Source organism: Salinimonas sediminis, from assembly GCF_003429285.1.
Taxonomy (GTDB): Bacteria; Pseudomonadota; Gammaproteobacteria; order Enterobacterales; family Alteromonadaceae; genus Alteromonas; species Alteromonas indica.
The window spans coordinates 115,343-576,715 of record NZ_CP031769.1; the positions used below are offsets into that span (position 1 = coordinate 115,343).

410 protein-coding genes, 6 tRNA genes and 1 pseudogene (2 of these 417 only partly in view) are annotated in these 461,373 nt (G+C 49.3%); 201 read left to right on the top strand and 216 right to left on the bottom strand.

All coding sequences use genetic code 11. The features are described from left to right. Positions 1 to 653, top strand: partial view of a transposase gene (locus tag D0Y50_RS00560; RefSeq protein WP_117314976.1) — the 3' portion only. It extends 160 nt beyond the left edge of the window; 653 of the gene's 813 nt are visible here — the last part of the coding sequence; its start codon lies off the left edge, out of view; it ends in the stop codon at positions 651 to 653. Here D0Y50_RS00560 and D0Y50_RS00565 read toward each other — a convergent pair. The 3 genes from D0Y50_RS00565 to D0Y50_RS00575 form a co-directional block, all read right to left on the bottom strand. Continuing rightward, complete coding sequence (locus D0Y50_RS00565) at positions 616 to 1,296, bottom strand: hypothetical protein (RefSeq protein ID WP_108567720.1); 681 nt, start codon at positions 1,294 to 1,296, stop codon at positions 616 to 618. The genes D0Y50_RS00560 and D0Y50_RS00565 overlap by 38 nt on opposite strands. A gap of 140 nt (positions 1,297 to 1,436) precedes the next feature. Further along, positions 1,437 to 2,549, bottom strand: coding sequence for an AsmA family protein (locus D0Y50_RS00570; protein WP_117314979.1), 1,113 nt, complete (start codon positions 2,547 to 2,549; stop codon positions 1,437 to 1,439). A 177-nt stretch (positions 2,550 to 2,726) separates the two neighbouring features. Then, the gene (locus D0Y50_RS00575; protein ID WP_108567809.1) at positions 2,727 to 2,933 is read right to left on the bottom strand and encodes a YheV family putative zinc ribbon protein; all 207 of its coding nucleotides are present in this window, start codon (positions 2,931 to 2,933) and stop codon (positions 2,727 to 2,729) included. Positions 2,934 to 3,142: 209 nt separating this feature from the next. On the opposite strand from D0Y50_RS00575, the gene D0Y50_RS00580 reads away from it, so the two are divergent. The 4 genes from D0Y50_RS00580 to D0Y50_RS00595 are packed head-to-tail and all read left to right on the top strand — an operon-like array spanning position 3,143 to position 6,799. After that, positions 3,143 to 5,044, top strand: a complete 1,902-nt coding sequence (locus D0Y50_RS00580) for an ATP-binding cassette domain-containing protein (RefSeq protein ID WP_117314981.1) — start codon at positions 3,143 to 3,145, stop codon at positions 5,042 to 5,044. Then, a complete protein-coding gene (locus D0Y50_RS00585; RefSeq protein ID WP_170145427.1) occupies positions 5,028 to 5,522 on the top strand; it encodes a TIGR02444 family protein in 495 nt (164 codons plus the stop codon). The genes D0Y50_RS00580 and D0Y50_RS00585 overlap by 17 nt, the downstream gene beginning before the upstream one ends. 4 nt (positions 5,523 to 5,526) lie before the next feature. Continuing rightward, a complete protein-coding gene (locus D0Y50_RS00590; RefSeq protein ID WP_117314985.1) occupies positions 5,527 to 6,540 on the top strand; it encodes a hydrolase in 1,014 nt (337 codons plus the stop codon). A 16-nt stretch (positions 6,541 to 6,556) separates the two neighbouring features. Next, entirely contained in the window at positions 6,557 to 6,799 is a 243-nt protein-coding gene (locus D0Y50_RS00595; RefSeq protein WP_108567725.1) for a YheU family protein, read from the top strand. On the opposite strand, the gene D0Y50_RS00600 is transcribed toward D0Y50_RS00595, so the two are convergent. Next, on the bottom strand, positions 6,796 to 7,203 hold the full coding sequence (locus tag D0Y50_RS00600) for a septal ring lytic transglycosylase RlpA family protein (RefSeq protein ID WP_117314987.1): 408 nt from the start codon (positions 7,201 to 7,203) through the stop codon (positions 6,796 to 6,798). The genes D0Y50_RS00595 and D0Y50_RS00600 overlap by 4 nt on opposite strands. A 41-nt stretch (positions 7,204 to 7,244) precedes the next feature. Then, positions 7,245 to 7,787: an outer membrane beta-barrel protein gene (locus D0Y50_RS00605; RefSeq protein ID WP_117314989.1), complete on the bottom strand. Its 543-nt coding sequence runs from the start codon at positions 7,785 to 7,787 to the stop codon at positions 7,245 to 7,247. A 440-nt stretch (positions 7,788 to 8,227) separates the two neighbouring features. On the opposite strand from D0Y50_RS00605, the gene D0Y50_RS00615 reads away from it, so the two are divergent. The 3 genes from D0Y50_RS00615 (at position 8,228) to D0Y50_RS00625 (ending at position 13,241) form a co-directional block, all read left to right on the top strand. Then, positions 8,228 to 9,862 (top strand): glucan biosynthesis protein, encoded by a 1,635-nt coding sequence (locus tag D0Y50_RS00615; protein ID WP_117318585.1) that lies wholly within the window; start codon positions 8,228 to 8,230, stop codon positions 9,860 to 9,862. Further along, positions 9,840 to 11,780: a glucans biosynthesis glucosyltransferase MdoH gene (mdoH, locus tag D0Y50_RS00620; RefSeq protein WP_117314993.1), complete on the top strand. Its 1,941-nt coding sequence runs from the start codon at positions 9,840 to 9,842 to the stop codon at positions 11,778 to 11,780. The genes D0Y50_RS00615 and mdoH overlap by 23 nt, the downstream gene beginning before the upstream one ends. Before the next feature lie 273 nt (positions 11,781 to 12,053). Next, entirely contained in the window at positions 12,054 to 13,241 is a 1,188-nt protein-coding gene (locus tag D0Y50_RS00625) for a putative manganese transporter (protein WP_117314995.1), read from the top strand. A 38-nt stretch (positions 13,242 to 13,279) separates the two neighbouring features. On the opposite strand, the gene D0Y50_RS00630 is transcribed toward D0Y50_RS00625, so the two are convergent. Then, entirely contained in the window at positions 13,280 to 13,675 is a 396-nt protein-coding gene (locus D0Y50_RS00630) for a MerR family transcriptional regulator (protein ID WP_108567731.1), read from the bottom strand. A gap of 77 nt (positions 13,676 to 13,752) precedes the next feature. Between D0Y50_RS00630 and D0Y50_RS00635 the strand changes: the two genes are divergently transcribed. Next, complete coding sequence (locus D0Y50_RS00635; protein WP_117314997.1) at positions 13,753 to 15,774, top strand: TonB-dependent receptor plug domain-containing protein; 2,022 nt, start codon at positions 13,753 to 13,755, stop codon at positions 15,772 to 15,774. 126 nt (positions 15,775 to 15,900) lie between these two features. Here the strand turns inward: D0Y50_RS00635 and D0Y50_RS00640 are convergent, their stop codons facing one another. Genes D0Y50_RS00640 through nudE form a run of 3 tightly spaced genes read right to left on the bottom strand, consistent with a single transcriptional unit; the run spans position 15,901 to position 17,873 of the window. Then, the gene (locus tag D0Y50_RS00640; protein WP_108567733.1) at positions 15,901 to 16,473 is read right to left on the bottom strand and encodes a YceI family protein; all 573 of its coding nucleotides are present in this window, start codon (positions 16,471 to 16,473) and stop codon (positions 15,901 to 15,903) included. A 5-nt stretch (positions 16,474 to 16,478) separates the two neighbouring features. Further along, the gene (gene cysQ / locus D0Y50_RS00645; RefSeq protein ID WP_108567734.1) at positions 16,479 to 17,306 is read right to left on the bottom strand and encodes a 3'(2'),5'-bisphosphate nucleotidase CysQ; all 828 of its coding nucleotides are present in this window, start codon (positions 17,304 to 17,306) and stop codon (positions 16,479 to 16,481) included. 3 nt (positions 17,307 to 17,309) lie between these two features. Beyond that, positions 17,310 to 17,873: an ADP compounds hydrolase NudE gene (nudE, locus tag D0Y50_RS00650; protein WP_108567735.1), complete on the bottom strand. Its 564-nt coding sequence runs from the start codon at positions 17,871 to 17,873 to the stop codon at positions 17,310 to 17,312. 70 nt (positions 17,874 to 17,943) lie between these two features. Here nudE and yrfG point away from each other — a divergent pair, with 70 nt between their 5' ends. From yrfG to D0Y50_RS00665, 3 genes are all read left to right on the top strand, one after another. After that, the gene (yrfG, locus tag D0Y50_RS00655; protein WP_108567736.1) at positions 17,944 to 18,624 is read left to right on the top strand and encodes a GMP/IMP nucleotidase; all 681 of its coding nucleotides are present in this window, start codon (positions 17,944 to 17,946) and stop codon (positions 18,622 to 18,624) included. Next, the gene (yjjX, locus tag D0Y50_RS00660) at positions 18,621 to 19,181 is read left to right on the top strand and encodes an inosine/xanthosine triphosphatase (protein ID WP_117314999.1); all 561 of its coding nucleotides are present in this window, start codon (positions 18,621 to 18,623) and stop codon (positions 19,179 to 19,181) included. Before yrfG ends, yjjX begins: the two co-directional genes overlap by 4 nt. A gap of 282 nt (positions 19,182 to 19,463) precedes the next feature. Next, positions 19,464 to 20,843: an NAD-dependent succinate-semialdehyde dehydrogenase gene (locus tag D0Y50_RS00665; protein WP_117315001.1), complete on the top strand. Its 1,380-nt coding sequence runs from the start codon at positions 19,464 to 19,466 to the stop codon at positions 20,841 to 20,843. A gap of 135 nt (positions 20,844 to 20,978) precedes the next feature. Here the strand turns inward: D0Y50_RS00665 and D0Y50_RS00670 are convergent, their stop codons facing one another. The 12 genes from D0Y50_RS00670 to gspC are packed head-to-tail and all read right to left on the bottom strand — an operon-like array spanning position 20,979 to position 32,328. Further along, a complete protein-coding gene (locus D0Y50_RS00670; protein ID WP_108567739.1) occupies positions 20,979 to 21,734 on the bottom strand; it encodes a type II secretion system protein N in 756 nt (251 codons plus the stop codon). Further along, the gene (gene gspM / locus D0Y50_RS00675; RefSeq protein ID WP_117315003.1) at positions 21,731 to 22,210 is read right to left on the bottom strand and encodes a type II secretion system protein GspM; all 480 of its coding nucleotides are present in this window, start codon (positions 22,208 to 22,210) and stop codon (positions 21,731 to 21,733) included. The genes D0Y50_RS00670 and gspM overlap by 4 nt, the downstream gene beginning before the upstream one ends. Beyond that, positions 22,207 to 23,406 (bottom strand): type II secretion system protein GspL, encoded by a 1,200-nt coding sequence (gene gspL, locus D0Y50_RS00680; protein ID WP_108567741.1) that lies wholly within the window; start codon positions 23,404 to 23,406, stop codon positions 22,207 to 22,209. Before gspL ends, gspM begins: the two co-directional genes overlap by 4 nt. Continuing rightward, positions 23,406 to 24,419 carry a type II secretion system minor pseudopilin GspK gene (gspK, locus tag D0Y50_RS00685; protein WP_108567742.1) on the bottom strand — a complete coding sequence of 338 codons (1,014 nt, stop codon included), beginning with the start codon at positions 24,417 to 24,419 and terminating at the stop codon, positions 23,406 to 23,408. Before gspK ends, gspL begins: the two co-directional genes overlap by 1 nt. After that, the gene (gene gspJ, locus D0Y50_RS00690) at positions 24,401 to 25,036 is read right to left on the bottom strand and encodes a type II secretion system minor pseudopilin GspJ (RefSeq protein WP_108567743.1); all 636 of its coding nucleotides are present in this window, start codon (positions 25,034 to 25,036) and stop codon (positions 24,401 to 24,403) included. Before gspJ ends, gspK begins: the two co-directional genes overlap by 19 nt. Then, entirely contained in the window at positions 25,033 to 25,404 is a 372-nt protein-coding gene (gene gspI / locus D0Y50_RS00695) for a type II secretion system minor pseudopilin GspI (RefSeq protein WP_108567811.1), read from the bottom strand. Before gspI ends, gspJ begins: the two co-directional genes overlap by 4 nt. A gap of 23 nt (positions 25,405 to 25,427) precedes the next feature. Next, positions 25,428 to 26,054 carry a type II secretion system minor pseudopilin GspH gene (gene gspH, locus D0Y50_RS00700; protein ID WP_117315006.1) on the bottom strand — a complete coding sequence of 209 codons (627 nt, stop codon included), beginning with the start codon at positions 26,052 to 26,054 and terminating at the stop codon, positions 25,428 to 25,430. Between the two features lie 30 nt (positions 26,055 to 26,084). After that, positions 26,085 to 26,519: a type II secretion system major pseudopilin GspG gene (gene gspG / locus D0Y50_RS00705; protein WP_108567745.1), complete on the bottom strand. Its 435-nt coding sequence runs from the start codon at positions 26,517 to 26,519 to the stop codon at positions 26,085 to 26,087. Then, positions 26,519 to 27,739 (bottom strand): type II secretion system inner membrane protein GspF, encoded by a 1,221-nt coding sequence (gspF, locus tag D0Y50_RS00710; RefSeq protein ID WP_108567746.1) that lies wholly within the window; start codon positions 27,737 to 27,739, stop codon positions 26,519 to 26,521. The genes gspG and gspF overlap by 1 nt, the downstream gene beginning before the upstream one ends. Positions 27,740 to 27,741: 2 nt before the next feature. Then, positions 27,742 to 29,307 carry a type II secretion system ATPase GspE gene (gene gspE, locus D0Y50_RS00715; protein ID WP_117315008.1) on the bottom strand — a complete coding sequence of 522 codons (1,566 nt, stop codon included), beginning with the start codon at positions 29,305 to 29,307 and terminating at the stop codon, positions 27,742 to 27,744. Positions 29,308 to 29,309: 2 nt separating this feature from the next. Next, positions 29,310 to 31,358, bottom strand: coding sequence for a type II secretion system secretin GspD (gene gspD / locus D0Y50_RS00720; RefSeq protein ID WP_108567748.1), 2,049 nt, complete (start codon positions 31,356 to 31,358; stop codon positions 29,310 to 29,312). 13 nt (positions 31,359 to 31,371) lie between these two features. Continuing rightward, positions 31,372 to 32,328: a type II secretion system protein GspC gene (gene gspC, locus D0Y50_RS00725; protein WP_117315010.1), complete on the bottom strand. Its 957-nt coding sequence runs from the start codon at positions 32,326 to 32,328 to the stop codon at positions 31,372 to 31,374. A 122-nt stretch (positions 32,329 to 32,450) separates the two neighbouring features. Here gspC and hslR point away from each other — a divergent pair, with 122 nt between their 5' ends. After that, entirely contained in the window at positions 32,451 to 32,855 is a 405-nt protein-coding gene (gene hslR / locus D0Y50_RS00730) for a ribosome-associated heat shock protein Hsp15 (RefSeq protein ID WP_108567749.1), read from the top strand. Between the two features lie 26 nt (positions 32,856 to 32,881). Beyond that, positions 32,882 to 33,784 carry an Hsp33 family molecular chaperone HslO gene (gene hslO / locus D0Y50_RS00735; RefSeq protein ID WP_117315012.1) on the top strand — a complete coding sequence of 301 codons (903 nt, stop codon included), beginning with the start codon at positions 32,882 to 32,884 and terminating at the stop codon, positions 33,782 to 33,784. Between the two features lie 240 nt (positions 33,785 to 34,024). On the opposite strand, the gene D0Y50_RS00740 is transcribed toward hslO, so the two are convergent. Next, the gene (locus D0Y50_RS00740) at positions 34,025 to 34,528 is read right to left on the bottom strand and encodes a lactoylglutathione lyase family protein (RefSeq protein WP_108567751.1); all 504 of its coding nucleotides are present in this window, start codon (positions 34,526 to 34,528) and stop codon (positions 34,025 to 34,027) included. A gap of 97 nt (positions 34,529 to 34,625) precedes the next feature. On the opposite strand from D0Y50_RS00740, the gene D0Y50_RS00745 reads away from it, so the two are divergent. Beyond that, a complete protein-coding gene (locus tag D0Y50_RS00745; RefSeq protein ID WP_108567752.1) occupies positions 34,626 to 35,519 on the top strand; it encodes a LysR family transcriptional regulator in 894 nt (297 codons plus the stop codon). Between the two features lie 47 nt (positions 35,520 to 35,566). Here D0Y50_RS00745 and D0Y50_RS00750 read toward each other — a convergent pair whose 3' ends face one another. Further along, positions 35,567 to 36,673, bottom strand: a complete 1,107-nt coding sequence (locus D0Y50_RS00750) for an NADH:flavin oxidoreductase/NADH oxidase (protein WP_117315014.1) — start codon at positions 36,671 to 36,673, stop codon at positions 35,567 to 35,569. A 148-nt stretch (positions 36,674 to 36,821) separates the two neighbouring features. Further along, on the bottom strand, positions 36,822 to 37,976 hold the full coding sequence (locus tag D0Y50_RS00755; RefSeq protein WP_117315016.1) for an iron-containing alcohol dehydrogenase: 1,155 nt from the start codon (positions 37,974 to 37,976) through the stop codon (positions 36,822 to 36,824). A 217-nt stretch (positions 37,977 to 38,193) separates the two neighbouring features. Between D0Y50_RS00755 and D0Y50_RS00760 the strand changes: the two genes are divergently transcribed. Continuing rightward, positions 38,194 to 39,099 (top strand): LysR family transcriptional regulator, encoded by a 906-nt coding sequence (locus D0Y50_RS00760; protein WP_108567813.1) that lies wholly within the window; start codon positions 38,194 to 38,196, stop codon positions 39,097 to 39,099. Here the strand turns inward: D0Y50_RS00760 and D0Y50_RS00765 are convergent. Further along, complete coding sequence (locus tag D0Y50_RS00765) at positions 39,082 to 40,596, bottom strand: serine hydrolase domain-containing protein (RefSeq protein ID WP_108567755.1); 1,515 nt, start codon at positions 40,594 to 40,596, stop codon at positions 39,082 to 39,084. The two genes, D0Y50_RS00760 and D0Y50_RS00765, sit on opposite strands and share 18 nt — an antisense overlap. Before the next feature lie 301 nt (positions 40,597 to 40,897). Between D0Y50_RS00765 and D0Y50_RS00770 the strand changes: the two genes are divergently transcribed. Continuing rightward, complete coding sequence (locus tag D0Y50_RS00770) at positions 40,898 to 42,091, top strand: MFS transporter (RefSeq protein WP_117315018.1); 1,194 nt, start codon at positions 40,898 to 40,900, stop codon at positions 42,089 to 42,091. Here the strand turns inward: D0Y50_RS00770 and envZ are convergent. The 10 genes and pseudogenes from envZ to prmA form a co-directional block, all read right to left on the bottom strand. Further along, positions 42,088 to 43,397, bottom strand: a pseudogene (envZ, locus tag D0Y50_RS00775) (two-component system sensor histidine kinase EnvZ). The gene D0Y50_RS00770 and the pseudogene envZ overlap by 4 nt on opposite strands. Positions 43,398 to 43,415: 18 nt before the next feature. Continuing rightward, positions 43,416 to 44,141 carry an osmolarity response regulator transcription factor OmpR gene (gene ompR, locus D0Y50_RS00780; protein WP_108567758.1) on the bottom strand — a complete coding sequence of 242 codons (726 nt, stop codon included), beginning with the start codon at positions 44,139 to 44,141 and terminating at the stop codon, positions 43,416 to 43,418. A gap of 106 nt (positions 44,142 to 44,247) precedes the next feature. Beyond that, complete coding sequence (gene nhaD / locus D0Y50_RS00785; RefSeq protein WP_117315021.1) at positions 44,248 to 45,489, bottom strand: sodium:proton antiporter NhaD; 1,242 nt, start codon at positions 45,487 to 45,489, stop codon at positions 44,248 to 44,250. A 198-nt stretch (positions 45,490 to 45,687) separates the two neighbouring features. Next, entirely contained in the window at positions 45,688 to 46,590 is a 903-nt protein-coding gene (locus tag D0Y50_RS00790) for a phosphoribulokinase (RefSeq protein WP_108567760.1), read from the bottom strand. Between the two features lie 232 nt (positions 46,591 to 46,822). Further along, complete coding sequence (gene purD / locus D0Y50_RS00795) at positions 46,823 to 48,112, bottom strand: phosphoribosylamine--glycine ligase (protein WP_117315023.1); 1,290 nt, start codon at positions 48,110 to 48,112, stop codon at positions 46,823 to 46,825. A 13-nt stretch (positions 48,113 to 48,125) separates the two neighbouring features. Beyond that, on the bottom strand, positions 48,126 to 48,941 hold the full coding sequence (locus tag D0Y50_RS00800; RefSeq protein ID WP_117315025.1) for a class I SAM-dependent methyltransferase: 816 nt from the start codon (positions 48,939 to 48,941) through the stop codon (positions 48,126 to 48,128). Positions 48,942 to 49,104: 163 nt separating this feature from the next. After that, the gene (gene purH, locus D0Y50_RS00805) at positions 49,105 to 50,703 is read right to left on the bottom strand and encodes a bifunctional phosphoribosylaminoimidazolecarboxamide formyltransferase/IMP cyclohydrolase (RefSeq protein WP_117315027.1); all 1,599 of its coding nucleotides are present in this window, start codon (positions 50,701 to 50,703) and stop codon (positions 49,105 to 49,107) included. Positions 50,704 to 50,789: 86 nt separating this feature from the next. Then, positions 50,790 to 51,083: a DNA-binding transcriptional regulator Fis gene (gene fis / locus D0Y50_RS00810; RefSeq protein ID WP_018982332.1), complete on the bottom strand. Its 294-nt coding sequence runs from the start codon at positions 51,081 to 51,083 to the stop codon at positions 50,790 to 50,792. Between the two features lie 31 nt (positions 51,084 to 51,114). Further along, positions 51,115 to 52,113, bottom strand: a complete 999-nt coding sequence (gene dusB / locus D0Y50_RS00815; RefSeq protein ID WP_108567764.1) for a tRNA dihydrouridine synthase DusB — start codon at positions 52,111 to 52,113, stop codon at positions 51,115 to 51,117. Positions 52,114 to 52,334: 221 nt separating this feature from the next. Continuing rightward, entirely contained in the window at positions 52,335 to 53,216 is an 882-nt protein-coding gene (gene prmA / locus D0Y50_RS00820) for a 50S ribosomal protein L11 methyltransferase (protein ID WP_108567765.1), read from the bottom strand. 154 nt (positions 53,217 to 53,370) lie between these two features. Here prmA and D0Y50_RS00825 point away from each other — a divergent pair, with 154 nt between their 5' ends. Both D0Y50_RS00825 and D0Y50_RS00830 read left to right on the top strand, forming a co-directional pair. Next, positions 53,371 to 54,141, top strand: coding sequence for a substrate-binding periplasmic protein (locus D0Y50_RS00825; protein WP_108567766.1), 771 nt, complete (start codon positions 53,371 to 53,373; stop codon positions 54,139 to 54,141). A gap of 83 nt (positions 54,142 to 54,224) precedes the next feature. Then, on the top strand, positions 54,225 to 55,895 hold the full coding sequence (locus D0Y50_RS00830; protein WP_117315029.1) for an amidase: 1,671 nt from the start codon (positions 54,225 to 54,227) through the stop codon (positions 55,893 to 55,895). A gap of 253 nt (positions 55,896 to 56,148) precedes the next feature. Here D0Y50_RS00830 and D0Y50_RS00835 read toward each other — a convergent pair whose 3' ends face one another. The 3 genes from D0Y50_RS00835 to D0Y50_RS00845 all read right to left on the bottom strand — a co-directional run bounded on the left by D0Y50_RS00835 (position 56,149) and on the right by D0Y50_RS00845 (position 57,440). Continuing rightward, the gene (locus D0Y50_RS00835) at positions 56,149 to 56,442 is read right to left on the bottom strand and encodes a high-potential iron-sulfur protein (protein WP_108567768.1); all 294 of its coding nucleotides are present in this window, start codon (positions 56,440 to 56,442) and stop codon (positions 56,149 to 56,151) included. Between the two features lie 190 nt (positions 56,443 to 56,632). Next, positions 56,633 to 57,256, bottom strand: coding sequence for a flavin reductase family protein (locus D0Y50_RS00840; protein WP_108567769.1), 624 nt, complete (start codon positions 57,254 to 57,256; stop codon positions 56,633 to 56,635). Next, entirely contained in the window at positions 57,249 to 57,440 is a 192-nt protein-coding gene (locus tag D0Y50_RS00845) for a CPXCG motif-containing cysteine-rich protein (RefSeq protein ID WP_108567770.1), read from the bottom strand. The genes D0Y50_RS00840 and D0Y50_RS00845 overlap by 8 nt, the downstream gene beginning before the upstream one ends. Positions 57,441 to 57,548: 108 nt before the next feature. Here D0Y50_RS00845 and D0Y50_RS00850 point away from each other — a divergent pair, with 108 nt between their 5' ends. The 3 genes from D0Y50_RS00850 to D0Y50_RS00860 all read left to right on the top strand — a co-directional run bounded on the left by D0Y50_RS00850 (position 57,549) and on the right by D0Y50_RS00860 (position 60,583). Further along, positions 57,549 to 57,842, top strand: coding sequence for a hypothetical protein (locus D0Y50_RS00850; RefSeq protein WP_117315031.1), 294 nt, complete (start codon positions 57,549 to 57,551; stop codon positions 57,840 to 57,842). A gap of 301 nt (positions 57,843 to 58,143) precedes the next feature. After that, on the top strand, positions 58,144 to 60,282 hold the full coding sequence (locus D0Y50_RS00855) for an exonuclease domain-containing protein (RefSeq protein ID WP_108567772.1): 2,139 nt from the start codon (positions 58,144 to 58,146) through the stop codon (positions 60,280 to 60,282). 22 nt (positions 60,283 to 60,304) lie between these two features. After that, a complete protein-coding gene (locus tag D0Y50_RS00860; protein WP_232366370.1) occupies positions 60,305 to 60,583 on the top strand; it encodes a TIGR03643 family protein in 279 nt (92 codons plus the stop codon). A 291-nt stretch (positions 60,584 to 60,874) separates the two neighbouring features. On the opposite strand, the gene D0Y50_RS00865 is transcribed toward D0Y50_RS00860, so the two are convergent. The 7 genes from D0Y50_RS00865 to cutA form a co-directional block, all read right to left on the bottom strand. Next, positions 60,875 to 61,807, bottom strand: a complete 933-nt coding sequence (locus tag D0Y50_RS00865; protein WP_117315034.1) for a hypothetical protein — start codon at positions 61,805 to 61,807, stop codon at positions 60,875 to 60,877. Positions 61,808 to 62,130: 323 nt separating this feature from the next. Next, the gene (gene accC / locus D0Y50_RS00870; protein WP_108567774.1) at positions 62,131 to 63,483 is read right to left on the bottom strand and encodes an acetyl-CoA carboxylase biotin carboxylase subunit; all 1,353 of its coding nucleotides are present in this window, start codon (positions 63,481 to 63,483) and stop codon (positions 62,131 to 62,133) included. Between the two features lie 14 nt (positions 63,484 to 63,497). After that, positions 63,498 to 63,941, bottom strand: coding sequence for an acetyl-CoA carboxylase biotin carboxyl carrier protein (gene accB / locus D0Y50_RS00875; RefSeq protein ID WP_108567775.1), 444 nt, complete (start codon positions 63,939 to 63,941; stop codon positions 63,498 to 63,500). A gap of 14 nt (positions 63,942 to 63,955) precedes the next feature. Continuing rightward, positions 63,956 to 64,405 carry a type II 3-dehydroquinate dehydratase gene (aroQ, locus tag D0Y50_RS00880; RefSeq protein WP_117315036.1) on the bottom strand — a complete coding sequence of 150 codons (450 nt, stop codon included), beginning with the start codon at positions 64,403 to 64,405 and terminating at the stop codon, positions 63,956 to 63,958. A 211-nt stretch (positions 64,406 to 64,616) separates the two neighbouring features. Continuing rightward, positions 64,617 to 65,366: a M23 family metallopeptidase gene (locus D0Y50_RS00885; protein ID WP_232366379.1), complete on the bottom strand. Its 750-nt coding sequence runs from the start codon at positions 65,364 to 65,366 to the stop codon at positions 64,617 to 64,619. 10 nt (positions 65,367 to 65,376) lie between these two features. Further along, the gene (locus D0Y50_RS00890) at positions 65,377 to 67,149 is read right to left on the bottom strand and encodes a protein-disulfide reductase DsbD (RefSeq protein ID WP_117318586.1); all 1,773 of its coding nucleotides are present in this window, start codon (positions 67,147 to 67,149) and stop codon (positions 65,377 to 65,379) included. Positions 67,150 to 67,234: 85 nt separating this feature from the next. Beyond that, positions 67,235 to 67,567 (bottom strand): divalent-cation tolerance protein CutA, encoded by a 333-nt coding sequence (gene cutA / locus D0Y50_RS00895; RefSeq protein WP_108567778.1) that lies wholly within the window; start codon positions 67,565 to 67,567, stop codon positions 67,235 to 67,237. 174 nt (positions 67,568 to 67,741) lie between these two features. On the opposite strand from cutA, the gene D0Y50_RS00900 reads away from it, so the two are divergent. The 8 genes from D0Y50_RS00900 to ppiC all read left to right on the top strand — a co-directional run bounded on the left by D0Y50_RS00900 (position 67,742) and on the right by ppiC (position 77,131). Then, the gene (locus tag D0Y50_RS00900; protein WP_117315040.1) at positions 67,742 to 68,245 is read left to right on the top strand and encodes an FxsA family protein; all 504 of its coding nucleotides are present in this window, start codon (positions 67,742 to 67,744) and stop codon (positions 68,243 to 68,245) included. Between the two features lie 240 nt (positions 68,246 to 68,485). Beyond that, positions 68,486 to 68,776, top strand: a complete 291-nt coding sequence (locus D0Y50_RS00905) for a co-chaperone GroES (protein ID WP_108567780.1) — start codon at positions 68,486 to 68,488, stop codon at positions 68,774 to 68,776. A 33-nt stretch (positions 68,777 to 68,809) separates the two neighbouring features. Further along, positions 68,810 to 70,453: a chaperonin GroEL gene (gene groL / locus D0Y50_RS00910; RefSeq protein ID WP_108567781.1), complete on the top strand. Its 1,644-nt coding sequence runs from the start codon at positions 68,810 to 68,812 to the stop codon at positions 70,451 to 70,453. 885 nt (positions 70,454 to 71,338) lie between these two features. Next, entirely contained in the window at positions 71,339 to 72,016 is a 678-nt protein-coding gene (locus D0Y50_RS00915) for a CsgG/HfaB family protein (protein ID WP_108567782.1), read from the top strand. A gap of 15 nt (positions 72,017 to 72,031) precedes the next feature. Beyond that, positions 72,032 to 72,382 (top strand): DUF4810 domain-containing protein, encoded by a 351-nt coding sequence (locus tag D0Y50_RS00920; RefSeq protein ID WP_117315042.1) that lies wholly within the window; start codon positions 72,032 to 72,034, stop codon positions 72,380 to 72,382. Further along, positions 72,379 to 73,053: a DUF799 domain-containing protein gene (locus D0Y50_RS00925; RefSeq protein WP_117315044.1), complete on the top strand. Its 675-nt coding sequence runs from the start codon at positions 72,379 to 72,381 to the stop codon at positions 73,051 to 73,053. Before D0Y50_RS00920 ends, D0Y50_RS00925 begins: the two co-directional genes overlap by 4 nt. Positions 73,054 to 73,174: 121 nt before the next feature. Further along, positions 73,175 to 76,744 carry a hypothetical protein gene (locus D0Y50_RS00930; protein ID WP_117315047.1) on the top strand — a complete coding sequence of 1,190 codons (3,570 nt, stop codon included), beginning with the start codon at positions 73,175 to 73,177 and terminating at the stop codon, positions 76,742 to 76,744. Between the two features lie 102 nt (positions 76,745 to 76,846). Then, the gene (gene ppiC, locus D0Y50_RS00935) at positions 76,847 to 77,131 is read left to right on the top strand and encodes a peptidylprolyl isomerase PpiC (RefSeq protein ID WP_108567816.1); all 285 of its coding nucleotides are present in this window, start codon (positions 76,847 to 76,849) and stop codon (positions 77,129 to 77,131) included. Between the two features lie 8 nt (positions 77,132 to 77,139). Here ppiC and D0Y50_RS00940 read toward each other — a convergent pair whose 3' ends face one another. Beyond that, the gene (locus D0Y50_RS00940) at positions 77,140 to 78,045 is read right to left on the bottom strand and encodes a LysR family transcriptional regulator (RefSeq protein ID WP_117315049.1); all 906 of its coding nucleotides are present in this window, start codon (positions 78,043 to 78,045) and stop codon (positions 77,140 to 77,142) included. Positions 78,046 to 78,164: 119 nt separating this feature from the next. On the opposite strand from D0Y50_RS00940, the gene D0Y50_RS00945 reads away from it, so the two are divergent. After that, complete coding sequence (locus tag D0Y50_RS00945) at positions 78,165 to 78,635, top strand: DoxX family protein (RefSeq protein WP_108567786.1); 471 nt, start codon at positions 78,165 to 78,167, stop codon at positions 78,633 to 78,635. 57 nt (positions 78,636 to 78,692) lie between these two features. Here D0Y50_RS00945 and D0Y50_RS00950 read toward each other — a convergent pair whose 3' ends face one another. The 4 genes from D0Y50_RS00950 to D0Y50_RS00965 all read right to left on the bottom strand — a co-directional run bounded on the left by D0Y50_RS00950 (position 78,693) and on the right by D0Y50_RS00965 (position 84,316). Beyond that, positions 78,693 to 80,912: a xanthine dehydrogenase family protein molybdopterin-binding subunit gene (locus tag D0Y50_RS00950; protein WP_108567787.1), complete on the bottom strand. Its 2,220-nt coding sequence runs from the start codon at positions 80,910 to 80,912 to the stop codon at positions 78,693 to 78,695. Next, positions 80,902 to 81,924 (bottom strand): FAD binding domain-containing protein, encoded by a 1,023-nt coding sequence (locus D0Y50_RS00955; protein ID WP_117315051.1) that lies wholly within the window; start codon positions 81,922 to 81,924, stop codon positions 80,902 to 80,904. The genes D0Y50_RS00950 and D0Y50_RS00955 overlap by 11 nt, the downstream gene beginning before the upstream one ends. Then, positions 81,924 to 82,421 carry a (2Fe-2S)-binding protein gene (locus tag D0Y50_RS00960; protein ID WP_108567789.1) on the bottom strand — a complete coding sequence of 166 codons (498 nt, stop codon included), beginning with the start codon at positions 82,419 to 82,421 and terminating at the stop codon, positions 81,924 to 81,926. The genes D0Y50_RS00955 and D0Y50_RS00960 overlap by 1 nt, the downstream gene beginning before the upstream one ends. 290 nt (positions 82,422 to 82,711) lie before the next feature. Beyond that, positions 82,712 to 84,316, bottom strand: coding sequence for a M28 family metallopeptidase (locus tag D0Y50_RS00965; protein WP_117315053.1), 1,605 nt, complete (start codon positions 84,314 to 84,316; stop codon positions 82,712 to 82,714). A gap of 309 nt (positions 84,317 to 84,625) precedes the next feature. On the opposite strand from D0Y50_RS00965, the gene speA reads away from it, so the two are divergent. Continuing rightward, positions 84,626 to 86,542, top strand: coding sequence for a biosynthetic arginine decarboxylase (gene speA / locus D0Y50_RS00970; protein WP_176582440.1), 1,917 nt, complete (start codon positions 84,626 to 84,628; stop codon positions 86,540 to 86,542). Between the two features lie 17 nt (positions 86,543 to 86,559). Here speA and D0Y50_RS00975 read toward each other — a convergent pair whose 3' ends face one another. Further along, positions 86,560 to 87,663: a serine hydrolase domain-containing protein gene (locus tag D0Y50_RS00975; protein ID WP_108567792.1), complete on the bottom strand. Its 1,104-nt coding sequence runs from the start codon at positions 87,661 to 87,663 to the stop codon at positions 86,560 to 86,562. Positions 87,664 to 87,890: 227 nt separating this feature from the next. Here D0Y50_RS00975 and D0Y50_RS00980 point away from each other — a divergent pair, with 227 nt between their 5' ends. The 3 genes from D0Y50_RS00980 to D0Y50_RS00990 are packed head-to-tail and all read left to right on the top strand — an operon-like array spanning position 87,891 to position 90,638. Next, complete coding sequence (locus D0Y50_RS00980) at positions 87,891 to 89,297, top strand: DNA-3-methyladenine glycosylase 2 family protein (RefSeq protein ID WP_117315057.1); 1,407 nt, start codon at positions 87,891 to 87,893, stop codon at positions 89,295 to 89,297. After that, a complete protein-coding gene (locus D0Y50_RS00985; protein WP_117315059.1) occupies positions 89,297 to 89,761 on the top strand; it encodes a methylated-DNA--[protein]-cysteine S-methyltransferase in 465 nt (154 codons plus the stop codon). Before D0Y50_RS00980 ends, D0Y50_RS00985 begins: the two co-directional genes overlap by 1 nt. Then, positions 89,748 to 90,638: a DMT family transporter gene (locus D0Y50_RS00990; RefSeq protein ID WP_117315061.1), complete on the top strand. Its 891-nt coding sequence runs from the start codon at positions 89,748 to 89,750 to the stop codon at positions 90,636 to 90,638. The genes D0Y50_RS00985 and D0Y50_RS00990 overlap by 14 nt, the downstream gene beginning before the upstream one ends. Positions 90,639 to 90,640: 2 nt before the next feature. On the opposite strand, the gene D0Y50_RS00995 is transcribed toward D0Y50_RS00990, so the two are convergent. Beyond that, positions 90,641 to 92,062, bottom strand: a complete 1,422-nt coding sequence (locus tag D0Y50_RS00995) for a diguanylate cyclase domain-containing protein (RefSeq protein ID WP_108567796.1) — start codon at positions 92,060 to 92,062, stop codon at positions 90,641 to 90,643. A 204-nt stretch (positions 92,063 to 92,266) separates the two neighbouring features. On the opposite strand from D0Y50_RS00995, the gene glmU reads away from it, so the two are divergent. The 4 genes from glmU to glmS all read left to right on the top strand — a co-directional run bounded on the left by glmU (position 92,267) and on the right by glmS (position 97,620). Further along, positions 92,267 to 93,631: a bifunctional UDP-N-acetylglucosamine diphosphorylase/glucosamine-1-phosphate N-acetyltransferase GlmU gene (glmU, locus tag D0Y50_RS01000; RefSeq protein WP_117315063.1), complete on the top strand. Its 1,365-nt coding sequence runs from the start codon at positions 92,267 to 92,269 to the stop codon at positions 93,629 to 93,631. Positions 93,632 to 93,896: 265 nt separating this feature from the next. Beyond that, positions 93,897 to 94,925, top strand: coding sequence for a Gfo/Idh/MocA family oxidoreductase (locus tag D0Y50_RS01005; RefSeq protein ID WP_117315065.1), 1,029 nt, complete (start codon positions 93,897 to 93,899; stop codon positions 94,923 to 94,925). A 79-nt stretch (positions 94,926 to 95,004) separates the two neighbouring features. Then, positions 95,005 to 95,784, top strand: a complete 780-nt coding sequence (locus tag D0Y50_RS01010; RefSeq protein ID WP_108567817.1) for a DeoR/GlpR family DNA-binding transcription regulator — start codon at positions 95,005 to 95,007, stop codon at positions 95,782 to 95,784. A 3-nt stretch (positions 95,785 to 95,787) separates the two neighbouring features. Continuing rightward, positions 95,788 to 97,620, top strand: a complete 1,833-nt coding sequence (gene glmS / locus D0Y50_RS01015) for a glutamine--fructose-6-phosphate transaminase (isomerizing) (RefSeq protein ID WP_117315067.1) — start codon at positions 95,788 to 95,790, stop codon at positions 97,618 to 97,620. 147 nt (positions 97,621 to 97,767) lie between these two features. Here the strand turns inward: glmS and D0Y50_RS01020 are convergent, their stop codons facing one another. Further along, a complete protein-coding gene (locus tag D0Y50_RS01020) occupies positions 97,768 to 98,121 on the bottom strand; it encodes a Fis family transcriptional regulator (protein WP_108565810.1) in 354 nt (117 codons plus the stop codon). 248 nt (positions 98,122 to 98,369) lie between these two features. Then, positions 98,370 to 99,437 carry an endo-1,4-beta-xylanase gene (locus D0Y50_RS01025; RefSeq protein ID WP_117318588.1) on the bottom strand — a complete coding sequence of 356 codons (1,068 nt, stop codon included), beginning with the start codon at positions 99,435 to 99,437 and terminating at the stop codon, positions 98,370 to 98,372. A gap of 286 nt (positions 99,438 to 99,723) precedes the next feature. Between D0Y50_RS01025 and D0Y50_RS01030 the strand changes: the two genes are divergently transcribed. After that, positions 99,724 to 100,305 carry an outer membrane beta-barrel protein gene (locus D0Y50_RS01030; RefSeq protein WP_108565809.1) on the top strand — a complete coding sequence of 194 codons (582 nt, stop codon included), beginning with the start codon at positions 99,724 to 99,726 and terminating at the stop codon, positions 100,303 to 100,305. A gap of 88 nt (positions 100,306 to 100,393) precedes the next feature. On the opposite strand, the gene D0Y50_RS01035 is transcribed toward D0Y50_RS01030, so the two are convergent. Continuing rightward, positions 100,394 to 101,302, bottom strand: a complete 909-nt coding sequence (locus tag D0Y50_RS01035; protein WP_117315069.1) for an LLM class flavin-dependent oxidoreductase — start codon at positions 101,300 to 101,302, stop codon at positions 100,394 to 100,396. A 271-nt stretch (positions 101,303 to 101,573) separates the two neighbouring features. On the opposite strand from D0Y50_RS01035, the gene D0Y50_RS01040 reads away from it, so the two are divergent. After that, positions 101,574 to 102,494 (top strand): LysR family transcriptional regulator, encoded by a 921-nt coding sequence (locus D0Y50_RS01040; RefSeq protein ID WP_108565851.1) that lies wholly within the window; start codon positions 101,574 to 101,576, stop codon positions 102,492 to 102,494. A gap of 4 nt (positions 102,495 to 102,498) precedes the next feature. On the opposite strand, the gene nagA is transcribed toward D0Y50_RS01040, so the two are convergent. The 12 genes from nagA to D0Y50_RS01100 all read right to left on the bottom strand — a co-directional run bounded on the left by nagA (position 102,499) and on the right by D0Y50_RS01100 (position 116,381). Then, a complete protein-coding gene (nagA, locus tag D0Y50_RS01045; RefSeq protein ID WP_117315071.1) occupies positions 102,499 to 103,617 on the bottom strand; it encodes an N-acetylglucosamine-6-phosphate deacetylase in 1,119 nt (372 codons plus the stop codon). Then, complete coding sequence (locus D0Y50_RS01050) at positions 103,610 to 104,518, bottom strand: BadF/BadG/BcrA/BcrD ATPase family protein (RefSeq protein ID WP_170145428.1); 909 nt, start codon at positions 104,516 to 104,518, stop codon at positions 103,610 to 103,612. The genes nagA and D0Y50_RS01050 overlap by 8 nt, the downstream gene beginning before the upstream one ends. 79 nt (positions 104,519 to 104,597) lie before the next feature. Beyond that, positions 104,598 to 105,488, bottom strand: a complete 891-nt coding sequence (locus tag D0Y50_RS01055; protein ID WP_108565805.1) for a hypothetical protein — start codon at positions 105,486 to 105,488, stop codon at positions 104,598 to 104,600. A 211-nt stretch (positions 105,489 to 105,699) separates the two neighbouring features. Further along, a complete protein-coding gene (locus tag D0Y50_RS01060) occupies positions 105,700 to 106,227 on the bottom strand; it encodes a response regulator transcription factor (RefSeq protein ID WP_108565804.1) in 528 nt (175 codons plus the stop codon). Then, positions 106,224 to 107,288 (bottom strand): ATP-binding protein, encoded by a 1,065-nt coding sequence (locus D0Y50_RS01065; protein ID WP_108565803.1) that lies wholly within the window; start codon positions 107,286 to 107,288, stop codon positions 106,224 to 106,226. The genes D0Y50_RS01060 and D0Y50_RS01065 overlap by 4 nt, the downstream gene beginning before the upstream one ends. Positions 107,289 to 107,335: 47 nt before the next feature. Next, entirely contained in the window at positions 107,336 to 109,426 is a 2,091-nt protein-coding gene (locus tag D0Y50_RS01070) for a TonB-dependent receptor plug domain-containing protein (RefSeq protein ID WP_133175096.1), read from the bottom strand. Between the two features lie 94 nt (positions 109,427 to 109,520). Further along, positions 109,521 to 110,771 carry an SO_0444 family Cu/Zn efflux transporter gene (locus tag D0Y50_RS01075; protein ID WP_117315075.1) on the bottom strand — a complete coding sequence of 417 codons (1,251 nt, stop codon included), beginning with the start codon at positions 110,769 to 110,771 and terminating at the stop codon, positions 109,521 to 109,523. Then, on the bottom strand, positions 110,768 to 111,193 hold the full coding sequence (zntR, locus tag D0Y50_RS01080) for a Zn(2+)-responsive transcriptional regulator (protein WP_117315077.1): 426 nt from the start codon (positions 111,191 to 111,193) through the stop codon (positions 110,768 to 110,770). The genes D0Y50_RS01075 and zntR overlap by 4 nt, the downstream gene beginning before the upstream one ends. A 174-nt stretch (positions 111,194 to 111,367) precedes the next feature. Next, a complete protein-coding gene (locus tag D0Y50_RS01085; RefSeq protein WP_117315079.1) occupies positions 111,368 to 113,101 on the bottom strand; it encodes an alpha-amylase family glycosyl hydrolase in 1,734 nt (577 codons plus the stop codon). Positions 113,102 to 113,305: 204 nt separating this feature from the next. Continuing rightward, the gene (locus D0Y50_RS19435) at positions 113,306 to 114,259 is read right to left on the bottom strand and encodes an alcohol dehydrogenase catalytic domain-containing protein (protein WP_170145429.1); all 954 of its coding nucleotides are present in this window, start codon (positions 114,257 to 114,259) and stop codon (positions 113,306 to 113,308) included. A gap of 1 nt (position 114,260) precedes the next feature. Beyond that, a complete protein-coding gene (gene dkgB, locus D0Y50_RS01095) occupies positions 114,261 to 115,076 on the bottom strand; it encodes a 2,5-didehydrogluconate reductase DkgB (RefSeq protein WP_108565797.1) in 816 nt (271 codons plus the stop codon). A 129-nt stretch (positions 115,077 to 115,205) separates the two neighbouring features. Further along, positions 115,206 to 116,381, bottom strand: coding sequence for an MFS transporter (locus D0Y50_RS01100; protein ID WP_117315081.1), 1,176 nt, complete (start codon positions 116,379 to 116,381; stop codon positions 115,206 to 115,208). 107 nt (positions 116,382 to 116,488) lie between these two features. Here D0Y50_RS01100 and D0Y50_RS01105 point away from each other — a divergent pair, with 107 nt between their 5' ends. From D0Y50_RS01105 to arsB, 4 genes are all read left to right on the top strand, one after another. Continuing rightward, positions 116,489 to 117,376, top strand: coding sequence for a LysR family transcriptional regulator (locus D0Y50_RS01105; RefSeq protein WP_117315083.1), 888 nt, complete (start codon positions 116,489 to 116,491; stop codon positions 117,374 to 117,376). A 72-nt stretch (positions 117,377 to 117,448) separates the two neighbouring features. Beyond that, positions 117,449 to 117,793 (top strand): metalloregulator ArsR/SmtB family transcription factor, encoded by a 345-nt coding sequence (locus tag D0Y50_RS01110; protein WP_108565794.1) that lies wholly within the window; start codon positions 117,449 to 117,451, stop codon positions 117,791 to 117,793. After that, complete coding sequence (locus D0Y50_RS01115; protein ID WP_117315085.1) at positions 117,790 to 118,257, top strand: arsenate reductase ArsC; 468 nt, start codon at positions 117,790 to 117,792, stop codon at positions 118,255 to 118,257. The genes D0Y50_RS01110 and D0Y50_RS01115 overlap by 4 nt, the downstream gene beginning before the upstream one ends. 15 nt (positions 118,258 to 118,272) lie before the next feature. After that, complete coding sequence (gene arsB / locus D0Y50_RS01120) at positions 118,273 to 119,286, top strand: ACR3 family arsenite efflux transporter (protein WP_108565792.1); 1,014 nt, start codon at positions 118,273 to 118,275, stop codon at positions 119,284 to 119,286. Between the two features lie 12 nt (positions 119,287 to 119,298). Here the strand turns inward: arsB and D0Y50_RS01125 are convergent, their stop codons facing one another. The 3 genes from D0Y50_RS01125 to gpmA all read right to left on the bottom strand — a co-directional run bounded on the left by D0Y50_RS01125 (position 119,299) and on the right by gpmA (position 121,320). Beyond that, complete coding sequence (locus D0Y50_RS01125; protein WP_117315087.1) at positions 119,299 to 119,739, bottom strand: DUF3859 domain-containing protein; 441 nt, start codon at positions 119,737 to 119,739, stop codon at positions 119,299 to 119,301. A gap of 100 nt (positions 119,740 to 119,839) precedes the next feature. Beyond that, on the bottom strand, positions 119,840 to 120,412 hold the full coding sequence (locus D0Y50_RS01130; RefSeq protein WP_108565790.1) for a flavodoxin family protein: 573 nt from the start codon (positions 120,410 to 120,412) through the stop codon (positions 119,840 to 119,842). Between the two features lie 161 nt (positions 120,413 to 120,573). Then, on the bottom strand, positions 120,574 to 121,320 hold the full coding sequence (gene gpmA, locus D0Y50_RS01135; RefSeq protein ID WP_117315089.1) for a 2,3-diphosphoglycerate-dependent phosphoglycerate mutase: 747 nt from the start codon (positions 121,318 to 121,320) through the stop codon (positions 120,574 to 120,576). A 354-nt stretch (positions 121,321 to 121,674) separates the two neighbouring features. Here gpmA and D0Y50_RS19440 point away from each other — a divergent pair, with 354 nt between their 5' ends. Next, positions 121,675 to 121,839, top strand: a complete 165-nt coding sequence (locus D0Y50_RS19440) for a hypothetical protein (RefSeq protein ID WP_170145430.1) — start codon at positions 121,675 to 121,677, stop codon at positions 121,837 to 121,839. Positions 121,840 to 121,869: 30 nt separating this feature from the next. On the opposite strand, the gene D0Y50_RS01140 is transcribed toward D0Y50_RS19440, so the two are convergent. Further along, entirely contained in the window at positions 121,870 to 122,748 is an 879-nt protein-coding gene (locus D0Y50_RS01140) for a LysR family transcriptional regulator (RefSeq protein ID WP_117315092.1), read from the bottom strand. 350 nt (positions 122,749 to 123,098) lie between these two features. Here D0Y50_RS01140 and D0Y50_RS01145 point away from each other — a divergent pair, with 350 nt between their 5' ends. Next, on the top strand, positions 123,099 to 124,151 hold the full coding sequence (locus D0Y50_RS01145) for a PepSY-associated TM helix domain-containing protein (RefSeq protein ID WP_117315094.1): 1,053 nt from the start codon (positions 123,099 to 123,101) through the stop codon (positions 124,149 to 124,151). Next, a complete protein-coding gene (locus D0Y50_RS01150; RefSeq protein ID WP_117315096.1) occupies positions 124,148 to 124,975 on the top strand; it encodes a DUF4198 domain-containing protein in 828 nt (275 codons plus the stop codon). The genes D0Y50_RS01145 and D0Y50_RS01150 overlap by 4 nt, the downstream gene beginning before the upstream one ends. 78 nt (positions 124,976 to 125,053) lie before the next feature. Here the strand turns inward: D0Y50_RS01150 and D0Y50_RS01155 are convergent, their stop codons facing one another. Then, entirely contained in the window at positions 125,054 to 126,139 is a 1,086-nt protein-coding gene (locus tag D0Y50_RS01155; protein WP_117315098.1) for an alpha/beta fold hydrolase, read from the bottom strand. Between the two features lie 187 nt (positions 126,140 to 126,326). Between D0Y50_RS01155 and D0Y50_RS01160 the strand changes: the two genes are divergently transcribed. Together D0Y50_RS01160 and D0Y50_RS01165 are read left to right on the top strand one after the other, a co-directional pair. Continuing rightward, positions 126,327 to 127,379 carry a 5'-methylthioadenosine/S-adenosylhomocysteine nucleosidase family protein gene (locus D0Y50_RS01160; RefSeq protein WP_117315100.1) on the top strand — a complete coding sequence of 351 codons (1,053 nt, stop codon included), beginning with the start codon at positions 126,327 to 126,329 and terminating at the stop codon, positions 127,377 to 127,379. A gap of 71 nt (positions 127,380 to 127,450) precedes the next feature. After that, entirely contained in the window at positions 127,451 to 128,071 is a 621-nt protein-coding gene (locus D0Y50_RS01165; RefSeq protein ID WP_108565783.1) for a flavin reductase family protein, read from the top strand. A gap of 62 nt (positions 128,072 to 128,133) precedes the next feature. Here D0Y50_RS01165 and D0Y50_RS01170 read toward each other — a convergent pair whose 3' ends face one another. Then, complete coding sequence (locus D0Y50_RS01170) at positions 128,134 to 128,616, bottom strand: DUF2721 domain-containing protein (protein ID WP_108565782.1); 483 nt, start codon at positions 128,614 to 128,616, stop codon at positions 128,134 to 128,136. A 480-nt stretch (positions 128,617 to 129,096) separates the two neighbouring features. On the opposite strand from D0Y50_RS01170, the gene D0Y50_RS01180 reads away from it, so the two are divergent. After that, the gene (locus tag D0Y50_RS01180; RefSeq protein ID WP_108565850.1) at positions 129,097 to 130,389 is read left to right on the top strand and encodes an NAD(P)/FAD-dependent oxidoreductase; all 1,293 of its coding nucleotides are present in this window, start codon (positions 129,097 to 129,099) and stop codon (positions 130,387 to 130,389) included. 136 nt (positions 130,390 to 130,525) lie between these two features. Here D0Y50_RS01180 and D0Y50_RS01185 read toward each other — a convergent pair whose 3' ends face one another. After that, entirely contained in the window at positions 130,526 to 131,416 is an 891-nt protein-coding gene (locus tag D0Y50_RS01185; protein ID WP_170145431.1) for a DUF2608 domain-containing protein, read from the bottom strand. Positions 131,417 to 131,664: 248 nt separating this feature from the next. Between D0Y50_RS01185 and D0Y50_RS01190 the strand changes: the two genes are divergently transcribed. The 3 genes from D0Y50_RS01190 to D0Y50_RS01200 all read left to right on the top strand — a co-directional run bounded on the left by D0Y50_RS01190 (position 131,665) and on the right by D0Y50_RS01200 (position 133,196). Continuing rightward, positions 131,665 to 131,958 carry a hypothetical protein gene (locus D0Y50_RS01190; RefSeq protein ID WP_133175094.1) on the top strand — a complete coding sequence of 98 codons (294 nt, stop codon included), beginning with the start codon at positions 131,665 to 131,667 and terminating at the stop codon, positions 131,956 to 131,958. Positions 131,959 to 132,026: 68 nt separating this feature from the next. Next, entirely contained in the window at positions 132,027 to 132,587 is a 561-nt protein-coding gene (locus D0Y50_RS01195) for a CBS domain-containing protein (RefSeq protein WP_108565779.1), read from the top strand. A gap of 183 nt (positions 132,588 to 132,770) precedes the next feature. After that, positions 132,771 to 133,196: a helix-turn-helix domain-containing protein gene (locus tag D0Y50_RS01200; RefSeq protein WP_108565778.1), complete on the top strand. Its 426-nt coding sequence runs from the start codon at positions 132,771 to 132,773 to the stop codon at positions 133,194 to 133,196. A 161-nt stretch (positions 133,197 to 133,357) separates the two neighbouring features. On the opposite strand, the gene D0Y50_RS01205 is transcribed toward D0Y50_RS01200, so the two are convergent. From D0Y50_RS01205 to D0Y50_RS01215, 3 genes are all read right to left on the bottom strand, one after another. Further along, a complete protein-coding gene (locus D0Y50_RS01205) occupies positions 133,358 to 133,855 on the bottom strand; it encodes a GNAT family N-acetyltransferase (RefSeq protein WP_108565777.1) in 498 nt (165 codons plus the stop codon). 37 nt (positions 133,856 to 133,892) lie between these two features. Further along, positions 133,893 to 134,678, bottom strand: coding sequence for a siderophore-interacting protein (locus D0Y50_RS01210; protein ID WP_117315107.1), 786 nt, complete (start codon positions 134,676 to 134,678; stop codon positions 133,893 to 133,895). 77 nt (positions 134,679 to 134,755) lie between these two features. Then, entirely contained in the window at positions 134,756 to 135,553 is a 798-nt protein-coding gene (locus tag D0Y50_RS01215; RefSeq protein ID WP_170145432.1) for a siderophore-interacting protein, read from the bottom strand. Positions 135,554 to 136,041: 488 nt separating this feature from the next. On the opposite strand from D0Y50_RS01215, the gene D0Y50_RS01220 reads away from it, so the two are divergent. Further along, positions 136,042 to 137,286, top strand: a complete 1,245-nt coding sequence (locus D0Y50_RS01220) for a sensor domain-containing phosphodiesterase (protein WP_117315111.1) — start codon at positions 136,042 to 136,044, stop codon at positions 137,284 to 137,286. 169 nt (positions 137,287 to 137,455) lie between these two features. Continuing rightward, a complete protein-coding gene (locus D0Y50_RS01225) occupies positions 137,456 to 137,938 on the top strand; it encodes a hypothetical protein (protein ID WP_108565773.1) in 483 nt (160 codons plus the stop codon). 76 nt (positions 137,939 to 138,014) lie between these two features. Here the strand turns inward: D0Y50_RS01225 and D0Y50_RS01230 are convergent, their stop codons facing one another. Further along, positions 138,015 to 139,259: an MFS transporter gene (locus D0Y50_RS01230; protein ID WP_232366381.1), complete on the bottom strand. Its 1,245-nt coding sequence runs from the start codon at positions 139,257 to 139,259 to the stop codon at positions 138,015 to 138,017. 580 nt (positions 139,260 to 139,839) lie between these two features. Here D0Y50_RS01230 and D0Y50_RS01235 point away from each other — a divergent pair. From D0Y50_RS01235 to D0Y50_RS01250, 4 genes are all read left to right on the top strand, one after another. Further along, complete coding sequence (locus tag D0Y50_RS01235) at positions 139,840 to 141,156, top strand: methyl-accepting chemotaxis protein (RefSeq protein WP_108565771.1); 1,317 nt, start codon at positions 139,840 to 139,842, stop codon at positions 141,154 to 141,156. Between the two features lie 194 nt (positions 141,157 to 141,350). Beyond that, the gene (locus D0Y50_RS01240) at positions 141,351 to 141,788 is read left to right on the top strand and encodes a MarR family winged helix-turn-helix transcriptional regulator (RefSeq protein WP_117315116.1); all 438 of its coding nucleotides are present in this window, start codon (positions 141,351 to 141,353) and stop codon (positions 141,786 to 141,788) included. Continuing rightward, the gene (locus tag D0Y50_RS01245) at positions 141,785 to 142,852 is read left to right on the top strand and encodes an HlyD family secretion protein (RefSeq protein WP_117315118.1); all 1,068 of its coding nucleotides are present in this window, start codon (positions 141,785 to 141,787) and stop codon (positions 142,850 to 142,852) included. The genes D0Y50_RS01240 and D0Y50_RS01245 overlap by 4 nt, the downstream gene beginning before the upstream one ends. Positions 142,853 to 142,938: 86 nt before the next feature. Further along, a complete protein-coding gene (locus tag D0Y50_RS01250; protein WP_170145433.1) occupies positions 142,939 to 143,943 on the top strand; it encodes a DUF2955 domain-containing protein in 1,005 nt (334 codons plus the stop codon). On the opposite strand, the gene D0Y50_RS01255 is transcribed toward D0Y50_RS01250, so the two are convergent. Beyond that, entirely contained in the window at positions 143,940 to 144,341 is a 402-nt protein-coding gene (locus D0Y50_RS01255; RefSeq protein ID WP_117315120.1) for a VOC family protein, read from the bottom strand. The two genes, D0Y50_RS01250 and D0Y50_RS01255, sit on opposite strands and share 4 nt — an antisense overlap. A gap of 512 nt (positions 144,342 to 144,853) precedes the next feature. Here D0Y50_RS01255 and D0Y50_RS19405 point away from each other — a divergent pair. From D0Y50_RS19405 to D0Y50_RS01280, 5 genes are all read left to right on the top strand, one after another. Beyond that, positions 144,854 to 145,393: a hypothetical protein gene (locus tag D0Y50_RS19405; protein ID WP_133175093.1), complete on the top strand. Its 540-nt coding sequence runs from the start codon at positions 144,854 to 144,856 to the stop codon at positions 145,391 to 145,393. Beyond that, positions 145,380 to 146,150, top strand: a complete 771-nt coding sequence (locus tag D0Y50_RS01265; protein ID WP_117315123.1) for a sulfite exporter TauE/SafE family protein — start codon at positions 145,380 to 145,382, stop codon at positions 146,148 to 146,150. The genes D0Y50_RS19405 and D0Y50_RS01265 overlap by 14 nt, the downstream gene beginning before the upstream one ends. A 319-nt stretch (positions 146,151 to 146,469) precedes the next feature. After that, on the top strand, positions 146,470 to 147,549 hold the full coding sequence (locus D0Y50_RS01270; RefSeq protein ID WP_117315125.1) for a methyl-accepting chemotaxis protein: 1,080 nt from the start codon (positions 146,470 to 146,472) through the stop codon (positions 147,547 to 147,549). Positions 147,550 to 147,567: 18 nt separating this feature from the next. Continuing rightward, positions 147,568 to 148,665 (top strand): sensor histidine kinase, encoded by a 1,098-nt coding sequence (locus tag D0Y50_RS01275; RefSeq protein WP_117315127.1) that lies wholly within the window; start codon positions 147,568 to 147,570, stop codon positions 148,663 to 148,665. Between the two features lie 170 nt (positions 148,666 to 148,835). Next, positions 148,836 to 150,407 (top strand): methyl-accepting chemotaxis protein, encoded by a 1,572-nt coding sequence (locus D0Y50_RS01280; RefSeq protein ID WP_117315129.1) that lies wholly within the window; start codon positions 148,836 to 148,838, stop codon positions 150,405 to 150,407. 728 nt (positions 150,408 to 151,135) lie between these two features. Here D0Y50_RS01280 and D0Y50_RS01285 read toward each other — a convergent pair. From D0Y50_RS01285 to D0Y50_RS01295, 3 genes are all read right to left on the bottom strand, one after another. Beyond that, entirely contained in the window at positions 151,136 to 152,539 is a 1,404-nt protein-coding gene (locus D0Y50_RS01285; RefSeq protein WP_117315132.1) for an ABC transporter permease, read from the bottom strand. Further along, positions 152,533 to 153,129 (bottom strand): ATP-binding cassette domain-containing protein, encoded by a 597-nt coding sequence (locus D0Y50_RS01290; RefSeq protein ID WP_332308370.1) that lies wholly within the window; start codon positions 153,127 to 153,129, stop codon positions 152,533 to 152,535. The genes D0Y50_RS01285 and D0Y50_RS01290 overlap by 7 nt, the downstream gene beginning before the upstream one ends. Before the next feature lie 219 nt (positions 153,130 to 153,348). After that, on the bottom strand, positions 153,349 to 153,636 hold the full coding sequence (locus tag D0Y50_RS01295) for a YebG family protein (RefSeq protein WP_108565759.1): 288 nt from the start codon (positions 153,634 to 153,636) through the stop codon (positions 153,349 to 153,351). A gap of 92 nt (positions 153,637 to 153,728) precedes the next feature. On the opposite strand from D0Y50_RS01295, the gene D0Y50_RS01300 reads away from it, so the two are divergent. The 4 genes from D0Y50_RS01300 (at position 153,729) to D0Y50_RS01315 (ending at position 160,145) form a co-directional block, all read left to right on the top strand. Then, entirely contained in the window at positions 153,729 to 154,145 is a 417-nt protein-coding gene (locus tag D0Y50_RS01300) for a S24 family peptidase (RefSeq protein ID WP_108565758.1), read from the top strand. Continuing rightward, on the top strand, positions 154,133 to 155,392 hold the full coding sequence (locus tag D0Y50_RS01305) for a Y-family DNA polymerase (protein WP_117315134.1): 1,260 nt from the start codon (positions 154,133 to 154,135) through the stop codon (positions 155,390 to 155,392). Before D0Y50_RS01300 ends, D0Y50_RS01305 begins: the two co-directional genes overlap by 13 nt. A gap of 6 nt (positions 155,393 to 155,398) precedes the next feature. Beyond that, on the top strand, positions 155,399 to 155,911 hold the full coding sequence (locus tag D0Y50_RS01310; RefSeq protein WP_332308371.1) for an HAD family hydrolase: 513 nt from the start codon (positions 155,399 to 155,401) through the stop codon (positions 155,909 to 155,911). A 328-nt stretch (positions 155,912 to 156,239) separates the two neighbouring features. Further along, complete coding sequence (locus tag D0Y50_RS01315; RefSeq protein ID WP_147318218.1) at positions 156,240 to 160,145, top strand: ATP-binding protein; 3,906 nt, start codon at positions 156,240 to 156,242, stop codon at positions 160,143 to 160,145. Positions 160,146 to 160,219: 74 nt separating this feature from the next. Here D0Y50_RS01315 and D0Y50_RS01320 read toward each other — a convergent pair whose 3' ends face one another. Next, on the bottom strand, positions 160,220 to 160,780 hold the full coding sequence (locus D0Y50_RS01320; protein WP_147318219.1) for a hypothetical protein: 561 nt from the start codon (positions 160,778 to 160,780) through the stop codon (positions 160,220 to 160,222). Between the two features lie 390 nt (positions 160,781 to 161,170). On the opposite strand from D0Y50_RS01320, the gene D0Y50_RS01325 reads away from it, so the two are divergent. Then, complete coding sequence (locus tag D0Y50_RS01325; protein ID WP_117315140.1) at positions 161,171 to 161,917, top strand: sugar-binding protein; 747 nt, start codon at positions 161,171 to 161,173, stop codon at positions 161,915 to 161,917. Positions 161,918 to 161,965: 48 nt separating this feature from the next. Here the strand turns inward: D0Y50_RS01325 and D0Y50_RS01330 are convergent, their stop codons facing one another. Continuing rightward, positions 161,966 to 163,669 (bottom strand): potassium/proton antiporter, encoded by a 1,704-nt coding sequence (locus D0Y50_RS01330; RefSeq protein WP_117315142.1) that lies wholly within the window; start codon positions 163,667 to 163,669, stop codon positions 161,966 to 161,968. A gap of 75 nt (positions 163,670 to 163,744) precedes the next feature. After that, the gene (gene secF / locus D0Y50_RS01335) at positions 163,745 to 165,334 is read right to left on the bottom strand and encodes a protein translocase subunit SecF (protein ID WP_232366383.1); all 1,590 of its coding nucleotides are present in this window, start codon (positions 165,332 to 165,334) and stop codon (positions 163,745 to 163,747) included. 43 nt (positions 165,335 to 165,377) lie between these two features. Between secF and D0Y50_RS01340 the strand changes: the two genes are divergently transcribed. Further along, on the top strand, positions 165,378 to 166,538 hold the full coding sequence (locus D0Y50_RS01340; RefSeq protein WP_117315147.1) for an IS30 family transposase: 1,161 nt from the start codon (positions 165,378 to 165,380) through the stop codon (positions 166,536 to 166,538). 2 nt (positions 166,539 to 166,540) lie between these two features. Here the strand turns inward: D0Y50_RS01340 and D0Y50_RS01345 are convergent, their stop codons facing one another. The 3 genes from D0Y50_RS01345 to D0Y50_RS01355 all read right to left on the bottom strand — a co-directional run bounded on the left by D0Y50_RS01345 (position 166,541) and on the right by D0Y50_RS01355 (position 170,247). Next, positions 166,541 to 167,482 carry a SecDF P1 head subdomain-containing protein gene (locus D0Y50_RS01345; protein WP_117315149.1) on the bottom strand — a complete coding sequence of 314 codons (942 nt, stop codon included), beginning with the start codon at positions 167,480 to 167,482 and terminating at the stop codon, positions 166,541 to 166,543. Positions 167,483 to 167,537: 55 nt separating this feature from the next. Further along, a complete protein-coding gene (locus D0Y50_RS01350) occupies positions 167,538 to 167,903 on the bottom strand; it encodes a hypothetical protein (protein ID WP_117315151.1) in 366 nt (121 codons plus the stop codon). A gap of 121 nt (positions 167,904 to 168,024) precedes the next feature. Then, complete coding sequence (locus D0Y50_RS01355; RefSeq protein ID WP_108565749.1) at positions 168,025 to 170,247, bottom strand: ATPase, T2SS/T4P/T4SS family; 2,223 nt, start codon at positions 170,245 to 170,247, stop codon at positions 168,025 to 168,027. 592 nt (positions 170,248 to 170,839) lie between these two features. On the opposite strand from D0Y50_RS01355, the gene rpsJ reads away from it, so the two are divergent. The 12 genes from rpsJ (at position 170,840) to D0Y50_RS01415 (ending at position 178,432) form a co-directional block, all read left to right on the top strand. Beyond that, positions 170,840 to 171,151, top strand: a complete 312-nt coding sequence (gene rpsJ / locus D0Y50_RS01360; RefSeq protein ID WP_006012796.1) for a 30S ribosomal protein S10 — start codon at positions 170,840 to 170,842, stop codon at positions 171,149 to 171,151. An 18-nt stretch (positions 171,152 to 171,169) separates the two neighbouring features. Next, the gene (gene rplC / locus D0Y50_RS01365) at positions 171,170 to 171,808 is read left to right on the top strand and encodes a 50S ribosomal protein L3 (protein ID WP_108565747.1); all 639 of its coding nucleotides are present in this window, start codon (positions 171,170 to 171,172) and stop codon (positions 171,806 to 171,808) included. 18 nt (positions 171,809 to 171,826) lie between these two features. Next, positions 171,827 to 172,432: a 50S ribosomal protein L4 gene (gene rplD, locus D0Y50_RS01370; protein ID WP_108565746.1), complete on the top strand. Its 606-nt coding sequence runs from the start codon at positions 171,827 to 171,829 to the stop codon at positions 172,430 to 172,432. Further along, the gene (rplW, locus tag D0Y50_RS01375; protein WP_108565745.1) at positions 172,429 to 172,728 is read left to right on the top strand and encodes a 50S ribosomal protein L23; all 300 of its coding nucleotides are present in this window, start codon (positions 172,429 to 172,431) and stop codon (positions 172,726 to 172,728) included. Before rplD ends, rplW begins: the two co-directional genes overlap by 4 nt. 14 nt (positions 172,729 to 172,742) lie before the next feature. After that, complete coding sequence (rplB, locus tag D0Y50_RS01380) at positions 172,743 to 173,567, top strand: 50S ribosomal protein L2 (RefSeq protein ID WP_108565744.1); 825 nt, start codon at positions 172,743 to 172,745, stop codon at positions 173,565 to 173,567. 14 nt (positions 173,568 to 173,581) lie between these two features. Further along, positions 173,582 to 173,857 carry a 30S ribosomal protein S19 gene (rpsS, locus tag D0Y50_RS01385; RefSeq protein ID WP_013785731.1) on the top strand — a complete coding sequence of 92 codons (276 nt, stop codon included), beginning with the start codon at positions 173,582 to 173,584 and terminating at the stop codon, positions 173,855 to 173,857. 11 nt (positions 173,858 to 173,868) lie between these two features. Next, a complete protein-coding gene (gene rplV / locus D0Y50_RS01390; protein WP_108565743.1) occupies positions 173,869 to 174,201 on the top strand; it encodes a 50S ribosomal protein L22 in 333 nt (110 codons plus the stop codon). A gap of 9 nt (positions 174,202 to 174,210) precedes the next feature. Continuing rightward, on the top strand, positions 174,211 to 174,912 hold the full coding sequence (rpsC, locus tag D0Y50_RS01395) for a 30S ribosomal protein S3 (RefSeq protein ID WP_108565742.1): 702 nt from the start codon (positions 174,211 to 174,213) through the stop codon (positions 174,910 to 174,912). Positions 174,913 to 174,914: 2 nt separating this feature from the next. After that, on the top strand, positions 174,915 to 175,328 hold the full coding sequence (gene rplP, locus D0Y50_RS01400; protein ID WP_108565741.1) for a 50S ribosomal protein L16: 414 nt from the start codon (positions 174,915 to 174,917) through the stop codon (positions 175,326 to 175,328). Next, positions 175,328 to 175,519: a 50S ribosomal protein L29 gene (gene rpmC / locus D0Y50_RS01405; RefSeq protein ID WP_108565740.1), complete on the top strand. Its 192-nt coding sequence runs from the start codon at positions 175,328 to 175,330 to the stop codon at positions 175,517 to 175,519. The genes rplP and rpmC overlap by 1 nt, the downstream gene beginning before the upstream one ends. Beyond that, a complete protein-coding gene (rpsQ, locus tag D0Y50_RS01410; RefSeq protein ID WP_108565739.1) occupies positions 175,519 to 175,776 on the top strand; it encodes a 30S ribosomal protein S17 in 258 nt (85 codons plus the stop codon). Before rpmC ends, rpsQ begins: the two co-directional genes overlap by 1 nt. Before the next feature lie 169 nt (positions 175,777 to 175,945). Then, positions 175,946 to 178,432: a glycoside hydrolase family 9 protein gene (locus D0Y50_RS01415; RefSeq protein ID WP_176582441.1), complete on the top strand. Its 2,487-nt coding sequence runs from the start codon at positions 175,946 to 175,948 to the stop codon at positions 178,430 to 178,432. A gap of 25 nt (positions 178,433 to 178,457) precedes the next feature. On the opposite strand, the gene D0Y50_RS01420 is transcribed toward D0Y50_RS01415, so the two are convergent. Beyond that, on the bottom strand, positions 178,458 to 179,549 hold the full coding sequence (locus D0Y50_RS01420) for a glycosyltransferase family 4 protein (RefSeq protein WP_117315153.1): 1,092 nt from the start codon (positions 179,547 to 179,549) through the stop codon (positions 178,458 to 178,460). Further along, entirely contained in the window at positions 179,549 to 180,571 is a 1,023-nt protein-coding gene (locus D0Y50_RS01425; RefSeq protein ID WP_232366385.1) for a glycosyltransferase family 9 protein, read from the bottom strand. The genes D0Y50_RS01420 and D0Y50_RS01425 overlap by 1 nt, the downstream gene beginning before the upstream one ends. A 168-nt stretch (positions 180,572 to 180,739) precedes the next feature. Between D0Y50_RS01425 and waaA the strand changes: the two genes are divergently transcribed. Next, entirely contained in the window at positions 180,740 to 182,011 is a 1,272-nt protein-coding gene (gene waaA, locus D0Y50_RS01430; RefSeq protein ID WP_232366539.1) for a lipid IV(A) 3-deoxy-D-manno-octulosonic acid transferase, read from the top strand. 329 nt (positions 182,012 to 182,340) lie between these two features. Here waaA and D0Y50_RS01435 read toward each other — a convergent pair whose 3' ends face one another. Beyond that, on the bottom strand, positions 182,341 to 184,140 hold the full coding sequence (locus D0Y50_RS01435) for a cation:proton antiporter (RefSeq protein WP_108565736.1): 1,800 nt from the start codon (positions 184,138 to 184,140) through the stop codon (positions 182,341 to 182,343). Positions 184,141 to 184,391: 251 nt separating this feature from the next. Between D0Y50_RS01435 and D0Y50_RS01440 the strand changes: the two genes are divergently transcribed. After that, positions 184,392 to 185,261: a hypothetical protein gene (locus D0Y50_RS01440; RefSeq protein WP_117315157.1), complete on the top strand. Its 870-nt coding sequence runs from the start codon at positions 184,392 to 184,394 to the stop codon at positions 185,259 to 185,261. A gap of 614 nt (positions 185,262 to 185,875) precedes the next feature. Next, complete coding sequence (locus D0Y50_RS01445; protein WP_117315159.1) at positions 185,876 to 186,691, top strand: VWA domain-containing protein; 816 nt, start codon at positions 185,876 to 185,878, stop codon at positions 186,689 to 186,691. 44 nt (positions 186,692 to 186,735) lie between these two features. Here the strand turns inward: D0Y50_RS01445 and D0Y50_RS01450 are convergent, their stop codons facing one another. After that, complete coding sequence (locus tag D0Y50_RS01450; RefSeq protein WP_108565734.1) at positions 186,736 to 188,919, bottom strand: M3 family metallopeptidase; 2,184 nt, start codon at positions 188,917 to 188,919, stop codon at positions 186,736 to 186,738. Between the two features lie 250 nt (positions 188,920 to 189,169). Between D0Y50_RS01450 and D0Y50_RS01455 the strand changes: the two genes are divergently transcribed. Beyond that, complete coding sequence (locus tag D0Y50_RS01455) at positions 189,170 to 189,691, top strand: YgjV family protein (RefSeq protein ID WP_232366388.1); 522 nt, start codon at positions 189,170 to 189,172, stop codon at positions 189,689 to 189,691. A 23-nt stretch (positions 189,692 to 189,714) separates the two neighbouring features. Here D0Y50_RS01455 and purU read toward each other — a convergent pair whose 3' ends face one another. Continuing rightward, positions 189,715 to 190,569 (bottom strand): formyltetrahydrofolate deformylase, encoded by an 855-nt coding sequence (gene purU, locus D0Y50_RS01460; RefSeq protein WP_108565733.1) that lies wholly within the window; start codon positions 190,567 to 190,569, stop codon positions 189,715 to 189,717. Positions 190,570 to 190,645: 76 nt separating this feature from the next. After that, entirely contained in the window at positions 190,646 to 191,266 is a 621-nt protein-coding gene (gene thpR / locus D0Y50_RS01465; protein ID WP_232366391.1) for an RNA 2',3'-cyclic phosphodiesterase, read from the bottom strand. 108 nt (positions 191,267 to 191,374) lie between these two features. Here thpR and hrpB point away from each other — a divergent pair, with 108 nt between their 5' ends. Both hrpB and phbB read left to right on the top strand, forming a co-directional pair. Further along, the gene (gene hrpB / locus D0Y50_RS01470; protein WP_117315161.1) at positions 191,375 to 193,867 is read left to right on the top strand and encodes an ATP-dependent helicase HrpB; all 2,493 of its coding nucleotides are present in this window, start codon (positions 191,375 to 191,377) and stop codon (positions 193,865 to 193,867) included. A gap of 153 nt (positions 193,868 to 194,020) precedes the next feature. After that, entirely contained in the window at positions 194,021 to 194,743 is a 723-nt protein-coding gene (gene phbB, locus D0Y50_RS01475; RefSeq protein ID WP_108565731.1) for an acetoacetyl-CoA reductase, read from the top strand. Positions 194,744 to 194,778: 35 nt separating this feature from the next. On the opposite strand, the gene D0Y50_RS01480 is transcribed toward phbB, so the two are convergent. The 5 genes from D0Y50_RS01480 to phaR all read right to left on the bottom strand — a co-directional run bounded on the left by D0Y50_RS01480 (position 194,779) and on the right by phaR (position 199,130). Continuing rightward, the gene (locus D0Y50_RS01480) at positions 194,779 to 195,993 is read right to left on the bottom strand and encodes a lytic murein transglycosylase (protein WP_108565730.1); all 1,215 of its coding nucleotides are present in this window, start codon (positions 195,991 to 195,993) and stop codon (positions 194,779 to 194,781) included. Positions 195,994 to 196,066: 73 nt separating this feature from the next. After that, complete coding sequence (locus D0Y50_RS01485; RefSeq protein ID WP_108565729.1) at positions 196,067 to 197,284, bottom strand: polyhydroxyalkanoate depolymerase; 1,218 nt, start codon at positions 197,282 to 197,284, stop codon at positions 196,067 to 196,069. A gap of 94 nt (positions 197,285 to 197,378) precedes the next feature. Beyond that, the gene (locus D0Y50_RS01490) at positions 197,379 to 197,726 is read right to left on the bottom strand and encodes a phasin family protein (RefSeq protein WP_108565728.1); all 348 of its coding nucleotides are present in this window, start codon (positions 197,724 to 197,726) and stop codon (positions 197,379 to 197,381) included. Positions 197,727 to 197,749: 23 nt separating this feature from the next. Then, positions 197,750 to 198,415 (bottom strand): TIGR01841 family phasin, encoded by a 666-nt coding sequence (gene phaP / locus D0Y50_RS01495; protein ID WP_117315163.1) that lies wholly within the window; start codon positions 198,413 to 198,415, stop codon positions 197,750 to 197,752. Positions 198,416 to 198,704: 289 nt separating this feature from the next. Beyond that, positions 198,705 to 199,130: a polyhydroxyalkanoate synthesis repressor PhaR gene (gene phaR / locus D0Y50_RS01500; protein WP_108565726.1), complete on the bottom strand. Its 426-nt coding sequence runs from the start codon at positions 199,128 to 199,130 to the stop codon at positions 198,705 to 198,707. A 290-nt stretch (positions 199,131 to 199,420) separates the two neighbouring features. Between phaR and D0Y50_RS01505 the strand changes: the two genes are divergently transcribed. Then, a complete protein-coding gene (locus tag D0Y50_RS01505; protein ID WP_170145434.1) occupies positions 199,421 to 199,819 on the top strand; it encodes a DUF4168 domain-containing protein in 399 nt (132 codons plus the stop codon). Between the two features lie 322 nt (positions 199,820 to 200,141). Here the strand turns inward: D0Y50_RS01505 and D0Y50_RS01510 are convergent, their stop codons facing one another. Then, positions 200,142 to 201,911, bottom strand: a complete 1,770-nt coding sequence (locus tag D0Y50_RS01510; RefSeq protein WP_117315165.1) for a PHA/PHB synthase family protein — start codon at positions 201,909 to 201,911, stop codon at positions 200,142 to 200,144. A 9-nt stretch (positions 201,912 to 201,920) separates the two neighbouring features. Further along, complete coding sequence (locus D0Y50_RS01515) at positions 201,921 to 202,163, bottom strand: hypothetical protein (RefSeq protein WP_108565723.1); 243 nt, start codon at positions 202,161 to 202,163, stop codon at positions 201,921 to 201,923. Between the two features lie 159 nt (positions 202,164 to 202,322). Here D0Y50_RS01515 and mrcB point away from each other — a divergent pair, with 159 nt between their 5' ends. After that, the gene (gene mrcB, locus D0Y50_RS01520; protein WP_117315167.1) at positions 202,323 to 204,638 is read left to right on the top strand and encodes a penicillin-binding protein 1B; all 2,316 of its coding nucleotides are present in this window, start codon (positions 202,323 to 202,325) and stop codon (positions 204,636 to 204,638) included. A gap of 606 nt (positions 204,639 to 205,244) precedes the next feature. On the opposite strand, the gene D0Y50_RS01530 is transcribed toward mrcB, so the two are convergent. Together D0Y50_RS01530 and D0Y50_RS01535 are read right to left on the bottom strand one after the other, a co-directional pair. Continuing rightward, positions 205,245 to 206,162: a DUF808 domain-containing protein gene (locus D0Y50_RS01530; RefSeq protein WP_117315169.1), complete on the bottom strand. Its 918-nt coding sequence runs from the start codon at positions 206,160 to 206,162 to the stop codon at positions 205,245 to 205,247. Between the two features lie 98 nt (positions 206,163 to 206,260). Continuing rightward, positions 206,261 to 207,052: a hypothetical protein gene (locus D0Y50_RS01535; protein ID WP_108565719.1), complete on the bottom strand. Its 792-nt coding sequence runs from the start codon at positions 207,050 to 207,052 to the stop codon at positions 206,261 to 206,263. 252 nt (positions 207,053 to 207,304) lie between these two features. Here D0Y50_RS01535 and glnK point away from each other — a divergent pair, with 252 nt between their 5' ends. The 3 genes from glnK to D0Y50_RS01550 all read left to right on the top strand — a co-directional run bounded on the left by glnK (position 207,305) and on the right by D0Y50_RS01550 (position 210,595). Continuing rightward, the gene (glnK, locus tag D0Y50_RS01540; RefSeq protein WP_108565718.1) at positions 207,305 to 207,643 is read left to right on the top strand and encodes a P-II family nitrogen regulator; all 339 of its coding nucleotides are present in this window, start codon (positions 207,305 to 207,307) and stop codon (positions 207,641 to 207,643) included. Between the two features lie 30 nt (positions 207,644 to 207,673). Then, entirely contained in the window at positions 207,674 to 208,921 is a 1,248-nt protein-coding gene (locus D0Y50_RS01545) for an ammonium transporter (RefSeq protein WP_108565717.1), read from the top strand. A 228-nt stretch (positions 208,922 to 209,149) separates the two neighbouring features. Then, positions 209,150 to 210,595, top strand: coding sequence for a catalase (locus D0Y50_RS01550; RefSeq protein ID WP_117315171.1), 1,446 nt, complete (start codon positions 209,150 to 209,152; stop codon positions 210,593 to 210,595). A gap of 185 nt (positions 210,596 to 210,780) precedes the next feature. On the opposite strand, the gene D0Y50_RS01555 is transcribed toward D0Y50_RS01550, so the two are convergent. After that, positions 210,781 to 211,623 carry a glycosyltransferase family 2 protein gene (locus D0Y50_RS01555; protein ID WP_108565715.1) on the bottom strand — a complete coding sequence of 281 codons (843 nt, stop codon included), beginning with the start codon at positions 211,621 to 211,623 and terminating at the stop codon, positions 210,781 to 210,783. A gap of 491 nt (positions 211,624 to 212,114) precedes the next feature. On the opposite strand from D0Y50_RS01555, the gene ggt (D0Y50_RS01560) reads away from it, so the two are divergent. Together ggt (D0Y50_RS01560) and D0Y50_RS01565 are read left to right on the top strand one after the other, a co-directional pair. Further along, a complete protein-coding gene (gene ggt / locus D0Y50_RS01560; RefSeq protein ID WP_108565714.1) occupies positions 212,115 to 213,794 on the top strand; it encodes a gamma-glutamyltransferase in 1,680 nt (559 codons plus the stop codon). A gap of 64 nt (positions 213,795 to 213,858) precedes the next feature. Next, positions 213,859 to 214,779 carry a Dyp-type peroxidase gene (locus D0Y50_RS01565; RefSeq protein ID WP_108565713.1) on the top strand — a complete coding sequence of 307 codons (921 nt, stop codon included), beginning with the start codon at positions 213,859 to 213,861 and terminating at the stop codon, positions 214,777 to 214,779. 2 nt (positions 214,780 to 214,781) lie between these two features. Here D0Y50_RS01565 and D0Y50_RS01570 read toward each other — a convergent pair whose 3' ends face one another. The 3 genes from D0Y50_RS01570 to D0Y50_RS01580 are packed head-to-tail and all read right to left on the bottom strand — an operon-like array spanning position 214,782 to position 218,203. Continuing rightward, complete coding sequence (locus D0Y50_RS01570; protein ID WP_232366392.1) at positions 214,782 to 215,879, bottom strand: adenylate/guanylate cyclase domain-containing protein; 1,098 nt, start codon at positions 215,877 to 215,879, stop codon at positions 214,782 to 214,784. 24 nt (positions 215,880 to 215,903) lie between these two features. Next, on the bottom strand, positions 215,904 to 217,184 hold the full coding sequence (gene hemL / locus D0Y50_RS01575) for a glutamate-1-semialdehyde 2,1-aminomutase (RefSeq protein ID WP_117315174.1): 1,281 nt from the start codon (positions 217,182 to 217,184) through the stop codon (positions 215,904 to 215,906). A 2-nt stretch (positions 217,185 to 217,186) separates the two neighbouring features. Continuing rightward, a complete protein-coding gene (locus tag D0Y50_RS01580; RefSeq protein ID WP_108565711.1) occupies positions 217,187 to 218,203 on the bottom strand; it encodes an aspartate carbamoyltransferase in 1,017 nt (338 codons plus the stop codon). 316 nt (positions 218,204 to 218,519) lie between these two features. Between D0Y50_RS01580 and D0Y50_RS01585 the strand changes: the two genes are divergently transcribed. Continuing rightward, complete coding sequence (locus D0Y50_RS01585; protein WP_117315176.1) at positions 218,520 to 219,224, top strand: DUF2982 domain-containing protein; 705 nt, start codon at positions 218,520 to 218,522, stop codon at positions 219,222 to 219,224. On the opposite strand, the gene D0Y50_RS01590 is transcribed toward D0Y50_RS01585, so the two are convergent. Further along, positions 219,225 to 222,371, bottom strand: a complete 3,147-nt coding sequence (locus D0Y50_RS01590) for a hybrid sensor histidine kinase/response regulator (RefSeq protein WP_117315178.1) — start codon at positions 222,369 to 222,371, stop codon at positions 219,225 to 219,227. Between the two features lie 200 nt (positions 222,372 to 222,571). Between D0Y50_RS01590 and parC the strand changes: the two genes are divergently transcribed. The 8 genes from parC to D0Y50_RS01625 all read left to right on the top strand — a co-directional run bounded on the left by parC (position 222,572) and on the right by D0Y50_RS01625 (position 233,856). Further along, entirely contained in the window at positions 222,572 to 224,848 is a 2,277-nt protein-coding gene (gene parC, locus D0Y50_RS01595; protein ID WP_108565708.1) for a DNA topoisomerase IV subunit A, read from the top strand. A gap of 112 nt (positions 224,849 to 224,960) precedes the next feature. Next, a complete protein-coding gene (locus D0Y50_RS01600) occupies positions 224,961 to 225,497 on the top strand; it encodes a heme NO-binding domain-containing protein (protein WP_108565843.1) in 537 nt (178 codons plus the stop codon). Positions 225,498 to 225,720: 223 nt separating this feature from the next. After that, positions 225,721 to 226,371 (top strand): PAS domain-containing protein, encoded by a 651-nt coding sequence (locus D0Y50_RS19655; RefSeq protein WP_232366401.1) that lies wholly within the window; start codon positions 225,721 to 225,723, stop codon positions 226,369 to 226,371. Next, positions 226,372 to 227,046: a GGDEF domain-containing protein gene (locus tag D0Y50_RS19660; protein ID WP_232366409.1), complete on the top strand. Its 675-nt coding sequence runs from the start codon at positions 226,372 to 226,374 to the stop codon at positions 227,044 to 227,046. Then, entirely contained in the window at positions 227,031 to 227,648 is a 618-nt protein-coding gene (locus tag D0Y50_RS19665; RefSeq protein ID WP_232366410.1) for an EAL domain-containing protein, read from the top strand. The genes D0Y50_RS19660 and D0Y50_RS19665 overlap by 16 nt, the downstream gene beginning before the upstream one ends. A gap of 1,297 nt (positions 227,649 to 228,945) precedes the next feature. Continuing rightward, positions 228,946 to 230,490 (top strand): purine-cytosine permease family protein, encoded by a 1,545-nt coding sequence (locus D0Y50_RS01615; protein ID WP_232366413.1) that lies wholly within the window; start codon positions 228,946 to 228,948, stop codon positions 230,488 to 230,490. 9 nt (positions 230,491 to 230,499) lie between these two features. Continuing rightward, the gene (locus tag D0Y50_RS01620) at positions 230,500 to 231,984 is read left to right on the top strand and encodes a mannitol dehydrogenase family protein (RefSeq protein WP_117315185.1); all 1,485 of its coding nucleotides are present in this window, start codon (positions 230,500 to 230,502) and stop codon (positions 231,982 to 231,984) included. A 252-nt stretch (positions 231,985 to 232,236) separates the two neighbouring features. Further along, positions 232,237 to 233,856 carry a methyl-accepting chemotaxis protein gene (locus tag D0Y50_RS01625; RefSeq protein ID WP_117315187.1) on the top strand — a complete coding sequence of 540 codons (1,620 nt, stop codon included), beginning with the start codon at positions 232,237 to 232,239 and terminating at the stop codon, positions 233,854 to 233,856. Positions 233,857 to 234,124: 268 nt separating this feature from the next. Here the strand turns inward: D0Y50_RS01625 and D0Y50_RS01630 are convergent, their stop codons facing one another. The 8 genes from D0Y50_RS01630 to rpe form a co-directional block, all read right to left on the bottom strand. After that, positions 234,125 to 234,931, bottom strand: coding sequence for a DUF1338 domain-containing protein (locus D0Y50_RS01630; protein ID WP_108565702.1), 807 nt, complete (start codon positions 234,929 to 234,931; stop codon positions 234,125 to 234,127). An 11-nt stretch (positions 234,932 to 234,942) separates the two neighbouring features. Continuing rightward, positions 234,943 to 236,418, bottom strand: coding sequence for a succinylglutamate-semialdehyde dehydrogenase (gene astD / locus D0Y50_RS01635; protein WP_108565701.1), 1,476 nt, complete (start codon positions 236,416 to 236,418; stop codon positions 234,943 to 234,945). 11 nt (positions 236,419 to 236,429) lie between these two features. After that, positions 236,430 to 237,464, bottom strand: a complete 1,035-nt coding sequence (gene astA, locus D0Y50_RS01640) for an arginine N-succinyltransferase (RefSeq protein ID WP_108565700.1) — start codon at positions 237,462 to 237,464, stop codon at positions 236,430 to 236,432. Between the two features lie 24 nt (positions 237,465 to 237,488). Beyond that, on the bottom strand, positions 237,489 to 238,697 hold the full coding sequence (locus tag D0Y50_RS01645) for an aspartate aminotransferase family protein (protein ID WP_117315190.1): 1,209 nt from the start codon (positions 238,695 to 238,697) through the stop codon (positions 237,489 to 237,491). Positions 238,698 to 238,993: 296 nt separating this feature from the next. Next, positions 238,994 to 240,166 carry an HDOD domain-containing protein gene (locus D0Y50_RS01650; RefSeq protein WP_108565842.1) on the bottom strand — a complete coding sequence of 391 codons (1,173 nt, stop codon included), beginning with the start codon at positions 240,164 to 240,166 and terminating at the stop codon, positions 238,994 to 238,996. A gap of 146 nt (positions 240,167 to 240,312) precedes the next feature. Beyond that, a complete protein-coding gene (locus D0Y50_RS01655; protein ID WP_117315192.1) occupies positions 240,313 to 240,918 on the bottom strand; it encodes an anthranilate synthase component II in 606 nt (201 codons plus the stop codon). Positions 240,919 to 240,923: 5 nt separating this feature from the next. Beyond that, positions 240,924 to 241,931 carry a tryptophan--tRNA ligase gene (gene trpS / locus D0Y50_RS01660; RefSeq protein ID WP_108565697.1) on the bottom strand — a complete coding sequence of 336 codons (1,008 nt, stop codon included), beginning with the start codon at positions 241,929 to 241,931 and terminating at the stop codon, positions 240,924 to 240,926. 36 nt (positions 241,932 to 241,967) lie between these two features. Next, on the bottom strand, positions 241,968 to 242,642 hold the full coding sequence (gene rpe / locus D0Y50_RS01665) for a ribulose-phosphate 3-epimerase (RefSeq protein WP_108565696.1): 675 nt from the start codon (positions 242,640 to 242,642) through the stop codon (positions 241,968 to 241,970). A 447-nt stretch (positions 242,643 to 243,089) separates the two neighbouring features. Between rpe and D0Y50_RS01670 the strand changes: the two genes are divergently transcribed. The 3 genes from D0Y50_RS01670 (at position 243,090) to D0Y50_RS01680 (ending at position 244,768) form a co-directional block, all read left to right on the top strand. Next, positions 243,090 to 243,818, top strand: coding sequence for a TorF family putative porin (locus D0Y50_RS01670; RefSeq protein ID WP_108565695.1), 729 nt, complete (start codon positions 243,090 to 243,092; stop codon positions 243,816 to 243,818). Positions 243,819 to 244,247: 429 nt separating this feature from the next. Then, positions 244,248 to 244,571 (top strand): hypothetical protein, encoded by a 324-nt coding sequence (locus D0Y50_RS01675; protein WP_108565694.1) that lies wholly within the window; start codon positions 244,248 to 244,250, stop codon positions 244,569 to 244,571. A 2-nt stretch (positions 244,572 to 244,573) separates the two neighbouring features. Continuing rightward, entirely contained in the window at positions 244,574 to 244,768 is a 195-nt protein-coding gene (locus tag D0Y50_RS01680) for a DUF2970 domain-containing protein (RefSeq protein WP_108565693.1), read from the top strand. Here the strand turns inward: D0Y50_RS01680 and D0Y50_RS01685 are convergent. The 10 genes from D0Y50_RS01685 to pilM all read right to left on the bottom strand — a co-directional run bounded on the left by D0Y50_RS01685 (position 244,765) and on the right by pilM (position 255,656). Beyond that, positions 244,765 to 245,610 carry a Dam family site-specific DNA-(adenine-N6)-methyltransferase gene (locus tag D0Y50_RS01685; RefSeq protein WP_108565692.1) on the bottom strand — a complete coding sequence of 282 codons (846 nt, stop codon included), beginning with the start codon at positions 245,608 to 245,610 and terminating at the stop codon, positions 244,765 to 244,767. The two genes, D0Y50_RS01680 and D0Y50_RS01685, sit on opposite strands and share 4 nt — an antisense overlap. 276 nt (positions 245,611 to 245,886) lie before the next feature. Continuing rightward, the gene (locus D0Y50_RS01690) at positions 245,887 to 247,350 is read right to left on the bottom strand and encodes a sensor domain-containing diguanylate cyclase (protein WP_108565691.1); all 1,464 of its coding nucleotides are present in this window, start codon (positions 247,348 to 247,350) and stop codon (positions 245,887 to 245,889) included. Between the two features lie 271 nt (positions 247,351 to 247,621). Beyond that, on the bottom strand, positions 247,622 to 249,169 hold the full coding sequence (locus D0Y50_RS01695) for an SPOR domain-containing protein (RefSeq protein WP_117315194.1): 1,548 nt from the start codon (positions 249,167 to 249,169) through the stop codon (positions 247,622 to 247,624). A 62-nt stretch (positions 249,170 to 249,231) separates the two neighbouring features. After that, positions 249,232 to 250,299, bottom strand: coding sequence for a 3-dehydroquinate synthase (gene aroB, locus D0Y50_RS01700; protein WP_117315197.1), 1,068 nt, complete (start codon positions 250,297 to 250,299; stop codon positions 249,232 to 249,234). A 19-nt stretch (positions 250,300 to 250,318) separates the two neighbouring features. Beyond that, positions 250,319 to 250,837 (bottom strand): shikimate kinase AroK, encoded by a 519-nt coding sequence (aroK, locus tag D0Y50_RS01705; protein ID WP_108565688.1) that lies wholly within the window; start codon positions 250,835 to 250,837, stop codon positions 250,319 to 250,321. A gap of 271 nt (positions 250,838 to 251,108) precedes the next feature. Continuing rightward, positions 251,109 to 252,878, bottom strand: a complete 1,770-nt coding sequence (locus tag D0Y50_RS01710) for a type IV pilus secretin PilQ (protein WP_408640672.1) — start codon at positions 252,876 to 252,878, stop codon at positions 251,109 to 251,111. Further along, entirely contained in the window at positions 252,871 to 253,413 is a 543-nt protein-coding gene (locus D0Y50_RS01715; protein WP_108565687.1) for a pilus assembly protein PilP, read from the bottom strand. Before D0Y50_RS01715 ends, D0Y50_RS01710 begins: the two co-directional genes overlap by 8 nt. Then, the gene (locus tag D0Y50_RS01720) at positions 253,403 to 254,020 is read right to left on the bottom strand and encodes a type IV pilus inner membrane component PilO (RefSeq protein WP_117315199.1); all 618 of its coding nucleotides are present in this window, start codon (positions 254,018 to 254,020) and stop codon (positions 253,403 to 253,405) included. Before D0Y50_RS01720 ends, D0Y50_RS01715 begins: the two co-directional genes overlap by 11 nt. After that, the gene (locus tag D0Y50_RS01725; protein WP_108565685.1) at positions 254,017 to 254,604 is read right to left on the bottom strand and encodes a PilN domain-containing protein; all 588 of its coding nucleotides are present in this window, start codon (positions 254,602 to 254,604) and stop codon (positions 254,017 to 254,019) included. Before D0Y50_RS01725 ends, D0Y50_RS01720 begins: the two co-directional genes overlap by 4 nt. Further along, positions 254,592 to 255,656 carry a type IV pilus assembly protein PilM gene (gene pilM, locus D0Y50_RS01730; RefSeq protein WP_108565684.1) on the bottom strand — a complete coding sequence of 355 codons (1,065 nt, stop codon included), beginning with the start codon at positions 255,654 to 255,656 and terminating at the stop codon, positions 254,592 to 254,594. Before pilM ends, D0Y50_RS01725 begins: the two co-directional genes overlap by 13 nt. 142 nt (positions 255,657 to 255,798) lie before the next feature. On the opposite strand from pilM, the gene D0Y50_RS01735 reads away from it, so the two are divergent. The 4 genes from D0Y50_RS01735 (at position 255,799) to D0Y50_RS01750 (ending at position 263,506) form a co-directional block, all read left to right on the top strand. Next, complete coding sequence (locus tag D0Y50_RS01735; RefSeq protein ID WP_117315201.1) at positions 255,799 to 258,441, top strand: penicillin-binding protein 1A; 2,643 nt, start codon at positions 255,799 to 255,801, stop codon at positions 258,439 to 258,441. A gap of 71 nt (positions 258,442 to 258,512) precedes the next feature. Continuing rightward, complete coding sequence (locus D0Y50_RS01740; protein ID WP_108565682.1) at positions 258,513 to 260,204, top strand: NAD-dependent malic enzyme; 1,692 nt, start codon at positions 258,513 to 258,515, stop codon at positions 260,202 to 260,204. 887 nt (positions 260,205 to 261,091) lie between these two features. Further along, entirely contained in the window at positions 261,092 to 261,943 is an 852-nt protein-coding gene (yghU, locus tag D0Y50_RS01745; RefSeq protein WP_108565681.1) for a glutathione-dependent disulfide-bond oxidoreductase, read from the top strand. 249 nt (positions 261,944 to 262,192) lie between these two features. Beyond that, complete coding sequence (locus tag D0Y50_RS01750; RefSeq protein WP_117315203.1) at positions 262,193 to 263,506, top strand: Na+/H+ antiporter NhaC family protein; 1,314 nt, start codon at positions 262,193 to 262,195, stop codon at positions 263,504 to 263,506. A gap of 55 nt (positions 263,507 to 263,561) precedes the next feature. Here D0Y50_RS01750 and D0Y50_RS01755 read toward each other — a convergent pair whose 3' ends face one another. From D0Y50_RS01755 to argC, 9 genes are all read right to left on the bottom strand, one after another. Then, positions 263,562 to 264,119 carry a TMEM165/GDT1 family protein gene (locus tag D0Y50_RS01755; RefSeq protein WP_108565679.1) on the bottom strand — a complete coding sequence of 186 codons (558 nt, stop codon included), beginning with the start codon at positions 264,117 to 264,119 and terminating at the stop codon, positions 263,562 to 263,564. Between the two features lie 282 nt (positions 264,120 to 264,401). Continuing rightward, positions 264,402 to 265,277, bottom strand: a complete 876-nt coding sequence (locus tag D0Y50_RS01760; protein WP_117315205.1) for an alpha/beta hydrolase family protein — start codon at positions 265,275 to 265,277, stop codon at positions 264,402 to 264,404. Between the two features lie 766 nt (positions 265,278 to 266,043). Further along, positions 266,044 to 266,439, bottom strand: a complete 396-nt coding sequence (locus D0Y50_RS01765) for a hypothetical protein (protein ID WP_133175090.1) — start codon at positions 266,437 to 266,439, stop codon at positions 266,044 to 266,046. 72 nt (positions 266,440 to 266,511) lie between these two features. Further along, complete coding sequence (argA, locus tag D0Y50_RS01770) at positions 266,512 to 267,825, bottom strand: amino-acid N-acetyltransferase (RefSeq protein WP_108565676.1); 1,314 nt, start codon at positions 267,823 to 267,825, stop codon at positions 266,512 to 266,514. A gap of 5 nt (positions 267,826 to 267,830) precedes the next feature. After that, positions 267,831 to 269,216 carry an argininosuccinate lyase gene (argH, locus tag D0Y50_RS01775; protein WP_117315207.1) on the bottom strand — a complete coding sequence of 462 codons (1,386 nt, stop codon included), beginning with the start codon at positions 269,214 to 269,216 and terminating at the stop codon, positions 267,831 to 267,833. A gap of 11 nt (positions 269,217 to 269,227) precedes the next feature. Then, entirely contained in the window at positions 269,228 to 270,436 is a 1,209-nt protein-coding gene (locus D0Y50_RS01780) for an argininosuccinate synthase (protein ID WP_408640673.1), read from the bottom strand. A gap of 14 nt (positions 270,437 to 270,450) precedes the next feature. Then, positions 270,451 to 271,362 carry an ornithine carbamoyltransferase gene (locus tag D0Y50_RS01785; RefSeq protein WP_108565673.1) on the bottom strand — a complete coding sequence of 304 codons (912 nt, stop codon included), beginning with the start codon at positions 271,360 to 271,362 and terminating at the stop codon, positions 270,451 to 270,453. 3 nt (positions 271,363 to 271,365) lie between these two features. After that, positions 271,366 to 272,151, bottom strand: a complete 786-nt coding sequence (gene argB / locus D0Y50_RS01790) for an acetylglutamate kinase (protein ID WP_108565672.1) — start codon at positions 272,149 to 272,151, stop codon at positions 271,366 to 271,368. Then, positions 272,148 to 273,167 carry an N-acetyl-gamma-glutamyl-phosphate reductase gene (gene argC, locus D0Y50_RS01795; RefSeq protein ID WP_117315212.1) on the bottom strand — a complete coding sequence of 340 codons (1,020 nt, stop codon included), beginning with the start codon at positions 273,165 to 273,167 and terminating at the stop codon, positions 272,148 to 272,150. The genes argB and argC overlap by 4 nt, the downstream gene beginning before the upstream one ends. Positions 273,168 to 273,748: 581 nt before the next feature. Here argC and D0Y50_RS01800 point away from each other — a divergent pair. Next, positions 273,749 to 274,159, top strand: a complete 411-nt coding sequence (locus tag D0Y50_RS01800; protein ID WP_108565670.1) for a methylglyoxal synthase — start codon at positions 273,749 to 273,751, stop codon at positions 274,157 to 274,159. Between the two features lie 69 nt (positions 274,160 to 274,228). On the opposite strand, the gene D0Y50_RS01805 is transcribed toward D0Y50_RS01800, so the two are convergent. Continuing rightward, positions 274,229 to 275,014, bottom strand: a complete 786-nt coding sequence (locus D0Y50_RS01805) for a Spy/CpxP family protein refolding chaperone (RefSeq protein WP_170145435.1) — start codon at positions 275,012 to 275,014, stop codon at positions 274,229 to 274,231. 243 nt (positions 275,015 to 275,257) lie between these two features. Between D0Y50_RS01805 and D0Y50_RS01810 the strand changes: the two genes are divergently transcribed. The 8 genes from D0Y50_RS01810 to D0Y50_RS01840 all read left to right on the top strand — a co-directional run bounded on the left by D0Y50_RS01810 (position 275,258) and on the right by D0Y50_RS01840 (position 283,074). After that, positions 275,258 to 275,899 (top strand): response regulator transcription factor, encoded by a 642-nt coding sequence (locus tag D0Y50_RS01810; RefSeq protein ID WP_108565840.1) that lies wholly within the window; start codon positions 275,258 to 275,260, stop codon positions 275,897 to 275,899. A 3-nt stretch (positions 275,900 to 275,902) separates the two neighbouring features. Further along, positions 275,903 to 277,255, top strand: a complete 1,353-nt coding sequence (locus D0Y50_RS01815) for an ATP-binding protein (protein ID WP_108565668.1) — start codon at positions 275,903 to 275,905, stop codon at positions 277,253 to 277,255. A 12-nt stretch (positions 277,256 to 277,267) separates the two neighbouring features. Continuing rightward, entirely contained in the window at positions 277,268 to 278,236 is a 969-nt protein-coding gene (locus D0Y50_RS01820; RefSeq protein ID WP_117315214.1) for an alpha/beta fold hydrolase, read from the top strand. Between the two features lie 70 nt (positions 278,237 to 278,306). Further along, positions 278,307 to 278,771 carry a tRNA (uridine(34)/cytosine(34)/5-carboxymethylaminomethyluridine(34)-2'-O)-methyltransferase TrmL gene (gene trmL, locus D0Y50_RS01825; RefSeq protein ID WP_108565666.1) on the top strand — a complete coding sequence of 155 codons (465 nt, stop codon included), beginning with the start codon at positions 278,307 to 278,309 and terminating at the stop codon, positions 278,769 to 278,771. A gap of 127 nt (positions 278,772 to 278,898) precedes the next feature. Beyond that, positions 278,899 to 279,366 carry a TonB-dependent receptor plug domain-containing protein gene (locus D0Y50_RS19670; RefSeq protein WP_232366415.1) on the top strand — a complete coding sequence of 156 codons (468 nt, stop codon included), beginning with the start codon at positions 278,899 to 278,901 and terminating at the stop codon, positions 279,364 to 279,366. A gap of 41 nt (positions 279,367 to 279,407) precedes the next feature. Beyond that, positions 279,408 to 281,024: a TonB-dependent siderophore receptor gene (locus D0Y50_RS01830; RefSeq protein ID WP_232366540.1), complete on the top strand. Its 1,617-nt coding sequence runs from the start codon at positions 279,408 to 279,410 to the stop codon at positions 281,022 to 281,024. A gap of 15 nt (positions 281,025 to 281,039) precedes the next feature. Further along, positions 281,040 to 281,567: a hypothetical protein gene (locus D0Y50_RS01835; RefSeq protein ID WP_108565664.1), complete on the top strand. Its 528-nt coding sequence runs from the start codon at positions 281,040 to 281,042 to the stop codon at positions 281,565 to 281,567. Positions 281,568 to 281,571: 4 nt separating this feature from the next. Then, positions 281,572 to 283,074 carry a PepSY-associated TM helix domain-containing protein gene (locus tag D0Y50_RS01840; protein WP_117315216.1) on the top strand — a complete coding sequence of 501 codons (1,503 nt, stop codon included), beginning with the start codon at positions 281,572 to 281,574 and terminating at the stop codon, positions 283,072 to 283,074. 787 nt (positions 283,075 to 283,861) lie between these two features. Here D0Y50_RS01840 and pepA read toward each other — a convergent pair. The 5 genes from pepA to D0Y50_RS01865 form a co-directional block, all read right to left on the bottom strand. Beyond that, positions 283,862 to 284,617: a flocculation-associated PEP-CTERM protein PepA gene (gene pepA, locus D0Y50_RS01845; protein WP_108565662.1), complete on the bottom strand. Its 756-nt coding sequence runs from the start codon at positions 284,615 to 284,617 to the stop codon at positions 283,862 to 283,864. A 742-nt stretch (positions 284,618 to 285,359) separates the two neighbouring features. After that, entirely contained in the window at positions 285,360 to 286,367 is a 1,008-nt protein-coding gene (gene gpsA, locus D0Y50_RS01850; RefSeq protein ID WP_108565661.1) for an NAD(P)H-dependent glycerol-3-phosphate dehydrogenase, read from the bottom strand. Positions 286,368 to 286,376: 9 nt separating this feature from the next. Further along, complete coding sequence (secB, locus tag D0Y50_RS01855) at positions 286,377 to 286,877, bottom strand: protein-export chaperone SecB (RefSeq protein WP_108565660.1); 501 nt, start codon at positions 286,875 to 286,877, stop codon at positions 286,377 to 286,379. Positions 286,878 to 286,914: 37 nt separating this feature from the next. After that, positions 286,915 to 287,172: a glutaredoxin 3 gene (grxC, locus tag D0Y50_RS01860; protein ID WP_108565659.1), complete on the bottom strand. Its 258-nt coding sequence runs from the start codon at positions 287,170 to 287,172 to the stop codon at positions 286,915 to 286,917. 8 nt (positions 287,173 to 287,180) lie between these two features. Continuing rightward, positions 287,181 to 287,606, bottom strand: a complete 426-nt coding sequence (locus tag D0Y50_RS01865; RefSeq protein WP_108565658.1) for a rhodanese-like domain-containing protein — start codon at positions 287,604 to 287,606, stop codon at positions 287,181 to 287,183. Positions 287,607 to 287,900: 294 nt separating this feature from the next. On the opposite strand from D0Y50_RS01865, the gene D0Y50_RS01870 reads away from it, so the two are divergent. The 3 genes from D0Y50_RS01870 (at position 287,901) to D0Y50_RS01880 (ending at position 290,546) form a co-directional block, all read left to right on the top strand. Next, entirely contained in the window at positions 287,901 to 289,043 is a 1,143-nt protein-coding gene (locus tag D0Y50_RS01870; RefSeq protein ID WP_117315218.1) for a murein hydrolase activator EnvC family protein, read from the top strand. Between the two features lie 208 nt (positions 289,044 to 289,251). Beyond that, on the top strand, positions 289,252 to 290,025 hold the full coding sequence (locus tag D0Y50_RS01875; RefSeq protein ID WP_170145436.1) for a divergent polysaccharide deacetylase family protein: 774 nt from the start codon (positions 289,252 to 289,254) through the stop codon (positions 290,023 to 290,025). An 89-nt stretch (positions 290,026 to 290,114) separates the two neighbouring features. Continuing rightward, the gene (locus D0Y50_RS01880) at positions 290,115 to 290,546 is read left to right on the top strand and encodes a MerC domain-containing protein (protein ID WP_108565655.1); all 432 of its coding nucleotides are present in this window, start codon (positions 290,115 to 290,117) and stop codon (positions 290,544 to 290,546) included. A gap of 895 nt (positions 290,547 to 291,441) precedes the next feature. Here D0Y50_RS01880 and D0Y50_RS01885 read toward each other — a convergent pair. From D0Y50_RS01885 to rsgA, 4 genes are all read right to left on the bottom strand, one after another. Beyond that, a complete protein-coding gene (locus D0Y50_RS01885; protein ID WP_117315224.1) occupies positions 291,442 to 292,149 on the bottom strand; it encodes a glycerophosphodiester phosphodiesterase in 708 nt (235 codons plus the stop codon). Continuing rightward, complete coding sequence (locus D0Y50_RS01890; RefSeq protein ID WP_117315226.1) at positions 292,149 to 293,021, bottom strand: DMT family transporter; 873 nt, start codon at positions 293,019 to 293,021, stop codon at positions 292,149 to 292,151. The genes D0Y50_RS01885 and D0Y50_RS01890 overlap by 1 nt, the downstream gene beginning before the upstream one ends. Then, positions 293,021 to 293,896 carry an archaetidylserine decarboxylase gene (gene asd / locus D0Y50_RS01895; RefSeq protein ID WP_108565652.1) on the bottom strand — a complete coding sequence of 292 codons (876 nt, stop codon included), beginning with the start codon at positions 293,894 to 293,896 and terminating at the stop codon, positions 293,021 to 293,023. Before asd ends, D0Y50_RS01890 begins: the two co-directional genes overlap by 1 nt. Positions 293,897 to 294,017: 121 nt before the next feature. Then, positions 294,018 to 295,049 (bottom strand): small ribosomal subunit biogenesis GTPase RsgA, encoded by a 1,032-nt coding sequence (rsgA, locus tag D0Y50_RS01900; protein WP_108565651.1) that lies wholly within the window; start codon positions 295,047 to 295,049, stop codon positions 294,018 to 294,020. An 86-nt stretch (positions 295,050 to 295,135) separates the two neighbouring features. Between rsgA and orn the strand changes: the two genes are divergently transcribed. The 12 genes from orn (at position 295,136) to ilvN (ending at position 306,000) form a co-directional block, all read left to right on the top strand. Further along, positions 295,136 to 295,681, top strand: coding sequence for an oligoribonuclease (gene orn / locus D0Y50_RS01905; RefSeq protein WP_117315228.1), 546 nt, complete (start codon positions 295,136 to 295,138; stop codon positions 295,679 to 295,681). Between the two features lie 235 nt (positions 295,682 to 295,916). Next, positions 295,917 to 295,992: transfer RNA gene (locus D0Y50_RS01910), tRNA-Gly, on the top strand. Between the two features lie 25 nt (positions 295,993 to 296,017). Then, positions 296,018 to 296,093 (top strand) — tRNA-Gly (locus tag D0Y50_RS01915). A 250-nt stretch (positions 296,094 to 296,343) separates the two neighbouring features. Beyond that, positions 296,344 to 296,450 (top strand) — tRNA-OTHER (locus tag D0Y50_RS19445). 149 nt (positions 296,451 to 296,599) lie between these two features. Further along, a tRNA-OTHER gene (locus tag D0Y50_RS19450) sits at positions 296,600 to 296,706 on the top strand. 186 nt (positions 296,707 to 296,892) lie between these two features. Next, positions 296,893 to 296,999: transfer RNA gene (locus D0Y50_RS19455), tRNA-OTHER, on the top strand. 1,144 nt (positions 297,000 to 298,143) lie between these two features. Continuing rightward, a complete protein-coding gene (locus D0Y50_RS01925) occupies positions 298,144 to 300,615 on the top strand; it encodes a TonB-dependent receptor (RefSeq protein ID WP_117315234.1) in 2,472 nt (823 codons plus the stop codon). A gap of 76 nt (positions 300,616 to 300,691) precedes the next feature. Beyond that, positions 300,692 to 302,266 (top strand): tetratricopeptide repeat-containing sulfotransferase family protein, encoded by a 1,575-nt coding sequence (locus tag D0Y50_RS01930; RefSeq protein ID WP_117315236.1) that lies wholly within the window; start codon positions 300,692 to 300,694, stop codon positions 302,264 to 302,266. A gap of 173 nt (positions 302,267 to 302,439) precedes the next feature. Further along, positions 302,440 to 302,934, top strand: a complete 495-nt coding sequence (locus D0Y50_RS01935; RefSeq protein ID WP_108565647.1) for a DUF4442 domain-containing protein — start codon at positions 302,440 to 302,442, stop codon at positions 302,932 to 302,934. A 270-nt stretch (positions 302,935 to 303,204) separates the two neighbouring features. Next, complete coding sequence (maoP, locus tag D0Y50_RS01940; RefSeq protein ID WP_108565839.1) at positions 303,205 to 303,585, top strand: DUF413 domain-containing protein; 381 nt, start codon at positions 303,205 to 303,207, stop codon at positions 303,583 to 303,585. Positions 303,586 to 303,784: 199 nt separating this feature from the next. Continuing rightward, the gene (locus D0Y50_RS01945) at positions 303,785 to 305,503 is read left to right on the top strand and encodes an acetolactate synthase 3 large subunit (RefSeq protein WP_108565646.1); all 1,719 of its coding nucleotides are present in this window, start codon (positions 303,785 to 303,787) and stop codon (positions 305,501 to 305,503) included. Then, complete coding sequence (gene ilvN, locus D0Y50_RS01950) at positions 305,503 to 306,000, top strand: acetolactate synthase small subunit (RefSeq protein WP_108565645.1); 498 nt, start codon at positions 305,503 to 305,505, stop codon at positions 305,998 to 306,000. Before D0Y50_RS01945 ends, ilvN begins: the two co-directional genes overlap by 1 nt. 103 nt (positions 306,001 to 306,103) lie before the next feature. Here ilvN and D0Y50_RS01955 read toward each other — a convergent pair whose 3' ends face one another. After that, a complete protein-coding gene (locus D0Y50_RS01955; RefSeq protein WP_232366424.1) occupies positions 306,104 to 307,042 on the bottom strand; it encodes a hypothetical protein in 939 nt (312 codons plus the stop codon). 253 nt (positions 307,043 to 307,295) lie between these two features. Here D0Y50_RS01955 and tatA point away from each other — a divergent pair, with 253 nt between their 5' ends. Genes tatA through hemB form a run of 7 tightly spaced genes read left to right on the top strand, consistent with a single transcriptional unit; the run spans position 307,296 to position 312,849 of the window. Further along, positions 307,296 to 307,538 carry a Sec-independent protein translocase subunit TatA gene (tatA, locus tag D0Y50_RS01960; protein ID WP_108565643.1) on the top strand — a complete coding sequence of 81 codons (243 nt, stop codon included), beginning with the start codon at positions 307,296 to 307,298 and terminating at the stop codon, positions 307,536 to 307,538. After that, the gene (tatB, locus tag D0Y50_RS01965; RefSeq protein ID WP_108565642.1) at positions 307,538 to 307,840 is read left to right on the top strand and encodes a Sec-independent protein translocase protein TatB; all 303 of its coding nucleotides are present in this window, start codon (positions 307,538 to 307,540) and stop codon (positions 307,838 to 307,840) included. Before tatA ends, tatB begins: the two co-directional genes overlap by 1 nt. Further along, complete coding sequence (gene tatC / locus D0Y50_RS01970; RefSeq protein ID WP_108565641.1) at positions 307,837 to 308,598, top strand: twin-arginine translocase subunit TatC; 762 nt, start codon at positions 307,837 to 307,839, stop codon at positions 308,596 to 308,598. The genes tatB and tatC overlap by 4 nt, the downstream gene beginning before the upstream one ends. Positions 308,599 to 308,615: 17 nt before the next feature. Beyond that, positions 308,616 to 309,170, top strand: a complete 555-nt coding sequence (locus D0Y50_RS01975) for a hypothetical protein (protein ID WP_117315241.1) — start codon at positions 308,616 to 308,618, stop codon at positions 309,168 to 309,170. Beyond that, complete coding sequence (locus D0Y50_RS01980; protein ID WP_117315243.1) at positions 309,171 to 309,941, top strand: TatD family hydrolase; 771 nt, start codon at positions 309,171 to 309,173, stop codon at positions 309,939 to 309,941. Positions 309,942 to 309,952: 11 nt separating this feature from the next. After that, positions 309,953 to 311,848, top strand: a complete 1,896-nt coding sequence (locus D0Y50_RS01985; RefSeq protein ID WP_117315245.1) for a sensor domain-containing diguanylate cyclase — start codon at positions 309,953 to 309,955, stop codon at positions 311,846 to 311,848. Continuing rightward, positions 311,845 to 312,849 (top strand): porphobilinogen synthase, encoded by a 1,005-nt coding sequence (hemB, locus tag D0Y50_RS01990; RefSeq protein ID WP_176582442.1) that lies wholly within the window; start codon positions 311,845 to 311,847, stop codon positions 312,847 to 312,849. Before D0Y50_RS01985 ends, hemB begins: the two co-directional genes overlap by 4 nt. A 61-nt stretch (positions 312,850 to 312,910) precedes the next feature. On the opposite strand, the gene D0Y50_RS01995 is transcribed toward hemB, so the two are convergent. Together D0Y50_RS01995 and rhlB are read right to left on the bottom strand one after the other, a co-directional pair. Beyond that, positions 312,911 to 314,422, bottom strand: a complete 1,512-nt coding sequence (locus D0Y50_RS01995; protein WP_108565637.1) for a Ppx/GppA phosphatase family protein — start codon at positions 314,420 to 314,422, stop codon at positions 312,911 to 312,913. A 3-nt stretch (positions 314,423 to 314,425) separates the two neighbouring features. Next, complete coding sequence (gene rhlB / locus D0Y50_RS02000) at positions 314,426 to 315,706, bottom strand: ATP-dependent RNA helicase RhlB (protein WP_108565636.1); 1,281 nt, start codon at positions 315,704 to 315,706, stop codon at positions 314,426 to 314,428. Positions 315,707 to 315,807: 101 nt separating this feature from the next. Between rhlB and trxA (D0Y50_RS02005) the strand changes: the two genes are divergently transcribed. The 3 genes from trxA (D0Y50_RS02005) (at position 315,808) to D0Y50_RS02015 (ending at position 319,218) form a co-directional block, all read left to right on the top strand. Continuing rightward, positions 315,808 to 316,134: a thioredoxin TrxA gene (gene trxA, locus D0Y50_RS02005; protein WP_108565635.1), complete on the top strand. Its 327-nt coding sequence runs from the start codon at positions 315,808 to 315,810 to the stop codon at positions 316,132 to 316,134. A 348-nt stretch (positions 316,135 to 316,482) separates the two neighbouring features. Beyond that, positions 316,483 to 317,748 carry a transcription termination factor Rho gene (gene rho / locus D0Y50_RS02010; RefSeq protein ID WP_108565634.1) on the top strand — a complete coding sequence of 422 codons (1,266 nt, stop codon included), beginning with the start codon at positions 316,483 to 316,485 and terminating at the stop codon, positions 317,746 to 317,748. Between the two features lie 174 nt (positions 317,749 to 317,922). Next, positions 317,923 to 319,218: an amidohydrolase gene (locus D0Y50_RS02015; RefSeq protein ID WP_108565633.1), complete on the top strand. Its 1,296-nt coding sequence runs from the start codon at positions 317,923 to 317,925 to the stop codon at positions 319,216 to 319,218. Between the two features lie 139 nt (positions 319,219 to 319,357). Here the strand turns inward: D0Y50_RS02015 and D0Y50_RS02020 are convergent, their stop codons facing one another. After that, positions 319,358 to 320,242 carry a LysR family transcriptional regulator gene (locus D0Y50_RS02020; protein WP_108565632.1) on the bottom strand — a complete coding sequence of 295 codons (885 nt, stop codon included), beginning with the start codon at positions 320,240 to 320,242 and terminating at the stop codon, positions 319,358 to 319,360. Positions 320,243 to 320,448: 206 nt separating this feature from the next. Here D0Y50_RS02020 and purE point away from each other — a divergent pair, with 206 nt between their 5' ends. The 7 genes from purE (at position 320,449) to sodC (ending at position 325,302) form a co-directional block, all read left to right on the top strand. Next, positions 320,449 to 320,937: a 5-(carboxyamino)imidazole ribonucleotide mutase gene (purE, locus tag D0Y50_RS02025; RefSeq protein ID WP_108565631.1), complete on the top strand. Its 489-nt coding sequence runs from the start codon at positions 320,449 to 320,451 to the stop codon at positions 320,935 to 320,937. Beyond that, complete coding sequence (locus D0Y50_RS02030) at positions 320,937 to 322,088, top strand: 5-(carboxyamino)imidazole ribonucleotide synthase (RefSeq protein ID WP_108565630.1); 1,152 nt, start codon at positions 320,937 to 320,939, stop codon at positions 322,086 to 322,088. Before purE ends, D0Y50_RS02030 begins: the two co-directional genes overlap by 1 nt. An 83-nt stretch (positions 322,089 to 322,171) precedes the next feature. Further along, positions 322,172 to 322,247: transfer RNA gene (locus D0Y50_RS02035), tRNA-Thr, on the top strand. 102 nt (positions 322,248 to 322,349) lie between these two features. Next, positions 322,350 to 322,817, top strand: a complete 468-nt coding sequence (locus D0Y50_RS02040; protein WP_108565629.1) for a copper chaperone PCu(A)C — start codon at positions 322,350 to 322,352, stop codon at positions 322,815 to 322,817. Between the two features lie 116 nt (positions 322,818 to 322,933). Further along, positions 322,934 to 323,407, top strand: coding sequence for a Dps family protein (locus tag D0Y50_RS02045; protein WP_108565628.1), 474 nt, complete (start codon positions 322,934 to 322,936; stop codon positions 323,405 to 323,407). Between the two features lie 17 nt (positions 323,408 to 323,424). After that, positions 323,425 to 324,543, top strand: coding sequence for a PQQ-dependent sugar dehydrogenase (locus tag D0Y50_RS02050; protein WP_117315248.1), 1,119 nt, complete (start codon positions 323,425 to 323,427; stop codon positions 324,541 to 324,543). Between the two features lie 231 nt (positions 324,544 to 324,774). Then, positions 324,775 to 325,302 (top strand): superoxide dismutase family protein, encoded by a 528-nt coding sequence (gene sodC, locus D0Y50_RS02055; protein WP_108565626.1) that lies wholly within the window; start codon positions 324,775 to 324,777, stop codon positions 325,300 to 325,302. Between the two features lie 90 nt (positions 325,303 to 325,392). Here sodC and D0Y50_RS02060 read toward each other — a convergent pair whose 3' ends face one another. Continuing rightward, entirely contained in the window at positions 325,393 to 327,483 is a 2,091-nt protein-coding gene (locus D0Y50_RS02060; protein WP_117315250.1) for a S9 family peptidase, read from the bottom strand. Between the two features lie 3 nt (positions 327,484 to 327,486). Next, positions 327,487 to 327,837 (bottom strand): DUF962 domain-containing protein, encoded by a 351-nt coding sequence (locus D0Y50_RS02065; protein ID WP_117315252.1) that lies wholly within the window; start codon positions 327,835 to 327,837, stop codon positions 327,487 to 327,489. 134 nt (positions 327,838 to 327,971) lie between these two features. On the opposite strand from D0Y50_RS02065, the gene trxA (D0Y50_RS02070) reads away from it, so the two are divergent. Then, the gene (gene trxA / locus D0Y50_RS02070) at positions 327,972 to 328,832 is read left to right on the top strand and encodes a thioredoxin (protein ID WP_117318597.1); all 861 of its coding nucleotides are present in this window, start codon (positions 327,972 to 327,974) and stop codon (positions 328,830 to 328,832) included. Positions 328,833 to 328,932: 100 nt separating this feature from the next. Here the strand turns inward: trxA (D0Y50_RS02070) and D0Y50_RS02075 are convergent, their stop codons facing one another. Continuing rightward, complete coding sequence (locus tag D0Y50_RS02075; RefSeq protein WP_108565623.1) at positions 328,933 to 329,352, bottom strand: hypothetical protein; 420 nt, start codon at positions 329,350 to 329,352, stop codon at positions 328,933 to 328,935. 183 nt (positions 329,353 to 329,535) lie between these two features. Here D0Y50_RS02075 and D0Y50_RS02080 point away from each other — a divergent pair, with 183 nt between their 5' ends. The 5 genes from D0Y50_RS02080 to D0Y50_RS02100 all read left to right on the top strand — a co-directional run bounded on the left by D0Y50_RS02080 (position 329,536) and on the right by D0Y50_RS02100 (position 334,360). Beyond that, on the top strand, positions 329,536 to 330,708 hold the full coding sequence (locus tag D0Y50_RS02080) for an aminotransferase class V-fold PLP-dependent enzyme (RefSeq protein WP_108565622.1): 1,173 nt from the start codon (positions 329,536 to 329,538) through the stop codon (positions 330,706 to 330,708). A 14-nt stretch (positions 330,709 to 330,722) separates the two neighbouring features. Further along, positions 330,723 to 330,908: a DUF2065 domain-containing protein gene (locus D0Y50_RS02085; RefSeq protein ID WP_108565621.1), complete on the top strand. Its 186-nt coding sequence runs from the start codon at positions 330,723 to 330,725 to the stop codon at positions 330,906 to 330,908. A 163-nt stretch (positions 330,909 to 331,071) separates the two neighbouring features. Continuing rightward, a complete protein-coding gene (locus D0Y50_RS02090; RefSeq protein WP_108565620.1) occupies positions 331,072 to 332,370 on the top strand; it encodes an adenylosuccinate synthase in 1,299 nt (432 codons plus the stop codon). Between the two features lie 147 nt (positions 332,371 to 332,517). After that, the gene (locus D0Y50_RS02095; protein WP_117315254.1) at positions 332,518 to 333,933 is read left to right on the top strand and encodes an aldehyde dehydrogenase family protein; all 1,416 of its coding nucleotides are present in this window, start codon (positions 332,518 to 332,520) and stop codon (positions 333,931 to 333,933) included. 10 nt (positions 333,934 to 333,943) lie between these two features. Next, positions 333,944 to 334,360, top strand: coding sequence for a VOC family protein (locus tag D0Y50_RS02100; protein ID WP_108565618.1), 417 nt, complete (start codon positions 333,944 to 333,946; stop codon positions 334,358 to 334,360). 17 nt (positions 334,361 to 334,377) lie between these two features. Here D0Y50_RS02100 and ggt (D0Y50_RS02105) read toward each other — a convergent pair whose 3' ends face one another. The 3 genes from ggt (D0Y50_RS02105) to D0Y50_RS02115 form a co-directional block, all read right to left on the bottom strand. Then, positions 334,378 to 336,069, bottom strand: coding sequence for a gamma-glutamyltransferase (ggt, locus tag D0Y50_RS02105; protein ID WP_117315256.1), 1,692 nt, complete (start codon positions 336,067 to 336,069; stop codon positions 334,378 to 334,380). Positions 336,070 to 336,073: 4 nt separating this feature from the next. Beyond that, positions 336,074 to 337,450 carry a Na+/H+ antiporter NhaC family protein gene (locus D0Y50_RS02110; protein WP_117315257.1) on the bottom strand — a complete coding sequence of 459 codons (1,377 nt, stop codon included), beginning with the start codon at positions 337,448 to 337,450 and terminating at the stop codon, positions 336,074 to 336,076. Positions 337,451 to 337,673: 223 nt separating this feature from the next. Next, positions 337,674 to 339,806, bottom strand: a complete 2,133-nt coding sequence (locus D0Y50_RS02115; protein WP_117315259.1) for an N-acetylmuramoyl-L-alanine amidase — start codon at positions 339,804 to 339,806, stop codon at positions 337,674 to 337,676. A gap of 131 nt (positions 339,807 to 339,937) precedes the next feature. Here D0Y50_RS02115 and D0Y50_RS02120 point away from each other — a divergent pair, with 131 nt between their 5' ends. After that, positions 339,938 to 341,788 carry a glycoside hydrolase family 3 protein gene (locus D0Y50_RS02120; protein WP_117315261.1) on the top strand — a complete coding sequence of 617 codons (1,851 nt, stop codon included), beginning with the start codon at positions 339,938 to 339,940 and terminating at the stop codon, positions 341,786 to 341,788. An 11-nt stretch (positions 341,789 to 341,799) separates the two neighbouring features. On the opposite strand, the gene D0Y50_RS02125 is transcribed toward D0Y50_RS02120, so the two are convergent. From D0Y50_RS02125 to D0Y50_RS02145, 5 genes are all read right to left on the bottom strand, one after another. Beyond that, entirely contained in the window at positions 341,800 to 343,119 is a 1,320-nt protein-coding gene (locus D0Y50_RS02125) for a M14 family zinc carboxypeptidase (protein ID WP_117315263.1), read from the bottom strand. Continuing rightward, positions 343,109 to 345,934 (bottom strand): FAD-binding and (Fe-S)-binding domain-containing protein, encoded by a 2,826-nt coding sequence (locus D0Y50_RS02130; RefSeq protein ID WP_218023550.1) that lies wholly within the window; start codon positions 345,932 to 345,934, stop codon positions 343,109 to 343,111. Before D0Y50_RS02130 ends, D0Y50_RS02125 begins: the two co-directional genes overlap by 11 nt. A gap of 94 nt (positions 345,935 to 346,028) precedes the next feature. After that, on the bottom strand, positions 346,029 to 347,174 hold the full coding sequence (locus D0Y50_RS02135) for an exo-beta-N-acetylmuramidase NamZ family protein (protein ID WP_117315265.1): 1,146 nt from the start codon (positions 347,172 to 347,174) through the stop codon (positions 346,029 to 346,031). Continuing rightward, positions 347,174 to 348,100 carry an N-acetylmuramic acid 6-phosphate etherase gene (murQ, locus tag D0Y50_RS02140; RefSeq protein ID WP_117315267.1) on the bottom strand — a complete coding sequence of 309 codons (927 nt, stop codon included), beginning with the start codon at positions 348,098 to 348,100 and terminating at the stop codon, positions 347,174 to 347,176. Before murQ ends, D0Y50_RS02135 begins: the two co-directional genes overlap by 1 nt. Then, positions 348,084 to 349,655 (bottom strand): sodium:solute symporter, encoded by a 1,572-nt coding sequence (locus D0Y50_RS02145; protein ID WP_117315269.1) that lies wholly within the window; start codon positions 349,653 to 349,655, stop codon positions 348,084 to 348,086. Before D0Y50_RS02145 ends, murQ begins: the two co-directional genes overlap by 17 nt. Positions 349,656 to 349,787: 132 nt before the next feature. Between D0Y50_RS02145 and alr the strand changes: the two genes are divergently transcribed. Then, positions 349,788 to 350,858 (top strand): alanine racemase, encoded by a 1,071-nt coding sequence (gene alr, locus D0Y50_RS02150; protein ID WP_117318601.1) that lies wholly within the window; start codon positions 349,788 to 349,790, stop codon positions 350,856 to 350,858. Positions 350,859 to 350,923: 65 nt separating this feature from the next. Then, positions 350,924 to 351,703 carry a ZIP family metal transporter gene (locus D0Y50_RS02155; protein ID WP_108565609.1) on the top strand — a complete coding sequence of 260 codons (780 nt, stop codon included), beginning with the start codon at positions 350,924 to 350,926 and terminating at the stop codon, positions 351,701 to 351,703. Positions 351,704 to 352,184: 481 nt separating this feature from the next. On the opposite strand, the gene D0Y50_RS02160 is transcribed toward D0Y50_RS02155, so the two are convergent. The 10 genes from D0Y50_RS02160 to D0Y50_RS19615 form a co-directional block, all read right to left on the bottom strand. Continuing rightward, entirely contained in the window at positions 352,185 to 352,850 is a 666-nt protein-coding gene (locus tag D0Y50_RS02160; RefSeq protein ID WP_108565608.1) for a YitT family protein, read from the bottom strand. 229 nt (positions 352,851 to 353,079) lie between these two features. Further along, a complete protein-coding gene (locus tag D0Y50_RS02165; RefSeq protein ID WP_108565607.1) occupies positions 353,080 to 353,427 on the bottom strand; it encodes a hypothetical protein in 348 nt (115 codons plus the stop codon). A gap of 289 nt (positions 353,428 to 353,716) precedes the next feature. Further along, the gene (locus D0Y50_RS02170) at positions 353,717 to 354,166 is read right to left on the bottom strand and encodes a hypothetical protein (protein WP_117315271.1); all 450 of its coding nucleotides are present in this window, start codon (positions 354,164 to 354,166) and stop codon (positions 353,717 to 353,719) included. A gap of 163 nt (positions 354,167 to 354,329) precedes the next feature. Then, positions 354,330 to 355,088 (bottom strand): glycosyltransferase family 2 protein, encoded by a 759-nt coding sequence (locus tag D0Y50_RS02175; protein WP_232366427.1) that lies wholly within the window; start codon positions 355,086 to 355,088, stop codon positions 354,330 to 354,332. Next, positions 355,085 to 355,885 carry a glycosyltransferase family 2 protein gene (locus D0Y50_RS02180; RefSeq protein ID WP_117318603.1) on the bottom strand — a complete coding sequence of 267 codons (801 nt, stop codon included), beginning with the start codon at positions 355,883 to 355,885 and terminating at the stop codon, positions 355,085 to 355,087. The genes D0Y50_RS02175 and D0Y50_RS02180 overlap by 4 nt, the downstream gene beginning before the upstream one ends. Before the next feature lie 186 nt (positions 355,886 to 356,071). Beyond that, the gene (locus tag D0Y50_RS02185) at positions 356,072 to 356,662 is read right to left on the bottom strand and encodes a DUF6151 family protein (protein ID WP_108565604.1); all 591 of its coding nucleotides are present in this window, start codon (positions 356,660 to 356,662) and stop codon (positions 356,072 to 356,074) included. 54 nt (positions 356,663 to 356,716) lie between these two features. Further along, positions 356,717 to 357,091, bottom strand: a complete 375-nt coding sequence (locus tag D0Y50_RS02190) for a VOC family protein (protein WP_117315273.1) — start codon at positions 357,089 to 357,091, stop codon at positions 356,717 to 356,719. A 14-nt stretch (positions 357,092 to 357,105) separates the two neighbouring features. Then, positions 357,106 to 357,732 carry a glutathione S-transferase family protein gene (locus tag D0Y50_RS02195; RefSeq protein WP_117318605.1) on the bottom strand — a complete coding sequence of 209 codons (627 nt, stop codon included), beginning with the start codon at positions 357,730 to 357,732 and terminating at the stop codon, positions 357,106 to 357,108. Positions 357,733 to 357,811: 79 nt separating this feature from the next. Next, complete coding sequence (locus D0Y50_RS02200; RefSeq protein ID WP_108565602.1) at positions 357,812 to 358,312, bottom strand: GNAT family N-acetyltransferase; 501 nt, start codon at positions 358,310 to 358,312, stop codon at positions 357,812 to 357,814. A gap of 476 nt (positions 358,313 to 358,788) precedes the next feature. Beyond that, positions 358,789 to 358,932 carry a hypothetical protein gene (locus D0Y50_RS19615; RefSeq protein ID WP_218023551.1) on the bottom strand — a complete coding sequence of 48 codons (144 nt, stop codon included), beginning with the start codon at positions 358,930 to 358,932 and terminating at the stop codon, positions 358,789 to 358,791. Between the two features lie 638 nt (positions 358,933 to 359,570). On the opposite strand from D0Y50_RS19615, the gene D0Y50_RS02210 reads away from it, so the two are divergent. Beyond that, positions 359,571 to 360,761: an NRAMP family divalent metal transporter gene (locus D0Y50_RS02210; RefSeq protein ID WP_232366497.1), complete on the top strand. Its 1,191-nt coding sequence runs from the start codon at positions 359,571 to 359,573 to the stop codon at positions 360,759 to 360,761. Between the two features lie 55 nt (positions 360,762 to 360,816). Here D0Y50_RS02210 and D0Y50_RS02215 read toward each other — a convergent pair whose 3' ends face one another. The 7 genes from D0Y50_RS02215 to D0Y50_RS02245 all read right to left on the bottom strand — a co-directional run bounded on the left by D0Y50_RS02215 (position 360,817) and on the right by D0Y50_RS02245 (position 368,183). Continuing rightward, a complete protein-coding gene (locus D0Y50_RS02215) occupies positions 360,817 to 361,170 on the bottom strand; it encodes a DUF805 domain-containing protein (protein WP_108565600.1) in 354 nt (117 codons plus the stop codon). A 116-nt stretch (positions 361,171 to 361,286) separates the two neighbouring features. Next, positions 361,287 to 361,760, bottom strand: a complete 474-nt coding sequence (locus tag D0Y50_RS02220) for an NYN domain-containing protein (RefSeq protein WP_117315275.1) — start codon at positions 361,758 to 361,760, stop codon at positions 361,287 to 361,289. Positions 361,761 to 361,849: 89 nt separating this feature from the next. Next, complete coding sequence (locus D0Y50_RS02225) at positions 361,850 to 362,698, bottom strand: PhzF family phenazine biosynthesis protein (protein WP_108565598.1); 849 nt, start codon at positions 362,696 to 362,698, stop codon at positions 361,850 to 361,852. A 346-nt stretch (positions 362,699 to 363,044) separates the two neighbouring features. Then, positions 363,045 to 364,139 carry an alkaline phosphatase D family protein gene (locus D0Y50_RS02230; RefSeq protein WP_108565597.1) on the bottom strand — a complete coding sequence of 365 codons (1,095 nt, stop codon included), beginning with the start codon at positions 364,137 to 364,139 and terminating at the stop codon, positions 363,045 to 363,047. Then, entirely contained in the window at positions 364,136 to 365,275 is a 1,140-nt protein-coding gene (locus D0Y50_RS02235) for an alkaline phosphatase family protein (protein ID WP_108565596.1), read from the bottom strand. Before D0Y50_RS02235 ends, D0Y50_RS02230 begins: the two co-directional genes overlap by 4 nt. A gap of 79 nt (positions 365,276 to 365,354) precedes the next feature. Beyond that, entirely contained in the window at positions 365,355 to 367,688 is a 2,334-nt protein-coding gene (locus tag D0Y50_RS02240) for a TonB-dependent receptor domain-containing protein (RefSeq protein ID WP_108565595.1), read from the bottom strand. A 261-nt stretch (positions 367,689 to 367,949) separates the two neighbouring features. After that, positions 367,950 to 368,183: a hypothetical protein gene (locus tag D0Y50_RS02245; protein WP_108565594.1), complete on the bottom strand. Its 234-nt coding sequence runs from the start codon at positions 368,181 to 368,183 to the stop codon at positions 367,950 to 367,952. Between the two features lie 375 nt (positions 368,184 to 368,558). Here D0Y50_RS02245 and D0Y50_RS19675 point away from each other — a divergent pair, with 375 nt between their 5' ends. Further along, complete coding sequence (locus tag D0Y50_RS19675; RefSeq protein ID WP_232366429.1) at positions 368,559 to 368,729, top strand: hypothetical protein; 171 nt, start codon at positions 368,559 to 368,561, stop codon at positions 368,727 to 368,729. Between the two features lie 1,059 nt (positions 368,730 to 369,788). On the opposite strand, the gene D0Y50_RS02255 is transcribed toward D0Y50_RS19675, so the two are convergent. The 7 genes from D0Y50_RS02255 to fadB form a co-directional block, all read right to left on the bottom strand. Next, positions 369,789 to 370,349 (bottom strand): hypothetical protein, encoded by a 561-nt coding sequence (locus D0Y50_RS02255; RefSeq protein WP_108565593.1) that lies wholly within the window; start codon positions 370,347 to 370,349, stop codon positions 369,789 to 369,791. A gap of 264 nt (positions 370,350 to 370,613) precedes the next feature. Then, positions 370,614 to 372,749: a methyl-accepting chemotaxis protein gene (locus tag D0Y50_RS02260; protein WP_108565592.1), complete on the bottom strand. Its 2,136-nt coding sequence runs from the start codon at positions 372,747 to 372,749 to the stop codon at positions 370,614 to 370,616. Positions 372,750 to 373,036: 287 nt separating this feature from the next. Beyond that, positions 373,037 to 373,768, bottom strand: a complete 732-nt coding sequence (locus D0Y50_RS02265) for an SDR family oxidoreductase (RefSeq protein ID WP_108565831.1) — start codon at positions 373,766 to 373,768, stop codon at positions 373,037 to 373,039. Positions 373,769 to 373,847: 79 nt separating this feature from the next. Then, entirely contained in the window at positions 373,848 to 374,507 is a 660-nt protein-coding gene (locus D0Y50_RS02270; protein ID WP_108565591.1) for an NADPH-dependent FMN reductase, read from the bottom strand. 221 nt (positions 374,508 to 374,728) lie between these two features. After that, a complete protein-coding gene (locus D0Y50_RS02275) occupies positions 374,729 to 375,622 on the bottom strand; it encodes a hypothetical protein (RefSeq protein WP_117315277.1) in 894 nt (297 codons plus the stop codon). 116 nt (positions 375,623 to 375,738) lie between these two features. Beyond that, positions 375,739 to 376,902 (bottom strand): acetyl-CoA C-acyltransferase FadA, encoded by a 1,164-nt coding sequence (gene fadA / locus D0Y50_RS02280; RefSeq protein ID WP_108565589.1) that lies wholly within the window; start codon positions 376,900 to 376,902, stop codon positions 375,739 to 375,741. A gap of 16 nt (positions 376,903 to 376,918) precedes the next feature. Further along, positions 376,919 to 379,069 (bottom strand): fatty acid oxidation complex subunit alpha FadB, encoded by a 2,151-nt coding sequence (gene fadB / locus D0Y50_RS02285; RefSeq protein ID WP_117315279.1) that lies wholly within the window; start codon positions 379,067 to 379,069, stop codon positions 376,919 to 376,921. 423 nt (positions 379,070 to 379,492) lie between these two features. On the opposite strand from fadB, the gene D0Y50_RS02290 reads away from it, so the two are divergent. Next, complete coding sequence (locus D0Y50_RS02290) at positions 379,493 to 381,502, top strand: transglycosylase SLT domain-containing protein (RefSeq protein ID WP_232366437.1); 2,010 nt, start codon at positions 379,493 to 379,495, stop codon at positions 381,500 to 381,502. Here the strand turns inward: D0Y50_RS02290 and D0Y50_RS02295 are convergent. Both D0Y50_RS02295 and D0Y50_RS02300 read right to left on the bottom strand, forming a co-directional pair. Continuing rightward, a complete protein-coding gene (locus D0Y50_RS02295) occupies positions 381,484 to 382,911 on the bottom strand; it encodes a sensor histidine kinase (protein WP_108565586.1) in 1,428 nt (475 codons plus the stop codon). The two genes, D0Y50_RS02290 and D0Y50_RS02295, sit on opposite strands and share 19 nt — an antisense overlap. Continuing rightward, on the bottom strand, positions 382,908 to 384,089 hold the full coding sequence (locus D0Y50_RS02300; RefSeq protein ID WP_117315283.1) for an FIST signal transduction protein: 1,182 nt from the start codon (positions 384,087 to 384,089) through the stop codon (positions 382,908 to 382,910). The genes D0Y50_RS02295 and D0Y50_RS02300 overlap by 4 nt, the downstream gene beginning before the upstream one ends. A 376-nt stretch (positions 384,090 to 384,465) precedes the next feature. Between D0Y50_RS02300 and pepQ the strand changes: the two genes are divergently transcribed. Continuing rightward, positions 384,466 to 385,785, top strand: coding sequence for a Xaa-Pro dipeptidase (gene pepQ, locus D0Y50_RS02310; RefSeq protein ID WP_108565583.1), 1,320 nt, complete (start codon positions 384,466 to 384,468; stop codon positions 385,783 to 385,785). Between the two features lie 19 nt (positions 385,786 to 385,804). Next, entirely contained in the window at positions 385,805 to 386,530 is a 726-nt protein-coding gene (locus D0Y50_RS02315) for a ZIP family metal transporter (RefSeq protein WP_108565582.1), read from the top strand. A 92-nt stretch (positions 386,531 to 386,622) separates the two neighbouring features. Here D0Y50_RS02315 and ispB read toward each other — a convergent pair whose 3' ends face one another. After that, positions 386,623 to 387,597, bottom strand: a complete 975-nt coding sequence (gene ispB / locus D0Y50_RS02320; protein WP_117318609.1) for an octaprenyl diphosphate synthase — start codon at positions 387,595 to 387,597, stop codon at positions 386,623 to 386,625. Between the two features lie 477 nt (positions 387,598 to 388,074). Between ispB and rplU the strand changes: the two genes are divergently transcribed. The 4 genes from rplU to folA all read left to right on the top strand — a co-directional run bounded on the left by rplU (position 388,075) and on the right by folA (position 390,615). Continuing rightward, positions 388,075 to 388,386, top strand: coding sequence for a 50S ribosomal protein L21 (rplU, locus tag D0Y50_RS02325; RefSeq protein ID WP_108565581.1), 312 nt, complete (start codon positions 388,075 to 388,077; stop codon positions 388,384 to 388,386). Positions 388,387 to 388,401: 15 nt separating this feature from the next. Further along, positions 388,402 to 388,659, top strand: a complete 258-nt coding sequence (gene rpmA, locus D0Y50_RS02330; protein WP_108565580.1) for a 50S ribosomal protein L27 — start codon at positions 388,402 to 388,404, stop codon at positions 388,657 to 388,659. A gap of 267 nt (positions 388,660 to 388,926) precedes the next feature. Next, a complete protein-coding gene (gene cgtA, locus D0Y50_RS02335; RefSeq protein WP_117315285.1) occupies positions 388,927 to 390,093 on the top strand; it encodes an Obg family GTPase CgtA in 1,167 nt (388 codons plus the stop codon). A gap of 15 nt (positions 390,094 to 390,108) precedes the next feature. After that, positions 390,109 to 390,615 carry a type 3 dihydrofolate reductase gene (gene folA / locus D0Y50_RS02340; RefSeq protein WP_232366438.1) on the top strand — a complete coding sequence of 169 codons (507 nt, stop codon included), beginning with the start codon at positions 390,109 to 390,111 and terminating at the stop codon, positions 390,613 to 390,615. Between the two features lie 102 nt (positions 390,616 to 390,717). Here the strand turns inward: folA and rpoS are convergent, their stop codons facing one another. From rpoS to D0Y50_RS02395, 10 genes are all read right to left on the bottom strand, one after another. Further along, on the bottom strand, positions 390,718 to 391,710 hold the full coding sequence (gene rpoS / locus D0Y50_RS02345) for an RNA polymerase sigma factor RpoS (protein ID WP_108565578.1): 993 nt from the start codon (positions 391,708 to 391,710) through the stop codon (positions 390,718 to 390,720). Between the two features lie 70 nt (positions 391,711 to 391,780). Further along, positions 391,781 to 392,647 carry a peptidoglycan DD-metalloendopeptidase family protein gene (locus tag D0Y50_RS02350; protein WP_232366439.1) on the bottom strand — a complete coding sequence of 289 codons (867 nt, stop codon included), beginning with the start codon at positions 392,645 to 392,647 and terminating at the stop codon, positions 391,781 to 391,783. Between the two features lie 5 nt (positions 392,648 to 392,652). Next, positions 392,653 to 393,234: a YqaA family protein gene (locus tag D0Y50_RS02355; protein WP_108565577.1), complete on the bottom strand. Its 582-nt coding sequence runs from the start codon at positions 393,232 to 393,234 to the stop codon at positions 392,653 to 392,655. Continuing rightward, positions 393,231 to 393,866, bottom strand: a complete 636-nt coding sequence (locus tag D0Y50_RS02360) for a protein-L-isoaspartate(D-aspartate) O-methyltransferase (RefSeq protein WP_108565576.1) — start codon at positions 393,864 to 393,866, stop codon at positions 393,231 to 393,233. Before D0Y50_RS02360 ends, D0Y50_RS02355 begins: the two co-directional genes overlap by 4 nt. A gap of 38 nt (positions 393,867 to 393,904) precedes the next feature. After that, a complete protein-coding gene (surE, locus tag D0Y50_RS02365) occupies positions 393,905 to 394,648 on the bottom strand; it encodes a 5'/3'-nucleotidase SurE (RefSeq protein ID WP_108565575.1) in 744 nt (247 codons plus the stop codon). 41 nt (positions 394,649 to 394,689) lie between these two features. After that, entirely contained in the window at positions 394,690 to 395,751 is a 1,062-nt protein-coding gene (gene truD / locus D0Y50_RS02370) for a tRNA pseudouridine(13) synthase TruD (RefSeq protein WP_170145558.1), read from the bottom strand. A gap of 2 nt (positions 395,752 to 395,753) precedes the next feature. Next, positions 395,754 to 396,233, bottom strand: coding sequence for a 2-C-methyl-D-erythritol 2,4-cyclodiphosphate synthase (gene ispF, locus D0Y50_RS02375; protein WP_108565573.1), 480 nt, complete (start codon positions 396,231 to 396,233; stop codon positions 395,754 to 395,756). Positions 396,234 to 396,243: 10 nt separating this feature from the next. Then, positions 396,244 to 396,957, bottom strand: a complete 714-nt coding sequence (gene ispD / locus D0Y50_RS02380) for a 2-C-methyl-D-erythritol 4-phosphate cytidylyltransferase (protein WP_117315287.1) — start codon at positions 396,955 to 396,957, stop codon at positions 396,244 to 396,246. A 1-nt stretch (position 396,958) separates the two neighbouring features. Further along, the gene (ftsB, locus tag D0Y50_RS02385) at positions 396,959 to 397,249 is read right to left on the bottom strand and encodes a cell division protein FtsB (RefSeq protein WP_108565571.1); all 291 of its coding nucleotides are present in this window, start codon (positions 397,247 to 397,249) and stop codon (positions 396,959 to 396,961) included. A gap of 445 nt (positions 397,250 to 397,694) precedes the next feature. After that, entirely contained in the window at positions 397,695 to 399,332 is a 1,638-nt protein-coding gene (locus tag D0Y50_RS02395) for a methyl-accepting chemotaxis protein (RefSeq protein WP_108565569.1), read from the bottom strand. Positions 399,333 to 399,674: 342 nt separating this feature from the next. Between D0Y50_RS02395 and putA the strand changes: the two genes are divergently transcribed. Then, positions 399,675 to 403,478 (top strand): bifunctional proline dehydrogenase/L-glutamate gamma-semialdehyde dehydrogenase PutA, encoded by a 3,804-nt coding sequence (gene putA / locus D0Y50_RS02400; RefSeq protein WP_117315291.1) that lies wholly within the window; start codon positions 399,675 to 399,677, stop codon positions 403,476 to 403,478. A 142-nt stretch (positions 403,479 to 403,620) separates the two neighbouring features. Here the strand turns inward: putA and D0Y50_RS02405 are convergent, their stop codons facing one another. Beyond that, on the bottom strand, positions 403,621 to 404,226 hold the full coding sequence (locus tag D0Y50_RS02405) for a TIGR04211 family SH3 domain-containing protein (protein WP_108565567.1): 606 nt from the start codon (positions 404,224 to 404,226) through the stop codon (positions 403,621 to 403,623). A 223-nt stretch (positions 404,227 to 404,449) separates the two neighbouring features. On the opposite strand from D0Y50_RS02405, the gene D0Y50_RS02410 reads away from it, so the two are divergent. Both D0Y50_RS02410 and D0Y50_RS02415 read left to right on the top strand, forming a co-directional pair. Next, positions 404,450 to 405,955 (top strand): CYTH domain-containing protein, encoded by a 1,506-nt coding sequence (locus tag D0Y50_RS02410; protein WP_117315293.1) that lies wholly within the window; start codon positions 404,450 to 404,452, stop codon positions 405,953 to 405,955. Between the two features lie 36 nt (positions 405,956 to 405,991). Continuing rightward, positions 405,992 to 406,855 carry a hypothetical protein gene (locus D0Y50_RS02415; protein ID WP_108565565.1) on the top strand — a complete coding sequence of 288 codons (864 nt, stop codon included), beginning with the start codon at positions 405,992 to 405,994 and terminating at the stop codon, positions 406,853 to 406,855. A 44-nt stretch (positions 406,856 to 406,899) separates the two neighbouring features. On the opposite strand, the gene mutH is transcribed toward D0Y50_RS02415, so the two are convergent. Then, positions 406,900 to 407,577: a DNA mismatch repair endonuclease MutH gene (gene mutH, locus D0Y50_RS02420; RefSeq protein ID WP_108565564.1), complete on the bottom strand. Its 678-nt coding sequence runs from the start codon at positions 407,575 to 407,577 to the stop codon at positions 406,900 to 406,902. A gap of 230 nt (positions 407,578 to 407,807) precedes the next feature. Here mutH and rppH point away from each other — a divergent pair, with 230 nt between their 5' ends. From rppH to D0Y50_RS02455, 7 genes are all read left to right on the top strand, one after another. Beyond that, entirely contained in the window at positions 407,808 to 408,341 is a 534-nt protein-coding gene (gene rppH, locus D0Y50_RS02425; RefSeq protein WP_108565563.1) for an RNA pyrophosphohydrolase, read from the top strand. Positions 408,342 to 408,377: 36 nt separating this feature from the next. Further along, positions 408,378 to 410,669: a phosphoenolpyruvate--protein phosphotransferase gene (gene ptsP, locus D0Y50_RS02430; protein WP_108565827.1), complete on the top strand. Its 2,292-nt coding sequence runs from the start codon at positions 408,378 to 408,380 to the stop codon at positions 410,667 to 410,669. Between the two features lie 148 nt (positions 410,670 to 410,817). Then, positions 410,818 to 411,624, top strand: a complete 807-nt coding sequence (locus tag D0Y50_RS02435) for a sulfite exporter TauE/SafE family protein (RefSeq protein WP_117315295.1) — start codon at positions 410,818 to 410,820, stop codon at positions 411,622 to 411,624. Positions 411,625 to 411,627: 3 nt separating this feature from the next. Next, on the top strand, positions 411,628 to 412,461 hold the full coding sequence (gene lgt / locus D0Y50_RS02440) for a prolipoprotein diacylglyceryl transferase (protein WP_108565561.1): 834 nt from the start codon (positions 411,628 to 411,630) through the stop codon (positions 412,459 to 412,461). After that, on the top strand, positions 412,458 to 413,291 hold the full coding sequence (locus tag D0Y50_RS02445; RefSeq protein ID WP_108565560.1) for a thymidylate synthase: 834 nt from the start codon (positions 412,458 to 412,460) through the stop codon (positions 413,289 to 413,291). The genes lgt and D0Y50_RS02445 overlap by 4 nt, the downstream gene beginning before the upstream one ends. 12 nt (positions 413,292 to 413,303) lie before the next feature. Beyond that, positions 413,304 to 414,326 (top strand): response regulator, encoded by a 1,023-nt coding sequence (locus D0Y50_RS02450; protein ID WP_108565559.1) that lies wholly within the window; start codon positions 413,304 to 413,306, stop codon positions 414,324 to 414,326. Further along, complete coding sequence (locus tag D0Y50_RS02455; protein ID WP_108565558.1) at positions 414,323 to 415,282, top strand: sensor domain-containing diguanylate cyclase; 960 nt, start codon at positions 414,323 to 414,325, stop codon at positions 415,280 to 415,282. Before D0Y50_RS02450 ends, D0Y50_RS02455 begins: the two co-directional genes overlap by 4 nt. Positions 415,283 to 415,337: 55 nt before the next feature. Here the strand turns inward: D0Y50_RS02455 and D0Y50_RS02460 are convergent, their stop codons facing one another. The 6 genes from D0Y50_RS02460 to rapA form a co-directional block, all read right to left on the bottom strand. Continuing rightward, a complete protein-coding gene (locus D0Y50_RS02460; protein ID WP_117315297.1) occupies positions 415,338 to 417,518 on the bottom strand; it encodes a response regulator in 2,181 nt (726 codons plus the stop codon). Positions 417,519 to 417,581: 63 nt separating this feature from the next. Further along, complete coding sequence (locus D0Y50_RS02465; RefSeq protein ID WP_117315300.1) at positions 417,582 to 418,928, bottom strand: AmpG family muropeptide MFS transporter; 1,347 nt, start codon at positions 418,926 to 418,928, stop codon at positions 417,582 to 417,584. A gap of 53 nt (positions 418,929 to 418,981) precedes the next feature. Next, entirely contained in the window at positions 418,982 to 419,341 is a 360-nt protein-coding gene (locus D0Y50_RS02470) for a hypothetical protein (protein WP_408640674.1), read from the bottom strand. Between the two features lie 130 nt (positions 419,342 to 419,471). Then, a complete protein-coding gene (locus D0Y50_RS02475; RefSeq protein WP_117315302.1) occupies positions 419,472 to 420,305 on the bottom strand; it encodes a DUF3530 family protein in 834 nt (277 codons plus the stop codon). Positions 420,306 to 420,369: 64 nt separating this feature from the next. Then, positions 420,370 to 421,080: a bifunctional tRNA pseudouridine(32) synthase/23S rRNA pseudouridine(746) synthase RluA gene (gene rluA / locus D0Y50_RS02480; protein WP_108565554.1), complete on the bottom strand. Its 711-nt coding sequence runs from the start codon at positions 421,078 to 421,080 to the stop codon at positions 420,370 to 420,372. Continuing rightward, positions 421,080 to 423,908, bottom strand: coding sequence for an RNA polymerase-associated protein RapA (rapA, locus tag D0Y50_RS02485; RefSeq protein ID WP_117315304.1), 2,829 nt, complete (start codon positions 423,906 to 423,908; stop codon positions 421,080 to 421,082). Before rapA ends, rluA begins: the two co-directional genes overlap by 1 nt. Positions 423,909 to 424,240: 332 nt before the next feature. Between rapA and D0Y50_RS02490 the strand changes: the two genes are divergently transcribed. Further along, on the top strand, positions 424,241 to 425,638 hold the full coding sequence (locus D0Y50_RS02490) for a PhoH family protein (RefSeq protein ID WP_117315306.1): 1,398 nt from the start codon (positions 424,241 to 424,243) through the stop codon (positions 425,636 to 425,638). Positions 425,639 to 426,174: 536 nt separating this feature from the next. Here D0Y50_RS02490 and D0Y50_RS02495 read toward each other — a convergent pair. From D0Y50_RS02495 to D0Y50_RS02505, 3 genes are all read right to left on the bottom strand, one after another. Further along, entirely contained in the window at positions 426,175 to 427,122 is a 948-nt protein-coding gene (locus tag D0Y50_RS02495) for a hypothetical protein (RefSeq protein WP_117315308.1), read from the bottom strand. Between the two features lie 65 nt (positions 427,123 to 427,187). Then, positions 427,188 to 428,582: a siroheme synthase CysG gene (cysG, locus tag D0Y50_RS02500; RefSeq protein ID WP_117318610.1), complete on the bottom strand. Its 1,395-nt coding sequence runs from the start codon at positions 428,580 to 428,582 to the stop codon at positions 427,188 to 427,190. Between the two features lie 110 nt (positions 428,583 to 428,692). After that, positions 428,693 to 430,408: a DEAD/DEAH box helicase gene (locus D0Y50_RS02505; RefSeq protein WP_108565550.1), complete on the bottom strand. Its 1,716-nt coding sequence runs from the start codon at positions 430,406 to 430,408 to the stop codon at positions 428,693 to 428,695. 218 nt (positions 430,409 to 430,626) lie between these two features. Here D0Y50_RS02505 and prsT point away from each other — a divergent pair, with 218 nt between their 5' ends. Continuing rightward, positions 430,627 to 433,401 carry an XrtA/PEP-CTERM system TPR-repeat protein PrsT gene (gene prsT / locus D0Y50_RS02510; protein WP_232366440.1) on the top strand — a complete coding sequence of 925 codons (2,775 nt, stop codon included), beginning with the start codon at positions 430,627 to 430,629 and terminating at the stop codon, positions 433,399 to 433,401. A gap of 72 nt (positions 433,402 to 433,473) precedes the next feature. Here prsT and D0Y50_RS02515 read toward each other — a convergent pair whose 3' ends face one another. Continuing rightward, positions 433,474 to 434,280 (bottom strand): ion transporter, encoded by an 807-nt coding sequence (locus tag D0Y50_RS02515; protein WP_108565549.1) that lies wholly within the window; start codon positions 434,278 to 434,280, stop codon positions 433,474 to 433,476. A gap of 138 nt (positions 434,281 to 434,418) precedes the next feature. Between D0Y50_RS02515 and D0Y50_RS19620 the strand changes: the two genes are divergently transcribed. Continuing rightward, positions 434,419 to 434,577 carry a hypothetical protein gene (locus tag D0Y50_RS19620; protein ID WP_218023552.1) on the top strand — a complete coding sequence of 53 codons (159 nt, stop codon included), beginning with the start codon at positions 434,419 to 434,421 and terminating at the stop codon, positions 434,575 to 434,577. Between the two features lie 79 nt (positions 434,578 to 434,656). Here D0Y50_RS19620 and tolC read toward each other — a convergent pair whose 3' ends face one another. After that, entirely contained in the window at positions 434,657 to 436,036 is a 1,380-nt protein-coding gene (gene tolC / locus D0Y50_RS02520) for an outer membrane channel protein TolC (protein WP_117315310.1), read from the bottom strand. 262 nt (positions 436,037 to 436,298) lie between these two features. Between tolC and nudF the strand changes: the two genes are divergently transcribed. The 7 genes from nudF (at position 436,299) to D0Y50_RS02555 (ending at position 446,894) form a co-directional block, all read left to right on the top strand. Then, on the top strand, positions 436,299 to 436,928 hold the full coding sequence (gene nudF / locus D0Y50_RS02525; protein WP_108565547.1) for an ADP-ribose diphosphatase: 630 nt from the start codon (positions 436,299 to 436,301) through the stop codon (positions 436,926 to 436,928). Between the two features lie 34 nt (positions 436,929 to 436,962). Then, positions 436,963 to 437,358, top strand: coding sequence for a DUF1249 domain-containing protein (locus D0Y50_RS02530; RefSeq protein ID WP_108565546.1), 396 nt, complete (start codon positions 436,963 to 436,965; stop codon positions 437,356 to 437,358). Then, on the top strand, positions 437,358 to 438,092 hold the full coding sequence (locus D0Y50_RS02535) for a metallophosphoesterase family protein (RefSeq protein ID WP_117315312.1): 735 nt from the start codon (positions 437,358 to 437,360) through the stop codon (positions 438,090 to 438,092). Before D0Y50_RS02530 ends, D0Y50_RS02535 begins: the two co-directional genes overlap by 1 nt. After that, positions 438,089 to 438,670 carry a YqiA/YcfP family alpha/beta fold hydrolase gene (locus tag D0Y50_RS02540; RefSeq protein WP_117315315.1) on the top strand — a complete coding sequence of 194 codons (582 nt, stop codon included), beginning with the start codon at positions 438,089 to 438,091 and terminating at the stop codon, positions 438,668 to 438,670. The genes D0Y50_RS02535 and D0Y50_RS02540 overlap by 4 nt, the downstream gene beginning before the upstream one ends. 168 nt (positions 438,671 to 438,838) lie before the next feature. After that, a complete protein-coding gene (parE, locus tag D0Y50_RS02545) occupies positions 438,839 to 440,731 on the top strand; it encodes a DNA topoisomerase IV subunit B (protein ID WP_117318614.1) in 1,893 nt (630 codons plus the stop codon). A 68-nt stretch (positions 440,732 to 440,799) separates the two neighbouring features. Then, on the top strand, positions 440,800 to 445,389 hold the full coding sequence (locus D0Y50_RS02550; protein WP_117315317.1) for an EAL domain-containing protein: 4,590 nt from the start codon (positions 440,800 to 440,802) through the stop codon (positions 445,387 to 445,389). Positions 445,390 to 445,406: 17 nt separating this feature from the next. Continuing rightward, positions 445,407 to 446,894, top strand: coding sequence for a GAF domain-containing protein (locus tag D0Y50_RS02555; protein ID WP_117315319.1), 1,488 nt, complete (start codon positions 445,407 to 445,409; stop codon positions 446,892 to 446,894). A gap of 153 nt (positions 446,895 to 447,047) precedes the next feature. On the opposite strand, the gene D0Y50_RS02560 is transcribed toward D0Y50_RS02555, so the two are convergent. Then, entirely contained in the window at positions 447,048 to 448,217 is a 1,170-nt protein-coding gene (locus tag D0Y50_RS02560; protein WP_117315321.1) for a GGDEF domain-containing protein, read from the bottom strand. A gap of 343 nt (positions 448,218 to 448,560) precedes the next feature. On the opposite strand from D0Y50_RS02560, the gene D0Y50_RS02565 reads away from it, so the two are divergent. Both D0Y50_RS02565 and D0Y50_RS02570 read left to right on the top strand, forming a co-directional pair. Next, entirely contained in the window at positions 448,561 to 449,241 is a 681-nt protein-coding gene (locus D0Y50_RS02565; protein WP_108565539.1) for an HAD family hydrolase, read from the top strand. A gap of 225 nt (positions 449,242 to 449,466) precedes the next feature. Continuing rightward, complete coding sequence (locus D0Y50_RS02570; protein WP_117315324.1) at positions 449,467 to 450,756, top strand: hypothetical protein; 1,290 nt, start codon at positions 449,467 to 449,469, stop codon at positions 450,754 to 450,756. Between the two features lie 6 nt (positions 450,757 to 450,762). Here the strand turns inward: D0Y50_RS02570 and priC are convergent, their stop codons facing one another. Next, a complete protein-coding gene (gene priC / locus D0Y50_RS02575) occupies positions 450,763 to 451,068 on the bottom strand; it encodes a primosomal replication protein PriC (protein WP_108565537.1) in 306 nt (101 codons plus the stop codon). A gap of 112 nt (positions 451,069 to 451,180) precedes the next feature. Here priC and D0Y50_RS19460 point away from each other — a divergent pair, with 112 nt between their 5' ends. Further along, positions 451,181 to 451,357, top strand: a complete 177-nt coding sequence (locus D0Y50_RS19460; protein ID WP_170145438.1) for a hypothetical protein — start codon at positions 451,181 to 451,183, stop codon at positions 451,355 to 451,357. 1 nt (position 451,358) lies between these two features. Here D0Y50_RS19460 and epmB read toward each other — a convergent pair whose 3' ends face one another. After that, complete coding sequence (epmB, locus tag D0Y50_RS02580) at positions 451,359 to 452,384, bottom strand: EF-P beta-lysylation protein EpmB (protein ID WP_117315326.1); 1,026 nt, start codon at positions 452,382 to 452,384, stop codon at positions 451,359 to 451,361. Positions 452,385 to 452,420: 36 nt separating this feature from the next. Here epmB and efp point away from each other — a divergent pair, with 36 nt between their 5' ends. The 5 genes from efp (at position 452,421) to D0Y50_RS02605 (ending at position 458,388) form a co-directional block, all read left to right on the top strand. Next, entirely contained in the window at positions 452,421 to 452,990 is a 570-nt protein-coding gene (gene efp, locus D0Y50_RS02585; RefSeq protein ID WP_108565534.1) for an elongation factor P, read from the top strand. Positions 452,991 to 453,145: 155 nt separating this feature from the next. Further along, positions 453,146 to 454,114: an elongation factor P--(R)-beta-lysine ligase gene (gene epmA, locus D0Y50_RS02590; RefSeq protein ID WP_218023572.1), complete on the top strand. Its 969-nt coding sequence runs from the start codon at positions 453,146 to 453,148 to the stop codon at positions 454,112 to 454,114. Between the two features lie 609 nt (positions 454,115 to 454,723). Continuing rightward, a complete protein-coding gene (locus D0Y50_RS02595; protein WP_117315331.1) occupies positions 454,724 to 457,141 on the top strand; it encodes a TonB-dependent receptor in 2,418 nt (805 codons plus the stop codon). A gap of 108 nt (positions 457,142 to 457,249) precedes the next feature. Further along, positions 457,250 to 457,882, top strand: coding sequence for a gamma-glutamylcyclotransferase (locus D0Y50_RS02600; protein WP_117315333.1), 633 nt, complete (start codon positions 457,250 to 457,252; stop codon positions 457,880 to 457,882). Next, complete coding sequence (locus tag D0Y50_RS02605; protein WP_117315335.1) at positions 457,879 to 458,388, top strand: GNAT family N-acetyltransferase; 510 nt, start codon at positions 457,879 to 457,881, stop codon at positions 458,386 to 458,388. The genes D0Y50_RS02600 and D0Y50_RS02605 overlap by 4 nt, the downstream gene beginning before the upstream one ends. A 60-nt stretch (positions 458,389 to 458,448) precedes the next feature. On the opposite strand, the gene D0Y50_RS02610 is transcribed toward D0Y50_RS02605, so the two are convergent. Further along, entirely contained in the window at positions 458,449 to 459,045 is a 597-nt protein-coding gene (locus tag D0Y50_RS02610) for a peptidylprolyl isomerase (protein WP_117315338.1), read from the bottom strand. Positions 459,046 to 459,059: 14 nt separating this feature from the next. Beyond that, positions 459,060 to 460,253 (bottom strand): methyltransferase, encoded by a 1,194-nt coding sequence (locus tag D0Y50_RS02615; protein ID WP_117315341.1) that lies wholly within the window; start codon positions 460,251 to 460,253, stop codon positions 459,060 to 459,062. Positions 460,254 to 460,297: 44 nt separating this feature from the next. Here D0Y50_RS02615 and D0Y50_RS02620 point away from each other — a divergent pair, with 44 nt between their 5' ends. Both D0Y50_RS02620 and D0Y50_RS02625 read left to right on the top strand, forming a co-directional pair. After that, positions 460,298 to 460,927 (top strand): alpha-ketoglutarate-dependent dioxygenase AlkB family protein, encoded by a 630-nt coding sequence (locus D0Y50_RS02620; protein ID WP_117315343.1) that lies wholly within the window; start codon positions 460,298 to 460,300, stop codon positions 460,925 to 460,927. A gap of 22 nt (positions 460,928 to 460,949) precedes the next feature. Further along, the gene (locus D0Y50_RS02625; protein ID WP_108565526.1) at positions 460,950 to 461,267 is read left to right on the top strand and encodes a BolA family protein; all 318 of its coding nucleotides are present in this window, start codon (positions 460,950 to 460,952) and stop codon (positions 461,265 to 461,267) included. A gap of 20 nt (positions 461,268 to 461,287) precedes the next feature. Here D0Y50_RS02625 and D0Y50_RS02630 read toward each other — a convergent pair whose 3' ends face one another. Then, positions 461,288 to 461,373 carry the 3' end of an AEC family transporter gene (locus D0Y50_RS02630; RefSeq protein WP_108565525.1) on the bottom strand. It continues 847 nt past the right edge of the window, so 86 of the gene's 933 nt are visible here — the last part of the coding sequence; its start codon lies beyond the right edge, outside the window; the stop codon is at positions 461,288 to 461,290.

The following is a 461,373-nucleotide window of genomic DNA, read 5'->3' on the forward strand; positions in this document are numbered from 1 at the left end:
GGGGTATGAGTGATAGCCAGTTGCAGTTGCTGGTAACGCCGAAAACTGATGGCGGAATATCAAGTATGCTTCAGGCCACCGGGCGCATTTATGCCCAGCATTACAATCAGAAATACGCCCACAGAGGGGGGATCTGGCAAGACCGCTATAAAGCGTCATTAATTTTGGCAGATGACTACCTGATAGCGGTATACCGTTATATCGACCGTTTGCTGTTTGTTGAAGGTAGCACTATCCCACATGTCGCCGCTAACGCGGCTAATGAACCCATCACCGCAGATACAAAAAAAGCCATAGGCTCCCATTCTTTGCATGCCCAGCCACGAGGCTGGAGTAGCGCTTATGAGAATCAGCATGGTGCATCAACGGCGCTGTTGACCCCACACAGCCGATACATTGCGCTGGGCGATACCCCGCAGGACAGACAGCAAGCCTATCAACAATTGTTTAGCAACGTGCTGCCTGAGGCACAACTTGCTGATATTCGCAAAGCGCTGAAAATGAGCCTGGCATTAGGAGATGAGCATTTTATTAAGCGTTTAGAACAGGTTATAGGCCGGCGGTTATTAGCGGGCAAGCCGGGCCGGCCAAAAAAAGCGCCTCTGCAAAAAAACGCTATCGGACCTGCGGTGTCTCAGGCCGCGAGTGCTTAAGGCCGCTATTGCGGGTAAGGGCTACGCTTAATTCATTGATCAGACCGGCGTGGCGCCGGTGTACATAGTGAAACATGTCGTGTTCCCCGATGACGTAGGTCTGGTGGGGGCGGGTTAGTGCAAACTGATGATTATCAGCAAAAACCAGATGTACAAAATAGGTAATGCGGTGACGGTTAAACAAGGCATTTAAAATACGCGGCGATTCTATGAAACTGTGCTTGTAGGGAAGATTAACGTCTATTAAAAGCTTCATTATTGAAGCGGTCCCCCGATCGAAAAAAACTTTCTTTTCCCGACTTTCTAACACGCTCTGGTCACATGGCAAATGCAAAGGGCAAACCAGTTCTAAACGCAGCGCGCCTAACGATGGGCCAACCCGTAAAATATTCTTATAAGCCTGCGCGGCATTGCTGCGCGCGATTAAATCTGCATCAATAGTGCCCCTTTCCAAGGCGAGCAGGCGGCGGGTCAATGGCATGCTCACATAGCGTACTTCATAACCAATATCTGCGTAGCTTTGCACAATAAGCGGTTGTAAACTTACAGAGCCAGGATGCTCTACATAGCTTATTACCAGTTGCCTGGCATTTAACGGAAGGACCATCAGCCCAAACAGCATTATGATGAATACAATGCGCATGGTGGAACAATACCAAATTGGTAAGCACGTAGCGTAAAGTATGGTCAAGACTTCTACTTTTGGCTAGTAAGACCAGCCAACTTGCAGTGATAAGATAGCCTCTGTTAAAGGCTACCGTCATCAGTTTCTGGTAGACGCTGTTATTGCTTTTCTACCTCATCATTTGCCGCTTCACGGGACTTAGTGGCATCATTCAAATCCACCGACTCTTCTACCGAGCCTTGTAACGCTTCAATAAAGGCATTTTTAATAATAGCGCCTAATGCTGGTAACACCGGCGTTTGCGGATTATCCAGCTGACCCTCGATGGGAATTCGGGTGGCGATTTGATCTTGTGACTGATTTTCAAATAACTCAGCGATGAAGGCGGACGTCGCCTCTACTACGCCTTTAAAAAATCCGTCATTGTCCCGTTTTATATCCCCTTTCCATGAAAATACTTCAACATTATGTAATATAGGTTTTACGTAGCCTTGGACGTAGCCATCATCGCTGGCAATTTCGGCAGCCAGCTCCAGCGTACCGGCTTCAAGATCAAACGGAGCATAAGTATCCAGCAGGTTCTTAAAGTTAACCAAGGCTACATCGTTTGCCTGCACATCAATGTCAAAGGTCGGATTCTTGGTGCTGGGATTTAGTTGAGATTGTACCGACAGGGTGCCTTGTTCCGCGGTTTGGGCAACAAACTTTGCGCGCGCTACCAGGTCCTTGGATAGGTCGCGACTGTTTACCAGGTTATAGGCTTCACCATTTATAGCATGTAAGGCTACATCGATGGGCGGGGCTGCATCGGGATTATAAAAGGCAATTTGACCTTCGATAATAGCGAGCTTATCAATTCGCAAAGGGAACAGCTGATTGGCCAGATTTAGCCAGTTTTCTGATTCACCGGTCTGATCCTGCTGATCATTAGCAGCATCAATAAAATTAATTTCTGGACGCGTTAACGTAACATCTCCTACGCCTCGCCCACGAATCAGGGCGGACCATAGCAAACTGAACTCAACTTTATCGGCTTTAAACAGAGGGCGTTCTACTGAGCCCCCATCCTGCACCAGAATAATTTGTTCCAGACTGTAAGCGCCGCGCCAGAGCATAAGATCCACATCGCCTACCTTGCCATGATAATCACCCGGCTGGCTAAGCGTACGGTTGATATACCACTGCGCTGCATAAGGTAACGCCAGTCGAATCGCTATCACTACCAGTAACAGTACAATAAACCCTTTAATCAGGCGGGACGACCGGGCCATAAATTTACCTCAATTTCATCAGCGTAAGCATGATTTGTTGAAAATTTCATGCCACATAGCCCAGCCTTGCTAGTTAAGATAAAGTACTGTTTTTGATGGGCTATAATTCGCTATTGTAAGCTCTCATGCAGAGCTGCACGGTATGGGCAACGCAGAGTTGCCCATCTCAGGTAAAAATTACTCGGGCTTAAACAAGCCGATGACATCTTCCTGTTCGCGGGTGGTGGCTTTTACCTTGTCATCTGTCTGGGTTTCCTGGTAATCACATTCTACGCATTTCAGTTTTTCCAGATTGTTTTCGAAGTACAGCATAATGGTATCTGTTGCCTTACAGCTGGGGCAGGTAGCACCGGCAATAAAGCGACGACGGTTTTTATTGGTCATAAGGCCTCGTCTGGTAGCAAACATTTCTCGTTTAATTATACCGTACTGCGCCCGCGTTTGCTCAATTGGGTCAGTTAAACCTGCGTTATATTGAAAAATATTAACGGGTATATATTGTGCTAAAACACCTGACCCAATGTATAAAACAAGCGTTAATGGTGTATTTTTGCTACGCTGTTGCGCCGAAATTCCAGCAATGCAAATGGTCCATGATTAAGCTTTCAGATATAACATTGATGCGAGGCAGCAAGGTATTGCTGGCCCAAGCCAACGCCCAGATATTTCCCGGCCATAAAGCGGCCCTGATAGGTAGCAACGGCTGCGGTAAATCCAGCCTGTTCGGGCTACTGCGCAATGAATTGTCACTGGATACCGGCGACTGCCATATGCCAGCTAACTGGCGCGTAGTGAGTGTGGCTCAGGAAACCCCGGCAGTTGATCGCGCCGCAATTGATTATGTTATTGATGGTGACCGTCATCTGCGTGACTTACAGGCCCGCTTAGCGAGCGCTGAAGCGCAGCACGACGGGGTGGCGATAGCGGCTTTACATGGGCAACTTGAGCAAGCCGGGGCGTACGATGTGCAAGCGCGCGCAGCAACTATACTCGCCGGGTTGGGCTTTTCCCACGGCCAGCTTGACGCGCCGGTAACAGATTTTTCGGGTGGCTGGCGAATGCGTTTAAACCTCGCCCAGGCTTTATTATGCCCGTCTGACCTGTTGTTACTTGATGAACCAACTAACCATCTGGACTTAGATGCGGTAATTTGGTTAGAAAAGTGGTTACAGCGCTATAGCGGAACTTTGCTGTTGATATCCCATGACAAAACCTTTATTGATACTACGGTAAGCCAGATAATCAGCGTTGAGAATCAACAGTTGGTCACCTATACCGGTAACTATTCCTCATATGAAGTTCAACGTGCCGAGCGAGCCCGCTTGCAGAACATTGAGTATGGTAAACAACAAGATAAAATCGCCCATCTTGAGTCGTTTATTACGCGCTTTAAAGCAAAAGCGAGTAAAGCAAAACAGGCCCAAAGCCGAATTAAGCAACTGGAAAAAATGGAAACCCTGTTGCCCGCGCATGCGGCCAGCCAGTTTAGCTTCTCCTTTGCGCCGCCTAAAGATTTACCTAACCCTCTGATTGCCATGGAAAAGGTGAAGCTGGGTTACGACAGTACCGTTATTGTTGAACAGGTTAAACTGAACCTGGTGCCCGGTAGCCGAATTGGTTTACTGGGCCGTAATGGGCAGGGTAAATCGACACTTATTAAGCTGCTGGCTGGTGTGCTGTCCCCTATGCAAGGCGATTTCGCTACTGCGCAGGGCCTGAATGTGGGTTACTTTGCCCAGCATCAGCTTGAATATCTGGATCCTCAGGCCTCGGCGCTACTGCATTTGCAGCGTCTGGATAAGCACGCCACCGAGCAACAACTACGTAATTTCTTAGGAGGTTTTGGTTTCAATGGTGACCAGGCATTAGATCCTGTTGCACCGATGTCTGGTGGTGAGAAAGCCCGGCTGGTGCTGGCGCTAATTGTCTATCAAAAGCCTAACTTATTGCTGTTGGATGAACCTACTAACCACCTCGACTTAGAAATGCGCCACGCGTTGAATGTGGCGTTACAAGGGTTCGAGGGAGCCATGGTACTGGTATCGCATGACCGCTTTTTATTATCATCCGTATGTGAAGATTTTTATCTGGTGGATAGTGGCAGGGTGGCCCCGTTCGACGGTGATTTAGATGACTATCGTGATTGGATTTTAGCGCAGCAGAGCCAGCAAAAAGCCCCTGCCCAGGAAAAACCGAAAGAAGACCGTAAGGCCCAAAAGCGTAAAGATGCTGAATTTCGTCAACAGGTTGCTCCACTTAAAAAAGCCTTGGATAAACATGAAAAGACCATGGAACGCGTATCAGAGCAACTGCAAGAAGTTGAACAGGCATTAGCTGACCCTACGGTTTACGAGGACGATAATAAAAAACAGTTGATGACACTACTTGACCAGCAAACCAAGCTAAAACAGCAACTTGAAGAAACCGAGATGGCCTGGCTGGATGCCCAGCAGGCGATTGAAAATGCAAGGCAGGACGATGACTCAGCACAATAATCTTAGCACCGATGCTTTTTGGCACTATTCTACCAGCCTGTACCAACAACCACAGGCGGCCAGCCTGTGCTTAAGGTTGCAAGATACCGCAGGCGTTAATGTGAATATGTTACTTATGCTGTGCTGGTGCCTGCAAGAACAGCAGATAGTCGTGTTAAAACAGTGGCAAACGCTTAAAGCGGCCATTGGTCATAGTGAGCAGCTATTGGTTAAGCACCGGTTACACCGCAAAGCCGCCAAAGCGCCGTCGCATCCGGAACATCATCGCTATGCAGAGCTGAAGCAGCAGGAGCTGGTGCTAGAAGCCCAACAACAGGAAGAACTGGTCACAGTACTCAATAATCTGCTAGTCGAAACCTCGGATATCCGGGGGATTAACGCCAGTGTGGTGGCGTTTATCCATGCTTATCAGTTACGCGACAACGAACAGGCTATTGCCGATATTCGTAGCCTGATTAAACTTGCTTTAGCCGACTAACCCTATGCAGCGAACCAGCGTATCCCACGGGACCATTCAGCAAAGTGAATTTCGCGCACCCTGGTGGGCCAAAAACCGTCATTTACAAACTATCTGGCCGCGGTTTATCCAAAAGCAATTGCCGCTTAACTACCAAATGGAACGAGTCACGTTGCCAGATAGTGATTTTATTGATCTAGCATGGGGGCCGAAGCCAACTAAAACCACCGGCATAGTGGCGATGTTCCATGGTCTTGAGGGCAGTATTCGTTCGCATTATGCCAATGACATGATGGCCGCATTAAGCGGACATGGCTGGCAAGTGGTTATGATGCACTTTCGCTCATGCAGTGGCGAACCCAATCGTTTACCGCGAGCGTACCATTCCGGTGAAACCGAAGACCCCCGATTTTTTCTGGAGCTACTTAGTCAGCGCTTTCCTGGTTTGCCTAAAGTTGCAGTTGGCTTTTCCCTGGGCGCTAATATGCTGTTAAAGCTGCTGGGGGAACATCCCGCACAAAAGTGGTTAGATGGGGCGGTGGCAATTTCTGCACCGTTAAAACTCGGTGAGTGCGCTCGCAGTATCAATCAGGGTTTTTCGCGAGTTTACCAAAAATATCTATTAAACAGCATGAAGCAGACATTAAAACAAAAAATGTCTTACATCGATTATCGTAGCTTGCTGCAGTTGACGCCCCGTGATGTTGATAATATTACTACCTTTCGCCAGTTTGACGATGTGGTAACAGCGCCGTTGCATAACTTTTGTGATGCACAGGATTATTACGAAAAATGTAGCTCGTTTCATTATCTTAGCGCAATTCATTGCCCGACGTTGGTATTACACAGTATTGATGATCCTTTCATGAATCATCTGATTATTCCTCAGGAACACGAACTTGCTAACGCAGTTACCCTTGAATTAAGCGATAAAGGAGGGCACGTAGGCTTTATGCAGGGCAGTTTATTACGGCCCCAGGTTTGGCTTCAAAATAGGGTCAAAGTATTCTTTGAACAATTTTTGCCCTTCGGGCAGTGACTATCGGAATGTGCAAATGATTATACCTATAGCTTCTTTAGAGGCTGACACGCTTCACAGTATTGCCGAGTCTTTTGTGCTACGTGAAGGCACAGATTACGGAGAAATCGAAGCCAGTTTTGAGGAAAAGGTGGCGCAGGTGGTAGCCCAGTTGCATAGCGGGGAAGTCGTACTGGTATTTTCTGAGCTGCATGAAACGGTAGACATACGTCACCGCGATGCGGTAACCAGTGGTGATGAAAGCGGCGAGATAGATTAGGGCTTGGGTAATGGTCGTACTAACACGGTAACCACCCCTTGATCTAATGGGGCAATACGTTTGAAGGCGGCCTGCGATAAATCAATAATTCGCCCGGCGATATAAGGCCCGCGGTCATTTATTCTTACTGTTACACTTTTACCGTTTTGGATGTTGGTGACTTTTACCAGTGTACCAAAGGGTAATTGCGGATGAGCCGCCGTCAATGCTTGTTGCTTAAAGGTTTCGCCGTTAGCCGTCATTTTCTGATCGAAGTGGTCAGCATAAAAGCTGGCTATACCTTGTCCGGTAGGCTGGGAGCTCGGTAACGTCACAGTGGCCCCGGTAGTGGGCGCAGTGGTGCAGCCGCTTAACCACAACGTTATGCCGCCACACAGAGCTAAAAAACGCGTGGCATGCTTCATCGAAGTAAGGCCGACTAACGCCGGCCTCGCTCATGGTTCAATTAAAAGGTGTAGCGCGCAGTGACTTGCGTCAGGTCAGCATCGTCCATTTTTTTGAAGCTAACGCCAGCTGCCCAGCGCGGCGCAAAGTAATAATTAGCGCCTACCTTCATTGTTACATCGCCATCGTATACATCGTAATAGCCAACTTCAGCCATCACTTCTACCTCTTGTAGCACCATAGAACGTACACCGGCATTAACGCTATAGCCGTTCTCATCGCCGCCATCAGTGTCGATACGTTCAAAGTTGGCGCCCACGTAGGCGTCGGTCATTCCATTAAGTACGAACCGGTAACCACCACCTAATGTAGTAGTATTGATATCAAAATCGTCTTCACTCACATTGGTGTATTCTGCATTAAGGAAGATATTGTTTTCTAACAGGTATTTACTGCTGATAGTTAAACCATCGAAATCCTCATAATCGGTGTCATAGTTAGCATAGCCACCTTCAACGTAGCGCCAGTTTGGTGAGTCAGCAAGGGCCTGAAAAGATAACGACCCTACGGCCAAAGCGGAAAGAATAGTAAAAGATTTACGCATAACTGCTCCTTAAACGGTATCGGCAGGATGCCCGATACACTATTGCGTGAAAAAACCTGTTTTATAGTACTACTGAGGATAGAGCAAGGGGCTTGCCAAACTGGCCCCGTATGCCTCAAAAAGCTCGTCATTAAAGTATTTAAGTTTTTGTATTTTAATATGAAAAATAAATATCATCTGCTTGCTTTCTACGCTTACAGCATCGCTTTTCTGGCGAAAAAGTAATCTGCATGATTGTGTAAAACTGTCGCCTTCTGCCAACGTATTTTCACACTTTTACATTAGTCTTCAATTATATAGGCGTTTTAAATCTATTTATTTGACCACAAATTAGCCACAAGCAAATGATTTATATAGCATTTTTATACGCCGGTAAGATTTATCCAGCCTGGTTCAGCTCTTGCAACAATAGCGGGGCCCCTTATTATTGGAGAATTCATATGCAGCGAAGCACTAAATGTATCGGTACCTTACCGCTACCCCCCTTAGCACGGTTTTTTTTATTGTTGAAAAAGCAGCGCGGGGTGTTGAGCTTGGTTGCACTTGGCGCTATGTTCGCGGCGGGAAGCACTGGCGTTCATGCGGAGTCGGTAAACGACGCTAATTTCCCGTCTGCCAAACCTATCTTACAATCAGTGATTGAAGAGGCCAGGGCCTCAGCTGAAGGCGAGTATACGGTGGACGACCACGGGCTTGATGAAAAGCTGAAGAATATGGACTATCAGCCATATCGTTCAATTCGCTTTAAACCAGAGCAAGCCTTATGGCACGGCAAAAACGACTACGAAGTCCAGTTTTTTCACCCAGGTTTTTTATATGATGAGCCGGTTACGGTTACTGTAGTAGAGCGCGATAACAGCCAGCAAAAATTGGCATTTGACCCTGCGATGTTCAGCTATGATCAGCAAGCCGAAAAGTTTGCCGGCTTAACCGATGAAAATAGTGGTTTTGCCGGGTTTCGTATTCATTACCCTATCAAAAACGACCAGTATAAAGATGAATTTGCCGTCTTTCAGGGCGCATCGTATTTTCGCCTGGTAGGGAAAAACCAGGTGTATGGTATCTCAGCGCGTGGTTTAGCTATTGATACCGGGCTCCCGAAAGGAGAAGAATTTCCTAGCTTCACTAAATTCTGGTTAATTAAACCCCAACCGGGTAAGCCGATTACTGTATACGCGAGGCTTGAAAGCCCCTCAGTAGCTGGGGCTTATGCCTTTACTATTCGTCCTGGCAAAGATACCAAAGTGGATGTCAAAGCCTGGTTATTTGCCCGTACCGATGTCACTAAACTGGGTATCGCACCTTTCACCAGTATGTTTCTGTATGGCGAAAATACTGAACAACGTCACGATGACTACCGTCCGGAAGTACACGACAGCGATGGCGTGCTGATGATCAATCAAAATGGCGAACAAATTTGGCGACCGCTGACCAATCCTACCCGTTTGCAAATTACCTCACTAAGCGATCCTGCACCCCAAGGCTTTGGGATGCTGCAGCGCGATGGTAATTTTGAAAATTATCTGGATGCCGAGGCGAATTACCATCAGCGTCCAGGATTATGGGTAACGCCAAAAGCCGGCTTTGAAAAAGGCCGCCTGGAAGTTGTAGAAATTCCAACTGATGCTGAAATCCATGACAACATCGTGGCTTACTGGGTACCGGAAGCACCGCTTAAAGAAGGCCAGAGCCGGTATTTTGCTTATCACATGCGTACGGTAGAACAAGAACCGATGCATTATGATACCGCAGTGGTAAAACGAACTCGCCAGGGGGTTAGCCATCTGCCTGGGTTTGAATCATCTGAAGAACAAATGGTGCGCCGTTTTGTGGTGGATTTCACGTTACCTAGAGGGTTTAATCTGGAAGTTGAGGACATCAATTTAATTCTGGATGTAAACCGCGGGGCGGTAAAGCAAGCCAGAATATTCAAAGTAAACGGTGGCCGGGAGATGCGTGCCACCTTCCTGCTATTGCCCGAAGGTCAGAAGCCGGTGGATATGCGTTTATTCCTGAACCATAACAAGGAAAAAGTTAGCGAGGTGTGGAATTATGTCTATCAGCCACAAACCTAGTACGTCAAAGCACCAGCCGGGGCGGTTATGGGTTCGGGGGCGCGCCTGGCGGGTCGCTTTTATATTGTTATTAACGCTACCTACCGCGGCATTGGCAATATGGGCGTTGTACGAAATATTTCGGCCGAATGCATTAACCTGGCTGGAGATAGGCCAGCTAGCATTAGCCTTACCTCTATTTGTATGGCTATCGATGTCTTTCTGGACAGCCATCATCGGATTTGTGCTGAAACTTGTCCATATCGACCCACTGACGTTGAAAAAGCAACAGGCATCGCCCGCTCAAGATAAGCCCATAAAACACCGTCACGCGATTATAATGCCGGTATATAATGAAGATACCCGGCGTATTATGGTGGGTTTTGAAGCGTGCGTACGTGAAGTGCTGGACACGCCGTTTCATTCGCACTTCGACTTTTACATGCTGTCAGATACCCGTGATGCCGATAAGGCTACCGCTGAGCTTCAGGCCTGGCAGCAGTTAACCCAACGCTTAAGCCGTGCAGCAGGCCAGTTGTTTTACCGTAGACGTGAAAAAAATGTGGGACGCAAAGTTGGCAATATTACGGAGTTTTGTCAGCGCTGGGGTAGTCAGTATGAGTCAATGATTGTGCTGGATGCTGACAGTGTTATGTCAGCGACCCGCATGCTAGATTTGGTGCGCCGTATCGAAATGAACCCTGATGCAGCACTTATTCAAACCATTCCGATGCCCGTGCGCCAGCATTCCTTTTTCGGCCGCTTTGTGCAGTTTGCTGCCCACTTATATAGTCCTATGTTAGCTACCGGTCTGGCCTTTTGGCAAACTGACAGTGCCAATTACTGGGGGCACAATGCGGTTATTCGGGTTGCGCCATTTATGCAGCATTGTGGGTTACCTAAAGTACCTGGCCGGGCCCCGTTTGGAGGCGAGATACTTAGTCACGACTTCGTTGAAGCTGCGCTATTACGCCGAGCCGGATGGCAGTGCTTTCTATTAACGGACACCCATGGCAGCTATGAAGAAGTTCCGGCCAATATGATTGACTACGCGATACGCGACAGACGGTGGGTGCAGGGTAATATTCAACACCTTGGTTTGTTAAGTGTAAAAGGACTTAAAACCACCAACCGTTTACATTTTTTGTTCGGTGCTTTTGCGTATATTTCTTCTATTGTGTTGTTTGCCATGCTGGGGCTGGGAACCGCTGACGCGATTGTCCGAGCCACCACTCAGCCTGATTTTTTCACTTCTCGCTACCAACTTTTCCCGAGCTGGCAAATTGCCAAAGAAAGCATGATGGTGGCCACCTTGTGGGGAACCGTAGCGTTACTGTTCATGCCCAAGCTGCTTGGCCTGGTATTGGCAATGATTCAGCGCCGGCAAGAGTTTGGCGGGGTGGGGCGGTTGTTTATTGGTGGCGTCACCGAGCTTTTCATGGCTGTGCTCATAGCCCCTATGATGATGTTTTATCATAGCTACTTTGTGCTTAGTGTACTGATAGGGCATAAGGTGCGGTGGGAAGCTCAGGAACGTGAAGGCCGGATGGTACCCTGGCGTGATGCGCTGGTGTATACCCGCTGGATGACGCTGCTTGCGTTGGTTTGGGGCGGGGTAACCGCCTGGCTGACACCTACCTTGTTCCTATGGTTGTTACCCGTACTCACTGGCATGCTGATTGGCGCGGCGGTTATTCGGTATAGCAGTAGCGACAAGCTAGGTATGGGGTGTGCAAAAGTCGGTATTTTCGTAATAAATGAAGAGCGCAATGAAGATCCGAGCCTGCAAAAGGTAAGACAGGAAATGGCCGTTTTTAAAATAGATGACGCTCCTGTCAGTGCACCAGCATTGCCAGCTGACAGGTTCCAGGCAATGCCCCTACAAGACTTAAATGCGCCACCTAAACCTATGCGCAACCCGCTACCGTCTGTACGCTGAGGGCGGTTACTTCGCCAAGGGCTCTCACTTGACGCCAAGGGCTCGTGCAGGATATGCATAAAGCTGAGGCTCTTCTAACACGCTATCGCCGGGGTTCCTATCCCCCGGCAGAGGAAGGCACAAATACGCCCGGCGTGGCACCGCCAATAGCATTTTGTATTAGTTTAAGGGAGCTTTAATCAGATTTAGCTATCGTCGCAATTTGCTAAAAAGACTACCTATAAGTGATAATGAGAACTATTCTTGTTTTGTAGACACAGACAGGATTCTTTTATGAGCTTTATTGTAGCCACAGCCCCAGGGCCGTCAAATGCCCTTCGCCGTATGACGCCTAATAAGCGGATGCTGTTACCTGTGGTACTCATGGCATTGTTAATGGTGCCAGGGAGCCGACAGGTGACCTTGCAGGTTTTAAGCGATGCATTCTTCCAGGTAGGTATATTTGTTTACCTTTCTTTAGTCGCCTTCCACGCCGTAGCCAGCCGGGTTAGCGGTGGCCGTATGGCTGAACTTATCGCGCGTTATCCGGCGGTGGAGCTATCGGGCGCCGCTTTATTGGGTGCTTTACCTGGCTGCGGTGGAGCCATCGTTGTGGTCACCCAGTTCGTGCGTGGTAATGCCAGCTTTGGTGCGGTAGTGACAGTATTAACCAGTACCATGGGCGACGCCGCATTTTTGCTACTGGCCAGCGAACCTGTGACGGGCCTGTCCGTTATGGCCATTAGCAGTGTGGTCGGGGTGATCACCGGAGCAGTGGTAAACTATATTCACCAGGACGACAGTGTTATGCGCCAGCCTGCGAAGGCGAGTAATGATAATGTGGCGTGTCAGTGTGAAGGTACGCTTGCATCGCCCTTTGCCAGCCGGTTCGCAAGCTATTTCTTTCTGGTATTGGCCATACCCGCTTTGATCATTGCCTTATTTATGGCGTTTAATGTAGATATTCAAGCGTATTCAGCCGTGCTTAATACCAGTATTGTGTATGGCGGCGCCAGTGCTGCGTTTATTACCATCGTACTGTGGGCCATCAACGGTCAGGCCACAGCGCCATCACAGCCCAATGCGCCAGCAGGGAAACTACAGGTATTATCCGCTAATGCTGCTGCTGATACGCAGTTTGTATTGAGCTGGGTGGTGGTAGCGTTTTTATTATTTGAACTTCCTATGTTCTGGTTTAATGTGGATATGGCCGCAGCGTTTGATGGTATGGGCGTGGTTGCAGTGTTAGGCGCCATTGCCGTAGGTATGCTGCCTGGCTGTGGGCCACAGATTATGGTCACCGGACTGTATTTACAGGGTGCCCTGCCGTTTGCTGCGCTATTAGGTAACGGCTTGGCGAACGATGGCGATGCGTTGTTTCCGGCCATGGCGCTGGCGCCCAAAGCGGCTGCGTACGCCACCCTGTATTCAGCGGTGCCAGCCCTGGTAGTGGGTTTAGGCTGGTTTTATCTGGTGGGGTAGTTCATCGGCCAATCCCCCGGCGTAAGCTGAAAATCTGATTAGCGCGGTGTGTGGCGTAGCTGTTGTAAAATAGTGCAATCTTCAATTTGCTGGTGTGTACAGGATGTTGCGAGCTGGTGGAGGCTGTTCTCCAACAAGGCCAATTCGCGCTGAGTCTGCTGAACCCGGGCCAGCTGTTTAGCAATGATATTATCCACGGCTGCACAAGAGGCTTTGGGATGTTGCTGAACATCAAGTAGCTGTTTAATATCGTCAATACTGATATTTAGCTCTCGACATCGCCGGATAAAAACCAGCCTATCGATATCCTTTGCCTGATAATGCCGGTAGCCGTTGGCGGTTCTAAGCGAGGGTGCAAGCAAGCCTATCTCTTCATAGTAGCGTATGGTTTTTGCCGGTACCTGGGCGGCATCCGCTAACGTGCTTATTCTCATCTTGACCTTCCAGTAACTGTAATCTTTACACTTTAGCTTATCATTGATTGTGGTTACCACGTATTACTAAGCTTACTATGACCCCTTGTGTTCGTTTGACCCTGCTATTCCTATATTCGGTAGCCATATTTTCCGGCTCTGCCACTGCTGTGGCGGCCTCACAGCCCTTCTCTGCGGTCCTTCCCTCCACCCAGCAAGATGAACCTGCGCATGGGGATAATGAAGAGGTTGAGCGGGTACTTGTTCAGGCTACCCGTTCAGGTCGCATTGCCGATGATCAACCTATTCGTGTAGAGGTTGTTAACCGAGAAGAAATCCAGGAAAAGGCCGCTATGCGGCCGGGTAATATCTCTATGCTGGTAGCCGAGACAGGCGGAGTCAGAGTACAAACCACGTCGCCGGCCCTTGGGAGTGCCAATATCCGGTTGCAAGGCATGGATGGTCGGTACACTCAGTTATTGGCGGATGGTTTACCGCTTTACGGTAATCAGGCTGCATCGATTGGTCTATTGCAAATTCCGCCCACGGACTTGGGACAGGTTGAAATTATCAAAGGATCAGCGTCATCACTTTATGGCGGCTCTGCGCTGGGTGGGGTGATTAATTTGGTCTCGCGGCGGCCCGGTGATGAACTAACAGGCGAAGCCCTGTTAAACCTTACCAGCCGGGATGGCCAGGACCTTACCACGTATACCGAAGCGCCCTTAAGCAAAACGGTGAATGGCTCTGTTACGGCGGGGGCGCATTATCAACATGCAACTGATATTGATAATGACGGCTGGATTGATTTGCCCGGTTACGAGCGCTATACCGTACGGCCCCGGCTATTCTGGGAAGGAGAACAAGGCCAGAATCTTTATGCTACGGCGGGCTTTATGACCGAAAACCGGACAGGCGGAACGCTGGCAGCCAATACTGTAGACAATAGCCGGCCCTTTACCCAGAATCAGGATTCTGAGCGTTTAGACGCCGGGCTGGTGTTCGATGCCCCTGCCACTGACACGATCACCTTCCACTCCAGGGCCTCAGCCATGGCGCAGCAACATGATCATCTGTATGGCGCAGATGAAGACCGCGACCAGCACGAAAGTTACCTGATTGAAAGCAGCCTGGCGGGCTATGATAATAAAAGCGACTGGGTGGTGGGTGTCGCTTATCAAGCGGACATTTACCAGTCTGACCGGTATGCCCAGTTTGACTACACTTATGACGTGCCCGGGTTATTTGGCCAGTTGAATTATGCAGTAAATAGTAAACTATCGGCTTCTTACAGCGCCCGCCTGGATAAGCATAGTGAGTATGGAACCCAGTTCAGCCCCCGTATATCTTTACTGTACCGCCCCGGCCAATTCACCGTGCGTGGCTCTTATGGGAAGGGCTATTATGCACCTACGCCATTTGTGGAAGAGATTGAAGCAGCCGGTTTAGCCAGACTGGCAGATATCGGTGAGTTACAGGCAGAACAGGCCGATACTGCCTCCATTGATATCACCTACGCGGTGGGTAATATTGAAACCAGTGTCACTTTATTTGGGTCCAATGTAGAGAACAAGACTCAGCTTGAGGCATTTTCCTCGGCCGGCAGTGATGCGCCCGACCGGGTGAGGTTGGTGAATGCGCCGGGAGAAAGCCAAATCCGCGGGTCTGAGCTCCTGTTCCGCTATTATTGGTACGATGTAAAGCTAACGGCGAGTTATCTTTATCTGGATGCTACCGAGGCGCGTCGCGCGGCTGCTGGCCGTCAAGAGATTGCCTTAACCCCAACGCACTCTGCCGGACTGGTGGCAATGTGGGAACAACACGGTCGTTTCACAGCTGGGTTTGAAGCGTATTACACCGGCTCGCAGCGAGTAAACGATAACCCCTATATTACGCAGACCAATCCTTACTGGCATCTTGGCTTAATGGGCGAGATAACCGCTGGAAATACCAGCTGGTTTATTAACCTGGAAAATTTGCTGGATGTAAAACAAAGCGATGAACATCCGTTACTGTTACCCACTCAAGCGGCAAGCGGACAGTGGACAACCGATATCTGGTCCAGAAACGATGGGTTTATTGTTAACGCCGGAGTACGGGTGACCTTCGCTGGTGGCTGACCGGGTACCCGGCGCGTTTGTAGACGCCGGGTTACAGGGTGGTAGCCTTGCTAGCCTGCTACCAGCAAAACGTACCAGTTGCCCATAAATATAGGTTGGTGCTAGCGCTCCCCAATGGCGGACTCGCTACTGTTGGGTAAAGGTGACACTAAAGGACACAGGTACTGTCATAGTGATGCTGTCTAATCCAGCAATCTTCTGTAATGTATTAAGCCCTTGAGTTAGGCCGAAATCACCTGCTTTTAGCAGGGTAGGCGCTACCGTGGTCACCGTATACTGGCTATCGTTTACACGCGTAGCCTGCACCATAAAGCTGGTAGCCACATTTTCATCATGTAAATCAATGCTGCCTTCGATAGTATAAATTCCGGTATCGCCCGCTTTCATCGCCAGCACATCGGCCGGTAGAGAAGCGGTAAATTTGGCTTCGCCATAAGTGCCGGTCTCAAATAACTTTTCCTGCATACGGGTATCGCGTATTTCGATACCCGTATCCACGGAGGCCAGGGCTACAGTCACCGTTAGCTCACCGCTATCGGTAATGGCGCCGGATAACGAGTCGAACCTATGCACTTCAGTAATCTGTGCATTTTTGGTTGATAGAAAATGCAGTCTGGAGTCATTTTCGTCCAGTTGCCAGGCGGCCAGCGTAGGTAAGCTGGTAAGGGCACTCAGGGCGACAATCGCTGGTTTTAGCATGGGCGTTATTCCTTATGGTATTGGACAATATCCTGCCAGGGTACCCGCTGGTCCCCCATCACAACAAAGTCAGGATTTTCCAACGTTTTGCGCTGGTTATATGTCAATGGTTCAAAATTAGCTGCCAGAATACGGCCACCTGCTTCTTCCACTATGCATTGGGATGCGCCGGTATCCCATTCGCCGGTAATACCGATACGCATAAACACATCGGCTTTGCCCTCAGCGATAAAACAGGATTTCAACGAACAGCTACCCAATGGCAGCGTCTGATAAATTCGTTTGGCATTCATTCGCGAAAGGATTTTGTCGCGCGACTGACGGCGGCTGACAGCAATCATTACCACACTGCGTTTGGGATCTTCCAGCTTACGCACATGAATTTGGCGGGTTTCGTCAGGGCATTCTTTAAAAGCGCCATGATCTTTACTGGCATAATATAAGGTTTGTCCTGGGGGCCAGAAGATTACGCCAATAGTGGGCTCGTTGTTTTCAATGAGCGCAATATTAATAGCAAAGTCGCCGCTGCGAGCGATAAATTCCTGCGTTCCATCAATAGGGTCGATAAGCCAGTAGCGTGGCCACTTCTTACGCTCCGCCAAGCTGGCATGTTTATTCTCTTCCGACAATATTGGAATATTCGGTGTGGCTTCTTCTAACCGCCGGGTAATAATATCGTTCGCTTTATAATCCGCGCTGGTAACCGGCGAGTCATCATCTTTTTGATAGGCACTGAAGTCTCCTGAGTCGTATATTCTTAGAACTTCCCGGCCTGCTTCTACAGCCACCTCTTTCGCTAGTGCTAACAAAGAGGGGAGGGTGTCATCGGGCATGCTTTATTGCTCCTTCAACCATTTCTTTGCCAGAAACAAGGCTGCAATGCAGCGAGCTTCAATAAAGTCATCGCGTTCCAGCAAAGCATCTAGCTCACTTAATTTCCAGGTCACGACCTCAAGTGGTTCGGGTTCATCACCTTCCAAAGATTGTTCATACAAATCCCGCGCCACTACAATACGCATTTCTGAATTAAAAAAGTTCGGTGCCATATTCACTGTGTGAATTTCGCTAAGCTGGCGCGCCCCATAACCGGCTTCTTCTTTTAATTCGCGGTCGGCGGCTTCTACCGGGTTTTCACCAGGATCAATCAAACCCTTAGGAAAGCCCAACTGATAAGTGTGGTTACCAGCAGCATATTCGCGTACCAGAATGATAGTGTCGGCATCCAACAACGGAACGATCATAACCGCGCCACGATTGGTGCCCGCCATTCGCTCGAATTGCCGGGTTGCACCATTAGAAAATTCAAGATCAATTCGTTCTACTTTGAACAGGCGGCTCTGCGCGACAATCTCGCGATGATGGATGCGGGGCAATACTTTAGCAGGGTTTATTTTACTCATGTTTATCGTGGCTATCTTTCGCTATTATATCTATCAAGTCTAAAGCTTAATGTATCATAAGGAAAACCGCTTGCCATTTCTGCCCTGGAACGAAATAGACACAGTCCTGCTAGACATGGACGGCACGCTGCTGGATCTTCACTTTGATACCCATTTTTGGATGGAACATCTGCCACAAAAAGTGGCGCTGCAAAACAAGCAGTCAGTAGAACAGTGTAAAGCCACTATGCGAAAGCATTATGACCAGGTAAGTGGGCAAATTCAGTGGTATTGCCTGGACTATTGGGCCGAACAGCTGCAACTCGATATTATGGCGGCTAAACGAGAAATCGCCCATTTAGTCAGTATGCGCGAGGATACCCTGCCTCTGCTGGATGCTTTAAAACAAAGCGGTCGGCAGGTGGCGCTGGTAACGAATGCACATCCCGATAATCTGGCCTTAAAACTTGAACTAACGCAACTTGATGCGCACATAGATACGTTGATTTCGACCCATGAGTTCGGTGTTACTAAAGAATCTCAGCTACTGTGGCAGCGTTTACAACACAGACTGGGCTTTGATCCTTCGCGTACGCTATTTGTAGACGATAGCCAGGTTATTTTGAAAGCCGCTCAGGATTTTGGCATCAAGCATTTATTGGCAGTGGAAAACCCTGATAGTCAACTGCCTGCTCAGCGCATTGATGCATTTGCAGCTACTTCCGATTACCGTTTACTCTTAGAAGATATTTTACGCGAGCGTAGGGTATGACTCCGCCGCTTATTTGTGTCGTGGGTTCAACGAACCCGGTTAAAGTGAATGCCGCCTCCGCCGCGCTGGAAAAAGTGCTGGGCGCGCCGGTAACCGTCCAGGCGCTGAAGGTGCCCAGCGGTGTACCTGATCAGCCTTTGACCGGCGAACAGACCCGATTAGGTGCGATAAACCGGGTGCAAGCGTGCCTTACAGCAGCCGAAGCAGTAGCGCGGGATAGGAATTGGTTTATAGCCATTGAAGGTGGGGTCGATAATTTCCCTGATGGGCCTGCCACATTTGCCTATACGGCGATTTACCATCAGCAGGTATGGTCGGTATCGCGCAGCGCCAGTATGCCCATTCCCCCTGCGGTCTATCAGGCCCTGCTGAACGGCGAAGAATTGGGCGACGTTATGGATCGTTTGTTTAACACTACGAATGTTAAGCAACAAGGCGGGGCAATTGGCTTGCTTACCCGCCATCAGGCAACCCGCCAAAGTGTTTATGAAACCGCGCTGATATTGGCCCTGGCCCGTTTTACCCATCCCCAGTTGTATACCCAACCCGTGCAATAGTGCTCAGGGGCAATCGTAAGCCGCGAATAATTTCACTAAGTTAGCAAAGGCTAACCCACCGACTTACAGTACAAATAGTATTCAGTTATACGCTCTGGCTATGAAATTCTGCCTGACAGTGTGAAAAATATGGCTGCTCCAAGGCGGCCCATAAAAGCGGCTGTACAGGTAAAATAAGCCTCTTATTCATCTTATGATCAGGGACTTATAAAATACTTGGAGGGACTGGACCTTTAGTTGCAGCAGTCTTGGGTACTTATGTTCCTAACAGGAGGCAACACGATGTCAAATACAGTCGACACGATTAATCCCGCTACTGAAGAGAAACTGCAGTCTTATACATTGCTTAATACCGAAGAAGCAAACCAGGCAGTAGATAATGCGCATGAAGCATTTACTCAGTGGCGAAAAACATCGTTAGCGGAGCGCAGTAAACTACTTAATGCGCTGGCCGACAAAATTGACGAACGCGCCGACGACATTGTAGAACTGATGATAGATGAGATGGGCAAAGTCAAAGCCCAGGGTTATCAGGAAGTTGAACTTTGCGCCAATATCTGTCGTTACAGTGCCGAACAAGGCCCTGAACAGTTAAAAGATGAAGAGCGCGCCTACGAAGGTGGTACGGGTCTCATCTCATATCAGCCTACCGGTGTAATTCTGGGTATTCAACCCTGGAACTTCCCGTTGTATCAGGTTATCCGCTACAGCGTACCGAATATCATGGCCGGCAATACCACGGTATTGAAACATGCTGATAACGTCTTTGGTATGGCCAAACTGATTCAGACCCTATACGAAGAAGCGGGCTTCCCTAAAAATGTCTATCAATCGCTATTAATCAGCGGTGAAACGGCAAGTGAACTGATTCAGCACGATAAAGTGCGTGGTGTCACCTTCACCGGTTCTGACAAAGTAGGCAAAATGGTTGCTGAAAACGCCGGTAGCCAGTCCAAGAAGACAGTACTAGAGCTAGGCAGCAACGATGCCTTTGTGGTACTCGAAGATGCCGATATTGAAGTAGCGGTTAAAGCCTGTGTACAGGGCCGTGTTATTAACAATGGCGAGACCTGTGTATCAGCCAAACGCTTTATTGTGGCAGATAAAGTCTACGATGCGTTTAAAGATGCGTATGTTGCTGAGTTCGAGAAACTCAAAGTAGGCGATCCTCGCGATGAAGACACCGATGTCGGCCCCATTGCACGTAAAGACTTAATTGAGAAACTGCATGACCAGGTGCAAGAGTCGATTAAAAACGGCGCAACATGCATTATGGGCGGTGACATGAGTAGTGACAAAGGGTACTTCTACCCACTTACTATTCTGGAAGATGTAAAGCCAGGTATGCCAGCTTATGATGATGAGCTATTTGGCCCGGTCGCATCGTTGATTCGAGCAAAAGATGATGAAGATGCCATGCGCATTGCTAATGATTCACGTTATGGCCTTGGCGGGGGTATCTTTTCCAAAAATACCCAGCGGGCTATCGAACTGGCACGTGATGAGTTTGATACCGGCATGGTGAATATCAATGGTTATTCGCTAGCGCAGCCCAATTTACCGTTTGGTGGCGTTAAAGAAAGTGGCTATGGCCGTGAACACGGTGGCTTCGGGATTAAAGAGTTTGTAAATATTAAAACTATCTTTATTGCTGACCAGTAGAGCCCGCGGTCATGACTATCTGCAATAATTGTAGTCAGCCGGTTTACATATAGCAGTATAACGAAGTTAAAAAGGCACCATGTGGTGCCTTTTTTTGTGCCTGCATAGGCGTAAATGAGCGAGCTTGGGGCGGTGCTACAGACTAAAGTGGGTATAGCCGTCGGCTTGCGGTTGGCCGAACAGGCGTGCGGCCTGATGAACTTCTTCCGGTAAGGTTTCGGCCGGTTTGAACTGGCCATCAACCGCAAAGCGGTTAAACTCATTACCTACCGTGGCCTGCATGGACAAACCAAGCATATTGGGCTCCTTAACCTGAATAACAAAATCGCCTTGTGCGCAGGATAAGGCCGCCGTGTAGGTGCCGAAGTCTATAGGCCCCTGGGTGCCGGCGACCGCCGCATTTAACCAGCTTCCAGTACCTTTTAACGTTTTACATTGGCCGTCATAATCCAGCGAGTCGATAATTGAACGAAAACGCCCTGAGGCATTAACCGGGAGGGGCAAAGATACCTGAGCCAGCACGCTATCTACCGGTAAGTACAAGGTAAAATCGCTCGCCTGAATACGCTGATAAGAAAACAGCCCGGTGCTTACGGGCCCGGCAAACGAGATAGCCTGTGGGTCGCGGCTATTACCGCCCTTAACAACAAGGCTAAGCCGTCCCATCAGCAGCGCCAGCGGTTTTACCTGCCATTGCAAATTCGCTACCGGCAAACCATTGATATCCACCTGCTGAGCCTTTCCTTGCCACAGAGTACCGGAGATGCCGTATATCGTAATATTGGAGGGAAGCTGCAAACGCCCGATAACCTGATTAGCCGGCAAGTAAATAACCAATAACACAAAAAAAGCCAGAATAGCGCCGACTACCCATGCAACAGTTGATTTCATAATTTCCCTAGTTGTAAGCGACGAATATTGATGGTGCCAGGCGCGTTAGCCTCGGCAATATCGACCTGTAAAATAACTACCCCCATACCTTCCAGCGTGTTTAACCAGGCCAGTACATTGTTGAATGACGCTTGATCTACCCAGACCTGTAGCTCTTCATCTTGTGGCTGCATGCGTGAGACCAAAATACCATACTCACTGGTGGAACGGTTTACCGCCTGTGCCAGGGTGCCTGAGAAACTGTTAGCATTGCTATTCGTACGGCGAAGCTGCTGTGCTTTCAAGGCGTTTTCCTGTACCCAACTCAACAACTTTTGCTGGCTATCCTGACGCGCCTTAGCCGCGTCAATACTATGGTTCAAGGGCGCCCAGATTCCAAAATAAAACACCCCGATAATGATGGCGATGCCCGCCAGCAACACCAGCTTTTGCTCACGTTCGGTCAATGCCTTGTATTTGTCTTTTAACGCTTTCATGACTGACTCCGGATAGTGACATTACCTATTACCATATCGTCACGGTTGTTAATGGCGCCTTGCTCTACGGTAAACCCAGCACTTTGTGCTTCACGGCGAAACTGTTCCAGCGCTTCAAAATTTTTGCCCATGGCCTGAATGCGTAATTCTACCCGGTTCGCGTCAAACCTTAGCGTTTGCGGGCGCACCTGGGTGGCAGCGAACGCAGGGCTTAGCTGGCTTAACATAACCAGCATCGACGCATCGCCACCAGATTGTTTAAGCAGGGCCATTTGTGAGGTGATTTTGCGTCTGACATCGCGATACACCCCTAAATCAGGGAAGCCATTTTTCACCGCAGTATCAATTTGACTGGCAAGGGCACGGTTTTGTTGTTCAACCTGCGACAGCGTCATACCTCGCTCCACCAGCGTCACTGATAACGCCAATGCCGCCAGGCCGGCTACCCACTTCCATTGCTGCCATTGGCCGGTACGCTGGCGTTTAACCTTATACTCACCTTGCAATAAATTCACTTTGCTATGTGCTACATGGGAGGCTAATACTTGCATGGGCAGTTCAAGGGGAGCTTGCTCTACTTGCACATTGACCATGTCAGTGAGGGCGATGTCACTGTAGCTAACCAGCCGCACAGGACTACTTTGCTGGCGCGCCAAGTGAGCGAACGCAGGTAAAATCCAGCTTTGTTCGCCTTGTAAACCTTTCCATTGCTCTTCACGCAGCAGAAGGTCACCGCCGATGGATAGCACCGACCAGCCATCTGCACAGGGCGGAACCGCTAATACATCAGGAATCAGGGTGTCGCAGTACAGGCCTGCCTGCTGCATCCACTGCTGCCAACTATCAAGCTGAGCGCGGCTCACGACTGCCACGGCCTGGCGTTCGCCCAACCGGGGGCCCAGGGCAAAAAATTGCTGGTGGATATCCGAGGCCAGCTCGTCTTCCAGCATATAGGGTATAGCACTCAGCACTTTACGGTTAGCCCGCGCGGGCAAAGTTACCCAGGTAAGCAATATTTCACTGGCCGGGGCCAGCGCAATCACCGGCCGGTCTCCGGCGCGTTCAGTCAGCGTGTCCAGCGCCCCGGCCTCAGGTAATTCACCCGACGCGATAACCTCTTGGCCGCCATCGGTGTATACCAGCCATTGCACGGGATCTTCAAACCGGGCTCCTAAACGTACCAGTAACTGTTCCATTAATTTACTCCTGAGAACTCGCGCCGGATGACGGTTGCCGGACTGTTGGATGACGCTTGCAGTACCGAAGTCATAGTAAAAGTAGCGTTATTGTAGCGAGTCTTGCTATGTAATATAAAATATTCTGTGGTCACACTAAACCATGCTTTTTGCGCGTCCGACAGACCAAGCGCTGCAATAACCGGTTCGTTAATAAAATCATCTACGGCGTCCCAACCATCTTGCGGGCGTGCGCTAATCACGTCTTGCGCCTGGTTTACCGACAGGCCCGTTACCCCAGCCAATACTGCCGCGCGTTCCACCGGCAATGTATTCACATTGATGGTAAGTGAGGCTACCTCAGGGACCACGCATACCAGCGGCAATAAGGCGTTGATCCATTGCGGGCTGACCCCATTTAGCAAGCGTAATTCAGACTGGGAACTCATCAATGTATTGGCGGCCAAATAGGGCGGGTTTTTTGCTTCGTAGGTGCTGTCTTCGGCCCCGTAGGAGCGCATCTGGCTGTCCTCATCTAACCAGTCGGCCAGGCTATCGCGCAGCGTATCGGCATCGTAGCTGGTCAGGCCTATATCGGCTGCCAGCAGCATTTGATGGAAAGCTGTCATGGTCTCAGTGACCTGGCTGGTGCGACTGGCACTGGCGGTTTCCTGCAACGCGTTTAAATTAAAACAACTTTGCATATCTTCCAGCCGGGCCTGAATCACGCCGTTTTCCACCGGGTAGGTGAAGGCTTGCGACCACGGCTGATCCAGCACTATCTTATCACCTGTTTGTTCCATCAAGGTTTGTATGGAGCGCCGCGCCAGTGATTCCGCGCTCATCGCATACCAGTAAGCTTGGTTATTATCTTTTAAATTTACCGTCCGCTGAATTTGTAACTGTAGGCGGGTCCCCATTTCCGTGGCCAGCACGGTTACCAGCGCCACAATCATTAGCACTATTAACAGTGCCACCCCACGCTGGTTAGTGTTGCAGGAGACGCGCCGCAGGGTCACAAGCCATCGCTCCATAAGGTAAATTCACGACGTAACGTACCAAAGTTTTCCGTGTCGATAATAAACGCCACAGCCTTAGGGAGAGCGGCGCCGGTATAGCTTTTGTTCCAGGTCAGCGCGTCGGCCTGGCTGACATCATTGTTGTCGGTCTGGGCGACAAACTCTACCTTGAAGTCATTAACGCCAGTTAATAAAGGACGTACTTTAGGTTCATAGCCGACTATATTGTCGACGTAATTTGAATACACCCGCTCCAGTACATGGTCTTTAAGCCGGTAGGCAACATATTGTTGGGTACTGCGTGCTAACATCATTTGCGGGTTCTGCCAGCCCCCTCTTACAAACGCGATGGCATCAGCATCACTTCCATCCAGCTCGCCGCCGCGCATGACAATGTCGGTTTGATCGCCATTAACGCGTACCGGCCGGGGTATTGCCTGCAAAATATCGCGTTCAATACTTAACATAGTACGCTGTAATTCCTGTAGCCGGGTGAAGCGCTGCTCCGACACTTCGTTGCTGTCAATTACAGCAGTTAACACGCCTGTAGAAGCCAGCCCAATCATGGCAAATATAGCCATCGCAATCAGTATTTCCAGCAGTGTGAAACCCTGGGCTTTAGAGTACTTCATCCACCACCTCCGCTGACTTGGGCAGGCCGGGTAACGTAGTTGATGACCGAGGTGATGCTGTTTTGGTAAGTCTCGTCCAGGCCAACTACCATCTCTACCTGTCGCAGGTTGTCATCGTTGGTTTTGGCTATACGTTGCTGCCAGTACCAGGTACGGTCGGCCATCTCAACGCTGCCTTTTTGGTTGTTTTTCGGCGGCCACTGGCTTGAGAGCTTCAGACGGTTTAACTGATTAGACGCTACCCAGGTAGCAAAGGTGACCTCTTCTATGTCGCCCACCCCCGCCAAATGTTCGGTGGCGGCTTTCATAACGGCAGTGCCTGCCAGGGCGAAAATAAATAACGCCACCATCACCTCTAACAGGGTCATCCCTTGCGTTTTTACCAGGTTGGTCACTGGGGTAACTGCCTTAGGGGACCATCCAGCAGCAATGGCGGCAGGTCTTCATTTTTTAACTGAAAATACACCGGATCATCACCTGCATAGGCGGGTTCAAAATGGAAAGTCAGAACAAATGGCGTAATTTCACCGCTGGACATAATCAGAATTTGCGGCGGCGGTAGCCGTTTGGCTGCGTCTTCACCGATTTCGATATCGCTGTCGTCCAAGGAAAACTGCTCATTAAATACGTCGGGGTCAAACAGCTGTTGATCTTGCTCCCAGGGTAAATCATCCAGGTTCAAGGTCAGAAAAAACGGTTCGGGAAGGGTACGCGGTTGATAGGTTTTTTCGCCTTCAAGCCGCTGCCAGCGGTCCTTATCATCCAGCACCATAAAAAAGTACGTGTTGCTGTCCTGATCTATGCGAATGCCCAGCTGCTGCTGATTCATTACCGCATAGTCAGCCGCCATATCCGTCAATACCTGTAATCTTTTGGCTTCCTGCTCCAGCGTTTCGCCGTAATTAAAACCAAAGCCATTAAACACCACAAAACTGGTTGCCAGGCCCATCATCAATAGTACCAGCATGACCTCCAGTAAGGTAAAACCCTGATTGTTAAACGGCCGACGGACAGACATATAAAACAGCGCACCTAAGCTTGAGTAAGGTTACAGGTACTCATCCAGATTCCAGTTACCGATATCATCATCGGTGCCGGGCTGCTGGTCAGGACCATTAGAAAAAATATCCACCCGACCCATTTCTCCGGGGCTGATCAAGGTATACGGATTGTTCCAGGGATCTTCGGGCAAACGGCGGATAAACCCACCATCGGGATAGTTACGGGGGAGTGGCTCAATGGTAGGTTCGTTCACCAAGGCATCTAAGCCTTGCTCAGTAGTAGGAAACTGGCTGTTTTTCAGTTTGTACATCTCCAGCGCACTTTCCAGCTGCTGGATATCCACCGCGGCTTTTTTAAGCTGTGCATCTTCCTGATTACCCAAAATATTAGGCGCCACAATGGAAGCCATAATACCGATGATAAGTAATACCACCATCACTTCGACCAGGGTAAAACCAGACTGTCTGACAGAAGTCTTCATTATAAATTCACCATTTTGTTAAGTTCTAAGATAGGTTGCAGAATAGCCATTACGATAAATAGCACCACTGCCGCCATAGACACGATAAGTACCGGTTCAAATATTTTAAGCGAGATACTGACCAGTGATTCAAACTCACGGTCCTGATTATCAGCCGCGCGCGCCAACATATTTTGCAGTTCACCAGATTTCTCGCCTGAGGCAATCATGTGCATCATCATGGGGGGAAACATACCGGTATTATCCAGGGCCGCGCGCAAGCTGCTACCTTCTTTAACTTTAATCGCAGCGGCGGTTATCTGAGCTTTCATATAGCGATTTTCCAGCACGTCGGCAGAAATACGCATGGCCTCTAGCAGCGGTACCGCACTGGAAGAAAGAATACTCAACGTACGCGCAAAGCGAGAGGTATTCAAACCTTTAGCGACCTTTCCTACCAGTGGAACATGCAGAAGCCATTGATGGTATTTAAGCCGAAAGGCAGGACGTTGGAGCAAACGTTGCAGCGCTATCACCGCTATCACCAGCACGCCTAACAGATACAGGCCATAGTGTTGCAGCCACTCACTGATACTGATTAACAATTGAGTGATAAACGGCAAATCCTGGCCCATATGGTCGAACTGGCCGACAATCTTGGGCACCACCACCGTTAGCAACAACAACACAATACCGATAGCAAAGAACATCATTATGGAAGGATAAATCAGTGCCTGGGTAATCTGGCTGCGGGTTTGCTGACGGCGCTCGGTGTAATCGGCCAGCCGATTCAACACCGTATCCAAGTGACCCGATTTTTCACCAGCGGCCACCATGGCCCGGTAGAGCTCATCAAAAATACTGGGAAACTCACCCATTGAATCTGCCAGTCCATGGCCCTCGACCACCTTACTGCGTACTGCCATCATCATATTGCGCTGACTGGGCTTGCTGCTTTGCTCGGCAACGGCCAATAAGGCTTCTTCGATGGGCAATGCAGACTCCACCAGGGTGGCCAGTTGGCGGGTAAGCAAAGCCAGTTCCGACGCTGAGATGCGCGGTTTAAATAAAGTAAAACCACTGCGCTGTTGACGGCTTTTTTCCGCTACCTGGTCAACTTCTATCGGTATCAGGCCTTTTTCACGTAGTTGCTGGCGTACCTGCCGGGCGTTATCGCCTTCCAGTACGCCGCTAGTATTACGGCCCCGGGCGTTTACCGCCTTATAAGAAAACGCTGCCATAGTTAATCTTCCCGCGTAACGCGCAGCACTTCTTCTAATGAAGTCATGCCGGCCAGAACCTTACGGCACCCGTCTTCCCGAATACTGGGCGTAGAGGCTCGAATGTAGCGCTCGATAGCCTGCTCCCCTTTGCCTTCATGCATCATATCGCGAATGGTTTCGTTAATGATCAGCAGCTCATGTATACCGGTCCGGCCACGGTAGCCGGTTTGGTTACACGCGGCACACCCGCGCGGGGCATAAATGGCCGGGCGGGATGACATATCAGCCACCCCCAGTACGGTTGCTTCCTGCTCGCTGGTGTGATGGGGCGTTTTGCAGTCGGCACATAATGTACGCACCAGTCGCTGGGATAGCACCGCGAGCAAACTGGAAGACAGCAAAAATGGTTCAATACCCATATCTTCCAGCCGGGTAATAGCCCCGGCAGCGGTATTGGTATGTAAGGTAGACAGCACCAGGTGGCCGGTTAAACTGGCCTGCACGGCTATCTGGGCGGTTTCAATGTCGCGTATTTCGCCTACCATGACCACATCTGGATCCTGCCGTAAAATGGCGCGCAGACCGCGGGCAAAGGTCATATCTACCCGGGGGTTAACCTGGGTCTGGCCAATCCCCTGTAAATCAAATTCAATGGGGTCTTCTACGGTCAGAATATTACGATCTTTACTGTTTATCTCACTTAAACCGGCATACAAAGTGGTACTTTTGCCTGACCCCGTGGGGCCGGTAACCAGAATAATGCCATGGGGTTTGCGAATTAGCGTAGAGAAATGATCGCGATTAGCCTTGGTCATGCCCAAATCTTCCAGGTTCAACCGGGCATTATTTTTATCCAGTAAACGCAGTACCACACGTTCACCGTGGCTAGACGGCATGGTCGACACCCGCACGTCTACCGCGCGGCCAGCAATACGCAGTGTAATACGGCCATCTTGCGGTACCCGCTTCTCGGCGATGTCGAGTTTCGCCATAACTTTGATACGGGAGACCAGCATGGACGACAGTTTGCGGTTGGGACGTAAAATCTCCCGCAATACCCCGTCCACCCGAAAGCGCACTACCAATTGATTTTCAAACGTTTCAATATGGATATCTGAAGCGCCTTCTTTGATGGCTTCACCTAACATAGCATTGATGAGCTTGATAATAGGGGCGTCATCTTCGCTGTCGAGCAAGTCTTCGGTATCGGGTAATTCTTCGGCCAGGGCAAATAAGTCGCTCTCGTTACCCAAATCTTCCATTAGCTGCTTAGCTGCCGAAGAGTCCCGCTGAAAGGCTTTAGTCAGCAACCCCTCAAACTCGTCGTCAGGAATTTCTGTTAACGTAAAAGGTTCGCCAAAAAAGCGTCTGACTTCTGCAAACACACTAAAAGGGGTGCTCGCCGTAAAGTACAGCACGGCAGGTTCACAGTTGGTTTCCAGCAAAACATGGTTCCGTTTGGCAAACCCAAAGCCGAGCTGACGTGGCCCACCATCCAATGTTTCGGAAGTGAGAGCTTCAGCATCGAGGGCTTCTTCCTGAGCCTGTAGAGCGGCATGTTTGAGCTGCTCATCATTACCTGCCATGGTTAGTTATCTTCCTTTTTCTGCTGTTCCAGAATGTAGTCTTCAAACGACGGCGGTAATGCCAGGGAGTCGTCCCACTCTGGCATAGTAGGTTGATCGTCTTCGGTTAAGAACGATGCCCCTTCCTGCTGATGACGAATTTGCTGGGCACGAATATAGTTGTATTTACGATGGCTGATTTCATTCATGGTTACCCCATCGCGAACAATTTTAGGCCGTAAAAAGACCATCAGATTACGTTTGCGTTTGCTGGTGGTAGTGGACTTAAACAAATGTCCCAAAATTGGAATGTCGCCTAGAATCGGCACCTTGGAGATACTTTCCTGCACATCTTCGTCAATCAGGCCGCCCAGTACTATCGTGCCGCCATCATCCACAATAACAGTGGTTTTTATCTGCCGTTTATTAATTGATATATCTACCGAGGTTGCGCCACTTACGCTAGACACTTCCTGCTCAATCGTCAGCTGTACCGCGTCACCCTCATTAATTTGTGGGGTAACTTTAAGTTTTATACCTACTTCCTGCCGATCAACGGTTTGAAACGGATTTGAGTTGTTATCGCCGGTGGTGGTGCCGGTGATAATAGGCACTTCCTGGCCCACAATAAAGAATGCTTCTTCGTTATCCATAGTGGTTAAATGTGGGGTAGCCAATACGTTTGAGTTCGTATCACTACTGACTGCCTGCACCACGGCGCCCCAGCCGTTGTCGATCACCCCGGCTATCAGACCATTGGCGTTGGCCAGCAAACTGGCCAGTGAGGTCAGGTCGCCTTCATCTGTGGTTTCTACCGTCACCACATTGCCATCATCGGTAACATAGGCTTCTGTGTCTGTATCATCTTCCGCCTGTTTTAGCGCAACTCCCAGTGATCCCACCGGAATAACACCATTGTTAAACTGGGTGCCACCACCGCTTTCCGAGATCCACTGCACACCCAGGCTGGTGCCATCGCCTTCAAATACTTCTACGATAATGGCCTCAACCTGTACCTGCGCACGGCGCACATCCAATTGCCGTATAACCTCTTCCAGCGACTGTAACATATCCGGTTCTGCGGTAATGACTACGGCATTAGAGGCTTCGTGAGAATCTATTGACACATCCCGGTTTGACGAAGAACCGGTACGCCGGGCAGAGGTGCCGCCGCTGGTTTCTTCTGCTTTGATGCTGGCAGAAACACCTTGCAGCACTTTCACCAGGTCTTCTGCTTTGGCGTAATTTAAAAAGACTACCCGCGTATTGCCATTGGTTTCGAGTTCCTGGTCCATGCGTTTAATCAGGTTAACAATACGTTTGCGCGCCTTTTCATCGCCGCTGACAATGACTGAATTGGTACGATCGTCTGCTACTGCGCGCGGATCGGATTTCGCGCCGGCGGTGGCTTTGCCTTGTGACTTATTGATGCTATCCACAATGCGCACCATTTCAGAGGCTGATGCGTAACGCAATTTCACAATTTCTACTTCTTCATCGCCCGCCCGGTCTACCCGTTCAATAATTTCAACCAAACGATTAACGACCGCAGCGCGGCCGGTTATCATCATCACGTTGGAAGGGTCGTGACTCACTACGTTGCCGCCGCCAGCCTGGTCATTTAGCTGACGTAAAATGGGCGCCAGTTCACGTACCGGTACGTTATACACAGGGACCACCCGGGTAATCATTTCATCACCATCGCGCAGGGAACCTTCTACCACCGGAATATTGGACGTTTTCGCATCTTTTGAACGCACCACCTTCAATACCCCATTGGGCATTTCGACCACCGCAAAGTCGTATACCTGCAATACATTCAAAAAGAACTGGTAATACTGTTCTTCATCCAGCATATCGTAACTTCGAACACTGATTTTTCCACGCACGTTGGGGTCAACAATAATGGTGCGTTTAAGATTCTTACCAACAACATTGATAAACTCATTAATATCAGTGTCTTTGAAGTTAGGCATGTAGTCTGCAGCAGAGGCTGACAGGCTGATGGCTAACAAAGCTGCGCAGATGGCGGCGGTAAATTTTGACAGCAATGTACGGCTAGCTTGCCTCATAATATTCGTCTTCCTATTCATTTTCTGCGCCAGATTCCGGCATATCGAGATATACCGTCTGATAATCCCCATCCCGGGTCAGTGTCAGTTCTATAGTTTGTGCCGAGCGCAATGCATTCATTGCTTCCATCGACTGTTGGGTGTCGGTTAAGTCCAACCCGTTAATCTGTATAATAACGTCACCTGCCTGAAGCCCCGCTGACTGAAACAGGGCCGGGTTCTTGCCGGGCTTCACCTGATAACCCATCAACTGTCCGTTATCGGTTTTCGGTGTAATGGAAATAAAGTCAGTGAAATCGCCGGGTTGTTCGCGCAGCGCGGACGTGGCTTGCGCTGCTTCGTGGCTCAGTTGCGCTGGCTGACTGGGCCGGGGCGGCGCCGGCCGCCGGTTATTGGTGGTAAGGGTGCGTCCGGCAGCAGGTTGTTCCCGGCGTTGGTTGGCTTCATCATAATCCAGCCCATCCAGCATCAGGGTTTCTTTGCGCACGCCGTTTTTAATAATAACCCGGTCGGCTTGGACCTGATTGAGGGTCGCGTTAGTGCCGTCGATTTTTTCCCCCAGGCCGTACACCAATTGGGTGCCTTTGTGTTCTATAATAGCAGCAGCATCAGCCACAACTGAACTGGCCACCACCCCGGTAAGTATTAAATTAAGCTGGGTTTCGGGCGCATCGGTCACCGTTTCTTCGGGCTGTGCCTCAGGGGCCTGGTTTTCCTGACCAAATAAGTTTAGCTGTTGTATTTTTGCAATATCGACCCCACCTTTGCCAGCTGAACTCAAGGCCTGGGGCGCGGAAGAAGATGGCTGTTCGAGGGTCGCGGCTGGTTCGGGCATAAGCTGCCATACCAACCGTGCCGCAAAAGCCAGCAGATACAGGCTTAATAGCACGACCACTGCTACGCGCAGCGTTTTTTGATGCTGACTCAATGTGGCAGTCAGGGAATGGTAATTGAATTTATCGAATGTCATGCTATCAACGAGGTACTGCTTGTAGTAGTTAAAATAAGGTGAACCGTGCGCTGGCAATTTCATAATAGCCTAGTCAGCAAGGGGGTCACAACACTAAAACGCAAGAGTGACAAAATTATTACATGAGTAATCCAAAGCAACCCCAGGTAAGTGAAAATGTCAGGCTGGACAAGTGGCTATGGGCTGCCCGCTTCTTTAAAACCCGGGCCCTGGCAAGAGACATGGTTCAGTCGGGAAAAGTTCAATATAACGGCCAGCGGGCGAAACCCGGGCGCAGTGTCGAATGTGGCGCCATGCTCAAAATTCCTGCAGGCTACGATACCAGAGAAATTGAAGTGCTGGGGCTTAGCGATAAACGCTTGGGCGCCGCGCTGGCACAGGAACTTTACAAAGAGACCGAGCAAAGCGTGGCTAAACGTGAAGAAAATCAACAAGCCAGGCAACTCAGTTCGTTCTACAGCCCTAAGCCGGATGGCCGTCCGGATAAAAAACAGCGCCGCGAAATTATCAAACTTAAGCATAGCTAAGTGTCACCACAGGATTAATGTAAACCATGACAAATTTTGATCAATTGCACCGTTTTATTTTCAACCAGGCTAATGTACGCGGTGAAATTGCCCGCCTGGATGACAGTCTTCAACATATCGTACATAGCTACGAGTACCCGGTACAGATACAACAACTGCTAAGTGAAATGGCGGCAGCCACATGTTTGCTCGCCGCTATATTAAAGTTCAAAGGCGAAATTGGTTTGCAAATTCAGGGGCAGGGCGCGTTAAAATATGCAGTGGTCAATGCCACTGATGATCATACCTTGCGCGGCGTGGCCCGCTGGGATGAAGATTTACCTAGTTTGCCCGAAAGTTTCGCAGAGTTAATGGAAAAAGGCGTTCTGGTAATTACTATTACGCCGGAAGATGGCGAACGTTACCAAGGGATGGTGGCGCTGGATAAGCCTACCTTAGCAGAATGCATAGAAGGCTATTTTGCGCAGTCAGAGCAGCTGGCGACCAAGGTTATTTTACGCACTGATCTGAGTGAACCAGAACGCGCGAAAGCTGCCGGCGTGTTACTGCAGGTCATGCCAACCAAGGCCAGCAATACTGATGTGGCCCAGGACACCGGGTTTGAGCATTTGTGTAAACTGACGGAAACGCTGTCCAGTGAAGAGCTGTTTAGCCTGCCGGTAGAAGATATTCTATACCGCCTGTATCACCAGGAAGAGGTAGAAATGTTCGAACCGGCAACGATACAGTTTGCCTGCACGTGCTCGCGTACCCGCAGTGCAGAAGCATTACGCAATGTAGATAAAGCAGAGCTATTGCAAATTGTGGAAGAAGAGGGCGCGGTGAAGATGAATTGTCAGTACTGCCATACCGAATATCGCTTTGACAGTATTGATGTGGAAGCTATCCATGCAGGACGCTTTGAAGATACGGCGACCAAAACCCAATAGCCTTTGGGGAAGTCTGATACAAATTTATGAGGATCGGATAAAACCCTCTTTTAGTTGGGCACGTAGTAAACAATGAACAGTGCTGAGTAATTCACTTTACTGATTGTTGTTCAATCCTTCGTAAATCACTTTCTCATGGTGATATTTGCCCGCCTTTAATCAGGCGGGCTTTTTATTGGTAAGCTGTCGAAGGCCCTGGGTTACCGAACAGCTCACTGCGGTAACTAGCCCTTGCTATGCCTATTCGTACGCGCCGCTGCCGTACGTCAGCTCGTAACTGTGGCTGTATATTTCCAGAATATTACCAAACGGGTCTTCCATATAAATCATCCGGTAGGGTTTTTCACCCGGAAAATAATAACGGGGTTCAGGCATACGACGCTTGCCCCCGGCCTGCTCAATTTTTTCTGCCAGACCTTCCACATCAGGATCCTGAACACAAAAATGGAAAATGCCGGTTTTCCAGTATTCAAAGTTATTATCCGGGTTTTGCTGGCCTTTGAACTGGAAAATTTCTACGCCAATCCGGTCGCCCGTAGATAAGTGGGCAATATTAAATTCTTCCCAGCCGGCGCCGAACACATCGGTACACATCTGGCCTATAGCACTATCATCTTCCTTAATAGTGGTCGGTTTCATAATTAGATACCAGCCCAGCACATCGGTATAAAATTTAACGGCGGCTTCCAAATCAGGCACTGAAAGACCGATATGGCTAAACGTTCTTGGATAAGGTGTAGTCATGGTTACCTCGGCTAATGGTTTAATTCGCCGATAAGGTTACGCCGTCTCCGATAAAATGATAAATTATGGTTTATTGTCATTTTGATAATATAGAGTTATGAAACTTAACCCCGTGTGGCTGGAAACTTTTCGTGTACTGGTAGATAGCGGACACTTTACCCGCACCGCAGAAAAACTGTTCATGACCCAGCCTGGCGTAAGTCAGCATATTAAAAAGCTTGAGCAGGCTTGTGGTTATCTGCTGCTAAAGCGTGAAGGTAAGCGCTTTTCGATCACCGCGCAGGGCGAGCAATTGTACGCCTATATCCAACAGGTAAATGAAGCAGAACAGCAACTATTAGCCCAGCTGGGGGCCGATGATCCCTTCACGGGGCCGTGCCGGATAGCTTGCTCGGGTTCCACCGCAATCCGGCTGTATAAGCATTTACTAACTTTACAGGATAAATATCCTGGCCTGATCATGCACTTACAGGCAGCGCCATACCGAAGCATTCTAGCGGCTATCGCCAGTGGCGAAATTGACTTGGGTATTGTTAACGAAAAGCCTGATTCGTTGCACTTTACCGCCCAACCTGTTGGCCGTGAAGCTATTGCCCTGATGGTGCCGGTAAATCGTCCGCAAGGAGCGCAATCCCTTACCGGATATCTCAGTTCGCTGGGCATGATTCGCCACCCCGACAGCGATTATTATACGTCCTTGTACTTAAGCCATAGCGAGTCAACTTTGTTACGTGAAGTGCCCTTTTCGCGAATCCCCACCAAAGGGTTTATTAATCAGATTCACGATATATTGTTACCCGTGTCCAGCGGCTTGGGGTTTACCATTTTACCGCGCAGCGTATTGCAGGACAGCCCTTACCATAAGGCAATATCGGTAATGGGGAATGTGCCGCTCATCAACGAGCCGCTGTATCTGGTGCATCGTAAAAACCGTGAGCTGCCAGCCCGGTTTGAAACAATTATGCCGTTGCTGGCAAAGCATTTAGCATAAAAAAACGCCGTACAGCGACGGCGTTTTTATGCATATCTCAATGGCAGTTAGCGTTCATCTGAAGGCGCGTAACGTTGCAACCAATGAGCGTAAGGGGCGGGCATTACCCATGACGGGTTGTCTTCAGCCAGTGTTTTTGCGGCAAAATAGGTCCAGTGGGGGTTGGTCAGGTGCATCCGACCTACCATCACAATATCCAACTGGCCTTTCTCGATAGTGTCGTTGGCCAACTCCGGCGTATCGACCCCCCAAGCTGTCGCTACCGGTATATTGGCTTCATTGCGCACCCGTTCAGCCACCGGTGCCAGGAAAGCAGGCCCCCACGGAATAGTGGCATCAGGCGTGTTAAAGCCAATGCTCACACTAACAAAGTCGGCACCTTGTGCTTTAAACTGCTTAATTAGTGCAATCGATTCCGCCTGCGTTTGCTCATCATCGCCATCATATTCGATAACGCCAAAGCGAATGGTCAGGGGTAAATGCTGAGGCCAGACTTCACGCACGGCGTCCAGCGTTTCCAGTAAAAACCGGCCCCGGCCAGCGGCATCGCCACCGTATTCATCGGTACGCTTGTTTGCATGTTTGGAAAAAAAGCTCTGGGCCAGATAACCATGGGCAAAATGCAGTTCAAGCCATTCAAAACCGGCTTCCAGGGCACGCTTAGCACCGTTAACAAAGTCTTGTTTTACTCGCTCAATATCCTGCTTCGACATGGCCTCGGGCGTACGCGACAAATGCGCTCCAAAAGCCTCAGCTGATGGACCGATAGGTTGCCAGGCTTTGGGATCTTCAGCCGGTAGATGATCATCACCTTCCCATGGGCGATTTGCACTGGCTTTGCGCCCTGCATGGGCAATTTGAATACCGGCTACAGCGCCTTGATCCTTAATTCGTTTAGCCAGGTTAGCCAAACCTTCGGTATGTTCTTCTTTCCATATTCCCAGGCAGTTCGGGGTGATACGCCCTTCTGGGGATACCGCCGTGGCCTCAACAATGACCAGCCCGGCGCCACCGCGGGCGAAGGAGGCATAGTTGGCCTCGTGCCACTGGTTGGCGAACCCATCCTCAGAGCTGTACTGGCACATTGGCGGTACGGCTATACGGTTTTTTAATGTAACGTCTTTTAATGAAAAAGAATCAAACAATGCTGACATCTAATACAGTTCCTTAACTAGCTGGTGGGCAACATGGGCCGGTAGTTAAGTACTACCGGCCCCTCTACGGCCATGCTGAAAAGCAGGTTGAGCCTTGCGCCCGTGGCGCGTTAGCAATGGCCGCTATACGTTGCAGTGATGGCCGGAGTTACGCGGCCAGCGTTAATATTTCGCGGGCTTTTGCAAGGTCAATATCGCCATGCTCGCCCAATGAAGTCATGCCATTTTTTTCTAAATTGGCCACAATATCGTTGATGTTGCTTTTGTCTATCTGATAGTCAGACAACCGGGTGTTAACCTGCATGGCTTCAAAAAAGTCCTGTACGGCTTTAATCGTCAAATCAATACGTTTGGCATCCTCTCCTTCGGTAATACCAAAGACGCGTTCGCCAAGTTGTAAAATTTTGGCGCTTTTGTGGTCGCGTTGGACAAACATCAGAGATGGTAAAACAATCGCCAGGGTCTGGGCATGGTCAAGGCTATAAAGCGCTGTAAGTTCATGGCCAATCATATGGGTGGCCCAATCCTGTGGCACACCTTTGCCAATTAAGCCGTTTAGCGCCATCGTGGCAGACCACATAATATTCGCCCGCACGTCATAATCTTGGGGCGTTGCCAATGCTTTAGGGCCTTCACTCACCAGGGTTTGTAAAATACCCTCGGCAAAACGGTCCTGCAGCGGGGCATTGACCGGGTATGTCAGGTATTGCTCAATAACATGGACGAACGCATCGACCACCCCGTTAGATACCTGTCGAGCAGGCAACGAGAAAGTATATTGTGGATCCAATACGGCAAATACCGGCTGCACCTTGTCAGAACCAAACGCCCGCTTTTGCGCAGTTTCCTTACGGTTAACTACAGAGTTGCCATTACTTTCAGAACCGGTCGCAGGCAAGGTTAATACTGCGCCTATGGGCAAAGGCTCACCGAACTCGGCGTCTTTCACTAAAATATCCCATGGGTCGCCAGTAAAATTGACCGCTGCAGCAATAAACTTAGCGCCATCAATAACGCTACCGCCGCCTACTGCCAGGATAAAATTCACCTCATTATCGCGTGCTACCTGCACGGCTTTCATCAGTGTTTCGAATTCTGGGTTGGGCTCAACACCAGCAAACTCTGTTACCACAACGCCGTTTAGCACGCCGGTAACATCAGCGTAAATGCCATTATTTTTGATTGAACCACCGCCATACAAAAACATCACTTTGGCATTTTCAGGCAGACGGGCTGCCACTTCCTGAATCTGATCCTTGCCAAATAAAATTTCGGTACGGTTTTTAAAAGTAAAATTCAACATCGCGCTGCTCCTTAATATACGGTTAACGCAGGTTTGCTCAACCACGGCCAGTGAAGAATACCGTAGACATGCGAGCCCTGTGGCAGGGCAGTCCGGTATCAATAAAACACTATGGTGACCAGTCGTTAATATGATGAGTTGTATCCTAAGCGCATTGCCGGGCAGGCAGAAGTCAGATAAGTTAGGCGCAGGCATAAAAAATCTGATGGCTGCTAATTTGTCCCATTTAACTCAGCTTAAAACCTTCGTTGAAGTGTACCGGTGTGGCAATATCACCCGGGCCGCGGCCAACTTACAAATGTCTCAGCCTGCGGTAACTTCGCATATCCAAACCATGGAAACCGTGATCGGCAAAGAATTGTTCATTCGCCAAGCCCGCGGCGTTGAACCCACTTCGGTAGCGCACGACTTGGCGTTACAGGTCTCCTCACACATTGATATACTGGAACAAAAAGTGGCGTCTATCCGAAGCCGGGCGGCCACGGTTTTTGGCACGCTTAATCTGGCGGGGCCGGCTGAATACCTAAGCTTTGTGGCCGGGCCGCAACTGGCCAACTTACTGCAGGCACAAAAGGTCAATCTGGTTATCCATACCGGCAATAAAAACAATACTTACAGCCTGCTGGAGAATGCCACCGCAGAACTGGCTATCACCGCTTCGGCGCCTGACGCCAGCCGCTACGAATGGCAAATTCTGGACCGCGAAACCCTGCTTTTGGTAATGAACCGGGTCGAGGGCCGGGCGCTGGCTGGCCAACCGCTAAGTGCTGAATTACTTAGCCAGTACAAGGTAGTGGCCTATGATGAGCAGTTGCCGCTGATACGGCATTATTTTCATGCAGTATTCAATGCTACCTGTAATTCTCAGGTTACCGCTGTATGTCCGGATATTCGGGCCCTGGCAAGTATTGTACGCTCGGGGATTGGCTATACTGTATTGCCCGATTATCTTTGCAAAGACGCTATCCGGGCTGGGGAGTTAATCGAACTGGGGGAGCCGGGGCCACAAAATAATGTGTATCTGGTGTGGAAAAAGGGGGCGCTTAAGCACCCCCGGGTAGCTTTTGCCAAAGATGTCATTATGGCTTTTGCTAATATTAACTATTTAACCGGCACCAGCTGAGGTTACCGGAATCGCCGCTTTCTGGCGCATTTTGATATGTTGGAGCTTGTCTTGTGCGTTTGCGCACCAGTAGCATTGTGTTTGGGGCGCTTTGACCAGGGCTTTTACAAAACTTTGTTTCGCAGCTTCAAGGTGGCCGGCGGCCAGTTGCGCTTCGCCCAGACTATCCCATAAGTTACCATCTTCGGCAAAGCGCTCAACATTCAGTTTTAACACGCTTATGGCGCGCTCAGTTTTACCGGCATCAAGTAATGTAAGTCCAGCCCGGTTTAATACGTAGCGTTCACTTATTTGCTGACTGAACTTCTCGGCTATGGTCTTTGCTAACGTCGGGGCAGGCCCTTTATAAGCCATAGCAAACGCCAACACCTGGGTTACCGGGCCTGGGGCAAAGGCGGGCGGGTTGAACACATCATCAAACAGCATCAGTTCAATATTTTCGCTTACTGCGGGTGTATCTTTCATCAGCGCATTGGACGCATATAAAATGGCCAGGTCATCGTCCGGTAACCATCTAAAGTCGAAGTAGTAAACCCCATTTGAGCCATTGTGGCCTATCATTTTATTGCCTCGGGGAGAGGAAAAAATACTCCAGCCGTAGCCATAACTCTGGTTACGTTCGGCGTTTTCTACTACATGCCGGGTAGTCAGTAGTTCTACCTGCGCCTCGCTCAGTACTACATGGTTGCGTAGCGCCAGATACCAATTGTACATATCGTCAATTGACGAGATTATCCCGCCGTTGCCTTTTAATGCCCAACTGACCTGCCCATCCGCCTTGTAACGCGACAGTGTGGTGGGGGTCATGACCACCCCGGATTTATAGCCCGCGGCGGTTACACTGGAGGAAGCATCAAAGGCCAGATACCCGGTGTGCATCATCCCAGCCGGCCGAAACAGCAAGGTTTGTAGGACGCGTTCGTAGTCGTCATCGGCCACCAGCTCAATAATTCTGGCCAGCAAGCTATAGCCAACATTAGAGTAATGAAATTGTTCGCCGGGGGCCGCACGCAATGGCGTCGCCATTAGCCGGTTAAAAAAGGCAGTGGTACCAATATGTTCGAAATCGCCCACGCCAAGTCCTGCAGGCAATCCCGACGTATGGGTAAGCAACTGGTGTACGGTGATGCTTTGTTTATCGTGGGGGACTTTCGGGAAAAAGCGCGCTAAGGTGTCATTGACGCTTAGTTTTTGCTGGTCTTGCAGCATGATAATCGCGGCTGCGGTAAACTGCTTAGTAACCGAGCCAATATCAAACAGGGTGGCGGTCGTAATGGGAATATCCGAATTACGCACGGCATTACCATAGCCTTTTTTAAGCACGATATGATTACCGTTGGCCACCATAACCGCACCGGAAAAACCCTGCGTTATGCTACGCCCCAGGTAATTATCGATACGCTCAATAGCCCAGTTTTCACCCTTACGGGGGGCCTGAGCCGCAGCGCTGGAAAGCGCCAGTACCATTAATACTGCTACCCAACCGACCTTATTCATGCCTACTCCTGTTGAAACACGGGCTAGCAAAACCCGCCATAGACCAGCAACGATATCACAGGTTACTGAGGAAGATGCTTACGGCATCGTATTACGTCTATTTTACACCGGTATGGGGCACTATGGCGACAGTTACGCAGGGTAGATAATGATTGCTGGCAGGTAACAGTTGCCGCAACCGTCAAAACTATGCTTAACTCCCAGCCTGAGAACTCTGCTACTTACTATTCAAACAACAACATACCTACAACGAGTTCCTGCCAATCTGTGCACTATCTTTAGCCAAACCAAGGGAGCATCTATGAGCCGCAGGCCAATGACGATTGTGATTTTCAGCGGTTTTTTTCTGCTGGGTATGTTGTTTATTATGTGGGGCATTTTACTGCCTGACATTGCTGCAGATATGGCGATGTCTGAGCTGGTCAGCGGGGCGTTTTTCCTGCTGTTTTCGCTGGGTATGATGCTGGGCGCTATTATTGGCGGGAAGTATGTTAGCCGGTTCGATTTTCTTACTTTGCTTACCTGGCTATGTATCACTGATGCCGTTTTGCTGTTTATTATGGCGTTACTGCAAGACAAGGTCAGCTTGCTTATCGCGGCGTTCGCAGTAGGTATTGTCAGTTCCAGTATTATTACTATTGGGCATACGCTGATCGCCAGGCTCTACGCACAAAAACGTTTCGCCATGATGGGTATCATGGATTTCATGTTTAGCCTGGGCACCTTCGCGGCATCGTTTTATGTCACCCTTATTTACACCGTGGTACATGACTGGCGTTGGCCCATCCGTATAGTCACGGTGTTGTTACTGGTTCTTGCGCTGTATACGCATTTTGCTGCGCGTTCCCAAAAGAAGTTGCTAAAAGATACGCCCAAAGAACCCGTGGTGACCCTGCGCTATGGCGATATTATCCGCCAGCCGGTATTTTTACTGCTGGCGCTGGTCAGTTTTGGGTATGGCGCGCTGGAGTTTGGTAATGCTAACTGGTTTGTTAGTTATGCTCAGCAGGGCGTGGGCTTTAGTGGTGATGACTCACGGTATTTGCTGGCCTTTTTTACCGCCGGCATGGTGATAAGTCGTCTGATTTTTGCCTATTTTCTTCGTTTCTTCAGTATTCACCGGCTGACTGTGATTATGGCAACGCTAAGCCTGGCCGGGGCGCTGGGCATAAAAGTTGCCGATACCTTTATGCTTATTGGTAGTGCGAATTTGTTACTGGGTTTAGGGCTGGGCGGCCTGTTTCCGCTGGTGCTGTCTTCCGCAATGAATATAGCGCCGGAAAAAGGCCCGGTTTTATCCGGTATCACTATTATCGGAAATTCGTTTGGCGTCCAGGTGTCTTCTTTTGCTACCGGCGTATGGGCTAACTTCGCGCCCCTGACCATCGCGTTTTGGGTGATACCAATGGCTGCAGTGTGGATGTGGGGGGCGGCTTGGTTTTATTCACGTCAGCTCAAAACCATCAACTTATCGGCTAGCCAGGACACGGCTTAAGCAGGCAGCCAAAACTCGGCAATCAGGCCTTGTTGAGGGTGGTTGCGCAGCGTAATGTCACCATTGTGGCTATTAACAATACGTCGTGTGATAGCCAGCCCCAACCCCGAGCCGGTACTGCCACGGGCGCTATCGGCCTGGGTAAACGGTAAAAACATGGCATGCAGGGTGTCTTCCGCTATACCACTGCCGAAGTCACGCACTTTACAATACACCCGCTTTTTATTGGCATCGTAAAAACTGGTAACGGTTATTTTATCGCTGCCATAGCGAAATGCGTTTTCAATCAGGTTATCCAGTACCCGTTTAATGGCGGTTCGGCCCAGCATTATCAGCGGCAAGGGGGTTAGTTTAAGCTCAATATGATGACTTTCTTCTATATGCCGGGCCTGGGTAAGTTCGCGGATTAATGCGTTTAAGTCACTAGGCTCTTGCTGGCCGATCGTATCCATTCGAGCATAGTCAATAAACTGGTCGATAATCGCGTTCATATCTTCAATATCATTGACGATACCTTCGCGTATCCAGTCACTTTCTTCTGGCAACATTTCTGTGGCCAGGCGGATGCGCGTCAGCGGCGTGCGTAAGTCGTGGGAGATGCCTGCCGTCATCACCGTGCGATCCTGCTCCAGTTGCGCAATGCCCTGATTCATTCGGTTAAACGCTCGGGTTACTTCAATAATCTCACTGCTGCCCTGCTCGCTCAGCGGGGGGGAATTTGTCCTTTACCAACCTGTAGTGCGGCGCGCTGCAACGCATGCAAGGGCCGGTTCAGCCGGCGTACGAACAGCCATCCACCTAAAACACTTAAAATACCAATAACCATCAAATAAATTGTCAGCGGGGAAACATTTGCTTCAGCCCAGCCAGTTAAGGGAATACTGAGCCAGATATCCGGATGGGTCGATAGCGAGATCCACACCCGATAAGGGCGATTTACGTTTTCATCAGCAGCCGGGGTACTGATTCTTACATCTGTCTTTTGTTGTAGCTGGGCGGAGACCTGATTAGACATAAACCGGTAACTGGTGGCATCAGCCAGCCCCTGGTTCAACGCCTGTTGCTGGGTGAGTATGCCTATGCCTGTGGCCTCGCTGTAAGCCCGCTTCACGGCTTTTGAACTTTGCAGTACATCTTTGGCCAGCATGCTTTGCACCTGGGTGGCCAGTAAGCTGTTTATCTGGGCAGAGGTAGGGCGTATAAAATAATAGGTAACCGATAGATAGGACACCACCTGGTTTATTAGCAGTAAGAGGCCAATCAGCAATACAGTTTGGCCAAATGCACTTTTAGGAAGTAATCGCATGCTTATAGCCGAGCCCCCTCAGGCCTGGGTTTCGCCGTCAGGTACAAAGACGTAGCCTAAACCCCATACGGTTTGAATATAACGCGGGCTGGTAGGGTCTTTTTCTAACATTCGGCGTAACCGCGACACCTGCACATCAATACTGCGTTCCAGAGCACTGTAGTCGCGTCCCCGGGCCAGGTTCATAAGTTTATCCCGCGATAACGGCTCGCGGGGATGCGTAACCAATGATTTAAGTACGGCAAATTCGCCGCTGGTAAGCGATAACGGTTTACCGGCGTCCGACATCTCACGGGTGGCCAGGTTAAGCCGGTAGCTACCAAATTCAACTATTTGCTCTCCCCGGGCCGGGGCCCCCGGAGCATCATTGATTTTGCGGCGTAAAACAGCCTTGGTGCGGGCCAATAACTCGCGAGGGTTAAATGGCTTGGGAAGGTAGTCGTCGGCGCCCATTTCCAACCCGATGATGCGGTCGACCTCATCGCCTTTCGCGGTCAGCATGATGATAGGAAGCTCGTTTTGCGACTGTCGCAGGCGTCGGCAAATAGAGAGCCCATCTTCGCCGGGTAACATCAAGTCCAGCACCATCAGGTGAAAATTTTCACGTTCCAGCAACCGGTCCATTTGTTCGGCGTTGGCAGCACTGCGTACCTGATACCCTTGTTCAACCAGATAGCGTTCGAGCAAGGCCCGCAGCCGCATGTCATCATCAACAACCAGTATTTTCGAGGTTTCCTGACCCATAGTGTGTTACCCGCTTTTTTCTTTCACTATAACCACAAACCAGCGTTGCTCCAATGTTTTAGCGCAACGCTGGGGGATCGGGAGTGTTACAAATGTTGTCAGTCAGTTATAAAGCTAATGGGGAAACTACCAACACCATGCCATAACCTGCCAGGTAGGCCAGTAACAGTAAGGCACTAAACTTACTGTAAGTGGCAAAGGTTAACCCCTTCACTTTACTCATGGTAACGATGCCTGCGGCAGAGCCGATGACCAACAACGAACCGCCCACGCCGACGGCATAGGTCAGGCCCATCCACTGGGTGGTGGTCATGGTAATGTTTGCTTTCAACAGGGCGGCGGTCAGCGGCACGTTGTCAATCATCGACGATAAAATGCCCATTATCAGGTTGGCATAAATAGGATCAAACAGACTGTATATCTGCAGTAGCGCATCCAGCGCTTCAATATGCTGCAACATGCCCACCAGCAGCAGTACGCCTAAGAAGAACAGCAAGGTATCGAATTCAATCAACCGAATGTAATCCAGAATAGGATCGTCGTCCTTTTCCTCACCCATAAACGTGGCGATTAAAAACATCACTGCCATACCAGCTAAAAACGACAGCATAGGAGGGATAGCGAAAAAGACATTACCTAGCAGGGTACACACTATAGTCAGCAGAAATGCCGCCGCAATAACATAGTCCACCGGGTTGGTCTGGTGATGTACTTTGCGAATTTTAACCACCCCTGACAGGCCAAAGCTCAGGCAGGTAGCCAGCAACATCACGGCGACAAAAGAGGGCAGTATAAGCACCAGGAGTTGGGTAATGGTTACTTTACCCTCTAGAAATATCATTAAGGTGGTAACATCGCCAGTGATCAAGGATACCCCGCCTGAATTCACCGCAAAAACCACCAACACCGCAAACCGTAGTGTTTGATTAAGGGGGAGACCTAACGACAGAACTAATGCTACCGACACCAGTGTGGCGGTTATATTGTCGGCCAGGGAGGAAAAGCAGAAGCTGAACAGGGCTGTGGCAAACAGCAACTTTTTCAGGCTGATTTTGCCAGGCATAATCAGATTGAGCATGTTTTCAATCAGACCTTTGCGATTTAAATAGGCCACAAAGGTCATCGCGGCGACCAGGAATAACCACAACGACGAAATTTCTGTGATGTTGTGCTCCAGGCTCTCCTGCACTAACGGCAACTGCGCTGCCGATGCATCAATAAACAGTAAAATCCACGCCAATGTACCAAAAAACAAGGTGGTTTTAGCCTTATTTACGTGTATTACTTCTTCAAATACAACACCCGCCAATGCCAACACGGCAAGGGCAATAAGAACATAATCTAGCATAGGGGGTAACCCGGAAAAAGGAAGGCGGCAATGGTACGCCGAGCAGCGCACAATAGCAGGTATTGTGCGTTGAAATTACAGGTATTTTCGCCGTATTTCCCGGGCTTAAAAGAGGCCTGTGATAAAGGCTAATAGGGTGTGAAAACGGTGTTGTATACGACGCGCAAAGGTTAACCAAAAGGCAACAAAGGCCGTGACTTAATCGGTGCTTATCCAGTCCATCTGATGGCCCGCCCGACGCTTTTTATCCAATATTTCTTCAATCAATGGAGTGAGGATAAGCTCCATGGCCAGGCCCATTTTGCCACCCGGTACCACCAGGGTATTGATACGCGACATAAAAGAGCCATCAATCATCTGCAACAGATAAGGGAAATTCACATTGCGCATTTCACGACGAAAACGCACCACCACAAAACTTTCGTCCTGCGAGGGAATTTCGCGGGCGCTAAACGGGTTAGATGTATCCACCGTAGGGACACGCTGAAAATTGACATGGGTACGCGAAAACTGTGGCGTAATATAATGAAAATAATCATCCAGCCCACGTACAATGCTACTCATTACCGCTTCGCGGGAATGGCCGCGATCAGTGGTGTCGCGCACTATTTTCTGAATCCATTCCAAATTTACTATCGGCACCATGCCTACCAGCAAGTCAACGCACTGGGCAACATCGTTATCTTCGGTTTTCACGCCGCCATGTAAGCCTTCGTAAAAAAGCAGATCTGTATTTTGCGGTAATTCCTGCCAAGGCGTAAAAGTGCCTGGCATCTGGTTAAACGGCACCGCTTCATCGAAGGTATGCAAATACTGTCGGTACTGGCCCTGACCAGTTTGGGCATACTCGGTGAACAATGACTCGAGTAAATCAAAGTCATTCGCTTTGGGGCCAAAATAACTAATATGACGGCCCTGCTCCTGGGCTTTGCGAATTTCTACTTCCATTTCTGGCCGGGTAAACCGGTGGAAGCTGTCACCGCCAACTACCGCTGCATTGACATTCAGGTTTCTGAAAATGTGTCGTATTGCATTGGTGGTGGTGGTCGTGCCGGCACCGGATGAACCCGTGATGGCAATAATAGGATGTTTTACAGACATACGGTTTGTTGTGCTCGAAGCCGGACCCTAGTTATAAGCTGGCTGAGGCGATTAATCAAGAGCCTGCCTAAATAGGGAGTTGAATAAAATAGCTGCTAAAAGGCATGAAAATGCCAGCAAACTGGCCTGTAGATAGCTTTTTAAAGCGATGGCAGAAATATTACTAATATCATATGTAAGGGATAAACTAGCAGAGGAAAGTTGGTTTTCCTCTGCTTCACCCTGCTGGGCACTATGCCTGACTTTCCCGGGCAATCGCGCGATGTGCAATATCTGTTCTGAAGTAAACGTCTTGCCAGTTGATACAGTTAACCAACGCATAGGCGTGTTGTTGTGCTGCAGTGACATTTGGCCCCAATGCGGTAGCACATAACACCCGGCCACCACTGGTCACAATCGCGTCCTGCTGCAGGCTGGTGCCGGCATGAAAAATTTTGCCATCCAGTTTAGCCGCCGCATCCAACCCGCTGATCACGGCGCCCTTCTCGTAGCTTCCCGGATAACCACCGGCCGCTAATACCACACCGACCGCCGCACGCTCATCAAACTCAATTTGCTGGCCGGCCAACTCGCCTTTGCTGGCCGCCAGGCACAGCGCTACCAGATCGGACTGCAAACGCAGCATAATGGGCTGGGTTTCGGGGTCGCCAAAACGGCAATTATATTCAATTACCTTTGGGGTGCCATCCGCCATTATCATCAGGCCAGCGTACAGAAAGCCTTTGTAGGGATAACCCTCCTCAGCCATACCTTGCACGGTAGGTAAAATAACTTCGTCCATTACCCGCTGGTGAATTTGCGGCGTTACCACGGGAGCGGGAGAGTATGCGCCCATTCCACCGGTGTTAGGGCCACTGTCGCCGTTGGCAGCACGCTTGTGATCCTGACTGGTAGCGAAAGGCAGTACATTTTTACCGTCCACCATCACAATAAAAGAAGCTTCTTCACCATCCAGGTACTCTTCAATCACGACCCGACTACCTGCCTCGCCAAAGGCGTTGCCAGCCAGCATGTCGCGAATAGCAGCTTCTGCTTCTGCCAATGTCATGGCCACAATCACGCCTTTACCTGCGGCTAAGCCATCTGCCTTAACCACAATTGGCGCGCCTTTTTCCTGCACATAGGCCAGGGCGGGCTCAATTTCGGTAAAGTTTTGATAGTCCGCGGTAGGAATAGCCTGACGCGCCAGAAAATCCTTAGTGAATGCTTTCGAACCCTCTAGTTGAGCGGCTGCTTGAGACGGCCCGAAAATGGGCTGACCAGCTGCCTCGAAAGCATCGACTACACCTGCTACCAGCGGCGCTTCAGGGCCAACAATAGTCAGTCCCACCTGGTTTTGTTGAGCAAAGTTAAGCAGCCCATCAATATCAGTGGCTGCAATATCGACATTTTGTAAACCGGTTTCGGTTGCGGTGCCAGCATTCCCCGGCGCCACAAATACGGTCTTGACCAAAGTAGACTGGGCGGCTTTCCAGCTTAGCGCATGTTCGCGGCCACCGCCGCCAATAACAAGTACATTCATTCAACGTGTTCCGTTATTTTGGTTTAACAAATTTAAGGGTCATACGGTTACTCTCACCAATGGCCAGATATTTATCCTGGTCCTGATCGTTAAGCCGAAGCGAGGGGGGTAAAGTCCAGACCCCTTTGGGGTGATCAGAGGTATCCAGCGGGTTGGCGTTAATCGCGCTTTCTGCTTCAAGCTTAAAACCAGCCGCTTCAGCCGCTTTCACAACCACCGATTTTTTCATGTAACCGCTTTTTTCCATTTGGCCATCGGCGTAGGATTCAGGAAGTTGGTGTTCTACCAGTCCCAACACCCCGCCAGGCTTCAAGGCTTTAAAAAACGCGTTAAAAGCGTTACTCATACCGTCTTCGCCAGCGTTAAAATACCAGTTATGCACGTTACGAAAGGTCAAGACGACATCAGCACTACCTGGCTTGGCGATATCCAGGGCATCAGTGGGGTCAAAAGCGGTAATTTGAATACCTTTGTAGGGGGCGTGCTCGGCTACTTTTTGCTTAAACTGGCTAAGGGATTCGCGGTAATAATCGCGGGTGTCACTGTCTACATGAAAATGGGCGGCAATCAACTGGCCATCCTTGCCTACTAGCGGTGCCAGAATATCTGTATACCAACCGCCGCCGGGCCATATTTCGACGACTGTATCCGAGGGCTCAACGCCAAAGAATCGTAAGGTTTGTTGCGGATTACGAAATTCATCCCGTAGTTTTGCGTCGGCAGAGCGGTGCTCGCTTTTTACTGCATCACTAATGGGGTCGGCAACGGCGGCCGAAGCTACTGACATTGCCAGCACAGAAGCGGCAACTAAACGCATGGTGTGTTTCATGGTTATTCCTTATCTTATTGTCATGATAAAAAGTAGCCCCCAGATACTGCCCTTTTCTAAGCGCGTGTCCAAGAGTAACCTACCCAGCGTTTGGGTAAAAGCACGTAGTGGGCTTTACCCCACTACGTGTCATCGCACAATAATGATTTAACCATGCAGCTATTTAATGGCGGAAGTGGCGCATACCGGTAAATACCATGGCAATGCCATGTTCATCGGCTGCATCAATCACTTCCTGATCACGCATTGAACCGCCTGGCTGAATAACCGCTTTAATGCCAGCCGCGGCCGCGGCATCAATACCATCCCGGAACGGGAAGAAGGCATCAGATGCCATCACCGAGCCGGCTACCTGCAGATGCTCATCGCTGGCTTTGATGCCCGCAATTTTCGCCGAATATACCCGGCTCATCTGGCCGGCCCCAACGCCTATTGTCATGCCATCTTTGCAGTAAACGATGGCGTTTGATTTAACATACTTGGCTACTTTCCAGCAAAACATCAGATCGCGTAGTTCGTTTTCATCCGGCTGGCGTTTGGTAACCACCTGAAGATCGTCTGTCTCTACCATACCAAAATCGCGTTCCTGAACTAATAACCCGCCATTAACCCGTTTAAGGTCGTAACCTTCGGTAAGCTGTCCGTGCCAGTCGCCACAAGCTAGTAGGCGAACATTTTTCTTCGCTGCCACGATGCTTAGGGCTTCTTCATCTACTGACGGGGCGATAATCACTTCAACGAACTGCTGCTCTACGATGGCCTGGGCAGTCTGCGCATCCAGCGCACGATTGAACGCGATAATGCCACCAAATGCGGACGTCGGGTCTGTTTTAAAGGCCCGGTCATAGGCACTTAAGATATTCTCACCGATCGCCACGCCGCACGGATTAGCATGTTTGACAATAACACAGGCTGGCTCTTCAAACTCTTTCACACATTCTAAGGCGGCGTCAGTATCGGCGATATTATTAAACGACAGTTCCTTACCCTGCAGCTGGGTAGCCGTTGCTACGGACGCTTCAAGAATGTCATTTTCTACGTAAAACGCGGCAGCCTGGTGGCTGTTTTCGCCGTAGCGTAAGTCCTGTTTTTTCGCCATTTGCAAATTGATGGTACGAGGGAATTCACTGTGGTGATGGGTACAGTCATCAGCACATTCCACTGAATCAATCCGTGCACCAAAGTAATTGGCTATCATGCCGTCATATTGCGCGGTATGCTCAAATGCTTTAATCGCCAGGTCAAAACGGGTTTGATAGGTGAGTGAACCAGTGTGTTCGCTCATTTCTTCCAGCACGCGATGGTAGTCGTCAGCGTTAACTACAATGGTAACATCTTTATGGTTTTTGGCGGCAGCACGCATCATTGTGGGCCCGCCAATATCGATATTTTCGATGGCGTCTTCTAATGTGCATGCTTCGTTGGCTACGGTGGCGGCAAACGGATACAAATTAACTACAACCAAATCAATAGGGGCAATCTCATTTTGCGCCATCACACTTTCGTCCTGCCCGCGGCGGCCCAGAATTCCACCATGAATCTTAGGATGTAGCGTTTTAACTCGACCATCCATAATTTCAGGATGTCCGGTATGGTCAGATACTTCGGTGACAGGTAAACCTGCCTGGCTGAGTAGTTTAGCGGTACCGCCAGTAGATAACAGCTCTACGCCACCCTGATGCAGGGCTTCGGCAAATTCAACAATACCGGTTTTATCAGAAACACTTAATAGTGCGCGTTTAATAGGTTTTGGTGTGTGCATAGTGGTGTCTTGCTAATTTGATAGAGTGTGAAACAAAAAGAGCACCGTTAGAAGGTGCTCTTTGGTTGGGCTAAGCCCGTCGAATTTTAGTTCATGCCGTACTGTTTAAGCTTCTTGCGAAGCGTACCGCGGTTAATGCCCATCATGATAGCCGCGCGGGTTTGGTTGCCGCGGGTGTAAGTCATGACTTCTTCCAGCAGCGGTGCTTCGACCTCGGCCAGCACCAGTTCATATAAGTTATCGATGTTCGCGTTGTCGAGTTGCTTCAGGTATTTGTTTACCGCCTGCTTTACAGAATCACGCAGCGGCTTTTGAGCTTGTGTTTGAGAAGGCGTTGTTACTGTCGTAGTAAAGGGTGAAGTCACATTTTGATCGAACATAATACTTTCTTGCTCTATAAGTTAGTCATCACTATGCTGCAGGAGAAATCTGTCGGGTTTCTCGCTTCTGCAGCGATTGAAAATAATCGTCAAGTGCGTTGAGCTGTACATCAGCATGCTCAATACCGTTGAACGTTTTACGAAACTGACGTTCCTTATCATGCTCCGCGAGATACCAGCCCACGTGCTTTCGGGCAATACGTACGCCCATCACATCCCCGTAAAAGGCATGCACGTTCGCAACGTGTTCGTGTAACACCTGATGCTGTTCAGACAATGGGGGTGCTGCCAGGTTCTCGCCGGTTTCAAGGAAATGCAGGATTTGTTTAAAAATCCAGGGATTCCCCTGCGCCCCACGACCTATCATTATCCCATCTGCACCAGTGTACTGCAGCACTTGTTGGGCCTGCAGCGCGGACGTAATATCACCATTTGCGATAACCGGAATAGATACTGCTTCCTTAATCGATTTTATGGTGTCGTACTCTGCTACCCCTTTGTACATACAGGCTCGGGTTCTACCGTGAACAGCCAAAGACTGTATGCCGTTTTGCTCTGCAATGCGTGCAATATCTACACCATTGCGATTATCCGTGTTCCAGCCTGTTCTTATCTTCAGCGTTACCGGCACATCTACTGCATTAACCACTGCCTGAACAATGGATTCAACCAATGCCGGGTATTGCAATAACGCTGACCCAGCCAGCTTTTTATTAACCTTTTTCGCCGGACAACCCATATTAATATCAATAATCTGCGCACCGTTTGATACATTAAACTGCGCAGCTTGAGCCATTAGCGCTGGGTCGGCCCCGGCAATCTGCACCGAGCGAATACCTTCTTCGCCGGTGTGGTCCATGCGGTGCATAGACTTGGCCGTGTTCCACACTTTTGGATTGCTTGATAGCATCTCTGATACCACAAGCCCCGCGCCCATCCGGCGACACATTTGCCTGAACGGGCGGTCAGTGACGCCTGCCATAGGTGCCAACATCAAATTGTTATCCAATTTATACGGACCGATCTGCATGGTTAACAATCCATTAGTTGCGCGGAATTTGAACACTTGGCTAAAACGGGGCGCTAAGTGTACGCATTTTCACAACCCTTGAAAAGGCTAAAATTCACACAAAATTTATCTTTTTGCTATTGACAGTTTTCGTTGGATTTGCGTCACAGGGCTTATTTAATAAGGGATGAGCCTGACTTGCTCAGACTCTGTACAGAAAAAAATATCGGCACACCAGATAATTATGACCGACGTGTGCCAGAGACCCTGGCCCATTCGCCGTCAATTTGCGTTTTATCTAATATAAAGTCGCGGGCGTAAGCCGTTTCTATATTTTGCGCCAGTTCAGCCAAAATACCGGATAAGACTAACCTGCCACCGGGCTTACAAAAGCCGGTAATGACGTCCTGTAATGCTAATAATGGTCCTGACAGGATGTTCGCCATCACGACATCAACCTGAATGTCGGGCTGATACGCCGGTAAATATACCTCCAGGCGCTCGGCCACCTCGTTACGGCGGGCGTTTTCTTCGCTGGCCAGCAATGCCTGGGGATCGATATCTATACCCACCACCCGGCTGGCGCCTAATTTAAGTGCCGCGAGCGCTAAAATGCCTGAACCACAACCAAAGTCGACCACGCTTTTGTCGGCCACCGGCTCACTATCGAGCCAGCGTAAACACATTGCGGTGGTGGGGTGGGTACCGGTACCAAATGCCAATCCCGGATCAAGCATCACATTCACTGCATTCGCATCGGGCACATCGCGCCATGAAGGGCAAATCCACAGGCGGTCACCAAATTGCATAGGGTGGAAGTTGTCCATCCATTCGCGTTCCCAGTCTTTATCTTCTAACGGGTCAAGTTTGTGAAAGAAGTCAGGCCCCAATATTTTTGATTTACTCAACCGCTGGATGACTCCCGTCATGTCCTGGGTCGCTTCAAACAGTCCTACCACCTGGGTGTCTGGCCATAATATTACCTCGCCCGGTTTGGGCTCATATACCGGCGTGTTTTTAGCGTCTAGGAAGGTCACTGCCTGTGCGCCATTTGCGGTAAGCATGGTGCCTACCTGTTGGGCTTGCTCGGCAGATGTGTTTATTCGAAGTTGTAACCAGGCCATGTCTGTCGTTTGTATTGGTGAGTATGTCCCTATGGTATCAGTTTCTTCGGCTTTGCCACCAACCCTCAGGCGTAAAAAATTGATTGGGGAATAGCGAATAGCCGCGCTTTATATTGGTAAAGGCGGCTAAAAGTGCTAATTTTTAGGTATCTGTATGCTGATTGGTTTGGCTTTGTTGAACGCTCGTTGGTTGTGGTGTCTTGTAGGGTGTTGTCTTTGTACGTTGGTTTCGGCCAGAGATATTACTGTGGTTGCCGGGTGGAACAAGCCGCCTTATATTATTACCGAAGGTGCGCAAGGCTTTGAAATGGAGTTAGCGGCGACTATTTTGACACGTATGGGCCACCACATGAAACCGGTGTTTGTGCCTTTTGGTCGTAGCGCCCGCCAGTTAGAAAATGGGGTGGGGGATATGGTGCTGACGGTAAGCGACCAGCATAACGTGGCCCGGCATCTGCTTTCAGATATCTATGTTGAATACCAAAACGCTGCGGTAACCCTGGCCTCTCGGAATTTGGCCATCACTACGTCCGCCGATTTACGCCAGTATACGGTACTTGCGTTTCAAACCGCCCGCGACGTACTGGGCCCCGAATTCAGTCAGGCCATCACCGGTCATCAGGGGTATGTCGAAATCGCTGCGCAGGACCGCCAGGTGAAAATGTTGTTATTAGGCAGCGTGGATGTCGCGGTGATGGATAAGAACATTTTTAGCTGGCTACGGGGGCAGCTGTCACCGCGGTTTCAAAAAGATGTTACATTTCATCCCCTGTTCGAGAAAAGCTATTACCGGGCAGCGATTGTTGATGATGAGCTAAGGCGCGACTTTAATCTGCAGTTGGCCTTGATTAAGCAAGATGGGACTTACCAGGCTTTGCTGGAAAAGTATCGGTTGGCCTACCCGGGGGTACCGGCTGAACGGTAGGCTTTTTGCGATAGCCTTTTTGCTTTAACGGCAGCTTCATGATGTACTGAATTTATTCTGTATTTATCGTCAAGGACGCGTTGATGCATCTTTATAGCGCCACTGCATTATTATTTTTATCGCTACTTCAAGGCTGTAGCAGTTCGGCCCCGGCCACTGGTGGGCAAACCGCTCCCAATCCCTCGCGCTCGTATGATAAGGCTGCTGCCAACTGGTTAGACAAACCAGCCTACCTACAGCGCCAGGCAATCCTTGATCGTACCTTATCGGTAGAAGCCCTCACCCGTGGCTATCTTGAGCGTATTAGCCAACTTGATAGCAATCTGCATAGCATTATTGCGTTAAACCCTGATGCGCTGGAGCAAGCCAGGGCAATGGATCAGGCACTGGCGACACAACATATTTCGCCCGGCCCACTCTATGGTTTACCGGTACTGTTAAAAGACAATATCGAAACCCTGGCGCTACCCACCACCGCCGGCTCACAAGCACTGCGTACCAACGATACCCGCCGCGATGCGCCGCTGGTGGCAAACCTGCGGGCTGCCGGTGCCATCATTTTGGGTAAAACAAACCTGTCAGAGTGGGCTAACTTTCGATCCGAGTCGTCGGTAAGTGGGTGGAGCGGCGTGGGTGGTCTGACTCGCAACCCGTACAATCTGGCCCGCTCCGCGTGTGGGTCGTCTTCTGGTTCCGGCGCCGCAATATCCGCCGATCTGGCTTCTTTGGCCGTGGGCACCGAAACTAACGGCTCTATTATCTGTCCTTCTGCCTTCAATGGTATCGTGGGGTTTAAACCTACGGTGGGCGCTATCTCAAGACGCCATATTGTGCCTATATCAGCAAGTCAGGACACAGCAGGCCCCATGGTAAAGACTGTGACCGATGCCGCCTTGATGGCCAGTATTATGGCCGCCAGGGATAACCAGGATGAGGCTACCCTGGATCCAGCCTGGACTGCCATTGCGCCGTTACCGCCCCAGCCGGCAGGGCTTAAAGGAAAGCGTGTTGGGGTAGTGCGCTTTGCACAAGGTGACGATAATGCCGTCATTACAGCCTATAATGCGGCCCTTCAAACGTTGGAAGAGCAGGGCGCCGAATTAGTCGAATTGACGGCTTTCAAAACACCAGAGACGTTTTGGGAAGATGCCTACTATGTATTACTGGCCGAATTTAAAACCGGCGTGAACGCGTATTTAGCCGATAGCCCGGCGCCTCTTAAAACAACTACCCTGGCACAGCTAATTGCGTTTAACCAAAGTAGTGAACACGAAATGGTGATATTCAATCAGGATATATTTGAGCAAGCCCAGGCTACGGAAGGGGCTACCGGGGATAAGTATCAGCAAGCGTTGGCGCGCATACAACAGGCCAGTCGCCAGCAAGGAATAGATAAACTTATAAAGGACCACCAACTGGACATTCTGGTAGCGCCCACTAATCAGCCTGCTTTTTTAATTGATCTAGTCTATGGCGATCATGCGCCTAATGGCTTTATTGGGATTGGTTATCTGGCTGCCATCGCAGGATACCCCCATCTAACGGTACCTTCAGCGATGCTAAAAGGGATACCGATAGGCTTGAGCTTTATTGGAGCGAAATGGCAGGATAACGAGGTACTCGCAGCGGGGCAGGCTTTCGAGGCCGCGCATGCGCCTATCCCGGCTCCCACGCTGCCCAGCGATGATAGTGCTATACCTGTGTTTCAGCCGGGGTTGACAAGTGCCCCGCCGGGGCTAAACCAGCCCCGTTAATGCCGATGATACCCTGACCTGCTATGTGCTACAACGCGGTTAGCAATAATGGCGTAGCCATAGTGGGAATTTTTCACGATAGTAAGCGAGGGATCGGGAAAGCATAGGCAAAGTAGCGGGTAGCCCTATAATAACGCCGCCACAACCGAAAGATAGGAGGCTGAGAGAAAGCCGTTGCACAAAGGCGCCACCGGGTTCGCGGCGCTGCTTGGCGTGTCTGACTTACCGGTTCAGCCAATCTGGTAGATCGCATCTAGCCTGGCCGTTTAACCCAGGCGCTACACCAGCCATCCGCATTTACCAGTTTGCCAGGGAAGATAGCACAGGGCCGCTGTTGCTTACCGTCTTCACCCTGAATATACATGCAGTTGCCACACTTGGCGCCATCTACGGTGGATTTTGCCGTATAGTTTAATGCTTTAGCGGTAGGATCTTCTGCGCTTAACACATCCTGAGCGTGTGCCCTTAGCGCGGTTCCACCTAGTGTCATGCCTATAAAGGTAGTCCCTGTCATGCGCAGGAAGTCACGACGATTTACAGATTTCATAACAAGCTCCGGTTATATGTAAACGATAATGATTTTTTTTTATACCTGTCTTAAAACACAAAAACCTGCCTAATCAGGCAGGTTTGGGTGCTAAAGCATAACAATGCTATGACTGTAGTTTACCTCTAAATATCCATTTTTGCAGTGTTTTTAACGTTCGCTCAGGTGGATTACCCGCAGGCCCATGGCCCTATTCCGGTTTCGCGTAGGGGTAGCGTCCTATCCGGGATGCGCGATAGTAAGTATCCAGCCCGGCCACACTTGCCACATTGTGCGTCGCTAAGTCTATACGGCCCGACTCATCAATACCCGTAGCATCCAGCCATACCTCTTCAATACTGCCTATTACAAACTGAGTATTGTTAAGCGCAATGGGGGTAATCGATTGGAGTTGCATCGCCAGCTTAATTGGGCTTTGCTGTACAAATGGGGCGGCAAAGGTATCGCTATACCAGGCCGTAAGGCCAGTGGCGTCAAACTCGCTTACCTCGCTTGGGTAGCGGGCCGAAGTTTGGTGCGCCTGTTGCGTCCAATGGGTACTTACATGATTGATGGTATAAACGCCGGTAGCGTTAATATTATCCAGGGTGTCGCGTACTACGGTATGTGGGCGCATAACCATTCCCAGTAAAGGTGGGTTAGCACCTACATGAACCACCGAGCTAACTATGGCTACGTTTTCTTGCTGGCCCCTTTGCGCACAGGTCCCTATCAAATTCGCGCTTTTAAACCCGGATAAGCAATTAATAAAACTGGCGCGAAACCGGTCCGGCATTTGTTCAATAGCATGGCGGCTTATGCAGGATTCAGTCATTCTCCCTATTCACCTCAACCGACAACTCCTCACCCTGACCATGTACCGTCATTTCAATCGGCTGGCAGCACACCTGGCAATCAAGCACTTGCATATGCCCGATATCATTAATTTCATCTATCTCGACAACATTCGGTTCCATGCAATAAGGGCAGCTAAAAGAAGCGGGGGTGGTTAGGCTCATAAATCACCTTACTAAAATTTTATTAAAACAGTGAATATGCTTACGAACCATTATTGGGGTTGGATTGGTACTTATGGTGTTACCTTGAATAACTACGGAAGAGAGCGCGTGAGTAATTCAAACAAGCTTGGCCACTGTCCATTGTGTCATCGTTATACCCGACTGACCTTTCATCATCTGGTACCCAGAAAACTACATCGACGGCGCCATTTTCGTAAAAATCTGAGTTTTGCTGAGCGCAACCGGGGCGTAGCGGTATGCCGTCAGTGCCATGATGCAATTCACCGGTTTTATACTGAAATGGAACTGGCTAAACACTTTACCTCGTTGGCCCGATTGCAGCAGGACGAAAAGCTGGCCCGTCACTTTGAATGGGTAGCTAAACAAGCGGTGCGGGTGTAGTACCTGCATTGATGCAGGAGGTACTTCCGGCCCAGGGCGTGGATGGCGCTACCCCGCCTAGAATGCTTGCGCTATTACTGCCTATTTATAGCCGGCTGGTCCAGGCAGCAACATGAGGTAGCCAAAAATAACGTAATTTGCGCTTCTTACTTAGCGGGATTAGTTTGCCTCTCCGATACCCTTACTGCAGGTTTTAGCGCGGTCAAACGCCTCATCAATAAGTGCCAATTTATTCACAAAACATTGAGCTTTCCCTGTATATGTATACACTGTTTGGTGTGTTGTTGTACGGTGGGTGTCCATGCGAAAAGAGCTTCCAGAAAGATATTATCTTGATCACTTCTTCGAATTTTTAGGTTTTTTTGAAGCCGACAGCAAAGTATTGCTGGACGCCGAAACTTTAGGCTTTATTGAACGCTTCAACGCGCTAGACGAGCCCGCCCAGTGTATTATTGCGCGCGCGGCTAACCGCAAGTATGCGATTATCAATCGCACCCAGTTTAATTATCCGGAAATACCTGAAGCTCAGGCACATATAGACCGGCTCATTTCACAAGGTTGGTTTGGCCCGCTAACGCAGGTATCGGAGCAGGATTTTGCTGGTGTAGTAACTAAAAACGACTTGCTGACTTACCTGGCTCAATATGCCATCCCGGGAAAGTATGCATCGCTGAAAAAAGCCGAGCTGGTTACCCTGCTATTTACGCAAATAGCGCAGCACGGCTGGCCGCAGAATTTGCCGCAAAATGATTATCTGGTAAAACGCTTTGAACCTGCATTACGTTATTTATTATTCTTGTATTTTGGCAATACCCGGGGGCGGTTAAATCAATTCTCAATGCGCGATCTGGGTATTATGCGAACTCGAGCAGATGCTGCGATTACCCAGGCGCGCTTTGCCGAAGCGAACCAGGCTACCGCTGCTTTTTGGTATGCTAGTGCGCTGGATGCACTACCTTATTGTAGTGAAACCGAACTCCTTGCGTATGCTAAGCGGCCGATAGGCGAGTTGTCTGATCCTGTCACCTTGGATTATGCCGAACGGTTTCTACATAAGCTCGGCATGCGACTGCTGCCTATTGCCCGCGCAACCGGGTTAAGCGTATTGGAAGTGGCGCCGGGCGATGCCTCCAAAGAGAAGTGGTTACGCGAATGCTATAAAGGTGAGCAAAAAGAGCTGGTGAAAGCGCATCTTGAAGCGCTGATAGATAATCCGCCTTCAGACACCTTGCTGGCCTTCGCAGAAGACTTTTACGCCCGTAAATACCATAAAAAACGCACCAGTACGGTTACCGATATGCTGCGCAATGCCAGTACAACCTTGCAACTGGATATTAGCCAGAATCAAAGTGTCGAGCAGGGCGTGATTGCTTGGTATAAGCGCCAGGACATGAGTGCCTGGCGGACTGAGAACCGTTTGTGGCGAACGCTTTTTGGCTTAACATTCTGGTCGATACTTTTTGAAAAAGATCAGCTGGTGACAGAGTTTGACCGCCGTCCGAAAAGCCTCAAATTCAATACATTTTATACCAGCTTTAGCGAAGATATTGACGGCTTGTTGGACAGCCTTGAAAGTACGGCACAATGGTTACTGCATTTGACCAAAATGGCCAGTTGTCACTATGGCAAGGTTAATAGTGTATTTATGTGGCGGCGCAACCAGTTGGATACGGTTAAAGTATTGCTTGAACAGGTTCCCCTAACCCAGATCAAAGCCTTGCTGCTGATGATGTGTAAAGATTATGCCAGCCTGTGCGATGGGTTTCCCGATATTATGGTGCAGGACAGCCAGGGCCTGCGGTTTGAAGAGATTAAAGCCCCAGGCGATGTATTGCGACGTAATCAGTTAGTTACTATCCAACGGTTGCAGCAAGCGGGATTTCGCGTGCAAATTACTCAGGTGCAGTGGTTTCACGACCCGCATCAGCCATATGTTGTGGTAGATATAGAAACCACCGGGGGCAACAATGGTTATCATCGTATTACCGAAATCGGTATGGTCAAAATGATTAATGGCGAAATTGTGGATACCTGGCAATCACTCATCAACCCACAGCGCCATATTCCTTCCTCCATCACCCGGCTTACTGGCATTAGCAACCAAATGGTGGCCGATGCGCCCTTATTCAGTGAACTGGCAGAATCAGTAGCGCGTTTCACCGAAGATTGTGTGTTTGTGGCACACAACGTGAATTTTGATTATGGCTTCATTCGGCAGGAATTTGCCCGCCTGGAGCAACCTTTCAGGCGCCCTAAATTGTGTACGGTGGTGCAAATGCGACGAGCATGTCCTGGGCTGCGTTCTTATTCTCTGGCAGCGCTCACAGAACATTTTGATATCAGTATGACTCGGCATCACCGGGCACTATCTGATGCGCAGGCTGCAGCGGCCTTATTAACTATAATTCACGAAAAAACCGCCTCAGAAACGGTAAATTAGGCGGGACATAAACAGGCTGATAATGAGGTTGAAAATGTTGTCGATGGACGACGCGACCCTGTCGCGAATTATTGAAATGGCCTGGGAGGACCGAACGCCTTTTGAAGCCATTGAACGGCGTTTTGGGTTAGCTGAAAAGCAGGTGGTGAGCCTAATGCGAAGGCAATTAAAACGCAAAACGTTTACTAATTGGCGTGCCCGGGTAAGCGGGCGGCGTACCAAGCACCAGGCGCTTCGTCCAGCGGGTATCAGCCGCGGATACTGCCGTTCCCAATATAAGCCGGCAGGGGCCAATAAGTAAGCCGGGTAAAGTTGGTCCTTGTAACCTCTTTATTGATCCAGACGCGCACCGGCCGGGGTAGGTTGGGGCTACTGCTACCCACTGCTGCCCACAGTTGGAGGCGTCACCAGAGCTTATTGCAGCATACTGGTGGGTTAGCCCGGTAAAGGATTCGCTAAGGCTTACGATTAAATTACAAAATCGTAATCTGAGCCTGCTGAACTCGGCGATAAACATCGGCGTATCTACTAATGCACTGTAATAAGTGTGTACGCGTTCTTGCTATTGGCCCACTTAAACGTGGGCCTTTTTTTAATCTAAAAAGACATTAATGCCAATTTGTACCCGGTGCGTTCCATCGACGGTATCATAGCCCAGAAACCAGCTGGTATTCGGCACGCCGCTAAGGGTTCCGAAAAAATCTAATGAGTAGCCATGGCCGGTATCAATGAATTCTTCGGTAAGCGTGCCTCGAGGGCCAAACCCTTCGCTGGTATAAGAATAATAGGTTGCATAACCTAATAAACCGACGCGGGTATCAAGCTCCCCGGTAAACCCGGCAACCATTTTGGTTTGCGAGTCATCTATGCGCTGTACCCACTCTATGGTGCCCGCGTGCTCCTCGCCCAAATCATACTTATATTCTAGACGAATAAAATTGCCACTGAGCATCCGTTCAATACTGGCTTCCATGCTTTGCCCGTCATCCAGGGCAGTCGAATATTCTAACTCGAAGTAATTGAGTTCATCAGGGAAATCCAGGGCATGCGCAGCGTCAAGATTTTCAAGATTACCTACTACCAATTCAAAGGCGCTGTCTTCGTCCTGTTGCACGACTTGGCGAATCCCTTTTATCCAACCGTCCTTTGATAAGCCGGACAGGGAAATGGAGCCTTTATAGGTGGGGAGTACCCCAATCTCGGTTTTGCCTTTGCCATACGATTTACGCAAAAACAGGCGGCGCAGATAGATGGGTTCTGCCGATCCGTCCAGGCTGTTGTGGGTAGAATTAAACCCGCTCCCGGTAGTGATAAGGCCATTGACACTGAGCGAGTCGTCGTCGGTAAGTGTAATTGTAGGGTAATAGCGCAAACGATATTGCCATTTTTCTTCTTTATCGCTACGTCCTTCCATCCGCACTTCAGCATCAACGGTATGATAATAAGGGGCATCATCGGCGATAGCCGGTAACAGCAAATAAGCGGGCATTAGCAAGACCCAAAAACACCAGATAGGTTTGTTCATGAGAAAAATTTAATGAATGTTTTAGCTTATACATGAACAGGTTGCAGGCAGGTTTATATTATGTAAAAAAACCGGTGGCAAATGCCACCGGCCAATAATGGAGATACACTCCACAAGGACTACCTTCAAAAGGGAACACATGTTAAATCCAGGGAGACTCGATTCAACAGGCGTAAGAGTACACCGGTTGCTGATTCAGGGAAATTTATAAAAATGGATTAGTTTAATCGCTTTTTTGAAAAGTAGGGTGGGGCTATCTGACGCTGTACCAGACATAAAAAACGCCTCGTAAAGAGGCGTTATTAAGCAGACTATTTGACCACTTACTCGGGTTTCGCTAAGCCCAGTTTTTTCTCTAGGTAGTGAATATTTGTACCACCTGCAGAGAAGTTTTCGTCGGCCATAATTCTACGCTGTAATGGAATATTGGTTTTGATTCCCTCAACCACCAACTCATCCAATGCATGACGCATTCTGGCAATGGCTTCATCACGGCTTTCGCCATAGGTAATAAGCTTGCCAATCATTGAATCGTAATAGGGGGGAACGGTATAACCTGCATAAATATGCGAATCCCAGCGTACCCCTAAGCCACCTGGCGAATGAAACATATTGATGGTACCAGGGCTGGGAATAAACGATTGCGGATCTTCAGCATTAATACGACATTCAATCGCATGGCCACGAATCTGAATTTGCGACTGATCAATGGACAACGGCTGACCGCCGGCTATACGTAGCTGCTCTTTAATCAAATCAACCCCGGTAATCATTTCAGATACAGGATGCTCTACCTGGATCCGGGTATTCATTTCAATAAAGTAAAATTCACCGTTTTCGTATAAAAACTCAAACGTGCCGGCTCCGCGATAGCTTATTTCAACACACGCACGACGGCAACGGTCGCCAATTTTGTTGCGCATTTGCTCTGAAATACCGGGCGCCGGGGCTTCTTCCACTACTTTTTGATGGCGGCGCTGCATAGAACAGTCACGTTCACCCAGATGGATAGCGTTGCCCTGGCCGTCTGCCAAAATCTGAATTTCCACGTGCCGTGGATTTTCCAGAAATTTCTCCATGTAGACGGTAGAGTTACCAAAAGCCGCACCGGCTTCAGCCTGTGTGGTTTCAATAGCAGAGACCAGTTCAGATTCCTTACGAACGACCCGCATACCCCGGCCACCACCGCCGCCGGCGGCTTTTACAATAATCGGGTAGCCGATACGTTTGGCGATACTTTTGTTTTTCTCAGCATCGTCAGTTAACGGTCCGTCTGACCCGGGCACACAGGGTACGCCCGCTTTTTTCATGGCGTTGATGGCCGACACTTTGTCGCCCATTAAATTAATGGTCTCAGCAGTAGGGCCTACAAATATGAAGCCGCTTTTTTCTACTGCTTCTGCAAACTCTGCGTTCTCTGCTAAAAAGCCATAGCCAGGGTGTATAGCGATTGAATTAGTGACTTCCGCTGCCGCAATAATACGGGGGATATTCAAATAGCTTTCGGTGGCCGATGCATTGCCAATACAAATTGACTCGTCAGCCAGCAATACGTGTTTAAGATTACGATCAGCCGTGGAATGCACCGCTACCGTTTTTATACCGAGTTCTTTGCAGGCGCGTAATATACGCAATGCAATCTCTCCCCGGTTTGCGATAAGTACTTTATCTAGCATAAGCCTCAGCCTGATTATTCGATGATGAACAGAGGTTGGTCGAACTCTACCGGATCTTGGTTATCTACCAGAATCGCCTTCACCACACCCGCTTTGTCAGATTCAATCTGGTTCATCATTTTCATCGCTTCAACAATACACAGGGTATCGCCAACGTTGACGGACTGACCTACTTCTACAAATGACTTGGCCGTAGGAGAAGATGCACGATAGAAAGTGCCTACCATAGGCGACTTAACCTGGTGACCTGTTGGGCCAGCAGGCTCTGCTTCGGCTACCGGCGCCGGGGCATGCGCAACAGGAGCTGGTGGCGGCGCCACACTGTAGTTCATTGGCGCCGCACTAGCGCTAGGCCCACGATGTATACGTACAGACTCTTCGCCTTCGGTAATTTCCAGCTCGGCAATGCCAGATTCTTCTACCAGCTCGATGAGTTTCTTAATTTTTCTAATATCCATTATTCAGTCTCTGCTTATTTGGTCGGATGATTGGATTGATATAGGTTCAATGCAGCAGTCAGGGCAAGTTGGTACCCCAGGGCACCAAGGCCTAAAATAACACCGGCTGCAACATCGCTAAGATAAGAGTGATGCCGGAACGGCTCTCGGGCGTGAACATTAGACAAATGCACTTCTATAAAAGGAATGTTCACACTAAGTAAGGCATCTCGCAGGGCAATACTGGTGTGAGTAAACGCACCAGGATTAATAATAATAGCATCGACATTATCGATGGCGGCATGAATCCGGTCGATAAGCGCATGTTCCGCATTGGACTGAAAATGTTGCAGGCGAGCGCCCGCCTCAGTTGCCAACGCAGACAAATTATCAACAATGGCATCTAATGTAAGATGTCCATAAGTTTGCGGTTCACGTTTACCCAACATATTTAGGTTGGGGCCGTTGAGTAATAAAATTTCCATAAAAATGCTGCTATCTTGCGTATAACTGACCGATTAACCCTAATCTAAGCAAATTTTGGCGCGGGTTGCACGAAAAAAAGCCAGTTTTTGCCCGGTTAAATGACTTAACCGGTGATTATAGCCATACAAGTTTATTTAGCAGCAAAATACTGGTCTAATCAGGTAATATCGAAGCAAGTTTAATAGTGCCGCGAACGGTGTCTTTAGCCAGCTAAGGTTGGGCAAATCGAATTGGCACCGATGTATAGCGGCCTTCTGCCTGAGCGGTATATACAGCAAAATGCAAGTGGGGCAGTGACGTAAAGCCCGTATTGCCGGTCGCCCCGATATGCTGGCCTTTGTTTACGGTTTCCCCTATAGCCACTGTGCTACTGTGTGGTTGCAGGTGGTAGTACTCGCCGGTAGTACCATCGTCGTGCAATATACTGATGTAATTAGCATAAGGCGCATAGCGCCGGTGCGGCCCGCCCTGCGAAAAATGTTGTTGTAAGTCAATCACAACCCCGCTGCGGGCGGCGAACACAAAGGTTCCTGGTGGCGCGGCAAAGTCGAACGCATAACGCGAAGCCCCCTGGTGCGAAAAGCGCCCGTTGACCCCTTGTACAATCGGGTATTGCCCGACCGGTTGTAGCGGCCAGCCGTATATGACCGTGTCGTCATGCTGCGCATGCTGTTTGCCGCCGGTCCATTTTTTGCGCATGTCAGACCAAAACGTCTCTGGTTGCGCCAACTTACCGATAATGTGAGGGGTGGTTGAGGTTAATGCTACGGTATAGGGAGAAGGCGTAATAGCGTCGCTATATACACTTACTACTACCGGATGCGGACGGGTTAAATAAACACGCAAAACCCCGGTTTGAGGGGCCGTACTAACGCAGAACCAGTCATCAAAACAGCCCGTACGGGCATTGCCACTCATCGAGACAACCCATATCGCGCTAAGTAACCACCGCCCTACCATTAGCCCACGCCTACTGAGCCGAAGCGGTTGACCTTGCCGCCCCGTTAAAATAACTATCCACGTGCTGGGCAAAGGCTTCAGCCTGCATAAAACCAGTGACCCGGGCGTTATCCAGTTCCTGACCCTTCGTATCGAAAAACAAAATAGTGGGTAGCCCCAATACGGCAAAGTGTTGCTCAAAAGCAATATCGTCGGGGGTTCTATCGGTAAGGTCAATTTGCATCCATACCGCATCAGACAGCGCCGTAATTACCCGTTCATCGCTAAACGTGTATTTTTCAAACTCTTTACAGGCCACACACCAGTCGGCATATAAATCAAGCATGACGGGCCGGCCCTGGGCGCTGGCTTGAGCCAGCTGGGCCTGAAATTGCGACAAGCTGGCTACTTTAATAAAGGGCGGGTGCGCTACTTGCGTTGATGACTGGGTAGGTAGCAAGGTCTGATAGGCGAGCATAGCACTGCTAAACAAGCCTATAAAAATAACCAGTGCGCGGATGCCTTTAGCAAAGGTGAGGCGGGTAGGTTGATTAAGTAGTGCATAATAAGTAAAGGTACTTAACCCCAGGGCGGCCCACAGCAAATCGGATAGCGGGTGAGTCCAAAGCCGCTCAACAAACACAATGGCTACCGCTAACATCATAAAACCGAATGTGACCTTTACCACATTCATCCAGTTACCGGCTTTGGGCAGTAGTTTGCCACCGGTCATCCCAAATAGAATCAGCGGAATTCCCATCCCCAGGCTTAACACATACAAGGAAATAAACCCGGTTAGCTGATCTCCGGACTGGGCAATATACAACAGGATACCGGTTAACGGCGCCGTAGTGCAGGGCGAAGCTATCAGGCCCGACAGTACGCCCATAACAAAGACCCCGGCAATCGACCCCGCGCGCTGGCGGTTACTTAGCGCATTCATCCGGGTTTGCCAGGATGAGGGAAGTTGAAGCTCATACGAACCAAACATGGCCAATGCCAATACAATAAACAGTGCGATAAAGGTAATTAATATAGCCGGATGCTGGAGGGCGGCCTGAAACTGCATACCCGCAGACGCTACGGCTAAGCCCAATAATGAATACGTCAACGCCATGCCCTGCACATATACGAAGCTTAGCCAGGCCGCCCTTGCCATGCTGTTACGCGAGGCTTGGCCGAGCACAATACCGGATAATATAGGGTACATAGGAAACACACAGGGGGTAAAAGCTAACCCAATACCCAGGGCTAAAAACACCAATAGCGTTAGTGCGATATTTTGCTGGGAATGCAATGCCCCGGTAATATCGGTGAAATAGCTAAAGTCTGATACATCGCGCTTCTCGGGTGCGGTTTGGGTAATATCATAAGTAGGCTGAGCGGCGGTTACAGCGTCCAGGTATATCAGTTTGGTGGCGGGCGGGTAACACAATCCGGCATCCGCACAGCCTTGATAACGCAGCTTCACTATGGCGTTATCCGCGGCCTGTTCTACCGGCACCGTAAAGGAAACGCGCTGGTAGTAAACTTCAGTTTTGCCGAATGTTTCATCTTCTTTAGGCTCACCCTCGGGCAGGGTGTAGGCGCCCAGCCGGGCATCTTTTACCGCTGTTTTAAACTGCTTTCGATAAAGGTAGTATCCCGGGGCGATGGTAAAGGTAACCGTAAGCTGCTGGTCCTGCTGTTGGTAATCAAATACGAATGCTTCGTCGACCGGTAAAAATTCAGGCTCTGCGTTAAATGGCGCGCTTTCAAATGCCTGTCCCAGCCCACCGGCGGGCACCTGGGCTAACACCGGCATTACCGCGCTAACATACAACCCCAGCCATACCCACAGCCAACGTGTAACCTGCATACCCACTTTACTCCTGCTTTTTTTTATTTTATTAGCTGCGTGACTCACGCGTCAGCGTTTCATCCAGCACCCACTTTTCATAACTATCGCTGCCTGCTGCCGGCTCAATAACCAACCACTCCGGCACCTCATAGGGATGCAGCGCGCAAACAGTTTTGTAGGCGCGGCTAACATGTTCCTGAGCGGTTTTTATTAGTAGCTGTGACTCAGTGTCGGTTTCCACCGTGTCTTGCCAGCGATACACTGACATGACTTTGGGGATGATCTTTACACATGCTGCCTGGCGCTTATCAATTAACGCGCGGGCTATATCCGCGGCAACCTGCTCATCAGGTGTGGTAGTCAGGATCAGACTGAGTGACATTGGCTATCTCCTTAGACCTTGCAGATGGTCTTATTCTTTCATGAAACGATATAAGCAGGTTAACAAAACATCGGTGGGGACAGGGAGTTAATCATCGTGAGATCGACAAAATATTGAGATAAAGTGGTTTGCCCCAACTTAAACACCCTAAAGATTATTTTGTGAGGACGTGGTTTGCGTATTTTATTTTTGCTTTTTGCCATTCTACCCATTATTGAAATTGCGCTGCTGGTAAAGGTGGGCGGCATTATTGGTGGTTGGAATACTATCGCTATTGTTATTATAACGGCTTTTGTAGGCTCTTACCTGGTGCGTCGTGAAGGTTTGCATACGTTACAGACCGCCCAGGATAAAATGCAGCGTAACGAATTGCCCGGAAATGAAATTGTTCAGGGCCTGATGCTGGTTATTGCCGGTGTGTTATTGGTTACCCCCGGTTTTGTTACCGATATTCTCGGTATGTTGTTTGTACTGCCTGGCACTCGGCAGTACATTGCCAGCCAGGTGAGTAAACACATGAAAACCCGGGTGGTCAGTTCGGCAGGTTTTGCCGGGCAAGGGCCGTTTGATAGCCAGCAGTCGCCATTTACTGAGGCTCCGAAAGATCAAAACGGCGATGTTATTGAAGGCCAGTACACAGATAAAACTGAGCGCGATGAAGACCATCGTTTGCGCTAAAACCGGCCAAAATAGCTGAGATTTCAAATCAATAAGGTCGGTTACGGGGTAAAAGCAAAAAAATTGTGACTTTTTCATCAAAAGCCCCTTGAGTTTGTATGGCGACTCCCCCATTTATCCTCGCAGTATGAAGTTTGAGGCGGACCCAACATTCGCCTCTTTATAGTAAATGGCGTACATATTCGATGTACGCTTGAAATAACTAACAATCAATAGTTGGAATTTTCAGGAGACTTGAAAATGGCAATTCGTCCTTTACACGACCGCGTTATTATTAAACGTGCAGAGCAAGAATCGAAATCAGCAGGCGGCATCGTTCTGACTGGTTCTGCAGCAGAAAAATCTACACGCGGCGAAGTAATCGCAGTGGGTAACGGTCGCATTCTGGAAAACGGAGACGTACAGGCTCTGGACGTAAAAGTTGGCGACACCGTTATTTTCAACGACGGCTATGGCGTTAAAACTGAGAAGCTGGATGATCAGGAAGTATTAATCCTGAGCGAAAGCGACATCCTGGCAATCGTCGAGTAATTAACCGTTAACCGTATTTAGAGGAATTTGAACATGGCAGCTAAAGAAGTACGTTTTGGAGATGACGCTCGCACTAAGATGCTTAAGGGCGTAAATATCCTGGCAAATGCAGTGAAAGTTACCCTGGGACCAAAAGGTCGCAACGTGGTACTGGACAAGTCTTTCGGTGCACCCACTATTACTAAAGATGGCGTATCTGTAGCCAAAGAAATCGAACTGGAAGACAAGTTCGAAAACATGGGCGCGCAGATGGTTAAAGAAGTAGCGTCTAAAGCGAATGATGAAGCGGGTGACGGTACTACTACCGCAACCGTACTGGCACAAGCAATTGTGACTGAAGGCCTGAAAGCGGTAGCTGCAGGCATGAACCCAATGGACGTTAAACGTGGTATCGACAAAGCGGTTATCGCAGCAGTAGAAGAGCTTAAAGCGCTTTCAACTGACTGTGCCGATAGCAAGTCTATCGCCCAGGTGGGTACGATTTCTGCCAACTCTGATGAAGTTGTCGGCCAAATCATTGCTGAAGCAATGGAAAAGGTAGGCAAAGAAGGCGTTATCACCGTTGAAGAAGGTCAGGCGCTGCAAAACGAGCTAGAAGTAGTTGAAGGTATGCAGTTTGACCGTGGTTACCTGTCGCCTTATTTCATCAACAATCAGGAAAACGGTACCATTGAACTGGATAACCCGTTCATCTTGTTAGTTGACAAGAAAATTTCAAATATCCGTGAATTGCTGCCTACGCTTGAAAGCGTCGCAAAAGCAGGCAAGCCACTGTTGATTATTGCTGAAGATGTGGAAGGCGAAGCGCTGGCCACATTGGTGGTAAACAACATGCGCGGTATCGTTAAAGTTGCTGCGGTTAAAGCACCGGGCTTTGGCGATCGTCGTAAAGCCATGCTACAGGATATTGCTATTTTGACTGGCGGTACGGTTATCTCTGAAGAGATTGGCCTGGAGCTTGAAAAAGTTCAGTTAGAAGACCTGGGTACGGCGAAGCGTATCGTTATCAACAAAGATGAAACTACTGTTGTTGATGGCGCGGGCGAAGAGTCTGCTATCGAAGGCCGTTGCACGCAAATTCGTGGTCAGATTGATGAGTCTTCTTCAGACTACGACAAAGAAAAACTTCAGGAGCGTTTGGCTAAACTTTCTGGCGGTGTAGCCGTGATTAAAGTTGGCGCCGCGACTGAAATGGAAATGAAAGAGAAGAAAGACCGCGTTGAAGATGCCCTGCACGCAACCCGTGCTGCGGTAGAAGAAGGTGTAGTCCCTGGTGGTGGTGTTGCGCTGGTACGTGCGGCTGCTAAAGTGGCGTCTATGCAAGGCGACAACGAAGACCAGACCCACGGTATTAACCTTGCACTACGTGCAATGGAAGCGCCACTGCGTCAAATCGCGACTAACGCAGGTGCTGAAGCGTCTGTTGTGGTTAATGCGATTAAAGGCGGTGAAGGCAACTATGGCTACAATGCCGGTAACGATACCTACGGCGATATGCTGGAAATGGGTATTCTTGATCCAACTAAGGTTACGCGTTCAGCGCTGCAATTCGCAGCCTCTATTGCTAGCCTGATGATCACGACCGAAGCAATGGTAGCGGAAGTACCTAAAGAAGAAGCTGCTGCACCAGATATGGGTGGCATGGGCGGAATGGGCGGTATGGGCGGCATGATGTAATCATCCCCTAAGCTCAACGCTTGGAAAAGGCGCTCTTCGGAGCGCCTTTTTTATGTGTCTGCATTTTCTACGATATGGTGTCTGCTTGCTCCATCGCGCTTTGTTATCTATTCCGCTATAAAATAATGTCTGTAGCGCGCCACCTGAAAGGGTATCGTCAACAAGATATCCTGGCCTGTCTCTACCTTTTCCTTTCTTTGCCCTCCTATCTCTTTTTTTCACCGCTGAAGACAATCCGAGCTGACGGTAAACCGGGTTAAAGAAAAACCGGAATATTTGGCGCAGTATAATAGACTGCTGCGCGCCGATATTGGGCCGAACCTCACAAATCGCTTCCGATAAGCTGGTTATATCCGACGGAGTCTTTAACGTTAATGGATGCCAGTTTATTAAGGGCGGGCCGTGATTAGATTGCCGTAGCCATATGCGCTAAAACCATAAGGGTTGAATAGCCGACAGCAATGCCGGCACGCCCCGGATGCCGACTATTTTTCAGGCGAGTCAACTAATATAAGAGCTAAGCGATAAGCGCTAAACGCCAAGAGCTAACGGTATTTATTATGCTCGCGATATTATCCGGCCCGGCTGCTGGTTTGGTTCATTTGGCTTTATGCTGCGTATCGATGAGTTCACTGCTCAACTCTCAATCCAATACTGTGTTTAGGTAGGCACAATCGAGCATAAACACGCCAAACAGACCATAACCCTAAAGGGGGCTGTAAGAGCGTTATAGGTCATTTGCACCTATTATGATCCTCAGCCCTGAAAGAATACAGCTCACAGCCGGGTATTCACGGTGTATTCATATTGACGCTTTTACTGTATACCCACACTATAATTACGTGTGAACTACACCGGATGACATTCATTTATATTAGGACTGCTATGAAAACACATATCGCTAAGCTTTCGCTGCTCGCCTCATCGGCCATTGCCCTGAGCCTTTTTGGCTGCACCGCGACCACGTCTTCAAAGGCTATTGAAACGCCTACGGTGGCAAGTTACAACACCGATTATCAGGGCGAAAAACAAAAGCTGGTGGTGGGTGAGTTTGTTAATCGGTCGGGGTATCAAAATGGGATTTTTTCTTCCGGGCAGGATCGGCTGGGCAATCAGGCTAAAACAACCCTAATGAGCCACCTGCAACAAACCAACCGCTTCCGGGTGTTGGATCGCGACAACATGACATTGCTAAGCGAAGAAGCGGGCCGGTCGAATACCGAACAACAAGTCACTGGCGCACGCTTTGTGGTAACGGGTGATGTGACTGAATTTGGCCGTAAGGATGTGGGCGACCGGCAATTATTTGGCTTGCTGGGCAAAGGGAAGTCGCAAATCGCTTATGCTAAGGTAACGCTTAATGTGGTAGATGTGAGCACCGCAGAAGTGGTGTACTCCATGTCCGGGGCCGGAGAGTATAGCCTGACAGAGCGTGAGATAGTCGGCTTCGGCAGTACCGCCGGTTATGATGCCACCCTAAACGGTAAAGTGTTGGATTTAGCCATTCGTGAAGTAGTTAATAAGCTGGTTAAGGGAATAGAGTCAGGCGCCTGGCCTACCTGATAAAGGGATGTTGTTATGCACAAGGTAATAATAACCATGGCGCTATGCGCCATGGTTGCAGGATGCACCAGTACACCACCGTTGTATTATTACGGCGATTACAATAAGGCGGTATACAGCTATTTCAAAGGCGCAGAGGTGACCCCGCAGGAACAGATTCAGGCGCTGGAAAGCACTATTCAAAAAGCAGCGGCCAGGCAACAGGCTATTGCACCAGGCGTCCATGCCCAACTTGGTATGTTGTATTTTGAAACCGGCAATGCAGATCGCGGTACCGCTGAACTGATTCAGGAAAAATCCCTGTTCCCTGAATCGGCCCACTACATCGACTTTTTACTCGACAACCGTCAGGGAGATGCACCATGAGTTGGCTGAAATCTTTCTTATTAGTGCTAATGGGTAGTGTGCTTGTTGCCTGTGCCAGTCAGCAACCCACGTATGACGACAGCGCGTTTAAACAAGCCGACCCGGGCTCGATTCTGATCCTGCCTCCGGTCAATAATACCCCGGAAGTAATGGCCCCTTATAGTGTTATGGCCCAGGCCGCCACGCCCATCGCTGAAGCCGGCTTTTATGTATTTCCGGTAGCCTTGGTAAACCAGACCTTTAGAAATAACGGCCTGACGGTGGCGCAAGATATTCAGCAGGTGCCGGTGCCCAAACTGCGGGAAATTTTTGGCGCCGATGCGGCGTTGTACATGACAATTGAGCGTTATGGCACCAGCTATGTGGTGGTCTCCAGCGAAACCCGGGTGACCGTTGCTGCTTCACTGATTGATTTGCGCACCGGTCAGCAACTATGGCAAGGCAAGGCCACCGCTTCATCAGCAGAAAACCAGGCGAACGCAAATAACAATTTGCTGGGAATGCTAATTCAGGCTGCAGTTAGTCAGGTGTTTGAAACTGTCACGGACCGCGGTTTTGACATTACTGCATTGGCCACCAGCCGGTTGTTGTCGGCAAAAAACAAACACGGTCTGCGGTTTGGCCCGCGCTCACCCCATTACCAGCAGGAAGCAGCGCAACACGGGCAATAAACCTTAACAGCTTTGTTGTATGCCGGAATACTCATCATCGTTTAAAACTCGACCATTCATTTAAAAGTGTTGTATTCTTCGCCCGTGATAAATATTTAGTAAAAAAGTATCAGGGATGAAAATGAAGTTAACAAGATATGGTGTGTTAGGCGTTATGGCCGGTACGGTATTGGCGGCCTGTGGTGGCGGTTCCGACAATAGTAGTTCATCGACTCAAAATGGTAGCCAGACAGCCGGCAAAGATGCTTCTCAAATTATCGGTAATGCCTCAGCGCATTCGGTTTCTGAGTTAAATAAGGCTGCCCGTTCCCTGGCCAGCGCAAGTTATACCGGCAGCCAAGAAAAAGCCGAACTGGACTTTCTTCTGGCTCAGCAAGTCACCCGAATGTTGTTGGACGATGACGTCCTGAGGGTGCCCGAAATTGTAACCCATGAATTGAGTCCCGATGCGCGACAGGACGAAAATATTAATGCCACGTTTGATTGTGATGAAGGTGGCAGCGCTAGCTATAGCGGACAATTAAATGAGTCGGGAGAGGCCTCGCTATCGCTCAACTTCGATAACTGTAAAAGTTATTACAACGATAGTGCTCTGACAGGTGTTGCGGCGCTGGTTATTAAGTTAGATGTTCAGCAAAATACCAGTGCGTACACCCTGTATTTCGATAATTTGCGATGGCACGACGGACAGGCTGTTTCGCTTAGTGGGTTGATGGCCTTTAATGAGTCCGCCGATTGGGAGATGCCTTATACCACGCTAAGTCAGCAGTATATAGCGTTGAGCGTAGGCAATGAAACGTATCTGCTGGATGCCGAAACCACGGGCGAAGCCGAGTCAGGTAGCTTACTGGAAAGCATGCAAGGCCGGTTAAGCGTTGCGTCACGTGGGTATATCGACTTTTCCTATGAACCGCAAACTTACACCTACGATTTCAATGGGTCCACCCTGTTCTTCAATGGCAATGAAGCATACGTCAATTTTGAGCAGGACACTGCCGCCTTTGTTATTGATACAGACCAAGACGGTACAACGGATGCAGGTAAAATCCTTAGCCTCGCAGACTTTTTTGCCCCACCCCCCGCAGATGCCAGCTTAAATCCGCTTACTGAAATTTCATCGCAGCCTTATGCAGGAGAACCGTATACTAACGAAAGTTACTATACCGTTTCGACTGATATCGACATTTCGCCAGGCTATTTTTTTGATATTGAAACACCACGATCGCAGCTGGAAATCAGCTACAACTGGTATATCAACGGCATTTTACTCGAGGGTGTGCACGGCAGTACATTGCCAGCCTATAGCGCCGGGGTACATGATGAGGTCACTGTTTCTATGGTGGTTTCAGATGCCACACACAGCTATGAATCCTACCAACAATACATCTGGCTGGAAGATATGCCGGCAGAGTTAACGGTAACCGATATGCCGGCATCAATAGCCGCCGGAGAGACGGTGAGCTTTTCTGTAGTATTGACCGATCCTGATATTGAAAGTGCCGATAATCTGGCTCGGCTAACGAACGCACCCCAAGGTGCCAGCATGAGCGAGGATGGTACCGTTACCTGGCAGGTACCGCAGGATTTATTATTTTCTGAGCAAAACTACTACTTCGGGTTTAGTAACCGGCTCAACCCCAATGAAACCATCGAAAAAACAGTTACTGCAACCGTAAATGCCAGCCAGCCATTGCCACTTTTTCGCTCCGGTATTGAGGTTCCTGCAGCCAACCGCTCACAGTGGGTTGTGGATATAGACGGGGACGGACAGAACGAACTGTTAAGTACCGACAACGACCAGCGCGTATTTTTATTATCGCTGGACAATGGTCAGTACCAACAGAAATGGGCCTATCCATATGTATTGAGTCAGCAAGAAACAATTCAACAGGTTTTACCAATAGGCAGAAATCAGGCAGGGTCAAAGCCAATTCTGGTGGTGACCGATCACGCCCTGTGGCGTATTGACGACCTGGCCCAGCCAGCACGTCAGATTTTCAATACGGATAACTTCTTAAGGTCAGCCTTACTGGCTGACATTGATGGGGATGGTACTGAAGAGCTTATTTATCATGCTGCGGCAGATGCATACAGCGCTACGCTCGCAATCGTAAATGTGGTTGCTTTGGATGACCCGTCCACTGAACTTATGAGCTTTACCGTGGATGAATTCAGCACGTTTGATGTGGGTAATGTAGATACCGATGCAAACCTTGAACTGGTGCTCAATACGGGCAGCGTGTTTGACCTTGTGACGGCAGAAAACGAATGGCAGTTAGGCACGGGTTTTAGCACTCAATATGTCACTACTGGCGATCTTAACGGCGATGGCATTGATGAAATAATCAGCGCCGATAGCTGGGGAGCGATGTATGTGTTTTCCGTTACTGAAAAAACCCAGTTGGATTCACGCGATGCAGAAGATATATGCGACCTGCGGGCATTTAATTTGAACCAGGATGATACCGATGAAATTATTATCAGTGACTGCCAGTGGGGCGAGGTACAGGCATTTACCCTTGATGAAAACAGTGCACTCGCGCAGCTTTGGAGCGTAGACTTACAGGAGCACGGTTCAACGTCGCTGAGCGCCGGGGATATCGACAATGACGGCCATATTGAGGTGCTGTGGGGAAGCGGCGTTAGCAGTAGTGGGCGAGATATTCTGGTAACCGCGGATGTGGTTGGTACCACGGCTACTGTTAAGCCAGAAACCAGCCCGGTACAGTTAGACGCTTTTGCGGCCGCAGGATGGGCAACTACAGGCGCTGATGACGAACAGGGGGTATTTATTGTACCCACTACTGACAGTGGTTATAGCGGGCTTTCCATAGCCCGGCTAAATCAAAACGGCACTGTTAATGTAAATGATAAATTCAGCTCTTTTTGGCAAAGCGGTATGTTTAGTGCCATCACTGACACCGACAACGACGGAATTGATGATATTTTGCTACCCACCACCGGCACATATGATTATGGTCTCGGGGCATTTGCGCTTAGTGATTTGTCATCCCTGTGGACAGTGTATGGCGACTACGATACCAATATTAACCAGATAAAACTGCAAGATATCAATAATGACGGCCACACGGACGTGATGTTCGCCGATGGCGATGTATTAACGGTCATTGATACACAAACGCAGGAACAGCTGACAAGTTACCGCTTTTCACAATCTATAGCCGACTTTGATGTTGCTGATATTGATGGGGTTACCACTGTGCTGGTTACTCTGCGCGAACAAGTTCATATACTTACTTTAAAGGAAACACGCTTTACTGTGGTGGATTCTGTCTCCGATATACTGTGTAACAGAATTTTGTTCTATGGTCAGTCGAATCAGCGAAGCGTGGCCTGTCTCTGGACAGATTATGGGGCATCCCTTAGAACAATGAGGATAGTTGATAACCAGGCCACAGAGTTGGAAACATTTGCTCTTGAACATAATGCAGTTGCTATCGCAGTTGACCCTACCGACCCACAGCGGTTCATTATTGCTGCCAATACCGAAGACGGCTGGTACGATGCTCGCTCTCAGCTGCATAGCCTTACTGCTCAGGGAAAACTGGTTTGGTCAGGCCCTGTCCTTATTGGTAGCGCCAATGTGGCATCGCTGCAGCTACGCGAACAAACCTCAGGCAAGCTCGAGATATTGTATGGTACATCTAAGGGTATGTACTGGATTCACTAATCAGTGTTATTGCACAGTGCGCAAGGCATCAGTATATCGCTGATGCCTTTTTTGGTGCTGCTTCGCTATAATCCGCTACATAACCTTTACACTGAGCATATTATGGCCACTGCAACGGCACTACATATTCTGGTTCAAACGGAACAGGAAGCGTTGAAAATTCTGGAACAACTTAAGAAAGGCAAAGACTTTGGGATGCTGGCAAAGCGCCACTCAATGTGTCCGTCTGCCAAACGCGGTGGCGACCTGGGCGAGTTTCGTCGGGGTCAAATGGTAAAAGCGTTCGATGATGTGGTGTTTAAAAAAGAGCTACTTAAGGTACACGGCCCGGTGAAAACCCGCTTTGGCTATCATCTGATAAAAACACTTTACCGAACGGGTCGTTAAGTGACAGTTTACAGGTAAGGCTGCAAGGGCACATCCCAGGGCGGCGGGTCACCGTAAAACACGCTTAGAAAGTCGATAAATGTACGCAATTTGCTGGCCATCAGCGCGCGATGCGCATATACCGCGTAAAGCGCCATGCCCGGAAGAGGGTCATGACACATGACCGGAACCAGCTTGCCGCTGGTAATCGCTTGACCGATAATAAACGTCGGCTGGATAGCAATACCTGCGCCCGCCACAGCGCACTGCACTAATAAATCGCCGTTATTGCTTACCATGGTGCCGCCTGGCAGTGCATGTGGGGGAGCAGGGGCGTAAGGTGTATTGGTAGCATAGCTATAATACATTACTTTATGTTGTTTAACGGCTTCCCAGCTAGTTGGCGTACCATGCCTTTGTAAATACTCGGGGGCAGCGGCTGCCATCATATGAATGGGAGCGATACGCCGCGCCACCAGTGATGAGCTGGTCAGGTTACCAATACGTAAAGCCACATCAAAGCCTTCCTCAATAATATCTACTTTACGATCGTTAAGCTGGACATCCACGCCCACCTTCGGATAAGCGCGTTGAAATTCAGTGAGCAAAGCACCCATGTGAGACACCGCAAAGAATACAGGCGCGCTTATACGCAAAATGCCGCTCGCCTGCTGCTGAAGACCAGCCAAATCATTTTCCAGATTGCTAAGCTCTTGTAATAACTGTTGCGCCCGGGGGTAGTAATTAAGCCCGGCTTCGGTCAGGTGAACCTTGCGGGTGGTACGATTGAGTAAGCGTACGCCAAGGGCGGTTTCAAGCGCAGAAACATATTTACTCACTAACTGGGCTGATAGGTTGAGCTTAGCTGCAGCGCGCACAAAACTGGTTTCGGTCACTACCGCAACAAATGCCTGCATTTGCGCTAATTTATCCATCTATTATCAACATGCTATTGCTAATTAAACAATGATAGCAGGATTTATCCTTACGGTGGGGTTGGTTAAAGTATCGTCATCATTGATTAACGGGCTCAGCCCACAGCAAGGGTAATACTATGAACACCATTAGCAAAGGTCAGGCAATACTGGCTACCACCGGCTCAGGTCAACTTTTACTGCGCATTCCGGTGGGTATAATCTTCGCAGCCCACGGTGCGCAAAAGTTATTTGGCTGGTTTGGCGGATATGGCTTGGAGGGCACCGCGCAGTGGATGGCTAGCATCGGGTTAGCGCCGGGGTTTTTAATGGCTTTGCTGGCCGCAAGCGCAGAATTTGTGGGGGGAATAGCATTAATTCTGGGCCTGGCAACCCGACCGGCAGCACTTATTACCGGGTTCACTATGGTGGTCGCGATAGGGGCGGTACACCTCGAAAATGGCTTGTTCATGAGCAACAACGGTTATGAATTTGCCCTGGCGTTACTGGCCGCTAGCGCCGCCCTGACTGTGCAGGGGGCGGGCAGCTACTCGGTAGACGCCTATCTGGCTAAGCAACTGGCTAGCGCGGCGCAGCGCAAAACAGCATAAAAAAACGGGTAGCGTTTGCTACCCGTGGTCCGGTTTAACCTAGCGCCCTGACATTATTTACAACCCAGCCATGACTTTATCCGGCGTGATAGGAAAATCTCTTACTCTGACGCCGGTAGCATCAAATACCGCATTGGCGATGGCCGCACCAGAGCCGGTGATACCCAGCTCTCCAATGCCTTTACTGCCAAGTTTGCAGGCCTTGTAGTCAGGCTCCTCAATAATGTCTAGCGAGAGTTCGCCGATATCGCGATTAACGGCAAAGTGATACTCGGCAAAATCACAGTTAACAAAGCTGCCATCACGGGGATCCTGCTGTAAATCTTCGAACAGGGCGTAACTGGTTCCCCACACCATGCCCCCTTTAAGCTGCGAACCTGCGGTTTTGTGATTCAATATCCGCCCGGCCGAAAAGGCGCCGTGCTGACGAATGACCCTGACTTCACCGGTAACGGTGTCAACGCTGACTTCAGCAAAGTGTGCTGCGCAGCTATATTGGGCATACTTGTCATGATCCTCATCGGGTTTCACTTCTCCCTGTGCACTTAAGCTATCCTGCGCCGGTTCGCCGGCGTTGCGCAATAGCTCAGACAGGTTATGGGTTTGCTGGGTATCGCCTTCGCCAAAGCGTACCTGCTCGCCGTCAAACTGCACCAATTCGTTACCTTGAGCCAGACCAGCCAACTCGCTTAACCGGGCAGCCAGAGCTTCACAGGCATTTAATACCGCAGTGCCGGAACTTGACGCCCCGAACGAGCCCCCCGAACCTGATGAGGCGGGAGAATCACTATCGCCAAGATCTATCGTAATACAGTGCGCAGGCACGCCAAAATGCTGCGCCACAATTTGGGTAAGAATAGTATAGGTGCCGGTGCCGATGTCGGTCATATCGGTATGCACCGTGAATTGCCCTTTGGAGTCTACGGTTATCTTGGCCTGGCTGGGTACAATAATATTCATTCGCATCCCCACCGACACACCAAAGCCATTCTTTTTAGTGCCGCTTTGACGATACTGGCGATCTTCCCAGCCAAACGCCTTGGCACCTTCATCTAAACAGCGATCCAGGTTATTAGTGGAAAAGTCAGCGCCAGTCAGAGGATGCACCGGAGCGATGTTATTGCGCCGGAAGGTTACCGGATCCATATTGATAGCCCGACATAGCTCATCCACCGCCGATTCAAAAGCCAATGAGCCAATTGCATCACCCGGCGCCCGCACCGAATCAATCATGGGGGAGTCCACCACCTTAACCCGATGCTGACTGTCGATGGCGTTGGCTTTATAATTAATGCGGGCGGCAACCCCGGTCCCTTCGGCAAAGGCATAATCTTTGGCCATAGGCATGGAGCTATGGTGTTGCACCCCGTGTATGGCGCCGTCATCTGATGCGCTGAGCGCCATCTGTTGATGGCTCATTCCGCGGTGGGGCGCATTGTGAAACACCTGACGACGTGACATCGCTACTTTAACCGGCCGTTGCAACAGTAGACTGCCTATACATGCCAGTATTGCATCATTGTGAAGCCCTAACTTGGAGCCAAACCCGCCACCCACGTAGGGGCTTTTTACGCGAATTTTTTCAGCCGGCAGATTAAACGTAGAAGACAAACAGTCCACCGCGCTGGCCAGCACCTGCACACTGGAGTGAACAGTCAACGTATCGCCATCATAGTAGGCTATGCTGGTATGCGGCTCCATTGCGGCTGATACTTGATTTGGGGTGGTATAGTGTACGTCCAGTCGGGTACCGTTCGCCAATGCGCTATCGATATCGCCGGTTCCGGCATCTGCTTCATAACCGCCATCAATATCTTCGGGCACCACATCGGCTTCTTCCGGGGCCCGCAGTAAGCTGATGGGCCCTGGCTCGATAGTATAGTCAATTAAGCGGGCCGCATAACGGGCTTGCTCTAATGTATCGGCTACCACCAAGGCTATCGGGAACCCGGCATAACGGATGCGTGTATCATTGAGCATGGCTCGGCTTTGACCAAAACGGCCCATATCTTCGGGCTGGCCAAAAGGGGTCTGGTCGGGCGAGTTCTGGTAAGTTATTACCGCTTGCACCCCTTCCTGAGCTTGCGCTTTGCTGGTATCTATTTGGGTTAGGGTACCACTGGCAACTTTTGCCCCTAAAATCCAGCCTACCAACGTGGGGGCATCAAACAGGTTTTCCCCCGCATACCGGGCTTTCCCCTGTACTTTTAAATGGCCGTCTACCCTATTTGCCGGGTCACCAATATTGTAGCTATCAGAATAGGTCTTAGCGGACATGGATAGCTCCTTCATGATCTGGATGTTGTTGTTGATGACTAGCGGCTTGGCCGAGCACATGAACTAAGGTGCGCTTTAACATCGGTATTTTAAAGTCATTCCCGCCAGAGCCTTTCGCTGCGCTTAGCTCTACATCTGCTGCCTGACTAAACAATGCCTCTGTGGCACTTTTACCGCGTAAATAATCTTCGGCAGATTTAGCATGCCAGGGGCGGCTGCCCACTCCGCCAAAAGCCAGATTGATATTTTCGATAATGCCGTCTTTTACGTGCATGGCACACGCTACTGAAACCAGCGCAAAGGCATAAGATGAACGGTCGCGGACTTTCTGGTAAATCTGCGTGCCCCGCGCGGTTTTATTGATACTCACCGCCGTAATCAACTCATCGGCACCCAACTGGGTTTCAATATGTGGCGTATCGCCAGGTAATGTGTATAGCTCCCGCACCGGAATATGGCGCACCTCGCCAGCAGCGTTCATGGTATGCACAGTGGCATCCAGCGCGGTCATAGCGGTGGCCATATCCGAAGGATGTGACGCAATGCAGTGCTCTGAGGTACCCAGCACCGCGTGAATCCGGTTAAAGCCATCCAGTGCGGCACAGCCCGAACCCGGCTCGCGTTTGTTGCAGGCTTTTGTGGTGTCGTAAAAGTAGTAGCACCGGGTTCGCTGCAATAAGTTACCGCCCGTGGTAGCACGATTACGCAGCTGCACGGTAGCGCCCGCCAGCAATGCTTGAGAAAGCAGCGACAACGTGGGCTGCCGGTAGGCAAAGTCGGCTAATTCGGTATTCGTTACCAACGCCCCTATGGTGACTTTGTGGTCCGATTCACTGATTTGATGAGCTTCCTGCCAACTGGATAAGTCCACAATCTGATCAGGCTCTTCTATTTGATGTTTCATCAAGTCCACCAGATTGGTGCCGCCGGCCAAAAACCGTGAATGCTCAAAACTGGCTACTTTGCTGAGGTCTTGTTTATCCTGTAATGAAAATACTGAGAAAGGTTTCATTATGCCTCCTGTTCATCGGTACAGATGCTGACGGCATCGATGATGTGGGGGTATGCACCGCAGCGACACAAATTGCCACTTAAGCGTTCTTTAACGTCTTCTGTTTTTGTGTAATCAGGGTCAAACCACAGAGTACTGGGGCGGTTTTTTTCTAACTCGCTTTTAAGCGCTACCCCAGAACAAATCTGGCCGCTGGTGCAAAAGCCACACTGAAAGGCGTCGTTGTCGATAAAGGCCTGTTGCAGAGGATGTAATTCGTCGTCGCTGGCTAATCCTTCAATGGTCACAATGGATTTTCCCGCCAGTTGGAAGGTCAGCAGCAAGCAGGCATTCATGCGTTCGCCGTCCACCAGTACGGTACATGCGCCGCACTGGCCGTGGTCACAGCCTTTTTTCGCGCCAAACAGCTGTAAGTGCTGGTGCATAAAATCGAGTAAGGTGGTCCGCGGGTCTTGCGGAAGGCCATGAGTCTGGCCATTAATTGTGATACTGGACATGCCTGTTTCCTTTTAGGGGTTGCAGATACTGGCCAGCGTTATGCGAAAAGGCGCGGGCAGTATCAAATACTTAGGTTGCACGGTTTTACACCTAAAGACTGCCCTACGTTTAGGTGTGTCTGTAAAAGCGCAATGTGGTGAGGGGCTTTCACAGGTGGTGTTGTAGCTCATACGCAGGATCGGGCGGTTGGTTTAAAATTGCCTTGGGAAATAAGTAAAAAGCCTGCTGACAGAAATAAAAAAACGCCGGCAGAACGCCGGCGTTTGAGTAGGGTTACCGAGCTAAAAAACTAGTGCCCGGCCGGTGTTTTCTGATTCGCGCGTTTTTGTTTAAACTCGGACTGGCTGGTCCATTGCGGCCATTGCTCTTGCCCCGCCAATGTCTGCATTAGCTCGCCAATCAACGCCAAATCCTGTTTTACGCCGCCCAATGACCAGGACGCAAAATAGTCATCGCCACTTTTATGATAGCGGTTGGCGATAAAATCAGGGTCGGTGTCGCCCAGGCTCATAAACAGATAAGCCGGTACCCCCTCTCTGGCGAGGGCAAAATGGTCAGAGCGGAAAAACAACCCATTCTGCGGACGCGGATCTTGTTTGACTGAACGTCCTTGTGCTTTAGCAATGCTGGCAACGGTGTCTTCAAGTGTGCTCAGCCCCTCGCCGTATTGCAGGGTGTAGTCCACGGCATCGTTGACGTTCATGCCATCAATGTTTAAAAAAGCCACTAGTTGGTCGGCAGGCACTGGCGGGTTTTGGGCAAAATGCTTGGCGCCCAGCAAGCCGGTTTCTTCAGCAGTAAACGCACTGAACACAGTGGTTCGGCGTAACGGTGTTTGTTGCTGTTGGTTAGCAAACTGCTGGGCAAGGGCGAGCACTCCAGCTACCCCCGAAGCATTATCTACGGCCCCGTTTAATACCACTTCTTTACCGTTTTCCAGCGCTTTCCCTAAATGGTCCCAGTGTGCATGCAGTACTACCCATTCGTCGGGTGCTTCACTGCCCGGTAGCAGAGCAGCCACATTGCGCGAGGTTTTCTTCTCAATAGTATTGCGGAGTGTCAGATTGACAGGCTGGTTTAGCGGTATGGCTTTGAAGCCCGGCTTGGCGGCTGCTTTTTTCGCCTTGCGATAATCCATACCGGCGGCAGCGAATATCTGCTCGGCAGCTCGTAAATGAAGCCAACCCATCACCCCTATCTGGTCCTGGTTATTATGTTGGTCAATAAGCGTAAATTTTGTATTTGTGTTGGAGTTTTGAATAACCCCCCAACCATAACCTGCCGGCATGGTTTCATGGACAATAAAAACCGCTTTCGCGCCTTGTCTGGCGGCTTCTTCATACTTATAGGTCCAGCGGCCATAATAGGTCATGGCATTGCCATTAAACAGGGTGTTGTCTTTCGCTGCAAAGCCGGGATCATTTACCAGTACAATAACGGTTTTGCCGGTGACATCGATATTGGCATAATCATTCCAATCGTACTCGGGGGCGTTAATACCGTAGCCGGCAAACACGACCTCATCGTTTTGTAATGCGACGGTTTTAGCTATTTGCTGGGTCCGGGCAGTAAACTCACTGCCGTTGGCAAAAGACAGTTTCCCTATCTGTAGGGTCATCGACTGGTCGGCCGTAATCTGAGCCAGGGGTACAGGCTGTACGTAACTGTCACCGAAAGCAGGCTGCAAACCCATGGATTTAAACCGTTTGGTTAAGTAAGCGATGGTCTTATCTTCGCCAGCCCCTAGCGGAGCCCGGCCTTCAAACGCATCGCTGGCCAGGGTTTTAACATCTTCACGGTATTGGTCAAGGTTGACATCTTGCCCCACCGCAGGGTCGGCCTGCACCTGTGCGCTTAACAAAAGCGCCAAGGTAGTAAAAGTACGTAGTAACATAGTGAAGTCCGTTATTATTGAAATATGCCGCCTAGCCTTGCGCACTTTAGGGGAAGAAATCAACTTTCAATTTTCCCCAAAGCCGCCCAATACTGCTTTTTACAAGATTAATTTTGTGCCATGCGGTTTAAATTAGCCCCCTTGCTAGGTAAGCTGAACACTACTATCTACCACTACCTGTAAAGGAATTGGTCCTGATACAATAAAGTCATAGCGAAGTCATTGTGCATCGCTATAATACGCGCAAATTGTTTATCTATGGCCTGGGCTGTATGCCTGCAGCCGGCCTTAACTACTGGAGTGGCAGCCTTGTCTGAGTGGAGCATCGAAGAAGCTGAAAAGCTATATGGCGTATCGCGTTGGGGAGGAGGGTATTTTGAAATAGGCGAAAATGGCAATGTTCATGTTACGCCCGTGCCTTCCGACAAAAGTATCCGCATTGATTTTCAGGCCCTGATTAATGAAATCCGCGAAGAGGGTGTGCAGTTTCCGGTAGTGGTGCGTTTTCATGATGTGCTGCGTTCGCAAGTTGCCAGCTTAAATACCATTTTCCGTGACACCATTGAAGAAGCTGAATTCAACGGCCAGTATCAGGGGGTTTACCCCATTAAAGTTAACCAGATGCGTGAAGTGGTAGAAGAGATTGTCGATGCAGGCGAACCCTTCAACTATGGTTTGGAAGCTGGCTCGAAGGCGGAGCTCATCACCGCCTTGGCATTAAATACCAATGAAAATTCCCTGACCATTTTAAACGGCTACAAAGACGATGAGTTTATGCGTTTGGCGCTGTTAGGGCGTAAGCTTGGCCGTAAAATGGTAGTGGTGGTGGAAAAATACACCGAACTATTGCTATTGGTGAAGGTAGCGAAAGAACTTAACGTTGACCCGATTATTGGCGTACGCGCTAAAATGACCGTGAAAGGCCGCGGGAAGTGGGAAGGTTCAGGGGGCGAAAGAGCAAAGTTTGGGCTGACTATTGCTGAAATTATCAAAACAGCGCGTTATCTGGAAGAAAACAATATGGGCCACTGCCTGAAGTTGTTGCACTTTCATATTGGCAGCCAGCTTACCGACATTCGGGCGGTGAAAGAGGCGATCAGCGAAGGCGCGCGAATTTACGCTGATCTACATAAAATGGGCTTTGCCCTGGATTATGTTGATGTGGGCGGTGGCTTAGGCATCGATTACGATGGCAGTGCCTCTACCAACGAGTCCTCGCGCAATTACAACATGCAGGAATACGTGGCAGATGTTGTGTATGGCATGAAAGAGGTGTGCGATCTGGAAAAGGTTCCGCACCCTAACCTGGTGAGTGAAAGTGGTCGGGCGATTACCGCTCATCATAGCTGCGTAGTGACAGAAATTGTGGGCGAAATTCGCTCAAATAGTGCAGAAATTGATACCTCCGCTAAAGAAAATGAGCATGTGTTTGTGAAAAACATCCGCGACTTGGAAGACTATTTCGACGAGCAAACCAGCATGCAGGAAGTATACAACGACGCCTCTCAATACAAAGAGCAGGCGTTGGATGCCTTTAAACTTCGGGTACTAAACTTAGAAGAACTGGCCAAAATAGAAACCATTTACTGGCGAATTATGGTCCGCCTGAAACAATGGTGTGACACTCAGGATTATTTTCCCGAGGAGCTACAGGAACTGGACTACAGCTTGTCGTCACAGTATCTGTGTAATTTTTCGGTATTCCAGTCGGCGGCCGATACCTGGGCTATCGATCAGTTGTTACCCGTGGTACCGCTAACCCGGATGAACGAAAAACCCTCGGTGAACTGTACGCTGGTAGATATTACCTGTGATAGTGACGGCAAGATTGATCAGTTTGCAGTGGGCCGGGAAATTACCGATATCCTGCCGATGCATCCATTGAAAAAAGATGAGCACTATCATGTAGGGCTGTTTTTGACCGGAGCGTATCAGGATGTAATGGGCGACATGCACAATCTGTTCGGACGCTTAAACGAGGTACATATTTACAGTCATGACGACGACCCGGAAGACTTCTACATTGAAGAAGTAGTGAAAGGTTCATCGGTACAGGATGTACTGCATATTATGCAATATAATCCCCGGGCTATGGCCTATGATGTGAAAAAGCTGATTGATAAGCAGGTTTCTGCTGGCAACATTATGCCCCGTGAAGGTGTACGCTGGACAGATTTCTATGAAGACTGTTTAAGCGGCTATACCTACCTGAAAACCGGCGGGTAACGACCTCAGGCTGGCGGTTAGTGGCCGTCAGCCTGTTCGTAATAGCGTTTCCAGAACTCTGCAGTAGTCGAATTAATCATATTCGACTCGGCATTCATCAGCATGACATAACCCGCTTTTGTGACCGGATCAAAAGACACATCGGCCCGGTACCCTTTCACCCAACCACCGTGGTAGTTCAAGCGGTGCCCATTAAAATCGTACACCCGCCAGCCTAACCCATAATGGGCATCTTTTAGTAATCCACGCCAGCCACGACGATATACTTCCCGGGTAGTTTTAACCCGTGGTTCGGTTATCTGGCTAACCAGCTCCGGGGGCACTACCGTGGGAAATTCGCCTAATAATGCCTGTAAGTATATGGTCATGTCGGTAATACTGGCGTTCACCCCTGCCGCGGGGGTAAACCGGTAATAATTGCTTTCCACCACACCTTTGCGCCATTTATTCCGGGCGATGGCAATATGCGGCCGGGCCCAGCTGTCAGACGCCATCAAGGCCCCTTTGCCGGCGCTGGCGGTTTTCATGCCCAGTGGGGTAAACAGTTGTTCCTGAATTTGCCGATGATAGGATGTGTTTTGATCTATTAAGTAGTGCTCAATAGCCCCAAACAGTGCGTTTTGATAGGTATAACACTGGCCAGGGGCACAAATAGGCTCCAGCTTCGCCAACTGGGCAAGCACTTTATCTAATGGGTAGTCTGCTTCGATAAGATTATCGTAGGCATTGGGCATAAAACCGCTGGACTGGCCGCTGATATGTTGTAATTCCAACTGATCCATGCCCACCCCTTCAAACGGGATTTGGGGAGCCAGTTCGCTGATGTTCATATCCCAGCGCATAACATCGCTTTGGACCAATTTAGCCAGTAACAAAGCGGTGAAAGACTTAGATACCGAGGCTAATCTGAAAACCGTATCCTGGTTAATCAGATTACCATTGCTGTAGGTGCGGCCATACACATACACCTTTGGCGTTTCGCCTTGCTGATAGTATACAAAGGCATAGCCTGGAATATCATATTTGTACGCCTGACCTTTCACGTAGCGGGCGTAGTCTTCAACCCATTGTTGAGTTTTTGCCTGAGCGGCCCCTCCTATTGTTAGCCAAAGCAATACCATCAGGGTCAACCAGAAACATCGGCAGTGACGCAATTTCAGCAAAAGGGCTCCGAAACAGTTATCGATACGTGGACATATGCCAGCGTAATACTAGTAGTGCGCCGTATTATGCGTATGGGGGGCCATAGAATCAACCAAAGGGTTTTTAAAGGTTACTTCCGATTTCATCGCTTCTAGGTATCCGAAGTGGTTTACACTGTGTAGCAGATGATCCCGAGGTAGTGGTAATGACCAGTAATCACAACCGTTCACATGGCCCCCAAACCCAGGCATTTTACCGCCAGGCCCGGCTGAGCCGCGACCCCAGGTTTGATGGAGTATTTTTTGTGGGGGTCACCAGCACCGGTATTTTTTGTCGGCCAGTATGCCCGGCGCGGTTGCCTGCTGAAAAAAATGTTATTTATTATCAACGTGCCATAGAAGCGCTGGCGGCTGGTTATCGACCCTGTTTACGTTGTAGACCCGATAGCGCGCCGCAGTCTGCCGCCTGGAAAGGCGTAGGTAGCACAGTAGGCAGAGCAGAAAAATTACTGGCTGAGCTACCCGCTATGCCGGTGGCGCACATTGCGCGTCGCTTAGGGGTGTCGCAGCGGTATTTGTGCCAGCTAACTTCCCGCTATCTGGGGTTAGCGCCCAAACAATTACAAATTTTTCATCAGTTACTGTTTGCCAAACGATTGCTTCAGCAGTCAGGGTTGTCTGTGGCTGAGGTCGCGATAGCATGCGGTTTTAACTCATCCCGCCGTTTACAATGTTTAATGCAACAGCACTGGCAACTTACGCCCAGTGCCTTAAGGAGCAACAAAAAAGTGAGCCATGATCCTGCTACCATTCAGCTTTTTCTGGCCTGTCGAGCACCGTACAACTGGCCCCAGGTGCGTGATTTTCTAGCCGGGCACGCGCTGACCTTGGTAGAGCAAGTGAGCGACACCAGTTATGCACTGGCATTTAACTGGGGACAAAGCCCGGGTCATCTCATTGCCACGTTCAATCAAAAGAAGTGTGGTTTTGATGTGGCGTTAAGACTGACCGACCTGACCAGTATTCAGCCAGTCATGGAAAATCTCGCCAGGGTTTTGGATACTCATGCTGATCCATTACTTATTAGTCAGGCCCTGCAAGCTGCGGGTATTGCTCCTCAACAGTTGGTTGAAGGGCTTCGGTTACCAGGCACCTGGTCATATTTTGAAGCCGGATGTCGGGCTGTACTGGGCCAGCAAATTTCAGTCAAAGCAGCCACCAATTATGCCAATCAACTGGTGGCCAAAACCCATACCGAAAATCAATACGGGCCGGTATTCCCCAGCCCCGAAGCGGTTGTGGCCATGCCCCTCGATGCTCTGCGCTTACCTGCTTCGCGCCAACATACTTTACGTGCACTGGCCACGGCGTTTACCGCTAGCGAACCGCCCACTCGTGCGGACTTACTGGCCTTGAAAGGCATTGGGCCCTGGACCTGTGATTACATGGCATTGCGTGGGGCGGGCGACAGTGATATTTATCTGGAGAGCGATTTAATTGTACGTAAAGCGGCTGCGGCGCAACCAATACAAGCCGCCCAGGCTACGCCCTGGCGTACTTATTTAACCCTGCAATTGTGGGATATTGCGGTAAACCAGCAAGCGGAACGCTAATGTATATTCAAACTATGTCTACCCCTTGTGGGCAGTTGGCGGTAACAGCCAATAATACCGGCCTTACTCGGGTGGTATTTGATGACACCGTCAAGCCCACCCAGGCTAATGCGCTAACTCAGCAGGCTATTAGCCAACTGGAGCAATATTTCAGTGGAAGCCGAACCCGCTTCAGCTTGCCTCTGGCCGCAGTGGGGACGGTATTTCAAACACGGGTGTGGCAGGCGCTTAACGACATTGAGTTTGGCCAGACCGCCAGTTACGCTGATATCGCCCGGCGCATCGATAACCCTAAAGCGGTGCGTGCAGTGGGGATGGCCAATGGGCGCAACCCACTTGCTATTGTGGTGCCGTGTCATCGTATTATAGGCAGTAACGGTACGCTTACCGGGTACGCGGGCGGGTTAGCCCGCAAACAGTATTTACTTAATATGGAAGGAGCAGGCAAGCATGCCGCTACGTGAAATTCTGGCGCTACTATTGCTGGCCGCTATCTGGGGCGGGTCGTTTATGTTTATGCGGGTCGCTGCGCCCGAGTTTGGTATTTTTGCGCTGGTGGAAGTTCGCACCGTGCTGGCCACGCTGGTGTTATTACCGGTACTTCTTTTACGCAGGCAACTGGCCGATGTGCGGCGGTTTTTCTGGCCAATTTTTGCTATCGGGGCGATCAACACTGCCATACCTTTTGCGCTATTTAATTTTTCCAGTTTGCATTTAGAGGCGGGCGTCAATGCTATTTTGAATGCTACCGCGCCAATGTTTGGGGCCCTGATTGCGTTTATCTGGTTGCAGGAAAAGCTATCTAAAGTCGCAATTTTGGGGTTACTGCTTGGCTTTGCTGGGGTGGCGGTAATCAGTGAACAGAAGCTGCACGGTGGACAATTAACCCTGGCCCCCATTCTAGCCGCCTGTGGAGCCACGGCCTGTTATGGGTTGGCCGCTTGCATGATGAAGCGTTATTTACAAGGCGTTAAACCGCTGGCGGTGGCGGCGGGCAGCCAGGCTATGGCCTCGGTAATGTTATTACCGCTGGCCCTCGCAACCTGGCCGGCGGTAAACCCATCGACACACGCCTGGCTCAATGCGGTGGCGTTAGCTGTAGCGGGTACTGGTATTGCGTACCTGTTGTATTTTCATCTTATTGCCAGTGTTGGTCCCTCTAAAGCCATCACGGTGGCTTATCTGGTGCCACTATTTGGTATTTTGTGGGGCTTGGTGCTGTTAAATGAAAGCCTGTCAGCACAGGCGCTAGCTGGCGGAGCCTGTATTTTAGTGGGGGTCGCAATGACCACCGGGGTAACCCGCCTGTTTGCCAGGCGGGGCTTTGCTCCGGCCAAGTAGGCTTAGTTGATTAGTTGCATTCTTACCAGGTTGCAGCCGTCGCGGCGGGCCTGGTAAAGCGCATCTTCAGCATAACTGGTTACCTCGTGCATAGGCCGGCTGGTAGCGGTATACGAAAGCCCAAAAGTAGCAGTCAGCTTCAATTGCAGGGCTTTATCAATGGGCGGTAAGTCCTGCATACCTTTTCGCAGTGCTTCAGCAATTTGCTGGGCCTCATGGGGGCCGGTTTCTGGTAGCAATATAATAAATTCTTCGCTACTCCAACGTCCCAACACATCCTTGTTACGTAGCGCCTTTTGTAAATAGGTTACAATATGCTGATGTACTTCATCACCGGTGGCCCGGCCGTAGGTATCATTAATCACCGCAAAGTTGTCAATATCAACCAACACCACGCTCAATGAATGGTAGGCTTTAAGCACGTTATTGTAGTTGTCTTCGACTTGCGCACGGTCAGGTAAGCGTGGGGCGGGTGGTATAACAATATCCCGGTGAATATCCCGTCGAAAATAGGCCAGTAAATGGTTAATCATCATAAACAACGAAAATACCACCACTAACAGGGTTACCACGCTTACAATAAATCCCTGCGAAATATCGGTTTGCCGTTTATCCAGCGGGCTTAGCAAAAATACCGTCCAGTCGAATTGATTCAGGCTAACCTCGGCAATCAGGTATTCCTGTTGATCAATCGTAATCAACCGGTTATTCAGGGCGCGTTCGGCTTTCACATCTTCAGGCAAACTGGCGTACCAGGGCAGCTCGGATAAGTTGGTGAAATCGGAATACTCCGCCATCAAGGTGGCTTCGGACGAGAGCATGATATCGCTTTTATCATCAACAAAAATAAAGTCGTAACCGTATTGCTGCTTGTAGGTATTAAATATTTGCAGGAAACTTTTCAGGCTTTTACCCACGCCAAAAAAACCCAGAAACTCGCCTTCATCGTCAAAAATTTTAATATCGATATAAAAATGCGTATCTTCCCACTTGCCAATGTCGGCCACAGCATTTTCTGGCTGATCGCGGTACTTGAAGTACCAGCTTACTTGCCCTTCAATGAGCGGTATAACGGTGCCATCAGACATGTATTGCATACGATCTTTCTCACTGGCCACAAAAAACACCAGGTTGAATTGCTGCTCCAGACGTTCGAGCATGGCAAAAACATCTTCACTGTCTGGTTTAGGCTGTTCAAGCAAAGTAACCAGTTCCTGCGAACGGCCCAACGCTTCAGAAATATGTAACGGCTTTAATAGCTCCTCTACAATCAACGCGATGGCCGGCGACATAGACTGTTGCTGGGCCCGGCTTTGTTCCGCGACTATCTTCGACACACTAAAGTGCACCAGTGTTACGATGGCGATGACCACCACCAAAAATAATAACAGTATGCTGCGATGTAGTGTTCTGAACGCGGTCACGAAAATGCAAACTCCTTTGCAAGTTATAGATATTTATAAATATTAGAAGTTAAGTATAACTGTTCACACATTGAACGCCTAGAGAGCAAACCGATTAAACAAAATCTGGGTTTTAGCGTATTCAATCGCTGACTATGGCCTACGCCTTGGTTACACTAAGCCTAATATTATTTTTATGCTAATAACAGAATTTAAGGAATTTGCATGGCGTTTTCGGTTGTTGTTCTGGCAGCGGGTAAAGGTACCCGGATGAAATCAGCGTTACCCAAAGTACTGCATAAAGTAGGAGGGGTAGCAATGGTGCAGCGTATCATTAACACCGTAGAGCAAATGCAGGCCAGCGCAGTCCACCTGGTGTACGGCCACGGCGGCGATTTACTCAGGCAGCACGTTTCGGGGAATAACCTGAACTGGTGTTTGCAAGCAGAGCAGCTGGGCACCGGCCACGCTGTGCAACAAGCCGCCGACCATGTAAAAGATGATGAAGATGTACTGATTTTGGTGGGTGACGCGCCGCTTATTCGCCAGCAAACGCTGGAACGATTGGTGAGCGTGAAACAACAGTGCGACCTGGCGTTATTGACTGTTGAATTACCTGACCCCACGGGGATGGGACGTATAGTACGCTCGGCAGACGGCAATATTACCGCTATTGTAGAGCACAAAGATGCGACCGACGAACAGCGGGCTATTAACGAAATTAATACCGGCATGATGATGATGAACGGGGCTGATTTAAAACGGTGGCTTAAAGCCTTGAGTAACGACAACGCGCAAGGCGAATATTATCTGACCGATGTTATCGCAATGGCGGCTGCTCAGGGCAAGGTGATACAGGCTGCACAGCCCGATGAGGTAGTGGAAACCGAAGGTGTGAACAACCGGGTGCATCTGGCCAAGCTGGAACGCGCTTTACAGCGCTGGAATGCTGAAACGCTCATGCATGGTGGTGCCACGCTGGCCGATCCGGCTCGTATTGATGTGCGTGGCAGTGTTACTACCGGCAGTGACGTATTTATTGATGTGAACTGCGTGTTTGAAGGCGAGGTTACGCTAGGTGACAACGTGGTCATTGGGCCTAACTGTGTATTAAAAGACTGTACCGTGGCAGACAACGCAGTGATTGAAGCCAACAGTATGCTTGATCAAGCGCAAGTGGGTGAGGCCTGTACAGTAGGGCCATATGCCCGCTTACGGCCAGGCGCAATCATGCACAAAGCCGCTAAAGTAGGTAATTTTGTTGAAATGAAAAAAGCGGTATTGGGCGAAGGTGCAAAAGCCAACCATCTGACTTATCTGGGCGATGCCGAGGTTGGAGAAGGCGCTAATATTGGGGCCGGTACCATCACTTGTAATTATGACGGCGTGAATAAATCTACCACCCAGATTGGTAAAAATGCGTTTATTGGCAGTAACTCTGCGTTGGTGGCGCCGGTCTCAATTGCTGACAATGCCACGGTGGGTGCCGGGTCAGTTATCACTGCCAATGTGGAAGACGGGGCCTTGGCTATTGCCCGCGGTAAGCAGCGAAATATTGCTAACTGGCCACGCCCTAAAAAGAAAAGCTAGGCGATATTAAGGCCTGGAACGCGCCCGCCGCTATGCGTAGGCGGGCCTATTCTGGCCAGTTTCAGGGTACACGCATCTGCGTTTTTTCCTGCCTTGTAGGGGATAATTCGTCAGCGCAGAACGCCGGATAAAGGGCTACCATATGCCCTTTACTCAGCCCAGCAGCGGTGCACCTAACGGTATTCTTTTATCCACGGGCTCAATAGCCAGGAGGCGTCAAATAAGCCCCCTGACGAACAGCGCCCAAACAGCCACAAGGCCCATTATGATATCTACCCTGCTAGTTGGTTTTGGCTTTTCAGCCCAGACATTTCACCTGCCCTTCATTACTGGTTTAGACGACTACTCCTTGTGTGGTGTGGTGTCGTCTCGGCCAGACGACGTGCATAAGGTACTGCCTGATGTTGCGGTTTATGCCACATTGGAAGAAGCATTAGAACATGCCGCCCCACAGCTGTGTGTTATTACCACCCCTAATCACTTGCACTATGCGCAAGCTGCACAATGTCTTGAATCTGACAGCCATGTCTTGGTGGAAAAGCCTTTCACCCTATCCGCGGCAGATGCCGAAGCGTTATGTGGTTTGGCTACAAGCCGCAATAAAACCTTGCATGTGTACCATAACCGGCGGTACGACGGCGATTTTCTGACATTAAAGGCGCTGGTAGCACAAGACCGGTTTGGCGGTATAAAGCGGATGGTAAGCCGGTTCGACCGGTTTCGCCCGGTGCCGAAAAATCGCTGGCGTGAAAATGCCGGCCCGGGGGCGGGTATATTCTGGGACCTGGGGCCCCATCTGTTAGACCAGTGCGTACAATTGTTTGGTCTACCTGAGGCCGTAAGCGCTACCATCAAAACCTTACGCGACAACGGCCAAAGCGATGACTTTTTTGAAGTGAATTTGCATTACCCGGATACCCTGGTACAGGTAGGAAGCTCGCCCTACCAAGGTGGCGAAACATTGCGTTTTGATGTGCAGGGGCCGGCCGGCAGCTTCCGTAAGTATGGCTTGGATCCGCAGGAGCAACAGCTTAAAAATGGCATGGCAATTACCGATACGCAGTTTGGTATTGAATCAGATGAATCTTTCGGTAAGTTTTGTTTTGAAACTGACGGTGAAGTTATTCCCACCCTCGCCGGTGACTATATTGGGTTTTATCGCCAGTTAGCAGCAAGTATTGGTGAAGGCGCGCCTTCACCCGCTTCAGCTCCCAGTGTTGTCCCCGTTATCCGGCTAATTGAGTGGGCCTTCGAAAGTGCGCTTAACGACGCGCCTGTGCGCATCAAAGACTAGCCAATAGCAGTAAGTTTAATTTGCAAAACGTAACAAATGCATGTTAAATGCGTTTCACGGTGTAATATTAAGTTTCGAAATGCAAAAGCGCAATACGCAGCAGCGTCGCCAGGCCATTGCTGACTGGGTAAATGAACATGGGCATGTACAGGTGGATGACCTGGCGGCCCAATTTTCAACCTCCGAAGTGACGATTCGTAAGGATTTGACCCTTTTAGCCGAGCAGGGTTTGCTGGTTCGTCAATTTGGCGGCGCAGCCCCGTTGCCGGCGGCCGAACCGCCGCCGAAAACGACGCGTACCAGCTTGTCTCGCCAAAAGGCGGCAATAGGCCATTGCGCGGCCAGCCTGTTACATAATAATGCCCGCATCATTATAGACAGTGGCAGTACCACCGCTTCGATTCTACCCCATTTAATCGACTTTTCCCGGCTGGTAGTGATGACCAACTCGCTCAATGTCGCTAATTATCTAACCCAACAGGACAATGAGCCTACGGTATTGATGACGGGCGGTACCTGGGATCCGCAATCGCAGTCATTTCAGGGGCACATGGCAGAAAAAGTCACCCATGCCTACAGTTTTGACTATGCTTTTATAGGCGCGTCGGGCATAGATGTGGCACGGGGAACCACCACCTTTAATGAATTAACCGGACTGACAGAAACAATGGCAAAAGCTGCCCGTGAGGTAGCCGTGGTAGCGGAGTCGAGTAAATTTGACCACCGCATGCCTAACCTGGAATTGCCCTGGCAGTCTATAACTTACCTTATTACCGACAGCGAAATCGCACCGTCGGTAAAACAGGCAATATCAGAACAAGGCGTGAAAGTAATGATAGCCACGCCAAACGGAGAGTGATGTATGTGTGGAATAGTAGGGGCGGTTGCCGAGCGTAACGTAGTCGAAATTTTGCTGGAAGGGTTAAAGCGTCTGGAATACCGGGGCTATGATTCTGCCGGTGTTGCGTTATTGCAAGACGATGGCACGTTAAACCGCATCCGCCGTACCGGTAAGGTACAGGAGTTGGTGGACGCGGTAACCAGTGATAATGCGCTGGGTACCACGGGTATTGCACATACACGCTGGGCCACTCATGGCGGTGTTACCGAGGCTAATGCCCACCCGCATTTTTCAGCTGAACGGGTAGCGGTGGTGCACAACGGTATTATTGAGAACTACCTGGATTTGCGCGACCAGTTGCGGGCTAAAGGCTATACCTTTACCAGTGACACTGATACCGAAACGATTGCCCATACTGTGAATGAAGAGCTTAAAGCGGGTCATCCGCTATTAAAAGCAGTACAAAATTCAGTGAAGCAGTTTCATGGTGCTTACGGTACGGTCATCATGGATAAACAAGATCCAGCCAAAGTAGTGGTGGCCCGTTCAGGCAGCCCGCTGGTTATTGGTCTGGGCTTGGGCGAAAACTTTATTGCTTCTGATCAGATGGCCTTATTACCAGTCACCCGTCGTTTTATCTTTTTAGAAGAAGGTGATGTGGCCGAAATCACGCGTCGCGAAGTCAATATTTTTGATCAAGCAGGACAGCCAGTAGAGCGTGAAATCGTCGAGTCGAATATCGAACACGATGCGGGTGACAAAGCCGGTTACCGCCACTATATGCTCAAAGAAATCCATGAACAGCCTACCGTGGTGCGTAATGCACTAAAAGGACGTTTGGAAGAGCATGGCCTGGCCCCGGATATCTTTGGTGAAGGTGCAGAAAACGTACTGGCAAACGTCAAGCATGTACAGATTATCGCCTGTGGTACCAGCTACCATGCGGGTATGACCGCCCGTTACTGGTTAGAGCAATATGCCAATGTATCGTGTGGTGTGGAAATCGCCTCTGAGTTCCGCTACCGCAAATCAGTGGTGCATGAAAATAGTCTGCTGGTCACTATTTCTCAGTCTGGTGAAACGGCGGATACTTTGGCGGCCCTACGGTTAGCTAAAGAATTAGGTTATATGTCGAGCCTGACTATTTGTAACGTACCTGGCTCGTCGCTGGTGCGCGAGTCGGACCTGGCGTTTATGACCAAAGCTGGCGCGGAAATTGGCGTGGCCTCAACCAAGGCGTTTACCACCCAGCTTACCGCGTTTTTGATGCTGACTCTGGCAATAGGTAAACATAACGGGTTAAGCGAGACCGACAGCAAGCAAATCGTTCAGGCGCTGCATAGCCTACCGGCGAAGCTGGAAGAAACCCTGACCATCAGCGAGGGTATTGAAGATTTAGCTGAAGAATTTGCAGATAAAAACCACAGCCTGTTTTTAGGCCGGGGCGACCAGTACCCTATTGCGATGGAAGGGGCGCTGAAACTGAAAGAAATTTCTTATATTCACGCCGAAGCTTACGCCTCTGGTGAACTAAAGCACGGCCCGCTGGCCTTGATAGACGAAGAGATGCCGGTGATTGTGGTTGCGCCGAATAACGAACTGTTGGAAAAACTGAAGTCCAATGTTGAAGAAGTTCGGGCTCGTGGCGGCATCATGTATGTATTTGCCGATAAAAACGCGCGTTTCTCTAGTGATGAGACGATGCGGGTAATTAATGTGCCGCATTGTGAACCGGCTATTGCCCCAATTATCTATACCTTGCCATTACAGTTGCTGTCCTACTACGTAGCCCTTATCAAGGGTACTGACGTCGACCAGCCGCGTAACCTGGCTAAGTCGGTTACGGTAGAATAACGTTTTATAAGGCATGATAAAAAAGCTGACTTCGGTCAGCTTTTTTTGTACCTGAAACCGGCCCACTAACACCGTTCTTACCGTTATTGCGTATGCGGTATTTTATTTAAAGGGCCTATCGGTATAGGCGATACCACAAGGCCGGGTTTAACCGCTATGTTGGGCCAGCCTTGCTTGCCAGTCGCCCTGATGTTGGCGCTGACAGCTTTCTTCACTATCGAGCCTGACATGGCGGCGAATATCCTTTACCCGAATTCCAGCCTTTAGCAAATGGCCCTGTATCAATTGCCGTAATTTTTTATCAAAGCCGTTTTCTATGGCCTGCTGTACTTCCAGTTCTATATTGAATACGCAGGTTATTACCAGGCTTCCGGGGAAATGATTGTAGCGGACAGTATGCGTGAGCCACTCAAACCCAATATCCCACTGTTTTGCGGTTTCACAGGCGGTGGTAAGAACTTTTACAATATTGTCGTCGCGTTTTTTAATGGTGCTTTTCATTGTTGTTTAACGGTTAGGTTCAAAGCTGCGCGAATAATAACACGATTGACAGCCTGCATTATGCTTGGGTCTTTCCCCCCGTTCTGTTATTGCCGTTTCGCTTACTTACGCTGTTGGGCCAGTACGCTGATTGTGTTTATCCTGGTGTTATACCCTGACTCAGCCTCTGAGTTAGCTTTTGAATTCGCTCCTGAATTAGCTATGCAGAAGAGGCTGGGAAGCCCCCATACTGGCCCGTCACCCCCATCTTATAAGGTAGTGGCGAACGGTTTTAGCTGACGGTTTTTATCGATAAGCAATGGATAGTCAGTACGGCCTTTTACCGGCCAGTTATTGCGCCAGCTCTGAGCATCGTGTACCCCCCAGAAAGTGATTCTGGAAAGGCTGTTCTGGTGACGGCGAAAGACCGCGAACAAATCTTGATAGCGCGCGGCCAGCTGTTGGTTGATAGCCGCAGGTAATGTATCGGGGTAGGGGTTCAGGCTCTCATCCATAGCGACATTCAGGCTCACTTCGGCGCCATCTTCCGGTTCACCGGGGAATGGAATTACCGACACGTCTAGCTCAGTGATCATGACTTTTATACCTAAAGCAGCAAAGGCTTCAATGGAGGCTTCTACCTCTTGCAACGCCGGATGAGTAAGCGAATAGTGGCCTTGCATACCAATGCCATCAATCCGAATGCCCTGGGCTTGGAGTGATTTGATTAGCCTGACAGCGCCGGCCCGTTTGTCGGGTGCAAATAAATTATAATCGTTGTAATAAAGCTCGGCGTCAGGGGCGGCTTGCGCGGCCATTTTAAAGGCTTCAGCAATATAATCGTCGCCCACAATCTGCTGCCATTTGGAAGCGCGTAATGTGCCGTCTTCGTTAAGTGCTTCGTTCACTACGTCCCAGCCTTTAATTGTATTTTTGTAACGCCCGGCAACGGTAGCGATATGGCTCTGCATTCGCTGCAACAAGGTGGTGCGCGATACGGTACTGCCATCGTCATTTTCAAAGATCCAGTCCGGCGCCTGAGAGTGCCAGATCAATGTATGGCCGGTCACTGCCATGCTATGGGTATTAGCAAATTCGATAAGGGCATCGGCAGGTGCGAAATGATAAGTTTCTGGCGCAGGATGAATCGCTTCCCACTTCATCATATTTTCGGGTGTTACTGCATTAAAGTGCTGTTGGAGTAATGCCGCATCCTGCGGCAAGCTGCCGTCTACCTGCTGCTGGTTAACCGCCGCCCCTACCAAAAAGGGGCTTAAGAGTGTTTTTAGCGCAGGCTTGGTCGCAGGTATCTCATTGATAGAATTACAGGCGGTCATTGTTAATAACATAGCGGCGAGAGCAGTCGTAAAGCACATAAAAAAGGGGCGATGCATAAGGCTTTTACAATCCTTTGTCAGTAAGGCAGGGCAACAGCCTACCGCTAAAGCAGCGATGCCCGGATTACGGTTTTTGTAAATCCATATTGCGAAAATTTGTCACCTTTTAGAATGATATTTTGCACTAGCGGGGTAGTTTAAATTTTCATTAAGTTCTCAATAACTTACTATCAGTGTGCCATCAAAAGGTGTGGTGGCTTTTTATAAGTTATGAACAAGGAATGATATGAAAAAGGCAATACTTACTATGTCGCTGGGGCTGTTGTCGTGCAATGTATTGGCAGCAGCGCCCGCGTGGGACTATGCGCAGTTAAGTATCATCAAAGCTGATTATGACAGCGCTGTCGAGCTCAAACCCATCGGCGGTATGGTGTTTGTATCGAATGAGTTAAGCGAACATATGTTTATAGCGGGCTCCTATTCTTATCTGCGCGATGAGGTATACGGCACCGATGTGGAGGTTTCGCAAAGTACGCTTGGTGTGGGTTACAAATACAGTGTGACTGCCAACACCGATGTCTTTTCAGCCATTACGTTTGAATACGGCGACAACACCGTGAAAGCGCCGGGCTACAGCCAGTATGATGATGGCAGTGGCTATGGCGTGATGGCGGGCGTACGTTCTCTTATAACCTCACAGATCGAACTCAAAGCGGCGCTGCGGTTTGTCGATATTGATGGCGAAGACGAAACCAGTCTTGGCCTGGCCGCAGATTATCTGATTACGCCACGGTTTGCGGTAGGCGTTAACTACGATAACGGCAGTGCATTTTCCTTGGTGGGCATAAACCTTCGTTACAACTACTAGTAACCTGCGCCACGCCCAGGCGTGGCAACCCAACCAGCCTCAGCCCTTAGCCCTTAGATAAGTCTGGCCGGGACGCCCGGCCGTATGCTTATACTCGCTGAAACTCAGGCAATACCCAGTTGGCCAGGTCGTCAATTATCACCTCGGTGGGTAATGCGGTATTGACCAGTTGCAACGCTACGTGGTTTACCCCAATACGCCTTAAAGCATCTAACTCCTGAATTAAACCGTTAATGCCGGTCCGTAATACGGGGCCAATACGCTGCGCGGCAGTGTCTTGCTGGTTGCAAAAATCGAGTTGTAAAAAGCATGCATAGGGCTTATTACCAGCCAGACAGCGCCATTTGGCTACCTGTACACTGTGCTGTTCACAACTTGCCGCCGGGGCCAGCCAGCCATCCATATTCGCGCCCTGCCACTCAATATCGTTGCCCTTGATATGCGTACCGTAAACACAGAATGCCTTGGGAGCAGGGATGGCCAGTTTGCCATCCAGCATTCCATCACAATGCTTACGCATTAGCCAATCTACTGCCTGTTGATAAAGCGCCTGCTCGGGGCCTTTAAAAGACGCGCCATAAGGTAGGCTGCCCACCCCCAGTATCAACCTGTGTTGGCTTAGCCGGGCCAGTGTTTGCGCAGATGTTTTCACCAGCATTGGTTGCTTAAGGGGTAACGTTATGCCGCTGGCACCAAGCAGGATGTCGGTGGTAATGCAGGCCAGATAACCCAAATAAGAGAAAGTCTCAAAGATTTGCGCAATGTTCTGGCTGTCCTGGTAGTGAAAGGTGGTATCGGGCATCCATACCGCGCTAAAGCCAAGCCGGTCGGCTTGCTGCACACGTAATTTGTGTTCGTGTATGTTCAACCTGACCTTTTCAGGCGCGCTGGCCTCGCGGTGCTGATCGCCACGCTGGCCTATATTGTCAAACGGTGGATTTAAGGGCAATGCTATGCCGACACTAAATCCCATTTTATATAGCTTTTCAAAAGCCATAGTGTTCCTTCCTTCACGCCAAAGCGTGCGCTGGACCACTTATAATAATTATGTAAGTGAATCAATACGGGGCCAGCTTATGTTGCCGGGTTTGCCCATGAAGTTAATTCACTGTGGTGTACAAAATTGCCGGTTACAAATAGTGTCATAGCCTGCTTCCTGCAAGGTAACCGGTTTATAAGGTAAAGTTTACCCTCGCTAAAGCATATCCATTGCTGGTATGTTTGTTAATACATTTTTTCAAAGTATCTTTGTTAATTTATTATTGATAATGAATATTGATCACTTAAGGTTATTCTTACGTATTGCGGCGCTTCACAATATCAGTCAGGCAGGGGCCGAAATTGGCCTGTCTGCGGCGGTAGCCAGCGCGCATTTAAACAAATTGGAAACCGGTTTGGGTGTTCGGTTATTTCATCGTAGTACCCGAAGTGTCACGCTGAGTGAGGAAGGAGAAGCCTTTTTGCCCCATGCTGAAGAAGTGTTAGCGAGTATTGAAGCCGCGCGGGCTTCGGTAGGATCAGGCAGTATCGAACCGATGGGGACCTTACGCATGACTGCGTCAGCCTCATTTGGGCGACAGCACCTGGTCCCGGCCATTGATGCCTTTATGCAACAATACCCGCAGATAAAAATAGATTTGCGCTTATCCGACACCATTATGGATTTAGTGGAAGGCGGTTTTGATCTGGCTATCCGCAATGCGCCTCTCAAAGACTCCTCATTGGTGGCCCGAAAGTTGGCTCCGGATCTACGTATTGTAACTGCCTCCCCCGGCTATCTTGACCAGCATGGCGAGCCTGCTTGCCCTCAGGATATTGCTCAGCATACATGTATAAGTCTGATGAACATGGATACCTGGACATTCGCCGCCCCCGAAGGTGATTACAGTGTCAAAGTAAATAGCCGCTTTAGTACCGATAATGGGGAAACCATGCGGGATGCCTGCTGTGCGGGGATGGGGCTGGCGATTAACTCTACCTGGAACTGTCACAAACAACTGCAGGATGGCTCCTTGGTACAGGTATTAAAAGATCATCCCCTGCTAATGGATGTGGCCGTATGGGCGGTTTATCCAAGCTCGCGCATGCTGGCCCCGAAAGTTCGGGCGATGATTGACTTTTTACTTAACTGGTTCGGGTCTACCCCTTACTGGGACGCGCCCTTACACAACCCGGAACAGCCCGTTTGAACGGCTAAGCAGCCTGCCCGTTATGCCAGCGTCCGGTTATCTTCAGGGTATCATCCAGGGTTAAAAAATTCCCGATATAGCCCGGCGCCAGCCGGCCGATGTTGGATAAGCCCAAAAACGTGGCCGGCGTGGCTGTAGCCATTTGTAATGCATGCTCGCGGCTTATACCCGCTAACTGATGTGCATTCATCACCGCTTCGTCCATCGTCAGTACCGACCCTGCCAGCGTCCCGTCAGCAAGGTTTAACGTACCGTTTTGCTTAAACACTGTTTCCCCCTGATACATAAAATGATCGGTATCACTGGCCGCCGGGGCCATGGCATCAGTAATGAGCATAATGTGTTGCGGCCCTTTTAAGCGGATAGCCAGGGTGGCGCTGGCAGGGTGCACATGGGCATTGTCGATAATCAGACCACAATAAATATGCTCATTATACAGCGCGCTACCTACCACGCCTGGTTCGCGGCTGGATAACCCAGACATGGCATTGAACAGGTGGGTGGCCCCGGTGGCCCCTGCCGAAAATGCCTCATTGCACTGCTCAAAGCTGGCATTAGTGTGGCCAACACTTACAATAACGTTCTGCCCAACCAGCTCAGCAATCTGGCTTGTAGAAACCTGCTCCGGCGCTACCGTTACCATGACCTGGCCCAGGTCCTTGCGAGTAAACAGAGCCATTTCCGGCGGGCTGATAGCCCGTAAATGCCGAGCGCTGTGCATCCCTTTTTTGGCGCTGCTTAAATGTGGCCCTTCAAAGTGAATACCCACAAAACAGCCTGACTGCTGACGATGGGCCGCCGCTACAGCATCAGCAGCCTGTTGCATTATGGCAATATCGTCGGTGATCACTGTGGGCAGCAAGCTGGTGGTACCATGGGCCAAATGGGCCTTAGCCATTTGGGCCAAACAGGCGGCGGTAGGATTATGGTTAAATTGCTCGCCGCCACCACCGTTTACCTGCACGTCAATGTAGCCGGGGCACACCAGCCCGGTGAGTTGTTCGGCGTTGCCCGCCTGGGCGTTCGCGGTAAGCGTGGAAATATACCCATCATGTACAGTGAAACGTACATCTTGCAAAAGATGTGTGCCGTCAAATAGCGTTGAGCAGAAAAAATCAGACATGCTGTAATTTACCTGGAGTTGGCTCAAAAATATCACCCCGGGCCAGCGCTACCGCGCCTTCTACCGGGGAGCCCAGCGGGGCGGATAATTGGGTGGTCAAGTCGGAAGGCAACCAGGGGAGCCACGGCTTTGCCAGGCCCCCAATTAGACTAAAACGGGCTGGCTTGTGCGTGGCAATCTGCGCTGCCAGTTGACGTAAATAGTCGCCGCCTTCGGCCAGAATATCGCGCGCATTATGATCGCCTAGCTGGGCCTGGGCGAAGACCAGCGGAGCAAATGCGGCGTAGCCTGCTGAGCGTAGGTGTAATGACTGGGCTACCAACTGCGCCGCATCACTGGTGCCGGCTTGTTGGCATATAGCCTGACTTAACCCGCTGGGTGGATGTAGCGCATCTAAAGTTTCAAGCGTGTAACTTAATGCTCGCCAGCCTAGCCAGGCGCCAGATGCTTTGTCGCCCAATGGAAAACCATGGCCGCCGAGTATGCGTGGGCCCTGTGAGGTGGTTACAAACGCTGAACTACCGGTACCAGTAATAATAATGGCTCCCGTGTCGGTACCGTGGGCCCCGGCGCAAGCAATGTGCAAGTCTGTGGTAAAGGTGACATTGCTTACCGGCAAGGTCCATTGGCGGACAATAGCGGCATAAGCCGGCACGCTGATACCCGCTAACCCCAACACCGCTCGGGTTTGCTGTAACATCCGGGGAGGTAAACCGGCTTGTACAGGGAGTGCGTGCATCGCCTGGGTTATCGAGGCTAATGCTTCAGCGGTATCCTGCGCCGGATTGGCCGGGCCGGTAATACACTCGGCCAGCACTTCACCCGCAAGGTTTTCCAACCGGGCATGGCATTTGGTTCCCCCACCATCTATACCCAGTACATATTCGATAGAATTGGCCACAATATCTGCATAATATTAATTAAAATTCGCCGTTAGTGTACCGATAATATGCTCAAAACCCTATAGCAAAAAGGCCGCCTCAGGAGGCGGCACCCGCGTCCGGCATTAATTCGCTGAACAGTTTGTCACGATAGGCAAGATTGTTACGGCTGGCCCGGCCATAACTCAGTAAGTTGCGGTGTGAGGTATAGGTTAAATTCAGCATCACCCTGCGTTCATTACCCCGGGTACGTTTATGAAACACCTCGGTGTTTTCGAAAAAAACGGTCCCCGCCGGGCCGGTGATAGGACAGGCATTATCGGCAAAACGCTGACTGGCTTCCTGATCGCTTATCAGGCCGCGCATAATATCTTTGAAGCCAATGTGCCGATGGCTGCCTTTAATGGCCATATGATGCGACGCTGTAGCGTATACATCGGTCAGATAGACGAAAACATTCATTGATTCCCAACCGGCATAGTCGTAGTGAAAATAGTTTTGGTTGGCAACAGGCAGTGCTTGCTCTGGTTGGGTGACAAATAAAGAGGCTTCCAGCAGGACCGGCTCACACCCCAGATAACGCCGTAACACATTGCAAATAGCGGGATCTTCACTGATGGCCTGAATATGCGGCGAGGCCTGATGTGACTGATGATATTCTTCCGGGGGCAGGGCGTCGGTGAGCTGACGTAATTCTTCAACAAAATTCGCCGGTAGTACACCTGCTGGCGCTACGCCATCTTGTTTCAGCTGCGTGGTAATAGCGCGTTCATCTATTAAAGGAAGAAGACTATTGGCTACGTTTTGCAAAGGCGCAGGGCCCCGCAACCGTTTAATCAGGGCAATAGGGATTACCCGCCAGGGCCCAAAATGAAAAAGCTGGCGCACAATACGCACAGCGTTAGCCAGTTTAGTGCGGTGGGCAAACAGCCGCAGAGTATTTAATAACGGGGAAAGAAGCCGAGCTGGGGATAACGCCGCGTGTGCCATTATCATGTCCTTATGAGTTTAAAAGAACTTCTGAATAAGTTCCGCTTCAGAAGATGTAGACTAAAGTATAATTATTTAGCTAACCTTGCCCATAATTTGTGCGAAAAGCAATTAAAAGACGTGATGTGCTGCAAAATGTAATGATTAAATACGATGCCGTAGTGTCCCCAAGGCCGCTGGCAGTCGTCAATCTGGCAGCAGGCCCACAGGCTTAGTTTTTACTGGGCGAGTACTTTTGTAGCTTACGTTGCAAGGTACGACGGTGCATACCTAACGCTTTGGCGGTGGCCGATACGTTCCCCTGGTGAAGTAACAATACCCGCTGGATATGCTCCCATTGGGCCTGTGCGGGAGTCATGGGGACAGTGGGTAAGGGCACAGAGGGTGCGACATCTTCGGATAACTTACTGTGTAGCTCAGCAAAACCTATGGGTTTGGCAACATAATCTGTGGCGCCTTTTTTTAAAGCGGCCACCGTAGTGGCGATACTGGCGTAGCCTGTCATCATAATCAGCTGGTCAGGGGTAAAATGGGAGTTTAGATCAGCGATATAGTCAATGCCCACTTCCTGGTCAAGCATCATATCGAGCAAGATAGCATTGACCGGCTGAGCAGGCGCTGCCAGGGCAGTACGCGCGCTGGCGAAAGTCCATACCTGCCAGCGTCCGGTAGCAGTGAAGCGGCGCGCCAACACGCAGGCCAAGCGTTCATCATCATCAATAATCAGCAAGGTCTTCATGCCGGTATTTTAGCCGGTAAAGTGATGGTGGTAATGACCGCGCCACTGCGATAATACCAGCGCACTTGTCCGCCGAACTTTTCGATGGTGGCGTTGCTAAGGACGGCGCCAGCGCCACTGCCGGTTTGGCTATTGACCAAACGGTTACCGAGCAGTTGTAACTGACCTTCCGCCACCTGGCTGGATTGATTTTCAATTTCCAGTTGCCAGTAGGCCGGTGTAATCGCCAGGCTTATATTGACAGGATCCGCACACACCTCATCATTGGCTTCGCAGGCATTCAATACAATACTGGTCAGGGCGGGTAACAATGTTCTGTCCGCTATTACTACGCTGGTAGCCGGGGCCTGGGCGGCCGGCCAGTTAATGGCTGATTCGGGCCGTGCCAATGCTAATGTATGGCGCAGCGCTTTGAAGACATCGCTGGCGTAATACTGGTTTAGCCTGGCTTGGCGTACATCGTCGGCGATGGTGCGCCAGTCGTGCAGCATGGTTTCTAAACGCCGAAACTGCTCTTCTATTTCTGTTAAAACAGGATGAGGCGAAGGGTGGTGTATTTCTTCTAACAATAACCTGATAGTTTGGACCGGCGAAGCGGCATCATGGGTGAGCTGCGCCGCAGCGGTACCGATAGCCAATAACTGCTCATCCCTTAATTGCCGTTCGCGTAACGTATGCAAGGCCACCGTCTGACGATTTAGTTGCCACCTGAAGTAGGCCACTACCGCGCTAATCAGGCCACAGGTAAGCACAAAGCCGATGATCATGCTTTGCCCATGCTCGGCCAGGCTGGCATTGTGGGTATGTAACTGTGGCAGGTATAGCTGACTTAGCTGGCCGGCTATACTTCCTGCCAGCACGACTATTGACCAGCCCAACGGCAACCACATCAGCCCCAATACCAAAGGTACCAGCAACACCATACTAAAAGGGTTGCTGGCAGCACCATTTAGCGCAATCACCGCGTTAAGCGTGATGATCTCCAGCAATAATAGCAGGGTGGCCACACTATTGGGCAAACGGCGGGGGCCAAAAATTGCGGTTATTAACAACAATAGCATGGAAAAACGTCACCGTTGGGCATATTGGTCACCATTGTGGCAGTGTACTAGAAGCGGTAAGCCACTCCAATGTTAACTGAGCGTCCGGGGCCCTCAAGCTGTGCATAGCCCTGAGTGGGTTGCTGTAAAAACTCAGCCACGCTTACGCCACCCAGCGGCAAGTCGTAATGCCGGTCAAAAACGTTATCCAGGGCAACTTCTACGGTCCAATCTGCCCACTGTTTGCTGCTGCGCAGATTAAGCAACCAATAGCTGTCGGTGGTATTTTCCAAACGGCGCGGATCGGTGTCGGTTTTGTTGCCCGCCCAGTACCATTCAACAGTAGAGTGCCAGTCGGCATAATGATGCGCCAGTTGCAGCCGGTTTTCTACCGGCAGAATCTGGTACAGACTATCATGAGTGTCATCTCGCTCGCCCTGTTGCCAGTTAAAGGTATGGGATAGCTGCCATTGGCCCCACTGATTGTCTGCTAATAGCCATTGGGTATCGAGGGTAACGCCCATTAACGTGGCATCGATATTGGTAAATTGTAGTTGGTTACGCAGCCCGGAGCGCAACCCACTGCGGTTGAGCTCACCCAATTTAGTGATATCGATATAATCACTAACCTTAGTATACCAGGCAGTGAAGTCTATTTTTTGATGGGTATTTTCGAACTGATAACCGGCAGAGGCGGTATGCGCAGTTTCCGGCGTCAGATCAACATTGCCTACATAACCATTACCATCGCCAAACCAGCCGATCATGGTGCTGGCCATTATTCCGCGGCCCCAGGTGTAGCGTTCGTATAGGCCCGGTGCGCGGTTCTTGCGGGCAAGCCCAAAACTCAGAGTGTGTTGCTTACGTACGGCTCTTTGTGCCAGCAAGGTCACATCCAGCAGGGTATCGTGCTTGTCCCGATCGCTTGCATTAAACTCTGCGGCAGCCTGAGCATCGTTGATGGCCATCTTCATCATGCCACTCATAGTCATTGGCATACTATTATACGGTTGCACTTGGGCTGCCTGGGTTTGCACATACTCTACGCGAGCCCCGACGTTGTACTGCCAACCCGTGGCAGGGCGGTGTTCCCATTGCGCGAATAGCGCGGAGCGGGTGCGCCGACCATCGTTGATATTAATATAATCGTCGGGCCCCATCATCGCGGAACCGGCTACCGCAGGCCAATAATCATTCAGCTTGTTAGCGTAATATTCCTGTCCCAGCACAAGGGTTTGGTCGGGAGTTAACCCAATATCCCAGCCAAGTTTGGCTGTAATATCCTGCGAACGGGTAAGCATGGGCATAGTGCCGGGTTTTTCATCGCTGAAAAATCCCATCTCATGGTCGACATTGCGCACGCTGAGGTGCCCGTTGACCGTGAATGCTTTGAAGCGCTGCTGATATCGGGCCGAAAGGCCGCTGGCGCGGTTATCAACCATGTCCATATACTGCCCGGGAAAACCCTGATAAGGCACCTGCTGATGGGTGAACTTGAGTACCGCCAGGCGCTGTGCATCCTGATAGCCTACGGTAAGATCGTGATTTTCCATTTTGTACAAGGTATCAGGGACTAGCTCATCAGCGCCATTGTCATAGCTGTCTGCGGTAGTAATACTGCCACTATAACCAGTAAACCATTGGTTGTTTGCCAGCCGGGCGTCCAACGCAAAGGTTTGGCTGTTGGGGTTACTGCTATAGTTAAACGCCGCTTTACCTTCACGCCAGCTAAAATCACTTTCTTCTACAAATACCGGCTGCATGGTATCAATGGCGATGACGCCGGCAATATTATCCGCCCCAGCACTGACTGGCGATACTGCCGGGCTGACCACCAACTGGCTCACCGGGGAATTCGCTAAATAAGACAACGGCGGGTTCATTTGGTTACCGCAAGCGGCAGTAATAGGCGCGCCGTCTGCTAAAATCTGAATGCGGTCGCCCATCATGCCATTTAGTACAGGCAGAGCAGATATGCCGCCGCCCGAAGCAAACCGGATTTGTTGTTGCTGTAAGGCAGCGTTTAATTCGCCGGCAGCAGCATTTGAAAACCTGTGACCGGTGATTTCAATGGTTTCCACCGATTCATCTGCGGCCAGGCTGGTAGCAGCATATAGGGTGGTGAAGGCACCGGCGATAAGAGGGAGAGATATTTTCACACGAATTTCCAAGAGATTGATTCGCGTGCATTTTACCTATTGAAATGGCCTGCCAACATGCGACATATTGTCGCAGCGTTGGCAGTATCTGTGGTTAGCTACAGCAGCTGTCCTGCTTCACCTGGCCCTGATGTAACCAGGCCCGGCTTTTTTGCCAGCCGATACGCACCATCAAGGCCCCCAACACTACGGCTGATAAAGCATAAAGCGCTTCAGTAATACCGCCATGACCATGTTCGCCAACGGTGGTCACAATGAATGACTGCCACTGAAAAACGGCCACGGCCCAGTTCAGTAGATAACCTAAACCAATAGCGGCTGAGGTTACACTAAAAACATACAGCATCAGGGAACGCCGGCCGAGCTCTTTTAAAATCATTCCCATAGTGGAGACGTTTGTTGCCGGCCCCGCTAATAAAAATACCAACACCGCGCCAGGCGATAAGCCGGCCGCCAGAAAGCCCACGGCAATCGGCGTGGATGCGGTAGCGCAAATGTACATAGGCACCCCAATAAAAGCCATTACCAGCATCGCCATCAGACCATCACCCCACTGGGTTAAAAAGTCTGTGGGGACCCAGGTTTGGATAGCCGCCGCCAGCGCCAAACCTACCAGCAACCAAACCGCAATATCTTCAAGTAGCTGGCCGGTGGCAAACCGCCACATCGCGGTAATTTTACCTGGTGCACTGGGGGCTGTTGCCGTCGCGCCAGGGTTACTTGCGGCGTTTTTGTCACCACAACAGCTTTGGCTTGGCGCCGGCGTTGGCGCAGCGCTGCTACAGCAGGCCGAAGCTGCGGCTGCAACTGGTTTGCTGCTGGCACAGCAACTGGGTTGCGTTTCCGTTTGCTTAGCCTTAATAGTAGGCGTTGCTGAGCTACCACAAGTATTGGTAGCGCGTGACGCCGCCGCAGCTTTGGACATTCCATCGGGTTCAGCAAACAGTTTCACCATAATCCCGGCATACAGTGCACTAAAGATGGCAGCCACCGGCCGCACAATCGCGTAAAGGGGCCCCAATAACGCATAAGACACCGCTACTGAGTCTACTCCAGTCTCCGGCGTGGAAACTAAGAAAGACACCGTGGCGGGCTTGGATGCGCCACTTCTGCGCAGCCCTACGGCAGCAGGAATAACCCCACAGGAACACAGCGGCAGCGGGGCGCCTATCACGGCCGCTTTCCCGATAGCGGTAATACTGTCGCTACCCATATGGCGCTGCAACATACTTACCGGCACTAACTCGTGCATCACCGCTGCTACCAGTAAGCCCAACAATAACCAGGGCGCTGATTCCATGAACAGGGCAAGAAAATTTTCCAGCAATAGCATAGTCTCATTCATAATAAATCATCCGTCTCCAGCAACTGAAGAATTGAGCATTGGCGCGTACTTTGCGACGTGCCACCGCATGCCTCGTGAAGCCTAACCAGAGAACGCTTAATGCGCTCCAGTTCAGCAATCTTTGCACTTACTGTTTCTATCTTAAATTGGGTGCGTTGTTTCACTTCCTGACACGTATGGTCGTCGGGGTGTAGTTTTAAATCCAGCAATTCACTGATTTCATCCAGGGTAAAGCCCACCTGCTTGGCACGGGAAATAAACAGCAAACGGGTAAGATCATCACTGGAAAACAGCCTGTAGCCAGCTTCAGAACGCATTGATGCACTGACCAAACCTTTACTTTCGTAAAATCGAATTGTATCTACCGACACCCCAGCCTGTTTAGCCAGTTCGCCGATTTTGTGCGTGACTGATGTTTTCATATATCTAGTATAAACCCTGGAGTCTACTCCAGAGTCAAGCATAAACCGACAGCAGTTACAATGAGGCGGGAGCTGATAGGGGCTATAATAGCGCGAGTGGCATTCTGCCCCTATCAGTTTTTATGAATCGTATTTATCTATTTTAATATTTACATGCGATTAAGCAGGCTTAAGCTATTGGTTACCCAAAATAGTAATACTATAAGGTGCCAGTGTGAGCGTACCTTCATCCAACTGTGTTCCTTCCGTAGCTATCCCTTCTTGCCAGGCGAACAGACAGCGCGGATTCTGGGGGAGTCCATGCAGAGCATACTCAGGCAGATGCACGCTGGATAAATTCAGATAAACCCACACTGGTTTATCATTAACCTCATTGGTACGCATGAAGCCGAGTACTTTATTGGCCTGATCTTTATGGACAATCTCAGTAAAGGCTCCGGTAAGGCCAGCGCTTTGATGTTCGGCATTGGTGCGCAATCGAATAAGCTGGTTAAACGCATGCAGGTACTCACCAAATTGTTCGCGGCGGCGCCAGTCGATATCATCGCCATCGGTAAAGTAGCCATGCTGTTTAAATTCCTGCCCCTGGAATAGCATTGGGATGCCGCAACTGGTCAACACAATAGCAGCGCCTAAAATACCTTTGTTCCGGGCAAAATAGTCGGCATCGACGTTGCCCGGGGCTATTTCCTCTACTACCCGGGCCTGGCCGTTGGCCACTTCATCATGGGACTCGGTGTATACCACCCGGGCAAAGGGGCGGCCGCTATAATGATGGTGCAGGGCAGCTTCCAATCCATCTAGATTAATTTCATCATCGTTACTGGTAAGTAACAGCGCCCGTATCGGGTGCACAAAAGCGGCATCCCACTGGGCACTGTAGCCACAGCCCTCGTCTTCCACGTTATTGGTGATAAACTGGTGGCTATGGAGATCTTCGGCGATGGTCAGTTTTTGCGGGTAGCGCGCTTTAATTTCCCCGTTTATCTGTTGAATAAGGCTATACGCCTCCGGTATGTCGTCGCTGCCATCATCGGCGCCCGATACACTGCGCATATAGGGCACCATATCCATTCTCAAACCGTCAGCGCGGTATTCTTCCACCCACATCAATGCGTTATCCAGCAGATACTGGCGAACTTCTTCGCGGCCATAATCGGGACGGGTATCGCCCCATGGCGTGGCGCTGCGATGGTCATTATAAAAATATATGCCGCCTTTATCGTTTTCCTGCCATCCGTCAAATTGCCAAATATCTAAATCGCTTGGCCCAAAATGGTTATAAACAACATCCATAATCACTGACAGGCCGCGCTGGTGCGCTGCATCTATGAAGCGTTTAAGTGCCTGAGGACCACCATAGGCTTGCTCTACGGCAAACGGAAAGGCAGGGTTATAGCCCCAGCTTAAATCACCGGCAAATTCGTTTACCGGCATCAGTTCAATGGTGTTCACGCCCAGCTCGGCTAATTCATCAAGCCGGGTGATAGCATTATCGAAAGTGCCTACTTCCTCATCAACTTTACCAAAGGTACCAATGTGTAATTCATAAATAACCGCCTGATGAATTTCTGTGGGGGTAAAATCATCGCTTTGCCATTGATAATCATCGGCGTAAATAATGCTGTTACCAACGCTATTGGTAAGCTGGCGGGCGCGGGGATCATTTTTTTGCAGTACAGTGCCATCGGCTGTAGTGATAGCAAACTTGTATTCCTGGCCATTTTGCGCCGCCTCGCTGTGGCACCACCATAAGCCGCCCTCGGCACTTTCCATGGGGCAAGCCTGCTCATCCCAGTTGTTAAACTCACCAATCAGGCTGACTGCGCTGGCATTAGGGGCCCAGACGGCAAATTGAAAGCCGCTTTCCATAGGCGTAACGCCCAGCATTCCGTTAAACGATGACATGTTATTACTCTCCACTAAATGCCGACACCCGGCTCAATGGCATGAGCAAGCAGGATGCCATAGTAGTATTGTAAGCAAAATCAATGGTGAGCCAGTAGCGAGGGCGCAAAAAGTGGAAGTAATTACACGCAAGTTACTGTGAGCATGGAGAAATTTACAAAAAGAAAGACAGGCTCGTGAACCTGTCTTTGGCCATCGTTAAGGTTAGCTGAGCGCTTTACCGATTACCGTCTTTTGTTTGTGTTGCTGGCTGTGCGCTAACGCTGTATTTAATTCACTAAAAGGGTACACAGCTGGCATATCAGCGCATAGGCGCTCTTGTACTACTTGGCCTAATAGCGCTTCTCCTTCGCGCATCAACACTTGCCAAGCTGTGGCATCGCCGTATTGATGCAGGGCACCCAGAGCGACTTCGTGATAGGAAATAGTACGCGTAAAAGGCGCATCCACCGGCTGCTCGATACGTCCTAAAATACATACTACATGTCCATTTGCCTGCAGATGTTGCACCAGCTGCGCGGCATTATCCGGGCTCACGGCATCGATAACCGCATGATACGTTTTATCAATATCTTCAGGCTGGCGAAATAATGTGTCTGCGCCCAATTGGGTGGCGCCATCTATAGTCAGACTGGACGATAAAACATCGACACTGAAACCCGCCTGACGCAGCAATTGCACCGTCAGCTTATTCACATAACCCATCCCGGCAACTAATACGCGAGCGTGGGTAGCGTAGGGAATTTTACTGACTGCCTGCCAAGCAGTTAGTAATGGACAAGGCAAGGCTGCCGCCAGATCATAAGGCAGCCCTTGCGGTATACGCATAACCCGATTTTCCTTAACCACTGTATTGGCAGCAAAACTACCCGGGGCGTCCAGTGCGCAGTGATAAGCCACCGGGGTACCCAGCCAGTTATCCGCAACCCCAGCGCCCGTCGCCACTACCACCCCGGCGCCATCTACCCCGGGGGTGTGGCCGTGCGGCCACGCCAGCGGATCACTTTCAATGAATTTCCAGTCTACCGGATTAATACCACTGGTCTGGTTTTCTATCAGCAATTCGTCATCGGCGAGCTCTACAGCACCGCCGCTGCCTAGTACCAGGGGAGTATTAGCGCCCTGAAACTGCCAGGTGGTATAGCGCGTTGGTGTCATATTATTCGTCCCATTGGGGAGCAAAGTCAGGGGTGGCCTGCCGGTCTCCGCAATTTAGTTGGTCAATTGTAGCAATCTCATCTGCTGACAGGGAATGCTGGCAGCCTTTAAGATTATCCTGCAAATTCGTCCGCTTAGTGGAAGACGGGATGGTTGCCATACCATGGGCCAATTGCCATGCGACGACTACCTGCGCCGCACTGGCGCCGGTTTCACTGGCGATATTGCAAATGGTTTTATCTTTTAATACCTTGCCTACTGCAAAAGGCATATACGCGGTAATGTGAATGCCTTCCTGCGCAGCGAACTGGCGGACTTTCTCGTTCGTCAGGTACGGATGAACTTCAATCTGGTTCGTATATATTTCGTCGGCGCCCAAAATCTCGATAGCATCGCGTAAATGAGCAATGGTAAAGTTAGACACCCCAATATTGCGCGTAAGCCCCTGCGCTTTTGCTTTGGCCATTTCGCCCAAATAGGTTTCCATCGGCGTATTGTCAGGCGGCGCCGGCCAATGCACCAGCAACAGGTCAACATACTCCAGCTGAAGCTTTTTCAGGCTTTGTTTTACACTATCCAGCAACGCGCGCTCACTCAGATTGTCGTTCCACACCTTGGTGGTAATGAACAATTCTTCGCGGGCGATACCGCTATCGGCAATAGCCTTGCCCACGGCGTCTTCGTTGTCATAAATTTGTGCGGTATCGATATGCCGATAACCTTCTTCAAGTGCCATTTTTACTGACTCATAAGCCTCATCGCCGGTTAGCCGAAATGTACCCGCGCCAAGTTGCGGCATAGTGCTATGGTTTGTCATAATTCACTCCTGAAGTTAATAGGTACCTGGATAATTCAGGTGGTTATAGTTAGGTGAAAGTACAAGTTCTGTGCGGTGACTGGTCTGTTTTTACCGATCAGCCACCATCCGGCACAGCTCCCAGGTAGTTCAGCCAATTGCCTGAGGACTACGTTGGTCCAGCGCCCCGCAATAGCGCGTCACTGCCAGCGCTAATAGCGCAATGGCTGCGCCAATCCACGCGGTATCCTGAAGTGACATGTGCTCTACAATAAATCCGCCAGTAATGGCCCCAACACTGATGCCAATATTGAAAGCAGCAATATTCAGGCCTGCTGCAACATCCACCGCAGCTGGCGTATATTTGCCTGCCAGCTGTACCACATAGACCTGTAACGCTGGCACATTACCAAACGCAAATGCGCCCCATACCAACACGGTAGCCACGGCGGCTGATTTCATGTTCATCGTAAAGGTAAAAGCCAGCAGCGTAAGCGCCAGCCCGGCGAAAATGAATGTTAATGCTTTAATGGGACCGTACTTATCGGCAAGTTTGCCACCCCCGATATTCCCTATCGCCACCGACACGCCATATACCAGCATAATGAGCGCCGTGGAAGATGAAGCAAAGCCGCTTTGCTGTTCTAAAATAGGCGCCAGGTAGGTGAAGGTAGTGAAGGTACCGCCGTAACCTAATGCCGTCATCAGATAAACCAATAGCAAGCGCGGCTGAACCAACACCTGAAATTGTTCTGCCAAGCCGGCGGGTACGGCTTTTTTGAGGTTGTTAGGAACCAGTAATGCACTGCCAATAAACGCCAGTAACCCAAGGCCGGAAACTACCAGGAAGGTTGCCCGCCAGCCAAAATTTTGTCCAATCCAGGTACCTAAGGGGACCCCGGTAACCAGCGCTACGGTTAGGCCGGTGAACATGATCGCAATAGCACTGGCGGCTTTTTCGCGGGCCACCAGGCCGGTCGCGATGGTTGAACCGATAGAAAAAAACACGCCATGGGCAAGGCCAGTCAGTAACCGGGCTACAATCAGACTGGCATAACCTGGCGCTTGCCAGGCAAGTAGGTTACCTGCCACAAACAGCGCCATCAGCGCTAACAACACATGTTTACGATTCCAGCGTCCAGTCAGCGCAGTTAATACTGGCGCGCCGACGGCCACGCCCACCGCATACAGGCTCACCAGCAGCCCCGCCGAGGGTAAAGACACATTTAAATCGGTAGCAATAGTAGGCACCAGCCCTACAATAACAAACTCGGTGGTACCAATAGCAAAAGCACTTAGCGTAAGCGCGAACAACGCAACAGGCATAACAGATTTCCTCATTAGAATTAATGTGCGCATAATGCCTGCCTGGATAGCGGCTAAAAACAGCAAAGGTGACAAAACACTTTTGTGAAAAATGAAAAGGTGGCGACATGACGGTGTTGGCGAAAACAGAAGATCTGGAAGCCTTTATCATGGTGGTGGACAGTGGCAGCTTTTCTACTGCTGCCACGCTGCTGGACTGGCAAGTGGCCAAAGTATCCAGAGCGGTCAGCCGGTTAGAAAAAAGCCTGAGTTGTAGCTTACTGAACCGGACTACCCGGCGGCTTGAACTGACCGAAGAAGGCTTATTATTTATTACTTACGCCCGGCAGGGGGTAAATATGCTGGCTCAGGGGGAAGAGTCGTTGCGGTTACTCAAGCACCGGCCGGCCGGCCGCCTGCGTATCGACGCCGCCAGCCCGTTTGTTTATCACCAGCTTACCCGCCATATCGGCGACTTTACCCGCGCTTTTCCAGCCATCACTCTTGAGCTGACATCCCATGACAATATTATTGATTTGCTTGAGTTCAAAACGGATATTGCTATTCGAATAGGTGACATGCAGGACTCAAACCTTCACGCCCGGCGGTTAGGTACCAGTTCCTTACATCTGGTCGCGGCACCTGAGTATTTGGCCAGTGCCGGCCCACTCGACACGATCGCTGATCTGGCGGCGCACCGGTTAATTGGTTTTACCGATGCTCCCCGGCTTAATCAGTGGCCATTACAGGAGCCGTTGCCGCTGTCGTTTTCGATTTCCGCCAGCAGCGGTGAAACCGTCCGACAGTTATGTCTTGCCGGGCAAGGGATTGCGCTATTGTCTAATTTTATGTGCCAGGAAGATATTGCTGCTCAACGACTGTGTCGGGTATTGCCCGAAGCGGTCCGCCCGGGCAATCGACGGGAGTCGGTGCACGCGGTGTATTACAAGAATAGCGCAGTATCGTCGCGTATTATGGCTTTTCTGGACTTCATTTCCCCCCGCTTATGTTTGTAACGTTACGCTAGACACTGCGCAATAAAAAAGATATGGTATTCCATATATGTGAAATTTCATATTTGAGGGCGTATGTCTCCTTTAGCGTTTTATAAATGTCTGGCTGATGATACCCGGCTAAAAGTGCTGCTGTTACTGGTGGGCAATGAGGAATTGTGTGTGTGCGATTTAATTGATGCCCTGCAACTCAGCCAGCCGAAAATATCCCGTCATCTGGCCGATTTACGCAAGTGCGACCTGGTGGCCGGAGAACGCCGGGGTAAATGGGTATATTACCGCTTACATCCGGCTTTACCCGGCTGGGCAAAGGATGTGCTAACTACCACAGAACACCACCACCAGGCCTATTTAACGACCGCGCAGCGTAATTTGGCGGAGGCGGCCTGTTCTTCCTGCAACGTAAGAGATGAGCAATGAAAATACTATTTATTTGTACCCACAACCGCTGCCGCAGCATTTTAAGCGAGGCTATCGTAAATCAGCTGGCGGGGCAGGAAATTGAAGCACGCAGCGCCGGTAGCCAGCCTGCCGGCGAAGTACATCCACTGACCTTGCAATACCTGAAGGCAGCTGGCTATGCCACCGACGGGTTAAGCAGCCAGTCATGGGATGACTTTGAGCAATTTGGCCCGGATGTAGTGGTAACCGTCTGTGATTCAGCCGCCGGCGAAGCTTGTCCGGTCTACTTTGGGAAAACATTAAAAGTACACTGGGGCCTGAACGATCCTTCAAAAATCACCGATGAGCAGGCTCAGGCCGACGCATTTGGGCAGGTTATCAGTGAAATTGAAAGCCGCGCGCAAGCCCTGAAGCGGATCGCCGCAGCCAAGCTGGATGGTGATGCCTTGCGGGTGGCGCTGAATAAAATTGGTGCAAATTAGAGGGGCATGTATTAAATGGGCTTTTTTGAACGCTATTTATCCTTATGGGTAGCTCTGTGTATTATTGCTGGTGTAACCGCCGGGAGCTTGGCGCCTGAGGTGTTCACCGCCATCGCATCACTGGAAGTGGCGCATGTAAATCTGGTTGTGGCAGTGCTTATCTGGCTGATGATCTACCCGATGATGATTCAGGTCGACTTTGGCGCGATTAAAGATGTTGGTAAAAAACCTAAAGGTCTGGCTTTAACATTGATCATTAACTGGCTTATCAAACCCTTTACTATGGCTTTATTGGGCTGGTTATTTTTTAAAGGATTTTTTGCAGACTGGGTGGACCCCCAGACTGCCAATGAGTATATCGCCGGTATGATTCTATTGGGCGTTGCCCCTTGTACCGCGATGGTATTTGTATGGAGTCATCTGACCAAAGGTGATGCAAATTATACGCTGGTGCAGGTCTCGGTTAATGACCTCATTATGATCTTTGCCTTTGCCCCCCTGGCCGGGTTACTACTTGGGGTGTCTGATATTACCGTACCGTGGGATACGCTGTTGTTGTCAGTGGTGCTGTATGTGGTATTGCCGCTGGTCGCAGGCGTGATTACCCGTAAAGTGGTGAGTCAGCGTGGCGAAAACGCTCTGCCTACCCTTGTCGACAAGCTGAAACCATTGTCGATGATCGGCTTATTGGCAACCCTGGTATTGTTGTTCAGTTTTCAGGCCACCACTATTTTGGAAAAACCGCAAAGCATTGTGCTTATTGCCATCCCTTTGCTGTTGCAGACCTATGGTATTTTTGCCATTGCGTACTTTTTGGCCAAGCGCATGGGCTTGCCACACAACGTAGCGGCGCCCGCCTGTATGATTGGCACCTCTAACTTTTTTGAGCTGGCGGTAGCGGTAGCAATTTCGTTGTTTGGGCTGCACTCAGGCGCGGCGCTAGCCACCGTTGTGGGTGTGTTGGTTGAAGTGCCGGTAATGTTGTCGCTGGTCTGGTTTGCCAACCGAACCCGGCACTGGTTTGCCTGATTTTAAGTCCGCTTAACGGAATTTTAATTTACCCCGTCGCCAGAACGAAGCGCCCTCATAGGGCGCTTCTGCTTCAACCATGAAGGTCTTATCGGCAATCAGGGTTTCATCCAAACTTAGTGTCATTCGCCATGGTCCGGTTTTTGTTTCAACCGGTGCCCATAGTGTGTCTCCTAAATAAAAGTGCCAGTCGTTTGTACGAACATGTTCGCGTCCCTCAAACGGGGCCATTATCTGGCCGCTGTCATCACAGATATCCGGGTGGTAAATACAGTAGGTGAGGCGGGCGTTTTTAGCTTGTTTAATATTCACAATATAGCCAAACTCAATATCCAGCTCGCCGGGTATTGAGGTGGTGATATGGCGTATTTTGGGTAGCTCACGGGAGCCCGCGTCCCACTGATTATAAATACCATAACTGGTCATGTTTACCAGCGGTTTACGTTTGGCCATATTCCACGCTTCCGAAAAATGCGTAATTGTAGCAGAGCGTTATAGCACCGTCGTGTCTCGTAAGACGGTGCTTAGGTATGTTTAGCGGTTTAACTACACCCTAACTACACCATTGAGCGGTGACTTCAATCACCCGTTTAGCATATTCGCCGGCCGTTGCTAAATCGCCTTTGCCCGGCGCCTCACTGGTGTCAGCATCCGCCGGCGACTGCGCCATTAACCCCACAAAAGCTCCGACATAATTAATATCATCGCGCTGGGCATCTTTGCTATTGGCTGTTTTCATTCCCATATTTGCCCACAACATACCATGCTGTGAAGCGAGCGTGAAAAAGTAGTGCAGGGTAGAGTGTTTATCGCCGTTCATGGAGGCTGAGTTTGTAAACCCGCCGGCGACCTTATTACGCCATTTGTCTTCAGACCAGCGTTTGCTTGAAGCATCAGCAAACTTTTTAAACTGCCACGAGGCCATCCCCATATAGGTGGGCGAGCCAAAAATAATGGCGTCAGCCTCATCGAGTAAAGCCCATTGGCCGTCGGTAATATCGCCATTTTCATCGATTTCTACCAACGCCGCAGTGACCCGTTCATCTTGTTTCAGGCCAAGATGAAATGCTTCAGCTAATTTACGCGTATGGCCGTAGCCACTGTGAAATACCGTTACAATATGCATTTTACTTCCAACATTAATAGCGAAAGCTTATATACGAAACAACCGCGCTTTTAGCGCGAAGCAAGGGCCGTTATTGAGACAAAATATCGCTACACCCTGTACCAAGCACAAAAAAAGCCGTGCTTTAAGCACGGCTTTTTGCAGATCAACAGAACAGCGGGTTACTTCGACTTACCCTGTTTAGCCACTGCCTCTTCCATTTTCTTAATTTCGTCTGGATCGCCCAGATAGCTTTTTGAGACCGGCTGTAGGTTTTCATCCAACTCATATACCAAAGGTACACCAGTAGGTATATTCAGCTCGAGTACTTCTTCTTCGCTCATGCCATCCAGATATTTCACAAGAGCACGTAAACTGTTCCCATGGGCAGCAATAATCACCTGTTTACCATCCTGGATACTGGGGCGAATAACATCATGCCAGTAAGGAAGCACCCGCTCGATGGTTAATTTCAGGCTTTCTGCCTTTGGCAAAATAGACGGGTCGATGTTTCTGTAGCGGCGATCGTGACCAGGAAAATGTTCACTGTCGGTATCAACTGACGGTGGGGGAACATCGAAACTACGACGCCAGATTTTAACCTGTTCTTCGCCATGTTTTTCAGCGGTTTCTGCTTTATCCAGGCCTGTTAGCGCCCCGTAATGACGCTCGTTCAAACGCCAGTGGCGCTCTACCGGCAGGTAATGCTGGCCCATTTCTTCCAATGCAATATTCAGTGTTTTAATGGCGCGCAATAAGACTGAAGTGTACGCCAGATCAAACTCGAACCCAGCATCTTTAAGCAATTTACCAGCGTTAGTGGCCTGAACCACCCCAGCTTCAGTCAAGTCGACGTCGTGCCAGCCGGTGAAACGGTTTTCCAGGTTCCATTGGCTTTCGCCATGGCGGATAAGTACCAGTTTATACATATAAAATTACCTTCAATGCTAGTTACCTGAGAGTGTGAATTGGGAGCTGGCCGCGCTGACCAGCGCACTATTCATTATGTGTCGATATCATCCATTATCAGCGTGCAAAGATCCAGCCGTACCCGCGTTTTCCCTTCTGGTACGGCCAGGGTTTTATTCTGGCACACGTTGTGCAACGCCTTTATGCAATACAAGTTATTCAATACAAAGCGCAGTGCAGATATACAGAGTAAACGCCGGGCGGAACCCACCCCACGGCTTTAACCAACGTTCATCGATTGCCTGACAATGACGGTGACAGTATTTCTAGCAGGGCTACCTGGGCCGGCGACAATACAAAACGGAGTAATTCTTATGTGTTTCAGACTGAATCTTAGCAAATCACAGCAACGGCCTGTTCGGCCAAGTCAGGATGTTCATGAGCATATTAAAGATGCCAGCCCTAAACAATACCGCTACAAAGCTCGCGGGACCCGTACCAAAGCACTGGTGGATAAACCCAAACGTCTTACTCACTAAAGCGACCTTCAATAACCCGGGGTGTACTTGCTATAGTTGGGCAAACTCGTGTTGCAGACATTCCACTGCCGCCAGTGTTTTGCTTGGGGTTACGTCTTGTCGGGGGAACACCGCAAACACACTGTATTGGGGCAGCGCCCATTCCGGTAATATTTGAATTAATTTACCCTGCGCAATAAAGTGCCTGACTTCCGGTTCCGGCAATATGCCGTAGCCAAGCCCATCGACCGTCAATTGAATCAGACCTTGCATGGAATTTACTGTCATCCCCGGCGCGGGTACTACAGCATGTTCCTGGTTCTGCGAAACTGCGGTTTTGGTTTGCATTTGCTCGTGGGCAAGATGCACATATTCTCCCAGCTCAGAAAAATGTCTAACCTGCGCAGCCGGATTGTCGGCCGCGGCACACATTACCCAATTCCAGGTAGCCAAATGAATGCACGTCAGGTTAGTATCCTGAGTTTCGTACAGGCTTAGTGTTAAGTCAGCGCCCGAGGAGATAACATCGTCGGGGTAATCGGTTAAATCAAGCGACACCCTGATTCGTGGAAACTGCGCAGTTAACCGCTTTAGCGGGGCGCTTAGCAGCCCGCCCCCGAACCCGATAGGCGCCGTAATTTTGAGCTCGCCGGAAGGGCTCTCCTGCAACTGTTCAATATGACGGTGTGCCCGTTGTGCTTCGTCCAGCATTTTAACACTACTTTGATAGTAAATACGGCCGGCTTCGGTCAGGCTAAGGTGGCGGGTATTGCGATTAAATAAACTCAATCCAATATCCATTTCGAGTTTACGCAACTGCTGGCTGATAGCTGAAACCGTCATGTGTAATGCTTTCGCAGCCGCACTCATATTGCCTGCATCCGCCACTTTTACAAATACATTCAGTGACCTGAGTAGTTTAATATTCATTTAAAAACATGCTTCCTTACAGCCTTCTGAACCACAACAGCACAATTTCATGTGGATTTTTAATCTCAAATGGAAATAATTCTCATTTTGCTTTATTGTGACCAAAGCAAAGGGTTTTACAGTATGGGGAGCCCCCTGAAGATGTCGATTATATCGCGCTAAAACTCGGTAAATGCGGGATGAAAGTGACAACTATCGGTTTATGGCGCGCTTTGGCAATATGAGTGGCCACGGCGCCCGCCTTAGCCATTTAAGCATACCCTGTTATTGCCCGGTTTGTGCTGCACAACCCCTACGCTTCATCAACCCAGCGTTAAAACGACTATGACCAACAAGAGCAATATAGATTCATGAAATCCTGGATGTCCCGCCACTTCTGGAATATTAAAAACTGGCATTGGATTAGTTCAGCAGTGTGCCTGATAGGTATGTTGTTGTTTGCCATTACCGGTATTACGCTAAACCACGCTACCAGTATCGAAAGCGAAGCAAGTACGCGTGAAATTGAAAGCCAGGTGCCCAGCGCCTTGGTTGCGCGCCTATCTCCTAACACTGCATTACCCCAAGCCTTTTTAGACTGGTATGAGGAAACAACCACTATGACACTTAATGCTGATGTACCTGCTCAGTGGAGCGACAGTGAACTATATGTAGCGCAACCCCGCGCGGGCGGCGATCGCTGGTTCTCGGTTGACCTGAATAACGGCGATTTTTATCAACAAACGACCTCGCGCGGCGTGGTGTCGTATTTGAACGATTTACATAAAGGGCGTAATACCGGAGCCATTTGGAAGTTTTTTATTGATGTATTTGCCGTGGCTTGCATGGTGTTTTCGGTAACCGGACTGTTGTTGCTTAAACGTTATGCTAAAGGCCGCAAGTCTACCTGGCCGTTGGTTATGGCAGGGCTGATAATACCGGTCATCCTATTGATGATCCCCGCCCATGTGCAGGCCGACGAACTTAAAGTCACCCTGCCGCGCATTAACGTGGCTGAATATCATGCGCCGTACGTTGCGGTTTGGCTGGCCGATGAAAACGAACAGCGGGTAAAGGATATTGCGGTGTGGTATGACACTGAGATGGACAACCATAAAGGTGAAAAGTGGCTGAAAGATCTGCGTTTGTGGTGGCGCCGCTCAGGGCGGTCTCTGGCCCTGCCGGTGGATGGCGTAAGTGGAGCCACCCGGCGCCCCGGCACAGCCACTATCGCGCTAGCCGATACACTTAAAACAGTAGCAAAAGGACAGTACACCCTGTATGTCGAGGCGGCCCGTGAGCTGGGTGGGCGGGAAGTTCTGAGCATCCCATTAACCCTACCGGCTACCCAGCCCGTTGCACACAAAGCCAGTGGTAATAATGAACTTACATCAATCGAACTTACTTTGGAGGCAGTACAATGAAAAAAAAGCTAATTTTCGGTCTTAGTGCGCTGGCGTTACTGACCATGAGCCCTGTGTCGCAGGCCCATCGCGCCTGGATCAAACCCACCACTACGGTGGTCTCCGGCCAGGACGAATGGGTAAGCTTTGATGCTGCCATCGCCAATGGTATTTTCACCCCGGACCATGTAGCCATGGGTTTGGATAGTCTTGAGGCTACTTCTCCCTCTGGTAAAGCAGTCAACTTACAACACCAGCAAAAACTGAAGTATCGCAGTGTGTTTGACCTGCAACTTGTCGAAGAGGGAACCTACAAAATTGCTTCTGCATCAGGCACCCTGATGGCCCGCTGGGAAGACGCGCAGGGCGAACGGCATTTCTGGCCTGGACGGGGTAAAACCGGCACAGCTGAACAGTTTGAAAAGCAGGTGCCGAAGCAGGCGAAAAATCTGGAAGTCAGCTATAGCACGCGCCGTATCGAAGTATTTGTTACCGCTGGGCAGCCATCTGACAGCGTTCTGAAAACATCCGGCCAAGGCCTGGAGCTGGTAGCTAAAACCCACCCCAATGATTTGTACACTTCCGAACGTATTGAGTTTGCGTTTACCATTGACGGCGAGCCGGCTAAAGGCGCGCAAATTACGGTGGTTAAAGAGGGCGAAAAATATCGCGATAATGCTAGCAACCTCACTCAGAAAACCGACGAGAAGGGCTATATTTCATTTACGTTAGACGAACCTGGAATGTACTGGCTGGAGGCAGAGTACGCTGATGGTAAAGCCCCTGCGCCGGCTAAAAAACGTCAGGGTATGTATGTGACTACCTTGGAAGTACTGCCACTTTAAGGCCGTAACTTAACGATAAGCGGGGCAATAACCCCTTTAACCAGCGCCACCCTCAGCGAGCGGGTGGCGCTTAGGCGTTTATTGCGCCGCTACGTTGGCCGAGGGAACGGTTTTTGCTGGCTCCGCCGATTTCTCTTTATTGGCTGCCTTTCGAGCTATAGCTTCAAGAAAAGGCGCTTTAAAGCGATCAAAATCTTCAATTTGCGGTAAATGCCCCAACCCTTTCAATTCCACCAGCTGAATATTGCTGTTTCTGGCTTTGGTGGTCTCCCCGAGTTTGTCGTAACGCCCAAGGGTTTTATTCACGTTGTCTTTTAATTGGTCGCGGCCTGGCGCGGTGCGATCCCGGGTGCCTAAAATTAATGTAGTGGGCATGCTCAGGTATTGCATATCTTCCACTACTGGCTGAGTAAAGATCATGTCGTAAGTTAACGCGCTTACTTTTGCCAGAATAGGCCAGTCAGCACCTTGCACCCACCCCATCAGAAATTCTGCATGGCTGGCGAATGTCTGGTTCCATTTTCCGTCGTAATAGTTTTGCTTTTGATAATTAATGATATCGTCTGCCGATTTTTTTAGCTCGCCACGATAGTGGCTATCGACATCTTTGTAATTTTCATAAACCAGGTAGTTTTCCAGCCCGATAGGGTTAACTAAAATCAGTCGCTGAGTGGTTTTTTCAAATAGCAGAGCGAAACGGGTAGCCAGCATCCCGCCCATGGAATGTCCTACCACGACAGTGCGTACGATGCTTAATTTGTCGAGCAAGGCTTTGGTATTGTTGGCGAGCGTAGCAAAGCTATATTGATAATCGGTAGGTTTAGACGATTTTCCAAAGCCAATTTGGTCCGGCATGAGAACCCCATAGCCTTGTTCATGCAACCAGCGTGCGGTGGTCTCCCAATAGGCAGCGTTAAAGTTTTTCCCATGCAATAGCGTAATCACCGGAAAATCTTCTTTGGGAGGCAAATACATGTAAGCCATCTCTAACTCGCTACCCTGCGACTCAAAGACAAATGTACTTACCTTAAATGGATAAGGTACGCCGGTTAGTCGGCCATCATATTGCAACGCAGAATAGTCTGCCGCAGCGGCTGGCGTTGTTTGTTTGGCCGCCAGGTTAGCGCTAACTACCAGCGCCAGGGCCAAAAACCATATCTTCATGTGTTACCTCACCGTATTTTTATTGTTTGCAAGTACGCTTGATAACTGCCGACAGCTCATTTGTTAGCGGGTCTATCCTGCGCCAACCTGCTGTAGGATGCAATCATTCACGCGTATCATTACACATTCTCACCATACGTTTTTATTGCTATGGTAAAGCTTAATTCGCATTATTCGGAACTTGTTTATGGCGCTGCACAAACCGCATTCGTCCCTGGCTTTATTGTTGTATGTGCTGTTAATTTGCTTGCTCAATGGGTGCGCGTCGTTGGATGGCGCGCTAACCGGGCCCCCCGAGGCGGCGCCAGTTGGTTACGGGCCTAAATCATTTAACAGCCCGGGTTTCACGGCCATTGTAGTGGCCTATGAGCCTGAAATGAAAGGGATTCTGGCGCGTATTAAAGAAGACGATGCCGCCCACATTAATCAGGTAGTGCAGTATAAAGGAATACATTATCGCATAGGCACCTATCATGACGAACCGGTGATAATTTTTGCCACCGGTATGAGTATTGCCAATGCGGCGCTGTCGATGCAGATGGCCTTTGATTATTTCCCGGTAAAACAAGTGGTGTATATGGGCATTGCGGGTGCGGTGAACCCACAACTTAACCCGGGTGATGTGGTCGTGCCGGAACGTTGGTATTACCATGATGAAAGTGTCTACGCCAACCCAGTAAATGCTGACAGCAAAACCCAGGGCGAATATATTCTACCGGAATATTACGCGGCCTTTATGCAGGAACAGCCGCAGCGGCGGGCCCAGGATCCTCACCAGCCTCACTATAAGCCATTTGGGTTTATTCATCCCGACGAAGTGTTGATTATTAAACAAGGAATGGACCGCCCGCAAGACACGCCTTATTTTACGGCCACGCCCCGTTTACTCGAAGCAGCCCAGCGGGCTATCGACACACTACCGGCGCAGTATATCGCTTCAGAGTCGGTGGCGAAGCTTAAAGTAGGTGGAAATGGCGTAACCGGTTCGGTATTTATGGATAATCGTCAATACCGTCAGTGGACCCGGGAGGTATTTGATGCCCAGGTCACCGAAATGGAGTCTGCCGCGGTAGGGCAGGTATGTACCATCAATGAGGTAGACTGGGTAATCATTCGCGCGGTAAGCGATCTGGCGGGCGGGCAAGAAGGGGTTAACGTAGAGCATCTTTATGATGAAGCGGGAGCCAGGGTAGGGGCCAATATGCTGTTTGCTTTGCTGGACGAACTGGCCCGGCAATAACGGCAACTGAATCTGTTCGGTAGCGCAATGCGTAGCTACACCATTCATCAACACGCTAAGGTAGATCTTTTATGTCGCAAGACTATCATTATTATGAACCTGCGAGTGGCCACGGGCTGGCCCATGATCCTTTCAATGCTATCATCGCGCCGCGGCCCATAGGGTGGATATCCAGCCAAAGTCGTGAGGGTCAGGTTAACCTGGCGCCGTACAGCTTTTTCAATGCGTTTAATTACACTCCACCCATTATTGGCTTTGCCAGTGTGGGCTATAAAGATACGGTAAAAAATATTGAAGAAACCGGCGAGTTTTGCTGGAACCTGGTGAGCAAGCCGCTGTTGGAAAAAATGAACCAGACCAGCGCGATGGTTGATGCCCAGACAGACGAATTTACGCTAAGTGATTTACCAAAAGGCGCTTCCCGTCAGGTAGCCGTGCCTCATGTGGCCGCCAGCCCAGCGATTATGGAATGCCGCAAAACCCAAATCATCCGGTTGCAGGATAGTCAGGGTAAGCCATGCGATACCTGGATGGTATTGGGCGAAGTGGTAGCGGTTCATTTACATCGCGACACCCTGCGTGATGGTAGTTATCAGACTCTGGCTGGCGAGCCGGTATTGCGGGCAGGCGGGCCGGGCGATTACTTCACCTTAAGTGAAGCGAATAAATTCTTTCTGGCCCGGCCGCAATAAGTTAATTGGCAAGGCCGCCGGCTATCGCGAATGCGCCCCGTAATGAGCGCAGCCCTGCCCCCCTAAAGGCCCGGCTGCGGGCCATTACGCAGTTTGACCGGTTTGTGGATGGTACGCACAATATTTACGGCCCGGGTAGCCAGGCGCACTTCCACCAAAAATAATATTAAGGCACAGATAAGCAATAGCATGGCCAGCACAAATAATAGGATGATGGGGAATTTTAAATCAATCACCAAAAGCGCCCCGGCAAACAACAGGCCGATTACTAAACAAATCATTAATCCTGACGCTACACAAAAGCCGATAGCCCAATTGGCCGCGCGGACCCGGCTCCACAGCAGGATAATTTCCTGTTTTGAGCGTTCGACCAACTGCGGATCAGCAAGGGTTTGAATACGCCGTTCGGCAATTCTCACCCGATCAGAAATGCGGCCCAAACGGCCTGACATTACGCTTAGAAAACCGGCTATACCCGTTAGCAAAAATACTGGCGCAACGGCAAATTCAATAAGCTGCGACAAGCTGGGTATTAATGTATTCACCTATATACTCTCTGGTTAAACGCGGATAACAGTTGGATGCTATGCAAATGCTTCGCCTTTCATGCAAAAAAAGTATGAGTGGCGCTAATGAAGTTACCTACAATACCTCTCTACATTCATAAAATGCTTTGTATATCAAAGGATTAATTTTTTGATGCGAGCCTTAAGATCATTTGGGTAGGGGCGGGCGGCCAGGCGTAAAACAGGTTGCCGATTGGCCGTGGGGTATAACCGCCGCCAACCGGTGTGGCTAATAGCCGTCAGTGACAGCATGCTAAGAAGCGTGCCATTCGATAAAAGGGCGGCTGATGCGACCTGCATAATTGAACACTTGAGCGGAATTGCGCATAGTAATAAGCCTGGCGTGTTAAGATGTTATGCCGTGCCGGTGTCCCAGTCTTCCCAGCCATCAGTATTAACAGCAATCAGGGTTGTGTTGTTCGTATTGATGGCTGGAAAGATTACATTAAGGCACTTGTTATGAAGAAAATTGTCGTGGTTGGCGGCGGGGCCGGTGGGTTGGAACTGGTAACCCGGTTAAGTAAATCCCTTGGGAAATCAGGCTCTGCAGACATTATTTTGGTGGATAAAAGCCGCACCCATGTTTGGAAGCCGTTACTTCACGAAGTGGCTGCAGGGGTTATAGATAAAGGCTCTGATGGCGTTGATTATCGTATGCATGCGGTACGGCATCATTATCAGTTTCAGCTGGGTGAACTAACCGGTATCGATCGCGAGCAAAAACTTATTACACTGGATCCCCTGGTGGATGAAAGTGGCCAGCAAATTCTGCCCCAGCGAAACCTGGAGTATGATTATCTGGTACTGGCAATGGGCAGTGTGTGTAATGACTTTGGCACCCCCGGGGTTCAGGACAACTGTTTTACGCTTGATTCACTGGATCAGGCAGAGCGTTTTCATCGGGCTCTGCTAAACCAACTGTTAAAAATTAACCAGGACTGTGTGGATAAAACCGAACTGCAAATTGGTATTGTAGGGGCGGGCGCCACGGGAACGGAGTTGGCGGCCCAGTTACACCACGTGGCTAATTTGGCACGCGCTTACGGTATGCCTGAAATGTCTGCTGACCGGCTAAAAGTCACTATCATTGAAGCGGGCGAACGAATCTTGCCAGCCTTACCAGAGAAAATCGCGTTATCTGCACGTAAGGCATTAACCAAGCTGGGTATTAAAATTCGCGAGTCCACTAAAGTAGCGAAAGCCACTGAACAGGGCTTTATAACCAGTGAAGATGAATTGATAGCTGCCGATCTTATGGTATGGTCGGCTGGCGTCAAAGCGCCTGATTTTCTGGTGGCAATGGACGTGTTTGAAACTAACCGGGCCAATCAGATTCTGGTTACTCCGCAATTACGCAGTACAGTAGATAACGATATTTTTGTTATTGGCGACTGTTGTGGCTTCAAGCAAAAAGATGGCAGTTGGGTGCCCCCGCGTGCGCAATCAGCTCATCAGATGGCGACTGTTGCCGCCGATAATATTATTGCGCTGTTTAAAGATAAGCCATTAAGTGAATATCAATACAAAGATTACGGGTCGCTGGTGCACTTAAGCAAGTACAGCACCGTTGGCAGCCTTATGGGCGCATTATCTAATAGCAGTATGTTTGTGGAAGGACGCCTGGCTAAACTGGTGTATGTGTCTTTGTATAACAATCATCAGTTTACCGTTCATGGTTGGTTTAAAGGCATCCTAACCCTGTTCAGTCGCAAGGTAAGTAATATTGTGGGGCCCAAATTCAAACTGCATTAACGCTTGTATGGGGCTAACGTGCGCTTAGCTACCTGCCATAGTAAAAACCATTAAAAAGGGCCTGAAGGCCCTTTTTTGCTGTTACTTTTACAGTAAGCGTTAGTTGATATCCGCTTCGCGCAGCATGGCGCCGAATTCACTGACCCAGGCACTGTCCGTCGGTAGGCCTCGCCGGATAAATAGATCGAATCACATTGGTAAGTTGCTGATATTGGCGAGTCATGGCAGCGGCCTGCTCTGAAGTTATTATGGCTCCATTTTCCTTCAGGCGCTGATGTTCCACCAGCGTATAGTAATAGGCGTAAACACTCGTATCGCCGGTTTGTTCATAGGCGTTCACCATATTGGCAATGTTTTTAGCCGAGTCATCAATAAACACAATGGCTTTATAGTGCTGGTCAGCCTGTTTGATAAGCCGTTGTAACATCACGCCTTTATTTTGGCCTGAGGTCATCATAATACCCTTCATGTAGCTGTATTCACGTTCCAGTGTATCGCGTAACAGCAGTGGCTCGTGATGCTTACCGCGTATGGGGTTTTGCGCGAAATCCAGTTGGTAGCGGGCGAGTTCGCGTTCAGTCGCGGCTCTGGTGGCAGGGCCCCGTGCAGTTAATGCTATCACCGGATTGCCCTGCTGTTGCCAACTGGCTAATAAGGCCGGTACTGCAGGTTCGGTCAACTGCATCGGGGCCAGGGCGTACAGCAGGCCAATGGCATCTTCATACAAGCAGTCTACTTGCTGCTGCGGCGTAGGCTGCACATCCAGTTTACCCGTTTGCCACTGATACCAGATATCACTGCCCAAATCGGCGGTCGCAGTGAGCACGGTATTATCAATATCGGTCACTACCAACACATTGGTGGCGCCATACTGGCGGTTTAGTGCTGTAATCTGGTTATCCACCTCCTGTAAGGCGGTGATGTCGAGGGTGTCGATAGTTATTTGGGGAGCGGTAGGAGTTTGGGCGCAGCCCACCAAAAGAAGCCATAATACGCCCGTTACCAACGGGCAAAAAACTGATTTCACAGTAAATTCCATATAATAAAGTAATAAAAACCGTCTAAGCACGCCATAGTAGCTTATCAAAGCCTGGGCAAAAACAATGTATTTTCAGCGTTTATTTTTTACCGCGCAACGCACGGTTTTTAAGTTTATCGGCCGTACTGGAACACATTATTCGGTCAATGGTGGCAAAGCCGCGCCCAGCTGCTCTGGAAGCGCAAGCCGGCGCCCCTATACTAATTATTCACCAGCAAAACAGTATCGTGATAGTTATGGGAAAATGGCTACTGCTATTAAGCGTGTTGATCTTATCGCCCTACCAAGGCGGCGGTAGCAATACGTCTGCAGCACTACATCCCACTCAGGATATTGCCCTTTTGGCGGTAGCGGCGATAGCCCACCAGCCTTATGATAAAGACGTCGATAGCGAAGATGGCGATGACATAGTGCATGTTGTCAGCCTTGCTTACTCGATGTTTGAACAAGCCTACGCCGGGTTCCGGCGTATCAGCAATGTGGTCAGTATTGATCACCGCTCTATCCGTGCCCCGCCCCAGGTAGTTTAAGCGTTCAATTTTTCCCACCGGAAACGGTGCATTTTCTGATCTCTTAAATTAATGCTGAGGAGCTTCCTATGCATACTTTACCCCTGTATAAAACCGAACAAATTGACAAACTCGCCTGGCCCACTGTGCAGCGCCAGATCAGCCTGCATTCGCCGGCCTTATCAATAGTGACAGATTTCACTGAACAGACCCCCCAGGTAATTGATTACGATACCGCAGCGGTTGCGTTGGAAAGTCTGATGAAGCACTCCCACGTGAAGATGAAAATTGTGCTCGATAAACATCAACAGTTTGCCGGTATCGTTACATTGGCAGACTTAACCGAGCAGCGTATTTTGCAGAAGGTCGCATCCGGTATTGAGCGACACGAACTTACTGCGCAGGATTTCATGCAACCGAAAACCGCCTTGCAAAGTTTTGATTATGCCCAGCTGGTGAATGCCAGAGTCGGAGATGTGGTGGAAACCTTAAAAGATAATGGCCAGCACCATTGCCTGGTAACGGACCGTGGCGCACACGAAATACGTGGGGTAATAAGTGTCAGCGATATCGCACGCACCTTACGGTTGCCCCTGGATATTTACGCGCAGCCCTCTTTCAGTGCACTGTCGCGTATTTTGGCTGCCTAATGGCTGCCGAAGCCCCACGCGCTTTGACTTAGCACTGCGCGAAGGGGCTTTCATCTACCGCCACTGGTCGGCCCAGTAGGTGTTTTAACGTATTTTTTACATTTAATGAAATTATGGAACGTTTTTCGCAGTGCTATAGCAGTGATTGATATTGTATCGTCACGCCACATAAAGGAGCATCCCATGACACAATCACATAATCCGCCTGCTGTGGTAATGAAAGCGTTCACCTGGGCTTATGAAGAATTGGGGCTAACCCCGCAAGAAGCTGCGCAAATTCTGGGCATTAGTGAACCTGCGCTAAAGGAAACTGCATTAGTCGGGTTTGAAGCCGACTCACCCGAAAGTGAGGTGCAAGTCGCCTTTATAAAAATGTACCATTTACTGTATGCCATGTCAGATGGGGACACCGACCTCATGCTGGACTGGTTTGCCCACCATAATCCGCATTTGGATGTTACTCCCAAAAACGCGTGTAATAATTTGGCGGGGATATCTTATGTTAGCGATTATCTGCAAAGTACCCATGGCGATAAACCGCTGATGGAGTTGTCGTTTGTAATGCCCCGTAGTACCGAACAAGCAGAGGTAGAAATGGTGGCCCGGTAAGTTGTGGTGCATAGACTGATTGTCCCATCACCCACTAACTCTTTATATTGTAAACGTCATTTAAAATACAGTTGGCAACTATGCCTGGCAGCCTGTCACAAATGGAGCAATGGAATTGCCCCAACTCTTTCCTATACCCGCTATGATTTACTCTGACCCGCTTAATTAAAGGCCTCCGAATAGGTTACTGAACCGCGCGGGCACTGATCATTAAACGCAATAGCCATAAAATACCCCTGCGGAATATCCTGACACGTCAGGGTACTGATATGCTTAAATCCGAAGCGCGTATAATAAGAGGGATCGCCGACCAGTACACAACCGTTAGCACCACTGTCTCTAAGTTGATGTAACGTACTTTCGATAAGCCGGGAACCGCCGCCCTTGCTTTGATAGTCTGGTATAATAGAAACCGGCCCAATGCCGTACCAGTGTTTAGCTCCGCTGGAAAGCCGCACCGGGCTTACCGCGATATGTCCCATCATCTGGCCATCAACCTCGGCCACTCTGGATAAATAAAGTTGCCCGTGTTCACGTAGGGCATCCACAATGTGATGCTCCTTATTATTGCTATGAGAGGCGCTTTTGAAGGCGCGCTTGATAACTTCCCGAATCTCTGAGATATCTTCGGGCTGTTCGGGGCGAATGGTTAAAATCATGATGGTGGTATCTGTATCCTTACGGGTTAATGAAGTACTAGCCAGCCACCGCTACCTGTGGCTGACCGGTATTGTCATAGGGCGTTACCACCAAGGCATCTTGGGGCACCCCCAGGGCTTGTTCAAGCCATTGATGAAGCGGCGAAACATCGCGCTGCATAGCGCCAACCCAGGCGGCTGGCGTGCCTTTAAGACGAGGGATGTGCTGGAGGAGCTGAGGTAACGAAGCATATCTGCCGTTACTCCAGATAATATCCATATTTACCGGCTTGCTCAGCAGGATATTTTCCGCCATGCCGGTATTGTGCAGGGCTACCACACCGCGGGTCGCCGGGTGCAGGGCTTCTAAATGATGCGCAATGGCCGGAATAGCGGCCACTTCCCCGGCCAGCAATACCCAGTCTGTACTGTCTTTTAACGGCGCTGACAGCCATGGGCCTTTCACCTGAATAGCTTCTCCCAAGGCCACGGTATTAGCCCAGCGGCGCGCTGGACCATCGGGCAAATGGCCGCCCAGCATCACGTCAATAGTGATCAACAGCATATCGCGGTCGCAAAACCGTACGGTAAAAGGGCGTTCAAGGACAGTTTGGGTTGAGCTGACAGCGCGTTGTAAAGGGGCACCATCTGTTTCAAATAGCAACCGTATACAGCTTCCCGAACGAAGCTGAGGAAGTTTGCGTATTGCGCTGCCACCTAAGGTAATGCGTCGGACGTGGGCGCCAACCTGCGAGACCTTTTGCACAGTAAGACTAAAGCTCTGTGCTTCAGGGTTGGCAAGGGCAGGGCTGAACATATTTTTAAGTTGTTGCCAGGTAGTCACCGGTGAACGCCTATCCAAGAGTATTGATAGCGTTCTATATGCCAGAATCGAACCAACCTGGCCGATAATTCACCACTCTATGCTGTTTGGCGGCTTTCCCACTCTTGCTGATCGCGCTGCTTATCAACTTTGTGCTGGTCTTCACGGCGACCCTTGCGCCAGTAACTACTGATATAAAGGTATTCGTGATTTATATTCCAGCGTTGGCGAAACAAGGTGCGCAGAGCCCGCATATCAGAAAACTCGCACGCTGCCCACGCGGCCACTATACCCGGCGCTGGGGTTAATTCACTCACGGTGTCGCTTAGTGTCGACACGGCTGCCGTTTCAACATGCCATATCACTTGCATAGCGGGTGGCTTCGTCAGCTCAATTTTATCTTGGTCTTCAGGAACTTTGATTACCGCATAGCCCTGGGTCGTCGCAGGGAGTTGCTCAAGGTGACTGGCTATCGCCGGTAAGGCGGTAATATCGCCCACCATGAGTAACCAGTCGTAACCGGTGGGCAACCCTTTTACCGAGCCCGGCCCGCCCACGGTTATCTTGTCGCCAGGTTTCGCCTGGGGGGCCCAATGCGAAGCAGGCCCTGCAGTGGCATCTGCACCATGCAACGCCATATCAATAGTCAAGGTGCGCTGAGCCTGGTCAACGAACCTTACTGTGTAAGTGCGTAACTGAACTTCCTGCAGTGACTCTGGGATCCAGGTGACGGGCTGGTTATCGAAGGTAAACATCAGCTTTACATACGCACCCGGTGCTACTTCTGGAAAGTCGGCCAGCTCTGGGCCAGCGAGGGTTAGCCGTTGCATTGACGGACTTAACGACAATGTTTGCTGTACTTGCAAGACCAGCGGGCGTTTAGGTTGATTCGCCATGTACATTCCTTAACCACAAATAAGAAATGACATTGTAAATAAGAATCATTATCAAATAAATGTGGAAGAATAGAATGAAAAGCGGGGTTTGACTCGGATTGCGCGAATAAAAAAACCGGAGCAAACGCTCCGGTCAAAGAATTGGAATACACATGGTTACTGAAAACAATGAACTGCATCAGTGGCGTAACTATAGCACCGCGGGTTGGCGCATATAGCCTGTAAAACTATAAAATGGTATATAGGTGCATACCAAAAAATATCATTAATAAATGGTCTTCTGGTTTACCGTAGCAATGGGCGTAAATGTTATAGGTATAACGTTGGCGGCTTGCGTTAAAAAATTCTCATTGCAATTTATTACCAATAAACGATGATGAAAATATTCTTTAAATCAGCTGTTTGCCGATTACACGGTGGGCGGCCTTAGTCACGGTAATGCCGTACTTAGATAAACCAACAGGTAACCGGTAGTCAGGGATTACGCCATGTCACAGCAAAATATAATGACTCTGTTAGAACAGGCAGAAGCAGGATCATCCAGTAGTATTGTTGACCTAGCCATGTTACTGGAAGCAGTCCGCTGCTTTTTAAATATGGATGTGGCCTTTACCTCCCGTTTTACCGATAGCCAGCGGCGGGTGGAATTAGTACAGGCCAGTAGCGCCGTGGCCACGCCTATTCCAGCCGGCAGCGCTGAGCAGCTGGATAATTCCTATTGTTTTAAAATTGCCTGCGGACAGCTGGATAATATCGTGCCTGATACAATGGCACACCCTGTAACCCGCGGTATGCGTGTCACCCGGCAACTGTCTATTGGTGCTTATATTGGGGTGCCGATTACTTTACAAAATGGCGATACTTATGGCGCATTATGCTGTTATGACAACAAACCTAACGCCGCGCTGAGTCGACGGGATGTAGACCTGTTACATAGTATCGCGTCCTATGTGGGGCAGGTTATGGGCCGCACACTGGCGCAACAGCAAAAACAGGATCTTACCCGCGAACAAGTCCGTTATGTGATTGACCAGCATAAAATTGAAGTGGTATTTCAGCCAATCTATGGCAAGCACAGTGCCCGGTATGAATATTACGAGGTGCTTGCCCGGTTTAACACCGACCCCTACCGACCGCCGAATGAATGGCTGCATGATGCCGATACAGTCGGACTGGGCCTGGAAGTTGAATCTGCGATTATCCATCGCGTAGTGGCGCGTCTAAACAGCGCAAAGGCACGCGGGCTTGAGGTAAGAACCTCCATAAATGTTAGTCCGCAGATGGTAGAAAGCGGGCTATTGCCTGAGTTACTGAAAGCGGTAGACAGCCGCCAGGTGAAAATTGAACTGACAGAGCATGTGCGGGTGAAAGACTATCAGCGTTTTCGAACCTTTCTGCGGCCACTGAGCGACCGGGGCTTTAAAATATGCATCGATGATGTGGGGGCTGGCTTTGCCAGCTTAAAGCATATTCTTGAAATAGAGCCTGACGTGATAAAGCTGGATCTGAGTTTGGCCAGCAATATTCATCTGGATAAAAAACGCCAGGCTCTGGTCACCGGCCTGCTGGCCTTTGCGCATAGCTTCAACTGCGAAGTTGTGGCAGAAGGCATTGAAACTCAGGAAGAGTATCAGGCGCTGGAGGCGCTGGGCGTGGCTTATTTTCAGGGCTGGTATTTCTCGCGTCCTGTGCCGTTTGAGCAGCTAGCCGAAAGCCTGGAACAAGCATGCTAAGGGGCGTTATTCGAACGAGGTAGCTCCCTTAATATGGCTTTCACCATTGGCATGATGTTGGGGCGAAGCGGCCGGCAACATTATACCTTGGGAAGAGTGGTTGGAAATTTCTTCGCGTCTTTGACACAATGGGCAAATAAACTACAGCCCACTCACACAAGAGCGCAATATGTACAAACTTCTTTTGTGCATTGTAATCTCACTACTGCTCGGCGGATGCAGCCAGCAGCCCAGTTATGAGTTTATGGTGTCAAATTTTAAAGACAACCGCGCGACCTTCTCTATGATTGCCGCGGTAGCATGCGAGATTGGCCACAATGAGGCGGCAGACGAGTATACGATTCAGCCTGATACGCCCACCTCGCAGGCCCTGATAGATCTTGCTGATACCGTCAGTGTCGATGAAATTACCTATTATGAAGAAAAAGGTAAATGCACGTTAGCGATGCCCGTATTTGAGCATGCTGATGATAAGGTGCATGAGCAGTTTGCCTATCGGTATAATGTGGCTGAGCCCGTAGCCTACCAACCCGCCCAACATACTTACGAACATGCCCTGGAAACAGTTAAAAAGGGCAATCAACAACAGGTAAGTTTCGATATGACGCTTACTCCGCGCTGGTTCTTTTCGTTTTTCTACCAGCAGGCTTAAGTCTCTGCTAAAGCGGTCGCCTTCAGTGTTAAGGTAAAGCCTGCTGTAGTGGGTCTGCTTTCTTCGCTGTAGTTTATCAGGTAGAAGATTGTGTATTAGTAGCGGTAGGTAACCGCCACCATATCGCCAGCGTACTGGCCGCCATCAAAAGTGCAGCCAGTAAGAATGGCAGCCGATGCTCTAAATTATATAGCGCGGCGGAAAGCGGCGGGCCGGTTATGTAGCCCATAGCGGGGGCAGCAGTGAGTAATCCGGTTACCGCAGATTGCCTGTCAGGATGACAACGTGTGGTGGCAACGGCTGCCAACGATGGGTAGGCCGCGCCTAACCCCACTCCCAATAGGGCCATCCCCACCATCAATGTTGCAGTAGACTGCTGTAAATAGAGCAGGGTATAGGCCAGTGCCGTGACGGGTAACGCCAGATAAATTAACGTAGTTTGGGCGAGCCAGCGACGCTGAACGAGCGTAAATTGTATCAGTAAAGAAAAAACCGCAGTCATCATCATAGCTAGCCCACTGGCCCGCGCGGCTGCCACCGCAGTTAACTGCTGTGAGTCCATCAGAAAAAACGCCAAACTTTGCTGCATAATTGCCATACACGCAAACAAACAGATACAGCATGTAATAAGAAGCGCAGTAGAGGCTTTAACCGGCTGCATCAGTACGTTTGCCGAAGCACGGGGGCGGGCCCGATCACCGGCCCCAATATCCGGTAATTTGCAATACACTAAGATTATGGCAGCCAACGTAAATAAGATAACAAAGTAATAGGGAGCCAACAGGCCGGCCGACACTAACAAACCTGCCAATACGGGGCCCAGGATCTGGCCCAGATTATTGCCCGAGGTGACTTTGCTGATGGCCGCTGCACGCTCATCACTGGTACTGATCGCCACTACATAGCCTACTGCTGAAGGAGGCGTGGCAGACATGATAGTAGATTGCAAACAGCGGCTAAGCAGCAGCCCGGCGAACAACGCCTCCACGCTTATCCATTGGCGCAGTGCTATCCACCAGATGGTGGCAAAGATTACGGTCCCGACAGTGTAGCCGGTAAGGCCGGTCAACAGCAGCCTTTTATAGCCAAAGCGTTGGGTATAGCGGCTCCAGATATTGGCAGCGATAGCAAACACCCCAGCTGAAGCTGACATCATTACGGCAACCTGCATTTCGGACAGGCCCGCTAACCGTCCTAAAGAAGGCACCGTGGTCAAAAACACGCTTTGGTCGATAGCGGTAGCAAGTAACGCACAAAAAAGAATCGGGTAGGTCATGGCTCGAACATCGCTATCGCAGATAACCTGAATGGAAGTTGGCAATATTAAACATAGGTAGCAAAAGTATTCGCGGTAAAAATAGCCTGGGTGAACGCGCAGCTTATCACTTTTTAACTATCATTTTTATGAGCCGAAAAAAAAGCTCCCGCCATTTGGCGGGAGAATATCAGAGGTATTGATTGGGTCATAGGGGGACCCGAGGGGAGAATGACTGCCATTCGACAGTCCAACATTTGACATCAGGGACGCCAATTGTCTATTAGTTGACAGCACGGTCTGATAACCCAGTGCCACAACCAGCTGTTCGGTAAACGTCACTACGGGAAACACAAAACCTGGTGACTTTAACACTACCCTTAAACAGTTGTTTTAAATAAAGCCAATATTGTGCCAGTTTCGTAATATTGGTTTAACTTGTTGTTTTTAAATTATATTTACGGGTTTGGGGAAGCTGTCTCTAATTAATTAAGAAGTAGCTGCGTAATTTTTACGCACAAATAGTCTTATATTTCATACACAGGAATAGACGATGGTCTATCTTATTATTTTCATGTTTATAGATTATGGTTAACCGCTAACGCATTGGCTTGGGCCAGTGGGAAGTGTCATTACAGGAAGCAGCATGTTTAACAGCCAACTAAAACAGGAAATCAAGGCGCTTAAGGAAGAGCTACACCATATTAAACAAATCAATAGCAGTCTCGATAATGAAATGCTTTATTGCCGGCTGACCCCGAGCGGAAAAATCGATGCAGTTAACGATAATTTTTGCACCGAATTACACTATGCTTCGCAGGATATTGTCGGACGTAACTTTTTCGATTTTATTCCCGGGGTAGCGACCTCCAGCACGCACTATAAGAAGTTGTGCGATGCGCTCAAATTTGGTCAGCATTATACTGGGGTGGTGCAATTTGAAAAAGGCGATGGCGTAGAAGGATGGCTACGTGCCGTAGTGCAGCCTGTGCAAAGCCTGGAAGGTAAACTGTTGTACTTCACTTTTCATTGTGATGACCTAACCCGCACCATTAGCCAATCTCGTGAACACGAAAATTTAGTAGAAGCATTACAGCGCTCGACTGCTGTCATCGAGTTCAATCCCGATGGCACTATCATTACTGCGAATGCGCCGTTTTTGCAGGGTATGGGATATCAGCTGGAGCACATTCAGGGTAAACATCATCGAATGTTTTGCGATAGCGAAGAAGCTAACTCAGCCGAATACGAACAGTTTTGGCAGCAATTGCGCAATGGCAATTTTAAAGCCGGCCGGTTCAAGCGCATTGACGCTGCCGGGCAAGTGGTTTGGTTAGAGGCCTCCTATAATCCGGTGACCGATTCTTACGGCAGACTCTACAAAGTGGTGAAGTTTGCCACGGTGATCACCGAACAGGTTGAGCGCGAAATTGCGATCTCCAATGCCGCTGAGATTGCTTATACTACCTCCGCAGCCACTGATACTGTGGCCATTCAGGGTAGCGAGGTTATTAATAACCTGGTTTCGGTAATGAACGAACTGTCCGCAAATATGATTGAAGCCAATACCGGCATTGGCGAGCTTGACGAACAGTCTCAGCAAATTGCTACTATTATCAGCAGCATAAGCAGTATTGCCGAACAAACAAATCTATTGGCGCTAAATGCTGCTATCGAAGCGGCGCGAGCGGGCGATCAAGGGCGCGGATTTGCGGTGGTAGCAGATGAAGTGCGGCAACTTGCTTCGCGCACTACTGCAGCCACCGAAGAGATTGTCTCAGTCGTTCAAAAAAATCAGGCGCTCACCGCCGACGCAGTCGCGATTGTTAATCAAGGTAAAACGAAAGCCGATCGCGGCCTTGAGCTGGCGGACGAAGCGGGCAGCGTCATTATTGAAATTCAAAAAGGCGCAAAAGAAGTGGTAGGCGCGGTAGGCCAGTTTACCCAACAACTTAACCAGTAATATAATATCCGACTGGGTAAACGGCTTGTACCCGCCCAAGCCGCTGCCCACTATTTTTAGGTCTTCATTCTAAGCGCTAAGCTCCCGATCGCGCTATTTATCGCAATTTCCCCAACACTAATCTAAGGGCTATTTGATTAGCACGCTAATTATATGCTAACTTAATTAGCACGCTAACTACTTTGGTAAAATACATGCAAACATCATTAGGCTGGTTATTAAACCGTACTGCTTATGGCTGGCGTAATGTGGTGGATCAGTACATGAAAACCTTAGGGCTTACGCAGTCGGGTTGGATGGCCATGCTACATTTAAACCGCAGCGGTGAAGGGTGCTCGCAGAAAGAGCTGGCCCACGAGATTGGGATTGAACAACCTACCTTACAACGCACTATGAATGCGTTGGTTGAGGCCGGCTATATAAGGCGTGAAAAGTGCCCCCACGATGCGCGCCGAAAGACCCTTTGGTTTACTGCACCAGGCAGCCAGCTACTGGCGAAAATGGAGACCCAGGCCAGCGCAGCGCGCGAGGCTATGTTAGCAGGATTGAATGAACAGGAACGCGAGCAGCTGCATGCGCTGCTATCCAGGGTGTTAGACAACGCACACTTGAAACAGGCGGGAAAACGATGACAGCAGATGCAAATTTTAATCGATGGATGAAACGGGCCAGTATACTTTTTGGCTTAATTTTTGGCTATATACTGTTTGCTGATGTCAGTATCCCAATGACGCCCCATGCCAGTGTTCAGCGTCCGGTTATCACGGTTGCGCCCCGGGTTGCCGGCGAAGTGACCCACGTAGCGGTTATCAATAACCAGGCAGTTGCTAAAGGTGACTTACTGTTCACTGTGGATGCCAGTGACTATGAACTTGCTGTGGAAAAGGCCCGTTTAGCGGTACAAGAGGCCTCGCGGGCAAATGATACGTTAAGCGCTGAGTTAGCTCAGGCCGAGGCAGCGATTACCGAAGCGCAAATTAATCAACGCGAAATGCAACGCGAACATCAAAGATTAGTGTCGCTGGCAAAGAAAAACCTGGTCAGTGACCAACAAGTCGACCAAATGGCGACCCGGGTCGAGGCTGCGCAGGCACAATTACAGGCGGCCCGCGAAAGTCGGCACACCGTACAGGTTAAATTGGGTAAAGCAGGTGAAGATAATTTACGTTTGCGAGTGGCGCGTAATCAGCTAAAGCAGGCGGCATTAGCTTTATCACGTACCCAGGTAGTGGCACCGGCCGCCGGTATTGTATCGAATTTACAGTTAACCCGTGGTATTCAGGCGCAGGCTAATCAGCCGTTACTGTCTTTAGTTGCCAGAGATAATGAGCGAATCGCTGCTGATTTTCGGGAGAAAAGCCTGGCTCATATCGGCCAGCACGCGCCTGCTTTAGTGGTGTTTGATGCGCTACCTGGCAGCGTGTTTCATGGCCACCTTGACAGTCGCGACTACGGGGTAGCTCAGGGGCAATTACTGGCCGATGGACAATTAGCACAACCTGATGACTCTGATCGGTGGGTTCGTGATGCGCAGCGGGTCAGAGTGTATGTTAGCGTGGATGAATCTGCGTTACCGGATTCTCTGGTTACCGGTGCGCGGGCCACTGTAATGCTGGAGTCTGGGGAGTCAGGTTGGTACAGCGGTTTAGCCTGGTTACAAATGAAAATTGTTAGCTTACTGCATTATGTGTACTAAGGGCTGGCAAGCGAATGATGTTTATTAAACGCTTATTCAGTTCCAGTAGGGCAGCTGGGGCGCCCAGCACCCCCCTGGCGACGCAAATGAGTGAACAAGAAAGCCGTCGACTGCTGCGTATAGCCTTTGGTTGCTGTATTGGCTTTACCATCAGTAAAGTGATGAACTGGCCCTACGGCGTATTTTTTACGGTATATCCTATTTTATTGCTGGGCATGGTGCCGGTGTTTAATGCTTTGATTGCCTGGCAATTTGTTGGCAGCGTATTGATAAATATTGTTGAAATTTTTGTACTACGCAGCCTGTTTGAGCATTCTGCGCTACTGATGACGTTGGGTGTATTTGCGTTATTTGCTGTGCATTTTCGCTTTATGGCGCGTTCATCACATTTTTTGATGTGGACAATGGGAGTAGTGTCGATATCCGTCATGCTACATTTTTCCAGCTATCCGGGGGCCAGTTTAAGCGATATGGCCATGGCAACCGCACTCGCGACGCTGATCGCGATTATCAGCGCCGCTGTGCTCTACTGGCTTATACCAGATAAAGCCCCGGTTAATTTGCCTACGCCGCCTGCACTCAGCAGCGCGCAGATTAACCATCGTATGCTGATGGGGGCAGTGCTGGCGACCTTATCCTTTGTGGTGTTCCAAATACTCGACTTGCAGGATTCACTGTCGGCCCAGGTAGCCACCGTGCTCGTACTGTTTCCAATGACCTTGCAAGGCACCGTTAGCAGTGCGTTAAATCGTGCAAAAGGCGTTGCTTTGGGATGTGCAATAGGTATTAGCGCCCAGTTTTTACTTTATGACTTGATTCAGTTTTTACCGCTGGTAGTACTGACGTTGTTTGCCACCGTATTAATCACGGCGCGGTTGCATCTGGTAGAAAGGGCCGGCTCGGGGATGGGTTTTGGTGCTTTAACGACTATTGGCATATTATTCGGCCAGTACCTGCAACCAAATGCCGACATTCTTTACTCCAGCATGTACCGGTTAAGCTCGGTCGTGGTTGCCCTGGCAATACTACTTATAGCGGCATTCTGGCTAGACAAGCTACTGGATAAATTCGCTCTTACCCGCAACGTTTAAAGATGGCGGGGCGGGCCGATCAAATCCCACTTGTTGCCATATAAATCGCAAAAAATAGCCACGGTGCCGTACGGTTCGTAACGTGCAGGTTCAATAAAATTCACCCCGTTGGCCAGCCATTTTTCATAGGTAGCATGGAATTCTTCTACCGTAATGATGCCCAGCACGCCGTCGCCGGCCTGCTGGCCTACTAAGCTAGCCTGGGCACGACCGGTTGCCTGTTTTAAAACAATAGAGGCTCCTTCGCCATTGCCTGAAGCCACTTTTACCCATCTTGAGCCATCCGCTTTTGCGAGGTTTTCGACTAACTGAAAGCCCAGTTGATCAACAAAAAAACTGATCGCTTCATCGGTATCGTCAACCAGCAAAATCAATGACTGAAATGACACGCTACTCATTGCGGCTTCTCCTGATAGTACACACGAGGTGCAAAAACACCCGGTTAGTTGGCCAAAGAATAGCTGCTATAAAGTGATGGTGTCTAGTCAAATCAGTGGGTGATACAAACCGTGTACTGATTGCCATCAGTAGGGAAAGACGCGTAGGTTGTGGGGGCACTACGTCTTGTCTTATTGAATGAAATAGCCCGAGCAAGGTAAACAGATGGCACCATTTATGTAAAAAGAGGGAAGGTTGCACGCGCATCTTATCAAAGCTAACGCACGTTGCACCCCAGCAGTAATATTTAGCGTTTATCGGCTTAACCAACGAATTAGCTACGGCCTGCCTTTTTAGTTAAAGAGGGCAGACTACCAACGCCTGCTTTCTGGCGCGAAATTAACCATTTATAAAAATATAGTGAAATAGCGAATTGGTTAAAAATGGGTCTTTCTATCTGTCAGGATATTCCGTATGGTTAGGCTCTTCGTCAATTAACATTGTCCGATTCATGTTATCCAGATTTTGTATATTGCTAGTTGCCTTTTGGTTATCTGCAGGGAGCAGTGCGCCAGTCAATGCTGCTCCGTCACAGTGCCAGGGAGCAAGTCGCGTTTATTGCAATAGTGCTACCTCAGCCGATTTTAGTCAGTTAGAGCGTCTGCAAAAGCGTCTAATCAGTCGTGATGTTCCACGCATAGCGCAAAACCATGTTCGCTGGGTCAGGCAACTAGCCGTGTGTAACAATCATGCCGACCGGGACGCTTGCATTGTTGAAAAGGTAAAGCGTCGCTATAGCTTTTTAAAAGTTCAGCATAAGCTGCAAACGGTATCGCATATTCATCAATTTAACTGTGCCGTGTCCAGCATTACAGTTCGCTGGTACGACACACCTGCCCCCATGGTATGGGTGCAAACAGCCACGAGCTCGCAGCTTATGTTTAATGTTGCGCAAGGCAGTGGCCTGACCTATGAAAATAAGCGCAGCCGTTTGTGGGTACATGGACAAAAAGCGATGATTTGGGTGGCGAACCAAATGCCCCATCAGGAATGTGAGCGTGTCACTTCCTGAACTGTTAAGCGCAGATAATGCTATTGCGCTATATCAGGCAGGTATACTTATTTTAGTGGCGGGCGTCACCGCGTTTATTACGGCTGCGTTCGGGATAGGCGGAGGGGTATTGTTACTGGCAGTCATGGCCTCAGTATTGCCTGCGCCTGCCCTTATCCCAGTGCACGGTCTGGTCCAGTTGGGCGCAAATGTTAACCGGGCCTGGCTTACCCGACAGGCCATTGATAAGGCCATGGTGGGCTGGTTTTGTGTTGGAGGCAGTGTTGGAGCCGGGTTGGCTTCGTTTATCGTGGTACAGTTACCGCTGTCACTTATTCAATTCAGTGTGGCCCTATTCATTCTTGTTTTGGTTTGGGGGCCTTCCCCACGGCCCCGCCAGGTTTCTTCCTTTGGCCGGCTTCTCACCGGTTTTGTTACTACCATTATGACAATGTTTGTAGGGGCTACCGGGCCACTGGTGGCGGCATTTATCCATCGTCATCGCTATACAAAAATTCACCTAACTGCCACGTTAGCCAGTTGTATGTCATTTCAACATGCCTTAAAAGCGCTGGTATTCTCATTTGCCGGTTTTGCATTTTTTGATTGGTTGCCCTTGGTGATAGCGATGGCTCTGGCGGGAATGGTGGGTACCTGGTGTGGCTTACAGGTACTTCAGCGGCTTGGCGCACCAGTTTTTACCCGTGTCTTTACCTTGCTGGTTAGCGTGTTGGCAATCAAATTACTGATTGATGCCAGCATCGCGCTCTTCGCCTAGCTCGTGTAAACCAGTCTGTCTGCGGCGTTAATCTTCAGGCCCACAATAGCTGGGGAAAATAGGCAGTAACGCTTTTTTCATGCGTCCGAATGGTCATCAATGGATAAACTAAAACATGTAAAGTGTATTTACGCTAAGGGGCTGCGTGAAGAAGTTATCGTTAAGTTTTAGGGCAATATACCGATAACAAGATAAGCCGGTATTATGCGGCAGGCCCCGTTGTTTTTGAACGCCAGGGAATTTTTGTACTATTGGTGAATAGTATTTTTTACTTCAAGCCAGTATAACGAAGCGTTTTTACGTTAAATAAGAGGCGGTTATGCTCGTCCTAAAATCCAGATTTACCGATACACAACAGGAACTTTCCCGCCTCAAGGCTGAAAAATCAGCTTTGCAGGATAAGATTCATGCATTAGAAACTGCTCTTGATGACGAACGTCGTCGGGGTGACGAGTTAACTAAGAAAAGCAACTCCGCAATGGGGGCAGAAAGCCTGAGCGCGGCGCTTATCGATTCAATGCGCCAAATTGAAGGTATTCGCGAAGGGGTGCTGCACTCTTATCAGCAAATAGATCAGGAAAGCACCGCACTATCGGATATTAATACGCTGTTCTCCACCAGTGCCTCCTCCTTGCAGGGCATCGGACGGGACATGGAAGCATTAAATGACCGTATGGGCCAAATGAGTGAGCGGATTTCCGGTTTATCTGACACCGCCGATAGCATCAATAAATTTGTATCCACCATCACCAGTATTTCCGATCAGACTAACCTGCTGGCGCTTAATGCGGCAATTGAAGCAGCCCGAGCCGGCGATGCTGGCAGAGGGTTTAGTGTCGTCGCCGATGAAGTTCGGGCTTTGGCTAATGAAACCAACAAGTCGGCCAGTGAAGTAGCCGAATTGGTTAAAGGTATTATTCAGTCAACCAAAGCCGCTGTCGGGGCGGTGTCTCAGTTGCAGGATAACAACACGAATCTGGCTGGTGGTGTGGGCGAGCTAAACCAAAGTTATGATAAAATGGTAAGCTACTGTGAAAGCATGCGGCAAACTATTCATAGCGCCTCTCATCAAACATTTATCCAAACAGTTAAGCTTGATCATGTGGTATGGAAAAGTGAAGTGTATGCAGTGCTAGGCGGCAAAAGTACTAAAACCGCTGCTGATTTTGCTGATCATAGAGCATGCCGATTGGGACAGTGGTACAGCGCCCAGCAATCCACCTCGTTAGGTAAAAGCGAGGCGTTTTCACGCCTGGATCGTCCTCACGCTACCGTTCATCGAACGGGTAAAGAAGCAATTGCGGCAGCAAAAGATGGCAACCCCGCGCTGGCCAGTAAAATGATTAAAGAGATGGAGCAGGCCAGTGAAGAGGTTATGTTGCAGCTAGACAGGCTGTAATTACCGCTAACTGGCAGATTGCCTGAAATTTCACTAAGCTTCTGGTATCTGTGGGCAGCAACCGGGCTGCCCGTTGTATTCGGAGAAACTGCATTAGTGGCGGATGAAGCAGCACTCAATAGCAAAATCAGCGCCCTTGAGCGAAAACTGGCCAGAGAACACGCAGCTCGGCTAAGCGCTGAAGCTATGCTTAATGACTACTCTAAAGATGCCTATTTGGCTAACCAGGCACTACGGCGCGAGCTTAGCGAAGTGCGCAGTGACTACATCGCCTTACTGCACCATTTGGACCATCGCGATATTGAGCTGGGTTATACCCCCTCACCCATAAGTCCGGAAATGGGCCAAAGAATGGCGTTGTTGAGCCAGATGGCGGCAGGCATAGCCCACGAAATCAATAACCCCATGGCGTTTGTAAAAAGCAATGCGCAAATTAGTTTTCAGCTACTGACAGATATGGTGCGCGGCTTTAATGAATTAAAGGCGTTGGCACGGCAGAGCGGTGTTACCGACAAAACTCTTAGCAATCTTGAACAAAGCTACATGGTTCAGGAAATGTCAGCGCTGAACGACGAAATATACACCGCTACGCTGGAAGGTATAGATCGGGTGACTAACATTGTGGCGTCGTTGCGAGCGTATGCTTATCCTGCACCAAATGAAAAGGCCATGGTGGCCCTGGGCAGCGCTATTGAGAATTCGGTTGAGGCGGTCATGCATAAAATTCCGGTAGATGTGCAGGTTTGTATTTTACCTATCTGCGCTAAACTGCATGTCATGGGAAGTGCTGAAAAGCTATTAGTGTTATTCAGTAACCTGCTGCACAACGCGCTTGCTGCGGTAGCCAAGAAAGGCCAGATAACGATTTCCGTTGTAGTGGGTAAAGCGAGTATCGCGGTGACCGTGGCTGACAATGGTATCGGTATGAATGAAGCGCAACTAAAGCTGATTTTCACACCGTTTTATTCTACCCAACCCCCGGGCTCGGGGGCTGGCCTGGGGCTTACGGTAGCGATGGCGATAATGGAAGAACACAATGGTCAGATTACGGTAGAAAGCTGCCCGGGCGAAGGCGCTACGTTCACACTGGTCTTTCCTTTGGCAAACGAGGCATAAGGTGGCGCAAGCCAATTATCTGTTTACTCCCCAAAATGTGTTGCAATAATCGCTGCGGCGAGGGGGCAACGTATATTTTCACTCACTTTATCAGGGCGAACCTGATATCGTTGGGTCGCAAAGCACAATTGTATTCGTGCACTAACATGGAATGTCGGAGAGTTTAGGACATGCGAAACAACCAGCCAGTAACACAACAAATATTTTCATTTCCTGCTGACTATCGGCTTATTTCCTCGACAGATGAACGCGGTGTCATTACTCACTGTAACGACCAGTTTGTCGAAGTGAGTGGTTTTGAGCGTGATGAGATTATTAACAAAAATCATAACCTGGTACGTCATCCAGATATGCCTGAGGCGGTGTTCCGCGAAATGTGGCATACGCTGCAAGCAGGCAATATATGGATGGGCCTGGTCAAAAACCGCCGTAAGAATGGTGACCACTATTGGGTTTCCGCGTTTGTTACCCCGGTATTCGAGCGCCACAATATCGTAGGCTATGAATCGGTCCGGATACCTGCCAGTCAGGAAGAAATAAGCCGTGCTGAGATTGTTTACGCCCGTCTGCGTGCCGGTAAACCGGCCTTGTCGTTGGCCCGCAGAGTAGGCGATTATGCCCGCCAGAGTGCACCTTTTTGGGTAACCGGCGCGGCGGGAGCGAGTATTTCGTTGTTGATGGGGGCGCCCTGGACCGCGCTAAGTATAGCCGTGTCAGCAGGGGTAATGGCGGTGTGGTCGCTACGCCAGCAGCAACAAAGTTGGCACCACCTACTTCAGGTTAGTCCCACCAGTTATAGTGACGCCACTGTGGCTCAGACCTATTTTACCGAAGTAGGTGTACAGGCGCGGGCAAAGCTGGCCTTTAGTTGCGAGGTGGCCCGTTCACGTACCGCACTAACCCGTATCAGTGATGCAGCTGGGAAACTGGATAGTATTGCTGACACCACTCATCAGCAAGCTGATATCACCAGTAGTATTGTTACCCAACAGAATATGGCAACTCAGCAAATTGCTTCGGCCGTCACCCAGATGTCCCAAGCCATTCAGGAAGTGGCCCAGCGGGTGGAAATGAATGCCAGCAGTGCGAAATCAGCTTCGGTGAATGTGGCGCAGGGTAACAACCGCGCCGACGAAGCGTTGCAATCGATTCGCGAGCTAAAAGAGGCGGTCGCGTCAATTTCTCAAACGGTTCAGGAGTTGGCTCAGTCGACAGCTGATATTGGGGAAGCCGCAAGTATAATCTCTTCTATCGCCGAGCAAACCAATTTGCTGGCCTTAAACGCCGCGATAGAAGCTGCCCGAGCGGGGGAGCAGGGACGCGGGTTTGCGGTAGTGGCAGATGAAGTACGCTCTCTGGCCTCTAAGACACGAGAATCCACAGATAAAATTCATCATATCATTCAGATTTTGGCAGAGCGGTCAGAACGGGCGGTACGGGTCTCCAGTGAGGGTCTGGACGCTGCCACCCGTGGCACCCAGATTGTAGAAGAAACCCGGCGTACACTCTCCGACATTAACCAGGCGGTAAGTGGCATAGCCGATCAAACCGTGGAAATGTCCTCGTCAGTAGAAGAACAAAGCAGTGTGGCAGAGCATATCAATCAGCAGATTGTTGAGATTGCCGACAGTGCGAAAGAAACCGAACGGGCGTCGAATGCATCGTTAGACGCTGCGCAGCAATTGCGGCGCACCGTAAATGAAGTGAATTCGGTAATTACCCGGTTTACCCACAAAGCCTGACAGGGCCCAAACGGGTGAAAACCTGTGCAACCGCCCCGCCCCCAAAATAGGGCGGGGCTTTTTATTGCGCTGCAGCCTCCCAGCTGTTTTCTTCTCGGCTTAAAGCCGGTTAGCGGAGAAAGTGAGGGGGCCGGGAAGCGCAACTTAGCTGCTGCCCAGTTGCTCATAACAAACCAGGTGAACACAGTGGAAAGCTGTGGATAGCGCCGCAGCCTCCCGACTGTTTTCTTCTCGGCTTAAAGCCGGTTAGCGGAGAAAGGGAGGGGGCCGGGAAGCGCAACTTAGCTGCTGCCCAGTTGCTCATACCAAACCAGGTGAACACAGTGGAAAGCTGTGGATAGCGCCGCAGCCTCCCGACTGTTTTCTTCTCGGCTTAAAGCCGGTTAGCGGGGAAAGTGAGGGGGCCGGGACGCACAACTTAGCTGCTGTCCAGTCGCTCATACCAAACCAGGTGAACACAGTGGATAGCGCCGCAGCCTCCCAGCTGTTTCAGCCTCGGGCTAAAGTAAAGTCGTTTAGCGCCTGGTGTAGGTCGCGTAGAATAAGTGCTTTTATTGCATGGTTTTTCTATTTAGCGACGCAGGGTAATCCGCGCTATATGAGGGACGGCAACATACCTTTTTTCCGTCCCGCCCAGCCCACATTAACGGGGGCTGGTTGGTGCTTATCAATAGCGAGCGAAGACCGTGACATAAGCTACGTAACCCGACACAATGTTACCAATATTGTTAACGATTGCTTAGGCCCGCATGTAAGGCCTGCCGATAGGCAGCCACGGCTGGAATACAGCTGCATAACCAGGTGGCTAGTAGCACCAGAGCCACAATTACTCCGGTATGAAGCGTAAGTACGCTACCACTGAGGAACAGCCCGAAATTTTCGCTTAAGCTGGAGGCAAATACACTAAATAAAACGCCATCCAGGGTGACTGCAATACCGCATGCAAGTGCACTAACTAACAATGCTTCAAATTGGATTAACCATAGCAGGGTTAACGGCCCTGCGCCCATGGCCCGCAATACTGCAATCTCATGACGCCGCTCTCGCATACTAGCGAGCAACATAGTGACTAAACCTATTAGTGAGGCCACTAATATTAATCCGGAAACGCCTAATAATAGCTTCTCAAGATTACCCATCAGGCTCCATAGCTGCGACAGCGCCATACCAGGCAAAATAGCTAACATGGGAACTTCGCTACGCTGGTTTATTTGATACTGAACCTGCAAAGCTGCAGCCCGACTGGTTAATCCTACCAACGCCGCGGTAACGGATTCCGGTCGCGCAGGAGGGGGCGCAGCGTGTGATGTCGAGGCAGAAGTCACACGTTTGGGATGAGGCGCATTGCCAGTCGCTGTAGTCGCCTTATCAAGATGGTCAGCATTCTGTTCATGTTCATGTTCATGCTCATGCTCATGCTTGTGCTCATGCCCATGTTCTGTGTCTTGCGCGGTGGGGGGGCTGTTTACTATTGGCTTTTTAAGCGAGGGCGTTGAGGCCGGTTGATGAACTGCTTCAATACCTTGCAAGGTAACATGTACGGCTTTATCTACCGGCGTACCGGTAGGAGCAAGAATACCGGAAACGGTGAATGGGTGACCATCGTGTTGATGAAAGCTCACATTTCCCAGGCCGTGGGAGATAACAATATTATCGCCAGGCTGATAGCCCAATTCGCGGGCGGCTTCTGCGCCGACTACCGCAGAATAGGCGGTGGTGAACTGTCCACCTTGAGCGAAGCTCAAAGGTTGTTGCGCCGCATATTGATAATGCTCAAAATAGCGATTGTCCGTGCCGACCACCCGAAAGCCTTTGTGGCTATCACCTAACGCTATGGGAATCACCCATTTTACCAAAGGCTGCGCAGCCAGCTTTTCTACTTGTTCCCATTTAATGCTCTGGGTAGCATTGCCAATACGAAACACCGAGTACAGCAGTAAGTTTAGCTGACCTGTTGGCGCGCCAACAATAAGGTCAACTCCGGATACCGTCCGGGTAAAACTCTGTTTAATTTGCCCACGAATAAACTCCACACCTACCAGTAAACTGACACTGATAACGATGGATAACACGGTAAGCATTACAGAAGTACGGCGGTGTTTTAAACTTTCAAGTGCAATGGTATTTAGCATACTGTTTGCACCGACTGCGCGGTTAATTCTGCCATAGATTGCTGGCGCGTAAAGTACGTTGCTAAGCCTGCATCGTGGCTTACAAAAACCACCGCACTGCTATCTGCAACTTCCAGCAAAAGGCGCATAAAGGCATCTCTTGCGTTGGCATCTAAAGCAGAAGTTGGCTCATCTACAATCAGCAGTTCGGGGGCATTAATCAACGCCCGCGCTATAGCTACCCTTTGCTGCTGACCCACGCTTAACGATCCCGCTTGCCGAGACAATACATTGGCGGGTAGCTCGAGCTTATGCAATAACTCAGTAGCCCTGCGTTGAGTTTGTTGGTTAAGCGTACCGGCAAAATACGCCGCGGTAGCAATATTTTGTTTAACTGATAAGTAATCAATCAGATTGAATTGCTGAAATACCACGCCAATATGGCGGGCGCGAAAGCCGTCTTTGTGCCTTGCCGCTAACGCTGAAAACTCCTTACCCAGCAAACGGATACTGCCACTATCTGGTACCAGGGTTCCGGTCAGCAAATTCAGTAATGTACTTTTCCCTGATCCAGAGGCCCCTTGCACAAAGACATGTTCGCCTTTGTTCACGTGCCAATCGGCTATTGTTAGCGCCGGGGTGCTTGCCCCCGGATAACAAAAGGAAATATTTGTTAATTCAATGGCCCGCGAACACGCAAGGTTTTTGCTGCCAGATAAAGAGATAGCCAGAACAACCACCGACTGTTTACCAATATTATGGCTATTTATAACAAGTCTAGGTAAATAATAGCAATGGCGCCGGCCTGTTATACCGGCAAGCCATAGTATTTAATTGCTGGCCTGCAGCTTTACTACTTCCGCAGAGCTATCCTCAAGTACATTTTCCAGCGAGCCGCCTTTAAGTAGTTTGCTCACCGCATCTTTATTTTTAGCTAAAATAATAGACAGCTCTTCTAATTTATCCTCTTCCAGCTTGACCCCCATAGCACTTAAATAGCCTGCCAGATTATCCGCTGCATCGAGCATTTTATCGTACTGATCGGCGGCTTTTTTATCTGTGGTCACTAGTTTCTCCACTTCTTTATGAGTTACTACATACTGAACGGTGATGGCCATGATTTACTCCACATTTGTAAGTTGACATTCATTGCGCTACACAAAATACTGTATATACAAACAGTATAAATTGCAACCGGTGAAGTGGTGTTATGTTAAAAGTTATTCCAGTCTATGCGCAGGCAGGTATTAATGGATTTGAGTCGCCCGCGGCAGAGTACCGGGAGCTCGCCCTGAACCTGGATGAGTTGCTTATTGAGCATCCCACTGCGACTTTTATCGGTCGAGCCAAGGGCGATTCTATGACCGGCGTAGGGATTTTCGATGGGGATTTACTTATTGTCGATCGGGCAGCATTACCAGGCACCCTGGATGTAGTGGTAGCCAACCTTAATGGTAGTTTTGTCTGTAAATTATATAACCGGGAACGGCAGCAATTACTATCCCCGGGCACAGGTCAACGTGCCTATCAGCTGCATCAGGGAGATGTGTTTGAAGTGGAGGGGATTGTGGTAAGGTCAGTCCGTTTACACCGCTTTGCCCGGCAGCTGTCGCAATGTTTGCGCTGATTGATGCAAACAGTTTCTATGCTTCGGCGGAACAGGTCTTCGACCCTGCGGTCCGGCGCCGCCCACTAGTGGTATTAACGAATAACGATGGCTGTATTTGTGCGCTAAGTGACGAAGCAAAGCAACTGGGCATAAAAAAATTTGGACCTTATTACCAGTCTGAACAAATTCTGCGTCGGCATAACGCCACTATCCGTTCGTCCAACTATGCCCTGTATGACGATCTGTCTAACAAAATGATGCGGGTAATTGGTCGGTTTGGCCCCCGTCAGCATGTTTATTCTATCGATGAATGCTTTTTAGATTTACGCCGATGGCAGCCTACGATGAGTTGGGAAAGGTATGCAAATGCGATTCGAGATACCGTGTTTACCGAGCTACGTTTGCCGGTGAGTATCGGTATAGGCGCTACGCCCACGCTCGCGAAAGCCGCAAGCTTTGCGGCCAAACAACTCGGTAGCAAGTGCGGGATATCGGTACTCAGAGATGCGACAGCTACTGAAGCGGTTTTAAAGCAGCTGGAAGTACAGCAGGTGTGGGGTATAGGTAAACGGCTGGCAGCCCGTTTAAACGCTATGCACATACATAGTGCCTGGGCGCTAAGCCAGGCGAGTGCCCGGCAATTACGGCAGTATTTTTCTGTCGAGGTCGAGCGTACGGTAAGAGAACTTAACGGCGTAGTTTGCCTGGACTGGGATACACTGCCGTTAAATAAACAACAACTTTTCTCCACCCGAGCGTTTGGCGCGCCGGTCACCAGCTTATCAGCGCTTCGACAAGCGTTAGCCTGGCACGGCGAACGGATAGCGTTAAAGTTGCGACAACAAAATTGTGGCGTTAAAACATTGACCGCCTTCGCTCATGCTAACCCGTTTGCGAAGCACGACCCTTTTCACCGCTCCACATTACATACATTTGAGGAGCCCACCAGTGACACGCGTGATATTGTAGGCACATTAACCCAGTTGGCGCCAAAATTGTTCGAAAGCGGTGTGTTATTACATAAGTGCGGGGCCGGCGCGATAGATATTATCGACAGTAAAGTATTGCAAAAAGACCTTTTTGCGCACTCAACCCGCACGCCGGCGCTAATGGCTTGCATGGATGCCATTAACCGTAAATTTGGCACAAATACCCTGGGCATGGCAGCCAAGGGTCAGCACGCACCATGGCATATGAAACGGCAGTTTTTGTCACCACAATACACCACCAATTGGCGTCATATACCAATAATTAACTGTGAGTAGCATTTTATGATGGGGATTAACTTTAGCGAAGTCGATGGTGTGATCTTTGATTTGGACGGCACGCTTGTAGCCTCGAGTCTCGATTTTCGGGCAATTAAAACGCATCTGCAGTGTCCACTAGAACAAGATATTCTTATCCATATTGATAGCCTTACCGATCCGCACCAGCAACAATTGGCCCATCAGTATATTCTGGATCAGGAACTGGCCGATGCCCAACAAGCTCGCTGGCTTAGCCGGGGGCAACAGCTGGTAGCAGAGGCCACCCAACATAATCTGCCCATGGCGATTGTTACGCGAAACAGTATCGCTGCAACCCAGCTTAAAATAAGCAATAACCAAATACCTATTTCGTTGGTAATTACACGTGAAGACGCTCCCCCAAAGCCAGATCCTACGGCTTTATTAAGCGTAGCCAACCAATGGCAGATACCCGCTTCACGCTGTCTTTATGTAGGTGATTTTATTTATGACCAACAGGCCGCTCAAAGAGCGGGTATGCAATTTCTGATGGTGTAAGCATATCTGGGGGCCCTTTTGGGGGTCTAAAAGGATCTATTTCTTGTAAGTTTTTACCGTAAGATAACGTTGTCCCTCCACTAATCATTTTAATTTCATCCTCTGTTAACTCTTTTATAGGTTTTATACTAAAGTTCATTGGTTTCTCCTTCATAACTGAAATATTCTTACACTATGGCCGCAAAGAAATCGATAGTTAGCTTGTCGTATAATTTTATAAGTAGCTATCAATTTGGAGACATGGAGCGTCATATTGGGTAAATTTTTTATTTCAGTCCTAATTTTAATATTGTTTAGTATTTCCTTATGTGTTCGGGCAAAAGTTACAATGCCTCTGCAAAGTTCCAAAACTTTCGGGGAATTTAATACAGGCGTTATATCTAGCGTTCATGTTAACGAGCAAGGAGTGTGGTTGGGGAGTGAGAATGGTTTCTTCGGGAAGATTGGACACGAGCTAATAAAGATTGATAAGTCTAATTCAATATTAGAAAGCAGCTATATATCTAATGTTATTCAATACTCTGAAGAACTCGTCGCATTTGTAGCGTATGGGGACGGCGTCTATTTGTATAACCCCTTTTCCAAATTTCTTAAGAAAATGGAGATTGACGATAAAATTGTTGGCAGTGATATTTGGAATCTTTCTGTTTCTGAGAGAATAATTATTATCCAGCTATCCTCATCTGTTTTTGTTTATGATAGAAGTACCCCAGAAAATTCCTATTTTTTGTCCAACTTCACTAATCAAGATAACTCTAATATAGCTAACGTATTGTATACAGAAGAGAAAAATACAATTTGGTGGCTGGATCAGAAGAAGGGCTTGTACTCACTAGACCATAATAGCAAAGATGTCACTTCTTATATGCCAAAGCCACTACTGGATAAGGTCGAAGAATTTACCAGTTTTATTTTAGTTGAGGATATTGCCTACATAGCCTCGGATAAGGGTGTTCACATACTGAACATACATAGTGGTGACTATAAACATATTACAGAACGTGAAAAGGTAAAAAACTCCGCATCTGATATCTATCCTGCTAGAAAAGTTTTTTTAACTCCCGATAATGAAATCTTGGTGGCAGCAGAACGCCTCTATAAAGTTGATACAGAGAAGGGGAAATTGGTGGCGCCCCCTATCTTTAGTCCAGTTTTTTCCTCAGGTATTATAGAAATTGTACTAGACCTTAAATTTGATACCCATGGAAATATGTACGGGAGTGATTCGCAAAGAGGTTTATTTACTCTCGCGAGTAACTCAGACGCCACTAGTTTTATAAATATAAATAGAAGCTTAGATAAATCGGTGGTATTTGATGTTCACTTTCTAAATGAAGATTTCTTCTTATATACATCACCTTCTCAGGTTTCATTTCACTCTATCAGTGAAAATAAAACTATAGACATACAGGTCGATTCTAATGGAACATTATTTTTTTTAGAGAGTACACCAGGCGAAGTTAAGCTAGTTGATGAAAATTCTAAAGTTTTCGTAATTGATACGAATAACAATACCGTTTTGAAATCTTACCCGTTACTCAAGTTTGGATCGGACAATGTGCGTGTTATAGATACCTCTATTAGCACAGAAGGAAGTTATGTAACTCTGGTAACTTCTCAAGGTAGGTACATTTTGTATTTTAACAATAATTATTATGCGAAATTAGCCATATCGTCAAAAGCTGGAGCATTATCCAGATACGCTAAATCAGGCACCTTTTTAGGAGACTACGGGAATGGGGTGTTTTCTATTAGGTATGGTAATTCGCGCTTTAAAGTAACTAAAAAGGCAAATAGTTTTGTTTGGGGTAGTGCGTGTATCTACGAAGATAGTGCGTCACGGCTATGGCTTTGCGAGTCCGGCGAAGGTCTAAAATATGTGGATGCCAAGGGTAAACAAAATGAAGTGAGCTTTTTCAAAAGTGCCTATATTCGAGGTATTAGTGAAATCAGAGAGGGCAAATTTATTGTAGCGACTAACGAGGGGCTATACTTTCTCGATATTAATGCAAAGTATACCGTAGAGTTGGGTAATAATTTTGGTATAAGTGACGTAGATTTCGAATACGATTCTGTTCATAGTTCGAAAGGCCATACCATCGTCATAGGAGATAATTTTAGCTACTTGTTAAATCATGACAAGTTGCTAACCAATGTAAAAAAATGGCAAGCACAGCGGCATATAGTTCATATACTCGGCATCCAAAGTTTCTCATCTGTCTCGGAAAAGTTCGAAAACATCCCGATTAGTAAAAATTCGCCCCGGTTAGCCTCTGTTGAAATTGCGCATGGCCATGTAATGACCGAAGTTAATCTCGCAATTTCGAACCTAATAGACTATCCCTATTTGCGTATAGAATATCGAATGACAGAACTATCTACAACTTGGCGAGTATTAGAATCTTCAAGCTCTAATCTTATTTTCTCATCCTTGGCTCATGGGAATTATCTTTTCGAGACAAGAGTAAAATCCGACGCCAGCTCTCAGCCTGTTACCAGCCTGAAAATAAAGGTGTTGCCCCCTTGGTGGTTAAGCCCGGCAGCTTACGCCTTCTATACTCTGGTGGTCGGTGTCTTGGCGGGTTACCTCATTATATGGGCCTACCGCCAGTACTCTAAACAGGGCCAGGCCTTAAAGGGGCAGGTAAAGGAAAAGCAAACGGCACTAGAGTCTACTAATGTGTATATTCGGGCCATGCTGGAACGCAAGCAACAGCTATTTGTGAACGTCTCCCACGAATTACAAACCCCGCTAACCCTCATCACTGGTCCCATTCAACAGATTATCGCTAACCCTGACGATGCGGATAATTCCCGCCGGCTTCAGACAATTAATACTAATGCGCAACGTTTGCATGCCCTGGTAAACCAGATACTCGAAATAGAGCGGTTAGAAACCCTTAAAGATCGGCCTCGACAAGCGTATCAGCTTGCCTCATTTCTCCCTTCTTTTATAGCCAACCTGGCATCTTTGGCTGAGCTTCACGAGCAGTCATTAGTTAGTCGGATTCGCGCGAAGGGTACAATTAACCTGGTGAGCGATTCACTGGAGAAGATTTTGTTCAACCTGGTATCAAACGCTGTGAAATACTCACCGCCCGGCGCCGCGATTGAAGTGGATATTCGTTGTCGCGACTTACAGTTGGTTATTGTAGTAACCGATAGCGGTCCAGGTATGACCGAACAAGAAGCGGCATTGATATTTGAACGTTTTTCGCGGTTACCAGATGCAGAAACTACGCACGGCTGGGGAATTGGACTGGCGTTAGTTAAAGAGTTAGTCAATGCCAATACTGGGTGGATCGGCATCGATACCGCACCAGGTAAAGGCGCCCGCTTTAGTGTGTATTTACCCTTGTTGGTGCTGGACGAAAAAGCAGGTTTACGCGTAACGCCCCCCGACCCGATAGACACGCCGCCCAGCGTGTTACAACAAGCAAATGATACCCAACAGCCGGTGGTATTAGTTGTGGATGACAATGAACCCTTACGCGACTATCTCACCGATATCCTGACAACGGAGTATTGTTGTCTGGAAGCGGGGGACGCGAAAAGTGCACTGGACCTGATGCATACGATTCAGCCGGCCTTGGTCATTTGTGATTATCGGATGCCTGAAACCAGTGGGGTGGAATTACGTCGACAAATGTTGCAGTCTCCTACGCTGGGTGCCATTCCATTTATATTAATGGCTGCGGTAAATGATGATGTTCCGCCCACACTAAGCCGTGATGCAAATATTGACATGCTAGTCGCCAAACCCCTTAATATTACTCAGTTACAGCATGCGCTAAGCAGCTTGCTCAGCCTGCAACAGCGATATCAATCTCATCCGGCAACGCCCGTGCTGCCCAGCGCACCATTTTCAGTGCCTAATTTTGCCAATGCCCGGGAGCAGGCTTTTTACACACGCTTTTTAACATTACTGGCAGACCATTTTCAAGATGAAGACTTTGGCCGCGCCCTGGCCTCATCAAAGATGGCAATAAGTGAGAGACAACTATCGCGAAAACTCAATACGCTATTCGGTTTGAATTTTACTGATGTACTGCGGACGTATCGCTTGCACCAGGCCAAAACGATGTTGCAACAGGGAAGGCAGGTTACGCAAGTCGCCTATGATGTAGGCTTTGGTACCCCATCTTATTTTAGCAGTTGTTTTAAAGCCGAAATTAACGAAACGCCACGCCAGTATCAAGAACGTCATCAGCAGGTATACGCTGGGTCGGTTTAATCCTGCCTTCTTCAGTGCAATAGCGTTGGCCAGCGAATAGGGCCTGGTTGTATCACACGCTAGGGGCAGCGAAGCTAACCCTGTTCGTCGAGCAAATTACCGCTACGCTCTGTGGCGGTGCGCGTAGCTTTGAGCCGCTGTGCTTTGGCCTCCACCTCACGCTGCAATACCTGTTGTACTTTGTCTAACTGAGAGAACAGGGTAGGGGAAGGCATATGGCCTTTATCCCGACATTCTCGCAAAATCATCAACTGAATAAACAGTGCTTCTTCACGCAGCATACTTATGACTGCTTCAACAGGTTCGGTTTGGTGAATAGCCGATAAGGCTGCGGCATCCTGGCGGTGGCTTTCTTCCAACGCCGGTTGCCATTGGACCGAAGCAGAGTTGCTGCTAGGGTCAGTATGCCTGGTAACGCCTGAAACCGGGGCCACGGTGGCGGAAGAAAGGGCAGAGGAGTGGGCGTCTTCGGTGGTAGGTGCAGTAGCGTTAAACTCAGCATATGGCTTGCCGCGGCGCTGCTGCAATCTCTTTTTCAGGGCGGTAGCGAATGCTGCGGCCGTATAGCTCCCGGTATTCGTTGATTCAGCATCGATAGCGTGCGGCGGTGCTGTCTGATACGGCTGTCTAGTCACAGAACGCGCTGAATATGTAGCCTGCATGAGACGTGTCGCAAGCGTTGGGAGCTGGTTTAAAGTCATCATCAGTTCACAGTGGCCTAAGCGCACTATGCCTCAAGGTTCGTTGGTAAAAGCTATGCTTTTGCGGCATTTCAACTTGCACATAGCGTTATTTAAGCTATTGCATAGTCAGTGCCATACCTGAATAAAACATAAACGGGGTCAAACTATTCAGTAATTGCTTTTAGTGGCGGTGGGTTAGTCAAAAGTGATAGGCTAAATAAAACATCTGCATAACATTCACGCTGGGGACAATTGGCGGGTTTATATGCAAAGTGTGTAATGTTTACCTACCGCTACAGGTATCGGGCAAGCTTACATTTCACGCCCCAAAAGGAACTTCGAATGAAACGAATAGCATTAGCAATGACCCTGTTATCCGGGGTTGCCGCCTCGGTTCAGGCAGCATCCGAACAATCTGTTATCTACACCGATACCGCAGTGGTAGTAGACGGCGTAGCAAATGATGCCATCTGGAAAAAAGCGCAATGGCATGCATTGGATCACGATATGGTTGGCGCTGTCCCTGAAGCAAGTGACTTTACCGGGCGTTATAAGCTGGCGTGGGACGAGGCCCAGTTGTACTTACTGGTAGAGATTACCGATGATGTGCTTATCGATACGCATCCCAACCCCAAGGAAGCGTATTGGGATGATGATTGTCTGGAAATCTTTTTGGATGAAGATGCCTCAGGCGGCGACCATCTGCATAGTTACAACGCCTTTGCCTACCATATTGCGTTAGACGGCAATGTGGCTGATTTCGGTAATGGTAAAGACAATAATAGTGTTGTATTGCTAAACGATCACCTCGACAGTGCTTGGCAGCGCCAACCGCAAAAGCCGCATAATGTAATATGGGAAGTGGCGGTACGTATTTACCCCGACACCTATAATACGGCGAGCCCTGGTGAACCGGTCGCATTAAGCGCAGATAAGATCATGGGCTTTATGCTGGCCTATTGCGATAATGACGGAAGCGAAACCCGCGAACATTTTATGGGCTCCCACGATATAAAACCCGTTAACGGCGACAAGAATCGCGGATACATCGATGCGTCGGTATTTGGCAAATTAAAATTGGTTAAATAAATACCAGCTGCGTCAGCGCACACTGGCGACAGGCCAGTGTGCGCTCAATCATACGGCGGGAGTATAGCGGATCAAGCTCGGCTTACCCTGCTTCAGCGCGATGACTCTAAAATGCCCGGCGGGCAGAGAGATATCACTCCCCCCAGAGTTTACCAACGCCTTCTCAAGCATAGCTGAAAGCGTAGTGTCGTCTAGCGGCTCTACGGCAATATCATAGAATTGCTTGAGCATGCTTAGTGTTACTTCGCCTTCAAAGGTGGCAGATACCTTGTCTGGTTTTTTGCTTCCCGGACCTTTATTGCTAGAAAAAAGCATATCAACATAGCCACGTAAATCGGGTTGTAAGGTTACAAAAACATAATCGCCAGCGGTAAGTACCGGCTTGGTGTGAGGCGACAACACCTTATTGTTTCTTACCAGCATCGCCACGTCTACGCCCCTGGGCAGGGGTAATGTGGATAGCCGCTGGCCCACCACTTTACATGTTTCACCCAGCTTTATCTCTATCAGATCCGCATCAACATCGCCTAACGAAGGGATCTCAAGTTTTTTAGCTGTACTGGGCACAGGGGGCTCTATCAGGCCCAGTTTGCGGGCTACCCAAGGTAACGAAGAGCCTTGTAATGTTGCTGAAATCAGCACCACGAAGAACACTACATTAAATACCAGCCCGGCCTCGTCAATACCGTAGAGCAGCGGGAAAATTGCCAGAATGATTGGCACAGATCCGCGTAAGCCAACCCAGGAAACCATGGCAATTTCGCGCTTTTTAAAGCGGGTCAGCGCTAATACCGGCACCACCGCCAAAGGGCGGGCAACAAAAACCAGGATAATGGCAATCATCAAGCCCTCGCCCCATACGTCTAGTAACGAGGGTGGGTTAACTAATAATCCCAGCATAACAAACATAGCAATTTGACTTAACCAAGCCAGCCCATCTAAAAACAAAAACGTGGCGTGCTGGTACACAAAGCGGCTATTGCCAATAATGACCCCGGCTATAAATGTGGCTAAAAATCCACTTCCTCCGAGGGACGCGGCTACCCCAAATGCCATGGCGCCGCACACTGCCACTAACACCGGATACAAACCAGCAGCGATAAGTTTCAGGCGGTTGATTAACTTAACAGCCAGCCACCCGATAGAAAGTCCCGCCACCGCGCCAATACCCATTTGTTTAATAAACAGTACCAGCATTCCCCAGCCAGGCTCCATTTGTTGGGTAATCAGGCCTAACAACCCGACGGTCAAAAATATTGCCATGGGGTCGTTCGATGCGCTTTCTATTTCCAGGGTCGACTTTAAGCGTGGATTAATATTAATGCCGGCACTTCGCAATATAGAAAATACCGCGGCTGCATCGGTAGAGCCTACGATGGCGCCCAGTAGCAAGCCAACTAAAGGCGGAATACCCAGTATAGTGGCTGCCGCCAACCCGGTAATGCCAGCAGTTATCGCAACCCCCAGGGTGGCTAACAGCGACGCAGGTTTCCATACCAACTTAATCGCACTTAGAGAGGTTTGTAGTCCGCCATCAAATAGGATGACAGCGAGCGCCAGGGTGCCAAGAGCGTGGGCGGCATGGGCGTCGTCAAACGCGATACCGCCGATGCCGGCTTCACCGGCCAGCATCCCCACCAGTAAAAACAGGACCAGCATGGGCAAGCCCAAGCGGGGCGACAGTTTGCTCGACAATATGCCGATAAACAGCAACAAGGCAGCAATTAAAATCTCGTAATCTACAGCAAACATATTCGCTTTCCTGTCTGAACAGCCAGTTCATACCTGAACTACTACTAAAAGATCAGGCCGCCCGTTGGCAGCCCCCTAAGGTATATCCGCCAGCATCTCCTTCATCTGCGCTGCGCTGGGGCGTAATTGTGCTAAACCTTTTTGCTGTCGGCGGTCGGCAAGAAAATAAAACAAAGACACCGCAACAAATAAGGTTGAACTGGTTCCTACCACTATGCCGAAAATCATCGGCCAGGCAAAGCTTGCCACTGTTTGTCCTCCCGCCAGTGCCATGGGTAATAACGCAATTAACGTGGTAACGGAGGTCATGATAGTGCGGCCTAGCGTGGCACTAATGCTGCTATTAATAACCTTGGGTAAAGACCACTGCGGCTGGTGACGTAAGGTCTCGCGGATCCGGTCAAACACCACTACCTTATCATTAATCGAATATCCAATGAGAGCCAGTAGGGCAGCGACAGCCGTTAAGTTAAATTCCAGGCCGGTGAGCGCAAAAAAGCCAATTGTTTTGGTTATATCCAAGGCGATGGTAGCGGTGGCGGCTAGCGCAAAATGGCTTTCAAAACGTAGCCATAAGTAGCCCACAACCCCCATTCCTGCCAACAACACTGCTAAAATAGAGACATCGGTAAAGCCGCTGCTAACCTTGGGCCCAACCATGTCTACGCGGACAATACTGGCATCACTATCAGTCCCCGCCAGACTTTGCCTTAACACACTGAGTGCCTCCGGCTTGTCAACCGAGCTGGTCGCCTGGGGCGCCACAGGCAATTTGACCAGATACTCGCCAGCTTGTTCAAACTCCTGAATGGTTGCCTGGTTTAATCCATGCTCACTTAAAGTATTGCGTAGGGTGTCTACACTTAATGTCGCAGAGTGCACCTCTACCAGGGTTCCGCCGGTAAAATCAACCCCATAATTTAGCCCCGGCGATACAAATAAGGCCACTGAACCCAATGACAGAATCAATGATGCTGTCAGGCCGATTACCCGGCCTTTAATGTAATTGGTAGACGATTGGCCAATACGCTGCATCAGTTGCTGCATCGCCAAATTGAGTTTGGCCCGCGGTGTCCGGCGTATTTGCCACTCCATCAATCCGCGGGTTAGCGTGACAGCGGTAAACATTGAAGTCAGCAGGCCGATGCCAATGGTCACAGCAAAGCCTTTGACCGGGCCGCTGCCAAACATAAACAACAGACTGACTGCTATTAGTGTGGTGAAATTAGCATCCAGTATAGTGGTCCAGGCGCTGGTAAAACCATTTTTAATCGCCACCGCTGCGCCGGCGCCTCGCATTGTTTGCTCGCGGATACGCTCATTAATGAGAATATTGGCATCTACCGCCATCCCCAGCGTTAGAATAATGCCGGCGAAGCCCGGCAGCGTAAGCGTGGCACCAAACAAACTTAACAGCCCGAGTAACAGCAGCATGTTCACTACCAGGCTAATGCCCGCCGTCACCCCCCAGCGCCGATACAGCGCTACCATTGTTATTAAAACCAGCACCGCCCCCGCCAGGCTTGAGGCGATTCCCAGCTTAATGGCGTCACTTCCTACATCGGGGCCCACCGTGCGCTCTTCAATTACCTGTAAAGGCACCGGTAGGGCGCCAGCGCGTAACATCAATGCCAGGTTTGTGGCTTCTTTAACCCTTGAGTTCAATTGGTGAGTGCAACGCTATCCTTATTAAAGGAGGAATGTTGCCATGAAACAAAGAAAACGTATCTATTACTCACCAGAACAGAAAGCACTTATTTGGGACAGGTATAAGCGAGGTGATTCGCTGCATGATATCGCTAGAATGTTTGACCGCTTTCACTCTTCTATTATGCCAACCATTTATCAAACTGGTGGGTATCGGCCACCAGAACGAAAAAGACATCTACAGTCTCTTTCGCTTGATGAAAGAGAAGAAATATCACGATGCTTAGTCGGTAAACAATCCATTCGAGAAATTGCCAGACGTTTGTCTAGAGCGCCATCTACAATTAGCCGTGAAGTAAAAAGAAATGGTGGGCTGAAGCACTACCGTGCCGTAAGAGCTGAACAACGAGCATGGGACGAAGCATTGAGACCTAAGCCATGTAAGTTAATTGACTCTCCAGATTTATGTAAGCTGATAGCCGTTAAGCTTAAAAGGGCATGGTCACCACAACAAATTGCAGGTTGGTTAAAGCGACAATACCCCAATAATCAGGAAATGTACGTGTCTCACGAAACCATCTATAAAACACTCTTCATTCAGACGCGAAGCGCTCTAAAGAAAGAACTGCAAAAGTGTTTGCGGTCAAAAAGAGTGGTTCGCAAGTCGCGTCAATCTTCACTGAAAAGGTTAGGTCTAGGAAAAATTCCTGACGCCGTTTCTATTAGTGAGCGACCTGCATCAGTTGAAGATAGAGCGATACCTGGTCACTGGGAAGGCGACCTTATATGTGGTTCTAACAACAGTTACATAGCGACACTAGTAGAGAGGCACTCTCGATTCGTAATGCTGGCAAAAGTGGATGATAGTAAAACGTCGACCGTGATTGCTGCACTTATTAAGCACGCTCAAAAGCTACCTAAGGAACTATATAAATCTCTAACTTGGGACAGGGGGAGAGAAATTAAAGACCACAAACAGTTCACTCTAGCCACTGATATAAAAGTCTATCTTTGTGATCCTTACTCACCGTGGCAACGTGGTTCCAATGAAAACACCAATCGATTACTACGGCAGTATTTTCCAAAAAGTACCGACTTATCAGTACACAGCCAACAAAAACTTAGCAGCGTAGCGAGACAACTTAACGAAAGACCAAGAAAAACGTTAGACTATGAAACACCAGCACAGAAATTTAACCGATGTGTTGCGCCCATCGATTGAACTCAAGCCGTAAAATTGCCGGTAATCTGGCCGCTTCCTGCAGTGATCGCGCTTTGTATCACCGGGGCGGTGATAATCTGGTTATCCAGCACAATTGCCAGCCTGTCCCCGATATGTTTACTGGTCATCTGCCCGAACTGGCGTGCGCCCGTATTATCGAGTGAGAAACTCACTACGGGCACGGTGGTTTGCGGGTCGAAGGCCAGTCGGGCATCAGTAATATGTTCGCCAGCCAAAGCCGGGTTGGGAGTGAGGGATAACACGCCCTGACCATCACTTTGCGGAAGCTGGATAGAGGTCGTAGTAGCGTTAGACACCCAATAAAAGTCCATCTTAGCGGTGGTGCCCAACAGATTACGAATGTGGGTGGGGTCACTGACCCCTGGCATTTGCACCAGGATACCATCGCCCTGCCGGGTAACTGTAGGCTCAGTTAAACCCGTTTCGTTCAGGCGCCGCCTGACAACTTCAAGGGCTTGCTCAAGCGCATTATCAAGCAATAGCTTTTGGCCTGCAGGCAAGAGCGTAAAGTTGATAGTCAGCTGGTCCTGGGATGATTGGAAAATTGTGTGGTTATCGGGGCCGCTGAGCATCGGATAAGCTAGCTTAATCACTTGTTCTGCATCGGCTTGTGATGTTACGCGTAGACTAAGCTGGGTTTCACTTTGCGTAAGTCCGGTGTAGCGAAGATGGTTGTCCCGCAGCGTGTTTTGCAGGCCCTGACTCAGGTTGGTAACGGCTTTGCGGTAAACGGTAGAAGCATCAGCGTCGAACAGCAAATGCGAGCCGCCCTGTAAATCCAGCCCCAGCGCTAACTGTTGGCCGGTGTACCAGCCGGGAAGGTGGCGCTGTGCACTAAGGGGCAGTAAATTAGGCATAGCCGCAGCCAAACCCAGTAAAATAACCAGCGCATAAATAATGCCCCGGCAAGAAAATCTAACCATGAGAGTGTCCTGTTTGTGTTATAGCAAAAGTGTGCGCATACGCGCGGATAGAGCGCTACAACAAAACAGGCGGGGCCCGGCTGTGATACCAGTGGGAGTAGTGAGAGTGATAAGCCGTAAGCTGATACGGCAGCGCCGGCGTGGCGGCGGGGGGAGACGCCAATAACCAAGTACAGACCGCTACTGCTAGATAGGGCAGGTCATCATCAAGCAAGTCCTGAGGGCTCGCCTTAACCATTGCCACCGCAGGCCCGGCACGGCCCACCGACATAGTGATAGTGTCATTAAATGACTCGTAGGCTGGTACTGCGCTGGTGGCTGCGGCTGGTGCACTGCTAACCATTGCCAGTACGCAAGCGCACAGCAGCCACAGCGTGGCGGCATAGCGAGAGACAAAGGTAGGGTTAGCAGCTAATGACATGAGTAATATGCACAGTACCGAATAGCATCATTATGGTGCTGAACCGTACAATACCAAGGTACGGTATTGCACAAAGCGACAAATAGGCTTATTTGCCGCATGTTTGTCTGCGTACCAGAGCTTATTCTGCGCCACCGATAATTTGCACCTGAGCTAAATCAGTATCTCCTTTGAGCGCTTTGGCAATGGCATCCTGCACCAGGGTCCGCATACCATCCTGCATAGCCTGGGCCTTCATTTGCGCCACGCTGCCTTCTTTATATACCAGTGAACGTAGTTCAGGTGTCATCCCCAATAATTCGTGAACCCCGGTACGGCCGCGATAACCCGTATCGCCACACTCTTCACAGCCTTTGCCACGATACAGCGTCACCGGCGTGGCTAAATTAAGCTCCTGCAGATAAGCCTCGCCGTATTGCCGGCGAATAAAGCCGATATCATCCTCGCTGGCCGGGTAGCTTTCCTTACATTTGGGGCACAATGTGCGAATAAGTCGTTGGGCGAGGATGCCAACACAGGCATCAGAAAAGTTGACCGGGTCGAGGCCTAAATCCAGTAACCGGGTTATCGTTTCCGGCGCGGAGTTAGTGTGCAGCGTAGATAACACCAAATGGCCGGTTAGCGAAGCTTCTATCCCGGCGTGGGCGGTTTCTTTGTCACGCATCTCACCAATCAGGATAATATCCGGGTCAGCGCGCAAGAAGGCGCGAAGTGCATTGGCAAAGGTAAAGCCGATTTTTGGGCTAACCTGCACCTGCTGCAAACCCGCCTGGGTAATTTCCACCGGGTCTTCGGCTGTCCATATTTTCTTTTCCGGGGTATTCAGATAGCCCAGAATCGCATGCAGCGTAGTGGTTTTACCTGAACCGGTGGGGCCTACCACCAATAGGATGCCGTGGGGTTTTTTGATCATGCTTTGCAGCCGCTGCATATTGGCGTCAGCTAAATTCATCTTGCCTATGGGCATCGCACCACCGGCAGCCAGAATCCGCATTACCACGCCTTCACCGGCGACAGTGGGGATACTGGCCACCCGCACTTCTACTAGCTGCCCGCTCATTTTAAACGCCAGCTTGCCGTCCTGTGGCACGCGTTTTTCTGCAATGTTCAGGTTAGCCATGATCTTAATACGGGCGATAACCGCACTATGGTGCGAATTGGGCACCTGGCTCATATCACGACACACCCCGTCAATACGCATACGTACGCGGGTAGGGCCGTTTTTTTCAGGGTCGATATGAATATCCGAGGCATTTAGCCGTTTCGCATCATGCAATATGCGGCTTACTAAACGCACCACCGCCGGCGCATCATCGGACAGCTCGTCGATGTGTTCATCATGGTCTTCTGCCGATGTGCCTATTTCATCCAGAATTTCGCTCATTTCGCCCGGCGTTGACCCGCCACCGCCTTCGCCCAAATATTGCAGAACATGATTGGGCAGGCCTACCGCAATATCATACACATCAATACCCATGGCGCTCTCAATCTCCATGAGCAGTGCAGCATTGTTAGGCTCAGCCATTAAAACGATAGGGTTGTCACGGACATCTGCGATAACCGCAACAAAATTACGCTTTAAGTAGGAAAGGTTAAGCTTACTGTCGGTCTGATATAAATGGTATTTGTCTGGTTGATAGGTAAAAAACGGCACCTGATAGTGGGTGGATAGAGAATTACCGATTTGCGCTTCGGTAAGCCGGTATTCACTCATTAACCGCTGAACCGCCTGCCGGTGGTCCTGTGAGGTTTTTAAGATTTCACTTAAGGCCTTATCATTAATCAGGCCTTGGTGTAACAAGGAATCAAACGGGTTAGCCGTACCACCCAGTTCATAACGAAACTTATTACCGAGAATTTCGGCCACCTGTTGGGCCAGTTTCAGGTCGGCACCATCAAAACTGCCGGTTTTTTTGTTAATAATTTGCATGACACCAAGCAAAACACCGGCGTTAAGAATAGGTATGCACAGAATATTTTCAGTTTTAAAGGCACTGGTTTTGTCGAACTTATCGGCAAATCGCAAGCGTGGGTGAATACTTTGCAACTCGTCGGTATTGTAGGGATCTGCAATAACGGCGGGTAATTGCGCAAGCGCGACGTATCCGGCAATAGAAAGCGGACTGATAGGAACTTTAATTTCAGTGGTCTCTTTACCAGTTTTAAACCGGGCGACCAAGTCCTGATGCTGTCGTCGGCGCTGAAAGATACTCATACGCGAAGCGCTGAATAAGCCTAGCAGGATGGTTTCAAGTTCGGAGTAGGCAGCCAGTAAACTGGAATGACTGCTTAAAATGACGTTTATTTTATCGAGTGTTTGTTGATGAGCGTTGGTGGTAAGCATTCTTCACTTCTTATTCTTGTATTCCCTGAACCGACTTTCTCCCCCGGCCAAAGTAAAACTGTGCATAGTGGGGCCGGGCGCCTACACGCATACCGCGTTGTGCATTTATCCTACAGCCACGGTGCTAAAACAGTCTACCACTTTTATTGCCGCGCGCAGGTCCGTTGGAAGACTTTATCGCGACAGCCGATGTGAACGGCTAATTTAACGTACGCAAAATAGGGGTTCAACATTGCTACGGCAGGACGATAAATTCCCTTCCTTATATAGAGGTTAACGAAGGCGTTTGCGTTATTTGCTGCTCTGTACAAATAAACTGCAAAAGGGCTTGCAATCCCCATCCTCATGCGTATAATTCGCGCCCACTGCCTAGAGATAGGCATAATAAATTTTAGCCGCAACCACACTGCTTTTAGGGTGGATGCCGAAGTGATAGACAAGATCCAGCTGGATTCAAACCTGTTACCGGCGAGCTAGAAAAAAGAACAGGGTTCCGATTTGGAACCACCGGTTTACGCACATCTTTTCTTCCCACAAATAAAAAGGGAGAGAAAAGATGAATTTTTTTGTTCTTTCGATTGGAGCTTAATCGATGCCAAATCAAAGAATTCGTATTCGTTTGAAAGCGTTTGATCACAAGTTGATCGATCAGTCTACGGCTGAAATCGTTGAAACGGCGAAACGTACTGGTGCTCAGGTCAGCGGTCCAATTCCCCTGCCTACTCGCAAAGAACGCTATACGGTATTGACATCTCCTCACGTGAATAAAGACGCACGTGATCAATATGAGATTCGTACTCACAAGCGTTTGGTAGACATCATTGAACCAACTGATAAAACAGTTGACGCTTTGATGCGTTTGGACTTGGCTGCCGGCGTTGATGTTCAAATCAGCCTGGGCTAACAAGAGAGGGTTATAACAATGGCGATTGGTCTAGTCGGTCGTAAAGTGGGTATGACTCGCATCTTCACAGAAGATGGCACATCTATCCCTGTGACTGTTATTGAAGCGACCCCGAACCGTGTTACTCAGTTACGCACTGAAGAAACAGACGGTTATCGCGCTCTTCAGGTTACTGCTGGAACTAAGAAAGCGAACCGCGTCAACAAAGCTGCTGCAGGTCATTTTGCAAAAGCGGGTGTTGAAGCAGGTCGTTCTCTGGTGGAATTCCGCCTGGAAGACAACGAAGGTGGCGAGATTGAAGTAGGCAGTGAAATCACTGTTGAAATCTTTAACGACACCAAAAAGATTGATGTGACTGGCACATCTAAAGGTAAAGGTTTCGCGGGTGCAATTAAGCGTTGGAATTTCACCGCGCAACGTGCAACTCACGGTAACTCTTTGTCTCACCGTGCACCTGGTTCGATTGGTCAAAACCAATCACCTGGTAAAGTTTTCAAAGGTAAGAAAATGGCTGGTCAGCTTGGTAACAAGCAAGTGACTACCCAATCTTTGGAAGTTGTACGTGTAGACGTAGAAAACAACCTTATCCTGGTTAAAGGTGCCGTACCTGGCGCAACGGGCGGCGATGTTATCGTCAAGCCTGCTGTTAAAGCGTAACGTCTGGGGAGTGAACTGATGGAATTAACATTGAAAGACGCGCAAAGCGCTCTTGAAGTATCCGAAGCGACCTTTGGACGTGAATTCAACGAAGCCCTGGTACACCAGGTCGTTGTTGCTTATGGTGCTGGTGCTCGTCAGGGTACAAAAGCGCAAAAGACACGTGCTGAAGTTCGCGGTGGTGGTAAGAAGCCATGGCGTCAAAAAGGCACTGGCCGTGCCCGTGCTGGTACAATCCGCAGCCCAATTTGGGTTGGTGGTGGCCGTGCATTTGCTGCCAAGCCTCGTGATCACGAGCAAAAAGTTAACAAGAAAATGTACCGTGGTGCGATCAAAAGCATCCTATCTGAACTGATTCGTCAGGATCGTCTGATAGTGGTAGAAAAGTTCGGTGTTGATACACCTAAAACTAAAGCCCTTGTTGGCAAGCTAAACGAACTGGAACTGAATGATGTTCTAATTGTAACGTCAGAAGTAGAAGAAAATCTATTTTTGGCAGCACGTAACCTGTACAAGGTTGACGTTCGTGACGTAGCTGGTATCGACCCGGTAAGCCTGATTGCATTTGAAAAAGTGCTCATCACTGCTGATGCAGTGAAACAGCTTGAGGAGGCGTTAGCATGAACGAAGAACGTCTACTGAAGGTGCTGGTAGCACCTCACGTTTCGGAAAAATCGACTCTGGCTGCTGAAACAGGCAACACAGTTGTATTTAAGGTAGCGAAAGACGCGACTAAAGCGGAAGTTAAAGCAGCCGTTGAAAAGCTGTTTGAAGTTGAAGTTGAAGGTGTTCGCACTGTGAACGTTAAGGGTAAATCCAAGCGTCACGGTATGTCTTTCGGTAAACGCAGCGACTGGAAAAAAGCGTACGTATCGCTTAAAGAAGGTCAGGACATCGACTTTGTCGGTGGCGCTGAGTAAGAAGGGGATTAGAAATGCCATTAATGAAAGCTAAGCCAACTTCTGCCGGTCGTCGTCACGTAGTTCAGGTTGTTAACCATGATCTACATAAAGGCGCGCCTTACGCACCTTTGCTGGAAAAGAACAGCAAATCTGGCGGTCGTAACAACAATGGTCGTATTACAGTACGTCACGTTGGTGGTGGTCATAAGCATCACTACCGCCTGATTGACTTTAAACGCAACAAAGACGGTATCGTCGGTAAAGTTGAGCGTTTAGAATATGATCCAAACCGTTCTGCTAACATTGCATTAGTATTGTATGCAGACGGTGAGCGTCGTTACATCCTGGCACCTAAAGGTATTAAATCTGGCGACGAGATTCAGTCTGGTACCCAGTCACCTATTAAAGCTGGTAACACATTGCCAATGCGCAATATTCCAGTAGGTTCGGTTGTACACGCTATCGAAATGAAGCCTGGTAAGGGTGCACAAATTGCACGTTCTGCTGGCGCTTACGCTCAGATCCTGGCGCGTGACGGAAACTACGTTACATTACGTCTGCGTTCTGGCGAAATGCGTAAAGTATTATCTGATTGCCGCGCCACCATTGGTGAAGTGGGCAATGCAGAGCATATGCTACGTTCACTGGGTAAAGCAGGCGCAAGCCGCTGGCGTGGTGTTCGTCCTACCGTTCGTGGTGTTGCCATGAACCCGGTTGATCACCCACACGGTGGTGGTGAAGGACGTACATCGGGTGGCCGTCACCCAGTTTCACCTTGGGGTACTCCTACTAAAGGTAAGAAGACCCGAAGCAACAAGCGTACTGATAAACTTATCGTACGTCGTCGTAACAAATAAAGCGAGGATTCACCATGCCACGTTCTCTCAAGAAAGGTCCATTTATCGACCTTCACTTGCTGAAGAAGGTAGAGGCTGCAGTGGAAAAGAACGAGCGTAAACCAATTAAAACTTGGTCACGCCGTTCTATGATCATCCCAGATATGATTGGGTTGACCATTGCGGTCCATAACGGTCGCCAGCACGTTCCAGTCATCATCAGCGATGAAATGGTCGGCCATAAGTTGGGCGAATTTGCGCCAACGCGTACTTACCGCGGCCATGTCGCGGATAAGAAAAGCAAACGTTAAGGGGTAGGAAGATGGAAGCATTAGCTAAACACCGTTTTGCCCGCACGTCTGCTCAAAAAGCACGCTTGGTTGCGGATCAGGTTCGCGGGATGCACGTCGAAAAAGCACTAGAGCTTTTAGCGTACAGCCCTAAGAAAAGCGCTGCGCTTGTCAAGAAAGTACTGGAGTCTGCTATTGCTAACGCAGAGCACAACGACGGTGCTGACATTGATGAACTGCGCGTTGCAAAGATTTTTGTTGACGAAGGTCCAACAATGAAACGTATCAAGCCACGTGCCAAAGGCCGTGCTGACCGTATCTTTAAACGCAGCAGTCACATCACTGTGGTTGTAGCGGATAACTAGGAGTAGATTATGGGACAGAAGGTACATCCTACAGGTATACGCCTGGGTATCAGCAAACCATGGACTTCTACCTGGTACGCTAATACCGCAGATTATGCAGATAACCTGTACAACGATCATTTGGTACGTCAGTACCTGACTAAGAAACTGAAAAACGCTTCACTGTCAAAAATCGTTATCGAGCGTCCAGCTAAGAGTATCCGTGTGACTATTCATACGGCTCGTCCTGGTGTTGTAATCGGTAAGAAAGGTGAAGACGTAGAAAAGCTGCGTAACCATGTATCTAAGCTAGCCGGCGTGCCTGCTCAGATTAACATTGCAGAAGTACGTAAGCCTGAGCTGGATGGTCAGTTAGTAGCTGATAGCATCTCAAGCCAGCTTGAGCGCCGTGTTATGTTCCGTCGTGCTATGAAGCGTGCGGTTCAAAATGCAATGCGTCTTGGCGCCAAAGGTATCAAAGTAGAAGTAAGTGGTCGTTTGGGCGGAGCAGAAATTGCACGTACCGAATGGTACCGCGAAGGTCGCGTTCCTCTGCACACATTCCGTGCGGATATCGATTACGCGACATCTGAAGCGTCTACTACCTACGGTATCATCGGCGTTAAAGTATGGATCTTCAAAGGTGAGGTTCTGGGCGGTCTGCCTACAAACCAAGAGCAGCCTCCTGCTCAACCTAAGAAGAAAGGCCGCAGCGCTAAGCGAGAGGGCTAATCATGTTACAACCTAAGCGTACGAAATTTCGTAAACAGCATAAAGGTCGTAACCGTGGTCTTGCTGTTGCTGGTAGCAAAGTAAGCTTCGGTACCTATGGCCTGAAAGCAGTTGGTCGTGGTCGTATGACTGCGCGCCAAATCGAAGCAGCGCGTCGTGCTATGACTCGTCACGTTAAGCGTCAAGGTAAAATCTGGATTCGGGTTTTCCCTGACAAGCCAATTACTGAGAAGCCTCTTGAGGTTCGTCAAGGTAAAGGTAAAGGTAACGTTGAGTACTGGGTATGCCAAATTCAACCTGGCCGTGTACTGTATGAGATGGAAGGTGTTCCTGAGTCTCTGGCACGCGAAGCGTTTGAACTGGCAGCGGCTAAACTGCCATTTAAAACAACCTTTGTAACTCGGACGGTGATGTAATGAAAGCGACTGAACTGAAAGACAAAAGCGTAGAAGAGCTGAATGCAGAGTTATTAAACCTGCTACGCGAACAGTTCAATCTGCGCATGCAGCACTCGACCGGTCAGCTTGAAAAATCTGATCAGTTGAAAAAAGTGCGTCGTAACATCGCGCGTGTTAAAACCATTCTGACTCAAAAGGCTGATGCGTAATGACTGAGCAAAATATTCGTACAGTACAAGGTCGTGTGGTCAGCAACAAGATGGATAAAACTATCACTGTTGTGGTTGAGCGTTTTGTTAAACATCCTATTTATGGGAAGTTCATGAAGCGTTCTACTAAGTTGCACGCTCACGACGAAGACAATGTATGTAACCAAGGCGATCTTGTGACTATTCGCGAGTGTCGTCCTCTGTCTAAGAATAAATCTTGGGCACTGGTTAATGTTGTAGAAAAAGCCGGCGTTTAATCGCAGACTTTTTCTTAAAAAGGCCGCTCTTATGAGCGGCTTTTTTGTATCTGCTATGACTCTCCACCCATCCCGCTAAAATTCTGTAAACCCGTAAAAATAAACCATAATGTTAATGAATAGTTAAGTTGATAGGCTGTAATCTGTCTTTTCTACGGTAGATTACATCATGCGTTTTGCCCCTATTGCTGGCTCTATTGCCTGCCTCATTGCCACCGGAGTTATGTCTTCTGCGGCACAATGCGAACCCGCCCCTTTAGTCCTAAACGACGCTGAGTATTTTGAGCAGCCAGGCTTTAACGTGGTGGTTTTCAGTAATTGGTACAATGGCCTGTTTGGTGATTCAAAGATCAGTGGTGTTGAGCTGATACACCATGGCGAGCGTATGGCGACCAATGGAGATATCCGGCTTAACGCGACGCCCGAGCAATGGGACCTGATTCCCGAGTTTGTCAGCCGTCACGTAGATCCCGCTGACAATAGTATTCAAGCTACCCTGCGTTACCCGGACCATGACTTCACTTACACCATTGTAGCCAAACCCCAGGGCGGTAAAATTAAGATCAGTGTGGTACTTCCTGCCCCGCTGCCCCCAGCCCTGGCTGGCAAGGCGGGGTTTAATCTGGAATTTTTACCTGCCACCTATTTTGAGACCAGCTATTTGGCCGATGGCAAACCCGGTACCTTCCCGCTTTATCCCACGGGTATTAAAGAAATCAATGGCCAGAGCGCGCCCCAGCCATTAGCAGAGGCAGCCACACTTACGTTGGCGCCCGAAGATGACAACCGGCGTATTACCGTAACCAGTAACGCTGGCAAACTACGTTTGTACGATGGTCGCAGTAAGGCACAAAACGGCTGGTTTGTGCTCCGCCAAATATTGCCCGAAGATAAATCGGGTACCGTACTGGAATGGAACCTGGAAGCGTCTACCACAGCGAACTGGCAGCGTGCGCCCGTGATCGGACATTCGCAAGTAGGGTATTTACCCTCACAGCTGAAACGGGCGGTCATTGAACTGGATAAGCAAGCCTCGCTAAAACAGCCTGCAACGCTTATAAAGATAGCCCAGGATGGCAGTCGAGATGAAGTCTTAAGCCAAGTGCCCACAGCATGGGGCGACTATACCCGCTATCAATACGCCGTGTTTGATTTTACAAAAATAACAACGCCCGGTTTGTACCAGTTAAGCTATGGAGAGACTGTTACCGCGCCTTTCGTTATTGGTGAAGATGTCTACGCCTCGGCATGGCACGCCACCCTTGACCATTATTTCCCGGTGCAAATGGACCATGTGCTGGTAAACGAGGCTTACCGGGTTTGGCATGGGGCATCACATTTAGACGATGCTTTGCAGGCCCCGGTGAATCATCAGCATTTCGACCTGTATGCCCAGGGGCCGACTACGGACACCGCGTTTGAGCCAGGCGAGCACATACCCGGCTTAAATGTAGGGGGCTGGTATGACGCTGGCGATTACGATATCCGCACGCAAACGCAGTACGCTACAGTACGCGATTTAGTCAATACATGGGAAGAATTCAACATTAAGCGGGATACTACCCTGGTAGACTACGACGCCAAATTCGTAGATTTGCACGTAGCAGACGGTAAGCCAGATGTGCTGCAGCAAATAGAGCATGGGACATTAGCGTTGGTGGCACAGTACGAAGCAGTAGGGCATGCCATTCCCGGTATTATAGTACCTGATATCAGCCAGTATACACACCTGGGTGATGGTATTACGATGACCGATAACCTCATATACGACCCGAGCCTGGATAAGCACGAGGCCAACGGCTTGCGCAGCGGCAAGTTCGATGACCGCTGGGCATTTACCAGTAAGTCTACACCGCTTAATTATGGTGCTATGGCAGCGTTGGCTGCAGCCAGCCGGGCATTAGCTGAGCATGCCCCGGCCCTGGCAGATAATGCATTGACTATCGCCAAAAACGCTTGGCACACTGAAGCCAACCAGCAGCCGGATTTGTTCCACCACGGCAACACGACCGGCGGCGGGCTGGAGGAAGAAAAATTCAAAGCCGCGGTTGAGCTATTGATTACTACCGGCGAAGCCCAGTACGCCGATGCCATCACGGCTCTACTACCGGCGCTTAGGCAGGCGTTTGGCGACTATGCAGTAGATGCCTTACGGGTCGTTGATTATATGGGTAAATCCTACAAACAGACCATCCAACAAGTTGCTGAGCGTTATCAAACCCAGCAACAACAGAAAACCTCAGGGAACCCCTATCAGGTTGAAATCACCGAAGGAGGCTGGGCGGGCAACGGCACTATTTTACAAAGTGCCATCATTGACTATTACCTGCATAAGGTCTTTCCGCAACAATTTGACGGGCAAGGGGTCTATCGCGCCCTGGATTACCTATATGGCACCCATCCGGATTCCGATATTTCGTTTGTTTCCGGCGTAGGCACTCAGTCGAAAAAGGTCGCCTATGGTATGAACCGGGCTGACTATTCATTTATTGCCGGGGCAATTGTACCGGGTGTCCTGATATTAAAACCAGATTTACCTGAAAACAAAGAAAACTGGCCCTTTATGTGGGGGCAGAACGAATATGTTATCAATGTGGGCGCGAGCTATTTGTTCACCGTTAATGCAGCGCGTCATATGGCTGCGCAAAAGCAATAGCCGCGTGAAGGGATAGTTTGGCGCATTACCCTTTGTTGCTGTTAACCAATAAACGTTGGTACAGCTGAACGTATTGGCGGGCCATCGCAGGCACACCAAAGTTGCGTAGAACATGGTTGGCAGCCCCTGTTGCCAACCGTGCAGCCAGGGCCGGAGAGTCGAGTAACCGGATTATTGCCTGGCTTAGCTTGGCGGGATTTTGAGGCGGAACTAACAAGCCGGTTTGGCCGTGTTTAATAATTTCGCTGATGCCCCCCACCCGACAACTGACAATCGGCCTCTCACATACCGCAGCCTGTAATAAAATGACCCCTAAACCTTCAGCGCAAGCGGGGTGGGCGACCATATCCACACATGGCAGAATACGTGCTACCTCCCGCGTGAAACCACACAGCTTCACGTGTTGTGTAAGGCCGCATTGAGTAATCAGTTGCTGATACTCGTGATACATTTTGCCTTTGCCAAATAACAGGCAAACGGCTTGCGGATAGCGCACGATTACCGCACGCATAGCGCGAATTAATGTGGCTTGTCCTTTACGTTCTATAAGTTGGGCAAAACTGGCAATTACCAGAGAACCGGGCGGGATATCATAGGTGCGGCATAGCCAGTCCTGGTCTTTAGTGTAACGAAACTCATCAGGATCGATAGCAGAATGAATGACCGGCGTTAGTTGCCCTACTTGGCAATAAGGTGCAATTACCTGCTGGACTCCCTCAGAGATACTTACCACTGCATCATATAGCGGGTATTTACGCTGCCCCAACCAACTTTCCGGGTTATCTACCCGGCGGGTCACCAGGGCGCTTAACCGCGATAACCGGGCGCTAACCGGCCCCCACCAGTCAGCGCCGCGCCGGCTATGGACATGCACGAGGTCTATATTGTGATAGCGATAAAGTGAGCACAGCCGCCCCACTAAGCGTATATCCGGATCGCCCAGGTAGCCTACCGTGATCACACTGACGCCGGGCAAGGGCAATTTGCTTATTTCGCTACCAGTGGCGCATACCAGCACATTGTGTACGCCCAGTGCAGGTAATTCACGTAGCAGATAAGCGACCTGTCTGGCTCCGCCGTATAACTGCCGGCCCATTTCGATATGCAGTACGCGCACTACTTTAGTACCTGCTGCAATGTATGCCACACCCGGGGGGCGGTAATATTCACCAGACAGTCATACCTGGCCTGGCAAGTGGGTCGGCGTTTACATGGGGCGCAGGGTAAATCAAGATAAACTACCCGAGTAGTGGAAGATGGCGTACGCAAATAAGGGCAGGTTGAACCAAACAGCGCGACCGCCGGCGTGGACAATACGGTAGCTGCATGGGTCATACCGGTGTCCACTCCCACCAACGCCTGAGCCCGGGCTATGCACGCCAGCGACTCGGCCAGGCTTAATGCGCCGGCTAGCTGATAGATACCGGTAGCGACGGCAAGTTGCTCTGCTGTTGCAGCATCACCCGGCCCGCCCAAAATAACCAGCGCACCGCGGTATTGTGCTCGCAAGAGTACGATGAGCTGTTGCCAGCGCTCCAGCGGCCAGTGTTTTTGGGCTCGGGTGGTGAAGGGGCATAGGACGACAAAGTGCTGCGGTATCTGCTTTTGTCGCAACACCTTGTATAGGCGCTGCGAAGTGGCCGCGTCTATCGTAAGATGCGGATGGTAATAGTCACTGCCCATATGCTGGGCTAGCGCCTTGTATTCAGAACCAAAATCATCAGATACCGGCTTGCTGATAGCCTCGGTAAGTAACCGGTGACTATGTTCCTTACTGACAAATCCAATTCGGCAACGGGCGCCTGATAAGCGTGTTATCAGGGCGCTTTTAATCAACCCCTGCGCTTCAATAGCAATATCGAAGTGCTCGTTACGCAGCTGCTTAACAAAGGCCGTTACAGCGCGATACAGCGCAGTATACTGTCGGCTGCGGTGCAATTGTTGCCAGTGGTTTTTAGGCCAGGCAATGACATGATCCACACCAGGGTCATGCTTTACTAACTCAACGTAGGGGGACTCAACCAACCAGCAAACGCGCGCGCCAGGATAGGCTGCTTTTATACTGGACGGCAGCCCCGATGCCATTACAATATCGCCAATAGCACTAAGCCTGATCAATAAAATATGGGGTCTTTGCATGGCCTCGGCTATAGCAAGCAACAATACAATCAGGATGTTAGTAAAACAATCAAACACGACAGTTTAATGACTGCGGCTGACGAATGTGGTAATCGCAGCTGGCACTTAATTCGCTCACATTTATTTGGGAACGCTGTGAAATCACCCATACCTAGTTATCGTTCGACCATGGCGCAAACGCTGTTTCGCTGGTTTTACTCATTCGTATTGGTATTGGTTATCCCCTTTGCCTTTATTAACCTGGTGCGTAGGGGTGTATTGCGTACCCGGGACTATAATCGGCGTCGGTTCGAACGGTTTGGGTTTGTTGCGCCTCCGCCGGCCACCGGGGGGTACTTGTTTCACTGCGTATCGGTAGGGGAAGTGGTGGCGGCATCGTGCCTTATTAAAAAGATAATGCAGCAAGAGCCAAATACGCAGATTACGGTGACCACGACTACACCCACAGGCTCGGCCAGGGTGCGGGCTATCTTTGGTAACCAGGTCCATCACTTCTATCTTCCCTATGATTTGCATATGGCCATGGCCGGTATGCTGCGCCGGGTGAAGCCGAAAGCGGTACTTATTACCGAAGTGGAACTATGGCCAAACCTTATTCATGTTTGCTGGCGCAAATGCATCCCTGTCATGGTTATTAACGCCCGTATGACTGACCGTTCTGCCCGCCGCTATAAAAAAGTGGGAATTTTATTTGAGCCTATGTTGGGCAAGCTTTCGCACGTCTGCGCACAAGGCCAGCGAGACTACGACAATTATCGCTTTTTAGGTATGCCGCCAGACCGGTTGTCTCTTACTAATAACATTAAGTTCGATCAGGCAGCGAATGCTAAGCCAGCCGCTATGCCCTTTATGCATCTGAATAACGCGCGCCCAGTACTGGTAGCTGGAAGTACCCATGATCCCGAAGAGAAGGTCCTGCTCAGCGTATTAAACAGGCTGCTGCCAGAGTTTCCAGATGTATTACTTATTCTTGTGCCGCGACACCCAGAGCGGTTTGCAGCGGTTGAAAAGATGTTGGCTGAAGCAGGCGTACATTATGTATGCAGCGAGGCTGCCGGGCAGGTACCGGCGCACTGCCAAGTGGTGCTGTTAAACGAAATGGGCCGATTGAACGAAGCTTATCAGGTTGCCAATATAGCTTTTGTCGGCGGGTCGCTGGCCGATCGGGGTGGGCATAATGCCCTGGAGCCGGCAGCGGTGGCGGTGCCGGTTATTATGGGGCCACATACTTATAACAATCCGGTAATTTGCGCTTACCTTGAACAATGTGGCGCATTAACGCTGGTAAATTCAGATGAAGATATGGCAACGCTATGCAGAACATGGCTCACTGACCCTGAGGTGGCCAAAAAAGCCGGGCTCGCAGGACGGCAGGTATTGGAAGATAACCGCGGGGCATTACAAAAAACCTGGAATGAAATACAACGAATTTGTCGCTAAGACTTCTACAAATTAGTTAATAATGAAATACTTGTACAAAAAAAGAACCCCGCTTTGGTGCGCACGATGGGATTGTTGCACTATAACAGCGAGGCTAACTCACTGAAGGATAATCAAAAATATCACCCTTTTTTACTAAGATTTTGATTCTAAAGTATAAATTAATTTTGGCCCATCCTTTGCTATTATTAATCCGACGGCGTAACCAGGGTAAAAATACTAACAATTCTGCTGCCACATCACAGCGCCCGGTTGCACGTTTATTCCAGGGAGATGCCCCCTGCCGCTATTGGCAGGGGGCAATCTTTGTTAGCCACTGAAGCGGTTTACTATACCGGTTCATCCTCCGGCCGCACCATACTAACCAATCGCCAGCCCGCTTCAATTTTCAAGTCTTTTCCAAACAATACCACATGGGTTCTGTTCGACTTATCTATAGCAATAAGCGGCGTGACACGTCCTCCATAGGTTTCCAGGTAATCTTCATAACTGAACTCTTCAGTAATTCGCGTGGTTTTTACAGTCGCGCCGTGCGAAACCGATGATGCCAGGTAACCATAGGTAACACCTTCATCAAATAATGCCATACGCTTAGCGTAGTGTTTGCCAACTTGATGGCTGGGGCGTGTAGCTTGTTCATTGTTCGTTAGGCCCCATACCTTGTCTTTACCCATTGTGTATTCAAAATGGTAAGAAATTAATGGGTTCAGTTGCTTATAAGGCGACATAATCAGGACCGTACCGATACGGCTCATTTCCATGTGGCGGGCAGCATGATCCGAAGCAGGATTGCCGAAATACGCGGGCGTTTCCTGCATTCTGGTTTCTTTGATTGCATCCCAGTTGGTATCTGCAATAACCACCGGAATTTTCTGGTTTTGCATTTCTTTAGCCAGCATCCGGTTAAATTTGCTGCCACCAAAAATTAAGAAGCCATTGGGAGGCGGCGCGCGCATTTTAAGTAACTGCGCAACGGGTTTAGCGGTAAGGCTTTGCAATACAACCGTGGTAATAATCACCAAAAAGACGATGGGAACCACTATGCCTGCGCCCTCGTAGCCTATTTCCTCCAGTTTTAATGAAAACAGTGCCGAAACCGCTGCTGCCACAATACCGCGTGGAGCAATCCAGCTGATTAACGCCAGCTCGCGCCAATTGAGGCCGGTTCCGATAGACGATATGGCGACCGACAATGGCCGTGCCACAAACATGATAGCCACCAGTACGATTAAAGCACCTGCGCCCAAATTGGTTACCGCATCAAGCTGTAAACGGGACGCCAGCAAAATAAACAGGCCAGAGATCAGTAATACGCTGAGGGTTTCTTTGAACTCAAGGATATCTTCCACATCTACATTTTTCATGTTGGCCAGCACCATACCTAATATGGTGACCGCTAATAGCCCCGATTCATGCGCCACATAGTTAGACGCTGCAAATACTCCCAGCATCAGCGTAAGTACTGCGGTGTTTTGCAAATAATGAGGGATCCAGCTTTTGCGCAAACATATCCCCAGCAGGTAACCTCCGGCCAGCCCAAGGCAAATACCCATACCGATGGTCTTACCAAAAGTGATCATAGTATGCGTAATAGCTTCCGCCTGAGAGGCAACAATATATTCGTATACCAATACCGCCAATAATGCGCCGATGGGGTCAATGACAATACCCTCCCAGCGCAGAATATTGGCTACATTCGTTTGCGGCCGGACGGTACGAATCATTGGCACAATAACGGTAGGGCCGGTGACTGTGACAATGGCGCCGAACAAAAAGGCTAATTGCCACGGAAAATCCATGGCATAGCGTGCGGCTATAGTGGCCACCGCCCAGGTAACGACCACGCCTATACTACACAGATTACGCACCATATTGCCGTGCCCCCGGATATCGCTAAACTTTAGCGTCAGGGAGCCTTCAAACAGAATAATGGCTACAGACAGCGATACCACTGGAAACAGTAGGTCGCCGAATAGGTCGTCGGCATTCAGTACGCCCAGCACAGGGCCTACGATAATACCGACAATCAGCAGCGGTAAAATAGCCGGTAAGCGAATTTTATACGCCAGATACTGACAAGCAATAGACAACAGGCCTACGCTTACCAGGCTTAATAGGGGATCGGACAAGGCACACATTCCTTCATATAGAAAGCCGTCCGTTAGGTGAAGTGTTACTACGGCTTGTAAATTAAATAAACTGTCTGTTTGTACTGTTTAAACTATCAGACGGATGACATATTGACCTTACGGCGTTAAACCGTGAACATCAATGTTTGTAGTAAGCGGGCTGCTAACGCCTGCTTTTCCTCATACTATGTGGCACTTTCATAAAGACCAACGCAAATAAACACTGTTAATACATAATAGGCGATAGATTCATGTACGAACCACAAAAACAACAAGGTATGCACTTCACTTTAATAATAGCCTTGTTTGCCGTGTCATTGTTGCCTGCATGCAGTGCATCGGATGAGTTACCCAGGCTAAAGACCGAAGTATTGGCCAGCCATAAACTGGATAATATGCTCAACGAAACATCGGGATTGGTTTGCACAGCACAGACAGCTGTAACGACCAACGATTCTGGCAATGATGCGGTATTATTTGAAGTGAATGACAGCGGCGATATTGTCCGGCAGCATGCGCTGGATTTTGCCAACAAAGATTTTGAAGCGGTTACCGCCGATGATGATTATTTTTATATTGGTGATGTGGGCAACAATAAAGGACATCGGCCCTATGTGTCTATCCGTAAAGTCGACCGTAAAACCTTCCAGAAGGTGAAAACCCTGCGTCTGACCTACACCGATAATAGCCCCAAGACGAATATTCCGTATGCTCACGACTATGACGCCGAGTCGTTGGTTAACCGAACCGACCATCTTATTTTGTTCTCCAAAAGCTGGGCTAGTCAACAGGCGCGGGTATACCGCATAGAAAAAGATGCTAAAGACCAAACTCTTACCGCCATAGGCACCGTGAAAGGGCTACCAGGGGTGGTAACCGGCGCGGACTGGGACGCGGCGAACCATCGTTATGTGTTAGTGGGCTACAAGAGTAGCGCCATCGGCCTGTTTAAACCGTTTATTGCCACAGTATCGCCTGACTGGCACGTGCAGGGAATGGCGATGTTAGAGGGCTTTGGGCAGGTGGAAGGTATCTGTGTACGCAATGCCTCTGAGGTGCTGATTACCCAAGAAAGCTCACCGCTCAATACTGCGCGTATAGCGCGGCTAGCGATAGAGTAATTAACGCCCGGCTACGTCTGGCAGCTAGTCTGAGCGGGGGCACTGTCTTTGATTGGGCCCTCGGAATTTTTTACTGGCCAAAATCGGAAAAGGGGGCAAAGAGGGCTAAGATACCATGGAGGTCTTCGTTAATCTGTGTTCCCTCATACCCCTTGCTGTAAAAAAAGCTGACAACAGCATGCTACGCTCAACTAGTTAATAAATAGCATGTTTTTTATTTATACACTAGGCCGCTGGGCATTGCGTATATTACCGCCTCTACTACTTCGCCCTTTAATGCGGGCAATGGTTGAATAAATTGTCCAAAACTGCCCTTAATTAAAACGCTAACGAGTTCTGCCGCGCCGGTTTATCGTAAATAGGGCCTACCTACTTTTGTATATAATGCTATTTATATAAAACCATCTCTCGTCTAATTAGATAGTGTTAAATAAAATTAACATTATATTTATTGCTGTCTTTGTTTTATGACCACCTTTTTTACAATGTATTTATAGGTAACTGTAAATATATGTATTAGAAAAGATTTATATTGGGCATTCTTATTGCAATCTATCTATGTTGCTAGCAGTCGCGCAACCAACACCTTTTTATTTAAATTGGATGGATACTTTATGAAACTGGTTAATATAAAAAAGACTGTAGTAAATATAGGGGGGAGTTTTATTCTACTTCTTTCCCTATTTGGCGTGGTAACCACTGCTCAAGCAGCAGTAATTAAAACTGATATTGTGATGATAGTCGATGAGTCTGGGTCGATGGGAAGCGTGCAGACAAATCTGAGAAATAATATAGGCTTATTTGCCTCCATTCTGACCGCTGGTGGTGTAGATGCCAATTTCGCTTTGGTTGGCTATGGCAATAGCGCTGTTGTGCCCCGGGTGTTAACAGACTTTACCAGCGCTTCAGACTTCGCTGTCGCAGCGGGAAATTTGGTCGCAAGTGGCGGTACAGAACCTGCTTTTGATGCCTCAGGATTTGCGCTAAATCAGCCGTTGGTAAATTACGGCGCTATCGCTGTGGAAGCAAATTTATCGTTTCGAACAGATGCAGTATCAAATCTTATCCTGTTCACTGACGAAGACTCAAACGGCGACCGCGATTTTGATGCCAGCGGGGTCGACTCGCTATTAAAACAGGCGAATGCGTTATTTAATGTAGTATTGGATTTTGCCTATCCAGAACTGGTAGATTTAGCCGTGAATAATGGTGGGCAGATGTTTGATTTGAGTTTAATGAATTCTACCGATCAAACGGTGGTGGAGCAGTTTGTTACCGATTTTGCCAATGAGAAGTTACAGGAAACATTAGATTTCTGTGCGACCAACCCCAATGACCCGGCATGTCAGAATGTATCGGTACCAGAGCCAGCAGTGGTGATTTTATTTGGTGCGGGGATATTGTTATTAATGCGAGTACGTAGACACTAATAAACAAGGGGCGGCACCTTATTATAAAGGTGCCGCTGCTTTTATTACTTGGCGTTATCTGGAAGCGGGAAACCACGGTCACGCATCAGCGCATCAACCTTAGCATCACGTCCTCTAAACTCCCGATAGGCCTGGGCTGGCTCCATGGCATTTCTCACCGAAAATAAGTATTTAACCAACTTGTCGGCCATCGCTTTATCATAAAATCCGCCAGGCGCTTCAGCAAACGCTTCAGCCGCATCAGCGGTAAGCACTTCTGCCCACATGTATCCATAATAAGCGGCCGCATAACCTTCTCCGGAAAATACATGGCCAAACTGGGTGCTACGGTGGCGCATTACCAGCTCTTCGGGCATAGCCAGTTTTTGTAGTTCGTTTTTCTCAAAAGCATCAGGTTCTATATCTGCTGGATCCGTAGTGTGGTATTTAAGATCCATAATGGCTGATGCCATATATTCGGTCGTTTTAAAACCTTCGTTAAACGTAGCGGCACGCTTAATTTTTGCTACCAGTTCAGCCGGTATGGTTTCGCCGGTTTTGTAATGTACCAAATATTTATTTATGACCTCATCAGTCGTTAGCCAACGTTCCAGTAATTGCGACTGAAACTCGGTGTAATCGCGCACGCCCGAATGAGAGGTAGGGTATTCCACATCGGCAGACAAGAAGTGCAAGGCATGGCCAAATTCATGAAAATAGGTTTCGGCGTCGTCCCATGAGATCAAGGTAGGTTCGCCTTCAGCACCTTTTACAAAATTTGAATTATTCGAGGCCAGCACGGTTTGCTTACCATCAAAGGTGGTGGAGCTGCGATAAGTAGTAGCCCAGGCACCAGAGCGTTTGCCCTGACGCGCAAAGGGGTCCAGGTACCACAGTCCAATGTGTTCGCCGCTGGTTTTATCGGTGACTTCCCATACTTTCACATCAGGGTGAAAGACCGGTACTTTACCTTCTTCAAGCGGGGTAAAAGCAAAATTAAACAAGCGCCCCGCTACGTAGAACATAGCCTCGCGCAATTTGCCCAGCTGCAAATACTGTTTAACTTCATTTGAGTCCAGGTCGTACTTAGCCTGACGTACTTTTTCTGCATAGAAACGGTAGTCCCACGGCTTGATAGTAATATTGGCACCTTCTGCATCAGCAATAGCTTGCATGTCGGCTACTTCTTCTTCTACCCGGGCGATAGCCGCGGGCCAGACCTTAAGCATCAGATCCATCGCATTATCCGGCGATTTGGCCATACGGTCTTCTAAACGCCACTGAGCATAGTTGTCGTAGCCCATAAGTGCCACGCGCTCGTCACGCAGCGTAAGAATCTGTTTAATAATGGCGTTGTTGTCTTGCGCATCACCGTTATCGCCCCGGTTGTAATAGGTGCGCCAAACCTGCTCACGTAGCGCCCGATTAGTTGAATAAGTTAAAAAGGGGTCCATGGATGAACGGGTGTTGGTAATGGCATAACGCCCGGCTTTATCGCGCTCTTTGGCGGCAGATGCAGCCGCTCGGATAAATGAGTCGGGCAGGCCGTCTAGCTCATCTTCGCTGATATACGTAACGTAATTTTCTTCATCGGCCAGTACGTTTGTAGAAAACTGGGTGTAAAGCTTCGCCAGTTCATTATTGATTTGCGCATAGCGGGCTTTGGCATCACCGGTCAATGTTGCGCCGTTGTGGGCAAAGTTGTTATAGATTAACCAGGTGATACGCTGCTCTTCGGCCGTACGCTGGTTAAGCTCGTCACTTTCGTAAACCGTTTTTACCCGGTCGAACAGTGCTGAATTCTGGATAATTTTGGTGGAAAATGCTGACAGCTTTGGCGACATCTCCGCTTGAATCTCGCGGAATTCCGGGCTGGATTTGTTTGAACTCCAAATTCCGTAATAGGTGAACACCCTATCCAAGGCTTTGCCAGCACGCTCCATAGCTACAATGGTGTTATCGAAGGTAGGCGGCTCAGGATTGTTAGCTATTGCCTCTATTTCAGCCAGCTGTAGCGCCATACCTTGCTCAAGAGCTGGCTTTAAGTCTTCCAGTTTCATTTGATCGAACACGGGCACGCCATCAAACGGCCCTTGATATGGCATTAACAGTGGATTATCCAGGTGTTGTTGCTGGGCTGATGCGCTTGCGGCTGGCAGCGTTTGGGTTGGCTGAGACGCAGGCTGAGTGGCGCAGGCGCTTAGGCCAAGTACCACTGCTGCGGCCGTTATTGAATGAGTAAATCGCATTAAAATAAGTCCTGTCGTTCGTTATAATTTTGTTAGCGCTAGCCATACTAGTGGATAGTACCAATAAGTAAATCTCACTGGACAATTTCAGGGCCAATTCTGCTGTAAAAAAACGCGAAAAATCGACGCTTTGTCGCACCGCCAATAGCATCACAAAATGATAACAAAAAAGTGCTTGAGCCTATGCCTGACGTGGGTTTACACTCCGCTCGAATTTTAGGCTAATGGTTAATTTGCAGGTGGCGCGACAATGCTGACAGAGGTGTTAATGCATGGTTTGCCGGTGGCGATGGCGGTGCTATCTTTCTGGTCAAACACTGAACGAAAAGTTTTATTCCTGAATCTGGGATTGTGTATCACAATATCCGCCTCACTTGCTTTGCAAGAAGCCTGGGCGGGGGTGCTGGTAATGGTGGTTGCCGGCATGAGCACCAGTTATCGTTTACTCACCAATAAATTGGTGGATCAACGCTTAATCGGGGTGCTTATTGTATTGATGTCCTCGCTGATTGGTTATTTAAATACGGTAACGGGTAAAACCGGCTGGCTGGAAATTATGCCGTTGGTAACATTTATTCTTTACCGCTTTGGAGAACTCCACTGCCGCGAGGCGGGACTGCGTATCTGTATGGTAGTGGGATCACTGATATTTGCTACTTATGCGGTGATCAATCAAAGTTGGGGGGTAGCGGCTACTGAAAGTCTGTTCGCGGTATCCAATAGTCGGTTCCTAATGCAACTACAGCGGCGCAGCAGACGCGCTGCCATTTAAACAGCAGCACGTACTTTAGGGGCTTAGGCAAATACCACGGTTTTGTTACGGTGTATGATTACCCGGTCTTCCAGGTGATACCGCACGCCGTGGGCCAGTGCGGTAACTTCGCAATCTTTGCCCTTACGTACCATATCCAACGCAGTGTCACTGTGACTTATGCGCTTGACAGCCTGTTCAATAATAGGCCCTTCATCGAGGTCGCTGGTAACATAGTGGCAAGTTGCACCAATTAGCTTAACGCCGCGGTCATAGGCCTGCTGGTAGGGACGGGCGCCGGCAAACGACGGCAAAAAGCTATGATGGATATTAATGACCCGGCCGGACAACTTACGGCACAGATTATCCGGCAAAATTTGCATAAACCTGGCTAATACGGTGACGTCTATAGCGTATTGCTCTAACAGCGTTTCAATTTGTGCAAATGCTTGTTCTTTACCCAGTGTTTTAAAATCTATCCAATGAAAAGGGACTTTATACCAGTCTGCAAACTCTTTTAGGTGCGGATGGTTTGATATAATGCATGGGATATCACAATGTAATTCTGCAGTATGCCAACGATGTAATATATCTACCAAGCAATGCGAGTCCAGGCTACCTAATAAGGCGACACGTTGTTTTTTACCTGAATCAGTAAGCTTCCATTGCATTTGATATTCATTTGCTAAGGGCGTAAACGCGGCTATAAAACTGGCATAATCCAGGTTTAATTCATCAGCGCTAATTTCGTGGCGCATAAAAAAGCGCCCGGTTTGTTGATCGGTATGGTGGTTCGCCTCTACGATAGTGGCTTTATGGTCTGCCAAGAACTGGGAGACGCTGGCCACCAGGCCAATTTGGTCGGGGCAGTCAATTACAAGTCTGAATGTCTGTTGCATGTGGTATCTATACTCCTCTACGTGACACCTTTTTACCCACGCTAACCCTTAATGTAAAGCGCCAATAACCGATAACTTATGCCAGTCCGCGACGTAACCTCTCGCGTACTGACAGGTTCGGGATCAGCGGCCAGCTATGACGTATCGGATAACTTACCCCATGGGGGCTGCTAACCGATTCAAACAAATGAAATTTGTCAAAGTTACAGGCTATTTGCGGCGGGTATAAAGGGGGTGGCAAGGCAGCACTGGCTTTACGTAACATGGTGACGTGGGGACGGTATTCGCGTCGCTCTATGGCAATACCGGACTGCCGAGCGGCTTTGGTAACCTGGCGTACTAGTTCGTAGAGCTCATCGGGCACATTATGGGGGGCGCAAAACAAAATTTTTGGCCCTTGCCACACCCCGGTTGTGTCCAACGTTAAGGAGATCGGCGGCTGTCTAACCTCATCCAATCTTGCCATCACTTCTTCGTGCTGGCGCATATCAAGCTGACCTAAAAACGCCAGGGTTAAATGAAAATTTGCCGGGGCCACCGCCGCTGGTGGCGCTGCACTGCTAACTTTATGGCGGCTTCCTTTAGCGGGGGCTGGCGTCCGGCTGGGGAGATCTGGCAAAGCTTTGTTGCGCCATTGCTCAAGCGCAAGTTTGTTGCTTACGGATAGGTCCAATCCTATAAAACAGCGCATTTTCATGGTGTATCTCCCTCTTTTAACCCTAACTTGGCAGATTAATATGCATTTAACTGCTGTCTACGTAAAATAGAGCCACTTTGATTGTCATGTTAGCTGTTAACACGTTTTATGAAAGAGACTTCATTCGATTTTCCCGCGCAGGCTATCGTTGCGCCCTTATGTCAGGCGCTGGCACAAACCGACGCGATTGTAGCGGCGCCCCCGGGCGCTGGGAAGTCTACGGTATTGCCCCTGGCTTTGTTAAGCCACTTTCCCGATAAGCGCATTGTACTGATGCAGCCGCGGCGAGTGGTAGTAAGAAACTTAGCGCTCTTTTTAGCTTCACAACTCGGTGAAGAGGTAGGGCAGAAAGTGGGGTATCGCATTCGAGGGGAGAACCGGGTTAGCGAGCACACCCGATTGGAAATTATCACCGAGGGCATATTGAGCCGGCGGATTGAACATGATCCGGAGCTAAGCGGTGTGGATATTGTTATATTCGACGAATTTCATGAGCGAAGTATTCACAGCGACTATGGCTTGGCGCTAGCTTTAGAGGTGCAACAAGGGCTACGGGACGATTTACGCCTGGTCGTGATGTCGGCCACCCTGGATACACAGGCCGTAGCCAGGCTATTGCCCGCTGCCAGGGTGCTTTCCAGCGAAGGGAAAATGTACCCGGTAGAAGAAGTCTACACAGGGCAGGTAGCCCCCCGCATGCTGCACCAAAAAGTAGCCGACTATACAGCGTTGGCCTGTACTAACCACAGCGGCGATGTCTTAGTTTTTTTGCCCGGCGCCGGGGCAATTAATAAGGTGACCCAGTTACTGACCGCCAAACGCTTGCCCGGGGTAGTGATTCATTCACTGTATGGCGCGCTAGATAAAGCCACTCAGCAACTTGCATTGGACAAAGATCCCCAGGGCAGACAAAAAATCATTCTGGCCACCAATATTGCCGAAACTTCTTTAACCATAGCGAATATTGCAGTGGTGGTAGACAGTGGTCTGGAAAATATCGCCCAATTCCATCCCGCTAGCGGCTTAACCCAGCTGCAAACCCAAATGATTTCCCAGGCCAGCGCGACACAGCGGAAAGGCCGTGCGGGGCGGCTCGGCCCGGGAATCTGTTATCGTCTTTGGGCCAAAGAGCAGCAAGACCGTCTGGCCCGTTACAGTACGCCGCAAATACTGCGAGAAGATAGCAGCATGCTTTACCTCAGCGCTCTGGGCTGGGGCACGACCGTAGGTCAGCTAGCATTGCTGGATAAGCCCGGTAGTGCACAACTTAGTGCGGCACGTTCTTTATTATTGCGAATAGGTGCCATAGATAACCAGCAGCGAATTACCCCTTATGGCCGTAAACTCGTCAATCTGCCGTGCCACCCCCGGTTGGCGCATATGCTGCTACAGGCACAGCAATATCCTGGTGCCGCAGCGGCTTCACTGTTGCATGCCGGAGTATGGATAGCCGCCCTTAGCGAAGACACCACCGGCCAGACCGATGGGCTGACAGCCCATGATGTACTGAGTAATCTGCAGGGCCATTTGCGAAGCCGTTTACAGCAGCAGGCAAAACGCTATTGGGGGGTATTGCGCCAATCTGGTGAGCTGTGCGCTCCGGCCGAACTAGCGCCTGATGATATCGCGGCAGTTATTGCCCTGGCCTATGACGACTTAATTGCCTACCGCACCGGCGAGGGTCAGTGGAAAATGGCTAATGGAAAAGGCGCAGATATGCCGGGGTCGACTTATCTGGGCCCCTGGCTGACGGTATTAAAAGGCCAGCAAATCGACAACCAGGTTTATATAAGATTGGCGCAGCCAGTGAATGTCGAAACGCTAAAACAGCTGTTCCCACACTATTTTAGTACCACTACAGAGGTCAACTATCATACCGGTGAGCAGCGGATGCAGGCGCGCAAGGTGTCACGCTTTCAACAGATAAGCTTATTGAGTGAACCTGTAGGTAGCATGTCAGCGGAACAAATAGGCAAGGCTTGGTATGACTATCTGTTAACGTTGAACCCCACAGACTGGCCGTTAGATGACACCGCTAAGCAATGGCTCCATCGCCTGCAACTGGCTGCTACACTGAACCTGCCGCAACCGCAGGCATTCGACACTCCGCCGCCCTGGCCAGCCCAGGGCAATCCCCTGACTATTATTTCTGCACAACAACTGGTGGCTAAACTGGGCCGCTGTAAGAAACGCAGTGAGTTAGCTAAACTGCCGTGGGTTAATATGCTCCATCAGGCACTGCCCTGGTCTCAGCAGCATGCGCTGGATACCTATTTGCCGACCAGTATCATGGTGCCGTCGGGGTTTGATCGGCCATTAGTATACCAGCCGGACGGCCAGGTCATCCTGGCGGTAAAAATGCAGGAAATGTTTGGTAGCACCGACCCATTGTTCGTGGGTCAGGGGCGTCAGCCGGTTACTCTGTCACTGTTGTCGCCGGCGGGCAGACCATTACAGATGACGGCGGATCTGGGACAGTTCTGGCAAGGTAGTTATCAGCAAATTAAAAAAGAAATGAAAGGCCGTTACCCAAAACATCCATGGCCTGATGATCCGACCAGTGCCCCGGCTACAACCCGCACCAAACGTGCAATGCGTTGATAATTATCGCATTTAACAATTGCTTAATTTTAAAAATACAGCTGATTAATAAATGCACTAATAATGTGTGATTTTTGCGCTGTTCAGCGCTGCCTTTGTGTGCCTATACTGGCGTTGTTGTACAAATCTATAACCACAACAAGGAGGGGCTCAATGAGCAGAGTCGCATTAGTTACAGGCGGAACCCGGGGTATTGGTGAAGCTATTTGTACAGCATTACACGATGCTGGGTATAAAGTGATTGCCAATTACTGTGGTAACGATGAGGCAGCGCAAGCGTTTACTAAAAAGACGTCAATTCCGTCTTTAAAGTTTGATGTATCAGATCATGAAGCGACACAAGAGGCCATCAATCATATTGAAAGTGATTATGGACCTATAGATATACTGGTAAATAATGCCGGTATTACCCGTGATGGAACCATGCACAGAATGGATTTTGAGCAGTGGAATGCCGTTATACAAACCAATCTGGGCTCATGTTTCAATACGTCTCGCTGTGTTATTGAAGGTATGCGTAGCCGTGGTTTTGGGCGGATTGTCAACGTAGGTTCAATTAACGGACAGGCAGGGCAGTATGGTCAGGTAAACTATGCTGCAGCAAAATCTGGTATTCATGGCTTTACTAAAGCATTAGCGCAAGAAGGGGCGGGCAAGGGAATTACCGTTAACGCCATTGCGCCAGGCTATGTAGATACTGAAATGGTCAGAGCGGTACCTGAAGAAGTGCTACAGAAAATCATTGCCCGAATTCCGGTCGGCCGACTGGGCAAGCCCGAAGACATTGCCCGTACGGTTTTGTTTTTAGTCGACGATAACGCCGCCTTTATTACCGGTTCTACTTTATCAGTTAACGGCGGTCAGCATATGTACTGATCCGCCATCAGGTTAACCATTCACCGCAGGCGAAATTAACTCTTTTCCCCTGCGGTAAGCTCGACCCCCAGTTTACGCATTACATCCTCGCCAGGAAATCCATCTGCTATTAACTCATTGGCTAACTGAAATTCACGAATACCAGCCCGGGTTGCAGGCCCTAAAATACCGTCGGGTTTACCTACATCAAAACCTTCTTGGTTGAGGGTCTTTTGTAAGTCGATGATGTTGTCCCGACTATAGGCGGGGAGGTCAGGCAACGAAGCGACCAAACCTTTTGCCCCAGCTAATTGATTCGCCAGCTCACCTACTGCGATGGCGTAAAATTCAGAATTGTTCCAGCGCATAATCACCCGAAAATTGTGATAGGCAAGAAAAGCCGGTCCTTTGTGCCCAGCGGGTACTACCACATACGCTGTCAAATCGCTGTCGGGTAACGGGTTACCATTTGCCTGAGTCAGGCCCAGTTGTTGCCATTGTGTCAGGCTTTGGCGGTTTTGATAGCCGGTTTGGCGGTAGTCAAAACCCTTGGGCAGCTGAATTTCACGGCCCCATCGAAAACCCGGCTCCCAGCCTAAATTATCGAGAAAATTAGCGGCCGACGTTAGTGCGTCAGGTTCGCTTTCCCATAAATTTGCCAAGCCGTCGCCATCACCATCAACGGCATAGCGATAATACGCCGTGGGCATAAATTGGGTGTGGCCCATCGCACCCGCCCAGGATCCCACCATTGCTTCCGGGCTAAGTTGTTCTCGTTGCATAAGTTTCAGAGCGGTCATGAGTTCGCCAGTAAAATAATCGCTACGGCGCTGGTCACAGGCCAGCGTAGCCAACGAACTCAGCACCGGCATGGTGCCTTTATAGGAACCAAAATTGGTTTCAAGGCCCCAAAACGCCACCAAATAATGCGGCGGGATACCATATTTTGCTTCCAGTTCATTCAACAAGGAGGCGTGCTGTTGCAGCATTTCGCGGCCCTTATCAATACGCCATGAGGTGACTCTTTTGCTGTAATAAGAAGGGAAGGTGGTAACAAATTCGGGCTGGCTGCGGTCAAGCTCAATAACCCGGGGAACAAACGACACGCTGGCAAACGCCTTGTTTACGACTGCTTCGTCCACGCCTGCAGCTATCGCCTGAGTGGAAAGCCTGTCTTTACATTGAGCAAAGTCTTCGGCCGCCTGAGCGCTGGCGCCGAGAAAAAAAGTGGCGACGGCCAGGCCAGATATAACATTACAAAAACGCTTCATACAAATACCTCAATATGGCAAGGTCCTCATGCTATCGCAAAGGGCCATATTGAGGCGAATTAATTATCGGTGGTCAGACATATTTATGGATAAAGTCGGTAACCAGTGGGCGGACGAATTTACGAAATTTAGACCCACTGAAAATTCCGTAGTGCCCTGCGCCCTGTTGTATATAATGTTTGCGCTTAGAATGCGGGATACTTTTACAAATGGTCTGGGCGGCTTCGGTCTGACCCAGGCCACATATATCATCGTCGGCTCCCTCTACAGTTAGCAACGGGGTATCGACGATCGCTTCAAAGTTAACAGGTTCACCTTTATAAGTAATTGCGCCGTTGGCCAGTTCGTTGTTTTTAAATACTCTTTCGATAGTTTCTAAATAAAACTCAGCCGGGATATCCAGTACCGCCATATACTCATCGTAAAAGGCGCGAAAGCGGTCGGCGTCTTCTTCTTCGCCATACACCAGGTTTTGAAAAAAGTTGGCGTATTTCTTCATATGCCCCTGATGATTCATACTAATAAAGCCACCGAGCTGCATAAAGCCAGGATAAACTTGTCGGCCTTCGCCAGGATAGCCGTACGGTACGGTCATTATCGCCACATTGCGAAACCAGGCCATCGAGTGCTGACTCGAAAATTCGTTAACCCGGGTAGGATTTTTACTGGTATCTAAAGGGCCCGCCATTAAGGTCAGGGTTTTTGGTACCGCGTCACTTTTGCGTTCCGCCATCACCGCTGTGGCAATAAGGGCTTGTACAGTAGGCTGACAAATAGCGATTAAATGGGTATCGGGGCCTAGATATTCCAAAAACTCTATGAGGTATTCTACGTAGCAGTCAAAGGTAAACGGCCCTTCTTCCAAGGGCACTTCTTTTGCGTCAGCCCAATCGGTAACATACACCTCGTGGTCCGGCAACAAGGCTTCAACCGTGCCTTTCAATAGGGTGGCAAAATGGCCTGACAACGGCGCGACCAAAAGTACCTTATGGGTATCTTTTATCCCCTGACGGTTAAAGTGAATCAGGTCGCAAAATGGTTTGCTTAGGGTTATTTCTTCACACACCCGATGACGCTTACCTTGAATATGAAATTCATCAATATTGAAACCTAACTTTTCGTAACGTTGGGTTAATCGCATAGCGGTTTCAAGGGAGGCTTTGGTTATTCTGCCAGGTAACGTGTGTGAATATAAGTTGGCCGGATGGTTCGCCACAGCATTTAGTAAACTGAAGCCCTCATGCATGACATGAGCGGTGCGGGTAAGATAATCATAAGCCTGGTAGTTCATATCGTCTCTCCACAAACATAGGCAACAGAAATGTCATCTCACAACAAGCGAGTGAGAGCGTATGGAAAGCTGCCGGCGTGCGCCGGCAGGCCCACTATACCTGGGTCGCAGAAGTGAATTTCGTACCCATATCTTCACTCATGCCTTTAACCATTTCACCGGCTTTCTGCTGCGCTTCACTCACAATCGAATAAGATGTTTTCGCCGTCTCTGTCATCTTTTCCTGAACAGATTCCATATAGGCCTTTTGGGTTTCAGCCATTGCCATCATATCTTTTTGCTGGCTCAGCTGTTCCATATAAGACATACCGTCTGTCAGAAGCGATGAATAAAGCTCACTCTGTTTTTCGGCCAGGCTTTGCATGGTATTCATGTTAAGGGCAGCCAGATCGGTCATTGGCTTCATGGCATTTTTCATTTGTTCATTTAATTGTTCAAACATGGCGTTTCTCCGTTGGGGCGATATTAATTAGTCGATTTAGGTGCCGCAGCTTTAGGCGATGTACGGCGGCTGCGGGGCGCTTTCTTTGGCGCAGCCGGGGCGGCGTCAATAGCCTGTTTCACCGCCTCAGCGGTTTTATCCGTAGCTTGTTCTACTGCGCTTGCTGCTTCAGCTGTATTTTGTTCTACCGCAGAAGTAGTTTGTTCAGCGATGTCTTCACTCGCACTGGCCGCGCTTTGCGCCGTGCTATCGGCGTTTTCCTGTACGTCCTTTACGATGTCCTTTTGCACCTGGGCTGCTGCATCTGCGGTCTCGGCAACATTATTTTTAGCCTGCTGGGTAGATTGCTGCATAGTGTCTTCAGTTTGCGCTTGCGCCTGTTGCATCGAGCTGGATACCACGCTGGTCATTTGTTCGCGCATATCGGTCAGCGTGGTGTAGGTATCCTTGGATGCTGCAGTCAAACGTTCACGCAAAGCACTGGCATATTCGGTATTGGCCGATAGAAAGGTTTTCAATTCTGGCTGAACCGAAATGGTTTCCATGTACTTCACACCGTCAGACAACATGCCCGTAAATAACTGCGTTTGTTGCTGAGCCAGACTTTCAAAGGTCTTTGCATTCAGTTCAAGCAAGGTATGCACAGGTTGTGCGCTGGTTTTCAGTTGGTCTGAAAATTTACCGAACATGGTTTTCTCCCTTATGTTTACTTTCGTAAAGCCAGAATGCTGCGCTGCAGCAAAGTTGTCTAAATAGTAGACAGTGAGAAGCGCAAAGTCAACTGCATATGCTGCGCTGCAGCATGGTTTCTTATATCAATATTTTATATCGATAGCGGTTTAAATGCTGCAATGCAGCATAAAGAGGTTATCCAAGTTAGAAAAACGCTAAAAAGTAAGGTAAGGCAAGTGAACAGCGTATATAAGACGGGGTAAAAAGGAGAGTGGGGGCCGGTTTTTTGGCGCAGAGGTTCGCCAGTTATTTACGCGGCTTTTTAGTGGTATTCCACATCTCCATGTTTTGCTCAATGACTTTATTAAATACATTGAAAGGGTTGGCATCAAGCATATTTTTCATTACACCCTGCATTTGATCGTGCTGCTCGATAAAATGCAGCAGACTCTGCTCCAAGTACTGACGGACATAATCTTCCATATCTGTGTCGTAATAACGGATTAACTGTTTAAGCAAAGAGTTGGTTAACAAAGACTGACTGTCGTTGGATTCAGACTCACTAATTATTTGTAGGAGTAATGATTTAGTAATATCGTCTTCTGTTTTGGAGTCGACCACCATAAAATCCTGGTGTTCTGCAATCAAGGTTTTGATGTACTCCAAATTCACGTATTGGCTGCGGGACGTATCGTACAGCCTGCGGTTAGGGTATTTTTTAATAATAATCATAAGGCAGTCTGGTAGCGAAAACGATACTCTCAGAGTAGCGTAATCTCAGTACCTTCAGCAAGCCCTCAACCATGCGAAAGCAAGCAAAGATTGCAGACTGCGCCATTTTTACTTACCTGGGGTGTGAGATAAACAGACACTTTTCATTGTGGCCTGTGCATGTTAGCGTGCTGTTGTGAGCTAACACTATGATTTACATAGTTTATACGAAACTGGTATGGAATTGGCTTCTGTACTGTGGCACGCCCTTTTATACAAGGGCAATTCAAAAACTGACCTGGAGTCAACGTATGAACAAATTTATTAAGACTATTGCCGCTGGTGCGGTTATCGCAAGTGTTTCTTCTTTTGCTGTTAATGCGCAAGAAGAATCCACGCAACCAGCTCAGCAAGAAGCACAGCAGCAGGCTGCCAATTTTGATGACACCACTTTGCTGAAATTCACCATGGCAATGGAAGCGGTCAGTGATGTAGCCAACAAATTTGATTCGCAGTTCAAAAATGTTGAAAGCCCTGAAAAAGCTCAGGAAATCCAAAAGAAAGCACAAACTGAAATGGTTGAGCAGATTGAAAAAACCGGCCTGTCAGTAGAGACATACACAACGATTGCACAACAGGTCCAGACTGACCAGAAATTACGCGAGCGGGTACTAACTATTGCCCGTGAAAACCAGCAGGAAAATAGCTAAACCTGTGAGGTTTACGCAGCCGGTTATTGCCAGCGCGTAATGGGGACTAGTTTTCCTCTTTAAGCTCTTCCTGCGCCCGCCTTATTAAGGTGGGCGCAGTCGTTTTTAATGGTTAATATACTGCGACCGGGAAACAGACAAGCCTCCCCTATATGGCCACCTCAGCTTGCACATCTCACCGAACCATTCGCCGACCCTATGAGCGTGTGTTCGCCTTGGCAATCACCCTGCATAAGTAAACTGAGTCAGGTCAACCACACCGCCATGCCGGCCAGAGCATAAAAACTGTATGCGTCGCCGCGCGCGGGATGGGGAACCTACCTTAGAGAGTTTTTCTCACATAGCTGCCGGGCGCCTCTTCGCGAGCCGGAAATTCCACATGTTCGCCCGGCATAATGGCCTGAACTTTGGTTTTATCCTGCGCGGTAAGCCACTGGCGCCAATCTGGCCACCAGGAGCCTTCATGCTGCTCGGCTTGCTCAAACCATTGGTGTGCATCACCTTCTAGTGATGGGTTGATCCAATGGGGATACTTGCCACTGTTGTCGGGGTTAATTACTCCGGCAAGATGGCCAGAGCCTGCTAAAACAAAGCGGGTCTCGCCGCTTACGAGCCGGGTGCCTGCGTAAGCGCCTTGCCACAACACGATATGGTCGGCCAGGGTAGCCAAAAAGTACACTGGCATATCGATATTAGCTAAATCGATAGCAATGCCATCAATAGTCAGGCCACCCGGTTCTTTCAGTTTGTTTTTCCAATACGTATGGCGCACATACTGTTTAAAACAGGCAGCGGTTATATTGGTCGCGTCACTATTCCAATAAAGAATATCAAAAGGCGCCGGGTCTTTGCCCTTAAGATAATTGTTGATGAAGTAAGACCAGAATAAATTGTTCTCCCGCAGTAATGAAAAGCTCAGGCCTAAAATTCGACCATCATAAATGCCTTTTATATCGGCATTGTTTTCCATTATGGCGATACTGTCATCATTGACGTAATTACCTATCTCTCCTTGTATGGTAAAGTCGAGCAGGGTAGTCAGCAGGGTTAACGAACCGATGCGTTCGTCGTGTTTAGCCCGCAAATAGGCCGCAGTTACGCTCAATAGCGTACCCCCTACGCAGAAGCCGGTCATATTCACTTTGCTCTGCCCGGTAACCCGACACACCACATCCAACGCGGCTATAGGCCCCTGGTGCATATAACTGGCAAAATCGTGCTCGGCTAAACTGGCATCGGGGTTTACCCACGAAATCATAAATACCGCGAACCCCTTATCCAGCAATCCTTTCACCATAGATTTACGTTCGTTTAAATCAAGAATATAAAACTTATTAATGAACGGCGGTACAAATAATATCGGCCGTGCATATTGTTTCGGTGTTGCCGGTGTGTAGTGGATAAGCTGCATTAGCGGGTTTTCGTAAATGATTTTACCCGGCGTGGTTGCCAGGTTGTCACCCACGCTAAACGCATCGGTGGCGGTCTGGGTAATTTTAAATGCTTCAAGCGGACTATGTTCCAGGTCCCGCAAAAAGTTCTTTATACCCTGCACCATGCTTTGCCCTTTGGTTTTGAGCAGCTCTTCGCATACCTCCGGATTACACATTAAATAATTGGTGGGCGCCATGGAGTTCATATACTGTCGTGTATAAAAGCGCACCTGCTCGGCACATTTTGGGTCTTTAAAATGCATGGCTTCTACTACGCCCTGCATCATTTGAGTATTTATCAGGTATGACTGTTTTAAAAAGCTGAAGACCGGGTTATCTTGCCAATCGTTGTGAGCAAAGCGTTTGTCATCCTGACTCTCGCTGATCACCGGCTCGACTTTCTCCCCCATCATCACTTTACCCATTTGCTGCCATAGCTGGCTTTGTTGCTGCATAAAGGTGAGCTGGTGTTGCATCAAACTGGCTGAATCGACTTCGACATCTTCTTTGAGTAAGGAAAATAATTTTTCCTGGTCAAACATGGGCTGCCCATCGTGACTCTGCGTACGCTGGCTAAGTACTTGCTGCACCATGGCATTAAATTGTCCGGCATACTGATTTAACAGCGCCATCACTTCACTGTAATCATGTTGTTGCACACCGCCTCCTTATGATGTCTTGGCAGTACCCTGAGACGCCATCTGCTCAAACATTTTCTGGTAAAAACTAAAGGCTTGCTGACTCCCCTGAAGATAAGGTTTAAGCATAGACATCAGCGCTTCCTGATTGCCACTCTTGAGCTGGTCTACCAACAGGTTAAGGGTGGACTCATGCAGCTTGCTTAAATCAGGCCAGCCGCATAATTCGCGTGCTTCCTGAGGGGATAGTTCCATATCGATGGAAATTTTCATAGTTCGTTCCTTACAAATAAATCCCACTGGATCAGATGGTTAACCAGGCCTTATGAGGTATACTGATTCACCGGCTGTAAACTGAACGCTGTCACACTGGAAATTGCTTAATGAAACCCGCAGAATTCCTCCCAGTGTTCCTCCATCATGGCATGATAAGTGGCTAAAAAACAAACTAAAGCGAAAAAAAATCGCCGTAGCTTTACCGGCTTACTGATTAAACTTTGCATTGTGGCAATGGTTATAGTGGCCGGCTATATGATTTACCTGGACGCGCAGATAAAGCACACTTTCACCGGCAACAAGTGGGAAGTGCCAGCCCAAATCTATGCCCGCCCGTTGGTGCTTAGCAAAACCCTGGAAATAACGCCCACCGAGGTATTGGAAGAATTATCACTACTGGGCTACCGCAAAGTCACCAATCCTGATAGTAGCGGGGAATATGCGTACTGGAACCGTAAGCTCATTATGGTACGGCGTGCCTTTCAGTTTGCCGATGGTTATGAGTCTATGCGTAAACTCACTATTACCTGGCAGGGTAATCGGATTGAATCTATAACCGACCATACTGCAGGGCAAACCGTGGGAACGGTGCGTCTGGAGCCCTGGCTAGTGACCCGGCTGGTAAGCAGCGCGCGCGAAGATCGCATGCTGGTAACCCTTGATACTGTCCCTGATATGCTGCCAAAAACCCTGACGCTGGTAGAGGATCGGGATTTTTACGATCATCACGGCGTAGCACCGTTATCTATTGTACGTGCCCTAATCGCTAATTTACGGGCGGGGAAAACGGTGCAAGGCGGCAGCACACTGACTCAGCAGTTGGTTAAAAACCTCTACCTTAGCCGTGAAAAATCCATTATTCGCAAAGCCAAAGAAGCTCTGATGGCGATTATCATTGATGCCCGCTATAGCAAATCAGAAATTTTACAGGCCTACATGAATGAGGTATTCCTGGCGCAAAATGGCGATATGGCCGTTCATGGCTTCGGGCTGGCCAGTTATTACTTTTTTGACCGCCCGGCCACCGAGCTTAATGTACCGGAAATTGCGACACTGGTAGCGATGATTAAAGGGCCTTCTTTTTATAATCCGCGACGCCATCCAGAGCGGGTATTGGAACGGCGTAATTTAATTTTACGTTTATTGTTTGAGGCGAATGAAATAACCGCCAAGCAATATGAGTCGTATTTGAACGCACCAATGGGCCTTGCCAGTGGTGCAAGCCTGGCAAGCGGTAAGCATCCCGCGTTTATGCAAAAAGTAAGGCAGGAATTAAAGGAAATTCTGGCTGATCCGAGCTTACGCGACTCTGGCGTTAAGGTCTTTACCACGTTAGATATTTATGCTCAGCGCCGGGCTGAGAAGGCTTTGTCGTCAACTTTAGACGGCTTGCAAAAAGATCGTAAAGCGAAGCTGGAAGGTGCGATGGTGGTGACCCATATCGATACCGGCGAAGTACGGGCTATTGTAGGCTCCCGGCAAGCGGACTATAACGGTTTTAATCGCGCGCTGGATGCTAAGCGTCAAGTTGGTTCACTGATTAAGCCAGCGGTGTTTTTAACGGCGTTGGAAGATCCTACCGAATTCAATTTAGCCACCCCCTTGCAGGATAAGCCCATCACTTTGAAAAGCAAAGATGGCAAGCTATGGTCGCCGCGTAACTACGATAAAGCATTTCGCGGAGAAGTACCGCTGGTCACGGCCCTGATAGAATCCCTCAATGTACCTACCGTGAATCTGGGGATGGAAGTGGGCTTGGATAAGGTTATTGAAACCGTGCGTCGCCTGGGTGTAAATAGCTGGATAAGAGAAGTTCCTGCGTTAACATTAGGTTCTATGAGTATGGCACCGATTCAAACCAATCAGATGTACCAGACTATTTCTAATAATGGCCGGTATATTCCGTTGCATACGGTATCGGCGGTGGTTTCGGCTAATGACAAGCTGTTGTGGAAACATGCTGAGTTTTATTCCCAGCGCGCGGATGAAGCCGCTACTTATTTACTGAATTACGGGCTATTTAAAGTAACTCGCGAGGGCACGGCAAAGCGGCTCGGGGGGCAGTTTCCCAATATCAATATGGCGGGTAAAACGGGCACCACGGATGATTACCGGGATAGCTGGTTTACCGGATTTGACCGCAATAATGTGTCTACCATTTGGGTGGGGAATGATGATAACGAGCCGGTAAACTTGACCGGCGCTGGGGGTGCGCTACCGGTGTTTATTAATTATCAAAAATTGCAGTCTCCAAAATCACTATCCCGACGTTTCCCGGACGGGCTGGGCATTGCACATTTTAATAAAAACACCGGTAAAGTTACCGTGGCCGGGTGTCCTGATTCTTTAAGCGTGCCGGCTATCTTAGAGGTGCTGCCGCCGCCGCGTACGGGTTGTCGCGGAGAAACCATTGAGCCACCTAAAAGCGATAAACAGGACGATAAGAGCTGGTGGGACCGCTGGTTCGACTAAAAAAAATCTTACACCTGATAAGCCGCTAAGCCTGACCCCAGCACGTCATCGCCGGGCTAAACCTGCTGCGCTTATCAGGCGTAAGCCTAAGTCCAACGGGAGCGGAACAAACAGTGGGGGGGGGAATTATCGCCGCCCCATAACCCGGTACACACTACTAATAATGATGGCGCTGGCGACAAATGCTGCCAACGGCGCCATAGATGCAATAAAAACAGCAGTATAACTAATCATAATGGCCTCACAAACCCTGTGCTGGCGTAATTGCCAACGTATTCCTTCTCGTGTTTCAACATACTGTTTGAAACACCGCTCAATCATAATCAGGTGAGTGCACTGCCTACTTCCGTACACTCGCGCTGTACAGCACGGCTATTGCCACACAGCATAGGTATTTCATACTAAGTCGCATTATATTTAGCGATAGTTGTGCCACCTCGGCTAATATTTTTAAACCTTTGATATATATGAGGATTATTTTTTTAGGGGAAGGAGTCTGTACCGTTGCTGTTAGTGTTACGCTATATTTTAGTGGTTTAACCAACTAGCCGGTGGTCAAAATGACCACCGGTAAAGTTTATTGATAATTAGCCGATGTTCATGCGTTTATTCGCCACCGCGTAGCTTAGCAATGACGGTCATTACAGCAACGACCAGCGCACCTGCAACAAACCCGGCCACACCGTCTACGGCAATACTAACTAACAAGGGCATCGCCTGAATGCTGTGTATAATTTGTTCCGCGAGATGATGAATAAAGGGCACATTGTGCGTCAGGATACCGCCACCAACCAAAAACATGGCTACCGTGCCGATAAGCGCCAGTGCTTTCATCAAAATAGGAGCCGCAATAAGTAAGCCGCGCCCACTCATGCGCTGCATGCTATTGAAATTGCCCGTTAGTGATTTTTTCAGCAGGTAAAGTCCAAGATCATCCATTTTTACGATAGCGGCCACCAGCCCATAAACGCCCACCGTAATGGCTACACTTAGCGCGCAAAGCACGCCAACCTGGGTCACAAAGTCCGCGCCCTGAATACTGCCTAAGGCAATGACAATGATTTCGGCAGATAAAATAAAATCGGTACGTATCGCTCCTTTTATCTTCTCTTTTTCCATCGCTACCAGGTCTACATTTTTATCACTAAGTTGCTTGATGCGGGCTTCTCGCTCGGCCTCCGTATCTTTGGGAAACAGGCGATGAAAGACCTTTTCGGCACCCTCATAGCACAAATACAGGCCGCCAATTACCAAAAAGACCGTAATAAGCACCGGTAACAAAGCGCTGATCAGTAGCGCTGCTGGTACCAGTATAACCTTATTGAGCAATGACCCTTTGGCCACTGCCCATACCACCGGCAGTTCGCGCTCAGCGCGCACTCCCTGAACCTGATCAGCATTGAGCGCGAGATCATCGCCCAATACGCCTGCCGTTTTTTTTGCGGCGACTTTCGACATCACCGAAATATCATCCAGCAATGTTGCGATGTCATCGATTAAGGCAAGTAAATTGGCTGCGGCCACACACATTCCCCTTGGCTAAGTAGTTGATAGGACGTTTTGATTGTTGTTATACGCAGTTTGCAGTGAACAAGTACGAATTGCGATAAATAAAAATGGAATCAATTCTTTGCTGGGGGCTGCGCTGGCTGAGTCGAGTGGTCAGCAACCCGTTTATTGATATAGTCGTCGGCATATGAAGATGGTTCACTGCAGTCTAGTCGGCCCCCGGTAAATGTACTAAGTACAGTAAGGGTCTTATTAAGTGCAGTTGTACAGTTAACCCGTACTTTAGGAGCACGGGTTAGCGGCGCTTGCGGCCGGCCCTTTCTATTGTCTTTAAGGGGCACGGTATGGTGCGAGCGGGCAAAGTCGCGCGCGGCTGAACGGCCCAGTTCGCGATCTTTAGCCTGGGCTTCTTGTTGTAGGAATTGGTGCATATGGTTTTTATAGCCAGATGGGGCGGGTTCGCCAGAAGATGCTGCAGAGGTATTTATGTTTGACGGTGATGCGGTGGCGGGGGGCTGAACCTTGTCAGGCGATGGTAGTTTTGCCGCACCTGACGCAGGCAGTGGTGACGTATTGGTTGTGATGGCCTGTACACCGGGGCCGGCGGCATCAAGGGTGGGGGCGGGTAAAGGTGTTTGGGTGGGCGCCGGGCGAGGCTCACGGGGCACCCTGGACGAGGGAAACAAACGAGCTTTAAGCACCCCTGGCGACGGCTGCTGCGAAGATGGCAAAGGTAGCGTCGGGGGGACGCCCCGAAAAATCACGACTGCTGCAATAATCCCGTGCACCAATACCGAGCCGCCCCAGCTGGTCCAGCGCCGATAGCGAAGCGCTGGAATAGGGTGGTGGTGCGAGGGCTGTCGATGGCCCAGCTTCGGTGCATAAAAAGACGCTTCCGTAGTCATTTATCTTCCTTTTTCTCCAAAACAACCGATTTTATGATGTGGAACGAGGCTATTGCCGTTTTTTTGCACACTTATAATGCAATCTTACTGGGGCGCACCACATTGGTGCGACTTTGTCATAATTTTGTTGCATTGAAATCCATAGGTTGTTGATATTAAATGGTAAAAATTTATGGCGCATGTTTTGAATTACTGCTCCTAAGACACGCAATGTGCCGCATAAACATAACCAACTACCATTTGGAGCAACACATGAAACTAGTCACAGCGATCATCAAGCCGTTTAAGCTAGATGATGTTCGCGAAGCCATTTCAGAAATCGGTATTGACGGTTTGACCGTGACCGAAGTGAAAGGTTTCGGGCGTCAGAAAGGACATACAGAACTTTACCGCGGAGCCGAGTATCAGGTTGATTTTTTGCCTAAGGTAAAATTGGAAATTGCCGTACTAGATGATCAGGTAGACCGTTTGGTAGAAGCCATAGTGGGCGCGGCTAAAACCGGCAAAATTGGCGATGGTAAAGTGTTTGTCTATAACCTTGAACAGGCTGTCCGGATTCGTACCGGTGAAGCTGATGCAGATGCGTTGTAAGCCAATAAAAAAATTGCGGAGAGAACCACAATGGAAATAACCTTTGAACTAGGGTATGCACTTGATACCTTTTACTTTTTGATTTGCGGCGCGCTGGTAATGTGGATGGCGGCAGGGTTCGCCATGCTGGAAGCCGGCCTGGTCAGAGCCAAAAATACCACCGAAATTTTAACTAAAAATATCTCTTTGTTTGCTATTGCCTGCACCATGTATATGGTGTGCGGGTATAGCATTATGTACGGCGGAGCCGATTTTAGCTGGTTCTTAAGCGGTATTATGGGGGATGGCGCCACCGGCATTACTGACGAACCGGCTACCTATGCTCCATCAGCAGATTTCTTCTTCCAGGTGGTATTTGTTGCTACGGCTATGTCGATTGTATCAGGCGCAGTGGCTGAACGGATGAAGCTATGGGCTTTTTTAGCCTTCGCTGTAGTCATGACAGGTTTTATTTATCCGATGGAAGGCGCCTGGACATGGGGCGGTGAAGCGGTATTTGGAATGTATGTACTGGGTGATAATGGTTTTTCTGATTTTGCGGGTTCAGGTATTGTCCATATGGCAGGGGCCTCTGCCGCATTGGCTGGCGTACTGATACTGGGAGCACGTAAAGGTAAATATACCGCAGATGGCAAAATTAATGCGATTCCGGGTGCCAACCTGCCGATGGCGACACTAGGTACATTTATTCTTTGGATGGGCTGGTTTGGCTTTAACGGTGGTTCCGTATTGGCGACTGCAACAGTGGAAAGTGCCAACTCAGTGGCGGTGGTTTTCATGAATACTAATGCAGCTGCCGCAGGCGGTACTATCGCCGCCCTGTTGCTGGCCCGTCTAATGTTTGGCAAAGCCGATTTAACCATGGCCCTTAATGGCGCGTTAGCCGGCCTGGTAGCCATTACGGCAGAGCCGTCTACACCTACACCTCTACAAGCTACATTATTTGGTGCCGCAGGCGGTTTACTAGTGGTATTTAGTATCGTCGCTTTAGACAAACTAAAAATTGACGATCCGGTAGGGGCTATCTCGGTCCACGGAACAGTAGGTTTGCTGGGTCTGCTATTAGTGCCCCTCACCAATGAAGGCTCTTCGTTTGGCGGTCAATTGTTAGGCGCAGTGACTATCTTTGTCTGGGTCTTCGTTGTTAGCCTGATAGTGTGGCTTATCATCAAAGCGATTATGGGCATCCGGGTTACCGAAGAAGAAGAATTTGATGGCGTGGACGTCAGTGAATGCGGTCTTGAAGCCTATCCTGATTTTACCGGAAGCCGTAAATAGGCGGCAGTTTACCTAAGTCTCGATTGAACACGCGATTACAATAATAATAACGTTCAACTCACCACTGTTAAGCCCTGGTCGATGACCGGGGCTTTTTTATGGATTTATTTTTGGTCGCTTACCTGTACAGGATGGCGTTTTCCTATTACATCTATAGTGAGAACCTATTAGGCGCGGTTCTTATTCATACCGTATTAGTATTACCATAAATAAAAAAGTTGAAGTGAAATGACTAAATCTACATTGACCACCAGTGCTGGCGCACCGGTAGAATCCAACAACACGACCAAAACCGCAGGCCCCCGCGGTCCCGCTTTGCTGGAAGATTATCAACTTATTGAAAAGCTAGCGCACCAAAACCGTGAGCGTATTCCAGAGCGCCCGGTCCACGCAAAAGGGTGGGGTTTACAGGGTAAGTTTACGGTAACGCATGATATCACCCGTTATACTTGTGCTGATGTATTCAGCCAGAATGGTAAGCAAACCGAAGTTTTAAGCCGCTGGTCTACGGTGGCAGGTGAACTGGGAGCAGCTGATGCTGAACGCGATGTGCGAGGCTTCAGCCTGAAGTTTTATACAGAGCAAGGCAATTGGGACATGGTGGGAAACAATACCCCGGTATTCTTTGTGCGCGACCCGTATAAATTCCCTGATTTTATTCGTACACAGAAACGTCACCCGCAATCTAATTTACGTAGCCCCGAAGCCATGTTCGACTTTTGGGCATCGCAGCCTGAATCCGTCCATCAGGTGACTATTTTAATGTCAGACCGAGGCATTCCCACCTCGCCTATGCACATGAATGGTTATGGCAGCCATACATACAGTTTATACAATGCACAAGGCGAGCGTTTTTGGGTGAAGTTTCATTTTAAAACGCAACAGGGTCACCAACATCATACTAATCGCGAAGCTGAAGATGTTATAGGGCGCACCCGCGAGTCCTATCAGGAAGAATTACTAAAAGCGGTAAGCGCCGGTAACTTCCCGAAATGGACCATGTACATTCAGGTGATGCCTGAAGAGGAAGCCGGACAACAGGAATACAACCCGTTTGATTTAACCAAAGTATGGCCTCATGGCGACTATCCTTTGATTGAAGTAGGCGAGCTGGAAATGAACCAAATACCACAAAATTATTTTCAGATGGTAGAAAATGCAGCATTTTCGCCTTCTAACAAGGTGCCAGGTATAGCCTACAGTCCCGATAAAATGCTGCAGGCCAGAGTCTTTGCTTATGCTGATGCTCATCGTTACCGGTTAGGAACGCATTATGAAGCCCTGCCGGCTAATGCCCCCAAAAATACGTCAGTGCGGCATTATCATAAAGACGGCGCCATGCGCTTCTTTACTAACGACTTTGGTAACCCGGATGCCTACTATGAACCAAACCAGTATGAAGGCCCGGCGGCTAAACCTGAGCATCCTGAGCCACCGCTGCGTATAGAGGGCGATGCCGGCCGATATGATGTGGAAGAAGCTGATGTTGATTATAAGCAGCCGCGCGCACTTTACGACAGCTTTGACGCGGGCCAAAAACAGCGTTTACACAGTAATATGGCAGAAGCCGTAGGCGGATGCAGTGAGGGAGTTAAGGCCCGCTGGTACGCGGTACTGGAAAAAGTATCGGCAGAATATGCCGAGGGCGTTAAACAGGCGGTCAATAAACGTTGATTGAATGATCGCCACAAAGCTGGCGAATATAAGCGGCGCACTGGGTTCAGTTGCGCCGTTTTCTTTTCGGTTTGGGGCGGGCCTACCTTCATTAGCTGATAACCAACTGACTGGGCTAGGCTGATGGGCCAGCTCGCCCAGAGCGCCAACCCAGGCCTGCGGCGTAAACTGCTAGCCGTATGCGGTTAATACGGCCGGGTAGTCATGTGCGCCGCTATTTCCTCTTTGGTGGGTAGCCGCCGAACCTTTAGCCCTTCGGTATGAAAGTCCTCGTTTACCAATCCTTCCCGGGCAAATTCTTCCAACCAGTTTTGAATCGGATAAAAACCCCACTTTTGCCGATATAGCGAGGCATTATTAACAATATCAAACAGATGATTAATAGGCGGATCGACCCTGGGGTGAAACTGATGCAATACCTTGTCTGCAATGACATAAAGTGACATTCCGGCCTGTTCGCAGCGGGTAGCAAAATCGACATCGCCTACGCCAAACCCTACATAGTTTTCGTCAAAGCCATCTATGCTATTGTAATCTTGGCGAGTTATGGCAAAAAGCATGGTATGAAACTGCTCAAAACCGGTGTCCTGGCCAATCAAATGACGTCCGCTATTAGGATGTGTAATGGCCTGATTAAGTAATGAGGGGTAATTTATTTTTTCTGGTACATTGAATAAATAACGCATTTGAGCGGTGACAACCCGTTGGCGCTGTAGTTTGTCGCTAATATGGCCAAATAGCCCGGCAGGACAAATACAATCTACGTCCATGTATACGATATTATCGCTGCGGCATGCCTGGAAACCTTTATTGCGAGCTTTGGGGATGGGCAAATTGTCATGTGCCACAAACTTATGCACGATGTCGAATTTGCTGCTGGTAATCAGCGATTCGGAACAGGGTGGGGCCATCCATACCACTACAAGCTCTAAGGGCAGCGGGGCGGCCTGTTCAATACTACGTATCAGGTTGGTTAGCTGGCGTACCCGACTTTTAACTATTGTCACAATGCTTAACGGCGGATTCATTATCACTCCCTCCCTGTTATTTCAGGTCTGCAGCAGTATGCTGTGGTGGCTAAGTGCACAGTGTCGGTGTAATAGGCCACTATCGGCCTGTGGGTAACAAAATAAGACCTGCATACTGTAGAATAAGTTGGTCATCTGCCTGACGCTGTTATGATAAGTCACCTAACAGATCCAGGGTTATCACAATACTATTAGACATAGTCACCCTACAGATAAGCGTAATTCGTGCCATAGTATGAAGCCAGACAGGCAGCCGGGTAGCGCCATAACTGGCTGTTTAAAAATGATAAAATGCACTGCGCTGGTGCGTATTGCGACGAAATCATGCGAAGGTATGAGACATGAACTTTTGTTAATTAACAAAAAAATTACAGTTTCAGGGTAATTATTACAGTGGCATTGCGCGCGCCTTAGACGCGGGTAAATAGCCCACTAATACCCAAAAAAAATGCACCATAAATACCGCCAATACATAGCTCAGGGAGACGACGATGCGATGGTTTTTATTTTTAAGTACCTTGGTGGCTCTTCACGTACAGGCTTACGACCGCGTAACGGGGGAAGCTTTCGCCAGTCGATCTGAAGTCATCGCCCAGCAAGGCATGGCTGCCACCAGTCAACCCCTTGCTACCCAGGTCGCGCTGGATATTCTCAAAGCGGGTGGCAATGCTATTGATGCCGCCATTGCAGCCAATGCTATGCTGGGGTTGGTGGAGCCCACAGGGGCGGGTATCGGCGGGGATTTGTTCGCCATAGTGTGGGATGCCAAGACTCAAAAACTCTACGGGCTCAATGCCTCAGGGCGATCCCCTTTAGCGCTGGAAAAAGCGGAGTTTGCTCGCCAGGGGCTGACCAAAATACCTGCCTTTGGGCCATTACCGGTTTCAGTACCAGGGGCGGTAGATGGTTGGTTTACTTTACATGAAAAGTTCGGCCACCTGCCCATGCAAAATATACTTACACCGGCGATAAACTATGCCCGAAAAGGCTTTCCGGTCACCGAACTTATCGCTTATTACTGGGAAATGAATAACCAGCGAATAGGCCATTACCCTGGCTTTAGTGAAACCTTTTTACTTAACGGCAAAGCGCCGCAAAAAGGCGATATATTTCGTAACCCCCATTTGGCCTCTACCTACGAAAAACTTGCCACTGGCGGCGCGAAGGCGTTCTACCAGGGGGATATCGCACATACAATAGCGGCTTATATGAAGGAGCAGGGAGGCTTTTTAAGTTATGCCGACCTCGCCGCTCATACATCAACCTGGGTAACGCCTGTATCCACCAATTATCGGGGCTATGATGTGTGGGAGCTGCCTCCCAACGGCCAGGGCATCGCGGCGCTGCAAATTCTCAATATGATGGAGCATTTTGATGTTGCGGGGATGGGGTTTGGTTCCGCTCAATATATTCACACCTTTGTTGAGGCGAAAAAACTGGCCTTTGCGGATCGCGCCCGCTTTTATGCTGACCCGGCCTTTAACGATATACCGGTGGCCCAACTAATAGCCAAGCCCTATGCCCAACAACGCGCTGCGCTTATTGACCATAAACAAGCCGCCCAGCGGGTTGACGCAGGACTTAACGAGGGCGATACGGTTTATCTGACGGTGGCAGATAGCCAAGGCAACATGGTGTCTTTGATTCAAAGTAACTATCGCGGCATGGGGTCGGGTATGACGCCACCCGGATTGGGGTTTGTACTGCAAAATCGCGGTGAATTATTCACTCTGCAAGCCGGCCATTTTAATGAATACGCGCCGGGTAAACGGCCTTTCCATACGATTATTCCAGCGTTCATCACGCGCAACGGCCAGCCGTGGGTCAGCTTTGGTGTAATGGGCGGGGCCACCCAGCCGCAAATGCACGCGCAAATTGTAATGAACCTGATTGATTTTGATATGAACCTGCAGGAAGCCGGTGATGCGCCCAGAATGTTGCACAGTGGCTCGTCCAGCCCAATCGGCGAGATGATGACACAGGGCGGCCAGGTGCATCTGGAACAGGGGGTAACCATGCAGGTTCAGCGCGACCTGATGGAACGGGGACATACATTGCAGCCGGCGGTAGGGATTTATGGCGGCTATCAAGCCATTATGTATGATGCCCAACGTAAGGTGTATATTGGCGCTTCAGAAAGCCGAAAAGATGGACAAGCTGCGGGCTATTAGCCACACTTGGATGCAAAATAATAACAACCAACGTAGAACCGTGGGATAAGGAACCTTTTTAGGCATGACGCAACCGCAAAAAGGCATATGCGCAGAACCAAACTTGCACGCTCATTATCTGTTGCTGAATGTCATTGACGACGACGCACAGACTATCCGGGCAACCTTACCTCGGTTACTCGATTTATTCGAGTTTTACGAAAACGAACATTACGAAGCGATGGTCACCGGTGTTGTTGCTATCGGTGCGTCGTTTTGGGACGAACTATATGACCAGGGTAAGCCTGGCGAACTCCACCCGTTTCCAGCTATGCAATGTGAAGATCGCAGTGCGCCGGACACCGGCTGTGATTTGTTTATTCAGGTCCGTGCTGACCGGCTGGATATTTGCCATGCGATGGCTTGCGATATTATGGAATTGTTGCACTTACATGTTGAGCTGGTGGAGCAGGTTCAAGGTTTTCGTTATTTAGACGGTCGTGACCTGAATGGCTTTGTATATGCCTCAGATAACCCCAGAGGCATGACCCGGCGTCAGGTGGCTATTGTAGATGCACAACTAGAGCCGGATTTTGCTGGCGGTAGCTACGTGCATGTGCAGCGGTATCAGCATGATTTGCGTCGCTGGCGGGCACTGTCTGAACGCCAGCAGGAACAGGTTATGGGAAAAACCCGTGAACATGACCGGGTGAGTGTGGAACAATCTGCGTCATCTCATAGCCTTCGGGGTGCTGCGGTATTGCCAGGCGCCTCCACGCCCGGATTACTGAAGCAGGGAATGCCCTATGGCGACCTGCTGGTGCAGGGGCTGTTCTTTATCAGCTGTTCGGCTTCGGCTCAGGCTTTTGAAACTATGCTGCATAGCCAGATTGTGGGGAATAGCGAAGGCGATTATGACCGCTGGCTTGATTTTACCAGCGCGCAATCCGGCGGGGCTTATTTTGCGCCAGCAGTTACCTTTATTCGCCAACAGGCAAGCCGCTAGCGTTAACTAAGAGCACCGGTTTCCATCGCACCATCCCACTTCTCGTCCAGGGTACGCTGACGCAGTTGTTCTATCACTGCAATATGATGCCGGGCCAGCGAATCCTGCGGATATTTACCTACCGCTTTATAAAAATGCAGTAACGCGCCGTCCCAGTCACGTTTAATGCGGCAGGCCAGCCCCGCCGCGATATGAGTTTGTACGGAAAAGCGTCGTTTTTGCTCGTCTTCACTCAGGTGATCAAGGACTTCGTAAATTTCGATGGGGGCTTGGCGACCTTTAACTCTGACCCAGTCCAATAAGCGGGTTTTCACCGCATACCCGCTGCCCAAGGTTTCCAGCATGGTAGCACTGACGATGATATCTGCGTTAAAGCGGGGAGTCAGCGACTCCAGCCGGTAAGCAATGTTTACGCTATCGCCGATAACGGTGGTATCCATACGATCCTCGCAGCCCACCGTACCCAGTATTACCGGTCCATAATGTAAGCCTATACCAACGCCTAAAGGCTCGTACTGCGATTTTTTGCGATCAGCGTTATACATAGACAGCGCAATGCGTAAATCCAGGGCGGCTTGCAAGGCATCAGCCGCTTTTTGCTGCGGTGTCCCACCGGGATGATCGAATAATGCCATAATAGCATCACCAATAAATTTATCTATGAACCCGCGGTTCTGATGAATAGGTTCATTCATACGGCAGAAGTATGAGTTCAGAAATTGCATGAGTTGCTGTGGCCGCATATGTTCAGAAAGGCCGGTGAACCCTCTGATATCACAAAACAAAATAGCCACTTCATCTTCATCAGCGTGGCCCAGTTTTAGCTCCATTCCCCCATGCTTGGACAAATGGTCGACAAACTGCCGGGGGATAAATTTTTGGATCGTGCGGGTAAGCCGAAGCGCTTCATCGGCCCGGTGGCGAAACATCCGTTCTTTATCTTCCTCGGAAGTCGCCAGCGGGGCTTCATGATGACTGAATACCTGGTCAGTGGCGCAGGCCAGTTCGCGCTTTTTACGCTGCAGTAAGACCGTGACAATGACGCCATAGATACTGATAACGGCTGTTAAACACAGTAGCAATAACGTCAATTCAGTCACATTTAATTCTCTACTTCCGACAAATTATAATTCGCCCAGTACATGGTCTGCGGCAGCGAGTGTAGCCTCAATAATCGCCTCATCATGGGCTTTGGAGACAAAGCCAGCTTCGTAGGACGCTGGTGCTAAATAAACACCCTGGTCCAACATACCATGATAGAAGCGCTTGAACTGTTCTGTATTACAGTTGATAGCTTGCTGATAATTCGTCACTTTATCAACATCTGTGAAGAAAAGTCCAAACATACTGCCGGCGACATTCGTCGTCATGGGTACACCGTGTTTGTCCGCAAGCGCCTGCATGCCGTCTACCAGCTTTTGTGTATTAGCAAAAATACTGTCGTAAAGACTGGCATCTTCAAGTTGCTCCAATGCAGCTAAACCAGCCGCCATCGCTACCGGGTTACCCGACAGCGTGCCCGCCTGATATACCGGTCCGGTAGGAGAGACATAACTAATAATCTCTTTTTTGCCGCCAAACGCGCCTACTGGCATGCCGCCGCCAATAACTTTGCCCAGACAGGTCATATCCGGCACGATATTATACCGCGCTTGCGCGCCGCCCCGGGCTACCCGAAAACCGGTCATGACTTCGTCAAAAATAAGCAGGGTGCCATGCTTATCACAAATCTCCCGCAATCCTTCTAAAAAGCCCGGAACGGGCGGAATGCAGTTCATGTTGCCGGCAACCGGTTCAACGATAATACAGGCGATGTCATCACCGTGTTCGGCAAATACCTCGGCCACGCTATCGAGGTTATTGAACTCAACCGTGATAGTGTGTTTCGCCACATCGGCAGGTACGCCAGGCGAGCTCGGCACACCAAAGGTCAGCGCGCCGGACCCCGCTTTTACCAATAGGGCATCAGCATGACCGTGGTAGCAACCTTCGAATTTAACGATTTTATTACGGTTAGTATAGCCGCGGGCAATCCGAATAGCTGACATAGTGGCTTCGGTACCTGAATTTACCATGCGCACCATCTCCATTGACGGCACTAACTGGTTAATTTTTTCGGCCATGAAAATTTCGGCTTCGGTGGGCGCGCCAAAACTAAGTCCGCTGCCCGCCGCTTCGATGACCGCATTGCGAATACGCTCATTATTATGGCCCAGTACCATTGGCCCCCACGACTGTACGTAATCAATATAACGCTTCCCATCGGCATCCCACATATAGGGTCCATCGGCTTTAGTAATAAAGCGTGGTGTACCGCCTACGGCTTTAAACGCACGCACTGGAGAGTTAACGCCGCCCGGAATTGTTTTTTGGGCGCGGGTAAATAAAGCTTCAGATTTTTGCATAGTTAGTCGCTACTCTTGTTGCTGTGCCAAATGACATCTCGTTCGTACTTGGTTACCAGGTTTTCAACGCCCAGCGTTAATGCAAACAGGGCCATTCTCACCAGTACGCCATTGTCGGTCTGTCTGAATATGGCAAGGTTCGGGTTTAAGTTCAAATCGTTATCCAGTTCATTGGCCTCGGCGCGAGAGTCGCGTGGCAGCGGATGCATAATGACCGTTCTTGACTGGAAGTGACGGGTATAAATAGACTGGTTCAGGCGAAATTTACCGCGATATCGATTGGCTTCTTCCTGAGAGGGGAAGCGCTCCTCCTGTATCCGGGTTTGATAGCAAATATCCACATCCAGGTTACCTTCAAGCTGTTCAGTAACGGTGAGCTGATGGCCGGCGTTCTCGATAGCCTCAATAATGGGTTGAGGCATTGCCAGCTCTTTAGGCGAAACCAGGGTAAACCGCACATTTTTATACAGGCATAACAGGCGAGATAGTGAATGTACCGTACGCCCATAGCGCAGGTCGCCTATCATCGCAATGTGCAGGCCATCAATGCCTTTACCCTGATACTCTACTTCGCGTTTAATGGTGAATAAATCCAGCAGCGCCTGAGTAGGGTGTTCATTGGCACCATCGCCCCCGTTAATAACGGGCACGCGACTGCCTTCGGCAAATTCCGCCACCGAGCCGGCCGCCGGATGCCGCATAGCAATAATATCAGAGTAGCCACTGAGCACGCGGGCAGTATCATACAGGGACTCACCTTTGGCCAGGGCTGAACTGGACATGCCGGTGGTTTCCCGGACTTCTCCGCCCAGCAAATTAAACGCGGTGCCAAAACTCACCCGGGTGCGGGTGCTCGGTTCAAAGAACAAATTTCCCAAAATCGCACCATCTAGCACCGTTGTACGCTTCTGGCGCCGGGCATAAGGCTGCATTGTATGGGCAACATCAAAGACTTTTTCAATTGCATCGCGATTGAACTGGTTAACCGTAAGTATATGATTGCCGGTAAACTCTGACATGCTGCTTTCACCTGTGAATATAGACAACCTAGTCTAGCAAAAAGCGATGCCAGTGTAGAGTAGGCTGGACTGAACATTTTGTTGTGTTAACTATCTAGCACTCAATACATAATCCCAAATCCGGAGTATGGTCGTATTAATTCGGGCATGGTGTAAACTACCATTCAAATTAACCAATCCCAATCACTCTTACGGATGCGAAACAAACGCTCGCAACACAATAAAGGACGTGCCTGGTGGCACACCGATTGTGTAAAATGCCGTCGAATTCGCCTGTACATAATATGGGCTGTGCTAATGCTGGTGGTATATTTTTATGTCTTCAAATAATGCTGCGCCAATTTTTATCAAGGCAACATCCAAACGTAATGGTTTTACCACCTTATTGTTGGGCGTGGCCGGCTTGCTGATTTCCACGCTATGGCTGTCTTTCGCCCCTGACTGGTTGTTCCTGGCCGGAATCTTTCTCACCAGCGCTTCACTGGTCACGATGCTGGTAGGCTGGTTTAAGTTACGTGAGCCCGATCATAGTATCGAAATTTCTCCGAGCCGTATTTTGTATCATCACCGACGGGGTAACTGGGAAATTTACTGGGACAATATTCAGCGTATTGATTGCCCCCGGATACAACAAGGTATGGAACAGGTGGAGTTGGAAGCTGTGGGATTTCGATTAAAAAGCTACGCGCCCTTTATGCATCGGGTGTCGCCGCGTTTAGCTACCCATCTATTGATGGAACAGCGTCCTTTGTTAATTCACAGCCACGATAAAAATTGTGCTACTGGCGACTGTTTTAATCAGGAGATGTTCGATGACAAACAGTACGTATTGGAAGATGGCAAAACACTAACCGGCGTAAAAGCCATGTTGGCCAACCGCATGTCGCATTTACGTCAGCGGTTGGGCTACGACATCTATATTTCAGCAGCCGATTTAGACCGTTCGCCGATGGAGTTTGTGCACTTTATGCGCCAGTGCCAGCAAACCCGACCTACAGAAACCCAGGTTGTGGTGGAGTAATTAACTTTTTGCTGGCGCTGGCGTAGCGCTAAGCAGATCTGCCGCTTTGCGCTGAACCTGATTCGCTTCTTCGATAAAGACCGTCATAAGTTCGGCCACCAGCATATATTGTTTGCGTTTAAGGGCGCCTTCCAGCTCATCGGCCAGGCTTTGCAAGCGCGGTACGCCGGTATAGCAGCTCGCCCCGTGTAGCCGATGTACCTGATTGAGGAGTTCACTGTAATGGCGCGCATGCCAGGCCGTTTCTATCTGATGCACTGCCTCCGGCAGCAGACGAATAAAATCAGCCAGCAGTTCTCGGGCAGTCTCATCGTTATGATTGGTGCGCGCGATAGCCAATTCCCAGTCCAGCGTGTCTGCTTGTTGGGGAGCGGGAGTGTGGGTTTCACACCAGCGGCGGATAAGATCCAGTAAGGTACTGACTTCGATAGGTTTGGGCAGGTAGTCATCCATACCCGAGGCCAACAACCGTTCTTGCTCTTCTTTGAAGGCATGCGCGGTAACCGCAATAATCGGGGTACCGAGGTTCAGCGGCGTTTTGCGAATAGCCCGCGAGGCCTGCAATCCATCCATGCCTGGCATTTGCACGTCCATCAAAATTAAATCGTACTCGGTTACCTGGCAACGATTTACCGCGTCCTGCCCACTCATCGACACTGTCAGCTCAATTGAGCTGCCCGCCAGCCAGGTAGATAGTAACTTCAGGTTCATTTCCATATCATCCACCGCCAGAATGCGAATACTTGGCAGGCTGTTTAGCTTATGTTGCATCGGGTTTTTGTGCAGGTTAGTTTTATGATGCTGTAAATCTTCAAGCTTTGATAATGTAATTGGCATGCGCACCTGAGAATGGAAGTGCGGCGTCAGACTGGGATATTGGTTAAATGGCTCTGGCCCTGAATACCATAAAATACGCTTTTTAGCCGCAAATTGAATGACTTCACTGAGCATGGCATCGCGGCTGGCCAACATACTGCCGGGGACGGTGGCAAACAGATAATCAGGGTTATCGGTCAGTGTTTTCAAAAAGGGCAGAGACTCTACACTGGTTACCTTTGCTCCCATACATTTTAGCATGCGGGCACTGGCCTGACGGGTTTGCGGCACCGGGTCAAATATTACTACGCGCTTATCTTGCCAGTCGCCACCCGGCTCCATCGCGTATTTTTGGCTTAGCTGATTAGTGCGCAGGGTAATGGTAAAAGTACTGCCAAGGCCTGGATCGCTGCGCAATTCAATCGTACCGCGCATTAACCGAACCAGTTCGCGGCAGATAACCAGCCCTAAGCCGGTGCCCTGATAGCTGCGATTAAGTGCATCATCCACCTGCGAAAAAGCGCTGAACAATTTTTTCAGGTCGTGCCGGCTTATTCCAATGCCGGTATCTTCAATAGTGAAGACAATTTCATGGATCCCGTGGGCCAGGGCTTTACCTTGCACACCCAGTTTAATGGTGCCGCTGGAGGTAAATTTTAGGGCATTGCTAAGCAGATTATTAAGAATTTGCTTAATGCGGAACAAATCGCCAATCAGCTTTTCGGGTAACGGCGCCAGGTCAAACACAAATTCCAGGCGCTTGGTATGCGCTGACTTGGACATAATAGTGACCATTTCTTCTAGCAGCTGGTTAGGATAGAAAGGCTGATTATTAATTTGCAGTTTGCCGGCTTCAATTTTGGAAAAATCCAATACATCGTTAACAATGCTTAGCAGATTGTCAGCTGCGGTATTGATTATTCTTACCTGTTCTTGCTGGTCTGCCGGCAACGACACATTTCCCAGCTCGCGGCTAAAGCCTAAAATTGCATTTAGCGGGGTGCGGATTTCATGGCTCATGTTGGCCAAAAACTGTGACTTTACGTTACTGGCTTTAATGGCATCTTTACGGGCGATATCCAGCCGCGCATTTTGCTCTTCTATCAACTCCATATTATTGCGTAAATCGTCAGTGGCCTGTTCTACCTCTGCTTCCAGCTGACTACGGCTCTTTTCCATCAGAGCAAGCGAGAATAAGGCGGCTTCCAAAAAGACACCGACCTGAAAACAATAGGTGGTGAACTGATTGGAAGGTAACAGACCCGTCAGGCTTAAAATGCCAATAAGCGCTCCAATCGATAACATTGACCAGGCAAAGATAAAATACCTGGCGGGCTGAAAGCGATTAAAAAAGGCCTCAAAACCTGCATAAATATAGCTACATATAGAGGCTATACCTACACCATAAACTAAATTGTGTTTCCAGATGGTGGGCACCAGATTACCCACACAAACGATAGCCAGCACTGCCTGGACTATCATCAGAGTCACCACTACCGGGTGGGCCGTTTTGGCATGTTCGGCGGTTTCCAGAAAAAACATCGTAAACAGCCCGGAGCTAATGCCAATGATGACAAATATCAGCTCGGTATGCTCCGCCAGCCACGCTGGCAGAGCCCCAGAGGCAAAAACCTGCATATGGCCGCCCCACACGAACTGCCATAAAATCACCGCCATAATATAGCCTACATAGGCAATCAGGCTGGTTTCGCGCACCGACAGAAAAATTACCAGGTTATAAATTGCCAGAATACATAAGCCACCATAAAACAGGCCCCACAGGGTACTGTCTAACTGTGAGCCAAGGCTGTGTACCGGTTCGGGCGATACGCTTAATGGTACAATCAAGCTGGAGGAATGGCTTTGGATGCGAATGTATAGTTCCAGTGGGGTCGCCACCGGCAGATCTGCGCGCAAGGTAGGAATTCGGAATATTTGTTCTGACTGTAGCTTGCCCTGATGACTTTGCAAAATTACCGCGCCATCAGCTACCAGGTAGAAGTCGACCTTATCCAGCTGGCTAAAATCAATGGTGAAAACCCAGCTGTTAAGGTTACTGACATTGCTGATTTTGTTGGTTAACCATAGGCCGTTATCACGAAACCCAAAATTGGGATTATCTTCGGTATACCACTGAAAATCCTGCCGTCGGTTAAGTATATCGCTAATGGTCAGCTGTTCGTCTGCTTCATAAAAAAGCGCAAAGTTAGACGACAAGTCCACTTTTGCATCTTCATCAAATAACTGAATAGTGGATTGTGCATAGCAATCACTGGCCCACAGCATCAGTGCTGAAATGAGTGTTATCCAAAACAAAGGTACTACGCGCATGTTCGCCGATTTAACAAATCTGTAAAGCTGCCTATTAAAACACCACTTTAGGGTACATTACAAAACATCTGCCACAGTATGCGGTTTTTTTTATGTAACGGGTTACGTTACCGCCAAACATGCTGCTTATTGCGTTGTATACCGCTTTGCCCCAAAATGGCCTGCATATGCAGTGATAAGCCAACAAAAACGAAAACTCCATGAGCGATGAAATCACAATTAGTCAGGATGGGGTAGAACAGCTGCCACTAAGCCGTTTTACCGAAGATGCCTATCTCAATTATTCCATGTACGTGATCATGGACCGTGCCTTACCTAATATTGCCGACGGTCTTAAGCCAGTACAGCGGCGAATTATCTATGCAATGTCTGACTTAGGCCTGTCGGCAACCGCGAAATATAAAAAGTCTGCCCGTACGGTGGGCGATGTATTGGGTAAGTTCCACCCACATGGCGATTCGGCCTGCTATGAAGCAATGGTGTTAATGGCCCAGCCATTTTCATACCGCTACCCTTTGGTAGATGGCCAGGGAAATTGGGGCGCACCGGACGATCCTAAGTCGTTCGCGGCTATGCGATATACCGAAGCCAGACTGTCGCGCTTTTCTGAATTACTGCTAAGCGAATTAGGCCAGGGCACCGTAGAGTGGATGCCCAATTTTGATGGCACGTTAAACGAACCCAAAGTACTACCAGCCCGGCTACCCCATATCCTGTTAAATGGGGTCAGCGGCATTGCGGTGGGCATGGCAACCGATATTCCCCCTCACAATTTGCGTGAGGTAGCCAACGCCTGCGCTCATTTATTGGACAACAGTAAAGCGTCACTGGCTGATTTACTTGCTATTGTTCAAGGCCCGGACTATCCCACGGATGCTGAAATTATCACCCCCAGGGCGGATATTACCAAACTCTATGAAACCGGGCGGGGGTCAGTAAAAATGCGCGCGGTGTACCATGAAGATAGCGGGGACGTGATTATCACAGCGCTACCGCATCAAGCGTCAGGGGCCAAAATTTTAGAGCAAATTGCCGGGCAGATGCAGGCTAAAAAGCTTCCCATGGTAAGTGATTTACGCGATGAGTCTGACCACGAAAACCCTACCAGATTGGTGATTACCCCGCGCTCCAACCGGGTTGACACACTTCAGCTTATGCAGCATTTATTTGCTACCACTGATTTGGAAAAAAGCTACCGGGTAAACCTCAATATGATTGGCCTGGATGGCCGCCCGCAAGTTAAAGATTTACAGACTATTTTAACCGAATGGCTGGAGTCGCGTAAAAACACCGTCACCCGGCGTTTGCAGTACCGTTTGGATAAGGTACTGGCGAGGCTGCATATTTTAGAAGGTTTGCTCATTGCGTTTCTGAATATCGATGAAGTCATCGAGATTATTCGAACCTATGATTCTCCGAAGCCCGAATTAATGCAGCGGTTTTCGTTATCAGATAAGCAGGCGGAAGCTATTTTAGAGCTTAAGCTGCGTCACTTAGCCAAGTTGGAAGAAGTAAAAATTCGCGGGGAGCAGGAAGACCTGGCTCAGGAACGCGATAAACTGCAATTGTTACTGGGGTCAGACCGGCGCTTAAAAACGTTGATTAAAAAAGAAATTCTGGCCGATGCTGAAAAATACGGTGACGATCGCCGTTCACCGCTGGTGGAGCGTGTTGAAGCTAAAGCGTTATCGGAAAAAGAGCTGATACCCAGTGAGCCGGTAACGGTAGTGCTGTCTGAAAAAGGCTGGGCGCGTTGTGCTAAAGGCCACGACATTGACGTGGAAGGACTGAGCTATAAGGCCGGAGACGCCTATTTAGCCAGCGCCTCCGGGCGTAGTAACCAGCCCGCGGTCTTTTTAGACTCATCCGGACGAACCTTTGCCTGTGACGCGCATTCGCTGCCTTCGGCACGTAGCCAGGGCGAACCCCTTACCGGCCGTTTCAATCTGGTTGGAGGAGAGCAGTTTATTCAGGTGTTGATGGCGCCAGAAGAACAGAAGTTTTTGATCAGCAGTGACGCCGGTTACGGCTTTGTCGGCACCTTTGCCGATATGATCAGTAAAAATAAAGCAGGCAAGGCCTATTTGAGCTTACCGCAAGCGGCCCGCTTAATTCCCCCGGCGCGGGTGAGTCAGTTGGATTCTGACTTATGTCTGGCGATATCCAATGAAGGCCGAATGCTGATTTTTCCGCTTAAAGACTTACCCAGTCTGGGCAAAGGTAAAGGCAATAAGATTATCAATATTCCCTCAGCCAAAGCGAAAAGTCGGGAAGAATTTGTGAGTGTGGTCGCGGTTGTGCCACGTGAGGCTTCGGTTAAGGTGCATGCGGGCAAGCGGAACATGACATTGTCACCTGCCGATTTAGAACATTACTATGGCGAGCGCGGCCGCCGCGGCAATAAGCTGCCGCGCGGTTTGCAACGGGTTGATGAGATAGAAGTACTTGGCGCGCGTAAACCGGTGGAACCGGAATAATCGTTAGCACAGTATATAAGGGGCCCCTTTTTTAATACATTTTCCCTAATGCACCTTGTGGCTGGGTAACGCTGAACTACACTTTACCTTAAGGTTACTTAAGGATATCAACGTGCTGGGAATTGTTTTTACCTCGTTAGTTGAAATGCTCGAAGAGAATGTCTCACCAGAGTTTGCCGACGAAGTGCTTACCGAAGCCAACCTGGAAAATGATGGTGCGTTTACCGCAGTTGGCTATTATCCATTTTATGAAATGGAAAAGTTACTTGGCGTACTGGTAGCAAAAACGCAGCAACCTGCTGAAGTCTTATTGCACGATTTCGGCTATTTTTTATTTGGTCGGTTGGCGCAAACCCATGGGCAGATGATGGCGGGAAAGCAAGGCTTACTGGATGCCCTGGAAATCCTGGATGATGATATTCATGTGCAGGTGAGGAAACTTTATCCGGATGCGGACCTGCCTATCTTTACCGTGTTATCGCGCACTGATGATGCCATGCTGCTGCGTTATTATTCTACCCGGGAACTATACTCGCTGGCAGAAGGACTGATGGATGGCGCCGCCGCTCATTTTGGCGATCGGCTTACCCGCAAAACCGTCAAAACCCAGGCCCCGCATACCTATGAATTCAGCCTGAAAGTGGGGTAATTGTGACTGCACCTAGCCTGGCTTCTCCCTCATCTGCTATGGACCGACGAATTTCCCGCGAACGGCAAGCCCGGCAAAATGCTGAGCAATTGCTGATTGAAAAAAGCGCTGAACTGTACGACTCCCTACAGCAGGCAAAAAGTGCCGAGAAAAACTGCGGCTGGCCTTGTGGGCGTGCCAGGAATCGTTTTGGGAATGGCATGCGCATAACGATGAATACTATATGCGCGCGTTTAAACTCGATTGGGCCGATGAGCACCAGTGGCGAGGCTCGCCTATTTCGCTGCTTAAATTTATTCACCCAGACGATATAGGTAACCTGGAATTCAACTGGATGCTGGCAGTGCACGGCGGCCAGCAAACCCTGGAGGTTTGCTTTCGGTTCAGGCGCCACGCCCGTTACGTCTGGGTACGGTTACGTGGTCGGGTATTGCATCGCGATGCGCAGCAAAGTGCGCTACACATTGTGGGTACTATTCGGGATATTACCCGCGAACGCCATGCCGAACACTCTTTTCACCTGATGGCTTCAGCCTTTTCAAGCTCTAAAGATCCTATGCTGGTTCTGACCCGGCAACTTAAGATAAGCGAGTGCAATGAAGCGTTTCTGAAAATGGTGGGCGCCCGGCAAAAACAACAATGTCTGGGCCGTTCATTACACGCATACCTGGTCAATAAATCGGCCCTGCCCGATACTCTCGAAGATCAGCAGCAATTTAGTCAGGAAACAGACATTATCGCGGGTAAACACACCTCAATACCGGCGGAGCTGACGCTGGCGGTATTTGAGCATCAGGAACATGGGGGCGCCTATGTTATTGCTACTCTTCGAGATATTAGCGAACGTAAGGCCAATGAAGCCAGACTGCAATAAATGGCGATGCACGATGAGCTTACCGGGCTAACCAACCGGGCAGGGCTACATGATGAAGTCTGCGAGCTGATAGAGGTAAACGGTCAGTTCAGTATTATGTTTATTGATTTAGATGGCTTTAAGCTGATTAACGATACAGCCGGGCACGACTGTGGCGATAATGCATTGAAAAGTGTGGCAGCTAAACTAACGCTGCGGTTTGGTACCCAAGGCATCGTTACCCGCTGGGGCGGGGATGAGTTTGTAGTCATTTTACCCAACGCGTATCACGAGATGCTGCTGGAATGTGGCAATGAGCTTATTAGCGATATCGAAGCTGACAAAATTGTTTGTGGCGATATTGAGCTGACTCTTTCCGCGAGTATTGGCATTGCTGAATATCCCATGCACGGCGACACGGTGGAGTCGTTGTTACAAAATGCTGATGCGGCAATGTATCAGGCTAAATTGTTAGGCAAAGGACGTGTATTTTTATATGAAGCAGGCTTGCTGGAAAGTATGCAGCAGCAGGTTACTATGCTTTCTGAATTACGCCGGGCAGTAAACGACCGTGCGCTGGAATTTTATTTACAAGGGAAATACAACGCACACAGCAACTTGTGTGGTGCTGAACTGCTATGCCGCTGGCGCTCTGCACTGCATGGCAATGACCCCCTGATGTGTTCATCCCGTTAGCCGAAGAACATGGTCTAGACACTGTCATTGGCTGGCTTGCACTGGAAGCTGCGTGCGAGTACCTGGTTATGATGGAAGTAGAAGCAGGGCAAGTGCCGCTATCTATTAACGTATCTGCCAATCAACTGCTGAGTGAGAATTTTGCTGACCAGGCGCTGGCTATTTGTGAGGAACATAAAATTAGCCCGCAGTGGATTGAAATAGAGATTACCGAAAGGATTTTTATTTGCGATGAAGCGGGGGCTATTAACGCCCTCAATCGGTTGCAGCACAATGGGTTTAAAATTGCATTGGATGATTTTGGCGCCGGTTTTTCAGCCCTTAGCTATTTGCGCAGTTTTGCCTTCGAGGTGGTGAAGCTCGATAAAAGCCTTATTATGAATATCCACAAAGATGCCAAAGCCTTATCCCTGGTACAGGGTATTATCGCAATGCTCCAGGGTCTGGGCCTGGAAATTGTTGCCGAAGGTGTTGAGCAGATTGAATATGTGGCCTTATTGCACAGCGCGAAGGTGCAGCAGATGCAAGGCTACTTTTTTGATAAACCGGCGCCGTACGACCAGTTTCTAGCCCGTCACGCCCGGCGCAACGAGCCAACCTAACAGTGCGTTTTTTCGATAAAGCCCGACTAACGCAGGGTTACTTCTGCGTTGCAATAGAGCCTTAGATGGCGAAGCCTGCTAAGAATTGCACGGGCCACTATGCCCATCCCGTGTTGTCGCCCGCTTCATGCTTCTTGTATTTTCATTGCACCGGTGTTTCTGTACAAATCACGCGGCATTGGCTAGCAAGGGATGGCTGGTGACACATTCTGCGTCATCCACAAGGGGCGGCGAGCCTTTTGATAAACTTATTGCAGTACAACACGGGCGGGGTAGCAAATGATCGATAGCCGCAATGCCCGTTCCCGCATCCATAAAACCGCTAACATAGCGACGTCCAGCAGCAGTGCCGCAGGCCAGGCTCTACAGCTGCCTATACCCGGTATTCGCCGAGAGTTCTGCCCCGCGATAACCTAATGGCAGACATTGGGTTATCCCTGGCCGTATTGGAGCTTGGCCCTCTGGTCTGGGCGATTAGCGTAAACCCCCTACTAAATTGGCTTACGTTATCAGCCGCGGCTGAAAAAATTCTAACCGGTATTGATGTGCGCTTGACCAAGGCTGCAGCCCAAAGGCGGGCGCCTATTTTACTCCCTTTATACAGTTACAGAATGCGATCAGGTCTTATCTTTAATAGCAAATAGACTACCGAAGATAATATTGTCACCCAGAGAATATAATGTTCACAAGGTAAACCGCGACCGCAGTTTTAACAATTATTTATTTTTTGGGCAATTGCTCTATTTAAAGGGAAGATGTAAATACACAATATTATCAGGGTCTATATTTTACGTTACATTAACATTAGCATGGTGGTCTTTTCCGGAAATTAGTAACTATTGGTAAACAAATCAACATATAAGCCTTACTGGATAGGGAAGGCATAGAATGGACAATAAATAACCAACAAAAATATTTAACGTAAAAATAACGCAATGTCTGTTAACAGCGTTTACATTACGTTGGCTTTATGCAAGGATCCGGCGTGAGAATAAATTCAATTGTAAGGCAAATGCTCATTTTTAACTGCATCCTGACAATTGACTTACCGCACGATGACCGGGCAACAGCGAAATACGTACCTATCAGTACACCCGAGAGCGTGCGATCAACCTACAAGTGAGAACACCATGAAGTCGACCTCTAGCGATATTTAAACAACATTAGTGAAGAGCAACTGCCTGTTGCTAAGCATCAGCTAAAAAACTGGAAGCATTTTCTGGGCATTTATACCGGTGAACATGTTGCCGCCACCGAATTTGTATTCGGCGCTACTTTCGTTGCACTGGGTGCAACAATGACCGATATTTTGTTAGGTCTGCTGATTGGTAATTTACTTGCGGTGTTAAGCTGGACGTTTATTACGACGCCTATCGCAGTAGATACCCGCATGAGCCTGTACACCTATCTGCAAAAGATCGCAGGCGATTCAATGACCCGGCTGTACAACTGGGCCAACGTCATTATATTCACCGTTATTTCAGCGGCGATGATTACGGTATCAGCCACAGCGGTGCGGTTTGCCTTGGGCATTCCCGCCCAGCTTAATTGGTATCCCACCAATATGGCGTTTGTTTTTGTGGTCATGGCGGTAGGTATCATCGTGGTACTGGTTGCTATGTACGGCTTTAATGCAGTGTCTGACTTTTCCCGAATCTGCGCGCCATGGCTATTTACCATGTTTCTAAGTGGGCCACTGGTGCTGATGCCCGTGTTGGCGGATGCGGTAATTGGCCAAACGACCTTATCGGGCTGGGCTGATTTTATGCAGATTGGTAGTGCCTCAGTATGGACCGGCCTGACCGCTAGCGGGGAACCAGGAATTGGTCTGATTGAAGTTATCGGCTTTTCCTGGGCGGCAAATACCATTACGCACTTTGGTTTGATTGACATGGCTATGCTGCGATATGCCAAACGTAAGGCATACGGTTTAACCACCTCCGCAGGGATGTTATTTGGCCATTATATTGCCTGGATCTCGGCCGGTATTATGGGCGCAGGAACCGCAATTATCGTGCAAAAATCGATTGTTCAGCTTGATCCCGGCGATGTGGCCTACCATGCGTTAGGATTATCAGGCCTGGTGATTGTCATTGTGGCGGGCTGGACCACCGCCAATGCTAACCTCTACCGGGCTGGCCTTGCTGCACAGGCTGTGTTCCCTAAAAGCTCGCGTAACCGTACCACCTTTATCGTGGGTTTAATTACCGTTGCTATCGCGTGTTTCCCGTTCGTATTTACCAAACTGCTACCGCTGTTAACCTATGCCGGCCTGCTGGTTGTGCCGGTTGGCGGAATTGTCTTTGCTGAGCATGTCATCTTTCCCAAAATTGGCTTTAGTCGCTACTGGGCTCACTATCGCCAACTTAGCCACAGTACGCCTGCGGTGGCCAGTTGGGGTCTGGGTTTAGTCTTTGGCTTTGGGCTTAATGCTTTAGATGTGATGTCTTTTTACTATCTGTTTATACCAACCTGGATTTTTACCATAGTGGTATATACGGTGCTTGCGGCACGCTATGGCGCGAACCAGCAGTACCCGGAACAACAAGCGCAGATGGAAACTTTTTATGCGCGCGTTGAAGTACACCAACAAGAACAGGCCGCCCAGGCGCCCGTTTCGGTTGAAGATAAAACCACAGCCTCACGTCTGCTTCACATTATTTCAGTGAGCAGCCTGTTAATTACCCTTGCGCTGGCGCTACAAACCTTCTTGTTTAGCGCTGGCATGCCAGAATATGAAAGTCATCGGGATATGTTCTTCAATATCGCGTTTGCTTGTACGCTGGTGTATTTTTCTACTGCTTACTGGGCGATGCGTCGCCAGAAAGCTTTGACTCAATAAGAGGTTGTTATGCAAACTTCATCGGCTATTACGCTGAATCGTCAAAATTTATCGCAACTGGCTAACCATGTTCAGGTACCCGATTACCGTGTAGAAGATGTTAAAACCGGTATTGTTCATATAGGTGTTGGTGGCTTTCACCGGGCCCATCAGGCTATGTATACAGATGCATTGATGAGCCAGACTGGCGAACTGGACTGGGGAATTTGTGGCATTGGCTTGCGTGAAGGCGACCGTAAAATGCAGCAGATCCTGGCAGCCCAGGATTATCTTTACACGCTGGTAGAAAAGCATGCCGGCGGCGAGCGTAAAGCTCGGGTTATTGGCGCCATTACTGATTTTCTGATTGCCACCGATAGCCCGGCGGCGATCATTGAGAAAATGGCAGAGCCTACGGTAAAGCTGGTTTCCCTGACTATCACCGAAGGCGGCTATAATCTGGATTCAGCCACGGGTGAATTCATGGCGGATAATGCAGATGTACAATACGATCTGCAAAACCCCCAAACACCGAAACTGGTGTTTGGCTATCTGTTAGCCGCGTTGAAACTACGTAAGCAGCGGGGGATCGCCCCTTTCACGCTAATGTCCTGCGATAATATCCAGCATAACGGCGATGTGCTTAAAAAAATGCTGCTGGCATACATTGAACTGGCTGACGGCGAATTTGCCAGCTGGGTGAATGAACATGTCATGTTCCCTAACTCAATGGTAGACAGAATCACCCCTTCTACCACCCAGGAAGATATCGATCAGCTTGCAGAGCAGCACGTTATTGATGGTTGGCCGGTAGTATGTGAACCGTTTACTCAATGGATTATTGAGGACGCATTTTGCAATGAGCGTCCAGCCTGGGAAGCGGTTGGGGCACAATTTGTACCAGCGGTATCACCTTACGAAAAGCTTAAATTACGTATGCTGAATGCCGGACATTCCGTATTAGGGCTATGTGGTTCGCTGGCCGATACCAATACTATTCATGAAAGTATGCAGGTAGATGCGCTTAAAACCCTGCTATCTAACTTTATGAGCCAGGAAGTGATGCCTACGCTAGATCCTGTAGAAGGCATTGACGTAGAGCAATACAAGCAAACCTTATTGGAACGCTTTGCTAACCCTAATATCAAAGATTCACTGGCGCGTATTTGTTTGCAAAGCTCGGCAAAAATTCCGGTGTTTTTATTGCCTACCGTGCAGGATAATCTGCGGCAGCAGGGTCAAGTTAAAATCAGTGCGTTAGTGCTGGCGTGCTGGTGTTATTACAGTGACAAGCAGCAGTCGCAACAAGGTACTGCGCTGGATATTCAGGATGATATGGCCGAACGGCTACATCAGGCAGCGGCGCAAACCAGTGAGAATCCGCTGGCATTTTTACAACTTGAAGCAGTCTTTGGTCAATTGGCCAGCCAACCTGACTTTACCCAATTGTATACTGATTTTGTAAAGCGGCTTTATGCCGGTGAGGATGTGCTTAAGATGGCTACAACCATCTAAGGTCTAGCTAGCATTAACAAACCGCAAAAAGCCGCCTTTTCAAGGCGGCTTTTTATTACCTGATACCCGCTGTACGTAAAATAACCACACCAAGCGATAAAGATTAACCTTTTGATAATACTAAGGTAGATGGTCTTTAGGGTATTGTTTCAACCCCATTTGATTGATTAATCATACGAAACACCCGCTTTGCTCTGCGTACAATATGCGCCCTGGAAATCTACGCGCTGCATAAGGGACACAAGGGTTGTTATGCTTAGAAACTTTTCTATCGGTGGCCGTTCTGCCACCGCTTTTGGCTTAATCGGATTATTCGTTCTACTGGTTGGCGGGGTAGGCATTTATAGTCTGGATGCCCTCGCCTCACGGTTCAATTTAATCGTCGATCATCGTTCGCCGGCACTTGTCACTATCAAACAAATAGAATCGCAGTTTTTTAAATTAAGACTGGAAAACGCCAATATTTTACAGGCCACGCCGATTGAGCGGGGCGACTATGAAAGCAAATATAACGCAGCGAAAAAAATGCTGGATAACGCCTTGCAGGCCATGCATAGCTTGGCTAAGGCAGCGGATGCCCAACAGTTAATAGCGGATATCGATACAGATATAAGGCAGTTTTATATATTGCAGAACAAACAGATGGACTTGCTTAACAGCGGTCAGGTGCAAGCTGCTATGGCGATGCAAAATGCGCAAATGAAAACCATCAGAGAGCGTACGGCTGGCTTTATCGATAAATTGGAAGTGTTTCAGGTACAGCGGATAAAGGACAGTCAAAAAGAAGCCGACCAGATGATTAACCGCACAATGTGGTTTATTTCACTGATTATTGTACTGGCATTTGCTTGTGTGGTGGTGTTTGCCATTGTTCTTACCCGCGCGTTGGTCAAACCTATGAAAGTGGCAGTAGATGTTGCCGAAGGTATCGCCAGAGGCGAGCTTAATCAGGTTATTGTGGATAACGGTAAGGATGAAACAGCGGTTATGCTGAACGCCCTGGCGAGCATGCAAACGATGCTTCACCACACGATTTCGCAAATTCAGTATTCGGCCAGTGAGCTTACCGGCACCGCAGACCAGCTCTCTTCTGTGACCGCCCAATCAAACCACGGGATGGCCCAACAAAATGAGCAGCTGGAACAGTCGTCCTCGGCTGTCACACAGCTTTCGGCCTCGATTGAAGAGGTGGCGCGTAATGCGAATGCCACTTCGTTGGAAGCGCGTGAGGTTAGCCAAATCGCGGCTGACGGTAAACAAAAAGTCGACCTAAACCTGACGATGGTTAAAGGCCTGTTGGGTAATCTAGATAGTTCGGTGAAAGGGCTTAATACATTGACCGGCGATATCAGTAATATCGGGACGGTACTTGATGTAATACGCGCGATTGCCGAGCAAACTAATCTGCTGGCGCTGAATGCTGCCATAGAAGCCGCCCGCGCAGGTGAGTCAGGCCGAGGTTTTGCAGTTGTAGCTGATGAAGTAAGGGCGCTGGCCCATCGCACGCAGGAGTCTACCGAGGAAATTGAGCAAATGATTAAAAGCCTGCAAGCGGGAAGTCATAATACGGTTACGGCTATTAATAGCAGCTACGAAGCTGCGCAAAAAGCGCAAACAGTGGCCCAGGAGTCGGGTGAAGTACTATCTCATATTACGTCCTCTATCGAACGTATGAACGAACAAACCCTGGCAGTGGCCAGCACCACCGAAGAACAGGCCCATGTATCTAAAGAAGTCGACAGTAGCATTTTGCGTATTAAAGACTTATCAAACGAGATGTCGGCAGGGGTTAATCAGACCGAAGCATCCAGTATGCAGTTAGCCAAACTGGCGGATAATCTAAACCGCCTAACCCGCGAATTTAAGGTGTGAAACATACGCTGTGGCCAGGTCTTACAATAACGGTAGCATGGCAAGCCCAGCTCAGCCACACGACTTGTGGGGCATTACGGCATCATGCAGCACGCCCCCTTTGCCTATACAGCTATAGTAGATGGACGTGATGCTATGACAGCAAAGCGTAACCTGGCCGCAACCTAAACATTGACCAGCACATATAAAACAACCCACGGCCTGGGGCAGACCATGGGTTGTTTGTTGGCGCGCTATCGGGGCGCCTAGCAACGGTACTCAGTAAGGGTTACTTACTGTTGGTACTTTCAAATATTTTATCAGCTGAAGCGGCTACAAAACCCTGATAGTACTTGCCGTCAGGCATTTTGTAGCGCTGCGCAAACTCATAAAAACAACTTGGAATAAGCTTCGACTCCGTCTCGAATTTTACATAGGCATGATCGGCCATTGTCGAGGACTGAGCTAAAAACACGTCCGGCGAACCCTTGATTTCGCCACCCGCGGTATTCAACGTAAAGCCAGCATCTTTAAGCATCTGGTTTACATCGGTTAGCTCCTTGGTTTTGTTCAAAAAGTTCACACTTACCGTGAAATGATTCGCGCGAAAACCCCACGCTGCTAGCCAGGCCGCGTACTCAGACTCTTCAAGCAAAGTTTCATAGTCAGCTTTAGTGAGCGACCAGTGTTGACCAGAATACAGAAAGTTGTCATTTTCAACAGCATTGCTATCCATTTGATCAACCAGCTTATGAATAATTTGCTGCACCGGCTGCGACATCTGCTCTACCCGTAGTTCGCTGATAAACACTTTGGGCTTGGTTTCATCAGGGTGCTCGAAGTGTCTGGCGTCCAGTTTTTTCGCTTCAAAATCGTAACTGCCCTGTTCGGTATAGCCCATCGCCACAAAATGCGCGGCCAGTTTATCCAGCGAGGTTTTCGGCAAGTTAAATGTGCGAAAGGCAACGTGATCATTCACGATGTCGCTGCCGTTTTCACTGTCGGCCAGAAGCTCATGAATTTTGTACGCCGAGGGCGTAATATTCACATAATCTTCCCACAGGTTTTCAAAAAAAGTATCTACATTACTGTGCATGTCAGGTTTCCTTATTCCATACTCAGGCCAGGGCTCAATGTACCTGGCAAGGTGACCCGTTCCAGTTCTACCGAGGCCACCGGATAGGCGCAGTAATCAGCTGCATAATAAGCACTGGCGCGGTGGTTACCGCTTTCGCCTATACCACCAAAGGGGGCGGCACTGCTGGCGCCGGTTATCGGCCGGTTCCAGTTAACAATACCGGCGCGGATGCGCGCGAAGAAATAATCCCAGTCTTGCTGGCTGTCGCTCAACAAGCCGGCAGACAAACCAAAGCTGGTATTATTAGCTTGCGCAATCGCTTGGTCAAAGTCGGTATAGCGGATAATTTTAACCAGCGGCCCGAAATGTTCTTCATCGGGCATGGTATCGGCGATCGCGGTAACATCAATGATGCCGGGTGTGGCAAAGCCTTTGTCAGTATCCGGCTGAGTTAGCCGCAAGAGTACCTCGCCCCCTAGCTGCTCCAGTTGCTGCTGAGCATCTACCATTAACTTGGCGGCACGCGCTGAAATCATTGCCCCCATAAAGGGTTGCTCAGCGGCATCATAATTATCAACTTTGATATTCGCTGTGACTTCAAGCAGGCGCTGCACGATAATATCGCCTTGAGCATTGGCGGGGATAAACACTCGGCGGGCGCAAGTACAGCGCTGGCCTGAGGTAATAAAGGCTGATTGCACAATATCATGTACCGCTGCATCGGTATTTTGAACCTCGCGCACGATCAGTGGGTTATTGCCCCCCATCTCCAGCGCCAGAATCTTACCTGGGTTCCCTGCATATTGTTCGTGTAGCAACTTGCCGGTTCGTGAGCTTCCGGTAAAGAACAAACCATCAATATTAGGGTGGGCGGCCAGGGCTTTCCCGGTTTCCACTTCACCTTGTACCAGGTTCAGGACCCCCGCAGGCAACCCGGCTTTTTCCCATAATTTTACGGTTTCTTGCGCCACCATAGGTGTTAAATCGCTCGGCTTAAAGATAACCGTATTCCCGGCAATAAGGGCGGGTACTATGTGACCATTAGGCAAATGGCCGGGAAAGTTGTAAGGACCAAATACCGCCACGACGCCATGAGGTTTATGACGAATAATGGCTTTTCCCACTGGCATTGGGTTTTCTACCGTGCCGGTACGCTCGTGATAAGCACGCTCTGAAATAGCAATTTTGCCAATCATTGCCCCCACTTCAGTGGCGGTTTCCCATTCAGGTTTGCCCGTTTCCCGGGCCATAACGCTGGCTAATGCTGTTTTATTTTCTTCCAGTTGCTGGCCGAATGCCTTAATCAGGGTCAGACGTTCGTCTACGGTTTTTTGAGCCCAGGCTATACTGGCCTGACGGGCGGCCTTCACGGCAGCATCTACTTGCTCGGCAGACGCTGCGTGGGCATCCCATATAACATCATTTTTAGCCGGATCGATAGAACGGATAGCATGGCCCTGGCCGGCGACCCATTCCCCATTGATATAATGTGTTGTTTGCATAATGTGTCCTGTCGTTAGTCTCTGAAATTCACCGGGGCAAAACGGATAGAGTCCCCGGCCGAGATGTTCAGTGCCGCAGCGGCCTGACGCGATATAACAGCGACTTGTTGTTCTTCGCTGACGGTCATCTCAGTGGCCACCGCCCGAAAGTCCTCTACCGAAGTATTGATAATATAGTGACTGCGCCCTTGCGCTGCGCTTTGGTCATCAATAACGATGGGCAGTTTGCAACTGGCTTGGGCGGTGCGGATATGGCTAAGGTTAGCTTCAACCGTAGGGCCGGCATCAAAAATATCCACATAACCACGGCAGCTAAACCCTTCTTCCTGCAATAGTTGCAGGGCAGGGCGGGTCTTGGTATGCACCTGACCTATAACGGCTTGTGCTTCTTTGCTTAGCAGGTTCACATAAATCGGGTACTTTGGCATAAGTTCCGCAATAAAGACTTTATTACCAATGCCCGTCAGATAATCAGCGGTGGGAAAGTCCATTGAGAAAAAATGATCTTCCAACCATTCCCAAAACGGCGAACGGCCATCTTCATCACTTACCCCACGCATTTCAGCGATAATGGTTTCAGAAAACCGCTCGCGGTGTTCCATCATGAACAGGAAGCGCACTTTTGACAAAAACCGGCCATTGATACCGCCACGCGCCTGCTCACGTAAGAACAGCGAGCAGATTTCGGTAACTCCGGTGTAGTCATTACAAAAGGTCAGGATATCTACCGTATTGTGAATTTTGAGCTCGCGGGAAGCATGCACGACCTTACCCATGTGATAGTGGTAAAAAGCATCGTCCACCCCCACTGCGGCTTCAATACCGGTAGTGCCGACTACCTCCCCGGTTTGGGTATTTTCCATTACAAACAGATAAGACTCGTTACCTGGTTTGGTAGCATGGCTGTGAAACCCCTGTTCTGCGCGTTGAATCTTCTTTTTCAACAACCCTTCGTTAACGGGCAGCGAGGTGAAACCAATGCCTGATTCCACCGCAATGTCGTACAAAGAGGCATAGTCACTTTGCCTGATAGGGCGAATAATATTCATACTTGGCTACCTGTTAACCGGCATTTACTGTGCGCTAGCAACAGCGGCCACGGCGCGTTCAAAGCGGGCCAGACCTTCTTTAATGTCGGCGTCCGGAATGATTAACGATGGGGCAAACCGAATAACATTCGTACCGGCAACCAGACACATCAGGTTTTCGTTGGCAGCGGCCACCAGAAAATCGCGGGCGCGCCCTTCGTAATCGCTGTTTAGCGCACAGCCTAACAGCATGCCTTTACCACGAATCTCACTGAACACCTGATACTTTTCATTTATCTGACCCAGTATTTCACGAAACAAAGCTTCTTTGGTTTCGACGCCGTTTAGCACCTCGGGGGTATTCACAATATCCAGCGCACGCTCCGCCACCGCACAGGCCAGCGGGTTGCCCCCGTAGGTGCTACCGTGAGTGCCTGGCTTCAGGTGCTCGGCAATCTCGGTGGTCGTCAGCATGGCGCCAATGGGAAACCCGCCGCCTAATGATTTTGCAGTGGTCAGAATATCTGGTGTGACGCCCAGTCCCATATACGCATACAGGTGGCCGGTACGGCCTACGCCTGACTGAACTTCGTCAAAGATAAGCAGAGCATTATGTTTATCACATAATGCACGGACACCTTTCACAAAGTCCGCTTCGGGTGAAATAATGCCGCCTTCACCCTGTAATGGTTCCATCATGACCGCACAGGTGTTATCGCTGATCAGCTTTTCAAAGGCTGCCAAATCATTATAGTCACAGTGATCTACGGCGCCTGGCTTAGGGCCGAAACCGTCTGAATACGCGGTTTGCCCGCCCACGGTTACCGTGAAAAAGGTACGTCCGTGGAAGCCTTTGTTAAAGGCAATAATCTGGTTTTTATCTTCGTTAAATTTTTCCAGAGCAAAACGCCGCGCCAGTTTTAAAGCCGCTTCATTAGCCTCGGCACCGGAGTTAGCAAAATACGCTTTGTCGGCAAAGGTAGCGTCGGTCAGCTTTTTAGCTAACCGCAAGGCCGGTTCATTGGTGAACACATTGCTCAGGTGCCAAAGCTTGCTACCTTGTTCCTGTAAGGCGCTTACCAGCTCAGGGTGACAATGGCCCAGTACATTCACCGCTATACCGCCGGCAAAGTCGATGTACTCAGCGCCGTCCTGATCCCATACACGCGAACCCTCACCGCGTACCGGCACCATGCCTGCGGGGTTGTAGTTAGGAACCATTACTTCATCAAACGTTGCACGAGTTACATTCATAGGTTGTTACCTCTGTAGCTGGCATCCCGCGGATAAAGATCCGGTGTAGGACGCAAAAAAGAAAAGGAATTATTTGTTTAGTATGCCAGCAATTAGGCGGTTTGTCTTGTGGTAGAAAAGTCTGAACCCCTTGATTTTCAAGGGGTGTGGCTTGTTTTGCAGGAAAAGTGAATAACTATTTAGTGAAGGTTGCTTAACATTGTTGTTACGTTGCAGGCGCTAACTATACGCTGTCATGGCAGCCGGCTGGTAAGCTGCATCAGGCGGGTTTAGCTGCATTTTTATGTACAAAATTATTAACTGATATGCGCCTCTACCGTCAGCGGTAAGGTGAAAATGTCAGCAGATTTAAGCAGTTCCAGTGCGCCGGGCAAAAATCGCTGAGCTCTGAGACGCGGTTTTATTTCAGCTGCCTCGGCTGCCCGCGCCTGATGCAACATTTTGATTTGTGTATAGCAACGCGCGGCCTGGAGCAGCCTGGATAAGGGCTGATAGGGGCCTGCTGGCGATGCTGAGGGAGTATTTAAAGCCTGGAGGGCAGGCGTAACGGGCAACCGCTGAAAATCCATATGGGCAAACAAGTTAGCACTAAGCGCATCACTGAATTCATGCTGCATGGCAATCAGATAATTGGCAGATGGGGTGATTTTTAGCAACGCACTATGTACATCTCGTTGGCCCAAACGTTGGGCTTCTTCCAGTTTATGCCGGTGCATGTAATCAAAGGTCTTAAAATAGGCTTTGGTAACACAGCAGCGGCCCAGGTTAGCCAGCATGCCGGCAATATACGCAGCAAAGGGCTGACACTGGTACTGACTGGCCAATAAGCGGGCGGTTATGCCCGTGCCGGTAGCGTATTGGGTAAGTTTGACTTTGATCGCAGGGAACGGGTCTGTAATTTGCGGCATAGCACGCTTTAACAGCAAAGACGGTAACAATATGCGCAGATTTTCAATGCCTATAAAGCTCAGCGCGGTACGCAGACTTTCCACCACAATAACCCGTCCCCGGGCATCTTTTTTGCGAAAACGCGGGCTATTTACAATGTGCATAAGCTCATCGTATAGCCACGGCATTGAAGCCACACAGGGCTCAAGCCGAGACACCGAGGCGGCCCTTGTCGACAAGATATCCAGCATCACCGGCACCTGGTGGTTAAAGTTTAGCGTGCTACTAAACAAGGCTGCGCAGTCACTAATCTGCTCCTGCATATCTTGTAAAATGAGCTCATGCAATTCGTAGCTTATATAATCAACAAAAGAGGCTTCTGCCTGGGCTGCGAGTCGCTTGTTTTTAATCGCCACTTTTTCAACCTGCAATAAACGGCGGCGGGCGAAGTTTTGCTCTGACTCTTCGTAGCTTACCTCGCCTGGGCTACGGCGCCCCAACATAGTAGCCACCCGGAGTGGGCTGATCAGAAGATTATCAAAACGCTCATCAAGTGTTGGCGGGGTCGTGGTTTGTTCCATAGGCGCGGTAATTCCGACTGTGTTGTGAGTGCTTTGGTCCGTACAGTCGACGGCGTACGCTGCGGGCATAACTGGCTTACCTGAGGATAACTAACAATATAGCCTGTATCGGCCATTTTGCCGATAGATTAAGGGCCTATTGAGGGTTAATTAGCAATCGATTGGTACCAGCGCTCTGACAACGTAATAAAATTATTCAGCATGGCGTGACCATGTTCGGTAAGCAATGACTCGGGGTGAAACTGAATGCCCCAGACCGGTAACGTCCGGTGCGACATAGCCATGATCTCTTGATAACCATCTTGTTCGGCATACCAGGCGTCGACTTGGAGCGTTGCTGGCAGAGTGTCAGGGGCCACTACCAAAGAATGATAGCGGGTAGCATTGAATGGGCTGGGAATATTGTAAAACAAACCCGTAGACCGATGATTTACCACTGATACCTTGCCATGCAGAATGTGTTTGGCGCCCGTAATGCGCCCGCCAAACACCTGGCCAATCGCCTGGTGTCCCAGGCACACTCCTAATAAAGGGATGCGCCCTGCCAAATGACGAATGGCTGCCAGACTGATGCCCGCTTCATCGGGCGTGCACGGGCCAGGCGATATCACCACCTGGCGCGGCGCTATGGCCTCGATATCGGCTAGCGAAAGTTGATTATTCCTCACCACTTCAACATGTTGGCCCAACTCGGTAAAGTAACGGGCCAGGTTGTGGGTGAAAGAATCAAAGTTATCTATGAGTAACAGCACTCGCGTTATGGCCTGGGGATAAAGCCTACGGCGTCATACACTGCTGTTAGGGTTTGCCTGGCGCGCTGCGATGCTTTTTCAGCACCTTGCTGCATTACCTCGTCAAGGTAGGCCCTATCGTTGCGAATAGCGGTAAATTTTTCCTGGATAGGTTCGACTAAAGCGACGACCGCCTCTGCCACATCCCCTTTTAAATGGCCATACATTTTATCTTCGTACTCGGGGACCAAAGCGTCTACCGATTTGCCGGTAGCCAACGACAGTAGCGTCAGCAAGTTTGAAACGCCGGGTTTTTCCTGCGGGTTGAAGTAAATGCGAGCCTGCTCGTCAGAATCGGTCACCGCGCGCTTAATCTTTTTCGTCAGCTTTTTAGGATCTTCCAGCAAGCCAATAAAGTTATTAGGGTTGGTATCCGATTTTGACATTTTACGCTCAGGCTCCTGCAGGCTCATGATACGAGCGCCAAATTCAGGAATATAGGGGTCGGGTAAGCGAAATACATCGTTGTACAAATTGTTAAAGCGAGTGGCAATGTCTCGGGTTAGCTCCAGATGCTGTTTTTGGTCTTCCCCTACCGGGACTTTGTCTGCCTGATAAAGCAAAATATCTGCGGCTTGTAGAACGGGGTAGGCATATAGCCCCACATTGATATTGTTTTCGTTCTTCACCGACTTATCTTTAAACTGGGTCATGCGGTTCAGCTCGCCCATTTGGGCATAACAGTTAAGTACCCATGAAAGCTGAGCATGTTCAGGCACATGAGACTGTACAAACAGCGTACTTTTCTTCGGATCAATACCACAGGCCAAATACAGCGCCAGACCGTCTAAGCACGCATCATACAGTTTTTGCGGTTCCTGGCGTACGGTAATAGCGTGCAGGTCAACCAGCATATACAGACAATCATAATCATCCTGCATAGACACCCACTGCTTTAGTGCGCCCATATAATTACCGATGGTTAATTGCCCCGACGGCTGACAGCCACTTAATACAATAGGTTTGTTACTCATGATGCTTACTTCAATCCTTACACTTCAATAATATGGCTAACAAGCCGCCTGACGGAGCTCTTCACGCATGTCGTTTATTACTTGCTGATAATCCGGTGCATTAAAAATGGCCGATCCTGCCACAAACATATCTGCCCCAGCTTCAGCTACGGCACGAATGTTATCCACTTTTACGCCACCGTCAATTTCAATTCGGATATTTTTACCACTGTCGGTCACCCGTTGTTTAACCTGGCGAAGTTTATCATAGGTCGAGGGCAGAAACTGCTGGCCTCCGAAACCCGGATTAACCGACATAATCAGGATATGATGCAGTTTATCCATAACATGATCTAAATAATGAAGCGGGGTAGCAGGGTTGAACACCAGCCCTGGCTTACAGCCAGCATCAATAATGAGTTGTAACGAGCGGTCTACGTGTTCAGAGGCTTCGGGGTGAAAACTGATATAACTGGCACCGGCCTCGGCAAACTGGGTAATCATTTCATCCACCGGTTTAACCATTAAATGTACGTCGATAGGCGCGGTAACCCCATAGTCGCGCAGGGCTTTACACACCATTGGGCCAATGGTCAGGTTAGGCACATAGTGATTATCCATGACATCAAAATGCACGATATCTGCTCCGGCGCTAAGTACGGCATCAACCTCTTCTCCTAGCCGGGCAAAATTAGCAGATAAAATAGAGGGCGCGATCAAAAACGATGACATAGAGCATTCCTAAGATAAGGGTGAAGAACAAAGCACGATCAGCGCAATTGCGCAAAGCTTGGGCTTTCTATTAGGTATAGCTGCGTTTTAGCATACCTTCATGCATGGATAAATGGCCATTACAAAAAAATCAGCCATAAGCATGTGCCCAGTAGATACCTGACTTGGTGCGGACCGGTTCAAAAACGGGATTTGCCTGCACCCTATTAGTGATATTGCTCAAAAATGGTGCAATTAAATGCACCATTCCTACCTGCCACTTCTTCAAATGCAAAATAATTCAGCATTTTAATTCATTAAAAACAGATGCTTATTCATTTAATTTCGACATTTTTACGCATTGCCGTAAGCGGGCATCAGTTTTGCGTTGTCTTTGGCGGAAAAAATAATAAAGACAGAAAGCCACAAATCACTGAGCGTACTGAGAAAAATTTACGGAGAACACACATGAAAAAATTGAAGCTGTCTGCCCTTGCCTTAGCCATTGCGACCTCAAGCCTGTTGGTAGGCCCAGCCTTTGCCGACGACTTATCTGCCAATGTCAGCGCTACAAGTAACTATATCTGGCGGGGTTTAACGCAAACGACTAACGAAGCAGCTGTGCAAGGTGGCATTGATTATTCGCACGATAGCGGTTTTTATGTGGGCACCTGGGCATCTAATGTTCAGTACGCCGCAGATGATGTGTACTCGTACGAGCATGATTTGTATTTCGGTTTTAGCGGAGAAGCTGAAGGTTTTAGCTACGATGTAGGTTATCTGTATTACAACTATGACGCCGACGCGGAGTTTGATTTTGCTGAAATCTTCGGCAGTATTGGCTACCAGGACTTTAGCGCTACGCTTTATTTACTGGCCCATACTGAAGCAGATGAAGCCGATGGACAGGATTTTGGTTTTGGCAAGGCGTCGTATATTTCGTTGGATTACGCTACTGAAGTATTAAATGGAACGGAGTTGGGTTTGCATATTGGTCACCATCAGGGCGACTTTGCCGAGGCATTTAACGGTTTAACCGAAAGTTACAATGACTGGGCAGTCTCAATTGCCAAAGACGGCTTTACCTTTGCTGTTACCGGCACTGATATGGACTCAGATGAGCCAGCAGCGGGTACGGCGTATACCAATGATGACATCAAATTTTCGGTATCTTACGGTATAGATTTCCAGCTATAACGCGTCGATAAAGAAGAAGGCCAGGGCACCATGCTGCACTGGCCTTTTTTGTGCTTTTCCGGCTACTGTTTTGACGCGTAACGCGTGATTGCAAAACGTTTTGTGGTTTCTTAGATGCAGGCTCAGCTTGTTATAAGAGCAGAACCTGATAATCCATAACTCGCACCATGCTGCGTAGGTTATGGGCCTGCAGTAACCGTTTCATGCGCTAATTACCCTATGGCTTTAGCGCGCAGCCTGGCTAGGGCATTTGGTTCGGGCTATCAGCAGGGACGGGGCGCTGGGTTAGCGCTAACACGGGTAATAAAAACCTGTGTCCATGCACGAGCGTGGGTTCGTGCTTTGCAGTATAAAAGGACATATACTGGCCAAAACAAGCGCAACAAAGCCTTGTGATTAAGCGCCAGGAGATTATAATGAGCTTAAATAATGTACGATAATGTCAGGCTCATGGTGACCAAAGCTCGCACTAAATCAATAATGGCCGTTGCTGCTACCACTGGTGCGGTATGGATGTTTAGCGCATTTATGCTACCCGCCAATAACCACGCCTGTCTTGAAAATATGCACCTCGAACTACCGGCTGCTAAGGTAGCAGAGGCTTCGCCCGATTGTCTTGATACCCCCTCCATCAGCTGGCAGCAATGGGTCCAGGGTCAGTCTCGGTCTTATCAATTTCACTTTCTGGATTTACTTGAGCTGCTTGACGGTGGCCATAGTGATAACCGCTTTTCCTCTGGCCCTTCCCGTTAGTCATGGCTTCCACTAAAGCAGGCTTTTTCACGGTTGTATTAAGTGTATTGGCCAGTGCCTTTGGCGTGCAGAGTCACCATAATTACCAACGAGACTTTTCCAACACGAGTATTGTGCCTTATGTGATTACCGGCATTGTATTTGTTATTTTGCTGATTGTCGGTTTGTTAGCGCTGGTAAGGTATATCACTGCTTAACGGCGCGAGCGCGGCAACTCATGAGGCGCAAAATACGCCAGTATTTCTGCTACCGGTTTACGCATATTTCCCTTTTGACTAATTGAACGCTTTACCGTTAACGGGGTAAATGCCGCGTTACTGTATAGTTGTCGAATTATCGGTAGGTCGTGATTGGAGATAAGCACGGGAATACCACGAGTTTTTGAGGTTTGCGCAGCCAATCGGGCAAGAGTGCTCTGAGCATCCATCCCAAAACTACGGGCCGAATAACTTGTGAATGCAGCGGTTTTGCTAATGGGAGCATAAGGAGGGTCACAGTAAATTACATTACCCTTACGCGCTCGGCTAAACACTTTTTCAAAAGATAAGCAGGTAAATGTTGCGCGTTGGGCTTTTTCGGCAAAATAGTGCATTTCAGCCGCCGGGAAGTATGGCTTTTTATAGCGGCCGAAGGGGACGTTGAACCTGCCCCCCAAACTATAGCGACACAAGCCGTTGTAACCATGGCGGTTAAGGTAAACAAATAAGATAGCCCGGTAATACTCATCGCTGGTGCGGTTAAATTCATCGCGTAAGGCGTAGTAATTCGCCTCCTGATTAAATTCGGGCGTGAAAAAACGACTGGTGTCGTGAATTACGGCCTCAGGTTGCGCTTTGAGCAAATTGTAAAGATTAATTAAATCCGGATTAATATCGTTGAGCAGGTAATGTTTGAAATCGGAGTTCAAAAACACAGAGCCTGCACCGACAAACGGCTCAATAAGCTTGTTGGCCTGTGGTAACTTTGCGTTAATGTGCTCTACCAGACTGTACTTACCCCCGGCCCACTTCAGGAAAGCCCGGTTTTTCTTTTGCATCATGGTGATTGAATAATACCTACACGCAGTCTAAGCCGCTGTTTACGTGCCGCCAGTAGCTAAATGTACTGATGTTATCGGAAAAACTGATGTTATCAGCAAAAAGGTGCAGCGCTTAAAAAGAGTCAGACAAAGCAGACCAACACAATACCTACCCGGTGATTGTATCCGGCATCAACGATCGCGACAACAGCAAAAGCCTTTTGAGAAGGATTACTTATCTCACAAGTAAGGATTTTGGTTATTCCCTCGCAATTTAATCGCTAAAAAGAAAGGTGGCTAGCCGGCTTTAATAGATTTAACCGCAGTGCCGCTGCGCAAATAACGGGCATTAGCACTAATTTTTTGTTCAAGCTCATCACGATGGCTATGCCAACTTTGCGGGGGACGCTGAACGCAGTTTCGGCCGCTCTCTTTGGCGTGATAAAGCGCACTGTCTGCTGTTCTCAATAATTCAGTTGCATCGCTGGCGGCATTGGGGATGAGGGTGGCAACACCGAAGCTGGCGGTAACCGATAATATTTTGCCGTTATCCATCACAATAGGCGAGTAGGCAATTGTTTTACGCACATGCTCGGCAAGGTCTGCGGCATCTTCTTCGTGGGTGTTAGGCAACAAAATAGCAAATTCTTCGCCGCCATATCGCGCGGCCAAGTCAGTATGCCGTAATATATTGCGCTGCAGACAACTTGCTACGTGCTTGAGGCACAAATCACCCACCAGGTGACCATGATTATCATTAAATTTTTTGAACCGGTCGACATCTGCCAATATCAGACTGATAGGTGTACGCTCACGCATTGCCCGCTGAATTTCGGCTTTTAAGCGTTCATCTAATTCCCGCCGGTTGGCCAGGCCGGATAACTCGTCCATTGTGGCCATGCGTTTTAAAGTACTGTTCTGCTCAACGACTTTATATTGCAGCTTAATGTTTTCAATAAGCAGAGACACCACCACGGCAGCCGAGGAAATAATGTTTAACACACGGGCTGCGTACCAGCCATAACTAAACCGTGAACCTGAATAAATGACCACTACGCTTTCGCACAACATTGCCAGCATGGCGACGGCAAGCCAGGAATAAATCACATTTTCAAATTTGCCTTTCACCACCACGATAGTTAACGCCAGTGCACAACTAAACATTACCAGTGGTCCGTAGACTAAGGACAGACTATCGGAAAAGTCGCGGCTTGGAGAGATAAGGGTGGGTAAAGCAAACCAGGACAAGAGTGTGGCCAATAACAGTAAGGTGGCTACCGCTATCTGGGTTCCGAACAAACCTGCTGCCCACAGCCATACTCTGCGCACCTTCAATGAATAATCGCCGTTAACCAGCATCGCGGCAGCAACGAGTACCGGAAAACCGATGTGCCACGCAATCCACAACCAGGCTGCATCTCCGTTTGATGCGGTGACCAACGAAAATTGGCCCAAACTATCGGTAAGTAAAAATATTTGAAACGGCGCTAATAGTGCCACCCACAAATAGGCCATGCTTAGTAGTGCAAAGGTAAGTAGTTTGGTTTGCCGATAATGAGCAAACAGCAGAATGGCGGAGATAAGTTCGAATATGAATACCGAGGTACCATAAACTCCTAAGAACCCATAAGAGGGGATGCTAGGCGTCTGCGCGATCTGCAGCACCCAAATTGAGCCCGCCAGAATGCTCAGCGACAAGACAGCAAGAATGCCGTATTGCAACCTGTGCGGTGCAGAACTTAATAATGAGTACTTTTGCATGGTAATAAATTGGGCGTTCCCTAGCCGACAACTAATGCATTATTTTGGCTATAAGCACCAGGCGGACTATAGAATACTGCTCATCCGTTTTTATTAATATTGGAATGTATACCGAAGACGTTGTGAAATTGATCAGACTAAATGCATTAAATTGCTGCTAAATGCGGGATACTGGCGCACAACGTCGCAGATATGCAGTAGATTCATCTATATAAGAAAATACACATTCTATTTATATAATAAAAAAGCCTTATTTAGCAAGGCATTACTATTATTGGGCGGATATTTCGGCCAATATCTGAGCCCCCGATTTTACAAAGGCTTCGTTTTTGCGCGGAAAGTCAGGTAATAGCGGGATTGCTCTGCGCGCTTCTGCCACCGATGCAAAGGGCTGTTTAAATAACAGTACATACCATGGGCCACCGTATCGTTGGGTACGGTAAATCCATACTTGCTCTCCCAGGCGGTAATCGCTTACAAACTGACGCAGCAGAGTCGCGTCCTTCAGCCCGGCTAGTTGTACTACATAGTCTTCGGCCGTCACCGCCTGTAACAGGCGTGCATTGTCTACCTGTGGTTCTGTCGCCATTGGCTGGACCGGTGCGGTGTTGGGACCGGGCGGGTTCTGCGGTAGGGGGGCAGCTGCTGCAATCTGTGCGCTGAGCTGTTGAGCCTGCTTCACCAACGCAGCCGGCAACACCTGCGCTGAGCGGGTGGCTGGCGTTTGATTCGGGGCGGCGGCCGTGTCCATTTCGTTCCCGGTTTGGTTATGCTGAGCCTCTTTGGGCCGCTTATCCCAGGCATCCATTTGTGCTGCCCAGGATGATACCCGGGCATTGTTGCTTAGCGGCGTATCCTGGCTAACGGAGGCTGGCCGGGTTGGCTGCGTATCACCGGCAATGCTATCCGAGGCATCGCTGTTATCAGCCGTTATCGCCGGTTGGTCGGCTTGCGCCGTTGATGTTGGGAAGCTATCTAGTTGGGCCGCGGCGCTATTCGTTTCAGCCGCGGCGCTATCCGTTCCAGCCGCAGCGCTCTCGGTAAGTTCGCTAAACGCTGAGCCGGGCAGCGCCAAGGGCTCCTCTACCTGAGGTGGTTGACTGTCCAGCGGTTGAAACAGCGCACTGATATCGCTGCCGTATTGCCAAGCCACCAGGGCAGTAAAACTGACCAAAAATACTAACGTAGCGCTAACCCAAAACCATGGAGATGCTAATCGATTAGTCTTTACTGGGTTATCCAGTTGCTGACGCTTTAACAAATGTTCGTGGAAGGCTTCGCGGCGTTTAACGATCATTCTATCCAGATCCGTGCCGCCTTGTTCGGCCATCACCGACTGACTGCTAATAAGCAGAGGTGTATCTGAATTTTTGGCCGGTAACCACTGTTTAGCGTTTTCAGCCCAGGCGCTTTGGCCGAATAGCAACACATTCAAATGTTGCTTATTACTGGCAAAACGGCTTTGCAGCACTAAATCCCACAATTCCTGCAACAGTGCATCGGGAAGGTGTTCAGCTTGGGTAATGGTGATAAGAATAGGACCATTATGGGTATTAAGCTCTGCCAATAGCTCATTTAGCGGCCTGACATAGCTGCCGACAAGCTGCCCTAATAGCTGGCGACAAAGCTGGCGGCGGTAGTCGCTTAATTCCAGCGCAGGTTGCGCGGTAAGATAGGCAATGTCCGTTTCATCGTGCTGGTTGAAAACAAATGCTTCAAGGGTTTTTTGTTGCTGGGCAATAGAATCCCCGCTGACAAAAATCAGCTGTGAGGAAAAATTCACCAGATATTCTAATCGTTCATGCAATTGCGAGTGCATGCGCGTTCCCTTCAATACCCTGCCAGCAACGATAACATTACCAGGCAGGGAAAATACGTCTGTTAGCCCACTATAGCACGCAGAATATCGTCACTGACATCCTTTGTAATTACCGCTTTTCCTATCCCCTGGGGCAATACAAAGCGGATGTTGCCCGCCTCCACTTTTTTGTCTCTGCGCATATGTTGCATATACGCATCAAATGACATAGTAACGGGGCCGTCTACCGGTAGCTCAAACGCTTTGATTAAAGCAGTAACCTGCTCGACTTGTTGCTGGGTCTGCCAGCTAAGCGCAGCGGCAGCCTGACATGCCATTACCATTCCCGCAGCAACTGCTTCACCGTGTAACCAGTTGCCATAACCTTGCTCCGCTTCAATAGCATGGCCAAAAGTATGGCCCAGGTTAAGAATTGCACGTAAGCCACCTTCGCGTTCATCCTGGGCAACGACCTCAGCTTTTATTTCACAGCAGCGTTGAATGGCATAGGCCAGCGTGGCGGTATCAAGTGCGCGTAAGGACGCTGTATTGCGCTCAAGCCAGGCAAAAAAGTCAGCATCGTAAATAATGCCATACTTAATAACCTCAGCCATGCCCGCGGCAAATTCGCGTGCGGGAAGGGTTTGCAGGGTAGTTAAATCGATGGCCACCAGAATTGGCTGGTAAAATGCGCCGATCATGTTTTTACCCAACGGATGATTCACCGCTGTTTTGCCGCCCACAGAAGAGTCAACCTGAGCGAGCAGGGTAGTGGGGACCTGTATAAACGGCACGCCGCGCTGATAAGTGGCTGCCACAAAGCCACATAAGTCGCCTATTACGCCGCCCCCTAGGGCAATTAAGGTGGTGTCGCGGGCTGCGTTCATTTCCAGCAGACGGGTCATCACATGACCAAATTGCTCCAGCGATTTGTATTGTTCGCCATCGGGCAGAATAATCGTTTCTACCTGTTTATCACCACAGGCAGCGATTACCTTATCCAGGTAACGCGGCGCTACGGTTTCATTGGTAACCACCACCGCCAGCGGCCCTTTTATATAGGGCACAAAAAAGCCAGCCTGCGATAGCAGACCGGCTTCTATTTGGATGGGATAGCTACGCTCGTTAAGATCCACTTGCAGCGTCGACATGAGCGTATCTCCTGTTTATCTAGAACTGACCAATTTTGCTGATAATCTGGTTTGCTACTGCACGGGCAGACTGGTCATCGGTATCAATTACATAGTCAGCCACTTCTTCATACAGTGGGTTGCGAGTATCAGCCAGCTCACGCAGTACAGCTTCGGGCTCGCCATTTTGTAGCAATGGACGACGCTTGTCCCGTTGTGTACGAGCCACTTGTTTGTCGATTGTGGTCTGCAGGTAAACAACAATTCCGCGCGCAGATAGGCGGTTACGAACAGCTTTGTTCATAACAGAACCACCGCCGGTGGCCAGCACAATACCTTGCTTATCGGTCAGATCATTAATGACATGCTCTTCGCGCTTACGGAAGCCTTCTTCACCTTCTAAGTCGAAAATCCACGTGATGTCAGCACCGGTGCGGCGCTCGATCTCCTGATCGGAGTCAAAAAAATCCAGGTGAAGTTCGTCTGCCAGGTGTCTGCCAATGGTACTTTTGCCTGCGCCCATCGGGCCAACCAAAAAGATATTACGTTTTTCAGCCATATTTGCTTATATCACAACTTTCATTATGTTGAGGGTAGTGCGTCTGTCTAGCCTTCTTTGCCCACCCATTTACGCGTGCTTATAGACTTGCTTTATAAGCACCACTCCTAAAACCTCGCTAAATTTTCGAGAGCGGGATTATCTCAGTTTCATCCATGACGATGCAAGTTTTGTTGCAGTTTTAATCGCCAGCTTTGTAACTATTTGAATTTAAAGCAAGTTACAAATTAAAAAGGCACCCTCAAGGTGCCTTTTGAGGAAAAAACTGCCGCTAGAGACTTTCTGTCACAATTTTTGGTGTCACAAAGATGAGCAATTCACGCTTCTCATATTCCGTCGAGGTCTTTTTAAATAATCGTCCAATAAAGGGTAAATCCCCGAATAATGGCACTTTTGATGTATCATCAGTGTTCAACTGTTGGAAAATTCCGCCCAACACAACAGTTTCGCCGTTCTCTACCAAAACCTGCGTTTTTATTTCCTGCGTATCTATCGCCACCGCCGGTCCGGTAGATGTATCTACTGTTTCACCGCGGGTATCCTGGGTAACCACTAAATCTAAAATTACCCGGTTATCTGGTGTAATATGGGGCGTTACTTTCAAACTCAGTACGGCTTTTTTAAACTCGACTGAGGTTGCGCCCGATGAGGTCGCCTGAACATAGGGTATTTCTGTACCCTGCTCAATATAAGCTTCCTGCTGGTTAGCCACGGTAATCCGCGGGCTGGCAATAATTTCGCCTTTGTTTTCCGACTCCAGAGCCGACAATTCTAAATCAAGAATAGTCCCATCGAGCAAGCTTGCCACCTGAAACCCTATTCTACCGGCCGGACTGGATACCGGCAACGATACGTTCATGCGGCTATCAACCGAAGGCACAATACCTGAGGCAGCCACATCTGCTGCATCAGATGAACCTGATACGGTCAAATCGCCGTCCCGATCAGTTACGCCCCACCGTACCCCTAGCTCTTCGCCCACACTGTCTCGTACGGTCACCATGCGCGATTCAATTAATACCTGTTTAACCGGAATGTCTAAGACCTGTATTGTACTGCGCGCCTCGTCGATAGAGGCCTGAGTGTCACGTAACAGCAAAGTGTTAGTTCGTTCATCTACACTGACCGAACCGCGATCACTAAGAATACCACCTTCCTGTGATTTCAAAATAAATGCCATGGCTTCGGCTTTGGCATAGTTTACCGTAATATTCGCGGTTCGCAGGGGGGCTAAGTCCTGCACCTGTTTTTGCGACTGTAGCAGCTGAGTTTCCCGGGCGGTAAGCTCTTCGGCAGGGGCAACAAGTAAAATATTACCTTCCAGACGTTTATCAAAACCTTTAATTTTTAAAATCATTTCCAGGGCTTGATCCCACGGTACCCCAGCAAGCTGAATAGTTACGTTGCCCGTTACTGTATCCGTGGTTACCAAATTAAAGTCATTCACCTGAGCGATAATCTGGAGAACCTGGCGCACGGGGACGTCTTGAAAATCCAGCGAGATAGGTTTGCCGGTGTACTTAGTCTGGGTATTAAGCTCTTCTTGTTCTTCACGCGTCATAGGCTCAATTTCTACCCGTAAGCCGCCGTCAGTCATTTGGTGACGGGCAAACACCGGGTCAATATAGTCGATAACCAGCCGCGCAGCGTTATCGTCCTGGAAACTCTCAATCTGCGTGACCGGCGTGCCAAACTGACTGACATCCAGTGCCACAAACTGTTCTTCATCCAGCTTTACCCCGGGTAACGTAATTGTCAGCTGGCCTTGGGCTTCCACCAATTGTGGCTTAACCTGGCTGTTTTCAAAACTGATAAGCGTTACCGCAACATTTTTGTTGTTGCGGGTAAAATCTATGTTGGTCAGAACATTGTTAAAACCCTGACTGGTTTGGGCATACGGGTCCAGCAAAACAGGGTCCTGTTGGGCGTAGACCGCAGAAATACTTTGCGCCAATAAGCCGCAAGCCAGCACGCAGCTTCCTAGCTGCTTAAATAACCTGGCTCCTGCAAAAGAGGTCTTCATAGTGTATCGCTCAGACATTATTATTTTCTCCTGGTGACGACGCCAGGGTCAGCGTGGTTTCTTCACGCTGCCAACATCCTGCGCCGTCGGGAAGCAACTGCTCAATCTTGACCGTTTCGCGGCCAATTGTTGTGATTTTTCCGTAAAACAGGCCAATCCTGCTGCCTTTTCGGGCTTTTAGCAAGCTTCCATCTGTGGCCTTAAATAACACCCAGTGGGTGCCGCGGCTTTTAAAGCTACCGGTGTATGACAGGGCATCTAAACCAAACTGCTCCAGTGCTTCTTTCTTTCGATCATAGTCTGGCTGTAGGCAGTTGCTTTGGGTTTTTGTCATCATAGGTTCAGAACGGTCGGTGGGCCGCACAAACGGGCTGCGACGTTCATCTCCGGTATACTTAAAGGCCGGCTGCGATGAAAACTCCGGATAGGGCTCTACCTGAATTCGGGTATTTTGTTTAACTTCAGCTGTATAGCGGGTTAAGTCATCTAATTGCGGAGCACACGCGCTAAGCAGGCTAACCGATACCAGGCAAGCAAACAGTTTACTGCGCATCTTTGGCCTCCTGTTGGTCAGTCGTCAACGCGGTGCGATAAGTTCTGGCCTGCAATCTTAAATGCAACCTTTTGTCATCCTGCTCTATGGTGAAGTCGTGCAAAGTAACAATGCGCGGCAGGTCCGCCACTTTTGATACAAAGTGACCAAAATTGTGGTATCCGCCACTGACTTCCATTTCAATAGGTAACTCGGTGTAAAATTCTTTGGGTACTTCTTTTTGCCAGTTCAGCAATTTAAAGGTGAGTCCTGAGGAGGTACCAACATAAGTAATATCGTCCAGCAGACCTGGTGTTTCATTGCTGGTAGGCAACGAGCGCAACATAGAAGAGAAGTCTTTTTTAATCTTTTCAAGTTGCTCTTTATAAGCTTCCAGGTTTACCGCAATACGGTACTTAGCTTCAAACTGTAGCTTAAGTTCGGCTTCTTTGCGTTCAGCAGCATCTAATACCGGCAGTTTAGGTTTAACTACAAACCAGTAACTCAGGCCGGCAATTAATATGGCCACAAAGCATGCCACCACAATTTTGACTTCTTTAGGCCATACCGCTACCTGTTCAAAGTCCAGCTCGTTTAATTCTTTGAGTTTAGCTACATCAAACTTCATGCTTTCCCCTTCTGCGCAGTATCCTGTGCGGTCACTGGCGCTACATCCGGGCTGATATGAAAGGTTAGCTTGAAGCCGCTCATGGCGTCAGCTGCGGTGGTATCTGCCACAATTGATGACAGGTCACCGGCAGAAAACACCTCGGAGGTTTCCAGCCGACGCATAAAATCTGACAACCGGTTATTGGAATCGCTAATGCCTTCGATGGTAATCAGGTTGCCGGTACGATTCAGCGTTTTAAATGAGACGCCGGCAGGAACGATACGAGCCAGTTCATCGAACACCTTAGGGGCCACATTCCTGCTGATTTGCAATTGGCCAATTAGCGCCATGCGCTGCTCAATGGCGTTTTTACTTTCTTTAATTTTCTGAATCTGGGCTATCTGCGCATCCAGCAGGCCAATTTCCTGTTGCAGGTAACTGTTGCGCCGGTTCTGGTTTTCGGTTTGCTGGTCGATGGCTTGACCAATCAGCCAAAAAATCAGGCCTACAATTAGCGCAACCAGGCCCAGGGTCCCAATATAATGCTGCTTTTGCTGCTGACGCAGCTGTTCGCGCCAGGGCAGTAAATTTATATGTGCCATGAATCAAAACTCCGGCTGGCAAGCCCGGCAGCAATGGCTAGCTGCGCGGATACCTGGGCCAAACGTTGGGTATCCAGTTTGTCACTGACCACCATCTCGGCAAACGGATTAAATATTTCAATATCAATGCCCAGGTCTAGCTGTAACGCTTCAGTTAGCGGCGGTAATGTGGCGCCCCCGCCGGCCAGTAATAGCTTCGTCGGGCGCTGCGCGTGGGTGGTACTGACATACATTTGCAGGGCGCGGTTAATTTGCTGAACCAGGTTAGCGGTAAATACCGGCAGGGTTTCGTGTTGCCAGCCGGCGGGTAAGGTTCCACTTAATAACTGGCGCTCCGCTTCATCGCGTTCAATCATCTGGATAACCGAGATATCCTGGACCAGCATACCCATGCCGAAGTTATGCTCTTTGGAATAGACAATCTGTTGATTTTCCCACACGCACACTTGCAGTAGAGATGCGCCGATATTGATACAACAAACACGTTCATCGGGCGGGCAAGGATAAAAACACGCTAGGGCATTGCCTAGTGCATTGCCTTCAATATCTACGACCTTTGGTTCCAGCGGCACTTCACGTACCAGCGTAATTCGGCTATCGACCAAATCTTTATGGGCAGCAGAGAGCAGCACATCGACTTTGCCAGAGTGAGTTTTGCTAGCGCCTAATTCTTCAAAGTCCAGATAGACTTCTTCGAGTGGATAGGGGATTAAGCTGTCGGCTTCAATTTCAATCTGGCCTTCCAGTTCAAAATCGGTTTGATCCGGTTCCATATGAACCACTTTGCTAATCACCGACGTACCGGACACCGCAATAGCGGCCAGCTTGGTTTTCGCTTTCAAGGTATTCTGGACTTTCTTCAATGCAAGGCTAACGGCTTCGTAGTCACGAATTTCCCGTTCATTGAAAGCGACCTTGTTAATCGACTCGCATGCAAATCCCTGCAACGTGTAAGTATCGCCTGTTTTTTCTATAAGTACCGCTTTGATTTGACGGGTGCCTATATCAAGGCCCACAATAAGCGGCAGCTTTTTCTTTAACAACGATTTCATTGGATCCAACCAGTGATAAAAAATTTTTTTAGCTCTAAATTAGTATGATACGCACTTTTTTTGAACTCTAGGGTTCTAATAAAAGCACGTATGTATAGAATATAAATCAAATAGGCGAACTTGCCTCGGTATTAAAGTCTTCGTGAAGTTATTAAAAACCTTTTTTATACTTGTCATTATTGGTGCCCTGGTCGGTTCTGCCGCGCTGGTTGGTATTTATTTTTATATCAAACCTGATTTGCCTAGTGTTACTGTCTTGAAGGACGTAAGACTGCAAACGCCTATGCGTATTTATACGCAGGATGGTAGTTTGATCTCCCAGTATGGAGTTAAACGGCGGATTCCGGTAAAACTTGAGGATGTTCCGCAACAAATGATCGATGCGGTGCTCGCCACTGAAGATAGCCGCTTCTATGATCACTATGGTATAGACCCTATCGGCATGACCCGGGCGGTAGTGAATTTGATTCTGACCGGTGAAAAACAGCAAGGTGCCAGCACCTTGACTATGCAGTTAGCCAGGGGCTTCTTTTTAACCCGCGAAAAAACCTACATCCGCAAGGTCAAAGAAATTTTTATCGCCTTTCATATGGAACAGGTGCTCAGCAAGCGTGAAATTCTTGAGCTGTATCTGAATCGTGTGGAATTAGGGCATCGCGCATTTGGCTTCGGCGCCGCCGCACAAGTTTATTACGGTAAAACCTTGGCAGAGCTGAACCTGGCGCAAATGGCCACACTGGCAGGCCTACCCAAGGCGCCGTCGGTACTCAATCCTATTAGCGGGCCCCAGCGTTCCATCGAGCGGCGCCGAGTAGTCTTATTGCGAATGCTCGATGAGCAGTTAATCAGCGAAGCGCAATTTCGCGCGGCAGCGGCCGAACCGGTAACCGCCCGCAAACACGGCGCAGAGATAGAAACGCATGCTCCCTACCTGGCTGACCTTATTTATTCTGAAATGGTCGAGATGTATGGCAAGGAAGAAGCAGAAACTGGCGGTTATCAGGTGTATGCCAGCGCGCCGGCGGATTTGCAGCTAGCGGCGCGGCAGGCGGTGGTAGCGAATTTACACGACTATGATGAACGCCATGGATTCCGTGGCCCGATGGGCTATTTGTGGGCGGCGCCGGAAGACTTTAAAAATACCTCTGGCTTTGTTATTGAACCTCGCCCGGAACGTGCGGACTGGACTAAACCTGAACTACTCGAGGCCCTGGCAAACGTTGCCCGCATAGCACCGTTGGTGCCGGCGGTAGTCACCCAGGTAGGTGAACAACAGGCCAAAGTGATGGATGTAGATGGAAATACCCACACTCTTGATTGGGCCAACCTGGATTGGGCCCGTCCTTACATAACCGACTCCCGGCAAGGCAATGATCCCAAACTGGCAAGTGATATTTTAGCGCCTGGGGCAGTAATTTACATTCGCCAGCAAGACGACCAATGGCGGCTTGCCCAAATGCCCCAGGCCAGTGGCGCGTTGATTGCGATTAACCCTCACAATGGCGCAGTACAGGCAGTGGTAGGAGGCTATAGTTTTTATCAAAGCCAATTTAACCGTGCCACTCAAGCCAAACGCCAGGTGGGCTCGAATATTAAGCCGTTTATTTATTCCGCAGCGTTAGATAGCGGATATACGGTAGCGTCAATTATTAATGACGCGCCAATTAACCAGTGGAATAAAGCCACCGGGGTGGCTTGGCGGCCGAAAAATTCACCGGCTGAATATGATGGCCCTATTCGTATGCGCGTAGCCTTAGGTAAATCGAAAAACGTGGTATCGGTCAGATTGTTGCGTGGCGTGGGATTAAATAAAACGGCCACTTATCTGGAACGTTTCGGCTTCGAACGCGAAGATATACCACGGGATGAAACATTGGCACTGGGCTCTGGCTCGCACACGCCACTTGAAGTAGTACGTGGAATGGCGACTATCGCCAATGGCGGCTTTCTAATTAAACCTTACTTTATAGACCGGGTATTGAACGAACAAGGCGAAACCCTGTGGCAGGCAGAGCCAGTATGGGCCTGCGATCCTTGTGATGATGCCGAAGCACCGGTGCTCGACACGGCTAAGCAGTCCGACAAAGAAGCGCGCTTAGCCAAAGTACTGGGGGTTAATGTTAATACCCGCGCTCAAAGTACTAATAATCCGCCCGCTTTCAAGCGCTCAGCGCCTCAGGTTATCACCCCCCAGAATGCCTTCCTGGTTGCCGATATGATGCATACCGGGGTTCAGGCAAATGGTAACTGGAGTAAAAAGACCTATTGGATGGGCACCGGCTGGCGAGCCAAAAATATACTACAGCGCAATGATTTGGCAGGTAAAACCGGGACGACTAACGACTCAAGGGATGCCTGGTTCTCAGGCTTTCAAAAAGATTTAGTGGTCACAGCGTGGGTCGGTTTTGATGATATGAACCGCAACCTTGGCCGGGCGACCCGAAACCAGAATCTGATTAATCGCAACCCCGAGCGGTTTAACTGGATGGGCAATGCGATGATCGGTAGCGAAAGCGGCTCTCATGCTGCCCAGCCGGCATGGATACGGTTTATGCAGCAGGCTCTGGAAGGCGTGCCGGAAGCCCGGGTACCTACCCCGCCGGATATGGTCCGGGTGCGCATTGATCGTACCAGTGGAAAGTTGACCCGGCGTACAGACCATACGACACTATTCGAGTATTTCGTAAAGGGCACAGAGCCCACCGTCTATGTTTTAGACGATCAGATAAACGATCCCGCTCAGGAGGACACCAAGCGTACGCCTGAGCCAGAGGAAATTTTTTAACTTGCTGCGTACCCGAGCAGGCTGCGGGCATGATGTTGCCCGCACATAAATAATATTCGGAAAAAATAAGAATGTCTCAAGACGAAAACCGATACCTATATATTCCTCATTCCGGTCCTTCCCTGCTGGAAACGCCACTGCTTAACAAAGGGAGCTCTTTCACTGCCAGAGAGCGCGCCTCATTTAACTTGACCGGCTTGTTACCGCCGCGCTTTGAAACCATTGAAGAGCAAGTGGAACGAGCGTATATGCAATACAGTTCCTTTGACGATCCGCTCAATAAACACATTTATTTGCGAGCGATTCAGGATAATAACGAAACCCTGTTTTATCGTTTGGTACAACGGCATATCGAAGAAATGATGCCGATTATCTATACTCCTACTGTGGGAGATGCCTGTGAACAGTTTTCGGATATTTATCGTAGCTCGCGCGGTCTGTTTGTATCCTGGGAAGAGCGGCATCAACTCGACGACATAGTACGCAACGCTACTAAGCGTAAAGTTAAAGTGATTGTGGTAACCGACGGTGAGCGGATACTCGGCCTGGGCGACCAGGGTATTGGCGGCATGGGAATTCCTATTGGTAAACTTTCGCTATATACCGCGTGCGGCGGTATTAGCCCGGCATATACGCTGCCGGTTATGCTGGATGTTGGTACTAACAATGAAAAGCTGTTGAATGACCCTATGTATATGGGGGCCCGCCATCCCCGTATTGGCCAGCAGGATTATGATGAATTCATTGATATGTTCATCAAGGCCGTGAAACGTCGCTGGCCCGAAGTGATGATTCAGTTTGAAGATTTTGCACAACCTAATGCGATGCCGATTCTCGGCCGTTACCGCGATAAAATTTGTTGTTTTAATGACGATATCCAGGGCACCGCAGCTGTTACGCTAGGCACCATTTTAGCTGCCTGCCGCATGAAAAATCAGCATTTGTCGGCGATGAAAGTTGTATTTGTAGGGGCGGGTTCTGCAGGCTGTGGCATTGCCGAGATGCTTATTCAGCAGATGTGTAAAGAAGGCTTGAGCGATGCCCAGGCACGCCGTCAGGTATTTATGGTCGATCGGTTTGGTTTGGTGACGGATGGCATGGCGAACCTGCGCGACTTCCAGCAGCGTTTAGCTGCCCGGATAGAGGACGTGGCGCACTGGACCTTCAGCGGGGAGTACGCATCGTTACTTGATGTGGTTAACTGCGCGCAACCGGATATATTGATTGGGGTATCTGGGCAGCCCGGTTTGTTTACCGAGCAGGTTATTCGGGCGATGAAAGCAAACTGCGAACTGCCGATTATTTTCCCGTTAAGTAACCCGTCGCGGCAAGTAGAAGCTCGACCAGAACAGGTCATTGAGTGGACTGATGGCGATGTCGTTATTGCCACTGGCAGCCCGTTCAGACCAGTAGAATATAAAGGGAAGACCTATCCCATTGCGCAATGTAATAACAGCTATATATTCCCTGGCATCGGCTTAGGCGTAATTGCCGGGAAGGCACGCCTAATCAGTGACGAAATGCTTATGGCTGCCAGTAATGCGCTGGCCTCGGCTTCTCCTCTGGCAAATACCGGAACGGGCGAACTACTGCCGCCGTTAACGCAAATTGCCGATCTCAGCCGCCAAATTGCTTATGCTGTGGCACGAGTGGCAATGGAACAGGATTTAGCCCTGGAAATGACCGAAGAGGCATTGCAGGAAAGCATCAACCGGCATTTCTGGCGACCGGAATACCGGCCTTACAAACGGGTCAGTATATAGTCATCATGCACGCGGGCCTACAGGCCCGTTTTTTTTTGACCCAGACCCTGCGTTAGCCAGGGACTGGGAAGAAAGCCGGGAATGATAAGGTCAATTCCAGGCTCGCGGCTCCCTACCGTGGTTTTAGCGTACAACTTTACCCACCTGCGGCACCATGTTCATAAATTCGCGTGCTGAAATGCCTGCGCTTAAACCTTCCTACCTAGCCTGGAATTACATTGACCCCAATTTTATGCAGGGAAATAGAAAGCGTCTGTAAATTGCTACAAAAATAGTAAATCATCAACAATTGCTCGAAAGTTAGACTTTTTATCCCCGGTAAATAAGAATATTTCGTTATCTATATGATTTTACGGCTTATATTAAAAAATACATTGTTAACAAAATGTTTCTTTAAATGTGCTTAATTACGCTATATAGCCTTTTATCAATAACTTATGTTGTTAAAATATGCAGGAGCGCGCAATAAATGCTCTAGTCCCACATTTATAAATATAAATATATTACTTTCTTACATGCATGTGTTGCAGGACTGCAACAATTCTTCACGGTAGCGCGCGGTACAATTATCAATTTTTATCTTAAAGCTTTGTTTTATTTGACTAAAACATTATTGGCATAAAGTTTGATAACACTTGGTGTACAGCATCTTCGGGTATCGTCATTTTTCCTGTAACCCAGTGCATTCAAATTTCGTTGGTAACGCTGACAGGCTATCTTCAGCCATAGGATGAGCGTTACCGATAATATCGCTTTGCGAGCAATGGAAGGCTCGCCTTTTCTTCCCAAAAGCACCTCTTTGAGGTGCTTTTTTATTGTTTTAAACCAACCCAAAATGCCTGTGCAACGTAATGATCGCTGTTATTCTACAGCCAACCGGAGTTTGCATGAGCAATCAAGACGACTATACCGTACCGAAAGTGTGGAAATGGGAAAAAGAAGACGGCAGCAAGTTTTCTAAAACTAACCGACCGGTGTCGGGAGCAACCCACGATAAAAACCTTCCGGTGGGCCAGCATGGCTTACAGCTTTATTCTATGGCAACCCCGAATGGCCAAAAAGTCACTATCATGCTTGAAGAGCTGTTAGCGGCGGGAATTAAAGAGGCCGAATATGACGCCTGGCCAATTGCTATCGGTGATGGCGATCAGTTCTCTTCTGGCTTTGTGGCCGTTAATCCTAACTCTAAAATCCCTGCCATGACTGACAATAGTGTGAGCCCGGCGCTACGGTTATTTGAATCAGGCGCTATTATGCAGTACCTGGCGGAAAAATTTGATGTCTTTATCCCCACCGAGCCAACGGCCCGGGCGCAATGCCGTAACTGGTTGTTCTGGCAGGTAGGGTCTGCGCCTTATCTGGGAGGCGGATTTGGCCATTTTTATGCGTATGCGCCGTATAGTATGCAATATCCTATCGATCGCTTTACCATGGAAATCAAGCGTCAGCTGGATGTATTGGATAAGCACCTGGCCGATAATACTTATATGGCTGGTGACGAATACTCTATTGCTGATATGGCAATTTGGCCCTGGTATGGCAACCTGGTATTAGGCAACCTATATGACGCGGCTGAGTTCTTGCAGGTGCACGAATATACGCATGTAGTGCGCTGGGCCAAGGCTATCGGTGAGCGTGAAGCAGTGAAACGTGGTGTGGTGGTAAACCGCTTCTGGGGCGATGGTGCAACACTGGCTGAGCGCCATAGCGCCGCAGATATTGACGCCGCGTTACAATAAAACTCTCTGTTAAGCCCTTAGCGCTGCCCTGTTTATACTGGGCAGCGAGGTACATCCAGGCTGTTACCTATGGTAACAGCCTTTTTTATTGGGCCATAACCATAAGCCTCACCTACTGACGGCAGTTTACCCCACACTGGTCGGTATAATTCAGAGTAAATCGAGCTAAGATTTTGCTTGCAACCGGGTTCGATTAAGCTAATCTTCGGCGGCTTGTACATTATCCCGAACAAAAGGCAGTAGCTAACCATGGATAAGCCTGTTACCCCCAATCCATGGGGGCTAACCCCCATATTGATGTTTGTCTTACTGGTTTTAACAACCGGTATTCTTACTAACGATATTACGGCCATGCCGGTGCTCACCGGGTTTATGATAGCGGCTGGGTTTGGCCTGTTATTGAATCCACCACACCAACGCCTGACGGTGGGCCAAAAGGTCCAAATATTCTGCGAAGGTGGCGGTAATAAAAATATTATTTTATTGGTAATGATATTTTTAATGGCGGGAGCATTTTACGCCCTTACTATCGATATAGGGGCTAGAGACGCCACGGTGAATTTAGCGTTAAACCTGGTGCCTCAGGCATGGATACTCCCCAGTTTATTTGTTATTTGCTGCTTCATTTCGTTTTCGATGGGTACGTCAATGGGCACTATTACTGCGCTTTCGCCTATTGGGATAGGGGTGGCAGAAAGCTTAGGGTTGTCCGTTCCTATGGTGCTGGGAATTGTGGTTAGTGGCGCGATGTTTGGCGATAATTTGTCGTTTGTATCAGATACAACTATCGCTGCCACCCGTAGCCAGGGGGTTAAGTTAACCGACAAGTTTAAAGCTAACATATTGGTCGTACTGCCTGCGGCGATTATCACCGTTTTACTTTTACTTAATGTTGATGCCGGCGCCGCCGAACACCTCGCACAGCGAGAGGTTGAGCTGCTTAATGTGCTGCCCTTTTTGATTATTATTGGCTGCGCCCTGGCAGGTATGAATGTCATTGTGGTATTGGCCATGGGTATCATTAGTGCGGCGCTGACCGGTCTATTTAACGGCGCTTTTACCCCGCTGCAAATGTTGCAAAGTATCCAAAAGGGCATGAGTTGGATGCAGGATTTAGCGCTGATTGCAGTGACCATTGGTGGTATTGTGGGGCTGATGACAGCCTATGGCGGCATAGCCTGGCTGATGCGCGCCCTTACAAAGCGGGTGAAGTCGCAACGGGGCGCCGAGCTTAGCATTGCATCGTTAGTCAGCTTTTTAGATCTGACTACAGCCAACAATACGATAGCCATTGTTACCGCCGGTCCTATCGCCAAAGAACTGGGGCAGCAATATCGCGCTGACCCTCGTCGGCTGGCCAGTTTGCTAGATATCTTTTCATGTAGTTTTCAGGGAATGGTGCCTTACGGCGCTCAGTTGCTTAGCGCCGCTGCCATTGCCGGTATTTCGCCGCTGGCCATTACACCCTATTGTTGGTATCCCATGCTGATACTAGGGTGCGGGCTATTATCCATTGCCTTTGGCTGGCCCCGGTTTTCGCAGCCGGTAAAAGATGCGCTGTAAATGAGCTACCCTGCGCCCAGGTGCACATTCGGACGTTCGCTCATAAGGTTGGGGCCTAGCCCCACCACATAGTGGCTATACCCATCGCCACAAACAGCCCCGCTGCTATCAGTTGTACCCATTTCACAGGTAGCCTACACAAGAGTTTTTCGCCCAGATAGATCACCGGTACATTAGCCAATAGCATGCCCACGGTGGTTCCCACTGTGACCCACAATACCGAATGGTATTCGGCTCCCAACAACACGGTAGCCACTTGTGTTTTATCGCCTATCTCGGCCAGCGAAAATAAGATAAATGTTGCACAAAACGCACCGAAGTGGTCGAACCGACCGGTGGCTGCTTCATCCTTATCCGGTACCAGTAGCCATAAACCCACCACAACAAAACTAATACCAACAACATAGTTGGCAATAGAGGTAGGAATTAAGGCGCCTAAATAACTACCTAACCAGGCTGATATGCCATGGTTGAGCACCGTTGCAGCAGCGATACCGCTAATAAGAGCCTTACGGGAGAGAAAACGGCTGGCAAGCAGCAACGTTAGCAGCTGGGTTTTGTCGCCTATTTCGGCTAAAGCGACGGTGACAGTAGAGGTAAACAACGCTTCCATGATAAGGATTCTTGACGGGAGAGTTAAACCAAAGGTAGCCAGTCACCCTCCCGTCTTAGGAGTGCTGGCATACCTCAGGTCTTGCCGCTGAACTTACGTCAGAAACTCACCACGCGCTTTTTTTGCGCAACTATGTTGATGAGCTTTCGGTACCAATGCATAGAAGCATCGATACCGCCGGCTACTCCCCTGAAGAAGCAACGCTAGTATATAGGAACTTTTGTAGCCGTACAATTTTGCTGGCTAAACAGTGGTTATTCACAGCGTAAATACTGTTTGGGTTTAGACCAAAAAAGGCGACGGATGTAGGTGCTCATCGAAAAAGTTGGTGATAAGCGGCCACAATCGCTCGGCATGGCGCGAGAAAAAGCGCATATGGCCAATACCATCCAAGCCAAATGCTGAAGGGTAGAGCACACAACTACGCGACTTACTGCCACCATAGACTTCAATCATTTCCTGCAGATTTTTTTCATTGGCAATATTGTCATCGCTGGCAATAATCCACTTCGAAGGAATTTTCAAAGAATCATAGTTGTGATCACGGATATCCCGGCCGAATTCGGTTTTTACATAACCGGAACCATTGCACCAGTCTCGCCATTGCCGGGCGACGCCTTTAGGTAAGGGTTCACCCATTCCCACCCAATGAGATTTGGTATGGCCGAACAATAAGTTGGACACCGGAATAAATACATTCATAAAGAAATGCGCTTTCAACCGATAAGAACGGCGCATATTGCGTAGCGAACCGGATGAGCTGCCAAAGTTAATAAAAGCAGCCAGTTTGTGGGCATTTGGCATTAAGCCTACCAGTTGCCCACCGGCACTATGCCCCACCAGGAAGTAAGGCTGGTCGGGAAAAAAATCCCCAAGCGCATCTAAGGCGGCAGGCATATCCAGTTGGCCCCAGCTCACCAGGCTGGCATCACACCGGCGCAGTGAGGTAGACAGTGAATCACCAATACCTCGGTTATCAAAAGTTAAAACACCGAACCCCTGACTGGTTAAAAAAGTGGCGAAATGTGCATAGAATTGCCGCTTTATACCTGTCGCAGGGGCGATTAAAACCGCTCCCTTTAGGGGAGTAGTAGGCCGGAACAGGGTCGCGGATAGTTGGTAGCCATCTTCACAAGTGAGCGTGACGGGCTCTTGCATATACATTCCTCACAAATACATCGCTCCAGTAAAAGCTATCTGTAGTCAATTATCAAGCAAATTGGTTCATTGTAGACAGCAGATTTGGATCAGAATTCCTGATTTAAACGCCCGGACAGAAGAAAAAAACTAAGTGTTTCTTGGAGCAGGATTTTTTATTTTCCCAGGCGACTGCGCTGGGGACAATTCCCTCCACAATGACCCTAATGCACGGCTGTGGCAAGCTATTGTAACGGATTTCTTTGGTAATTAAGCCCCCTGTTGTCCATGTTATTGATAAGCAAAAGGACATAGCTGCGCAATAGACTTCCACTGCCATATCATCAGTAAGTAATAAAACAACAGGTATAGAAAGAGGGTAGGGCTCAGGCGGAAGAGCCAGGCAAAACTTATGCGCGCATATTTTTCTTCACAGCAGTATTGCAGGAAGCGTGCCTGACCGCTATACCCTACTGGCAGTTACCTGCGCATCAATCAACAAGGGGGATGATACCCGTTGTATGCTAAAGGCGCATACCGTGGGGCGGTGCCCGGCCCCGTAACCCCTCTCAATTTTGCAGGTCGACAATGCGTATAGCCCCCCATAAGTGAGGGCGAAGAGCCACTTGATCTTAAGTGGCGTGCCATACTTAAGCCTAAAGCCTTAAGCCTTAGGTCTTAGGCGCTAGGTGCACAGAGGGAGCTGAGCAAGCTTATTGAAAGGCCCCATCCAGATAGTGAAAAGGCGGTTAACAATGCTGCTGATATACGCAGGCGCAATTACGTATTACACGCCGGGGATATCGGCTTGACACTTATCCCACTGGCGCTCTTTGAGCAAACTCAGCAACGTCTGGTTAAAGAACCGGGCGTATACCCTGGCCACGGCGGCGTACTTATCATAGGCGTACGAGCCAGGGGTATAGGTATCATTAGATAATTGCTGGGTACCAAAGCGGGTCACCAGACAGGCGGGGACTTCTGGGGTGCTGATATTATTGCCATCTTGCACAACATAGAAGCGAAAATCCCGTTTGCCGAAGGCTTCATTAGCATAATACTCCGGCATACCGGATAGCAGCTTATTCATTTTTTTGTCGTTAGGCTGTTTAACATAACTACAACCGGATACAGCCATCAGTACCAGTAAAACGCACAGAACAGAAACGTGAAGTATTTTCATAAAATAAGCGCCCGAAGTATGAATTCGGGCGCATTATAGCCTGTTTGGGGGAAGGCTTGCTATGCAGAATATCTAGCGTAATTGCAGCGTAAAGACTTTGGAGCTGCGCTGGAAGTTATACAGCTCTTTTTTCGCCGCTGGCAATGCGCCCAGGTCGGCCGGTAAAAACCCGTGTTCTAAAAACCAGTGGGCGGTAAGCGTAGTTAATACAAACAGCGTATCGATATTATTTTCCAGCGCCCGGGCTTTCACTTCTTCCAAAATTCGTTCGCCACGGTTTTTGCCGCGATAATCTGCATGGGTGGCCACACACGCCAGCTCTGCGCAATTATCTTCCGGGTACAAAAATACAGCAGCACAGGCGATAATCATGCCGTCACGCACAATCACAATAAATTGGTTTATTTCATTTTCCAGACGTTCGCGGGAGCGCTTTACCAATGCACCGCTTTCTTCCAGCGGCTTAATAAGCTTTAAGATGCCACCTACGTCTTCAATAGTTGCCCCGCGCAGCTGCTCATAGTGATGTTCCAATACCAGCGAGCCGGTACCATCGCGGGTAAATAGCTCTTGTAACAAGGCCCCATCTTTTTCGTAGCTTATGCAATGGGCGCGGGAAATACCGGCCGCTACGCTGGTGGTAAGGGCGCTTAATACGGAGTGCTCGGTAGTAATTTCACCCCCTAACATCATCGCCTCAAGCGCAGGACGCTCGATAGTACGAAGCAACTTACCGTCTTGATGGAAGACCCCTTCATAGTTAGAAAACACCATGATTTTGTCAGCTTTAAGGGCGATCGCAGCTTGCGTGGCCACATCCTCGTGAGAGAGATTGAAGACCTCGCCAGTAGAGGAGTATCCCATGGGGGAGAGCAGTACAATAGACCCATCGTTGAGATGATCGTTAATACCGGTGGTATCAATCCGTCGCACAACGCCCGTATTCTCAAAGTCTACCCCTCCGCGCACCCCCATAGGCTTAGCCACTACCAGGTTGCCCGAACATACCCGAATCTGTGCTCCGTGCATGGGCGAGTTAGCTAACCCCATGGTCAGCAGCGCTTCAATTTGCGAGCGTACCGACCCTGCGGCATCTTTCACACATTCCAGGGTTTGTTTGTCGGTAATCCTGACCCCATCGGCAAACTTACTTTCAATATTGCGTAAGGTAACCCGCTGATCGATTTGCGGCCGCGCGCCGTGAACCAGCACCAGCCGTACACCCAAACTTGAAAGCAGGGCAATGTCGTGAATAATATTGGGAAAATTTTCATGCTCGATGGCTTCCCCACCAAACATCAGGACAAAGGTTTTTCCCCGATGTGCATTGATGTATGGCAGCGAGCTGCGAAACAGTTTTATGCCGTCTTGTTGGTGCAGCACCATATCCGTTATAGCCCCTGTTTATCCAGGTTTTCCAGTTCCTGATATAACGCCTGGATTACTGTTTTTGCACTGGTGCCCCCTAAAATATTGCGTTTATTAACGCCATATTCGAGTTGTAGAACCGGATAAACATCGTCGTCAAATTTGTCGCAAATAGCCTGTAAGTCAGCCAATGGCATATCTTCAATCGGGCAACTTTGCTCTAACGCGGCCAGTACCACCTTGCCGGCGATATCATGTCCGGTTCTAAATGGAATACCTTTTTCCACCAGGTAATCGGCCAACTCTGTGGCATTGGCATAACCTTGTGCTGCCGCTTCCCGACAACGTGTTTCGTTCAGGCTTAGAGAGTCAAGTACCTCGGTAGCAATGCATAAACAGCAATGCCACTGATTAACCGTATCGATAGCCCCTTCTTTGTCTTCCTGCATATCTTTATTATATGCCAGCGGTAAACCTTTCATGGTTACCAGCAGGGCCTGCAACGCGCCAAATACCCGACCGCATTTACCCCGCATCAGCTCCAATGCATCAGGATTTTTCTTTTGCGGCATCAGTGAAGAGCCTGAGGTAACGGTATCACCGAGTTGCAAAAAGCCTGCTTCACCAGAATTGTAGAAAATTAAATCTTCAGCCATCCGTGAAATATGCATCATGCTGGTACTGGCGGTAAACAATAGTTCCAGAACAAAATCACGGTCAGAAACGGCATCCAGACTATTCAGGCACGGGCTATCAAAACCCAGTTGCTGGGCGATATCATCACGGTCCACCGGGTAGGTGGTACCAGCTAATGCGCCACTTCCCAGCGGACACTGATTAAGTCGCTTCTGCAAATCTTCCAGCCGGCTGATATCACGTTTAAACATTTCCACATAGGCCAGGCACCAATGCGCAAACATGATGGGCTGGGCTCGTTGCAAATGAGTGTAGCCAGGTATTATTGCTTCTTGATGGCGATTAGCCGTGTTGAGTAACGCCCGAATTAACTGGTATAGATCCTGTTTGAGCGAGTCGGTGTGCTCACGCACCCACAAACGAAAATCCGTGGCAACCTGGTCATTCCGGCTGCGTCCGGTATGCAGTTTGCGCCCTACATCACCTAGTTCATCTATCAGCGCTGCTTCAACAAAACTGTGAATATCTTCTTCGGTGCTAGCCGCAAAATCCAGTTCACCAGCTTCCGCCTGGCGTTGCAGACGCGTCAGGGCGTCTTCAAGCTGTTGTTGTTCCTGTTCGCTCAATACGCCGGCTTTATGCAGAGCACGAGACCACACAATTGAACCTTGCATGTCTTGCGCTGCCATTACCTGGTCAAATGGCAGTGAATCATTCACCTGCCGAAACATACTGCTACTACCGGCAGAAAACCGGCCTCCCCATAAAGCCATGCGTATGCTCCTTATCTATGCTGATTTTTTAGCGCTTCAATCCGACTGGACAAGCTGAATAACCGGATAAATCCTTCGGCATGCTTCTGGTCGTAAACATCATCAGCACCAAAGGTAGCGAAGTCTTCAGAATACAGGCTATTTGGCGAACGACGCTGCGTGACCGTGGCCTGACCTTTATACAGCTTAACCACAATGTCACCGGTAACCTTTTGGGCAAAGGACGCTGCGCCCGCTAACAGGGCGTCATTGATGGCGGTAAACCAACGACCATCGTACATAACGTGAGAAAATTCCAGGCCGATTTGTTCGCGATATTTAATGGCCGCTTTATCTAATACCATGGTTTCCAGGGCTTTGTACGCTTTCATCAAAACGGTGCCGCCCGGGGTTTCATAACATCCTCGTGATTTCATGCCTACCAACCGGTTTTCGACAATATCAATACGGCCAACCCCATGGGCCGCAGCCAGGGTATTAAGTTTAACCAGTGCCTGATACGGCGATAACGCTTCATCATTGACGTGAGTCAGTTTGCCTTCATTGAATGACAGGGTAATACGTTCTGGCGTATCCGGGGCTTCTTCAGGGTCTACCGTCATGGTCCATACCTGCTTGGTAGGCTCTTGCCATGGATCTTCCAGCTCGCCCCCTTCATGGGAAATATGCCAGGCATTCGCATCGCGACTGTAAATTTTGGTCGCTGACGCGGTTGTTTTAATATCCCGCTCGGCAAGGTAGGCCAGCAAATCTTCGCGCGATACCATATCCCATTCACGCCATGGAGCAATAACCGTCAGGTCAGGCGCTAAAGCTGCAAACGTACTTTCGAACCGCACCTGATCGTTGCCTTTACCGGTACAGCCGTGGCACAGCGCATCAGCGCCGACTTTACGGGCAATCTCAACTTGTGCTTTAGCTATAACCGGTCGGGCCATAGATGTGCCAAGCAAATATTCACCTTCGTAAATTGCGCCGGTGGTGACGGTGGGGAAGATGTATTCACTAACAAATTCTTCTTTAAGATCGACGATATAGCACTCGCTGGCGCCGGAAGCGATGGCTTTATCGTGTAGACCCTCGAGTTCCTCGTCGCCCTGACCTACATCGGCGGCAAAGGCTACCACTTCACAACCATAATTTTCTTTTAACCACGGGATAATCGCGGAGGTATCCAAACCACCAGAGTAAGCCAGTACAATTTTTTTCACTTGTTGCATTATCATATTCCTCGTTATGCGCCCAATAGGTGAGTAAGGATGGCATTTTGGCCGTGCATTCTGTTTTCTGCTTCCAGCATCAGTAGCGACTTACTGCTGTCAATCAGCGAACCGGTAATTTCCAGGTCGCGGTGCGCTGGCTGACAGTGCAGCACATACTTTGCCCCGGTGATTGCCATCATGTCTTCATTTACCTGATAAGGCATAAATTTTTCTTTAATAGTGGTTAACGGGGTGTCATCACCCATCGACAACCAGGTATCGGTATATAAGGCGTCTGCCCCGGCAGCGTCGCTTATTTGAGTGGTTTGTACAATACTGGCGCCAGTGGCCTGACCAATGGTTGTGGCCTTGGCCACAATCGCTGGGTCAGCTTCATGGCCCGGCGGGGTGACCACCACCTGATTACAGCCCAGCAATGCGCCTGCCAGCAGCAATGAGTGAGTAACATTATTGCCATCGCCCACGTAGGCAAGGGTCAACCCCTTAACCTGGCCAAAGGTTTCATACAAAGTTAAATAGTCAGCGAGAGCCTGGCAGGGATGGTATTTGTCGCATAGCGCATTGACTACCGGTACTTTGGCGGCGCTGGCGAACTGCTCAAGGGTTTGATGCGAAAAAACCCGGGCCACGATCGCATCAGCCCAGCAGGCTAGATTCGCTGCCATATCCACGGCATCTTCACGGCCGGCTAATTTGCCTGCCTGGCAATCCAGGTACACCATATGGCCGCCCAGTTTGTTAATCCCAATATCAAAGCTGACCCGGGTACGCAGTGAGGGTTTTTCAAAGACTGCCGCCACCGACTTGCCTGCCAGCACATTGGCATAGGCCGCAGGGGACTGTTTCATCGTCAGCGCCAGTTCAAGTAAAGAATGCAGGGCATCCGGGGTCCAGTCTGAAAACGTCAGCAAATCCTGTTTCATGGTTTATTCTCCTGCCCCGGTGGGCGTGTTGTTTATTCTGGTGCCGGTGGTGTTGGCCAGTATTTCTTCTAGCGGCGAGGCCCAGCTGGCGATAGTGACCGGCCTGCGCAGCGTTTTTGCTGCCAGCAATGCAGCATCGGTCTTTACTTTCATGCCTTCGGTAATAATACCTTCATGAACCATCACCGCAATTTGCGCCAGGTCGAGTTCGCTCACCAGCGTTTTGTTTGCATCTAATACCCCGGGGACATTGGATAACAATAACAATTGCGCACCTAACAGTTCAGCAACTACCGTCGCCGCCTGGTCGGCATTTATATTCAACAAGCGGCCGTCGTCCGAACAGCCAATAGAGCTGATAACAGGCAAAAAGCCTTGTTCAAGCATACTGTGTAATAGGCGGTTATTGCCCGCGGTAGGGGTGCCCACTGCACCATATTTATCTGCCAGCGCGGTACACTGCACCATGTTGCCATCCAACAATGATAGCCCAACTGGCGTCAGCCCGGCCTTGATAGCCAGCGCACACAACCCTTTATTGGCGCTACCCGCCAGGGTGCCGCTAATGTACGGCATATGTTCGTCAGGGGTAACCCGTAGGCCATCTATTTTATGGCTGGTTAACCCTAGGCTAGCCATCAATGTTTCTACCAAGGGGCCGCCGCCATGCACCATCACCACGGGGCGTTGTTTGGCGATGGTGGCGATATTAGTAAGCAGGGCAAGGCCAGCTTCGGCATCTTCTAGTAGGGCACCGCCTACTTTGATAACAATGGGTTGGGGTGTCATTCTGCTAATAATCCTTTAGTGACCGGCAACCCACTGACCAGATTGGCGCATTGAATTGCCTGAGAGGCTGCGCCTTTCATTACGTTATCAATCGCCGCAGTGATTACTGCATAACCACTTTTTTCATCCAGCTTCCAATGCAGATCTACAAACGGTGTATTAACAACATCATCCAACCGTGGAAAACTCTCACGCAACCTGACTATGGGATGATCAGCATAGGCCTGGTGATAGGCCTGATTTAGCTGTTCGGCCGTACAACCCGCTACCGTTTTAACGGTGACTGTGGCCAGAATTCCCCGCTTAAAATTACCTAAGTGAGGCGTAAAGATAACCGGCGTGCCTAAATATGCTTCAATCTCGGGTGTGTGCCGGTGCCCTAGCACGCCGTAAGCCTGCAGACTGACTTCACAAAAGCTATTGGCCAGGCTGGCTTTACGGCCTGCCCCCGTTACCCCGGATACTGCATTGATCACAGGGCGCACGGCTGAATCTAATAATTGAGCATTAAATAAAGGCTTAAGCGCGCTTAACGAGGCGGTAGGGTAACAGCCCGGCACGGCAATAATGCGGCTTTGCGCAATCGCCTGGGGGTACCACTCTGCTAACCCGTAAACTGCGTTACCAAGAGCGTCGGTCGAGGTATGTTCGAAGCCATAGAACTGGCTGAACACAGCAGTATCTTTTAGCCGAAATGCGCCAGATAAATCCAGGATTTTCGCCCGGCCGCTGGTCAACGTTGCCATCCAGTCATGACTGGCTTCATGGGGCGTAGCCAAAAACACCAGGTCCATGTTTGCGGCAAGTTCGGCTAAAGCTTCGTCGCTGATGGGTTCTAGCCGAACCTGCGATAAGTGCGCAAGGTTGCCATGAATAGCCGATAAGGGTTTAGCAGCATCAGCGCTATTGGCTGAGACAAAGGTTCTTGCTAGCGTCATATCGGGGTGGCGAGCGACTAAATCAACAAGTTGTGCGCCGGTGTAACCACTGGCACCAATAATAGAGACATTCAACATAATTTAATTGCGTACTGAAGATTGAGAAGAAAAAAACACTTTTTACCTTTGACGCTTGATTACAGTAAGCCGTAGTCAAAAAAACCGGGCAAAGGTAAAAAGTGTGCTACTGAACAGGCAAGATACTAAGCAACTTTCGTCGCTCAAAGCCTTGCCATGCGTAGCTAGCCAGGGGAGAACTAAACTGTGTAGCAGGCTCACGGGTTAAGCGAAAACCGCTGGTTGGTAGTACCATGGGAATATCCTGTCTCCTCTTATGTTGGTCTGGGTCTCGCAAGCGTAACGTTTACCCTGCGGATCGAGCCAAAACCACCAAAGATGTTTAAACCGAGGTCTATCTTACATGTATAGAATAATTATGCAAATAAGTTGTATAATTATCTCATCGGATGTGTGGGTCGTTCATCGCATAAGCAGCGTGGTTAGCAGTGCTCGATCATGCCGTGTATACATGACACTATATTGACAAGCCTGCGCTAAATAACCAACAATCGGCGCTAGTCTGAGGTAGGTGCCTGCGGTTAACCCAGCTGGTGCTGTCGGGCAGGGTGGATATCAAGGTAGCTTTAAGGAACATAACAATGAGTAAAAGTACCATTGCGCTGGTGGCTCACGACCACAAAAAAGCAGAGCTATTAGCGTGGGTTCAGCAACATATGCCAATAATGCAGCGCTGCCACATTGTGGCCACAGGCACGACGGGAGGGATGATAGCCCAGGAAACGGGGTTGCAGGTAACACGCTTTAAAAGCGGCCCATTGGGCGGCGACCAGCAAATTGGTGCGCTGATAGCTGAAGGCACCCTGGATGCATTGTTCTTTTTCTGGGATCCATTAAATCCGGCGCCCCATGATCCGGATGTAAAAGCTTTGCTGCGTTTATGCTCAGTGTGGAATGTGCCTGTTGCGTGTAATAGCGCTACAGCGGATTTAGTGGTTACTTCACCACGTTTTTTATCAGTGGATTACCAAATTAAAAAACCAGAGTATTAAAAACGCCTGCCATAGAAGGACCTTATCGGAACTCAGGCAGGCGTCGTTGAGGTTCACCGTTGAAGGATATTATCCGCGGCGGTGTTTAGGACCACGACGATGTTCGTCATGAATCTCTTTTAGCTCGGTCAGTTGCTCATCACTTAAGATAGACTCCATCGCCTCCTGCTGTTGCAGACGGGCTGTCTTACTGTCTATCAACGCTGCTTTAAACTGTTGTGAAAGGGCCAGCCAGGCTGCTTCATCAAAAGTTTCTGCCTGAATTATTGTGCGTTCCTGTTCACGCAGTTGCTGCATTTTTGCGTGGCTTTGCTGGCGCTGTTCACGGCCTTGTTCCAGGGTAGCCTGAACCGCACTTAATTGATCATCGCTTAAATCAAGCTCGTCAAATGCCGGCGGTAATTTGCCAGCATCCGGCCGCTTACGTTTATCAGCATGATTACTACGCTTCTGTGCTTTTTCTGCCTTCTTCGCTGCCAGCGCTTCTTGTTGGGTTTCGGTAAGTACCTGATAAATAGCATGCTTGGCTTTAGCCCGAGCTAACTGATTAGCTTGGACAGCTTCAAAGCGCGCTTCAATAGCTGCGGCTAGCTCTGCTTCGGTCAGGTTGGCCGGGGGACGTTCACCTGGTGTATGTTCCGGGCGGTTAGCTTTCATATCAGCCCGTAATGTTTTAACAATAAGCCGGATATCTGCTTTTTGGGTTTTTTCCAAATCCAGACTACGCAATTCTTTCATCATATGGCGGATGCCATCACGCTTAGCATCAGCTTTTTCCCTATGATCAGGTTTAGCTACAATGGCGCCAGACACTAACAGGGCACCGATTAGCGTTGTTACGATACGTTTTTTCATAAGAACCTCCATTGCTTTGACGGTAGGAAGTGTAGCCTGATGCAATGCAAAGGTGGGTATGAAAAGTGTAAAGCTTCTGTAAATCCGGCTAGCTGGCTTATTGCCCTAGCCCGGAAGTCGGGTAAGCTATAAATGAATTGAGCTTATTTTAAAACGGTGGAGGTATCAGTGAATAGCGCTGAATCACGGCAGGCGGCCAGGCATTCTATCCTTATTATCGATGATGATAATGAACTTACCGATATGCTGCAAAGCTATTTGCAAACATGTGGCTATAAAGTCACGGTAGCCAACGACGGCCTCAAAGGGCTTGAGGTGGCTACTGGCGGTGAAGCATTTGACCTCATATTGCTGGATGTAATGATGCCCCAAATGGATGGCTTTGATGTGCTTAAAAAGTTACGTATGAGCCATCTTACCCCCGTGTTGATGCTAACGGCCCGCGGCGATGATTACGATCGAATTTTAGGGTTGGAATTAGGCGCGGATGACTATTTACCCAAACCGTTTAATCATCGGGAACTGGCCGCCCGCATCAAAGCTATACTGCGCCGTCTTGAGCTCACCACCAATTCCCGCCAACAGCAGGACGTACGGGTTAATCATATTGTGTTGTCGGTAGCCCGGCAGCTGGTGCACTGTCATGATAGTGCGCTAAACCTTACAGGAACAGAATTTGCCATTTTGCACTTGTTGATGTTGAACGCCGGCCAGCTGGTAACCAAAGATGATATTTCAGAAAAGGTGTTGGGCAAGAAGTTAATGGCGTACGATCGCAGTATTGATATGCACGTGAGCAACTTACGCAAAAAAATGGCGGCAGTGACCAGCGACGATAAAATTAAAACAATCCGCGGCGCGGGTTATTTATTGAAAACAGGCTAAGCCATGAATATCCGTATGCTTAACCCCGCACGGCGCCTGGTTGGCCGGCTATTTTTATGGTTTTGGCTAACAACGCTTCTGACTGCCGGGTGTGCGGTATGGATAAGTAAGCTGGTGGAGGATGACATCGACATTGCCGCGGTGCCGCTGCGCCATGTTAAAACCCTGCATCAATTGGCGAATCGACTGGAAAATCAGCCTCTTCCCACATTACAGACGTCGCTCAACCGAGTGAGCCGACGTTTGCCGTTCAGGTTAGTGGCGGTGGCGATAGACTCAGGTGCCACGGTGCGCAGCGACGGCCCCCCACTGCGCCCACGCACCGAACAGCGGTTGCGCGATTTAATTGCCCAACGCACCCCCATCATGCTTAAGCAGCGCGACTTTTCTTTAATAGGGCCGCAGCCTTTTGTATTTCAGTCGCAACGTTATGCATTATTTTTAGCCGAGCGAGGGGCCCCGATGGACCCGCGTGAGTGGCTGATAGGCCTGCTTGGAGTGGGCGTTGTGGTGAGTATGTTACTGTCTTACTGGTTTGCCCGTTCTTTGGTCAAACCTATACAACAGCTGCGTTCGGCTAGCAAAAAGCTGGCCGACGGCGACTGGCAGGCGCGGGCCCAGGCGCCGGCTAACCGGCAAGACGAACTCGGGGCCCTGGCCCGGGACTTTAATAGTATGGCTAGCCAGTTAGAGAATCTATGGCGTGGCCAACAACGGTTGCTGGGCGATATTTCACACGAATTACGGTCGCCGCTCACTCGTTTACAGATGGCACTGGGATTGGCACATCAGCAAAATATTGATGCGCCCACGTTGCAACGAATTGAACGGGAAGCGGTGCGAATGGAAACCCTGATTAATCAATTACTGGCCTTAACCCGCGCGGAGGCCGCGCCGCCACGTATGGAAACGATTAATATCGATAGTCTATTACGAGACCTATGCCAGGATGCCCAGTTTGAAGCCAGCAATAACGACAAGGTTTTTGCTTGTACTGATTTACCCGCTACGGCGGTACAGGCTAATCGGCCCTTATTGTGCAGCGCAGTAGAAAATGTGATTCGAAATGCCATACGTTATGCCCGCACCCGGGTAACGCTGACCGTGGAATGCCAAGCGTCGCACTGGCAAATTATTATTGAAGATGACGGCCCCGGCCTACCCGTAACAGAACGAGAAGCGATTTTTTCGCCGTTCTATCGGGCGTCATTGGCGCGCGACCGTGATTCCGGTGGCGTAGGGTTGGGATTGGCAATTGCAAAAGCGGCGGTCACAGCGCATCATGGGATAATTCGTGCTCACCAGGCGCAGGCCGGCGGCCTGCAGGTGATAATCCATTTGCCTTTTAGCAGTTAAACAGCGTTATCTATGCCAGTGTCCTTATTCAGCGAATCCGAACTTAGCGCTGCCAGCGTATCCCATATAGAGCCGTTCTGGCAAAGTGCAGTGAAAACCGGAAGTTTTCAAGGTAAACACGATGTCCCGGTCAGTTATGCATGGTGTTGCCCGCCCCAGGCGCGGCAGTCTGTCTTAATTAGTTCCGGCCGGATCGAATCGTTACTTAAGTACAAAGAAGTCATTTATGATTTGTATCACCATGGCTATGCGGTATTTATATTAGATCACCGGGGGCAGGGCCTATCGGGCCGCATGACCGACAACCCTCATCATGGTTATGTAGCTAATTTCACTGATTATGTTGATGATCTGCTAACCTTTCACCGGCAGGTGATAACGCCCCACCAGCGCGGTGCTTTATCCTTATTATGCCACTCAATGGGCGGTGCTATCGGGGCGCTGACCATACTGCGGGAACCCGGATTATTTGAGCGTGCCGTGTTTTGTTCGCCGATGTTCGGAATCAGGCCTGCATTACCTGAGCCGGTAGCGAAAGGGTTACTTTGGTTAGGCCAGCGTAAAGCAATAAAAGCAGGGGTAATCGCTGATTACTTTTTTGGTCAGACTGATTACCAGGCGGTGCCGTTTGGCCTCAATAAACTTACCCATAGCGACGTACGCTATCAACTTTTTCGCTCGTTGTACGAGGCTGAGCCGGCTATCCAGCTGGGCGGCGTAACCACGGCGTGGCTGGCAGCGGCGCGCCAGGCCATGGCTGAAATTACGCAGCAAGCCCCCCGGTTAACGCTACCTTGTCTGCTATTTTCCGCCGGGGCCGATAAGGTGGTGGATAATCGCGTTCAGCGGGCTGTGGCGCGGGCGATGCCCCATTGCCAGTGGGTGGAAATTAGCGGCGCGCGTCATGAATTACTGATTGAAGCAGACCGCTACCGGGTACCAGTAATGAAGCAACTGTTAGCCTTTTTGGATAAGTCTTAGCCACTGTCTTGCCAGCGCCAGAGATTGGTCCTATGCTGTGCCGCATTCCTTCGCTTACTATTTAGCCATCATGATAGATATTGTGTTATACCAGCCTGAAATACCTCCCAATACCGGTAACATCATCCGCTTATGCGCCAACAGCGGGTTTGCGTTGCATCTTATAGAGCCCCTTGGCTTTGACTGGGATGATAAAAGAGTACGCCGGGCCGGCCTTGACTATCATGAATTTGCCCACGTAAAACGGCATGCAGACTTACCTGCATATATTGCAAGTGAGCAGCCAAAACGGCTTTTAGCCTGCACTACAAAAGGGTCTTCGTTTCACAGCGATGTAAAATACTGTCAGGGCGATGCGCTTATCTTTGGCCCGGAAACCCGCGGGTTGCCTGATGACTTTATTCAGTCACTGCCGCCAGGACAGCGGGTCCGCATCCCCATGCTGGAGAACAGCCGCAGTATGAATTTATCCAATGCAGTAGCGGTGTTTGTTTACGAAAGCTGGCGTCAGTTTGGTTATCCGGGGGCGCGCTGATCCAGGTTAGCCAAGAAGAGAAGTTTGCTAGTCCTCAGTTGTAAATAGTAATTATTATTATTTACATCTAGCACTTTAGTCAGTAAAGTAAGTGGCGTCTTAATTCACAAATTTTGTATACATACCTATGAAAACGCTGCCTTTATTGTCTGCTTCTGTCTTTGCTTTGCTGTCTTTTAATACCAGCGCCCAGTCATCGCTGGCCCCTGCTACGAGCGACGAGGAACTTGAAAAAATTGAAGTGACCGGCACGCGCAGTGCTTTTGGCGCAACGAAAACCAATGTGCCGATTGTAGAGTTGGCTCGCTCGGTATCCATAGAGACGCTCTCTGATCTGAAAGACAAAGGTGCATTTAATTTATCGCAAACAGTAACCTACATGGCCGGGGTGGCCGGCGAGACCTATGGTTTCGCTACCCGCGGCGATGCGATCAGCAGCCGTGGACTTTCAATACCCCGCTACCGGGACTCGATTCAGGAGCTTTTTGGCAGCTATAATTCTACCCGGGCTGAGGTTTATACGCTGGAACAGGTGGAGTTACTAAAAGGACCTGCTTCAGTACTTTACGGCCAGGGCTCGCCGGGGGGCTGGTAAATTATGTTTCTAAAACCCCAGGGGTAAATAATGTCAATGAGCTGGTATTGGAATATGGCAGCTTTAATAAGAAACAAGTAAATGTGGATGTAGGCAGCCGCCTGACCGAAGATGAAAAATGGCTGGGTCGGGTGGTCGGTATCTATCGGGATGCCGACACGCAGGTAGACTACGTTAATGATGATACCCGGTTACTGATGCCATCAGTCAGTTACTCTCCCAGCGATGCCACCCGCTTGACGGTTATCGGCTTATTTCAAGATACTAACAGTGATACTGCCGCCCAGTTTGTGCCGATTGAGGGTACTCTTGAGCCACTGGCAGATGGCAGCTATTTGCCCGATCAAGATGTATATGCTGGCGAACCAGGCTTCAATAAATACGATACAAAATCCAGCCAACTGACGGTGCTCGGTGAGCATGCCTTTAATGATACCACTGAGCTTACTTTCACCGCCTTGTGGCGTGATGGGGAAGCCGATTATCACCAAGCCTGGCCTTTGTTTACCGGCACAACACGTTATATTAACGCGTTTTTGGGCGCCCCCGTGGTGGGCACTGAGACTACTGTAGCCCGTACCTTTTATACCGCAGACAATACCTTTAAACAGCAGGCGGTGGATATTCGTTTGAGTAAAACCTTTGATACGGGTGCGTTTGAGCATGTGATTTTGGCGGGGGTACAGTATCAGGATGTGGAAACAGACAATAATTTCTCGTATTACACCGATGGGGGTGTAAGTGCCGGTGACTTTCGTTATGTACTGGATTTAGCTAACCCGGTTTACACCGGCGCACCGGACCAAGCGGTATTTGATGCACTTTACACCGATGGCCCCTTGCAAACAGTGAAGGACGTTGGCTTATATCTGTCTGATCAGATTGCCTATGACAACTGGCGGATAACCCTGGGTGTGCGCCAAGACAGTGTCGACAATGATAATGGCAGTGTTAGCCAGGATGATTCCCAAACCTCTTATTCAGCCGGCGTGCTATACAAGTTTGCCAATGGTTTATCGCCTTACGTCAGTTATGCTGAGTCGTTTGAAACTGTCGTTGGCCTTGATATGCTGGGGAACCAATTAGAACCGGAAACCGGACGCCAGTATGAAGCCGGCATTAAGTATGCCTTTAACGCTATTCCAGGCTTTGTCACACTGGCTTGGTATGACATTGAAATAGCCAATTTGCCGAATCCGAATGCGTTGCCTGTCACCGCGTCTCAGCAGCAAGGTATTGCCACCATTAATGGGGTCGAGTTGGAAAGCCGTATCGTGCTAGGAGAGTTTACCGCAGAGCTTAATGCCTCGGTGATGGACGCCCAGGATCCAAATGGCTTTGAATTACCCGGCCAGCCTGATAGTAATGCCTCATTGTGGTTAACCTGGGAGCCCTCGTTTGGCGATGGCTTACGGATGGGTGCTGGTCTGCGGTATGTCGGGCAAAGCGTAGCGGAAAATACGGCGGTACGTTATGCCACCCCGGATTACACCCTGGCCGATCTGATGCTTGAAAAGCCGCTGTCAGATAATCTTATTGCTCGGCTGAATGTACGCAATCTGACGGATAAGGAATACCTGACTTCCTGTTTAACCCGAGGCGATTGTTTTCCGGGTGTCAGACGAAATATTAATGCGTCACTAACCTATCAGTTTTAACCGGAGACACTGTTCGTGGCTTATACACTGAGTTTTATACTGGGCATGCTGGCTATAGCCGTTACCTATTATAGCTGGCAGCGTAGTACCCCCTCACTGGGTTGGGCCGCGTTGGCGGTATTTATTACCAGTGTGATCAGCTTTAGCATAGCAGCAGGCTGGGAATACGGCGTGGTCTACGGGTTGCTATTACCAGGCGTTTTGGTGTGGGTAGCGATAGCCCGGGAACAAACTATACGGCCTTTAAAATTGACCCAGGCTCCGGTGCGTACCATCAGTACCTCGGGTTATAAAATGGCTGGTCATCTGGCCCATGCGCTGGTGGTGTTGGTAGGGCAGTTGTTGCTCAGCACTGTGATAAGTGTAGCCCTAAGCCGTTTTTTACCGATTGAGCAAACTGGCCAATTGGCAGTGTGTATAATTATTCAGCCGTTACTTTGGGCTATGCTGGCTTATCACTATTTAGGCAGCCCCGCCAAACGCAAGGCGGTAATGTATCACAGCGTCGCGGCGGCGCTGTTTGGGATTACTTTGGTATTATAATGTTATGAAGCTATTCACCCGACAACCCGCACTTAATGCCCATAGCTGGCTTGGTGTATTTCTTGGTGTTTTCCTGTATTTGCTCTGTTTATCGGGCACCCTGGTTGTGTTCAATCAGGAATTTGAACGCTGGGAACAGCCAAATATAGAAGAGTTTGAGCGTGTTTCGCCCGAGGCGATAGACACTGCAATGGCTCGCTTTTTGGCTAAGCATCCCGAAGAAACCGAGCATTACCACGTCGTGCTCCCGGGGTCAGGCATTCCGCGACTGGTGGTAGAAAATGACCACAATGCCTGGTTTGCTGACGCTCAGGGTAACCTGCTTGAACAAGAGCGTTTTCCCTGGTCCAAAATGTTAGTGAAATTGCATTATTATCTGCATTTGCCGATGACGTGGGGGCTGATTTTTGTCAGTGCGATGGGGGCGGTGATATGTGCATTGGTGGTAAGTGGCATATTTGCGCATAAGCGCCTGGTGAAAGATGCATTTAAACTTCGACGTGGCGGCACCGTACAGCCCGGCCGTATTGATTTACACAACCGCTTTGGCATATGGGCGGCACCTTTTCATTTAATTATTGGGATTACCGGAACCTATTTCGGTATCGCAGGCGTTATTCTTACCCTTGTCGCGCAAATAGACTATAACGGTGACCGGCAGGCGGTAATGGATAAAGTCTTCACCCCAGAACCCCAACTAGAGCAAACCGTCAGCACGCCCCAAATTGGTACGGCGCTGGCCAACTTTGAGCAAATGAATACTGGTCATGTACCATTATTTATTACGGTTCACGATGTGGGCACGCCCGCTCAGTTTATCGAGTTATACGGGCAAATGCCGGGTAAAATGGCGTATTCTGAAAATTATCGTTTTGACAGTAGCGGGGCTTTTTTAGCCACCGCTGGGTATGCCGATGGTTACTGGGGTAAACAACTAATTTATTCCATGTATCGTTTACATTTTGGCGACTTTGCCGGCTTACCAGTAAAAATTCTGTATTTTGTATTGGGTATTATGCTCACGGCGCTATGTGTAACGGGTGTCGATATTTGGCTGGCAAAACAGGCTAACCCACCCCGGCTTCGTCGCTGTTGGGCTGCGGTGGTATGGGGTAGCATAAGTGCTATTGCACTAAGCGCCTTAGCTTCTTTGTGGTCCGATGTATCTATGTATTATAGCTTCTGGTGGTTAATGGTGGCAGAGGTCGCGGCCAGTATTGTAACGCCCTATCTGCAACCCGCCCGCTGGCAGCTTATCAGTGGCTTTAGCAGTTTGCTATTGGTCGTCGCACACCTTATGGCTTTTACAGGTAGTGCGTTAAACGGTGCTGCACTGGCGATCAATATGTTACTCGTAGCCTATGCACTGTGGACGTTCTGGCGCTTTTATCAGCATCAAAAAGTGCCTGAATTCGCGGCCCCCGCCGCGGCGCGTGCTGGTTCTCCGGCCGCACCTCGCCACTGTGACGCGGTAGTGAGCCAGAACGCTTCTCAAGCGCAGGATTAAACATTGCAGCAATGGGGTGCGCGGCAACGGTTGCGCCTCGTAGTGGGATGGGCCGGTAGATAAGGTCCAACCTGTCTATTTAGAACTTATGTCACCTACTTACCCGCTACGGCTTTGCGCCGCACTCGTCCGGGGTGGGGCGTAACAGCAAAAAATGAAAAGACTCATCTTGGCCGGGCAGCGTCTATACTGTCCGGTTTTTTTTTGGCTTAAAATATAACTTATATAGCTATCGGCTGAGCGAGGAAAGGGCTAAACGGGTAAAGTACAGGCAGACGGAGGTACATTCCCGTTATCAAATATGTTTATTTATCGAGGGTGTCTATAATATTACTTGATAAATAACAGGCCGACACCGAGCTCGCGACATCGCGGCATAACCATACCCTAAGACGGCTTTGTCCCGGGCGTATGAACAGTAGGGTACTCGCCCCGCGGGGCAACCCAATGGTATCTGTTGCTTTCTCAATATCGCAATATTTCGTTGGCCCCAGCGCCGTTTGTTTCTGGGAAAAAAGCGTAAGCAAGGCTATAGCAGGTAGCGTCGCGTAAACGCGTACCATTCAGGTAGTGAAAGGCTCTGCGCTGCGCAATACACAACAAAGTAGCGTAAGAGGGGATAACAAATCAGACCCAGAATGGTTAGTGCGGCTTATGGCGACTATTTACGAAAAATAACAATTTGCACGAGAGCATCGAGGCACAAACAAAAACGCCAGTCAGAAGCTGACTGGCGTTTTAGCTATGCTAAAGCTGACACTGGGCCAGCTTTAGGTTAAAGCGTGACTTACGCTTTACGACGGCTGCTAGCACCAAGGCCAAGCAGGCCAAGCGCCAATACCGCCAGAGTAGATGGCTCTGGTACTTCGTAGAACTGGGCGCTTACGTCACCAGTGATAGACTGGCTACCAGCTGGGTTGAACGAATCAAAGTCACCATTTACGTTAACTTTCATTGAGAAAGGCTGTGGAGATACGAAATACTGGTCACCTTCAGCAGTCAGTTCAAAGTTGAAGAAGTCAAAGTTGAATGAAGTAGTCGTTACGCCATTCGCAGTTACTGAAGAACCCAGGTTTGCACCCAGTGAGCTTGAGCTACCTAATAGGTAGTCATCACCAGTGTTAGACAAAGACAGGTCAGCAAAATCAGATACGGCTGTATCGTTAGAAGGGTCCATGAAGAACTGGAAACCACCTTCGGTACCTTCAAAAGTAAAGCCATTCGCATTTGGCGTTACAGAACCTTCAGCAGAAAACGTTGCATAAAGAGTATAGAAAGAGTTAAGGCCAGAACCTTTAACTACACGGCCGTTGTTATAGAACAAACCGAAAGTTGCGAATGCGTCAGCTTCAAAGTTGCCAGCGCCGTCAAAAGTCAGATTCTCAACATAACCACCGTTGATTTTGTTCGCATCGATAGACGCGCCACCAGCAGCTACACTGCTTTCATCTACAGTGAATTCTACAAAGTCAGCATAGCTAGAAAAAGACGCTGCGATACCAGCAGTCAGAGCTAAAGATTTTACTAAAGTTTTGATTTTCATAAGTCTTCCATATTCCAAATTAAGTTGGCCCACATCAGCCACGCTAAGACTATTGCAGCTATGGTGCCAAGTTGGCAAGTTACTGAATAACAAGGAAAAAGGATAATTATGTACTACTAATTTAGCATCACTGTAAAAATTCCTGACTACATTTAATGGAAAAGTACCAAAATAAATACAACTTTAGGATGAATATGCTTATTGGCGTGGCTGTCTCTTGTTTACTAAGGTATTGGTTTTAAAGGGTTAATTGCAATATCCCCCGGGCTCTTGTAACTCGCAAATTCGCATTGTTTAAAAGTATGACACCGAATACCAGAATAACCGACCAAGCCCGCGCCAGCACGGGCTTTTCAGCAATGGCCAGACGCGAAAAAGATAATAAATGCGTTTGCCTAATCCCCCCATAAACAAGAATATAGGGGAAAACTAATGGTTACAGCTGCAATATAGTTGATTCTTCGCCTATTAATAGAAGCGGCGTAAATAGCAAAGCCCACCCTGAATAACGAGAAAATCCGGTTATTTTGATTATCGGTAAGCATACCAATGGCAGGGTTTATATAAACCAGACCGTATGCTGACCTGAATTGGGAGCAGCCAACTGATAAGCTTTAGGTAATAACAAACCAAGCCGGGTAAACAATTAAAGGCATATCCCTATAGATGCAAAAAAGCCGTGCATTAAAACACGGCTTTTTATCTGCTTTACCACGCCAGGCTATACACTAAAGTGTTTGCTTCAGGTTTCGCTTTTAAGGGTGCGGCCTAATAAAGCCATTGCTGCTTCGCGCGGTGGCTTATCCTGATAAAGCACAGCATAAATTTGCTCACAAATAGGCATTTCCACCCCGACCCGGGCAGCCAGCGTGTGAACTTCTTCGGTATTGCGGTAACCTTCTACCACCTGGCCGATATCATCCATAGCGCGTTTAACATCTTTACCTTCACCCAAAGCCAACCCAAAGCGGCGGTTTCGCGACTGGTTATCAGTACAGGTGAGCACTAAATCGCCCAGCCCAGCCATACCCATAAAGGTTTCCGGCTGCGCGCCAAGCTTTACCCCAAGTCGGGTGAGTTCTGCCAAACCTCGGGTAATAAGTGCGGTACGCGCATTTGCGCCGAACCCAAGGCCATCTGCCAGCCCTGCGCCAATAGCGATGACGTTTTTAACCGCACCGCCTAATTGCACTCCAATAAAGTCCGGATTTTTATATACCCGAAATGTTTTACTGCAGTGTAACTTGGCCGCAAACTCGTCAATAAGCGCTTCGTCTTCCGACGAGAGAGAAATAGCGGTAGGCAAACCGGCAACCATCTCCCGGGCGAAAGTAGGCCCCGACAGCACTGCTAATGGATAGCGGTCACCCAATACATCCAGCGCTACTTCGCGTAATAAGCGGCCCGTACCTGGTTCTAACCCTTTCGTGGCCCAGATAATTCGATGGGCAGGCGTGAGCAAGGGTTTGAGGGCTTCCAGCATGGCTTTAAAGGCATGGCTGGGCACCACCACCAAAATATCGTTACTGGCGGCGATAGCGTTGGCTAAATCGGGTTGGATGATTAATGCTTCGGGAAAGGTGGCGCCGGGTAAGTAGCGCGCGTTTTCCCGTTGCTCATCAAGTTCTGCCATATGGGCTTTGTCGCGGCCCCACAACAGGGTGGGGTGACCGTTTCGGGCCAGACAAAAAGCAAGGGCGGTGCCGTACGACCCCGCCCCTAATACGGTAATAGAATCCGTGGTTTGCATAATATTAAATTAAGCGTCCAGGTTTTGCGGCTGTCCATCCTGTTCTTGTTGCGCGCGACGTTGCATATAAGCAGCGAAGATAGCATCAAAATTAACCGGCGCCAGATTCAGCGGTGGGAACGTACCACGGTTAACCAAGTTTGAAATAGTCTCGCGAGCATAAGGAAACAACACATTGGGGCAAAAAGAACCTAACATATGCGCTTTGTTTTGGTCCGGCATTTCACCCAGGGCAAAAATTCCCGCTTGCTGAACTTCACACAAAAAGGCCGTTTCTTCACCCATAGTAGCCGTTACCGTCACTGACAGCACTACTTCGAAGACATTTTCATCAATTTGCGCTGTCTTAGTGTCAAGATCCAGCTTGATTTCCGGTTTCCAGTCTTTCGTAAAAATTGCTGGCGCGTTAGGGGATTCAAAAGAAATATCCTTAGTGTAAATACGTTGGATATTAAATTGTGCGCCCTGTTGTTCAGGGGCGGCGCCATTCGCCTGATTTTCTTCAGCCATGCTACTTCCTAGTTCTCGTTATTAATACTAGCCGCGGTTATCCGGCCAGCATGGGATCAAGTTTATTCTGGGCATCCAATGCAAACATATCATCACAGCCACCAATATGCTGGTCATTAATGAAAATTTGAGGAACCGTATACCCACCATTTGCGCGGGAAATCATTTCATCACGTAACTCAGGGCGTACATCAATACCATATTCAATAAAATCTACGCCTTTTTCAGCTAACAACGCTTTTGCACGATGGCAAAATGGGCAATAGCCTTTGCTGTATACTTCTACCTTGCTCATAGTCAACCTTATTTCGCGACGGGCAGATTGGCGCTTTGCCAGGCATTCATTCCGCCTTTCAACATTTTCACATCACTAAAGCCAGCTTTGGCCATAGCCGATGCAACCGAACGAGCGCTAGTTCCCATTGCGCATACTACGATAATGGGTTTGTCCTTTTGATTTTCAAGTTTTTTGAAATCACGGCTCTTCAGTTCTTCAGGCTTGATCTGGCGAGCCCCCAGAATATGTCCAGCTTTAAACTCTTTGGGGGTACGGGCATCCAATACAACCGCATCTTGCTTGTTCATTAGCAACGTGAGCTCGTGAGTATTCACTTCTTTAACAGACGATGTCAGCCCACTGACAAAGCTATATACCAGCAGCGCCACCAGGGCTACCCAAATGCCGGCCAAAATAATGTTATTACTTGCAAATTCGATCAGCTGATCCATTACTTCTAACCTTACAGATCACAAAAAAAGAGAGCAAAGTATATAGAAAATCTGCTAAGAAACCAGCACCGCCCCCCGATTGGTGGCGTTTGACTATACATTTTACTTTGTTAGTCAGACCGACGCCTCAGGGGTGGTTCGCTGGCATTCATTATGCACTAAGCCATCGCGGCTATCAGGTAGACAACAGGCCTGCGCACGGTGGGCCTATCTGTACTGATTATCAGCAGGTACTTGCTGGGTCGGCCAAAACCTGATGAAATGTCAGGATAATCCCCTGATTAACGTAGATTCATGACCCTCAGGCCAACGCGTTGGTGCCTATGCTTGCTGTTTTTTAGTTTAGTGACCTGTATTGGGGGACCTGTGCAGGCGCAAGACGATCAACAAGCAAAACTTGAAGCATTACGCGAGCAACTTAAATCTCGACAACAGACTTTGCAAGCCAACCAGGCTGACGCTGAAGATTTACAAGCGTTCCTGGCGGAGTCAGAGGTAGAAATAGGCCGCGTAGCCACCGCGCTCAATCAAACCCAACAAGCTTTAGACGCTAATCGGGATGAGCAGCAAAAGCTGCAAGCTGAGCAACAAACCTTACAACAGGCAATATTGGCTCAGCAGTCAATGCTGGCAAGTCAGTTACGTAGCGCATTTATGGCGGGTCATTACGATTACGCCAAAATGATTTTTTATCAACAAGAAGCAAAATCGTTTGAGCGGGTGCTGACTTATTACAAATATGTCAGCCAGGCTCGCCAGCGCGAAATTGTCAAATTCAAGCGTAATGTGGCACGGCTGAAAACCGTTAACGCAGCGCTCGAAGATAAAGCCAGCGAACTAATCCAACTGGCCAGCCAACAAGAAGATCAGCGCGCAGAATTGCTAACGCGTCAGCAGGACCGTAAACAAACATTAGCCAAGCTCAACCAAAAAATAGCCAGCGATGCGGCGAAGGTAAAAGAGCTGGCAGCCAACGAGCAAGCATTGATCGCTGCCATAGAAGAGGCGCGCCGGGCCGCCGAGCGCGCCAATACGAAGCTGGCTGGCCTGGCTCCGCTAAAAGGGAAGCTGGGAGCGCCAGCGGCCGGCACGGTGCGGCGCTTATTTGGTACCCGCCGCCAAGGGCAGGTGCGCTGGAAAGGTATTGTTATCGAAGCTTCTGAAGGCAGCGCGGTTAGCGCTATATCTCATGGCCGGGTGTTGTATGCCGACTGGCTCAAAGGGTTTGGCCTGGTCGCGATAGTGGATCATGGCCAGGGGTTTATGAGTGTGTATGGCCATAATCAAGCGTTGTTAAAACAGGCGGGCGACAAAGTCGCCAGCGGCGATACCATTGCATTGGTGGGGCAAAGCGGGGGGCAAAGCAATCCCAATTTGTATTTTGAGATAAGACACAAAGGTAAAGCGTTGAACCCGACAGCCTGGCTGAAGCTATAAGCCAGGGAAATGCCATATAATAAATCGGCAAACGCTGTTAAGCTGCCACCACGCTAGCCTAGCCAGACTAGGCCAGTATGGCGCTGGAGCGAACACTCGCTAAGATGAGTAAATAATTAGCTTATAATAAAAGAATAATAAAGACGTGCGCTTACCAACAATAACTGCTTTTTCAGCTTTTCGACACTATGGCCTGTGGTGCTTGCTTTTGCTCAGTACCAGCGGGGTAGCCGCAAATCAGGCGGAACCTTCTTATACCCGCCAGCCGGTAGCTAAAGTGGTACTTATTCTGGATGATATTGGATATCGATATACTGATCGTCAGGCACTGGCATTGCCTTCTCAGGTCACGTTTTCCGTATTACCCGGCGCCCCGTTGGCACAGGAACTTGCTCACAAGGCGCAACAGCAGGGTCGCGATATCATGGTGCATATGCCCATGGAGTCGCAGGCCGATAAGCAGCTGGGTCCAGTAGCTCTGACCAGCAGTATGTATCCTGAGGTGATCTCGCGTACCACCTTAGCTGCGTTGGATAGCTTACCCATGGCCATTGGCGTGAATAACCATATGGGCAGTCGTTTAACAGAGCAGTCTTTACCCATGCAGGCATTAATGCAAGCTATCAAAGACCGTGGTTTGTTTTTTATCGATAGCCGCACCACTGCCAGTACGGTGGCTGAAACCGTGGCCCGCAATATGGGCGTGCCTACCGACCGGCGGCAGGTGTTTATTGACCATCAGCATTCACCCGCCTTTATGCAGGCGCAGTTTGCCCGGCTGATTAAGCTGGCCCGGCAACAGGGCTCGGCCATTGGTATTGCTCACCCTCATCCACAGACATTAGCATTTTTACAAAAAATAATTCCCACCCTGGCTGGCTCACAGGTAAAACTCGTTCCGGTAAGCGAACTCATGGCGGCACCACAGAATTCGCCGCCGGTAGAGCAAATTGCCAGTAATGTGACAGCAGCCCTACCTTAACAACATTAAATTTTATACTTGGTATTTTGCAAAAGGCCCTTAATGTTATATTATAACGTCATTGGCTTAACAAGGGTGTCCGAAAATTTATGTCACTACCGGCAGACAATCCAACCAAACTAGACAAAATAGGCATCTGGATTTCCAGTCTTTGTGCTTTTCATTGTCTGGCGCTGCCTGTTGCTATCCCATTGTTGCCGCTTATCTCCAGCACATTCTTTGCTCAGTTGTGGTTTGAGCGAATGATTTTGACTATTTCTATGCTGATAGGTGCTGTGGCGTTGCTTAGCGGTGCCTTGCGTTATCATAATCGGTATTACCCAATCGCTATGCTGGCTATTGGCGGGGTTATCTACTGGCACAAAAATATTCTTGGTGAGCAGTACGAGCCTTTTACCATTGCTACTGGTGCTTTGTTGATTGTGGCAGCCCACTATATCAATATGCGTTTGTGTCGTCGTTTTAAGCGTGCCGTCTCGCGCCAGCCTATCGGTAAACCTGTCGAGACGGGTAGCAGCTAATTTTAACGCTGGACTAATACGTTAAAGCAGGGCGGATGAACCACTAAGCCCCGCTTTAACGGATTATATTTTGCCATACTCCTGCGATAGCACCCTGTATTGCCCCCATAATAAACCGTAACTAACAAAGTCGTTGGCTAGCAATGCAGCGAGGGGTATCGGCTAATCCTGGCTCCGCCTGAGATACTAATGCAGCGTTAATACATTATTTGCCCCCGTGCCCCACGACCATCTTACTATCCGCTTGGTAACAGCTCCGCTCTCGGCCTATGCCTTATAAGCCCACAAGCAGTCAAAGGGACTGCCACGCTCATATAATGTATAGACGCCATTTACCCCTGATGTATCTATTGCCATACTTCAATTCACAGCCCGTTATCAGACCGCCCGCTTAATTTCAGCGCAATAGCTTAAATGAAAAGCGCTTTCCAGTTGGATTAATCGAGGCAAAATGACACAACCGTTGAAGTCTGCAGATGAAATAAGCGGGTGTTACACAACGAAGCGGACGGTTAAATTTGCGCATGATGGAAATGGGCATACCACGCTTCGTGCACCGGGTAGCGAAGCGAGCCTCGGCAATGTTATAAGCCGGCACGGTGGCCTACCGGAATAGCATTATTCAGTGGGATGAATAACGCATGCTGTAAAGGCCGTTATTTACCGTCACCGGGTATGCCCTCGCGTGAACGGGCCGGGTGGATATTAACCGACCACGGGGATAGATTTAGCACAAGCTTTCAAGGTATTGTGTGGTTTATAGGGGCGCTTTATGAGGTGAAATTTAGCGCTCTGGTTTTGGTGCATTTGTTTTTAGCACCGTTAATAGCCACTAGATTAGTCAATACGTTCGCAGCTACCTTGCCTCATGCATTAAGCCTGACACGCGTTGGGGTTATGAAAGGTACCCCGCATCCGTTAGTGTTTGCCGGGCTATGGCGGGTACGTTAGTGAATATTCCATCCACCCCCATAGCCGCCAGGCGCTGCATATCAGCCGGCAAATCCACGGTGTACACCAATACTTTAAGGCCTGCCTGATGGGCATGTTTAACGTAGCGCTCGTCAACTACATCCAGCGCAAAATGGACCGAATAGGCATTCATAGCCATTGCTGACTTTAGCCCTGTTTCAGCCGAGGTAGCCGTCAATGCGCCTAAGCATAAGTCTGGCCGCCGTTGTGCTATTTGCTGTAACCAGCCATGGGTAAACGACGATATAAGTAAGCGGGCAGGGTTCATCTGGCTAAGCTGTAATGCGCGATCAAGTTTGCAAAGCCAACTGTCTACACTGGCTAACTGCTTAATTTCGATATTACACAGCGCGGTATTATCACAACAGCCTAGCACTTCATTTAGCAAAGGAATTTGCTGGCGCTCCCCGGCATCCAACTGCCGTAGCTGGGCCAGGCTATGATCCAGTACTTCCCCCTGGCCATTTGTGGTGCGGGTGAGGGTTTTATCGTGAAAAACAATAATATCTTCGGCTAGTTCGTAGGTATCGAATTCTATGCCATCCGCACCCTGAGCAAACGCCAACTTAAAGGCGCTAAGCGTATTTTCGGGTGCATCGCGACTGGCACCGCGGTGCCCCAAAATCCACATTAGTTGGTTGCCTTTTGCTGTTTGTGCGTTTTAATGGTTTCATAAACAGAGGCCGAGGTTACCAAAAGGCCCCCTACAAAGGTTTGCCAGGTAGGGTTTTCGCCCAGCAAAAATATCGCCAACAACACCCCGTAAAAGGGTTGCATACAGGCAATAAGGGCAAAGGTTTTCGCTTTTAAATGAGCCAGAGAGGCCGCAATAAGGGCATGTGGCAGGGCGGTGAATACAGTGCCTAACGCCAATAATAACAACCAGTTCTGGCTACTGGCATTTAGCAGCGTGCTGCTGGTCATAGGCAGTAAGCACAGACACACCACCAGAATTTGCCATGCCATGGCTTTGGCCCCGGAATACTGTGAAAAGTAATGACGATGGGCAAGGTTTCTGACGGCATACAAAATAGCCGAACCTACGCCTATTATAACCCCCAGCGTCACATCATTTTCCAGCGAGCCTTCTGGCACAATCAGCGCAATACCTGCAAAGACCACGAGGGCACTAAAGATATCCTGCCATTGTAACGCAGAGCGTTCAAATAAGGGCTCGATAAGGACGGTGATAACGGGAAAGGTAAATAAAGCTATCATTCCCACCGACACGCTGGCGTATTGCATAGCTGCAAAATACGTTATCCAGTGTAAGGCCATTATAGCGCCCAGCCCAATAGCGACGATATAGTCTTTTTTATTGTGCAGGGTAAAAGAGGTCTTCGTCAGCTTTAAGAAAATGAATAGCGCGGCGCAGGCAAATAGCGATCGGCCCAGGGTAATATCCTGCGCCGACAAAGAAATAATTTGCGAAAACAGCGCCGTCCCACCCAGCAAAATAACGGTAATGTGCAGGGTGGCGAGGCTTCGTTTAACCGGGTCCATCAAACCGGCGCTGCGGTCCGGTTCGCTGCTGCGAATGGCTGTCCCAAGCGAGTCACCTGAAGCGGCGCCATGTCAGTAAAGTTGACGGCATCGGGCTCAAAACACATCACAATGGTAGACCCCAGTTTAAAGCGGCCCATTTCCTCGCCCCGGCCAATTTTTACGCTGGATTCGGCATCTTTTTCGTAACTCCAGTGCTGCACATTACGACCGGCTGGAGGAGTCACAGTGCCCGCCCAGATAGTTTCGATACTGGCAACAATGGTTGCGCCTACCAGTACCATGGCCATTTTGCCCACCGGCGTATCAAAAAACGCCACCACACGTTCATTACGGGCAAACAATCCCGGTATGTTCTCAGCCGTCAACGGGTTAACGGAAAATAAATCACCAGGAACATACACCATGTCGGTAAGGGTACCGTCAATTGGCATATGGATTCGATGATAGTCGCGCGGCGCCAGATATACAGTGGCAAACTGGCCGTTTTTAAAAGGCTTGGCCATTGCCGGATTGCCACCTAGCAGGGTAGTAAGACTGTAGTCATGCCCTTTGGCCTGAAAAACGCTATCGTCGTGAATAGCGCCAAATTGGCTGACCGCGCCGTCTACCGCATGTACCAAGGTATGCTCGTCGCCCACTATAGGACGGGCATCATCTTTTAATGGCCGGGTGAAGAATTCATTAAAACTTTTATAATGACCAGGGTCTGGATACAGCGCTTCACTCATATCCACATTATATTTTTTGATAAACAGTTTAATAAGCAGGGTGGTAAGGCCACCCGCCTGGGCCGCGGCAAGTTTACCTACCAGACGTGATAGCAAATGCTTGGGTAACAGATATTGCAGGTTAACTTTCAACCAATCCAGCACAGCGTTTCTCCTTTATTAAGACAGCGTAATTGTACCTTATCTTACGTGTTTAAAAAGGAATTTACGGTTATGAGAGCTTGCTAACCGGTATAACGCCAGCGCTGGCTGGCTGTTTTGATGTTTACATCGGGCCGGAATGGCTAGGCCGGCTCTCAAGCATAGAGGCCAGAATTTTGTGATAGCTGGCAAAGCGCACCGGGTCAATGTCACCGGCGTCCACCGCTTTACGTATAATACAGCCTGGATCATTAAGGTGTTTGCAGTCGCGGAATTTACAGCCGCCTAGGAAATCTCTGAATTCAATAAAGCCCCAGGTGACCCGCTCTACCGGCAAATGCCATAAACCAAACTCACGTACCCCCGGCGAATCGATAAGGTCGCCCCCAGCGGGCAAATGCAATAGCTTGGCAGCGGTTGTCGTATGCTGGCCAAGGCCAGAATTATCCGATACTTCCCCTACGATTTCTTGCGCTTCGGGTAAAATCTGATTGATCAGGCTGGATTTGCCCACACCGGATTGCCCTACAAAGATACTCACCTTATCGTTTAATAAGGCTTTGATATCAGCTATGCCTTCTTGTGTCTTACAACTTGAGTAAAACACTTTGTAGCCAAGGTTACGGTAAGTTGTCAGTTGCTGTTCTGTATCGCTGCGCTCCTGGGGCGATAACAGCTCAATTTTATTCAGAACAATAACCGGCGTGATACCGATATCTTCACAAGCAATGAGGTATCGGTCGATAATATTCACCGATAAACTGGGCAAAATTGCACTGACGATAATAATTTGGTCAATATTCGCGGCGATAGGTTTTACCCCATCATAAAAGTCAGGGCGAGTCAGTACGGAGTGCCGATCTTCAACAACTTCAATAACCCCGCTAACGCCTTCATCCGCTGTGCCGGCCTGAAATAATACATTGTCGCCACACACCACAGAGCCCACGGTACGCCGAATATGGCACCGGGAAATAACGCCCTCACTATCCTCGACATCTGCATGTTTACCAAAACGGCCGACCACACGACCGGCAGCAAGGTTGTCAGAATCAGTGCCCTCGGTTTCAGGTAATTGAGTATCTTCTATACGGCGCTTGCGGTTAGCCGCTACCCGACGATTTTGTCGATGGGTCAGTTTAGGTTTTTTCGCCACGATTCCATGATAAGTTAGCGTATACTGATGCAATAATAACGTTTGTGTGGCCTGTGCGCCATGCCAATCAAGAAGGATCCGCTTAAATGAGCAAACATGATATGAATCTGGTGTGGATTGACATGGAAATGACCGGCCTTGATCCGGAAACCTGTAAGGTGCTTGAAATCGCCACTATTGTAACTGACGCGCAACTAAATGTGCTGGCCGAGGGGCCGGTTATTGCCGTGCATCAGCCAGATAGCCTGCTCGACACCATGGATGAGTGGTGTACCCGGGTTCATGGCGAAAGCGGGCTTACCGCGCGTTGCCGTGCCAGTACGGTTACCGAAGCCCAGGCGGCAGCGCAGACGATAGCTTTTTTGAGCGATTATGTTGACGCAGGAAAATCGCCTTTGTGCGGTAACACGATAGGGCAGGACCGCCGGTTTATGGTGAAATACATGCCAGAATTGGAAGCGTATTTTCATTATCGCAATATCGATGTTAGTACCATCAAGGAATTGGCCCGTCGCTGGAAACCTGAAATTTTAGAGGGGTTCACTAAAAAAGGCGTGCATTTGGCGTTAGATGATATTCGTGAATCTATCGAAGAAATGAAGTATTACCGCCAATACGTGTTCAGTATTTAGGCATTTAGGCGTTAATTTAATAAAAAGTTCAATTTAGGTGTTGCGCATTGCCACAGTTTTTGTAAAATGCGCTCCACTTTTACGGAAGCCAAATTCTGTAAAAGCATTTTTGAAAATAATATGCATAGCAAGCTCAGGTGGTATAGCTTGTTACCTCGTCACTTATGATTGTCGTTATTGGCAAGGTGACAAAAAAAGGTAATACTACTACTTAGATGTAACAGCATACTGATACGCGGGAATAGCTCAGTTGGTAGAGCACAACCTTGCCAAGGTTGGGGTCGCGAGTTCGAATCTCGTTTCCCGCTCCAATTTTCAAAAATACCTTTCTTTTATGCGGGAATAGCTCAGTTGGTAGAGCACAACCTTGCCAAGGTTGGGGTCGCGAGTTCGAATCTCGTTTCCCGCTCCAAATTTTCAATGCCAAGGTTGCGGTCGCGACAACGTGGTTGCCAGTTACGCATCTGTTTCCCGCACCAGGTTTCAAAAATACATTTGATTTGCCCGGCATAGCTCAGTGGCTAAAGCGCATTACCTTATTGCAGCCTCCGTTGATAATCACTATCTGGTAGTGATGCAATGGCCAAGGTTGGGTCGCGACAACGTGGTTGCCAGTTACGCATCTGTTTCCCGCCCAATTTTCAAAAATACCTTTCTTTTATGCGGGAATAGCTCAGTTGGTAGAGCACATTATCTCGTCACGATAGTGATTGCCAAGGTTGCGGTCGCGACAACGTGGTCACCAGTTACGCATCTGTTTCCCGCTCCAGGTTTCAAAAATACATTGGATTTGCCCGGCATAGCTCAGTGGCTAAAGCGTATACCTTATTGCAGATTGCCAAGGTTGCGGTCGCGACAACGTGGTGGCCAGTTACACATCTGTTTCCCGCCCAATTTTCAAAAATACCTTTCTTTTATGCGGGAATAGCTTAGTTGGTAGAGCACATTATCTCGTCACGATAGTGATTGCCAAGGTTGCGGTCGCGACAACGTGGTCACCAGTTACGCATCTGTTTCCCGCCCCAATTTTCAAAAATATCTTTCTTTTATGCGGCAATAGCTCAGTGGCTAAAGCGCATTACCTTATTGCAGCTTCCGTGGATAATCACTATCTGGTGGTGATGCAATGGCCAAGGTTGGGGTCGCGACAACGTTGTGGCCAGTGACGCCTCTCGCTTCCCGCCCAATTTTCAAAAATACCTTTCTTTTATGCGGGAATAGCTCAGTTGGTAGAGCACATTATCTCGTCACGATAGTGATTGCCAAGGTTGCGGTCGCGACAACGTGGTCACCAGTTACGCATCTGTTTCCCGCTCCAGGTTTCAAAAATACATTGGATTTGCCCGGCATAGCTCAGTGGCTAAAGCGTATACCTTATTGCAGATTGCCAAGGTTGCGGTCGCGACAACGTGGTGGCCAGTTACACATCTGTTTCCCGCCCAATTTTCAAAAATACCTTTGATTTGCCCGGCATAGCTCAGTGGCTAAAGCGCATACCTTATTGCAGAATGATTGCTAAGGTTGCGGTCGCGACAACGTGGTTGCCAGTTACGCATCTGTTTCCCGCCCCAATTTTCAAAAATATCTTTCTTTTATGCGGCAATAGCTCAGTGGCTAAAGCGCATTACCTTATTGCAGCTTCCGTGGATAATCACTATCTGGTGGTGATGCAATGGCCAAGGTTGGGGTCGCGACAACGTTGTGGCCAGTGACGCCTCTCGCTTCCCGCGGCGGGTTTTTGGTATTCAGGTTATCGCTGATTAATTTTTGCTATACGAAAAACCGCTAGGGCGAAAACGAACCTACCTCTGCCGCCTTCAACCCACTTTTCATTACCAATCAAACATTTGCCTACCCACATGAATGTAGGCATGCCACCACCGATAGTTCGAGCTTCATCTTCGGCGGTAGCGTCAGCTGTATTAACGTAATACAAGATAAAATGCGATTTTCCTAGGGATACCAGAAAAATTGTATGTCCATCATAATTAACCTGCAATTTAGAAGGGATAATGGGCCTTCATCTTCATAAAAAACAGCTTTACGCTGAGAAATTATCTGATCGCCATATTTTTGTTGTTAAATTGTTAATAAATAGCGGTGTTTGACGAAGATAATTGAAAAGTAGCTCAAAACATAACCATTCACTATTCTTGATGCTCAGCTATGAAGGTGAATATCTATAAACCCTGCTTATGCTGACAATTACTATTCTTGTTACCCATTTTTCAATATATAACAATATCAAAGCCTTATGGAGAGAGGGGGCGATAAGATACAGGTGGAGCTTTGGGGTTATTAGTGGTTGAATACAATTATCCTATAAATGAATTTCTATTCATATTTTGCTGTCGTTCTGATGTGACTTTGCGTAAAATATACTTATAAAGCAGACAAACGCTGCTGATAGATAAGAATTGGCCATAGCGGCCGTAAATATGAATTTTAGGTTGGAGAAACACATGAAGTCAGCAGCAAACATCTTGTTTGCCCGCACACTTGTTGCAGGCGCTGTCATCGCTGCATTTAATCCTGTTATGGCAGTTGGGCAGGAAACTAGCGTTGCTGATAAGGAAATCGAAAAAATAGAAGTGACGGCTACCCGCCGCAGCGGTTCTTTACAAGAAGTACCGCTTAACATTTCTGCTCTTACATCGGATGTAATGGCCCAGCAAAATATAGAAAACCTGGATGATGTGGCGCGCTGGGTACCTGGCTTAACGGTGACCGATCAAGGCGGACGTTCCAGCTCTCCGATTATTGTGCGTGGTCTTAACACCAATTCTTCAGGGCCCGATTCGGACGGCGGTACGGTTGCTACCTATTTCGGGGAAATCCCGTTATTCGTCAACATGCGCCTTATTGATGTAGAGCGGGTCGAGGTGTTGATTGGTCCTCAGGGTACGTTGTACGGAGCGGGTACTCTAGGCGGAGCTATCCGCTATATCCCTAAGGCGGTAGATCTTGATTTTACCTCAGGGGAAATTTTTGGCGATGTTTTTGCGCTCAGTGAAAGCGACAGTGCGGGTAAGGAAGGCGGCTTTGTGTTCAACGCCCCGATAATCAACGGTGAATTAGGTGTGCGGGCTTCACTGAATTATTTTAGTAACCCCGGCTTTATTGATTATAACTATGTAGTACAAGAAGGTGGCACATCACTCTCTGACCCCGATTTTAGCGACCCTCAGGCTACTTCGCAAAACCTGCGCCAAGTCAGTGATGCAAACGGAGAAGATACGCTAACAGCACGTATCGCGCTGCGCTGGACCCCCTCCGACTGGGTTGATGGAACCCTATCTTATTTTTATCAGAAGCAAGATGTGGAAGGACGTTCAATTACCCAGCACAATGCCTTATCAGCACAAAACCCCCTGGCTGAGGTAATCGGGCCTTACGAATCAGCGTATCGTTATGAAGAGCCGCGCGACAAAGAAGACAGCTTGTTAAGCCTTGAGTTAAAAGCCGACTTGGGCTTTGCTGAATTGGTCTCGGCAACCGGCTATGCTGAATTCGATGCCAGTGGTCAACGTGACCAAACCGATTTACTTATTCGTTTAGACTACAGTTACGAAGAGTTTCCGGCGTTTTCTGCTTACACGGAGGAGCTGGACAATGAAACGAATTTCACCCAGGAGCTACGCCTGGTTTCCCAGAATACCGGGCCATTGAGCTGGATTGCCGGGTTCTATTACAATAAGTCACAGTATGCCGGCAGCAGTAAAGAGTACACGCCAGGTTTTGATGATTACGCCTTAAGCGTGTGGGAAGTACCAGGTAATGCCCGAGCTGATGATCTGGAATATTATTCTGCAGAAGATACCGACATTACTGAGTCGGCGTTGTTTGGCGAGCTGACCTATGCGGTGACTGAACAGCTTGATATTACGGTAGGGCTACGTGCGTACGAATATGATGTTAGCTCGCTCTCAGCGGTAGATTTGCCGCTATATAATAGTTTGTATGAAGGCCGGCCCGGTGACGAGGTGGTGTTGGATTACGGCCACGAAGAGGCAGAAGACAGCGGAACGCTATTTAAAATCAATGCTAGCTACCGGTTTAGTGGCGATACCATGGGATACGCTACCGTCAGTGAGGGCTTCAGAATCGGCGGGGCCAATGGTCTAGCAGCGTGCCCGGACAATATTAATGAGGTTAACAACCAGATTATCTGTGCCGTGCCCAGTGAGCAGGTATTTGATGCTGATACTACCACCAACTATGAACTCGGCGTCAAAACCAGTTATCTGCGCAACCGAGTGCAACTGAATGCAGCCTTGTTCAATGTTGACTGGGATAACGCACAAGTGGGTGGGGCCACCATTAATGGTCAACAACCCATAACCACCAACGCCCAGGGGGCCAACGCCCGCGGCGTGGAATTATCGCTGCGCACCCTGGTTAGCGATGAACTGACTATGTATGCCACCTATGCTAACACCCGGGCAGAGTTAACCGCCGACGCGCCCTTTTTGTTCGGCGTGTTTGATGAAGCGGGGACGCCCTTGCAGAACTATTATGATGGTAAAGATGGCGACCGACTACCAGGCTCTGCCGAACATCAATTCTCATTTGGAATGACTTACAGTCAGGAAATATTGGCCGATAAAATGCTCGACGTAAGTTATGGTCTGACAGCACAAAGTGATGTGTTCTCTACCGTGGGCTTAAGGCAAAACGGAGAAGCATTGCCTGGTTATGCGGTAAGTAACCTGACCGCCAGAGTGTCTGACACCGCCTGGAGTGTGACCTTTTACGTAGATAACCTGTTTGATAAGTATGCATACACATCTACGCGTCGGGATCGGGGTGATATGGGCGATCCGACCTTTGCCGAAATGTTGCCTAACGGAACTGATATTTTACGTAATTATGGGCACTATGTGCTGACCCCGCGGCGTATTGGGGTGAAATTTGATTATCGCTTTGAGTTGTAATAGCGTGAAGTAACGCCTAACAGCAAACAAAGGCACCGCTATCGGGTGCCTTTTTTGTTATAGCCAAACAGTTTATATGACGACATTACAAACATTGTTTAAGCAGGCCATAGAAGCGATAAACCAGCGTAACTATGTGGAAGCACACCAGCATTTGGTAACGGTTATCCGCCAGTATGGTGAGCAGTCGCGCGCCTATTTTTTGCTGGGCATAGTGCATATCGAACTGGCCCAGATCAATAAAGCCATCACGTTACTGCACAAAGCGCTAGGCCTTGAAACTAACCCACGTATCAACGTATACCTGACTAAATGCTATGCGCTACAGGGTAATATGAATGAGGCCCTGCATTATGCTGCGCAAGCGCCGGTAAGCGAGCTTAACGCGCCGCTGGATTTAGATACTATGGGTGTAGCATTAAGTCGGGTAGGCCTGCATGACCAGGCGCTGGCTTATTTTGCAAGGGCACTTGAGCTTGATTCCCGCCAGCCCCAATTTTATTATAATTATGGGGTTTCAGCGAAGTTTGCTGGCCAGTTTGCGCGCGCCCGGCAGGCTTTTACGCAAGCCATCGAGTTGAACCCGGATTTTTATCAGGCACACTTCGCGTTGACTGATTTGGGCCGGCCAGTGACCAAGACCAATAATATTTCGCGGCTGTTGCAGGTAAAGGCGCGCCTGCAGACTAAAGGACACCCGCCAGATCCCGACGCCGCCTTGCATATTGGACATGCGCTAAGCAAAGAATACGAGGCACAGGGTGAGTTTAATAAAGCGTTTACTGCCTTAGCGCAGGCAAAGCAGGTAAAAAAAGACCAGTTAGCTGACACCCATACAACGTTTGATGCCCTGTTTACCCATTTGCGGCAGATGCCACCTGAGGTGCTGCAAACAACCTCTTCACATGCCTCCCAGCCACTATTTGTCATGGGTATGCCGCGCTCCGGAACAACGCTGGTAGAGCGTATTTTAAGTCACCATAGTAAGGTGGTGTCGGGGGGCGAATTGCAGGATTTTGGTGTGGCGGTCAAACAACTGACGGCAACGCCATCGGCGCAGGTGCTTGATTTGGCTACATTAGAACAAGCCAGCCAGATAGATCCGGATGTACTGGGTGCGCAATATTTAGCCCGCACGCAATTTTTAATGCAGCCCGGTGCCTACCATCTGGTAGACAAATTACCGTTTAACTTTTTCTACCTGCCGCATATTCTCCGGGCCCTGCCTCAGGCGAAAATTGTATGTTTACTCCGGGACCCATTAGATACCTGCATAGGCAACTACCGGCAACTCTTCTCCATACATAGCCCATACTATGCCTACGCTTACGACTTATTGGCTATTGGCCGGGTATACCAGCAGTTTTATGACCTGGTACATCATTGGCAGCGTCTGGCCCCATCCTCGATACGACTACAATCGTACGAAAAACTGGTCACTCAGCCGATGGAAGAGTCGCGCGCCTTACTGGACTTCTGCGGACTGGCGTGGGAACCCCAGTGTGTACAGGTAGAACGTAACCTGGCTCCGGTATCCACTGCCAGTAAAGTACAGGTGCGCGAAGCCATTAATACTCGCTCAATAGGCCGTTGGAAACACTATGCGGCGCATTTAAACGAACTTAAAGTTCAATTGGGTATTGCACGGTAATAGCGGTAAAACAAGCTGGCGGCTCCAGGTTGGCCGGGTAAAGTAGGACGCGGAATGGATGCTTTGACCTGGCAGGATAGTGTTAAGCAAACAGATAAAACACCGGCAACATTGCAATTTATACGGGCCCGCTATAATCTTACTGGTCTTACCAGATAATAAGAAGACCGTTTATGTCCAGTACCAACCCGTTACGCCGTTATGCGATGAAAGTTAATCGTTACCCCGACTGGTTATCCCGCAAGTTGCTTACCTGGATGTTCCGGTTTAAAGTTAAATTAACCCGCACGGTGAGCTTGGATATTTTACATACGGATCTGACTAGCGTTACATTCAGGCAAAAAAATTACAAAAAAGTGCAGAATCATATAGGTAGCGTACACGCTGCCGGTATGGCGTTATTAGCTGAATCGGCCACCGGGTTTATTGTCGGGGTAAATTTGCCGGGTGATAAACTGCCTCTGATCAAGTCAATGAAGCTTAATTACGTTAAACGGGCTACCGGAGATATGCAGGCGGTAGCTTCACTCACTGAGCAGCAAATTGCGCAAATGCAGCAACAAGATAAAGGTGAGGTGCTGGTAAAAGTTATCGTCACTGATGCACATAATATTGAACCGGTGGTGTGTGAAATGCTGTGGGCCTGGGTGCCGAAAAAGCGCCGTTAACCAGGATCCTCCGGTGATGCTCGATGGCCTGGCAAAGTGTGTGCTGATAGCTGCGTTTGCGGTTTTGTTGGCGACAGTCTGTACCGGCCATCGTGAATAAAAAAGCGTACTTTCCTGTTTTTCATTGACAGCAGCCTTAAACCCAACTAAAAACGATGTAGCAAAAGCGGTAATTCTGTTACTACCTGGACAAGGAGAACAGGGTAGCTAACCGGCTCACCACCGGCATCGGCTATGGTGCCACCAATCGTAAACGAACAGGGTTTGATGATGGCAAAGTTAACGCGCGACTCTCTTACCAAACGTCCTTTTACTGACAAACGACACTACCCCTATGGTTTTTCCCGCTCCGGCGACTTTTCCATCGCTGAAAGTAAACTGCTCATGCAATACGGTTCGCTTATTGCGGCGCTGGTAGACGGTGAACTGCTGCCCGAAACAGAAGCCGAACAGCGTTTCGTGGATGTGGCTTTGGGCCGGATGAACCCAGCCAATGCGACAGAAAAAGTATGGTTAAAGTATCAAAACCGGATCAACCGGCCACGAACGGCCAGTATTTATGGTTCACGCAAAGCCACCGACTCCGATGATGCAAGTGAAGCCGATGGCGTGGAGGACAGTGGGCTACAAATCCAAATCGATGATGAGTAAATGTAAATTTACTGTAAACGCCTATCCCAAATTTGCTGAATAAATACGCAGAGACGAGATATTTATCCTAATTATTTTAAATATGGGGATATATATCTCACTTTTGTTGTTTTTATTGTTTTAACTTCCTAATAGCTTCGTTATAGTCCGGCTATACAAAGACTGACGATTTCCAACCAAACTTTCAGGAGAGACGACTGTGAAAATGATGTCGGGCGCCGCCATGGTGGTGGAAGCGCTAAAAGATGTAGGAGTTAAGCATGTGTTCGGTTACCCCGGTGGTGCCGTTCTCGATATTTATGATGCGCTGTTTGCGCAGGATGATGTCGAACATGTACTCGTACGTCACGAACAGGCGGCTGCTCATATGGCCGACGGTTACGCACGCGCAACTGGCAAAACCGGCACAGTACTCGTCACTTCAGGTCCAGGGGCAACTAATACCATTACCGGCATTGCCACTGCCTATATGGACTCAATTCCGATGGTCATTTTGTCCGGTCAGGTGCCCTCGATGCACATTGGCGAAGATGCGTTTCAGGAAACGGATATGGTGGGTTGTTCACGGCCTATCGTAAAGCACAGTTTTTTAGTTAAGCGCGCTGTCGATATTCCTGAGGCCATTGCCAAAGCCTATTACATTGCCAATACTGGCCGGCCCGGCCCCGTGGTTGTTGATTTGCCAAAAGACTTAGTCAATGTGCAAGAGGAACATCCTTATCATTTTCCAGCCGATGTTACGATGCGCTCGTACAATCCCACGGAAAAAGGCCACCCGCGGCAGGTTAAAAAGGCAGTTAAATCCCTTATAAAGGCGAAACGCCCGGTGCTGTATGTTGGCGGCGGAGCGATTGCCAGCGAGGCTTCGGCTCGGGTTATTCAACTGGCAGAACAACTGCACGCTCCGGTCACCTGCACCTTGATGGGGTTAGGCGCATTTCCTGGCACCCATGAACAGTTTTTGGGGATGCTGGGTATGCATGGCACACTTGAAGCTAATAAAGCCATGCACAATGCCGATTGCATTTTGGCCCTGGGCGCACGGTTTGATGACCGGGTTACCAATAATGTGGCTAAATTCTGTCCGCATGCTGATATTATTCATGTTGATATTGACCCGGCTTCTATCTCCAAAACCGTCAATGCACATATTCCGGTGGTGGGTTCGGTAGATACAGTATTAGAACAAATTCTTGAACAGTTAGCGGATAAAGAGCTGGCCGATCAGCAACACAAATTAAGTGAGTGGTGGGAGCAGATAGCGCAGTGGCGCACACGCCAATGTCTGAATTATGAAGACTCAGCTTCTGTGATAAAACCGCAAAAGGTCATCCAGGCGCTGTATAAGCATACCAATGGCGATGCTTACGTTAGTTCGGATGTAGGCCAGCACCAGATGTTTGCGGCGCTGTATTATCCGTTTAAAAATCCTCGTCAATGGATTAATTCCGGTGGTTTAGGCACCATGGGCTTTGGCCTGCCAGCCGCTATGGGGGTGCAATTTGCCCATCGTGATGCTGTATCCGTGGTGGTCACCGGCGATGGTAGTATTCAAATGAATATCCAGGAGCTTTCCACCTGTCTGCAATATAATTTGCCCGTCAAAATCATCTCTCTTAATAACCGTGCCTTAGGCATGGTAAGACAATGGCAGGATATGATTTACAAAGGGCGGCATTCCCATTCTTATATGGACTCAATGCCCGACTTCGTTAAGTTAGCCGAAGCGTACGGCCATGTCGGTATTCGGGTAGACAAACTGGAAGACCTAGATGCCGCTATGGAGAAATGTTTCAGTTACACCGACCGGCTGGTGTTTATGGACATTCAAGTAGATCAAAACGAACACGTATATCCAATGCAGATAAAATTTGGCGCAATGGATGATATGCGTTTAAGCAAAACGGAGCGCACCTAATGAAAAGAATTATTTCAGTATTAATGGAAAATGCCCCGGGTGCTTTATCACGTATCGTGGGTGTATTTTCCCAGCGTGGCTACAATGTTGATTCTTTATGTGTAGCCCCTACCGATGATCCGAGCTTGTCACGACTGACCATTACCACCCATGGCGATGACAAAGTGATTGAGCAAATCACCAAACAGGTGAATAAGCTTATTGACGTACTAAAAGTCGTGGATTTAACCGATGGTACGCATATTGAGCGAGAGCTGATGTTGGTAAAAGTGGCCACGCGCACGGAAGGTATGCGAGCGGAAGTAAAGCGTAATGCCGATATTTTTCGGGCCCGTATTGTCGATGTAAACGCCACTAATTATACCATTGAGATAACCGGTACCACCGATAAGCTGGATGCATTTTCTACTACCATGAACCAGTGTGCAGAGATTATTGAATCTTCGCGTACGGGGGTATGTGGCCTGGCGCGGGGTGAGCGAGCTCTACGCCCTTAATGGTGAATAGATAGACACTACGTCCCGCCGCGGCGGGATAGGCAAAAGCCGGATGCTGTAACCAGCGCTGGCTTTTTTTTTTACTATAAAGCCCAGGATACGGCTAGCTGTTACTGCCATAATAAACCTCTACTCGCATGGCAACCCCATAAGAGGGCTTAAAATCCTCATCGCGTAGGAATATTAAAAATGGCTCTACCTCGAAGAACAACCATTCGCGGGTAGGATTGCTACGCCATTTGCTGCTTATATAGACCTCGTTTAGTCGATAATCCGGCTGCGAACCCCCCTCCGTAAACAGGGTGTAGATCATTGCTGCATGTTGATTTAAGGGTTGTAAGTACTGCCCTTCGTGGCGCCAAATCCAGTCTTCAGAGCGATCGCGGTAGTAAAAGCGGTGGTTAAATCTAAACACATGATCGCGCTGGGTAATGTATTGCACAGTAGCGCCAACTTCGGCACCTGCGCGATCCCGGGTGTAATAATAGGCCTCGGCATCATAAAATAATGCCAGTTGACTGGAGTAAGCTGCCATATCAGCAAACCGTGATTTGACATATATCTGCCCCCGCCGACCGGTACCAATGCGATAAGATACTTTAGCATCTTCGCTGGACCGATATCGTAGGGCGATGGTGGTATTGTCGCGCCGTCTTTCGATAGGTTGGCGGGCTGCTTTTATTGACGCACTTTCATCATAGTCTTCGTCATCGCTCAGTAGTAAATCGACTCTGTCTTTCAAGGCCGGTAATTTGACCCGGATATTAAACCGCAAATCAACTTCACTGATATCCCGTGTACGGGGCTCCCAACCCAGGCTTAAACGGCCTTGCGCGCGGGCATCCTCAAACCTGCTGGACCCTTTCATTGCAAAATAACTATCAAGTTGCTGCGCCGTATAGTTCATTGACTGGGTCAGGTTGTGTTGCCACTCATCCATCCATGAGCCATCGGACTGCTCATCAACGTAGGCGGGCATAGCGGATACGTTGACTGCGTCAGCGCTGGCCCCCGACGGCAGCGGCGCTGCGGTATTCGGCATTACCAATAATGTGCAGAAAACCAATGAAATACATGCCATACCTTGCTTATCTATTGTTCCTTTTTGTTCAGCATTCAATGTTCGCGGACATAAGTCAATGAGTACTTATAAGCCACTACAGATAATATCGATCTGTTACTTGTGAACCTTCGTGCTGGTCATCCGTCTATATTGTAAATATAGTTTACAATATGTTGGTGAAAGGTTGGTCGCGCAATGGCATACTGTGATGACAAACCAAAAGGAGAGTTTTATGGGCGGTATTAGTATTTGGCAGTTGCTGATAGTGTTAGCAATCGTCGTACTTTTGTTTGGTACAAAACGACTTAAAAGCATTGGTACTGATGTAGGCGGTGCTATTAAAGGGTTTAAAAAGGCCGTATCTGATGAAGAAAAAGCAGATGCAGATTTTGAACAGAACCAGCAGGTCGAAAAAAAAGACCAGGCTGAGCCTGTTCAAACCAATACCCAGAGTAATGTAAAAGATAAATCCTGATGTTTGATATCGGCTTTTGGGAATTGCTGGTTATTGGTGTACTGGCATTGCTTGTACTGGGGCCTGAGCGTCTGCCAGGTGCCATCCGATCTACCATTAACTCGGTGCGCAGTGTGCGTAATGCCGCGACCGGCTTTAAGCAGGAGGTCGAGCACCAACTGCGCGTGCATGAACTTCACGAAAACCTGAAAAAAGCCGAACAGCAGGGCCTTAAAGATATGTCACCAGACTTGCAAAAAAGCGTGGACGAATTGAAAGACGCTGCTAAGTCTGTGCAGGAACCCTATAAGAAAAATCAATGACAGACGCCTCTAGCCTGATTTCGCATTTAGTTGAGTTGCGAAATCGTATTCTTCGCGCGTTACTTAGCGTGCTTGTTGTTTTTCTTTGTCTGGTTTATTTCGCTGAAGATTTATACCACTATTTGGCAAAGCCGCTGTTGGACGTGTTACCAGAAAATTCGTCGATGATTGCTACTGATGTAGCCTCGCCTTTCTTCGCGCCCTTCAAACTAACCTTGGTGCTATCTTTCTTTCTGGCCATTCCTTACGTGCTATATCAGGTTTGGGCCTTTGTAGCGCCCGGGTTATACAAAAATGAAAAGAAACTGGTAGTGCCGCTGCTGGTATCAAGTACCTTACTATTTTACGCGGGTATGGCGTTTGCGTACTTTGTAGTGTTTCCGTTAGCGTTCGCATTTTTTACCAGCGTGGCCCCTAGTGGGGTAACGGTAAGTACCGATATTACCAGTTACCTGGATTTCGTATTGAAGCTGTTTTTTGCGTTTGGCGTCTCTTTTGAAATTCCCATCGCCATTATTCTACTATGCTGGACGGGCGTAACCGACGCCCAGACGTTACGCTCCAAACGCCCCTTCGTCATTGTGGGTGCATTTGTAGTTGGCATGTTACTTACCCCCCCTGATGTGATTTCACAAACATTGTTGGCTTTACCTATGTGGGTACTGTTTGAGATAGGGGTCATTGTGGGCGGTATCTATGCACGCAAAAAAGATCCGGAAGACGAACCAGAAAACGAAATGAGCGACCCTTCAAAATAAGCTCTAAGGGAATAAAGATGAAGCAACGTTTATCCTGCGTAGTTGCCTTTACCGGGCTACTATCAACGGGTGTTTATGCCCAGAACATAACACATGCTGAGCTGACAAAATGCGCATCCATTGAACAGAATGACACGCGGTTGGCATGTTTTGATCGCTTAATGCATACCGAACAAGCCCAAGCCGCTTCGCCTAGACCGCCTGCTCCCCCCCAGGCGGCTCCACAGCCTCCTATTGAATCTACCGCCAAGGCAGGGGCCGTTGCAGCCTCACAAACCCCCACCGCGCCAGTGCGTAAGTCTGAGCCCGTGGCAGAATTTGGAATGGAAGCGCAGCGCCAAAGAGAGCAGGCAGTTGATGAAATATCAGCTACTATTACTCAAGTAGCCAAAGATCCGCGGGGCAAATATATTATTACTTTAGACAATGACATGGTATGGAAACAGCAAGATACAGACTATTTCCGGCCGAAAAAAGGCGACCTGGCGACGGTAGAACGTGGCGCGTTAGGTGTTTTTTACTTTGCTGTAGAAAGTGGTAATCGCCGCATCAAAGTTAAGCGCCTTAAATAAATGCAGTGGTTCGATGCTGGGGTAAACCTGTTGGATGCCCGTTTTGATGTTGATGAGGTTATCCGCCGGGCGTTAGACGCGGGGGTGGAACGTATCTGCGCTATTACCACCACGCCCCAGGAATGGCAGCGGGCGCAGGCGCTCTATACACGTTACCCGCAGCAGCTATGCTACACGGTTGGCGTACATCCGCATTATGCTAAAGACGTAACGACCGATGATTTGCAACAGCTTGAGGTCATGGCACAGCAACCCGGCGTAGTGGCGATTGGCGAATGCGGATTAGATTTTAACCGTAACTTTTCCCCTCCAGACACCCAGTTAGTGGTTTTTGAAGCTCAGCTAAAGATTGCGTCTAAACTCAACAAAACCGTTTATCTGCACGAGCGCGATGCGTTTACAGCACAACTTGCACTATTAAAGCAGTACCCACCAGTAGCCGGTATAGCCCATTGTTTTACCGGTACTGAACAGCAAATGCACGATTACCTCGCTGTGGGTTTGTATATTGGTATTACAGGCTGGCTATGTGACGACAAGCGCGGTGAATCGTTACAGCAGGCAGTATGTAGTTTACCGTTAGAGCGTCTGATTTTAGAAACGGATGCGCCATACCTGTTTCCCAAAAATCAACGCCCGCGCCTGAAGAACAATGAACCGGCCATGTTACCCGCCATCGGGCGCCGTTTAAGTGAGTTACTAGGTGTTCCTGAGCAGCGTATCAGCGAAACCAGTTTTGCCAATACAATGCAGTTATTCAGGGTGAAGTAGAGGTGTAATCTATGCAGCTTAGCTCGCAACTGCAACGAAATTACGATGGTTGGTTGCTTTTCATCAGCGCGTTAATCACTGCATTTTTATTTTTCTTATACAGCACCCTTACCACCTATCAAAATGATGCCCAAAGCCAGTTCGCGATAGATTACTGGGAACAAGACAGTTCGCCGGTGAACGTAACTGATATTCATCGCGCCAAGGTGCCCTGGCAGGCGGTACAAACGCCGATTAATTTAGGTATGCAAAGCCAGCCATACTGGTTTCGGCTGGCGTTACCACCCACCCCCCGTCGGCAGGGGACATTTCTGCTTGATGTAAATTATCCTTTATTGGATAGCCTGGATATTTATTTTTACGATCCTGCCGGCGACCAACTGATATTGCATGCTATCGGCGGCGATAGCCGGGCGTATTCGCAACGGGATATTCCGCTTCCTTCATTGGTTTATCAGGTTCCAGCGAGCAAACAAGGCTTAGTGGTGTACATGAAAGTGCAGACCAGCGGTGCTTTAAAATTGCCGGTCAGGTTGTGGCTTGAGAAGGACTTTCTGGCTTTTAATGCCACCGATAACCTGATGCTGGGATTATTTTTGGGCGTATTATTTGCTATCGGCTTAAGCAATTTATTTTTGTTTATCACCACCCGCTCGGCCACCTTTTTTACTTATTCAGGCTACGTCTTCTCACTTGCCATGACGATTACAGCAATGCATGGTTTAGGTTATGCCTATTTATGGTCAGACCAAACCGGCTTTCAAAGCCGATCGCTGGCGTTATTTGCCAATGCGACGTTGATGTTTGCCATGCAGTTTTCCAACCGAATTTTGAATGTGCGCTATTACAGCACGCGCATCAGCCAGAGCCTGAACGGGTTATCTGCTATTTTCCTGGTTAATGTCCTTATTAGTTTCTTCCTGCCGTACGCATTCCTCATTCGTATGTTTTTGTTCCTGTTAAGTTTTACCGTTATTTTTGCCTTGTTGGTAGGCATTTGGATTGCCATAAAAGGCTCTACGGTAGCCCGTTATTATTCGTTCGCCTGGTTTGTGTTATTGGTCAGCGCATTTACCGCAGCCATGGATAACCTGGGCATCATTACCTCGCCGGTTCCGGCTAATTATTTATTGATGTTAGGCGCAGGGGTCGAGACCTTGTTACTGGCGCTGGTGCTGGCGATAGATTACAGCCACAATCGCGAAACCATGTTTCATATTAAAGAGCGTACCTTGGTGCAAGAGCAGGACATCCTTAAGGCCCGCGAAGAGTTACTTGATGTGCAACAAAAATATCAGGATGATTTGCACTACCAGGTGCAGGAGCGCACGCTAGAGCTCGAGATAGCCTTGCGCGAGTTATCTGACGCTAACCAGGAGTTAGCCAACCTCAATACCATTGATGCCTTGACCGGTATCCGAAATCGGCGGCATTTTGATAAGCGTTTACTGGCTGAAGGCCGGCGTAGTCGCCGCGAACAGACGCCACTGTCGCTAGCGGTGATCGATATTGACCACTTTAAAAATATTAATGACCAATACGGCCATAGTACCGGCGATGTGTGCATTACGCACTTAGCGTTGCTGTTACAAGGAATGCTGAAACGGCCAACCGACGATGTATGCCGCTATGGCGGTGAAGAATTTGTGGTGCTATTACCCAATACCGATTTAGCCGGGGCGCAGCAGGTTATCGAGGCGATGCGCGCCCAGGTTGAAAAAGAAGTACTTGAGATTGATGGTCATAGCCTCAATATGACAGTAAGTGCCGGGGTGGCTACCGCTGTTATCGCCTTTGAAGAACACGAGCTGGCGCTATTTAAGTTTGCCGATGCCCTTTTATATCAAGCCAAAGCGGCAGGTCGGAACCGTATAAAGACCGACTATTTTACAGGACAGAATTCATGATACATTCTTCTTTTCCGGCGCGCCGAATGCGCCGTCTTCGCGCCCATGATGCCGTACGTTCATTGGTTTCAGAGCATCACCTTGCAGCCCGCGATCTTATTTATCCTATATTTATTTTACCTGGTACAGGACAGCGTGAAGCTGTGCCGTCTATGCCTGGGGTAGAGCGCCGTAGCCTGGATATCTGGTTACAGGAGATAGAGACGCTACTGGCTTTAGGCATTACTATTATCGCGCCTTTTCCGGTTACCCCGGCAGAGCTTAAAACCGACTGTGCCAGTGAGGCGTTTAACCCCCAAGGGTTGATACAAACTGCGGTGCGTGAAATTAAACAGCGTTTCCCACAAATGGTTATCATGACCGATGTAGCGCTTGACCCGTTTACCTCCCATGGACAAGACGGCCTGATTAACCATGCTGGCTATGTAATGAATGATGAGTCGGTAGCCGTGTTACAAAAACAGGCATTGTCCCATGCCCAAGCGGGCGCCGATATCGTGGCCCCGTCGGATATGATGGATGGCAGAGTAGGGGCTATCCGTGAGGTATTGGAAGCGCAAGGGTTCACTAATACCTGTATTATGGCGTATTCGGCAAAGTACGCTTCGGCTTATTACGGGCCGTTCCGGGACGCGGTAGGCTCGGCAGGTAATATTAAAGGTGGTAATAAAAAAACCTATCAAATGGATCCTGCCAACAGTAATGAAGCCATCCACGAAATCGCGATGGATATTGACGAGGGGGCGGATATGGTTATGGTTAAACCCGGCATGCCCTATCTGGATATTGTACGACGTTGTAAGCAAGAGCTTAATGTGCCTACCTTCGCCTACCAAGTAAGTGGCGAGTATGCTATGCACCAGGCGGCTTTTGCGAATGGCTGGCTTAATGAAGAGGCTGTGATTTTGGAGTCATTACTGGCTTTTAAACGCGCAGGAGCGGACGGCATATTGACCTATTTCGCGCCCCAGGCAGCACGCTTGCTACAACAGCTTGGGTAGCGTTATACGCTGGCCTGATAGCAAAATGCCGCGATAATCGCGGCATTTTTAATAGTGCAGGTTATTGGCAGTTTAACCGCCATCCAGCCCGATGCTGTAGCCAACTTTCATTCGCCAGCTCTGCATTAATCAGCGGGTGGCCAATAAGCCAGCCTGGCGGTAACTGAATATCCCAGTTATCACCATTCACGGTAAGCTCTACCTCTGGAATATGCTTGTTTTGACGACGTAGGCACAATACGGTGGCAATACGTAAAATACGCAGTAGCGCTAACAACATAGGGCGAACATCGTCGTGGTAATTGTTAAACACCGCAGGTTCTATTTTCAAACGATGGGACAATACCAGGTCGCGTATCGCCTCGCGCTGCAAGCGGGTGTAACCGGGTAAATCAATATGCGAAAGAATATAGGCACCATGTTCATGGTGTTTTTTGTATTCGATATGCAAACCAATTTCATGCAGGGTCGCGGCGGCGCCCAATACAGCTTCCGTATCTAAATGGCAAATAGCGGCCTGGGCGCATAGTTGATGGCACAAATTAAGCGCCAATCCTCGCACTGCATCGGCATGCGACTTTTCGATATGATAACGGCGCATGGCCTGATTTAGGGTTTGACTGCGCCGGTCATTTTCCTGCAGGTTATCTAGCATTCCGTAAATCAGACCTTCGCGCAAAGCGCCGCCCGAAATATTCATTGCCTGGATATTCAACCGTTCAAACAAACAGATAAGAATCGCCAGGCCGCTGGGGAAAATAGCTTTACGGCCATCTTCCAGGCCTTTTATATCGAGGTTTTCGATACTGCCGCAGGCAATACATTGTTGTTTGAGATCGTACAGATAGTGCAGTTTTATAGCGTCACTGATGTCTTGAGCCACCAGAATTTCGGTAATCGCCTGTGGCGTACCGGAAGCCCCCAGACAATTATGCCAGTCAAAACATAAAAATGCGTCTGCTACCTCGTCAATCAGCCGGTTAACCTGTTCGCTGGCCTGGGCAAAATTATCTTCACTGATAATGCCGCCCTTGAAATAGCGCTCCATAAAGGTAACGCAGCCCATATCCAGACTTTTCAGATGGATAGGCTGCATATCATTACCGAGGATAATTTCCGTACTGGCGCCACCGATATCAATCACCAGCGAATTGCCCTGATTGGCAGACGTATAAGCCACGCCCAGGTAAATTTGCCGGGCCTCTTCTTCGCCGCTGATAACATTTAATTTGTGATTTAAAATGGTTTCAGCTTTGCGAATGAAGGTTTCGGCATTGACGGCCATGCGTAAGGTCGCAGTTGCCACCACCCGAATATTTGACGCTGGGATATCCTGCAGCCGTTCAGCAAACGTTTGCAAGCATTGCCAGCCACGTTCCATGCTAATTTCATCCAACTCAAGATTTTCATTCAGGCCGGCAGCCAAACGTACTTTTTGCTTTACCTTACCTATAATCTGCACGTTGCCGTTCACAACGTGCACAATGACCATATGAAAACTATTTGAACCCAGATCTACGGCGGCGTAATGCTCACTATGTACAAGGGTATCGTGTCGGATTTCTGGCTGCATAGATTAACTTTTCTTAGCTGATGTCGGTTTACCTCGTCCTCGCCCACGTCGGTTTGAATTACGGGCGTTTGGCGTGCGCTTGCGAGGGCGGGCTTTGGGCGCCGTTACATCGTCAAGCAAAGCATTCCGATCATAATCTGTTACCGGGATAGTATGCTGAATATACTGCTCAATGGCAGGCAAGTTAAGTGCATACTTCTCACAGGCAAAACTGATGGCGATACCACTTTTGCCGGCGCGGCCGGTTCGGCCAATCCGATGTACGTAGTCTTCGGCATCATCAGGTAAATCATAGTTGAAAACATGGGTTACTGCATCAATATGCAATCCGCGAGCGGCCACATCGGTGGCTACCAGAATATCCAAACGACCTTTGGTAAAGTCATCTAAGATACTCATGCGCTTTTTCTGCGGTACATCGCCGCTTAATAAACCCACCCGGTGACCATCGTTTTCCAGCCAGTCATTTACCTTTTCACAGGTATGCTTGGTATTGGCAAAGACAATCGCCCGCTCTGGCCACTCTTCTTCCATTAGGGTAAGCAACAAACGCATTTTATCTTCATCAGAAGGATAAAACAGTTCTTCAGAAACCCGTTTAGCGGTTTTGGTTTCTGGCTCAACCTGCACATGGGTAGGGTTATTCATATGCTCATAAGCCAGTTCCTGCACGCGATAACTCAACGTGGCAGAAAACAGCATGCTGAGGCGTTCTGAGGCCGGCGGCATACGCTTAAACAGATAGCGGATATCTTTAATAAAGCCCAAATCGAACATGCGATCGGCTTCATCAAGTACGGCAACCTGAATATTGTTCAGTGAGAAGATATTTTGTTTGTAGTAATCAAGAATACGACCGGTGGTCCCGATCATGATATCTACACCTTCTTCTAGCACTTCGCGTTGACTTTGATATCCTTCACCCCCATATATCAAACCAAGCGATAAACCGGAGTGTTCGCTGAGAGGTTTGGCATCGTTATAGATCTGAACCGCGAGTTCGCGGGTAGGAGCCATAATGATTGCTCTTGGGCCTTTTGATGTAGTGGTGTTTTCCTGAGTATTGGAAAGCAGGTAATGAAATGTTGCCACCAAAAACGCAATAGTTTTACCTGTACCTGTTTGGGCTTGCCCGGCAATATCCAGTCCTTCAAGTAAGGGGGGTAATGCCAGAGCCTGAATCGGTGTACAATGGGTAAAATTAGCTGCTTTAAGTGCATCAAGCACTTTTGGATTGATAGGCAGATCGGAAAAATTTGTTTCGGTTAAATGAGTTGTTTGCATAGCTTATAGCTTATCGGTGCTTGCATTAAAAAAGACAGTTTCTTATAACACTTATGGTGTGGCTGAACAAATCAGCGACAGTCCAAACAATGGAGAACAGAATGAGCGACAAAATTATCCAGTTAACTGACGACAAATTTGAAGCAGATGTAATCAATGCTGAAGGTCCTGTGCTGGTTGACTTCTGGGCTGAGTGGTGCGGCCCTTGTAAAATGATCGCACCTATCTTGGAAGAAGTTGCTTCCGAGTTTGAAGGCAAGTTAACAGTTGGTAAGTTGAATGTCGATGAAAATAATGAAACACCGCCTAAATACGGCATTCGGGGCATTCCTACTCTGTTACTTTTCAAAGGCGGCAATGTAGCGGCCACTAAAGTGGGTGCGTTATCTAAAACTCAGCTAAATGAGTTCCTAAACGAAAACCTGTGATTCCACGGGTTTGTTTATGCGCTAAACCGGTGCCCTGCGCACCGGTTTTTTAATTAATTTAAAGTTTTTTTTAAAATAGTCATCTAAATGCTGCAATATGCAGTATCATATCGGCGAATAAAATATTAAGTCCTACGTCCTTTGTTCTATAAACGCGAAGTTTTTTAACAATTAAAGGTCAATTTACTGGACGTTATGAATTTTAGGTGCTAACGTTCAAATAGCTCATATCTGAGCAGCGTTCTGCTTACCCATATCCGGGCGTACATAACCTTTTCTATATAACGAGTTAGTGACGTAGAAGTCCTGAAGCAAAGTCCAAGCACACAAGCACAAAGACCCACCAGTATGAATTTAACTGAATTGAAGAACAAACCAATCAATGAATTGGTTGCCCTGGCCGAAGAAATGGGCCTGGAAAATATGGCGCGAGCCAGAAAGCAAGACATCATCTTTTCTATCCTAAAGACCCACGCAAAAAGTGGTGAAGATATATTCGGCGACGGTGTTCTGGAGATTCTTCAGGATGGCTTTGGCTTTTTACGCTCGGCCGACTCGTCTTATTTAGCCGGACCAGATGATATCTATGTATCTCCTAGCCAGATTCGACGTTTTAATCTGCGCACCGGCGATACGATTGCCGGGAAAATAAGGCCACCTAAAGATAGTGAGCGTTATTTTGCCCTGCTAAAAATCCGCGAAGTTAACTTCGACAAGCCTGAAAACTCCCGTAATAAAATCCTGTTTGAAAACCTCACTCCACTGCATGCTGCTACTCGTATGCGGATGGAACGTGGTAATGGGTCAACGGAAGATATCACCGCACGGGTACTGGATTTGGCGTCGCCAATCGGTAAAGGCCAACGTGGTCTAATCGTAGCACCGCCAAAAGCTGGTAAAACCCTACTGCTGCAAAATATTGCACAGTCGATTGCGGCCAATCAGCCAGAATGCGAATTAATGGTTCTACTGATTGACGAGCGTCCTGAAGAAGTTACCGAGATGCATCGCTTGGTTCAAGGTGAAGTGGTTGCTTCGACCTTTGACGAACCTGCTAGCCGCCATGTGCAAGTAGCCGAAATGGTTATCGAGAAAGCCAAACGGCTGGTTGAGCACAAAAAAGATGTGATCATCCTGCTTGATTCTATTACCCGTCTGGCACGTGCCTATAACACCATTATCCCTTCCTCTGGAAAGGTACTTACCGGTGGTGTCGATGCAAATGCACTGCACAAGCCTAAGCGCTTTTTTGGGGCTGCACGGAATGTGGAAGAAGGTGGTAGTTTAACCATTATCGCTACCGCCCTGGTCGATACCGGCTCTAAAATGGATGAAGTTATCTATGAAGAGTTTAAAGGTACCGGTAACATGGAGCTTCACCTGCATCGTAAGATTGCAGAGAGACGTGTATTCCCAGCGATTGATTTTAATCGCTCAGGTACCCGCCGTGAAGAGCTGCTGACCAGCCAGGAAGAACTGCAAAAAATGTGGATCCTGCGTAAAATTGTTCATGAAATGTCGGAAGTGGACGCCATTGAGTTCTTGATCAATAAGCTCTCTATGACCAAAACCAATGATGAGTTTTTTGATTCGATGAAACGGCAGCGAAGCTAACCGCAGGTTGAATGTCATATCTAAGGCGCGTTTATAACGCGCCTTTTTTTATGCCTGTTATTGGGCAAAGGTTAGTGCAAGGTGCCGAATTATATTTTCTTGGGCCGTAGCGAATAGTACTGTTAGTACAACGATTTATTCGCTACTGTAAAAAAAAACACACAGGGAACAATAATGAAACGCACAGCACTGGGTATAGCGTGTTTGCTAACCACCACATTTGCGCATGCCGCACAGGATATCAATACACTCATCGACAAGGTTGAGCCGCAGGTTATCGACTGGCGTCATCATTTTCATGAGTTCCCGGAACTATCCAACCGTGAGTTTGAAACCGCTAAATACATCACATCATTTTTGCAAACACTTGACGTGGAAATTACCACCGGGGTAGCTAAAACCGGTGTGGTGGCGGTGCTTGATAGCGGTAAGCCAGGCCCGGTAATAGCGCTGCGTGCTGATATGGATGGCTTACCCGTACCAGAGCAAAACGAACTTGCCTATAAATCAACCCAAACAGCACAATACAACGGCAATACCGTCCCGGTAATGCATGCCTGTGGCCACGATACCCATATGGCAATGTTAATGGGCACCGCCAAAGTATTGAGCCAAATGAAAGATCAACTGCATGGAAAAGTGAAGTTTATCTTTCAGCCCGCTGAAGAAGGGGCGCCGCCGGGAGAAAAAGGTGGGGCTGAAATCATGGTCAAAGAGGGGGTGCTGAAAAACCCCGATGTGGATGTTATTTTTGGCCTCCACATCAATGCTAATACTGATATAGGTAAGGTGCGTTACACTCCTAAAGGCAGCATGGCAGCAGTTGATCCCTTTAAAATAGTCATTAAAGGTAAGCAAGCCCATGGCGCATACCCCTGGAAAAGTGTGGACCCCATTGTCACCGCCGCGCAAATGGTAATGTCATTACAGACCATTGTCAGCCGGGAGCTAAAATTAATTGATGCAGCTGCCGTGGTTTCTGTAGGGTCAATCCATGGCGGTAACCGCTCTAATATCATTCCTAATGAAGTGGAGCTCATCGGTACTATACGCACGTTGGATAAAGACGCCCGAGAGCATGTGTATGAAGCGATGCAACGGAAAGTTAAGGGTATTGCGATGAGTATGGGCGCGCAGGCTGAGCTTACCTTACCGCTGGACTATAGCTACCCGATTACCTATAACGATCCTCAGTTAACGGCCCAAATGCTGCCCACACTTAATCGTACGGCGGGCAAAGACAACGTACTGTTGTCTAATCCGGTAACCGGCGCCGAGGATTTCTCGTTTTATCAGGAGCAGGTTCCCGGGTTGTTTTTATGGTTAGGCGGCAAGCCGCTGGATGTTTCTGAAAAAGACTCGCCAGCCCACCACACGCCGGAATTCTTTGTCGACGATAAAGGGATGAAACTGGGCGTGGAATTGCTGACCAATATGACGCTTGACTATATGAACAGCGCTAAACGCTAAACCTTCAGGGCCGCGGCGAGAAATCTCGCCGCGTAGGATAGATAATGATCGGTTTGTCGTTACCGGGGCAGGGCGTGTGCTAAGCGGTAAAGGGGCATTTCACTTCGTTTAGCCCCGAAATTGCGGTTTATACTGCCCTTTAGGCGGGCGTTTTGTTTAATAGTGACTGGGCAAAAGCCGTGGCGGCCAGACTTAACGGACGGTTTTTTCGCGTGACGACATGCCACGAACTACTTAACGGGAATCCATCTACCCGCAGTATCTTAATATCGTTGCTACTGACTTGTGCCAGCGTGTGTTCTGATAAAATAGCCAGGCCTAGCCCGGATGCCACCGACAGCCGTATCGCTTCATTGCTCTCAATAATCATAGGATCACGAAAGGTGAACCCAGCCCGAGTGCAGAATTCATCTACAGCTTTACGCGTACCGCTACCGTGTTCCCGTAATAGAAATTTCTCATTCACCAGATCATGTAATGTACACCGGTCCGGACCGGTATAGTCGCCCGGAGCGATTACCACCAGATTATTATCTAAAAACGGCTCTGCCTGCACTATCGGGTCTTCCGGTGGCTGACTAAAAATATAAATATCGTCCCGGTTCTGTTTTAAACGCTGGGCAATTTGCTCGCGGTTACCCACCGTAAAATGCACATCGATGTTAGGATGGGCTTTACAGAATGCACTCAATAAAGGCGGAGCTATGTACTTTGCCGTGGTGACAGCCGCCAGTTTTAACGAACCGGTTTCCATTCCCTGTAGCGCCTGAATCTGGCTACGTAATGTGGCTTGAGACGACAAAACTTCCTGGGCACAGCGGTACACTGCTTCCCCCGCTTCGGTCATATGCACTTTACCGTTAAAATGCTCTAGCAGGGGCAAGCCCACAATGGTTGATAACTTTTTAAGCTGAAGCGATACCGTTGGCTGAGATAAGGCCAGTGCATTGGACGCAGCGGTTACCGAGCCGCCATCTACCACTTCCTGAAACACTTCGAGTAAGCGAAAGGTCAAACTATTCATAATATTCGCCGCACATTGCCTTATGTAAATTAAACTGTCCTAAGAATAGATTTGTATCTAGAAAATGCGGTTATGGTTCAGTTGGCGCACAGTCATTTTGTAGGCTTTGAGGACTTTTTACGCTACAATCTGGCGCCTTTAATGGCACTGGCACTATGCCAGTGCACTAATATTCCCTCGTTTACCTCCATTAAAGGAAGCATTTGATGGCTAAAGTCGCGATAGTTATGGGCTCCACCTCGGATTGGCCTACCATGCAGCAAGCAGCACTGATGCTTAAAGAGTTTGGTGTTGAGTATGACGCCAGCGTAGTTTCCGCTCACCGTACGCCCAACCTGTTGGTCGAATTTGCTGAGCAAGCTGAAGCACAAGGTTTCAGTTGTATTATCGCGGGGGCAGGGGGCGCTGCGCACTTGCCTGGCATGCTTGCCGCCCACACTCATTTGCCGGTATTCGGTTGCCCGGTTAAATCCAAAGCATTGAATGGGTTAGACTCCTTACTGTCTATTGTACAGATGCCCAAAGGGGTGGCCGTAGGCACCCTGGCTATTGGCGAGGCAGGCGCTGCTAATGCTGGGCTGTTGGCAGCTCAGGTGGTAGCACTCCAGGATCCCAACGTGCGTCAGGCAATTATTGCGTTCAGACAGCAGCAAACCGACAAAGTTATGGCGAACAGCAAGCTGGAGCTTGAGTAATGAGAGTACTGGTGTATGGCGCCGGACAACTGGCGCAGATGATGTATCTGGCTGGTGCACCGTTAGGAATAGAAGTTGAAGCGGTAGACGTAAACACCGAGACTTTAGTTCATCCGGTCAGCAAGCTACCCTTAGAGGCGACATTAGCCCAGGCTATCGAAGCGGCAGATGCCCTGACAGTAGAGTTTGAGCATGTGCCTGAACACCTGTTGGAACAGGCTGAAAAAAGCGGCAAGCTAATGCCTTCAATGGAAGCTATTTTAGTCGGCGCAGACCGGGTTCGCGAAAAAGCCTTGCTAGATAACTTGCAGGTGGCAAATTGCCCCCACCGTATCGTTACCCAGCTGGATGAGCTGGATCGGTGCCTGCAGGAACTGGGCGATAAACTTATTATCAAAGCTAGCCGGGATGGTTACGATGGATATGGGCAATGGCGTTTAACCGAGGCCGCCCAATTAGAGGATATTAAAGCCTCTCTTAGTGGCCTGAATCTGCAACAGGTTCCGCTAATCGTAGAGCAGATGTTGTCGTTTGACCGTGAGTTGTCGTTAATCGGTGTACGCAGCAAAAGCGGTGAAATCAAAGTCTATCCGCTGACCGAAAATTTACATTATCAAGGGCAGCTACACGTATCGGTGGCGCCAGCCCCCGGTGTAACCCAGGCTATCTGGCAACAGGCGCAGGAAATTTTCACCCGACTGGCGCAGGGCATGCAATATACCGGCGTATTGGCCGTAGAGATGTTTCAGTGTGGCGATACCTTATTAGTAAATGAGTTAGCACCCAGAGTGCATAACTCCGGACACTGGACCAACAGCGGCAGTGATACCAGCCAGTTTGAAAATCATTTACGGGCAATTGTTGGCTTACCGCTTGGTGATACCCAAGCGCGCACGCCTGCGGCAATGGTCAATATTATCGGGTGTGGCGCGTTCTCGCGCGATTTGCTTAGTATCCCTGGCTGCCATTTACATTGGTATGGCAAAACAGTGCGGGAAAAACGTAAGATGGGCCACATTAACTTAACTGCCGATAACTATCAGCAGTTAGGCAATAAAATGGCACAGTTGGCAGGCTACGTGCCAAGCGAAGCCTTTCCGATGTTGCCTGACGAAGCAGAAAAACTCAGTAAACTCACAGAAAAGCCATAAAGCCCCTTGACAATATTGTGGCTAAGATTAGAATACGCTCCGCTTGCTTAGGCACACCTTTGCAAGCGTGTAGTACCCAGTGTGCCGACTTAGCTCAGTTGGTAGAGCAACTGACTTGTAATCAGTAGGTCGCCAGTTCGATTCCGGCAGTCGGCACCATTTTTTCTCCCGCTTCCCCACAAAAATACGACTTTTACAGTTTATTTGCTTCATCTGCTAACTTCAGTAATATAAACCAAACTCTTCGGCTAAAGTTGCGTTATGCCTGTGATATTTCGTGTGGTTATGCTGTGTATGCTGCTTTTGGGCAGTTGTGCTCAGGCTGCGTCGGATATTATCGTAGATAACCCTTATTTTGCAGCTGGCTTCGCGATGTCCAGTACCGCAGCAGGCTACATGACACTTTCCAACCACTCTGATAAACCGGTGACGCTAGTTCGCATTACTGTGAATAACCATGTGGCCAGTAAGGCTACGTTGCATACCAGCGTAATGGAAAATGGTATGGCAAAAATGCGCGCCCTGGCAGACGGAGTGACTCTCGCTGCGGGCGAACAGGTTAGGTTTTCGCCAGGCGGTAAGCATATTATGCTACATGGATTACAAAAGGCCTTAACCGTAGGGACAGTGGTTCCGGTAACGTTTTACTTTAGCGACATCAATACGCAACAAATAAACTTTACGGTTAAGCAACTTGATAATGGGGCGGGGCGTCACCATCATCATTAATTAACCGGGCTGACAGCAAAGAGGGCGGAAGTAATCCAAATCGCGCTCAGTTCAGTATCTAAAAGTAAGATGATAAACTCTATTATTTATCGCAAAAACTGATAAAGGAGCAAACGATGAGCAAGATTGATATCGGTATTTCAGAGAACGATCGTAATACGGTAGCTGAAGGTTTGAAAAGCCTGTTGGCAGATTCTTATACACTGTATCTACAAACTCACAACTTCCATTGGAACGTAACGGGCCCACAGTTTCGTGAATTACATCTGATGTTTGAAGAACATTATGTTGAACTGGCTGAAGCGGTTGATGATATCGCAGAGCGTATCCGTACTTTGGATGTTGTTGCACCCGGTACTTACAAGGCGTTAGCAGAACTAAGCTCTATTGAAGAAGTAGAAGGTGTACCAGAGGCAACCGAAATGGTGCGCTTACTTACGCATGGCCATGAGCAAGTAGTTAAAACATGCCGCGACGCCTTGAAAAAAGCGCAAGAGGCAGATGATGAGTCCTCTACAGCCCTGATTTCTGACCGTATGCGAGTCCATGAAAAAACAGCGTGGATGCTACGCGCAACATTACCAAGATAAGGTAATCAATTAACCTCATGAACAAACCTACTGGAATGTTGAAAAAGCGCCTGGCGGCTTTGCTGCCTGGCGCTTTTGTGTTTTTTGGCGCCCATGCGGCACAAACGAATGATTTACAGGTTACAGAGTTAGCTAGCGGGCTCAAAAACCCGTGGGGCATGGTATTTTTGCCCGAAGGCGATGTACTGGTGACCGAGCGAGCCGGGGCCATTCGGCGTTTTTCGTTTAATGATGGGCTAAGTGAACCCTTAACCAATGTACCTAAGGTTGACGCGGTCAACCAGGGTGGAATGCTGGATATCGCAATTGATCCGGATTACACCACGAATAACACTATTTATTTTTGTTATTCCAAAGCCGGTGATGGTGGCCGCAGTAGCGCGGTGGCAAAGGCCAAATTAAATGGGCAGGCCTTGTCGGATGTAAGCACAATATTTGTAGCCAATCCATTAGTAGATAATGGTTTTCATTTTGGGTGCAGGCTAGCGTTTGATGCAGATAAGCATTTATACATTACGCTGGGCGATCGGTATAAATACATGGACGAAGCGCAAAATACCGACAACCATCTGGGGAAAATAGTACGCATTAACACCGATGGTAGCGTGCCCGCCACTAATCCGTTCGCCAAAGGTAAAGCCCCCGAAGTATTTACTTATGGCCATCGCAATGTACAGGGACTGACCATTCATCCGCAAAGTGGCGCGGTATGGTCGATGGAGCACGGCCCTAAAGGTGGCGATGAGATCAATGTGTTAGAAAACGGCAGTAATTATGGCTGGCCGGTGATTACCTACGGTATTGATTACAGCGGTGAAATCATTTCTGACAAAACCGAGCAGGAAGGTATGGAGCAGCCCTGGTTGTATTGGGATCCCTCTATAGCCCCAAGCGGTATGGCATTTTACACGGGGACGGCCTTTAAAGACTGGGAAGGTGACTTATTAGTAGGCTCACTGAAGTTTACCCATTTACGACGGATAGAAATTGATAATGGTAAGCCCGGTAAACAACATGAGTACTTACGCGACCAGGCCGCTAGGATCCGTGATGTAGAAGTAGGACCGGATGGTCTTATCTATCTGTTAACGGATGCACCGGATGGTAAGCTACTGCAGTTATCGCCGCCAAAGTAACATTTTGTTATATAGAAAATTTGTTATATAGAAAACCAGTGCATGCACTGGTTTTTTTTGCTCTTTAGCCGGTACGATTTCTGATCTACATCGTACCTTTGTCATGTAGAAATTAGTCCAAAGTTTATGTGTTTTAACTGCGCTCTGCGCCTTGCATCCCCACCGGGTTAGGTTTTCTTAAGGTTCTCAGTGGGCGCGCACAAGACACTCACCAAGTAAGGATAAGGTCATATGGGCAAAATATTAACAGGGTTATCGGCTACACTACTGGCGTTAAGTACGCAATATGCTGTGGCAGACAGCATTAAAGTAGATATGAAAAATGTAAAGAGCAACGAATCTGCAGGCTCAGTACTGATTGAAGAACACGAAGATGGTCTGGTTTTCAAACCTTCCGTTGATGGTTTGACCCCAGGCGGGCATGGTTTTCATGTACATGAAAACGGCTCATGTGATAGCGCCATGAAAGACGGCGAGAAAGTGCCAGCAGGCGCTGCAGGCAGCCATTTAGATCCAGACAAAACCGGATCCCACGGCTACCCGTGGGATGGCCAGAATCATATTGGCGATCTGCCCTTATTATATGTCAGCGAAGATGGTCAGGCGACACACCCGGTATTGGCAACACGCTTAGCACTGGAAGACGTAGAAGGCAAAGCCTTAATGGTTCATGAAGGTGGTGACAATTATTCTGACTCACCGGAAAAACTTGGTGGCGGCGGCCCCAGAGTGTTATGTGGTGTTATTAAGGCCCAGTAAAAGGGTCTTTGCGTTACCTTAATAATGGCGGCCCTAAGCCGCCATTTTTTGTGGTCATATCCGACGTGGGATAAAGCGACAGAGTGCGGCCTATTGGCGCGGCTTAGCTTTTGCTTTTCCGGGATTTTTGTAGCGCTCAAACCAGGCCAAAATATTCCCGGTTTTTTGAATGAGGCGGGAGGGCCGTGCGGCTATACCGTGGGATGCACCCGGTATCCTTAACATGGCTGACGCCACACCCTGTAATTGCAGGGCCTGGTAAAACTGTTCGGATTCACTAATAGGGGTGCGATAGTCTGCTTCGCCGGTTAACAACAGGGTGGGGGTGGTAACATTTCCCACTAACGACAACGGCGAATGCTGCCATAAATGATCAGCAACTTCCCAGGGCTTTCCCGGCATCCAGTATTGAGAAAAATAAGGGTAAGCATCCGCCGTCAGGGCAAAGCTCAGCCAGTTAATCACCGGCTTGGCCACCACTGCAGCGGCGAACCGATCCGTTTTACCGATAGCCCAGGCCGTGAGTACCCCGCCACCAGAGCCACCGGTAATAAACAGATTTTGTTCATCCACATGGCCGGTTGCCACGCTGGCATCGACGACATCCATAAGGTCCTGATAGTCAGCTGACGGATAATTGTGATGAATAAGATTACCAAATTTGGCCCCATAAGAAGCACTGCCGCGCGGGTTGGCCCACACCACAATATATCCTTGCGCCGCCATAAGCTGTATTTCCAGGGCAAAATGCGGTCCATATGCCGCATGCGGGCCCCCGTGGATTTCCAGAATTAGCGGGAACCTTTGGCCTGTTGCGGCCGCATCAAAGCCGGGCGGGTAGGCAATCCAGGCGTCTATAGCGCGCCCGTCGGTGCTGGAGGTCACATTCAGTGCGACAGTATCGGCCAGCTTCAAATGGCCCAAAGCATCTTCATTTAATTGGGTCAGTGTCCGCTGCTTACCGTTACTATCGTGTAGCGCCAGGTCAGCGGGACGCTGCGCGCTGGCTAAGGTGTAGGCAATATCCCCACGGCTTGATAGGGTAAACTCGCCAGAGGTATAAGGACGGCCTAGCGATTGTCCCCCAACATCGACATCTAATTTGCTTAATTTGCCGTTAATTGAAACCCGTGCCAACCGTTGATGGCCTTTATCCAAATAGCCAAGTACCAGCGAGCGACTATCGGTATCCCACATAAAGTCGCCGAGCGAACGATCAAGCTTTGTGGTTAACCGCGTCAGTTTATTCGAGGTCAAATTAAGCACCACCAAATCACTATTTTGATATGACATACGCTGGTCATTCAGTTGGGTGAATGCCAGATACTGGCCATCAGGGCTGACTTTGGGGCTTCCTTCAGGCCCGGCCATACGAGTAACTTGCTCGGTAGTAGCGGTCGCCACATTAACCCGGTAAAGATCGCTGCGTAACGGGTGTAGCGCATAGTCTTCGGTAGGGTCGGTGGCATAGTAAAGCCATTGGCCGTCAGCAGAATAGCTCAGCTGGCTATCGATGGGATAGGCGCCGAACGTGAGCTGACGAGGGGTGCCCCCAGTTACCGGTAACACATAAATTTGAGCAAAACCAGTTGGCAGGTAACCGGCCCCATCAGCGCGGTATTCGGTGCGTTCAATAAAGTGTGCCTGTTCGGCCCATTTAGCACCATCAGGTTTGTCGGGCATCTGGGAAAATAACGGCGCAGTAGTAACCGGGGTAAAAAGTGTAAAAGCCAGTTGCTTACCGTCAGACGACCAGCTCAGGTGCGAGGGTTTTTGTTGTAGCCGGGTGAGTGGTGTCGTTAGTCCGTTGTCCAGATAATGCAGATAAACCTGCGGCTGCCCGCTGATGTCACTGATATACGCTAGTTTACTGCCATCGGGTGAGAGTACCGGTTGCGTAATGTTGCCGTTATCGGCTAACAGCGGTCGTTGCTCATCGCTGCTAAGATCAATTTGCCATACACTGCTGGTGGACTTATCTTGCATGATATCCATGCTGTGACGGACGTAATACAACGTTTTGCCATCTTGGCTAAAAAACGGCGCACCGGCATATTCAATATTAAATACATCCTGATAACGTAACATCTGCGAGGCGGTAGTCGAGGCATTAAGTTGGGGGCAGCAAAGCCAGACTGCGGCGAAGGCAACTAACCGGGAGGGTAAACGAAAAAGTCCCATATTTTATCCTTTTAAACCGGGGGCGGTGTCATAAGCCTGACCTTTCAGAGAAACTCTACCAATCAGGATGTCTTTAAACATAACCCAGTCTCCCCATAAACTGTAAAGGGGGTATCGAAACGTGGCTGGCCGGTTTTTTTCGAAGAAAAAGTGACCGACCCAGGCGAAGCCGTAACCGATAACCGGCAGCAGCCCCAGCAGTAACGCGTTGCTATACGTAATGGCTAATAGCACCACGACCAACACCAACGATGAACCTGCAAAGTGAAGTTGCCGGCAAGTAGCATGTTGATGCTCACTAAGATAGTAAGGGTAAAAATCTCCGAAGCGGGTGAAACGGACAGGCGAAGCCATAGCGCACTCACAAGGTTGTAAAACAATTGTAAACTGTAAAGTGCTTAGGGGGCGTTTGCAATCTATCGATGGCTTGTTTTTTAACAGCCGCGCCCCATATCATTTGGCAAATACATTCTTACGGGCAAACGAAGATGGACAACTTGGTACAAAACAATGTGGTTGATATTACGCTGGAAAACTTCCAACAAGTAATATTACAGCAGTCTCAGGAAAAACTGGTGATGGTTGACTTCTGGGCTTCCTGGTGTGAACCGTGTAAAGATTTAATGCCAATGCTGGAACGCATTGCGGCTGAATATCAAAACGATATGATACTGGCTCGCGTTGATTGTGAAGAGCAGCAGGATATTGCTGCCCAGTTTGGTATACGTAACCTGCCCACGGTAATGCTTGTGAAGGATGGTCAGCCAGTGGATGGGTTTGCCGGAATGCAAACCGAGAGTCAAATTCGTGAGCTACTCGCCAAGTACTTACCTCAGCCTGGCGATGAAGAACTGCAACAAGCTGCCCAGCTATGTCAGCAAGGCGATTATCAGGCCGCTTTTCCCTTAGCCAAACAAGCGGTAGATTTGGGCCCTGAGAATATTGATGCCCGCTATATATATATCGATTGTCTTATTGAGACCGGTTCGGTAGCCCAAGCCAAGACTGAGCTACAAGGTATCCGGCTGGTGGATCAGGATGCCCGTTATCAAACCCTGGTAGGCAAAGTAGAATTAGCCGAGCAGGCGGCAGAGTCGCCAGAGCTGAAGCAGCTGCAAGAAGCAGTAGCCAGCGACCCAGATAATTTACAACTGAAAGTTGAGCTTGCGGTGCAATTACAACAGGCACATAAAGCAGATGAAGCGCTGGCCCTATTGCACCAGGTACTGCTAACCGATTTAAATTTTGGCGAAGCCAAAAAAACCATGCTGGATATGATTAACGCGTTACCCGATGGCGAACCGTTAAAGTCGCTTTATCGGCGTAAAGTATATAGCTTACTCTATTAGGTGGCTGGCCCGGAGCGTTGACCACGGCCCGGGCCTTGTTGGCTAGGCGCACATACGTAGGCACCCATACGGTCTGCCTAAGCGGGGTTATAAATAGGGGCTATGGATAGGGGCTATAGCCTTCAGACTTCAGCCATTTGAGAGCCTCAAAATAGCTGAAAAAATAATCCCGCTGATAGTCAGCATGCAATGTGTTAGCGAAAGAGTGGGGATGGGTACGCTCGATTTGCGCACGCTTAACCATACCGCTATCAAGTACATAAGCGGCTCTGCATAGCCCTGCCCCAATACAATGACGGATTGATTCTGCCATGAGGTTTTGGCATTCAGGAGTGGTCAATACCCAGCGGCGACCATCTAACAAAGCGCCCCACGGCTGCTGGTCAAACACAGTAATAGTGGCCTGAATATCTTCCACCACCTGCTCTGTGGTCGCCCGGTTCCATGAACCAGTGGCGTACACTTCCAGCATGTTGCCTGACACATCAAGCGCATATTGTCCGTAACTTGGAAATCGCATTCCTTTCGTACCTGGCTTGTTCTATATTTAAGGTATAGCAGAAACTACGGGGAATACCCTAATAGATATCACTGGTCGTAGTTGTTTTATAGTGCTTGTGTACAAGCGACGAGTACGCTAACCAGTACCCTGAATTGTTGAACTCTGCTACATTGCTTTATCCCGTTTCTGTGGCAGGTCGTTATGTATCAACAATTTTACCGGCGCTTTTTAGCCGCCCACCAGGATCAACAGCATTTTGCTTGCCACAGCCACTATTTTTGGCCTGATGTGACCCGTGATGCTATGTTGGAATTCTGGGACGACAGCGCCCGTCTGGCCGATCGCAAGTGGGATTTTTTCTTTACAGAAGTGATTCCCGAAGTACAGCAATATATAAGCAATACGCTTAATACCCGTATGCCAGAGCAAATTGTCTTTGCGCCTAATACACATGAACTTATTGCCAGATTACTTAGCTGTTTGCCGGTATGCTCTAGCGCCCCCGCACCGCCGGCCATACTGACGACCGATAGCGAATTTCACAGCGTGAATAGGCAACTTCGTCGGCTCGAAGAAGCCGGAGTAATAACGTGCGAACGTATCGCTACCCAGCCATTCGATAACTTTGAGCAGCGTTTTATTGACGCGCTTGCCGCGCGCCAGTGGGATATGGTTATCTTCAGCCAGGTATTTTTCAATTCCGGCTATGTGGTGAAGAACCTGCCCCGTATTGTAGAGGCAGTCACCCACAGTGAAACCATCATCGTTATAGATGGGTACCACAGTTTTATGGCGCAACCGATAGATTTGCAGGCTCTGGCACAACGGGTATTTTTTATTGCCGGAGGGTACAAGTATGCCCAGGCAGGCGAAGGCGTATGCTTTGCTCATGTGCCCCCGGACAATGGCTTACGCCCGACATTTACCGGCTGGTTTGCCGAATTTGGTGCGCTGGCGAAAACCCAGCAGGGCGCGGTGGGTTATGCCGGGAATGGTCTGCAGTTTGCTGGCGCTACCATGGATTTTTGTGCGCTGTATCGCCTACGGGCCGTTTACCGGCTCTTGGCAGTACACCGAATAGAAGTAGACGATATTAACCGCCATGTAAAAGCCGTCCAGGAGGCATTTTTACGGCAATTAGATGATACCAATCATACCCTGTTGAACCGCCGTAACCTGGTGGTGAACGCGTTATCGGACTGCGGCCATTTTCTTACCTTTGAATTTAGCGATGCACAAACCACTCAGCAGCTGGCTGAGGCGCTGGAGTCGCAAGGTATACTGACCGATTACCGGGGGGCGAGGTTGCGCTTTGGCTTTGGTATGTATCATGATCCCGGCCAGCTAAACCTACATTTTTTAACCAATATTTGAAGTATAAATAGCTTATGCAACTATTCTTGTTGGCCCTGGCAATAGTGCTGATTATCGAGGGCTTGGGGCCTATGCTCATGCCCCATCGCTGGCGTTTGTTTTTACTCGAAATGAGCCAGCAACCCTCTGAAACGCTGCGTAAAATCGGCGGAATCATGGTCGTTGCTGGCGGCGTAACCCTGTATTGGTTCTGGCCGTGAATAAGCAACAGAGCTTATTCCGGGAGACGGCTCAAAGGCGCCGGCATTCCCCTAATACCGGGGCGCTATTCGATGGCTGTAGCGCAGATGCGTGTAAAAAGAGGTGATCAACGCCGCTGATCTTTGATAGAATCTTCGCCTAATTTTCTTACACATTCGATTCATGGCAAAGAACGTAGTGGTACTTGGCACCCAATGGGGTGACGAGGGTAAAGGTAAAGTAGTAGATCTTCTCACAGACCGGGCAAAATATGTGGTGCGCTATCAAGGTGGACACAATGCCGGGCATACTCTGGTAATTGACGGTGAGAAGACAGTTCTTCACTTAATCCCCTCTGGTATTCTTCGTGAAAACGTAACCTGCATTATTGGTAACGGCGTGGTACTTAGCCCCGAAGCCCTGATGACAGAGATGAAAATGTTGGAAGATCGAGGCGTCCCGGTACGGGAACGCCTTAGAATCAGCGAAGCCTGTCCTTTAATTCTGCCTTATCATATTGCGCTGGATGTGGCGCGTGAAAAGGCCCGTGGCGATAAAGCTATCGGCACCACCGGGCGCGGTATTGGCCCTGCCTACGAAGATAAAGTATCCCGTCGTGGCCTGCGTGTAGGCGACCTTTTCAATGCTGAAGACTTCAAAGTTAAACTTAAAGAAGTTCTGGATATTCATAACTTCACGTTGACCCAGTATTACAAGGTAGAAGCGGTCGATTTTGATGAAGTCTATGCTCAGGCGATGGCAGTGGCAGACATTCTCAAAGCCATGGTGGTGGATGTAACGGATGTATTGGACAAAGCCCACCGCGCTGGCTCTCCAATTATGTTTGAAGGCGCTCAAGGTACGTTGCTGGATATTGACCACGGCACCTATCCTTATGTTACATCGTCTAATACTACCGTTGGTGGGGTGGCCACCGGCGCCGGTTTTGGTCCGCTGAAACTCGATTATGTTTTGGGTATTGTAAAAGCCTACACCACACGCGTGGGCTCTGGTCCATTTCCTACTGAGCTGGCCTGTGATGTGGGCCAGCATCTGGGCGAAAAAGGCCACGAATTTGGCGCTACCACCGGCCGTAAACGTCGCACGGGATGGTTTGATGCCGTGGCCATGAAACGTGCAGTACAAATCAACTCCATTACCGGTTTTTGTTTAACTAAGCTGGATGTACTGGATGGGTTGGAGTCATTACAGATTTGTATTGGCTATGAAGACGCCCAGGGTAACGTAAAAGATGTTCCTCCCATGGCTGCTGACGGTTACGACAAAATCAAACCGGTCTATGAAGAAATGCCTGGTTGGTCGCAAACGACGTTTGGGGTGCAATCTTTTGCCGACCTTCCGCAGGAAGCGAAAAACTACATCAATCGTCTGGAAACGATTACCGGCGTGCCAGTAGACATTATCTCTACTGGCCCGGATCGCAACGAAACGATCGTTTTACGCAATCCTTACGACGCCTGATCACACTTTATCCAATAAGTTATCCACAGCCTGCTTCGTGCAGGCTGTGTTGTTTCAGGCACAATATTCCGGCTTCTCTTGTTATCCTCTTTTCAGCATAAAACGCTCTGATATACTGCTTCAAATTCATTAGATTATGATTTGGCAATGTATAGCGCCCCTGACCACACCGCACCATTAGACGCTGCTGAAAATGCGTTGATAAATGACAGCTACCAGCAACTTAAACAAAGCGCAAACAGTGGGCGAACGCATCCATTGCAGTGGCGGACTGGTCAGTTAGAGGCGTTAAAAGCATTACTTGAACAGCATCAGGATGCCCTGATCCAAGCGCTACATGAGGACTTAGGGAAATCAGTAGCAGAAGCCTGGACCTCTGAAATAGGCTTTTTATTAAGTGATATTAAACATACGCTGAAGCACCTGAAACGCTGGAGTAAACCTAGAAAGGTGCGCACCCCATTAATTGCCCAGCCAGGTACCAGCTATATTTTACCTGAGCCACTGGGCGTAGTGCTTGTCATCGGTGCCTGGAATTATCCCTTACAACTCACGCTGGCGCCGTGCATCGCAGCACTTGCGGCAGGCAACTGTGTTTTACTTAAGCCCTCAGAGCTTGCCCCGGCTACCTCTGCACTGATCAAAAAACTTATCCCCAGGTACCTTGACCCCAGTGCGATCGCGGTGATCGAAGGCGGCGAAGCGCCGACTACCGCATTGCTTCGCTGCCACTGGGATCATATTTTTTATACCGGTGGTGAAGCGGTTGCTAAAATTGTCATGCGGGCAGCCAGTGAATACCTAACCCCGGTTACCTTAGAGTTAGGCGGCAAAAGCCCTTGTTTAGTAGAGCGTTCTGCAGATATTGAGGTAACCGCCCGGCGTATTGTTTGGGGTAAATGGATGAACGCAGGTCAAACCTGCATAGCGCCTGATTACATTATCGTGGAAGAATGTATCAAAGAAGCATTGCTCAACGCATTAAAAAGAGCGTTAGTAGAACAATACGGTAAACAACCTCTTCGTAGTAACGACTATGGCACTATTATAAATGCTTCGCATTTGGCCAGAGTACGCAGCTATCTTGGTGATCATACGATTTATCACGGTGGCGTAATTGACGAACAGCGGCATAAAATGGCGCCGACTATTGTGCTGGATCCCAATCTGGATAGTGCGTTGATGCAAAACGAAATATTTGGGCCGATACTGCCCGTTATCACGACCACCCAGATATCCGAAAGCCTGGCATTCGTGCGCGATCGCCCTAAGCCTCTGGCCCTGTATTTGTTTACCAACGATGCGACGTTAACCCACCGGGTCATTAACACCATGAGTGCCGGAAGTGTCTGTGTGAACGATGTGATGCTATTTATGGCCAATCCTGCGTTACCGTTTGGCGGGGTAGGTAGTAGTGGTATGGGCCAGTACCATGGAAGTGCCGGGTTTGACCGGTTAAGTCATTTAAAATCGGTGATGGTAAGAAAATTCTGGCTGGACGTGGCGTTACGTTATGCGCCATTTTCGGCGCGCAAGCTGGCTATGCTAAAAAAATTACTTTAGGAGCAAATTTATGCCACAACCTTTTCATTTAGCGATACCTGTTGATGATCTTGATGCAGCAGCGGACTTTTATGGCACGCTTTTAGGGTGCCAGCGCGGCCGCAGTGATGTGCAGTGGATTGACTGGGATTTTTATGGACACCAGTTAGTTACCCATAAAGTAGCAAAAATGCCGACGTCAGCGGTGCCCAACGAGGTGGATAATCATGCTGTGCCGGTACCCCATTTTGGTGTGGTACTGACAATGGAACAATGGCAAAAATTGGCTGACACTTTAAAAGCCGCGCAAGTTGAATTTGTTATTGCGCCTTATATACGTTTTAAAGGTCAGCCAGGTGAGCAGGCTACGATGTTTTTTAAAGACCCAGCGGGCAATGCTTTGGAATTTAAAGCCTTCGCTGATATACAGCAGTTATTTGCCCGCTAGCGCGGGCATGCCATTCGCTAGTGTTCCAGCGCCGGTTTAACCAGGCTTTTGCCCCGGCCGCTTTGTTCAGACGCCGCGTCAAGCCCGTCCATAGTACGTTTAATTAACTGAACATCACCAAAATGACGCTCATCCAGCGTATAGCCAAGTGCCTCAAGCGACTGTTTGACCTCGTCAGTTAGTCCTTCGTGCACTCGAATAGTATCTTTGGGCCACAGCTGATGATGAAACCGGGGTGCGTTGGTAGCGCGTTCGGCGTTCATATCAAAATGCAGGGCATTCAGCAAAGACTGAGTGACGGACGAGATAATAGTAGTGCCACCCGGAGAGCCGGTCACCAGCACAACATGTTGTTGGTTATCCAGCACCACTGTAGGGGTCATAGACGACAGCATGCGTTTGTAAGGTTGGATTTCATTCGCTTTCCCACCTATTGCGCCAAAGAAATTAGGGACGCCGGCTTTTGCACTAAAATCGTCCATTTCATCGTTAAGCAGGAAGCCTGCGCCATCTACTACCACACCATTGCCAAAGCCCAGGTTCAAGGTAGTAGTAATGGCGACAGCATTACCCCACTGGTCAACAATACTGAAGTGGGTGGTTTGCTCACTTTCATACAAGCCAGGCTGTATATCTTCACTAACTGATATCGCCTCAACATTCACCTGGTTGGCACGTTCAACGATATAGTCATCAGCCGTTAGCGCCTTTACCGGCACCTCAATAAAATCCGGATCGCCCAGATATTGCGCGCGATCGGCAAATACGCGTTTACCAATTTCTGACATCAAATGGATATAGCGCGCGGAATTATGCGCAGCGGGCGCCTGCCCCTTTTCCAATTGCTCCAACATACCGATCCATTGCGCTACCGCGATACCACCAGAGCTGGGGGGCGGCGCAGTAACCAGGGTGTAATCCTGCCACTTAAAGAGGATGGGATCGCGCCAGATAGCTTGATACCGATTAAGATCATCCTGGGTAATCAACCCCTGGTTAGCTTGCATATAGTCGGTAAGCAATTGCGCCGTCTGGCCAGCGTAAAAGCCCGCTTTACCTTGGTCGCGAATACGTATTAAGGTGGCTGCCAGTTCAGGTTGCTTAAACACCTTGCCCGCTTTAGCATGACCAAAATAGCGGGAAAAATTCGCGTTAACGCCTTTTGCCTCGCTACGTTCGATATACTTTTCGATACCCACGGCTAATTGTTTAGGTACGACGAACCCATTCTGCGCTAAATCTATGGCCGGTTGCACCAGCCTTGCCCAGGGTAAACTACCGTATTTTTGATGAGCGGCCCACATGCCAGCCACCGACCCAGGCACGCCTGACGCCCGCACTCCATACAATGAGTCCAACGGTTTGACCTTTCCCTGCGCATCTAAATACATGTCCCGATGGGCTTTCCCCGGTGCCATTTCACGAAAATCCAGAAACGCCGGTTCATCCTCATACACCAGGGTCATAAAGCCGCCGCCGCCGATATTGCCGGCTTCCGGCAGGGTCACCGCCAGCACAAACTGGGTAGCGATAGCCGCATCAATGGCGTTACCTTGTTCGTTAAGCACCGCCATAGCGGCATCGGCGCTAAACGTATCCGGTGTGGCTACAGCGTGTTGGGGTGGGGGGGTAACCGTACTGGAATCGGGTAAATGACCGCTACAGCCGGTAATAAAAACAAACAGACTTAACCATAATAAGTGGCGCATTGTGTTATCCAATCATGAGTATACTGGCGATGACATAGGCAACGAGGGTCAGCCCCCCGGCTACCAATGCGTAAGGAAGCTGTGTGCGAACATGGGTTAACAGATCGCAGCCGGCAGCAATAGAGGATACCGCAGAAGTATCTGATATTGGCGAACAGTGATCGCCAAAGATGCCGCCACCCAATATAGCTGCGATGACCAACGAGGGCGGCAAACCTAAGGATTGGATGAGCGGTACTCCTATGGGGATCAGAATGGCGAAAGTTCCCCATGACGTGCCGGTGGTAAACGACATAACGGCGCCGGCTAAAAAAAGCATAGGGACGACCAGTACCAAAGGCAGGTACTCACCCACAATCCCAGAAACAAATATTCCGGTACCCAATACTTTAAGGCTACTGCCTAAGGTGAGCGACAGCAGCACAATGGTTACCAGCGGCAGCAACTCGCCCATTCCTTTAAATCCAATTTCCACGGCTTGCTGGTGGCTAAAACGCTGGTAGGTAATCAGCAATAAATAGGCGACGGCGGTGGCCAGAACGGTAGCATATAACACCGATTTACTTCCGCTACCCTGCGCCAATTCCCCGTTGCCGGTCCAGATCATGAAGCCCACCATACTTACCACCATGGTTACTAGGGGCACTATCATAAACCGGGCCTTGGTAGCCGGCGTGGTTTCCACCGGGGTCTGCAGATGCTGTTGTTTTTCATCTTCAACCGCCATGGGCCCATGAACTTTATCTTTAGCAATGGTGTAAACTACCATCGCCAAGGTGATCAACGCATAGAAGTTCAGGGGGACAGAACCCCATAAGATACTTACCGAAGAGGCCGGCAATTCGTAAGTATCGAGCATGCCTAAAACAAACGCGCCCCACCCATTTAGCAGAATCAGAATACATACCGGGGCACTGGTACTGTCTATGATATAGGCCAGTCTGGCCCGACTCATTTTGAATTTATCAAATAGCCCCCGGGCGAATATGCCTGCGGTCAGTACACTTAAATTAGACTCAATAAAAACCGCAATACCGGTAAGCATAGTCAGGCTTCCCACCTGCCGACGGCTTTTCGCTACGCCTTTGCCAATCAACCAGTTTACTGTGGCGGTCACCCCACCAGAATCACGAATATAAGCCAGCAGAGCCCCAACCAGGACCGAGAACAGCAATATACGGGTGTTGCCCGGGCTGGCAGCTACTTCAATAACTCGCTCCATTGAGGTAATGGGGGCCATGATAATACTGCTTTGTGCTGCCTGAACCAGAATGAGCGCCTCGGCACTTAATACAGCCAGCAGCAGCGCCATGATGACTTCCCGTTTCCAGAAAACAACAACAATAGCGACCAGTGGGGGGATGATTGACACCCAGTCCATATATTTTCCTACAATGTTCTTGGTATGGTTTGGCAACATTCGCCGCCATTCAGCGGAAGCCTTTCGTTGCCTTTAGGGGATAGCGCGGGGACTGGGCCCAGCATGAATAAACGCAAACCTTTACCCACGGCATTTTATTACAGGCGGTTAGCCTACCCAGAATTACCTTTTAAAGATACCCTTTTGCCTGAGCCAACAGTATTTGACGATTAACCGAGGCCAATCAGTTATTCAATAAGGCTAAGTACACGTGTTGTAAGGTGGTTATACTGCTTTGGGCCAATAGTGGTTTGCCCGCCGCGGTGGCCACAGCGCAATCTTTCTGCGTGACGGTGATTGCCAGATAAAGCGCCGGGTCAATGACCAGCAATTCACAAGGCAAGGCTAGTCCCACCGCCTGGGGTGAAGCCAGGGCAGGTAGCCAGCTTTGCTCGCCTGGTGCGCTCCACCCATAGCCTTTTTGTGGTCTCAGGCTCGCCGCAAAGCTTTGCCATTCGCGTATTGAAAACCGGTGATTATCGCCATACCCCCCAGCGTTTAGCAAACGTTGTATGAGCTGCTCAGTTTCTGCTACTGGCGCCTTAGCGGGTAACTCTGATTGGGGGATAGCGGCGCTATCAAGGGGCTTCCTGGCTTCTTGTTCGCTCATTGGTTGCGTCGGCGCCGCGAAGAAAGCCGGATAATCAGTATTGGACACAGTTACTTTTAGCAGGCTATTGAGAAGCGCACTCGCCGCCGCCCACTGCTGAGCATTTGCCGGCGGCAATCCCGATGAAGCGCGTAAGGAGCCGGTTAATTCCGCTGGCTGTATGTGGCGCCAGTAAGCAGGCTTGGCAAATGGGTCATAATAGGCGCTTTCATGGTTAACCGGAGTGTTTTTAGCGCCAGCCCCGCGATAGCGGCACACCAGCGAGAGAATATCCTTTACCCGGCACCGTTCACGCCCGGCTCCGGAAAAATAAGGGACATAGTGAATGACGGGATACTCCAATTGAAGCTTTTGTTGATAATGCGCGGCCAAAAGCTGACTTAACTGAGTTACCGCCTGGCCGACGCCGGGACCGGCGGGGCCGGTTTGGTATAATAATTTACCCTGCTCAATCACCGTTACTGCAAGCGAGTCGGGCGGTTGCCATGTTGAAAGCCGGGCGTCTGGCGATACGGGGCTTAGTAGTTGCGGATAATCTATGGCCACCTGGAGTGTGGCATCACGGTGGTCGAGCCCTGTTATCTGCAAGCTATTCAACCCTGAACGGGTGAGTTTGCTCAGGTTGTAAGCATACTTTTGGCCAGCTTTAACAGGCCTGTCGATAGCGAGGTTTTTGCCATTTATCCGGATATTTAGCGCCAGGTTCGCGGTGCTGCGCAGGGTCAGATTGCCCTGACCTTGTAGGGTAGCAAACCCCAATGCTGCATCTTTACTTAAGGCGGCGTGTAATAAAGGACCGGCAGGTTTTTCGGTAGGGCGCTCAGCGGCACGATAGACCGTCATGATCTGACTGTGCTGCTGGGTAAAATACTTTTGTAGTAGTGCCATCACTGCCGCACTGGTGGGCGGATCGGGCTCGCCGGTGACCTGCCAGGGCACAAAATGCATTTGAAAAGCCGCCAGGGCATGGCGTGTTTGCAGGTCGAGGATTCCGGTCAGCGTCACCCCGTAGCCGTAATCAAAAAGCGCCTGTTGCAGCAATGCTATAGATAGGGGCCGCTGGGAAAATAATTGCCAATGGTGATACAGCGCTTCATCATCATACCAGGCGCCAATTCCTGCGTGGTATAGCTGTTGCCAGGGAAACCGTGGACCGGGGTCCATTTTGCGCGCAAAAGCGATATCGGCATGGCCCACAATCGAGGTCGGTGAAATATCAGGATAGCGCTGCTGTATGGCGGTTAGCAACTCCACCAGCGCTTCAATCTGATCGGGGTCATAGTCAGGGAACTGACACAGCCGTGCGCTAGCGGCGGCGGCCTGTGCCTGCGCCAGGCTTAAGCGATCGCAACGGGGCTGATAGACCAGCTCGATACCAATAGAGGTATCGTTGAGTCTGTCGCGCTGCTGCCAGTAGCTGATACCGGCATGCCAGGCGCGGTCATGCTCGTCTACCATTTGGACCGTAGTTGCCGTAGCAAATGGGCTACTGGCATCGGCCTGCTGACTGATCAGGTAATGGGCACTTACGCCGCCTGGTGCGCTAAGCGCATGCACCGATTCGGCGTAATCGACCGTGGTAAAATGTATCACCACAGACTTTACCCGCTGGCCTTTGTTGGCCGAAGGGAGATGAGCAATAGGAGTATGGCTGCAAGCAGCCAACAGCGTTATCAGCGCTAACAGCGCAATAAGGTTACCGCGCATAAACAGACATTATAAAAAAGACACTGCTTGTACTGTACGCAACTGTCGTTAACTTTCGCAAGCCGTTGTTTTGATTTATTGCAGGGGTGCAGTAGCATACGTGCACTGTTTGTTTTGGTGTGTGCCTTGCTATGAAGTATTTTGCCGGATTTTTGCTGTTGTTGATAGGCTGTGGTGCAGCAAACGCCGCCCGTTCGTTATCTGATAGCGAGATGCTCGGGCAAAAAATGATACTGGATTTTCGCTATTTCTGTGCGGACAATACGCCGGCTGCCACGTGTCGTCAGCCTGTCACTGAGTTAACCCCGGCACTGGCTGACATACTTACCTCCGGCGCCATCGGTGGCGTAATCTTGTTTAGCGAAAATATTCGCTCTGTAGCCCAGGTGGTCAAATTCAATTATCAGCTGCAAAAACTTATGCACGATAATAATCTGCCACCTCTGTTTATTGCTATTGATCAGGAAGGTGGACGGGTTGCACGTATCCCAGATGCTATGGCTACCCGATACGTAGGCAATATGGCAATTGGAGCCAGTTATGCTGCTTATGATACCGAGTTTGCTACGCAGGTGGCGAATGGGTTGGCTAACTCACTTAGATTATTAGGATTTAACGTTAATTTTGCACCTTCGATTGACGTGAATAGTAATCCGCATAATCCTGTAATTAATGTGCGAAGCTATGGAGAGTCACCTACTTTGGTGGCCGAGCTGGGCATAGCAACCATTGCCGCGCTACAAAAGCAGCAGATTGTCAGCGCGGTTAAACACTTTCCTGGTCACGGCGATACCAGTGTCGACAGCCATACCGGGTTGCCCAAAGTTGAGCATAGTTTAGCCCACATAAAGCGCGCTGATTTGCTGCCGTTTGTACGGGCCATTAAAAGCGCGACGCCCCCTCAAATGATCATGAGTGCACATATTCAGTATCCTGCGCTAGATGATACAAAAGTCACCTCCCGGACGGGTGAAGAAATAGCGTTGCCGGCGACCCTATCGAAAAAAATTCTTACCGGTTTATTGCGTAACCAACTGGGCTATACGGGGTTAATTGTGACAGATGCACTTGATATGGCAGGTATCGCGCAATATTTTACGCCTAGCCAGGCGCTGGTGCAGACATTTTCGGCGGGCGCCGATATTGCCTTGATGCCATTTTCTATTCGTAATCCAGACGACATCCATCGGTTTAATCAGATAAGACAACATGTGCTTGGCGCATTAGCTTCCGGCGCATTATCACATACCGAATTCACTGCTTCAGCCGCACGCATCCTTGCGCTGAAGGAAGGCCATGCCGCCGGGCAGTTTTTACAGCAATCACTGCTGGTGCGCCAGGCAAGGGCTACGGCGGCCTTGCCTTCGGCCGCCCAGCAGGCCACCGAACTGGCATTAGCCCAAGCAGCACTGACCCAGCTATTCAATACCAAAGTGCTGCCATTGGATATCAGCCAGCGTATAGCCGCCATCATGCCAGATACGGCTCGCTGTCATGCTTTTACCGCAGCGCTGACTGGGATCAGTCCGGCAATCAAAGTGCAGTGTTATACCTCATTGCTCGCAAGTGATATGCGGCAGACGGCTGGCTGGCAATCAGCTGACATAGTGGTGTTAGCTGACATTACACCGGTTCATAGCGTGGCCGAAACCGGCGGCCTGGACAACCCTGCTACACTCGCCGGGCGAATCTCAGCTAATGCCCGGCAGCAGTGGCAATATGCCCTGTTGAAACAGGCAAAGACAGCGGGCAAGAAGACGGTGTTTGTAAGTATGCGGGCGCCTTACCAAATACGCCACTATGAGGCGGTCAGCGATGCCGCCCTGGCTACTTTTGGCTACAATGTACAGACCTTGCCCCATAAGGACGCGCAGCGCACTACGGCCCGGGGGGCGGTGTTTGAAGCATTGGCGCAGGGCCTGTACGGTAAAATACCATTAACCGGGCGCTCACCGGTCACTATACCGTTGCGTCAGCATTAGTCTTTAAGGGTTCAAACCCGGGCGCCAATAATGGCAATCTCCGGCTTACCATTACGTGCCAGAATTAAGGCTGCCGTATCTCCTTTAAACGGATAGAGTTGGGGTGAATTTTGAACTTTCAATCCAATTTTGCGAGCTTCTTGGGTTAGTGAGTCTTCACACTGAGAAATATGGTTATAGCCTGCTTTTAGCCAGTTCAGGGCTATTTCTTCGGTCAGTTTCGTGCCTGGGGCGACACGGACACCTTTAGCCGGTAACAAGGTCAGCCCATCACAGTCTATTTCAATAAAGCCCTGCTGAGGCTGAAGATCGCCTATTGCCGTGATAAGCGCATAAGGGGCCTCAGCGCTATGATTGATGGCGATATCGGTAAAAAAGCGTTGTTGTTCACGTTGCTGGCAAACATGACGTAAAACAATGTCACAATAGCCGTCCTCTTTATTTTCAGGAATCGCCAGATAGTCTGTTAACGCAAAATCATCCAGCGTATTGTGCAGTAAATGAGTTAGCGCCAATTGCAAAGCGACCACGTTAAGACTGCGAGCCTGCTGACGGTTGGGGTCATTCAAACAGGCACCACTTTCTATTAATATAGTGCTGCAATGGGCTGCAATATTATCGCCAAAACAGCGTGGGGAATAACCTTCAATATAACGCGCCAGGCCCACCTCGCTAACCGCCCGAAGTCCCTGATACATGGCTGCAATTAGCTGCATGGCCCGTTTTCGTCGCGTATCTATGGTTTCAGGCGCGTCAAAAGGCGGCGCCAAAAAGGCTAAGGTCGACGGTTTTGCTCCGGCTGGCCCTGCCGCATAGTAGGGATTCTGGTCATGCAGATTAAATGCTACCAGCGGTTTTAACTGCTCAACCTGGCGCATCAACAGAGCCCCTTCGGGCGATTGCAATACGCTGGCATCCCGGTTTATATCAATACCCTGGGCATTTTCGCGCCGTTGGAGTCTGGCGCCATCCGGGTTCAGCATCACAATTATATGGATAGTGCATTGATGCTGCCACGCTTCAGCAGGGCTAAATTCAGGCTGGTCAACTAACAGGCTGAGCCAGTCCAGTACAGCGGCGGTAGCGGTAGGCTCATCGCCGTGCATTTGTGTCCAGCCTAAGACCACCAGGGGGCCATGCCCCACACTTAAGCGGTAAATAGGGGTACCATTAAATGAATGGCCAACAAGCTGTGAACTAACCTCTGGGTGGTGGGCTAATTGATGCATTATTGGCGCAATGTCGTCAAAGCATAGATGGGGCTTATTCAAGCCGGGCAGGCATTGATGCTGCGCCAGTTGGGCTAGATGCGCTATCAGACTATGGTGCATAAACGGCCCCTGAGAAATTTGAAGGTAAAGACTCACTAACCTTATCGAGTAAATAGGCAATGTGTTGATAGTGAATGCCGGCGGCTTTAGTCAGGCCTATTTCACAGGTTCGGCTATTGCTAAAGCCCCACTGCGTGCGGGGCGGAATTTGGCCGGCTAGCGAGGCCAGTGCACTTTCATTTAGCTGCGGGCAGGTAAAGCCTTTGTCACCGGCAAACCCACAGCAACTAATATCCTGAGCTTCAGTAACCTCTACCGATAGCCGTTTGGCCAGCGTACGCAAAGACTTTCCGCCATCCAGCTGCTGGCTGCTACAGGATACATGCAACATCAATGGTTCGGGGTGTGGGCTGATCTCGAGACGGGGTACCACTGTGGTTAACAGAAACTCGGCAAGTTCAACAATATTAAGCCCCTGTTGGGTATGCAGATTAAGTGCGCAGGGGCTGGCGTCGGTGATCACCGGCCACCTACCTTGTTCCGTATAACTGGCAAGCAAACTGCTCATGGCCGCTTCGTGGTGGCAAGCTGCTGCTATATTGCCTTTACTACGCCATGGCTGGCCACAACAGTAACGGGAATATTTTGCAGGAATAATAACTTCAATTCCCGCTTTGTTGAGCAGCCTGACGACCACATCGGGTAGTGGATCGTACCCGGGCGGGGCAGCAAATAGGCGGTTGGGGCAGCCGGGTACATAAACCACCTTGTCTTTATAGCCAGCGGACGTGGGCAGCACTGTCGTAGCCCCAGCCGGTACATAGCGGTGGTAAACCGGTAGGGCGCGGCTTATTTCATGGGCCCGTTGGCTTGCCGTTTCCAGTATTGATACCGGGATAGTTTTGGCTAGCCAGGAAACGGTGGATAAAGCACTGCGGGAGGCCCGATGGGTCAGAGCAAGATGATTAGCCATAAAACTTGCTGCGTCCGGGGTATGGAGCGCACGACGCTGTTTTATCCAGGCTCCGGTATCTATACCGACGGGGCAGCTGGTGGCACACATTCCGGTAGCTGCACAAGTGGTATCGGCCAAATAGCCAAAGGCCTTTTCTACCTCGGCGCGGGCGGCCACCGGCAGCAGGCTGGCGCGGCGCATAAGCGCGATACGCTGACGTGGTGTCAGGGTGAGATTACGTGATGGGCACTGCGGTTCACAAAAACCACATTCAATACACTTATCTACAATAGGATCGACAGCGGGAAGCTGTTTTAAATGCTGCAAATGAGCGTGTTTGTTGGGATTAATAATAACCCCCGGGTTTAGAATACCGGCCGGATCAATTAGATGCTTAATTTGCTGCATGACCTGTACCGCCGCACTGCCCCATTGCTGAGTTAGAAAGGGGGCCATATTACGGCCGGTACCATGTTCGGCTTTAAGCGTGCCCGCAAACTGCTCGACTACCAGTGTGCTCACTTCCTGCATAAAAGCCTGGTATCGGGCAATATCCTCTGCAGTCTCGAACTTTTGGGTAAAAACGAAGTGCACATTTCCGTCCAGCGCATGGCCAAACACAATTGCTTCATCATACCCATGGCGGGTAAACAAGGTATCGAGCGCCCCTAGCCCTGCTGCCAGGTCGGCCAAGCCGAAGGCTATATCTTCAATAATGACTGTGCTGCCACTCTCTCGTATAGCGCCTACCGCAGGAAACAGGCCTTTTCTAATTTGCCATAAACGTTCAATTTCTTCACTGACCTGGGTGAAGGGGCACATTACCTGTACCCTGGCCGACTGCTCTAGCGCGGCCATTATGCTGGCTAAGCGGGTCGCCAAAGCCGGGGCGTTGTTATCGGTAACATCAATGAGCAGGGCCACGGCGGTATCGGCCACGGGGGCGGTAGAATATGTATTCAGCATATCGGCTACACGGCGTAACGCCCGGGCGTCCATCAATTCGACGGCGGCAGCGCCAAGTTGCTTTAAGCTCGCAATACAGGCACATGCGGCACTGGCGTTTTCAAATAAAAACAAGCCGGTAGCGCGCAAGGGCGCAACTTTGACGGTATGCAGGGTTAGTTCCCCGATAAATCCCAATGTGCCTTCAGAGCCAATCATCAGGTGAGTTAAGATAGCCAATGGATCTGTGTAATCCAGCAGTGCATTTAACCCATAACCCATGGTGTTCTTAAGTCGGTATTGATGCCGTATACGCTGGCTTAGAATAGTATCAGCGCGCACCCTGTCCCGCAGGCTCGCCAACCCGTCAAGGAGTGCTTTGTGAGTTTGCCGAAACTGCGATACAGATTGTTCATCGTGCGTATTGAGCATACTGCCATCAGCCAATACCAGGGTCATATCAGCTAAGGTGTGATAACTGTTGTGAACAATGCCGCAGCACATACCCGATGCGTTGTTAGCGGCAATACCCCCAATTTTACAGGTATTGATAGAAGCCGGATCAGGACCGATTTTATAGCCCAAAGGTGCCAGGGCAGCGTTCGCTTTAGCCCCGATTAAACCGGGCTGCATCCTGATGCGGGCACCTTGCTCCAATACCTCTGCCTGCTGCCATTTGGTGCTGAGCGTAAGCAGTACACTGTCGCTGATCGCCTGGCCGGATAAACTGGTACCTGCCGCGCGAAAGGTGAGGGGAATAGACCATTGGGTCGCTAATCGCAGAACCTGGCGCACCTCGGCCAGGTTGTCCAACTGCAGCACGAGTTGCGGTATCAGCGTATAGAAACTGGCATCGGTACTATAGGCAAGGCGGCGGGGCAAATCGCTGATACACTGTTCAGGACGCAACACCTCGCCTATGGCGGTGGTGAATCCGTGCCAGTGGCGAGCATCCATGGCAGTCTTCTCAGGCATACCCATCCTTAACAACATAACGGAACGTTCATTTAAGAAGATTTAGCCTTGCTGATCAACTGCTTTTCTGCAAACCGGTGTTATCTTCAATGCCTTATGGGTATAGCAAATACGGCTCACGGGCCTTACGAAAGTGTTCAAGGTCAGTTTGCCATGTTGCTCGAATCGCGTTTATGCTTTGTCCTTGTTCAATTGCTTTACGTAATTTGTCGGTACCCGCTAATTTGTCCATAAATGCCGGGGCAGTAAAAAAGGTCTCATTTGCCTGCATGAATTGCTGGTAAGTTTCTATAAATAAAGATAAATCCAGGCCTTGCATGGTGCTATGACGCAAGTCTTTATACCACACCTGTTGCCCTGCCAATTTAGGCGCCGCGGCCTGGGGCCGCGAGGTTGGCGTGAGCGTCAGCGAACCCAGCCTAACCTTTGAGTGCCCAGCCACTTGAAAGGGCAGGTCGGTGCCTCGGCCAATGCTAACGCTGGTAGCCTCAAAAAAGCATAGCGAAGGGTAAAGCCGTATCGCGGTGGCGTTAGGCAAATTAGGGCTGGGCGCATAAGGTAACGCATAGGGCATATCACGCTGGTAATCTGTTATATCGATAATTGTCAGCGCCAGAGACTGAGCCTGCTCAATCCAGTTTTCGCCCTGTATCATCAAGGCTAACTCGCCCACCGTCATGCCGTGTAATACAGGCAACGGATCCACGCCCACGAAAGAGCTGAACGCTGCCTCGCGCACCGGACCGTCTACAAAGCGGCCATTAGGATTTGGTCGATCCAGTACAATAACCGGTATCGCCTGTTGTGCTGCCGCCTCCAACACATAGTGTAAGGTACTGATGTAGGTGTAAAACCGCGCGCCCACATCCTGAATGTCAAACACTATTACATCAACCCCACGCAACATCCTGGCTGTGGGTTTTTTTGTAGCGCCGTACAACGAGGTAATGGGCAGACCGGTTTTTGCGTCGGTGTTATCAGCAATATGCTCGCCCGCTCCCTGCTGGCCGCGAAAGCCATGTTCAGGCGCCATCACATTCACGACGTTAATCTGCTGTTGTAGCAAATAATCGACCAGATGTGTCTGCTGCACCCGTGAGGTTTGGTTGACCACCAGTGCCACATTTTTATTTTTAAGTAACGGTAAATAGCGCGCAGGTTGCTCTGCCCCAACGGTTAGCGCACTTGCCGGGCTTGCTACCAGGCATAACCAAAGGGTGGTAAATACTAGTCGCAACATTAGCGGCCTGCCGCTAAGGCGTTACGCAAATAACCCTGCTGTTGATTTAGCAAGGCGCTGGCGTGCTCGGCACTAGCCCCACTGAGAATCATTAAAATAGCGACTTTAGCCTGTTGGCCCGCCTCCTGTAACGCTGTCTTCGCAGTAGCTTCATCACACTCGGTTGCCTGCATTACAATTCTTACCGCACGCGCGCGCAGTTTATGATTAGAGGCATTCACATCAACCATCAAGTTAGAATAGCTTTTACCCAGCTTTACCATGCTGGCTGTCGATAATGTATTGAGTACCAGTTTTTGCGCAGTACCGGACTTCATTCTGGTGGAACCAGTAAGAGCTTCGGGCCCTACCTGGGGACAGATTGCTACATCAGCTTGCTGCAAAATACGGGTGCCAGGGGAGCAGGCGATAGCTATAGTGGCGCAACCGGTGGCCTGCGCATAAGCCAGAGCCCCGCCCACATAAGGCGTGCGGCCGCTGGCCGACAGGCCTACCACTACATCATTTGATTGGAGGGATAGCGCCTGTAAGTCCTGGGCACCTTGCGGCTCATTGTCTTCAGCGCCTTCTACGGCGTGTTCGATAGCACGCTGGCCGCCGGCAATTACCCCCACTACGAGCGTGTCGGGCACGCTAAAAGTTGGGCGACATTCTACCGCATCCAGTATCCCTAGCCGGCCGCTGGTGCCCGCGCCAACATAAATCAACCGCCCTTTGCGGCGCAATCGTTCTACAATAATATCTACCGCACGGGCAATGGCAGGTAATTGCGTAGCGACGGCCGGCGCGACCTTTTGATCTTCGGCATTTATCGCACTGACAATCTCCAGCGTGCTACCGGCGTCCAGGTTCATAGTGTCCGGGTTACGACCCTCTGACATCAGTTGGGTTAACTGCTGCATGATGTCATTATGCTGAAGGTTCATAAGTGTTATTCCTGATAATTGAGTGAGGGGGGCCCAGCGCACATACCGCCATCGCCACGGCAGTACCAATAAGTAATAGCCAGGTAAAACCCAGTGATACCTGCCATGGGGCGGGTAACCACCAGGTTTGTACGTAAGGTTGTAATAGCAGTGGCGCAATAAAACCACTGATCAGGGCCGCCAGCACACTGTGTTGATTACCGCGCCGACTGAACAGCGTGACAAAGTAAACCCCCAGTAAACCACTATAGGAAAACACCATTACGCCAAGGGCGAACTGGAGTAAGGGGGTTTGTGTGTATTGCTGCCAATAAAAACATAAGGCAGCAAGGATACTTAGTCCAAACGCCACCAACGCCATGGCGACCCTGGCAGCCAGAACAAAATGGGTATCGTCATCCTGTTTAAGCCGGCGCATCCGGTATGGCCGGTAAATATCCTGCACTACTACACTGGCCATAGAATTTAAGCCCGAATTCAGGGTAGACAAGGCGGCGGCAATAATTCCTACGGTGACCAGTCCTTTAAGCCCGGGGGCTAATCCGTTAAGCACATAGTGCATAAATACAGTTTCAGTTTTGCCATCGAACAGCGCAAGTTTGTCATGCATTAAATCAGGACGTTGATAGACGATAAAAAGCAGCATGCCGGCCAATATAAATAGCGCAATGACCGGAATACCCACTACTGTAGACAACAGCATAGCATGCGTGGCTTTACGCTTATTATGACAGGTCAGTAAGCGCTGTGTCATGTCCTGATCAAGGCCGAAGGCGGCCACATTTAATAGTACAAAGCCGGTTAGGACTGAGCCCATTGAGAACACGCCCGATGGGCTAAAATCCCATGACCAGTTTAGAAGCCGTAATTTTGAGGTGGCGTCCGGCGTGGGCTGTTGTAGGGCTTGCAAAATATGGCTAAGGTCAGCGGGAATAAATTGCATTAACGATATCACCAGGGCCAGCGCCGCGCTGATGTATAGGCCGGCCTGAATCACATCCGTATAAATAACCGTACGGATGCCCCCAGCAAGGGTATAGAGCAGGCCCACTACCGCCAGCAGGGCAATCGAGGTAAGCACACTCGGCGGCGCAATATTACCGTATAACAGCATAGCGATAGCCAGGGCGGCCATATATAAGCGGGCGCCGCTGGCAAACAATCGGCCAAAGAGATAAAACAGCGCGGCGTGTCGCTTGCTGTTGTCGCCAAAGCGTACTGCCAATAATTCGTAAACGGTAAACACCCGGTGTTGGTAGTACCGGGGCAGTAAGAAGATGGCGACTAACAAGGCGCCTATAATCGCTGCCAGACTGGTCGACAAATAGGTTAAATCGCCCCGGTATCCTTGATCCGGACCGCCCAGAAAAGTAGCGGCAGACTGGGAGGTAGCCAACACTGAAATGGCCACCGCCCAAACCGGCATTTGCTGGCTACCCAAAAAAAACGACTGAGTGGATTGAGTGCGCCGGTTTAAGGCGGCACCGGTGACCACTATAATAGCAGCATACCCGCCCAGCACGGCGATATCAGCCAAGGCAAAGTGAGCAAACATAGTATTCAGTCAGTAGCGGCATTTGTCAGTCAGCTTAGATTATTCGAGGTCTAAAGTATACCGGCGGTGCGGGCGCGAAATCATGTTAATATGCGGCTACTTAGCGAGTGAATGTTTGGGAATTTGAGGCCATTGAGCAGACAGACACAGGCAATAATCCATGCCGATGCAATACTGAATAATTACACCGCCTTGACCCGGCTGGCACCGGGGAGTCAGGCGATGGCGGTCATCAAAGCCGATGCGTATGGTCATGGCGCGGTAAACATTGCGCGGATTTTACGAGGCCATGTGCAGGCCTTTGCGGTGGCCATTACTGAAGAAGCAATAAAGCTGCGTGAAAACGGGGTCAAAGAGCCGATTGTGGTGTTGGAAGGCCCCCACCAGAAAAAAGATTGCATACTGGCGAGCCAGCACAACCTGACCTTAGTGCTGCATGACGAAAGCCAGTTGCGCTGGGTGGATGAATTACAGCTGCGTATTGCTATATGGCTCAAAGTAGACACCGGTATGCATCGCCTTGGCTTGCCACCGGCGCAATTAGTTTCATTGGTCAATACTTATCAGCATTTATTAAATGAACAAAGTGTGCTGGTTTCACACCTGGCATGCGCTGATGAACCTGATGTGGCGTTAAATACCCAGCAACTGGCTCGCCTTTCTCAATTGGCAAAAGCCGTTAATATGCCTGTGTCGGTGGCCAATTCACCTGCCACCCTCAGCCTGTCCGGTAGCCATGGCGCGTGGAATCGGTTGGGCCTCGCGCTATATGGTGCTAATCCGTTGCATCCGGCCCCCAGCCGACTCACATTACAACCGGCTATGACATTGCGGGCCAGTGTTATTGCTCTGCGCCAAGTTCGTGCGGGTGAAGGGGTAGGGTATGGCCAGGTCTGGCAGGCGCCGCGAGATAGCCTGATTGCTACCGTCGGAATTGGTTATGCTGATGGATATCCCCGGCATTGCCCTAATGGTACGCCGGTACTGGTACGTGGCGCGCGTGCGGCATTGGTAGGGCGAGTGTCCATGGATATGCTCAGCATTGATGTAACAGATATTCCTGCGGTAGCGCTGGGCGACACCGTCGAATTATGGGGGGAGCAACTATCGGTTGATGAAGTAGCCAGCTGTGCGCAGACGGTAGCCTATGAGCTGGTAACCCGGGTATCGCCACGCGTACCCAGGGTGGTTCGGTATCAGTAGATAAGTGAACCGAAGCCCGTAGAATGGTGTTATAAAGAACTATCTGTTGTAGTAATTGAGTACTAATGCAAGCCAGCGATGTCATTTTAATGGGCTTTACGGCCAGTTTTTGCGCCAGCCTGGGCACCGCTGTCGGCAGCCTGGGTGTTTTTGCTATTCGCAAATTGTCCCGGCGGATGGAAGATGGCTTACTTAGCCTCGCCGCCGGTATTATGCTTGCGGCGACCTTTTTCTCGCTGCTGTTACCTGCTTTAGAGCACGCCAGTAGCAATTATCACTCCGATATCTTAGGTGGCGCTGCAGTAGGGGCTGGCACCTTGTTGGGGGCCTTTACCTTATTCGCGATTCACCAGTATGTGCCGCATGAACATTTCACTGCTGGTCGCGAAGGCGGCAACCATTATAAACTTGGCCGAATCTGGCTGTTTGTTACCGCCATTACCTTGCATAATGTTCCCGAAGGCCTCGCCGTGGGGGTTGGGTTTGCCGGTGGTGAGCTTGAAAACGGTATAACGCTGGCGGTAGGTATAGGTTTACAGAACATTCCCGAAGGGCTGGCCGTTTCCGTGGCGTTGCTGTCAGTGGGCTATAGCACCGGCAGATCGGCGCTTATCGGAATATTATCCGGATTAGTTGAGCCGGTGGGCGGTTTAATTGGTGCGGTGGCCGTTTCTAGTGCCGCTACTGTTATGCCATGGGCTCTGGCTTTTGCCGCCGGCGCCATGCTGTTTATTATCAGCGACGAAATTATCCCTGAAACTCACAACAACGGTAACCAGAATTTAGCGACCTTTACATTGCTGATTGGTTTTGTGGTAATGATGCTGTTGGATACCAGCTTGTAACCGCTACTGCGCTCATCAGCGGTATTATTACGCCAGACGGCGGCTGTGGCCAATTGTGTGTGGCTGGCGTCAGCGTATAGTGATGATCAATGCCCCCAACCCGTGGATACATCCTGAAGTATAGAATTTTTCTAATGTATATTAACCGGTTAGCTGCAAGATATAGCCTAAAGGATTAAGGTAAGGAAAAGTCGGAGCGGTTATAGTGACCACTGTTGCGCAACACTTCGGACGCCTTTTTGTTGTAAGGATGCAGTCAATAACACAAGAGAGGTTTTTTCTATGCGTACTTCTTATTCACGCCCTCGGGTAAACAGAGGTATGTTTTCAAAACCCGTTCCGAAAAAAGCCACGAAGTAAGACCTTATTCCAACCCGGCCTGGCGCCGGGTTTTCTTTTTAGCACGCTATTGTGCTTTGCCAAAAGCCAGGGGTAACCCGCAAATTTTTAAATCCTTCGCGTGGCGATATGCTACCTGCGTTTAACTATTTTGCGGTTGCAGATTATCGTCAAGATTGGTTTCAGCGGCTTCCTGAACTGTTTTTTTGGGCGGCGTGGCATAGCGTTCTGGCCGGTGGTTAAGTGAAATAACCATATTCAGACAGAAGGCAGCAAGCACGGATATTAATACCAGAGGCCAGGCTATGAACGCTAACGCCCCGGCTAAAATAGCGACGTCCACGCACAGCTGAAATATACCTGCCCGTAGACCATATTTAGCCTGAAGATAAAAGGCGAGTATACCGACCCCACCGAGGCTTGAGCTGTGTCTGAACATTATCAGCATACCTACACCGATCAAAATACCGCCAAATACTGCGCTGAACACAGGATTCGCGTGGGAAATATCCACAAACGCGGGTATCTGGTCTGATAACACAGAAACGGTAGTGACCGATATAAAAGTATTTAAAGTAAAACGCTTACTTATCTGCGTCCAGGCCAGTGCGTAAAATGGGATATTAATCAAAAAGAACATTTGTCCAAAATCCAAAGGCAATGCGTAGGTGCTAAGCAACGCCAACCCGGCGGCCCCGCCTACCATTAAATCCTGTGACTGAAATAAATACACCCCGAATGCCACAAACAGGCCGGCACTTAACAAAGCAAATAAATCTTCTATGAAACCATGGTTTGTTTTCGCCATAAAATAACCCCCTTGCGTTGGATGATTGCCAGCATATGCTGAGACGGCGCAATTATACGTAGCTAACTTAGGGAAAGTAGTCGGCAGGCCAATGTTCAAATTGGTGCAACCCGCTAATGCGGTGCTTAAGCTTTACGAGTTATTTATAGAATGTAAACAAAGTGGGAGTTATGTGTAAAATCAGGCGGGGCAAGCACAAAAAACCGGCCGTTAAGCCGGGTTTTTAGGGTCAGGCGGGGCTGTTAATAAACTCTGCCTTAGGAAATAATAGTTTTGCATAGCTGGCGTTGGAGCCTAAGTATTGGTCTGACAACCATATATCAACCGTATCATTGTTGTCGGTAAATAAGGTAAGGCACTCCTGGGTTACCTGAATGCGGCTAATATGCTGCTTAGAGACAAACGTAGTAAAGCCGGCAAATAGCCTCGACAGACTGTTATGACGTACACCTACTATGCCATCAAATTCCGCCAGAACATAGGCGGGGCGATTTAATCGATTAGAGCTCATAGCCCATAAATTAACGATAACGTATAAACCAAATATGCTACCGCTAATTAAAAGATAGACAGACATACGCTTGCCCCTCTTCTGCACAAGTGAAAACCACGCTGCGGGTACTATTATTGCCTTTATAACCTGTCTGCGCAGACGCAACATCATCATTGCGTGTTAACAAATTATATACAAATAAACCGCAGATTCCTATATATCAGTAAATGAATTTTAGTAAAAAGTTCATTTATTCGTCACATATACGCCTAAAGTCTATATAGATAGGCGTCCAAGAGCGGGTAAACCAAGGTGTTCTAGTGTACCCAACACCCAATGTTATTTTTACACAGTTGCAACATTATGAGAAATATCAGTGGAGTACCTGAAATGTTGCCACTGGCAATCTCATCCGTACAAATGCTTCTACAGCCGGGCAATAAACCGAAGAAAAAGTGACCCGCGGTAAACTACCACCAGCGTTTTGCACAGGAATTTGCAGCCAGGCTGTATCCTCACAGCGCCCCATTACTATCTCTGGTATGTTTTCAACAGGGAAGCGATAGTCGCCTATTATCAAATCGTCACCGTCAATAAATAAATTGTCCCACGGGCTTAGCAGGCGCGGCACCGTGGGTTTATCTATCACCCGACTAAGCGCAATTGCTGCTACCGCCGGTATCAAGGCGACCCAAATAAACAATGTTGACTGCATAATCCACCCCATAACAACGATAAGGGAGCACGGCCCAAGAGCGAGCAACAATAAACGCGATTGCTTAGCCCGGGGGCCACTGATCACAACACTTCTATTGATATCCATTCCCAGACGTCCTGTTCTGTCTACACCCAATAGTGCTGTTGACCTTTTATAGCCTTAGCCGGTGTAACGATCCTGATAGTCACAAAGGTAGCCTAATAACCGGAAACGGAAAACTGAACTTTAGGTGAATAGGTAGGTTAAGAAGACAGGCACGGGACCGCGATTATTTGTGTTTCTGACGGCGGTGCAGCTCATATAATTTGGCTTCCTTCAAAAACGCATACATGGCGTCAATAGTCGCGTGTACCAACCCACGGGCCCCAGATAAGAACTGTTTGCGTAATACGTACTCTTTAAAAAACATTAATGGAAATACCAACATTAGCTTGGCCAAAGAATAAGGCTTTTGTCGGTTAAACTTTTCCTGGGCGCTTAAAGAAGAATATCGATTTTGCTTTTCCATATAGGTGGCCACATCGTCATAGCCATAATGAATTATGGTGCCGGGGACTTTTTGTGTAGGGCCGTCCACCGTAACATTTTCGTGAACCAGCCGATCTTGCGGGTAGCGGGTTTTATCCTGTTTAAATACTCTGACGATAGACCGTTTATGCGAGGACCGATGCATAGGTTGGCCCATAAAAAAGTCTTCAAAATATACCCGTAAACCGTTAGCCTCATTGGCATCCACCTGCTGTTGAATGCTTTTGGCGACGGCTTCAGGTACTACTTCATCGCCATCAATATTAAAACACCAATTATGCGTACAGGCTTGCATAGCAAATGCTTTTTGCCGGGCAAACCCAAGCCAAGGCTGGTGTATAACTTTGGCCCCGAATTCTTGCGCTATTGCGGTGGTACGATCTTGCGAGCCCGAATCCACCACGATAATTTCGGCGAACATGCTCACTGACCGCAATACTGCGGGTAAGGTTTCCTGCTCATTGCAGGTGATCAAAAACACACTGATGGGGGTGCTCATGATGAGGTCTCTCTGGACGGCGTATTATCGGCATCCTGTTGCATTTGCAAGGCGGCCAGGGCAGCGTATTTGTGAAACGCGTATTGACCTAACACCATTGCCATAAAAAAGCCCTGTTTACCGTCTAAAAAGCCGCCACGCAGTACATATTGCTGCAAAAAGTCCGTTACAAAGCGTAAAGCAGCATAAGGAAGTGAGCCGGTTTTGCCTCTGGCGTGCTTTTCTTGTGCCAGAATACACGCATATTTAAGGTGTTTTTCCTGCAAATGCTGATACGTTCGCCAACTGTAATGTTTGAGCGGATGCCGTAACGTGCGCGCCTTTGGATTGGCTATTTGTAATACTTCATGAACCTGCGAATTTTTGAATTGCGCGCCATCTTTATTCAGGAATAATTTACCTTGCGCAGTAGAGTAACGGCCGTGGTTTAGTGGCTTACCAAACAAATAGGTCTGCCAGGGTAAACGCAGAATATTGGCGTCTAAATCTGGTTCGCTTAAAACCGTATCAATCTCTGCTTTCAGATCGTCGGTAATATTTTCGTCGGCATCCAGGTTAAGTACCCATTCGTGCTGACATTTAGCCAGCGCCCGATTACGCTGCGGCCCATAGCCCGGCCAGTCCGTAATATACACTTCATCGGTGTATTGTCGGCATAACTGAGCTGTATTATCAGTGCTGCCAGAGTCCAGAATAATTAGCTGGTCGACCCAGCCAGCCAGTCCCTGCAGACAAGCCTCGATACGATCCGCTTCATTGCGAACAATCAAAAAACAGGATATGGGGCGTCTTTTCATTTTGCTTTTATGCCAACAAGGATGTAGCGCCATCAGCCGTATGGCTGGCGTGGCGCAAGCAATCACGTTATACGGTAAGGCGGTAGTTTGGCACAGCCTTATAAGGGGAATCAATCTACCGGGTGAAATACCCTGTTGGTTATCCTATCGCCCTGGTCCCATCGGGCCCGTTATATTGGCGTTAAGCTAACGCCGGTAGGGTAACAAGGCCTGGCGCTGGGTATGATCCAACACCTGAGGCTCCACGATGGGTTGACCAGCATCGTTAAAAAACGGCGATTGTTGATGGTGTTTTGAAAAGCGACCTTTCACGGCTAACTTAGTAAACCGCCAGACGGTACCCGGTAGACCCTTGGGGGTGGGCTTAGGACTGCCCTGCGCTGAGTCGGTATGTACCACGGCCATTTTACCGGGAAAATCGTTTGGTATGGCAGCAGTATTCAGGATGTTATCAACCAGACCTACAAAGGCTACCGTGGGGGTAGACAATGTATTCCCCACCGGGGTGTTACAGCAGCTCGCATACCAGCGTATCAAACCATTAGGACTTAAGCGGATTGAGGCCAGTTGCTGCTGCCCCTGAGTAAATACCACTCGATGCGGCGAAAGCTGCACTAAATGCGTTCCGCCTTGGACATTAAGTACCGTATCTTGCCGGTTGAGATAATAAGCAAATGCCTGACAGTCTTTGCAGTAGCATAATACCCGGCTACAGGTCCCACCAGGGACGACGTAGCCTTGCAAATGGCCACATTCGCAGGTCATAGGGTGGTTCATGGTGTTCCTTGCTGTTGTTTTGTAAGTCGAAAGTAACCCGCGAGCGCGGCCGTTTCAGCGCATATCTGTAGCCGGTTCCCACAGTTCAATAGGGTTGCCTTCAGGGTCTGTTAAGCGAGCAAACCGGCCGTTGGGATAGGTTTGCTCATCTACAGTGACCTCAATACCCGCGTTTCTTAACTGTTGTACCATCGCGTTGAGATCGTCTACCCGGAAATTAATCATCCAGACTTTATCGGGGTTGCCAAAATAGTCACTGGTTTGTTCAAACGGAGCAAACACGGTGGTGCCGGCTTGTTGCTGCCATCCGGGGTCATCGTAGTTGTCAGGCACGGTACTAATACCCAAATGTGTGTGATACCACGTAGCCAGTTCACGGGGCGTTTCTGAACGAAAGAACAGTCCGCCAATACCAGTAACTTTTTGCATAATATATTACCTCATTAAAGCGTTATACCCTGCGCCCGAGCGGCGTCGTGCATACTGATATAGCCGGGTTGCGCGGCAACCAGGGACAACCAGCGGCCCAGCGCCGGGTAGCCGGACAAGGCAAAACCACCCTCGTGTGCCACATGGGTGTAAGCGTAAAGCGCAATATCTGCTGTGGTAAATACTGCGCCGGTTAAAAATGGGGTCATAGATAGTTGCTGATCCATATAACCTAACGCGCGGTGCCCGCCGGCTTGTTTCGCGGCAAATTCCTGCTGACGATCGGTAGGACAACCCAGGTATTTATTAATAAACCGGGCAACGGCTATGTAAGGTTCGTGGCTGTACTGCTCAAAAAACTGCCATTGTTGGATTTTGGCGTAGCTAAATGCGTTCTGCCCTACCAGCGGCGTGCCAGCGGCCAGATAATTGATTATTGCATTTGATTCGCTTAGAAACTCACCTGAGGGTGTTTCAAGCAACGGAATTTTACCCAAGGGATGGCGCTTTAAAAAGGCGCTGTTGGTTGTCTCGCCCGCCATAATATCAATGTGAATCCAGTCGTGCGAAATCCCCAGCATGGCCAATACCAGTTTAACTTTGTAGCAATTACCCGAAACAATGTCGCCGTAAACCTTCATTGTTTGGCCCCACCAGGCAGGATTCAATACATCACCATAGCGCAAACCTGAGGGTTTTGAAACCTTCAGCAAAAGGGTATCAAAGCGCTCCCTGCCAGTACCCCACATCTTGCCATTGATTGAACTTGAACCCGACTTGGGCAAAATGCGCTACCTTGTGCATAGCAAATTTTTCGTGCAGGGCTACACTGGCCTCATTAGGTAGCGTAATGACCGCAATGACGGTTCGTACAGGGGTTGCTCTGAGGGCTTCAAAAAGTGCTGAATACAACGCTGTTCCGTTTCCTGTCCGGTAGTATTGAGGGTGCAGGTAAACCGTTATTTCACTGGTAAAACGGTACGCTGAACGGGCTTTCCACACGCCGGCATACGCATAACCGGTGATCACCCCCTGGCTTACTGCTACCAGCCAGGGATAGCCATTGGCCGAACAGGTAGCTATACGCTGGGCCATATCTTCGGTAGTAACAGGTTGCTCTTCAAAGGTGGCCAATGAAGTTTGAATATAGTGGTTGTATATGGCGGTTATTGCCGCTGTATCTTCGGGAGTGACGGCCCGCACCGTGGTATGTTTGCTCATTAATCTTGGTGTATCAGGTTGATGGTTGACTGAAGGCGAAACGGTCGCATTCAGTGACAATGGTAATGGGGGGAATATTGTTCAACTGATGTGTAGTTGGCACAACCCCCATACTGTTTAGCTCAATCGGTTATATTGATAGTGTTGGCCGGGACGCCTGCCAGTTGAACCCAAGTCCCCAGTCCTGTCGCCAGCATAGTATTTCGGTCAGTTTATCCCCGGCAGGCCTGATAAGCCGCTAAGGAAGGCGCGGCGCAATCCATTGTTTTAATATAGGCGGCGCGCTCTTGCCACATTACGCTCATATCGTATAAACAAAAGGAGAAACGGCTGGCATCAATAACCCAGTCGGCGCCGGTATGCACGGCGACCTGAGTAAATAGCTCATTATCGTTACCCCACCATGCTAATACTAAATAATCTGCCCCCTCGCCAGCATGTAAAATAGCGAACGCCGCGGTGCTAAGCCAATTACCCTACACTGCCTGCTTCATCGTAGCTAATTGCGGATAAAACCGGTCCACATTGACACTACGGTGTTGTGAAGCAATCGCATAAAGCTTTACGCCGTCGCTATCTCGCCACGACGGATGTGAGGTCACCGTTCTTGGTTGATACATCTAAACCTCCTTGCCGCTATCGGGGCACTACGTACACCTTGCCCGGCTCTGTTTAGCCGCGCTACCAGGGGCTTTTTTATCGATTGGCGTTCAGCCACCTTGCCTCTCCCTGTGCTTCTGGCTATTTGTAACGGGCACTATCGGCCCCCTTGTGGCCCCTTTATACGGATGGGTGGGCTTGGATATAACGCATAGGCCAGCACCAGGCACTGCTGTTCATCAAAGTGTGCCAGCCCTAAAAGTAGCCGTAAAGATTGCTTTAACCCTACCGCGGTCCTCTACTGTTGGGCCGCGATGCCAGAGCATAATTTGCGCCTAACGCGGGTAGTAAAGCATGGTGACAACCGCGGGCTCAAAGAGTGCGTTGCCAATGGTTACTTCCCTGTCTATTTTTGCCTTAGTCATGGTCAGAAAGCAAGTCTGAGTGCAAGCGTAATGAGTGGTTGCTGGTTAATGATTATACGCCTGCGATAGGCTTTTGCTGAAGGTAATTGAACCGCAGGGCAGTAAGTGTAATGCTTAGCGGTCTTTATATAAATAAACAGCAGCTGGAAAAGGAATCGGTGGTGGAAAAAGCAGTAGGTGGTTCGGCCACAACGCTTCGCAGTATTATACGTTTGCTTGGCCCCGGCGTACTCATGGCCACCGCTGCCATTGGCGGTAGCCATCTGGTAGCTTCTACCCAGGCGGGGGCAAACTATGGCTGGCAACTGGCGTTACTGGTGCTACTGGTTAACTTGCTTAAATACCCATTTTTCAGAGCGGGGGTAAGCTATACCATCAGTACCGGGCAAACCTTGCAAACCGGCTATCGCGATATGGGTAAAGGCTATTTGGGTGTAGCACTAGGGCTAAATTGTATTTCGGCGGTAGTTAATGCGGCAGCTTTGCTGATGTTTGCAGCTAGTTTGCTGGGTTACTTTATGCCAGTGGCATTGCCGATGGCGGCGCTAGCGGGCATTGTACTGGCGGCTATTCTGTTTATTTTGTTAGCGGGTCATTTTGCTGCGCTGGATAATGTGGCCAAAGTGATTATGGTGCTGTTGGTGGTCGCCACCGTCACGGCTACCCTGGTGGCAATCAGTAATGGGCCGGTGGCGCCGGATGATTATGTGTCACCTTCGCCATGGACAATGGCCAGTATCGGTTTTTTGGTGGTTATAATGGGATGGATGCCGGCGCCTATTGAAATTTCAGCAATTACTTCACTGTGGTTAAAACGCCAATGTAAGGATACCGCAGTTACGCCGCGCTCGGCGCTGTTTGACTTCAACCTGGGGTATTTCACCACCATGCTTTTGGCGCTGGTATTTTTGGCGCTGGGCGCACTGGTATTGCACGGTAGCGGGCAAAACCTAGCCAGTGGCAGTATCGGTTTTGCTCAGCAGTTGGTTGATTTATACGCCAATACGATAGGCGAGTGGTCGCGCTGGCTTATCGCACTCATTGCATTTTTATGTATTTTTGGTTCAGCACTTACCGTTTACGATGGCTATTCCAGAGCCGTAGCTGAAGCTATTATGTTGTTCAAAGGCTCAGCCGCGGCATCTTCGGCGGTGTTTACGAAAACCCTGATTGGCGTGGCAGTAATAAGCTTTAGCATCGTGTTGTTTTTTAAATCGGCACTACTGGCCATGTTAAGCTTCGCTATGACTCTGGCCTTCGTTACTACCCCCATGTTCGCCTGGTTAAACCATCGGTTAGTTCGGCGCGCCCCCTTAGCCGATGAACTGAAATCTGGCCCATTGCTCACCCTATTTAGCTATCTTGGGCTAATCTATTTATTTGGTTTTTTGCTATTATTTTTGTGGTGGAAATGGGTTTGGTGAATGCAATCAATAGGGCGCGTTTAGCAGATAAACAACGCCCACAGCACGGGGCGTTTCATTCGTTCACGTTTTTGGGGTTATCGCCATAGACATTCCTGCCGGGCGTGCTGTCTAACAGAGTGAACACGAAAAGAATCAGCGCGCCGAGCAGGGGTATCATGACAATAAACCACCACCAGCCACTACGGTCGGTATCGTGTAACCTGCGCACGGTGACAGCTAAAAACGGAATAAAAATGGCAAGATTATAAAGGCCACTTAAAAAAGGATCGACGCCAAGCACCCTTTCAAATAATGTCAGCACAAAGCCGATAATCAGATTAAATAAGAAAAACATCCAGTACTCTTCGCGCCGGGCCCGCCCGGTAAATACTGCATAGTGTTTAAGTACTTTAATATACCAGTGCATGGCATCTCCCTGATGAGGTTGGTATAACCATAAATGGCGTAATGCCTTTTATGTGAGTTTCTTTAACAGCATACAAAATACCTGATAAGCGTTAAAGAGGGATATACTTCCCTTGGCTACAATAGTAAATCAGGGCCAATCGGGTAGTAACGGCTAGCGGCCTGTTGCAAACTGGCGGCAGTAAGCTCTGGTACGCCATAAACGGCCACATCGACGCCATATTTTTGCTGGACCCGATCGACCAGAATGTCAAAGTCGCCATCACCAGATACCAATACCACCAAGTCGCTTTGTGCTGCGTACTCCATAATATCTACCGTAATACCGACGTCCCAGTCCCCTTTAGCAGAGCCGTCTGCCCGTTGGATAAATGGTTTTAATTTCACTTCGAAACCAATGGCCCGCAGAATATTCTGAAACTGCATTTGCTTTTCATCGCCGCGGTCAATGGCATAGGCGAAAGCGTGAGTAATATCGCCGTATTCGCTTACCTCAGCCCAAAACCGATTATAGTCGAAGTTTTTACGATAACTGCTGCGGGTGGTGTAATACACATTTTGCACATCAACAAACAGGCTGACTTTTTTCATGGAGTTCTCGTTATAAATAAATAGGAGCGCTAATGCCTGCTGTAGCAAAAGACCCATTCCGGGCAGGGGGCACGCTAATGGTTAGGGTGCTAGATAATAATTTGTCCGTGCAGATACTGGACCGCTTTGCCACTGATGTAAACACGCGTCTCTGTTACCCGGCAATAAAGCATGCCACCTCGTAAAGATGCTTGGTAAGCCGTTAGCTCCGATTGACCCAGCCGCTGGGCCCAATACGGCGCTAATCCTGTATGTATAGAGCCGGTTACCGGATCTTCTTCAGTCCCGTTCGCGGGCCAGAAATAGCGGGATACAAAATCGGTGGTATCGCCCGGTGCAGTGATTACTACGTCGTAAGGGGCTAGCTGTTTGATTTGATTAATATCTTGCGTAACCTCCAGAATTTCCTGTGCGCTGGAATACACCGCTATATAAGCCTGAGCATTTTGCAATACCGTTTGAGGGGGTAAAGATAACCCGCGCATCAGCGCAGCGGGTACCCGCTCGGGCACCACAGGATCGCGCCGTGGAAAATCCATTTCAATGGTACCGTCGCCGCTGTATTGAAGATGCAAGCTGCCGACTGCGCGGGCATGCATCGTCAGGGTGCTAGGGCACACTGCGCTATGGCTATCAAGCGCATTTGCCGGTGGGCGGCGGTTGAACAACACAAACGCGGCAGCTAAGGTAGCATGCCCGCAAAAATCTATTTCTGTGATAGGTGAAAACCAACGAATTGCATATTGTGTGGTTGATGGGAGGCCAGCTTCAGGCTGGTCAAGGGGGACCACAAAGGCAGTTTCTGAAAGATTATTTTGCGCAGCTATACGCTGCATTAGGGGGTCGGCCAGCCAGTCATCGGTTATTACCACTGCTGCTGGATTGCCGCCGAACTGGGTTTCGGTAAACGCGTTTATCACATCAATAGTTAGCTTCATGGCAGATTTTGTTCCATAGCAGGTGCGGTAAGCAAAATTCCGCCTTTTTTGTACGCTAATTTGCGGTACTTGTCATCTAGCCTGGGGCAAAGGTGAAAGCAGTGCCAGAGTAGCCTATTGATGGGGCTGGGTAAAAGAGATAGCAAACAAAGTGGCCGCGGTAAGGGTAGTGGGCCACCATAAAGCGACCAAGGTGCCCACAGCAATAGCACAACACGGGGTAAGCCGGTACGCCCCTGTACTGAGACCCTGTATCAACCGCGCTTGACACTATGCCTGTGCAAGCCAGTACTCGCTCAAAGCCGTTTTCATGGTTCAGGGCAGTGTTCTTTACGCTAGTCTTCGCTCAAGGCTGTAACTCACTGAGGGTAAGCGTTCGTTGGGTGACCATATCACCGTTCACGTCTTTAAGGCCCAAAGAGATTGCCGGGTCAGGTTGTTGCCAATCAATGGTAATGAACCCATAGTTCACCTCATGCGTGGCATCGCTTACCCTGTGCCGGTTGGGACTTATATGTTTCCATTCTTCGGTCAGCCCGGAGCTGGTGACCTCCCACAACGGATAGGGTAAGGTGGTGTCGCTCGCTCTGGCCACCCGGGATACTTCGCCCCAATGGGTATCGCCGCTTACTATCACGACCCCGGTTATATTATGTTGCGCGATAAACTGTAATAACCGCTGGCGATCGTAGGGAAAGTTAGCCCAGGCTTCCCAGCCGGTAAACTCAGGTAATAATTGCAGACTGGAAGCAATGATTTTTATTTTGGCGGGTTTTTTCAATTCAGTTTCCAGCCATTGCCACTGCGCTTCGCCCAGCATACTGGCCGTAGGATCCTGGTGTACCGCGTAAGGGCCCTGATTAGCCGGCTTACGTTGTTGTAAATACTCAGCACGCGATACCTGGTTAATTGGCGGACGGTTCCAGCGTAAATCAGGCATGATGATATTGACCGAATGGGCATCGTCTCCAAAGCGACGGGCTGTATAAATACCGTCCTGGCGATGGCGGCGGGGCGCGTCGGCTGCCACATTAAAAAAATCGAGCATCAGCTGCCGTGACGCTTCTTTTTGGGGATATTCCCGCCCGCCATCATTGACCCCAAAATCATGATCGTCCCAGATGGCCATAATCTGATGGTTATCCAGCAGAGTCTGGAATCCGGGTTGCGCTTTTAGCTGCTGATATTTTGTATTGAGGACATGCATATCTTCGGTATCGCCGTAAATATTGTCGCCTAAAAATAAAAATACATCAGCTTGCTCGGCATTTATGGCCTTCAGGATAGGCATGGTTTTAGCCTGATGACTGCACGAGCCAAACAGAATCTTGCCCGGTGCCAGGGCGCTTTTTGGGGGTGGGGCAGCGTTGGTCTGAGCAGCGCTTATGGGGCTAAATAAAAGCGTCCCGGTAACTAACAGCCACAGTAAAGCATGGTTCATTGGGTTGGTTCCTGTAATGTGGTGGCCAGCACAGATTGCATAGGCGGGGCGATATCTGAATGATATTCACTGGGCTGTTGGCCTAACAGTTGTAAAACAGTGGCGGCTACCTGGGCCAGTGTGGCGGGTTTGCCTGGGCCCTTGACCACCCCGCCAGAAGCAATGTCTTTGCCTATTGCGGCCAGCCAAATATACTGGCTGCCGGTAATTCCCTGGGGCGCGCTGGGCAGCAATTCAGGGGCCTGTTTGGCAATGGCCTGGCGCGAGCTATGGTGCTGCCAGTCTTCCAGCGTAGCACCTCGCCCATGATCAGTTGTGACCAGCAAGGCGGTTTGGTTGTGATACCCGGGCAGGCTTTGAATGCTTTGCCATAAGGCCTTGAGCAGCGCATCACTGCGATGGATTGAACGTATATACTGCTCATAATTACCGTCATGGGCAAAGTCATCACTTTCCCCTAAGCCAATGTATAACAGCCTGGGTTGGTTGGTGCGTAAATATTGCAGTGCATAATGATAGGTAAAGGCATCGAGCCTGACATGTTCCCAAGGGCTGGGTATTTGCTGTTGCAATGTATTGAGTAGGGCTTCTGCGGGGGTGTCCAGAGAACCCGGCGTAAACCCGGCATTAATATGTAACCCACTGCGCGCCCGGTTAAATATGGCCGGAAATACGTCCCAGCTGGCGAATACCCCAAACGGTTGAGCAAAACCCGGGCGTTGCTGCAGCCATTCGAAAAAACTGATGTTCGGGTTAGCCCGCGGCGTATTACTGTCTATGCGATTGTCTGCCCGTCCGGTAATCAGTTCATTGTATCCGGGGTAGGAAATATACCAGTTGTTGCTTACCTGCATTGTAGAGCCAACATCCTGATTACCAAGCAGCACGCCTTCGGTAGCCATAGTCTGCCAAACAAAGGGCATAAGTTTACGGGCTTTTTGCTGGTTGTCTGGCGCGTCGAAGTCGGCCAGTAGTTGAGCTTTATTCGTAACGTTATCGGAGGATATCAAGCGGGTATCAAGGCCGCGGTATACCTCTTGCCACCGCACCCCGTCCAGCGTCACTACAATCACATTCTGCGCGCTATAGGCAGCGTGCGGGGCCAATAACATCAGGCATAAGATAAATCGGCGCATTGCTTTTTCTCCTTTTAGGGAAACAATAGCGGCACCAAGACAATGACTGCTGGTCCTGGTGCCGCCAACATTCAAAAAGCTAAAACGCTAATTTAAGGTTAACCGCAGCGGTACGTGGCGCACCAATCCAGCCGGCCTGACCAGAGATACCGCCAATGTAGCTTTCATCAGTGATATTATTAACGGTGACGCGTAGGTCCATCTGCTGTATGCCTTCTACCGGGGCGCTCAACGACACACCGGCATAAAAGTCATAGGTAGTGTAATCATCTACCCGCTGGGTGTTCAGAGCATCCATATAGCGCTCACCCACATACTTACCGGACAGTCCGGCAAAGTAGTTTTCTTTGGCCCAGTCCACGCTCACGACTAACAGGTCTTCGGCAGAACCGTATACCGTGTTGCCACTGGGAAAGTCACTCAGCTCGCCAGTATAGGTAGAGTCGTTGTTGGTATAAGAAGCGTACACCGACCATTGATTAGAAACATACCAGGTAGCTGACGCTTCAATACCGCTGGATTCAATGCCACCTACATTGACAAACTGCCCACTGGTGCCAATGAGAAAATCAATACCATCTGGCGAATCAGGCGCAATAAAGGTAAGTCGGTTATCAAAGGTAATATCGTAGTAAGTCAGACTGGCAGAGAATCTGTCAGTATCATAGCGAAGCCCCAGATCTATATTTTCTGCGGTTTCCGGTTCAATACTTTCAAGGGCAGATGCATCACGCTCTAACACAGTGTCTTTGATGGCCGCAAAGTTTTCTGCATAACCGGCAAACACTTCCAGGGATGCCCCTACCGGCACCACAATACCGGCACTAAGCAGGGTATCGGAATCAGAGTCCACACTAATGTTATTACGCTCGCCAAAGACATCCTGCGCCTCCAGGTCAACCAGGAACTTTTTTGCACCTAAGCGTAGGCGAGCAACCTCAAAATCGATTTCATCTTCCAGATAAAACATAGTGGTATCCACGAAGAATTCCCGGCTGTACTGTACCCAATAAGGTGTGTTGTCGAAGTTTGCCGATACTCGTGGATCTATTTGACGATGCCAGTCCCGCCATTCTTCACGCTCGTAATCTTCATACCAAAAGCCGCCACGCAAGGTATTATTAAATTCGCCAATTTGGGCATACCAGGTGAAGTCAGCGTTGAGGCCGACCCGATCTTTTCCATAGTGGGTGTGCCGGTACGAAGCTACCGGTACTGCACCCGCCGCGTAGCATGCCGGATCGTATTCGGCGCCTGCGCCGCCATAAGGGAAAGTTAAGCTGGAAGCGCAGCCAGCGTTGGGTGATAGTGTATTGCCCGTGCTATCCACATAATACAACCTACCAAGCGCTTCCCCGCCATAATAGGTGGTACCTGACACTAACTCACTATTGGCAGACATACCGTCATCGTTAACATCTACCACATAGGGTGGCACCCAGTCGCCGTGACCTTCATTGTGGTGGTAATAGGCATTGGCCGTTACTTCCAGGCTGTCTACGGCATAATCACCCTGCAGGTAAGTAAATACGTTTTCGCGATGGGTTTGCCAACCATTCCGATAAACCTGATTAATATAAGGCACGTCAGTAACCTGCCCAATTAACCGGTCCCAGCTAGGATCCTCAGCGAACTGCTCCAAACTAATTCGCTGATAATTGGCTTCTATTGCATCATCATAAGAAGCATAAGCTGTTACGTCCACCGCACCCAGTTTACTGATAATTTTGCCCGCTAGATGATCGTGCTCGTTATCGGCTACTTGCTGAATCCAGTCAGAATTGGCTGAACTTGAAAGGCTTATCCAGGCATAGGTGTTTTTGGCTATTTCACCGGTTTCAAAGCGTGCAAAATATTTCTGCGCATCAAAGTCACCACCGGTCAGGCTAACGGTTAAACGCTGTTCGGTGCCCGGATCCATGGTGGTGAAGTTCAGCGTTCCGCCTAAAGCCTCATTGGAGCGAGAGGCCACATCCGCCGTCCCCTGCGAAACTTCTACGGTGCCGAGGTTTTCGGTGTCAATATAGCGGTTGGCTTTCGAGCCGCCCCCATAGTTTGAATTACCATTGGCAATACCATCAATAGTGATACCTATCTGTTGCTCATCCAAACTAAGCTGAAAACCCCGGATAGACACTGTGGTCGACCAATCGTCTGAGCCAAACGTATCGCCTTCGTTTATCAATACGCCCGGCAAATTGTCAATCACGGCCAGCGCGCTGGTCATTGCACTTTGCTGATTAATCATTTCACTGCTTACTGCGTTATTAGCATACGAGACGCTTCGGCCAACTACAGTGACTTCTTCAATAACATCATTGGCTGGCGCCGGCTGTGCTACTGCCATTGCCTGATTACTAAGGGCGAGCAGAATCGCACCCGATAGGATGTTCCGTTGTGTTTGAAGCTTCATGTGTGTTTCCCGGTTTTAAAATTATAATGATTAAAGCGCGGGGAAGTATGCAGTCGTTATATGACGCAGGGTTGGACAATTATTGAAGGTTTAGTGAAAAAATTATTGCAGGAAGATGGCGGTTTGGTGACGACTGTGCCAAGCGGCCCCTCTCTCGGCTAGCCGGCTTAATACACAGCGCATCGACTCTGCTTACACAGCCGCTGTCGTGTTGGGCCGGCCAGCAAGGACAAGGCACGCCCAGCAATGGCAAAGCAGTGGTTAGACGTAAGTGATAAGCACAAAAAACACACCTATTATAACCAGTAAGCCGGTTATTCCACAGACCACGCCCTGGGGACGACGCTGGTGCGGCACGGCTGATGGAGACGGGTAGCGACCCAGCGTAACAAGTTTACACACCGGCAAACCTACCCGGTAACAGACATGCCAAAAGATAAAATCTAACAGTAATATGCCGAACCCTTTAAATACGCCGCTAATTACTTCTTCCATGTTGAATTCCTTATAGGTAGGTCAATCAATTTACCGGCAGGTGTAATGCTACACAGGGGAAAACTATAGCAACCGGTTTGGTTAAAACAATACGTCCTGCGCAAATAGATGTAACAAACTATGTGACCTATAAGCCAGCCAAAAGCGCGTCGAAGCGGTAAATGGACGATATTCAGGTTAATGCAAACCCGCACCTTACCCCACCTATAACGGGCCGGGGTCACGCTTTTTGGGGTCAGCGTATAGTGCCCGCAATAGCTTGAAAATGAGTCAGTTTGATGTCGGCCTTTTCAAGAATATGCTGCAGATTAGCCAATAAAGCCAAAGCGCCGACGCCATAATAAACCCTCACTTTTGTCTACTGACGGCGTTTTTATGGCTTACGAAAATACCATGACTACCATCGATATATGGGTGAACAAAACCGATATAAGCCAAGCCAGGATTGTGCAAAAGACAATGAATAAAGATAGGCAGGAAGATGGCGAGGCGATGTTACAGGTCAATCGATTTAGTTTTCGGCGAATAATATCAGTTGTGCATTGACCGGAGAAAAATGGGTTACTGGTGGTTTTTCCAGGGGGTAATGGGTAGGGCATTATACTCGTGTAGGGCATGATACCCGTGTAGGGCATGGCCACGGTAAGCGCTTCGCATCATCCTCAGCTAAAGGCTGGCGAGCAAAGACTGGCTATTTGCCAATGGCCAGTCATTTACCCATTGCGGTGGGCAAAGCCAGCCACTGCAGCGTGATAGACCAGCTTCCCCCACGCAAAAGCAATTCTTCGATTTATGATAATTAGCTGCGCTGCGCGAGCAATGCAGTATTTAGTGAAGCCACCCAGCACTGGCTACTGAATTTTCGCCATTCTTTATAACATCTTTTGTATTGGATGAGTTTGTGCGAGACATCTTTACGACCAGGTACGTACTATTGTGTTAACCAGTGCCTTCAGTAAAACGGCGTATGATCGTGCGCATTTGCTTATGTAGCAAAAACGAGCCCGCGCCGTGCCATATCGCGTAATAGGACTAACTAGCTCGGCTAACCAAGCTTTTGCGAAGCGCTGGTGTGCTAAGACAAGGTTGTCGAATACACTGGTCTTGCCAGCCAGCCAGCCAGCCAGCCTGCCTACCGATGGTGAAACCTGGGTACTGGCTTTTGCCGGTAATAAAATAGCTGCTGCTTGATTTGCAGACGCTGTTAAAAAATAGTCTGACTCGTGAACTCTTCACTGGCGCCGCGGACATTAAATCTCAGGAGAATAAGCCCAAAGGAAAACTACAGGGTGAATTATTTTTTGTGCCGCACCGGGTTGGAAAACGCACCAAAAAGTAAGGTAAAGAAGCATTTGATAGCCGGTATGCACAAGCCTGGGAGGGTTTTATTAAGCATATTGAGCGCCACATTACAGTGGATGAATATAATAGGACCGAGGCCATCGTTTCTTTGTATCAGCAAGGGCTGGCTAACCAGCTAAGCCATACTGAAATCAATGTACTGTCATTTTAGTACCCTTAACAGGCTACACGGTGGTGGGCCACTTTAAGATAATGGGCCATAAGTGTTAGGCACGCATTGTCTTAGCCGAGCATCAAGCGGCGCTAACGGTGTTGTGAGGTAAACGGATACAGGAGTAATGGGCGAAGTAGTTTAAAACCTATTAGCCCGGTTAGCCCTAACATAGCTGTGCCAATCAGTGGGATGACCGCGCCAAAACCTATTGTGGATACCAGGTAATAACCTAATAAATAAGCAGGGCGGTACGTGGGTAAAAGCATGCCTAGCAGCAACATTACAGGCAGGGAAAACATTGATACCAACCCGGCGTAGCCACCGAAAAACGCGAGGGACACTATCGCAGCGCCGGTGCCGGCCATCACCAGTGCTCGCCACACTGCACCTGGATAGGTCTTGTGCGCAGGGCTATATTGCTGGTTGATCCACAGCGTCATGCTAAGCGTTACCAAGGGAATAAGTATCAGCCCCCAACTATTAGAAAAATACGGTAGCGCCTTATTGTTAAACAAGTAATGCCCTTCAATGCCAGTGGTAAAATACTGATATAACAGGTAAAGAATAATATAGAGCGAGCTTAATAAGGTAAGCAGAATGTATGAGCGCATAGCGTTTTTGCCGATATTTGCAACCACTTTACTGGTCATAGTACATACAAAAAAAGGCAGTGCCAGCGTGTAAATGTAAAAGGATATATCGTTGTCTCGTTTTGCTCGCAGATTATCACCAAAACCCAACCGTGGTTATTCGATTTGGATGACAATAGGGTGGGGCACCAAATTATTCATTTCGCTAATTCGTTGAGGCTACACCACCACCTAAACTTAACTGCATGCAATAAGCTACCCTCGCAGTGATATAGGCACTGAGGCCGGGTTGCTCAGGCAGCCCGGCCCCACCAAGGGCCCCGGCTAACGGGTTTTTAGTTTCGCCAGTACTGCGTTTAGTGTGTTTATCGCGTTATAGATATCTTGCGAGCTTTGCGCTGAGGCCTGCGAGTTTTGCGACACTTCTTCGGTAGCATTGCCAATAATCACCATGTTACGGTTTAACTCCTCGCTCACCTGGCTTTGCTCTTCAGCAGCAGCGGCCATCTGCGTCATCCGTTGGCTTATTTCATCAATTTGGGTCACGGTTGTTTGCATTTTTTCCAATGCAGATTGCGAGCTAAGCGAGGCCGCTTCGGCCTTGTCGTTGCCGTTTTTGATAATACTGACGGTGTTCTCAACTTCGCTTTGCAAGGCGGTGATCACGCGGCCAATCTCGCCTACAGAATCAGCCGTTTTTGATGCCAGCGAACGCACCTCGTCCGCTACTACGCTAAACCCTCGGCCGTTTTCACCGGCCCGCGCGGCTTCTATTGCCGCATTCAGTGCTAACAGGTTGGTTTGGTCAGCGATAGCATCAATCACATCAAGAATTTTTTTAATGTCAGCGCTACGTTCGGATACCGCCGAGACTGCGCCAGAAGCAGTGCGCATTTCAGCTGATAACGCTGTCACAGTGGTTGCCGCCTCAGAAATTTCCTGTTCTGTATGGCGTACTGACTGATTGGCATTGTCTGCATTGTCGGCCGCATTAGCCGCCGTGCGCGCAACTTCCTGGGCGGTTTGCGACATCTCGGTAATAGCGGTTACCACACTGTCTATTTCCGCCTGCTGCACCTGAATTTGCTTATTAGTACTGGTAGCGTGGTGCTGGGTTTGTTCACTTAAGCCAATAACCTGGGTGCAAGATGTCTTAGCCTGTTCCAGTAACTCACGGACTTTTTCTTTAAAGTGGTTAAACGCCTGGCTTAGCTGAATGAGTTCGGCGTGAGAATCTATCTGAATATTCTGGGTTAAATCACCACCTTGACCCGCTAATTGTTCCATCCGGTCGGCCACCTGTTTAACTGGCAGAATAATACTCCGGGTAAACAAATAAATAAGGGTTAGCGCAATAAGTGTTGAGCACAGCGCGACCAGGAATTGCGTGGTAAGGAGCGAGGTGATAGCTGCGGCTATCATCTGTTCAATCGTCTGCACTGGTGCTAGCGCTGCGTTTACATCTACGCCCACTACCATGTGCCATTGTACGCCCGGTAATGGAAGAGCAATTGGACGGGTAACATATAGCATATCTTCAATAAGCACAGAGGCACTGGTCTCTGCTGCGGTTAAGATATCCTGACTTTGGGTGCCCGTAGAAAATATTTCTTTAAAGGGGCGCGCAAGCTTATCAGCCGCACTGGTTGCCGCCACTACCAGACCATTCTGGCTCACCACATAAACATTGGCCTGGCCGCCATATAATGACGCCTTAAGCACCTTTGCCTGCTCTTGTAATATGGGCAGATTAAGGTCAGTGCCGACGACCCCGCGAAATTGGCCATTGGCAATAACCGGCACCGTAAGGCTGGTCATAAGCTCTTCATAACCAGGTCGTATTTCAAACTGGTAGGGATTGGAAATACACGGTTTCATTTTTTCTTTATTACATAAATACCACTGTGACGCACGAAACCCGAATTCATCTAACGTGGTGTCATGCTTGGCGCTGGCATCATCAATGGGCACCTGCTGAATGCTGCCATCAGGATTACGTATAAAATACACTTCCAGGCTACCGGTCCCTGGCACCGAATGACTCGCGCCATTGCGGTAGTCGTTTGCCCGGTTATCAAAAAGGTTTGTTTCGAATTGAGCATACATGCTGGAAGTCACCCCGGTCTTCAACAAACTTCCCACTATGCGTTGGGTTTGTTCGCGGGTTAGTGAGTGGGTGTCAGCCGCTTCAATACTGGCAGATAGCTGTGTAGCCAGCGTATTAGGTATTTGATGGGCTGTACTAATAAGTGACTGTGTTTGGGCAGCATATTGAGCGGCTTTAGCGGACACCGTAGCCTCGATTTGCGACTGGACCTCGCTGCTTACATGGCGGGTGATTTTGTCTTCGGCATTATTAAGTAAAAAATAACTGACAAAAATAAATACGGTTGCCAGTAAAATAAATAATATCCCTACAACCGACATAAGCTTGAAGGTAAGTGATAGGTTTTTTTTCATTGATTGTATAGCCATGATAGTAAACAAAAATAAGGTGTTTAGCGTAAGCCGCGATAAACCGAGGTGGCCGCACTGCATTGAGAGTATAGGCAATAACTCAACAATCAGGAGGTTTAATGAGATTGCGCCTGCGTATCGGCTGCGCGCAAGGATACTTTACAACGAATGAAAGAAAACTCGGCATGGGGGGGAAACGAGCGTAAAGCGTACCTGAGGTAGCGTTTACTGACTATGTACCAGGCGGATATCGCCGCCGGTAGCGTTACACAGTGGTTAAAGAGAACGGCTCAACGGCCGCCGGCAATATCGATAAACGAGCCTGTAACATAGGACGCCTCCTGTGACAGTAACCAGTAGATAGCCTGGGCAACTTCTTCAGCAGTACCGCCTCGCTTTAAAGGGATACTTGGTGCCAGTCGGCTGACCCGTTCAGGTTCGCCCCCGTCACGGTGCATATCGGTATGTATAAAACCAGGGCGTACGGCGTTCACTCTGATATTGCGCGCCGCCAGTTCCACCGATAAGCCTTTGGTTAAACTATCAATGGCGCCTTTGGCGGCGGCATAATCAATGTATTCTAATGGCGCGCCGGTTCTGGCCGCGGCGGAAGAAACATTTACAATTGCTGCGCCTTTGGCGGCCTGCCGTATAAAAGCCCTGCAACATAAAAACGTTCCCATTACATTGCCTAACAAAATATTTTGAAAGCGGTCGGAATCGATATTTTCCAGGCGCGTCTGCCGCTGTAATACGCCTGCGTTATTGACCAGATGGGTAACCTCACCGAAGGTATTTCGGGTTTCTTCAAACAGCGCTGCAACCTGATTTTCGTCGGTAACATCAGCCTGGTAACTGATCGCCTGGCCACCATGCTGGCGGATACTGGCCACCACATTGTGGGCCGCCTCGTGATTAGATCGGTAATTCACGCACACCGCAAATTGCTGGCGGGCAAGCAGCTGCGCGGTGGCCGCGCCAATACCGCGGGAGGCTCCGGTCACAATGGCTACCTGGCGGATGGGTGAAGCAGACGAAGTATACATGTTTGCTATTATCGTCGAATGCTATTGTGAAAAGTAATCATTGATAGGTTTAGCCTTAAGGCGCATTACGCTGCGACGGCGTCGAATTGAAAGTCTTGATTTGGGCGTGAGGATCGACCTCTTGCCGATGGTTAAGTGTAGCCTGGGCCCACCATATTAATTGGCAGAAGGTACGGCCCATGTAATTAAACCACCGGTCACTGTCTTCATTGGTCTCGACCGCGCCAGCTTCGTTGAAAACCTGTTCAGCATTAGGAATATGCACCATTGCCGACACAGGTAAACAGCCTAACTCTGATAAAAAGGTGCGCATTCCCACTGCTGCGCGCATACCGCCCCACTGGCCCGCCGAATAGGTTACGATGGCGCTGGGTTTGTAAGAATATAATGAGCTGCCAAAGTGATTAAGCAAATGTGCTAGTGCCGGGCTCATTGAATGGTTGTATTCGGGGCTCACCATAATATAACCATCAGCTTGTTCGATTTTATCAGCCAATTCACTTAACGCTGGGGGAACGTTGCTTTTTGCATAGGCAAAATGAGGTTTGAATACGGGCTCGGGTGGGTAATCTAACGCATCGATTAATTCAAATTCATGTTCACTATAGCGGCTTTGTAAACAATCAAGGCTCGCTCGGGCCACGCGTAAACCCAATCGGGCCGGCCGGGGCGGTGTACTGTCGCGAATGGTGCCCAAAAAAACCAAAAATTTCATGACATATCCCATGACAATTGATAACAATCCACCCGGCAATAGCCTGGTAACGCAGTGAAAAAACTGCCTTACCGTTGCCGGGCAGGTTTAACATTACTGGCATGCTAGCATAGCCTGTGAGTATTAAAACTGGCTATTTACGTTAGGGCATACGCTTGTACTACCTGTCTGACAGGACGCTAACCAGGTGCAGCGAGCGCATTCTATCTATCGCATAACGGTCATTCAGCACCGCTAAACTGCGCGAAAAATGCCGCCACAGTATCGACCTCTGCTATCTGTAATATCCAGATGACTTCAGCTAAATCAGAAAAATCTGCGCCACCGTTGGCAATAGTTTGATTTAAATAACGCTCGTTTTTACCGTTATATTGCCGACTGAGTTGGTTTGCCAGTTGCCAGGTTTGGCGACTAAGCTGGCCCGGTTGTTCGAGCTTATTGACGGCAAATGTCGGATCATTGAAGCCCGGCGTGCCGTTATCAGCAGCGTTGCCATCGGGTATTTTAATATAAGTCGCATGTTGTTTTACCAATGCCAGTGCTTCTTGACTGGTTTCGTCTTCATTCCACTGGCTATGCTGCACAATCACTATTTGGGATTTCCCGAGCGCCCCATACCGGGTGCGGTAGGAAGATATTAACGCTGCGCTAATATCGCTTTGGCCTGCTTCAGCAATCCAAATACGCCCTTGGTTAGACAACGTTTTGTGCATTGCAGTAAGTACGGTAGCAAATGCTTTATCGCGATTACCGTGTATATCTACCCAATGGCTGCCAAACGTGTGCCTGAACAGAGCCTTGGCCGGGACAAACAGGCCCGCCTGAAGCCCATAGGTGCCGTGCAGCGCAATATAATGGTGCGGGCGATATTTTTCGTTATTAAGAATTAAATCCAGCGCCGCAACGGTATGCAGATCGTCAACATCGGTTTTAAGGTCAAAATTAAACAATAGTAAGTCATGTTGGTTATCAAAGGCGGCAGGTGGGTTGGGTATGGTTGATGAAGCCCAGCTTACCTGGGTGAAAAAAAGTAATGTAAACCAGATAATAGGATGTGGTCTTGGCATGGGTCGGTCAACGGTATACGCACAGATGGTTACCAGTAAAGCTATCATAGACCGGAGCCGTCATTGTTGTTTTCGAGTATTGGTATTGCGTTATTTAACCGCAGCGGCAAAGAAAAAAAGGAGCCCGAAGGCTCCTTTCTACGCGACCTGCCGAAAACAGGTGTTTATACGCGTTCGAAGATAGTAGCGATACCTTGTCCCAGGCCAATACACATAGTGGCCAGACCAACAGACTTATCGTTCGCTTCCATCAAATTAAGTAAGGTGGTGCTGATTCGCGCCCCAGAACATCCTAATGGATGGCCAAGCGCGATAGCCCCACCATTCAGGTTGACCTTTTCATCATAGTTGTCCAGCCAGCCTAACTGCTTGATGCAGGAAAGCGCTTGGGCCGAAAATGCCTCATTAAATTCAGCTAACTGAATATCATCCATGGTCATGCCCGCGCGTTTTAGGGCTTTTTGCGTAGCAGGCACCGGACCAAAGCCCATAATAGCTGCGTCGCAACCTGCCACTGCCATCGCGCGAATTTTTGCCCGTGGTTTTAAGCCCAGGGCTTTAGCACGATCTGCTGACATCAATAACATTGCAGAAGCACCATCTGAGATGGCCGAGGAGGTGCCGGCGGTTACCGTCCCATTCACCGGGTCGAACACCGGGCGTAAGCCCGCTAGCGTGTCCACTGTCGTGTCGGGTCGAATAACTTCATCATAATCAATCATTCTTAGCACGCCATCTTGATCATGCGCTTCGATAGGCGCAATTTCATTGGCCCAACGGCCTTCTTCATGGGCTTTCGCAGCGCGCTGATGCGAACGAGCCCCAAAGGCATCCTGCATGTCTCGGGTAATACCATTTTGACGGCCCAGTAGTTCGGCCGTCATACCCATATTACCGGAAGCTTTAGCCGTATACTTTGCCAGCCCTGGATGAAAATCAAGGTTGTAATTCATTGGCACATGGCCCATGTGTTCAACCCCACCAATCATAAATACCTCACCGTTGCCGGTCATAATACCTTTCGCCGCATCATGCAACGCCTGCATAGATGAACCACACAAGCGATTGACGGTGACCGCACCGGTACTTCGGGGGATCTTCGTCAGTAACTGAGCATTACGGGCAATGTTAAATCCCTGCTCTTTGGTTTGCTGCACGCATCCCCAAATAATGTCTTCTATTTCAGCCGGATTAACCCCAGGGTTACGTTCAAGTAACTGGGTCATCAGATGTGCCGATAATGTTTCAGCACGAACATTTCTAAAAATACCACCCTTGGAGCGTCCCATGGGGGTACGGATACAATCTATAACTACCACATCTTTCATGTTCAATCTCCTGGGGTTAAGCGAAGTAGGATTTACCATCAGCGGCCATCTGGCGCGTACCTTCGGTTACTTCGTAAAGTGGACCTAAGTGCGCATACTTGTCGGCAAGTTCAACAAACTTGTCGACCCCCATTGTTTCAATCCAGCGGAAAACACCGCCCCGGAATGGTGGGAAACCTATGCCGTAAAGCAGTGCCATATCGGCTTCAGCGGCACTTCCAACAATCCCTTCTTCCAGGCAGCGTATAGTTTCGTTGGCCATTGGAATCATCAGCCGGGCAATCACATCATCGTTGTCAAACTCAGCAGTATCAGCGGCTTGTGCATTAATCAACTCATAGGCCCGATCAGCCGCTTGTTTAGTGGGGCGGCCGCGTTTATCGGTACCGTACTCATAAAAACCTTTGCCATTTTTCTGCCCGTAACGTTTATCGTTATACATCAGAGTGACAGGGTCGTTAGTGAGCTTACTCATGCGTTCAGGAAACCCTTCGGCCATAACGCCGGACGCATGGTTAGCGGTATCCATACCTACGACATCCAGCAGGTAAGCGGGGCCCATCGGCCAACCAAACACTTTTTCCATAACCTTATCGACTTGCGCAAAATCGGCACCATCGAGTACCAGTTTACTGAAACCGGCAAAATACGGGAACAATACCCGATTTACCAAAAAGCCAGGGCAATCGTTTACCACAATAGGGGTTTTGCCCATTTTGAGCGTTGCTGCGACGACCGCGTTTACCGTGTCGTCTGTGGTATCTTTACCGCGAATAATTTCCACCAACGGCATACGGTGCACCGGATTAAAAAAGTGCATACCACAGAACCGGCCAGGTTTATCCAGATTGGCAGCCAGCTTATCAATTGAAATTGTGGAAGTATTGGAGCAGATAATGGCATCTTCGCTGACAGTCTGTTCGACTTCTTTGAGCACCGAGCCTTTGACCTTCGGGTTTTCCACCACCGCTTCAATAACCAGGTCCGCTTCTTTCAACGTGCTGTACTCAAGGGTGGGCGTAATGGCGTTAAGGGTAGTGGCCATTTGTGCCGGGTCCACTTTCCCTTTTTGGATGCCTTTACTGAGGATTTTTGCTGCTTCTTTAAGGCCTAAATCCAGCGCTTCCCGATTGATGTCTTTCATTACCACCGGCGTCCCTTTGACAGCACTTTGGTAAGCAATACCGCCACCCATAATGCCGGCCCCTAGAACGGCAGTAAGCTGCTGTTCTTTGGTCGAGGCCTTCGCCATTTTTTTGCCTTTACTTTTCACTAGCTGGTCAGCCAGGAATATACCTATCTGAGCTTGAGCAGCGTCGGTTTTGGCTAACGTAGTGAAGCCTTCATTTTCCAGCTTAAGCGCACCTTCTCGGTCCATTGATGCAGCATTTTTAACGGTCTCTACCATTAAATGGGGGGCTGGGTAATGCTTGCCTGCCATGGCTGCTACCATTGCAGCGGCCGTAGAAAAGCTCATCATGCCTTCATTTTTGCTCAACGTCAGCGGGGCTTTTTTCTGCGCGCGGCGAGCCTGCCAGTTAAATGTTTCAGCAGCGGCATCTTTAACCATACTTAACGCGGCTTCCACCAGTTTCTCTGGCGCTACCACGGCATCCACAGCGCCCTCAGCCATTGCCTTATCAGCTTTGCGGTCTTTCCCTGTGGTCATCCACTCCAGTGCATTATCGGCGCCGATAAGGCGTGGCAAACGCACGGTTCCGCCAAAGCCCGGCATCAGGCCTAGTTTGACCTCGGGTAAGCCGATGGCCGCCGTGGTATCGGCTACACGCATATCACAGGCCAGCGCCATTTCGCAGCCGCCGCCTAAGGCGAACCCATTTACTGCAGCAATGGTAGGGAAGGGCAGGTCTTCAAAGCGGTCAAATACTTGGGATGTTTTTGCCACCCAGGTATTAATTTCTGCTTTGGATAAACTGAACATCGCCGTGAACTCGGTAATATCAGCCCCTACAATGAAAGCTGATTTAGCACTGTGTACTATCAGGCCTTTTACATCATCGCGCTGGCTCAGCGCGGCGGTAGCTTCATCCAGTTCATTTACAGTCTGACGGTCGAATTTATTAACTGAACCCTGGGCATTAAATACCAGTTCAGCAAAACCATCGTCCAGCAGTGACACTGCCAGACTTTTGCCTTCATATATCATTCTATTCTCCTTCGGCGATGGCCGGATTGTTAATGTGGCCGCAATGGAACCCTCAAAATGGATCCGCTGTCGTACATTAACGCGTTAGGGTGCGTTGATTTTTGACAAACCAAAAGAAAAATTCAACAAAAATTCAAACGACTGTTTCAATTTAGTTTACAGGTGGTGGTGGCAGATTGACAATTCAAGCTCGAAATTTTGATTATCAAGCGTATAATCGGTGGCGAAAAGTCGTGCAAACCTGCGACAAATGGCGTTCTTACGCAGTACTCACATAATCTTCAAGATATCTGTTCATTCAAATCTGGCCGCACTATTTTCTTTGTCTATACTTAATCATAACAGGCTGCCGATTTCCCCGATGCAAGGGTTGCATCCAATGAAGTGCAGATGTGTTGTAGAGGTTTAAATGGGATGGCAGTAATGCAGTATCGCAAGCAAGTATTTTGGGCAAACCTGGTGTTATTTAACGTGTTATTACTAGGTATAGTAAGCACTCCCCGGGCGCTGGCACAGCTACTGCCCGACGCCGGTGAGGTAGCCATGCGAGCGCAGTTTGAGCGGGTGGAAAACGCTTTGCGCACGACTTCACGTACCAAGCTTGACACTCTTGATGATGATATTGCCGCCTTAAAGTCCTACCCCTTATATCCCTATCTGGTACGCCAACGGCTTTATCGCCAAATGGATATAACCCACCGGCCGCAAATAGAAACATTTTTAGCGACGTATAATGGTCAGCCGGTCAGTTATGGAATGCGCGGCTCCTGGTTACGTTATTTATCTGAGCGCAACGATAAGTCAGCATTCTTGGCTAACTACCGGGAGGGGCTTGGGGCGACGATAACCTGTCAGTATTTACGCTATCAGCTGCAGGGGGCAGCCAATCCCAAATATTGGCTTAATAAAGTCAAACCTATCTGGCTTAGCGGGCAATCACAGCCGAACGAGTGTGACCCTATATTTCGTCAGTGGCAACAAGCCGGGATGCTTACGGAGGAACTGATTCTTGGCCGTATACGTAAAGCCGCGGACAGCGGGAATCCTCGTCTGGTCCCTTATCTCAAAGGGAAATTACCCGCAGACGCCCAATATCTGGCTGACCTATGGTTGGCGGTACGAAATGATCCGGCGTATATACTGAATTTTCGTCAGTTTCCGTTATCGCATGTGGATGAGGAAGCGCGCATGCTGGCGTTTGGTTTAGAAAAACTGGCCTGGCAGGATGCTGACAAAGCGGTAAGAGCCTATCATCATTGGGTGGGGAAAAAGTTATTTAGCACTGACAACCTTCACGCAATTCATCGGGCCATTGCGTTAAGCAAAGCGATTGATCATCAATCTGATGCGTTATCCTGGTTGGAAAAAGCCGATGTCGATGGCGCTGAAGATGATGTCAAACGCTGGCATATGGCGTTTTTGCTTCGAGAGCAGCACTGGGAACGGGTGCTAAAGCTCATAGAACAAGCTCCCCCACGCCAGCAAAAAAACGACAACTATTTATATTGGCGGGCCCGTAGCCTGGCGGCTTTGGGGCGCGCGGAACAAGCTGAACAGGTATTTTCTCAACTCGCGGGGCAGCGACATTACTATGGCTTTATGGCCAGCGCCCGGGTGGGTGCTAAACCAGCTTTGATGCATCAACCGGTAGAACGTGTTCAGCAACAGCTTACCGCTGTGGCTGAATTACCCGCTGCGCAACGCGCTTACGAGTTTTTGCAGTTAGGGCGCCAATTTGAGGCGCGGCGGGAATGGCATTATTTGCTTACTCATATTGACAGTGACAAGCTCACCGCGGCAGCGCTGGTGGCCAGTGAATGGGGTTGGTATGATCAATCTATCATCAGCTTTACCCGCAGTGGTTATCTGGATGATGTCGAGAAGCGCTTCCCCTTAGCCTATGCCTCGCAATTTGATGCGGCCAGTAAAACCTATGATGTACATCCTGCTTTCGCCATGGCCATAGCACGCCGTGAAAGCTCGTTTATGGCTGATGCCGTCTCGCCCGCAGGGGCCACAGGTTTAATGCAACTGATGCCCGGTACAGCCCAGTATCTGGCAAAGAAAAACCTCAATCGTTCGGTATTGTTTGAGCCGGAAAGAAACCTGCAGTTTGGGGTACAGTATTTACGTTATCTGGGCGACAAACTGGCCAATAATCCGGTATTGGTATCAGCTTCCTATAATGCCGGATGGCGCAAAGTGTTAGAATGGTTACCCCAGTCAAATGATATCGCTACCGATATCTGGATTGAAAACATTCCCTACAAGGAAACCCGGCGATACGTGAAAGCAGTGATGGCTTACCGCTATATTTATGAGTATCAGTTAGGCACGCCAAGCGAGCTGTTTCAACAACTGGCAACCGATGCTATACCGGCGTCCAGTCAGTTGGATGAAAGCGGACGGCAGCTTCAGCTAGCGCCAGACTGAGCCAGCCGGCTGGGTTCGTCGGGCAGAAAAAGCGAAAATGTGGTGCCCTGATTCATACGGCTGACGACCTGAATGTCTCCGCCCATTGATTTCATAATGGCTAACGAGATATACAGGCCAAGGCCGGTGCCCTGGCCCACCGGTTTGGTGGTAAAAAAGGGCTGAAATATTTTGTCTACGGCGTGTTGGCTGATGCCGCATCCATTGTCGGCCACCGTAATCACCACCCATTTACGACCGTCTGCGTCAATATGGCAATCGGTAGACAGATTAATTTCGCCGTGGCTATGAATAGCCTGGCCAGCATTTACCAGTAAGTTAATCAAAACCTGGCTTAGTTTTCGCGAACTGCCTAGCACTGTTGGCACCTCGTTAAGTGATACATTCACCTTCACATGATGCTTAAGTTCAGGGTTCACTAAGGGCAAGGTATCGTTGATGGTCTGGTTTACACAAAACGGGTCGTTGGTTTTCGGGTCGGCCCGGGTGAAGCTTTTCAGACTGGTGGTAATATCCGCTACCCGCTGTAATCCTTCATCAGATTCATTGCATATGTCTTCAATGTCGGTAATCAAACCGGCAATCTGTTCGGTTTCATAACATTGCTGACAAGCTGCCAACCCGCGTAAACGTTCCGCATCATTACTGGCGGCAAATAGCCCTTCCAATTGATGAAAAAAGCCCGCCAGCGTAGGGACAGACTGTTTCAGATATTCTATGTTGCTACTGATAAACCCTACCGGGTTATTGATTTCATGGGCTACGCCGGCCGCTAATAATCCTACCGATGCCATCTTCTCTGAATCAATAAGTGACTGTTCGACGCGGGCTTTGTCGCGCTTAAGTTGAGCCGACTCTAAGGCTTGCAGCCGAGCATTTACGCTAAGTAAGGTTTGCTCGGTAAATTCACGATAGCGGGTTGCAATCTGTATATGTTGCTGGGTATAAAAACCCAACTGCTGATGCGCAAACACAATAATCGCCATATCATTTTTGAATAAAAACGGGCTGAATAGCAGGCTTTTTATCTGACAGGCATCAGGTAACGGCACACTACACCACTGGGGGTGCAATGGTGCGTTATACATAGCAATGGTCTTGCCCCCGATAACCTTACGTAACATGTCACCCACCGCCCAGCGTGTGCCTACGATATCTTGTCGGGTAGATGAACTGCACAGCATAAAGCCTGGTTCAGACTGTTCCAGAATTAAACAGATATTATAGGGGACGATGTCGTGAAAATTACTGAACATCCGCTGATATAAATCATCCGGAGAGTCGGCATCTAATACGGCTCTTACCCCCCGTAACATCAGTTCAGACTGATAACGGGCGGCTTCAGCCTGCTCTTTTAGCCGGTATACCAGATTCAAATTTTCTAACGCATCTTCGTAACGATCTTTCATTTGGCAAACGCTACGGCTGAAATCATTAAGTTTCCATGGCGGTTGTGGCCGTCCAGAAAACGCCCCTGTTCACCAAATGTGTATATACCGGCAATAGGCAGGGCCGGGAACCGCGCACGAACCCGCGCTAACATCGCGGGTAACTGTTCGGCCACAGTGAACATGCAACCTGCACAATACACCAGCAAAACGCCCGCAGGCTCGCTTTGGTCAGGTAATAGCGCAATTGCATTAGCGATAACTTTTTCGGCTCGCTCTATCAGGCTTTCTACGCTGCCTTGCATCACCACTAAATTGGTATCAACCTCGACTTGGGAAAATAACGAAAGGCCGCCTTGAGCGGTAACCGCATCAGGGTGACTCAGTAGATATTCTGGTAACCCGGCTGGCGAAGGAATTACCCGCCCTAATGGCTGCAAAGTGGTTAACGCCAGAATAGAGCCGCCGGCCAGCATACTGCCGATACTGTTTTGGGTTAGGCCGTTGTAAACCTTGGCGGCGGGCGCGTTATTAAGGTGGGTAATATTACGTGCTTGTACTGCTGTAACTTTGCAGGCCTGTGAACCTGGGCTGTAGCCTGAACTATAACTGGCCCCAGGGGCCTGGGAAGGATACAGCGCTGCAATGGTCACATAGTCGCAGCCGCCTTGGTGAGCATCTCCGCCAAACCAATCGCCATTGATGTCATTGTCTGCGATAGTGCCACCAAAAACCGGTATATGTTCGCCCACAATGTCCGCAATGCCAGCCAGTAAGGCCTCTTCACAACCGGACGGCATGGCGCACCACAGCATTGCCGGGGCTTCATACGGCACCTGGCTATTTTCAAGTGCCGCCAGGGTCGCTTGTCGGGCGGCTTCTTGCGCAGACATATCGGTCACTGAAACACTGCCGGTACCATAGTGTCCTTGCTCGTCGTACACCGCAAAGACGGTCAGGTCAGCAGCGGCATTGGCGCTATCGGGGGTATTGGCAAAGGCACCGTGGCTGGACGATGCCATCAGTATCACCGTCTTCAGGCGCGTGTTGATAATGTGCCGAATAAGCTCGGCGTTATGGTTGGCGTTAAAAAATACAAACAGTATAGAAGGGGTGCGTTGCTCAGGTAATTGTCTGAGCACATTAGCTACCAGCATATCAGTACTGTCGTTTTGCGCCCACGCGACTTCTATGTCCATAACTACCTCTGTTTGTTGCTTATTATACGGAACAACTTCGTGGTCGAACGATTGTATAACTATAGACCAGATGCCGTTTTACGCTATTGATCGGCCAGTTTTCTATACTATTCTGGTTGCCCGTAACGGCATCAGACGTTTATAAATTGTGCAGCTTCAGTATAAAATTAGCGCATAAATTGTATTTGCTCTCATAAATTTGCTTATTTACTGTCTGATACTTGCCATTCCCCTGCAAACCAGCAAGGCTAAGGCGTGATAAAATAGATGTGGCGTGCAGCGCACCACCGCCAGCAAACCGCGGCTCGCTCTGCGTCGTAAGAAGCATCAGATGATAAGATAGCGGTAACTCCGCCTAACGATAAAAAGAGGTACTATGACTACGCATCACGAAGCCTACAAAGAACATATCGCCACTTTGCAGGCGCGCACTAAAGAAGCGTTGCAGCGCGAAGGACTGGATGGTCTGGTTATTCATTCAGGGCAAAGTAAACGCCTGTTTTTAGATGACAACCATTACCCTTTTAAGGTGAATCCGCAGTTTAAAGCCTGGCTTCCGGTCATAGATAACCCTAACTGCTGGCTGGTGGTTAATGGGCAGGACAAACCTAAACTCATCTTTTACCGTCCGGTGGATTTTTGGCACAAAGTCCCTCCTGAGCCGAGTGCTTTCTGGGCTGAGCATTTTGATATTGTTTTGCTAAAACAAGCCGATGCAGTAGAAAAACATTTGCCTTATGACAAACCTCGGTTCGCTTATATTGGTGAATACATTGAGGTTGCCCGCGCGTTAGGCTTTAATAATGTCAATCCGGACCGGGTACTGCACTATCTGCACTACCAGCGCGCTTACAAAACTGACTATGAACTTGAATGTATGCGTGAGGCGAATAAGCTTGCTGTGGCAGGCCACCGCGCCGCTGCTCAGGCCTTTCATGACGGCAAGAGTGAGTTTGACATCAACCAGGCTTATGCGCTTGCCAGCCGTCAGGGCGATAACGATGTGCCCTATACCAGCATTGTGGCGCTGAATGAGCATACGGCGATATTGCACTATATGCAGTGCGATACGGTAGCACCCGCTTATAACCGTTCCTTTTTAATTGATGCCGGGGCGACTTATCACGGTTATGCCGCCGATATTACCCGTACCTACAGTCGCGAAGACGACCGCTTTGCTGAACTTATCCAACGTATGGATAAAGTTACAACAACCTTGTGCGACACCCTCAAGCCGAATGTAGCCTATACCGATATTCATTTGCTGGCCCATGATGGGGTTGCGCAGATACTGCACGACATGGGGATTGTTAATCTGCAACCGCAGGATATGGTAGAGCAGGGCATTACCCGCACATTCTTCCCGCATGGTATTGGCCACTTCCTGGGTTTACAGGTCCACGATGTAGGCGGGCTGGTGAACGATGACCGTGGAACGCCTAAACCATCGCCTGAAGATCATCCGTTTTTACGGTGTACCCGCATGGTGGAACCCCGCCAGGTATTTACTATCGAGCCAGGTTTGTATTTTATTGATTCGTTACTGGCCGATCTTAAAACCTCAGCCGCCTCTAAATACATTAACTGGGACAAAGTCGATCTGTTCCGTCCTTACGGCGGTATCCGCATAGAAGATAATATTATTGTGCACCGGGATCGCAATGAAAACATGACACGCGATCTCGGACTGAAATAAGCCTGAAAGCGAGTGTGTTATGACAGAACCCGGGGTAATGTATTTAGTTGCCATCGCACTGATAGCCGGCATGGCGATGCCGGCAGGGGCGTTATTAGCGAAAATTGATAATCTCCAACCCCAATGGTTGGAACAGGAAATCAGGCACGGCGTCATGGCCTTAGGGGCGGGGGCCCTGATATCGGCCGTTGCGTTGGTGCTGGTACCCGAAGGTAGTTCGCATCATTCCCCCCTAACCGGCGGCCTGTGTTTACTTGCCGGGGCATTGGCATTTATGGCGCTAGACCGTTACCTGGCCGCCCATGAAACCCCGGCCAGCCAATTAGCTGCCATGCTAAGTGATTTTATTCCCGAGTCAATTGCCTTAGGCACAGCCGCCGCCTTGGGTGGCAGCACGTTGCTGATAGGTGTACTTATTACGGTACAGAATTTACCGGAAGGGTTTAACGCTTATCGGGAAATGCAGTCCGCAGAAGGCCATCGACGGCCCTCTAAGTTAGTTCTGAAATTTGCCGGCATGGCGCTGCTTGGGCCGATAATGGCATTGGTAGGCTATTATGTGCTGGCAGCTTATCCTCTGCTTATTGGAGGGATTATGCTATTTGCCGCAGGTGGCATACTCTATTCAGTATTTCAGGATATTGCGCCCCAAGTCCGAATGGAAAATACCTGGTTGCCGCCATTTGGTGCGGTATTGGGCTTTTTAATTGGTATGATCGGTTACATGCTGGAAGGCGGGGGATAAAAGCCACCCTGACAGTGAAGTCTTTGGCATTGCCCGGCCCGTTGAACGGGCCGGGCGCACCATGCTTAATTCGGGATGATGATAGCTAGCTATTATTTGGTGCGGGCAACTGACATATGGGCCAGGGCAATCAACGCATCTTTGTACGGCGAGTCAGGCACAATGCTTAGGCTATCAATGGCCTGGGCTACTTCTTTATCTGCACACTGACGTGTGTAATCAAGCGCACCAGTCTTATCCATAATACCCTGAATACGGGATAAATGTTCCAAACCGTTAGCCTGCTCAATGGCTTCCTTGATAAGGGCGCTGTCATCATCATTGCTGGCTTTCCACATAGCATACAACAATGGCAATGTAGGTTTACCTTCGGCCAGATCATCACCTACATTTTTGCCCATTTCTGCGGCATCTGCAGCATAGTCGAGGATATCATCCGCTAACTGGAAAGCGGTTCCTAAATGTTTACCGTAATTTTGCATTGCCTGTTCCAATTCGGCGGGCTGGTCGGTCAGGACCGCCGCTAACTGGGTAGCCGCCTCAAACAAACGTGCAGTTTTACCGTAAATTACATCGAAGTAGCGTTTTTCAGTGGTTTGTGGGTCGTTACAGTTCATTAGCTGTAACACTTCGCCTTCAGCAATCTGGTTGGTCGCTTCGGATAAAATTTCCATTACCCGCATGCGTTTTAAATTCACCATCATCTGAAATGAGCGGGTATACAGAAAATCGCCCACTAACACACTGGCCTGGTTACCAAAGATAGCATTGGCAGTTTCACGGCCCCGGCGTAAGGTTGACTCATCTACCACATCGTCATGTAGCAACGTAGCGGTATGAATAAACTCTATAATTGCCGCCAGTGTATGGTGATCATTATTATCGATATTCATCGCGCGGGAGGCCAGTACACTCAAAAGTGGACGTAGCCGTTTACCGCCGCTGTTCACAATGTAAAAACCGAGCTGGTTGATCAGTGAAACATCAGAATCGACTTGTTGTTGTATCAGTTGGTTTACCGCCTTCATATCATCGGCGGTGAGCTCCCGAATTTGCTCTAAGTCCATATGCATCGGCAAAAATAAAACACAGGTACAGTGGGTTTGCAGCCGATTGTACCTGAATGTTCGCGCTACGCCACCTGATTGTCGGAAAAAGCGGGCAGTTAACCGCGTAAACGCTGTAAAAGGCATAAATAGCGTTTTTGTAGGTATTACCGTAGATTGCTTGTGAAAAGGCAATTTTGAGCGGTTTTTCACTAGATCGCAGGGCGAAATTACCGCGGTCACAGCGCGATCCGGGCGTGTGGCAAAGGGCAAATAAATAAAAAAGTATACGCTAGGCATAAGATTTCGCTGACAATTCGCTGTACACTGTGGTAAATTTATGCACCTAATTTCGCGAGTCTGTACAGCGATTGCGCCCCCGTGTGAAAAATAATCAAATTTTATGCGTTACGGGGTTGTGAATTGCGGATGTTTCACGTACAATTCGCGCCCTGTTTTTTGAATTGAAGCGTCTAGAGACGCAGAGCGGAGTAGAATATGTACGCGGTTTTCCAAAGTGGCGGTAAACAGCACCGTGTGGCTGAAGGCCAGACCGTTCGTCTAGAGAAGATCGAAGTCGCGCCAGGCGAGACTGTTGAATTCGATAACGTATTAATGGTTAGCAATGGTGACGACGTTAAGATTGGCACCCCTTTAGTATCTGGTGGTAAAATTACTGCTGAAGTTGTGACGCATGGTCGTGGCGAAAAGATTAAAATCGTCAAGTTCCGTCGTCGTAAGCATTCCCGCAAGCAAGCGGGTCACCGTCAGTGGTTCACGGAAGTGAAAATCACTGGTATTAACGCATAATAGGAGCACGAACACATGGCACACAAAAAAGCTGGTGGTAGTACCAAAAACGGTCGTGATTCAGAAAGTAAACGCCTTGGTGTTAAACGCTTTGGCGGTGAATCTGTTCTTGCTGGTAACATCATCGTAAGACAACGTGGAACACGTTTCCACGCTGGCAACAATATGGGTATCGGTAAAGACCACACGTTGTTCGCATTAAAAGACGGTAAGGTCCAATTCGAAGTAAAAGGCCCTAACAACCGTAAGTTTGTGAGCATCGTTGCTGAGTAAGCACGAACGCACATGCCTTTAAGGCTTAAAAAACCCCGCGTCAGCGGGGTTTTTTGTTTCTGGCGCCCCCAGATTAACGACATTGACTGGTTAGCTGGTCAGTGCGCTACCGTCTAAGATCCTTTAGCAATTAGTGAGAAAGGATATGGCTTTTCTGCCGCCGAATCGTGATGCGGGTCTTTTAATAGTGTAAACTGCAGGTATTACAGCAGGCAGACGTTGTCATCCTGCCTATTCAGTGCAAACTGGTTAAATCCGGAGTTATAAATGAAATTTGTTGATGAAGCTGAAGTTCGTGTTGAAGCCGGCGATGGTGGCAACGGCACAATTGGCTTTCGACGGGAAAAGTATGTTCCTAAAGGCGGCCCGGATGGCGGTGATGGGGGCGATGGCGGTAGTGTCTATCTTGAAGCTGACGAAAACCTGAACACGCTGATTGATTATCGTTTTGAACGTTTTCACCGTGCCGAACGTGGCCAGAATGGCCAGGGAAGCGATTGTACTGGCCGTGGCGGGGAAGATCTTTCCATGAAGGTGCCTGTAGGTACCCGCGCCACGGATATCGAAACAGGCGAAGTGCTGGGCGACTTAACCCGTCATGGTCAAAAGTTAAAAGTAGCCCAAGGTGGGTTCCACGGTTTGGGAAATGCGCGTTTTAAAAGCAGCACGAACCGCGCGCCACGGCAAAAAACCAATGGTACACCCGGCGAAATTCGGAATCTTAAACTGGAACTGATGCTACTTGCCGATGTGGGTTTGCTTGGAATGCCGAACGCGGGTAAATCAACCTTTATTCGTTCAGTTTCTGCGGCAAAACCTAAAGTGGCTGATTATCCGTTTACTACCCTGGTGCCTAATTTGGGCGTAGTCAGACAGGATGCACAACGTAGTTTTGTTATTGCTGATATTCCCGGGCTAATTGAAGGCGCAGCCGATGGCGCTGGCTTAGGTATTCGATTCTTAAAACATCTGGAACGTTGCCGGGTATTGTTGCATATGGTGGATTTATTGCCTACTGATCTTAGCGATCCTGCACACAATGCAAAAGCAATTATTCAGGAGCTGGAGAAATACAGCCCAAAACTGGCGGACAAACCACGTTGGCTGGTATTTAATAAAGCGGACTTGCTACTTGAAGATGAAGTCGAAGAAGTTGCCGAACGGGTGATCAGTGAGCTGAACTGGGAAGGCCCGGTATACAAAATTTCTGCCTTTCAGAAAATGCATACTGACAGCTTATGCCGTGACGTTATGGACTTTATCGAAACCCTTCCAGCCCCAGAAGAGCAGGACATCGAAGAAGAAGAAGTGGCGTTTAAGTGGGACTCATACCACAAGAGTACATTGGCTCAGGAAAGCGAGCTAAGTGACGACTTAGACGACGATGATTGGGACGAAGATGACTACGATGTTGATGTGGAATACCGTAAGTAAAGGGTTGCAGGCGTAATGAAAATAGCGATGATTGCTGCGATGGCGGACCATAGGGTGATTGGCGCTAACAATACTATGCCGTGGCATTTGCCTGCAGACTTACGTCATTTTAAGCAGTTAACCTTGGGTAAGCCGGTTATTATGGGGCGTAAAACCTATGAGTCTATAGGCAAAGCGCTACCTGGCCGGCCGAACATTGTTATAAGTAGTCAGCGTGATTATCGTCTGGCAGATGCTACAACCGTAGAGAGTATTGATGCTGCGTTAACCGCTGCCACTGCCTTAGTGGGTGAAAACGATGAAGTGATGGTTATAGGTGGCGGTAAAGTGTATAGCGCTTTGCTGAGCCAGGCCGATATTTTATATCTGACTTTTATCCATACTGACGTCGCTGGCGATACACAATTTCCTGATTATCGCGAAGCTGGGCACTGGCTTGAAATTTCCCGGCAATGCCATACAGCTGACGAGAAGAACCCCTACGCTTACGACTTTGTAACGCTTAAGCGTCATACCGGCTAGTTCACAATAACAAAAAACCCGCAAGCTGCGGGTTTTTTTATACGTCAGATAATATACCTAAAAGAGATGATGTGCTCATTAAAGACGGCGTATCAATAACGTTTACTCACCCATATGATCGAACATATTTTCTAATGATAAGCCCTGATGGCTTAACATATCACGTAGTCTGCGCAATGCTTCTACCTGAATTTGGCGAACCCGCTCGCGGGTTAAACCAATCTCAGCACCTACATCTTCCAGCGTACTAGGCTCGTAGCCTAATAAACCAAAGCGGCGCGCCAGAACTTCACGTTGTTTCGGGTTAAGTTCTTCAAGCCATTTAACGATGTTTGATTTAATATCATCATCTTGAAGATTTTCTTCAGGACCATAGTCATTATGGTCTGTCAAAATATCCAATAAGGCTTTGTCGTTCTCCCCACCAATGGGGGTATCCACTGAAGTAATACGCTCGTTCAAACGAAGCATCTTAGTGACATCTTCTACAGGCTTATCTAACGCAAATGCAATTTCTTCTGCGGTAGGCTCGTGATCAAGTTTCTGCGACAACTCACGGGCTGCACGTAAATACACATTTAATTCTTTAACAACATGGATAGGTAAGCGAATGGTGCGGGTCTGGTTCATGATCGCCCGTTCTATGGTCTGGCGAATCCACCAGGTGGCATAGGTCGAGAATCTGAAACCACGTTCAGGGTCGAACTTTTCTACCGCGCGAATCAAGCCTAAGTTGCCTTCTTCAATCAAGTCTAGCAAGGCCAGGCCACGATTATTATAACGGCGGGCTATCTTCACAACCAGACGAAGATTGCTTACGATCATACGCTTACGGGATGCTTCACACCCTTTTAGTGCACGGCGTGCAAAATACACTTCTTCTTCTGCGGTTAGCAGAGGGGAGAAACCAATTTCGCCTAAATACAGCTGGGTCGCATCAAGGTTTTTGTGGGTTTCTTCATGAACGGCGAAAACATCATTATCGTCGTTCGATTCCTCGTTTAAGGTTTCTTCAGTTTTCATATCGATAGTATCGATATTGTCCATTTCATCGCGAGACTTTAACTCAATAACTGCGGTTTTAGTTTGTCCCATAGCGGTATCTCCTGCTTTACATGGTTACCTTAAGACGTTCTCCTTGGAATATAATTATTATTTATTGTTATTATTGGCGTTTCGGTAGGTAACGAAGAGGATCTAACGATTTTCCCCGGTACCGCACTTCAAAATGAAGCTTTACGAAATCCGTGCCACTTTTCCCCATGCGAGCAATTTGCTGACCTGCATCAACCCATTGCTGCTCGCTAACCGCTATCGAATCATTATGAGCATACGCGCTTAAAAAACTGTCAGTATGCTTAATGATTATTAAGTTACCGTAGCCCCGTAAACCGTTGCCTGCGTACACTACTTTTCCCGCCGCTGATGCAAGAATTGGAGTGCCAATAGCAGCACTTATCTCAATGCCTTTCTGGCCTGTTTCACTGCGATTAAACGTCCCGGTTAATTTTCCTTTCGCGGGCCATACCCAGGTAGTAACCTGAGCTGGGAACCGTTTTTTCGTCACATTTTTGACGCTCTGCGGCGGCTTCTTGACGCTATTAACCGGTTGGTTGTTAACATTATTTTCACTCTTACGATACGCCTGCTCTTTAGGCTGGTCAACACGCCTTTTGGCTAATATTTGTGTGGTTTGACCAGCTTCCACAGATTGATCCGAATCTTCTTTTACTGCGTTGCGAGCCGCTTTCGCAGGCTGTAATCGTAGCGCTTGACCCGGATAAATACTGTACGGCACCGTAAGGTTGTTATACCTGGCGATATCCCGATAATCCTTATTGGCGTACCAGGCTATGGCGAATAATGTGTCACCTTTACGTACAGTGTAGGTATCGGCTCGGTAGTGAAAGTCTTTAACTTCAGGCTGGCTGTCAAGCACTACCAAGGGGGCAGGTTTGTGCTCAGAAGCGCAGCCCAGGGCGAGCTGCGCGGTCATAGCAGTGAGCAGATACCACTTTATTCTGCTCGTCATGCTCGCTATCCTTTTATGATAAAATAAGCCAGTATCGCCAGTGCGATCACCGCCCAGCCCAGCACTTCAACATATTGGCGAAGTTTGGCTTCCATGGGGGCACCGCCCCAGCGCATGAGCCCGGCGACCAAGAAAAAACGCGCGCCGCGACCTATAGCAGAAGCAATAATAAAGGGGATAAATGCCATCTGCAGAACACCTGCACTAATGGTAAACACTTTATAGGGGATCGGTGAAAAGCCCGCCAAAAATACTATCCATACGCCATAATCTTCAAACCAGCCCATGGCTATCTCTAGCTTGTGTTCGTAGCCGGCAGAGATAATCAGCGGTTGCAACCAGGCTTCAAACGCAAAATAGCCCAATAGATAGCCCGCGACCCCGCCAAGTACAGACGTAAGGGTGGTAAGTAAAGCAAAGTACCAGGCTCGATGAGGCTGGGAAAGCGACATGGGGGCTAGCATCACATCTGGCGGAATCGGAAAGAACATTGATTCGGCAAAACTAAGCCCACCTAAATAGCGGCTGGCGTGGCGGTGGCGTGACCACCGGATTGCCATGTCGTAACATGGCTGAAAAATTTTCACTGAAGATCTCCTGCGATCAACGGAACAAATCTCACCGCTTCTACTGTCTCGGTGTGCAATTGTCCGTCAATACGGTCTATACAAAGAAGCTGTTGTTGCTCATTACCGACAGGAATAACCAGCCTGCCGCCTTCAATAATTTGCGCAAGCAAATCATCAGGAATACGGCTAGCCGCTGCGGTAACAATGATGGCATCGAATGGGCCCTTAGATGCCCAGCCTTTCCAACCGTCGCCATGTTTCATGGCAATATTGTGAAGATCCAGCTGATTCATTCGGCGTTTTGCCTGAAATTGCAGGCTTTTAATACGTTCGACGCTGTAAACGTCATTAAATAACTGTGCCAGGATGGCAGTTTGGTAACCAGAGCCGGTCCCTATTTCTAGTACCTTCCTTGGTTGATTTGTCGCGTTTAGCAACAATTCAGTCATTTTGGCAACAATATAGGGTTGCGAGATAGTTTGGCCCTGCCCAATCGGTAAGGCCGTATTCTGATACGCTTTATGGCGTAAGGCATCGGGCAAAAATAACTCGCGCGGGGTGGCTGCCACCGCGTTCAATACCTGCTGATTCCTCACCCCTTCCTGGTAGAGCAGTTCAGCGAGAGTTTCCCCTTTTCTCGATGATCTCATGTGTGTCTAAATTTCCTAAAAGAAAAGCACTGTTATTATTATCGATTTAGCCAGTCCTGCATCTCATCAAGACTACGGTGCGCGGTCATATCCACATCCAGCGGGGTAACCGAGCAATATCCCTGGCTAATAGCATGAAAATCTGTTCCTTCTGACGCATCTTGTTCCGCGCCGGCCGGGCCGTACCAAAAGATAGTGCGGCCAAACGGGTCCTGGCTCTGTTGCATGCCTTCAGCCCGGTGTCGCCGACCCTGACGGGTCACTTTAATCCCAGCTAATGCTTCATAAGGAACATCAGGTACATTAACGTTCAGTATCTGATTGGCAGGCAAAGGATGCAATTGCAATTTTGCAATGATATCCAGTACCACTTTGGCTGCTGTTTCAAAATGTTCACCATCGTGGCTGGCTAATGACACGGCGATGGCAGGTAAGCCCATATAGCGTCCTTCCGTTGCTGCGGCCACGGTGCCCGAGTAAATCACATCATCGCCCAGATTGGCGCCATGATTAATACCCGATACCACTAAATCAGGCTCTTGCTGCATAAAACGGTTCACCCCAAGGTGGACGCAATCAGATGGTGTACCATTTACTGAATAAAAGCCATTGTCCAATTGTTGTATACGCAAAGGCTGATGCAATGACAGAGCATTACTGGCCCCGCTACAATTTCGGTCCGGGGCGATAACCGTTACTTCATGTTCCTGGGCTAAGGCCTGATGTAAAACCTGAATGCCTTTGGCAAAGACACTATCATCATTACTTAAAAGAATTCTCATGCTTGACTCCACTGGTCCATCATTGCCTGCTGGGGCATTTGTTATGTATTGTTTTGCGGCTCGCGCGCATTAATACATTCGCGTAATACGGAGGTGGCAAAACAGCCACTGGGCAGCGAAAAGCAAAGCGTTAATGTATCACCTTGCTGATCCCATTCAAGATTTTGCGGCCATATTTTTATGGCTCGGCGTTCTTGGCGCAAGCCGGCATCGGCTAAAAATGTTGCTGCTGCGGTATACTGCTCGGCTACCTGGCGCTCCATGGCAGCGACCTCGCCGGTGCTAGGCAAAGGTCCTTTCCCCCACAAGGGGGCTGAGGGCGCGAGGTCTTTCTCGATATAACGTTGCTGTACGCTGGGGTCGCTGCCATCATTAATAAAGAAACTATTGGAGCCTGATAGCATCAGCGCGTCGCCTTCTAACACAGCATCAAACCTGGCAGCTTCTATACGCGCTGAAAGGTTGCAATTGAATATGTAACTACGCAGTGCCGATACCGCCATTGACCGTTTGTTACGGTTACGAATGGTTTCCCCCTCTACCATCCGCTGAGCCAATTGCAGGTTACCGCCTTCCATGCGTTCACCCTCAGAGTTTTGCCGTACGACGCCAAACCGCTGTTCGCCGTAATAGTTAGGCACGCCTTGTTGCGCCGCCTGTTCAAACCGTTTGATGGCCTGCTCTGGAGCGCTCACCTCACGTAACACAATAGTAAACCGGTTACCTTTAAGCTGGCCGGTTTTAAGCTTTTTATTATGTCGGGTTTGGCTAAGTATGTTTACCCCGGGCAAATTTAAACCGCTAAAATCAAAATCAGCCTGGCCGGGCGCATGTAAACCAAACCACTGGCGCGTCAAAGCAAACTTGTCTTTGCGGCCGGCATACGTCACATTACGCAGCGCCAAGCCGGTAAACTTGGCCAGTGCCTCGGCAACAAATGCCGTATTGTTGTTTATTTTTTCAACCAGAATGAACTGATGTTCACCTTCGCCGGTGAGCGGGTAGCCCAAATCTTCAATGACCACAAAGTCTTCAGCATGTTGTTTGAAAATGCCATGAGTTTGCGGCTTACCGTTAAGATAATGCCAGTTCGCTGTGGTCATTGTCATGGGTGAACGGCTTCCAGCAATACTACAGCGTGGGCGGCAATACCTTCTTTACGACCGGTATAGCCAAGTTTTTCGGTGGTTGTAGCTTTGACATTGATGGCCTGCAACGCCACATTACAGTCGGTGGCGATAATCTCACGCATAGCGGTGATATGCGGCGCCATTTTAGGTGCCTGGGCCACAATAGTGGTATCTGCATTAACCAATTGCCAGCCCTGTTGTTTGACAATAGCCACCACATGCCGGAGCAATTGACGGCTATCCGCACCAGCATAGGTGTCGTCAGTGTCGGGAAAATGCTTGCCGATATCGCCTAAGGCGGCGGCGCCTAACAAGGCATCGCATAACGCGTGTAATAATACATCGCCATCAGAATGAGCCAGTAAGCCCTGTGCATAATCTATGTTAACACCACCGACGGTGATGGGGCCTTCGCCACCAAATTTATGCACATCAAAACCGTGTCCAATTCGCATAGGTTACCTTTCAATTGTGTTCTTGCAGCGCCGATAAGTAAAACTGTGCCAAAGGCATATCAGCGGGGCGGGTAATTTTAATATTGGCCGGGTTCCCATCTACCAATGCTACACAGTAGCCCGCGGCTTCCATAGCCGACGCTTCATCAGTTATTGGCAGTCCCTGGGCCAGCCCCTGGGCCAGCGCCTGCGTTAACTGGTCTGCCCGAAATAACTGCGGGGTTAGCGCATGCCAAAGGTTCTCGCGGCACTCAGTATGCGCTATTTCAGGTGATTGGCTAGCCCCGGGCCGGGCTCGTTTCATTGTATCACGAACCGGTGTGGCTAATATGCCTCCGGCTACCTCTTGCTGGGTGCAAACGCCCACCAGTTTATCGATGTCTGCATGACTTAAACAGGGGCGGGCAGCATCATGCACCAGGGCCCAGCAATCAGCGGGCAACGTGGCCACTGCGCGAAGTACCGAATCGGCGCGCTCCTGACCGCCCGCTATGCGGGTGAGCCAGGAAGCAGAGGCCACCGGTAGCTCAGCAAAAAATGGGTCTTCCGGACTGATTGCCACCACTACATGTGCTATCGCCGGATGGCTATGCAGGGCTTGTAAGGTATGTTCCAGAATGGTTTTGCCATTAATCAGCAAGTATTGTTTGGGGCGGTCTGCCTGCATGCGGCTGCCAATGCCTGCCGCGGGCACCACGGCGATAATAGTAGGTTGTGGTTTCATATTACTGCTGGTCAGCGGGCAAAATTCGATAAAAAGTTTCGCCTCGTTTAATCAAGCCCAGTTCATTACGGGCACGTTCCTCGATAGCTTCAAGGCCAATTTTAAGATCGCTTATATCGGCCTCAAGCAGGGCATTACGCTGAGCCAGATTGGCATTTTGCAATGACTGGCGATGCACTTCTTCTTTCAGTGCGATGTAATCTGGAATGCTGTTTTTACCAAACCACAAGCGATATTGAAGTAAACCCAGCAGAACCAGCAACAAAATTGGAATACATTTGTCTTTCAACACAGCTGTCACCTGCTCTTATGAACGCGCCATATTATGCCGTCTGGCGTCGTTGTTTCATAGGTAAAAAGCACCACTTTCCTAATTTACCTTTAAGGTTTTTAAGCAGATTTTCTTTTTTTCTTTAACCGTCGCGCCCAGCTTGGTTTGCTGTAACGGTACTGGCCTATGGCGAAAGCATACGCAAAACCGCCAATATTCTCCAACATGCCGAAGGCTTTGGTAGGGTTTACTGCCAATAGGGACTTTCGCGTGTTATTTGCTAACCGCACTTTGGTAAGCCTTACTATAAGCAAGCGCAAGGTGCACATAAGGTGCACCTGTAGCAGTGGCCTCTAACCCGGCTTATTGCCACGGACAGTGGGCCTACATTACACGCCAACGGCTTTGCATTCCACGCCCTGGCCAGGGGCCAGGGGGATTACAGTTAGTCGGGTAACGTGTGTGGTTATTCCAGCTTAAAGCGCTGTACAATAAGCTGCATCGCTTGCGCGCTGTCCTGCAGATTCTCACTGGCATCGGCAAGCTGCACGGCAACTGCCTGACCCTGATTTGCTGCGCCGGATAAATCATTCACCCGCAGGTTTATTTCCTGCGCTGCTTCGGCTTGTTGTCCGGTTGCGGTGGCTATCTGACTGCTCATTGCAGAAATATCACTGATAAGCTGATCCAGGCTAGCCAGGGTTTCATTGGTCCGGGCAGCGTTTTCTTCGGTATTGTGAACCGCTTTGTGGCTAACATCTACCGCATCAACAGCAGTTTTTGCGCCCTGCTGAAGTTGCTGAATCATCCCTTGAATTTCATCAGTACTTTGCGCCGTACGACTGGCCAAGGTACGTACTTCATCGGCTACCACAGCAAAGCCTCGACCTTGCTCACCGGCTCTGGCCGCTTCAATAGCCGCATTTAACGCCAATAGGTTGGTCTGTTCAGAAATACCACGTATGACGTCCAGTACCGTGCCGATTTTCTCACTTTGCTCGGCCAGCTGCGCCACTACATCGCTGACTTGCTGGATATTACTACTAAGGGCGCGTATTTCCATTACTGTTTGATTAACCGCATGATTACCCTCACTCACGTTTTGGCGAACACTGATAGCCGCTTGATCCGCACTGTTTGCCGCATCTGTCACATCGCGAATCTGAGTGGTCATTTGTTCCATGGCCGTGGCCACTTGCATGGTGCTGTCCGATTGGCCGGTGGCCTGATCGGAGCTGTCTTTGCTGGTTATCGCCAGACGCTGCGCACTATCAGATATCTGGGTCACACGGTTTTTCACATCCAATAATGAGTCGCGCATTTTCTGGGTAAACTCATTGAAATAAATAGCCAGCTTGGTGACCTCGTCTTTGCCCTGCACGGGCAACGTTCGGGTAAGATCACCTTCCCCTTTGGCTATATCCTGCATGCGATCTGTGGCCTCTACCAGTGGCACAATAATACTGCGGCCAATCAGCAAACACACCCCACATATCAACGCAATACTCACCAGCCCCAGGCCAATGAAGATATTTCTGATATGGGCAAAGTCCTCGTCCAGCCGGGTCAGGTAAATACCTGAGCCGACCGTCCATTGCCAGGGCGCAAACCGTTTTACAAAAGATATTTTAGCAACCGGTTCGTCCATGCCGGGCAGGGGCCAGACGTAGGGTACAAAGCCTTCGCCGCTGCGTTGGGTGATGGCTGCCATTTCGGCAAACAAATGCGTACCATTGGCATCGGCAAACCCGCTTAAATCCTGCCCATTCAGATCAGGTTTAAAGGGATGCATAATCATTTTGGGTTGGTCGTCCTGTACCCAAAAGTAATTGTCGGTGTCATAGCGCATACTTTCAATGGCGGCTAAGGCCAGTGCTTTTGCTTCGATTTCGCTCATCTCGTTTTGCTGGGCAGCGTTGTAAAATGCTGATAGTGTAGTCGTCGCCGCTTCTACTAAATGCCGGGTCTCTTCATAGGCGCTATCTTTTTGCGCCTGATAATGTTGTTGTAATATGACCACAGTCATTATGATAAACAACACACTCACCAATCCAATCATCATACCGAGACGTTGAATAACATTAAAATTTCTTAACCAGCCCATTAAACATCCTCTTCAGGTCTTTTTCTATTAGTGTAGCTGGCGAACAGGTGTTTGCCTTAACAAATAATTACCTTTTATTTACATTATGTTGTAGGTCTTTGAAGCCGCGTGATAAGTACGCTGGAAAGCCCTTAATGATGTGCTAGTATCCGCGGTTTATTAGGCGGTAGGCTGATCTCTTAACAACGCTGCAGAGTTAAAAGCCCATAGGCAGTGGAAACCTGATTTCCAGACACTGTGGCTTGACGTGCAATTGCACTTGCAATGCGGGGACAACAGCGCGACTGTGTGCGTGAATTTACCCTACACCATTTTTGAACAGCTATTTTTAAAAGGCGAGTAATGCTTACTAACCAAGACCTCAATACTTTAACCTCGATTCGACAGCGAATTCGCGATCACTACCGCATCGATGAGTCTGTCGCCATTGACCAGATCCTGCCCATTGCGGAAGTTAATCCTCGCGCCCGCAGCCGGGCCTGGGAACGTGCCCGTAAAATGGTACTGAAAATTCGCCGCGAACAAGAAGGCCATGGTGGTGTCGATGCACTGCTAAATGAATATTCGTTGTCGACCTCCGAAGGGGTAGTACTGATGTGCTTGGCAGAAGCTTTATTGCGGGTGCCAGACGAAGAAACCCAGGATGTACTGATTCGCGACAAACTATCGCAAGGGCAGTGGACACCGCATTTGGGCAATTCCGAATCGCTGTTTGTCAACGCTTCTGCCTGGGGTCTGTTGCTAACAGGCAGCATGGTTAACTATGCCGACAAGCGTAAAAGCGAACAGTTCGGACTGTTAAAACGTACACTAGGCCGCCTGGGCGAGCCGGTCATCCGCCGCTCAATGAATATTGCCATGCGGGTCATGGGTCGTCAGTTTGTAATGGGCGAAACCATTGAAGATGCGGTTAACCGGGCGCGCGAGAAAGAAAAGAAAGGGTACGTTTACTCTTACGATATGTTAGGCGAAGCGGCGCGGACGATGACCGATGCGAATCGCTTCTTCGAGTCGTATGCCAAAGCCATTAAAGTTATTGGAAAAGCCGCTGATGGCCGCGGACCTAAGCGTTCGCCGGGTATATCGGTTAAGCTGTCGGCCTTGCATCCGCGCTTTGAATTCCTGCAGTACGACCGGGTTATGGCTGAAATTCCGCCGAAGCTGAAAGCGCTTTGCCTAATGGCCAAAGAATACGATATCGGTCTGACCGTAGATGCAGAAGAAGCCGATCGACTGGACTTATCTCTCGACATTATTGAAGCGGTATTCCGCGATGCCGATTTAGAGGGCTGGACGGGCTTTGGTATCGCGGTACAGGCTTACCAAAAACGCGGCCTGCACGTGATTGACTGGATTCGTAAATTAACCGAAGACACTGGCCGCAATATGATGGTTCGGTTAGTTAAAGGCGCTTATTGGGATACCGAAATTAAACTTACCCAACAGGCTGGCCTGGAAACGTTCCCGGTGTTTACCCGTAAGTCATCTACCGATGTGTCCTACCATGCGTGTGCCAACCGCCTGCTAGACTATCGTGACACTATTTATCCGCAATTTGCTACTCATAATGCTTACTCAGCCTCGGTTATTCTGGAACTGGCGGGTGACGACAAAGACGGTTTTGAATTCCAGTGCTTGCATGGCATGGGCGATACCTTGTATGACCAGGTAGTGACCGAAGATAAAATTCAGTGCCGGGTGTATGCACCGGTGGGCGAACATGAAGAATTGTTGGCCTATTTGGTACGTCGTCTGCTTGAAAACGGCGCTAACTCTTCATTTGTTAATGCTATTGTGGATGATGAAAAACCGGTTGAGTCGTTACTTGAAGACCCGGTTGAGAAAACCCAGCGGCTGAAAAACCGTTATAACAAATTGATTAAAACCCCACGGGGCCTGTATGCCCCCGAGCGTGATAATTCGCGCGGGCTGGACCTAACCGACCATATTGCAGTCAATGCTCTGCAGCACGAATTGGAGCGTTGGAATACGGTCTATAAGATTGCTGAGTCCGACATACCGGAAAATGGCACAGCGGTGCGTAACCCGGCCGATCACAACGATATTGTGGGGTATCACGTTTACGCCACTAAAGAAGACATGCTCGCCGCTTTGGATAAAACGGCAGATGCTTTCGTACCCTGGTCGAAGCGCTCAGTGGAAGATCGCGCCGATATTTTAGAGCGCTCTGCCAATGCCCTTGAGCGACATATGGGTGAGCTTATTGCCATCTGTATCCGGGAAGCCGGTAAAGTTGCCCAGGATAGCATTGATGAAGTACGTGAAGCGGTTGATTTCTTGCGCTACTACGCTGCGCGAGCCAAAGAGTTAGAAGAAGATCAACGGTTGGTGCCGCGGGGCACAGTATTGTGTATTTCTCCGTGGAACTTCCCTCTTGCTATCTTTACGGGGCAGGTGGCAGCGGCATTGGTTACCGGTAATACGGTTATTGCCAAACCCGCAGAACAAACCAGTATTATCGCCAGACGTTGTATTGAAATAATGCACTCTGTAGGTTTGCCTGAAGATGCGTTGCAACTACTTATTTGTCCGGGTAAAGAAGTGGGTGAAACCCTGTTGCCTGATGAGCGCATTAAAGCGGTGATGTTCACCGGCTCTACTCAAACCGGTACACTTATATCGCAGACCCTAGCGGCCCGCGGTGGTGAGCAGGTCCCATTGATAGCCGAAACCGGTGGGCAAAACTGCATGATAGTAGATTCTACTGCGCTACCAGAGCAAGTTATTGACGATGTCGTATTTTCTGGTTTCCAAAGCGCCGGACAACGCTGCTCAGCATTACGCGTGTTGTTTGTTCAGGAAGATATTGCCGACAATCTGACAGAAATGTTGATAGGGGCGATGAAAGAGCTGCAAATCGGCAACCCCATGTATCTAAAAACTGATATTGGGCCGGTGATTGATGGCAAAGCGCTGAAAAGCCTGACTGAACACCGTGAATATATGGAAGGCAAGGGCAAATTACTGCATGCCTGTCCTTTACCAGAAGGTACCGATAACGCGACCTTCTTCCCGCCCACTTTATATGAAATTGACAACATCAACGTGTTGGAAAAAGAAGTATTTGGGCCGGTTATCCATATCGTTCGCTTTAAAGGCAAAGATATTGAAAAGGTAGTTGAGCAAATCAACAGTACAGGCTACGGCCTTACTATGGGTATTCATTCTCGTATTGAAGACCGTGCCTATGAACTGGCAGCGTTGAGCCGTGCCGGTAACGTTTATATCAACCGTAATATGATTGGTGCCATTGTAGGCGTACAACCCTTTGGCGGACGTGGGCTTTCAGGAACCGGCCCGAAAGCAGGTGGCCCCAATTATCTGCCACGGTTGATGATGGAACGGGCCACGCCTAAACCATCACAGGTAAAAGATCTTGAGCATCTGGATGAAGCGTTGTCGGGAGACAAAAGCGAAGAGGAAGCCGCCGCGCGTCTTATGGACAACGGCCTGGCGGTGGAATCTACCTGGCGGCACACTGCATTAAACGACAGATTATCCATGGTCCGTCAGTTACTGGCGAAAATTGCCAAGGTAGATATTGTTGAGGAATTGGCAGACGATCTTAACCGTACATTGGCGACGTCTCGTCAGCAATTAACTGAGATTGAACGCCGCCTGAAAAACCCGATTACCTTGCCTGGGCCAACGGGTGAGTCGAATAAACTGTACCGTGAACCGCGTGGTATTCTGGTCTGTTTCGCCGATAAAGGGGTCAGCTTTGAATACTGGACACTGTCTGTGGTAACCGCCTTGGCTACCGGCAACGTAGTCGTTTCAGTGGTGTCTGACTTGTTTTATGAAGAGGCGCTGGAGTTTCAGGAAAAATTCAATGCTACAGGTGCGCCTAAAGGGGTGTTCCAGGTAGCGCGGTTGAAGCATCTTGATGCGTTGCTTAAAGATGAAGACCTGGCCGGCGTAGTGGTTGACTCACATACCGAGCGTACTGCGCAGATTTCGGCGATGCTAGCCTCGCGCGATGGCGGTGCTATTCTCCCGGTAATTACCGCAGAATATAATGATAACCTTATTCAGCGTGTCATGACCGAGAAGACGGTGAGTATTGATACTACAGCGTCAGGGGGTAACACCTCGTTAATGACGTTGGTTGAAGACGAAGAGTAAAGCGTAGCCTATAAAAAGCCCCTGTTCACATGGCTGTGACAGGGGCTTTTTTATGGTAAACAAATACTGGCTTGTTGCTATTTCGCTACAGCTTTACCGTCAATAGGTAACCTATGGACGGTAAAGTGCGAAGCAGGGCTGGTTAAACCCACTCACTATTACGGCCACGTTTCTTCGGCAGATAAGTCAAAATCACCCCCAATAGAATGCCGGCGCCGGCAACCATACCGCCACGGGTAAACCATTTAATCATCTCGTCTTTTTCCTGATTATCAAGCTGGGTAGATAATTTCTTAATCTCACGGCTTTGTTCATCAGTTTGACTGGATAAAGTTGATAGTTCCTGTCTGGCTTCGCTTAGCTGACGTTTCAGGCGGCCATTTTCAGATTGCAGCCCCTGTTGACTTGCTTGGCTATCTGCCAGCTTCTGGCTGATGATCGGTAGCTGCTCGGCCCGTGACATCTGATCACTGACATATTTTGACTCCACCCAGCCAGTACGATCTTCAACATGATCGCGAATCTGCATGAACTCAGCATCGCGGTCATTTTTGAGTATAGTAATGGGCGTGCCGGCTTCAATACTGCCCAATATACGATAATTACGGCCCGGACCTGTATGTATGAACACGAACAAATCGTCCCGAATATAATGGGATGAGGAAGGCTCCAGATCCGGAGTATCCTGCAGGCCAAACGCCTGAAAAGAAAACGCAATCATCATGACCGTAAGCCATTTTCGTAACATAAGGTATCCGTTAATTTGTTAAACCAGCAAAAGATGTTAGAGACTGTGAATACTAAAGGCAAGCTTCGTGCCGTATACATGTCTGAGGTATCCGGCGTTTCATCCTGAGCTGTCTTAAGTTTGTACACATTTTAGCAAGTAACCACACCCGCCCATTGCCAATTCCACCCGGCAGGGGTAAGGTGTCGAACATCATTGATTACTACACCTGCTCAACTCTTCCATGGCAGAAATTGAATTAAAGTTTGTCACACCGCGCCACACAGTAAACGAATTTTCCGCAAAAGTAATACCTGCCCTGACTCAGTTAGGGATGACAGTATCACCGGCAAAACGGATGCAACTACAAAACGATTACTATGATACGCCGGAGCACGATTTTCAGAAACATAAAATTGGCTTTCGGGTCCGCGGTAATGACGGTGTGTTTGAACAAACCCTGAAAACCCAGGGGAAAGTTAGCGGTGGTTTACACGAACGGGCCGAGCATAATATCGCTTTGGAACAGGCCACCCCTGATCTTCGAATGTTTGACAAGCAGGTATGGCCTAATAGCCTGGACCCCGCGCGACTCAATGCGCGATTGCAGCGCCAGTTTTCTACCAACTTCACTCGTATTGCTTATGATGTCGCGATGGATGACACGGTTATCGAAGTGGTGCTGGATGAAGGAGAGGCGACCACCGGGAAAGCCCAGTCGCCGATCAATGAGATAGAACTTGAGATTAAACGCGGCGACGTTAGCGTATTGTTTGATATTGCCGGGGTCATTAACAGTATTTTGCCGGTAACGGTCTGTGATGTGTCTAAGGCGGCCCAGGGGTATCAGTTATTAAATGGCATAACGGCTACGGTCAAACCATTGCCTGATTTTCTCCCTTTACCGGCGCAGGTGTCTACCGAACAGGCGTTTACAGCTGCTGCCCAGCAGGCGCTGCAACATTGGCAACATCATGAGTACCTGTATATGCAAACCGGCTCGGTGAAGATGCTCGCTGAAGTCGCCAGAAGTATTCGCTTATTGTTGCAATGTGTATCGCTTTACTTGCCGGTACTGCAGTGTAGCCAGCTACTTGAATTACATAGTGCGCTGATGAAATACGCCCCCCAGTGGTTATGGCAGGACGACTTACAAGCCTTACGTTACCTGGTGTCGCGTAAAAGTTTGTTTCACAAATGCTTGAACCGTTATCCGTCGTTGCAGAGCTATCTGCAAGGGCGCAAAGCCGGCCTTATTCATGCACATGATCCACAAGGTTTGTTCTTTGCCACTGAATCGACCGAGATTAAGTTAAGTGTGACGCGGCTATTAAATGAACTACCCTGGCGGGAAGAAGCAAATAGCTATAGGATGCCTGCCATTGACCATGCTCGTGGCTGGTTGTCGCAAGGCTGGCAAACAGTGCAACAAAGTTTACCGTCGAGCCGCACCATGGCCACTGCAAATTATATTGCGATAGAAATTGTCTTACGCCAGACCTTGTGGAACGGCTTCCTGCTGGCGGATTTGTTCAGTGGTGAAAAGGCCGCATTCAGGGCCCCGTGGCTTGACATTTTGACTGGTATAGAAGAACTTAAAGCCCTGATGTTGCTGGAAAAGATTATCCAGGAAACGGACTCGGAAGATACGCAGGAGCTGCATGAATGGATTGCCCAGAAGACAGCAAGCTTATTGACAGTAATGGAGCGCACCCGCCAGGTGGGTATGCAAGGCGACACATACTGGTAACGCTGGTATCAGTTTACAGATAAAAAGGACGTGGGAATGCCCGAATATACAACCTGGGTACTGTATTGTTTAATGGGACTGGGCCTAGCCTGGCTTGGTGCCGCAGGGTTACTACTGCGTTTACAGGGCTCCATTAAAGGCAGTAAGTGGCTTATTGTATGCTGGGTAGTATGGCCATTATGTTTGCTGGATGAAGCGGCGCTCCTGGCGGGCGGTGAGTGGATCATGCTTTACGGCTGGACAGATTGGGTGCCCGTCCTACTGATGACCCTATTTTACCGCGCACTGAAGCCATCATTGGTGGCGCAAGTCAAACCCAGTAAATGGGCGTTGTGGCTTCCGGTGAGCCTGTGTTTCTTAATGCAACTACCGCTGGCACTGGGCGGCTTAGCAGAAAAACAAGTATTAACCGCTGGCGGCCCCATCGGTCATCCTCTGGACTTTTGGCCAGTCTATTCCATTGCCATGTTGGTATGTTTCGGCGTACTGGTGCTTAGCCTGCTGATTACCGAAACCGTGCAAAAATATCATAAACACCTGCCTGAGCAGGTCGCTAACCCACAACAGTACCGGCTGCGTTATATTGTTATTGCGATGTCTGCTATTGCCGGCATCTCCGTTATCCTGACACTTCTGGTGACCGCAGTTACGTTCGGCTTTTTATCTGTATTGATGTGGCAAAGTGGATTGGATTTGGTGTTAGCGATAGTTATGCTGACCGTTCTGTATCTGCTGTTAATTCCACAGCGTACCGCACCGTCGTTACTGGATTACGAGCAACTGGATGCACCCCATACTGAACAGGCGATGTTACGTGAAACGGTAGATAAAGCTGAGCAGGTGATGCAGGAAAGTCAGGCCTACCGGGAACAGCCTAACCGGCATACGCAGCATATATAATCTGGCCATCGGCTATAGCACGGCCGTCCAGCGGTTGCATATCGTTACTGCGCAAAAGCGTTAAGCAGAATTTGCCGGGTAAATGTTTTGCGTAAATAAAAACCTCTGGGGCGGGTGCGAATGCGTTCCCCTTCTGGCCCCAGGGCATCGGTTAACACACTGCCATTAGCAGCTTTAGGGCGCACGTGAAGTGCCTGTCCCTGGCGAGCAGTAATTTGCTCTACCTGTCCGAGCACAATCATTTCGGTTAATTCTTCCCAGTCGGCGCACAGTTGTGCATCCTGTGCTTTGGTGGGCGACCACATAATAGCATTGGCGACTCTGCGTTCGGCGACGGGAATGCGGCGGTCGCCCTCTAATGGCAGCCACAGTACCTGACCCAGTTTATTGCGTACGTTGCTACGCTGCCAGGTAATTCCTGGTGGTGCCATCAAAGGTGCGTAACATACATAGGTAGTTTCCAGCGGTTGCCAGTTCGCATCAATGGGTAATGTTTTTAGCTCAATACCCAAATCAGGAAAATCCTGTTGGGGCTTTGAGCCGGCGCTGGCGCCCAGCCACAATTCCAATAATTGGCCTTGCCAACCTTTATGACGTTGCAGGGTCGCAGGAACCGCAATACCCGCCATGGCCGCCAGCTCACCAAGGCTCAGGCCGGCGATTTGTTGGCAGCGGTCAAGCAGTTGCGCCGCACAGGAGGGTGGGGATGTAGGCGGATGCACAATAAAAACCTATATTTTTGTAGTGACGAAGAAAGATATTTTTACCCGGCGCATAGTACTTTGAATATGGACGAAAGTAAGGCCATATAAGGGATAGCGCGCAGTTCAGCTGACCTGTGATGAGCCCTTGATCGACCTTGCAAAATTGGAAATACCATTAATACTTTGAAAGGGCAACAGTTTATGGTCAAATGCTAGCATAACAAAGGTTATCGTGCCCGGGAGTCTAAGTGATAGATGCCGATGGATTCCGTGCGAATGTGGGCATAGTGATTTGCAACAAAATGGGTCAAGTATTTTGGGCAAGGCGTTATGGTCAACATTCATGGCAGTTTCCACAAGGCGGAATCGATGAAGGGGAAACTGCAGAACAAGCTATGTACAGGGAGTTGCACGAAGAAGTAGGGTTACACCCTAAAGACGTGACAATACTGGGCGTTACCCGTAATTGGTTAAGATATAAATTACCCAAGAGACTAATACGTCAGGGCAGCAATCCCGTTTGTATAGGCCAAAAACAAAAGTGGTTTTTGTTGCAGCTGGACTGCCAGGAAACCGATGTGGATGTGCTGAAAACCGGCCATCCGGAATTTGACGACTGGCGCTGGGTCAGTTACTGGTATCCGGTGCGAAATGTGGTGTCGTTTAAACGTGACGTCTATCGCAAGGTAATGAAAGAGTTTGTGCCTGTGGCTATGCCAGCAACAGGGCGCATACCTTCTGGCCATGTGTCTAAACGTCAGCGCAAACGTCGTCGGGGTTGATGGCAGGAGACCGTCTTAGTGGCTAACCAGGGCAGCATGCTGACAGTGTTAAAGCGGATAGTGCAGGAGATCAGTCAGATCCCTGCACTTGATCAAGCCCTGCTGCGTCTGGCCAGCCGGGTCAAACAGGTTATGTCTGTTGATTCTTGCTCGATTTACCTGGCAGATTACAAAAATCAGGATTTTGTCTTAAAAGCCACCGATGGCCTGCATCCTGATGCTGTTGAACGGGTGCGTATAGGTTTCACCGAAGGGCTTATTGGCCTGGTGGGCCAGCGTGAAGAACCGCTTAATATCGAAGATGCGCACCAACACCCCCGCTTTAAACATTACCCAGAAGTAAAAGAAGAAACCTATAAAGCCTTTCTAGGCACGCCGATTATTCACCAACGTAAAGTGTTGGGTGTTATTACTATGCAGCAGGCCCAAAAACGCTTCTTTAATGAAGAAGAGGAAGCGTTTCTGGTTACGCTGGCGGCGCAACTGGCATTAGAGATTACCAATGCAGATATTCGCGGCGCGCTAAACAATACGAATTCGGTGGATACCGGGCCAGTTCAGAAAAATGTGCGGGGCATCGCCGGCTCCCCGGGGTTGGCTATTGGCCGCGGCTACTCCACCGATTCTACCGTGGATTTACGGCGTCTGGTGGTTAGACGCACTGATGATCAAAGCCGGGAAGTGCAAATTTACCGCAAAGCCGTAGAGATCACCCGTCGCCAGGTAGACGAGCTATCCAAACGCTTGGATGAAGGGATACCCGAAGATGTTAAGGCTATTTTTCAGCTTTATCATCATTTGCTCGACGCCAATAGTTTGGGCCGAGAGGTTGAGGCAAAAATTCAGCAGAACTGGAACGCCGGTTCCTCGCTTAAAATGGTTGTTGAAGACTACGCTGCCCGCTTCCAGAATATGGAAGACCCCTATATGCAGGAACGAGCTATCGATATTATCGACCTGTCTAACCGCATATTGACCAATATTTTGCTCGAAGCACAGGGCGAACATAAGCGCGCTCCTCAAGCGGAACAAGACAGTATTCTGGTGGCCGAAGAAGTATCGGCGACCATGCTGGCCGAATTCCCTCAGCAATTCCTCAAAGGGATTATATCTATCCGCGGGTCAAATAACTCGCACGCTGCCATCCTGGCCCGAGCCATGGGGGTACCTGCGGTGATGGGGTGCCAGAATGTGTCGCCCAGTTTGCTTGAAGGCAAAGAAATTTTGTTGGATGGGTATTCCGGCGAGGTGATCGTTACCCCAGAGCGGCATATTCGTAAAGAATTTATACAATTGGTGGCTGAAGAGTCATTGTTGTCGGAAAAAATCGATGCCGAAGCGGATAAAGCCTGTGAAAGTGAAGATGGCTGTCGGATTATGCTGATGATCAATGCCGGGCTCTCGGTCGAGGTAGAAACCGCTGCCCGCCATCATGGTAATGGTATTGGCCTTTACCGAACTGAAATTCCCTTTATGTTGCGCGAAAGCTTTCCTTCCGAGAAAGAGCAGGCGAAACTTTATCGAGAAGTGTTGTCATGTGTGCCCGAGCAGTTGGTAACCATGCGAACCCTTGATGTGGGCGGCGACAAACCCTTGCCCTATTTTCCTATCAACGAAGAGAACCCTTTTCTGGGGTGGCGGGGCGTTCGGCTAACCCTGGATCATCCTGAGATTTTTTTGGTGCAGATTCGGGCTATGCTCAAGGCCAGCCTTGGGTTGAATAATCTACAGATTCTGTTGCCGATGATTTCCTCCGTCAATGAGGTCCAGGAGGCCAAACGATTAATTGACCAGGCTTTTTATGAAGTTACTGAGGAAATCAGTGCCGGTGCGGTACGCCTACAACGTCCGCGGTTGGGAATTATGCTTGAAGTACCGTCAGTCTTGTATCAGTTACCCCAACTGGCCCGGCATGTAGACTTTTTCTCGGTAGGCAGTAATGATCTTACCCAATACCTGCTGGCGGTAGACCGTAACAATACCCGCGTGGCTGGGCTGTACAACAGTTACCACCCAGCGGTGCTAAGTGCGCTGTACGATATTGTCAAACAAGCTGACGCCAATCAAATTCCGGTCTCGGTGTGTGGCGAAATTGCCGGCGAGCCGGGCGGCGCTATTTTGTTGATGGCCATGGGTTACCGCCGCCTGAGCATGAACGCCCACAACCTACGCAAAATCAACTGGGTTATTCGCAATGTCAATTTGGCCGAAAGCCGAGATCTGTTGGCCTGCGTGTTGACTTCGCATACACATCAGGAAGTGTTTACCCATATCAATCAGTATCTGGAACAAAAAGGGCTTGGCGGGCTGGTCCGCGCCGGTTCATAAACCACACCCTGCTCACCGGTCTTACCTAACGGCTATTTCACAGCCTTGCACTCGCTTGTACAAGATTGTGTGGTAGTCTAGCTGCGCACTGCGCGTAAGTACATGAGGTACAAGGCGAGCGCTCTATTTAACCTTCCTGGAGCACAGTATGGAACCGGTAACTCTGATCTTTGTCAGTTGTCTGGGGCTCGGTATCGTGGTTGGTTTGCTGGCCGGTTTATTGGGAATAGGTGGTGGCCTTATTATTGTTCCGGCTTTATCCTATTTGCTGGTTCATGGTCTCCATTTGGACACTGAACTGGTCATGCCAATGGCGGTTGCCACGTCGCTATCGACCATTATTTTTACGGGTAGCTCGTCTGCATTGGCGCACTACCGGTTAGGAAATATCAACCGTTACCTGGTGTTGTGGTGCGGCGTGGGAATTGCCGTAGGTGCGGTGGTAGGTGCCCAGGTGGCTAGCGGTATCTCGGGCCATACCCTAAAAAATGTTTTTGCGGTGCTGGTGATGCTAATTGCTTTGCAAATGGTGTTTGGGCGTAGTGGCACCTCGTCGCGGCCGGCCAGCAAACCTATTTTGCTGGGTATCGGCACAGGAACCGGCGTGGTAAGCGCCCTCATGGGGATTGGCGGTGGTGCTTTGCTGGTACCTGCGCTGGTCTGGTTTCAGGTCAATATTCGTCAGGCTATAGGCTGTGCTGCCGTTAGTGGCCTGGTGATAGCGTTGTTCGGTACGGCAAGTTTTGTGTTAGCCGGATTACAGGAAACCAGCTTACCACCCGCCGCCATAGGGTATGTGTATTTGCCCGCGACGCTAGGTATTGTAACCACCTCTGTTTTCACCGCTGGTTTTGGTGCCAGACTTGGGCAGAAAATAGATACAGGTATTTTAAAAAAGTTACTGGCCGTACTATTGGTACTGGTGAGTATTCGAATGATTGCAGGAATAGAGTAACCCATGGTGGAAAGTAGTTTTTTAGTATTTCCGAACATAGATCCGATTATCGTTAGTTTGGGGCCATTGCATGTGCGTTGGTATGGGCTGATGTACCTGGTAGGGTTTGTGGCAGCCTATTTATTAGCACACAAACGTCTGGAACAAACCCAATGGAATAAAGACCAGCTGGGCGACTTGTTATTCTGGAGCTTTGTTGGGGTCATTATCGGGGGACGTGTAGGGTATGTATTATTCTATCAATTTGGTCTGTTTTTGGATGACCCTACCTATCTGGTAAAAATATGGACCGGCGGCATGTCTTTTCATGGTGGCCTGCTAGGGGTATTGGCAGCCATGTACTGGCGTGCGAAGAAAATGAACGCCACCTTTTTACAGGTGGGCGATTTTGTTGCGCCCTTGGTTCCCATCGGTCTGGGGGCAGGCCGTATCGGCAACTTTTTGAATGCTGAACTATGGGGCCGCACTACCGATGTACCTTGGGCAATTATCTTTCCTAATGCCGGCAATTTACCCCGTCACCCTTCACAACTGTACGAATTTGCGCTTGAAGGTGTACTGTTGTTTATCATACTCTGGTTGTATTCTGCTAAGCGTCGCCCGGTTGGCGCAGTAAGCGGCCTATTTTTGCTGGGCTATGGTGCGTTCCGCTTCTTTGTTGAATATTTCCGTCAGCCGGATGCTCATATTGGGTTATACAATAGTGGGTTAAGCCAGGGGCAGCTGCTTTGTTTGCCAATGATAGCGTTAGGCATTTGGCTAATTGTCCGGGCTTATCGTACCGCAGCGGCGCCGATGAAGAACATGAAAACAAAAACAAAAAGCAATCAACTATGAAAGAATATTTGCAACTCATGCAGCATGTGCGCGAGCACGGCATCAAAAAAGAAGATCGGACTGGTACCGGTACGTTAAGTGTTTTTGGCTATCAAATGCGGTTTGATCTACAACAGGGGTTTCCCCTTGTTACCACCAAAAAATGCCATCTTAAATCCATTATTCATGAGCTGTTGTGGTTTTTAAAAGGCGAGACGAATACCGCCTATCTTAAACAGCATGGTGTGTCTATCTGGGATGAGTGGGCTACCGATGAAGGTGAGCTGGGCCCGGTCTATGGTGCCCAATGGCGAAGCTGGCCTGCCCCCGACGGGGCCACCATTGACCAAATTAGCCAGGTTGTGGAACAAATCAAAACCAACCCAGACTCGCGGCGCCTGATAGTCAGTGCCTGGAACCCCGCAGTATTGCCGGATAGTAGTATTTCGCCAAAAGCCAACGCAGCGAAAGGCTTGCAGGCGCTACCGCCGTGTCATACGATGTTCCAATTCTATGTGCTGGAAGGCAAACTATCTTGCCAGTTATACCAGCGTAGCGGCGATGTCTTTTTGGGCGTGCCGTTTAATATCGCCAGTTATGCATTGCTGACCATGATGGTTGCGCAGGTATGTGACCTTGAACCCGGTGAATTTATCCACACCCTGGGCGATGCGCACCTGTATGTAAACCATTTAGAGCAGGCCGATACTCAATTATCCCGGGTGCCATTTGCCCGGCCAACTATGCACATCAACCCGCAGGTAAAGGATTTATCTGCATTTTGCTTTGACGATTTTAGCCTGCAAGATTACCAGGCTCATCCGCATATCAAAGCGCCGGTTGCTATTTAAGGAGTTTGCTAGATGACCACGCCCGTGCTTATCTGCGATGATTCCGGTTTTGCCCGCAAGCAGATGGCTCGCGCTATACCCGAAGGTTGGGATGTGGCGTTGTCGTTTGCCAGTAATGGTGAAGAAGCCATTACTGCAATTCGCCAAGGCAAGGCCGATGTGGTGTTTCTGGATTTAAATATGCCGATAATGGACGGCTATCAAACCATGCAGGTCATTCGCGAAGAAGATTTGCCCTGTTTGGTGATAGTGGTTTCCGGCGATGTTCAGGAGCAAGCACGAAAACGTATGATTAGCATGGGGGCGCTGGATTTTATCCGCAAACCTATCGATAACCCCCGCCTGTGTGAATTACTAAGCCAATACGGTATTTATAACGGACAGGCGGCACCTGAACCGGCGTCAAAGCGGCTTTGCGCCAGCGACAGTACCGCTGAAGACAAGCTGGATGCTTATCGCGAACTGGTTAATGTCGCCATGGGCCGGGCGGGCGAAAACCTGGCTAAACTCCTGGGCGAGTTTATTGACTTACCAATCCCCAATGTCAATCTAATCGAAAGCAATGAGCTGCATATGGCCATTGCTGAAATACAGCATAATGAAAGCGTCTCCGCGGTATCTAAAGGGTTTGTGAGTGCCGGTATTAAAGGCGAAGCCCTGGTGATCTTTAACGACACTAATACCCATAATATTATTGAGCTATTGCAATACCGTGGTAAAGCCGATGATATTCAATTACAGCTTGAAGCATTGATGGATGTGTCGAACATTTTGACCGGCGCCTGTTTAAATGCGCTATCCGACCAACTGAATGTGAATTTCAGCCATAGTCAGCCAGAATTATTGGGCCGCCATCGTGGGCTGGATGTGTTGCTTAGCGACAATATCTCGCGCTGGAGTAAGGTGATGGCCGTAGAGATAGCGTATGCTATCAAAAGTCGTGATATCAGTTTTGACTTATTATTGTTGTTTCCCGACGATGCCATGGAAAAGATTTATACCCGGCTGATGTTGTTAGGGCAGGAGGCCATATGACACGCAATTACGCTGCGGCGGTGAACTGGCAGCAGGAATTACTTAGCTCAATAGAGGTGGGTATTGTTGTGCTGGATGAGAATTTCAGAGTTGAAGTCTGGAATCAGTTCATGGAAAACCATTCTGATATTCGTCCGGCGCAAATTTGTGGTCAGTCGTTGTTCCACCATTTTGACGATATTGACGAAAGCTGGCTGCGGGCGAAAGCGGAGCCGGTATTCAATTTACAAACGCCGGTTTTTTTAATTTGGGAACAACGGCCGTATTTATTTCGTTTCGGTTCCAACCGGCCAATTACCTCAGATTCAGCCTGTATGTACCAAAATGTCACTATGTTTCCGTTAACCTGCGATAACGGCCAAACCAAGCAATTATGTATGCTGGTGTACGACGTGACAGATCAAGCTTTGGGTAAACTGCGAGTAGAACGGCTGAACGAAGAACTCGAATACATGAGCCGGGTAGACGGCATGACTGGGTTGTATAACCGACGTTACTGGCAGGAACGGTTTGATAGCATTTTCAAACTTTATAAGCGCCGCGATGCTGAGGTAGCCGCAGTCATGCTGGATATCGACCATTTCAAAAAAATTAACGATACGTACGGTCATCAGGCCGGCGATAAAGTGATTCAGACCCTGGCCGGGCTAATCAACCAATGCATACGTGAAACCGACCTGGCCGGACGCTACGGGGGAGAGGAATTTGCATTGGTACTACCTGATGCCAATGCGCAGCAAGCCCACTTAGTAGCCGAGCGAATTCGGCTGGCTGCCGAAGCGGCCACAGTGCTACACGATGACCAGCCTATACGCTTTACAGTAAGCCTTGGGCTGGCCCCGTTTGACCACGAAGTGACCTCTGCTATGGCGTGGTTGGAGCAAGCAGACATGGCGCTTTACGATGCCAAAGCCAGTGGCCGCAATCTGGCCATTGTGTATAACGAAGAAGACTGAAAACAACAGTTGCGCCAAACGTTATCGGTTTGACCTACTGCGGCGCAGCAGTGTTTTAGCGAATCAGTAATGCCTGCTTCAGCGTATGGCGTAACTCCTGATATGCGACCGGCTTTATCAGATGGTAGCGGATGCCGGCCAAACGGGTAGCTTCACGATCGGCCTCATAAGCATGGGCGGTTACGGCGATCAGAGGTGTGGTAGTTCCGTTCAGCCTGATTTGCTCAGCTACCTGCAGACCGCTTTGATCCGGTAAATTGATATCCAGCAAAATCACATCAAAACGCCGCTTAAGGGTGGCATTGAGTGCTTCTTCTGCGGTAGAGGCCACCCAACACTTATAGCCTAAGTTTTCCACCATGGCTTTTAATATTTCCTGATTGATAGGCTCATCTTCTACCACCAGAATGTCAGCCTCGCGTTGTTCCACCCCTTTAAATGCCGTACTGGAAGCCAGGTGGTGTAACGCATCCACAAACCGGTTTCGGTCTACCGGTTTAACGAAGGTCTGCCATATTTGCAGATTGGAGCCATGCACCAGATTGGCTATGTCTGGGGTGGCGGAAATAAAGATAATGGGCGGCACAGCATCAGCGTACATAGCCTGCAGATTGGTAGATAATTCCATACCCGATAAGCCAGGCATAAAATAGTCCATTACAATGCCATTGTACTGTTTAATATCGCTTTGCCGGGTAAGCAGCTCCGCGCCGGAGCTAAAAGTATCCACGGAAAAACCCTGGGATTTAATCAGGTTGCTCAAGTGTTGACGCGAAATTTCGATATCATCAATGACAGCAAAGTGGCCGGGCTGGCGGGCCACCACACCGGTCTGTTCACTTTCCGCTATTTGCAATCCAAGGGACAGCATAAATGTTGTGCCATTTTTATCGGAACGCACCAGCTCAAGCTTACCGCCATTTGCTTCCAATTGCAGCTTTGCTACGCCAAGTCCCACGCCGGCGCCGGGGCAGTTGTTTTTACGTGCTTGTTCGCCGCGAAAAAAGGAATCAAAGATGAAAGGTTGCTCGCCGGTCGGGATGCCGGGGCCAGTGTCGGTAACGGTGACTGTAATAACATTACGTTCATCTTTTGCGGCCATTGCAAGAGTCACGGTTACCGCGCCACTATGGGTGAACTTAACCGCATTATCTAGTACGTTTTTTATGCTTTTAGAGAGTGCCACAGGCGGGCCAAATACGTACTGAGGAAGTGTTTCACTGCCCTTAATACTTAAGGTCAGGCCTTGTTGTTTACACTGGTAGGAATACACACTGATACATTCATCGATTAGTCGAATCAGATCAAATGGCTGGCCGGCGCGTTCCTGCTGAATTTCGGCGCTTGCCATTGTGTCTACCAGGTTATTGGTCAGGCTCAGTAACTGATGACAAGCTTGCGTGGCTTTTGCCGTAAGTTCTTTTTGTTTATCCAGCATATTAGGCAGTAACTCTAACGCGCCAATCATAGAGGCAATAGGCGTTCTGAACTCATGACTCATGCGGGCTAAAAACAGCTGTTTAGCAATGGCGGCTTCTCTTGCCTCGCGCTTTTGTTGAGCTGCATCATAATGCGCATCAAGGGCAAAGTCATGTTGCTCGAACATCAGCTTTTCAACTGGTCTGAATAATTTAAAAACGGTGATTAACATCGTTATCAGCATGAGTACATACGCTAAAATGGTTAGCCGTTTTTCTTTTTCAAAAGCATTACCTAAGCGGGCTTCAAATAAACTGACTGATTTGTCTAAGCGCCATAACAGCTCGGTTATTTCATCAATTGATAAAGGTGGGTAGCGGGTAATATCTGTTTCAGAGGCCATGCGTAAAGCGCGTTCGGCATACACCCTTACCTGGGTATCTAACGGCTGACGGCCGCCGAAATAATGTTCTTCAATCACCGCCGGCAATATATTTAGTTGGTTATCGCGGGGCTGACGGCCAACCAGAATTTCATGATTATCAGCGAATTCCTGAGCTCGACTGCTAAGTTCAGCTTTTAAAATAGCAACTTTTGCATGATTAGGCTCGTTTAACAATAAGCTCTCTATCAGTGCTATACGTTGCGACAGCATACGCTGTTTACCGGCAATATTGATAATGGCCGGTTGCAGGTCAATAGAGGTAATTTGATAATAGTTGTAGCCGAAAAATACCGTGATAATGATCGCAATAATACCGAAACCAAGCCGGTAGGTGCGGGCGATGGTTTGCTTGAGCTGACTTACCGTTATCATTGTTTTCCTGGCGGGTAAAAATCCTATTTAACAAAGATAGGTAATATTTTGCGGTTTTCCAAATTACATTTTTGCCGCGTTTTTTTCTGCGATAGCAATATCTTGCCGCAGTGTCCGCAAAAAAAGCAGCCCCGGTGTTACCATCACCGCCGTTAAAATAAAGAATAAACTCCAGTTACCATTGAGGCTATCCACTATCCAGCCGCTGCTGGTGGCCAGAGTATTTTTTCCTGCAACACTAAGCGATGCCATCAGCGCATACTGTGACGCCGAAAAGGTGCGATTACACATTAAACTGATAAACGCTACCATAGCCACTGTACTCCATGCTGAGGTAAACCCATCTACGATAATGGTCGCAGCAAATAAGCCTTTGCTGGGCCCCACCTCAGCAATCCAGGCAAACATAAGGTTGCTGGCCGCCATCGCCAGACCCGCGATGAATAACCCGCGATAAATACCGTAGCGAATATTCATCAGGCCACCGATCACCGAAAATATAATGGTAACCCACCAGTTCAGCAGTTTGGAATAATAGCCAATATCAGTATTGCTGAACCCAACTTCTTTATAGAACACAATACTCATACGGCCCAGAAAGGCTTCACCGAGCTTGAACAGGAAAATAAATGCCAAAATTGATAAAGCCAGCCGGACCCCATTGCGGCTGAAAAATTCGCGAAAAGGTTCAATTAAAGCAACCGCTAGCCAGGCGATAAGCCCGGATAACGCGGTGCTGGCGCCTTTAGTGGCTTGTGCGTACCTGGCCTGGGCCTGTTGCACAAGCGCTGCCCGGTCTATGTCAGGCTCTTTTGCCAGCAGCGTGAATACCGCTATGCTGGCCATAATGCCTGCCAGCAATAAATAAATATCAGACCAGCTCCAGCCGGGTAAGTCTGCAATCACAAAGGGGAGGGCGCCAAGCCCGCCGTAACCCGTCCACCACCCAGCAGTCGCCAATGACGATGCTGCTGATAGTTTATCTTTCTCATTATCCGCAATAATATCAATTCGATAGGCGTCTATGGCGATATCCTGGGTGGCCGAGAAAATGGCGATAAGCAGACCCAGTAAAGCCATGGTGTACAGTGCGTTTTGTACATCCAGCGTCGACATGTACATACAGCACCCAGCAATAGCCAGTTGCATAGTAACTATCCAGCCCCGGCGCTGCCCTAACCAGGGTAGCCGAAGACGGTCAAGCAGCGGAGACCACAAAAAGTTAAACGCATAGACGTTAAAAATAATGCCAAACAAGCCAATGCTGGCCCGGGATAATCCTTCGTCAGACAACCACGCTGACATCACCGAGCCTATCATGACAAAAGGGAAACCACTGGAGATACCAAACAGAAAAATACTTAATAACCGACGATCGCGGTAGGCATTAAGAAGTTGCAATAACGACATAGGAGGTCAGCTTAGAACAAATGAGAAGCGCAGGAGGGAAAATATAATGTGTCTCAGGGACGAATACCAATGCAATCTGCCGGACAGGCACCTTTACCTTCCAGATAATTTGCACAACCTTGAAGTTCTTCAATAAGCTCATCATCGTACATCAGCTTTTCAGCATCCCAGAAATGCATTTGATGCAATAAATGCCAGAAGGCGCGCTCTTTACTGGAATAGGGCTGTGACAAATCGTAGTCAACCTGACTCCACTCTTCAAGGATGTCCCAGAAGAAGAGTTCCAGTTCGCTATAGGCAATCTGATTACCCCAAAAACCCCGGAGGTAATAGCATAGCTGCTTCGCTTTGTTATCTATAAAGGCATTTACTTTCACTAAGCCAGAGCCGGTTATGTTGTTATTTTTGTCCAAGTATAGTTTGTTATTTGCCGATTTCATCCTGCTTATTAGTAAAACAAACAGAACGTTGAAATGCCAGTAAAAAAAGTTCTTATTTGCATTTGGCGGAAAACCCGCGGCGCTACGCTGCCTGGTAACCTCGCTACCACCCCAGATAATCCACCCAACCATAGATGGTTTTGCCCACCTGATTAACGAATACTGAGCCCAGTTGGGTATCCAGCGACGAGCCTGCAAAATCGTCACTGATAGCTTGGTGACGGTAGTGTAATTTGAGATTAACAGTAGCCTGGCGTGCCCGTTCCGATGCGGTAAGTGCTGACCATCGGTTACGCAGTCCACCACTGATATCCAATACCGGGGTGGGGCTATCTTTTAGATACTGAGCAATCCGCTGGTTTAATCCCGCCTGAGGCCAAAAAGGCGCAATCGTTACCAATGAATCGGTGGCTGGCAACTTGTTTTGGGCATCCAGTTTTAACACACTTGCGGCGCTCATACCCTGGCTGATAACCAGTCGGTAGCCAGGCTCCCTGTCTACCGCAGCAAACGCTGCATTAAGAATAAGCATTACCTGGGTGTCCCAGTCGGTCGCATCTACCCAGCTATGGCTGCTATCAGTAAAGCGGGTAATCTCAGTGGGCGCGCCGTTTTCTGTATTTTGCGCAACAGTGTTAATTTCAACCGGTGCTATCAACACATGCCAACCCCAGCGACTCATCCGCTGAGATAATTGCCAGGCGCCAGGTAAGGTCAGCCCCTGATAACCGGTTTCCACCAGAATAATGGCTACGCCACGAGGTAAAGTGGTTCGCGAAGAGGTTTGCAGCACAGTGAGCGCATCTTCGCCAGCACTAAGGGCAAGATGCTGCTCGCCAGGATAGCGGGCTTTAAGTTCTTCAGACAGCATCGACGCATGGCCAATACATACCCACATACTAAGCGTTGCGGTAATCAATAAGCGGGGTAAACGCATAACAATCTGCCTGGGTCGTAAATACTACAAAGGGTAGTACGGTATCGGCCAGGCAGACCAAAACTTAATCGTTGATATACTCGGGTAACGCCAGGGCGGGGGGCTGATAATCACTAAAGGGAATGGGCGTCACAAAATGACACCACTGCTGGGTATGCGGATGCCGGATAATCAACGTCTGCGCATGTAACTGTAAACGGGGCGCCATTGCTTTCCCCTCGGCATCGGCGTATAGCCTATCCCCCAATATTGGGTGGCCCAAAGCTAGCATATGCACCCGTAACTGATGCGAACGTCCGGTCACCGGTTTAAGCGCCACCAGAGTTTCGTTATCTTGGCGTTGGATCACAGTATAATAGGTCAGTGACGACTTACCTTTTTGGTGGTCTACCATTTGTTTGGGACGATTTGGCCAGTCACAAATCAGCGGCAAATCGACCATTCCACCAGGTTGAGTCATGCGGCCTTTAACCCGCGCAAAATAACGCTTTTGTGTTTGGCGGGTAGCAAACTGATGTGACAGATAGCGATTACTGTCTTTGCTCATGGCCATTATCATAATACCTGATGTAGCCATATCCAGCCGATGCACCACCGACGCGCTGGGATAAACCCGTTGCACCCGGTTTATCAAAGCATCTTTATGCGCGGCAGCTTTTCCAGGGACACTAAGCAGCCCACTGGGCTTATTAGCCACAATAATAGCCTCATCCTGATATAAAATATCAAGATAAGGCGACATTGGTGGATCGTATACAAACGAAGGATTTGCCATTAAGGGTTGTTCACTACGATTCGCAGTGCATCCAGCTGAACTTCAGCTTGCTCGAATGCTTTGGTCAATTCACTGAGCTGATTGTCAATAAAGCTGATTTCACTGTCACGGATGGCCGGGTTCTGTTTTTGTAATGCCTGCAAACGGCTCATTTCGTCACGTAGGGAGGTCTGCATACTGATCCGCGCTGCCTGCAATAAAGCATCGGCTTTAATCTGAGCAAGCTGGCGGGCGGTCTCAATTTGCTTATTTACCGGATCTTTTAATGCTTGCAGCAATTGCTGGGCGATCTTCTTGTTCGCCCGGCGGGTTTTATCGAAACTGATATCACTGGCTTCACCCTCAGCATCAATGCACAGTTTAATGGGTGTTTGGGGTAAAAAACGGTGCGCCTGTAAATGGGCAGGGGCGTTTACCCCTAGTACAAATAGTGCCTCAAGCCAGTAGGCACCTTTTGGCAGCATCCGATCGCCAATAAAACCTAAGCTGGCCTTACCCACCGTGTCGGTTAAGATAAGATCTACTGCATTATGTACTAGCGGGTGATCCCAGCTAATATAATGTACATGCTCTAAGGTAGTGGCCACACGCCGTCTGAAGGTAATTGTCATACCATCAGGATCAAGCCCTGGCAGGTTGTTTATCATCGACTCGCCGGGGCTGATAATAAAGCAATCATCACCTTTTTCTTCCTGATTGATACCGATTGCATCAAACAGCCATGACATAAATTCTGGAAGATGACTATTCGCATCTTCCGCAATGATGTCATCAAGCAAATCTTCAACTTTACCCTGACCGGAGGCGTTTAATTCCAATAAACGATCGCGGCCCTGGTCGAGTTGTTGTTTAAGTGTGGTGTTAAGCGTTCGGCTTTCAGCGATTAATTCCTCCAGCCCAGCCTCATCTTCGGGCATCTCCAAACAGCTTAACAGTTGGCCTTCAACTTGCTGATATACTGCCGCGCCGGTGGGGCAGGTTTGGTTAAACGCGTTTAGACCCTCGTCATACCAGCGCAACAATACCGCCTGCGCAGAATCTTCCAAATAAGGAATATGAATCTGAATATCTTCAGTTTGGCCAATGCGGTCAAGGCGCCCAATTCGCTGTTCCAGTAAATCAGGTGTCATGGGTAAATCAAATAACACCAGATGATGCGCAAACTGAAAGTTGCGGCCTTCACTGCCTATTTCACTGCACAGTAAGATTTGGGCACCTTCTTCGGCGTCCGCAAAGAAATGGGCGGCTTTGTCGCGCTCCACAATACTCATGCCTTCATGAAATACGCTATGGCGAATACCGGTACGCTGGCGGATGGCCTCGCCCAATTGCTGTGCGGTAATTGCACTGGCACATATAAGCAGAACTTTTTCAGGTTTCACCGTTGGCAGGAACGCCAGCAACCACTCTACTCTGGGATCCAGTTCTGTCCAGATATCGACCAGGGCAGCCTGGCGTTCAGGGTACAAGGCCTGCTGTAAATCGCTTTCCACAGCAAGCGCATCTTCATATACATCGGGCAACGGTTGTGCGTAGGTATTTAGCTCGCGCGCGGGGAAGCCGCTAATCCCGGCCCGACGATTTCTGAATAACAAGCGGCCAGTACCATGGCGGTCAATTAGCCGGTGTAGTAGCGCATCACGTTCGTCCATGTCATTCAGGTTAGTCAGTGCGGCGGTGCTATTGGGGGCTAATTCTTCAAGCCGGGCAAGCTGTGTATCGTCCAGCTCGCCGTCTTCCAATAATGGAGCCACGGCTTCAGCCAGCTCGCTATAATGACTTTCCTCTTCTAAAAATCGCTCATAGCGATGAAAACGGGCGGCATCAAGCAGACGTAATCGGGCAAAGTGACTTTCATGACCCAACTGATCGGGTGTCGCGGTTAACAATAATACGCCCGGCACCTGTTGGGCTAAAGCTTCAATACACTGGTAGCCTGCTGAAGGCGCGTCAGGTGACCAGGCTAAATGATGTGCTTCATCGACTACCAGCATATCCCAGCCCGCAGCCAATGCCTGTTCATGGCGTTTTGTGCTACCGGTTAAAAAGCTTAGGCTACACAGCACCAATTGTTCTTGTTCAAACGGGTTGTCACCGTCTTCATCCATCGCCTGGCAGCGGTCTTCGTCGAACACTGAAAAAGCCAGGTTCACCCGCCGTAGCATCTCTACCAACCATTGGTGTACCAGCGAATCGGGTACGACAATCAGGACACGTTGGGCGCGCGAGGTCTTTAACTGTTGGTGAATAATTAGCGCCGCTTCAATGGTTTTACCTAAACCAACTTCATCGGCCAGTAATACCCGCGGGGCATTTCGGTTCCCCACCTGAGAGGCAATATGCAGCTGATGCGGAATCAACTCTATCCGCGCACCGGCCAGGCCAATTATTGATGAGCGATAGTAATCACTTAAATAAGTAAATGCTCGCAGCCGCAAATCAAACCATTTTGGCTTATCGTGCTGCATACTCATTAAACGTTGTTCTGGCTGATTCAGCCGAATTTGGTGATCAAGCAGGGTTTCAGGTAACTTCGCTGACGCTTGGGTGTCGCGACGGGTACCATAATAAATTATCGCGCCGTGGCTGAGCTCGGTCGACGTTACGGTCATGGTCCAGCCATCCTGGCTTTTAATATCGTCACCTTCGGCGAATGTTAGCCGTGTGAGGGGCGCATCATGCTTTGTATATTTACGGCTATCGCCGGTGGCTGGGAAATAGACCTCTACAGAACGTCCGTCCTGATTAATAATCGCGCCTAACCCTAGCTCTGATTCCGTATTACTTAGCCAACGCTGGCCCACAGCGTATTCGCTTACTGAACTCATGTTTTCTCTGGTCGCTTATAATAAAAGGGCGGTATTGTACTTATCCGATAGCCGCGAATAAAGTTTACTTCATGAAAAAAATTCCGCGCGGTTAAATACACCACAAATTTGGCTAAAGCCTTACCAGGGTACGTCATCCTAAAGCCACAATGTGACAAAAAAATAAATCCACAAAAGGCGTGCGCATCTGCAAAATCTGGATTATGGTGAAAGTGTAAGTCGATACGACACGGAAACTGGGTCGTTACGTTCGGCCCAACAATTTCCTTCTCGCATCGTCTGCTGCACGTCAGTGATTCAGACGGGCATGGTTTTATTTACCGGAGTGAAGGATGCCTAGAAAAAAATCCAACGAAACCAAAATCTACGTCCTCGACACCAACATTCTGCTTCACGAACCTTACGCCTTTCTCTCTTTCAAAGAACATGATGTCGTTGTACCAATGACCGTGCTGGAAGAACTGGATTATATCAAAGACAGTAAAAAAGACGTAGCCCGTGATGCCAGAGTGTCGATTCGTTCGATGGAAGATCTTTTGCATGACGCTACCCCGGAGCAAATGCTGGCGGGAGTCAGTATGGCGGGGCTCGGCGCGGGTAAAGACGCCCCGACCGGCGCATTATCTATATTTGCTGATCTTAACATGATGGAGGCCCAGCAAGTATTCACCAGTAACGAAAATGACAACCGCATTATTAATGTGGCGTTACATCTGCAAAAAACCTATGCACCCCAGCAAATCGTCCTGGTTACCAAAGACCTCAACATGCGGCTAAAAGCCAAAGGGGCCGGCCTTGCCCATGTCGAAGACTACCGTACTGACCAGCTGATTAGCGATATTAAATATCTGTCGCGTGGCTATCATGAGTTCGCGGGTAATTTTTGGGATCAGGTTAAATCTGTGGAGAGTCGCTCGGAAGGGCGCGATACCATTCACACCTTACCGCGTAATGTCTTGCCCGAAGCTTATGTAAACGAGTTTTTGCTGGACGACAGTAAACAGTTCGCCGGCCTGGTTGAGTCGATGGATGATGAACACCTTGAAGTGCTGGATTTGGGCTATGAGCGTTTAATGAGCCGACATGCATGGGGCATATCGCCGAAAAACGTAGGGCAGGCGATGGCCCTGCATGCATTGCTCGATGCGCATATTGACCTGGTTATTCTCACCGGGCCGGCCGGTAGCGGTAAAACCTTACTGGCACTGGCTGCTGCGCTGGAAATGGTGGTCGAAAAAAACATGTACGACAAAATCATTGTAACGCGTAGTACCCCGGATATTGCCGAATCTATTGGTTTTCTGCCCGGTACCGAAGAAGAAAAGATGGCGCCCTGGCTGGCTGCTATTACCGATTCGCTGGAGGTCCTGCACAAACATGATGAGAACGCTAAAAGCTCCATGAATTACATAATGGAGAAAGCCAATATACAGTTTAAGTCGGTGAATTTTATGCGCGGCCGTAGCATTCAAAATTCTATAGTGATTTTGGATGAGTCACAAAACCTCACGGCATCACAGCTTAAAACAATCATAACCCGTTGCGGGGAGGGCACTAAGTTGATTTGCAGTGGTAACCTGGCGCAGATAGACAGTAATTATCTCTCGCCGGTGACGTCTGGCTTAACCTACCTGGTAGAGAAATTTAAAAACTTTTCGGGCAGTGCCACCATTAATCTGGATGGGGTCGTGCGCTCGCGTCTGGCCCAGTTTGCAGAGGAACAAATGTAAGCACGGGGTAGCAGTAGTTTACGTACCTAACAACAACGCCGGGATGGCCCTACAGGCACCCGGCTTTTTATTACCCCACGATAATCGGGTGCCTATAGCCTCCAGTGTATACCTGGAATAGAAAGCGATAGCCGCGTAGTGGGCCTGGGTAAGTAGCCCAAACACGTACTTTTTTCACGTCTTCTCAAAGCCTTAACGTAATTAGCCGGCTAAGGCTGGGCGCCAGCTCTGTGAGCGAAACTGGCTAAGCCGGGGCGAGTGTGGGCTTTAGTCGCGCGTTACTTGCTTTGGGTGAAGATAGTCAGACCACCTATGTATGAAGGCGATGACTACGTACTGGCCCTGTTTCTGACGCTTACCCTGATTCAGAGCCTCTAAACGTCGCGCTCTTCGTGCCGTAGGCTAAAACAGCGCAATCCGCATCGAATGCCGCGCCGCCCGCGTCATTAGGTGAGATCGCATTTACTTATATCGACCTTATTTTGCTGTTGGTTTCAATAGACCTGGTTGGCGAAGCCGCAGCGGATAAGCCAGCATTACAGCGCCTCTACGGTGTAATGTCCGTTAGCTAGGTGGCGGTAAGTCTGTTCAGCGACTTCACCGAAAGGTAGCTGGGCGGGACCGGTGGGTTCAAACAAAATATAGGTATTACCGTCATGATCAATAGTTTGCTCGCCTTTTTTGGGGGTCAGCGCCACGCCTAATAAAGCATGTTGGGGTAACAGAACTAAAATAAGCGGTGTATCGGGTAAAAAAGCGCGGGTAATAGCGGCTGTTAACACAGACTTGCTGTCACAGTCGCCTTGATTGGATGCCAACAAACGCGCGGGCGGGTTAAAGCCCGCCCCGCTGTTTTGCGAGCGATCTTCAAGGGTATCGTAGGGGATTGACTGCACCCAGCTTAACAACAAATCGAAATACCGGCGGGCATCTGAAGTTTGTTCTATTTGCTCGTAAATAGCCTGCGATAGCGGTACCAGCGGCTTAGTATATTCAGCTACATACCGGGCATGGTCAGGTTTAACCGCCGATTCATTAAACACGGTGGTATAACGGGTATAGTAATGTTCTTGTAAAAAAGCGTCGAAGGCGGCTTCTTTGGTTTGCTTTAATGAGGTGCTTAACTGTTGATTAAGCGCCTGACTGGTTGAGCGGACCGCAATCTGAACCCCATCATTTTGCTGGGTGATATTTACACGCGCCTGCTTGGGATCCACCTCTCGGGCAGCCTTTACCAACGCCACATAAATGTAGCGTTGTACTCTAGCCTGGGTGTAGCGAACCGGTTCGCCCGGGGCGCGGGCCAGCGCCTGCGCATCCAAAGTAAAGGTCAACTCTTGCTCTGCTTGCTGGAAATCTTCCCAGCGATACTGATAGGTTAACTGCGCTTCCTCACGCTGGCTGTCAAACATTAACTGGCGGGCCGCTGCACTGGGCAGACCGTTCCACACCACTACACATAACAGGGCCACACATACGCGCATAGTATACTGCCTTTGTCGCTCACTATGTGGGCACTATACTACGGCGAATCGAAAATGTAAGTTGTTTAATTTTTGCCCGGCGTAAACCAGTCCAGTTGTTTATGCAGGGATACCACAGACCCCACAATAATCAGTGTGGGTGGCTTTAACAGCGCCGTTTGCGGATTGTCATTAATATCGGCCAAGGTACCGGTGACGACTTTTTGTTCTGCTAACGTAGCCTGCTGAACCAATGCAATAGGCGTGGTATCTGCCAATCCATGTGCCATCAGCTTCTGACAAATAATAGGTAAACCCGTTAACCCCATATAAAAGACCAGAGTCTGGTTACTGTGCGCCAATGCTGACCAGTTTAAATCGATAGTACCGTCTTTTAGGTGGCCCGTCGCAAACAACACTGATTGGGCATGATCGCGATGGGTTAGGGGGATGCCGGCATAACTGGCCGCGCCACTGGCAGCCGTAATTCCGGGCACTACCTGAAAGTCGATGTCGTGTTCAATGAGGGTTTGGATTTCTTCACCACCACGGCCAAAAATGAACGGATCGCCGCCTTTCAGTCTGACTACCCGGTTACCTTTTTTCGCCTCTGTTACCATCAGCATGTTGATGTCATCCTGAGGCAGAGTATGGTTACTTTTGGCTTTACCCACATACACTTTTTCTGCATCGCGGCGTACCAGTTCCAGGATCTGCGGTGACACTAAACGGTCATACACTACCACGTCGGCTTTTTGCATTAAACGCAGGGCCCGAAAGGTCAGTAAATCTGGATCGCCTGGTCCGGCACCAACCAGATAAACCTGGCCCTGGGGCTGCTGATCATTGGCCGCAGCGTGTAAAGCCTGTTCAAAATAGTGTTCGGCTTTTTGCTGCTGACCTTTTTCTACCAGCTCGGCAATATCGCCATCGAGCACATCTTCCCAAAAGTACCGGCGTGCGGTTACGCCTTTTAATGTTTGCTTTACCGTGTCGCGAAACTTTTCGGAAAAACGGCCTAATGCGCTAATATTCGCCGGAATCACACTTTCCAGCTTTTGCCGTAAATAGCGCAATAGCACCGGCGCCACCCCGCCACTACTTAGCGCAATGGTTATGGGCGAACGGTCTATAATAGAAGGCGTTATAAACTGGCACAATGGCGTATTATCTACCACATTCACCAGAATTTTGCGGGCGCGTGCTACATCATGAATATGGGCGTTTAAGGTCTCATCATCGGTGGCCACAAAGACCATTTCGATATCCGTTAAATCGGTATCAGTAAAGCTGCGGTTTACCAGCGTTACTTGCGGATGATCTGCATAACTTCTTACAGTATTGCATATATCAGGTGCCACCACGGTGACATGGGCGGGGCTTTTAAGCATCAGTTCCAGCTTACGCGCTGCTACTTCACCTGCGCCGACAATCAAACATCGCAAGTTTTGTGCATCAATAAATACTGGAAAATAACGCATCGTTTTACCTAATACCACATACAAGAAAAGCGTCATTCTGACGCTTTTCTTTACTTATGAGAAACAACAAAAACCAACTTTATATTGCTTTTTGTTATATACCTATGCCATTAACGTTTTGGTGGCCCTTTACGCTTGGGTGGGGTATCTGACCACTCGCGCAAGTTAAGGCGCTGGCCGGCTACCCGTGCTTTACGCAGGATATCTTTGGTCGGCTCTGGCATGGCATCTGGCAAGTCAACGGTACTATACGTATCGAAGATTTCAATAGCGCCAATGTTTTTGCTTTTCAGGTTTGCTTCATTGGCAATCGCACCAACGATGTTGCCTGGCTTAGCACCATGCGAGTGTCCTACCTCTATGCGAAAACGTTGCATACCAGCTTCTGGCTTTCCACGGGCTTTGGTAGGCTTACGACGCTCACCACCACGGCCACGTTCGCCGCCACGGTCATTACGCTCATTATAATCACGCGGTGGCTTACTGTTTAGATCAGGACGGTCGCCTTCTTTAAGCAGTAACGGCTCATCACCCTGCGCCAATTTAATTAGCGCAGCAATTAGCCGCTCAGGTGCCGCTTCGGTTTCTTTTTGCAGGGTTTCAACTAATGACATCAGCGATTCAATGCTGTCATCATTACACGCTTCAACAACTGATTGTTTAAAACGCGAAAGCCGGGTTTCGTTCAATTCGCTGATCGAAGGGATCGGCATTTGTTCGATAGCCTGCCGAGTGGTTTTCTCGATGGCGAATAACAAACGCTTTTCACGATGCGAGATAAACAAAATCGCATCACCGGCCCGGCCGGCACGGCCAGTACGGCCTATACGGTGAACGTAAGACTCTGTATCGTAAGGAATGTCATAGTTGATAACATGGCTAACACGCTCAACGTCCAGCCCACGCGCTACAACGTCAGTGGCTACCAGAATATCGATAGCACCCTGTTTCAGCTTCTCTACCGTCCGCTCCCGGGCATTCTGAGGAATGTCACCATTAAGCGGCTCTACATCGTAACCGCGAGCAGAAAGCTTGTCGGCCAGTTCAACTGTGGCTGTTTTAGTACGTACGAAAATAATAACCGCATCAAACGGTTCTACTTCCATAATACGCGTCAGCGCTTCAAGTTTGTGATGCCCTGCAATCTGGCAGTAACGTTGACGAATTGTCGACGCAGTAGAGACTTTAGAGGCAATTTTCACATGCTTAGGATCTTTCAGATAACGCTGAGTGATCTTTTTGATTGGCCCGGGCATGGTGGCAGAAAACAGCGCAGTCTGGCGGGTGGCCGGGGCATTAGACAAAATGGTTTCAACATCATCAATGAAACCCATCCGTAGCATTTCATCGGCTTCATCCAGCACCAAAAAGCGCAGTTCGCTTAGGTTTAGCGTTTTGCGATTAATGTGGTCAATAATTCGGCCTGGGGTACCCACTACTACCTGAACGCCACGTTTTAACTGACGAATCTGATTGTCATAAGACTGTCCACCGTAAACCGGTAGTACTTTAATTTTTTTGGAGAAGCTAGCATAGACCTGAAACGCTTCAGCAACCTGGATCGCCAATTCACGGGTCGGTGCCAGTACCAACAACTGTGGGAGCTTGGCTTCTGGGTCAATATTGGCCAGCATTGGCAGGGCAAACGCGGCGGTTTTTCCTGTTCCGGTCTGGGCTTGGCCAAGCAGGTCATGGCCCTGCATTAGCAATGGAATACTTTCAGCCTGGATCGGCGAGGGTTTCTCATAGCCAACCTTTTCCAGTGCTTGTAAGATGGGTTCTGGAAGGTTGAGGTCTTTAAATGTCAAATCGACAGTAGTGGTCATTCAGGATCCTGATGGGTAAGGCGGGCACAGCTTCGTAAATGCTGGCATGTGTTGCAAAAGCGATATTATAAGGCATTCGCGCTCCAGATACCATTTAATCCGGGCAAGATCGCATCAAAAATGGATGATTTTTTCGTCAGCTGAACTGGATTATTCGACAACGAAAGGTAAACTCCCCGTTGCCAAACAAAAACATAACAAATAAAGCAGGTGTAAGGATGAAGCTAATTTCGGCAGGTAAAAAAATTATCATGCCCATGTGTATCGCATTAGCGGTATCAGGGGCATTGTCAGGCTGTAGCGAAAAATCAATGGATGAGCACCTGACCATGGCACGCGATTATGCGCAGCGTCAGGATACACAAGCGGCAGTAATCGAATACAAAAATGCTATTCGGCAGAACCCCCAAGCGCCAGCACCGCGATTTGAGTTGGGGCGTCTTTATTTAATGAGCAACCAGTTTGAAGCGGCCGAAAAAGAACTCAACCGCGCGATAGAATTAGGCCATCCGGCATCGGCAGTAATTCCGCTGTTATCTCAGGCTTACCAACAAACGGGGGCTGAAAACGCGCTAGTCGAGATGGATTACCAGGTTGCCGGGATGAGCCCGCAAGAGCAGGCTGAAGTTGGCTTTTATAAACTACAAGCGTTAGCCCAGCTGGACAAAAAAACCGAAGCGCAGGCGCTTATAAGTGAATTACGCGAACTTGATAGCGACTCGGTTTATATCGGGCTCAGTGAAGCGTATGCAGACATTTTAAACACCGATTACCCGGCGGCCCTGGAAAAAACCGAACAACTAGCCGAGCAGGCGCCCGACAATAAAGATGTACTGCAACAACTTGGCCGCTTATACGCGTTGACCAAGCAGCCCGCCGAAGCCATTGACGTGTATAAACAATACGTTGAGCTGTATCCGGCCGATATCACTAAACAGTTCGCTTTGATTGGTTTGCTGATTGAAAATCGTCGAACCGAAGAAGCCCAACCATATGTCACGCCGTTATTAAAAAAACACCCCAAAAACGGCCTGCTTAATCAGTATCAAGGCTTGATTGACTCAACCCTGGGGAGGTTTGAAAGCGCTCAGCGGCATTTGGAAAAAGCTATTCAATCTGGACAAAGCGGCCCTGCGGCGCGCCTGGTAGCCGGATTTTCGGCTTACCAACTGCAAGACTTTGCCGCGGCCAGCCAACATTTGTCAATGGTCGCCTCTACGTTACCTGATAACCATCCTGGCCTGCGCATGTTGGCTGACAGCTTATTGCGCCAAGGCGAAAATGAAGAAGCCTCAGATATATTAAACCGGGTCGGGGGCAATACCGAGCAGGACGCCGAATTGTTTTCTAAAGCTGGCTTCCAATTGCTGCGTGAAGGCAATATGGTCGATGCGAAGAAAATGATAGAAAAAAGCGGCGAGCTGAGCACCAGCGCTGCCGATCTCGCGCGGTTGGGTGTATTGCAACTGTCAGTTAACGATATCGAGGGTATTGTTAACTTAGAAACGGCACTGGAAAAAGCCCCGGATAACGTGGCTACGCAAAAAACATTGATGGCCGCTTATGTGAGCACCGGGCAACAGCAAAAAGCCCGCGAGCTTGCTAAGCAATGGCTCGAACAAAGCCCCGATGACGCAGTACCGTATATCTATCTGGCGGAACTGGCCATGAAAGATAACGACATGGCGCAGGCGAAAAAACTGTTGGAGAGTGCTAAAGCACGGGCTCCGCAAAGTCGCGAGCTTACCCTGGCCAGTATCAAGTTCGATATTATTGCCCAGGACTATGGCGCCGCTCAACAGCGGTTAGAAAAGCTGCTAAAGCAGAATCCGGCTGATACCCAGGCATTATCGTTATTGTATTCCCTGGCGCAGGGCGAAAGTGCACAAGCGGTGGAGAAAATACAAAAACGTACCGCGGCGGCATTACAGCAGGCACAGGATAATATGTCACTGCGTATCTTGCTGGCCCGAATGCAATTTGCGCAGCAGCAATACGCCGACGTTCTGACTACCCTGAATTCTATTAAGGCTGATACAGCAGCGCCGGTAACATTCTGGAATTTAAAAGGGCAGGCATTAATTCGAACAAATGATGTGGCTAAAGCCAACACCCATTACAAACAATGGGTAAATTTGTATCCGCTGGATAAAACGGCGGTATTGGGCAAGCTGCTATTAAATGACGCCCAGGGTAAATACAAAGAGGCACTAGTCACGGTCAATCAGTTTTTGGAGAAGCGCCCAGATACGCAAATTCAGGTATTGAAAGCGTATTTTCTTGGTTTGCAGCAAAAGACCAAGGAAGCTCGGCGTTCTTTGCAAGAAGTGCCTGAACAGGTGCTCAGTTTACCCTTCGTAAAAGGGATTACGGCGCGATTAAGCCTGCTTGAAGGAAATAGCGAGGCGGCGCTGGCAGATGCTAAAGTCGCCTATGAACATGCGCAAAACCCCAAAAACACCTTATTGGTGGTTGCCGGGTATGAAAGCAGTGGGCAGCGTCAGCAAGCCTTTGAGTTTTTACAACAGCACTATAATAATTATCCGCAGGATGTGCGCTCCGCCTTGTTGTATGCCGAACGAATGATTAGCCAGAATCCGGCCGAAGCTGCACAAATTTACGCAAAACTGTTGAACGCTATGCCAGAGAACTTCGTAGTACTGAATAATTTAGCGTATTTGTACCTGGAGCAAGGACAGATTGCTGATGCAGAGCCATTGGCCCGGCGTGCAGTGGCGTTACAGCCTAAAAATGCGGAGGCTGTGGATACTTTGGCACAAATACTGAAGCAGCAACAAAAAACCGCTGAGGCGCTCAGTTTTTATGACAAGATTAAGATTGAAAATGTGGGCAGTGACGCGGTCTATCTTAACTACGTTGAGTTACTGATCACAGCACAACAACGCCAGCTAGCCAAGCGTCGCCTGGACTCCCGGCAGTTTTCCCAGCCCGAAGACCAACAGCGCGCCCAGGCTCTACGCGAAACATTGTAAATGCTTTCACCCATGCGGCCGCTGGCCGTACGGGTGAATTATTGAAAGCAAAGATACGCTTATCGCCCATTCTTAGTCGCGTTCGCGTTGTTTAAGCTGGGCTTTCAAAGCTTTTATTTCCTGCATGATTTCGCTCAGGCTGGGCTCATCGCTTTGTTCCTCGGCCTCCATTCGCGCCTTAGCGTTTTCCTGCTCCATCACATTGACCACAATACCAATTACCATATTTAGAAACGCAAAAGCGGTAAAAAAGATAAAGCTAAGATAAAACGCCCAACTCAGCGGGTACACTTCCATGGTTTCATACATTACATCGGTCCAGTCTTCAAAGGTCATAACCCTGAACAACGTCAGTAAAGAGATAGAAATGTCGCCCCATAACACAGGGTTTATTGCTTCAAATAATGTACTGCCAATCGCCGCGTAAATATAAAAAATGATAAACATCAGCAGCATAACGTAGCCTAGCTGGGGCAGAGCTTTGACCAAAGAAACCAGCAATATACGCAGTTCGGGAATAAACGAAACCATCCGTAATACCCGAAACACACGCACCAGTCTGCCTACTACGGCCAACTCAGCATTATCAGCCGGTATCAGTGAAACCACGACAATCAACGAATCAAACCAGTTCCAGAAGCTTTTGAAAAAATGCTTTTTATGTTTTTCGGCCATAAACCGAATGGCGATTTCGGTTAGAAAGAAAAAGCTGATAAACCAGTCTAAGAGTAAGGTGATAGTGCCAAACGGGGCGGGGATATCGTATGTTTTGGCCCCCACCAGCAGCGCCGAAAACACAATAACAATAATAACAAAGGTCTCAAATAGCTTGTTCGCGCGGACAGCCTCGAAACGATCTTGTAGTTCAACAGCTTGCATGAATGTATCTTCAATATCAAAGGGGTTAATTACATTCAGGGTTATTGCAATAAGCGGCGAAATATTAGACTATAGTTCATCTGATTTCGGCGGCTTATCAGGCAATTAGGCCTGGTTTTTATGTAAAGTAAAATTCAAATGGATATGGATCTTATAACGTTGCAGAGCAAATTAAATCAATTTTCTGACCGACTAGAAAATTTTGAGCCATCTGCGACTAACCTCGCAGAATTGCAGCAGCAGGTGAAATTATTGGCTGAGTTGCTAAGCCAGGTAAACCATAAAATCGCCAATTAAATATGCCACAGGCGTAAATTAAGGCATTACAGACAGCAAAAAACCGGAGCAAACGCCCCGGTTTTTTTATACCTACAATTTATTGTGTAGATGTGTTGTTTTCTGAGGCAGGTTGTAGACCGCCATTGATCATTTTAACATCTTCACTGGTCAGCGTACCGGCGGCCTGTTTCAGATTAACCACTGACTGGATAAAGTCATAGCGGGCTACTGAAAGATTGCGGCGGGCATCAAACAGATTACGAGTGCTGTCTAATACGTCTACGATAGTACGTGTACCTACATCAAAGCCAGCTTCTGTGGCTTTCAGTGCACTTTGGGCCGACACTACCGACTGCTCCAGTGCGCGAATTGTTGAAATCGCTGCATTCACATCGTTAAACGAGCTTCTGACCGACTGGACGGTTTGGCGGTAGGTTTGTTCTAAATCCTGACTGGTTGCTATGTACAGGTATTTAGCTTGCTGCGTTTGCGCCGTGACCCGTAACCCCTGGAAAATAGGTACGGTCAGATTGACACCAACACTGTAGCTGTCCAGCCACGGCGTTTCATAATCAATCCGGTCGCTGGAAATATCGTTTTTAGTTCGGTTAGCACCTGCGGACAAGTCCAGCGTAGGGAAGTGTCCGGCACGCGCACTTTGTATATCTTCTTTGGCAATATCCAGCGCCAGGCGGTCTACCAGCAAAGACAAGTTGGCGTCTTCAGCAATTTTTAGCCAGGCTTCAGGGGTTGATGGGCTTGGCATTGAGGCTGAAAATGACTCAGTATTCAGGCTGTAAATACGGTCGTGGTATTTGCCAGTGATCACGCGTAGCGCTTCCAGGGCAAGTTCTACCTGGTTTTCGGCCTGAATTTCCTGCGCCACGGTACTGTCGTAGTTCGCCTGCGCTTCATGCACATCTGTGATTGCGGTCAAACCAACTTCAAAACGCTGCTTAGTTTGTTCCAGCTGGCGATCGATAGCACGTTTTTCGGCGCGCACAAATTCCAGGCTGTCTTTCGCGCGTAATACATCAAAGTAAGCGGTAACAGTACGCACAATCAAATCCTGCATGCTGGCCGCCAGTTGCGCATCACTTTGCTCAGCGACCTTTTCCGCTCGATCTAAGCCTACCCAGTTGGCATGGTCATACAACGACATTGTGGCCGAAATACCATAATCCAGTGTATCCGTATCTGAGTCGATAGTAATCAATGCCAGGTTATCTTCATCGGTCCCGGTAAACTGCGTACTTTCACGACTTGCTGTGGTATACCCCACGGTACCCGAAATTTGTGGCAGCAAATTGGCGCGACTAATTGATATTCCTTCAAAAGAAGCATCGCGTTGGGCTTTCGCACCATTAACAATTGGATCATTAGCCAGTGCTTGCTGATAAACCTGTAATAAGTCATCAGCTAAAGCAGAAGTAGTCACTCCTAAACTTATCACCAGCGACAGAAGTGTTCGTTTCATTAGTCCGCCTTCTATGTATTCTATTTGAGTCTTCAGACTGCTAAAGGTTGTAAAGTGTATGAAAGTCAACTGCAAATCGGTAGTCTATAGTCGTTTCAGCGCGTATTTAACTGTAACAGAATATGTGAATAATATTATGTCAAATAGCGCCAACAATAGACCAGCGATTGCCACCCAATTGCGCTGCCAACCACGTTCGTGTAAATCCACGACTCTTATTTTGCACGTATAATAACCTTTTTACATGCGAGAGTGAATGTAAGTGAGCAATAAAATCCATAGATTTAACTCAAACGACGTCAAAATCGAGAAAACCGAAACCCTCTATGACGGGTTTTTCAAAATGGTCCGGTATGACTTTACCCATAAATTATTTGCCGGGGGCTGGAGCGATACCGTTAAACGGGAAATTTTTGAGCGCGGCCACGCGGTAGCCGTTTTACCGTATGATCCGGTGGCCAAAGAGTTTGTGCTAATTGAGCAAATAAGGATAGGCGCGTTGCCGACCTCGCAAACACCGTGGCTCATTGAAGTGGTTGCTGGTATTATTGATGCCGGTGAAAGCCCTGAAGCGGTGTGTCACCGTGAAGCCCAGGAAGAAGCCGGGATAGCCCTTTCTCATTTGACCAAAGCCTTAAGTTATCTGGCCAGTCCAGGTGGCACCACCGAGCGAATTCACATCTTTGTTGCCAAAACCGACGCGCATCAGGCCAAAGGCATTCATGGCCTTGAAGACGAGGCGGAAGATATTCAGGTACACCGGGTAAAAGAGCAGGATGCCCTTGATTGGCTGGAAAATGGCCACATTGACAATGCAGCGTCGATTATTGCGCTACAATGGTTTTTTATGCACAAACAAACATTGCTGGAGAACTGGCATCACTGTGAGTAGTCAACAACGAAAGTATGTCCCCCACCTGCCCAGTATGCAGGCTACCTGCGAGGTGAATTACTCGCGGTTTTTGCGTGTCCTGCCTGACTGCGACACCCAGGATCTGTGTTTTGAATTTACGGTTGGGGCAAACCTGAGTTATCGCATTACGATTACCGAAGCGGCACGTTATACCACCAGTTTGATGGTAGAGCAGCTCAATGCCCATACACCAGCCTATCTGAAACCATCGATGATAGTACGGTTGTATCATGATGCCCGTATGGCGGAAGTTATTAGCAGCCAGAATACCGGGGCCTTCGCCCCCTCCTATGACTATCCTAATCGCAATATGCGTCAGCGTAATGAAAAGCAAATGGTCAATCAGTTTTTAGGTGAATGGTTACAGTTTTGTCTTAAACATCGGCCCAAAGTGGCCAGCGAGGCCTGATGCGGCTGGTTCAGCTAACCGACTGCCATCTTTTTTCCGAGCCTGACCAAACCGGCTACGCAGGTATCGCCCCGTACGCTGGCTTTAAACGGTGCTTACAGATGGCCGTGGGCAGCAAACCTGATGGCTTGCTAATCACCGGCGATATTAGTGGAGATGATAGCCAGGCCAGCTACCGGCATTTTATTGCATTATTAGCACGCTATGCAGCGCATCTGCCATTCAAAGTCATCGCCGGTAACCATGATAATAACCCGTATTTTAATAGTTTACTGGCGGCGCATACGTTAGGCGCCGGGCAGCCGTGGCTAATTGCCAACTGGGCGCTGCATGGCCTGGATACACGCTTTATGGCGGGGCAGGGGCGGGTTAAGCCACATGAGCTCAATGCGCTGCGACATGCTATGCAGCAGCATCACCACCGGCATCATCTGCTTGCTCTACACCACCATCCGGTGCCCAGCCATAGCTGGATGGATAGGCATTGTTTAACCAATACTGATTACCTGTGGCGGCAGCTTGCCGGACAGCCGGTTCGCTTGATGGTACACGGTCACTTACACCATACGGTAGCTAACCGTCACCAGCAGCTAACAACATTAGGCGCGCCCTCCACCTGTTGGCAATGGGCGTTGCAACCTACTTTTGCGCAAGCCCACCAGGCTGCCGGTATTCGGATACTTGATTTAGCTGCAGATGGAAGCTGGCAAACCCATATCAGGAGAGTAAAATGAGTGACCTGTTGTACCTGCATGGCTTTTTAAGCTCACCCCAGTCAGTTAAAGCGCAAGCTACAGCACAGTGGTTTGCACAACATCGGCCACACATTCGGTTACATATTCCGCAACTGTCGAATTTTCCAGGCAAGGTAAAAGCGCAGTTAGATGACTACCTGGCAGCGCATCCTGAACTGACGGCCCAGGGGCTAAAAGTCATTGGTAGTTCGATGGGCGGGTATCTGGCCAGCTATTTGGTAGAGCAGCACGGTGGCCGGGCGGTTTTAATTAATCCGGCAGTCAGGCCGTACGAGCTATTACTGGGGTATGTTGGCAATCATGTAAATCCTTATACTCAGGAACCTTTTTCTATCGTTAATGAGGATATGGATCGTTTGCAGCAACTTGATACCCCCCTTCTTAAGCACCCGGAAAACTATCTGGTATTACTGCAAACCGGCGACGAAACGCTGGACTATCGGCAGGCGCAGCAGAAATATCAGGCCAGCCAGCTACACATTGAACAAGGCGGCGACCATAGTTTTGTAAACTATTCCAATCAGTTACCAAAGATTGCGCGTTTTTTAGCAGTATAAGACAAAAGTCTAAGCTATTTGCCGGGGGGTGACGCCCCTGATAACCTTAACTGTATGTACAATGGTAAGTAAACGCGCCCGCGCGCGCGTTGCATACCTGGCAGGTGTTGGGAAGAAGCGGATGCGCTACCCACCCTTTGCGTGACGGCCTTAAGAGAAAAAATAACTATGGCAACCCAGTATAATTCAGACGCTATTGAAGTGTTAAATGGCCTTGACCCGGTCAAACGTCGTCCCGGCATGTATACCGACACGGTGCGACCTAACCATTTGGGACAGGAAGTTATCGATAACAGTGTGGATGAAGCACTGGCCGGCCATGCAACCAATATTAAAGTTATTTTGCATGAAGATCAGTCGTTGGAAGTGACGGACGATGGGCGTGGCATGCCGGTCGATATTCACCCTGAAGAAAAAATATCCGGGGTGGAGCTTATTATGTCTAAGCTGCATGCCGGCGGCAAATTTTCGAACCAGAATTATGCGTTTTCCGGTGGTTTGCACGGCGTAGGTATTTCTGTGGTCAATGCATTATCGACCAAGGTTGAAGTGACCATTCGCCGGGACAGTAATGTTTATCAGATTGACTTTGCCAATGGCGATAAAACCGAAGAGCTACGGGTGATTGACTCGTGCGGCAAGCGCAACACCGGGACCCGGGTGCATTTTTGGCCAGATCCTCAGTATTTTGATTCAGCCAAGTTTTCGGCCTCGCGGTTAATTCACAACTTACGTGCAAAGGCCGTGTTATGTCCGGGCCTGCGCATCAAGTTTGATAATAAAGTCTCTAAAGAAACCTACGAATGGCATTTTGAAGATGGCCTGCAGGATTACCTGTATCAGTCGGTAGCGCAGTTTGAAACCTTACCGGCAGAAGAGCCATTTATTGGCAGTTTTAAAGGCAATACAGAAGCGGCAGAGTGGGCTGTTATGTGGCTGCCTCAGGGTGGCGATTTGGTTACGGAAAGCTATGTTAACCTTATCCCCACCGCACAGGGCGGAACCCATGTTAATGGTCTACGCCAGGGGCTACTGGAATCAATGCGCGAATTTTGCGAATTTCGACATTTGTTACCCCGGGGGGTAAAGCTAACGCCGGATGATATCTGGGACCGTTGTGCCTATATTTTGTCGACCAAAATGCAGGACCCCCAGTTTGCTGGCCAGACCAAAGAACGCTTATCGTCGCGTCAGTCATCAGCGTTTGTTTCTGGCGTGGTAAAAGATGCTTTCAGCTTGTGGCTGAACCAGCATACCGAAATAGCTGAAGCACTGGCTGAGATGTGTATTAGCAACGCCCAGCGGCGCTTGCGGCAAAATAAAAAAGTTGCCCGCAAAAAGGTCACCCAGGGGCCGGCATTGCCTGGCAAACTGACCGATTGCTCGTCACAGGATATTAATTATTCAGAACTGTTTCTGGTCGAAGGTGACTCGGCGGGCGGTTCGGCAAAACAAGCTCGCGACCGCGAATTTCAGGCCATTATGCCGCTGCGTGGGAAAATTCTGAACAGCTGGGAAGTTGACCCTTCGCAAGTATTGGCTTCACAGGAAATCCACGACATTTCTGTTGCCTTGGGTATTGATCCGGCGTCAGAAGATTTAAGCGGGTTACGTTACGGCAAAATTTGTATTCTGGCCGATGCTGACTCCGACGGGCTGCACATTGCTACCTTATTGTGTGCGCTGTTTGTGCGCCATTTCACGACGCTGGTAGAAAAAGGGCACGTTTATGTAGCAATGCCCCCTTTGTATCGAATTGATGTGGGTAAGGAAGTATTTTACGCACTGGATGAAAGTGAAAAACAGGGCATTTTGGATCGTATTGAAGCTGAGAAAAAGCGCGGCAAAATCAATGTACAACGCTTTAAAGGGTTAGGCGAGATGAACCCCATCCAATTGCGCGAAACCACCATGGACCCGAATACACGACGCTTGGTTCAGCTTACTGTAGACGATACCTCACATATGCTTGAGCTGATGGATATGTTATTAGCTAAAAAGCGTAGTGGCGATCGTAAAAGCTGGCTGGAAAGCAAAGGGAATATGGCTGAAGTCGTATAAAATCCGCCTTAATATCATCGAAATTGGATTCATTGCAGTAAGAATAATGACTCAGCGGGATAGTAAGTTTGTCTGTCTTTAATGCCAGCTGGGTGACCAAACAGGATACGGGAAACGAATTGAATATGGGAAATACCGCAGCCTCGCAAGCTGACCAAACAAGCAAGATGCCATTTGTTGTTGGCGTAGGATCTTCAGCTGGAGGCATTGAGGCGTTAATTAATCTGGTATCGAACTTACCAGAAAAACTTAACGCCAGCCTGGTTATCGCGCAGCATTTATCGCCTAGTCATAAAAGCCAGATGACAGATATTCTGGCCCGCGAAACCCGCTATGAAGTTCAGGAAATTGAAGACAATGTGGCGCCTAAAAACAATGTTATCTATGTGGGGCCGCCCGGTCACCACGTTATTTACCGGCAAGGGCGCCTTCGGCTGGAAAAAAAGCCTGAAGATGTAACCCCTAAGCCCTCGGTGAACCTGTTGTTTGAATCGCTGGCCGATGAACTGGGCGATCACAGTGTAGGAGTGGTGTTATCCGGTACTGGTAGTGATGGCTCGCGTGGTCTAAGAGCAGTAAAAAGTGCGGGTGGCTATGCTATTGTGCAAAGCCCTGAAACCGCAAAATATGATGGGATGCCGACCGCCTCATTACAATCGGTGGAGGTTGACCGGGTGCTTTCACCGCATGAAATCGGCGCGGAGATTGCTAATTTTTGCAGCAACCTGATCAAAAGTTTTTTTCCGAACTCAGACGAAGAAAAAAACCAGCTGATGACGGAATTGTATGATGTGGTGCGTGATACCACCAAAATTGACTTCAGCTTTTATAAGCAGTCAACGTTATTGCGGCGGGTCAATCGGCGTTTAATAGCCACCAACAATGATAACCTCAAAGACTACTTAGCCCAGTTACACCATGATACTGATGAGGTGCGGTTACTGTCGAAAGAGCTGCTTATTTCGGTTACCAATTTTTTCCGCGATAAAGAAGCCTTCGAGGCTATTCGTAGCTATATCTGCGACATTGTTGAGAATAAAAAAGAAGGTGAAAATATTCGTCTGTGGGTGGCCGGCTGCGCTACGGGTGAAGAGGCCTATTCGCTGGCAATTTTATTCTTGGAGGAAATGCGCCGGCAAAACAAAGAGCTTTCCATCCAGGTATTTGGTACAGATATTGATGACAATGCCTTGGCAGTCGCTCGCAAGGGAAGCTACTCTACACACTCTATCAGTAGTCTGGACTCAGAACTGGTAGAAAAGTATTTTCGGTTTGAAGAAGACTCGTTTTACCCTTCCAAAAAGCTTCGCGACATCATTACCTTTTCGCGCCAGGATATCACCCGCGATCCGCCGTTTCTGCATTTAGATATGATTTCATTTCGTAATGTGATGATTTATTTCAATACGGAGCTGCAGCAGCGCGTATTATCGCTATTTCGTTATTCACTTTTAAATGCCGGTATATTGTTTTTAGGTAAATCTGAGTCTATTGGCCTGAAAGAAGAGTATTTCGTGGCGGTAGACCGTCGAAGCCGGATTTTCAAGGTTAGCCAGAGTTCTAAGCGTCCGGCTGTACCGCGCATGCTCAAAGGGGTGATCACTCCGTCAAAGGCAAAGGATACCCCGAGCAACAGTTATGAGCGCCTATTCAACGAAACAATTATTCGTGAATTCGGCCCCTCGGTGCTGATAAATACGCGCTTCACTATTTTGCACTCTCGCGGTGACCTGCAGCCCTTTGTAAGCTTTCCTTCGGGTACGCCGGATTTGAATCTATCCAAACTGATAGTCTCAGAGTTTTCCGCTGAACTGATTTCAACTTTCAATAAGGCCAAGCGTGACAGTGATGTGGCGATTAGCCGGCCCCGTCAGATTGAAAAAGACAACCGGCGGCACTGGAAAGTGGTGGTGATTCCGCTGGAGCAATTTGAAACGGATCTGTTTATCGTTAATTTCCGGCGCATTGAAGAAGTGCCTGTAGCGAAAAATGACACTACCTATGATACCGAAAACGCGGATGTGGCTGAGCTTATTGCCACCCGAGAACAATTGCAGACATTGACCGAAGAAATGGCGGCCTCAGCCGAAGAAATGCAGGCGCTGAATGAAGAAGTGCAAGCTGCCAACGAAGAGCTTCAGGCCAACAACGAAGAGTTGGAAGCCACCAATGAGGAATTGCAGGCTACCAACGAAGAACTGATTAGCGTTAATGAAGAAAGCATGCGCAAATCGGGCGAGTTATCGGCCATCAATGGTGAGCTGGAAAGTGTCTACAATACATTGGACTTTCCGTTGTTTGTATTTGACGATGAGCTGCTTTTAAGCCGCACTAATGAAGCGGCGAACCGCAAGTACCACCTAAATTCTTTAGCGTATAAAAAACGGGCAAAAGAGCTACACCTGCCCGAGTACTTTATTGATATTGAAAATAAGTTGCGCGCGACTTTGAAAACCAGTCGCAAAATGAACATCATTATTAAACCGACAGAAAAAGAAACACTGAATCTGTTTATAACGCCGCTGATTAATGCCCGGCAAAAAACCACCGGCGCCATCCTGGTGATCATCGATAATTCTGAATTAGTGCGGGCCCATGAAGACGTGGAGAAAAACCAGGACCAGTTGTTATCGATAATGAACAATTCGCTGTCGGTAGTTGCCCTTAAGGATAATTCTGGACGCTACGAGTTTGTTAATGCGCGCTTTGAGGAAATATTTGGCATGACCTCAGAAGAGGTGCTGGGGAAAACAGATAATCATCTGTTTAATAAAAAAATGGCCAAAATGCTGCGGGAAAAAGATTTAGATACCATGCGTTCGCTGGCGCCGGTTCGAACAGTTGATGAGTTTGAGCGGGATGACGGAGCGGTAGTGCTTGAAAGCGTGCGTTTCCCGATTTTTGACACCGATGGAACAGTCAAATCAATCTGTACCCAGGCTAATGATATAACCCGTACGCGCCATGCTAACGAGCAGCTGAAACTGGCAGGCAAATTGTTCGACCGTACCGGCGAAGCCATTTTGGTTGCCGACGAAAACCGTAAAATTATCACTTCCAATCAGGCATTTACCGAGCTTACCGGTTACAGCATTGATAAGCTGATGGGTAAACAAGCCCGTGACTTTGCCGCAGATATATATTCGCCGGCCTTTTTTGAACAAATTGATGAAGCGCTAAACCTGCAAGATTACTGGCAAGGCGAGGTCACCTATCTTGATGCACAAAGCGAAGAGCTAAAGCTGTGGGTTACCATTAATGCGGTAAAAGATACCAATAACAAACATACCAACTTTGTTATGACCTACAGCGACGTAAATGAAATTAAAAATGTGCAGCGCAAAATTGAGTTTTTAGCAACCCATGATGAGCTAACCCGGTTGCCCAATCGCAGTGTGTTGATGGAACGTTTGGGCATGATGCTGACCACCGCCAAACGCCAGGAAAGCATGTGTGCAGTATTGTTTTTCGACTTGGATGACTTTAAGAAAATTAACGATAGCCTGGGGCATAATGTGGGCGATTTGTTGCTTAAGCAGGTATCCCGCCGGTTACAAAAATGTATTCGCGATACCGATATTCTGGCCCGCATGGGGGGCGATGAGTTTGTGGCAATCTTGCAATCCACCAGCGTTAATGAAATTGATGAAGTGGCACAGCGCATTATCAAAGTCATCAACGCGCCTTTTGAAATCAATGAACATACGCTGTTTGCTTCGGCCAGCATTGGTATTTCAGTATACCCAGATGACGGTGCTGATAATTTTGTGCTGCTGAAAAATGCGGATACAGCGATGTACCGGTCTAAAGAGCTGGGCCGCAACCAGTATCAATTCTTCACCGAAGAAATGAAACAGGAGGCGGTGCACAAAATGGAGATTGAAAAGGCCTTGCGCAGCGCACTTACTGAAGGCCACTTTAGTATGAGTTTTCAGCCCCAGGTGGAGATTAATTCAGGGGCTATCGTTGGCCTGGAAGCCCTTTTGCGGTGTGACAGCGAAGCGTTGGAAGGCACGCCGGCGCAAAAATTCATTGAGGTAGCCGAACGCGGCCGGCTGATTGAAGAGATTGGCCTGCATGCGCTTGATTTAGTGTTTCAGCAAATTCATGGCTGGCACACCCGTAATATTGAAGTGCCGAAAGTCGCTATCAATATTTCGGTGAAGCAGTTACAGGATGACAGTTTTGTCACCCATACCGCACATTTGATGAAAAAATATAAGATTAAGCCAAAACAGCTTAAGTTCGAAATTACCGAAAGTGCGCTGGCTGAGCGCATGGATGTGTTAATTGAAGAGCTTAATAAATTGGTGGATATGGGTATTGTGCTTAGCGTTGATGACTTCGGCGTAGGCCAGTCTTCTTTATCGCAGCTACGTAAATTGCCCATACATGAGCTTAAAATAGATAAAAGTTTTATCGCCGGCATGTGTGAGTCTGAGGATGCCCATACTATTACCCTGGCAATTATCCGGATGGCGCATGCGCTGGGCTTGCAGGTTGTCGCCGAAGGGGTGGAAAATGCAGCGCAATTGGAAATACTAAAGAACGAACAATGCCAGATAGTTCAGGGGTTTTATTTATATGAGCCGCAAGGCAGCAATAAAACTGCACAGATGTTATCGTCTGCGCCACAAAACGTGTTAGCGACAGAATAATATCTACCGGAGGACCAATGGATGTAACCGAGCTACTGGCAAATTGCGAAAAAGAAGCGTTACATCTATCGGGACAAATTCAGTCCTTTGGGGCGCTCCTGTTACTGGATGAAGAGTCCCAGACGGTAACCCATGCCAGCGCTAATATTGAAGCGTATGTAGAAAAAGATCTGGAACAGCTGCTAGGGGCTAACTTTGATGTGCTGGAGTGGTTGCGTGAAGATATGCTGGCAAGGCTGCCCCAGGAGCCAGGGCAACGCATCACATTTTATGATTATGTGGTGGGCCCGCACATCTGTCATATCCGGCTGATTCGCGGCGAAGGTGCGGTGGTAGTTGAGCTTGAGCAGGCGACTACACCACAAAGTTTCACCAGTTACCAGGCACTCGAAGCAAAGCTGTATCCGGAGCCTGATGAGCAGTGGCAGGAAACTGACTACTTCGATAACCTGCTGACGACGTTGCATGAAGTACTGCCTTATCGTCGCTTAATGCTGTACCGGTTTGAAAGTGACTGGGTGGGTGAGGTAGTCGCCGAGTCAGTCAGCGACGGTGAACAAGATTACCTGGGCCTGAAATTCCCTGCCTCTGATATTCCAGCCATCGCCCGGCAAATGTATTTTCAAAACCCCTCCCGCATGATTCCTGATGTAACAGCGGCTGCTGTGGATATTGTGGCGCTCAAAGATTCGCCGGTGGCCGATTTGACCTGGTCAGATTTACGCAGTGTGTCGCCCGTGCATTTACAGTATCTGCAAAACATGGACGTAGGGGCATCGTATTCTATCGCCTTGATCATTGGCGGCAAACTATGGGGGATTGTGGCATGTCATCATCCTTGCGCGGTAACCATGGACGTCACCAGCCGGCAAACAGCAGAAAAGCTGGTGAAACAGTTTTGTACGCTATACAACACATACCGTTCCAAAACCCGGTTGGCGTTACTTCGCAATATCGAACAGCGTGTGGATGAAATGGTACGGGTCCTGTCGGGCCAGGACTCGGTCACCAGTTGCCAGTTCCTGGCCGATATTCTGGTTTACGAACTCAGCGCATCGTCTACCGCCTTGTTGCTAAACGGCACCTGGTATCAGTCGGGCAGAACCGTTGATGAGGCAGTACTGAACCAGCTTGACAGGCAGGTAAAAAATGACTTTTCTGATTACATTTTCCAGACCAACAATATTACTCAGGATTATGGTGACGAGTTTGGTCATCCGGCGGTGCGCGGCGTATTAGCTATCAAACCTAACTTTGAAACCGGTTCTTTGCGTTGTTACGCGTTTCGGGTACCCGAAGCCCAATATATACAGTGGGCGGGGAATCCTGAAAAAAGCCAGCAGAAAACGAATGAAAGTGGTGTACTTACCCCGCGTTTATCGTTCGAAAAGTGGACCGAAACCCGCGGAGAGGCCAGCCGGGAATGGACTAAGGAAAATGTGCTGTTAGCGAAAAAAGTACGCGCCGTGATTTTGCGTGAAGCCGGCAGTTTTCTGCTGTCATAAACTTTAGGTGTAGTATTTATTTACTTATAGGGCGAAGTGCCAACACAGACTTGCGGCGCTTAGCCACCCGGCCTTAACCATGCAGCTAAGATGACAACCTCCGTAAAGCGGCTATTTACACTGAAGTTCGAAGCATCGTTAGCCATACCTCACTTAAGTACCGGTAAAGGCCAGGGTAGTGTCACTGCATACCGTATTACGTCCGGTGGCTTTCGCCTGGTATAGCGCTTTGTCGGCTCTATCAAGTACAGCTTCCCAGCTCACATCTTGCGCTGTGGCTGCTGCTATGCCCAGGCTAATCGATACCCAAATGGCTTTATGGTATTGGTAGGGGCTGTGATTAACCGCTTCGCGAATCTTTTCCGCAATAGATGATGCCTGTTCAGGCTCGGTATCCGCCAGCAAGATAGCAAATTCTTCGCCACCCAGTCTGAACAGCCATTTACCCGGCCCATAAGCTTGCCGCGCTTGCACGGTGATATGCTGTAAGACCTTATCTCCAATAACGTGTCCATAGGTGTCGTTAATTTGTTTAAAATGATCCACATCCAGAATCACAATGCATAATGACTGATTTTTGTTACGGCACTCATCAAAAACCTGTGGCGCCATACGCATTAAGGCGCGGCGGTTATACCAGCCGGTCAGGCTATCGGTGAGCGCTGACGTACGTAATGCTTCAGCTTTTTGCCAGGTAATGAGGTAAGCAAAGGCCATAGCGATAGCAATAATATACAGCATTACAAAAAGTGAGCCTGCCGAACGTAAATAGGCGCTGCCCGGCACACTAACCCCGGCCAGGTCGGCTACCATCGCCACTTCACGCAACAACATTTGGGTGAAAAACAGCCCTAGCACCCATAGCAAAGGGGTGTAACCGCCAATGGTGCATTGCCGTCTGGATACCAAAATATATAGCGCTGAAGCCAGACACAACGCCAGGACCATCGCATAAAAAATGATAATTCGCCTATCCAGGCTGGTGGCGATAGCAGGTAAAAAATGCAGGCTGAGACTAAATAGCGCGAGTACTGCTATCCAGTTGTAGGCTGAACGGCCGCCGATATGTTGACGTATACCACTGAAAATAAACCCGTGGCCGGCTAAATACAGCGCATTGGCGATGCCCGGGACAAGCAAAAAAGGCAGCGGCCAGTAAGCATGAACCACCGCCAGCAGCGAAGAAACTGAGAAGCAAAGCATCGCGGCTATCCAGTCGGGTAACGCTGCTTCATCCCGGCTGGTGCCATACAGCCCGGCCATCGCAGCCGCCATCATAATGCTGACCAGCATAGTGCAAATGGTAAGTGTAAAGTTGTCCAAGCTGACCAATCCTGTGCTGTCACATTCCTTAAAAAACAGTGTGTCCCGAGGCCGTGTTTATGCAGTATATGGTGGATGGCACGATGTTACGTGCGCCACTGCCACGCCTTATCAAATAAGCATAGTCAGGCTTTTCAAAAAGTCCGTGCTTACCTGCCACTATTTGCATTAAATTTGTCATAACAAGCACGGATAACGACTAACGGACAGCGAGTTGTCTGGTAAATGCTCAGGTCACCCAGAGCAAAACTCAGCTCGCTTATCGATAAACTCATTGAGATACTGAGGGCGACAAGGCAGGATAAGTCAATAAACTTCATTTATTAGGCGCAGAGGAAAGCAAATGACTCACCGAGCAGGCATTAACCGCAATACTAAGGCGATATTATTCGACCATGACGGCACCTTAATCGACTCCGAAGCGGTGCACTTTGCGTTGTGGCAGCAAGTATTAAACGCCTACGATATAACCCTGGAACGCGAATTTCACGACGAGAAAATGGCCGGTATCCCCGTCAATCAAAACGCCAAAGATGTGATTGCGCATTTCTCGTTAGATGCCGATCCCGCTGAGCTGGCAGACCAAAAGCATGCGCTCACCGCCCAGTACCTGGCCGAACAGGCATTCCCTTTAATGGATGATGCTAAAGCCGCTATTGAGCGCTGTTACGAGGCGGGATTTACCCTGGCGATTGTCACCGGCGGAAGCCGATTGTCGTTGGAGAAAACCCTGACTACGCATGGCTTCAGTGATATGTTCAGCGCTACGGTGGCAGTGGAAGACGTGGCACACAGTAAGCCGGCTCCCGATTGCTATCAAAAGGTGCTGGCTATGTTGGAACTCGACGGCAGCGAAACGGTAGCCGTGGAAGACACTATGTATGGCATGCAGGCTGCTTTAGGTGCTGGTATTGCGTGTATTGCTATCCCCACCGAGAACTCCAGCGATCATGACTTTACCGGGGCGGTGGGGCGTTTTGATAGTCTCACTCAGTGGTTGGATGAAGCCCTGGCCAAACCTTAGGCGGACCTTTATAACCTTAAAGCGAGCGTCCCTATGGCGCTATTGCTGGTAAGGCGCTGAAAAATTGCGTATAGCAGAGGCCATAAATAGCAAAAACGCCGTATAATGAGGCCGTTATCAGGTAGCCTGCGTATCCGGTAACTGTATTGTCTACGAATATCGTTGTATTTGCGGTGCAGTTAACCAAAAATACACTGTTTTTTATTTTTCAGGTGAGTAAAAGATTTGTCTGTATTGCGCAAGTTAGCTGTAGCGGTGGCCGTCCTGGCGGGTGTCGTGGGGGTATTGCTGGTGTTGATGATTGACACATCAGCGTCAGTGAAATCATCTGCCTCTGAACAAATTGGTGATGCCGATACCGTGAATCACCTGCTTAACCAAATCCAAACCAGTATTTCTGATCGGCATAACCAGCACACTATCAAAGTGTCGCAAAAACAGGTTGCCAGCCTGGTTGGTTTTGTCCAGCGGGCCGCCCCGTATATTCGCGGGAATGTAGATATTGCCAGCCAGCACAGCCAACTGCAGGCCAGTATGGCGCTACCGGTGTTTGCCGGGCATCTTTATATTAATGTTGATATGCGCATTTTGCCCGACGATAAATTTACCATCGATTATATTGAAATTGGTAACTTGTATATTCCCGGCGGCCTGGCCGTAGGGCTGGTGGAGCACGCCATCAATATGTGGACCGATAGCGATATTGGCACCCAGGCACGTCAGCAAATTTCCCGGGTAAGTATGCAGCCTGAAGAGGTGGCCGTGACGGTTGAACCTATGGATAGGTTTTTACGTGAATTAAATGAGGTCCGTAGTGGCCTGGGGAATGACAGCGGCGATGAACTGACCGAGTTGACGGGCTACTACCTGCGTTACATCGCCGGTAGGGAGTTAGCGTTAAAGAAAAAGCCCCAGCCATTTCATCTTTACCTGCGGCAAATTATGGCCCGCGCCCGAGAGCAAAGTAATCAGGATAATGTGCTAATGCACAACAAGGCAGCCGTGCTAGCCCTGTCGATCTTTATCGGGCACCACCGTATTGCCAATTTTGTGGGTGATGTGCAACCGGATATTGAACATGCGTTAAAGCCTGCTGCGCCGCCTTTATTACGTGGACGCAACGACTTGGCCAAGCATTTTATTATCTCTGCTGCGTTGAAAATGCTCAGTGAACAGGATGTCACGTTTGCGATAGGTGAATTCAAAGAGTTAATGGACCGGGGAATGGGCGGCAGCGGCTATAGCTTTGTCGATTTAACCGCCGATTTGGCCGGTTTGGAGCTGGCGCGGGTGTTGGGCGACCCGGAAACCGCGCTTGCTACCCAAAATGCGCTGGCCAGCGCCGCCGATGAAGGGGTTTATATGCCAACTATTGAAGGGCTTACCGAGGGGTTAAGCAAACAAGAATTTGATCGCCGCTACGAAAAAGTCGACAGCGAAGCATATTTAAACGAAGTGGCCCGGATTAAGGCACGCTTAAGCCAGATTCCTTTGTATCAACAGGCCACCGAGTAGGGCGGTTTACACCGCCTTTTGAAACTGAGCCAGCGTTTGCAGCGCGGTCTGGATTTTTTCTACCAGCGGTACCAGGGCTGTTTTAAACTGTGCCTCATCAAGGGTTTTAAGCGCTTGCCAGTCTTCAGCAATTTCCTGAACATAAGGGGTGAAGCGCTTAGCTTGGGTGCGAAAGCCACTGTCTGCGGCAAATACCGCAGAAAATTTACCTTGCTGAGCTTGTTGTAAGCCATCTAATTTATTATCTGCATCTACCGCTTTGCGATACAGAGTCTGGATGGTTTCCTGAAGTTGGTCGTGAACCGCTTGCATGGCGCCCCTTCGAAATGTTGTCTAAAGTTTAGCTGGTGCAGGCCGATAGCCTCATGAGGCGGGCAATTTTGCCTGCTTTTTAGCTTTGCTACAAGCAACAAAGGAAACGGGTATGGATATATCAGGAGCGAATAGCTCTGCAACATCCGGTGCCTCGCTTGAGTTGGCAAAAAGTCAGCAAAAACAAGAGGGACAGGCGACGCTTCAGCTGCTGGAATCAGCCGCTGACGTACCAAAAGCCACCTCCGCTAACCCGGCAGTAGGTGCCAACATTAATACCTACGCTTAAGTTACGGTTGTAAATGTAAGTCTATCGGCGTCTTGCCGGGTTGGCCCCCAATCTCTCTGGTGAGCTTGGGTACCAGAAAGCCCGGCAGACGCTTTATCATTTGCGCTACGACCTGCTTACCCGTTTCCTCGCTAACATCAAAATGGGCAGCACCTTCTACTTTGTCCAGTAAAAACAGGTAATAGGGTAAAATGCCGGCATCAAACAATGCTTCGCTTAGTGCAACCTGAGCATCTGCTGTATCGTTAACGCCTTTTAGCAGCACGCCTTGATTCAGCAACATAACTCCCTGTCTCGCCAGTCCTGCCAACCGTTGTTTTAAAGCTTCGCTGATTTCATTTGCATGGTTAATATGTAACACCAGCACGGGTTTTAACCGGCTACTGGTCAGCCAATCAGCCAAAGCCGCGTCTATGCGTTCGGGTAATACCACCGGTAAACGGGTATGAATACGCAAGCGCTTAACGTGGGGTATCTGGGCAATTTGAGCGGTCAACCAGGCCAGAAAGTCATCTTTTGCCATGAGTGGATCACCGCCGGAATAAATTACTTCATTAATCTGCGGGTGGGCCTGAATATACTCAATGTTGTGTTGCCACTGGGCTTTATTAACCGCGTTCTCAGCGTAGGGAAAATGCCGCCGAAAACAATAGCGACAATTAACCGCACAACCAGTACGCACCATCAGTAAAACCCGGCTTTGGTATTTGTGTAGTAGGCCTTTGCCTGCGGTGTCATGCTCTAGGAGGGGATCGGCGCTGTAGCCCGGCACCACCGCAAATTCGTCTGCCAATGGCATAACCTGCCGGAGTAACGGATCGTGCCAGTTGCCTTTTTCCATTAAGGCGGCAAAATGACGCGGCACCCGTAACGGAAATAACTGCCTGGCCTGGCCATGATGCGCCAGCCCAGCCGTGTCTAATTCCAGGTATTCAAGCAACTTTAGCGGGTCCGTAAAACTATAAGCTAACTCTTTTTGCCAGTTATGCTCTACAGTCACTCGATTTTTAGGTATTATTTGCGCCACTTCGTTCTTTACACCTTTTGTTTTAGCAGAGGATTTATGGCTAATTACAGCACTAATGAATTCAAAGCTGGCCTGAAAATTATGCTGGATGGCGAGCCTTGCAATATCATGGAAAATGAATACGTCAAACCGGGTAAAGGCCAGGCGTTTAACCGGGTTAGAATCCGTAAACTTATTTCAGGCAAAGTGCTTGAGAAGACCTTCCGTTCAGGTGAATCTGTGGAAGGTGCTGACGTTATGGATACCGAATTGGCCTACCTATACACCGACGGCGAATTCTATCACTTTATGAATAATGAAACATTCGAACAAATCGCTGCTGACGAAAAAGCGGTGGGTGACAATGTTAAATGGCTGGTGGAAAATGACGTTTGCACCATTACCTTATGGAATGGCTCGCCAATTACCGTCACCCCGCCGAACTTTGTTGAGCTGGAAATTACCGAAACAGACCCAGGCCTCAAAGGGGATACCGCCGGCACCGGGGGCAAGCCGGCTACATTAAGCACTGGCGCGGTAGTAAGAGTTCCTCTGTTTGTACAAACCGGTGAAGTTATTAAGGTGGATACCCGCTCAGGCGAGTACGCCTCTCGGGCACAAAAATAAGTCGCCTGTAAACCAATCCTGTGAGCCGGCCAAACCCAAGGTATAGCCCTGGGCTTACCGGCTTCAGCCAAATATAGATTAAGCGGGGAGCAGCGCGCCACGACGTAGTCTGCTACCCGCTGTGTTGTGTTGTAACCTCCTACCTGCGGTGTGACATTATGCAATGGCAACCCACTACCTCTCATCAGCAGCGTTTGGCCAGAGCGAACTTGCTGCATCAAATTAGGGATTTTTTTTACACCCGCCAAGTGCTTGAAGTTGATACGCCATTATTAAGCCGCGGCACCGTAACCGATGTTCACCTTGCTGCGTTTGCCACCCGTTTTAATCACGACAGTAGCGGCCAGCCCCAAGACTTATACTTGCAAACATCGCCGGAATTTGCCATGAAGCGTTTACTTTGTGCTGGTAGTGGCCCGATCTATCAAATTTGCAAAGCATTTCGTCATGAAGGGGCGGGGCGTTGGCATAATCCAGAATTTACTATGCTTGAATGGTATCGGACCGGGTTTGACCATGTGCAGCTAATGCATGAAGTTGATGCCCTGTTACAGCATACGCTTGATACCGAGCCCGGCGAGTATATTAGCTACCAGCAGGCAATGATCCGATGGGCAGGCCTTGACCCTTTAGCCTGTCACAAGCCAGCCTTGCTTGAGGCACTTACCACACACCATATTGATATTGATGAACCAGATTCACTCACGGTAGATGGCTTGCTGCAATTGGTGTTCTCGTTGGTGGTAGAGTCAAAAATAGGCCAGCAGGTACCTTGTTTTGTTCACGGGTTTCCGGCTAGTCAGGCTGCTTTGGCCCGTTTGAATTTGCAAGACCCCCGCACCGCAGATCGCTTTGAGGTGTATTACCGGGGCGCTGAGCTCGCCAACGGATTTTACGAGTTGAGTGCGCCGCGCGAACAGCGTCAACGCTTTATACAAGATAATGCATTGCGGTTAACAGCAGGTTACCCGGAGATGCCGATAGATGAACACTTTTTGGCAGCTTTAGAAGCGGGGTTGCCAGATTGCGCTGGCGTGGCATTGGGTATAGACCGCCTATTGATGCTTAAAACCGGTGCATCGTGCATCACCGAGGTGCTTAATTTTGGGATAGATCGGGCCTGAGGGCTATTTATCGCCCATCGTGGTTATCAGACAGTTTATTAAAGTATAAAGCAGGCCCCAAAGGCATTTATGCACCACTTCAGGCCTGCTTAGCGAAACTGCACTGGCGGTACTGCTTCATCCAAGTCACTTTCAGTTAAACCCGCTAAATGGCGGCAGTCAAGTTGTTCCCTGCCACGGGCACTGCCTGGCGCGCTAAATACCGCTCAAGGCCCGTCGTGCAGAGAGTCCCCCAGCGACTGCTCAATAATCGCTATACCTTTAGGTTTTCCAACGGTAGCCATTTCTGGCGACTGGCAGCGTATGGCCTTATTCTTGCTCTAATCTCGCTTCGTATGCAGTAAATATGCTTTCAAGCGTAATGAGATTACTGACAAACCTTCGCTGACATCGCCAGCCCGCCGATGAAAAACTAGGTGATACAAAGCCCGCTAATGAAAAGCAGCCCGTAAGCAAGCCCGCCGTTGAATCCGGTGGAAATAACATTGATTGACGACCAGCTGAGCATTTCTACCGATAAGCAACCGTTGACATTTTTATCAATGAACGTGAAAATGTTATAACATAACAATATCAGATACCTTTTAATTAAACATTAGCGGGAAGCACATGTACAGACGTAAGCTTATTGCAGCATCCATCATTGTGGCGTGTTCGCCAGTAGTCCTGGCCAATACCATTACAGGCACAATTACGAACGAAGCAGGTAAGCCAGTCGCTGGCGCAAAAATCAGCGTTGAAGGGTCACGCAAAGTGGTGCTAACCGACGGGGCGGGGCGCTATACACTCAGTGATATCTCCCCGGTCGATGTGCATATACATGTGTCTTCTGCGCAATATTTGCATGGCGATAAAGATTTAGGCGCCATTGAAGGTGACGAAGTGGTGGATTTCACCTTAACCCCATCTTCGGTGGAAAACATTTTGGTCACCGCCACGGCCATGCAATCGTCAGTGCTGGAGTCGGTCACCCCTGTCTCAGTATTGGGCGCAGATGAGCTGCGTAAACGCCAGGCACCCACGCTGGGCGAAACACTCAAATCAACGCCGGGCGTGCACAGTTCTTATTATGGGCCGGTATCTTCCAGTCCGGTTATTCGGGGAAATGATGGCCCGCGGGTGAAAATTGTGCAAAACGGCCTGGATGTTTCAGATGTTTCGCGCATTGGGCCGGACCATAATGTGGCGGCCAATACCACCAGCGCAACCCAGGTTGAAGTATTACGTGGGCCGGCTACCTTGCAGTATGGCAGTGGCGCCATTGGTGGGGTAGTGAACGTGGTAGATAAGCGTATTCCTCAAACTGTACCGGCACAGCTTGAAGGCGAAGCTGAAGCGCGTTACTCCACCGCAGACAATGGAAAATTCGGCAAAATTGACGTGACTGGCGGGCAGGGCAACGTTGCTTATCATTTTGATGGTTTTACCCGCGACACCCAGGATGTGGATATCCCCGGTTATGCCTCTGTCGCGCCGGATGACGATGAGCCGTACGGTACCTTGGAAAATAGCGCAATGGAGACCACAGACTTCACCGGCGGTATCAGCTATGTGCAGGACGAAGGCTATATCGGTTTTGCGGTTGAGCGTCTGGATAACACCTATGGCGTACCTGGTCATAGCCATGCCCACGACGAAGAACATGAAGAGGAACATGAGGAAGACGGCATAGAGCACGATGAAGCCGAGCATGCAGAAGAAGGCACCAGCATTGATGTGGAAATGACCCGTTATCAAATGGCAGGCGAGCTGTATTCGCCGGTTAGCTTTCTCAACAGTATTAAATTTGCCGCAGCGCATACGGACTATACCCATGTTGAGATTGAAGACGGCGCCATTGGTACCCGCTTTAACAATGACAGTACCAACCTTCGTTTAACCGCCAACCATATTAAAATTGATGGCTGGCACGGTATTATCGGCCTCCAGGCCAGTACCAGCGATTATGAAGCTGTGGGTGATGAAGCCTTCTCGCCACCGACCCAGACTGACAACTATGCCCTGTATGTTGTTGAACAAAAAAGCTTCGGCAAGGTTACCGCCGAATTAGGTGGTCGTATCGAACGTACCGAATATGATATTAGTGACACGCAGATTGATTTGCATACCGGTGACCATGAAGAGGAAGAAGAAGGGCATGATGAAAGCCCATTACAATTTTCTTTTGACGATTATAGCTTCACGTCCACCTCGTTATCAGCCGGCGCAAACTGGGAGTACACCCAGGGCCAGTCGGTTGCCTTAACCTTATCCCGCAGTGAGCGGGCGCCCAGCCAACAGGAATTGTTCTCAGGGGGCGCCCATTTGGCCTCACAAACCTATGAATTAGGGTTGGTTTTTGCGCTAGATGAAGACGGCGAGCTAGCCTCTTCGTTGCGTGATGTGACAGAGGAAGTCAGCACCAATGTAGATTTAACCTTTCGTAAGTATACGGGGAATTGGGGCTATACAGCGTCACTGTTCTACAATCAGGCAGACGATTATATCTATCAGACAGATACCGGTCTGACCGCCCTCGAAGCGCATGAAGAAGAGGCGCATGACGATGAAGAAGGGCATGACGAGCATGCAGAAGATGGCTTACCAGTGTTTGCTTTTAATCAGGCCGATGCCGATATTTATGGTATGGAAGCGGAAGTTTATTACGATGTAAACGCTCAATGGCGGGTGGAAGTCTTTGGTGATGTGATTCGTGCGAAGCTGGATAACGAAGACCTGCCGCGGATCCCGCCATTACGGGTAGGTACCCGTGTAAGCTACACCGGTAACCAGTTAAGCGGTGAGGTGGGTATTACCTACAACGACGAACAAGATAAGGTTGCCGCATTTGAAACCATCACCGATAGTTACACAATGCTAAACGCCAACGTGCAATACGAAATCAGCCGCCAAGGTGTGAGCTGGGTATTATTTGCCAACGCCGATAACCTTACCGATGAAGAAGCACGAGTACATACATCATTTTTGAAAGATAAGGCGCCACTGCCTGGGCGTAATTTCACGGTAGGGGTACGGGCGTTATTTTAATGCAACACTGCTAAACCGGCTGGCTCACCACACGCTAACAGGGGGATGAGCCAGCCCGCCATCCTTGCTATACTGACTGGAAAAATGCGCATCCTACAGGAATGAGTTTTGACCTTAAGTCAGTTACAGCAGTGGTTTGATTCGTTCAGTTATAATCATTTAATTCTGGGTTACGGCTCGCTCATCAATCGCGATAGTCGCCAGCGTTTTTCTGACCTTACCCATACCGGCCTGCTCGTTGAAGTCAACGGCTTCGCCCGCGGTTGGATTACCCGCAGCATTCGCGAACAGCAAACCTACGTTGGGGCCTGGCCTGAACATAGTGGTCGGCTGAACGCATTAATGGTGCCCACCGCACTTAGTCCGGCGCTGGCTCGTCGCGAAAAAGACTACCGGTTTGTGCAGGTTCAGCCGCAGTATATTGACGCCGGGCTCGACATCCAGTCCAGCCAATTTCTGCAAGACCGTTTAGCCCACAAACAGGTATGGATCTGCCAGTCGTTGGCCACGCAATTGGCAGACGCCCACTATCCGGTGTCGCAAACTTACATTGATACCTGTCTGGCTGGTTGTTTAGAGCACGGCGGTCAGGCCAGCGCGCAAGCATTTATTCGCAGCACGGCCCACTGGCCTGAACACATTCGCCAGGACCGTAAGCAGCCTGCGTATCCGCGGCCAGGACGGGTCAGTCCCCACCAACAGCGCCAGATCGATGCATTACTATTGCAGGAGCAGGCATGAGCGATTATCAGTTCATTAGTAGCCGCCTGGGGTTGCGTAAAGCGTGTGGGGATGATGCGCCGTGGATATATACTCTTAATAACGATCCCGCATGGCTGCGTTTTATTGGTAATCGCGGCGTTCATAGTATCAACGATGCGAAGAAATATATTGCCCTAAGCCATGAGCATTTCGACCGGTGGGGGTATGGCCTGTGGGTGGTTGAACGGCGCCATGACCGACAACCGCTTGGTATGTGCGGCCTGTTAAACCGGGGCATTTTCGGCTGCCCCGATTTGGGCTTTGCCTTTTTAGCCGAAAGCCGCGGTAAAGGCTATGCCAGTGAGGCCGCGCTGGCAGTGATCAAGCGGGCCAAAAGCTATTACCAGTTTAGTTATTTAAGCGCTATTGTACATCGGCATAATACCCCTTCACGCCAGTTGTTGGAGCGGTTAGGGTATCGCCACCAGGGGCACCTTTTTATGCCGAAACTAACGCGCCAGCAGTTATACTGGCGAACATTATAAAATATCGTGACCGGCTGTTTCGCCTGCCGCCTGCGCCGAAAATGTCAGCCTAAAAACTGCTTAAGTGGCTGGTAGTACTGTGGCTTGTTCCAGCAGAATTGGCTCAATCGGGCTACTGGGCTCTCGAAGGCGTAGCTGATACTCCGTTTCCACTTCCATCATTTTATCGACCACTTCTTCACCTTCTACCACCATTCCAAATACGGCGTAGCCCCACTCTTTACCTGGGTCCAAAGAGGGGTTGTCGTTCACATTGAAGAAAAACTGACGGGTAGCGGAATGAGGCTCATTCTGGCGAGCCATCGCCACGGTATATAATTTGTTTTTCATGCCATTGCCCGACTCATTGAAAATTTCCGGGTAACTGGGTTTTTCCTCAAAGTCTTTGTTGTACCCGCCGCCTTGTACAACGAAACCAGGTACTACCCGGTGAAACAGGGTACCGTCGTAGCCCCGTTTAGAAACATAGCGTAAAAAATTATTGGTGGTAATAGGAGCCCGGCGCCGATCCAGTTCAATAATAATATCGCCCATCGTGGTCACCAGTTTTACTCGGGGATAAAAGTTTTCAGGCTGCACATTTGACCCATCGTCTTTATCTTTAGCCACGACACTGGTGGTGGCCAATACCAGAATAAACAGTAAATACCGAAACATACTTGCTCCCTTGATTAACGCTTAGCTGCACTCAAAATAACGAATTTTCGATTACTTGCAAGTACCTTCACACCCCCAAATAAACGCTTTAACTGTACGTGGTATCCTAGATGCCGGTTTGCCACCACAATAAGATGCCCGCCACGGCGTAAAATGTCACGGCTGTCGTGAAACATTTGCCAGGCGATATGGTCAGTTACCGCATTTTGCTGATGAAACGGCGGATTACACAATACTTTATCCTGACTGGCTTGCTGGCCCTGGGCGAGCAAAGATTCCAGGCAATTACTGGCAATAAACCGACATTGGTTGAGTGCGTCAGGAAAGTTGTCTAGCACATTCTCCCGAGCACTTTGCAACGCCATAAACGATTCATCCACAAAGGTTACCTGAGAGTGGGGGGCCATGGCCAAAGCATTTAAACCCAGTACGCCATTGCCGCAGCCCAAATCAATAACCTGTTCCTGGTTCGTCACATGCATATGTTCAAGCAGCAAACGCGCGCCGATATCCACCGAGCCACGTGAAAAGACATTCGCATGATTGGCTATTTGCAGATCTATACCTGTACTGGCACGTTGGCGCCATACTGTTGGGTAAGGGGAGCTGCCCGCGTTATCCATTACCGTCTGCGCTGGCGTACAAAAAATTAAGCGTGATTTCTTTTGGGCCAGCGAGGTTGTGGTAGGGCCAAGATACTTTTCAAATAATGCCAGGACAGTGCGGGTGACCGCCTTGGTTTTCGCCGCGGCCACCACCTGGGTGGATGGAGTAACACGATGCCGCAGCTGGGCCAGTTGTTCTTCAAGCAGTGCCAGGGTGCGGGGAATTTTAAATATCACCAACCCCGGTGCCTCCGGCAGGCTGGTTAGATCGCCCGACGCGGTTACCGGGGCACAGACCTGCCCAAGGGGGCCGATACTCACTGCAATATTGTTGGCCTCAAGATTAGCCGCCAGCGAACAATGGGCTATCCAGGAATCGCTGTACCAGTAGGGCTGCCGATCAGCAAACCAGGTACCCAGTGCACCGAAATCGTCATTGAATATGCTACACTGGCCCTCAGATAAGACGTGGTTGGGGCTGCTGAGATGATCAATAATCAGCTCGTCTGCACTGTCCCATGCTTGTAACGATTTATGTTGGTGTTTGGCTGGATAGCGAATTAAAGTTAACTGGCGATCCTGATAAGAAAAACAGGTATTCATAACGCATTTATCATCTTTTGAAATTCATTTGTAAGGGGGCGCGTATGCAGTTTGGGTTATTTGATAACGAACACGCCCATGCTGGCGCGCGCGATCTGGCACTGCCCGGGGCTGCGGTCAGTTATCAGCCAGGCTGGTTGTCAGCTGACAATGCTACAGCGATAGCTACCCGTTTAAAGTCACAATTACAGTGGCATCAGGATACCATTAAACTGTTTGGCAAGCTGGTAAAAATTCCTCGTTTACAAGTGTGGTACGGCGATACGAATACAGTGTACAGTTACTCGGGCCTGACTTTATCACCGCATCCCTGGCAACATGATTTAAAGGTTTTACGCGACACGTTACAAGCGCATACCGGGGGACACTTTAACAGTGTATTAGCAAACTGGTATCGAGATGGCAAAGATAGTATGGGGCTACATAGTGATGATGAGCCCGAACTAGGACCTCAGCCACTGATTGCCTCGGTTACATTAGGCCAGCCGCGGCCCTTTGCCTTTGTTAACAAGCAAACTAAAGCCCGCACCACTATTGTACTTGAGCACGGTAGTTTGCTATTGATGCAAGGCGATACACAGCGGTTGTATCAACATGGTATCAATAAAACCACTCGCCAGGTTGGTGAGCGCATTAATCTTACATTCCGCTACGTGTACCCTTATTCAGCGTAGCCTGCAACATGGTTAAATAACGATGACACAAATAAAAGAGTTTATTGAAACAACCCTTAACGAACATCTTGCGCCGGTATACCTGAAGGTATTGGATGAAAGCCATATGCATAACGTACCGCCGGGCGCGCAAAGTCACTTCAACGTTACCGTGGTATCCACGCAATTTGAGTCACAGCGCCTGATTGCCCGTCATCGTACGGTTAATGCCTTGCTTAAAGAGGCCCTTGATGGTCCGGTGCACGCCCTGGCCTTGCATACTTATACACCAACGCAATGGCAGGAACGCGGTGGCGATATTGTAGCCTCACCACAATGTTTGGGTGGGAGTAAAGCGTAATAGAGCAGGCTGGACCCGAGTTACAACAGTGCATTGGCTGACAGCAGACTAAACGCCAGGGCGGTGACCGGTAACGACAACAGGGTAGTCAGGGCGATAATACTGG

Coding starts and splice junctions, on each gene's coding strand:
- D0Y50_RS00565 (WP_108567720.1), bottom strand. CDS start 1,296: ATGCGCATTGTATTCATCATAATGCTGTTTGGGCTGATGGTCCTTCCG.
- D0Y50_RS00570 (WP_117314979.1), bottom strand. CDS start 2,549: ATGGCCCGGTCGTCCCGCCTGATTAAAGGGTTTATTGTACTGTTACTG.
- D0Y50_RS00575 (WP_108567809.1), bottom strand. CDS start 2,933: ATGACCAATAAAAACCGTCGTCGCTTTATTGCCGGTGCTACCTGCCCC.
- D0Y50_RS00580 (WP_117314981.1), top strand. CDS start 3,143: ATGATTAAGCTTTCAGATATAACATTGATGCGAGGCAGCAAGGTATTG.
- D0Y50_RS00585 (WP_170145427.1), top strand. CDS start 5,028: ATGACTCAGCACAATAATCTTAGCACCGATGCTTTTTGGCACTATTCT.
- D0Y50_RS00590 (WP_117314985.1), top strand. CDS start 5,527: ATGCAGCGAACCAGCGTATCCCACGGGACCATTCAGCAAAGTGAATTT.
- D0Y50_RS00595 (WP_108567725.1), top strand. CDS start 6,557: ATGATTATACCTATAGCTTCTTTAGAGGCTGACACGCTTCACAGTATT.
- D0Y50_RS00600 (WP_117314987.1), bottom strand. CDS start 7,203: ATGAAGCATGCCACGCGTTTTTTAGCTCTGTGTGGCGGCATAACGTTG.
- D0Y50_RS00605 (WP_117314989.1), bottom strand. CDS start 7,787: ATGCGTAAATCTTTTACTATTCTTTCCGCTTTGGCCGTAGGGTCGTTA.
- D0Y50_RS00615 (WP_117318585.1), top strand. CDS start 8,228: ATGCAGCGAAGCACTAAATGTATCGGTACCTTACCGCTACCCCCCTTA.
- mdoH (WP_117314993.1), top strand. CDS start 9,840: ATGTCTATCAGCCACAAACCTAGTACGTCAAAGCACCAGCCGGGGCGG.
- D0Y50_RS00625 (WP_117314995.1), top strand. CDS start 12,054: ATGAGCTTTATTGTAGCCACAGCCCCAGGGCCGTCAAATGCCCTTCGC.
- D0Y50_RS00630 (WP_108567731.1), bottom strand. CDS start 13,675: ATGAGAATAAGCACGTTAGCGGATGCCGCCCAGGTACCGGCAAAAACC.
- D0Y50_RS00635 (WP_117314997.1), top strand. CDS start 13,753: ATGACCCCTTGTGTTCGTTTGACCCTGCTATTCCTATATTCGGTAGCC.
- D0Y50_RS00640 (WP_108567733.1), bottom strand. CDS start 16,473: ATGCTAAAACCAGCGATTGTCGCCCTGAGTGCCCTTACCAGCTTACCT.
- cysQ (WP_108567734.1), bottom strand. CDS start 17,306: ATGCCCGATGACACCCTCCCCTCTTTGTTAGCACTAGCGAAAGAGGTG.
- nudE (WP_108567735.1), bottom strand. CDS start 17,873: ATGAGTAAAATAAACCCTGCTAAAGTATTGCCCCGCATCCATCATCGC.
- yjjX (WP_117314999.1), top strand. CDS start 18,621: ATGACTCCGCCGCTTATTTGTGTCGTGGGTTCAACGAACCCGGTTAAA.
- D0Y50_RS00665 (WP_117315001.1), top strand. CDS start 19,464: ATGTCAAATACAGTCGACACGATTAATCCCGCTACTGAAGAGAAACTG.
- D0Y50_RS00670 (WP_108567739.1), bottom strand. CDS start 21,734: ATGAAATCAACTGTTGCATGGGTAGTCGGCGCTATTCTGGCTTTTTTT.
- gspM (WP_117315003.1), bottom strand. CDS start 22,210: ATGAAAGCGTTAAAAGACAAATACAAGGCATTGACCGAACGTGAGCAA.
- gspL (WP_108567741.1), bottom strand. CDS start 23,406: ATGGAACAGTTACTGGTACGTTTAGGAGCCCGGTTTGAAGATCCCGTG.
- gspK (WP_108567742.1), bottom strand. CDS start 24,419: ATGGAGCGATGGCTTGTGACCCTGCGGCGCGTCTCCTGCAACACTAAC.
- gspJ (WP_108567743.1), bottom strand. CDS start 25,036: ATGAAGTACTCTAAAGCCCAGGGTTTCACACTGCTGGAAATACTGATT.
- gspI (WP_108567811.1), bottom strand. CDS start 25,404: ATGACCCTGTTAGAGGTGATGGTGGCGTTATTTATTTTCGCCCTGGCA.
- gspH (WP_117315006.1), bottom strand. CDS start 26,054: ATGTCTGTCCGTCGGCCGTTTAACAATCAGGGTTTTACCTTACTGGAG.
- gspG (WP_108567745.1), bottom strand. CDS start 26,519: ATGAAGACTTCTGTCAGACAGTCTGGTTTTACCCTGGTCGAAGTGATG.
- gspF (WP_108567746.1), bottom strand. CDS start 27,739: ATGGCAGCGTTTTCTTATAAGGCGGTAAACGCCCGGGGCCGTAATACT.
- gspE (WP_117315008.1), bottom strand. CDS start 29,307: ATGGCAGGTAATGATGAGCAGCTCAAACATGCCGCTCTACAGGCTCAG.
- gspD (WP_108567748.1), bottom strand. CDS start 31,358: ATGAGGCAAGCTAGCCGTACATTGCTGTCAAAATTTACCGCCGCCATC.
- gspC (WP_117315010.1), bottom strand. CDS start 32,328: ATGACATTCGATAAATTCAATTACCATTCCCTGACTGCCACATTGAGT.
- hslR (WP_108567749.1), top strand. CDS start 32,451: ATGAGTAATCCAAAGCAACCCCAGGTAAGTGAAAATGTCAGGCTGGAC.
- hslO (WP_117315012.1), top strand. CDS start 32,882: ATGACAAATTTTGATCAATTGCACCGTTTTATTTTCAACCAGGCTAAT.
- D0Y50_RS00740 (WP_108567751.1), bottom strand. CDS start 34,528: ATGACTACACCTTATCCAAGAACGTTTAGCCATATCGGTCTTTCAGTG.
- D0Y50_RS00745 (WP_108567752.1), top strand. CDS start 34,626: ATGAAACTTAACCCCGTGTGGCTGGAAACTTTTCGTGTACTGGTAGAT.
- D0Y50_RS00750 (WP_117315014.1), bottom strand. CDS start 36,673: ATGTCAGCATTGTTTGATTCTTTTTCATTAAAAGACGTTACATTAAAA.
- D0Y50_RS00755 (WP_117315016.1), bottom strand. CDS start 37,976: ATGTTGAATTTTACTTTTAAAAACCGTACCGAAATTTTATTTGGCAAG.
- D0Y50_RS00765 (WP_108567755.1), bottom strand. CDS start 40,596: ATGAATAAGGTCGGTTGGGTAGCAGTATTAATGGTACTGGCGCTTTCC.
- D0Y50_RS00770 (WP_117315018.1), top strand. CDS start 40,898: ATGAGCCGCAGGCCAATGACGATTGTGATTTTCAGCGGTTTTTTTCTG.
- ompR (WP_108567758.1), bottom strand. CDS start 44,141: ATGGGTCAGGAAACCTCGAAAATACTGGTTGTTGATGATGACATGCGG.
- nhaD (WP_117315021.1), bottom strand. CDS start 45,489: ATGCTAGATTATGTTCTTATTGCCCTTGCCGTGTTGGCATTGGCGGGT.
- D0Y50_RS00790 (WP_108567760.1), bottom strand. CDS start 46,590: ATGTCTGTAAAACATCCTATTATTGCCATCACGGGTTCATCCGGTGCC.
- purD (WP_117315023.1), bottom strand. CDS start 48,112: ATGAATGTACTTGTTATTGGCGGCGGTGGCCGCGAACATGCGCTAAGC.
- D0Y50_RS00800 (WP_117315025.1), bottom strand. CDS start 48,941: ATGAAACACACCATGCGTTTAGTTGCCGCTTCTGTGCTGGCAATGTCA.
- purH (WP_117315027.1), bottom strand. CDS start 50,703: ATGCACACACCAAAACCTATTAAACGCGCACTATTAAGTGTTTCTGAT.
- fis (WP_018982332.1), bottom strand. CDS start 51,083: ATGTTCGATCAAAATGTGACTTCACCCTTTACTACGACAGTAACAACG.
- dusB (WP_108567764.1), bottom strand. CDS start 52,113: ATGCAGATCGGTCCGTATAAATTGGATAACAATTTGATGTTGGCACCT.
- prmA (WP_108567765.1), bottom strand. CDS start 53,216: ATGGCCTGGTTACAACTTCGAATAAACACATCTGCCGAGCAAGCCCAA.
- D0Y50_RS00825 (WP_108567766.1), top strand. CDS start 53,371: ATGCTGATTGGTTTGGCTTTGTTGAACGCTCGTTGGTTGTGGTGTCTT.
- D0Y50_RS00830 (WP_117315029.1), top strand. CDS start 54,225: ATGCATCTTTATAGCGCCACTGCATTATTATTTTTATCGCTACTTCAA.
- D0Y50_RS00835 (WP_108567768.1), bottom strand. CDS start 56,442: ATGAAATCTGTAAATCGTCGTGACTTCCTGCGCATGACAGGGACTACC.
- D0Y50_RS00840 (WP_108567769.1), bottom strand. CDS start 57,256: ATGACTGAATCCTGCATAAGCCGCCATGCTATTGAACAAATGCCGGAC.
- D0Y50_RS00845 (WP_108567770.1), bottom strand. CDS start 57,440: ATGAGCCTAACCACCCCCGCTTCTTTTAGCTGCCCTTATTGCATGGAA.
- D0Y50_RS00855 (WP_108567772.1), top strand. CDS start 58,144: ATGCGAAAAGAGCTTCCAGAAAGATATTATCTTGATCACTTCTTCGAA.
- D0Y50_RS00860 (WP_232366370.1), top strand. CDS start 60,305: ATGAGGTTGAAAATGTTGTCGATGGACGACGCGACCCTGTCGCGAATT.
- D0Y50_RS00865 (WP_117315034.1), bottom strand. CDS start 61,807: ATGAACAAACCTATCTGGTGTTTTTGGGTCTTGCTAATGCCCGCTTAT.
- accC (WP_108567774.1), bottom strand. CDS start 63,483: ATGCTAGATAAAGTACTTATCGCAAACCGGGGAGAGATTGCATTGCGT.
- accB (WP_108567775.1), bottom strand. CDS start 63,941: ATGGATATTAGAAAAATTAAGAAACTCATCGAGCTGGTAGAAGAATCT.
- aroQ (WP_117315036.1), bottom strand. CDS start 64,405: ATGGAAATTTTATTACTCAACGGCCCCAACCTAAATATGTTGGGTAAA.
- D0Y50_RS00885 (WP_232366379.1), bottom strand. CDS start 65,366: ATGGTAGGGCGGTGGTTACTTAGCGCGATATGGGTTGTCTCGATGAGT.
- D0Y50_RS00890 (WP_117318586.1), bottom strand. CDS start 67,149: ATGCCGGTGTTAGCCCAGGTGCCCGCCGGTGGGCTGGGACAGGCATTT.
- cutA (WP_108567778.1), bottom strand. CDS start 67,567: ATGTCACTCAGTCTGATCCTGACTACCACACCTGATGAGCAGGTTGCC.
- D0Y50_RS00905 (WP_108567780.1), top strand. CDS start 68,486: ATGGCAATTCGTCCTTTACACGACCGCGTTATTATTAAACGTGCAGAG.
- groL (WP_108567781.1), top strand. CDS start 68,810: ATGGCAGCTAAAGAAGTACGTTTTGGAGATGACGCTCGCACTAAGATG.
- D0Y50_RS00915 (WP_108567782.1), top strand. CDS start 71,339: ATGAAAACACATATCGCTAAGCTTTCGCTGCTCGCCTCATCGGCCATT.
- D0Y50_RS00920 (WP_117315042.1), top strand. CDS start 72,032: ATGCACAAGGTAATAATAACCATGGCGCTATGCGCCATGGTTGCAGGA.
- D0Y50_RS00925 (WP_117315044.1), top strand. CDS start 72,379: ATGAGTTGGCTGAAATCTTTCTTATTAGTGCTAATGGGTAGTGTGCTT.
- D0Y50_RS00930 (WP_117315047.1), top strand. CDS start 73,175: ATGAAGTTAACAAGATATGGTGTGTTAGGCGTTATGGCCGGTACGGTA.
- ppiC (WP_108567816.1), top strand. CDS start 76,847: ATGGCCACTGCAACGGCACTACATATTCTGGTTCAAACGGAACAGGAA.
- D0Y50_RS00940 (WP_117315049.1), bottom strand. CDS start 78,045: ATGGATAAATTAGCGCAAATGCAGGCATTTGTTGCGGTAGTGACCGAA.
- D0Y50_RS00945 (WP_108567786.1), top strand. CDS start 78,165: ATGAACACCATTAGCAAAGGTCAGGCAATACTGGCTACCACCGGCTCA.
- D0Y50_RS00950 (WP_108567787.1), bottom strand. CDS start 80,912: ATGTCCGCTAAGACCTATTCTGATAGCTACAATATTGGTGACCCGGCA.
- D0Y50_RS00955 (WP_117315051.1), bottom strand. CDS start 81,924: ATGAAACCTTTCTCAGTATTTTCATTACAGGATAAACAAGACCTCAGC.
- D0Y50_RS00960 (WP_108567789.1), bottom strand. CDS start 82,421: ATGTCCAGTATCACAATTAATGGCCAGACTCATGGCCTTCCGCAAGAC.
- D0Y50_RS00965 (WP_117315053.1), bottom strand. CDS start 84,316: ATGTTACTACGTACTTTTACTACCTTGGCGCTTTTGTTAAGCGCACAG.
- D0Y50_RS00975 (WP_108567792.1), bottom strand. CDS start 87,663: ATGGTATTGCTTTGGCTAACAATAGGAGGGGCCGCTCAGGCAAAAACT.
- D0Y50_RS00980 (WP_117315057.1), top strand. CDS start 87,891: ATGACCAGTAATCACAACCGTTCACATGGCCCCCAAACCCAGGCATTT.
- D0Y50_RS00985 (WP_117315059.1), top strand. CDS start 89,297: ATGTATATTCAAACTATGTCTACCCCTTGTGGGCAGTTGGCGGTAACA.
- D0Y50_RS00990 (WP_117315061.1), top strand. CDS start 89,748: ATGCCGCTACGTGAAATTCTGGCGCTACTATTGCTGGCCGCTATCTGG.
- glmU (WP_117315063.1), top strand. CDS start 92,267: ATGGCGTTTTCGGTTGTTGTTCTGGCAGCGGGTAAAGGTACCCGGATG.
- D0Y50_RS01005 (WP_117315065.1), top strand. CDS start 93,897: ATGATATCTACCCTGCTAGTTGGTTTTGGCTTTTCAGCCCAGACATTT.
- D0Y50_RS01010 (WP_108567817.1), top strand. CDS start 95,005: ATGCAAAAGCGCAATACGCAGCAGCGTCGCCAGGCCATTGCTGACTGG.
- glmS (WP_117315067.1), top strand. CDS start 95,788: ATGTGTGGAATAGTAGGGGCGGTTGCCGAGCGTAACGTAGTCGAAATT.
- D0Y50_RS01020 (WP_108565810.1), bottom strand. CDS start 98,121: ATGAAAAGCACCATTAAAAAACGCGACGACAATATTGTAAAAGTTCTT.
- D0Y50_RS01025 (WP_117318588.1), bottom strand. CDS start 99,437: ATGACCGCCTGTAATTCTATCAATGAGATACCTGCGACCAAGCCTGCG.
- D0Y50_RS01030 (WP_108565809.1), top strand. CDS start 99,724: ATGAAAAAGGCAATACTTACTATGTCGCTGGGGCTGTTGTCGTGCAAT.
- D0Y50_RS01035 (WP_117315069.1), bottom strand. CDS start 101,302: ATGGCTTTTGAAAAGCTATATAAAATGGGATTTAGTGTCGGCATAGCA.
- D0Y50_RS01040 (WP_108565851.1), top strand. CDS start 101,574: ATGAATATTGATCACTTAAGGTTATTCTTACGTATTGCGGCGCTTCAC.
- nagA (WP_117315071.1), bottom strand. CDS start 103,617: ATGTCTGATTTTTTCTGCTCAACGCTATTTGACGGCACACATCTTTTG.
- D0Y50_RS01055 (WP_108565805.1), bottom strand. CDS start 105,488: ATGGCACACGCGGCGTTATCCCCAGCTCGGCTTCTTTCCCCGTTATTA.
- D0Y50_RS01060 (WP_108565804.1), bottom strand. CDS start 106,227: ATGAAGACCTTGCTGATTATTGATGATGATGAACGCTTGGCCTGCGTG.
- D0Y50_RS01065 (WP_108565803.1), bottom strand. CDS start 107,288: ATGCTATTGTTGTTAATAACCGCAATTTTTGGCCCCCGCCGTTTGCCC.
- D0Y50_RS01075 (WP_117315075.1), bottom strand. CDS start 110,771: ATGAATGAGACTATGCTATTGCTGGAAAATTTTCTTGCCCTGTTCATG.
- zntR (WP_117315077.1), bottom strand. CDS start 111,193: ATGAAAACATCAGTCACGCACAAAATCGGCGAACTGGCTAAACAGGCT.
- D0Y50_RS01085 (WP_117315079.1), bottom strand. CDS start 113,101: ATGTCATCGTTTAACGGAATGCTGGGCGTTACGCCTATGGAAAGCGGC.
- D0Y50_RS19435 (WP_170145429.1), bottom strand. CDS start 114,259: ATGACACCAACGCGCTATACCACCTGGCAGTTTCAGGGCGCTAATACT.
- dkgB (WP_108565797.1), bottom strand. CDS start 115,076: ATGACAAACCATAGCACTATGCCGCAACTTGGCGCGGGTACATTTCGG.
- D0Y50_RS01100 (WP_117315081.1), bottom strand. CDS start 116,381: ATGCCTGTTGCGTTGTTCGCGCTTACGCTAAGTGCTTTTGCTATTGGT.
- D0Y50_RS01105 (WP_117315083.1), top strand. CDS start 116,489: ATGACGGTGTTGGCGAAAACAGAAGATCTGGAAGCCTTTATCATGGTG.
- D0Y50_RS01110 (WP_108565794.1), top strand. CDS start 117,449: ATGTCTCCTTTAGCGTTTTATAAATGTCTGGCTGATGATACCCGGCTA.
- D0Y50_RS01115 (WP_117315085.1), top strand. CDS start 117,790: ATGAAAATACTATTTATTTGTACCCACAACCGCTGCCGCAGCATTTTA.
- arsB (WP_108565792.1), top strand. CDS start 118,273: ATGGGCTTTTTTGAACGCTATTTATCCTTATGGGTAGCTCTGTGTATT.
- D0Y50_RS01125 (WP_117315087.1), bottom strand. CDS start 119,739: ATGGCCAAACGTAAACCGCTGGTAAACATGACCAGTTATGGTATTTAT.
- D0Y50_RS01130 (WP_108565790.1), bottom strand. CDS start 120,412: ATGCATATTGTAACGGTATTTCACAGTGGCTACGGCCATACGCGTAAA.
- gpmA (WP_117315089.1), bottom strand. CDS start 121,320: ATGTATAAACTGGTACTTATCCGCCATGGCGAAAGCCAATGGAACCTG.
- D0Y50_RS19440 (WP_170145430.1), top strand. CDS start 121,675: ATGTGTTTCAGACTGAATCTTAGCAAATCACAGCAACGGCCTGTTCGG.
- D0Y50_RS01140 (WP_117315092.1), bottom strand. CDS start 122,748: ATGAATATTAAACTACTCAGGTCACTGAATGTATTTGTAAAAGTGGCG.
- D0Y50_RS01145 (WP_117315094.1), top strand. CDS start 123,099: ATGAAATCCTGGATGTCCCGCCACTTCTGGAATATTAAAAACTGGCAT.
- D0Y50_RS01150 (WP_117315096.1), top strand. CDS start 124,148: ATGAAAAAAAAGCTAATTTTCGGTCTTAGTGCGCTGGCGTTACTGACC.
- D0Y50_RS01155 (WP_117315098.1), bottom strand. CDS start 126,139: ATGAAGATATGGTTTTTGGCCCTGGCGCTGGTAGTTAGCGCTAACCTG.
- D0Y50_RS01160 (WP_117315100.1), top strand. CDS start 126,327: ATGGCGCTGCACAAACCGCATTCGTCCCTGGCTTTATTGTTGTATGTG.
- D0Y50_RS01165 (WP_108565783.1), top strand. CDS start 127,451: ATGTCGCAAGACTATCATTATTATGAACCTGCGAGTGGCCACGGGCTG.
- D0Y50_RS01180 (WP_108565850.1), top strand. CDS start 129,097: ATGAAGAAAATTGTCGTGGTTGGCGGCGGGGCCGGTGGGTTGGAACTG.
- D0Y50_RS01190 (WP_133175094.1), top strand. CDS start 131,665: ATGGGAAAATGGCTACTGCTATTAAGCGTGTTGATCTTATCGCCCTAC.
- D0Y50_RS01195 (WP_108565779.1), top strand. CDS start 132,027: ATGCATACTTTACCCCTGTATAAAACCGAACAAATTGACAAACTCGCC.
- D0Y50_RS01200 (WP_108565778.1), top strand. CDS start 132,771: ATGACACAATCACATAATCCGCCTGCTGTGGTAATGAAAGCGTTCACC.
- D0Y50_RS01205 (WP_108565777.1), bottom strand. CDS start 133,855: ATGATTTTAACCATTCGCCCCGAACAGCCCGAAGATATCTCAGAGATT.
- D0Y50_RS01215 (WP_170145432.1), bottom strand. CDS start 135,553: ATGGCGAATCAACCTAAACGCCCGCTGGTCTTGCAAGTACAGCAAACA.
- D0Y50_RS01220 (WP_117315111.1), top strand. CDS start 136,042: ATGTCACAGCAAAATATAATGACTCTGTTAGAACAGGCAGAAGCAGGA.
- D0Y50_RS01225 (WP_108565773.1), top strand. CDS start 137,456: ATGTACAAACTTCTTTTGTGCATTGTAATCTCACTACTGCTCGGCGGA.
- D0Y50_RS01235 (WP_108565771.1), top strand. CDS start 139,840: ATGTTTAACAGCCAACTAAAACAGGAAATCAAGGCGCTTAAGGAAGAG.
- D0Y50_RS01240 (WP_117315116.1), top strand. CDS start 141,351: ATGCAAACATCATTAGGCTGGTTATTAAACCGTACTGCTTATGGCTGG.
- D0Y50_RS01245 (WP_117315118.1), top strand. CDS start 141,785: ATGACAGCAGATGCAAATTTTAATCGATGGATGAAACGGGCCAGTATA.
- D0Y50_RS01250 (WP_170145433.1), top strand. CDS start 142,939: ATGAGTGAACAAGAAAGCCGTCGACTGCTGCGTATAGCCTTTGGTTGC.
- D0Y50_RS01255 (WP_117315120.1), bottom strand. CDS start 144,341: ATGAGTAGCGTGTCATTTCAGTCATTGATTTTGCTGGTTGACGATACC.
- D0Y50_RS01270 (WP_117315125.1), top strand. CDS start 146,470: ATGCTCGTCCTAAAATCCAGATTTACCGATACACAACAGGAACTTTCC.
- D0Y50_RS01280 (WP_117315129.1), top strand. CDS start 148,836: ATGCGAAACAACCAGCCAGTAACACAACAAATATTTTCATTTCCTGCT.
- D0Y50_RS01285 (WP_117315132.1), bottom strand. CDS start 152,539: ATGCTAAATACCATTGCACTTGAAAGTTTAAAACACCGCCGTACTTCT.
- D0Y50_RS01295 (WP_108565759.1), bottom strand. CDS start 153,636: ATGGCCATCACCGTTCAGTATGTAGTAACTCATAAAGAAGTGGAGAAA.
- D0Y50_RS01300 (WP_108565758.1), top strand. CDS start 153,729: ATGTTAAAAGTTATTCCAGTCTATGCGCAGGCAGGTATTAATGGATTT.
- D0Y50_RS01305 (WP_117315134.1), top strand. CDS start 154,133: ATGTTTGCGCTGATTGATGCAAACAGTTTCTATGCTTCGGCGGAACAG.
- D0Y50_RS01310 (WP_332308371.1), top strand. CDS start 155,399: ATGATGGGGATTAACTTTAGCGAAGTCGATGGTGTGATCTTTGATTTG.
- D0Y50_RS01315 (WP_147318218.1), top strand. CDS start 156,240: ATGCCTCTGCAAAGTTCCAAAACTTTCGGGGAATTTAATACAGGCGTT.
- D0Y50_RS01325 (WP_117315140.1), top strand. CDS start 161,171: ATGAAACGAATAGCATTAGCAATGACCCTGTTATCCGGGGTTGCCGCC.
- D0Y50_RS01330 (WP_117315142.1), bottom strand. CDS start 163,669: ATGTTTGCTGTAGATTACGAGATTTTAATTGCTGCCTTGTTGCTGTTT.
- D0Y50_RS01340 (WP_117315147.1), top strand. CDS start 165,378: ATGAAACAAAGAAAACGTATCTATTACTCACCAGAACAGAAAGCACTT.
- D0Y50_RS01345 (WP_117315149.1), bottom strand. CDS start 167,482: ATGGTTAGATTTTCTTGCCGGGGCATTATTTATGCGCTGGTTATTTTA.
- D0Y50_RS01350 (WP_117315151.1), bottom strand. CDS start 167,903: ATGTCATTAGCTGCTAACCCTACCTTTGTCTCTCGCTATGCCGCCACG.
- D0Y50_RS01355 (WP_108565749.1), bottom strand. CDS start 170,247: ATGCTTACCACCAACGCTCATCAACAAACACTCGATAAAATAAACGTC.
- rpsJ (WP_006012796.1), top strand. CDS start 170,840: ATGCCAAATCAAAGAATTCGTATTCGTTTGAAAGCGTTTGATCACAAG.
- rplC (WP_108565747.1), top strand. CDS start 171,170: ATGGCGATTGGTCTAGTCGGTCGTAAAGTGGGTATGACTCGCATCTTC.
- rplD (WP_108565746.1), top strand. CDS start 171,827: ATGGAATTAACATTGAAAGACGCGCAAAGCGCTCTTGAAGTATCCGAA.
- rplW (WP_108565745.1), top strand. CDS start 172,429: ATGAACGAAGAACGTCTACTGAAGGTGCTGGTAGCACCTCACGTTTCG.
- rplB (WP_108565744.1), top strand. CDS start 172,743: ATGCCATTAATGAAAGCTAAGCCAACTTCTGCCGGTCGTCGTCACGTA.
- rpsS (WP_013785731.1), top strand. CDS start 173,582: ATGCCACGTTCTCTCAAGAAAGGTCCATTTATCGACCTTCACTTGCTG.
- rplV (WP_108565743.1), top strand. CDS start 173,869: ATGGAAGCATTAGCTAAACACCGTTTTGCCCGCACGTCTGCTCAAAAA.
- rpsC (WP_108565742.1), top strand. CDS start 174,211: ATGGGACAGAAGGTACATCCTACAGGTATACGCCTGGGTATCAGCAAA.
- rplP (WP_108565741.1), top strand. CDS start 174,915: ATGTTACAACCTAAGCGTACGAAATTTCGTAAACAGCATAAAGGTCGT.
- rpmC (WP_108565740.1), top strand. CDS start 175,328: ATGAAAGCGACTGAACTGAAAGACAAAAGCGTAGAAGAGCTGAATGCA.
- rpsQ (WP_108565739.1), top strand. CDS start 175,519: ATGACTGAGCAAAATATTCGTACAGTACAAGGTCGTGTGGTCAGCAAC.
- D0Y50_RS01415 (WP_176582441.1), top strand. CDS start 175,946: ATGCGTTTTGCCCCTATTGCTGGCTCTATTGCCTGCCTCATTGCCACC.
- D0Y50_RS01425 (WP_232366385.1), bottom strand. CDS start 180,571: ATGCAAAGACCCCATATTTTATTGATCAGGCTTAGTGCTATTGGCGAT.
- waaA (WP_232366539.1), top strand. CDS start 180,740: ATGGCGCAAACGCTGTTTCGCTGGTTTTACTCATTCGTATTGGTATTG.
- D0Y50_RS01440 (WP_117315157.1), top strand. CDS start 184,392: ATGTACGAACCACAAAAACAACAAGGTATGCACTTCACTTTAATAATA.
- D0Y50_RS01445 (WP_117315159.1), top strand. CDS start 185,876: ATGAAACTGGTTAATATAAAAAAGACTGTAGTAAATATAGGGGGGAGT.
- D0Y50_RS01450 (WP_108565734.1), bottom strand. CDS start 188,919: ATGCGATTTACTCATTCAATAACGGCCGCAGCAGTGGTACTTGGCCTA.
- D0Y50_RS01455 (WP_232366388.1), top strand. CDS start 189,170: ATGCTGACAGAGGTGTTAATGCATGGTTTGCCGGTGGCGATGGCGGTG.
- purU (WP_108565733.1), bottom strand. CDS start 190,569: ATGCAACAGACATTCAGACTTGTAATTGACTGCCCCGACCAAATTGGC.
- thpR (WP_232366391.1), bottom strand. CDS start 191,266: ATGAAAATGCGCTGTTTTATAGGATTGGACCTATCCGTAAGCAACAAA.
- hrpB (WP_117315161.1), top strand. CDS start 191,375: ATGAAAGAGACTTCATTCGATTTTCCCGCGCAGGCTATCGTTGCGCCC.
- phbB (WP_108565731.1), top strand. CDS start 194,021: ATGAGCAGAGTCGCATTAGTTACAGGCGGAACCCGGGGTATTGGTGAA.
- D0Y50_RS01480 (WP_108565730.1), bottom strand. CDS start 195,993: ATGAAGCGTTTTTGTAATGTTATATCTGGCCTGGCCGTCGCCACTTTT.
- D0Y50_RS01485 (WP_108565729.1), bottom strand. CDS start 197,284: ATGAACTACCAGGCTTATGATTATCTTACCCGCACCGCTCATGTCATG.
- D0Y50_RS01490 (WP_108565728.1), bottom strand. CDS start 197,726: ATGTTTGAACAATTAAATGAACAAATGAAAAATGCCATGAAGCCAATG.
- phaP (WP_117315163.1), bottom strand. CDS start 198,415: ATGTTCGGTAAATTTTCAGACCAACTGAAAACCAGCGCACAACCTGTG.
- phaR (WP_108565726.1), bottom strand. CDS start 199,130: ATGATTATTATTAAAAAATACCCTAACCGCAGGCTGTACGATACGTCC.
- D0Y50_RS01505 (WP_170145434.1), top strand. CDS start 199,421: ATGAACAAATTTATTAAGACTATTGCCGCTGGTGCGGTTATCGCAAGT.
- D0Y50_RS01515 (WP_108565723.1), bottom strand. CDS start 202,163: ATGAAAATTTCCATCGATATGGAACTATCCCCTCAGGAAGCACGCGAA.
- D0Y50_RS01535 (WP_108565719.1), bottom strand. CDS start 207,052: ATGACTACGGAAGCGTCTTTTTATGCACCGAAGCTGGGCCATCGACAG.
- glnK (WP_108565718.1), top strand. CDS start 207,305: ATGAAACTAGTCACAGCGATCATCAAGCCGTTTAAGCTAGATGATGTT.
- D0Y50_RS01545 (WP_108565717.1), top strand. CDS start 207,674: ATGGAAATAACCTTTGAACTAGGGTATGCACTTGATACCTTTTACTTT.
- D0Y50_RS01550 (WP_117315171.1), top strand. CDS start 209,150: ATGACTAAATCTACATTGACCACCAGTGCTGGCGCACCGGTAGAATCC.
- D0Y50_RS01555 (WP_108565715.1), bottom strand. CDS start 211,623: ATGAATCCGCCGTTAAGCATTGTGACAATAGTTAAAAGTCGGGTACGC.
- ggt (WP_108565714.1), top strand. CDS start 212,115: ATGCGATGGTTTTTATTTTTAAGTACCTTGGTGGCTCTTCACGTACAG.
- D0Y50_RS01565 (WP_108565713.1), top strand. CDS start 213,859: ATGACGCAACCGCAAAAAGGCATATGCGCAGAACCAAACTTGCACGCT.
- hemL (WP_117315174.1), bottom strand. CDS start 217,184: ATGCAAAAATCTGAAGCTTTATTTACCCGCGCCCAAAAAACAATTCCG.
- D0Y50_RS01580 (WP_108565711.1), bottom strand. CDS start 218,203: ATGTCAGAGTTTACCGGCAATCATATACTTACGGTTAACCAGTTCAAT.
- D0Y50_RS01585 (WP_117315176.1), top strand. CDS start 218,520: ATGTCTTCAAATAATGCTGCGCCAATTTTTATCAAGGCAACATCCAAA.
- D0Y50_RS01590 (WP_117315178.1), bottom strand. CDS start 222,371: ATGCGCGTAGTACCTTTGTTTTGGATAACACTCATTTCAGCACTGATG.
- parC (WP_108565708.1), top strand. CDS start 222,572: ATGAGCGATGAAATCACAATTAGTCAGGATGGGGTAGAACAGCTGCCA.
- D0Y50_RS19655 (WP_232366401.1), top strand. CDS start 225,721: ATGCGCGCGTTTAAACTCGATTGGGCCGATGAGCACCAGTGGCGAGGC.
- D0Y50_RS19660 (WP_232366409.1), top strand. CDS start 226,372: ATGGCGATGCACGATGAGCTTACCGGGCTAACCAACCGGGCAGGGCTA.
- D0Y50_RS01615 (WP_232366413.1), top strand. CDS start 228,946: ATGACCGATATTTTGTTAGGTCTGCTGATTGGTAATTTACTTGCGGTG.
- D0Y50_RS01620 (WP_117315185.1), top strand. CDS start 230,500: ATGCAAACTTCATCGGCTATTACGCTGAATCGTCAAAATTTATCGCAA.
- D0Y50_RS01625 (WP_117315187.1), top strand. CDS start 232,237: ATGCTTAGAAACTTTTCTATCGGTGGCCGTTCTGCCACCGCTTTTGGC.
- D0Y50_RS01630 (WP_108565702.1), bottom strand. CDS start 234,931: ATGCACAGTAATGTAGATACTTTTTTTGAAAACCTGTGGGAAGATTAT.
- astA (WP_108565700.1), bottom strand. CDS start 237,464: ATGAATATTATTCGCCCTATCAGGCAAAGTGACTATGCCTCTTTGTAC.
- D0Y50_RS01645 (WP_117315190.1), bottom strand. CDS start 238,697: ATGAATGTAACTCGTGCAACGTTTGATGAAGTAATGGTTCCTAACTAC.
- D0Y50_RS01650 (WP_108565842.1), bottom strand. CDS start 240,166: ATGGAACAAACCACGACCCCGCCAACACTTGATGAGCGTTTTGATAAT.
- trpS (WP_108565697.1), bottom strand. CDS start 241,931: ATGAGTAACAAACCTATTGTATTAAGTGGCTGTCAGCCGTCGGGGCAA.
- rpe (WP_108565696.1), bottom strand. CDS start 242,642: ATGTCATCGTTTTTGATCGCGCCCTCTATTTTATCTGCTAATTTTGCC.
- D0Y50_RS01670 (WP_108565695.1), top strand. CDS start 243,090: ATGAAAAAATTGAAGCTGTCTGCCCTTGCCTTAGCCATTGCGACCTCA.
- D0Y50_RS01675 (WP_108565694.1), top strand. CDS start 244,248: ATGTACGATAATGTCAGGCTCATGGTGACCAAAGCTCGCACTAAATCA.
- D0Y50_RS01680 (WP_108565693.1), top strand. CDS start 244,574: ATGGCTTCCACTAAAGCAGGCTTTTTCACGGTTGTATTAAGTGTATTG.
- D0Y50_RS01685 (WP_108565692.1), bottom strand. CDS start 245,610: ATGATGCAAAAGAAAAACCGGGCTTTCCTGAAGTGGGCCGGGGGTAAG.
- D0Y50_RS01690 (WP_108565691.1), bottom strand. CDS start 247,350: ATGCAAAAGTACTCATTATTAAGTTCTGCACCGCACAGGTTGCAATAC.
- D0Y50_RS01695 (WP_117315194.1), bottom strand. CDS start 249,169: ATGCACTCGCAATTGCATGAACGATTAGAATATCTGGTGAATTTTTCC.
- aroB (WP_117315197.1), bottom strand. CDS start 250,299: ATGTCGACGCTGCAAGTGGATCTTAACGAGCGTAGCTATCCCATCCAA.
- aroK (WP_108565688.1), bottom strand. CDS start 250,837: ATGGCTGAAAAACGTAATATCTTTTTGGTTGGCCCGATGGGCGCAGGC.
- D0Y50_RS01710 (WP_408640672.1), bottom strand. CDS start 252,878: ATGTCTGAGCGATACACTATGAAGACCTCTTTTGCAGGAGCCAGGTTA.
- D0Y50_RS01715 (WP_108565687.1), bottom strand. CDS start 253,413: ATGCGCAGTAAACTGTTTGCTTGCCTGGTATCGGTTAGCCTGCTTAGC.
- D0Y50_RS01720 (WP_117315199.1), bottom strand. CDS start 254,020: ATGAAGTTTGATGTAGCTAAACTCAAAGAATTAAACGAGCTGGACTTT.
- D0Y50_RS01725 (WP_108565685.1), bottom strand. CDS start 254,604: ATGGCACATATAAATTTACTGCCCTGGCGCGAACAGCTGCGTCAGCAG.
- pilM (WP_108565684.1), bottom strand. CDS start 255,656: ATGAAATCGTTGTTAAAGAAAAAGCTGCCGCTTATTGTGGGCCTTGAT.
- D0Y50_RS01740 (WP_108565682.1), top strand. CDS start 258,513: ATGTCTCAAGACGAAAACCGATACCTATATATTCCTCATTCCGGTCCT.
- yghU (WP_108565681.1), top strand. CDS start 261,092: ATGAGCAATCAAGACGACTATACCGTACCGAAAGTGTGGAAATGGGAA.
- D0Y50_RS01750 (WP_117315203.1), top strand. CDS start 262,193: ATGGATAAGCCTGTTACCCCCAATCCATGGGGGCTAACCCCCATATTG.
- D0Y50_RS01755 (WP_108565679.1), bottom strand. CDS start 264,119: ATGGAAGCGTTGTTTACCTCTACTGTCACCGTCGCTTTAGCCGAAATA.
- D0Y50_RS01760 (WP_117315205.1), bottom strand. CDS start 265,277: ATGCAAGAGCCCGTCACGCTCACTTGTGAAGATGGCTACCAACTATCC.
- D0Y50_RS01765 (WP_133175090.1), bottom strand. CDS start 266,439: ATGAAAATACTTCACGTTTCTGTTCTGTGCGTTTTACTGGTACTGATG.
- argA (WP_108565676.1), bottom strand. CDS start 267,825: ATGGTGCTGCACCAACAAGACGGCATAAAACTGTTTCGCAGCTCGCTG.
- argH (WP_117315207.1), bottom strand. CDS start 269,216: ATGGCTTTATGGGGAGGCCGGTTTTCTGCCGGTAGTAGCAGTATGTTT.
- D0Y50_RS01780 (WP_408640673.1), bottom strand. CDS start 270,436: ATGCAACAAGTGAAAAAAATTGTACTGGCTTACTCTGGTGGTTTGGAT.
- D0Y50_RS01785 (WP_108565673.1), bottom strand. CDS start 271,362: ATGAAACAGGATTTGCTGACGTTTTCAGACTGGACCCCGGATGCCCTG.
- argB (WP_108565672.1), bottom strand. CDS start 272,151: ATGACACCCCAACCCATTGTTATCAAAGTAGGCGGTGCCCTACTAGAA.
- argC (WP_117315212.1), bottom strand. CDS start 273,167: ATGTTGAATGTCTCTATTATTGGTGCCAGTGGTTACACCGGCGCACAA.
- D0Y50_RS01800 (WP_108565670.1), top strand. CDS start 273,749: ATGAGTAAAAGTACCATTGCGCTGGTGGCTCACGACCACAAAAAAGCA.
- D0Y50_RS01805 (WP_170145435.1), bottom strand. CDS start 275,014: ATGAAAAAACGTATCGTAACAACGCTAATCGGTGCCCTGTTAGTGTCT.
- D0Y50_RS01810 (WP_108565840.1), top strand. CDS start 275,258: ATGCTGCAAAGCTATTTGCAAACATGTGGCTATAAAGTCACGGTAGCC.
- D0Y50_RS01815 (WP_108565668.1), top strand. CDS start 275,903: ATGAATATCCGTATGCTTAACCCCGCACGGCGCCTGGTTGGCCGGCTA.
- D0Y50_RS01820 (WP_117315214.1), top strand. CDS start 277,268: ATGCCAGTGTCCTTATTCAGCGAATCCGAACTTAGCGCTGCCAGCGTA.
- trmL (WP_108565666.1), top strand. CDS start 278,307: ATGATAGATATTGTGTTATACCAGCCTGAAATACCTCCCAATACCGGT.
- D0Y50_RS19670 (WP_232366415.1), top strand. CDS start 278,899: ATGAAAACGCTGCCTTTATTGTCTGCTTCTGTCTTTGCTTTGCTGTCT.
- D0Y50_RS01840 (WP_117315216.1), top strand. CDS start 281,572: ATGAAGCTATTCACCCGACAACCCGCACTTAATGCCCATAGCTGGCTT.
- pepA (WP_108565662.1), bottom strand. CDS start 284,617: ATGAAAATCAAAACTTTAGTAAAATCTTTAGCTCTGACTGCTGGTATC.
- gpsA (WP_108565661.1), bottom strand. CDS start 286,367: ATGCAAACCACGGATTCTATTACCGTATTAGGGGCGGGGTCGTACGGC.
- secB (WP_108565660.1), bottom strand. CDS start 286,877: ATGGCTGAAGAAAATCAGGCGAATGGCGCCGCCCCTGAACAACAGGGC.
- grxC (WP_108565659.1), bottom strand. CDS start 287,172: ATGAGCAAGGTAGAAGTATACAGCAAAGGCTATTGCCCATTTTGCCAT.
- D0Y50_RS01865 (WP_108565658.1), bottom strand. CDS start 287,606: ATGGATCAGCTGATCGAATTTGCAAGTAATAACATTATTTTGGCCGGC.
- D0Y50_RS01870 (WP_117315218.1), top strand. CDS start 287,901: ATGACCCTCAGGCCAACGCGTTGGTGCCTATGCTTGCTGTTTTTTAGT.
- D0Y50_RS01880 (WP_108565655.1), top strand. CDS start 290,115: ATGTCACTACCGGCAGACAATCCAACCAAACTAGACAAAATAGGCATC.
- D0Y50_RS01885 (WP_117315224.1), bottom strand. CDS start 292,149: ATGTGGATTTTGGGGCACCGCGGTGCCAGTCGCGATGCACCCGAAAAT.
- D0Y50_RS01890 (WP_117315226.1), bottom strand. CDS start 293,021: ATGGACCCGGTTAAACGAAGCCTCGCCACCCTGCACATTACCGTTATT.
- orn (WP_117315228.1), top strand. CDS start 295,136: ATGAGCAAACATGATATGAATCTGGTGTGGATTGACATGGAAATGACC.
- D0Y50_RS01925 (WP_117315234.1), top strand. CDS start 298,144: ATGAAGTCAGCAGCAAACATCTTGTTTGCCCGCACACTTGTTGCAGGC.
- D0Y50_RS01930 (WP_117315236.1), top strand. CDS start 300,692: ATGACGACATTACAAACATTGTTTAAGCAGGCCATAGAAGCGATAAAC.
- D0Y50_RS01935 (WP_108565647.1), top strand. CDS start 302,440: ATGTCCAGTACCAACCCGTTACGCCGTTATGCGATGAAAGTTAATCGT.
- maoP (WP_108565839.1), top strand. CDS start 303,205: ATGGCAAAGTTAACGCGCGACTCTCTTACCAAACGTCCTTTTACTGAC.
- ilvN (WP_108565645.1), top strand. CDS start 305,503: ATGAAAAGAATTATTTCAGTATTAATGGAAAATGCCCCGGGTGCTTTA.
- D0Y50_RS01955 (WP_232366424.1), bottom strand. CDS start 307,042: ATGCCGAATACCGCAGCGCCGCTGCCGTCGGGGGCCAGCGCTGACGCA.
- tatA (WP_108565643.1), top strand. CDS start 307,296: ATGGGCGGTATTAGTATTTGGCAGTTGCTGATAGTGTTAGCAATCGTC.
- tatB (WP_108565642.1), top strand. CDS start 307,538: ATGTTTGATATCGGCTTTTGGGAATTGCTGGTTATTGGTGTACTGGCA.
- tatC (WP_108565641.1), top strand. CDS start 307,837: ATGACAGACGCCTCTAGCCTGATTTCGCATTTAGTTGAGTTGCGAAAT.
- D0Y50_RS01975 (WP_117315241.1), top strand. CDS start 308,616: ATGAAGCAACGTTTATCCTGCGTAGTTGCCTTTACCGGGCTACTATCA.
- D0Y50_RS01980 (WP_117315243.1), top strand. CDS start 309,171: ATGCAGTGGTTCGATGCTGGGGTAAACCTGTTGGATGCCCGTTTTGAT.
- D0Y50_RS01985 (WP_117315245.1), top strand. CDS start 309,953: ATGCAGCTTAGCTCGCAACTGCAACGAAATTACGATGGTTGGTTGCTT.
- hemB (WP_176582442.1), top strand. CDS start 311,845: ATGATACATTCTTCTTTTCCGGCGCGCCGAATGCGCCGTCTTCGCGCC.
- D0Y50_RS01995 (WP_108565637.1), bottom strand. CDS start 314,422: ATGCAGCCAGAAATCCGACACGATACCCTTGTACATAGTGAGCATTAC.
- rhlB (WP_108565636.1), bottom strand. CDS start 315,706: ATGCAAACAACTCATTTAACCGAAACAAATTTTTCCGATCTGCCTATC.
- trxA (WP_108565635.1), top strand. CDS start 315,808: ATGAGCGACAAAATTATCCAGTTAACTGACGACAAATTTGAAGCAGAT.
- rho (WP_108565634.1), top strand. CDS start 316,483: ATGAATTTAACTGAATTGAAGAACAAACCAATCAATGAATTGGTTGCC.
- D0Y50_RS02015 (WP_108565633.1), top strand. CDS start 317,923: ATGAAACGCACAGCACTGGGTATAGCGTGTTTGCTAACCACCACATTT.
- D0Y50_RS02020 (WP_108565632.1), bottom strand. CDS start 320,242: ATGAATAGTTTGACCTTTCGCTTACTCGAAGTGTTTCAGGAAGTGGTA.
- purE (WP_108565631.1), top strand. CDS start 320,449: ATGGCTAAAGTCGCGATAGTTATGGGCTCCACCTCGGATTGGCCTACC.
- D0Y50_RS02030 (WP_108565630.1), top strand. CDS start 320,937: ATGAGAGTACTGGTGTATGGCGCCGGACAACTGGCGCAGATGATGTAT.
- D0Y50_RS02040 (WP_108565629.1), top strand. CDS start 322,350: ATGCCTGTGATATTTCGTGTGGTTATGCTGTGTATGCTGCTTTTGGGC.
- D0Y50_RS02045 (WP_108565628.1), top strand. CDS start 322,934: ATGAGCAAGATTGATATCGGTATTTCAGAGAACGATCGTAATACGGTA.
- D0Y50_RS02050 (WP_117315248.1), top strand. CDS start 323,425: ATGAACAAACCTACTGGAATGTTGAAAAAGCGCCTGGCGGCTTTGCTG.
- sodC (WP_108565626.1), top strand. CDS start 324,775: ATGGGCAAAATATTAACAGGGTTATCGGCTACACTACTGGCGTTAAGT.
- D0Y50_RS02060 (WP_117315250.1), bottom strand. CDS start 327,483: ATGGGACTTTTTCGTTTACCCTCCCGGTTAGTTGCCTTCGCCGCAGTC.
- D0Y50_RS02065 (WP_117315252.1), bottom strand. CDS start 327,837: ATGGCTTCGCCTGTCCGTTTCACCCGCTTCGGAGATTTTTACCCTTAC.
- trxA (WP_117318597.1), top strand. CDS start 327,972: ATGGACAACTTGGTACAAAACAATGTGGTTGATATTACGCTGGAAAAC.
- D0Y50_RS02075 (WP_108565623.1), bottom strand. CDS start 329,352: ATGCGATTTCCAAGTTACGGACAATATGCGCTTGATGTGTCAGGCAAC.
- D0Y50_RS02080 (WP_108565622.1), top strand. CDS start 329,536: ATGTATCAACAATTTTACCGGCGCTTTTTAGCCGCCCACCAGGATCAA.
- D0Y50_RS02085 (WP_108565621.1), top strand. CDS start 330,723: ATGCAACTATTCTTGTTGGCCCTGGCAATAGTGCTGATTATCGAGGGC.
- D0Y50_RS02090 (WP_108565620.1), top strand. CDS start 331,072: ATGGCAAAGAACGTAGTGGTACTTGGCACCCAATGGGGTGACGAGGGT.
- D0Y50_RS02095 (WP_117315254.1), top strand. CDS start 332,518: ATGTATAGCGCCCCTGACCACACCGCACCATTAGACGCTGCTGAAAAT.
- D0Y50_RS02100 (WP_108565618.1), top strand. CDS start 333,944: ATGCCACAACCTTTTCATTTAGCGATACCTGTTGATGATCTTGATGCA.
- ggt (WP_117315256.1), bottom strand. CDS start 336,069: ATGCGCCACTTATTATGGTTAAGTCTGTTTGTTTTTATTACCGGCTGT.
- D0Y50_RS02110 (WP_117315257.1), bottom strand. CDS start 337,450: ATGGACTGGGTGTCAATCATCCCCCCACTGGTCGCTATTGTTGTTGTT.
- D0Y50_RS02115 (WP_117315259.1), bottom strand. CDS start 339,806: ATGCGCGGTAACCTTATTGCGCTGTTAGCGCTGATAACGCTGTTGGCT.
- D0Y50_RS02120 (WP_117315261.1), top strand. CDS start 339,938: ATGAAGTATTTTGCCGGATTTTTGCTGTTGTTGATAGGCTGTGGTGCA.
- D0Y50_RS02125 (WP_117315263.1), bottom strand. CDS start 343,119: ATGCACCATAGTCTGATAGCGCATCTAGCCCAACTGGCGCAGCATCAA.
- D0Y50_RS02130 (WP_218023550.1), bottom strand. CDS start 345,934: ATGCCTGAGAAGACTGCCATGGATGCTCGCCACTGGCACGGATTCACC.
- D0Y50_RS02135 (WP_117315265.1), bottom strand. CDS start 347,174: ATGTTGCGACTAGTATTTACCACCCTTTGGTTATGCCTGGTAGCAAGC.
- murQ (WP_117315267.1), bottom strand. CDS start 348,100: ATGAACCTTCAGCATAATGACATCATGCAGCAGTTAACCCAACTGATG.
- D0Y50_RS02145 (WP_117315269.1), bottom strand. CDS start 349,655: ATGTTTGCTCACTTTGCCTTGGCTGATATCGCCGTGCTGGGCGGGTAT.
- D0Y50_RS02155 (WP_108565609.1), top strand. CDS start 350,924: ATGCAAGCCAGCGATGTCATTTTAATGGGCTTTACGGCCAGTTTTTGC.
- D0Y50_RS02160 (WP_108565608.1), bottom strand. CDS start 352,850: ATGGCGAAAACAAACCATGGTTTCATAGAAGATTTATTTGCTTTGTTA.
- D0Y50_RS02165 (WP_108565607.1), bottom strand. CDS start 353,427: ATGTCTGTCTATCTTTTAATTAGCGGTAGCATATTTGGTTTATACGTT.
- D0Y50_RS02170 (WP_117315271.1), bottom strand. CDS start 354,166: ATGGATATCAATAGAAGTGTTGTGATCAGTGGCCCCCGGGCTAAGCAA.
- D0Y50_RS02175 (WP_232366427.1), bottom strand. CDS start 355,088: ATGAGCACCCCCATCAGTGTGTTTTTGATCACCTGCAATGAGCAGGAA.
- D0Y50_RS02180 (WP_117318603.1), bottom strand. CDS start 355,885: ATGAAAAGACGCCCCATATCCTGTTTTTTGATTGTTCGCAATGAAGCG.
- D0Y50_RS02185 (WP_108565604.1), bottom strand. CDS start 356,662: ATGAACCACCCTATGACCTGCGAATGTGGCCATTTGCAAGGCTACGTC.
- D0Y50_RS02190 (WP_117315273.1), bottom strand. CDS start 357,091: ATGCAAAAAGTTACTGGTATTGGCGGACTGTTCTTTCGTTCAGAAACG.
- D0Y50_RS02195 (WP_117318605.1), bottom strand. CDS start 357,732: ATGAAGGTTTACGGCGACATTGTTTCGGGTAATTGCTACAAAGTTAAA.
- D0Y50_RS02200 (WP_108565602.1), bottom strand. CDS start 358,312: ATGAGCAAACATACCACGGTGCGGGCCGTCACTCCCGAAGATACAGCG.
- D0Y50_RS19615 (WP_218023551.1), bottom strand. CDS start 358,932: ATGTATCAACCAAGAACGGTGACCTCACATCCGTCGTGGCGAGATAGC.
- D0Y50_RS02210 (WP_232366497.1), top strand. CDS start 359,571: ATGGCCACCGCTGCCATTGGCGGTAGCCATCTGGTAGCTTCTACCCAG.
- D0Y50_RS02215 (WP_108565600.1), bottom strand. CDS start 361,170: ATGCACTGGTATATTAAAGTACTTAAACACTATGCAGTATTTACCGGG.
- D0Y50_RS02220 (WP_117315275.1), bottom strand. CDS start 361,760: ATGAAAAAAGTCAGCCTGTTTGTTGATGTGCAAAATGTGTATTACACC.
- D0Y50_RS02225 (WP_108565598.1), bottom strand. CDS start 362,698: ATGAAGCTAACTATTGATGTGATAAACGCGTTTACCGAAACCCAGTTC.
- D0Y50_RS02230 (WP_108565597.1), bottom strand. CDS start 364,139: ATGAACCATGCTTTACTGTGGCTGTTAGTTACCGGGACGCTTTTATTT.
- D0Y50_RS02235 (WP_108565596.1), bottom strand. CDS start 365,275: ATGCGCCGATTTATCTTATGCCTGATGTTATTGGCCCCGCACGCTGCC.
- D0Y50_RS02240 (WP_108565595.1), bottom strand. CDS start 367,688: ATGAAGCTTCAAACACAACGGAACATCCTATCGGGTGCGATTCTGCTC.
- D0Y50_RS02245 (WP_108565594.1), bottom strand. CDS start 368,183: ATGGAAGAAGTAATTAGCGGCGTATTTAAAGGGTTCGGCATATTACTG.
- D0Y50_RS19675 (WP_232366429.1), top strand. CDS start 368,559: ATGGCTTACGAAAATACCATGACTACCATCGATATATGGGTGAACAAA.
- D0Y50_RS02255 (WP_108565593.1), bottom strand. CDS start 370,349: ATGACCAGTAAAGTGGTTGCAAATATCGGCAAAAACGCTATGCGCTCA.
- D0Y50_RS02260 (WP_108565592.1), bottom strand. CDS start 372,749: ATGAAAAAAAACCTATCACTTACCTTCAAGCTTATGTCGGTTGTAGGG.
- D0Y50_RS02270 (WP_108565591.1), bottom strand. CDS start 374,507: ATGAAATTTTTGGTTTTTTTGGGCACCATTCGCGACAGTACACCGCCC.
- D0Y50_RS02275 (WP_117315277.1), bottom strand. CDS start 375,622: ATGATAGCTTTACTGGTAACCATCTGTGCGTATACCGTTGACCGACCC.
- fadA (WP_108565589.1), bottom strand. CDS start 376,902: ATGAAAGATGTGGTAGTTATAGATTGTATCCGTACCCCCATGGGACGC.
- fadB (WP_117315279.1), bottom strand. CDS start 379,069: ATGATATATGAAGGCAAAAGTCTGGCAGTGTCACTGCTGGACGATGGT.
- D0Y50_RS02290 (WP_232366437.1), top strand. CDS start 379,493: ATGCAGTATCGCAAGCAAGTATTTTGGGCAAACCTGGTGTTATTTAAC.
- D0Y50_RS02295 (WP_108565586.1), bottom strand. CDS start 382,911: ATGAAAGATCGTTACGAAGATGCGTTAGAAAATTTGAATCTGGTATAC.
- D0Y50_RS02300 (WP_117315283.1), bottom strand. CDS start 384,089: ATGGACATAGAAGTCGCGTGGGCGCAAAACGACAGTACTGATATGCTG.
- pepQ (WP_108565583.1), top strand. CDS start 384,466: ATGACTACGCATCACGAAGCCTACAAAGAACATATCGCCACTTTGCAG.
- D0Y50_RS02315 (WP_108565582.1), top strand. CDS start 385,805: ATGACAGAACCCGGGGTAATGTATTTAGTTGCCATCGCACTGATAGCC.
- ispB (WP_117318609.1), bottom strand. CDS start 387,597: ATGGACTTAGAGCAAATTCGGGAGCTCACCGCCGATGATATGAAGGCG.
- rplU (WP_108565581.1), top strand. CDS start 388,075: ATGTACGCGGTTTTCCAAAGTGGCGGTAAACAGCACCGTGTGGCTGAA.
- rpmA (WP_108565580.1), top strand. CDS start 388,402: ATGGCACACAAAAAAGCTGGTGGTAGTACCAAAAACGGTCGTGATTCA.
- cgtA (WP_117315285.1), top strand. CDS start 388,927: ATGAAATTTGTTGATGAAGCTGAAGTTCGTGTTGAAGCCGGCGATGGT.
- folA (WP_232366438.1), top strand. CDS start 390,109: ATGAAAATAGCGATGATTGCTGCGATGGCGGACCATAGGGTGATTGGC.
- rpoS (WP_108565578.1), bottom strand. CDS start 391,710: ATGGGACAAACTAAAACCGCAGTTATTGAGTTAAAGTCTCGCGATGAA.
- D0Y50_RS02350 (WP_232366439.1), bottom strand. CDS start 392,647: ATGACGAGCAGAATAAAGTGGTATCTGCTCACTGCTATGACCGCGCAG.
- D0Y50_RS02360 (WP_108565576.1), bottom strand. CDS start 393,866: ATGAGATCATCGAGAAAAGGGGAAACTCTCGCTGAACTGCTCTACCAG.
- surE (WP_108565575.1), bottom strand. CDS start 394,648: ATGAGAATTCTTTTAAGTAATGATGATAGTGTCTTTGCCAAAGGCATT.
- truD (WP_170145558.1), bottom strand. CDS start 395,751: ATGACCACAGCGAACTGGCATTATCTTAACGGTAAGCCGCAAACTCAT.
- ispF (WP_108565573.1), bottom strand. CDS start 396,233: ATGCGAATTGGACACGGTTTTGATGTGCATAAATTTGGTGGCGAAGGC.
- ispD (WP_117315287.1), bottom strand. CDS start 396,957: ATGAAACCACAACCTACTATTATCGCCGTGGTGCCCGCGGCAGGCATT.
- D0Y50_RS02395 (WP_108565569.1), bottom strand. CDS start 399,332: ATGGGCTGGTTAAGAAATTTTAATGTTATTCAACGTCTCGGTATGATG.
- putA (WP_117315291.1), top strand. CDS start 399,675: ATGCTTACTAACCAAGACCTCAATACTTTAACCTCGATTCGACAGCGA.
- D0Y50_RS02405 (WP_108565567.1), bottom strand. CDS start 404,226: ATGTTACGAAAATGGCTTACGGTCATGATGATTGCGTTTTCTTTTCAG.
- D0Y50_RS02410 (WP_117315293.1), top strand. CDS start 404,450: ATGGCAGAAATTGAATTAAAGTTTGTCACACCGCGCCACACAGTAAAC.
- D0Y50_RS02415 (WP_108565565.1), top strand. CDS start 405,992: ATGCCCGAATATACAACCTGGGTACTGTATTGTTTAATGGGACTGGGC.
- ptsP (WP_108565827.1), top strand. CDS start 408,378: ATGCTGACAGTGTTAAAGCGGATAGTGCAGGAGATCAGTCAGATCCCT.
- D0Y50_RS02435 (WP_117315295.1), top strand. CDS start 410,818: ATGGAACCGGTAACTCTGATCTTTGTCAGTTGTCTGGGGCTCGGTATC.
- lgt (WP_108565561.1), top strand. CDS start 411,628: ATGGTGGAAAGTAGTTTTTTAGTATTTCCGAACATAGATCCGATTATC.
- D0Y50_RS02445 (WP_108565560.1), top strand. CDS start 412,458: ATGAAAGAATATTTGCAACTCATGCAGCATGTGCGCGAGCACGGCATC.
- D0Y50_RS02450 (WP_108565559.1), top strand. CDS start 413,304: ATGACCACGCCCGTGCTTATCTGCGATGATTCCGGTTTTGCCCGCAAG.
- D0Y50_RS02455 (WP_108565558.1), top strand. CDS start 414,323: ATGACACGCAATTACGCTGCGGCGGTGAACTGGCAGCAGGAATTACTT.
- D0Y50_RS02460 (WP_117315297.1), bottom strand. CDS start 417,518: ATGATAACGGTAAGTCAGCTCAAGCAAACCATCGCCCGCACCTACCGG.
- D0Y50_RS02465 (WP_117315300.1), bottom strand. CDS start 418,928: ATGTCGTTATTGCAACTTCTTAATGCCTACCGCGATCGTCGGTTATTA.
- D0Y50_RS02475 (WP_117315302.1), bottom strand. CDS start 420,305: ATGCGTTTACCCCGCTTATTGATTACCGCAACGCTTAGTATGTGGGTA.
- rluA (WP_108565554.1), bottom strand. CDS start 421,080: ATGGCAAATCCTTCGTTTGTATACGATCCACCAATGTCGCCTTATCTT.
- rapA (WP_117315304.1), bottom strand. CDS start 423,908: ATGAGTTCAGTAAGCGAATACGCTGTGGGCCAGCGTTGGCTAAGTAAT.
- D0Y50_RS02490 (WP_117315306.1), top strand. CDS start 424,241: ATGCCTAGAAAAAAATCCAACGAAACCAAAATCTACGTCCTCGACACC.
- D0Y50_RS02495 (WP_117315308.1), bottom strand. CDS start 427,122: ATGCGCGTATGTGTGGCCCTGTTATGTGTAGTGGTGTGGAACGGTCTG.
- cysG (WP_117318610.1), bottom strand. CDS start 428,582: ATGCGTTATTTTCCAGTATTTATTGATGCACAAAACTTGCGATGTTTG.
- D0Y50_RS02505 (WP_108565550.1), bottom strand. CDS start 430,408: ATGACCACTACTGTCGATTTGACATTTAAAGACCTCAACCTTCCAGAA.
- prsT (WP_232366440.1), top strand. CDS start 430,627: ATGAAGCTAATTTCGGCAGGTAAAAAAATTATCATGCCCATGTGTATC.
- D0Y50_RS02515 (WP_108565549.1), bottom strand. CDS start 434,280: ATGCAAGCTGTTGAACTACAAGATCGTTTCGAGGCTGTCCGCGCGAAC.
- D0Y50_RS19620 (WP_218023552.1), top strand. CDS start 434,419: ATGGATATGGATCTTATAACGTTGCAGAGCAAATTAAATCAATTTTCT.
- tolC (WP_117315310.1), bottom strand. CDS start 436,036: ATGAAACGAACACTTCTGTCGCTGGTGATAAGTTTAGGAGTGACTACT.
- D0Y50_RS02530 (WP_108565546.1), top strand. CDS start 436,963: ATGCAGGCTACCTGCGAGGTGAATTACTCGCGGTTTTTGCGTGTCCTG.
- D0Y50_RS02535 (WP_117315312.1), top strand. CDS start 437,358: ATGCGGCTGGTTCAGCTAACCGACTGCCATCTTTTTTCCGAGCCTGAC.
- D0Y50_RS02540 (WP_117315315.1), top strand. CDS start 438,089: ATGAGTGACCTGTTGTACCTGCATGGCTTTTTAAGCTCACCCCAGTCA.
- parE (WP_117318614.1), top strand. CDS start 438,839: ATGGCAACCCAGTATAATTCAGACGCTATTGAAGTGTTAAATGGCCTT.
- D0Y50_RS02555 (WP_117315319.1), top strand. CDS start 445,407: ATGGATGTAACCGAGCTACTGGCAAATTGCGAAAAAGAAGCGTTACAT.
- D0Y50_RS02565 (WP_108565539.1), top strand. CDS start 448,561: ATGACTCACCGAGCAGGCATTAACCGCAATACTAAGGCGATATTATTC.
- priC (WP_108565537.1), bottom strand. CDS start 451,068: ATGCAAGCGGTTCACGACCAACTTCAGGAAACCATCCAGACTCTGTAT.
- D0Y50_RS19460 (WP_170145438.1), top strand. CDS start 451,181: ATGGATATATCAGGAGCGAATAGCTCTGCAACATCCGGTGCCTCGCTT.
- efp (WP_108565534.1), top strand. CDS start 452,421: ATGGCTAATTACAGCACTAATGAATTCAAAGCTGGCCTGAAAATTATG.
- D0Y50_RS02595 (WP_117315331.1), top strand. CDS start 454,724: ATGTACAGACGTAAGCTTATTGCAGCATCCATCATTGTGGCGTGTTCG.
- D0Y50_RS02605 (WP_117315335.1), top strand. CDS start 457,879: ATGAGCGATTATCAGTTCATTAGTAGCCGCCTGGGGTTGCGTAAAGCG.
- D0Y50_RS02610 (WP_117315338.1), bottom strand. CDS start 459,045: ATGTTTCGGTATTTACTGTTTATTCTGGTATTGGCCACCACCAGTGTC.
- D0Y50_RS02615 (WP_117315341.1), bottom strand. CDS start 460,253: ATGAATACCTGTTTTTCTTATCAGGATCGCCAGTTAACTTTAATTCGC.
- D0Y50_RS02620 (WP_117315343.1), top strand. CDS start 460,298: ATGCAGTTTGGGTTATTTGATAACGAACACGCCCATGCTGGCGCGCGC.
- D0Y50_RS02625 (WP_108565526.1), top strand. CDS start 460,950: ATGACACAAATAAAAGAGTTTATTGAAACAACCCTTAACGAACATCTT.